Annotated in this window: 431 protein-coding genes, 5 tRNA genes, 1 other RNA gene and 39 pseudogenes (1 of these 476 running past the window's edge); 222 read left to right on the top strand and 254 right to left on the bottom strand. The window is 61.1% G+C overall.

Annotated features, from left to right (window positions below; all coding sequences use genetic code 11):
- Window positions 1-259: 259 nt before the first annotated feature.
- Window positions 260-628: a hypothetical protein gene (locus AB7535_RS41625; protein ID WP_354114074.1), complete on the bottom strand. Its 369-nt coding sequence runs from the start codon at window positions 626-628 to the stop codon at window positions 260-262.
- Window positions 629-956: 328 nt separating this feature from the next.
- Here AB7535_RS41625 and AB7535_RS41620 point away from each other — a divergent pair, with 328 nt between their 5' ends.
- Complete coding sequence (locus AB7535_RS41620) at window positions 957-1,184, top strand: DUF3551 domain-containing protein (RefSeq protein WP_071909266.1); 228 nt, start codon at window positions 957-959, stop codon at window positions 1,182-1,184.
- Between the two features lie 409 nt (window positions 1,185-1,593).
- A complete protein-coding gene (locus AB7535_RS41615; protein WP_028147401.1) occupies window positions 1,594-1,977 on the top strand; it encodes a PLDc N-terminal domain-containing protein in 384 nt (127 codons plus the stop codon).
- A gap of 562 nt (window positions 1,978-2,539) precedes the next feature.
- Here the strand turns inward: AB7535_RS41615 and AB7535_RS41610 are convergent.
- The 3 genes from AB7535_RS41610 to AB7535_RS41600 form a co-directional block, all read right to left on the bottom strand.
- Window positions 2,540-3,031 carry a hypothetical protein gene (locus tag AB7535_RS41610; RefSeq protein WP_354114073.1) on the bottom strand — a complete coding sequence of 164 codons (492 nt, stop codon included), beginning with the start codon at window positions 3,029-3,031 and terminating at the stop codon, window positions 2,540-2,542.
- A gap of 198 nt (window positions 3,032-3,229) precedes the next feature.
- Window positions 3,230-3,385 (bottom strand): hypothetical protein, encoded by a 156-nt coding sequence (locus tag AB7535_RS41605; RefSeq protein ID WP_155794856.1) that lies wholly within the window; start codon window positions 3,383-3,385, stop codon window positions 3,230-3,232.
- Window positions 3,386-3,494: 109 nt separating this feature from the next.
- Window positions 3,495-3,603 (bottom strand) — tRNA-OTHER (locus AB7535_RS41600).
- A 506-nt stretch (window positions 3,604-4,109) separates the two neighbouring features.
- Here AB7535_RS41600 and AB7535_RS41595 point away from each other — a divergent pair.
- A complete protein-coding gene (locus AB7535_RS41595) occupies window positions 4,110-6,479 on the top strand; it encodes a hypothetical protein (RefSeq protein WP_439037187.1) in 2,370 nt (789 codons plus the stop codon).
- Between the two features lie 1,117 nt (window positions 6,480-7,596).
- On the opposite strand, the gene AB7535_RS41590 is transcribed toward AB7535_RS41595, so the two are convergent.
- From AB7535_RS41590 to AB7535_RS41580, 3 genes are all read right to left on the bottom strand, one after another.
- Window positions 7,597-12,363 (bottom strand): glycosyltransferase, encoded by a 4,767-nt coding sequence (locus AB7535_RS41590; protein ID WP_439037373.1) that lies wholly within the window; start codon window positions 12,361-12,363, stop codon window positions 7,597-7,599.
- A gap of 258 nt (window positions 12,364-12,621) precedes the next feature.
- On the bottom strand, window positions 12,622-13,701 hold the full coding sequence (locus AB7535_RS41585) for an McrC family protein (protein ID WP_439037186.1): 1,080 nt from the start codon (window positions 13,699-13,701) through the stop codon (window positions 12,622-12,624).
- Between the two features lie 172 nt (window positions 13,702-13,873).
- Window positions 13,874-15,895, bottom strand: coding sequence for an McrB family protein (locus AB7535_RS41580; protein WP_439037185.1), 2,022 nt, complete (start codon window positions 15,893-15,895; stop codon window positions 13,874-13,876).
- Window positions 15,896-16,937: 1,042 nt separating this feature from the next.
- Between AB7535_RS41580 and AB7535_RS41575 the strand changes: the two genes are divergently transcribed.
- Both AB7535_RS41575 and AB7535_RS41570 read left to right on the top strand, forming a co-directional pair.
- On the top strand, window positions 16,938-17,525 hold the full coding sequence (locus AB7535_RS41575) for a hypothetical protein (protein ID WP_439037184.1): 588 nt from the start codon (window positions 16,938-16,940) through the stop codon (window positions 17,523-17,525).
- A 406-nt stretch (window positions 17,526-17,931) separates the two neighbouring features.
- Window positions 17,932-18,525 (top strand): tyrosine-type recombinase/integrase, encoded by a 594-nt coding sequence (locus tag AB7535_RS41570; RefSeq protein ID WP_439037183.1) that lies wholly within the window; start codon window positions 17,932-17,934, stop codon window positions 18,523-18,525.
- Between the two features lie 608 nt (window positions 18,526-19,133).
- On the opposite strand, the gene nhaA is transcribed toward AB7535_RS41570, so the two are convergent.
- Window positions 19,134-20,474, bottom strand: coding sequence for a Na+/H+ antiporter NhaA (gene nhaA / locus AB7535_RS41565; protein ID WP_439037182.1), 1,341 nt, complete (start codon window positions 20,472-20,474; stop codon window positions 19,134-19,136).
- Window positions 20,475-20,771: 297 nt separating this feature from the next.
- Window positions 20,772-22,550, bottom strand: coding sequence for an arylsulfatase (locus AB7535_RS41560; RefSeq protein WP_439037181.1), 1,779 nt, complete (start codon window positions 22,548-22,550; stop codon window positions 20,772-20,774).
- A gap of 3,530 nt (window positions 22,551-26,080) precedes the next feature.
- Between AB7535_RS41560 and AB7535_RS41555 the strand changes: the two genes are divergently transcribed.
- The 3 genes from AB7535_RS41555 to AB7535_RS41545 all read left to right on the top strand — a co-directional run bounded on the left by AB7535_RS41555 (window position 26,081) and on the right by AB7535_RS41545 (window position 27,714).
- Window positions 26,081-26,614, top strand: a complete 534-nt coding sequence (locus AB7535_RS41555) for a hypothetical protein (RefSeq protein ID WP_439037180.1) — start codon at window positions 26,081-26,083, stop codon at window positions 26,612-26,614.
- A 117-nt stretch (window positions 26,615-26,731) separates the two neighbouring features.
- Window positions 26,732-27,031 (top strand): DUF3768 domain-containing protein, encoded by a 300-nt coding sequence (locus AB7535_RS41550; protein ID WP_439037179.1) that lies wholly within the window; start codon window positions 26,732-26,734, stop codon window positions 27,029-27,031.
- A 173-nt stretch (window positions 27,032-27,204) separates the two neighbouring features.
- Window positions 27,205-27,714: a hypothetical protein gene (locus AB7535_RS41545; RefSeq protein WP_439037178.1), complete on the top strand. Its 510-nt coding sequence runs from the start codon at window positions 27,205-27,207 to the stop codon at window positions 27,712-27,714.
- A gap of 990 nt (window positions 27,715-28,704) precedes the next feature.
- Here the strand turns inward: AB7535_RS41545 and AB7535_RS41540 are convergent.
- Both AB7535_RS41540 and AB7535_RS41535 read right to left on the bottom strand, forming a co-directional pair.
- Complete coding sequence (locus tag AB7535_RS41540) at window positions 28,705-30,816, bottom strand: phage/plasmid primase, P4 family (RefSeq protein WP_439037177.1); 2,112 nt, start codon at window positions 30,814-30,816, stop codon at window positions 28,705-28,707.
- Window positions 30,806-31,816, bottom strand: coding sequence for a ParB/RepB/Spo0J family partition protein (locus AB7535_RS41535; RefSeq protein ID WP_439037176.1), 1,011 nt, complete (start codon window positions 31,814-31,816; stop codon window positions 30,806-30,808). The genes AB7535_RS41540 and AB7535_RS41535 overlap by 11 nt, the downstream gene beginning before the upstream one ends.
- Window positions 31,817-31,962: 146 nt before the next feature.
- Between AB7535_RS41535 and AB7535_RS41530 the strand changes: the two genes are divergently transcribed.
- The 3 genes from AB7535_RS41530 (at window position 31,963) to AB7535_RS41520 (ending at window position 34,243) form a co-directional block, all read left to right on the top strand.
- The gene (locus tag AB7535_RS41530) at window positions 31,963-32,847 is read left to right on the top strand and encodes a hypothetical protein (RefSeq protein WP_439037175.1); all 885 of its coding nucleotides are present in this window, start codon (window positions 31,963-31,965) and stop codon (window positions 32,845-32,847) included.
- A 126-nt stretch (window positions 32,848-32,973) separates the two neighbouring features.
- Window positions 32,974-33,225 (top strand): helix-turn-helix domain-containing protein, encoded by a 252-nt coding sequence (locus AB7535_RS41525; RefSeq protein ID WP_439037174.1) that lies wholly within the window; start codon window positions 32,974-32,976, stop codon window positions 33,223-33,225.
- Window positions 33,206-34,243 (top strand): tyrosine-type recombinase/integrase, encoded by a 1,038-nt coding sequence (locus AB7535_RS41520; protein WP_439037173.1) that lies wholly within the window; start codon window positions 33,206-33,208, stop codon window positions 34,241-34,243. Before AB7535_RS41525 ends, AB7535_RS41520 begins: the two co-directional genes overlap by 20 nt.
- A gap of 65 nt (window positions 34,244-34,308) precedes the next feature.
- Here the strand turns inward: AB7535_RS41520 and AB7535_RS41515 are convergent.
- The 9 genes from AB7535_RS41515 to AB7535_RS41475 form a co-directional block, all read right to left on the bottom strand.
- Window positions 34,309-34,384 (bottom strand) — tRNA-Phe (locus AB7535_RS41515).
- A gap of 184 nt (window positions 34,385-34,568) precedes the next feature.
- The gene (gene yacG / locus AB7535_RS41510; RefSeq protein ID WP_028151429.1) at window positions 34,569-34,751 is read right to left on the bottom strand and encodes a DNA gyrase inhibitor YacG; all 183 of its coding nucleotides are present in this window, start codon (window positions 34,749-34,751) and stop codon (window positions 34,569-34,571) included.
- Between the two features lie 145 nt (window positions 34,752-34,896).
- Window positions 34,897-35,526, bottom strand: coding sequence for a Maf-like protein (locus AB7535_RS41505; RefSeq protein ID WP_028151428.1), 630 nt, complete (start codon window positions 35,524-35,526; stop codon window positions 34,897-34,899).
- 146 nt (window positions 35,527-35,672) lie between these two features.
- Window positions 35,673-36,140 (bottom strand): arsenate-mycothiol transferase ArsC, encoded by a 468-nt coding sequence (locus AB7535_RS41500; protein WP_063985873.1) that lies wholly within the window; start codon window positions 36,138-36,140, stop codon window positions 35,673-35,675.
- A 132-nt stretch (window positions 36,141-36,272) separates the two neighbouring features.
- The gene (locus tag AB7535_RS41495) at window positions 36,273-36,770 is read right to left on the bottom strand and encodes a UPF0262 family protein (RefSeq protein ID WP_071909262.1); all 498 of its coding nucleotides are present in this window, start codon (window positions 36,768-36,770) and stop codon (window positions 36,273-36,275) included.
- A complete protein-coding gene (hisD, locus tag AB7535_RS41490; protein ID WP_354114072.1) occupies window positions 36,767-38,062 on the bottom strand; it encodes a histidinol dehydrogenase in 1,296 nt (431 codons plus the stop codon). The genes AB7535_RS41495 and hisD overlap by 4 nt, the downstream gene beginning before the upstream one ends.
- A gap of 144 nt (window positions 38,063-38,206) precedes the next feature.
- Window positions 38,207-38,656 (bottom strand): DUF2948 family protein, encoded by a 450-nt coding sequence (locus AB7535_RS41485; RefSeq protein ID WP_354114071.1) that lies wholly within the window; start codon window positions 38,654-38,656, stop codon window positions 38,207-38,209.
- 82 nt (window positions 38,657-38,738) lie between these two features.
- Window positions 38,739-39,398, bottom strand: coding sequence for an NAD(P)H-binding protein (locus tag AB7535_RS41480; protein ID WP_028151423.1), 660 nt, complete (start codon window positions 39,396-39,398; stop codon window positions 38,739-38,741).
- 26 nt (window positions 39,399-39,424) lie between these two features.
- On the bottom strand, window positions 39,425-40,363 hold the full coding sequence (locus tag AB7535_RS41475) for an SDR family oxidoreductase (protein ID WP_354114070.1): 939 nt from the start codon (window positions 40,361-40,363) through the stop codon (window positions 39,425-39,427).
- 84 nt (window positions 40,364-40,447) lie between these two features.
- On the opposite strand from AB7535_RS41475, the gene AB7535_RS41470 reads away from it, so the two are divergent.
- The gene (locus AB7535_RS41470) at window positions 40,448-41,101 is read left to right on the top strand and encodes a TetR/AcrR family transcriptional regulator (protein WP_166348559.1); all 654 of its coding nucleotides are present in this window, start codon (window positions 40,448-40,450) and stop codon (window positions 41,099-41,101) included.
- A gap of 166 nt (window positions 41,102-41,267) precedes the next feature.
- On the opposite strand, the gene AB7535_RS41465 is transcribed toward AB7535_RS41470, so the two are convergent.
- The 5 genes from AB7535_RS41465 to AB7535_RS41445 all read right to left on the bottom strand — a co-directional run bounded on the left by AB7535_RS41465 (window position 41,268) and on the right by AB7535_RS41445 (window position 45,342).
- Entirely contained in the window at window positions 41,268-42,092 is an 825-nt protein-coding gene (locus AB7535_RS41465; protein ID WP_028151420.1) for an alpha/beta fold hydrolase, read from the bottom strand.
- A gap of 114 nt (window positions 42,093-42,206) precedes the next feature.
- Window positions 42,207-42,716, bottom strand: a complete 510-nt coding sequence (locus AB7535_RS41460) for a hypothetical protein (RefSeq protein ID WP_354114069.1) — start codon at window positions 42,714-42,716, stop codon at window positions 42,207-42,209.
- 255 nt (window positions 42,717-42,971) lie between these two features.
- A complete protein-coding gene (locus AB7535_RS41455) occupies window positions 42,972-43,280 on the bottom strand; it encodes an EthD family reductase (RefSeq protein ID WP_148749892.1) in 309 nt (102 codons plus the stop codon).
- 126 nt (window positions 43,281-43,406) lie between these two features.
- Window positions 43,407-45,113 (bottom strand): FAD-dependent oxidoreductase, encoded by a 1,707-nt coding sequence (locus AB7535_RS41450; RefSeq protein ID WP_166353579.1) that lies wholly within the window; start codon window positions 45,111-45,113, stop codon window positions 43,407-43,409.
- A 40-nt stretch (window positions 45,114-45,153) separates the two neighbouring features.
- Entirely contained in the window at window positions 45,154-45,342 is a 189-nt protein-coding gene (locus tag AB7535_RS41445; RefSeq protein ID WP_063985880.1) for a hypothetical protein, read from the bottom strand.
- Window positions 45,343-45,659: 317 nt separating this feature from the next.
- On the opposite strand from AB7535_RS41445, the gene AB7535_RS41440 reads away from it, so the two are divergent.
- A tRNA-Thr gene (locus tag AB7535_RS41440) sits at window positions 45,660-45,734 on the top strand.
- Window positions 45,735-45,834: 100 nt separating this feature from the next.
- Here AB7535_RS41440 and AB7535_RS41435 read toward each other — a convergent pair.
- Entirely contained in the window at window positions 45,835-46,854 is a 1,020-nt protein-coding gene (locus AB7535_RS41435; RefSeq protein WP_354114068.1) for an outer membrane protein, read from the bottom strand.
- A 1,102-nt stretch (window positions 46,855-47,956) separates the two neighbouring features.
- Here AB7535_RS41435 and AB7535_RS41430 point away from each other — a divergent pair.
- Window positions 47,957-48,448, top strand: coding sequence for a septal ring lytic transglycosylase RlpA family protein (locus AB7535_RS41430; RefSeq protein ID WP_094184040.1), 492 nt, complete (start codon window positions 47,957-47,959; stop codon window positions 48,446-48,448).
- Window positions 48,449-48,544: 96 nt separating this feature from the next.
- On the opposite strand, the gene AB7535_RS41425 is transcribed toward AB7535_RS41430, so the two are convergent.
- The 3 genes from AB7535_RS41425 to AB7535_RS41415 all read right to left on the bottom strand — a co-directional run bounded on the left by AB7535_RS41425 (window position 48,545) and on the right by AB7535_RS41415 (window position 50,368).
- Window positions 48,545-49,033 carry a Crp/Fnr family transcriptional regulator gene (locus AB7535_RS41425; RefSeq protein ID WP_354114161.1) on the bottom strand — a complete coding sequence of 163 codons (489 nt, stop codon included), beginning with the start codon at window positions 49,031-49,033 and terminating at the stop codon, window positions 48,545-48,547.
- Window positions 49,034-49,229: 196 nt separating this feature from the next.
- Entirely contained in the window at window positions 49,230-49,868 is a 639-nt protein-coding gene (locus AB7535_RS41420) for a ferric reductase-like transmembrane domain-containing protein (protein ID WP_354114067.1), read from the bottom strand.
- Window positions 49,869-49,879: 11 nt separating this feature from the next.
- Complete coding sequence (locus AB7535_RS41415; RefSeq protein WP_354114066.1) at window positions 49,880-50,368, bottom strand: Twin-arginine translocation pathway signal; 489 nt, start codon at window positions 50,366-50,368, stop codon at window positions 49,880-49,882.
- Between the two features lie 369 nt (window positions 50,369-50,737).
- On the opposite strand from AB7535_RS41415, the gene AB7535_RS41410 reads away from it, so the two are divergent.
- Window positions 50,738-52,492, top strand: coding sequence for a SulP family inorganic anion transporter (locus tag AB7535_RS41410; protein ID WP_354114065.1), 1,755 nt, complete (start codon window positions 50,738-50,740; stop codon window positions 52,490-52,492).
- Window positions 52,493-52,505: 13 nt separating this feature from the next.
- Here the strand turns inward: AB7535_RS41410 and AB7535_RS41405 are convergent, their stop codons facing one another.
- Both AB7535_RS41405 and AB7535_RS41400 read right to left on the bottom strand, forming a co-directional pair.
- Window positions 52,506-52,955, bottom strand: coding sequence for a DUF3085 domain-containing protein (locus AB7535_RS41405; protein ID WP_071909249.1), 450 nt, complete (start codon window positions 52,953-52,955; stop codon window positions 52,506-52,508).
- Complete coding sequence (locus tag AB7535_RS41400) at window positions 52,952-53,191, bottom strand: hypothetical protein (RefSeq protein ID WP_063985887.1); 240 nt, start codon at window positions 53,189-53,191, stop codon at window positions 52,952-52,954. Before AB7535_RS41400 ends, AB7535_RS41405 begins: the two co-directional genes overlap by 4 nt.
- A 170-nt stretch (window positions 53,192-53,361) precedes the next feature.
- Between AB7535_RS41400 and AB7535_RS41395 the strand changes: the two genes are divergently transcribed.
- The 3 genes from AB7535_RS41395 to AB7535_RS41385 all read left to right on the top strand — a co-directional run bounded on the left by AB7535_RS41395 (window position 53,362) and on the right by AB7535_RS41385 (window position 54,940).
- A complete protein-coding gene (locus AB7535_RS41395; RefSeq protein ID WP_354114064.1) occupies window positions 53,362-53,529 on the top strand; it encodes a hypothetical protein in 168 nt (55 codons plus the stop codon).
- Between the two features lie 58 nt (window positions 53,530-53,587).
- Entirely contained in the window at window positions 53,588-53,806 is a 219-nt protein-coding gene (locus AB7535_RS41390; protein WP_028151408.1) for a hypothetical protein, read from the top strand.
- Window positions 53,807-53,932: 126 nt separating this feature from the next.
- Window positions 53,933-54,940, top strand: coding sequence for an LLM class flavin-dependent oxidoreductase (locus tag AB7535_RS41385; protein ID WP_166104464.1), 1,008 nt, complete (start codon window positions 53,933-53,935; stop codon window positions 54,938-54,940).
- 12 nt (window positions 54,941-54,952) lie between these two features.
- On the opposite strand, the gene AB7535_RS41380 is transcribed toward AB7535_RS41385, so the two are convergent.
- From AB7535_RS41380 to AB7535_RS41355, 6 genes are read right to left on the bottom strand one after another with little or no spacing between them, the layout of a single operon-like run.
- A complete protein-coding gene (locus AB7535_RS41380) occupies window positions 54,953-55,828 on the bottom strand; it encodes an amidohydrolase family protein (protein ID WP_354114063.1) in 876 nt (291 codons plus the stop codon).
- 13 nt (window positions 55,829-55,841) lie between these two features.
- Window positions 55,842-56,234: a RidA family protein gene (locus AB7535_RS41375; RefSeq protein ID WP_028151405.1), complete on the bottom strand. Its 393-nt coding sequence runs from the start codon at window positions 56,232-56,234 to the stop codon at window positions 55,842-55,844.
- Window positions 56,235-56,259: 25 nt separating this feature from the next.
- Complete coding sequence (gene hpaH / locus AB7535_RS41370; RefSeq protein ID WP_231143681.1) at window positions 56,260-57,063, bottom strand: 2-oxo-hept-4-ene-1,7-dioate hydratase; 804 nt, start codon at window positions 57,061-57,063, stop codon at window positions 56,260-56,262.
- Window positions 57,064-57,066: 3 nt separating this feature from the next.
- On the bottom strand, window positions 57,067-57,927 hold the full coding sequence (locus tag AB7535_RS41365; RefSeq protein ID WP_354114062.1) for a fumarylacetoacetate hydrolase family protein: 861 nt from the start codon (window positions 57,925-57,927) through the stop codon (window positions 57,067-57,069).
- Between the two features lie 43 nt (window positions 57,928-57,970).
- Entirely contained in the window at window positions 57,971-58,588 is a 618-nt protein-coding gene (locus AB7535_RS41360; RefSeq protein ID WP_354114061.1) for a flavin reductase family protein, read from the bottom strand.
- Between the two features lie 3 nt (window positions 58,589-58,591).
- Window positions 58,592-59,557 (bottom strand): Bug family tripartite tricarboxylate transporter substrate binding protein, encoded by a 966-nt coding sequence (locus tag AB7535_RS41355; protein WP_208084152.1) that lies wholly within the window; start codon window positions 59,555-59,557, stop codon window positions 58,592-58,594.
- Window positions 59,558-59,685: 128 nt separating this feature from the next.
- Here AB7535_RS41355 and AB7535_RS41350 point away from each other — a divergent pair, with 128 nt between their 5' ends.
- From AB7535_RS41350 to AB7535_RS41340, 3 genes are all read left to right on the top strand, one after another.
- Window positions 59,686-60,486: an IclR family transcriptional regulator gene (locus tag AB7535_RS41350; protein WP_354114060.1), complete on the top strand. Its 801-nt coding sequence runs from the start codon at window positions 59,686-59,688 to the stop codon at window positions 60,484-60,486.
- An 81-nt stretch (window positions 60,487-60,567) separates the two neighbouring features.
- Window positions 60,568-61,863, top strand: coding sequence for an O-acetylhomoserine aminocarboxypropyltransferase (locus AB7535_RS41345; RefSeq protein ID WP_439037743.1), 1,296 nt, complete (start codon window positions 60,568-60,570; stop codon window positions 61,861-61,863).
- A 4-nt stretch (window positions 61,864-61,867) separates the two neighbouring features.
- Window positions 61,868-62,650: an alpha/beta fold hydrolase gene (locus AB7535_RS41340; protein ID WP_354114058.1), complete on the top strand. Its 783-nt coding sequence runs from the start codon at window positions 61,868-61,870 to the stop codon at window positions 62,648-62,650.
- Between the two features lie 134 nt (window positions 62,651-62,784).
- Here the strand turns inward: AB7535_RS41340 and AB7535_RS41335 are convergent, their stop codons facing one another.
- Together AB7535_RS41335 and AB7535_RS41330 are read right to left on the bottom strand one after the other, a co-directional pair.
- Entirely contained in the window at window positions 62,785-63,738 is a 954-nt protein-coding gene (locus tag AB7535_RS41335) for a sulfonate ABC transporter substrate-binding protein (protein WP_354114057.1), read from the bottom strand.
- Between the two features lie 22 nt (window positions 63,739-63,760).
- Window positions 63,761-63,982: a hypothetical protein gene (locus AB7535_RS41330; RefSeq protein WP_063985898.1), complete on the bottom strand. Its 222-nt coding sequence runs from the start codon at window positions 63,980-63,982 to the stop codon at window positions 63,761-63,763.
- A 392-nt stretch (window positions 63,983-64,374) separates the two neighbouring features.
- On the opposite strand from AB7535_RS41330, the gene AB7535_RS41325 reads away from it, so the two are divergent.
- Window positions 64,375-65,106: an SDR family NAD(P)-dependent oxidoreductase gene (locus tag AB7535_RS41325; protein ID WP_354114056.1), complete on the top strand. Its 732-nt coding sequence runs from the start codon at window positions 64,375-64,377 to the stop codon at window positions 65,104-65,106.
- A 95-nt stretch (window positions 65,107-65,201) separates the two neighbouring features.
- The gene (locus AB7535_RS41320; protein WP_166348444.1) at window positions 65,202-66,161 is read left to right on the top strand and encodes an IS5 family transposase; all 960 of its coding nucleotides are present in this window, start codon (window positions 65,202-65,204) and stop codon (window positions 66,159-66,161) included.
- Window positions 66,162-66,418: 257 nt separating this feature from the next.
- Here the strand turns inward: AB7535_RS41320 and AB7535_RS41315 are convergent, their stop codons facing one another.
- The 9 genes from AB7535_RS41315 to phnG are packed head-to-tail and all read right to left on the bottom strand — an operon-like array spanning window position 66,419 to window position 73,413.
- Window positions 66,419-67,030, bottom strand: coding sequence for a pyridoxamine 5'-phosphate oxidase family protein (locus AB7535_RS41315; RefSeq protein ID WP_071909237.1), 612 nt, complete (start codon window positions 67,028-67,030; stop codon window positions 66,419-66,421).
- A 22-nt stretch (window positions 67,031-67,052) separates the two neighbouring features.
- Entirely contained in the window at window positions 67,053-67,649 is a 597-nt protein-coding gene (phnN, locus tag AB7535_RS41310; protein WP_439037742.1) for a phosphonate metabolism protein/1,5-bisphosphokinase (PRPP-forming) PhnN, read from the bottom strand.
- Window positions 67,646-68,803: an alpha-D-ribose 1-methylphosphonate 5-triphosphate diphosphatase gene (locus tag AB7535_RS41305; protein ID WP_439037741.1), complete on the bottom strand. Its 1,158-nt coding sequence runs from the start codon at window positions 68,801-68,803 to the stop codon at window positions 67,646-67,648. Before AB7535_RS41305 ends, phnN begins: the two co-directional genes overlap by 4 nt.
- An 11-nt stretch (window positions 68,804-68,814) precedes the next feature.
- On the bottom strand, window positions 68,815-69,513 hold the full coding sequence (gene phnL / locus AB7535_RS41300; protein WP_166353575.1) for a phosphonate C-P lyase system protein PhnL: 699 nt from the start codon (window positions 69,511-69,513) through the stop codon (window positions 68,815-68,817).
- A 22-nt stretch (window positions 69,514-69,535) separates the two neighbouring features.
- Entirely contained in the window at window positions 69,536-70,348 is an 813-nt protein-coding gene (phnK, locus tag AB7535_RS41295) for a phosphonate C-P lyase system protein PhnK (protein WP_439037740.1), read from the bottom strand.
- Window positions 70,341-71,231: an alpha-D-ribose 1-methylphosphonate 5-phosphate C-P-lyase PhnJ gene (locus AB7535_RS41290; RefSeq protein ID WP_071909234.1), complete on the bottom strand. Its 891-nt coding sequence runs from the start codon at window positions 71,229-71,231 to the stop codon at window positions 70,341-70,343. The genes phnK and AB7535_RS41290 overlap by 8 nt, the downstream gene beginning before the upstream one ends.
- A complete protein-coding gene (locus AB7535_RS41285; RefSeq protein ID WP_354114511.1) occupies window positions 71,228-72,331 on the bottom strand; it encodes a carbon-phosphorus lyase complex subunit PhnI in 1,104 nt (367 codons plus the stop codon). The genes AB7535_RS41290 and AB7535_RS41285 overlap by 4 nt, the downstream gene beginning before the upstream one ends.
- A gap of 4 nt (window positions 72,332-72,335) precedes the next feature.
- The gene (gene phnH / locus AB7535_RS41280; protein WP_354114510.1) at window positions 72,336-72,944 is read right to left on the bottom strand and encodes a phosphonate C-P lyase system protein PhnH; all 609 of its coding nucleotides are present in this window, start codon (window positions 72,942-72,944) and stop codon (window positions 72,336-72,338) included.
- Between the two features lie 4 nt (window positions 72,945-72,948).
- Window positions 72,949-73,413, bottom strand: a complete 465-nt coding sequence (phnG, locus tag AB7535_RS41275; RefSeq protein WP_354114509.1) for a phosphonate C-P lyase system protein PhnG — start codon at window positions 73,411-73,413, stop codon at window positions 72,949-72,951.
- Window positions 73,414-73,532: 119 nt separating this feature from the next.
- On the opposite strand from phnG, the gene phnF reads away from it, so the two are divergent.
- A complete protein-coding gene (phnF, locus tag AB7535_RS41270) occupies window positions 73,533-74,264 on the top strand; it encodes a phosphonate metabolism transcriptional regulator PhnF (protein ID WP_028151386.1) in 732 nt (243 codons plus the stop codon).
- A gap of 166 nt (window positions 74,265-74,430) precedes the next feature.
- Here the strand turns inward: phnF and phnE (AB7535_RS41265) are convergent, their stop codons facing one another.
- From phnE (AB7535_RS41265) to phnC, 4 genes are all read right to left on the bottom strand, one after another.
- On the bottom strand, window positions 74,431-75,279 hold the full coding sequence (gene phnE / locus AB7535_RS41265; protein ID WP_071909230.1) for a phosphonate ABC transporter, permease protein PhnE: 849 nt from the start codon (window positions 75,277-75,279) through the stop codon (window positions 74,431-74,433).
- Window positions 75,276-76,160, bottom strand: coding sequence for a phosphonate ABC transporter, permease protein PhnE (gene phnE, locus AB7535_RS41260; RefSeq protein WP_166104544.1), 885 nt, complete (start codon window positions 76,158-76,160; stop codon window positions 75,276-75,278). The genes phnE (AB7535_RS41265) and phnE (AB7535_RS41260) overlap by 4 nt, the downstream gene beginning before the upstream one ends.
- Before the next feature lie 76 nt (window positions 76,161-76,236).
- Window positions 76,237-77,172 (bottom strand): phosphonate ABC transporter substrate-binding protein, encoded by a 936-nt coding sequence (gene phnD, locus AB7535_RS41255; RefSeq protein ID WP_063979768.1) that lies wholly within the window; start codon window positions 77,170-77,172, stop codon window positions 76,237-76,239.
- Window positions 77,173-77,231: 59 nt separating this feature from the next.
- Window positions 77,232-78,041: a phosphonate ABC transporter ATP-binding protein gene (gene phnC / locus AB7535_RS41250; RefSeq protein WP_354114508.1), complete on the bottom strand. Its 810-nt coding sequence runs from the start codon at window positions 78,039-78,041 to the stop codon at window positions 77,232-77,234.
- Window positions 78,042-78,215: 174 nt separating this feature from the next.
- Here phnC and AB7535_RS41245 point away from each other — a divergent pair, with 174 nt between their 5' ends.
- From AB7535_RS41245 to AB7535_RS41235, 3 genes are read left to right on the top strand one after another with little or no spacing between them, the layout of a single operon-like run.
- Window positions 78,216-78,887, top strand: a complete 672-nt coding sequence (locus tag AB7535_RS41245; protein ID WP_085400045.1) for a chloramphenicol acetyltransferase — start codon at window positions 78,216-78,218, stop codon at window positions 78,885-78,887.
- Entirely contained in the window at window positions 78,884-80,077 is a 1,194-nt protein-coding gene (locus tag AB7535_RS41240; protein WP_354114507.1) for an alpha-D-ribose 1-methylphosphonate 5-triphosphate diphosphatase, read from the top strand. The genes AB7535_RS41245 and AB7535_RS41240 overlap by 4 nt, the downstream gene beginning before the upstream one ends.
- Before the next feature lie 18 nt (window positions 80,078-80,095).
- Window positions 80,096-80,794, top strand: a complete 699-nt coding sequence (locus AB7535_RS41235; RefSeq protein ID WP_354114506.1) for a DUF1045 domain-containing protein — start codon at window positions 80,096-80,098, stop codon at window positions 80,792-80,794.
- A 3-nt stretch (window positions 80,795-80,797) separates the two neighbouring features.
- Here AB7535_RS41235 and AB7535_RS41230 read toward each other — a convergent pair whose 3' ends face one another.
- From AB7535_RS41230 to AB7535_RS41200, 7 genes are all read right to left on the bottom strand, one after another.
- The gene (locus AB7535_RS41230) at window positions 80,798-81,391 is read right to left on the bottom strand and encodes a hypothetical protein (RefSeq protein WP_354114518.1); all 594 of its coding nucleotides are present in this window, start codon (window positions 81,389-81,391) and stop codon (window positions 80,798-80,800) included.
- An 83-nt stretch (window positions 81,392-81,474) separates the two neighbouring features.
- Window positions 81,475-82,875 (bottom strand): selenium-binding protein SBP56-related protein, encoded by a 1,401-nt coding sequence (locus AB7535_RS41225; RefSeq protein WP_071909224.1) that lies wholly within the window; start codon window positions 82,873-82,875, stop codon window positions 81,475-81,477.
- 281 nt (window positions 82,876-83,156) lie between these two features.
- Window positions 83,157-84,095 (bottom strand): dihydrodipicolinate synthase family protein, encoded by a 939-nt coding sequence (locus AB7535_RS41220; RefSeq protein ID WP_071917085.1) that lies wholly within the window; start codon window positions 84,093-84,095, stop codon window positions 83,157-83,159.
- Window positions 84,096-84,212: 117 nt separating this feature from the next.
- Entirely contained in the window at window positions 84,213-86,294 is a 2,082-nt protein-coding gene (locus AB7535_RS41215; protein WP_354114504.1) for a methyl-accepting chemotaxis protein, read from the bottom strand.
- Window positions 86,295-86,415: 121 nt separating this feature from the next.
- Window positions 86,416-87,186: an enoyl-CoA hydratase gene (locus tag AB7535_RS41210; RefSeq protein ID WP_354114503.1), complete on the bottom strand. Its 771-nt coding sequence runs from the start codon at window positions 87,184-87,186 to the stop codon at window positions 86,416-86,418.
- A gap of 11 nt (window positions 87,187-87,197) precedes the next feature.
- Window positions 87,198-87,647, bottom strand: coding sequence for a MarR family winged helix-turn-helix transcriptional regulator (locus tag AB7535_RS41205; RefSeq protein ID WP_354114502.1), 450 nt, complete (start codon window positions 87,645-87,647; stop codon window positions 87,198-87,200).
- A gap of 45 nt (window positions 87,648-87,692) precedes the next feature.
- Complete coding sequence (locus AB7535_RS41200; RefSeq protein ID WP_354114501.1) at window positions 87,693-88,346, bottom strand: TetR/AcrR family transcriptional regulator; 654 nt, start codon at window positions 88,344-88,346, stop codon at window positions 87,693-87,695.
- Window positions 88,347-88,437: 91 nt separating this feature from the next.
- On the opposite strand from AB7535_RS41200, the gene AB7535_RS41195 reads away from it, so the two are divergent.
- Both AB7535_RS41195 and AB7535_RS41190 read left to right on the top strand, forming a co-directional pair.
- Entirely contained in the window at window positions 88,438-89,697 is a 1,260-nt protein-coding gene (locus AB7535_RS41195) for an HlyD family secretion protein (protein WP_354114500.1), read from the top strand.
- On the top strand, window positions 89,645-91,258 hold the full coding sequence (locus tag AB7535_RS41190; protein WP_354114499.1) for a DHA2 family efflux MFS transporter permease subunit: 1,614 nt from the start codon (window positions 89,645-89,647) through the stop codon (window positions 91,256-91,258). The genes AB7535_RS41195 and AB7535_RS41190 overlap by 53 nt, the downstream gene beginning before the upstream one ends.
- An 18-nt stretch (window positions 91,259-91,276) precedes the next feature.
- On the opposite strand, the gene AB7535_RS41185 is transcribed toward AB7535_RS41190, so the two are convergent.
- The 9 genes from AB7535_RS41185 to AB7535_RS41145 form a co-directional block, all read right to left on the bottom strand.
- A complete protein-coding gene (locus tag AB7535_RS41185; RefSeq protein ID WP_354114498.1) occupies window positions 91,277-92,938 on the bottom strand; it encodes a tannase/feruloyl esterase family alpha/beta hydrolase in 1,662 nt (553 codons plus the stop codon).
- A 96-nt stretch (window positions 92,939-93,034) separates the two neighbouring features.
- Window positions 93,035-94,489: a GntP family permease gene (locus AB7535_RS41180; protein WP_354114497.1), complete on the bottom strand. Its 1,455-nt coding sequence runs from the start codon at window positions 94,487-94,489 to the stop codon at window positions 93,035-93,037.
- A 3-nt stretch (window positions 94,490-94,492) separates the two neighbouring features.
- Window positions 94,493-95,512 carry a patatin-like phospholipase family protein gene (locus AB7535_RS41175; RefSeq protein ID WP_354114496.1) on the bottom strand — a complete coding sequence of 340 codons (1,020 nt, stop codon included), beginning with the start codon at window positions 95,510-95,512 and terminating at the stop codon, window positions 94,493-94,495.
- Window positions 95,513-95,622: 110 nt separating this feature from the next.
- Window positions 95,623-96,867 carry a phosphoglycerate dehydrogenase gene (gene serA / locus AB7535_RS41170; protein ID WP_354114495.1) on the bottom strand — a complete coding sequence of 415 codons (1,245 nt, stop codon included), beginning with the start codon at window positions 96,865-96,867 and terminating at the stop codon, window positions 95,623-95,625.
- Between the two features lie 120 nt (window positions 96,868-96,987).
- Complete coding sequence (locus tag AB7535_RS41165; protein WP_439037739.1) at window positions 96,988-98,220, bottom strand: rhodanese-like domain-containing protein; 1,233 nt, start codon at window positions 98,218-98,220, stop codon at window positions 96,988-96,990.
- 73 nt (window positions 98,221-98,293) lie between these two features.
- A complete protein-coding gene (locus AB7535_RS41160; protein WP_354114493.1) occupies window positions 98,294-99,487 on the bottom strand; it encodes a PepSY-associated TM helix domain-containing protein in 1,194 nt (397 codons plus the stop codon).
- Window positions 99,480-100,508, bottom strand: coding sequence for an extracellular solute-binding protein (locus AB7535_RS41155; protein ID WP_354114492.1), 1,029 nt, complete (start codon window positions 100,506-100,508; stop codon window positions 99,480-99,482). Before AB7535_RS41155 ends, AB7535_RS41160 begins: the two co-directional genes overlap by 8 nt.
- Before the next feature lie 2 nt (window positions 100,509-100,510).
- Window positions 100,511-102,841 (bottom strand): TonB-dependent siderophore receptor, encoded by a 2,331-nt coding sequence (locus AB7535_RS41150; protein WP_439037738.1) that lies wholly within the window; start codon window positions 102,839-102,841, stop codon window positions 100,511-100,513.
- A 202-nt stretch (window positions 102,842-103,043) separates the two neighbouring features.
- Window positions 103,044-103,928 carry a dihydrodipicolinate synthase family protein gene (locus AB7535_RS41145; RefSeq protein ID WP_354114490.1) on the bottom strand — a complete coding sequence of 295 codons (885 nt, stop codon included), beginning with the start codon at window positions 103,926-103,928 and terminating at the stop codon, window positions 103,044-103,046.
- A 179-nt stretch (window positions 103,929-104,107) separates the two neighbouring features.
- Here AB7535_RS41145 and AB7535_RS41140 point away from each other — a divergent pair, with 179 nt between their 5' ends.
- The gene (locus AB7535_RS41140) at window positions 104,108-105,520 is read left to right on the top strand and encodes an FAD-binding oxidoreductase (RefSeq protein WP_354114489.1); all 1,413 of its coding nucleotides are present in this window, start codon (window positions 104,108-104,110) and stop codon (window positions 105,518-105,520) included.
- 8 nt (window positions 105,521-105,528) lie between these two features.
- Window positions 105,529-106,224 (top strand): GntR family transcriptional regulator, encoded by a 696-nt coding sequence (locus AB7535_RS41135; RefSeq protein WP_354114488.1) that lies wholly within the window; start codon window positions 105,529-105,531, stop codon window positions 106,222-106,224.
- A gap of 6 nt (window positions 106,225-106,230) precedes the next feature.
- Here the strand turns inward: AB7535_RS41135 and AB7535_RS41130 are convergent, their stop codons facing one another.
- Both AB7535_RS41130 and AB7535_RS41125 read right to left on the bottom strand, forming a co-directional pair.
- The gene (locus AB7535_RS41130; RefSeq protein WP_162131457.1) at window positions 106,231-106,371 is read right to left on the bottom strand and encodes a hypothetical protein; all 141 of its coding nucleotides are present in this window, start codon (window positions 106,369-106,371) and stop codon (window positions 106,231-106,233) included.
- 190 nt (window positions 106,372-106,561) lie between these two features.
- Window positions 106,562-107,500 carry a DMT family transporter gene (locus tag AB7535_RS41125; protein ID WP_354114487.1) on the bottom strand — a complete coding sequence of 313 codons (939 nt, stop codon included), beginning with the start codon at window positions 107,498-107,500 and terminating at the stop codon, window positions 106,562-106,564.
- Between the two features lie 56 nt (window positions 107,501-107,556).
- Here AB7535_RS41125 and AB7535_RS41120 point away from each other — a divergent pair, with 56 nt between their 5' ends.
- From AB7535_RS41120 to AB7535_RS41105, 4 genes are all read left to right on the top strand, one after another.
- Entirely contained in the window at window positions 107,557-107,754 is a 198-nt protein-coding gene (locus AB7535_RS41120; protein ID WP_354114486.1) for a hypothetical protein, read from the top strand.
- A 96-nt stretch (window positions 107,755-107,850) separates the two neighbouring features.
- Window positions 107,851-109,872, top strand: a complete 2,022-nt coding sequence (locus AB7535_RS41115) for a YgiQ family radical SAM protein (RefSeq protein WP_354114485.1) — start codon at window positions 107,851-107,853, stop codon at window positions 109,870-109,872.
- A gap of 228 nt (window positions 109,873-110,100) precedes the next feature.
- Entirely contained in the window at window positions 110,101-110,559 is a 459-nt protein-coding gene (locus AB7535_RS41110; RefSeq protein ID WP_354114484.1) for an Rrf2 family transcriptional regulator, read from the top strand.
- 63 nt (window positions 110,560-110,622) lie between these two features.
- The gene (locus tag AB7535_RS41105) at window positions 110,623-111,270 is read left to right on the top strand and encodes a class I SAM-dependent methyltransferase (protein WP_354114517.1); all 648 of its coding nucleotides are present in this window, start codon (window positions 110,623-110,625) and stop codon (window positions 111,268-111,270) included.
- Between the two features lie 60 nt (window positions 111,271-111,330).
- Here the strand turns inward: AB7535_RS41105 and AB7535_RS41100 are convergent, their stop codons facing one another.
- The 3 genes from AB7535_RS41100 to AB7535_RS41090 form a co-directional block, all read right to left on the bottom strand.
- On the bottom strand, window positions 111,331-112,464 hold the full coding sequence (locus tag AB7535_RS41100; RefSeq protein ID WP_063979790.1) for an alpha/beta hydrolase: 1,134 nt from the start codon (window positions 112,462-112,464) through the stop codon (window positions 111,331-111,333).
- Window positions 112,465-112,715: 251 nt separating this feature from the next.
- Window positions 112,716-113,033 (bottom strand): DUF1488 family protein, encoded by a 318-nt coding sequence (locus AB7535_RS41095; RefSeq protein WP_256376441.1) that lies wholly within the window; start codon window positions 113,031-113,033, stop codon window positions 112,716-112,718.
- A 3-nt stretch (window positions 113,034-113,036) separates the two neighbouring features.
- Window positions 113,037-113,372 carry a hypothetical protein gene (locus AB7535_RS41090; protein WP_354114483.1) on the bottom strand — a complete coding sequence of 112 codons (336 nt, stop codon included), beginning with the start codon at window positions 113,370-113,372 and terminating at the stop codon, window positions 113,037-113,039.
- Between the two features lie 196 nt (window positions 113,373-113,568).
- Here AB7535_RS41090 and AB7535_RS41085 point away from each other — a divergent pair, with 196 nt between their 5' ends.
- Window positions 113,569-114,660: an AraC family transcriptional regulator ligand-binding domain-containing protein gene (locus tag AB7535_RS41085; protein ID WP_439037737.1), complete on the top strand. Its 1,092-nt coding sequence runs from the start codon at window positions 113,569-113,571 to the stop codon at window positions 114,658-114,660.
- A 78-nt stretch (window positions 114,661-114,738) separates the two neighbouring features.
- Here the strand turns inward: AB7535_RS41085 and styB are convergent, their stop codons facing one another.
- Both styB and styA read right to left on the bottom strand, forming a co-directional pair.
- Window positions 114,739-115,224, bottom strand: coding sequence for a styrene monooxygenase NADH-dependent flavin reductase subunit StyB (gene styB, locus AB7535_RS41080; RefSeq protein ID WP_354114482.1), 486 nt, complete (start codon window positions 115,222-115,224; stop codon window positions 114,739-114,741).
- A gap of 24 nt (window positions 115,225-115,248) precedes the next feature.
- Window positions 115,249-116,499, bottom strand: a complete 1,251-nt coding sequence (gene styA / locus AB7535_RS41075) for a styrene monooxygenase subunit StyA (RefSeq protein ID WP_354265366.1) — start codon at window positions 116,497-116,499, stop codon at window positions 115,249-115,251.
- Window positions 116,500-116,605: 106 nt separating this feature from the next.
- Here styA and AB7535_RS41070 point away from each other — a divergent pair, with 106 nt between their 5' ends.
- The 5 genes and pseudogenes from AB7535_RS41070 (at window position 116,606) to AB7535_RS41050 (ending at window position 120,769) form a co-directional block, all read left to right on the top strand.
- Window positions 116,606-117,535, top strand: coding sequence for a LysR family transcriptional regulator (locus tag AB7535_RS41070; protein WP_354114480.1), 930 nt, complete (start codon window positions 116,606-116,608; stop codon window positions 117,533-117,535).
- A gap of 30 nt (window positions 117,536-117,565) precedes the next feature.
- Window positions 117,566-118,588: an LLM class flavin-dependent oxidoreductase gene (locus tag AB7535_RS41065; protein WP_354114479.1), complete on the top strand. Its 1,023-nt coding sequence runs from the start codon at window positions 117,566-117,568 to the stop codon at window positions 118,586-118,588.
- A gap of 53 nt (window positions 118,589-118,641) precedes the next feature.
- Window positions 118,642-119,063, top strand: a pseudogene (locus AB7535_RS41060) (MFS transporter); the annotation flags it as partial.
- Between the two features lie 166 nt (window positions 119,064-119,229).
- A complete protein-coding gene (locus tag AB7535_RS41055) occupies window positions 119,230-119,664 on the top strand; it encodes a DUF2846 domain-containing protein (RefSeq protein WP_354114478.1) in 435 nt (144 codons plus the stop codon).
- A 28-nt stretch (window positions 119,665-119,692) separates the two neighbouring features.
- A complete protein-coding gene (locus AB7535_RS41050; RefSeq protein WP_439037736.1) occupies window positions 119,693-120,769 on the top strand; it encodes a M48 family metallopeptidase in 1,077 nt (358 codons plus the stop codon).
- 29 nt (window positions 120,770-120,798) lie between these two features.
- Here AB7535_RS41050 and AB7535_RS41045 read toward each other — a convergent pair whose 3' ends face one another.
- From AB7535_RS41045 to AB7535_RS41030, 4 genes are all read right to left on the bottom strand, one after another.
- Entirely contained in the window at window positions 120,799-122,100 is a 1,302-nt protein-coding gene (locus tag AB7535_RS41045) for an aminotransferase class V-fold PLP-dependent enzyme (RefSeq protein ID WP_354114476.1), read from the bottom strand.
- Between the two features lie 121 nt (window positions 122,101-122,221).
- Window positions 122,222-122,560 (bottom strand): hypothetical protein, encoded by a 339-nt coding sequence (locus tag AB7535_RS41040; protein ID WP_354114475.1) that lies wholly within the window; start codon window positions 122,558-122,560, stop codon window positions 122,222-122,224.
- Between the two features lie 151 nt (window positions 122,561-122,711).
- Window positions 122,712-122,870, bottom strand: coding sequence for a hypothetical protein (locus AB7535_RS41035; RefSeq protein WP_166104648.1), 159 nt, complete (start codon window positions 122,868-122,870; stop codon window positions 122,712-122,714).
- Window positions 122,871-123,013: 143 nt separating this feature from the next.
- On the bottom strand, window positions 123,014-125,170 hold the full coding sequence (locus AB7535_RS41030) for a GumC family protein (protein ID WP_354114474.1): 2,157 nt from the start codon (window positions 125,168-125,170) through the stop codon (window positions 123,014-123,016).
- Window positions 125,171-125,270: 100 nt separating this feature from the next.
- Here AB7535_RS41030 and AB7535_RS41025 point away from each other — a divergent pair, with 100 nt between their 5' ends.
- From AB7535_RS41025 to AB7535_RS41005, 5 genes are all read left to right on the top strand, one after another.
- The gene (locus AB7535_RS41025) at window positions 125,271-125,513 is read left to right on the top strand and encodes a hypothetical protein (RefSeq protein WP_063979800.1); all 243 of its coding nucleotides are present in this window, start codon (window positions 125,271-125,273) and stop codon (window positions 125,511-125,513) included.
- Between the two features lie 312 nt (window positions 125,514-125,825).
- A complete protein-coding gene (locus AB7535_RS41020) occupies window positions 125,826-130,652 on the top strand; it encodes an NAD-glutamate dehydrogenase (protein WP_166348336.1) in 4,827 nt (1,608 codons plus the stop codon).
- Window positions 130,653-130,702: 50 nt separating this feature from the next.
- A complete protein-coding gene (locus tag AB7535_RS41015) occupies window positions 130,703-131,023 on the top strand; it encodes a hypothetical protein (protein ID WP_063979802.1) in 321 nt (106 codons plus the stop codon).
- A gap of 203 nt (window positions 131,024-131,226) precedes the next feature.
- Window positions 131,227-131,697: an aminoacyl-tRNA deacylase gene (locus AB7535_RS41010; RefSeq protein ID WP_028148973.1), complete on the top strand. Its 471-nt coding sequence runs from the start codon at window positions 131,227-131,229 to the stop codon at window positions 131,695-131,697.
- Between the two features lie 115 nt (window positions 131,698-131,812).
- Complete coding sequence (locus AB7535_RS41005; protein ID WP_439037735.1) at window positions 131,813-132,232, top strand: CBS domain-containing protein; 420 nt, start codon at window positions 131,813-131,815, stop codon at window positions 132,230-132,232.
- Window positions 132,233-132,369: 137 nt separating this feature from the next.
- Here the strand turns inward: AB7535_RS41005 and AB7535_RS41000 are convergent, their stop codons facing one another.
- On the bottom strand, window positions 132,370-132,768 hold the full coding sequence (locus tag AB7535_RS41000) for a hypothetical protein (RefSeq protein WP_085399987.1): 399 nt from the start codon (window positions 132,766-132,768) through the stop codon (window positions 132,370-132,372).
- A gap of 167 nt (window positions 132,769-132,935) precedes the next feature.
- Window positions 132,936-133,718, bottom strand: coding sequence for an alpha/beta fold hydrolase (locus tag AB7535_RS40995; RefSeq protein WP_354114472.1), 783 nt, complete (start codon window positions 133,716-133,718; stop codon window positions 132,936-132,938).
- A 578-nt stretch (window positions 133,719-134,296) separates the two neighbouring features.
- On the opposite strand from AB7535_RS40995, the gene AB7535_RS40990 reads away from it, so the two are divergent.
- Together AB7535_RS40990 and AB7535_RS40985 are read left to right on the top strand one after the other, a co-directional pair.
- Window positions 134,297-134,551 (top strand): DUF2934 domain-containing protein, encoded by a 255-nt coding sequence (locus AB7535_RS40990; RefSeq protein ID WP_439037734.1) that lies wholly within the window; start codon window positions 134,297-134,299, stop codon window positions 134,549-134,551.
- 115 nt (window positions 134,552-134,666) lie between these two features.
- Window positions 134,667-134,891, top strand: coding sequence for a hypothetical protein (locus AB7535_RS40985; protein ID WP_259258560.1), 225 nt, complete (start codon window positions 134,667-134,669; stop codon window positions 134,889-134,891).
- Between the two features lie 911 nt (window positions 134,892-135,802).
- Here the strand turns inward: AB7535_RS40985 and AB7535_RS40980 are convergent.
- The 3 genes from AB7535_RS40980 to AB7535_RS40970 all read right to left on the bottom strand — a co-directional run bounded on the left by AB7535_RS40980 (window position 135,803) and on the right by AB7535_RS40970 (window position 137,335).
- Window positions 135,803-136,333, bottom strand: a complete 531-nt coding sequence (locus AB7535_RS40980; protein WP_439037733.1) for a DUF1003 domain-containing protein — start codon at window positions 136,331-136,333, stop codon at window positions 135,803-135,805.
- Window positions 136,330-136,812: a low affinity iron permease family protein gene (locus tag AB7535_RS40975; RefSeq protein WP_085971541.1), complete on the bottom strand. Its 483-nt coding sequence runs from the start codon at window positions 136,810-136,812 to the stop codon at window positions 136,330-136,332. Before AB7535_RS40975 ends, AB7535_RS40980 begins: the two co-directional genes overlap by 4 nt.
- 121 nt (window positions 136,813-136,933) lie before the next feature.
- Complete coding sequence (locus AB7535_RS40970; RefSeq protein ID WP_439037732.1) at window positions 136,934-137,335, bottom strand: hypothetical protein; 402 nt, start codon at window positions 137,333-137,335, stop codon at window positions 136,934-136,936.
- Between AB7535_RS40970 and AB7535_RS40965 the strand changes: the two genes are divergently transcribed.
- Together AB7535_RS40965 and AB7535_RS40960 are read left to right on the top strand one after the other, a co-directional pair.
- Window positions 137,285-138,403, top strand: coding sequence for a carbohydrate porin (locus AB7535_RS40965; RefSeq protein WP_439037731.1), 1,119 nt, complete (start codon window positions 137,285-137,287; stop codon window positions 138,401-138,403). The two genes, AB7535_RS40970 and AB7535_RS40965, sit on opposite strands and share 51 nt — an antisense overlap.
- Window positions 138,404-138,667: 264 nt before the next feature.
- Window positions 138,668-138,763: pseudogene (locus AB7535_RS40960) on the top strand (VapC toxin family PIN domain ribonuclease); the annotation flags it as partial.
- Between the two features lie 41 nt (window positions 138,764-138,804).
- On the opposite strand, the gene AB7535_RS40955 reads toward AB7535_RS40960, so the two are convergent.
- The 5 genes from AB7535_RS40955 to AB7535_RS40935 form a co-directional block, all read right to left on the bottom strand.
- Complete coding sequence (locus tag AB7535_RS40955) at window positions 138,805-139,272, bottom strand: metallophosphoesterase family protein (RefSeq protein WP_439037730.1); 468 nt, start codon at window positions 139,270-139,272, stop codon at window positions 138,805-138,807.
- Window positions 139,273-139,508: 236 nt separating this feature from the next.
- Window positions 139,509-140,999, bottom strand: a complete 1,491-nt coding sequence (locus AB7535_RS40950) for a PAS domain-containing protein (RefSeq protein WP_439037729.1) — start codon at window positions 140,997-140,999, stop codon at window positions 139,509-139,511.
- Window positions 141,000-141,396: 397 nt separating this feature from the next.
- Complete coding sequence (locus tag AB7535_RS40945) at window positions 141,397-141,582, bottom strand: hypothetical protein (protein WP_167768326.1); 186 nt, start codon at window positions 141,580-141,582, stop codon at window positions 141,397-141,399.
- A 12-nt stretch (window positions 141,583-141,594) separates the two neighbouring features.
- Window positions 141,595-141,915, bottom strand: coding sequence for a hypothetical protein (locus AB7535_RS40940; protein ID WP_354134725.1), 321 nt, complete (start codon window positions 141,913-141,915; stop codon window positions 141,595-141,597).
- Window positions 141,916-141,998: 83 nt separating this feature from the next.
- Window positions 141,999-142,454: an Hsp20 family protein gene (locus AB7535_RS40935; protein ID WP_354134748.1), complete on the bottom strand. Its 456-nt coding sequence runs from the start codon at window positions 142,452-142,454 to the stop codon at window positions 141,999-142,001.
- Between the two features lie 338 nt (window positions 142,455-142,792).
- On the opposite strand from AB7535_RS40935, the pseudogene AB7535_RS40930 reads away from it, so the two are divergent.
- The 3 genes and pseudogenes from AB7535_RS40930 to AB7535_RS40920 all read left to right on the top strand — a co-directional run.
- Window positions 142,793-143,092 (top strand): annotated as a pseudogene (locus tag AB7535_RS40930) (DNA polymerase/3'-5' exonuclease PolX); the annotation flags it as partial.
- Between the two features lie 15 nt (window positions 143,093-143,107).
- Window positions 143,108-143,662 (top strand): MOSC domain-containing protein, encoded by a 555-nt coding sequence (locus AB7535_RS40925; RefSeq protein ID WP_439037758.1) that lies wholly within the window; start codon window positions 143,108-143,110, stop codon window positions 143,660-143,662.
- 122 nt (window positions 143,663-143,784) lie between these two features.
- Window positions 143,785-145,200 (top strand): TAXI family TRAP transporter solute-binding subunit, encoded by a 1,416-nt coding sequence (locus AB7535_RS40920; protein ID WP_354134727.1) that lies wholly within the window; start codon window positions 143,785-143,787, stop codon window positions 145,198-145,200.
- Window positions 145,201-145,765: 565 nt separating this feature from the next.
- On the opposite strand, the gene AB7535_RS40915 is transcribed toward AB7535_RS40920, so the two are convergent.
- Both AB7535_RS40915 and AB7535_RS40910 read right to left on the bottom strand, forming a co-directional pair.
- Complete coding sequence (locus tag AB7535_RS40915) at window positions 145,766-146,086, bottom strand: hypothetical protein (RefSeq protein ID WP_439037728.1); 321 nt, start codon at window positions 146,084-146,086, stop codon at window positions 145,766-145,768.
- A 25-nt stretch (window positions 146,087-146,111) separates the two neighbouring features.
- Window positions 146,112-146,678, bottom strand: a complete 567-nt coding sequence (locus tag AB7535_RS40910; protein ID WP_354134728.1) for a DUF1236 domain-containing protein — start codon at window positions 146,676-146,678, stop codon at window positions 146,112-146,114.
- Between AB7535_RS40910 and AB7535_RS40905 the strand changes: the two genes are divergently transcribed.
- Window positions 146,668-147,141: a hypothetical protein gene (locus AB7535_RS40905; protein ID WP_439034355.1), complete on the top strand. Its 474-nt coding sequence runs from the start codon at window positions 146,668-146,670 to the stop codon at window positions 147,139-147,141. The two genes, AB7535_RS40910 and AB7535_RS40905, sit on opposite strands and share 11 nt — an antisense overlap.
- 224 nt (window positions 147,142-147,365) lie before the next feature.
- On the top strand, window positions 147,366-147,593 hold the full coding sequence (locus AB7535_RS40900; RefSeq protein ID WP_038383553.1) for a hypothetical protein: 228 nt from the start codon (window positions 147,366-147,368) through the stop codon (window positions 147,591-147,593).
- 225 nt (window positions 147,594-147,818) lie between these two features.
- On the opposite strand, the gene AB7535_RS40895 is transcribed toward AB7535_RS40900, so the two are convergent.
- The 6 genes from AB7535_RS40895 to AB7535_RS40870 form a co-directional block, all read right to left on the bottom strand.
- Entirely contained in the window at window positions 147,819-148,328 is a 510-nt protein-coding gene (locus tag AB7535_RS40895; protein ID WP_439037727.1) for a PRC-barrel domain-containing protein, read from the bottom strand.
- Between the two features lie 179 nt (window positions 148,329-148,507).
- The gene (locus tag AB7535_RS40890) at window positions 148,508-149,551 is read right to left on the bottom strand and encodes a glycosyltransferase family 4 protein (RefSeq protein WP_354114599.1); all 1,044 of its coding nucleotides are present in this window, start codon (window positions 149,549-149,551) and stop codon (window positions 148,508-148,510) included.
- A 3-nt stretch (window positions 149,552-149,554) separates the two neighbouring features.
- The gene (locus AB7535_RS40885) at window positions 149,555-149,677 is read right to left on the bottom strand and encodes a hypothetical protein (RefSeq protein WP_272481429.1); all 123 of its coding nucleotides are present in this window, start codon (window positions 149,675-149,677) and stop codon (window positions 149,555-149,557) included.
- 5 nt (window positions 149,678-149,682) lie between these two features.
- Window positions 149,683-149,892: a hypothetical protein gene (locus AB7535_RS40880; RefSeq protein WP_038944827.1), complete on the bottom strand. Its 210-nt coding sequence runs from the start codon at window positions 149,890-149,892 to the stop codon at window positions 149,683-149,685.
- 89 nt (window positions 149,893-149,981) lie between these two features.
- On the bottom strand, window positions 149,982-150,389 hold the full coding sequence (locus tag AB7535_RS40875; protein ID WP_354134730.1) for a hypothetical protein: 408 nt from the start codon (window positions 150,387-150,389) through the stop codon (window positions 149,982-149,984).
- Window positions 150,386-150,601, bottom strand: a complete 216-nt coding sequence (locus AB7535_RS40870; protein WP_354134731.1) for a hypothetical protein — start codon at window positions 150,599-150,601, stop codon at window positions 150,386-150,388. Before AB7535_RS40870 ends, AB7535_RS40875 begins: the two co-directional genes overlap by 4 nt.
- A gap of 386 nt (window positions 150,602-150,987) precedes the next feature.
- Between AB7535_RS40870 and AB7535_RS40865 the strand changes: the two genes are divergently transcribed.
- The gene (locus tag AB7535_RS40865) at window positions 150,988-151,269 is read left to right on the top strand and encodes a hypothetical protein (protein ID WP_439037726.1); all 282 of its coding nucleotides are present in this window, start codon (window positions 150,988-150,990) and stop codon (window positions 151,267-151,269) included.
- A 59-nt stretch (window positions 151,270-151,328) separates the two neighbouring features.
- Here the strand turns inward: AB7535_RS40865 and AB7535_RS40860 are convergent, their stop codons facing one another.
- Window positions 151,329-151,748, bottom strand: coding sequence for a hypothetical protein (locus AB7535_RS40860; protein ID WP_354134732.1), 420 nt, complete (start codon window positions 151,746-151,748; stop codon window positions 151,329-151,331).
- A 91-nt stretch (window positions 151,749-151,839) separates the two neighbouring features.
- On the bottom strand, window positions 151,840-152,187 hold the full coding sequence (locus AB7535_RS40855; protein ID WP_028153974.1) for a DUF1236 domain-containing protein: 348 nt from the start codon (window positions 152,185-152,187) through the stop codon (window positions 151,840-151,842).
- A 501-nt stretch (window positions 152,188-152,688) separates the two neighbouring features.
- Here AB7535_RS40855 and AB7535_RS40850 point away from each other — a divergent pair.
- From AB7535_RS40850 to AB7535_RS40825, 6 genes are all read left to right on the top strand, one after another.
- Window positions 152,689-153,117 (top strand): hypothetical protein, encoded by a 429-nt coding sequence (locus AB7535_RS40850; RefSeq protein WP_354134733.1) that lies wholly within the window; start codon window positions 152,689-152,691, stop codon window positions 153,115-153,117.
- A 101-nt stretch (window positions 153,118-153,218) separates the two neighbouring features.
- Complete coding sequence (locus tag AB7535_RS40845; protein ID WP_028153973.1) at window positions 153,219-153,842, top strand: response regulator transcription factor; 624 nt, start codon at window positions 153,219-153,221, stop codon at window positions 153,840-153,842.
- A gap of 273 nt (window positions 153,843-154,115) precedes the next feature.
- Window positions 154,116-156,365: a LuxR C-terminal-related transcriptional regulator gene (locus AB7535_RS40840; protein ID WP_439037725.1), complete on the top strand. Its 2,250-nt coding sequence runs from the start codon at window positions 154,116-154,118 to the stop codon at window positions 156,363-156,365.
- A gap of 1,544 nt (window positions 156,366-157,909) precedes the next feature.
- Complete coding sequence (locus tag AB7535_RS40835) at window positions 157,910-158,059, top strand: hypothetical protein (RefSeq protein WP_354134735.1); 150 nt, start codon at window positions 157,910-157,912, stop codon at window positions 158,057-158,059.
- A 519-nt stretch (window positions 158,060-158,578) separates the two neighbouring features.
- Window positions 158,579-158,956 (top strand): hypothetical protein, encoded by a 378-nt coding sequence (locus AB7535_RS40830; protein ID WP_354134736.1) that lies wholly within the window; start codon window positions 158,579-158,581, stop codon window positions 158,954-158,956.
- Between the two features lie 71 nt (window positions 158,957-159,027).
- On the top strand, window positions 159,028-159,501 hold the full coding sequence (locus tag AB7535_RS40825) for an ATP-dependent DNA ligase (protein ID WP_439037724.1): 474 nt from the start codon (window positions 159,028-159,030) through the stop codon (window positions 159,499-159,501).
- Between the two features lie 1,117 nt (window positions 159,502-160,618).
- On the opposite strand, the gene ligD (AB7535_RS40820) is transcribed toward AB7535_RS40825, so the two are convergent.
- The 3 genes from ligD (AB7535_RS40820) to AB7535_RS40810 form a co-directional block, all read right to left on the bottom strand.
- Window positions 160,619-161,497 carry a non-homologous end-joining DNA ligase gene (gene ligD / locus AB7535_RS40820; protein ID WP_354134738.1) on the bottom strand — a complete coding sequence of 293 codons (879 nt, stop codon included), beginning with the start codon at window positions 161,495-161,497 and terminating at the stop codon, window positions 160,619-160,621.
- 239 nt (window positions 161,498-161,736) lie between these two features.
- Window positions 161,737-161,937, bottom strand: coding sequence for a hypothetical protein (locus tag AB7535_RS40815; protein ID WP_049831966.1), 201 nt, complete (start codon window positions 161,935-161,937; stop codon window positions 161,737-161,739).
- Window positions 161,938-161,963: 26 nt separating this feature from the next.
- On the bottom strand, window positions 161,964-162,197 hold the full coding sequence (locus AB7535_RS40810) for a hypothetical protein (RefSeq protein ID WP_439037723.1): 234 nt from the start codon (window positions 162,195-162,197) through the stop codon (window positions 161,964-161,966).
- 98 nt (window positions 162,198-162,295) lie between these two features.
- Here AB7535_RS40810 and AB7535_RS40805 point away from each other — a divergent pair, with 98 nt between their 5' ends.
- The gene (locus AB7535_RS40805; protein WP_354134740.1) at window positions 162,296-162,568 is read left to right on the top strand and encodes a hypothetical protein; all 273 of its coding nucleotides are present in this window, start codon (window positions 162,296-162,298) and stop codon (window positions 162,566-162,568) included.
- 94 nt (window positions 162,569-162,662) lie between these two features.
- Entirely contained in the window at window positions 162,663-163,040 is a 378-nt protein-coding gene (locus AB7535_RS40800; protein ID WP_439037722.1) for an ester cyclase, read from the top strand.
- 542 nt (window positions 163,041-163,582) lie between these two features.
- On the opposite strand, the gene AB7535_RS40795 is transcribed toward AB7535_RS40800, so the two are convergent.
- From AB7535_RS40795 to AB7535_RS40785, 3 genes are all read right to left on the bottom strand, one after another.
- Window positions 163,583-163,720 (bottom strand): hypothetical protein, encoded by a 138-nt coding sequence (locus AB7535_RS40795; protein WP_354134742.1) that lies wholly within the window; start codon window positions 163,718-163,720, stop codon window positions 163,583-163,585.
- A gap of 39 nt (window positions 163,721-163,759) precedes the next feature.
- Window positions 163,760-163,972, bottom strand: a complete 213-nt coding sequence (locus AB7535_RS40790; RefSeq protein WP_354134743.1) for a hypothetical protein — start codon at window positions 163,970-163,972, stop codon at window positions 163,760-163,762.
- Window positions 163,973-165,374: 1,402 nt separating this feature from the next.
- The gene (locus AB7535_RS40785) at window positions 165,375-166,940 is read right to left on the bottom strand and encodes a winged helix-turn-helix domain-containing protein (protein WP_439037721.1); all 1,566 of its coding nucleotides are present in this window, start codon (window positions 166,938-166,940) and stop codon (window positions 165,375-165,377) included.
- A 492-nt stretch (window positions 166,941-167,432) separates the two neighbouring features.
- Between AB7535_RS40785 and AB7535_RS40780 the strand changes: the two genes are divergently transcribed.
- Window positions 167,433-167,927: a hypothetical protein gene (locus AB7535_RS40780; RefSeq protein ID WP_439037720.1), complete on the top strand. Its 495-nt coding sequence runs from the start codon at window positions 167,433-167,435 to the stop codon at window positions 167,925-167,927.
- A 1,904-nt stretch (window positions 167,928-169,831) separates the two neighbouring features.
- On the opposite strand, the gene AB7535_RS40775 is transcribed toward AB7535_RS40780, so the two are convergent.
- The 4 genes from AB7535_RS40775 to AB7535_RS40760 all read right to left on the bottom strand — a co-directional run bounded on the left by AB7535_RS40775 (window position 169,832) and on the right by AB7535_RS40760 (window position 172,302).
- Window positions 169,832-169,966 (bottom strand): hypothetical protein, encoded by a 135-nt coding sequence (locus tag AB7535_RS40775; protein WP_439037719.1) that lies wholly within the window; start codon window positions 169,964-169,966, stop codon window positions 169,832-169,834.
- A gap of 10 nt (window positions 169,967-169,976) precedes the next feature.
- Window positions 169,977-170,975, bottom strand: coding sequence for an ABC transporter substrate-binding protein (locus tag AB7535_RS40770; RefSeq protein WP_354113608.1), 999 nt, complete (start codon window positions 170,973-170,975; stop codon window positions 169,977-169,979).
- 558 nt (window positions 170,976-171,533) lie between these two features.
- Complete coding sequence (locus AB7535_RS40765) at window positions 171,534-171,683, bottom strand: hypothetical protein (RefSeq protein WP_439037718.1); 150 nt, start codon at window positions 171,681-171,683, stop codon at window positions 171,534-171,536.
- Between the two features lie 397 nt (window positions 171,684-172,080).
- Window positions 172,081-172,302, bottom strand: a complete 222-nt coding sequence (locus AB7535_RS40760) for a hypothetical protein (protein ID WP_439037717.1) — start codon at window positions 172,300-172,302, stop codon at window positions 172,081-172,083.
- A gap of 342 nt (window positions 172,303-172,644) precedes the next feature.
- Between AB7535_RS40760 and AB7535_RS40755 the strand changes: the two genes are divergently transcribed.
- Together AB7535_RS40755 and AB7535_RS40750 are read left to right on the top strand one after the other, a co-directional pair.
- On the top strand, window positions 172,645-172,830 hold the full coding sequence (locus AB7535_RS40755; protein WP_354113605.1) for an ATP-dependent DNA ligase: 186 nt from the start codon (window positions 172,645-172,647) through the stop codon (window positions 172,828-172,830).
- Window positions 172,831-173,054: 224 nt separating this feature from the next.
- Window positions 173,055-173,558 (top strand): cupin domain-containing protein, encoded by a 504-nt coding sequence (locus AB7535_RS40750; protein ID WP_439037716.1) that lies wholly within the window; start codon window positions 173,055-173,057, stop codon window positions 173,556-173,558.
- A 247-nt stretch (window positions 173,559-173,805) separates the two neighbouring features.
- Here the strand turns inward: AB7535_RS40750 and AB7535_RS40745 are convergent, their stop codons facing one another.
- The 6 genes from AB7535_RS40745 to AB7535_RS40720 form a co-directional block, all read right to left on the bottom strand.
- The gene (locus AB7535_RS40745) at window positions 173,806-174,003 is read right to left on the bottom strand and encodes a hypothetical protein (protein ID WP_354113603.1); all 198 of its coding nucleotides are present in this window, start codon (window positions 174,001-174,003) and stop codon (window positions 173,806-173,808) included.
- Window positions 174,003-174,143 (bottom strand): hypothetical protein, encoded by a 141-nt coding sequence (locus AB7535_RS40740; protein ID WP_354113602.1) that lies wholly within the window; start codon window positions 174,141-174,143, stop codon window positions 174,003-174,005. Before AB7535_RS40740 ends, AB7535_RS40745 begins: the two co-directional genes overlap by 1 nt.
- Before the next feature lie 96 nt (window positions 174,144-174,239).
- A complete protein-coding gene (locus tag AB7535_RS40735) occupies window positions 174,240-174,599 on the bottom strand; it encodes a hypothetical protein (protein WP_439037715.1) in 360 nt (119 codons plus the stop codon).
- Between the two features lie 135 nt (window positions 174,600-174,734).
- Window positions 174,735-175,037 (bottom strand): hypothetical protein, encoded by a 303-nt coding sequence (locus tag AB7535_RS40730; RefSeq protein WP_354113600.1) that lies wholly within the window; start codon window positions 175,035-175,037, stop codon window positions 174,735-174,737.
- 48 nt (window positions 175,038-175,085) lie between these two features.
- Window positions 175,086-175,349 (bottom strand): hypothetical protein, encoded by a 264-nt coding sequence (locus tag AB7535_RS40725; RefSeq protein ID WP_354113599.1) that lies wholly within the window; start codon window positions 175,347-175,349, stop codon window positions 175,086-175,088.
- 191 nt (window positions 175,350-175,540) lie between these two features.
- The gene (locus tag AB7535_RS40720) at window positions 175,541-175,696 is read right to left on the bottom strand and encodes a hypothetical protein (protein WP_167768323.1); all 156 of its coding nucleotides are present in this window, start codon (window positions 175,694-175,696) and stop codon (window positions 175,541-175,543) included.
- A gap of 478 nt (window positions 175,697-176,174) precedes the next feature.
- On the opposite strand from AB7535_RS40720, the gene AB7535_RS40715 reads away from it, so the two are divergent.
- Window positions 176,175-176,369 carry a hypothetical protein gene (locus AB7535_RS40715; protein ID WP_354113598.1) on the top strand — a complete coding sequence of 65 codons (195 nt, stop codon included), beginning with the start codon at window positions 176,175-176,177 and terminating at the stop codon, window positions 176,367-176,369.
- A 602-nt stretch (window positions 176,370-176,971) separates the two neighbouring features.
- On the opposite strand, the gene AB7535_RS40710 is transcribed toward AB7535_RS40715, so the two are convergent.
- Entirely contained in the window at window positions 176,972-177,130 is a 159-nt protein-coding gene (locus tag AB7535_RS40710) for a hypothetical protein (RefSeq protein WP_354113597.1), read from the bottom strand.
- Window positions 177,131-177,877: 747 nt separating this feature from the next.
- Complete coding sequence (locus AB7535_RS40705) at window positions 177,878-178,912, bottom strand: IS110 family transposase (protein WP_439037714.1); 1,035 nt, start codon at window positions 178,910-178,912, stop codon at window positions 177,878-177,880.
- A 77-nt stretch (window positions 178,913-178,989) separates the two neighbouring features.
- Between AB7535_RS40705 and AB7535_RS40700 the strand changes: the two are divergent.
- Window positions 178,990-179,159: pseudogene (locus AB7535_RS40700) on the top strand (SOS response-associated peptidase); the annotation flags it as partial.
- A gap of 259 nt (window positions 179,160-179,418) precedes the next feature.
- Entirely contained in the window at window positions 179,419-179,757 is a 339-nt protein-coding gene (locus tag AB7535_RS40695) for a hypothetical protein (RefSeq protein WP_354113594.1), read from the top strand.
- Window positions 179,758-181,349: 1,592 nt separating this feature from the next.
- Here the strand turns inward: AB7535_RS40695 and AB7535_RS40690 are convergent.
- The 3 genes from AB7535_RS40690 to AB7535_RS40680 form a co-directional block, all read right to left on the bottom strand.
- A complete protein-coding gene (locus AB7535_RS40690; RefSeq protein WP_439037713.1) occupies window positions 181,350-182,012 on the bottom strand; it encodes a helix-turn-helix domain-containing protein in 663 nt (220 codons plus the stop codon).
- A 363-nt stretch (window positions 182,013-182,375) separates the two neighbouring features.
- Complete coding sequence (locus tag AB7535_RS40685; protein WP_439037712.1) at window positions 182,376-183,038, bottom strand: response regulator transcription factor; 663 nt, start codon at window positions 183,036-183,038, stop codon at window positions 182,376-182,378.
- Window positions 183,039-183,420: 382 nt separating this feature from the next.
- Window positions 183,421-183,804, bottom strand: coding sequence for a response regulator (locus AB7535_RS40680; RefSeq protein ID WP_354113589.1), 384 nt, complete (start codon window positions 183,802-183,804; stop codon window positions 183,421-183,423).
- 326 nt (window positions 183,805-184,130) lie between these two features.
- Between AB7535_RS40680 and AB7535_RS40675 the strand changes: the two genes are divergently transcribed.
- Window positions 184,131-184,838 carry a Crp/Fnr family transcriptional regulator gene (locus AB7535_RS40675; protein ID WP_439037711.1) on the top strand — a complete coding sequence of 236 codons (708 nt, stop codon included), beginning with the start codon at window positions 184,131-184,133 and terminating at the stop codon, window positions 184,836-184,838.
- Window positions 184,839-186,138: 1,300 nt separating this feature from the next.
- A complete protein-coding gene (locus tag AB7535_RS40670; protein WP_038960001.1) occupies window positions 186,139-186,330 on the top strand; it encodes a hypothetical protein in 192 nt (63 codons plus the stop codon).
- 954 nt (window positions 186,331-187,284) lie between these two features.
- Here AB7535_RS40670 and AB7535_RS40665 read toward each other — a convergent pair.
- Together AB7535_RS40665 and AB7535_RS40660 are read right to left on the bottom strand one after the other, a co-directional pair.
- Window positions 187,285-187,695 carry a hypothetical protein gene (locus AB7535_RS40665; protein ID WP_439037710.1) on the bottom strand — a complete coding sequence of 137 codons (411 nt, stop codon included), beginning with the start codon at window positions 187,693-187,695 and terminating at the stop codon, window positions 187,285-187,287.
- Window positions 187,688-188,131, bottom strand: a complete 444-nt coding sequence (locus AB7535_RS40660) for a hypothetical protein (RefSeq protein ID WP_439037709.1) — start codon at window positions 188,129-188,131, stop codon at window positions 187,688-187,690. The genes AB7535_RS40665 and AB7535_RS40660 overlap by 8 nt, the downstream gene beginning before the upstream one ends.
- Before the next feature lie 188 nt (window positions 188,132-188,319).
- Here AB7535_RS40660 and AB7535_RS40655 point away from each other — a divergent pair, with 188 nt between their 5' ends.
- From AB7535_RS40655 to AB7535_RS40640, 4 genes and pseudogenes are all read left to right on the top strand, one after another.
- Window positions 188,320-188,541 (top strand): hypothetical protein, encoded by a 222-nt coding sequence (locus AB7535_RS40655; RefSeq protein ID WP_439037708.1) that lies wholly within the window; start codon window positions 188,320-188,322, stop codon window positions 188,539-188,541.
- A 253-nt stretch (window positions 188,542-188,794) separates the two neighbouring features.
- A pseudogene (gene istA / locus AB7535_RS40650) lies at window positions 188,795-190,285 on the top strand (IS21 family transposase); the annotation flags it as partial.
- A gap of 8 nt (window positions 190,286-190,293) precedes the next feature.
- Complete coding sequence (istB, locus tag AB7535_RS40645; RefSeq protein ID WP_039183785.1) at window positions 190,294-191,157, top strand: IS21-like element helper ATPase IstB; 864 nt, start codon at window positions 190,294-190,296, stop codon at window positions 191,155-191,157.
- Between the two features lie 620 nt (window positions 191,158-191,777).
- Window positions 191,778-191,921 carry a hypothetical protein gene (locus tag AB7535_RS40640; RefSeq protein ID WP_439037707.1) on the top strand — a complete coding sequence of 48 codons (144 nt, stop codon included), beginning with the start codon at window positions 191,778-191,780 and terminating at the stop codon, window positions 191,919-191,921.
- 154 nt (window positions 191,922-192,075) lie between these two features.
- On the opposite strand, the gene AB7535_RS40635 is transcribed toward AB7535_RS40640, so the two are convergent.
- Window positions 192,076-192,510: a hypothetical protein gene (locus tag AB7535_RS40635; protein ID WP_439037706.1), complete on the bottom strand. Its 435-nt coding sequence runs from the start codon at window positions 192,508-192,510 to the stop codon at window positions 192,076-192,078.
- Window positions 192,511-192,834: 324 nt separating this feature from the next.
- Between AB7535_RS40635 and AB7535_RS40630 the strand changes: the two are divergent.
- Both AB7535_RS40630 and AB7535_RS40625 read left to right on the top strand, forming a co-directional pair.
- Window positions 192,835-193,184: pseudogene (locus AB7535_RS40630) on the top strand (PRC-barrel domain-containing protein).
- Between the two features lie 760 nt (window positions 193,185-193,944).
- Window positions 193,945-194,214 carry a hypothetical protein gene (locus tag AB7535_RS40625; protein WP_085398671.1) on the top strand — a complete coding sequence of 90 codons (270 nt, stop codon included), beginning with the start codon at window positions 193,945-193,947 and terminating at the stop codon, window positions 194,212-194,214.
- 9 nt (window positions 194,215-194,223) lie between these two features.
- Here the strand turns inward: AB7535_RS40625 and AB7535_RS40620 are convergent, their stop codons facing one another.
- The 3 genes from AB7535_RS40620 to AB7535_RS40610 form a co-directional block, all read right to left on the bottom strand.
- On the bottom strand, window positions 194,224-194,454 hold the full coding sequence (locus AB7535_RS40620; RefSeq protein WP_014494432.1) for a DUF6894 family protein: 231 nt from the start codon (window positions 194,452-194,454) through the stop codon (window positions 194,224-194,226).
- A gap of 50 nt (window positions 194,455-194,504) precedes the next feature.
- The gene (locus AB7535_RS40615) at window positions 194,505-194,705 is read right to left on the bottom strand and encodes a hypothetical protein (protein WP_439037705.1); all 201 of its coding nucleotides are present in this window, start codon (window positions 194,703-194,705) and stop codon (window positions 194,505-194,507) included.
- Between the two features lie 353 nt (window positions 194,706-195,058).
- Window positions 195,059-195,235 carry a hypothetical protein gene (locus AB7535_RS40610; protein ID WP_354134872.1) on the bottom strand — a complete coding sequence of 59 codons (177 nt, stop codon included), beginning with the start codon at window positions 195,233-195,235 and terminating at the stop codon, window positions 195,059-195,061.
- 1,473 nt (window positions 195,236-196,708) lie between these two features.
- Between AB7535_RS40610 and AB7535_RS40605 the strand changes: the two genes are divergently transcribed.
- On the top strand, window positions 196,709-196,936 hold the full coding sequence (locus AB7535_RS40605; protein WP_354134873.1) for a hypothetical protein: 228 nt from the start codon (window positions 196,709-196,711) through the stop codon (window positions 196,934-196,936).
- A 519-nt stretch (window positions 196,937-197,455) separates the two neighbouring features.
- On the opposite strand, the gene AB7535_RS40600 is transcribed toward AB7535_RS40605, so the two are convergent.
- Window positions 197,456-197,692, bottom strand: a complete 237-nt coding sequence (locus AB7535_RS40600; protein WP_439037757.1) for a methyltransferase domain-containing protein — start codon at window positions 197,690-197,692, stop codon at window positions 197,456-197,458.
- A 322-nt stretch (window positions 197,693-198,014) separates the two neighbouring features.
- Complete coding sequence (locus AB7535_RS40595) at window positions 198,015-198,992, bottom strand: AraC family transcriptional regulator (RefSeq protein WP_439037704.1); 978 nt, start codon at window positions 198,990-198,992, stop codon at window positions 198,015-198,017.
- A gap of 848 nt (window positions 198,993-199,840) precedes the next feature.
- On the opposite strand from AB7535_RS40595, the gene AB7535_RS40590 reads away from it, so the two are divergent.
- The 3 genes from AB7535_RS40590 to AB7535_RS40580 all read left to right on the top strand — a co-directional run bounded on the left by AB7535_RS40590 (window position 199,841) and on the right by AB7535_RS40580 (window position 201,793).
- Window positions 199,841-201,064: an OpgC family protein gene (locus AB7535_RS40590; RefSeq protein ID WP_439037756.1), complete on the top strand. Its 1,224-nt coding sequence runs from the start codon at window positions 199,841-199,843 to the stop codon at window positions 201,062-201,064.
- A gap of 163 nt (window positions 201,065-201,227) precedes the next feature.
- Window positions 201,228-201,377 (top strand): hypothetical protein, encoded by a 150-nt coding sequence (locus AB7535_RS40585; protein ID WP_439037703.1) that lies wholly within the window; start codon window positions 201,228-201,230, stop codon window positions 201,375-201,377.
- Window positions 201,374-201,793, top strand: a complete 420-nt coding sequence (locus AB7535_RS40580; RefSeq protein WP_354134877.1) for a hypothetical protein — start codon at window positions 201,374-201,376, stop codon at window positions 201,791-201,793. Before AB7535_RS40585 ends, AB7535_RS40580 begins: the two co-directional genes overlap by 4 nt.
- A 202-nt stretch (window positions 201,794-201,995) precedes the next feature.
- Here the strand turns inward: AB7535_RS40580 and AB7535_RS40575 are convergent, their stop codons facing one another.
- The 5 genes and pseudogenes from AB7535_RS40575 to AB7535_RS40555 all read right to left on the bottom strand — a co-directional run bounded on the left by AB7535_RS40575 (window position 201,996) and on the right by AB7535_RS40555 (window position 204,138).
- On the bottom strand, window positions 201,996-202,187 hold the full coding sequence (locus AB7535_RS40575; RefSeq protein ID WP_354134878.1) for a CsbD family protein: 192 nt from the start codon (window positions 202,185-202,187) through the stop codon (window positions 201,996-201,998).
- Between the two features lie 186 nt (window positions 202,188-202,373).
- Window positions 202,374-202,637, bottom strand: a complete 264-nt coding sequence (locus tag AB7535_RS40570) for a GlsB/YeaQ/YmgE family stress response membrane protein (RefSeq protein ID WP_354134879.1) — start codon at window positions 202,635-202,637, stop codon at window positions 202,374-202,376.
- 26 nt (window positions 202,638-202,663) lie between these two features.
- Window positions 202,664-203,112 (bottom strand): annotated as a pseudogene (locus AB7535_RS40565) (YidB family protein).
- Window positions 203,113-203,179: 67 nt separating this feature from the next.
- Window positions 203,180-203,800 carry a hypothetical protein gene (locus tag AB7535_RS40560; RefSeq protein WP_354134880.1) on the bottom strand — a complete coding sequence of 207 codons (621 nt, stop codon included), beginning with the start codon at window positions 203,798-203,800 and terminating at the stop codon, window positions 203,180-203,182.
- A gap of 41 nt (window positions 203,801-203,841) precedes the next feature.
- Window positions 203,842-204,138 (bottom strand): hypothetical protein, encoded by a 297-nt coding sequence (locus AB7535_RS40555; protein WP_439037702.1) that lies wholly within the window; start codon window positions 204,136-204,138, stop codon window positions 203,842-203,844.
- A 355-nt stretch (window positions 204,139-204,493) separates the two neighbouring features.
- On the opposite strand from AB7535_RS40555, the pseudogene AB7535_RS40550 reads away from it, so the two are divergent.
- The 3 genes and pseudogenes from AB7535_RS40550 to AB7535_RS40540 all read left to right on the top strand — a co-directional run.
- Window positions 204,494-204,728 (top strand): annotated as a pseudogene (locus AB7535_RS40550) (IS5/IS1182 family transposase); the annotation flags it as partial.
- Window positions 204,729-204,884: 156 nt separating this feature from the next.
- Window positions 204,885-205,103 (top strand): hypothetical protein, encoded by a 219-nt coding sequence (locus tag AB7535_RS40545; protein WP_439037701.1) that lies wholly within the window; start codon window positions 204,885-204,887, stop codon window positions 205,101-205,103.
- A complete protein-coding gene (locus AB7535_RS40540; protein ID WP_439034342.1) occupies window positions 205,075-205,440 on the top strand; it encodes a hypothetical protein in 366 nt (121 codons plus the stop codon). The genes AB7535_RS40545 and AB7535_RS40540 overlap by 29 nt, the downstream gene beginning before the upstream one ends.
- A gap of 192 nt (window positions 205,441-205,632) precedes the next feature.
- On the opposite strand, the gene AB7535_RS40535 is transcribed toward AB7535_RS40540, so the two are convergent.
- Both AB7535_RS40535 and AB7535_RS40530 read right to left on the bottom strand, forming a co-directional pair.
- Window positions 205,633-205,893 carry a hypothetical protein gene (locus AB7535_RS40535; RefSeq protein ID WP_354134883.1) on the bottom strand — a complete coding sequence of 87 codons (261 nt, stop codon included), beginning with the start codon at window positions 205,891-205,893 and terminating at the stop codon, window positions 205,633-205,635.
- A 511-nt stretch (window positions 205,894-206,404) separates the two neighbouring features.
- Window positions 206,405-206,530: a hypothetical protein gene (locus tag AB7535_RS40530; protein WP_439037700.1), complete on the bottom strand. Its 126-nt coding sequence runs from the start codon at window positions 206,528-206,530 to the stop codon at window positions 206,405-206,407.
- A gap of 26 nt (window positions 206,531-206,556) precedes the next feature.
- On the opposite strand from AB7535_RS40530, the gene AB7535_RS40525 reads away from it, so the two are divergent.
- The 8 genes and pseudogenes from AB7535_RS40525 (at window position 206,557) to AB7535_RS40490 (ending at window position 215,265) form a co-directional block, all read left to right on the top strand.
- Window positions 206,557-206,826: a hypothetical protein gene (locus tag AB7535_RS40525; protein ID WP_354134885.1), complete on the top strand. Its 270-nt coding sequence runs from the start codon at window positions 206,557-206,559 to the stop codon at window positions 206,824-206,826.
- A gap of 311 nt (window positions 206,827-207,137) precedes the next feature.
- A pseudogene (locus tag AB7535_RS40520) lies at window positions 207,138-207,248 on the top strand (DNA ligase); the annotation flags it as partial.
- A 177-nt stretch (window positions 207,249-207,425) separates the two neighbouring features.
- Window positions 207,426-207,884 carry a small heat shock protein HspD gene (hspD, locus tag AB7535_RS40515; protein WP_166096484.1) on the top strand — a complete coding sequence of 153 codons (459 nt, stop codon included), beginning with the start codon at window positions 207,426-207,428 and terminating at the stop codon, window positions 207,882-207,884.
- A 70-nt stretch (window positions 207,885-207,954) separates the two neighbouring features.
- Complete coding sequence (locus tag AB7535_RS40510) at window positions 207,955-208,272, top strand: hypothetical protein (RefSeq protein ID WP_439037699.1); 318 nt, start codon at window positions 207,955-207,957, stop codon at window positions 208,270-208,272.
- Between the two features lie 15 nt (window positions 208,273-208,287).
- Window positions 208,288-208,509 (top strand): hypothetical protein, encoded by a 222-nt coding sequence (locus AB7535_RS40505; protein WP_354134887.1) that lies wholly within the window; start codon window positions 208,288-208,290, stop codon window positions 208,507-208,509.
- Between the two features lie 767 nt (window positions 208,510-209,276).
- On the top strand, window positions 209,277-212,390 hold the full coding sequence (locus AB7535_RS40500) for a GAF domain-containing protein (protein WP_439037698.1): 3,114 nt from the start codon (window positions 209,277-209,279) through the stop codon (window positions 212,388-212,390).
- Between the two features lie 450 nt (window positions 212,391-212,840).
- The gene (locus tag AB7535_RS40495) at window positions 212,841-214,274 is read left to right on the top strand and encodes an HWE histidine kinase domain-containing protein (RefSeq protein ID WP_439037697.1); all 1,434 of its coding nucleotides are present in this window, start codon (window positions 212,841-212,843) and stop codon (window positions 214,272-214,274) included.
- Between the two features lie 613 nt (window positions 214,275-214,887).
- Window positions 214,888-215,265, top strand: a complete 378-nt coding sequence (locus AB7535_RS40490; RefSeq protein ID WP_439037696.1) for an ester cyclase — start codon at window positions 214,888-214,890, stop codon at window positions 215,263-215,265.
- A gap of 920 nt (window positions 215,266-216,185) precedes the next feature.
- On the opposite strand, the gene AB7535_RS40485 is transcribed toward AB7535_RS40490, so the two are convergent.
- The 5 genes and pseudogenes from AB7535_RS40485 to AB7535_RS40465 form a co-directional block, all read right to left on the bottom strand.
- On the bottom strand, window positions 216,186-216,404 hold the full coding sequence (locus AB7535_RS40485) for a hypothetical protein (RefSeq protein WP_439035728.1): 219 nt from the start codon (window positions 216,402-216,404) through the stop codon (window positions 216,186-216,188).
- 75 nt (window positions 216,405-216,479) lie between these two features.
- Window positions 216,480-217,405 (bottom strand): annotated as a pseudogene (gene ku / locus AB7535_RS40480) (non-homologous end joining protein Ku).
- Window positions 217,406-217,496: 91 nt separating this feature from the next.
- Window positions 217,497-217,730, bottom strand: coding sequence for a hypothetical protein (locus tag AB7535_RS40475; protein WP_354134911.1), 234 nt, complete (start codon window positions 217,728-217,730; stop codon window positions 217,497-217,499).
- Between the two features lie 37 nt (window positions 217,731-217,767).
- Window positions 217,768-218,049 (bottom strand): hypothetical protein, encoded by a 282-nt coding sequence (locus AB7535_RS40470; protein WP_439037695.1) that lies wholly within the window; start codon window positions 218,047-218,049, stop codon window positions 217,768-217,770.
- 517 nt (window positions 218,050-218,566) lie between these two features.
- Window positions 218,567-218,682 (bottom strand): annotated as a pseudogene (locus AB7535_RS40465) (MBL fold metallo-hydrolase); the annotation flags it as partial.
- Window positions 218,683-218,879: 197 nt separating this feature from the next.
- On the opposite strand from AB7535_RS40465, the gene AB7535_RS40460 reads away from it, so the two are divergent.
- Together AB7535_RS40460 and AB7535_RS40455 are read left to right on the top strand one after the other, a co-directional pair.
- Window positions 218,880-220,076: an MFS transporter gene (locus AB7535_RS40460; RefSeq protein WP_354134910.1), complete on the top strand. Its 1,197-nt coding sequence runs from the start codon at window positions 218,880-218,882 to the stop codon at window positions 220,074-220,076.
- An 87-nt stretch (window positions 220,077-220,163) separates the two neighbouring features.
- Entirely contained in the window at window positions 220,164-220,403 is a 240-nt protein-coding gene (locus AB7535_RS40455; protein ID WP_439034339.1) for a hypothetical protein, read from the top strand.
- 910 nt (window positions 220,404-221,313) lie between these two features.
- Here AB7535_RS40455 and AB7535_RS40450 read toward each other — a convergent pair.
- Window positions 221,314-223,842: an excinuclease ABC subunit A gene (locus tag AB7535_RS40450; RefSeq protein ID WP_439037694.1), complete on the bottom strand. Its 2,529-nt coding sequence runs from the start codon at window positions 223,840-223,842 to the stop codon at window positions 221,314-221,316.
- Between the two features lie 188 nt (window positions 223,843-224,030).
- Here AB7535_RS40450 and AB7535_RS40445 point away from each other — a divergent pair, with 188 nt between their 5' ends.
- From AB7535_RS40445 to AB7535_RS40420, 6 genes are all read left to right on the top strand, one after another.
- Window positions 224,031-225,056 carry an aldo/keto reductase gene (locus AB7535_RS40445; RefSeq protein ID WP_259258616.1) on the top strand — a complete coding sequence of 342 codons (1,026 nt, stop codon included), beginning with the start codon at window positions 224,031-224,033 and terminating at the stop codon, window positions 225,054-225,056.
- Window positions 225,053-226,834 (top strand): thiamine pyrophosphate-requiring protein, encoded by a 1,782-nt coding sequence (locus tag AB7535_RS40440; protein WP_354134909.1) that lies wholly within the window; start codon window positions 225,053-225,055, stop codon window positions 226,832-226,834. The genes AB7535_RS40445 and AB7535_RS40440 overlap by 4 nt, the downstream gene beginning before the upstream one ends.
- 445 nt (window positions 226,835-227,279) lie before the next feature.
- Window positions 227,280-227,600, top strand: coding sequence for a hypothetical protein (locus AB7535_RS40435; RefSeq protein ID WP_354134908.1), 321 nt, complete (start codon window positions 227,280-227,282; stop codon window positions 227,598-227,600).
- Window positions 227,601-227,637: 37 nt separating this feature from the next.
- Entirely contained in the window at window positions 227,638-228,258 is a 621-nt protein-coding gene (locus tag AB7535_RS40430; protein ID WP_038953428.1) for a general stress protein, read from the top strand.
- 85 nt (window positions 228,259-228,343) lie between these two features.
- Window positions 228,344-228,796, top strand: a complete 453-nt coding sequence (locus AB7535_RS40425) for a YidB family protein (protein ID WP_439037693.1) — start codon at window positions 228,344-228,346, stop codon at window positions 228,794-228,796.
- 9 nt (window positions 228,797-228,805) lie between these two features.
- Window positions 228,806-229,069 carry a GlsB/YeaQ/YmgE family stress response membrane protein gene (locus AB7535_RS40420; RefSeq protein WP_063983383.1) on the top strand — a complete coding sequence of 88 codons (264 nt, stop codon included), beginning with the start codon at window positions 228,806-228,808 and terminating at the stop codon, window positions 229,067-229,069.
- Window positions 229,070-230,167: 1,098 nt separating this feature from the next.
- On the opposite strand, the gene AB7535_RS40415 is transcribed toward AB7535_RS40420, so the two are convergent.
- Genes AB7535_RS40415 through AB7535_RS40400 form a run of 4 tightly spaced genes read right to left on the bottom strand, consistent with a single transcriptional unit; the run spans window position 230,168 to window position 232,602 of the window.
- Entirely contained in the window at window positions 230,168-231,163 is a 996-nt protein-coding gene (locus AB7535_RS40415; RefSeq protein WP_439034335.1) for a L,D-transpeptidase family protein, read from the bottom strand.
- 12 nt (window positions 231,164-231,175) lie between these two features.
- On the bottom strand, window positions 231,176-232,252 hold the full coding sequence (locus AB7535_RS40410; RefSeq protein WP_354134906.1) for a glycosyltransferase family 4 protein: 1,077 nt from the start codon (window positions 232,250-232,252) through the stop codon (window positions 231,176-231,178).
- 12 nt (window positions 232,253-232,264) lie between these two features.
- Complete coding sequence (locus AB7535_RS40405) at window positions 232,265-232,399, bottom strand: hypothetical protein (RefSeq protein WP_256376410.1); 135 nt, start codon at window positions 232,397-232,399, stop codon at window positions 232,265-232,267.
- Entirely contained in the window at window positions 232,393-232,602 is a 210-nt protein-coding gene (locus tag AB7535_RS40400) for a hypothetical protein (protein WP_439037692.1), read from the bottom strand. Before AB7535_RS40400 ends, AB7535_RS40405 begins: the two co-directional genes overlap by 7 nt.
- Before the next feature lie 603 nt (window positions 232,603-233,205).
- Between AB7535_RS40400 and AB7535_RS40395 the strand changes: the two genes are divergently transcribed.
- From AB7535_RS40395 to AB7535_RS40380, 4 genes are all read left to right on the top strand, one after another.
- Window positions 233,206-233,763, top strand: coding sequence for a YihY/virulence factor BrkB family protein (locus tag AB7535_RS40395; protein ID WP_439034334.1), 558 nt, complete (start codon window positions 233,206-233,208; stop codon window positions 233,761-233,763).
- Window positions 233,760-234,341 carry a YihY/virulence factor BrkB family protein gene (locus tag AB7535_RS40390; protein WP_370152519.1) on the top strand — a complete coding sequence of 194 codons (582 nt, stop codon included), beginning with the start codon at window positions 233,760-233,762 and terminating at the stop codon, window positions 234,339-234,341. Before AB7535_RS40395 ends, AB7535_RS40390 begins: the two co-directional genes overlap by 4 nt.
- 60 nt (window positions 234,342-234,401) lie before the next feature.
- Window positions 234,402-234,656 carry a response regulator transcription factor gene (locus tag AB7535_RS40385; protein ID WP_439037691.1) on the top strand — a complete coding sequence of 85 codons (255 nt, stop codon included), beginning with the start codon at window positions 234,402-234,404 and terminating at the stop codon, window positions 234,654-234,656.
- A gap of 551 nt (window positions 234,657-235,207) precedes the next feature.
- Window positions 235,208-235,723 (top strand): YciE/YciF ferroxidase family protein, encoded by a 516-nt coding sequence (locus AB7535_RS40380; protein WP_439037690.1) that lies wholly within the window; start codon window positions 235,208-235,210, stop codon window positions 235,721-235,723.
- 33 nt (window positions 235,724-235,756) lie between these two features.
- Here the strand turns inward: AB7535_RS40380 and AB7535_RS40375 are convergent, their stop codons facing one another.
- From AB7535_RS40375 to AB7535_RS40360, 4 genes are read right to left on the bottom strand one after another with little or no spacing between them, the layout of a single operon-like run.
- Window positions 235,757-236,224 (bottom strand): DUF3147 family protein, encoded by a 468-nt coding sequence (locus AB7535_RS40375; RefSeq protein WP_354134904.1) that lies wholly within the window; start codon window positions 236,222-236,224, stop codon window positions 235,757-235,759.
- Window positions 236,221-236,568, bottom strand: a complete 348-nt coding sequence (locus AB7535_RS40370) for a DUF3147 family protein (RefSeq protein WP_063983390.1) — start codon at window positions 236,566-236,568, stop codon at window positions 236,221-236,223. Before AB7535_RS40370 ends, AB7535_RS40375 begins: the two co-directional genes overlap by 4 nt.
- Complete coding sequence (locus tag AB7535_RS40365) at window positions 236,565-237,170, bottom strand: cupin domain-containing protein (protein ID WP_085401472.1); 606 nt, start codon at window positions 237,168-237,170, stop codon at window positions 236,565-236,567. Before AB7535_RS40365 ends, AB7535_RS40370 begins: the two co-directional genes overlap by 4 nt.
- Window positions 237,157-237,741: a phosphatase PAP2 family protein gene (locus tag AB7535_RS40360; RefSeq protein WP_354134903.1), complete on the bottom strand. Its 585-nt coding sequence runs from the start codon at window positions 237,739-237,741 to the stop codon at window positions 237,157-237,159. Before AB7535_RS40360 ends, AB7535_RS40365 begins: the two co-directional genes overlap by 14 nt.
- 193 nt (window positions 237,742-237,934) lie before the next feature.
- Here AB7535_RS40360 and AB7535_RS40355 point away from each other — a divergent pair, with 193 nt between their 5' ends.
- From AB7535_RS40355 to AB7535_RS40330, 6 genes are all read left to right on the top strand, one after another.
- Window positions 237,935-238,090 carry a hypothetical protein gene (locus AB7535_RS40355; RefSeq protein WP_161495837.1) on the top strand — a complete coding sequence of 52 codons (156 nt, stop codon included), beginning with the start codon at window positions 237,935-237,937 and terminating at the stop codon, window positions 238,088-238,090.
- A gap of 8 nt (window positions 238,091-238,098) precedes the next feature.
- The gene (locus AB7535_RS40350) at window positions 238,099-238,389 is read left to right on the top strand and encodes a SemiSWEET family sugar transporter (protein WP_354134902.1); all 291 of its coding nucleotides are present in this window, start codon (window positions 238,099-238,101) and stop codon (window positions 238,387-238,389) included.
- A gap of 36 nt (window positions 238,390-238,425) precedes the next feature.
- Window positions 238,426-239,064: a cysteine hydrolase family protein gene (locus AB7535_RS40345; RefSeq protein ID WP_063983395.1), complete on the top strand. Its 639-nt coding sequence runs from the start codon at window positions 238,426-238,428 to the stop codon at window positions 239,062-239,064.
- Entirely contained in the window at window positions 239,061-239,507 is a 447-nt protein-coding gene (locus AB7535_RS40340; RefSeq protein ID WP_439034332.1) for a YciE/YciF ferroxidase family protein, read from the top strand. Before AB7535_RS40345 ends, AB7535_RS40340 begins: the two co-directional genes overlap by 4 nt.
- Window positions 239,508-239,570: 63 nt before the next feature.
- Window positions 239,571-239,765, top strand: a complete 195-nt coding sequence (locus tag AB7535_RS40335; RefSeq protein ID WP_144030747.1) for a hypothetical protein — start codon at window positions 239,571-239,573, stop codon at window positions 239,763-239,765.
- A 1,136-nt stretch (window positions 239,766-240,901) separates the two neighbouring features.
- A complete protein-coding gene (locus AB7535_RS40330; protein ID WP_439034331.1) occupies window positions 240,902-241,165 on the top strand; it encodes a DUF6894 family protein in 264 nt (87 codons plus the stop codon).
- Window positions 241,166-241,598: 433 nt separating this feature from the next.
- Here the strand turns inward: AB7535_RS40330 and AB7535_RS40325 are convergent, their stop codons facing one another.
- The gene (locus AB7535_RS40325) at window positions 241,599-241,949 is read right to left on the bottom strand and encodes a hypothetical protein (protein ID WP_439037689.1); all 351 of its coding nucleotides are present in this window, start codon (window positions 241,947-241,949) and stop codon (window positions 241,599-241,601) included.
- A 186-nt stretch (window positions 241,950-242,135) separates the two neighbouring features.
- Between AB7535_RS40325 and AB7535_RS40320 the strand changes: the two are divergent.
- Window positions 242,136-242,322: pseudogene (locus AB7535_RS40320) on the top strand (hypothetical protein); the annotation flags it as partial.
- A gap of 1,005 nt (window positions 242,323-243,327) precedes the next feature.
- Here the strand turns inward: AB7535_RS40320 and AB7535_RS40315 are convergent.
- On the bottom strand, window positions 243,328-243,528 hold the full coding sequence (locus tag AB7535_RS40315) for a helix-turn-helix transcriptional regulator (RefSeq protein ID WP_354134898.1): 201 nt from the start codon (window positions 243,526-243,528) through the stop codon (window positions 243,328-243,330).
- A 95-nt stretch (window positions 243,529-243,623) separates the two neighbouring features.
- On the opposite strand from AB7535_RS40315, the gene AB7535_RS40310 reads away from it, so the two are divergent.
- On the top strand, window positions 243,624-243,827 hold the full coding sequence (locus tag AB7535_RS40310) for a hypothetical protein (RefSeq protein WP_354134897.1): 204 nt from the start codon (window positions 243,624-243,626) through the stop codon (window positions 243,825-243,827).
- Window positions 243,828-243,938: 111 nt separating this feature from the next.
- Here the strand turns inward: AB7535_RS40310 and AB7535_RS40305 are convergent, their stop codons facing one another.
- Window positions 243,939-244,124: a hypothetical protein gene (locus tag AB7535_RS40305; RefSeq protein WP_439037688.1), complete on the bottom strand. Its 186-nt coding sequence runs from the start codon at window positions 244,122-244,124 to the stop codon at window positions 243,939-243,941.
- 214 nt (window positions 244,125-244,338) lie between these two features.
- On the opposite strand from AB7535_RS40305, the gene AB7535_RS40300 reads away from it, so the two are divergent.
- Together AB7535_RS40300 and AB7535_RS40295 are read left to right on the top strand one after the other, a co-directional pair.
- Entirely contained in the window at window positions 244,339-244,605 is a 267-nt protein-coding gene (locus tag AB7535_RS40300) for a hypothetical protein (protein WP_354134895.1), read from the top strand.
- Between the two features lie 638 nt (window positions 244,606-245,243).
- Window positions 245,244-245,462 carry a DUF6894 family protein gene (locus AB7535_RS40295; protein ID WP_439037687.1) on the top strand — a complete coding sequence of 73 codons (219 nt, stop codon included), beginning with the start codon at window positions 245,244-245,246 and terminating at the stop codon, window positions 245,460-245,462.
- A gap of 299 nt (window positions 245,463-245,761) precedes the next feature.
- Here the strand turns inward: AB7535_RS40295 and AB7535_RS40290 are convergent.
- The 3 genes and pseudogenes from AB7535_RS40290 to AB7535_RS40280 all read right to left on the bottom strand — a co-directional run.
- Window positions 245,762-246,768 (bottom strand): annotated as a pseudogene (locus tag AB7535_RS40290) (IS110 family transposase); the annotation flags it as partial.
- A gap of 152 nt (window positions 246,769-246,920) precedes the next feature.
- Window positions 246,921-247,130, bottom strand: coding sequence for a hypothetical protein (locus tag AB7535_RS40285; RefSeq protein ID WP_354134894.1), 210 nt, complete (start codon window positions 247,128-247,130; stop codon window positions 246,921-246,923).
- A 398-nt stretch (window positions 247,131-247,528) separates the two neighbouring features.
- A complete protein-coding gene (locus AB7535_RS40280) occupies window positions 247,529-248,425 on the bottom strand; it encodes a LysR family transcriptional regulator (RefSeq protein WP_439037686.1) in 897 nt (298 codons plus the stop codon).
- Between the two features lie 290 nt (window positions 248,426-248,715).
- Between AB7535_RS40280 and AB7535_RS40275 the strand changes: the two genes are divergently transcribed.
- The 4 genes from AB7535_RS40275 to AB7535_RS40260 all read left to right on the top strand — a co-directional run bounded on the left by AB7535_RS40275 (window position 248,716) and on the right by AB7535_RS40260 (window position 251,322).
- Window positions 248,716-249,450 (top strand): SDR family NAD(P)-dependent oxidoreductase, encoded by a 735-nt coding sequence (locus AB7535_RS40275; RefSeq protein ID WP_439037685.1) that lies wholly within the window; start codon window positions 248,716-248,718, stop codon window positions 249,448-249,450.
- A gap of 31 nt (window positions 249,451-249,481) precedes the next feature.
- On the top strand, window positions 249,482-249,892 hold the full coding sequence (locus AB7535_RS40270) for a nuclear transport factor 2 family protein (RefSeq protein ID WP_354134948.1): 411 nt from the start codon (window positions 249,482-249,484) through the stop codon (window positions 249,890-249,892).
- A 68-nt stretch (window positions 249,893-249,960) separates the two neighbouring features.
- Entirely contained in the window at window positions 249,961-250,554 is a 594-nt protein-coding gene (locus AB7535_RS40265; RefSeq protein ID WP_439037684.1) for a malonic semialdehyde reductase, read from the top strand.
- Between the two features lie 135 nt (window positions 250,555-250,689).
- Window positions 250,690-251,322, top strand: a complete 633-nt coding sequence (locus AB7535_RS40260; RefSeq protein ID WP_439034325.1) for a class I SAM-dependent methyltransferase — start codon at window positions 250,690-250,692, stop codon at window positions 251,320-251,322.
- A gap of 330 nt (window positions 251,323-251,652) precedes the next feature.
- Here the strand turns inward: AB7535_RS40260 and AB7535_RS40255 are convergent.
- Window positions 251,653-251,726 (bottom strand) — tRNA-Gly (locus AB7535_RS40255).
- Between the two features lie 14 nt (window positions 251,727-251,740).
- Here AB7535_RS40255 and AB7535_RS40250 point away from each other — a divergent pair.
- Window positions 251,741-251,947 carry a hypothetical protein gene (locus tag AB7535_RS40250; protein ID WP_354134945.1) on the top strand — a complete coding sequence of 69 codons (207 nt, stop codon included), beginning with the start codon at window positions 251,741-251,743 and terminating at the stop codon, window positions 251,945-251,947.
- A gap of 477 nt (window positions 251,948-252,424) precedes the next feature.
- Here AB7535_RS40250 and AB7535_RS40245 read toward each other — a convergent pair whose 3' ends face one another.
- Window positions 252,425-252,550 carry a hypothetical protein gene (locus AB7535_RS40245; protein WP_354134944.1) on the bottom strand — a complete coding sequence of 42 codons (126 nt, stop codon included), beginning with the start codon at window positions 252,548-252,550 and terminating at the stop codon, window positions 252,425-252,427.
- Window positions 252,551-252,903: 353 nt separating this feature from the next.
- On the bottom strand, window positions 252,904-253,146 hold the full coding sequence (locus AB7535_RS40240) for a DUF6894 family protein (RefSeq protein ID WP_354133834.1): 243 nt from the start codon (window positions 253,144-253,146) through the stop codon (window positions 252,904-252,906).
- A gap of 536 nt (window positions 253,147-253,682) precedes the next feature.
- Between AB7535_RS40240 and AB7535_RS40235 the strand changes: the two genes are divergently transcribed.
- Window positions 253,683-254,045 (top strand): hypothetical protein, encoded by a 363-nt coding sequence (locus tag AB7535_RS40235; RefSeq protein WP_354134942.1) that lies wholly within the window; start codon window positions 253,683-253,685, stop codon window positions 254,043-254,045.
- Window positions 254,045-254,275, top strand: a complete 231-nt coding sequence (locus tag AB7535_RS40230; RefSeq protein ID WP_354134941.1) for a hypothetical protein — start codon at window positions 254,045-254,047, stop codon at window positions 254,273-254,275. The genes AB7535_RS40235 and AB7535_RS40230 overlap by 1 nt, the downstream gene beginning before the upstream one ends.
- Window positions 254,276-254,291: 16 nt before the next feature.
- Here the strand turns inward: AB7535_RS40230 and AB7535_RS40225 are convergent, their stop codons facing one another.
- From AB7535_RS40225 to AB7535_RS40200, 6 genes are all read right to left on the bottom strand, one after another.
- Complete coding sequence (locus AB7535_RS40225; protein ID WP_439034324.1) at window positions 254,292-254,672, bottom strand: hypothetical protein; 381 nt, start codon at window positions 254,670-254,672, stop codon at window positions 254,292-254,294.
- A gap of 1,272 nt (window positions 254,673-255,944) precedes the next feature.
- Window positions 255,945-256,121 carry a hypothetical protein gene (locus tag AB7535_RS40220; RefSeq protein ID WP_439034323.1) on the bottom strand — a complete coding sequence of 59 codons (177 nt, stop codon included), beginning with the start codon at window positions 256,119-256,121 and terminating at the stop codon, window positions 255,945-255,947.
- A gap of 1,337 nt (window positions 256,122-257,458) precedes the next feature.
- A complete protein-coding gene (locus tag AB7535_RS40215; RefSeq protein WP_354134932.1) occupies window positions 257,459-257,626 on the bottom strand; it encodes a hypothetical protein in 168 nt (55 codons plus the stop codon).
- A gap of 327 nt (window positions 257,627-257,953) precedes the next feature.
- Window positions 257,954-258,280 carry a nuclear transport factor 2 family protein gene (locus AB7535_RS40210; protein WP_439037683.1) on the bottom strand — a complete coding sequence of 109 codons (327 nt, stop codon included), beginning with the start codon at window positions 258,278-258,280 and terminating at the stop codon, window positions 257,954-257,956.
- 1,201 nt (window positions 258,281-259,481) lie between these two features.
- Complete coding sequence (locus AB7535_RS40205; RefSeq protein WP_354134934.1) at window positions 259,482-259,868, bottom strand: DUF1236 domain-containing protein; 387 nt, start codon at window positions 259,866-259,868, stop codon at window positions 259,482-259,484.
- A 492-nt stretch (window positions 259,869-260,360) separates the two neighbouring features.
- Window positions 260,361-260,537 carry a hypothetical protein gene (locus AB7535_RS40200; RefSeq protein ID WP_354114698.1) on the bottom strand — a complete coding sequence of 59 codons (177 nt, stop codon included), beginning with the start codon at window positions 260,535-260,537 and terminating at the stop codon, window positions 260,361-260,363.
- 252 nt (window positions 260,538-260,789) lie between these two features.
- On the opposite strand from AB7535_RS40200, the gene AB7535_RS40195 reads away from it, so the two are divergent.
- From AB7535_RS40195 to AB7535_RS40180, 4 genes and pseudogenes are all read left to right on the top strand, one after another.
- Window positions 260,790-260,993, top strand: coding sequence for a hypothetical protein (locus AB7535_RS40195; protein WP_439037682.1), 204 nt, complete (start codon window positions 260,790-260,792; stop codon window positions 260,991-260,993).
- A 3-nt stretch (window positions 260,994-260,996) separates the two neighbouring features.
- Window positions 260,997-261,904 (top strand): annotated as a pseudogene (gene ligD / locus AB7535_RS40190) (non-homologous end-joining DNA ligase).
- Between the two features lie 386 nt (window positions 261,905-262,290).
- Window positions 262,291-263,850 (top strand): hypothetical protein, encoded by a 1,560-nt coding sequence (locus AB7535_RS40185; protein ID WP_354134849.1) that lies wholly within the window; start codon window positions 262,291-262,293, stop codon window positions 263,848-263,850.
- A 408-nt stretch (window positions 263,851-264,258) separates the two neighbouring features.
- Window positions 264,259-265,698 carry an IS1182 family transposase gene (locus AB7535_RS40180; RefSeq protein WP_354134850.1) on the top strand — a complete coding sequence of 480 codons (1,440 nt, stop codon included), beginning with the start codon at window positions 264,259-264,261 and terminating at the stop codon, window positions 265,696-265,698.
- A gap of 154 nt (window positions 265,699-265,852) precedes the next feature.
- Here AB7535_RS40180 and AB7535_RS40175 read toward each other — a convergent pair whose 3' ends face one another.
- The 3 genes and pseudogenes from AB7535_RS40175 to AB7535_RS40165 all read right to left on the bottom strand — a co-directional run bounded on the left by AB7535_RS40175 (window position 265,853) and on the right by AB7535_RS40165 (window position 269,929).
- Window positions 265,853-266,290 carry a YybH family protein gene (locus tag AB7535_RS40175; protein ID WP_071916327.1) on the bottom strand — a complete coding sequence of 146 codons (438 nt, stop codon included), beginning with the start codon at window positions 266,288-266,290 and terminating at the stop codon, window positions 265,853-265,855.
- A 928-nt stretch (window positions 266,291-267,218) separates the two neighbouring features.
- Window positions 267,219-268,239 (bottom strand): annotated as a pseudogene (locus tag AB7535_RS40170) (IS110 family transposase).
- 127 nt (window positions 268,240-268,366) lie between these two features.
- A complete protein-coding gene (locus AB7535_RS40165) occupies window positions 268,367-269,929 on the bottom strand; it encodes a winged helix-turn-helix domain-containing protein (protein ID WP_354114704.1) in 1,563 nt (520 codons plus the stop codon).
- 242 nt (window positions 269,930-270,171) lie between these two features.
- Between AB7535_RS40165 and AB7535_RS40160 the strand changes: the two are divergent.
- Both AB7535_RS40160 and AB7535_RS40155 read left to right on the top strand, forming a co-directional pair.
- Window positions 270,172-271,202: pseudogene (locus tag AB7535_RS40160) on the top strand (IS110 family transposase).
- Window positions 271,203-272,238: 1,036 nt separating this feature from the next.
- A pseudogene (locus tag AB7535_RS40155) lies at window positions 272,239-272,599 on the top strand (hypothetical protein).
- A gap of 317 nt (window positions 272,600-272,916) precedes the next feature.
- Here the strand turns inward: AB7535_RS40155 and AB7535_RS40150 are convergent.
- Window positions 272,917-273,072: a hypothetical protein gene (locus tag AB7535_RS40150; protein WP_354134852.1), complete on the bottom strand. Its 156-nt coding sequence runs from the start codon at window positions 273,070-273,072 to the stop codon at window positions 272,917-272,919.
- A 204-nt stretch (window positions 273,073-273,276) separates the two neighbouring features.
- Window positions 273,277-274,293: pseudogene (locus tag AB7535_RS40145) on the bottom strand (IS110 family transposase); the annotation flags it as partial.
- A 417-nt stretch (window positions 274,294-274,710) separates the two neighbouring features.
- Here AB7535_RS40145 and AB7535_RS40140 point away from each other — a divergent pair.
- The 3 genes and pseudogenes from AB7535_RS40140 to AB7535_RS40130 all read left to right on the top strand — a co-directional run bounded on the left by AB7535_RS40140 (window position 274,711) and on the right by AB7535_RS40130 (window position 275,688).
- Window positions 274,711-275,060: pseudogene (locus AB7535_RS40140) on the top strand (hypothetical protein).
- A 146-nt stretch (window positions 275,061-275,206) separates the two neighbouring features.
- Entirely contained in the window at window positions 275,207-275,455 is a 249-nt protein-coding gene (locus AB7535_RS40135) for a hypothetical protein (protein ID WP_354134854.1), read from the top strand.
- Window positions 275,456-275,472: 17 nt separating this feature from the next.
- Complete coding sequence (locus tag AB7535_RS40130) at window positions 275,473-275,688, top strand: hypothetical protein (protein ID WP_354134855.1); 216 nt, start codon at window positions 275,473-275,475, stop codon at window positions 275,686-275,688.
- Here AB7535_RS40130 and AB7535_RS40125 read toward each other — a convergent pair.
- The 3 genes from AB7535_RS40125 to AB7535_RS40115 form a co-directional block, all read right to left on the bottom strand.
- Window positions 275,685-278,213: an excinuclease ABC subunit A gene (locus AB7535_RS40125; protein WP_439037681.1), complete on the bottom strand. Its 2,529-nt coding sequence runs from the start codon at window positions 278,211-278,213 to the stop codon at window positions 275,685-275,687. The genes AB7535_RS40130 and AB7535_RS40125 overlap by 4 nt on opposite strands.
- 1,061 nt (window positions 278,214-279,274) lie before the next feature.
- Window positions 279,275-279,514, bottom strand: coding sequence for a hypothetical protein (locus tag AB7535_RS40120; protein WP_439034300.1), 240 nt, complete (start codon window positions 279,512-279,514; stop codon window positions 279,275-279,277).
- Between the two features lie 90 nt (window positions 279,515-279,604).
- Window positions 279,605-279,880 carry an SDR family NAD(P)-dependent oxidoreductase gene (locus tag AB7535_RS40115; protein WP_439037680.1) on the bottom strand — a complete coding sequence of 92 codons (276 nt, stop codon included), beginning with the start codon at window positions 279,878-279,880 and terminating at the stop codon, window positions 279,605-279,607.
- Between the two features lie 124 nt (window positions 279,881-280,004).
- Here AB7535_RS40115 and AB7535_RS40110 point away from each other — a divergent pair, with 124 nt between their 5' ends.
- The 3 genes from AB7535_RS40110 (at window position 280,005) to AB7535_RS40100 (ending at window position 282,757) form a co-directional block, all read left to right on the top strand.
- The gene (locus AB7535_RS40110; protein ID WP_439034298.1) at window positions 280,005-281,183 is read left to right on the top strand and encodes a zinc-dependent alcohol dehydrogenase; all 1,179 of its coding nucleotides are present in this window, start codon (window positions 280,005-280,007) and stop codon (window positions 281,181-281,183) included.
- Between the two features lie 29 nt (window positions 281,184-281,212).
- Window positions 281,213-282,484 carry a hypothetical protein gene (locus AB7535_RS40105; RefSeq protein WP_354112621.1) on the top strand — a complete coding sequence of 424 codons (1,272 nt, stop codon included), beginning with the start codon at window positions 281,213-281,215 and terminating at the stop codon, window positions 282,482-282,484.
- Between the two features lie 117 nt (window positions 282,485-282,601).
- Window positions 282,602-282,757, top strand: coding sequence for a hypothetical protein (locus AB7535_RS40100; RefSeq protein ID WP_439034296.1), 156 nt, complete (start codon window positions 282,602-282,604; stop codon window positions 282,755-282,757).
- Window positions 282,758-282,850: 93 nt separating this feature from the next.
- On the opposite strand, the pseudogene AB7535_RS40095 reads toward AB7535_RS40100, so the two are convergent.
- Window positions 282,851-283,063 (bottom strand): annotated as a pseudogene (locus AB7535_RS40095) (DUF2252 family protein); the annotation flags it as partial.
- A 208-nt stretch (window positions 283,064-283,271) separates the two neighbouring features.
- Here AB7535_RS40095 and AB7535_RS40090 point away from each other — a divergent pair.
- From AB7535_RS40090 to AB7535_RS40080, 3 genes are all read left to right on the top strand, one after another.
- Entirely contained in the window at window positions 283,272-283,760 is a 489-nt protein-coding gene (locus tag AB7535_RS40090; protein WP_071915852.1) for a YciE/YciF ferroxidase family protein, read from the top strand.
- A 92-nt stretch (window positions 283,761-283,852) separates the two neighbouring features.
- Window positions 283,853-284,035 carry a hypothetical protein gene (locus AB7535_RS40085; protein WP_439037679.1) on the top strand — a complete coding sequence of 61 codons (183 nt, stop codon included), beginning with the start codon at window positions 283,853-283,855 and terminating at the stop codon, window positions 284,033-284,035.
- A 236-nt stretch (window positions 284,036-284,271) separates the two neighbouring features.
- On the top strand, window positions 284,272-285,198 hold the full coding sequence (locus tag AB7535_RS40080) for a transglutaminase family protein (protein ID WP_439037678.1): 927 nt from the start codon (window positions 284,272-284,274) through the stop codon (window positions 285,196-285,198).
- Window positions 285,199-285,346: 148 nt separating this feature from the next.
- Here AB7535_RS40080 and AB7535_RS40075 read toward each other — a convergent pair whose 3' ends face one another.
- The 4 genes and pseudogenes from AB7535_RS40075 to AB7535_RS40060 form a co-directional block, all read right to left on the bottom strand.
- Complete coding sequence (locus AB7535_RS40075; RefSeq protein WP_354134864.1) at window positions 285,347-286,378, bottom strand: ATP-dependent DNA ligase; 1,032 nt, start codon at window positions 286,376-286,378, stop codon at window positions 285,347-285,349.
- 35 nt (window positions 286,379-286,413) lie between these two features.
- A complete protein-coding gene (locus tag AB7535_RS40070; protein WP_439037677.1) occupies window positions 286,414-287,919 on the bottom strand; it encodes an FAD-dependent oxidoreductase in 1,506 nt (501 codons plus the stop codon).
- 58 nt (window positions 287,920-287,977) lie between these two features.
- On the bottom strand, window positions 287,978-288,871 hold the full coding sequence (locus AB7535_RS40065) for a DUF72 domain-containing protein (protein WP_439034293.1): 894 nt from the start codon (window positions 288,869-288,871) through the stop codon (window positions 287,978-287,980).
- A gap of 421 nt (window positions 288,872-289,292) precedes the next feature.
- A pseudogene (locus AB7535_RS40060) lies at window positions 289,293-289,724 on the bottom strand (pyridoxamine 5'-phosphate oxidase family protein).
- A gap of 804 nt (window positions 289,725-290,528) precedes the next feature.
- Here AB7535_RS40060 and AB7535_RS40055 point away from each other — a divergent pair.
- The 3 genes and pseudogenes from AB7535_RS40055 to AB7535_RS40045 form a co-directional block, all read left to right on the top strand.
- Complete coding sequence (locus AB7535_RS40055; RefSeq protein WP_439037676.1) at window positions 290,529-291,362, top strand: AI-2E family transporter; 834 nt, start codon at window positions 290,529-290,531, stop codon at window positions 291,360-291,362.
- A gap of 1,253 nt (window positions 291,363-292,615) precedes the next feature.
- The gene (locus AB7535_RS40050) at window positions 292,616-292,759 is read left to right on the top strand and encodes a hypothetical protein (protein WP_439034291.1); all 144 of its coding nucleotides are present in this window, start codon (window positions 292,616-292,618) and stop codon (window positions 292,757-292,759) included.
- A 433-nt stretch (window positions 292,760-293,192) separates the two neighbouring features.
- A pseudogene (locus AB7535_RS40045) lies at window positions 293,193-293,403 on the top strand (DNA ligase); the annotation flags it as partial.
- Between the two features lie 241 nt (window positions 293,404-293,644).
- Here the strand turns inward: AB7535_RS40045 and AB7535_RS40040 are convergent.
- Window positions 293,645-293,893, bottom strand: a complete 249-nt coding sequence (locus tag AB7535_RS40040; protein WP_439034290.1) for a hypothetical protein — start codon at window positions 293,891-293,893, stop codon at window positions 293,645-293,647.
- A gap of 1,211 nt (window positions 293,894-295,104) precedes the next feature.
- Between AB7535_RS40040 and AB7535_RS40035 the strand changes: the two genes are divergently transcribed.
- Genes AB7535_RS40035 through AB7535_RS40020 form a run of 4 tightly spaced genes read left to right on the top strand, consistent with a single transcriptional unit; the run spans window position 295,105 to window position 297,903 of the window.
- Window positions 295,105-296,067 (top strand): DUF3618 domain-containing protein, encoded by a 963-nt coding sequence (locus AB7535_RS40035; RefSeq protein ID WP_439037675.1) that lies wholly within the window; start codon window positions 295,105-295,107, stop codon window positions 296,065-296,067.
- Between the two features lie 11 nt (window positions 296,068-296,078).
- Window positions 296,079-296,759, top strand: coding sequence for a hypothetical protein (locus tag AB7535_RS40030; protein ID WP_439037674.1), 681 nt, complete (start codon window positions 296,079-296,081; stop codon window positions 296,757-296,759).
- Window positions 296,756-297,172 (top strand): phage holin family protein, encoded by a 417-nt coding sequence (locus AB7535_RS40025; RefSeq protein ID WP_439037673.1) that lies wholly within the window; start codon window positions 296,756-296,758, stop codon window positions 297,170-297,172. The genes AB7535_RS40030 and AB7535_RS40025 overlap by 4 nt, the downstream gene beginning before the upstream one ends.
- The gene (locus tag AB7535_RS40020) at window positions 297,169-297,903 is read left to right on the top strand and encodes a hypothetical protein (protein ID WP_439037672.1); all 735 of its coding nucleotides are present in this window, start codon (window positions 297,169-297,171) and stop codon (window positions 297,901-297,903) included. Before AB7535_RS40025 ends, AB7535_RS40020 begins: the two co-directional genes overlap by 4 nt.
- Window positions 297,904-298,010: 107 nt before the next feature.
- On the opposite strand, the gene AB7535_RS40015 is transcribed toward AB7535_RS40020, so the two are convergent.
- The gene (locus tag AB7535_RS40015; RefSeq protein WP_439037671.1) at window positions 298,011-298,466 is read right to left on the bottom strand and encodes a YidB family protein; all 456 of its coding nucleotides are present in this window, start codon (window positions 298,464-298,466) and stop codon (window positions 298,011-298,013) included.
- Between the two features lie 354 nt (window positions 298,467-298,820).
- Here AB7535_RS40015 and AB7535_RS40010 point away from each other — a divergent pair, with 354 nt between their 5' ends.
- The gene (locus tag AB7535_RS40010; protein WP_439037670.1) at window positions 298,821-299,030 is read left to right on the top strand and encodes a hypothetical protein; all 210 of its coding nucleotides are present in this window, start codon (window positions 298,821-298,823) and stop codon (window positions 299,028-299,030) included.
- Window positions 299,031-299,048: 18 nt separating this feature from the next.
- A pseudogene (locus AB7535_RS40005) lies at window positions 299,049-299,317 on the top strand (ATP-dependent DNA ligase); the annotation flags it as partial.
- A gap of 115 nt (window positions 299,318-299,432) precedes the next feature.
- Here the strand turns inward: AB7535_RS40005 and AB7535_RS40000 are convergent.
- The gene (locus tag AB7535_RS40000) at window positions 299,433-299,573 is read right to left on the bottom strand and encodes a hypothetical protein (protein WP_439034283.1); all 141 of its coding nucleotides are present in this window, start codon (window positions 299,571-299,573) and stop codon (window positions 299,433-299,435) included.
- A gap of 137 nt (window positions 299,574-299,710) precedes the next feature.
- On the opposite strand from AB7535_RS40000, the gene AB7535_RS39995 reads away from it, so the two are divergent.
- Window positions 299,711-300,226, top strand: a complete 516-nt coding sequence (locus AB7535_RS39995; RefSeq protein ID WP_439037669.1) for a YciE/YciF ferroxidase family protein — start codon at window positions 299,711-299,713, stop codon at window positions 300,224-300,226.
- A gap of 18 nt (window positions 300,227-300,244) precedes the next feature.
- Here the strand turns inward: AB7535_RS39995 and AB7535_RS39990 are convergent, their stop codons facing one another.
- The 4 genes from AB7535_RS39990 to AB7535_RS39975 are packed head-to-tail and all read right to left on the bottom strand — an operon-like array spanning window position 300,245 to window position 302,229.
- Window positions 300,245-300,721, bottom strand: coding sequence for a DUF3147 family protein (locus AB7535_RS39990; protein ID WP_439034281.1), 477 nt, complete (start codon window positions 300,719-300,721; stop codon window positions 300,245-300,247).
- On the bottom strand, window positions 300,718-301,065 hold the full coding sequence (locus tag AB7535_RS39985) for a DUF3147 family protein (RefSeq protein WP_439037668.1): 348 nt from the start codon (window positions 301,063-301,065) through the stop codon (window positions 300,718-300,720). The genes AB7535_RS39990 and AB7535_RS39985 overlap by 4 nt, the downstream gene beginning before the upstream one ends.
- Window positions 301,062-301,667 carry a cupin gene (locus tag AB7535_RS39980; protein WP_439037667.1) on the bottom strand — a complete coding sequence of 202 codons (606 nt, stop codon included), beginning with the start codon at window positions 301,665-301,667 and terminating at the stop codon, window positions 301,062-301,064. Before AB7535_RS39980 ends, AB7535_RS39985 begins: the two co-directional genes overlap by 4 nt.
- A complete protein-coding gene (locus AB7535_RS39975) occupies window positions 301,654-302,229 on the bottom strand; it encodes a phosphatase PAP2 family protein (protein WP_439037666.1) in 576 nt (191 codons plus the stop codon). Before AB7535_RS39975 ends, AB7535_RS39980 begins: the two co-directional genes overlap by 14 nt.
- A 105-nt stretch (window positions 302,230-302,334) precedes the next feature.
- On the opposite strand from AB7535_RS39975, the gene AB7535_RS39970 reads away from it, so the two are divergent.
- Window positions 302,335-302,802, top strand: coding sequence for a SemiSWEET family sugar transporter (locus AB7535_RS39970; RefSeq protein ID WP_439034278.1), 468 nt, complete (start codon window positions 302,335-302,337; stop codon window positions 302,800-302,802).
- Here AB7535_RS39970 and AB7535_RS39965 read toward each other — a convergent pair.
- Both AB7535_RS39965 and AB7535_RS39960 read right to left on the bottom strand, forming a co-directional pair.
- Window positions 302,727-303,125 (bottom strand): response regulator, encoded by a 399-nt coding sequence (locus AB7535_RS39965; protein ID WP_439037665.1) that lies wholly within the window; start codon window positions 303,123-303,125, stop codon window positions 302,727-302,729. The two genes, AB7535_RS39970 and AB7535_RS39965, sit on opposite strands and share 76 nt — an antisense overlap.
- A 228-nt stretch (window positions 303,126-303,353) precedes the next feature.
- Window positions 303,354-304,133: pseudogene (locus tag AB7535_RS39960) on the bottom strand (PAS domain-containing protein); the annotation flags it as partial.
- A gap of 40 nt (window positions 304,134-304,173) precedes the next feature.
- On the opposite strand from AB7535_RS39960, the gene AB7535_RS39955 reads away from it, so the two are divergent.
- From AB7535_RS39955 to AB7535_RS39935, 5 genes and pseudogenes are all read left to right on the top strand, one after another.
- Window positions 304,174-304,386: a hypothetical protein gene (locus tag AB7535_RS39955; RefSeq protein ID WP_439034276.1), complete on the top strand. Its 213-nt coding sequence runs from the start codon at window positions 304,174-304,176 to the stop codon at window positions 304,384-304,386.
- A 58-nt stretch (window positions 304,387-304,444) separates the two neighbouring features.
- Window positions 304,445-305,596: a YihY/virulence factor BrkB family protein gene (locus AB7535_RS39950; protein WP_439037664.1), complete on the top strand. Its 1,152-nt coding sequence runs from the start codon at window positions 304,445-304,447 to the stop codon at window positions 305,594-305,596.
- Window positions 305,593-306,144, top strand: coding sequence for an MOSC domain-containing protein (locus AB7535_RS39945; RefSeq protein ID WP_439037663.1), 552 nt, complete (start codon window positions 305,593-305,595; stop codon window positions 306,142-306,144). The genes AB7535_RS39950 and AB7535_RS39945 overlap by 4 nt, the downstream gene beginning before the upstream one ends.
- Window positions 306,145-306,213: 69 nt before the next feature.
- Window positions 306,214-306,850: pseudogene (locus AB7535_RS39940) on the top strand (cysteine hydrolase family protein).
- Window positions 306,847-307,335 carry a hypothetical protein gene (locus AB7535_RS39935; RefSeq protein ID WP_439037662.1) on the top strand — a complete coding sequence of 163 codons (489 nt, stop codon included), beginning with the start codon at window positions 306,847-306,849 and terminating at the stop codon, window positions 307,333-307,335. Before AB7535_RS39940 ends, AB7535_RS39935 begins: the two are co-directional and overlap by 4 nt.
- A 359-nt stretch (window positions 307,336-307,694) precedes the next feature.
- Here the strand turns inward: AB7535_RS39935 and AB7535_RS39930 are convergent, their stop codons facing one another.
- Complete coding sequence (locus tag AB7535_RS39930) at window positions 307,695-308,048, bottom strand: FAD-dependent oxidoreductase (protein WP_439037661.1); 354 nt, start codon at window positions 308,046-308,048, stop codon at window positions 307,695-307,697.
- Between the two features lie 47 nt (window positions 308,049-308,095).
- Here AB7535_RS39930 and AB7535_RS39925 point away from each other — a divergent pair, with 47 nt between their 5' ends.
- The 3 genes from AB7535_RS39925 (at window position 308,096) to AB7535_RS39915 (ending at window position 310,402) form a co-directional block, all read left to right on the top strand.
- Window positions 308,096-308,611 carry a YciE/YciF ferroxidase family protein gene (locus AB7535_RS39925; protein WP_439037660.1) on the top strand — a complete coding sequence of 172 codons (516 nt, stop codon included), beginning with the start codon at window positions 308,096-308,098 and terminating at the stop codon, window positions 308,609-308,611.
- Between the two features lie 74 nt (window positions 308,612-308,685).
- Window positions 308,686-309,201 carry an inorganic diphosphatase gene (locus AB7535_RS39920; RefSeq protein WP_439037659.1) on the top strand — a complete coding sequence of 172 codons (516 nt, stop codon included), beginning with the start codon at window positions 308,686-308,688 and terminating at the stop codon, window positions 309,199-309,201.
- Between the two features lie 472 nt (window positions 309,202-309,673).
- Window positions 309,674-310,402: a DUF72 domain-containing protein gene (locus tag AB7535_RS39915; protein ID WP_283018990.1), complete on the top strand. Its 729-nt coding sequence runs from the start codon at window positions 309,674-309,676 to the stop codon at window positions 310,400-310,402.
- A 639-nt stretch (window positions 310,403-311,041) separates the two neighbouring features.
- Here AB7535_RS39915 and AB7535_RS39910 read toward each other — a convergent pair.
- The 6 genes and pseudogenes from AB7535_RS39910 to AB7535_RS39885 all read right to left on the bottom strand — a co-directional run bounded on the left by AB7535_RS39910 (window position 311,042) and on the right by AB7535_RS39885 (window position 315,040).
- A complete protein-coding gene (locus AB7535_RS39910) occupies window positions 311,042-311,251 on the bottom strand; it encodes a hypothetical protein (protein WP_439037658.1) in 210 nt (69 codons plus the stop codon).
- 23 nt (window positions 311,252-311,274) lie between these two features.
- Window positions 311,275-311,597 (bottom strand): annotated as a pseudogene (locus AB7535_RS39905) (hypothetical protein).
- Between the two features lie 89 nt (window positions 311,598-311,686).
- The gene (locus AB7535_RS39900; protein WP_439037755.1) at window positions 311,687-312,028 is read right to left on the bottom strand and encodes an Hsp20 family protein; all 342 of its coding nucleotides are present in this window, start codon (window positions 312,026-312,028) and stop codon (window positions 311,687-311,689) included.
- A gap of 50 nt (window positions 312,029-312,078) precedes the next feature.
- Window positions 312,079-313,261 (bottom strand): annotated as a pseudogene (locus AB7535_RS39895) (IS3 family transposase).
- Between the two features lie 66 nt (window positions 313,262-313,327).
- Window positions 313,328-313,408 (bottom strand): annotated as a pseudogene (locus tag AB7535_RS39890) (heat-shock protein); the annotation flags it as partial.
- Window positions 313,409-313,870: 462 nt separating this feature from the next.
- Complete coding sequence (locus tag AB7535_RS39885; protein WP_439034260.1) at window positions 313,871-315,040, bottom strand: sensor histidine kinase; 1,170 nt, start codon at window positions 315,038-315,040, stop codon at window positions 313,871-313,873.
- A gap of 121 nt (window positions 315,041-315,161) precedes the next feature.
- On the opposite strand from AB7535_RS39885, the gene AB7535_RS39880 reads away from it, so the two are divergent.
- Complete coding sequence (locus AB7535_RS39880; RefSeq protein WP_038960214.1) at window positions 315,162-315,371, top strand: hypothetical protein; 210 nt, start codon at window positions 315,162-315,164, stop codon at window positions 315,369-315,371.
- A gap of 431 nt (window positions 315,372-315,802) precedes the next feature.
- On the opposite strand, the gene AB7535_RS39875 is transcribed toward AB7535_RS39880, so the two are convergent.
- Window positions 315,803-316,588: a Phasin protein gene (locus tag AB7535_RS39875; RefSeq protein WP_439037657.1), complete on the bottom strand. Its 786-nt coding sequence runs from the start codon at window positions 316,586-316,588 to the stop codon at window positions 315,803-315,805.
- 106 nt (window positions 316,589-316,694) lie between these two features.
- Between AB7535_RS39875 and AB7535_RS39870 the strand changes: the two genes are divergently transcribed.
- The 3 genes and pseudogenes from AB7535_RS39870 to AB7535_RS39860 all read left to right on the top strand — a co-directional run.
- Window positions 316,695-316,934, top strand: coding sequence for a response regulator (locus AB7535_RS39870; protein ID WP_439034258.1), 240 nt, complete (start codon window positions 316,695-316,697; stop codon window positions 316,932-316,934).
- Window positions 316,927-317,226 (top strand): hypothetical protein, encoded by a 300-nt coding sequence (locus AB7535_RS39865; RefSeq protein WP_439037656.1) that lies wholly within the window; start codon window positions 316,927-316,929, stop codon window positions 317,224-317,226. The genes AB7535_RS39870 and AB7535_RS39865 overlap by 8 nt, the downstream gene beginning before the upstream one ends.
- A 769-nt stretch (window positions 317,227-317,995) precedes the next feature.
- Window positions 317,996-318,358, top strand: a pseudogene (locus AB7535_RS39860) (transposase); the annotation flags it as partial.
- A gap of 396 nt (window positions 318,359-318,754) precedes the next feature.
- Here the strand turns inward: AB7535_RS39860 and AB7535_RS39855 are convergent.
- Entirely contained in the window at window positions 318,755-322,078 is a 3,324-nt protein-coding gene (locus AB7535_RS39855; protein ID WP_439037655.1) for an AAA family ATPase, read from the bottom strand.
- A 168-nt stretch (window positions 322,079-322,246) separates the two neighbouring features.
- Between AB7535_RS39855 and AB7535_RS39850 the strand changes: the two are divergent.
- The 6 genes and pseudogenes from AB7535_RS39850 to AB7535_RS39825 all read left to right on the top strand — a co-directional run.
- A pseudogene (locus AB7535_RS39850) lies at window positions 322,247-322,905 on the top strand (IS5 family transposase); the annotation flags it as partial.
- 1,926 nt (window positions 322,906-324,831) lie between these two features.
- Window positions 324,832-325,032 carry a hypothetical protein gene (locus AB7535_RS39845; protein WP_439037654.1) on the top strand — a complete coding sequence of 67 codons (201 nt, stop codon included), beginning with the start codon at window positions 324,832-324,834 and terminating at the stop codon, window positions 325,030-325,032.
- A complete protein-coding gene (locus AB7535_RS39840; protein WP_439037653.1) occupies window positions 325,019-325,636 on the top strand; it encodes a LabA-like NYN domain-containing protein in 618 nt (205 codons plus the stop codon). The genes AB7535_RS39845 and AB7535_RS39840 overlap by 14 nt, the downstream gene beginning before the upstream one ends.
- Before the next feature lie 736 nt (window positions 325,637-326,372).
- On the top strand, window positions 326,373-327,014 hold the full coding sequence (locus AB7535_RS39835; RefSeq protein WP_439037652.1) for a DUF4339 domain-containing protein: 642 nt from the start codon (window positions 326,373-326,375) through the stop codon (window positions 327,012-327,014).
- A gap of 620 nt (window positions 327,015-327,634) precedes the next feature.
- Window positions 327,635-329,128 carry an undecaprenyl-phosphate glucose phosphotransferase gene (locus tag AB7535_RS39830; protein ID WP_439037754.1) on the top strand — a complete coding sequence of 498 codons (1,494 nt, stop codon included), beginning with the start codon at window positions 327,635-327,637 and terminating at the stop codon, window positions 329,126-329,128.
- Between the two features lie 365 nt (window positions 329,129-329,493).
- On the top strand, window positions 329,494-330,285 hold the full coding sequence (locus tag AB7535_RS39825) for a hypothetical protein (protein WP_439037651.1): 792 nt from the start codon (window positions 329,494-329,496) through the stop codon (window positions 330,283-330,285).
- Between the two features lie 13 nt (window positions 330,286-330,298).
- Here AB7535_RS39825 and AB7535_RS39820 read toward each other — a convergent pair whose 3' ends face one another.
- The 5 genes from AB7535_RS39820 to AB7535_RS39800 all read right to left on the bottom strand — a co-directional run bounded on the left by AB7535_RS39820 (window position 330,299) and on the right by AB7535_RS39800 (window position 336,427).
- Window positions 330,299-331,627 (bottom strand): O-antigen ligase family protein, encoded by a 1,329-nt coding sequence (locus tag AB7535_RS39820; protein ID WP_439037650.1) that lies wholly within the window; start codon window positions 331,625-331,627, stop codon window positions 330,299-330,301.
- Window positions 331,624-333,198 carry a hypothetical protein gene (locus tag AB7535_RS39815; RefSeq protein WP_439037649.1) on the bottom strand — a complete coding sequence of 525 codons (1,575 nt, stop codon included), beginning with the start codon at window positions 333,196-333,198 and terminating at the stop codon, window positions 331,624-331,626. Before AB7535_RS39815 ends, AB7535_RS39820 begins: the two co-directional genes overlap by 4 nt.
- A gap of 109 nt (window positions 333,199-333,307) precedes the next feature.
- The gene (locus AB7535_RS39810) at window positions 333,308-334,414 is read right to left on the bottom strand and encodes an acyltransferase family protein (protein WP_439037648.1); all 1,107 of its coding nucleotides are present in this window, start codon (window positions 334,412-334,414) and stop codon (window positions 333,308-333,310) included.
- 77 nt (window positions 334,415-334,491) lie between these two features.
- The gene (locus tag AB7535_RS39805; RefSeq protein WP_439037647.1) at window positions 334,492-335,583 is read right to left on the bottom strand and encodes an acyltransferase family protein; all 1,092 of its coding nucleotides are present in this window, start codon (window positions 335,581-335,583) and stop codon (window positions 334,492-334,494) included.
- 7 nt (window positions 335,584-335,590) lie between these two features.
- Complete coding sequence (locus tag AB7535_RS39800) at window positions 335,591-336,427, bottom strand: WecB/TagA/CpsF family glycosyltransferase (protein ID WP_439037646.1); 837 nt, start codon at window positions 336,425-336,427, stop codon at window positions 335,591-335,593.
- 196 nt (window positions 336,428-336,623) lie between these two features.
- On the opposite strand from AB7535_RS39800, the gene AB7535_RS39795 reads away from it, so the two are divergent.
- On the top strand, window positions 336,624-337,697 hold the full coding sequence (locus AB7535_RS39795) for a glycosyltransferase family 4 protein (RefSeq protein ID WP_439037645.1): 1,074 nt from the start codon (window positions 336,624-336,626) through the stop codon (window positions 337,695-337,697).
- Between the two features lie 64 nt (window positions 337,698-337,761).
- On the opposite strand, the gene AB7535_RS39790 is transcribed toward AB7535_RS39795, so the two are convergent.
- Complete coding sequence (locus tag AB7535_RS39790) at window positions 337,762-338,754, bottom strand: glycosyltransferase family 4 protein (protein WP_439037644.1); 993 nt, start codon at window positions 338,752-338,754, stop codon at window positions 337,762-337,764.
- Between the two features lie 77 nt (window positions 338,755-338,831).
- Window positions 338,832-340,121, bottom strand: coding sequence for a hypothetical protein (locus AB7535_RS39785; protein ID WP_439037643.1), 1,290 nt, complete (start codon window positions 340,119-340,121; stop codon window positions 338,832-338,834).
- Window positions 340,122-340,519: 398 nt separating this feature from the next.
- Between AB7535_RS39785 and AB7535_RS39780 the strand changes: the two genes are divergently transcribed.
- A complete protein-coding gene (locus tag AB7535_RS39780; RefSeq protein WP_439037642.1) occupies window positions 340,520-342,085 on the top strand; it encodes a GH12 family glycosyl hydrolase domain-containing protein in 1,566 nt (521 codons plus the stop codon).
- Between the two features lie 804 nt (window positions 342,086-342,889).
- Here AB7535_RS39780 and AB7535_RS39775 read toward each other — a convergent pair.
- Together AB7535_RS39775 and AB7535_RS39770 are read right to left on the bottom strand one after the other, a co-directional pair.
- Window positions 342,890-343,906 carry an acyltransferase family protein gene (locus tag AB7535_RS39775; protein ID WP_439037641.1) on the bottom strand — a complete coding sequence of 339 codons (1,017 nt, stop codon included), beginning with the start codon at window positions 343,904-343,906 and terminating at the stop codon, window positions 342,890-342,892.
- A gap of 1,061 nt (window positions 343,907-344,967) precedes the next feature.
- Window positions 344,968-345,330 carry a DUF6894 family protein gene (locus AB7535_RS39770; protein ID WP_439037640.1) on the bottom strand — a complete coding sequence of 121 codons (363 nt, stop codon included), beginning with the start codon at window positions 345,328-345,330 and terminating at the stop codon, window positions 344,968-344,970.
- A 178-nt stretch (window positions 345,331-345,508) separates the two neighbouring features.
- Here AB7535_RS39770 and AB7535_RS39765 point away from each other — a divergent pair, with 178 nt between their 5' ends.
- The 3 genes from AB7535_RS39765 (at window position 345,509) to AB7535_RS39755 (ending at window position 348,110) form a co-directional block, all read left to right on the top strand.
- Entirely contained in the window at window positions 345,509-345,892 is a 384-nt protein-coding gene (locus AB7535_RS39765) for a hypothetical protein (protein ID WP_439037639.1), read from the top strand.
- A 614-nt stretch (window positions 345,893-346,506) separates the two neighbouring features.
- Window positions 346,507-347,232 (top strand): hypothetical protein, encoded by a 726-nt coding sequence (locus AB7535_RS39760; protein WP_439037638.1) that lies wholly within the window; start codon window positions 346,507-346,509, stop codon window positions 347,230-347,232.
- Between the two features lie 542 nt (window positions 347,233-347,774).
- Window positions 347,775-348,110 (top strand): hypothetical protein, encoded by a 336-nt coding sequence (locus tag AB7535_RS39755; protein WP_439037636.1) that lies wholly within the window; start codon window positions 347,775-347,777, stop codon window positions 348,108-348,110.
- Between the two features lie 402 nt (window positions 348,111-348,512).
- Here AB7535_RS39755 and AB7535_RS39750 read toward each other — a convergent pair whose 3' ends face one another.
- Both AB7535_RS39750 and AB7535_RS39745 read right to left on the bottom strand, forming a co-directional pair.
- Complete coding sequence (locus AB7535_RS39750) at window positions 348,513-349,043, bottom strand: PRC-barrel domain-containing protein (RefSeq protein ID WP_439037635.1); 531 nt, start codon at window positions 349,041-349,043, stop codon at window positions 348,513-348,515.
- A gap of 365 nt (window positions 349,044-349,408) precedes the next feature.
- Window positions 349,409-349,645, bottom strand: coding sequence for a hypothetical protein (locus AB7535_RS39745; protein ID WP_439037634.1), 237 nt, complete (start codon window positions 349,643-349,645; stop codon window positions 349,409-349,411).
- Here AB7535_RS39745 and AB7535_RS39740 point away from each other — a divergent pair.
- Window positions 349,644-349,820 (top strand): hypothetical protein, encoded by a 177-nt coding sequence (locus AB7535_RS39740; protein WP_439037633.1) that lies wholly within the window; start codon window positions 349,644-349,646, stop codon window positions 349,818-349,820. The genes AB7535_RS39745 and AB7535_RS39740 overlap by 2 nt on opposite strands.
- A 527-nt stretch (window positions 349,821-350,347) precedes the next feature.
- Window positions 350,348-350,590 (top strand): hypothetical protein, encoded by a 243-nt coding sequence (locus AB7535_RS39735; protein ID WP_439037632.1) that lies wholly within the window; start codon window positions 350,348-350,350, stop codon window positions 350,588-350,590.
- 72 nt (window positions 350,591-350,662) lie between these two features.
- Here AB7535_RS39735 and AB7535_RS39730 read toward each other — a convergent pair whose 3' ends face one another.
- Both AB7535_RS39730 and AB7535_RS39725 read right to left on the bottom strand, forming a co-directional pair.
- Entirely contained in the window at window positions 350,663-350,893 is a 231-nt protein-coding gene (locus AB7535_RS39730) for a DUF6894 family protein (protein WP_135217240.1), read from the bottom strand.
- A 49-nt stretch (window positions 350,894-350,942) separates the two neighbouring features.
- Window positions 350,943-351,143: a hypothetical protein gene (locus AB7535_RS39725; RefSeq protein ID WP_439037631.1), complete on the bottom strand. Its 201-nt coding sequence runs from the start codon at window positions 351,141-351,143 to the stop codon at window positions 350,943-350,945.
- Between the two features lie 734 nt (window positions 351,144-351,877).
- Between AB7535_RS39725 and AB7535_RS39720 the strand changes: the two genes are divergently transcribed.
- A complete protein-coding gene (locus tag AB7535_RS39720) occupies window positions 351,878-352,240 on the top strand; it encodes a hypothetical protein (protein WP_439037630.1) in 363 nt (120 codons plus the stop codon).
- A gap of 213 nt (window positions 352,241-352,453) precedes the next feature.
- Here AB7535_RS39720 and AB7535_RS39715 read toward each other — a convergent pair.
- Window positions 352,454-353,197: pseudogene (locus AB7535_RS39715) on the bottom strand (IS110 family transposase); the annotation flags it as partial.
- A gap of 485 nt (window positions 353,198-353,682) precedes the next feature.
- Between AB7535_RS39715 and AB7535_RS39710 the strand changes: the two are divergent.
- From AB7535_RS39710 to AB7535_RS39700, 3 genes and pseudogenes are all read left to right on the top strand, one after another.
- Window positions 353,683-354,435: pseudogene (locus AB7535_RS39710) on the top strand (PAS domain-containing protein); the annotation flags it as partial.
- A gap of 416 nt (window positions 354,436-354,851) precedes the next feature.
- Window positions 354,852-356,177 (top strand): annotated as a pseudogene (gene istA, locus AB7535_RS39705) (IS21 family transposase); the annotation flags it as partial.
- A 695-nt stretch (window positions 356,178-356,872) separates the two neighbouring features.
- Window positions 356,873-357,334 (top strand): hypothetical protein, encoded by a 462-nt coding sequence (locus AB7535_RS39700; RefSeq protein WP_439037629.1) that lies wholly within the window; start codon window positions 356,873-356,875, stop codon window positions 357,332-357,334.
- A gap of 43 nt (window positions 357,335-357,377) precedes the next feature.
- Here the strand turns inward: AB7535_RS39700 and AB7535_RS39695 are convergent, their stop codons facing one another.
- The 3 genes from AB7535_RS39695 to AB7535_RS39685 form a co-directional block, all read right to left on the bottom strand.
- Window positions 357,378-357,650 carry a hypothetical protein gene (locus tag AB7535_RS39695; protein WP_439037628.1) on the bottom strand — a complete coding sequence of 91 codons (273 nt, stop codon included), beginning with the start codon at window positions 357,648-357,650 and terminating at the stop codon, window positions 357,378-357,380.
- 2 nt (window positions 357,651-357,652) lie between these two features.
- On the bottom strand, window positions 357,653-357,874 hold the full coding sequence (locus tag AB7535_RS39690; RefSeq protein WP_439037627.1) for a hypothetical protein: 222 nt from the start codon (window positions 357,872-357,874) through the stop codon (window positions 357,653-357,655).
- Window positions 357,875-358,644: 770 nt separating this feature from the next.
- Window positions 358,645-358,842 carry a hypothetical protein gene (locus AB7535_RS39685; RefSeq protein ID WP_439037626.1) on the bottom strand — a complete coding sequence of 66 codons (198 nt, stop codon included), beginning with the start codon at window positions 358,840-358,842 and terminating at the stop codon, window positions 358,645-358,647.
- Window positions 358,843-359,762: 920 nt separating this feature from the next.
- On the opposite strand from AB7535_RS39685, the gene AB7535_RS39680 reads away from it, so the two are divergent.
- Entirely contained in the window at window positions 359,763-360,011 is a 249-nt protein-coding gene (locus AB7535_RS39680; protein WP_439037625.1) for a PilZ domain-containing protein, read from the top strand.
- 837 nt (window positions 360,012-360,848) lie between these two features.
- On the opposite strand, the pseudogene AB7535_RS39675 reads toward AB7535_RS39680, so the two are convergent.
- Window positions 360,849-361,154: pseudogene (locus AB7535_RS39675) on the bottom strand (ABC transporter substrate-binding protein); the annotation flags it as partial.
- Here AB7535_RS39675 and AB7535_RS39670 point away from each other — a divergent pair.
- Window positions 361,128-361,790 (top strand): LysR substrate-binding domain-containing protein, encoded by a 663-nt coding sequence (locus AB7535_RS39670; RefSeq protein WP_439037624.1) that lies wholly within the window; start codon window positions 361,128-361,130, stop codon window positions 361,788-361,790. The pseudogene AB7535_RS39675 and the gene AB7535_RS39670 sit on opposite strands and share 27 nt — an antisense overlap.
- Here AB7535_RS39670 and AB7535_RS39665 read toward each other — a convergent pair.
- The 7 genes from AB7535_RS39665 to AB7535_RS39635 form a co-directional block, all read right to left on the bottom strand.
- Window positions 361,742-363,517 (bottom strand): FAD-binding protein, encoded by a 1,776-nt coding sequence (locus tag AB7535_RS39665; RefSeq protein ID WP_439037623.1) that lies wholly within the window; start codon window positions 363,515-363,517, stop codon window positions 361,742-361,744. The two genes, AB7535_RS39670 and AB7535_RS39665, sit on opposite strands and share 49 nt — an antisense overlap.
- A 9-nt stretch (window positions 363,518-363,526) precedes the next feature.
- Entirely contained in the window at window positions 363,527-364,345 is an 819-nt protein-coding gene (locus tag AB7535_RS39660) for a sugar phosphate isomerase/epimerase family protein (protein ID WP_135217134.1), read from the bottom strand.
- Window positions 364,345-365,001: a hypothetical protein gene (locus tag AB7535_RS39655; RefSeq protein ID WP_071917613.1), complete on the bottom strand. Its 657-nt coding sequence runs from the start codon at window positions 364,999-365,001 to the stop codon at window positions 364,345-364,347. Before AB7535_RS39655 ends, AB7535_RS39660 begins: the two co-directional genes overlap by 1 nt.
- Before the next feature lie 13 nt (window positions 365,002-365,014).
- Window positions 365,015-365,509 (bottom strand): type II 3-dehydroquinate dehydratase, encoded by a 495-nt coding sequence (locus AB7535_RS39650; RefSeq protein ID WP_071915795.1) that lies wholly within the window; start codon window positions 365,507-365,509, stop codon window positions 365,015-365,017.
- Between the two features lie 30 nt (window positions 365,510-365,539).
- Window positions 365,540-366,820, bottom strand: a complete 1,281-nt coding sequence (locus AB7535_RS39645) for a TRAP transporter large permease (protein ID WP_071915796.1) — start codon at window positions 366,818-366,820, stop codon at window positions 365,540-365,542.
- A gap of 22 nt (window positions 366,821-366,842) precedes the next feature.
- A complete protein-coding gene (locus AB7535_RS39640; RefSeq protein ID WP_071915797.1) occupies window positions 366,843-367,352 on the bottom strand; it encodes a TRAP transporter small permease in 510 nt (169 codons plus the stop codon).
- 75 nt (window positions 367,353-367,427) lie between these two features.
- Entirely contained in the window at window positions 367,428-368,447 is a 1,020-nt protein-coding gene (locus tag AB7535_RS39635; RefSeq protein WP_208088271.1) for a TRAP transporter substrate-binding protein, read from the bottom strand.
- Between the two features lie 227 nt (window positions 368,448-368,674).
- On the opposite strand from AB7535_RS39635, the gene AB7535_RS39630 reads away from it, so the two are divergent.
- The 3 genes from AB7535_RS39630 to AB7535_RS39620 are packed head-to-tail and all read left to right on the top strand — an operon-like array spanning window position 368,675 to window position 371,429.
- Window positions 368,675-369,334 (top strand): GntR family transcriptional regulator, encoded by a 660-nt coding sequence (locus AB7535_RS39630; protein ID WP_135217137.1) that lies wholly within the window; start codon window positions 368,675-368,677, stop codon window positions 369,332-369,334.
- Window positions 369,335-369,384: 50 nt separating this feature from the next.
- Entirely contained in the window at window positions 369,385-370,557 is a 1,173-nt protein-coding gene (locus AB7535_RS39625; protein WP_439037622.1) for a M24 family metallopeptidase, read from the top strand.
- On the top strand, window positions 370,554-371,429 hold the full coding sequence (locus AB7535_RS39620) for an SMP-30/gluconolactonase/LRE family protein (protein ID WP_439037621.1): 876 nt from the start codon (window positions 370,554-370,556) through the stop codon (window positions 371,427-371,429). The genes AB7535_RS39625 and AB7535_RS39620 overlap by 4 nt, the downstream gene beginning before the upstream one ends.
- Window positions 371,430-371,441: 12 nt before the next feature.
- Here the strand turns inward: AB7535_RS39620 and AB7535_RS39615 are convergent.
- Window positions 371,442-371,923, bottom strand: a pseudogene (locus AB7535_RS39615) (hypothetical protein); the annotation flags it as partial.
- Window positions 371,924-373,213: 1,290 nt separating this feature from the next.
- Between AB7535_RS39615 and AB7535_RS39610 the strand changes: the two are divergent.
- Entirely contained in the window at window positions 373,214-373,687 is a 474-nt protein-coding gene (locus AB7535_RS39610; protein WP_439037620.1) for a hypothetical protein, read from the top strand.
- Window positions 373,688-374,030: 343 nt separating this feature from the next.
- Here AB7535_RS39610 and AB7535_RS39605 read toward each other — a convergent pair.
- The 5 genes and pseudogenes from AB7535_RS39605 to AB7535_RS39585 form a co-directional block, all read right to left on the bottom strand.
- Window positions 374,031-374,879 (bottom strand): annotated as a pseudogene (locus tag AB7535_RS39605) (winged helix-turn-helix domain-containing protein); the annotation flags it as partial.
- 580 nt (window positions 374,880-375,459) lie between these two features.
- Window positions 375,460-375,795 (bottom strand): hypothetical protein, encoded by a 336-nt coding sequence (locus tag AB7535_RS39600; protein ID WP_135217069.1) that lies wholly within the window; start codon window positions 375,793-375,795, stop codon window positions 375,460-375,462.
- 30 nt (window positions 375,796-375,825) lie between these two features.
- Entirely contained in the window at window positions 375,826-376,017 is a 192-nt protein-coding gene (locus tag AB7535_RS39595; protein WP_135217070.1) for a septal ring lytic transglycosylase RlpA family protein, read from the bottom strand.
- A 1,411-nt stretch (window positions 376,018-377,428) separates the two neighbouring features.
- Window positions 377,429-377,644 (bottom strand): annotated as a pseudogene (locus AB7535_RS39590) (divalent metal cation transporter); the annotation flags it as partial.
- Between the two features lie 450 nt (window positions 377,645-378,094).
- Entirely contained in the window at window positions 378,095-378,343 is a 249-nt protein-coding gene (locus AB7535_RS39585) for a DUF6894 family protein (protein ID WP_135217071.1), read from the bottom strand.
- A gap of 282 nt (window positions 378,344-378,625) precedes the next feature.
- On the opposite strand from AB7535_RS39585, the gene AB7535_RS39580 reads away from it, so the two are divergent.
- The 7 genes and pseudogenes from AB7535_RS39580 (at window position 378,626) to AB7535_RS39550 (ending at window position 385,112) form a co-directional block, all read left to right on the top strand.
- Entirely contained in the window at window positions 378,626-378,871 is a 246-nt protein-coding gene (locus AB7535_RS39580; protein WP_439037619.1) for a septal ring lytic transglycosylase RlpA family protein, read from the top strand.
- Between the two features lie 255 nt (window positions 378,872-379,126).
- Complete coding sequence (locus AB7535_RS39575; RefSeq protein ID WP_439037618.1) at window positions 379,127-379,366, top strand: hypothetical protein; 240 nt, start codon at window positions 379,127-379,129, stop codon at window positions 379,364-379,366.
- Between the two features lie 314 nt (window positions 379,367-379,680).
- On the top strand, window positions 379,681-381,537 hold the full coding sequence (locus AB7535_RS39570; RefSeq protein ID WP_439037617.1) for a PAS domain-containing sensor histidine kinase: 1,857 nt from the start codon (window positions 379,681-379,683) through the stop codon (window positions 381,535-381,537).
- Window positions 381,538-381,693: 156 nt separating this feature from the next.
- Window positions 381,694-382,759, top strand: a pseudogene (locus AB7535_RS39565) (IS110-like element ISBj4 family transposase).
- A 702-nt stretch (window positions 382,760-383,461) separates the two neighbouring features.
- A complete protein-coding gene (locus AB7535_RS39560) occupies window positions 383,462-384,025 on the top strand; it encodes a hemerythrin domain-containing protein (RefSeq protein WP_439037616.1) in 564 nt (187 codons plus the stop codon).
- Between the two features lie 221 nt (window positions 384,026-384,246).
- Complete coding sequence (locus AB7535_RS39555; protein ID WP_439037615.1) at window positions 384,247-384,468, top strand: hypothetical protein; 222 nt, start codon at window positions 384,247-384,249, stop codon at window positions 384,466-384,468.
- A gap of 212 nt (window positions 384,469-384,680) precedes the next feature.
- Window positions 384,681-385,112 carry a hypothetical protein gene (locus tag AB7535_RS39550; RefSeq protein WP_439037753.1) on the top strand — a complete coding sequence of 144 codons (432 nt, stop codon included), beginning with the start codon at window positions 384,681-384,683 and terminating at the stop codon, window positions 385,110-385,112.
- 295 nt (window positions 385,113-385,407) lie between these two features.
- Here the strand turns inward: AB7535_RS39550 and istB (AB7535_RS39545) are convergent, their stop codons facing one another.
- Both istB (AB7535_RS39545) and istA (AB7535_RS39540) read right to left on the bottom strand, forming a co-directional pair.
- On the bottom strand, window positions 385,408-386,271 hold the full coding sequence (gene istB / locus AB7535_RS39545) for an IS21-like element helper ATPase IstB (protein ID WP_039183785.1): 864 nt from the start codon (window positions 386,269-386,271) through the stop codon (window positions 385,408-385,410).
- A gap of 8 nt (window positions 386,272-386,279) precedes the next feature.
- Window positions 386,280-387,770: pseudogene (gene istA / locus AB7535_RS39540) on the bottom strand (IS21 family transposase); the annotation flags it as partial.
- Between the two features lie 108 nt (window positions 387,771-387,878).
- On the opposite strand from istA (AB7535_RS39540), the gene AB7535_RS39535 reads away from it, so the two are divergent.
- Window positions 387,879-388,721: a hypothetical protein gene (locus AB7535_RS39535; protein ID WP_439037614.1), complete on the top strand. Its 843-nt coding sequence runs from the start codon at window positions 387,879-387,881 to the stop codon at window positions 388,719-388,721.
- A 656-nt stretch (window positions 388,722-389,377) separates the two neighbouring features.
- On the opposite strand, the gene AB7535_RS39530 is transcribed toward AB7535_RS39535, so the two are convergent.
- Both AB7535_RS39530 and AB7535_RS39525 read right to left on the bottom strand, forming a co-directional pair.
- Window positions 389,378-390,244 carry a hypothetical protein gene (locus AB7535_RS39530; protein WP_439037613.1) on the bottom strand — a complete coding sequence of 289 codons (867 nt, stop codon included), beginning with the start codon at window positions 390,242-390,244 and terminating at the stop codon, window positions 389,378-389,380.
- Window positions 390,241-392,229, bottom strand: coding sequence for an acyltransferase family protein (locus AB7535_RS39525; RefSeq protein ID WP_439037612.1), 1,989 nt, complete (start codon window positions 392,227-392,229; stop codon window positions 390,241-390,243). The genes AB7535_RS39530 and AB7535_RS39525 overlap by 4 nt, the downstream gene beginning before the upstream one ends.
- A 266-nt stretch (window positions 392,230-392,495) precedes the next feature.
- Here AB7535_RS39525 and AB7535_RS39520 point away from each other — a divergent pair, with 266 nt between their 5' ends.
- Window positions 392,496-393,212, top strand: coding sequence for a recombinase family protein (locus AB7535_RS39520; RefSeq protein ID WP_439037611.1), 717 nt, complete (start codon window positions 392,496-392,498; stop codon window positions 393,210-393,212).
- 1,647 nt (window positions 393,213-394,859) lie between these two features.
- Window positions 394,860-396,695: a DEAD/DEAH box helicase family protein gene (locus AB7535_RS39515; RefSeq protein WP_439037610.1), complete on the top strand. Its 1,836-nt coding sequence runs from the start codon at window positions 394,860-394,862 to the stop codon at window positions 396,693-396,695.
- A gap of 193 nt (window positions 396,696-396,888) precedes the next feature.
- Here the strand turns inward: AB7535_RS39515 and AB7535_RS39510 are convergent, their stop codons facing one another.
- The 4 genes from AB7535_RS39510 to AB7535_RS39495 form a co-directional block, all read right to left on the bottom strand.
- The gene (locus AB7535_RS39510; RefSeq protein WP_439037609.1) at window positions 396,889-397,884 is read right to left on the bottom strand and encodes an ABC transporter substrate-binding protein; all 996 of its coding nucleotides are present in this window, start codon (window positions 397,882-397,884) and stop codon (window positions 396,889-396,891) included.
- A gap of 172 nt (window positions 397,885-398,056) precedes the next feature.
- Entirely contained in the window at window positions 398,057-399,832 is a 1,776-nt protein-coding gene (locus tag AB7535_RS39505) for a DUF6538 domain-containing protein (protein WP_439037608.1), read from the bottom strand.
- Between the two features lie 88 nt (window positions 399,833-399,920).
- Window positions 399,921-399,997 (bottom strand) — tRNA-Arg (locus tag AB7535_RS39500).
- 163 nt (window positions 399,998-400,160) lie between these two features.
- Entirely contained in the window at window positions 400,161-401,660 is a 1,500-nt protein-coding gene (locus AB7535_RS39495) for an ATP-binding protein (RefSeq protein ID WP_094183985.1), read from the bottom strand.
- Window positions 401,661-402,022: 362 nt separating this feature from the next.
- Between AB7535_RS39495 and rpmH the strand changes: the two genes are divergently transcribed.
- From rpmH to dapE, 11 genes are all read left to right on the top strand, one after another.
- A complete protein-coding gene (gene rpmH, locus AB7535_RS39490; RefSeq protein WP_008542748.1) occupies window positions 402,023-402,157 on the top strand; it encodes a 50S ribosomal protein L34 in 135 nt (44 codons plus the stop codon).
- A 28-nt stretch (window positions 402,158-402,185) separates the two neighbouring features.
- Window positions 402,186-402,587, top strand: coding sequence for a ribonuclease P protein component (gene rnpA / locus AB7535_RS39485; protein ID WP_085399984.1), 402 nt, complete (start codon window positions 402,186-402,188; stop codon window positions 402,585-402,587).
- Window positions 402,588-402,603: 16 nt separating this feature from the next.
- On the top strand, window positions 402,604-404,445 hold the full coding sequence (yidC, locus tag AB7535_RS39480) for a membrane protein insertase YidC (RefSeq protein WP_085399982.1): 1,842 nt from the start codon (window positions 402,604-402,606) through the stop codon (window positions 404,443-404,445).
- Between the two features lie 139 nt (window positions 404,446-404,584).
- Window positions 404,585-405,238, top strand: a complete 654-nt coding sequence (gene yihA, locus AB7535_RS39475; protein WP_085399980.1) for a ribosome biogenesis GTP-binding protein YihA/YsxC — start codon at window positions 404,585-404,587, stop codon at window positions 405,236-405,238.
- Window positions 405,235-405,603: a DUF423 domain-containing protein gene (locus tag AB7535_RS39470; RefSeq protein ID WP_094183983.1), complete on the top strand. Its 369-nt coding sequence runs from the start codon at window positions 405,235-405,237 to the stop codon at window positions 405,601-405,603. Before yihA ends, AB7535_RS39470 begins: the two co-directional genes overlap by 4 nt.
- Before the next feature lie 114 nt (window positions 405,604-405,717).
- Window positions 405,718-406,605: an acetylglutamate kinase gene (gene argB / locus AB7535_RS39465; protein WP_063979811.1), complete on the top strand. Its 888-nt coding sequence runs from the start codon at window positions 405,718-405,720 to the stop codon at window positions 406,603-406,605.
- 155 nt (window positions 406,606-406,760) lie between these two features.
- A complete protein-coding gene (locus AB7535_RS39460) occupies window positions 406,761-407,747 on the top strand; it encodes a DUF1036 domain-containing protein (protein WP_085399977.1) in 987 nt (328 codons plus the stop codon).
- Between the two features lie 14 nt (window positions 407,748-407,761).
- Entirely contained in the window at window positions 407,762-408,454 is a 693-nt protein-coding gene (locus AB7535_RS39455) for a pyrimidine 5'-nucleotidase (RefSeq protein ID WP_085399976.1), read from the top strand.
- A 233-nt stretch (window positions 408,455-408,687) separates the two neighbouring features.
- On the top strand, window positions 408,688-409,533 hold the full coding sequence (gene dapD, locus AB7535_RS39450; RefSeq protein ID WP_063979813.1) for a 2,3,4,5-tetrahydropyridine-2,6-dicarboxylate N-succinyltransferase: 846 nt from the start codon (window positions 408,688-408,690) through the stop codon (window positions 409,531-409,533).
- 237 nt (window positions 409,534-409,770) lie between these two features.
- Window positions 409,771-410,409 (top strand): DUF805 domain-containing protein, encoded by a 639-nt coding sequence (locus AB7535_RS39445; RefSeq protein WP_085399974.1) that lies wholly within the window; start codon window positions 409,771-409,773, stop codon window positions 410,407-410,409.
- Window positions 410,406-411,572, top strand: coding sequence for a succinyl-diaminopimelate desuccinylase (gene dapE / locus AB7535_RS39440; RefSeq protein ID WP_085399972.1), 1,167 nt, complete (start codon window positions 410,406-410,408; stop codon window positions 411,570-411,572). The genes AB7535_RS39445 and dapE overlap by 4 nt, the downstream gene beginning before the upstream one ends.
- A gap of 141 nt (window positions 411,573-411,713) precedes the next feature.
- Here dapE and AB7535_RS39435 read toward each other — a convergent pair whose 3' ends face one another.
- The 4 genes from AB7535_RS39435 to def form a co-directional block, all read right to left on the bottom strand.
- Window positions 411,714-412,022: a GIY-YIG nuclease family protein gene (locus AB7535_RS39435; RefSeq protein WP_439037607.1), complete on the bottom strand. Its 309-nt coding sequence runs from the start codon at window positions 412,020-412,022 to the stop codon at window positions 411,714-411,716.
- Between the two features lie 49 nt (window positions 412,023-412,071).
- Entirely contained in the window at window positions 412,072-412,809 is a 738-nt protein-coding gene (truA, locus tag AB7535_RS39430) for a tRNA pseudouridine(38-40) synthase TruA (protein WP_085399970.1), read from the bottom strand.
- 119 nt (window positions 412,810-412,928) lie between these two features.
- Complete coding sequence (fmt, locus tag AB7535_RS39425; protein ID WP_085399968.1) at window positions 412,929-413,852, bottom strand: methionyl-tRNA formyltransferase; 924 nt, start codon at window positions 413,850-413,852, stop codon at window positions 412,929-412,931.
- Between the two features lie 216 nt (window positions 413,853-414,068).
- Entirely contained in the window at window positions 414,069-414,593 is a 525-nt protein-coding gene (gene def, locus AB7535_RS39420) for a peptide deformylase (protein WP_063979819.1), read from the bottom strand.
- A 171-nt stretch (window positions 414,594-414,764) separates the two neighbouring features.
- On the opposite strand from def, the gene AB7535_RS39415 reads away from it, so the two are divergent.
- Together AB7535_RS39415 and AB7535_RS39410 are read left to right on the top strand one after the other, a co-directional pair.
- Window positions 414,765-415,964: a DNA recombination protein RmuC gene (locus AB7535_RS39415; RefSeq protein WP_085398512.1), complete on the top strand. Its 1,200-nt coding sequence runs from the start codon at window positions 414,765-414,767 to the stop codon at window positions 415,962-415,964.
- A gap of 83 nt (window positions 415,965-416,047) precedes the next feature.
- Window positions 416,048-417,412: an AmpG family muropeptide MFS transporter gene (locus tag AB7535_RS39410; RefSeq protein WP_085398513.1), complete on the top strand. Its 1,365-nt coding sequence runs from the start codon at window positions 416,048-416,050 to the stop codon at window positions 417,410-417,412.
- 142 nt (window positions 417,413-417,554) lie between these two features.
- Here AB7535_RS39410 and AB7535_RS39405 read toward each other — a convergent pair whose 3' ends face one another.
- From AB7535_RS39405 to AB7535_RS39380, 6 genes are all read right to left on the bottom strand, one after another.
- On the bottom strand, window positions 417,555-417,992 hold the full coding sequence (locus tag AB7535_RS39405) for a hypothetical protein (RefSeq protein ID WP_085398514.1): 438 nt from the start codon (window positions 417,990-417,992) through the stop codon (window positions 417,555-417,557).
- A 26-nt stretch (window positions 417,993-418,018) separates the two neighbouring features.
- Window positions 418,019-418,621 carry a recombination mediator RecR gene (recR, locus tag AB7535_RS39400; RefSeq protein ID WP_063979823.1) on the bottom strand — a complete coding sequence of 201 codons (603 nt, stop codon included), beginning with the start codon at window positions 418,619-418,621 and terminating at the stop codon, window positions 418,019-418,021.
- A 1-nt stretch (window position 418,622) separates the two neighbouring features.
- A complete protein-coding gene (locus tag AB7535_RS39395) occupies window positions 418,623-418,943 on the bottom strand; it encodes a YbaB/EbfC family nucleoid-associated protein (protein ID WP_085398515.1) in 321 nt (106 codons plus the stop codon).
- A 122-nt stretch (window positions 418,944-419,065) separates the two neighbouring features.
- Window positions 419,066-420,904: a DNA polymerase III subunit gamma/tau gene (locus AB7535_RS39390; RefSeq protein WP_439037606.1), complete on the bottom strand. Its 1,839-nt coding sequence runs from the start codon at window positions 420,902-420,904 to the stop codon at window positions 419,066-419,068.
- Window positions 420,905-420,998: 94 nt separating this feature from the next.
- Window positions 420,999-421,095: signal recognition particle sRNA small type (gene ffs, locus AB7535_RS39385), an RNA gene on the bottom strand.
- A 127-nt stretch (window positions 421,096-421,222) separates the two neighbouring features.
- Entirely contained in the window at window positions 421,223-422,203 is a 981-nt protein-coding gene (locus AB7535_RS39380; protein ID WP_085398517.1) for a GlxA family transcriptional regulator, read from the bottom strand.
- Window positions 422,204-422,307: 104 nt separating this feature from the next.
- Between AB7535_RS39380 and AB7535_RS39375 the strand changes: the two genes are divergently transcribed.
- The 11 genes from AB7535_RS39375 (at window position 422,308) to AB7535_RS39325 (ending at window position 432,528) form a co-directional block, all read left to right on the top strand.
- A complete protein-coding gene (locus AB7535_RS39375) occupies window positions 422,308-422,949 on the top strand; it encodes an HD domain-containing protein (protein WP_439037605.1) in 642 nt (213 codons plus the stop codon).
- 115 nt (window positions 422,950-423,064) lie between these two features.
- Window positions 423,065-424,546, top strand: coding sequence for a catalase (locus AB7535_RS39370; protein ID WP_354080258.1), 1,482 nt, complete (start codon window positions 423,065-423,067; stop codon window positions 424,544-424,546).
- Window positions 424,547-424,974: 428 nt separating this feature from the next.
- Window positions 424,975-425,823 (top strand): transporter substrate-binding domain-containing protein, encoded by an 849-nt coding sequence (locus AB7535_RS39365; protein ID WP_085398526.1) that lies wholly within the window; start codon window positions 424,975-424,977, stop codon window positions 425,821-425,823.
- Window positions 425,824-426,011: 188 nt separating this feature from the next.
- Entirely contained in the window at window positions 426,012-426,674 is a 663-nt protein-coding gene (locus tag AB7535_RS39360) for an amino acid ABC transporter permease (RefSeq protein WP_008131668.1), read from the top strand.
- Window positions 426,671-427,477: an amino acid ABC transporter ATP-binding protein gene (locus tag AB7535_RS39355; protein ID WP_085398520.1), complete on the top strand. Its 807-nt coding sequence runs from the start codon at window positions 426,671-426,673 to the stop codon at window positions 427,475-427,477. The genes AB7535_RS39360 and AB7535_RS39355 overlap by 4 nt, the downstream gene beginning before the upstream one ends.
- Window positions 427,477-428,232: an SDR family NAD(P)-dependent oxidoreductase gene (locus AB7535_RS39350; RefSeq protein ID WP_085398521.1), complete on the top strand. Its 756-nt coding sequence runs from the start codon at window positions 427,477-427,479 to the stop codon at window positions 428,230-428,232. The genes AB7535_RS39355 and AB7535_RS39350 overlap by 1 nt, the downstream gene beginning before the upstream one ends.
- The gene (locus AB7535_RS39345) at window positions 428,229-429,356 is read left to right on the top strand and encodes a muconate cycloisomerase family protein (RefSeq protein ID WP_085398522.1); all 1,128 of its coding nucleotides are present in this window, start codon (window positions 428,229-428,231) and stop codon (window positions 429,354-429,356) included. Before AB7535_RS39350 ends, AB7535_RS39345 begins: the two co-directional genes overlap by 4 nt.
- Window positions 429,357-429,610: 254 nt before the next feature.
- Entirely contained in the window at window positions 429,611-430,030 is a 420-nt protein-coding gene (locus AB7535_RS39340) for an HIT domain-containing protein (protein ID WP_085398523.1), read from the top strand.
- A 9-nt stretch (window positions 430,031-430,039) separates the two neighbouring features.
- Window positions 430,040-430,984 (top strand): NAD(+) diphosphatase, encoded by a 945-nt coding sequence (gene nudC / locus AB7535_RS39335; RefSeq protein WP_085398524.1) that lies wholly within the window; start codon window positions 430,040-430,042, stop codon window positions 430,982-430,984.
- Window positions 430,985-430,997: 13 nt separating this feature from the next.
- The gene (locus AB7535_RS39330; RefSeq protein WP_439037604.1) at window positions 430,998-431,921 is read left to right on the top strand and encodes a sugar kinase; all 924 of its coding nucleotides are present in this window, start codon (window positions 430,998-431,000) and stop codon (window positions 431,919-431,921) included.
- Between the two features lie 97 nt (window positions 431,922-432,018).
- A complete protein-coding gene (locus AB7535_RS39325) occupies window positions 432,019-432,528 on the top strand; it encodes an Lrp/AsnC family transcriptional regulator (protein WP_014491365.1) in 510 nt (169 codons plus the stop codon).
- Between the two features lie 177 nt (window positions 432,529-432,705).
- Here AB7535_RS39325 and AB7535_RS39320 read toward each other — a convergent pair whose 3' ends face one another.
- The 4 genes from AB7535_RS39320 to AB7535_RS39305 all read right to left on the bottom strand — a co-directional run bounded on the left by AB7535_RS39320 (window position 432,706) and on the right by AB7535_RS39305 (window position 439,097).
- Window positions 432,706-434,205, bottom strand: a complete 1,500-nt coding sequence (locus tag AB7535_RS39320) for a phosphomannomutase/phosphoglucomutase (RefSeq protein WP_085398210.1) — start codon at window positions 434,203-434,205, stop codon at window positions 432,706-432,708.
- A 209-nt stretch (window positions 434,206-434,414) separates the two neighbouring features.
- On the bottom strand, window positions 434,415-434,927 hold the full coding sequence (locus tag AB7535_RS39315; protein ID WP_085398211.1) for a TIGR02281 family clan AA aspartic protease: 513 nt from the start codon (window positions 434,925-434,927) through the stop codon (window positions 434,415-434,417).
- 259 nt (window positions 434,928-435,186) lie between these two features.
- Window positions 435,187-437,664: an ATP-dependent helicase HrpB gene (hrpB, locus tag AB7535_RS39310; protein WP_085398212.1), complete on the bottom strand. Its 2,478-nt coding sequence runs from the start codon at window positions 437,662-437,664 to the stop codon at window positions 435,187-435,189.
- 116 nt (window positions 437,665-437,780) lie between these two features.
- Entirely contained in the window at window positions 437,781-439,097 is a 1,317-nt protein-coding gene (locus tag AB7535_RS39305) for a UDP-glucose dehydrogenase family protein (protein ID WP_354080250.1), read from the bottom strand.
- 192 nt (window positions 439,098-439,289) lie between these two features.
- Between AB7535_RS39305 and AB7535_RS39300 the strand changes: the two genes are divergently transcribed.
- From AB7535_RS39300 to AB7535_RS39290, 3 genes are all read left to right on the top strand, one after another.
- Window positions 439,290-440,357, top strand: a complete 1,068-nt coding sequence (locus AB7535_RS39300) for an acyltransferase family protein (RefSeq protein ID WP_085398439.1) — start codon at window positions 439,290-439,292, stop codon at window positions 440,355-440,357.
- Window positions 440,358-440,572: 215 nt separating this feature from the next.
- On the top strand, window positions 440,573-443,626 hold the full coding sequence (polA, locus tag AB7535_RS39295) for a DNA polymerase I (RefSeq protein WP_085398438.1): 3,054 nt from the start codon (window positions 440,573-440,575) through the stop codon (window positions 443,624-443,626).
- Window positions 443,627-443,868: 242 nt separating this feature from the next.
- Entirely contained in the window at window positions 443,869-444,504 is a 636-nt protein-coding gene (locus AB7535_RS39290; protein WP_085398437.1) for a LysE family translocator, read from the top strand.
- Between the two features lie 131 nt (window positions 444,505-444,635).
- Here AB7535_RS39290 and AB7535_RS39285 read toward each other — a convergent pair whose 3' ends face one another.
- Together AB7535_RS39285 and AB7535_RS39280 are read right to left on the bottom strand one after the other, a co-directional pair.
- Entirely contained in the window at window positions 444,636-445,595 is a 960-nt protein-coding gene (locus tag AB7535_RS39285) for an IS5 family transposase (protein ID WP_085398127.1), read from the bottom strand.
- A 209-nt stretch (window positions 445,596-445,804) separates the two neighbouring features.
- Window positions 445,805-446,431 (bottom strand): glutathione S-transferase family protein, encoded by a 627-nt coding sequence (locus tag AB7535_RS39280; protein ID WP_038959906.1) that lies wholly within the window; start codon window positions 446,429-446,431, stop codon window positions 445,805-445,807.
- A 171-nt stretch (window positions 446,432-446,602) separates the two neighbouring features.
- On the opposite strand from AB7535_RS39280, the gene pyrE reads away from it, so the two are divergent.
- Window positions 446,603-447,166 (top strand): orotate phosphoribosyltransferase, encoded by a 564-nt coding sequence (gene pyrE, locus AB7535_RS39275; RefSeq protein ID WP_014491354.1) that lies wholly within the window; start codon window positions 446,603-446,605, stop codon window positions 447,164-447,166.
- A 232-nt stretch (window positions 447,167-447,398) separates the two neighbouring features.
- Window positions 447,399-448,181, top strand: a complete 783-nt coding sequence (locus AB7535_RS39270; protein ID WP_071909165.1) for a DUF2865 domain-containing protein — start codon at window positions 447,399-447,401, stop codon at window positions 448,179-448,181.
- A gap of 111 nt (window positions 448,182-448,292) precedes the next feature.
- On the opposite strand, the gene AB7535_RS39265 is transcribed toward AB7535_RS39270, so the two are convergent.
- The 4 genes from AB7535_RS39265 to AB7535_RS39250 all read right to left on the bottom strand — a co-directional run.
- Entirely contained in the window at window positions 448,293-448,724 is a 432-nt protein-coding gene (locus tag AB7535_RS39265) for a hypothetical protein (RefSeq protein WP_014491352.1), read from the bottom strand.
- A gap of 320 nt (window positions 448,725-449,044) precedes the next feature.
- A complete protein-coding gene (gene pdeM, locus AB7535_RS39260; RefSeq protein WP_085398435.1) occupies window positions 449,045-449,743 on the bottom strand; it encodes a ligase-associated DNA damage response endonuclease PdeM in 699 nt (232 codons plus the stop codon).
- Window positions 449,744-449,859: 116 nt separating this feature from the next.
- On the bottom strand, window positions 449,860-452,436 hold the full coding sequence (locus AB7535_RS39255; RefSeq protein WP_354080244.1) for a ligase-associated DNA damage response DEXH box helicase: 2,577 nt from the start codon (window positions 452,434-452,436) through the stop codon (window positions 449,860-449,862).
- A 169-nt stretch (window positions 452,437-452,605) separates the two neighbouring features.
- Window positions 452,606-453,142 carry the 3' end of an ABC transporter substrate-binding protein gene (locus tag AB7535_RS39250; RefSeq protein ID WP_085398188.1) on the bottom strand. Its footprint extends 693 nt past the window's final position, so the window shows 537 of its 1,230 coding nt (coding positions 694-1,230); its start codon lies beyond the right edge, outside the window; the stop codon is at window positions 452,606-452,608.

Here is a 453,142-nt window from a genome sequence, read left to right as displayed (position 1 = left end):
CGATCAGGCAAATAATCGCCGCTTGAAATAACATCGGAGTAAATCCCGTGGGCCAGGGTCGGCTTTTATAAGCCCTCACATTCCGCCAGCATTTGGCCACCCAGAAGGCGCTTCGGTGTCCGCCTCGTTACAAGTATGCAAGGTTCATTGGCCTTGCGCGACGACGTCTCACTCCTTCAAAGCGGTGCGAGAATCTACCAGTCGATCAGCAGCACAACGATTACTAACATGGCGTAGATAGTCCTGCGGTCGATCCGGTTCATTCGAAAACCTCGTATTCGGACGCCACTCCCTCTGCGAACCATGCTTCCGCGGCATCCTGGCTGGCGAACACCTTGATGTGGTCCTTATCGCCGACCTGCTTGGCGATGTTGGCGTAAACGAAGACGGTCGTTGATCCCTCTTCCACTTGCGCCCCGCCGATGCGGCTCTTCCCCTCGGGGTTAATCGTCGGATCGCCGCGCTCGACCACCAGGAGCAGGGCTTCCACCGCTGCCTGCCACTCCAGCACATCGTGCTCTTTCTTCGGCAGCGCGGCGATGTATTCGCCGGCGTTAAGCGGCGTCGCCAGCTTGCGGCCGTCGACCTCGATTGGCTCCTCGAAAGGCCGCCCCCAGCCCTTGGTCATTGCGTGTTTTGATACCCCAGCAGGTGAGCCGGCGGCTTGCCTCGCTCAAAATCTGGCTCGACATCGGCGCCCGCCTGCCGCAGGCGGCGCAGATGAAACGGGGCTCGCTATCCGAAAGCCGTACGTCATCCGGCCAGCAGTCCGCATTCAAGGACACGCAATGACAATTGTTACGTTTACCTACAAGCGGTTCCGAGCCTGAATAGCATGAGCGCTTTTCGCGCCAGGTAGCATCAATAAACGCCCCAGCGTCTGGCAAGGGCTTTTACTGGCGGTATTCCCCTCGCGCCGCCAGTATATTCACCTCCATCCATCCACGGAGATCGATATGCATCGTGTCGCTCCGATGCTGACGTTACTCACTGCCGCTGTATTCCTTGCTTTTTTGGAGCCGGTCCGAGCTGCCGAGGCGGATCGATACTGCCTGCGAGGTCGCAATTGGGGCTTTCCGGGCAATTGTCAGTTCGCCGCCCGCTCGCAATGCCTGGCTGCTGCTTCTGGCACGAACGCATATTGCGGCATCAACCCGCGCTATGCCGCTCCGCGGCGGCGCTAATCAGCGCTCGGAGCTATTCGGCGGCACGGCATGGCAGAAGCGGTCAATCAAGGGAAGGCCCCCGATGCGAAAGCTTGCACTGTTCGTCATCCTGCTCTCGTTCGCAGGAATGGTCCCTTCCAGCGAATCATTTGCTCAGAGTGCGCTTCGAGGTGCCGTCATCGGTGGTGCTGTTGGTGGTCGCCGCGGCGCTGCCATAGGGGCGACGGCCGGAGCCATCGCGGGCGCCCACCGGCGACATCAACATTGGCATCGATATTATTGGAGGAACGGCAACTGCTGGTACCGCTCGACCAGCGGAAGGTCGCACCGCGTGTCGCATCGGTACTGCCGTTGAGCCTTCGCGTAGCGGGCCGTGCGACTGGCCTACAGGAAAGATCGAGAACGGCAACTCAATAAGGGGATCGCAATGTTCTTCGCTCAGGAAGGATTCACATATCGAAATTTTCTGATGGATATAATTGCTGTATTCGCATTTGTCGTTTGGTTCTGGCTGCTCATTGTCATCTATGGCGACCTGTTCAGGCGCCACGACATTTCCGGATGGGGTAAGGCACTGTGGGTGCTTGCACTTGTTCTGACCTCCTACCTCGGCATCTTTGCTTACCTCATCACCCAAGGCAGGGGGATGGCGGAACGCAGCGCTGAGCAGGCTCAGCGGGCGCGCGAGGAATTACGGCACATCGTCGGCTTTAGTGTCGCCGACGAGCTTTCCAAGCTCGATCAGCTCAAAAAATCGGGATCTATAACCGATACCGAGTACGGGCGCCTTCGCACCAAGCTGGTCTCCTAACCATCGGTGAGGGAAGCGGGGAGGCCCATGATGTTCGCAAAGCCTTTTGGCACCGTTGGAGCTCTTATTGCTGGCTTTGCAATTGCGTGGACTGAAAGCGCGCATGCGGAAATATTCATAACAACCGCCACCATATCGCAGGGCGAGTTGGTCATCGTCGGAAGAGTAAGACGGCCCCGCGAGCCCAGCGTGGAAATCAAGATCAGTCCGAGCAAAACCGTGAAAGTCGAGAGCACTTCGACCGGAGGATTTCGGTGGATTGGACCGGAGTTTCCATCGACTTGTATCGTAAAGATCACGTCCGGACCAGATACGAGAGACGTGGTGATACAGAATTGCGGCCTCCCCGGGCCAGCGGGTCCTCCAGGGCCGGCCGGACCTGCAGGCCCGATCGGACCGCCCGGGCCCAAAGGGAATTAGAAGGCAGACTTCGTCTTGCGGGTTTGCAGGTTGCCCACCGGAGCGCTCTCGCATCAACAATCGACGATGCGCGGGCGACTGTGCCCAGTCCGATCGGAGGAGGCTGGCCTAGCCGACGAGCCTCCTCAACCCCCAGCCGCCCCTACTTCAACGCCAGGCTGCTGCAATACGCCGAGGTCTCGCCCGATCGCCAGCCGGTGACCCGTCCGGCTTCCTTGCACTCGTCGTAAGTCTTGAAGTTGCCGACGTTCCGGCACGTAAAGGAGTACACGCCGCCCGAAGCGTTGCAGCCGACCCAGGGCTGATTTCCCGTCTTGAAGCTCGATTGGCAACCGCCGGCACAGCTGCTCGTTTCGCGTTCGAGCTTGGCGAGCCTCGCGGCATCCGACATCGGCGCCGCCACGGCCGTCGATGTGGCTGGCGATGTCCGATACCCGGTGCTGCGGGTGGCCACGTGATGCGTTGGCTTGTGCGGCCTTGCCACCTGTCTCGGCGCGTCGACCGTGATGCTGGGAAGCTGGGTCTCGGTGGGCGTCGGTTGAGACATTGCCGTGCCGCTCAGGCCGCACAGCAACAGTGCAATCGATGGGAATGTGACAGCGGGACGCGCAACGAAGCGTGACGACAACGTCATGGCCATGTCCTTCCAGATGCGGAGGGACAGTCCATTCCATCCCCCGAGACGAGGATATCACGCGCCGATTGAAGTTGCATCGCCAAACCCTGCAACTTGATTCGGCGCCAGGTCGACCTGGTCAGGCTCGCGAAGTCGCTCACCGGTGTAACCCGCGGGATTGAAGGTGACGGTGCGCTTCGTCCGCGGCCGCTCTCGTCATCCGCCCGTGGTGATCAACCACTGGAAGAACGTCATCAGAACGGCGACCGCGATGGCGACGACGATGAGGTTTGGCTCTTGGAGCGGGCGGAAATCATCGTTGCATTCCGCCTTGAAGCGGGCGCAGCCATGAATGAGCATCGTCAGCAGCACCGCGCCCGCTGAACCAAGGTTCGCGCTCAGCCACGATGCGTGGCGTTCGTGGAATAGGCCGGGGAAATTGGCGTCAGCGGATGCCGGAGAACGAGGGCAAACACCAGGATGGTGCCCAGGGGCGGAATCGAACCACCGACACTGCGATTTTCAGGCTCGGGGTTTGGCTAGAGAATCAGGTGTTTAAGCGAGGGACACCTGTCTAACCGCTCGACAACGATCAATGGCTTAGTCTGGATTTGTCTAACGCTCCGACCATGGCACCTGCGGAATCTCATCTCCTCCTTGAGGACGTGGGAATGACGCGAAGGGCTTTGATTTCGGCCTCTAGCTCCAGCCGCCGGGCATCTTTCGCGGCGGAGTAGGCGGCGGTGATATGCAAGAACGCCTAATGCTGTCTTTCAGCACGATGAGGTCCTCTCAAAACCAAAACAAATCTCATGGAGCCACCTCCCAATTGAAGGAAGACTATCCCTGCGTTCCACCGCTAATTGGATGGACAGGACGATGCGGGAGGCTTTGCGCGGGAGATGGCACGACGTTTTCTTGGACGGAAGGAATGAACACGGGGCGCACGTATTGCTGTGAGCCGGCGTTTCATCCACCGCACGCAGCGCGTTTCCGAGGACACCCTGTGGTAGCAGCCCGGATTTTGCTTGCGCGCTGCTATTCCTTCTCTAATCTCGCTAACTGACGCCCATTCAATTTCTTAGGAAGGTGATTGATGTTCATTTTCCGAATTTTTGCCCACATACTGCGACGTCTGTTTCGTTTCATTTATTTTCTCGGCGGCGCTGCGGCCCTCGTATTGATCTTGCTTCTTATTACTGAGGGGGCTCTAGCTGTCCTGAAACTTCCACCCGACGGACCGCTCGCTAAACAAAGCTATGTCGCCAGCGCGCTTGCGGACGGGCATCCGTCGGATCGAGATGTTCATCTCTATATTCGTCCCAGCGCCATACGTGAACTGGCGCTGCTTTACACTAACTTAAAACTGTCTCCCCAGTGGTATCCCTTTACGAAGATTGGCCCGGAGCCCACGTTAGCTGCGGTGACCGTAAATTCTGACATCGGTCAAATGCGGGCCAGCGCAGATGTTGTCTTTTGGAACATGACGTTAGCGGTCGACCTATCAATCGAATTTGACCGCATAGAGGTTCAGCGACATTTAAAGCTCGAAAACGGCAAACACGTCGATGATCCAAAAGATGACGACTGTGACATCGTCTTTGTGCCGCACATAGATCGCATTCGCCTGACCGGTCTGGCGCACTCACTATCCAATTTGTTGCTGCCTCGCTTAACAAACTTTTCAGAGCACGCTCTCGGAGTTATTGCTGACCAACAATTAAATTGGATACGCGAAGATGATAGCTATCGCGTGGAACTTCCGATTAAAGTGCCACGCCGCGTTGTCCTGCCCGTGAAACTCTCTACGGACGATGAGACCACATTCCGTGCTCTCAAAACAAAGAAGTCCGATGATGAAGCTCCAATTATTGGATCGTTGAAAACACACACCGAGCTGAAGGAGACCAAACCTATCGCTTTCTTCAATTTTGGTGCTCCGCTAATTTCGCCTACAGGCATTTGGATTTTTGCTACCGTACAATTTGAAGAACCGAAGTGGCTAACACGAGAGGATGCACGACGACTGCTGTCGTCGGACAGTCCCTCCGCAGCTCAGCAAGCAAGCATCAACGATCTCGCCAAGCTGGCAGACAAAGTACCAAACGACGCTTCGCTGGAGCTGGAAATAAAGACGACAGCCTTTATGGGACTGGTCGACGAGTTGAAGCGCCTCTTGGATGCTCCTCATCGAACCGTCGAAATATCGACCATTGAAAGTAAAGGCGAGATATTTCGTCTGCAAGCCAAGGACGACAATGTTCTGATACTGGAAGCCTTCAAGCTGTTTGCCGACATTCCGCAAGATAGAAGCGTCCAAGCAAAAATCGCGTTCGACAAGGTGACGGGCAAAATCACCTCGCAAGGAATTGAGTTGTCAACCACCGCCACGGGCACGGCAAAGGCCAGCGTTAGAGTTACTGCAGAAGCCTTGAGTTTGCAGCAACCCATCTTTACGCACGATTTTTCGGCATCCCTCACCAATGTACCCTTACGATTTCGACTGTATGCCTTCCCCGCCACGAAGACCATCAAAGACACGGAATATAAGGCAGCCTTCTGGGGGCTCGATGCGTACTGCTCTACCACGGTGGTGGAATTCAAAATGGGCAGCGGAAAAATTGGGGACACCTTACCGATAACGTTTGACAGCTTTGAAGTGGATATCCCAACGCGACTTTTTAAAGAGAAAAGTCGGGCATCATTGATATTGAGTTCTTTGCCCTCTCGCCAACCACTCGTCCGGCTGCCTGAAGAAAGCGACAAAGAAAAAGGCGAGCGGACTAAGACTGGTTGGAGTGCTTTCGTCGCTCAATATAGCAAGCCTCCATTCTTACTCGTTCCACCCTCAAAAGGTTTGGAAATAACAGTTTCGCCCACCGAGGTTACCATTTCTGACGTCGCCTACCGGATCGATGCGGCGCTCAAATTCAACACCGCCCCAGAGCCAAAACTCTCGGAAGAAGAGAAGAAACAACGAGAAGATATTCTCAATGCGATCAAGGACACCCGCTTTCCCGGTGCTCAAGCGTGCGGTCCAGACCTGCCGAGCGTCACCTTCAAGAATCTTGGACTTGGTCCAGCCGCCAAGCTTTGGGACGCGCTCCTTAAAGTGGCGCAGGCGGCTAAGGCTCAGGGAGACGTCGAGAAAGCGCGACTTAGGCTGGCCGTAGCCATTCTTCAAGGAAAAGACATTAGTTCAGAAACACAGCAATTATTACAAAAGGAACTGACAAATCTTGGCGTGCAGTTCGATGCAAGCAAAGCCGTAGTCGGGGCAAGTATTGCGAATGCGGAAGCTGCGATTGATGATGCCAAAAGAAAGGCCGAGGCTGCAATTGATGATGCCAAGAAGAAGAAAAAGGAATTGGAGGACGCGGCTCTCAAGAAGGGAGATCAAGTTACTCCGAAGGGGCTCCCAAAGCCGAGTGAGGTGAGGCGCAGATGTGGAAGATATTGTCCCTAGTTTGTCTAATGGTGTTCGGTTCTGCTGCAAACGCTCAGACATGCAGCACTAGCTGCGTTGAAAGTTGTCGAGTCTGCACAGACATTCCTTTTCTTGGGTTGAAGTGTTCTCCGCCAGAACCGACGTGTCTTTCGATCTGTCTCACTAAGAAAGGAGCGGAATGCGGAAAAGGAGCCACTCGCCGCGATCAGCCCATCCACGGTAACTACTGCGGGCTAGGAAATCGCGGAGGTCAACCGGTCGATTCGCTCGATGCTGCGTGTAAAAAACACGATGAATGTTATGACCGAGTAGGCAGGGGAGCGTGCTCCTGCGACAAAGTGCTTGCAGAAACCGCGGCTGTGTTAGCTGGCTTTGGCTCCGATCTAGATATGGCAGCGAGAGAGAAATCTGCTCTCGTGGCGGCCTTTTTTGGCTCGACGCCCTGCATACCGAAGTAGAAGAATGATCCAACGCCACGCACTTATCGCAACTATCTATTCAAATCCTGCGCCAGCGAAAATCGAGAAAGCCGCTTCGTAGTATTTCGATACGACGTATGTGGCTCGCAAGGTCGTTCGTGCTCCGGTTAAATTGATCGCACTCAACGAGTGCGCAGATCCACGCCGATACCGGTGCTAACCGGCATCCATCTTCCTACGATCTTGGGCCGGAGGATGAGAAAAAGAGCAACTGAAGAAAGTCAAACTGAAACAACATCCAAATCAAGAGCACGCATGCGGCAATGAATGCGATGGGTGCTACGAGACAACCCACAATAAACACGTCGTTTCGACCCCGAACAGGCGGCGGTTGTTGCGGAACAGGCGGCGGTTGTTGCGTCATTCGTTTTTCACCCCTTGTATCGTTCTTCAGCCGCGAGAGCTTCTGGGTGTTCGGTGGAATAGGTGTCCATAGCCGAACGGCCGATTCCAAAAATTCCGACTGACAGCACCCTGACAGCACGGCCCCGCCCGGCGCAGCGATTGTAGTCGCAACCCGTGCCCCCCGTACCCCAAAATCGGCGCTCGAAACGACCGAAATGCCCACCGGCAAAATTTTTGTCTCAGGAACTTCGGGCGAGCGCTGCACTTGCAGCTCAATTGGCGATGCCCTCCCCTGACGGGCCTTCATCGTGTTACGGAGCGCGTTGCAACAGTGTTTCAATTTCTTGCGAGAATTTCCGAGCGGCGTTTTCCCAGCTCAAGACCGAGGAGAGATTATCTCTCAGCTGTTGGGCTTGCCGAAATGCTGTCGGAGGATCGGCCACAATCTTTTCAACGCGGCTCGCCCAATCCGCAATGATTGCATCTGGATCGGGGCCCGTCACGTCGGCGACCCAATCATTTGCGATACCGGTCACAACAGGTGAAATGTTCGCCTGCAACAGCAGCTGAGCTAAGCCGCTGGTCGAGCTGATGAGTGCAGGTATTCCAGCGGCGATGCCCTCCAAAGCAGATAGGCCGAAGCCCTCCGTCCTCGATGGCATAAGCACGACAGACGAGCCGCAAATATCGCCCGCGATATCATCTTCAATCTCAGTGTAAGGCCTGCATGTCACGTATTCTTCAGCTGCCGTGTAGCCATCAATGGCCCGTATTTCGTCATCAACACCATCTACGGTAAAACCTCGCATAATCAAATGGGGGCGCGTCCAGGGCTTGCCCGGCCAACTCGAGTTGATCTTGCCGATCACTTGGCAAGCGAGTGGTGCTCCTTTCAATACGGGGTCTTCAAACCTAGCGATCAAAAGGCAGTTCACTCCTCGCTGTTGAGCAGGATCTACGTTATGCCCGACTAGCATGGAATTGAGTCCGGGCCACATCTCAACAATCGGTACGTCCGCGCGGCTCAGCCGCCCACTAATCTGCTGGAAAATTCTTGGACCAATTGCGACGACCAAATCCGCCGACTTACACTGCTCGACTTGAATTTGCCCCTTCATAGCGCCCCTCAATACAGATTGCGGGCCGCGTGTTTTGTGTCGTTCGATTTCCTCCGGTAGCGTATGAATGAAATGGACATAGGGCACGTCGTACACATCGTGGGCGATATGATGGGCAGCCGTTCCTGTGATGTGGTCATGCCCAACGACGACATCCGGCTGAAATGCCTGAAGATCTCTTTTAGAGAAAAGCAAAAGCCGCAAGATAACGTCGGTCGGCTCAGGATACGGATCTTTGCGCGGCGTGATAAGCCTAACGCTCGCCGCCATCGCGTCACTGATTTCCTCGCTGCTCGCACTCAGAACAAGACAGACCAGTTCGTGTCCGAGCTTTGCGAGCGCTACGCACAGTTCTCTGTTTACCGTAGATAGGCCCCCGTGCCCCGAGCGCCATTCTGTCGCAACCGCCAGAATTTTCTTCCTAACAATTTGAGATGCTGCGGGTCGCTGGCTCTCCTCGATTGTTGCAGCTGGCGTGCTGCTTAGTACCTCATCTACGCCCCTGAGATCATGGGCGCTGGCATCAGCCAACTCAGTCAGTGCTGCCTTCGTGCTTCGTGGGGGCTCAATCGGCCCAAGCAAAGCAATGGCCGAAATGACTTCCGACGGCTCTCTGAGCCTCCACGATGTAGCATCGAACGCTCTGCGCGCATCCAGTATGTGATACTTCAACCACGGAGCCTGCACTACTTCGGTTGCTATACGTCTCACGGATGCGACGGCGGCCGCAGTTCCAAGAGCCGTTAATCGCCGAAGCGCGGCACCACGCAAATGATCGATCTGATCATCCGGCCCAACCCAACTAGCTTCACCACTCTCTCTTGCTGGAGGCGGAATCTCTTTGTAGCTCCAGATGTAGAAGTCAGCGAGGCCCGCTTCCGTCATCCTTGATACGAACGAAGACTCGAAATCGAGCGACCTTATAATCTCAATCGCTTGCGGCCCGTGGGTTTCCCGAAAACGCGCGAAGCTGGGCCAAACAGCGGGCGGATCGCTTTGCAATAGGCTCGCGACTCCCGCAACGAACTCAGGCTCTGAAAACATTGCGCTGGCTGCGCCTGGCTCAGAGCTTAGGTCTCTCAGCAACGCGTCAACGACCGGCGAAAATGATTTGCTCGCCAGATGGCTTATTAGAGCTTCGCGAACTTTACCGGGCTCAAGCTTGCCAAAGACCGCCCACAAAAAGGAGCCCAGAATCTCGTTATAGCTCGAGTCGAGAAGACGCAATGCGTGCCTAGCGTCGTATTCTGACCTGCCCTTGAAAAGGATCCTGGCGAGCGAACGCAAAACCCGCTCAGGAGCCAATTCATATGCCCTTGCCGCAATTATTTCATTTGCCTCTAGTCCATCTTGGCTTTCATTGAATGATATAAAGATGCACGAACACCAGTTTTGCCAAACCTCCGGCGACAGATTGGCAAAGCTCTCGGGGGCGAGCTTCAACAGCAATCGCATCGCACGATAGCCAGCGGCAGCGGGGCGATGAAAGGTGTTTGTGCCCAACCAAGATGAGGACGATAGCTTGTTCTCGGTCAAGTAGCGCGCAGCCACAACGACAAGGCGATCTCGCATCGCGTCTGGGATAGCCGCCCACAGCTTGGTCGAAATTAGGTCAGATTGAAATTCTTGATTAAGGAACCCTCGATCATCTGCAAGAAAAGCTAGGTTCAGCTCCCACCATCCAAAGCTATTTGCCAGCTCAACTGCCTGTAGCTTCTTCTCAACAGCGTCGAGCGCATCAAACCGCCGCTTTTCGGTCTCTGCCAATCTCGCCTTGGTTCTCTCGTAGTCCTCTCGTTGCCATTTGGAAGTGGCCGAGTCCACCTCGCAAGTGAAGAGCGACCTCAGCCCACTCATGAGCAAGGTCGAGTTTTCGGCATAAGCCCAGATTGGCTCGAGGCGCTCGATGTCGTCTCTCGGAATGACAGCGAGAACCAGCTGGACGGCAGCTTCTTCAGGAAATTGACTGCTTGGATTCCGAAGGTGTTTCAACAGCCATGGCAAGTCTTCATACGTAACGAAGGGAAAGGGAAATGCAAAAGCGAGCCAAGACCAATTTGCCGACTTATTCAGCCCTACAATTTCCTCTACCAGCTGAAGCCGGCGCTCGCCGGCACGAGAGAGACGAAGCAAAAACTCATTAGAACCTTCTTGGAGAATGGAATATTGAGCGCTCGAGAATAGATCTAAGAAGAATTTGGCAAGAGCGCTGCGCACGACCGGACGGTCAGATCTTTCCCATACACGATCAAGAAATTTAGGGATGGCCCGGCCCAATGTGCGGCTGCGCCTTTCTTCTGAAGCGACAACCGCAATCCACTGCAATACTTCCTGCGCCTCCTCATCCGTTAGCTCCGGAAGCTCAAGCCGTGAGATGAAAAGTGTGTATGAGCCGATCCAGCTGCTGTTTTTCTCCGGTGTTAGCGAATGGATCAGTTCGCGAACCGATAAATGCTTAGGCCAGAGCGCTCGCAGCGCCCAACCTTTCAGCTCGTCATTTTCGTCGGCGGCGTTGTTCTCCAATAGCGGACGCAAGCGCAAGCGAATTGGCTCATTGGCGACCGCCGACACGGCAGCTGCGGCTTGGGTTCGAATGTGAAGTGTTTCGGTCGGATCGAGTGATACGTTGGCGAGAATATTCTCAATTCCAGCTCCGCCATTCGCCTCCGCAATGTCGATTGCAACTCGACGAACAACTAAGTTCTTTTGCTTGTCAAGAATATAAGGGAGGAGCTGTTCACCCAAGCCCGGGTGGCCAAGGCAGTCATATCGAAGCCTGTCTTCAATATTGAAGTCATGCAGCTCGGCTGTATCAAATCGCAGCAACAGCCCACTAACGAGAGCTTCTCGTGCCTGCGGGGACGCAGAGGCGACATCACTACGAAGAAGGATATCTGGATCGGTTTCCGCGAGCGCGTTGAACAACGCATCATCCATACTTGCGAGCCAGGCGGAAACCTCTCGCAACTGTGGCGGGATCCGTCGATCCTCCGCTGAGCGAAGAAAATCCAAGATATTCTGCGAGCTAAGTCCGCGCTCGATCAGATAGTAGGCGGCCAGAAACTCAGCAAAGGTTTGGTGGCTCCATGCAAATAGCGTTTCGTTCACCGGAATGAAGAGAGGCGATAGCAGTGCTTGGTAAAGATCAATGTCCCCGACCTGAAAGGTGCCACTAGATGCCGGCTCATAACCACCTGCTATTTCGGAGATTGCGACTACGCGTCCAGCTTCAGTTGCGCGATGTGCCTCGATAGAGATCTCCGTGCAATTCGAGAAGATTGATGCTGCACCAATCCTAGCGGCAACGATCATCTTCGAGCGCGCGTCGGGAAATAAACTATCCTTGCTGGTCTCTTCGAGAGATACGAGAAGAGCGTCTCGATAGAGACGCGCCCGTTGCGTGGGAAGTTCCGAATTCTGCGCGAACACATCGAGCAGCATATTGAGGGTAATTGGTCGCCGCGTTAGGGCGTCCACCTCGCGACGTTCGATCTGAGACAGAAATGCTGCGGAACGATCCGGCGGAAGCTCCGAGATTGCTACCTGTACGTCCTCGTCACTCAATTCCTGAAGCTCGTAGGTCTTCGTATGCGACGCCCCCCAAATTTCTTTCAGGGCAGCCTCAATTGAGGAAGGCCACTCTGCCGAACGGCAGGTCAGCCGAAGCCTGACATTACTTAGATCCTGGATGGCAACTAGCTTTCGAAAGACAGAGGCGATGCCGTCCTGAGATTGAGCGATCTGTGGCAGCGACTCGTCGAGGCCATCCAGGAACAAATTCCAGATTGCGCCTCGTAACTCAGGTCGCCTCGCTTTCGACAGCACGAGAGTCTCGAGTTCATCTAGGCCGGTGACGCGCCCTAGAGCGACGACGTCCGCAACTTCGCCGTTTGCGATGGCGCTTTGCGCTTCGAGCCTAATTTCACTCGATTTTCCAAGTCCGGGGGCCCCAAGCAGCACCAAGCACGGAACGTTTCTAAGGAAAGAAAGACTTACATCGTCGTGCTGCGTCTCAGGCCTAGCTGCGTCCAACTGACGCCATTGCCGCCGCCAAAGGTGGAAGTGCCGTGACTTCATCATGCCCCCTTGCAACCATCAGATGATGAGATGCTATCGCTCGACCAATAAGTCGAGACTTGCTCGTTGCCAACTAATCTTTGGACTCATCGTGATGCCGGCCGCGACTGTGAGGGCCAGGCTAACCGCGCATTCGTGGCTTCACGTGCAACTAAGGAAGGGATACGGCGCCTGCCGTCGCAGAAGGTCAAACGGCAGGACGTGCAACCTCATTTCAGATGAAAAGTGAAACGGTGGCAGCGGCTCGGAGAAGACCGCCGTCCGAGGGTAGACCAAGAACAGGTCTCCAACACCGTTTAAATATTTCCGTCCGTAGGCGAACATCTGATAAAAGTCCGATTGGCTCAGTTCGTATTGTCGCGCCCGGTCACTGCTCAGCAACTTCCATTTGGTGTCGATGATCCAACTACGGACTCCATCGCTCAGCACGATGTCTGGCCGAAGACGGAACCACATATCGTCTTCGTGCTCGCAGAGATGCCGGTCGCCAAGCTGGGCTCTGATCTCCATCGAGCTTGGAGCAACCTTTAGGAGCGATGCCAGCACATAGTGCTCAAACAGACGCTCCATCGGGAAAAGCATGCTACCCCCCCGGTGAGCGCCTGAGATCGCGAAGGGTGTTCGGCGCAGCAGGATTAGCTCGCAAAGCGTCCTCATCGTCGAATAATCGGCCATGAGCCGATCCTTGCTCCATCGTCGCAAGTCGGCACTGATGTCGATGGTTTCGGGGATGTCAGCCATCGTCGTTGATAGTTCGCGCGCCAGGCGCCAGTTGTCACTGGCCCGCGTTGACCGAAGGATCAGCTCTATCGCAGAGCGCAGAAGGCGGTTCTCGGGTCTATCGAAGGAAAAAACGTCATGCTGGAAAGAAAGCAGATGTGCGCTTGCGGGTCCCGACCGGATCTGCCGGACAACGTCGAGTGCCCCTCGTAGAAGTGGCTCTCGGGCTTCGACACGTTGATAGCTCTGCCGGAGCCCCCGATGGAGAAGGTCGGATGCCTCCTGAAGGAAGCGCGATGCCAGCCACTCGGGCAAGGGCAGCTTGAATGCCGAGATCTCGGACGTTGCTCCCTGTCTTGGCTTCAGCCGCAACGCTTCCATGACCATGCTCACCAGCAGACGACGCGCACCTTCGACGTCCTCGCTAGACTGCGTGTACTTGGGAAGGATCTCGATCTGCGTCCCGCAGGGCGTCTCGACCACGCCGACATAGTTCAACACCCGGAGCGTTCTGGGCCCCTCGAGCCGCACGATCCCCGACGATGATGGCCCGGTGGATCCATGCTCGGCCAGCCAGTGAAACGCGCTAGGCGTTATCGTAGCTTGATCCAAAGACTGGACCGTAGGCTCGACCGTCAGCCGAGCGAACTCCCTGACAATCGGCATGCTCGCCTCAGCCTATTATCGTCTTGTAAGCCGACGGCCTGACGAGTGCCTCGGGATTTATTTGCCAAGCCCTCAACGTCGGCACATCAAGGTCGCCGGCGCCAAAAAGTTGTTCGACGGTCTCGCTCCGCTCGACGATGAACCGGTCTGCCCGATCACTCTTGCGATGGTCGTTGAGCACCAGTCGGACGCGCTGCCAATCGTCGAAAAAGTACTCCTGCAACAATGGAATAACTTGGCTTACGAATACGGCACGCAGTTGCCGGATGTCGTCACTCGCACTTAGCCCGAGGAAATACGCGTGACCAATGCGATGATCTCGGTCGAGGAGTCGCTCGATGCGCGCGTTCATAGCGTCCAGCAGCTTAGCCACGTCGATGCCAGCAATTTCGATGCCCTCAAGGCTATTCACGTCAGGCTCGACCTCCTCAAAGACGAAGCGGCGGCGGAGGGCGATGTCGATTGCGGCGAGCGAGCGGTCTGCGGTATTCATGGTCCCGATGATGTGGAGGCCACTCGGCACACTGAATGGCTGCTTGGAGTAAGGAAGCACGGTCGTAAGCGCCTCACTTGCGCCGTCTCGCTTCGACGGTTCCAGCAGCGTGATCAGCTCGCCAAATATCTTGGAGATGTTGCCGCGATTGATCTCGTCGATGATCAACACGCGTCGCTGGGAGCCAGAAACTTGGTGGGCCTTCTGGCTCACCGCCTCAAGGATCGGCGGCAGGATGTTGGTGTAGCCGTTGACCAGGTACTTCTCGATGCGGCTCTCAGGAACCTTATCGAACACCTCGCCTTTGCGTACGTCCTCCAACGTGATCCGCCCAACGGCCAGTAGGCCCGAAAGCTCGTCGATAACCTCCCATGGGAACGGTAGGTTTGCGCCATTTGGTTTCACCAGCCACAGGATCTCGTCCGTACACCGTTGAACAACGTAGCCAGTGCCAAACCGCATTCCGGGCGTCAGCCGCGATCTCGGCGCGAGCATCGACCTGCACAACGTCTTCAAGACGCCGTCGGCGACGTAGTAGTTGATTGCCCCGCCCTCCCCAGCCTCAGCCCGGAGCCCCTCAACAAAGTCCTCATAGCTGAAGCTTTGATGGAAGGTGACGAACTGAACGCTTCCCGCCTGAACCAAATCATCGAACCGCGCCTTAAGCGCCTCACGATCTCCCCTGTTCTCGTGAGCAAAGCCCGCATCAAGCACTTGGAGCGCACGGTCAACGGTCTTGTAGGTCTTTCCCGTTCCGGGCGGGCCGTACAAGATGAGGTTGAGTGGCAGCATTGAGGTGGCGGGGAGGCCATCTGGCGCTTCGGCGGCGGTCTCAAAGGTGGCCTGTTCGTCCGCTTCTGGCTCGATTGGAGCCCAGGCCTGCTTCAGGTCGGGTTGATAAAAGTCGATCTCTTCCGTGCGGCCTTCCTGAAGCTGACCCCGGAGGCGCAGCAATGCTTCGTCCTGTTGGACCTTTGACATGCGCTTGAGCTGGTCGCGCCCAATGTTTCCGACCGTTGATAGAATACGACGGATGTCGCCCGCGCCTGAGATACGCTCGAAATGGTCGGGGAATAGCAGAAATGGTAGAATATGCTTTAGCTGGCGGTATCCTTCGTCCGGCACTTCATCGAGCCAGGTCGCGTATGCGATGGGATCGGAGACAAGCGCACGGCGCGCATTTGCATCTCGCGCCTTGAACGCGCGTGTCGAGTTGATAAAGAAACGAAGCTCGCGCCAGCGATGAGCCAGGAAGCCGGGGCCGCCCGATCCCAGTCCGCTCAGAAGGAACCGGTCTAGCATCGGATGATCTTGAGGCAATTCTTCGCCTGACCAGCTCCAAGCCTCCCTGACCGCAGCCTGCTTAGCAGCCGGCCCTATGTTGCTGGGGAATAGGTTCATTACCCAAAGCATCTCGGCTGCAAGCCTTGAGACGAGCGGCAAAGCCTTAGCGAGCTGGCGCTTCAGCTTCTCCTGAAACTTGCCCGCGCCCATGTCCGGCTGGTTATTGAAGCGCTCGTCAAGCTCGGCGACCAACGAAGCAGTCCAAACAGACGCGCTCGCGAAAACCGACCCATCCTCGACGAGGCACCGGTCACGCCACTCTGCCGCTGCGGCGAGTGTCCGGTCAGAATTTTGATGACGTGGATTGTATCGTGCCAAGCGGTTCCCCCTTCACAGCCACTTGTGCGGCCCAGAGCATATTATCCTCTCGGCGCGAGCGCGGCCATGGGCCATGATGTAAGCCGCTCGCTTGCCCACGGAGAAAGTGCGGAGGCCCGCCGCCCGGATGGGGAAGCGCACTGGTGACTCATGGCAAACCCGTATCCCGTCGGCGCCGGTGACCGCCCTGCCCGCCTCGTAGTTGGCGCTTAGGTTAGGTCGCGTCGAGGGAGGCCGTCCAGAGGGTTGGCGTGCACCAGTTCGCGGTCGATGCACCAATTAAAAAAGCGCGACAAGTCTTCCGCACCTCCCGCGCCATGCCGTGCCGCCCCTCCTCCACCATGGTGTCGAGCAATGCATGGATGTCGGTCCTGCGGATAGAGACGCCTCGCGAGTGCACTTTACTTCCGCTTTACGAAATCCGGCTTTCGTTGACGGAAAATTATCCTGGCAATCCATCGATGATTTCGACTCCGCTCTTGTGGTCCCAGCTCATGCAACGGCTTGCGACCGAAATGACCATGTTTCCAAAGGCGTTATTTACTCCCTTGGGTCCGAAGTTAGCAAACGCGATGGAGGCAGTTGCAAAGCATCTTCGGCTTCCTGCAGACCGCATTCTTTCGGGTCTCCCACACCCAAGCGGAGCGAACGCCGAAAGGATCGCGTTTTTTTCTGGGCCGAAAGATTCGCAAAGCTGTTTCAAGCAAGGTCGAACCAGAGCGCCTTCTGGCCGCTCGCGCCTCTCTAAATAGGAAAATTGCTCCTCTTTGTGGCACGCCGAATGAGAATCATTGCAGGTTCGGCTCGCCGAAGTTGTGCTAATTGGGGAGTTAGGAGATCCGGAGCGGGACCAAGCCGCTCAGATTGCTTGGGCGAAGCGTTTAATTGCTGATCCACCAATGCCAGGAATAGGAAAATGGACGAGAATAAAGATTTCTTGAGAACGATAAAACATAAGTTTTTGGATCACAAAGTTGATCCGGGTACGGAGACATTAATCGTCGGTACTTTCAATCCGTGCGCCAAAGGAAACAATGCAGAGTTTTTCTACTCGCGTCCGAGGAACTACTTCTGGACAGTCGCGCCCCTTGCGTTGAACCATGTAAGTCTAAAGCAGAAGAAACTTGGAGATCAGTACGAGGAGAAAATAAATCAAAAGAAGGATTTTATCAGGGAGTACAAAATCGATTTTATCGACCTAATATCTGAGATCGAAGTCGAACGAGGTCAGGAAACCAACTACGACGACAAATATATCGATGCTAAAGTGCCTGAATGGGGTTGGCGAAACGTTGTTGAGGAACTTCAGAAGCTGGGCTCGCTAAAGCGAGTGTGCTTTACAAGGAAAACGCTGTCCGACATTCCTAGAATGAAACCGCGAGTAGAAGCCATAAACTCTTACTGTCAGGACAGAGCAGTTCATTTTCAGTTCATCACCACCCCTAGCAGACCTCCTCGAAAAGATAGACCAAACGAGTGGAGCGACTTCTTCAAATCGGGCTAGAGATACCCCAATTGTTCAGCGCGAGCTTTGCCTGTCCGTCAATTCGACACTCCCGGCTCGATGGTCCGAAGTCATCGAGGACATTAATAGCACGCGGTAGTGTTTTGCTCTGCCGCATGAGACGGCGAACGTTGTACTCGCTGCTAACCGGGCAGACGAGTCTTCCGACTTTCTGCAGCTCAGGCACAAACGGTGGTCGGCCTATTGGGTTTGAAGAAGTGCGTTGAATTAGGCGGGGTCGAAAGTCGCGCTATCCAGCGCAGCCAGGCAAGAACGGCCTAGGCTCTGTGAATTGCTGCTTCGCGCCAGAATGCAGTGATTTTTCCTGTTCGTAAAACAGCCGTTCTTCGAACAGTTCACACTCAAACCGCCGAAAAACCACGGCCAAATCTGAAGGAGGAATGCGATGCCAGCCATCGTAAAACGAACAGTCATGCCAATTCGGCGCAAGAACGCCGAAATTCGTACACGAGAGTATCTGACACACGACGAAGTAGAGAAGCTGATCGACGTTGCCAAAGCAAATCGCTATGGCCATCGCGATGCCACCATGATTCTTGTGGCCTATCGACACGGCCTTCGTGCTTCAGAATTGACCGACCTTCGTTGGGATCAAATCGAATTCTCCTCAGCCACCCTTCATGTCCGAAGAGTTAAACACGGCACCCCAAGCACGCACCCGCTTCTTGGCGACGAGTTGCGTGCTTTGCGAAAACTGCAGAGAGAGCAGCAGCCAAAATCGCCCTTTGTGTTCACATCGGAGCGCGGCACTCCGTTCACCACAGCAGGCTTCGCTCGAATGATCGAGCGCACTGGCGTCATAGCGAGACTCGGCTTTAAGGCTCATCCACACATGCTGCGTCACGCATGCGGCTATTCGCTAGCCAACAAAGGGCATGACACGCGCGCGGTGCAGGCATACTTGGGGCACAAGAACATCCAGCACACGGTCCGCTACACTGAGTTGTCGCCTACCCGCTTCAAGAACTTTTGGCGGTAGATATACTCGTTAGTTCGGGCACGTCGTCTGCCTGATGTCCGAGTCGGGTCAAAAGCAGCGGTCGACGCCAAGTTGGATAGGCGTCCGGTTTACCACCGACAGCCGACTTGACACGCGCTCAATCGACCTTCAGCTAAGGGCGACATGCCCAAACATCGCAATAAGGCGCCACAAGTTCCATTCTCAACCGATAATGAAATAGAGAACGTAGAGCGAGTAACCGATCACAAGGAGGCCCACTACTACTGAAAGCCAGAATAGAAGTTTATCATCTTTCATTGACGATCTACCGGCGGATCAAACCTTTGGCGAGATGGCGAAGCCCAATAGAGCTGATTCCTGACGAACAACGGGAGCAGACAGTCAGATCTCCCCGCTTTGGGTCGAAACAAGCCGAATAGCGGCAGGACCTTCTATGTTGACGCTAACATATTTCTGCGCGGCCGAAATGAGACCTTCCACGGCGGATTTATTGTACGAGGAATGCTTCGGATTTAGGTGCAAGCCAGTTTCTATGATCATCACTTGGGTAACCCCAGACCGCAGAATCTCGACGGCAAACGATACAAACGATACGTGGGGAGCTTTGAAAGACATTTGAGCTGCTTTCACTGGCGTCGAACGTAGGTCGCGCCCCAGCCAAGGCCGAGTGTGGCGGCGACAAGCGAACCGAAGAGTACGCCCAGCTTCGCCGCCCTCAATAATCCTTGATCGGAGAAGGCGAGCATCGAGATGAAGATCGACATTGTAAAACCGATACCAGCCAGCAGGCCGACCAGACAGACGCCACCCCACGTAACTCCAGGAGCAAGGCGGCACCAGCCCAGTCGTATCGCGACCCAAGTCGCACCGACGACGCCAAGCGGTTTCCCAGCGACCAAGGCAAGCGCAGTGCCCATCATCACCAGGTGCCCCCCCGCGGAGAGATCAGCGCCCGTTAAGCTGACGCCGGCATTCGCCAGCGCGAAGATCGGCATGACGCCGTAAGCCACCCACGGATGCATTGCCATCTGCACCCGCGACACCGGCGGCAATATCTCGCGGTGAGCTATGCGAAGGTCTCGCAGCGGTTGCTCTAACAGGTGCGGATCCCTTGCCTTCACCACATCGCTGCTTCGCAACTGCTTGAGCACTCGCGACACGACTTCCAGTGGCGGCTCCCGCATCGGTATGGCGCGTGCCGGAGTTATCAGCCCAAGCACGACACCTGCAAGGGTTGGATGAATGCCGGCTACCATGAACCCAATCCAAACCAAAGAACCGGGCAGTACGTAAAAGGGCGAAGAACCGATCCCAATCCGCTGACATCCCAAAACCGCGAGAACGCCAATTGACGCGATGATGAAACCACCAAGCTGAAGGCTGGCGGTGTAGAAAATGGCAATGATCAATACCGCTATGATGTCGTCGATGATCGCCAGTGCAAGAAGGAAGACCCGCACATTGACCGGGATCGTTGGTCCAAGCAGCGCGAGCACCCCAACGGCAAAGGCGATGTCTGTCGCGGTTGGAACGGCCCAGCCCTGCGCTCTAGCCGGATCGCTGTTGAGGCTCAGATAGATGAGCGCCGGGACGATGACGCCACCAGTCGCCGCGACCAGCGGCAGAACGGCTTGGTCGAGTCTGCTCAGTGCGCCTTCATGGACCTCGCGCCTAATCTCCATGCCCACGACCAGGAAGAAGACGGTCATCAGCGCGTCGTTGACCCAGAAATGCAGCGACCGGGAAAAGACGTATTCGCCGACACCGATTGTGAGCGGAAGGTTCCAAAAGGCGTGATAGCTATGAGCGAACGGAGAGTTGGCCCAGATTAGTGCAGCGGCCGCGGCCGCGAGGAGCACGGCACCGCTGACAGCCTCAACATGCAGGAACCTATGTAGGGTGCTGAGAGCCTGTTCCGCCAGCCGCTGGGCTTTCGGCAGATCGTCGAATGAAGAGCTATCGTTCATGGGCGCACGCTTTCCGCGTGGCGGCCCGACCATCGCTTGACCTGTCGCTGCTCAATGCAGCGAGCACCCGAACGCCGTTATACATCGCGATGGCGACAATTCAACCTCGGAGGAGTGATCGGTCACCGATGTCTGTTCTGGGTGGTCAATAGCAGACATCACGATTAGGCAATTTGCCAAAGCGCCAGGAGCGGACAAGAAAACAATAGGCGCGGCTTGCGATTTGAGGGAGCGCACCTGTCACATACGCTCCCTTGGCTTTGCCTCTGTCGGGACCAAGCCTCGATCCGAGGTGACCTACTGACCTTCGCGGTGCTTGACCATCTCTTCGATCTTCTTCTTCACCGATTCGAGATTGAAGGAAGCCGGGTCCTGCATGGGTGGATAATCGATTGCCGTCAGGGCTAGCTTCCCGACATACTCCTGAACCAGGACGAAGCGCCAGAACTCACGGGCGAAAAAGTCGTTGCCATAGCCGAATGCTCCGGCGTTTGACGACTCGCCGCGAATGAACGGCGTCCGCTCGAACGGATCCTGACGAATGTTGACCATCGAGGGCATGTCGGTGGTGGTTTTCTCGCCCGGCCAGCCCCAAGGCTGCTGATAGAACTGGAACTTGAAGTTGTCGATGCGGACAGCACCAAGCTGCGCGCCACCGAAGTAGAATATCTCATGACGCTTGGATGGGCCTTTTCCGGTGAGCAGATCCATCTGATTGTAGCCGTCCAGATGGTTCTTGTAGGTCCGCTCGCCGAGCTTCACGCCCTTTAACAGTTGCTCGCCGATATTGGGATTGCCCGCCGCGGCCACCAGGGTGGGGAACCAGTCCAACCCGGACATGATTTGGTTCTCGACGGTCCCCGGCTTGATCACCCCCGGCCAGCGGATGATGCACGGAACGCGGAAGCCACCTTCGCCAACGGTGCCCTTGGTATTCTTGAACGGAGTCATGCCGCCATCCGGCCAGGTGAACACCTCCGCGCCATTGTCCGTGGTGAAGATGACGATGGTGTTGTTAGTCTCACCGATGTCGTCGAGATGCTTCAGCAGGGCACCAATGCTGTCATCCATCTGCGTCATACCGGCTTCCTCGAGACCGTAGTTCGTCTCGCTGTTCTGCATCGCGCTGTACTTCTTCGAGAGGAACGTCCAGACGTGCATGCGCGTGGTATTGTGCCAGACGAAGAACGGCTTGCCGTCCCGCTTGGCCTTGTCCATGAAGTCACTGGAAGACTTGACCAACACTTCGTCGAAGGTCGTCATGTCATACTTCGCCTTCAGGAAAGGCAAATCGTGCATGTTGGGCACGTTCGACATATCCGGGAACGGCGGCAACGGACCTTCATCGATGATCTTTTGCTTGCCGACTTTGCCCCAGCGCGGCATCTCGGTCGGATCGTCGGTATCGGTCGCATAGCTATGGATCAGGCTGCGCGGGCCGTTCTTGTTGTAATAGTCCTGGTTGGCGGGGAACGAGTACCAGTACGGATCGGACATCGCGTCGAGGTGGTACAGATATCCGAAGAACTCGTCGAATCCGTGCACGGTAGGGAGATATTTGTTCAAGTCGCCGAGGTGGTTCTTGCCGAACTGCCCGGTGGCATAGCCCTGTGCCTTCAGGGCGGTGGCGAGCGTCGCAGCCTCAGCCGGGATCCCCACATCGGCACCTGCTTGGCCTACGGTCGTCAGTCCGGTGCGGATCGGCAACTCGCCGGTGATGAAGTTCGCCCGACCTGCCGTACAACTTGCTTCGGCGTAATAATCCGTGAATATCATGCCCTCAGATGCCAGCTTGTCGAGGTTCGGCGTCTTGCCCGACATGATCCCGCGATGGTAGGCGCCGATGTTGAACCAACCAACGTCATCGCCCATGATGACAACGATGTTTGGACGCTTTCCGTCAGTTGCGGGAGCTCCCGGTTGCTGCTGCGCTTGGGCCGGGCTTGTGAGCCCGACAGCCGAAAGCGCGGAAGCGGCGACGAGAGAAGTACCGCTCAATAACAAATCGCGACGTTTCAATCCTGCGCTGGTCGGCTCGGCGCTCTTGGAGTTTTTAGGAATGTCGTCGTTGCTCATGGCGTGATCCGCTCCTTTGACAGACGCTGAGGGCGTACAGAATCGGAGCGGCGCACACTTCAGGGTTGATCCAGATCAAAGGATGTCCGAGTCGAGTCAAAAGCAGCGGTGGATGAACGCGGAGTTCGCCTCGCTTCTTTTGCAAGGCTCAGAATTGGGATAACCGGCGGCGATGTCCGGTTGTGGCCGATTCTGTTGAAAAAGTCGAAAATAGTACCAGCGCAAAATCTTGCTGAAATCAGTTCGGGGCGAACTCTGGCAAGAAAAGCCTTCGCGGCAAAGCTAGGAAGATCGTAGAGCGATCCAGTATAGATTGACGTGGTCCCCCGTATCCAGCGGCGTCGACCGCATCAGTAGCCCCTAAAAAATAGGCATTCGCGCCACATAGGACTTTTTCAACAGAATCGACCCAAAGCGGACACGGCGGGCCACTATTTGCTGCCACCGCTCCGAGGCTATGTTAAGATATTATTTTTGGTCCCAAGCTTACGGCGGCCACCATGTCAGAAGTCCGGCCCCAGCTTTTCATTACGCTAGTGCATGGAACGTGGCCACGCGGCTTCTTTCCGAGACTCTTCCGGTTCAAACAATGGGTGCGCGGGCTGATGGGGCGACGGCAACCTTGGGAGCCACCCCCATTTTGGTTTGAGGAAGGCAGTCCGTTTTTGACCCGTCTCAGCACCGAACTCCACGACATCCCGCACAAAATTACGCGCCTACTTTGGACCGGTGAAAACTCGATCCGTATAAGAGACGAGACCGCGCAAGTCCTCGCGAAACGGCTATCGGCTAAACACGCTGAACATCCGCAGGCTACTCAACTCATCATCGCGCACAGTCACGGAGGCAATATCGCACTCCGTGCCCTGCACCTTTTGCACCAGCCTGACGGCTCACGGTTATGCGAGGCAGACGGGCCGCCCCCCCTTGTTGTAACGCTGGCTACTCCGTTTATTGAAGCTCACCATGCCGATTTCGGTGACGAACCTAGTTGGGTAAGAGCCGCCGTCTTCATAGCCCTTTGGACACCACCATGGGTATTGGCGAAATCACTCTTCCCAATGGACGAGTTTGGCAAACCTTTGCTCATAGCCGGAGCGGTTACTCTTGTTTTCGGTGGGTTTAGTTGGTGGTATGGGCTCTCCAAAAGAGCTACTCGACGACGACAGAACCACGTCGAAGTGCTGCGAACCGCTACCCGATTGGGCGAAATACTGTCAGCCCAAGCTCAACGGTTGCTCATAATCAGAGCGATTGACGACGAAGCGTCCCTCGGATTGGCTTTTGGCACGATTGTTAATTCTTTCATAACAAGGGCGATAAGGTACATACGTTGGATTATATTCGGACCCATTTCAGCAATACTGTTGTCGGTCTTTGTAATACGGTACTTCAAGCTATCATTCGAAGACGTAGACATGTTGAAAAAACAAGATTGGTATGAAGGCGCCATACAGGTAGCATGTTCTGCTTTAATCCTTTTTCTATTTGGTCTGCTCTCGGTAGCGCGATCAGCACATGGCCGAGAACTCGCTCGAAGTCCCATGGAGTGTCAAATCAATACTCAGTCCGCACCCGACGCCAAGGGTCTATCAGAGATAATCACCTTGGTCCGGCACACATACGTTAAAGAGTTGCGCCATGGCATTTACGACCACGAGGACTGTGCTAAGGCGATTTCAGTTTGGGTACGCTCGCGGCTTTGTGCTCTGCCTCCGAGATAGGAGACTGGGGTGATGCCCCTGGGCGGGGGAAACTACGGGGGTTCTCCCAGAGACGCGCGATGTACGCCAGGAGGGTTGTCAGCATCGTTGTCATGAAGACAAACCCAAATGCGCGGCCCATGATGGCGTCGTCGGCGGTTTCCATTTCTTGCCGTAAAAACGTTCTCGGGTTCGAAATTAGCTGAAACAAAGTGCTTAGGTAGCGCGGCGCAGCTTTGACGGCCCAGCTCAAGATGACGGAAATATCCAAATCCGCCTCCTTCAGAAAAACAACAGAGTACGAGTACATCTTCAAGCTGTATGTGCGGTCACCTCTCCTATCGCACCACACACGTCCTATACTCGGGCGTCGCTGTTTCACGGGCGGCGGTTCCGTCTAAAGGCATTGGGTCCCAAACTGGAAGGAAACGGCCCTTCCGGAGTTCGGGGGCGGGCGCCTTTTACATCGGCTGCGGCTCGCAAAAGTAGGCCAAAATGGCCATTTTGTCAATAAAATCATGTATTTAGCTTGATTTTTCGCTTGAAACACGGTTTTTTCGATGCTACATTGAGAGCGACTAGTGATGTTGCGTCGCGTCATTTTCGGCGAACCGCACACAGCTGATGATTTCAGCGATTACAACATTCCGTGCACCGCCCCGTAGACCGTCTGCGAGGCCTAGCGATGGGGAATAAACAGACCGGCCCGAGGCGGCTCCGCCGGTCAAGAAACGCTCCCACGACCTCCGTACATCCCGAACCCCTCGACCACGCCGTTGCGCTGGTGGACACGATCTGCCGACTGGCCGGTGCGGACGGCCTGATCGGGCCAGAGACCGGTCGGCTTCAACAAGCAATCCTAGATCGGGATACGCCCTACCTCTTCGAGCATCTGGTGGGATCGTTTTCCCTGCAGGGTATCAGCGACCGTGCCGCCCTGACCTACATGGAGAACCATGACCGCATCTCTTGGCAGGATCTGCAGCGAGCGACCAGCCGACCACCAGCCTGCCCCAAGCTGAGCGGTTACTGGACCTTCTGCGGGTGCGGATATCGGAAAGCCGCCCGGACTTGCGCTGAGCCTGCAGTTCTCCCGAAATGTTCGGTGCCTCGCCCTGCCCTTCGGAATGGGCGCCTAAACCAAATGACGTACTCACTGTTCTTTTTCATCCGCGATGTCACGGATGGAAAGCTCGTCGATTGGATAGATCGGTCGCTTGCCCAAGCAAATCTGAGTACAGCGAATAATCGCGCCTATCGAATGCGGCATGCCTTGATCGAGCGCTCCGCAATATTTACGGCGTGTCAGACAAGGTTCTCAACATGACTCTGGCCGACATATTGTTGGCGGCTCCGACAAGCAAGCCTCTGTGGCGGGAGACCGGCTTTAGCATGATCGCCATCGACACACTGGTGCATAACTTTCTGAGTCGAACAGGTATCACTCACCGGCTGGGGCACGAGCACTCATATGGGAGCGCCTGCTATTCGACAAACGGTTGCGCCGATATCGTTAGAAGAATCGCACGACGGATCGACGCCAAGCAATTCAACGTCGCCTACCCTAAGAATTTCGGCAGGTTCGTGGGGCACGCAATCTGGCGATATTGCGCCCAGTCGGAACTGAATGTCTGTAACGGCAACAACATCGATGACGGATTCCGATGTCAAAATGGGAATTGCGCATTGTTTCGGCGCTGCGACCGCGCGCCCCTCCGCGGTCAGTCTGCCGAAGACTGAGAAGGGCAACAATTTGAGTTGAGTAACAGTACATCACACTAACTTTGAAGGCCCGCAGTGGGCCTTTTTTGATTCCAGGAGACACCAATGTCAAAGAAGCCGACCAAATCGAAAACGCCGAAGCCCGCGACATCGAAAACACCGCGTCCTCAAACCCGGACCGTTATTATGTTCGGTTTAGATAAGGAACGAAAGCCCCATGCCGCGCGCTTCTCGGGAGAGAACGATGGGCTGTTGGCCAAGGCAGCGGCCGCCATGGGTATGCGGCTCGCCGTACCGATCACCAAGAAGCAGCTCGAAGTCGTGAGTAAACTAGCTGTCGGCAAAATTCATGCAACGGGCAACAGTCTTGTGCCGATAGTCGATCAAGCAGTCTATGATCAGATCAACTCATTAGTAGGCGGCGAGCCAGGGGTAACCGCTGCGTCGCTGCCAAAGTCGGCGGCGCAGCTCGCGCCTGGTCATCTAGTTATCGCTCAGGCCACTGTTGAAGATGGCTGGTGGCCTGCTGTCATCGTCAAACGAAGCAGCGATGCCGTGACGCTAAAGTGGCGTGACTTTCCCAGTGAGCCTGAGATTGTCCGGCCGATCAGCGCACTGGCATTACTCAATACTGACTGAAAGTTTCCTTCCGCGATATCACCCGGCTCAGGTTGTCAACACGGCCTGAGCCATTTGTTTGACAACAGACCAACAGGACATCAGGGATTGGGCGGTAAACAGGAAGTGATACGGTACTTGAATGATGAAATGCGGCGCAATCTCACAGGCGGTGGCGCGTTCATGACAGTTGGCGTGGCAGCTCTAGGGCCAGATATCGCTGAGCGAGTTCTCGACGCCATAATGCTGTACGATAATTTCTGCATGGACACCGACCCATACGGAGAGGGGGACTTTGGCACGGTCAAAATCGAAGGACAGGCCATTTTTTGGAAGATCGAGTATTTTTCGAAAGACATGACTGAGGGATCGTCCGACCCGGCAGATCCCTCCGTTACCCAGCGAGTTCTTACAATCATGCTGGCTGAAGAATATTGATGCTCCACAATCGTGACCATCCGATGCAGTGCTGATGGTAGACCGCAGTCGTTCCGTCCATCCCTTTTTCCTTGGCGTTCTGAAATCATGTTAGGGAGCGTCTGGTCCGCGAAATGAAGTTACATGCGGGCCCTAAATCCATTTTTCGCAAACTCATTCTCCGGAGGTGATCTATGATACGCCTGCTGATCGCATACATTAGCGTCTTGGTATTGCTCATTCCCTCCTCGGCGCTCGCGCAGTCTCTACCCGAGACAGTAGCCTACCTATTCAGTGGAGGAATGGTCGATCCAAGGGACATGAAGTTGATCGATGACAGGACCATCCAAGTACCAAGTTATTTTGCTGCCATGCAAATTATGCCCGTGATGACGATCAAAATCACCGATAGAGAGAGTTGCACGGTGCGTGCAAGCCAGACCGATGGCCGCGGCCCAGGCGAGATCGAGCTATATTTCAACAAGGTCGATCCGGAGCAGACCCAGGAAAGGCCCGCTGGGTTGTTGCCCATGCGCCTTGTCGATCTGAAAGGTAACGACCCCATCATGTGCTACCTTATCGTTGGCCTGAGAACGAATTGTCAACGTACCTGGGACACGAACGTAAACGAGAAAGATTTGACGAGGTACTACGCTGCAGTGAGGCATCTTTACGCAAACTACTGCCGACCGGCTAAGCGGTAGTGTCGCATCCTCGCCAGCTTCGCACCGATCTATTGCGAACAAATCTTATCAAGAGCTGTGGCTTCAAAACATTTTAGCATAGCGCAGTTCTTCGCCTCGACCGCCGCCTAGATGATCGCTGCCGACACTAATTTAGAGCATCTCAACTTTGGAGGTGCTTATGAAATCATCAGTAAGGTCATTGGGGCCATCGACCCGAAAGATTGTCGCCTGGATTAAAAAGGTACGGAGGGCAGCTGAAAAGGCGGCAAGCAGAAAAGACCGGTTCGCGGATTATAGATACCTGCGATCTGTTTTGCGCGCATACTGCTACTTTGACGACAACGATCTGCTGTCCCATCTGATGGAAGTCGCTCCCAGTACACTGCTCACGTCGGTACGCGTGAAAGCGCACCCGCTACGGATTATTATAGATGCCAGCTGCATTCAGCCGGATTTGAAAAAGCGGAGCCGTTGGACCCGAGCTCTGGAGGCGGCTGTCGGAGAACAGATTGACCCCAACGACCTATTGCGCTTCTTTCGAGCTCACAATGGGATCGCGGGATGTGCGGATCTCGCCAGCAAAACCGGTCGAAAGCGTGCCCGACCGGCTATCAAGAAACGTCCTGCGAGTAAGATTTTCCGTCAGGCTATGTCCAACGGACGGTTTGCGACAATAACGCAGTCACCACTTACCGAGACTAGGTAATGTGGGCTGCTTTTATGTTCGGCCAGAGGCAGCCGCCTTCGGCTGCCTCGCCGATACCGCCCTAAGGGCGACGAAACAAAACATTACGACAGATTTAGGAAGCAGCGTGACGAGAGTGACGCCTTTTTCTGCCTTGCAAATGACAGTAATCATAGTGATCGGTTTTCTCTCTTAACTTAAAAAGAAAATCGTCACTCTCGTCACTCTTCGACGAACACTGCTGTTATTGGCAAGGGGCAACGAAAATCGTTACCATCCAAGCCCGGGCAGAGATAGTCGAGTTACCACCCTGCCCGGCTCTCTTACCTAGCCTTGAGACCCAAGACGGTCTGACCTCGATTCCGCTTCTTCATCAGAAAGCCTAGGGAGATCAAGTTGCGCGCTACTGAGCCAGATTGCTGGATACGAGTGTATCCCTTTGCCTGCGACCAAGCGGTGTAAGCCGCATAGAAATCGCTCAGCAGGTAGCTCGCGGAAGGTTCACGAGTACAGCATTCTTCGATGAACGCGGGCAATGGATTTGCCTCGGCGAGCCAAACGTGTGCGGCGGCGCTCACGGCCTTGGGGTACTTAAAGCGCATTCCTCTGCCAAGCACACGCTGCAGCCCCTTGATCGCTCGATTGAGGACGCCAGACATCTCGTCCTTCCAAATGGTCGGGAAGAGCTCGTCATCTTTCTCTTCCTCGGTAAAGGTCCGATCAAATGGGATCACCATCAACCGCCTACGCATTCCGTGCGACACGTCGGCAAGAGACGGGACATTGTTGCAGAGCAGGACCGGCAGAGACCTGATCGTAAAGTTGAATTGCGGCCCGTGCTTGTGCTCGCCAGTCACTGTCTTGGCCTCGCTGATTTTCTTTAGCTGGCCATCCGGCAAGCGGATGCCCGCCTTGACGTCGTCGTCCAGCAGGAGCAGCTTGCCAAGGAGATTGCCTAGGGCGAATTGGTTTTCCAGACTCTCGATTCTTTGCGCCGATACCAGATTATCGCCGAGGAGTTTCAGAGCTGTCTGCATCAGAACGGTTTTGCCGTTACTGCCGCCACCTTTGAGGATTATGACCGCGCCAATCTCCCGCCGATGCTGAATCATGTAACCGACAACTTCATTCCAATGGCGCACCATTCCCCTGGAGGCTGGCTCGGCTCGGGAGAATATTTCTCTGAGCGCCTTGTCGTACTGTGGACACTTGGCGGACGGATCGTAGTTCACGTTCAAGCAATGCCGAAGGTACGACGATGCCTGATGCTTGCGAAGTTCGACGCCGCCGTCGGCGTCGATCCATAGCTCGCCATTCAAACAATTGATCACTGGAAGCGGCTCTTTGACGAAGCGCAGCCGGTCATCGTTAACGGCGCGGCTCGCTTTCAACAGGGTGGCCACCTGACCAATGATTGCCGAAGTAACTGCTCCGCCACGGTCCGGCATTGCCTGAATCGCGGCTAGCGTTCGACCACGTAGCCAACTCTCCTGCGCTGGCTCCCAATACCGGCCATTGTACATCCAGAAGCGTTCGTCTGCGCAGCGGATGAGGTGGTCGCCACCTCCGAACTCATTGTCGAGCATGATCTTCATCACGCGCTCGGCCAAGTCGGCTTGATCTTTGCCAACAGGGTATCCCGCGATGCTTCGTGCTATCCTTTCGACCTCTTCCTTTCGGAGAGGAGGAGCCAGATTCTTGTTTTCTGCCCGCAGGGCGGCAAGCAACGCAGCTTCCGAGAACCCGCCCCTCCGCAACTTGCCAGCCATCGCGGTCAAGCGGCTGTTTCTAGTCCCGATGTCGGTGCCGTCCTTGGTTTCGACATCTGCGCTGTTTTCCTGAGCATTGAATGACCAGTTTAGAAGCCATTTGGGAGCTTTCGCGATCTCGATATCATCCAAAGCGCGCCCTGAGAGAAACCTGTAAACCTTGCCTGATCGGTGGACGCTGCCGGGAGCAACCACATAGCCGCCATCGCCCCTGATATCGACGCCTTTGCCGAGGCGACCAGCCGAGTTGCCGACCGGCTTGTTGCCTAGCCGCAAGTAGTATTGCAGTCCCTTCCCCGTCTTGACCTTTGGTGTTTTCGGCAGTCTGCCATATGTCTTGACCAGTTCGGCGAGTGACTCTTTGCCTTCCTGACCATCCACATCGACAACAACAAGGTTCGAGATTCTGCCGGTTGCAATTCCGATGTTCGCATCGGGATTTGCGATCCACCATTTTTTTATCGTCTTGCGGTCGGTGGATGCATCCTTAAGGCCGCGCGATGTAATCGGATGCTTGCCAGGGCTCGAACAGTCAGCACCCTTCCGACACGTACATTGGCCGTCGCGGATGGTATAGATGGGTATGATGTGAAACCCGCTAGAAGCATAACGAAGCGCCCGCTTCACTAGCGGAATGGGACGATGATTGGCCTTTTCAGAGGACATAGTTGGCCTCCGACTGCTCAGCCGGAAGGATGCAGAGCACCTCAACCGCAAAGCGTGACCGCGCAACTGAAGGTGCATCAGCCCACGTGAGTTTTAGCTGAGACGCGGCATTCCAAGCTGCGACAAGGTCTTGAAACGCCTTGCCTGGATCGCGCCTATTTAAAAAGTCTGGTATGCCTTCGACATCGTTCGTCGACGGACTGCTCGGGGTGGCCAGAACGAGTTCCGAGCTCCCTGTATCGATCTCGGCGGCTTCGTCTTTAGCTGATTGGGGCCTTCGCTTTTTTTGCTTTACAATTTTCGAGGCAATCTTCAGCTGCTCCCCAGCAGTCTTCCCTTCCGCGATCTTGAGGAGTGCAGATTGCTTTGCGTGAAGGCCAAGCTCGCGTGCCGTTGCTTTCGCTTCAGGTGAGATACCGACGATAGCTTCAGCCCGCCTGATCTGCTTCGCGGACACGCCCGTCTGGCGTGATGCTTCACTTATGCCGCGGTCGTTCGGCTGTTGACCACCTGCAGGGTGGGCAACTTGCCCAGCCTGGTCTCGAATTGCTTGCAGCCACTCAATTAGCAATTCGGCACGATCTAGTGGGCACAGTTCCAAGCGGTGGAGGTTCTCGGATATTGCGACCAAGCGATTGTCCGCTTTGTTCGAGTCAAATGTGATTGCATTGATGTGCGCCCAACCCAATCGGCGCGCCGCTTCGAGCCTGTGCTGGCCAGCGATGAGGACCAGCTTCGAAGTCCCCGCGGCCAAAGAGATCGGCGTCGTCAGACCGATGCGCCCGATTGAGGCTTGCAAATCGAGGACGTGGTTCTCGTCAAGCTCGCGGTACGAACCGGAGTAAGCGATATCAGCGATAGGGACCGACAGAAACTTGCTAGCGCCGAACAATGTGCGGGGTGTCACAGGATTGGCGATGGGTCCCGAATCGACTGGAAGAACGGGCTTAGATACAGGCTTGCCGAGTGTTGGCCATTTAGGTGAAGATAGGCTTTTCATTGCTGAGGTTTTCCGTTTGGGTGAACGCGGAGGGTTCTCCGCGAGCGAACACAGTGTCCGCACCAGACGGCGTAGCGGATGGCTGCCGGAATATTATCCTGAGGCACGCTCAGGTTAGTTGTACGGCACCGGGAGAATGACAGATCGTGAAATACAACATCCAGGAAGCTGTTGATTTTATCACGGACAAGGAGAAGCCGGACGCGCTCCGTGCCATTAAGCTCTTTGCGCTAATCTTCGCGCTTCATGCAGGAAAGTCAGAGGCCAAAATAACGGGACACGCAGCCTCTGAGCAGGAAAATAGCCTTATCATCAACGTTAGCATCAGGCTTATGCGGGATGCTGAGTTGCTAGCAGCTATGAAGTTTCTGGATCATCTCGAAACCGAATGGCTGGCCTCCCATAGCGGCCAACAACCCACCATCCAGGAAATGGCAAAAATTTGCGAATATAGCCAATTGTACAACGAGATGATCTTGCGGCATGGAGGGTGGAAAAGGATTCGATACTTTGATGGACTCCGAGACCTTGAGGCCAGAATAGAAGACTTCAAGCCCAAGGCTAAGGACGTTTCGCGCATCATCGAATTCTCTGCTCGATTTGCATCAAACCCAAAGAAGTCGAGGCAGAAGGGTGGGGTGACAATGGGGATTCACATCCTTTCCACGAAAAGTGGCAGAGACTACTTCTTTACACGCACGAAAAAATCGCAATTAGAGGTGAACTGGGCTCGCCTAAAGGCCGCTGCCCCTTTTCACTATCTCCTTTATGTTGAAAAGCATCCATTCGTTCTGAACGCCATCGCGGGAAAGAACTTTGCAAGAAAGTGGCTTAGAAGGGTCCAGGATCGCAACCGACTTTTGGAATTTTTTGCCGCTTACAACACCGTTGCCGCCCAACTCAGGCCGAGACAATATTTCTATTCTCCCCTCCGGCTTCCGGAAGATATAGTTTCAACCATTGCTTTTAAGCCCATTGATGCTCGTGAAGGGGCAAAGGTCCTGGCAGTCATTGACCGCTATAGAAGGTGACAACGCCCCTCAACTACCCTGATCTTTGATCAGGACAATTCTTTTCGCCTGATCCGCTATCCGCATTATCGGAACGGAGAGATCGCGCAGCGCGACTCGCTCGTGGATGGTTCGGATCAAGAGGAAATGAGCGAGAATGAAGCGCGCATCGCACCTCGGCTCCTCACATTGAAGGAAGCCGCCAGGTATTGCGGAATCAGCGTTCCCGTTTTCCTCAGAATCTGCACGACGAAAGCAATCGCGCTTGGCCCGGGACCTCGGCTGCGTCGTTTCGACCGCCAGAGTTTAGATGAGTGGATCGACCAACTGAAAAATACGCCTGCTTCGAGAGATTGGTTAGCCGAAATGGATCGCACCAATGAGCGTACTCAGAATTAAGGGCCTAAAACGATATCGTGTGAAAGGGCGTTGGTATGCTTACCATAGGAAGTCCGGCACGCGGCTCAAGTTCGAGTTCGGCACTGCAGAGTTTGTCGAGGAATTGGCAAACTTAGAAAGCAAGCTCCGAAAAGCAGAGGCTCTGCCGGGTACGCTCGGAAAGCTCTTCGCTTCATACAAAGCGTCTTCAGCCTACGCCGACCTCGCTTCGACGACCAAGCAAGGCTATTTGCGAATGATGAATCTTCTGAGGCCACTGGACGAGATGCCTCTCATCGAGCTTACCCCACAATTCATCGCTGGGCTTCGGGATCGCATTTCGGAGAAACACGGCCGGAGGCAAGCGAACTACGTGATGGCAGTCGTGTCTGTTGCATGTGAGCACGGCAAGGAGCACGGCATCGTTCGCGATAATCCGGTCAAGGGCGTGAAGCGGGTTAGACGCTCGCGGAGCGCACCTGCAGCCAACAGACCTTGGACCGTCGAGGAATGCAGAACTGTCCTGACCGAACTGCCATACCAGTTGAGAGTACCTGTGGCGCTGGCGATGTTCACTGGTCTTCGAAAAGGTGACGTACTGGCCCTCAAGAAGAGCGCAATCCGGGACGGCAGGATTTGGCGGAAAACAAATAAGACCGGCCAGGAAGTGTCGATTCCAATTCACCCAGACCTCGCTCACATCCTGGCTGTGTCTCCGCATCACAATGCGATCACCATTGCTGCCACTACGAGCGCCACGCCATGGACCGAGAGCGGTTTTAATTCGAGTTTCATCAAGGCGATGGCTGCGCTGAAAAAGGTAGGGAAAATCGGCCAGGGCCTCACGTTCCACGGCCTGCGTCACACGGTCGGCACGCTTCTCATTGAAGCAGGTTACGATATCGACACGGTCCGACGTTGGCTTGGCCAGAAGACGCTCGCGATGGCGATCCACTACTCCCACTCAGCGGATACCTCGGAAAAAATGCGGGAGGTGGTCGGTCGGCTCGACCCTTTGGGAAGCAAAACGCGAACGTAAGTGTCTAACCAGCCATGGAAAGTGTCTAACGAGGCGCTTATCGGGGAGGTAACCCCTTGAAATCATGGTGCCCAGGGGCGGAATCGAACCACCGACACTGCGATTTTCAGTCGCATGCTCTACCAACTGAGCTACCTGGGCGTGCTCCAAAGAGGGGCCAAGGCCCATCGAGCGGGCGGTTTATAGTGGGCTAGGAGCGGCATGTCCACCCGGCTTCGCCAAGTGGCTTCGCCGGGCGCGGCCCGGCTGTGCACAAGGTGGGGCGGGCTTGCTGCGGCTGGTGCGCGGCGAATCGGAGGTCGAAATAAGCAATTGATATTATTAATTATTCTTCGCCATCCGCCTCGTCGTCGCGGCCGGGGATGACGTAGGAGCCTTTCAGCCAGCGGTTCAGGTCGACGTCGCGGCAGCGCGAGGAGCAGAACGGGCGGGTGGCTTCCGACTGCGGCTTGCCGCAGATCGGGCAGGTTTTGAGCGGGCCGGCGGGCTTTTTGACGTGGTCGTCCATGATGTCGGCAGCTTACTCGGGGTGAAGGCGTTCAAGAGCCTGTCGGCAAAGCGGTTCCTCGGGCGGTCGCGCAGGCGTCGCGGGCCGGGTCCGGCGGAGCCATTCTACTGTGCATGGGGTTGTTTTCGAGATTTTTGTCGGCGCGCTAGATGGCCGTGGCGTTGAGCCAGCCGAAGCGGATCGGAAAACCTTCGCCGCCGAGCAGCGTCGTGGTCTCGTAGAGCGGCAGGCCGACGACGTTGCTGTAAGACCCCACCATCTTGACCACGAAGGAGCCGGCGATGCCCTGCACGGCGTAACCGCCGGCTTTACCGCGCCATTCGCCGGAGCCGATATAGGCCTGGATGTCGTCCTCGGAGAGGCGCTTGAAGCGGACACGGGTCTCGACCAGGCGCTGGCGGAAGGCCTCGCGCGGCGTCACCAGGCAGATCGCGGTGTAGACGCGGTGGTTACGGCCCGACAAGAGCCGCAGGCACTGCGCGGCCTCGTCCACCAGATTGGCCTTGGGCAGGATGCGGCGGCCGACCGCCACAACCGTGTCGGCTGAGAGGATGAAGGCGCCGCGCAGCTCGTCGTCGAGCTGCACCGATTTCAGCGCCGCATCGGCCTTGGCCCTTGCGAGACGGTTGGCGCAGGCCCGCGGCAGCTCGCCCCGCTTCGGCGTCTCGTCGACGTCGGCCGGCCGGAGCGCGTCCGGCTCGATGCCGGCCTGGTTGAGCAGCGACAGGCGCCGCGGCGAACCGGAGGCAAGTACGAATTTGGGGCGGCCGAGCATCAGGTGATTTGGGGGATGAAGCAGGGGGTGAATTGCGCGCGGAACCTATCGGAAGGGGGCTGATTTCACAACCCGGGAACCCGGACTTTACTGATTCGAGGCGTCCAACATGCGTGTGCCCTCGGTCTGTGACGCGGGTGTTACGGCTAACCGCTCGCCGCGCCGACCTTCGCAAAACGCCTACGGATGCGCATCAGGAGCTGGTCGCAGACCTCGCGGTAGGCGGCGAGCTTCTGGTCGCGGCTGCCTTCGATGGTGGTGGGATCCTGCGTCGGCCAGTATTCGACGTCGGCGGCGAGCGTGCGGGTCAGCTCCAGCGCCTTGTGGTGCGCTTCGGGCGAGAGCGTGATGATGAGGTCGAAATTCAGCCCCTCCCAATCCTCCAGCTCCTCGAAGGTCTGCGGCTTGTGGGCGGAGATGTCCTGCCCCAGTTCGTCCATCACGGCGACCACGAAGGGATCGAGCTCGCCTTTTCTGGCGCCGGCCGACTTCACGTAGAGGCCCTGCGGAAACATGTGCCGGAGCAGGCTCTCGGCCATCGGCGAGCGCACGCTGTTCATCGCGCAGGCGAACAGCACCGATTGCGGATCGCGTGCGCGTGGCGGACCCGCCATCGCGCCTAGCCTCTTTTGAAAGAGGGCATGGCCTTGTCGGAAAACCGCTGCACATTTTTCCGGGCCATTAAGCCGTTTGTCTCGCGCATGATCTGGTCCGAAAACCGGTGCCCACTTTTCGGGATCATGCGCCTAACCCTTCCAGTGCAGGACGGTGATGAGCGTGAACAGCCGGCGCGAGGTCTCGAAGTCGACCCGCACCTTGCCCTTCAGCCGCTCCTGGAGCGTGCGTGATCCCTCGTCATGGATGCCGCGGCGGCCCATGTCGATGGCCTCGATCTTGTCCGGCGTAGCTGTCCGGATCGCCTGATAGTAGCTGTCGCAGATCATGAAATAGTCCTTCACGATCCGCCGGAACGGCGTCAGCGACAACAGATGCGCGACCACGGGCGTGCCTTCCTCGCGGCGAATGTCGAACATCAGCCGGCTGCCGGTGATGCCGATATGCAGCGTGAACGGCCCCTTCCCGTCGGCGCCATCGGGCGCGAACAAATTCTGCTCGATCAGATCGTAGATCGCGATCGCGCGCTCATGCTCGATGTCGGGCCCGGAACGGCCGATCGAGTCCTCGTCGAGGGTGACCGCGACGATGCGATTGGTCGAGTCGTCCTGTTCGGGCGGCTGGGTCATGACAGATTGAGGCGCAATCCAATCGAGCGCGAATGAGCGTCCAGCCCTTCCGCTTGTCCGAGCGTCATCGCGGCAGGTCCGAGCGCACGCAGCTGGTCCGGGCCGCATTTCAGGATCGAGGTGCGCTTCATGAAGTCGGCAACTCCGAGCCCCGAGGAGAACCGCGCCGAGCGCGCCGTCGGCAGCACGTGGTTGGAGCCGCCGACATAGTCGCCGATGGCCTCGGGCGTATGCGCGCCGAGGAACACCGCGCCGGCGTTGCGGATCTTTGCGGCAAGCGCGTCGGGATCATCGGTCATGATCTCGAGATGCTCGGCCGCGATCGCATCCGCGAGCGGAATGGCGTCGGCAAGATTCTTGACCATGATGATGGCGCCGAAATCGGCCCAGGAGGCGCCGGCAATTGCTGTGCGCGGCAATGTCTTCAGCTGCGCTTCGACGGCCTTTTCGACATCGGCGGCGAGGCGCGCGGAATCCGTGATCAGGATCGATTGCGCGCTGGCATCATGCTCGGCCTGCGCCAGCAGATCAGCGGCGATCCAGTCGGCATTGCCGGTGTCGTCGGCAATCACCAGCACCTCGGAGGGACCGGCGATCATGTCGATACCGACCTTGCCGAACACCAAGCGTTTTGCGGCGGCGACATAGGCGTTGCCGGGGCCGACGATCTTGGCCACCGGCGCGATCGTCGCGGTGCCGTGCGCGAGCGCCGCCACGGCCTGCGCGCCGCCAACGCGGTAGATCTCGCTGACGCCGCCAAGCGAAGCGGCCGCCAGCACCAGCGGATTGAGCTTGCCGTCCGGTGACGGCACCACCATGACGAGGCGCGCGACGCCGGCGACCTTCGCGGGCACGGCATTCATCAGCACCGAGGAGGGATAGGCCGCGGTGCCGCCGGGCACATAGAGGCCCGCGGATTCGATGGCGGTATAGCGCCAGCCGAGCTCCACGCCGAGCGGATCGGTGAAGCGCTCGTCCTTCGGAAGCTGGCGGCGGTGGTAGGTCTCGATGCGGTCGCGCGCAAGCTTGAGCGCATCCAGCGTCGCGGCATCGCAGGCCTTCACGGCCGTCTCGATCTCGGCGACGGTGACGCGCAGGCCGGATGCATCCAGCTTCAGCCGGTCGAACTTTGCCGTGGCCTCGAGCAGGGCCGCATCGCCCCGCCTGGCGACGTCGTCGACGATGGTGCGCACGGCGGCCTCGACGTCGGCCGAGACCTCGCGCTTGGCGGCGAGGAAGGCCGCGAATCGCTGGTCAAAATCGGCGCTGCTGCGGTCGAGACGAACGGGCATTTTTGGCTTGGCTTCCGGCTGGTCTTTGGGGCGGATTGGCTCACCGACCCCCTGCTCAATGGCGCGGCGGGGAAGCTGCGTCAACCCTCGGGAGATGCCGTTCCGGCAGCGGCCCGACCTGGTGTGACTGGTATACCGGCCAACTCACCCCTCCTCCTCGATGCCCAGTCCGGCCCCGAGCTCGTCCGCCCCCAGATCGGTCAATTCGCATTCCAGGCATTCGACGTCGAGGCGGATGGCGCCGCCATGGGCGAACAGCAGCAGCGCGCTGCCGCCGGGCTCCTCGTCGCGGCCGTCCTGGGAGTGAAACTCGATGCCGACGAGGTCCAGAACCTCGTCCGGCGCGCCGAGGTCGATGTTGCGTGACTTGCAGGCGAGCACGCGGTCGAAGCGGAGCGCGGCGACCAGCCGGCGGGGTTCGGTCTCGCCGTCCAGCGACTGCTCCCAGTCCAGCCGGCTCATCCCGACCACCAGCCGCTTCTCGCTTTGCCGCCAGATGATGTCGGCGGCCTGGACGCGGGCGTCCTGCACATGGGTCGAGATCACGGCGAGATCGTCGGCGTCGAGCGCGATCAGTTTAAGCTGGGGAGACATCGCCGGCATTTCTCCTCGGGGGACCGATAAGGCTCAACGCGCGCGGCCGCGGAAATTTCCGTGAAACTAACGGGCCAGCCAGCTAGAGGCTATTGATATCCTCCATCTCCAGCACCTTCCGCGGATACCCCTCCCGGGCGACACGAATCATGGCGCGGCCCATCTGCTCGGTCGAGGTGACGAGCCGCGGCGAGATCCGGCGCAGCGCCGACCAGAGCGGCCCGGTTGCGGCATACACGGCCTGCACCCAGGCGGTCTTGGAGCGGGCGCCGTGCAGGGGCTGGATCGCCCCTGGACGGAACATGTAGGCGCCCCGGAACGGCAGCTTGAGCAGATCGTTTTCGGTCTTGCCCTTGATCCGCGCCCACATCCGCGATCCCTGCTCGGTGGAATCGGTGCCGGCGCCGGTGACGTAGACAAACGTCATCTGCGGATTGAGCTTCGCGAGCGTCGTCGCTGCCGCGAGCGTGAGATCGTAGGTGAGATGGCGATAGCGATCCTCGCTCATGCCGATCGAAGAGACGCCGAGGCAGAAGAAGCAGGCATCAAAGCCCGTGAGCTGCGCTTCGATCGCCGAGTAGTCGGTGAAATCGCCGTGCGTGATTTCGGTGAGCTTGGCATTGCGGACGCCGGTCGGACTGCGGCCGACCACGAGCACGCGGTCGATGCCGGTGTCGATCAGGCATTCGCGCAATACGCCCTGCCCGACCATGCCGGTCGCGCCGAAGATGATGACTTGCATCGTGACGTCCCCACCCGGCCCGCGGCTCATGCGGCGACCGCGATCTCGTCGAAGGATACACCGGTCAACGTCGCCGAGACATCCCACAGCATGGCGGCCGCGGCGAAATCCTTCGCCTGCGGCATGATCTTCGCCGGCGCGGGCGGCCCCTTCAATTCGTAGAACCAGTTCGGACCGTAATAGCCACCGGGCTCTGCAGCCGGCGAGGTCGCCGCGAACAGCGTGGGCAGCGCGCCTTCGGCTGCGGAGTGGCTGATGAAAGGCTGGAGCCAACGGCTGACACGCGACTGGAAGGTGTCGGCGCCCGGCCCGTTCGGAATGAGATCGGTCCGCGCGTAGCCGGGATGGGCAGCAAGGCTCGTCAGGCCCCAGCCGGCGGCGAGGCTGTGGCGCTGCAGCTCCAGCGAAAACATCAGCATCGCCAGCTTGGACTGGCAATAGGCGCGCCAGGGACGATAGGAACGCTTGCTTTGCAGATCGTCGAAATTGATCGCGCCGGAGCGGTGCGCGAGGCTCGACAGATTGACGATGCGCGGCGCTTTCGCGCGGCGAAGCTGCGGCAACAGCTGTGCCGTCAGCGCGTAATGGCCGAGATAGTTGGTGCCGAGCTGCATCTCGAAACCATCCTCCGTCTGCTGCCGCTTCGGCAGCGCCATCACGCCGGCATTGTTGATCAGGAGATCGAGCTGCTCGTTGCTGGCGGCAAAACGCCTGGTAAAATCGGCGACGGAGGCGAGACTGGCGAGATCGAGATGCTCGTAGGCGATCAATGCGTTGGGAAACCGCTCGCAAATGCCCTCGATCGCCCGCAGGCCCTTTGCGTCGTTGCGTCCGGTGAGTATGACAATGGCACCGGCGCCCGCCAGCGCCATCGCCGTCTCGTAGCCGAGGCCGCCCGTCGCCCCGGTCACGACGGCGGTCTTGCCGCTGAGGGAGGGGATGTCTGCCGTGCTCCAGTCGGTCATGCCGTATCTCCGTTCGGGGCTGGAATGAGGCCCGCGACCGGTCTAAATGTGCACTGGGTGCAAGTTTGCAAGAGGTGAAATAATTTGAAGGCTTCAAAGCCCGGCGGGAAATCGGTCAGGACAGGCGCCAAGCCATTGCCGGCAGGAGCAAAATCCCCTGACGGCCCCGGCCTGCGCCAGCGCAAATTGCAAGAGACCCGCGAGCGGCTGACCCGCGCGGCGATGGCGCTGTTCCTGGAGCGCGGCTTCGAGGCCACGACCATCGACGACATCGCAACCGCGGCGGACGTGTCACGCCGCAGCTTTTTTCACTACTTCGCGTCGAAAGAGGACGTGGTCGCCGCCTGGCAGGAGGGCGCAGCAAGCGCGCTGGTCGCAGAGGTCGTGGCGCGGCCAGCGGGCGAAACCATGCTGACGGCGGCGGAGAATGCGATCGCGGCGGCGGTCAGGCGGATCGACCCGGCGGAAGCGGCGGCGATGTCGCGGCTCAAGCGCGACAATCCCGCGCTTCACGCGCGCGACCAGCTCAAATACGAGAAGCTCGAGCGCGCACTGGCCGAAGGGCTTTCGCAGCGTGCCAAAACCAAATCGGACAGATTGAAGGCACGGCTCGTCGCCATGATCGCCACCGGCGCGATGCGCGTCGGCGGCGAAAACTGGATCGGCGAAGATGTGCGGGAGAAACCGGAGGTTTTCGTGAAGCGCACGTTCGATGCGATCAGGGCGATCTTGAAGTGACGCTCTTCCCCTCTCCCCTTGTGGGAGAGGGTGGCTCGCCGCGTAGCGGCGAGACGGGTGAGGGGTTGTCTCCGCGCGTGAACTCTTGCAGTTCGACTCGTTGAAGCAGACCCCTCATCCGGCGCTTCGCGCCACCTTCTCCCACAAGGGGAGAAGGAAGACTCCCTCACGCCTTGAAGAACGCGAGCAGGTCCGCGTTGATGGTTTCGGCGTGCGTGGTCGGCATGCCGTGCGGGAAGCCCTTGTAGGTCTTGAGCGTGCCGTTCTTCAGCAGCTTGGCCGACAGCGGGCCGGAATCGGCGTAGGGAACGATCTGGTCGTCGTCGCCGTGCATCACCAGCACGGGCACGCTGATCTTCTTCAGGTCCTCGGTGAAATCGGTCTGCGAGAACGCGACGATGCCGTCGTAATGCGCCTTCGCGCCGCCCATCATGCCCTGGCGCCACCAGTTCTGGATCACCGCTTCCGACGGCTTTGCGCCGGGACGGTTGTAGCCGTAGAAAGGACCGGAAGCGAGGTCGCGGTAGAAGCCGGTGCGGCTGGCGGCGAGCTGCTTCTGGAGATCGTCGAACACGCTCTTCGGCAGGCCGCCCGGATTGGCCGCCGTCTGCACCATCAGCGGCGGCACGGCGGAGAGGATCGCAGCCTTCGCCACCCGGCTCTCGCCGTGACGCGCGATGTAGTGCACGACCTCGCCGCCGCCGGTGGAGTGGCCGACATGGATGGCGTTCTTGAGGTCGAGATGCGCGGTCACCGCCGCGAGATCGTCGGCATAGTGATCCATGTCGTGGCCGTCGGCGACCTGCGAGGAGCGGCCGTGGCCGCGGCGGTCATGGGCGATGACGCGGTAGCCGTGATTGGCGAAGAATATCATCTGCGTGTCCCAGTCGTCGGCCGACAGCGGCCAGCCATGGCTGAACACGATCGGCTGGCCCGAGCCCCAATCCTTGAAAAAGATCTCGACGCCGTCCTTGGTGGTGATGGTGGGCATGAATGGCTCCTTCAGTGAAAATCAATCCGGGGCTCGCAAAACGCGAGCCGGCGATCCGGAGATGGTCGGGCGATGTCACGAGGTCGATGCCGCGCACCGACCGTGAACGTGCGATCAGGCAAACGTCATCGGCTTGTAGCGGCGCCAGGCGCCGATGGTCAGCACCACGAAGAACACCAGCACGATGCCCTGCACCACGGCGAAGACGGGGCCTCCCGGCGGATTCGGCGGCACGGCAGGCGCGAGCGCGGCGAGCGCCGGCACCTTCAGGAACGACTGGATCACCAGCACGAAGACGTTGAAATAGAGCGAGATCATCGCGGTCACGATGTAGACGGGACGCCAGACCCCTTTGAGCTTCATTCCGTAGAGCGCGAGGCAGGCGATCGCGAGCAGCACCAGCGAGATGCCGGCGATGATGTACGAGGGCAGCAGCTCCTTGAACGGAAACAGGAAGCCGGTGACGCTGGTGAGGATCGTGAACAGCAGGAAGATCGCGGTGAGGCCCGGCATCGACTTCGACCCGAGCAGACCGAACATCACGATCAGGCCGGCGACGATGCCGATCAGGCTGATGATGACATGGACCAACGTGAAGGCGGGCAGGCTCAACCCAAGAACCACGGCATCTCTCCTACTCTCTGCATTGAGATCAGGTGATTGATATTACGGTCCTCATCGGATGGCTACATACGCGATGTCACAGACTCGTGCGGAGCCATGCGCCGTCGTGCGAATCGACAAACGCACGACCGAATTTTTTGCAGTGCTGTCACAAACGAGAGCAGTTTGTAGCCCGGATGGGGCGAAGCTAAATCCGGGCTAAGCTTGCAGGTCTTCGACGAAAGTTGAATCGAATTTGGCAGGCGCTTCGCGCGCTCAGACTTCCTTGGTGTCGAAGATCAGCAGATCGGCGCCGCCGCTGGCGAATTTCGGCACGTCGCCTGCGGCCGCCTTGCCCGCTTCGCTGCCGAAGGCCTTCTGGATGTCGCCCACGCTGTCGAAGCTGAGAATGGCGACGAGGTGGACGCCCGATGGTCCGGCGGGCGAGCCGACTGCGCCCGTACTGACGGCGTATTTCTTCAGGCCGGGAAGTTTCTTCGCGAGCGGAATGTGGGTCTCGGCATAATGCTTGTCGAAGGCGGCGACGTCCTTGGGCGTCTTGTAGAGCACGACGAGTTCGGCCATTTTGTCCTCCCTTGTGAATCTTTTGTTCTTCCACGCGCGATTGGCCTCGCGACGGGGCGATAGTCCGTGGGACACGGCAAGATGGCAAGTGAGATTCCGCTTGCCGTCTGCTTGTCTTGTCCTTGACTAAAGCGCCGGTTTTGCGGCGTCGCCGAGATAGCCGTGCAGGGAGGCCACGACCTGCGCGCCTTCGCCGATGGCGCCGCCGACGCGCTTGACCGAGCCGGAGCGGACGTCGCCGACCGCGTAGACGCCGGGCACCGAGGTCTCCAGTGGGGCCACCAGCTTGCCCTGGTTCAGCTCGGACTGCGCGCCCGTCACGACGAAGCCGCCGCGATCGAGCGTGACGCCGCAGCCGTCGAGCCAGCTGGTGGCGGGATCGGCACCGACGAACAAAAAGAGATTCTTGATGTCGGCAGAGTCTTCGTCGCTCGACAGCCGACTCTTCCAGCGGATGCGCCGCAGCAGCGAGGCCTCGTCGCCTTCGAGCGCGGTGATCTCGGTGTTGAACATCAATTCGATGTTGGGTGTCGCTTCGATGCGCTCGATGAGATAGCGCGACATGCTGGCGCCCAGGCCGCCGCCGCGGATGATCATCAGCACCTTCTTGGCATGTCCCGACAGGAACACGGCCGCCTGCCCCGCCGAATTGCCGGCGCCGACCAGGGCCACCTCCTCGCCGGCGCAGAGCCGCGCCTCGACCGGAGAGGCCCAATACCAGACGCCGCGGCCCTCGAACTTGTCGAGGTTCTCGATCTCGGGGCGGCGATAACGCGCGCCGCTCGCAACCACGACTGCGCGCGAGCGCAAGGGATCGCTGCCGTCGAGCGTCACCGCAAAGGCGCCATCCCTGCGCGTGCAGTCGAGCGACTTCACCGTGACGGGGATCATGATGTCGGCGCCGAACTTCTGCGCCTGGTTGAACGCGCGCGCGGTCAGGGCCTGGCCGGAAATGCCGGTCGGAAAGCCCAGATAGTTTTCGATGCGCGCGCTGGCGCCGGCCTGGCCGCCGAAGGCGCGGGTGTCGAGCACGGCAACCGAAAGCCCTTCGGAGGCGGCATACACCGCGGTTGCCAGCCCGGCGGGTCCGCAGCCGACGATCGCGACATCGTAGATGCGGTCGTTGCGGGGGCCGCCGATCATGCCGATCGCGCGCGCAACCTCGGTTTCGCTGGGGTTGCGCAGCACCTCGCCGCTCGCCGCGACGACCAGCGGCCAGTCTTCCGGCTTCGGCGAATAGCGCGCGATCACCTCGGCGGCGTCGCGGTCACGCTCGGGATCGAGCAGATGATGCGGCTGGCCGTTGCGGGTGAGGAAGCCCTGCAAGCGCACCACGCCGGCCGAATACGAGGGACCGATCAGCACCACACCGCCGACGCCGGCCTGAAGCAGATTGACCCGGCGCAGGATCAGCGCGCGCATGATGCGCTCGCCGAGCTCGGCCTCGGCGACCAGCAGCGCGCGCAGGCGGGGCGGCGGCAGCAGCAGCGTCTCGACCTCGCCTTCGGCGCGGCCGTCGACCAGCGCCGGCCGGCCCGAGAGCTGGCTGAGCTCGGCCAGAAATTGCCCCGGCCCCTGGTCGATCAGCGGGGTGACATTGCCGAGCCCGTCGCGCTGGGTGATGGCGACGTGGCCCTTCAGCACGACGAACATGCCCGGTCCGGGCTTGCCGGTCTCGAACAGGAATTCGCCGTCGGCGTAAGTGCGGACCTCGCCGAAATTCCGCATGCGCTCGATCTCGGCCGATGTCAGCGCCGGAAAGGTCTGCTCAGGGCGCGTGAACCGCGACATCTGCGCGTCACCATCGTTTCGTTGCTGCTCGTCCTGCCCCATTGCCACGTCCATGCACTCCAAAAATTCTAATCGCCAGACTTCAATCGCCAGTCTTGCCGGCGGTCCCCTCATCTAGGGAAGCATCGTCGTTCTGCGAGGGGTCGGTGATTGCGGCGCGTTCGCGCGCCTGCATCTTCCGCCGCTTCAGGTTTTCGCGCAGCGCCGATTTCAGCCGGTCGTCCCGCGCCCCCCTCGCCTGTCTCGTGCTCTTGTCGTTCTCGTCAGCCATCAGCGGTCCATACCAGCGATCCGCGATAACATGCCCGGAGAATGCGGCAGCTCAAGAGGCCCCTCGCGAACTGTTCGTGCGAAATCCAAAATGGGCCGAATGCCATGCCGCGGCCAACTGGCCAGTTGGCCGGGGATATCGGAACCGAAATCGGCGGGAAGTCGGTACTTTCACCTGAAAACGGGCATTTTGGCCCCGATATCGACCCGATTTTCTCGTCTTGGCGGAGCTAGCAAGCTTGCACAGGAGGGGGGCTTGTGGCAGATATCGGCCCGCTTGGTAGGCCCCCTTGGCGGCCGATTCTTATCCCAGCACATGCTGCCGTAGCTCAGTGGTAGAGCACTCCATTGGTAATGGAGAGGTCGACAGTTCAATCCTGTCTGGCAGCACCAGTTTCCTCAGAAAATCGCCTTCTTCCGTTGCCCGGTTGCCTCCTGGGAGGGGCCGGACGTGTCGTCCGCCCCCTCCGATTCTCGCAGTGATCGAGCTCAGCTAGAAGCCGAAGCCGATGCCGCCGGCTGCGAGATGGTGCGATGTGCCGCCGAAGCTGGCCGTCCACGGGCTGGTCGCAGCATGAGCGGGATTCACGGTGGAGCCGAAAACCTGATTCACATCGCCGACGTACAGATAGCGGTACTCGCCGAACAGGTAAGCGCCGCTGTTGCCGAGAGCGAAGCGCGCACCGGCCTTGGCCTGTGCCGCAAAGGTCCAGGCTGAGGAGTCCGGACGCGCGTTGAAGTGGTTGATGCCAGGCTCGGCCGGGTCGGTCTGTGTGGACGTGGCGCCGTTGATGGAGACGTTCGCGGCCCCGATACCGCCACCGATATAGGGCGTGATGCCTTGATAGGGCGTGTTGAAGCCGACGACCATGTTCGCCAGCAGCACCGTGGTGCGCGTCGGGAAAGTCGTGTCGAAGGAGTGCTCTGCAAATCGGTCTGTGGGGGTCAGCAACGTCGCACGCGGCTGGTTACCTGCCAGATAGAAACCTTCGATCTCCAAAGCGGGCCGCAGATACGTACCATACGACCATTCATAACCGAGATGCGCGCCACCGAACCCGACGCCGCCGCTGCTGGTCCGCCCTGTGGCGTCGACAGCCAAGGGGCCCCCGACGGCCTCAACGAAAAAGACGGTGCCGAGCTGGCTGACGTCAGTGCCGCCGCGACTGCCGCCGCCACCGAACACACCGACATAGGCACCGCCGGTGCGCGCCGGCGCGACTGCGGGTCCCTTGTTGTACATCGCATAAGCCTGCGCGGGCGGTGCTACCGCAACCGTCTCCCTCGCGGCGTCGCGTCCGGCTGGCTTGGCTGCCGGTGCAGTCGCCTCTCGCGGAGTGACCGTGCGCCGCTCCTGTTTGGCCTGCTTCAATTCGGCGCGCAGCTCGGAGATGGTCTGCTGCTGCGCCTTCAGCATGCGAAACAGTTCGGCGTTGGAGGGAACGTCCTCGGCATGGGCGGCGCTCGCCGTCATCAATCCCGCGGCCACGATGAAACATTTACGCGCTGTCATTTGATACCCCGCCCCTCGGTTGCAAATCATCGCTGACACTATGGAACCTGGTCAGGCCATCGCAAAGATATCGCGTCTGCGGATGCGACCGTTCGAGGCACCTAAGCTGGCGATTCCGAACGCATGTGGATTTTGAGCGACACGCACCCCGCGTCTCGATCAATCCCATCGGGCAACACGATTCTCAATTCACGCATGAAGCGGCATTCTCGCGGCATGAAACGCCCGAGTTTTGCTCTCCTCTTTCGCCCTCTTCCGTGAAGAGGGCGCAGGGAAGGCCGGGTGCCGGCTGACACCCATGATCCGCTGCGCCAGGAATTTGCACACGCAAATGCGCAGGCGGGAAACAGGTGGGCCGGAAAAACACCCGGCCTTCCCTGCGCGATGGTCTGACGGCTTATGCGCGCTCTCCCCGGAGCCGAGTTCCTTCTGGCCTCCGTCACCTCGCGAATTGGCGATGCCTCGAAACCCGGTAGAGCCCCGATCCATCTCCGCAAGGCTTGACCGTAGCAACGACGGTCAGGACCACGCGTTTTCGCCGTACGCAGCCATCCAGCTCCACCCAAGGGCTTCGCCGGACACAGGCGCCGTCCGTTCCGCACGCAGTCAAGGCCCTCACGAGGTTCATCTCGCCCTGGTCCTGCCTTCGCGTGCCCGGCACTGCCGCGTCCACCGCACCCCGGCCCACGTTCGTGACGACGTACGATCGCCCCTCTTCTCGGGTCGGGATGGCGGAGAGAATGCCGTAATTCCGAATTTCGGTAAAGTGGAATATTTTTACTGCAGAGGATTGACGGGTTTGTGCGAGCGGCGGGTGTTTTGCCCGACGCATCAATTAGCGCGAGCGTGTCGGCTTTTGGCGACATCGCATTTGTCACTCACCGCAGGTTCCATCAGGTCATGCTGCTGACGCATTCTCTGTCTTAGTCGGGGACAACCTAAAACACTGCGTGCGGACCGCTCTGGTTCGCACATCGGTTCCGTAGCCAGGGGTTGGCTCGAATCCGCAAAGCACTGGTGCAAGTTCGTGAACGCTTCCGCGTTCGCTTGACCATGTTTGCGGTGTCGGAACCGGACGATCGAAAAAATCACAGGAGTTATAATGCTGTTCCGCTCGAGCGCCGCAATTTGCGGCGCCCTGGTTGCGCTTGCCGTTTCTGTTCCCGTTGATCGAAGTGAAGCGTGTGAAGTTCACTCAAGCGCCGTCGTCGATGCCGCCTCCGGGGAGGCGATCGTTGGCGCCGCATCCATGTACAATCCGTTCAAGCCCGGCAAGGAAGAGGGCGGTCCGAACACAGCCTCCGGCGAGCGCTATGATCCCTCTGTCTGGGCGGCTGCCATCAAGACGAATTTGCGCGGGAAATTTGGTGGGGTCCAATTTGGCGCGAGGCCGAAATATGCCCTCGTCGAGGCCGTCGGCAAGAAGGTCATCGTCAAGATAAATGACGTGGGGCCATTAAGGCCTGGCCGCATCATCGACCTCAACGAGCGGACGATGCGCCATTTCGATCCAAGCCTGGAACTCGGAGTCATTGTTGGCGTAAGGGTGATCCCACTTTCAGGGGACGATTGGATCCCGGGACCGGTGGGCTGAACGTCCCACGCGAAGTGGCGTGGCCCGGATGGAGCGTGAGCGTAATCCGGGACCGTCAGCCGCGGAGCGAACTTGCGGCGGCGCAGAGAAGCACAGTCATCTCGCGGGGGTTTCGTCTTCGTCCGCCTGGTGTCCGGTGAGGCGATCGTCGGCACGGCGCAGCCGCCGGCATAGCTCGCGACTGACGTTCTGCAGGACGATCACATAGGCGTGGATATCGGCCTTGTAGCAGGCGTAGAGCTTTTGCGCCGTCAGCTCGTACAGCACCGTCGGACTCTCCGCGACCACCGTGGCGGAGCGATTCTGCATTTCAATCAGCGTCATTTCACCGAAGAAATCGCCAGCCTCCAGAACGGAAATCGGGATGACGTTCCCCGAGTTCGCCCGCTTGCTTACCGCCAGCCGGCCGGACTTGACGATGAACAGCGAGCGTCCCGGCTCGCCTTCCGCCACGACGGTCGCGCCGGCATCAAAGCGGCACTCGACCAGCATCGAAATCAGCAGGTCGAGGCTCGGGTCCGGAAGACCGCCGAAGAACGGCGTCGCGAGCAGGAACGTTTTCAGCTCGGGGGCACTGACAACCATCGCGCTAGGATACGCCCCGTCGCTATCTGCGACAAGCGGAGCGGAGATCGGCGCTGACGACGCCGAACGTGTTTGAACAAGGCGGTCAGCAAAAGTTTCGTAGGATGGGAGAGCGCTTGCGAAACCCATCATGCTTCCGCGCGGACAAAGTGCGATGGGTTTCGCTTCGCTCTACTATGCGCTACGCGCGGCCATGTCACTGCGGCGCAGTGCTCTCGCCGCGCAAGGTCCTTCGCTTTCGCCACACCTGCAGGTCGATCATGACTTTTACGGTTGCCGCGAGGACGAGCGCGCAGAGCGCCGCCTTCGAGATCGTCTCCATCGTCCCCTCGATCAGCAGGCAATGGACCACGCTGCCTGCGACGATGACGATCGCCAGCGGCATGTGAATGAAGCGCCAGGTTCGCGGTCGCAGTCCCAATCGCCGGCGCAGGGCGGCCAAAAGCGCGACCGCGAAGATGGCCCACATGGCGGTTACGCCAAAGGGAGAGAATGGCGTCGGCGATGAGAAGGTTAGCGCGTCGATCATGTCGGGCGGGCTGGTGATCCAGAGGCCAACGACATGGATCACGATCGCTGCGACCAGCGCGCCGCCAATCCAGTGATGTGCGCGCCGTCCGCGATAGGCCGGAAATCCCGGCAGATATCCGCCGATCAGCAGGGGCTGAACGAGCACGAGGCCGAGGGCAACAATCCCCGCAAACCCGGCCAGGATGTAGAGCGGACCGCGCCATGCGAGTTGCTCGCTTCCCGCTGCCGCGGCGATCGGCACGCCAATGGCCAAAGCAAGCGCGACCCAGATCAGGATCACCCGGGCCAGTCTCCACCCCTTCATTCGCAACCCGGTCAGGCCGGCTGCAGGACGAAGTGCGCTTCCAGGCTCGTCTCCTTCGCGCTCCGCATCACCGGCCGCAGAAAGACGGCTTTGAACTCACCGCTGTCATAGGCGAGGTGACCATGCGGCTGGCCGAAGATCGGAATGATCTGCGGCATCTCGAGCCGGAACTTGCCGTCCTTGTCGGTGAGCGTGGCGCCATGACTTTGCGGCTCGTGCTCCTGCCCTTCGGTCGTGTGCGCCCAGATCTGGATGCGCTGCCCGGCGAGTGGAGCCCCGTCGCCTGCGCGGCGTACGGTGCCGCTCATCCAGAAGCCGCCCTTGCCGATCCGGTCCACGATCGCCGCGCCCTTGCGATAGTTGTTCGCCCCACCCGACATCGAGTCGGTCGGCGCGAGGCCTTCAGCGCGGGCAGGCAACAGGAGCCCGGAGACCCCGGCCGCCAGGACCGAGCCGCCGGCGGCGAGGAGATAGCGTCGGTTGAGTACGACCATGGTCATGTCAGTTCCTCCTCGACCCGTGCAGTGGCTCCGCCGAGGGTACAACAACAGGCGCAAAACGCCCAGTTGAGACAACGGTCACCATAGGTCGCAATAACAGGGTTGTGAACGGAGGCGCAGGCCACTCAAACAGCCGCGAACGAACGCCATTCTCGCGGCATGAAACGCCCGAGTTCGGTTTTGGTCCTTCCCCCTCGTCCGTGAAGAGAGCGCAGGGAAGACTTGGTGCCGGCTGGCACCCATGGCCCGCTGTGCTGCTTCGGCCATAGCGCCGGGCCACTGTTCAGCCTGCTGCGGGCGTAATAGCCTGATCGGTCCAACACATCATGCGGGGCAAACTTGCTCAATGCGGGCTGGGAGAAACCATCAATGAAGCGCTGGTTGCCCGGACTCGACACTCTCCGTCAATATGAAGCAGCATGGCTTCCGCACGATATCTTCGCCGGCATCGTCCTGGCGACAATGCTGGTCCCGGTCGGCATTGCCTATGCAGCTGCATCGGGCCTGCCGGGCATCTACGGTTTGTACGCAACGATCGTGCCGCTGCTCGCCTACGCGCTGTTCGGCCCAAGCCGCATTCTCGTCCTTGGCCCGGACTCGGCGCTGGCGGCAATACTCCTTGGAGTCATCGCTCCCTTGGCTCAGGGCGATCCCCTGCGGGCCGTGACACTCGCGGGCATGATGGCGATTGTCTCAGGGACGGTCTGTATCCTGGCAGGTGTCGCGCGCCTTGGCTTTATCACCGAGCTTCTCTCGAAGCCGATACGCTACGGGTATATGAACGGAATTGCCCTGACCGTATTGATCAGCCAGCTGCCCAAGCTCTTCGGCTTTTCCATCGAGAGCGAGGGGCCACTGCGAAGCCTGTGGGCGATTGTCAGCGCGATCCTTGGGGGACGGATAAACTGGGTCGCGTTCGCGATTGGCTTCGCCACGTTGATCGTGATCCTGCTTCTCAGAAACAACAAGCGGGTACCGGGCCTTCTGATTGCGGTCGTTGGGGCTACGCTCGTCGTCGGGGTGCTTGATCTCGGGACGCAATACGGCGTCAAGGTGCTGGGCCCCCTTCCCCAGGGCCTGCCGGGTTTCGTTGTCCCATGGATCACCTCCAGCGACCTCGTGCCGGTGCTGATCGGCGGTTGTGCAGTAGCGATGGTTTCGTTTGCCGATACGAGCGTACTTTCACGTGCCTATGCTGCGCGATTGGGGTCTCGGGTCGATCCCAACCAAGAGATGGTCGGGCTCGGTGCCGCCAATCTGGCGACGGGATTTTTCCAGGGCTTCCCGATCAGCAGCAGTAGTTCACGGACACCCGTTGCGGAAGCCGCCGGTGCCCGCACTCAACTCACCAGCGTCGTAGGCGCGCTTGCCATCGCGTTGCTCCTCCTGGTCGCGCCGAGCCTGCTCCAACATTTACCCACCGCCGCATTGGCCGCCGTCGTCATCGCATCGGCGATTGGCTTGATTGAAGTTGCCGACCTCAAACGAATCTATCGCATTCAGCGGTGGGAATTCTGGCTGGCGATCGTCTGCTTTGTCGGTGTAGCAGTGCTCGGAGTCATTCCAGGAATTGGTCTTGCGATCGCAATCGCTATCATCGAGTTCCTGTGGGACGGTTGGCGCCCACACTCCGCCGTATTGGGGCGCGCCCACGGCGTCAAAGGCTATCACGACATCACACGATATCCGGATGCGCGCCGGGTCCCCGGGCTGGTCCTGTTTCGCTGGGATGCACCTCTGTTTTTTGCCAACGCCGAATTCTTCAGGGAACGCGTCCTGGATGCCGTAGCGACATCGCCAACACCCGTGCGTTGGCTAGTTGTTGCCGCGGAGCCGGTCACGAGCGTAGACGTCACCGCCTGCGACGTGGTTGCCGAACTGGACCGATCGTTGCACGCGCAAGGCATAGAGTTTTGTTTTGCCGAACTCAAAGATCCCGTGAAGGACAAGCTGAAAAGATTTGGCCTCTTCGCGCAGCTTGGAGAGAATTACTTCTTCCCGACAATCGGCGTAGCCGTCGCCCGCTATCTCGAAACCAACAACGTGGAATGGGAGGACTGGGAGGACGACGATGTGCAGGGCTTGGAGAGAGTAGCGGGCCAAGATACCGCGTCTGGTCCTTAGCCGAGATTCAGACTCAAACCCGACAACTGCGTCCTGACGTGGTGTCATTTTTGTCCCGGATGCGCAGCGATTGCAGTCGTATGCTCGCCGTCCCTTTTTCGACGACAGCCACCGTCATCGTGTCGGGCTCGAAGGTCACCTCGAGGTCGGCGCCGGCATCGACGGCAGTGCCGATCATCACCAGATCGACGAATTCCCTCCCATCGTTATCGCCGAAGATGGCGCGCTTGATACCCAACCAACTTTGGACCGGCACCCTGACCGGGTCGCATTCGTTTGCGTAGGCCAGAGTCACGCTGCCCCGAGGCCTGGCGCCGTTATGCACGAGATAGATGCCTTGGCCACCGACAAGCCAGAAACCGGGCGAATCTCGACCGTTCATGGCTCGCACCGAAACCGGCCATTGCCGGACGGCCTCGTTCCAGAGCGCCTTCAGCCTTGCATGAGGGAAGGTCAGCTTCACTGAAGTGGGTTCCGCCGAGCTGCGTAGTTACGAGTTGCGATCGCGTCGGCAATCTGGTCGCGTGGCACAACGCACACGATCTGGGCATCATTCGGCAGGGCGAACGTCAGCCAATAGGTTTCGGCGTCGTACGCGGCGATCACCACGACGGCTTCGACGTAGGCAGCTTTGCTGTTGTCGGCGACGGAAAACCCAGCGTCCGTCAGCGCGGTGCGTTCCTGTTCGTCAAACTTCACGGCGTCATCTCGTGTCTGGAGGACGCCCCCGCGACTCGCGGTTTACCCACACCGCTTACGGAAACCTCGTTAAATCGCATTAAGGTTGTGAAGGATCGGCAATGTCCGGCGACGACGGGAGCCCGACGACTCAAGCGTCACGGCTGCGCGAACGAGACCCAAGCCATTGAATGATCCTTCTTGTCAGCGCCGCGTCCCTCAATATTCAGCAGGCATCCATTGGTGGCGCCGCAGCGCCCTACCGCGACTGCGTCCAGATGTCGCGCTCCTCGTCCATGGTCAGGACGATCAGCATCGGCTTCGGCCGGATCGGTAGTTACCGCGATTTAACTGGCTGATCTCTCCGGATCGGGCGAGGGCTGCACGCGAGCACACCGTCCGCGAGAACGACCAACAATGCCGGAAATTGAAATCACCGACGAGTGCCGCGCTCTGATTGCGGCCGAGTTCCCGTCCGACGATACTGGACAACGCCTGGCAAGCGGCAAATGGCAGATACAGATCGATGAGGTGACGTGGCAAATGCTGCACAAGGCACGCCGGCCCGGCGAGTCAGTATCGGACTGCATCATTCGCGTTATCATCATCATCCAGCACAAGCGCGGCTTGCTGTAGCTGCCGCCAACGGGAAAGGTGCCGGCCACATCTCGACCGACTGAAAAGCGCGCGCTAACATTTCCATAATGAGCTACTACATGTGAGGCCGCAGCGCACATCGCACTCCCACCCGGTACGCCAAACATGATCCCCTTCTCCGTGCTCGACCTCGCTCCCATCCGAAGAGGTGGCGATGCGGCGCAGGCGTTCCGCAACTCGCTCGACCTCGCCCAGCATGCCGAGACCTGGGGCTACAAGCGGTTCTGGCTGGCCGAGCATCACAACATGACGGGCATCGCGAGCGCGGCGACGTCGGTGGTGATCGGGCATGTCGCGGGCGGGACCAGGACGATCCGGGTCGGGTCCGGCGGGATCATGCTGCCGAACCATTCGCCGCTGGTCATCGCCGAGCAGTTCGGCACGCTGGAGTCGCTCTATCCCGGGCGCATCGATCTCGGGCTCGGCCGCGCGCCGGGCACCGATCAGTTCACCGCGCGGGCATTGCGGCGCGACCTCGCCACCAGCTCAGAGAACTTTCCGCATGACGTGCTGGAGTTGCAGGCGCTGCTCGGTGATGTCCAGCCGAACCAGGCGATCCGCGCCGTGCCCGGCTTTGGGACGAAGGTGCCGCTCTGGATCCTGGGATCGAGCACCTTCGGCGCGCAGCTTGCCGCGATGCTCGGGCTGCCGTTCGCGTTCGCCTCGCACTTCGCGCCTCAAATGATGATGCCGGCGCTGCGCGAATATCGGGCGCGCTTCGAGCCGTCGGCGCAGCTCGACACGCCTTACGCGATGGTCGGCGTCAACGTGTTCGCCGCCGAGAGCGACGCGGAGGCGCAGCGGATGTTCTCCTCGCTCCAGCAGCAGTTCATCAATCTGCGCCGCGGCACGCCCGGCCCGCTGCCGCCGCCGGTCGACGACATGGACGCGCTGTGGTCACCGGCCGAGAAGGCTATGGTTGGCCAGTCGCTGTCCTGCTCCGCCATAGGTTCGCCTGAAACGGTCGAGGAGAAGCTGAAGGCGCTGATCGCCGAGACCGGCGCGGACGAGCTGATGACGACGGGCCAGATCTACGACCACGCCGCGCGGCTGCGCTCGTTCGAGATCGCAGCCGAGATGCGCGACCGGCTGGCGGCACGGCCGGCGGTGTGAGTCAATTCCGCCCTAGTCCGGAAAGCCGAACAGCTTTGCCGGATTGTGCACGAGGATCTTCTCCAGCTCGGCCTGGTCGGGCGCGTAGCGGTACATCAGCTCGAGCAGGTCGGCGTCGTTGGGCGGCTGCTTGACGGAGACGGGATGCGGCCAGTCGCTGGCCCAGACGCAGCGGTCGATTGCGGCCTCGATATAGGCGCGCGCGATCGGGATCACGTCGTCATAGGGCGGGCCAACCTGCGAGGTCTTCTCGCCGAGCGACAGCATGACCCAGAAATTGCCCTTGGCGAGCAGCTCGAGCATCTTGCGCAGGTTCGGATCATCCTTGCCATTCGAGGGCACGGGCCGCGCCATGTGGTCGATCAACACGGGGACGTCGAGATTCTCGTACTTGGCGACGCTGGAGACGATGCCGTCCTTCTCGGGCTGGATCTTCACGTACCAGCCGAGCTCGCGGATGCGCGCGATGGCGCGGGCGAAATCGGCGTCCGACAGCACGGCGCCGAGCTCCTGGCGGAAACTAAAGCGCGCGCCGCGCACGCCCGCGTCATGCAGCTTGGCGAGATAAGCGTCGTTCGCCTCCGCGAACACCAGCGCATTGGCGCAGCCGCGATAGTTCGGGCCCATCGCGGCGAGGCCGTCGAGTACGACGGAATGATCCGCGCCATAGGTCGTGGTCTGCACGATGATGCCGCGCTCGATGCCGAGCGTCTTGTGCACGCGCCGCGCCGCTTCCCAGGTCGCGCTCGGCATCCGATAGGCAGCGCCGGGGCGTTCCGGATATTTGTCGATGGGCCCCAGCACGTGAAACTGGCTGTCGACGGTCTTCGGCGGCGGCGCCTTAATGGGACGGCGCGGGTTCGGGTCGAACGGCAGATAGGTCGGCATGCAAAATGCTCCTTCAGTCGATCACGGCGGTGAAGTCGCACTGCACCAGCGCGCCGCCGTCCATATTGTCCATCGGCAGCGCGTGACGCGCCGGGCGCGAATGCTCGTCCGGAAACATCTTCAGCCACTCGACATTGACCGGGCCGCGCTGCGTACGGTCCTTCAGCCACACCGTCATCTTGATGATGTCGTCGGTGGTGCCGCCGGCGGCCTCCACCGTCGCCTTCATATGCGCGAACATGTTGGCGCATTGCGCGTCGAGGCTCTCGGGCATCACCCCGGCCGCATCACGGCCGAGGATGACACCGGACATCACGAGATTGCCGATGCGGCAGGCGTTCGGAATCGGGTTGGCATGCTTGAAGCCGCCGATGTGGATGCTCTTGCGCCGCGTTTGACCCGTCATGGTGCGCTCCCTCTCTCTTATTGGTTCAGACGAACTGGCACGACACCGAGCCGAACGCGCCATAGTCGGCGTGAAACGTGTCGCCGCGGCGGATGTCGACGGGACGGGTGAACGATCCCGCCAGCACCACCTCGCCAGCCGCGAGATGTTCGTCATGCGGCGCGAGGCGATTGGCGAGCCAGGCGATGCCATTGGCGGGATGGTTGAGCACGCCGGCCGCAAGCCCGGTCTCCTCGACCTCGCCGTTGCGGAACAGCAGCGCGCCGATCCAGCGAAGGTCCGCATCCATCGGGCGGAACGGCCGGCCGCCGAGCACCAGCGCGGCGTTCGCCGCGTTGTCCGAGATCGTGTCCATGACCTTCCGCGTTTTGCCGGTCTCGGGATCGATGCGATGCATGCGCGTCTCCAGGATTTCGAGCGCAGGCGTGACGTAGTCGGTGGCGTTGAGCACGTCGAAGATGGTGCAGTCAGGTCCGCGCAGCGGCGCCTTCAGCACGAAGGCGAGCTCGACCTCGATGCGCGGCGCGTGAAAGCGGTCGAACGGAATGGGCGTGGCGTCGGCATAGAACATGTCGGCGAACAGCACGCCGTAATCGGGCTCGGAGATGCCGACCGCGTTCTGCATCGCCTTCGAGGTCAGGCCGATCTTGTGTCCCTTGATAACACGGCCGCGGCCGAGCTGAAGTTTCGTCCAGGCGCGCTGAATGGCGTAGGCATCCTCGATGGCGAAGTCGGGATATTCCTTCGAGAACATCGGGATCAGCGTCTTGCTGCGCTCGGCCTCATCCAGGCGCGCGGCGAGGCGTTCGATCGTGGCGGTATCGAGCATGGCTTACTGCTCCGCGGCGACGGTGTTGCGCAGCACGCCGATGCCAGCAGACTCGACCTCGACGACGTCGCCCACCCTAAGCCAGCGCGGCGGATCGAAACGCGCGCCCGCGCCCGTCGGCGTGCCTGTTACAATCATGTCGCCGGGCTTCAGGGTGGCGAAAGTGGAGAGATAGGAGATCAGGAAATCGAACGGGAACATCAGCCGCTCGGTCGTGTCCTGCTGCCGCACCTCGCCGTTGACGCGCGTGATGATGTCATGAGGCCCGCGCGGATCGAGCTCGTCAGACGTGACGATCCACGGACCGATGCTGCCGGAGCGATCGAAATTCTTGCCCTGGGTGACGTTGAACTTGCCGTGGCGCAGCCAGTCGCGGATCGTGCCCTCGTTGCACAGGGTCATGCCGAAGATGTGCGCGAAGGCCTGTTCGCGCGGGATGTGACGGCCGCCCTGGCCGATCACGATGACGAGCTCGCCCTCGTAGTCGAGCTGCTCAGATACATGAGGCTTCTCCAGCGGCTGGCCGGCGCCGGTCATCGACGAGATGCTGCGCACGAACAGGCTAGGATATTTGGGCAGGTCCGAACTGTCTTTATACTCGGCGTTGCGCTCGGCGTAGTTGACGCCGATGCACCAGAGCTTTTCCGGCGCCAGCACCGGCGGAACCAGGACCAGGCTTTCCAGCGCGTGGTCGGGTTTTTGTCCGGCCACCGCTTCCTGCGCGTCCGCGAGCGCGTTGGCCGCGATCAGCGCTTTCACGTCGGAAAAATCGCGTCCGATCCGCCTGGTCAGATCGACGACACCGCCATCCACCACCGCGCCATAGCGCGGCTCTCCGTCCAAGAGATAGCTTACGAGTCGCATTGTCGTGTTCTCCAATGGTCTTCAGGCGCGATGGGCCGCGCGTTCAGTCTTTGGATTTGGGCGTCTGGAAGACGGTGTTCAGCGTCACGATCTCGCCGAGACGGGCGTAGCGCGGCCCGCCGATGCGCGCGATCGGGTCGAGCGCCGCGGTTTCGACCTTGCCGTCGTTCACGAGGCCGTCGCGGATGTGGAACATCACGACCTCGCCGACGATGAGCCGGCTGCGGGCCTCGCCGAATTCGAGGCACTGCCGGAAGCGGCACTCCATCGCGACGGGTGCCGCCGCAAGCCGCGGCACCTTGATCCGCTCGCACGGCAGCGTCTCCAGCCCGAGATGCTCGACCTCGCTGATTTCAGGCGGATGCTCGACCGAGCTGTCGTGCACTGCGGACATCAGCGGGGTATCGGCGATGTGGATCACATATTCCTCGGTGTCGAGGATGTTGTGCGCGGTGTCCTTGTAGTCGGCGCCCTTGCGGCCGACGCTGATGGCGAGCATCGGCGGCTTCTGCGAGACGAAGGTGAAGGCGCTGAAGGGGGCGAGGTTGAGCACGCCGGAGCGCGACAGGCTCGTGACCCAGGCGATCGGGCGCGGCACCACGACGCCGGTCATCAGCCGGTAGATGCGCTCCGCGCCGAGCTCGGTGGGGTCGATCCGCATCGCTCAGTCAGCCTTGATGTTGGCCTTACGCACGACCGGAATCCACTTGGCGTCCTCGCGCGCGAGATAGGCCTTGAACTCGTCCGGCGTCATCGGGGTGGATTCGCCGCCAAGCTTTTCGAACTTGTCGATCACACCGGGATCTTTCAGGATCGCAACCAGCGTCTCGTGAAGTTTGTCGACGATCGGCGCCGGCGTGCCGGCAGGCGCGAACAGGCCCGTAAAGGTCTGGCCGTCGAAGTCCTTGTAGCCGAGCTCGGCGAAGGTCGGCACGTCAGGCAGTGACTTCAGGCGATGCGGGCTGGTGACGGCGAGCGCGCGGAACAGGCCGGCCTTGATGTGCTGGAGGCTGACCGTGAGCTGGTCGAATGCGAACTGCACCTGGCCACCCAGGAGATCGTTGATCGCCGGCGCGTTGCCGCGGTAATGCGCGGTAACCCATTGCAGGTCGAGGCTCGACTGCATGAGCTCGCTGAGCAGATGGTTGGTGGTACCGGGGCCGGGCGAGGCCATCGTCAGCTTGCCGGGCTCGCGCTTGGCGAGCTCGATGAATTCCTTGAACGTCGTGGCCTGCACGGACGGGTGCACTTCGAGCACCAGCGGCGTCATCGAGATCGTCGAGATCGGAAGAAAATCCTTCTTCCAGTTATAGGCTTCACGCTTGTTGATCTCGGTCGCGAACAGCACCGGGCCGTTGGCGCCGACGAACAGCGTGTAACCGTCGGGCGCCGATTTCGCGAAGGCTTCGCCCGCGATCATGCCGCCGGCGCCGGCCTTGTTCTCGATGATGAAGGGCTGGCCGAGCTTTTCCTGGAGCTTGTCGGCGACGATGCGCGCCGCGCTGTCGACGTTGCCGCCGGCCGGATAGGGCACGATCAGCTTGACGCTGCGCGCCGGCCATTGCTGGCCCGATGCGGGTCCCGCCAGCATCGCAGTGGCAGCAGCTATGGCAATCCAGATTAATCTCATGTTAACCTCCCGGCGGCGCTTCCAATTCGCATCGAATGCCCTGACGTTGCGCATGGCGCTCGATCGCCGCGCAATCTCCAGATGAGCGCTTTACCTGTCGAGAGAATTGTGGCGTTCTTGTCCATATTATGGACAGAGCAAACTCCGCAAGATCCGCCCGCGGAACGGCGGAGCCGCGACAGGGCGCGCAGGCGATCCGACGCGCGCTCGCGGTGCTGCGTATTCTTGCCGCAGGCCGCGAAGACGGGGTGCCGCTGGCCGAGGTCGTGCGCGCGACCGGCCTCACGCGCCCGACCGTGCATCGCATCGTCCACGTGCTGATCGAGGAAGGCATCGTCGAACGGTACGAGCGAACCGGCCGCTACGCGATCGGCAACCAGGTGCCGGAGCTCGCGCTTGCACGCCCGCGGCCGTCGCGGCTGCTGGTCGCCGCAAATCCGTCGCTGCGGCGTGCCTCCACTGAGATCGGCGACACGCTGTTCCTGACGGTGCGGACCGGCAACGATACGCTGTGCGTCGACCGCAGGATTGGCATCTATCCGATTCAGGTGCTGTCGATCGAGGTCGGTGCGCGCCGGCCGCTCGGCGTCAGCAGTGCAGGCGTCGCCATCCTCGCCGCGATGCCGGCGCAGGACGCGCGAAAAATCGTCGCGGCCAACGAGAAGCGGTTCGAGGCCTACCGGACCGACGTCGCGACGGTGCTGGGCCAGGTCACCGCCGCGAGACGGCTGGGGTATGGCATGAGGGAGATCGGCCTCGTGCAGGGCACGAAATCGATCTCCACCTGGATCAAGACCCCGGACGGACAGCCGGCCGCAGCGATGACGGTCTCCGCCGTTCGGACGAGGCTCGGCCCCCGCCGCGAGCAGGAAGTCGTGGAGATCCTGCTGCGGGAGGCGCGCACGATCGAGCAGGCGATCCGGGGTTAGGCGGCGCTGTCAATGGGCTGACTTCGCGCACCATTTTGTGGCACAAGAGCCGCCTCCGCCGACCGACCAACGAGGCCACGCATGCCCGCTCCGAAACCGCCTGCCTTCGAGACCCTGAGCCTGCATGCGGGCCAGCATCCGGATCCCGCGACCGGCGCCCGCGCGGTGCCGATCTACCAGACCACGTCCTACGTGTTCCAGGATTCCGACCACGCTGCCGCGCTGTTCAATCTGGAGCGCGCCGGCCACATCTATACGCGGATCTCCAATCCGACCACCGGTGTGCTGGAGGAGCGGCTCGCGGCGCTCGAAGGCGGCGTCGGCGCGATCTGCACCGCGAGCGGCATGGCCGCGCTGCATCTGGCCATCGCGACGCTCTTGAATGCCGGCGACCACATCGTGGCGTCGAGCTCGCTCTATGGCGGCACCATCAATCTGCTGGCGCACACGCTGCCGCGCTTCGGCATCACCACGACCTTCGTCAAGCCGCGCGACCTCGACGCGTTTCGCGCGGCGATCAAGCCGAACACGAGACTCGTGATCGGCGAGACCATCGGCAATCCCGGGCTCGAAGTGCTCGATATCCCGAAGGTCGCGGGAATCGCGCATGAGGCAAAGATTCCGCTGCTGATCGACAACACCTTTGCCACGCCCTATCTCAGCCGCCCCATCGAGCTCGGCGCCGACATCGTCATGCACTCGGCGACCAAATGGATCGGCGGCCACGGCATCGCGATCGGTGGCGCCATCGTCGACGGCGGCCGGTTCGACTGGCGCGGCTCCGGCAAATTCGGCGTGCTGACCGAGCCCTATGGCGGTTATCACGGCATCGTCTTCGACGAACAGTTCGGCACGAGCGCCTTCATCATGCGCGCGCGCACCGAAGGCCTGCGCGATTTCGGCGCCTGCCTGTCCCCGACCAACGCGTTCCAGCTCTTGCAGGGCGTGGAGACGCTCGGCGTGCGCATGGACCGGCATATCCAGAACACACATCTGGTGCTGGAGGCGCTGAAGTCGAACAAGGCCGTCGATTGGGTCCTGCATCCCTCGCTGGAGGACCACACCGACTATCAGCTCGCAAAAACGCTGCTGCCGCGCGGCGCCGGCTCGATCGTCTCCTTCGGCATCAAGGGCGGGCGACCCGCCGGCCGAAAATTCATCGAATCGCTGCGCATGATCAGCCATCTCGCCAATGTCGGCGATGCCAAGACGCTGGTGATCCACCCGGCCTCGACCACGCATCAGCAGATGGATGCCGAACAGCTCAAGGCGGCCGGCATCGGCGAGGAGCTGGTGCGGCTGTCGGTCGGCATCGAGACGGCAAGCGACATCATCGACGATCTTGCGCAGGCGCTCCGCATCTCGCAAAAGGTCTGACACCATGAAGCTCACTGTCAACGGCGCCGAGGTGTTTGTCGCAAACGGCGGCCGCGAGTTCGACAAGTCCCTGCCTGCGGTCGTCTTCATCCATGGCGCCGGCTTCGATCATTCGACCTGGGCGCTGCATACGCGCTGGTTCGCCCATCACGGTTATGGCGTGCTGGCGCCCGACCTGCCCGGCCACGGCCGCTCGGCTGGACCTTCGCTGTCAACCATCGCCGAGATGGCGGACTGGACGGCGGCATTGCTCGCTGCGGCCGGCGTGGCAAAGGCGCACCTGATCGGCCACTCCATGGGATCGCTGATCTCGCTGGAGACGGCGGCGCGTCACCCCGACAAGGTGTCCGCGCTGAGCCTGATCGGCACCGCCGCGACCATGTCAGTCGGCCCCGATCTCCTGAAAGCGGCCGAGGCCAACTCGCAGGACGCCAACGACATGGTGTCGATCTGGGGTCTCGGCTTCAACGCCGAGCTTGGCGGCAGCCTCGCTCCGGGCCTGTGGATGCATGGCGGCGCGCAGGCGGTGCTGAAGTCTTGCGAGCCGGGCGTGCTCTTCAGGGATTTGTCGGCCTGCAATGCTTACGCGAACGCGCTTGTCGCTGCTGCGAGCGTGAAAGTGCCGACGACGCTCATCCTCGGCGAACGAGACATGATGACACCGGCGAAGGCGGGCAAGGCGCTCGCCGCGGCGATCCCGCATGCCAAAACCGTCGTGGTGCCGGGCGCAGGCCACATGATCATGGCCGAGCGCCCGGATCAATTGCTGGCGGCGCTGAGGGGCTGAGGGTTTAGATAGAAGACAGCCTCCACGGGCGTCATGGCCGGGCTTGTCCCGGCCATCCACGTCTAGCTATTCGGGACTAAGAACGTGGATGCCCGGGACAAGCCCGGGCATGACGACGTCTTCCTAGCCTCATCTTACGAACCCGGCGTCCACTTCCAGACGATGTCGGAGACGTTGACCGGCTTCGGGATCAGGCCGAGCTTTGCAAAACGGTCGGCCACGGCCTGCTGCGTCCTGATCACCTCGGCATCAAGCGGCACCACGCTGTAGACGGAGCGGTTGACGAAGCGCCTGACAGCTTCGATGTCGACGCCGGTCGCTTCGGCCTGCGCCTTTGCGACCTCCTCGTGATGCTGCTCCGCCCACTTGCCTTCGGAGGCGAAGGTCGTGTTGAGCTTTGCGACCAGCGACGGATATTTCTCGACGAAGTCGGTGTTGGCGATGTAGTAGGCGTTCGGCTTGTGCACGTCCTTGTCGAAGACGAGAACGCGGGCGTTCTCCTTCAATTCAGCGAGCGCGAGATAGGGATCCCAGATCGACCAGGCGTCGACCGAGCCCTTCACGAAGGCCGCCGTCGCATCGGCCGGCGCGAGCGGCGCGGGCGTGATGTCGGACCAGGACAGGCCGGCCTTTTCGAGCGAGGCGACCAGGAGATTGTGCGCGCTCGATCCCTTGCCGAAGGCGACGCGCTTGCCTTTGAGATCGGCCAGCGTCTTGATCGGCGACTCCTTAGGCACGATGATCGCCTGGTTGTCGCCTTCGGACTTCACGGCCGCGACATACTTGATTTTTGCGCCGCCGGCTTGCGCGAAGATCGGCGGGGTGTCGCCGACGAAGCCGAAATCGACGCTGCCGACGTTGATGGCCTCAAGCAGCGGCGGACCGAACTGGAAGTCGATCCATCTGACCTCGATGCCCAGTGGCCTGAAGGCATTTTCGAGCGTTTGACGCTGGCGTACAGCCGGGAAGAAGCCACCCTTCTGGGTGCCGATGCGGATTTCCGCCGGCTTGTCCTCGGCGCGTGCGGGTGCGGCCAGGGCGGTTGCGAGGAGAAGCGCTGCGGTCAGGATATGTCGTCGTGCAATCATGTTGCGGTCCTTTGCGTCAGGTTCAGTTGGCGAAGAGTGAGGAATTGGCACGGCGGCTCCGCTCCGAAAACACAGCACGCGCGGCGCGTTCGGCCTCGCGCGCCGAGCGGAACTGGCGGCCTTCGAGGCTGTCGAACAGGCGCTCCGAGGAGAAGAAGCGGAAGCCGCGCTCATCTCTTGTGATGATGCCGGCGGCACGATCGTGGATTTCGATGATGTAGGCGTTGGACTGGGTCTGGGACATGACTGCTCGTTCGCCGGAATGTCGGCGTTCCTGTTGTGGGATTTGTGCTGTGGGAGGTTGCTAGGAGGCGATCAGCAACAACAACAGGCGCCGGTTGCCGCCGAGAAACAGCGCCGCGTCATGCACGCGTGCATGTCGTCAAGGTTACGCTGGTGATCGGTTCTCATATCGCGACATCAAGCTCGAGGAGCAGTTTCGATGCTGCGAATATTGAGCGATTGGTGCGTTCGGTCAATGAAATGGCTATCCATATTTGGCACGAGCGCGCTGGCGCGCTTCTCCCGGCGGAAGCACCAACAGACGGATTCATCTCGCGATGAGTTCAACAGGCGTGGGCGGCGGGCATGGTACGCTCGCGCAACGTCAAAACAGACAATTTGGGAGATCCGGACATGGCGGATGATCTGAAGGGGCGCACCGCGCTCGTCACCGGTGGCTCGCGCGGGATTGGCGCAGCCGTCTGTCGCGCGCTTGCCGCATCAGGCGCGGCGGTGGCGATCAACTGCCGGGAGCAGATCGGGCAGGCCGAGCAGTTGGCAGGCGAGATCGGCAAGCAAGGCGGTCGCGCGATTGTCGTTGCCGCCGACGTCTCGCAGCGCGACGCCGTGGCTACAATGGTCGAGCGCGTCACGGCCGGGCTCGGACCGATCGACATCCTCGTCAACAATGCCGGCATCGCCATCACGCGCGGCGTTGACGATCTCACTGAGGACGATTTCGACCGTACCATCCTGGTCAACCTGAAATCAGTCTTCCTGTGCACGCAGGCGGTGCTGCCGTCGATGCGCGCGCGGAAATGGGGCCGCATCGTCAACATCTCCTCGGGCGCGGCGCGCGGTGCTGGCTCGATCGGCCCGCACTACAATGCATCCAAGGCCGGCATGGAGGGTCTCACACGCGGTTATGCGGCGCGGCTGGTGAAGGAAGGCATCACCGTCAACGCGGTAGCGCCGTCGCTGATCGAGACCGACATGATGAGCGGCCAGCCCCAGCTCGTCAGCCGCATCCCGCTCGGCCGCTTCGGCACGGCCGATGAGGTGGCGAAAACCGTGATGCTGCTGGTCGACAATGCCTACATGACCGGGCAGACCATCGCGCTGAGTGGAGGCATGGCGTTTAACTAGGAGCGAAGATGGTGCCGCCTTTCCTTCTCCCCTTGTGGGCCTGTTGCGTAATTCGTCAATTGTGATTCCCTAGGGCAAAGCCTTGGAGGGTAGCGATGGCGGTCAAGCGGACGGGACAGCCGAGCTTTGTGGAAGCGCTGATGCCGAAGGGGGCCGGCGCCAATGCGGCGCTGGATCGGCTGGCGGGCCTGGTCAAGTGGTACCGGTTCGAGAAGCTGATCGGCCATTTGCGGGATGAAGGGAGCCCCGGTCGACCAGGCTATCCGGTGCTGGTGCTGTTTCGTGCTGTGCTGTTGCAGTCGCTGTATGGTCTTTCGGAGCGCGAACTCGAGGAAGCGCTGGGCGACCGGTTGTCGTTCAAGCGCTTCGTCGGTTTGAGCCTCGAGGATGCGACGCCCGACCATACGGTCCTGAACCGCTTTCGGAACCAGCTTGTCGAACAAGGCCTGCTGGAGAAGCTGTTTGGTGAGCTGGATCGTCAGCTTGAAAATGCCGGCGTCATCCTCAAGCGCGGCACGATGCTGGATGCGACCTTGATCCAGGCGGTGTCGGCTCCTCCGAAGGAGGATCGCCCCTCAAACGATCCCGACGCCCGCTTCACCAAGCGGCAAGGCAAGAGCGGCACGACGTTCGGTTACAAGGCCCATGTCGGTGTCGACGAAGGATCCGGCTTGATCCGCACGGTACTGACCACACCGGCCAACATCAACGACACGACACCGGCGGACGCTTTGATCCGCGGCGATGAAGCTGCGGTGTGGGCCGATGCGGCTTACGACACCCATGCCCGACGGGCCCGGCTGAAGGCGGAGGGCAAGAAACCCCGCATTGCTCGTCGGCCCAACCGGCATCACCCGGAGTTGCCGCCGAGGCTCAAACGCTACAACCTCCTCATCGCGCGCCGCCGAGCCCAGGTCGAGACCACCTTCGCTACTCTCAAACGCCGCATGCGGCTGACCTGCATCCGCTACGTCGGTCTGATCAAGGCGACCGGGCAAGTTCTGCTCGCCTCAATCGCCTTCAACATGAGGCGGTGGGCCACGATCGCCGCGTGAGCTGCCCGCTGAGGGCAACAACTACAGATCTTCGCAGGCATTGCCAGGACCAAGGCCTTCTCTCCTGACGTCTTCAGCCTCAAAAGCCGATAACGCAACAGGCCCCTTGTGGGAGAAGGTGGCGCGAAGCGCCGGATGAGGGTTATCTCTCCGCGCATGCCGATTGAGAGATGAGTTCGCGGAGAGATACCCCTCACCCGTCTCGCCGCTTCGCGGCGAGCCACCCTCTCCCACAAGGGGAGAGGGTAAGAAAAAGATCACCACATCGTCGCAGCAGCCCGTTCCGGCCAGATCCGGTCGTACTCGGCGCCACCGACCTTGTTCTCGCTCATCTCGGCGAGGATCTGGCCGGGCGTCGGCAGCGTTTTCGGATCGATCCGCTTGTCGGGATTCCAGAGGTCGGAGCGGACGATGGCGCGGGCGCACTGGAAATAGATTTCGTCCACATTCATCACCATGACGCTGCGCGGCGCCTTGCCCTCGACCTTGAACGAGGCGAGCAGCTCGGGATCGACGGAGAGACAAGCGCGGCCGTTGGCCCGCACCGCATTGCCGGAACCGGGGATCAGGAACATCAGCGACACCCTGGGATCGCGCACGATGTTGCGCAAGGAGTCGACCCGGTTGTTGCCGCGGCGATCCGGGAGCATCAGCGTCTTCGGATCATGAATGCGGACGAAGCCGGGGAGATCGCCGCGCGGCGAGCAGTCGATCCCCTCGGGCCCGATGGTGGCCAGCGCGGCAAACGGGGCCTTCTCGATGAAGATGCGGTAGAGCGGCGTGACGTGGTCGGCGACTTTCACGGTCGAGGCATCACCAACGGCACCGTAGATGGCCTCCAGCTGTTCGACCGTTTCAATCACCGACATTCCGTTCTCCTTGTTGCGCCGGCTATTCGTGCCAGCCTTCGTTCCTGATCACGCGCACGAGCTGGCGGCTGTGATAGTCCGCGCTGCCCGCGTTGAGGATGGTGACATCGGCATTGGCCGATGTGTCGTCGACGCTGCGCGCGAGGCGATCTGCGATATTGCCGTCGCTGTGCCGGGCCCGGGCGGCAAGCCGCTGCGCCAGCACGTCCGGCGGCGCCGTGATCGCGACCACAACGACGTTGGCATAGGCCTGGCGCAGCGCGCCGATCACCGTGCGCGAGACATTGGCGACGACGGCCCGGCCAGCGAGGATGTCATCGTTGATTTCGAGCGGAAGAGCGTAGGAATGACCATGCGCTTCCCAGTGGACGGCGAAATCGCCGTGCTCGCGCGCGCGGCGGAATTCGTCCTGGCTCATCGCCATGTTGTCTTCGGCTTCGGAGGATTCGCGCGTCACGACACGGCGCGGAAAGACGATGTCGTGATCGTCCACGCAGGCCGCCTGTGCGAGCCGCAACAGCGTGTCCTTGCCGGCACCGCTGGGACCGACCACGAGCACGAGCCGCCCGGGTCCGATCCCGCTGGCCTCATCGTGTGCCATGGTCGCGGTCTCGCTCATGCGACGCGGTTTCCTTCGCGCCAAACGCTGCGGACCACGGGAACGTCGCCTGCGACATGCACGCGGATCAGGTCGGCGCGCTTGCCGATCGCGACCTCGCCACGATCCGACAGGCCAACCGCCTCGGCCGGCGCCTTGGTCACGGTCCGAACCGCCGCCGGAAGGCTGATCGCGGGCACATGCTCCGGCAATTGCAGCGCGGCCATCAGGAGGCTGGACGGGATGTAGTCCGACGACAGGATGTCGAGCAGGCCCTCGCGGGCGAGATCGACCGCGGCGATGTTGCCGGAGTGCGAGCCGCCGCGCACGACGTTCGGCGCACCCATCAGGATGTCGATGCCGGCCTGATGCAGGCCGCGCGCGGCCTCCAGCGTGGTCGGGAATTCCGCCACCGACACGCGATCACGCACGGCGTCCACGACGTTCTCCTCGGTGGTGTCGTCGTGGCTCGCCAGCGGAATGTTGAATTTGTGCGCCAGCGACACGATCTCGCGCATGTTGGCCGCTGCATAGAGCTTCTGATACTCGAAGCGCTTCGCGAACAGCTCGTCGAGCTCGGCATCGGTCTTGCCGCCGCCCTTGCCGCGATAATAGTCGCGCAGCTTGACCTCGTCGCGGAACTGGCGCTGGCCGGGTGTGTGGTCCATCAGCGACATCAGCTTGACGTCGGGACGGTCGATCAGCTCCTTGGCCTCCTCCACCACGCTCGGCATCGGGATTTCGCAGCGCAGATGCAGGAAGTGGTCGGCGCGCAGCAGGCTGGCATCGCGGGCGGTCGTGATCGCGGCGGCGAGCACGCCGGCGCGGCCATCGACTTCCTCGGCGCCATCCTCGCGCCAGACCCGGAGCGAGTCGAACACAGTGGTGATGCCTGAGGTCGCGAGCTGGCCGTCATAGGAGATGACGGCCGCGACCGGATTCCAGAACACTTTTGGGCGCGGCACGTAATGCGCTTCGAGGTGGTCGGTGTGGAGCTCGATCAGGCCGGGCATGATGAGGTCGCCGCCGGCATCCTCCGCACCCGCAGGCGCCCTGCCCTCGCCGATCTCGGCGATGCGTCCGTCGGCAAGAGCGAGCCAGCCCTGCTCGATCACCCGGTCAGCCAGCACGATCCTGGCGTTGGCGATCAATGTTTCCTTCGGCTTGGCATTCATTTCCATTTCCTTCAGGCCGCGGCGGCAAAGCTGGTGACGTCAACAATACGGTCGGCAATCAAATGGCGGATTTCGTCGTCATGGACAATGGCGACCATGGCGACGCCCTGGCGCTTCTTCTCGGCGACCAGATCGACCACGACGGCGCGGTTGGCGGCATCGAGCGAGGCGGTCGGCTCGTCCAGCAGCAGGATCGGCAGCTCCGAGATGAAGCCGCGCGCGATGTTGACGCGCTGCTGCTCACCGCCGGAGAAGGTCGCCGGCGGAAGCTGCCAGAGTCTTTCGGGAATGTTGAGGCGGTGCAGCAACTCGCCGGCGCGCTGCTGCGCCTCAGCGCGTGCCAGGCCGTTCACGATCAGTGGCTCCGCGACGACGTCAATGGTCGCAACACGCGGCACCGCCCGCAAAAACTGGCTGACATAGCCGATGGTGGAGCGGCGGATATTGAGAACCTGCCGCGGCTCGGCGGTGGCGAGATCGACAACCGCGCCGCGATGGCGGATGCCGATACGGCCGGAGTCGCAGCGGTAATTGCCAAAAATCATCTTCAGGATTGACGACTTGCCGGCACCGGACGGGCCAGACAGCACGACGCATTCGCCCGGGTTGACGTGGAAGGTCACGCCGCTGACGACAGGCAGCTCGATGCCGCCCTGCAGGTGCATCGTAAAGGTCTTTTTCGCGGCGGCGATGTCGATCATGGCGGTCATCGGAAAACTCATCTTGGAAGGCTTATGGCGGCAGAATCGAGGAAACGAGGAGCTGGGTATAGGGCTCGCGGGGGTCGTCGAGCACCTGGTCGGTGAGACCGGTCTCGATGACGCGGCCGCCCTTCATCACCATCACGCGATGCGACAGCAGTCGCGCCACCGCGAGATCATGGGTGACGATGATGACGGCGAGGTGCAGTTCGGCAACGAGGCTGCGCACGAGGTCGAGCAGGCGCGCCTGCACGGAGACATCGAGGCCACCGGTCGGCTCGTCCATGAACACCAGCCGCGGCTCGGTGACGAGGTTGCGCGCGATCTGGAGACGCTGACGCATGCCGCCGGAGTAGGTCCGCGGTGCATCGTCGATGCGCGCAATGTCGATCTCGACGCGGGTGAGCCAGTCCGACGCGGTATCGCGGATGCGGCCGTAGTGATTCCAGCCCACCGCCATCAGCCGTTCGCCGACATTGGCGCCGGCCGAGACCGCCATGCGCAGGCCCTGCGCGGGATCCTGGTGCACATAGCCCCAATTGGTGCGGAACAGGAAGCGCCGCTCGGCTTCGCCCAGCGTCGTGAGATCGCGGGTGACGCCGTCGCGCATCCGGTACGACACCTGGCCGGCGCTCGGCGCGAGCTGGCCCGACAGCATTTGCAGCAGCGTCGACTTGCCCGAGCCGGACTCGCCGACGATCGCCAGCACCTCGCCGGGGTAGAGCGAGAAGGAGACGTCGCGGCACGCGGCGATGCGGCCATAGGACTTGCTGAGCGACTCCGCGAGCAGCAGCGGCTGATCGTTTTCGAGCTTGGCTAGATCAGCCATGTCTTGATCAGCCATGTGAACCCGCCTTGTCCTTGTACGGCGCGGCGCTGAGGCTGCCGTGATGGCCGGCGGCCTGGCGGCCCTCACAATAGTCGGTGTCCGAGCACACGAACATGCGCCCGCCCTTGTCGTCGGTGACGATCTCGTCGAGATAGGAATTCTCGGCCGCGCACAGCGCGCAGGGCGCGTTGAAGCGGTACGGCTCGAACGGGTGATCCTCGAAATCGAGCGACACCACCTGCGTATAGGGCGGGATCGCATAGATGCGCTTCTCGCGACCGGCGCCGAACAATTGCAGCGCCGGGCAATTGTCCATCTTGGGATTGTCGAATTTCGGCGTCGGCGACGGGTCCATCACGTAGCGCGCGTTCACCTTCACCGGATAGGCGTAGGCGGTGGCGATGTGGCCGAAGCGGGCGATGTCCTCGTAGAGCTTCACATGCATCAGGCCGTATTCGGCAAGCGCGTGCATGCGCCGGGTCTCGGTCTCGCGCGGCTCGAGGAAACGCAGCGGCTCCGGGATCGGCACCTGATAGACCAGCACCTGGTTCGCGTGCAGCGACGTCTCCGGGATGCGGTGACGGGTCTGGATCACGGTCGCATCTTCTGTTGCCGTGGTCGTGGCGACGCCGGCGGTCTTGGCGAAGAATTTGCGGATCGAGATCGCATTCGTCGTGTCGTCCGAGCCCTGGTCGATCACCTTCAGCACGTCCTGCGGCCCCAGGATCGCCGCGGTCACCTGCACGCCGCCGGTGCCCCAGCCATAGGGCATCGGCATTTCACGGCTGGCGAACGGCACCTGATAACCGGGGATTGCGATCGCCTTGAGGATCGCGCGGCGGATCATCCGCTTGGTCTGCTCGTCGAGATAGGCGAAATTGTAGGCGGGCGCGTTCATTCCGCGGCCTCCTTCATGGCATCGGGCGCATTGGCCTCGGCAAATTCCTTGCGCAGCTTGCGGAGCAGGCCGAGCTCGGACTGGAAGTCGACATAATGCGGCAACTTCAGATGCTCGACGAAGCCGGTCGCCTGGACATTGTCCGAATGCGACATCACGAATTCTTCATCTTGCGCCGGGGCCACGGCCTCTTCGCCGAGCTCGCGGGCACGCAGCGCCCGGTCGACCAGCGCCATCGACATGGTCTTGCGCTCGCTCTGGCCGAAGGCGAGACCATAGCCGCGGGTGAAACACGGCGCTTCCGTCGCCGAACCCTTGAATTGATTCACCATCTGGCACTCGGTGAGCTCGATGGAGCCGAGCGGCACGGCGAAGCCGACGTCCTCCGCGAAAAACTCGACCTCGACCTCGCCGAAGCGGATCTCGCCGACGAAGGGATGGTTGCGGCCGTAACCGCGCTGGGTGGAATAACCCATGGCCAGCAGAAAGCCTTCGTCACCGCGCGCGAGGTTTTGCAGGCGCAGGTCGCGATCGGCCGGGAAGTTCAGCGGTTCGCGCGTGAGATCGCCGACGCTGGCGCCGTCTTCGGCCCGCGGCGAGGATTCGATCAGCCCGTCGCGGCCCAGAATATCGGTCACACGCGGCGTGGGCGCCGTCGACGCTTCGGCCGTCGCCGGCACTTCAGGCACAAAGCCCTGGCCAAGCGAGGGATCGAGCAGACGATGCGTGTAGTCGAAGGTCGGCCCGAGGATCTGGCCGCCGGGAATGTCCTTGAAGGTCGCCGACACCCGCCGCTGCACCCGCATCGCGCCGGTCTCGACCGGCCCGCTGGCGCCGAAGCGCGGCAGGGTGGCGCGGAAGGCGCGGACCAGGAAGATCGCCTCGATCAGATCCCCGCGCGCCTGCTTGATGGCGAGCGCCGCGAGCTCGCGGTCATAGAGCGACCCTTCGCTCATGACGCGGTCCACCGCGAGCCCAAGCTGCTCCGAGATCTGGTCGAGCGTGACTTCGGAAACGCTCTGGTCGCCACGCCGCGCATTGGCGAGCAGGCGATGGGCGTTCTCGATGGCGCGCTCGCCGCCTTTGACTGCGACATACATGCGACTAGCTTCCCTTGTTCACGACACGCGTGGTGCGCGGGATCGCAACCACGGCGTCATCGGCGACCAGCACCAAATCGATGCCGCGCGGAAACAGCGCCTCGTTCATGCGCAGGCGCTCGAACAGGTCGAAAGGCCTGATCGAGGCCTGAAGCGTCGCGACACCGTCGATGCCGGGGCCACGCAGTTCGAAACTGCGCCCCGAATTCAGGCTCTCGACCTGAAGGATCACCGTGGTCGAACGATCCGGATACTCATTCGTGCCCAGTGCGAAGCGCTCGAGCGATGGCAGCGCCGCACCATCGCTGATCAGCGCGAAACTCGCGATCGAGGAGTCCTGCACCACCGGCGCGCCGGTGTGGAACTTGAGCCATTTCACCACGTCCGACCTCTCCGCCATCCGGGCATCGAGCCAGAGCGGCGTGTCGTGATCGAACAGCGTCAGCGCGATCGCGGCAGTGCCGCGCATCGTTGGCTCGGGCGCTCCCGCCATCGGCACGATGCGCTGGACCGAACCCGGCCGCGCCATCGCGTCCATGACGGAACGAAAGGTCGATTGCGCCGACAAGACCTTGTCGACGAAACCCGGCGGCAGTTCCGCAATCGTGGTCATGGCCTCACCCCTCACCGCGCACCATGGTGTAGAAATCAACCTTCGTCGCGGCGGTCTCGGCGGCCGCCTGCTTGCGCTGGATCATAAGCTGCTCGCGCAACGGCGCGATAACGTCACGCTCCACCGCCTCGCCGAAATCACTGGACTGCGCCAGTGCGTCGCACAGCGCGATCAACCGCGCCTTTTCGCCATCGCGCCCCAGCGTGTAGCCGAAGCCGACCTCGCCGCTCGCGAGCCGGACCGCCGCGCGCGACACCGTGGCTTCACCGAGATTGAACGGCGCGCCGTCGCCGCCGACCCGGCCGCGCAGCATGACGAGACCGTTTTCCGGCGCGCGCAGCTCCTGATGAGCCGGCAGGGCGAGAGCGCGGAGGCGAGCGGCGATCTCGCCCGCCTCCGCGTGCGCCAGCACGGCCATCGCGGCCTTGCGCTGGACTTGCTGGTTGTTGTGCTGGGTCACCAAATTCACCGAGCTTTTGACAGAACTTGCCGAATCCAAGTTGTCTATGATAATAGACAACTTGATACGGAAGCGCCATGACTGTTTCGTGACAAACGTGTGATTTCTGAAGTAGGCTTCTCGGCGACATGAGCATGCAGGACACAGCCTCTTCGGGCGTCGCGCTGTGGCGCCTCGTTGCCGACGGCATCGAGCGCGGCATCGCCGACGGCCGCTTTGCGGCCGGCGACAAGCTGCCGGGCGAGATGGAGATCGCCGAAACCTATCGGGTGAACCGCCACACCGTGCGGCGCGCGCTGGCCGCGCTTGCCGAGCGCGGCATCGTGCGCGCCGAACGCGGCAGCGGAACCTATGTCGAGGCGCAGCGCCTCGCTTATCCCTTGCGCTCGCGCACCCGCTTCTCCGAGATCGTCGGCGCCGACGGCCGCGAACCGCATGGCCGGCTGATCGAGGCGTCCGACGATGTCGCGACCCGCGAACTGGCGCGCGAACTGGGATTGAAGGCCGGCGCGCCGCTGGTGCGGATCGAGGCGATCCGCCTCGCCGACCGCACGCCGATCTGCGTCTCCACCACCTGGCTGTCAGCGGAATTGTTCCCGGGCGCGGGCGAGGTGTTCGCCGCGACGCGCTCGATGACGAAACTGCTCGAGCATTACGGCGTCCGCGACTACAGCCGCGGCGCGACCCGGATCACCGCCGGCATCGTGGACGCAACCGATGCCGCGCGGCTCGATCTGCCGCTGGGACGGCCGATCCTGGTGGTCGACGCGACCGACCACGATCTCGCCGGCAAGCCGCTGGTGACGAAGCATTCGCGGTTCGCGGCGGAGCGGGTGGAGTTTCTGGTGGAGAACGGGTGAGGCTGCTCTTCTTCACCCTCTCCCCTTGCGCGAGAGGGTGGCTCGCCGCGTAGCGACGAGACGGGTGAGGGGTATGTCTCTGCAAACACCGATCTGAGCTCGAGGAGGCAGACCCCTCATCCGGCGCTTCGCGCCACCTTCTCCCACAAGGGGAGAAGGAAGAAAGCTACGCCACCGCCCTGCGCCCAATAATCGCAAAGCGCAGCTTGCTCGAGATGAAATCGATCGCGGCGACGGCGACCAGAATCATCAGGATCAGGAACGACACCCGCTGCCATTCCAGCACGCGGATCTGCTCGGCGAGCTGGAGGCCGATGCCGCCGGCGCCGACGATGCCGATGATGGTGGCCGAGCGCGTGTTGGATTCGATGAAATAGAGCACCTGGCCGGCGATCACGGGCAGCACCTGCGGCAGCAGGCCGAAGCGGATCTCGTGCAAAGCGCTGCCGCCGGAGGCGCGGACGCCTTCGACCTGCTTCTGGTCGGCGCCCTCGATCGCCTCCGAGAACAGTTTTCCGAACGCGCCGAAATCCGACACGGCAATCGCGAGCACGCCGGCGAACGGACCAAGCCCAACGACGTTAATCCACACCAGCGCCCAGATCAGGGTGTCGACGCCGCGGATCGAATCCAGGAAACGGCGGACCGGAAAACGCAAAATCTGCGAAGGTATGACGTTGCGCGCGGCCAGCAGGCTGACCGGAAGCGCGAACACCGCCGCCAGCGTCGTGCCGAGCAGCGCGATCGACAGCGTCTCACCCAGCGCCTTCAGATAGACCGGCAGCGAGGTGCCGGGATCGGGCGGGATCATCATCAGGCTGATCCAGCCGAGCTGGCTCAGCCCTGCGAAGAATCGCGACGGCGAGAAGTCGAGATCGACGAGGCCGTAGACTAGGATCGCAAACGCCGCGACGGTCATCGCCGGCATCGCGAGCCGCGCCGAGGCGGGGCGGTCGAACACATCAGGGTAGCGCGCGCGAAGCTCTCGCGTGTCGACCTCCTGCGGCCTCGTCACGTCCGTGCCTCCTTGCCGAACAGGCGGCCGCGCAGCCAGCCCGTGGTGATGTCGATGATGAAGACCGTGATGATGATGGTGAGCAGGATGGCACTGACGTCGGAGTAATAGAACTTGCGGATGGCGACGACGAGCTCCTGGCCGATGCCGCCGGCACCGACGAAGCCCATGACCGAGGCCTCGCGGACGTTGATCTCGAAGCGCAGCAGCGCATAGCTGGCATAGCCCGCGGTCACCTGCGGCACCACGGCGAAGCGCATGCAGGAGAGCCAGCTCGCGCCGGTCGAGCGGATGCCTTCAACCGGCTTCATGTCGGCATTCTCAACGATCTCGGAGAACAACTTGCCGAGCGCGCCGGTGGAGTGGATCGCGATCGCGAGCACGCCGGCCATCGGCCCGAGGCCGAAGGCGATCACGAAAATCAGCGCGAAGACGATGCCCGGCACGGTGCGGGCGAATTCGAGCAGGCGACGCACCACGAAGCGCAGCCAGGGCGACGGCGAGGTGTTCTCAGCCGCGAAGAAATTCAGGCAGAAGGCGAAAGTCGCGCCGATCAGCGTGCCGACATAGGAGATCAGCAGCGTCTCGCCCAGCATCTTCAGCCATTTGCGCCAGCCCCACAGCCACTCGCCGGCATCGGTCCAGACCCGCTGGCCGCTGTCGAGCGTGAGGATGCGGTCGAAATAGCTGATGAAATTGCCGAAATGGGCGAAGAAGGTGCGCAGGTTCACTTCCGCGCCGATCGCGGCAAGAAACAGGGCTGCGGCAAAGATCACCAGCCCCAACAGGAGTCGGAGCCGCTTGCGCGCGACCGCCTGGCGATAGGCCGCGTTCAGCACGGCGAGCTGCTGCTCGGGAAGGATCGAAACCGCGACGGTCATCTGGCCAGGAAAGGTGGTCGATCAAAGAGAAAGAGCCGGGTCCATCGACCCGGCTCCAGTGCTATCGTCCCGAAACTCAGGACGCCTTCTTCTTACGCAGTGCATCGACGAACTTGATCAGCTCGATCGTGCCATCCCAGTCCTTGGTGGTGGCGGGATGAAAACCCTTCTTCTGGCCGTCCTGGAGGCGATCGAAGGCCGCCTTGTCCTTGGCCGGCGCGTCGAAGAACGCCTTGGCGATCGCCGCCTTGGCATCTTCCGGCAGGTCGGAATTGTAGGCGTAGGGGCCGTTGATGATCGGCGCCGACTTGTGGATGATGCGGAAATCGTCCTTCTTCATCGGCGAGCCGTCGGCGTTCTTCAGCATGCCCTTGGTCAGCATCTGCGCCAGCGTGGAATCGTCATCGCTGGTCCACTGGTTGGCCGCAACGTCGACCGTGCCCTGCGCCAGCGCCAGGATCGCGTTCTCGTGGCTGCCGGTGAAGACGACCTTGCTGAAATAGGTGTCGGCATCCGTGATGCCCATCTTGTCGAGCTCGAAGCGCGGCACGTTGTTGCCGGAGGTCGAGTTCGGGTCGACGAGGCCGAGGTTCTTGCCCTTGAGCTGGTCGACGCTCTTGTAGGGGCTGCTCGCCTTAACGAAGAACACCGAGTAGTAGCCGGTCGAGCCGTCGGCGTTGATGTCGTTGGCGAAGGCATCGGTCTTGACGCCGGTCAGGCGGGCGCGGGCGAACGACGCCGAGCCGTAGCTGGCGATATGGATGTTGCCGGCGCGCTGGCCCTCGATGACGGCGGCGTAGTCGTTGGCGATGCGCAGCGTGACCTTCACGCCCAATTCCTTGGAGAGATAGTTCATGAACGGCGCCCAGCGCTCGGTCACGCCCGAGGCATTTTCCGCCGGAATGACCGCGAAGGTCAGTTCGGGATATTTGGCTTTCCAGTCGTCGGCGGAGGCCGAGGTCGTGAACGCGAGCGCGGCGGCGCCGGCAAGAACCAGTCTGCGAGTGATCATGATACCCTCTTCATCGGTTGGGGTCGGTTGACGCAAAAATTGGCAACTACAGGCGCGGCTCAGGCCGCAGCCGCCGTTCCGAGTGCCGGAACGCCCTCAGGCGCCGGCGCAGGCATTCCGCCCATGACGTCGGAGGCTTCGAGATCGTAGAGCTCGCGCGCGACGTGGTCGGTCAATTCGGCCGGCGCGCCGTCGAACACCACGCGACCCTGCGCCATGCCGATCAGGCGATCGCAATAGGTGCGGGCGAGATCGAGCGAATGCAGGTTGCAGAGCACGGTGATGCCGAAATGCTTGTTGATGCGCAGCAGCGCATCCATCACGATCTTGGTGTTGCGCGGGTCGAGCGAGGCGATCGGCTCGTCGGCGAGGATGATGTCGGGCTGCTGCACCAGCGCGCGGGCGATCGCAACACGCTGCTGCTGGCCGCCGGAGAGCTGGTCGGCGCGCTGGGCGGCGAGTGAGGCGATATCGAACTGTTCGAGCGCCGACATCGCCAGCGCCTTGTCGTGCTCGGGCCAGGTCTGCGTCAGCGAGCGCCAGGCCGGCATCGTGGCAAGACGCCCCATCAGCACGTTGGTGAGCACATCGAGCCGGCCAACCAGGTTGAACTGCTGGAAAATCATCGCCGAGCGCGCCCGCCACTGCCGCAGCTCCTTGCCGCGCAGCGCGGTGACGTCGAGGCCGTCGAACAGGATACGGCCCTGCGTCGGCGTCGCCAGGCGATTGATCATGCGCAGCATGGTCGACTTGCCCGCGCCGGAGCGCCCGATCACACCGACGAAGCCGCCGGGGGAGATTTGAAACGAAGCGTCGTCCACCGCGGCTTTTGCGCCGAAGCGGCACGTCAGACCTTCAACCACCAGCATAGAGGGCTCCAGAGTAGCTGGCTGCCACCGCTAACGCTGGCGCTTGACACTTGTGTGACACCGGCGCTGCGGTGCGGCGATCCTACACACCTCTTCCCCTGTCATCGCATCGTCATGACATTGTCATCAGGCCGCTCGAAGAGGTACGCCCGCCCTCGACCTATCGGATGTAGCATGGCCGGCAAGACGCTCTCGGTTCAACCGACCATCGACCCTTCGGCGAAGCTGCATGAGACCAGGCTCGGCACCTATACCGAAGTCGGTGCGCGCACGATCCTCACTGAAGTCGCGATGGGCGATTACTCCTATGTCGTGAACGACGCCCAGATCACCTACACCACGATCGGAAAATTCTGCTCGATCGCGGCGATGACCCGCATCAATCCCGGCAATCATCCGATGCATCGCGCGACGCAGGCGCATTTCACCTATCGTTCCAGCGCCTACTTCGAAGGCGAGAGCGACGACACCGAGTTCTTCGACTGGCGGCGCCAGCATCACGTTCATATCGGCCACGACGTCTGGATCGGCCATGGCGCGATCGTGCTGCCGGGCCGCAACATCGGCACCGGCGCGGTGATCGCGGCCGGCGCCATCGTCACCAAGGACGTGCCGGCCTACACCATCGTCGCCGGCAATCCGGCGCGCATCGTGCGGCGGCGGTTCTCGGAAGACGTCGCCGGACGGCTGGCCCGACTCGCCTGGTGGGACTGGGATCACGACAAATTGCGTGAAGCACTGCCCGATTTCCGCAAGCTCGGGATTGAAGATTTCCTCTCGGCATATGAAGCACGGGCAAGCTCCCTCACCCGTTCCCCTGCCAGCAAACGAAGCGCGGTCGCTTGACAGACATTTTCCTTGAGGGCGGCCGGGCCCTGATCGGCTCCGAGCTCGTCGAAACTTCCATTCTCGTGTCCGGCGCGGACATTGCGCAGGTCGATGCCTCTCGCGGCCGTGCGCGGCTGGCCATCGATGCGCGCAACCTGCTGATGCTGCCCGGCATCGTCGATCTGCATGGCGATGCCTTCGAGCGCCAGATGATGCCGCGCGCCGGCGTCGACTTCCCGATCGACGTCGCGCTCGCCGACAGTGACCGCCAGGCGATCAGCAACGGCATCACCACCGTTTTTCACGCCACGACCTGCTCGTGGGAGCCGGGCCTGCGCAGCGCCGGCAATGCGCGCGCCCTGATGGAGGCGATCGAGCGGCAGCGCCCGCAATTCGCCGCCGATACCCGTTTCCACCTGCGGCACGAGACCTACAATCTCGACGCCGAGACCGAGATCGGCCAGTGGCTCGCCGAGGGCCGCGTCGACCTGTTCGCCTTCAACGACCACATGGACGGCACCGTCGCCGACATGGCCAAGCCGCGCAAGCGCAACCGCATGGTGGAGCGCACCGGCCTTTCGGGCGAGGAATTCGACCGGCTGGTCGAGCGTGTGCTTTCGCGCGCCAGTGAAGTGCCGGCTTCCGTGTCGCGGCTCGCCGCAACTGCTCGCGCGGCCGAGGTGCGGATGCTCTCGCATGACGATGCGACGCCAGCGATGAGGCAGGAGTTTCGCGAGCTGGGCGCTGACATCGCGGAGTTTCCGATCAACGAGGAGACCGCGCGGGCGGCTGCAAGCCAGGGCGATGCCATCGTCTATGGTGCGCCGAACGTCGTGCGCGGCGGCAGCCATACCGGCTGGACCCGGGCGTCCGACATGATCGCGAAGGGGCTCTGCTCGGTGCTGGCGTCGGACTATTACTATCCCGCGCAGCTGCTCGCCGCGTTCCGCCTCGTCGCCGACGGCGTGCTGCCGCTGACCGAGTCCTGGAACCTGGTGTCCGCGGGACCGGCCCGCGCGACCGGCCTTGCCGATCGCGGCGTGCTCGCGGAAGGATGCCGCGCCGACATGCTGCTGGTCGACGACAGTGTGCCGCTGCGGCCGCGGCTGATCGCGGTGGTCGCTGGCGGGAAGCTCGTGCATCTCACCGATGCGACGCGACTGCTCGCTGCGGCGGCCACGCCGCGCGAAGCTGTTGTTGCGGCCTGAACCGGTTATGCTCGGGCAATGACAGATTTTCCCCGCTACGCGATCTACTTCGCAGCCGGCGCCGACAGCGCCCTCTCCCGCCTCGGCGCCAAGCTGCTCGGCTATGATGTCTACACCGGTGAGGAGATGCCGTTCCCTGCCGACGCATCGCGTGTTGCGCCGGACTGGCGCGACGTCACGGCCGATCCCCGCAAATACGGTTTCCACGGCACGCTGAAGGCGCCGATGGCGCTGGCGCCAGGCAGGACTGAAGCCGAGCTCGTCGCAGCCTGCGCGGCCTTTGCCGGCAAGGCGCGGCCGATGCCGTCAATCCGTCCGGTCGTCGACTCCATCAGCGGCTTCATTGCGGTGATTCCGACCGAGCCGGTGGGCGCGCTCCAGCAACTTGCCGCCGATTGCGTCCGCGAATTCGACGACTTCCGTGCTCCCATGACGGCGGAAGACCGCGCGCGGCGCAAGCCCGACAAACTCACCGAGCGGCAGCGCGACTATCTCGACCGCTGGGGCTACCCGTACGTGATGGAAGAATTCCGCTTCCACATGACGCTGACGGGACGGCTGGATGCGGAGCGGCGCGGGCCGATCCTGGAGATGCTGCGCGCGAGGTTTGCGGCGCTCGGTCTCGAGACGCTGGCGATCGACCGGATCACGCTGTTCAAGCAGGATGATACCAGGGCGCGCTTCCGCTTTGTCGGCGAGTGGGCGTTGGCGCGGTAGACCTCAGCGCCAGCTCGCGAGATTGAAGGCGAGCGCCACGACGCCAACCAGAATGAGGCTGGTCGCCCAGATTGCATCCAGATTGAACCAGCTTCGCGCGACAAACCTCAATCCCAGATAGCGGTAGACCAGCCACGCCAGACATCCGCCGGCACTGACCATGGCGACAACGTGCACCAGGGACACCAGCACCGCCATCCCGAGACTCGCCTTCATCAGCGCGCCCGCTGCCTCATGGCCGGCATCGAGCTCGAAGGCCTGGCAGAGCCCGAGATAGATCGGCACGAGCATCAAGGCCGCACCGTGAGCAATGGCAACGGCGAATGACCAGAGCGCTAATTGCGTTGGCGGAATTCGGGCCAGCGTGCGCGGATGGCGCCGCTCGATCAGCCGATAGACGCCGAAGCCGATGACGAGAAGGCTCGCGCCGAGCTGGATCGAGCGCTGCCACTCGGCCAGCACGAGCAGGAACGCGAATGGCAGCAGCACGAGAAGTGTTGCCAGGAGATGTCCGGCCGCCAGAGCCCACAACGCGCGGAACAGCGCGCGCGGGCTCTTGTCCATGAGCCCGGCCGACACGGCGAGCGGCCATCCCATTCCCGGATTGACGCCGTGATAGAGACCGCTCGCAACAAGAGCGAGCCACAGCCAGCCGAGCGGCCAACTCCCGTGCTGCCAGCCTAGGCCGACGGATAGCAAAAGGAGTCCGTCGAACAATCGCCGCCCTCCAGCCTGATCTGGTGCGCACGATATCCGTCGGGGAAGCTCACGAAATAGTCCTTGGCGAGCTCCAGGCCGCCGTCGCGGCCGACATTAGCCATGACTTCCACGCCCGGAACCCCATCGGGATAGAATTGGTCATCCCAGGTGGAATACAGCGAATTGGTCCAGTACACGCGCTTGCCGTCGCGGCTGATCTCGACCATCTGCGGGCCGGCCGCAAATGCCTTGCCGTTCGGATGGGGAGTGCGGCGCGCGATGCCGCCGATGTGAACCGAGCCGGCAAGCTTCGGCTTTCGCGGATCACTCACATCGTACTGGCGCATTTCACCCGTGCCCCAGCACGACACATAGAGAAACCGGTCATCCATCGACAGGTCGATGTCGGTCACCAGCGGCGGCACGGCGCCAAATCCCTGCAGCAGCGGCGGGAGCTGCTCCTTCGGCGCGGGCTCGGGCGGAATCGTCGCCGTCTTCTCCGCGTGGAATTTTCCGCCTTCGCGCCACCAGGTCCAGATCGATGCTTCGAGGTTGGTGGTGTCGACCACAACGCCAACGAAGCCGTATTCGCGAACCGGATCGTGCGCGGGCCGCACCTCCAGCGCCATCTGATGATTGGCGCCGAGGTCGATGGTCTGCACGTTGCGACGGGCGCGGAGATCCCAGAAGTGGAGACGATGGCCATATTTGTTCGCCAGCAGATCTTCCGCGACGATCCCGTTCTCGAACTGCGGCGGCAACGCCCATTCGCTCGTCACCATGTAGTCGCGCGGCAGGTTCCACCAGAAATCATAGTGCAGCGTCTGCGGACCGCGGTCGATCTCCCACCGTCCAAGGACCTCGAACGTCTCGCAATCCATGATGAAGACGCCTGGAGGCCCGTTGGTGCCGTCCTTGCCGCCGCCGCCCAGCGTGCTCACATAGACGCCGTCCGGCCCGCAATGGATGGTATGCGGCCGCGAGTAGCCGGTCTTTTTGAAGATTTCCTCGGGCTCGATGATCTTGTGGATTTTGGCCTTGGTCGGATCGGGCTTGGTATCGATGATGTAGATCCGCGACGAGCGTATCCCGGGGATGATGAGATAGCGCCGCTCGATGAAGGCGTGTCCGGCGAGCGGCGACAAGGCGGAGGAGCAGGCGTTCCAGCCGAAGTGATGAAACTCATCGCCCTTGTTGGGCATCGTCACCGTGTGGACGATTTGGCTGTAGGTCGGCGATCCCGGCTTGACGTCGATGACCGCGAGAGCATCCGGCTTTGAGAAATCCGGACTGAGCAGCAACGTGTAGGCAAAGTTCTCCGCTGGCGCTTCCATCGCCAGCTTGGGCGATGCGTGAAAGGTGGGATCCGGCCTCATCGTCATGGCACTGCCTCCCTGTTTCGTCGGCTCGCTCCAACCTGGCTCGAAATAGCGGCATAATGAAGAGCTGCTCAGCGACGTCTTGAGAAGCTCCGCGGACCTGGTTGGCGAGCGTACGATACGTCATCGCCGGCGTGCGGAAAACCGCCCGAACCGCGCTAATTCGACGCCCTCAGCCAGACGGAAGCCGGCGGGATCAGGCCAGCGCGCACCTCACACTCGGCATCGTCCCCGCGTAGGCGGGGACTGCCGAGAGACCTGGCGACAACCGAGCGGGTACGGCGCTACTTGCCCCACCGCAACGCCAGCGCATCCCGCTCCTTGGCGAGCTCCAGCAGCCCTGCCCGCGTCGCCGGGTGCAGCGGCTGGAGCGGATGCCGCACGGCGTCCGATTTGATCACGCCGCCGGCCTGCATCATGGCTTTGCAGGCGATCAGGCCGCATTGGCGGTTTTCGTAGTTGATCAGCGGCAGCCAGCGCTCGTAGGCGGCCTTTGCCTCCTCACGCTTGCCGGCGAAATAGGGATCGATGATCTGGCGGATGCCGTCGGGATAGCCGCCGCCCGTCATCGCGCCGGTCGCGCCGGCGTCGAGATCGGCGAGCAGCGTGATGGCTTCCTCGCCGTCCCACGGGCCTTCGATATCCTTGCCGCCCGCCTCGATCAGGCTGCGCAGCTTTGCAGCCGCGCCCGGCACCTCGATCTTGAAATAGCGGATGTTGGCGAAGTCGCGCGCCAGCCGCGCGAGCAGCTCGACCGACAGCGGCGTGCCCGCCACCGGTGCATCCTGGATCATGATTGGAATGTTGATCGCGCCCGAGAGCACCTTGAAGAACTCGACGATGCCTTTCTCGGGCACGCGGAAGGTCGCGCCGTGATAGGGCGGCATCACCATCACCATGGCGGCCCCCGCCGCCTCCGCCTGTTGGCTGCGCGCCGCGCAGACGGCGGAGCTGAAATGCGTGGTGGTGACGATCACGGGAACCCGGCCCGCGACATGCTCCAGCACCGCATGCATCACGGTTTCGCGCTCGGCATCGGTGAGCACGAACTGCTCGGAGAAATTGGCGAGGATGCAGAGACCATTCGAGCCCGCATCGATCATGAAATCGATGCAGCGGCGCTGGCCCTCGAGATCGAGCTCGCCGCGCTCGTCGAAGATGGTGGGCGCGACCGGGAACACGCCGCGATAGGGGCGCTGGGCGTTGTGTGGGGTGACCGGCATCGAACTCTCCATCCTTGATACGTCTGTTGCTGCACTCCCGCAGCGCCACAGATGTACCCGCCGCGTGAAGCGGCGGCAATGCCGTTCGCGCGACGCCCAGACGGATGACGATCGACGTTATGCGGTCTTCACGGCCCCCAAAAAGCCTTCGACCGCGACGCGAAGACGATCGGCATCGCCCGACATCTTCTTCACGGATTCGGACAGCACAGTGCCGGCATTGCCGGTTTCCTGGTTGAGCCTGGCGACGCTGCCGATGGTGTCGGTGACCTCGCGGGTGCCCTGGGCGGCCTGCTGGAAGTTGCGCGAGATCTCGGTGGTGGCCGCGCGCTGCTCCTCGACGGCGGCTGCGATCGCCGTCATCTTCTCGTCGATGCCGCTGATGGCGCCCCCGATCGAGCGGATGGCGGTCACGGCCTGGCCTGTCGCGCCCTGGATCTCCTCGACCTGGCGCGAGATTTCTTCGGTTGCGGTTGCGGTCTGCGCGGCGAGGCTCTTGACCTCGCCGGCGACCACGGCAAAGCCGCGGCCGGCCTCGCCCGCACGCGCCGCTTCGATGGTCGCGTTCAGCGCCAGGAGATTGGTCTGGCCGGCGATGGCGTTGATCATCTTCACGACCTCGCCGATCCGGCTCGCGGTCTGATCGAGGATCTCGACCGTCGCGTTGGTCCGCTCGGCCTGCGACACCGCCTCGCGCGCCTCGCGGGCGCTCAACTGCACCTGTGCGGAGATCTCGCCGACGGATGCGGAGAGTTCCTCGGTCGCGGCCGCGATGGTCTCGAGATTGTTGGTGGCCTGCTCGGCCGCGGAGGAGACTGCCGCGGTCTGGCTGGTCGACTCTGATACCAGCGTGCGCACATCAGTCGCCGTGGCATCGAGCTCCCTCGCCGACGCAGCGACACTGTGGATCACCGCCTGCACGGTGTCGTCGAAGCTGCGGCACGCATCGTCCACGGTACCGGAGCGGGCGAGTTGCAGCGCCTGTTGCGATTCGCGTTCCTGGCCCAACCGATCGGCGGTCGCCGCGCTCTCGCGCAGGCTCTCGAGCGCGGCAGCCATGGTGCCGAACTCGTCGGGATATTTCGACTGCGGCACTGGCGTCGCGTAATCGCGGGCGCTGATTCGCGCGATGGCGTCGAGGATGGCGCGGACCGGGCGCATCAGGCGATTGCGCACCACGTAGACGCCGGCGAGGGTCACGGCGAGCGCGAGCAGAAACGCGAGCGACTGCACGATGAGGTTGGTGAGCGCCTTGGTCTGCACGGCCTCGGCACGCGCGATCGACTGATCCAGCGCTTTGGTCGCGACCCCGACAATGAGCGGGAACGGCGACTGGCAGAGCGTATTCCACTCCGAAGCGGGCATCGCGGGCTTGCCGCTGCCGTCGAGATTCTTGGTGAGATCGCCGATCTGCTTCAGGACGCCATCGGTCTTGGTCTTCGCGTCCGACGCTGCCGTCACCAGCTCCGCCGTCACGTCGGGCGCGGCCAGCAACTCGGCCATGCCCGCCCAGCCGGAGGCGATCGTGCCGTCCCATTGCGCCACCGACCGCTTCTGAACGTCGTCGAGCGGCTTGCTGCTGTTGATGTTCGAGCGAAGCGACGAACAATGGACCCCATAGCGGTCGCGCACCTGCCAGGCGAAGCGGCGGACCTGGATCATGCGCGCGATGTAGGGATCGTTCATCCAGGCGCGGTTCGACACCGCGGTGGAGGCGAGGTTCGCCGTATCGATGACCTTGGTGACGGCGTCGTACCAGGAATTGGTCCGCTCCATCTTGCGCTCGGCGCGCGGAAGCCTGGCCTCGTCGTAGAACAGCTGGAATTGCGGCGCGGCTTCGTTCCAGCGCTGCTTCAGCGTGCCGGCGAGCTCGTCGCGGCGTGCGAAATCGACGGTCGCGAGCGCGGCGCTGATCCCTTCATAGCCACCCTGCTCGGCCTTCTCGGCTTCAGCGAGCTTTGCCTTGGGATCGTCCTCGCCAAGAATGGCGCTCTGGGCATCGCCACGATTGTTGCGCAACGCGAGCACGCCATGGAAGATCGCCTTGTCGGCAGCGGCGAGCCGCGCCGTCTCGAGACTGTCGCTGTAGCGACCGAACGCTCCGAACATCTGGATCGCCGTAGAGGCCAGCGCACCCGCCGCAAGCAGGGCCATCAAGGTCAGGAGAAGCGAGCTTACCGATTTCTTAAACATTACCATGAGTCAGGGGGCCTGCATTGTACTGCCGGCCACCCTGCATCGCGACATGCCAAGGATCGGTTAAGGTTTTAGTCAAATTGCCGGGAGCGTCCGGTCTGCAAGCGCTTTAAGACTAGCGAAATCAGGCAACCTTGGTGAAATCGGGCGGCCGGCGCTCGGCGAAGGCGGTGAAGGCCTCGCGTGCTTCCGCCGTGCGCAAACGCTGCGCGAATTGCTCGCCTTCGGCCTGCATCTGTGCGACCAGCGCCTCGCCGTTGCGCATCAACTTCTTGGTCGCAGTAAGCGCGCCGGCCGGCTGGCGAGCGAGCCGCTGCGCCAGCGCGAGCGCCTCGGCATCGAGCTTGTCGAGCGGCACCACACGGTTGGCAAGGCCCCATTCCAACGCCGACCTCGCCGGTACGGTCTCGCCCAGCGCGAACATCTCGTAGGCGCGGGCGTAGCCGATGCGCGCCGGCATCAGCAGGCTCGAGGCGGCCTCCGGCACCAGCGCGAGGCTGACGAAGGGCGTCGACAATTGCGCATTGTCGGCGAGCACGACGAGGTCGCAATGCAGCAGCATCGTGGTGCCGACGCCGACGGCGCGGCCCTGCACCGCCGCGACCAGCGGCCGGGTGCAGCGCGCCAGCGACTGGATGAAGCGCACGACGTTGCGGCTGCCTTCGGACTTGCCGGCTGCCACGGCGGCGAATTCGCCGACATCGTTGCCGGCGGTGAACATGTCACCCTCGCCGCGGATCAGGATCACGCGGGCGGACGGATCGAACTCGGCGGATTCGATGGTGTCGGCGAGCTTGCCGTACATCGCATCCGTCAGCGCGTTCTTCTTGTCGGGGCGCGCCAGCGTGAGGGTGAGAATTCCGTTGTTGTTCTCGATCTGGACGTGCTCGGTCATGGGTCTCTCCTTTAGTCGTCTGAAGGTCTTGGAAACTTGTCCTGAATGCTGGTCAGCCAGCGCGCGACGATGTCGATCTCCGCGCTGGTAAAGCCATCCGTCAGCGCGACGTTGATCTGCGCCGCGTCAGTCTTCGCCTGCGCCAGCACGGTGCGCCCCTTCGGCGTCAGCCATACGCGCCAGGCTCGACCGTCCTCGCGATCGGCCCGCCGCTCGACCAGCCTCGCCGCAGCACTGCGATCGACGAGGCCTGAGATGCCGGCCGGCCCCATGTCGAGCGCCGCGCCTGCCTCGCCCATCAGCACGCCGTCCTGCTTGCCGAGGATGAACAACAGCCCCGCCTGCGCCGGCGTGACCTCGTTCTGCGGCTGCGCCGCCATCCAGCGCTGCAAGCGGCGTTGCGCGACGTTCAGGAGGTAAATAAGCCGATGATGCCTCGCTGCGGCTTCGTTATTTCGCATGCGAAATAGATAGCCGACCCAAACCGGATTGTCAAAGGGAGACGGCTACGCGGCGCGGCAGCCATCGAGGAACAGCGCCGCGCAGGTTTGCACGCGGCGCTCGATCTGCTCGCGTGACGGCAGCGGCATGCCGCCATAGATCGCCGCGCGCTGCGGCGCCGATGCGACCATGCCGATCAGCATGCCGGCAACTTCCTCCGCATCGTCGATGGCGATGCGCTTGCGCTTGACCTGGACGCGCAGCCAGCCCGCGAGCGTCCTGACGGTGCGGGAAATGCCGTTGCTGTAGAAGTTGGCGGCGAGCTCGGGGAACGCGGCGGATTCCTGCAGCACCATGCGCTGCAGCGCCACGACCTCAGGATCGAGCGCAAGATCGGCGCAGGCCAGCAGCGCGGCACGCAGGCCCGTCTCGATATCGACCTCGTCGCTTCCTTGCAGATCGACGGCGGAGAGCAGCCGCTCGAGCCTGTCCGCGCACATCGCCTCGAACAGCGCGGCTTTGCCCGGAAACAGGCGATAGAGCGTCTTGGTCGAGATGCCGGCGCGACGTGCCAGCCCTTCGGTGCTGGTAGCGGCATAGCCGTCGACGGCGAAGGCGTGGCGCGCGGCGTCGAAGACGATCCGCCTCGTCTCCTCGTCGCTGCGCAGTTGGGGCCGCCCGCGGGGGCGGCATTCACCTGATGGTTTTGCCTGAGCCATGCTTTTAAATGACGCCTGTCATTCCATTGACAATTCCAAAGCTAGTCTCATTTTGGAAATCGTCAAGTTTCCTAATTCAGGGGAGCCGGCCATGACCGTCCACACCACCCCATCTGCTGCGACCCAAACCGCTATTCCCGCAACCGTGCCGGAGGGCGTTCTGCCCACCGCGCCGACCGGCGTCCGCCGGCAAAAACTCAATCTCCGCAAGCTGTTGCTGATGGGTGCGGCGATCGTCGCGCTGGCCGGCGCGAGCTGGTACGGCTACGACTACTGGACCGTTGGGCAGTACCTCGTCTCCACCGATGACGCCTATGTGAAGGCCGACAACACCACGATCGCGCCGAAGGTCAGCGGCTACCTCGACTGCGTCCTGGTCGGCGATAACGAGCATGTGAAGGCCGGCCAGATGCTCGCCAGGATCGACGATCGCGACTTCCGCGTCGCGCTCGACCAGGCCAAGGCCGACGTCGCCGCCGCGAATGCGACGGTGACAAGCAAGCAAGCGCAGCTCGAGGTCCAGGAGGCCGTGATCGCGGCGGCAAGAGCGACCATCGATGTCGACAATGCCGCGAAGGTTTTCGCGAAGCAGGAGAACAAGCGCTACACCGATCTCGCGGCAACGGGTTTCGGCAGCGTGCAGAACGCGCAGCAGGCGCAAGCGCGCGACGCCGGCGCAGACGCGGCGATCCAGCGCGATATCGCCAATCTCACCTCCGCCTTGAAGCAGGTCGATCTCCTCAACGCCGAGATATTGCAAGCCAGGGCCGCCGCCGCACGCGCGGCCGCACTCCAGCGTCAGGCCGAGCTCAATCTCGGCTACACCACAATCGTCTCGCCGATCGACGGCGTGGTCGGCAACCGCTCCTTGCGCGTCGGCCAATTTGTGCAGGCGGGCACGCAGCTGATGGCCATCGTGCCGGCCGAGGGCGCCTATGTGGTCGCCAACTTCAAGGAGACGCAGCTCACCCACGTGCAGGCCGGCCAGGCCGTCGATATCGAGGTCGACACCTTCCCGGGCCAGGTCGTGCACGGCCACGTCGATTCCATCGCGCCGGCGAGCGGCCAGGAGTTCGCGCTGCTGCCGCCCGACAACGCCACCGGCAATTTCACCAAGGTGGTGCAGCGCATCCCCGTCAAGATCGCGCTCGATGCCGCGCACGGTCCCGCGATCGCGCTGCGGCCGGGCATGTCAGTGATCCCGACCATTGCAACACGTTCGACCGCGCCGACCGCGAATGCGGCCGTGACGCCCAAGACAAACGTAAAGGCGAAGCTCGTTTCCGGAGGGTCGTGCCATGTCAAACAGCCTCTCACTTTCGACGCCAGCAACACCGGTCGCGACGCCTGATCCGGCAATAGCCGACCCGAACCGCGCGAGTGCCGCGATCTGGATCGCCGTGCTCGCCGCCATGATTGGCTCGTTCATGGCGATCCTGAACATCCAGATCACCAACGCCTCGCTGGCCAACATCGAGGGCGGCATCGGCACCGGCGCCGACAACGGCTCCTGGATCTCAACGTCGTATCTGATCGGCGAGATCATCGTGATCCCGTTGACCGACTATTTGAGCCGCGTGTTCTCGTTCCGCCGCTACATGCTGGCGAGCGCGACGCTGTTCGCGGCGTTCTCGGTCGCCTGCGCCTTCACACATGATTTGCCGTCGATGATCGCGATGCGCGGTCTGCAGGGCTTTGCCGGCGGCGTGCTGATCCCGATGGCGTTCACGCTGGTGCTGACCAAGCTGCCGAAGCCGCAGCAGCCGGTGGGTCTTGCGATCTTCGCGCTGTCCGTCACCTTCGCACCCGCGATCGGCCCGACCATCGGCGGCTATCTCACGGAGAACTACGGCTGGCGTACCATCTTCTTCGTCAACGTGATCCCGACCGCGGTGATGGTGGCGGCGCTCTATCTGACGCTGGAGAAGCAGAAGATGCAGCTCGGTCTGTTGAAGGAAGGCGACTGGGCCGGCATCTTCACCATGGCGATCGGGCTGTCGGCACTGCAGGCCGTGCTCGAGGAAGGCAACAAGGACGACTGGTTCTCCTCGCCCTTCATCGTCAAGCTCGCCGTGATCGCGGCCGTCAGCCTGACGCTGTTCGTCACGATCGAGCTCACGATCGAGAAGCCACTGATCCGGCTGCGCCTGCTGACGCAACGCAATTTCGGCTTCGGCACCATCGCGATGACGATGGTCGGCTTCGCGCTGTTCGGCTCGGTCTATATCCTGCCCGCCTATCTCGGCCAGGCGCAGGGCTACAATGCGGAGCAGATCGGCAATGTGCTGGCCTGGACCGGCCTGCCGCAGCTCGTGCTGATCCCGCTGATCCCGAAGCTGATGCAGCGTTTTGATACGCGCTATATCGCCATCACCGGCCTTCTGATCTTCGCCTATAGCTGCTTCATGAACACGGCGATGTCGCCGGACTATGCCGGCGACCAGCTCTGGATTCCGAACATCGTGCGTGCCGTGGGACAGGCCATGGTGCTGACGCCGCTGACCTCGGTGCTGACAGGCGGCATCGCGCCGCAGGACGCGGCCGCGGCCTCCGGCATCAGCAACATGTTCCGCAATCTCGGCGGCGCGATCGGCACGGCGACGCTCGCGACCATCATCACCAAGCGCGAGCAGTTCCACTCCAACATCATCGGCCAGTCGGTCACGCTCGGCCGCGAGGAAGTCCGCACCCGCATCGCGCAGATGACGGATTACTTCATGGCCCACGGCGTGCCCGACCCCCACGCCGCGCGCGAGCAGGCCATCATCGCGCTCGGCAAGACGGTCAAGCGCCAGGCGCTGGTGATGGGCTATTCCGACGCCTTTGCCGTGATCGGCGCGGTGCTGGTGCTCGCGGCGATCGCGGTGGTGCTGACGCGGCGCGTCAAAGCGGCCGGCGGCCCGGCACATTAGTCAACAGCGCGCCGTTCCTCACGGTGCGCAAGTAAAACTCGACGCCTCCGTCACTGGGCCGCTCTTGTAGTGCGGCCAAGACGGCCAGCGGCACAGCGGCAGCGCGCGGAGCGTTGCGAACGTGGGCGCCTCGACCTTCTGCTCGCTGACCTCGAGGTCGCCGGGTCCCTTGCCCTGCTCGACCCACTCGACCAGCGCGCTGAGCATGTCGACATTGGCCGGCGCGCCGGAGCCGACGTGGTCGACGCCGGGCGCGGTGTAGAGCCGCGCGAATTCCGCCGTCTCGGCCTTGCCGAGCTTGCGTTCGACGCTCTCGAAATAGCGGATGCCGGCATATGGGCTCTGCGCATAGTCAGCCATGTGCTCGAGCATGATGAGCCGGCCGCCGCGTCCGCGAAACCGGCTGAGATCGGGATCGGTCGAATCCATCAGGCTCGAGACCTCTAGCAGCCGCGCCTTGTGCTCCTCGACCTTGTAGGTGGTGACGTCGAGCTTGGGATCGCGTGCGAACACATGTTGAATGCCGCCGGCGCCGTAGATCCAGGCGATGCCGTTGTTGGGGGCAGGCGGCTGCGCGGGTGGCGCTGTGCCAAGCCACCACGCCACCCAGCCACCGGTCGGTCCGATCGCCGCCGCATCCTCGCCCGACACGCCCCAGCCCGGATAATCGTCGAGCCCGTTGGCGAGCGCGAACGGGAATTTGTAGGTCTCGTGCAGCGTGTTCACGGCCTTGATCTGTGCATCGGTGAGGCACTGATCGCCGCTCTGGCCCGCCGCACAACGCAGCGTCTCGACCTTGAACGCTGCCTTGCAGGCTACGGGGTCCTGCACCAGCGCATTATCGGAGCCGTCGGCCTTGTCGCAAGCCTGCCGTACGGAATCGGCCACGAGCTTGACCTGCGCCGGATTGATCCAGCCCTCGCCCATGGTCGCGAGCCCCGAGCGCGTGCCGGCATGCTGCAGGCCGACCCAGTTGATCACGGGCACGCGGGCGAAGATGCCATCGAAATCATCAGGGTAACGCTGCGCCATGGTGAGGCCTTCGCGGCCGCCCTCGGACGAGCCCATGAAGTACATTTTTTCCGGCTTCTTGCCGTATGTGCGCTCCATCAGCCCAACCGCGGCGTCGCGCACCTTCTTGTAGGCACGGTGGGCGAAATTCTCGAAGGCTTCGTCATTCAGCGCGAACAGTTGCGGCGGCTCGCCTGGCTTGGACTCATGGCCGGAATCGGTGCCGTAAGTGACGAAGCCGCGCGCCAGCGGCGACGGCTTGTCGAACGGATAGGCCGGCGGCAGCCCAAGGCCGGTGATCAGCACGCCGTTAAAGCCCCCACCGCCATACTGAACGGAGCGCCCGTTCCATTCGACGGGAAGGTTGACCTGGAATTTAATCGGCGGCGCCTTGGGATCGGTTGGGTCGATGTGACCCAGCACCTTGCAGAAACCGGGATTGGCCGGCGTGATGCGCCCAGACGGCGTCGGCCCGCGCTCGGCGACAGCCAGTTGCGACGGCGCCAGCAATGTCGCGGAAACGATCTTCACGGCATCGGCGCCGCCAGCGAGGCTTTTGCAGACCATCTCCGCATCCTCCGCCAGCGTCGCCGCCGACACGGCATTCGCACTCAGCGCGACCGCCGCACCCACGAGCAATGCACACCGCTTCGCGTTCTTTCGCGTCATCGTTTCCACCCTGGCTTTCCCTATTTTTGTATCCGACGGTTGGCCGCATTCAATGCAACCTTCGCCCTTCCGTCAATCGCTTGCGCTGGCCTTCCTTCAGAACGATCCCAGCGCGCTGCCCAATGCGATCACGGCCACCAGCGCCAGCAGCGACGTCGCGATGCCGACCATCACGATGTCGAAATAGCTGTCACGGTGCGTCAGGCCGCAGATCGCGAGCAGGCTGACCACCGCGCCATTGTGCGGCAGGATGTCGAGCGTCCCCGAGCCGATCACCGCGACGCGATGCATCAACGCAGGGGCGATGCCCGTCCGCGCGGCGAGCTCGACATAGGTCTGGCCGAGAGCGTCCAGCGCAATGGTCAGGCCGCCTGACGCCGACCCGGTCAGAGCGGCCAGGATGTTGGTCGCAACCGCTAGCGAGACCAGCGGTCCGCCTTCGATCGCAAGCACCCAGTCGCGCACGATCGTGAACGCCGGCAGCGAGGCCACGACCGCACCGAATCCGACGAGGCTCGCGACGCTGAACGCAGGCAGGACGGATGCATTGGCCCCGGCGTCCATGGTGCGGCGAAGCGCCGGCAGGCGGGCCCGGTTCAGCGCGATGGTCGTGACGATGGCCGCAGTCAGCGCGACCGCGACCGACCACACGCCCGCGACGGCCGCGAGCGTCGTTTCACCAAAACGCTGCTCGGCGAGATAGCCGACATCGAGCCGCGGCAGCACCACGAGCGACATCACCAGATTCACGATGACGACCACGATCAGCGGCACGATCGCACTCCACACGGGCGACGGCCGCTCGCTGCGCTGACCGTGCTGGAGTTCCGCCGGATCGAACTCGCGCGCGGTCGTGGCGCGCTCGCGCACGAGCTCGTCGGCGGCGGCGCGCTCGGTCGCGCCCTCGATGTCGTCGCCATAGCCTTCTCCGGCGCGGCGCGCCGCGGCTTCAGCGCGGTGCAGCCACCACAATCCTGTCACGAGCATGATGAGGGAGGCGATGATACCGAGGCCTGGCGCTGCGAACGGCGTCGTGCCGAAGAACGGCATCGGGATCGCATTCTGGATCGACGGCGTGCCCGGCAACGCCGACATGGTGAAGGTCGACGTTCCCAGCACGATCGCAGCCGGGATCAGGCGACGCGGGATTGAAGCCGCGCGAAACAGCGAACGGGCCATGGGAACGATGACGAAAAACGCAACAAACAGGCTGACGCCGCCATAGGTCACCGCGGCACCGGCGAGCACCACCGCCAGGATCACACGACGCTCGCCGAGGCGCTCCGCCATGAAGGCGGCGACCGACGTGACCGCACCGCTATCGTCCATCAGCTTGCCGAAGACCGCGCCAAGCAGGAAGATCGGGAAGAACTGCGCCAGAAATCCGGCCGCATGCACCATGAACACCTGGGTCAGGTTCGCAAGCAGCGGCTCGCCGCCGAACAACGCGGCAACGAGCGCAGCGAACGGCGCCAGCAGAAGCACGCTCCAGCCGCGAAAAGCGAACAGGACGAGCAGGGCGAGCCCGACGAGGAGGCCGAGAAGACCCACGTCTCAGCACTCCGCCAAGAGGACATCGAGATCGGCGGTCGAGCGCTGGCCGATATCCGCGCCGTGCTCGTCGAGAAAGGTCTCGGCCGCCAAGCGTCCCTCGGCGCGCAGCATCGAGACGAACTCCCATTCGGCGTTGAGCTTGGATGACGCGCCGAACTTCGCCAGCATGTCGCTCTTGACGCGGTGGGTCCGCATCTTTGCCCAGCGCGCGCCCTCGCCGCTGCCGGGGTCGGCCGCCTGGCGCAGCAGCGCGATCATGCGCAATTCCTTCATCAGGGGCGAATTGAATGAAATCTCGTTCAATCGATTGAGAATCTCCGCAGCCGTCCGCGGCTCTTCGAGCGTTTCGGTCGGATTGATCTGCACCAGGATCGTGTCGTGCGCATCGCTTTCGCGAATGAGCGGCGTGATCGTGGGGTTGCCGGCGAAGCCGCCATCCCAATAGGGCTCGCCGTCGATCTCGATCGCGCGGAACATGGTCGGCAGGCAGGCCGATGCCAGCAGCACGTCCGCCGTGATCTCGGCGTTGCGGAAGATACGGCCGCGGCCCGTGCGCACCCGCGTCGCGGTGACGAACAGTTGGATCGGCGAGCGCGCGAGGCGTTCGAAATCGATGCTCTCGGCCAGCACCGCGCGCAGCGGATTGTAACCCGTCGGATTGAGATCGTAGGGCGACAGCACGCGCGACATCAGGTCGGTGAGAATGTAGAAGGGCGACGTATCGAGCGTCCAGCGCCCCATCAATCGATCGAGCGGCGAGCGCTGGAGAGGACTGAAGGCGGCAGCCTTCGAGACGCGGCGCCAGTATTTTTCGAGCGCGTCGCGCGCGCCCTCGGCGCCACCCGCGATCCACCCGTCTGCGAGCACGGCCGCATTCATCGCGCCCGCGGAGGTGCCGGAGATCGCGGCGATGGTGAGCCACTTCTCTTCCAGAAGACGGTCGAGCACGCCCCAGGTGAAGGCGCCGTGCGAACCGCCGCCTTGAAGCGCGAGATCGATCAGTACGGCGTCCCGTTCCATGGCGGTACCCACGCAACTGAAGCTCAAATTCGACGCGATTTGTCACGCGCCGGAATGACGGCAGTTTAGAGAACCTTGGCAGCGTAATGCAACTGGAACGTGACGCCGGCCTAGTGCTCGAACACCAGCCGCGCGCCGACCGTTCCGTCGAGCGCGCGGATCTGCTGAAGCAATGCATCTGAATCCTGGCCTGCCAGGTCGGCGTCGAGCACGACGTAGCCGAGGTCGCCGGCGGTCTCCAGGTATTGCGCGACGATGTTGATGTCGCGCTGGAGAAAGACCTCGTTGAGCCGCCGCAGCATGCCCGGCACGTTGCGATGGACATGGCTGAAGCGCGCACCGGCGGGACGTAAGTGCAGTTGCACCTCCGGGAAATTCACCGCGCCCATGGTCGATCCCGTGATGAAATAGTCGACCAGCTTGCGCGCGACCTCGCCGCCGATGCGCTCCTGCGCCTCCTCGGTCGAGCCGCCGATATGCGGGGTGAGGATGACGTTCTCGAGGCCCTGCACCGGGCTCTTGAAGCGATCCGAGTTCGAGGACGGCTCGACCGGAAACACGTCGATGGCTGCGCCGGCGAGATGGCCGTCCCGCAGGGCGCCCGCGAGCGCATCGAGATCGACCACGGTGCCGCGGCTGTTGTTGATCAGGAACGAGCCTGATTTCATCGCCCGCAGCTCCTTCTCGCCGATCATGCCTGATGTCTCCGGCGTCTCGGGCACGTGAAGGCTGACGACATCGCTCTGCGCCAGCAGCTCTTCCAGCCTCTCGACCGGCTCGGTGTTGCCGTGGCGAAGCTTGTCGGTGCGGTCGAAATAGATCACGCGCATGCCGATCGCTTCGGCCAGCGTGGAGAGCTGCGAGCCGATATTGCCGTAGCCGATGATGCCGAGCGTGCGGCCGCGCACCTCGCGGCTGCCGGTCGCCGACTTGTCCCAGCCGCCCTCATGCGCCGAAACCGAGCGCGGGAAGATGCGCCGCAGCAGCATCACGATCTCGCCGATCACGAGCTCGGCGACGCTGCGCGTGTTGGAGAACGGCGCGTTGAATACGGGAATGCCGCGCTTGCGGGCCGCCAGCAGATCGACCTGGTTGGTGCCGACGCTGAAGCAGCCAACCGCGAGAAGCCCGTCCGCGGCCGCGAGCACCTCATCGGTGATCTGGGTGCGCGAGCGGATGCCGAGCAGCGACACGCCCTTCAGCGCGCGCCGCAGGTCTTCGCCGTCCAGCGCCTTGGTCAACCGCTCGACATTGGTGAAGCCCGCGCTCCGGAACAGGTCGACAGCGCTGTCATTGACGCCTTCGAGCAACAGCGCCTTCGCGTTCCGCTCGGGGCTTTGGCCTGGGGCTGGCATGGAATCTCCGTAGGTCACAGCTTTGCCGCAGCTCATAGACCGCGGGGGAGATGCAGCACAATAGGGTTTGGATATGGGGAGAAGGTGGCGGGGCGGTAAGTGTTTACGGTGGCCGCCCGGTCAAATGACGTAAAACCCATGCGTGCCGTCGAGCCGGAGTTGCTCGACGAGACCGTATTCCCAGTCGAGATAGGCCTGCATCGCGCGCTCGGCGACGTCAGTGCCCTCATAGGGCCGGCGGTAGCGATGCGCCGGATCGGGCTTGGGCAGCACGCGCGGCGGGCCGACCTCGAGCTCACCCTCGTAACCGCCTTCGAGGACGTAGACTTCCCAGCCCATCTGCGCGAGCCAGGATGCCGTCATGTCGGCACGCACGCCCTGGTCGTCGGTCAGGAGGATGCGCGCGCCGCGCACGGGCGCGGCCATGTCGGTTTCCTGGACGAGCTGGCCACCGGGATAATGCCGGTAGCCGGGGAGATGGCCGGCCGCAAATTCCTCTGCGTCGCGCACGTCGAAACGATAGAGCGTGCGATCGGTCTGCGCTGCGAGCGCTTTCGCCTCGTTCACGCCGATGTGGCGAACACCTGCGCGATAGGCGACGTCGCGGGCATTGGCCGGGCCCCCCTCGAACGGCCCGATCGCACCGCGCTGGTCGGCGCCGTGATCGAGCGCGTGCCGCGCCAGCGTCCAGCCGATGGTACCGTTGCGCAGCGCCCGCACCTTGTTGGGCACGCCGGCATTGATCAGCGACTGCGTGCCGATGATCGAGCGCGTGCGCCCGGCGCAATTGACGATGATGGTGGTCTCAGGATCGGGCGCGGCCTGCCCTGCCCGCAGTACCAGCTCAGCACCGGGCACGCTGACCGAGCCCGGAATGTTCATGGTGGCATATTCGTCGAAGCGGCGAACATCGAGGATGGCGATGTTGGCGTTGTCCGCAATCAGCTTTGCCACCTCGTCGGCGCTGAACGAAGGCGTGTGCCGCCGCGCTTCGACCAGCTCGCCGAATGCCTTGGAATAGGAATTGACGTCCTCGAACACCTGATAGCCCGCATCGCGCCAAGCCTTCAGCCCGCCGTCGAGCGCGCTGACATTGGTGTAGCCGAGCGCGGCAAGCCGCTCGGCGCCGGTTGCAACAAGTCCCTCGCCATCATCATAGAGCACGATCGCGACGTCCTTGCGCGGCAACCGCACCTCGGCCTCGATCGCGATCCGGTCCGCGGCCATGTTGGCGGCAAACAGCGGATGGCCGGTGGCGAAGCCGGCTTCGTACCTGAGATCGAGCAGCGCGATCTCCTCGCGGAGCAGCAGCGCGCGGCGGATATCGGCGGGGGTGACGGTGGGGAGCTTCATGGCGTGAACCCTGGCAAGTAAGGCCAAGGGCTTTTGAACGATTGTCGCGCGCTTGGCTAGCCTTCGCGGCCCTTCACTCGCCCGGAACCAGCCGCCCGAGCGGCGGCTGCGCGGGGCGCCGCAGCCTGCGGCGCGACAGATAAAGCAAAATGCCGGTGACCGAGAACAGCGGCATCAACGCTGCTGCAATCATGAAGGCGAGCTTGCCGGGCCAACCCAGGAACGCGCCGCGATGGATGTCGAGCACGTTCGCGATGATCTTCTCGCCGAGCGTCTTGTCGGCATAGCGCTCCGCCGAGATCACCTGCCCCGTGACCGCATCCACGCGGAATTCGTCGCGCGTGGTATCGAGCGTCGAATCCTTCGGCCACGACCGGATCCGGATGACCGTGCCGGGTCCGGCGGGCAGCGTCAGCAACGCTTTGGAGAAATGTTTCCCCTCCTCATGCTGGAGCGTCGTCCATGCACGATCAAATCCGACCGGCTGAGCCGGCTCGGCCCGGTCGGCTGCGCGCGGCGCCTTTGCGGACATCTTGGGCTGCATCTTCGCAGCAGTGACCTCTGGGCGCGACAGCAGCCAGACGACGCCATCCTTGTACCAGTCGAACGAGTACCACAGCCCGGTCAGTGTCATCACCAGATAGACCGGCAGCACCCAGGTGCCGATGACGGCATGCAGCGAGCGGTGCAGGCCGCGGCCGCTGAGACCGAGATTTGGCTTCAGCCACATCTTCACGCTGCCGGCGCGGCGCGGCCAGCGCAGCACGAGGCCCGAGATGAGCATGACGATCAGGCCGAGCGCGGCGATGCCGGTGATCTGGCGTCCCCACCCCTTGGCATCGCCGGGGATCAGCAGCCAGCGATGCAGCCTGCGGACGGTCGCGAAGAACTCCTCGCCACGCGGCGCACCCAGCACGTGCGCGTCGTAGGGATCGACATAGAGCGATGTCGGCCGCGCGCCCTGCTCGTCACGCGCGAAGCGGACACGCACCGCCGCGGCCGGATCGCTCGACAGCGTGACGGCCGAGACCTTGCCGAGGTCCTGCCCCGCCTTCAGCCGGGCCACCAGTTCGTCCGGCATCAGCGCCGGCGCCTGGCGCGGCGCGACCTGCATGATACCGCTATTCAGATAGTCGCCGATCTCGTCCTCAAAGCTCATGATCGCGCCGGTCAGCGCGATCAAGGCCAGCAGCAGCGCGAACACGAGGCCCGCGATCGAGTGAATCTGGTGCAGAGCTGCCTTGATGTGATGCCCCACCCTACTCATCGAAGCCAACCTTCTTGATAAGCGAGATCGCGGCCTGCTGATGTGCGGCGATCTGGTCGATCGACGTTGCATCGGCGATGAACGTGCCCATTTCGGCAACGATGGGGGCGCGCTCCGCTGCCGCAAGCACGGGGTATTCCAACTCGGCAGCGGCAAAGATCCGCTGCGCTGCCGGCGTGACAAGGAATTCGAGGAATTGTCGCGCCAACGCCGGATGCGGCGCCTGTTTCGCGATGGCCGCGCCGGTGAGGTTCACATGCGTGCCGCCGCCCCTAAAGGTCGATGGCACCGCCTTGACCTCCATCGCCCAGGCACGCCAGTCGGCCCCTTCGCGTCCGTCGCGCAATTGCGCCAATGCCACGGTGTTGCCGATGCCGATCTTGCACGCGCCTTGCGCGATCTCGCGGATCACGTCGTTGTCCTTGCCATCAGGCTTGTGCGCGAGATTGGCCTTCAGCCCGGCGAGCCAGGCCTCCGTCGCGGCCTCGCCGTGGTGGACGAGATAGGCCGCAACCAGCGCGACATTGTTCTGATGCAGCGGCGAGCGCATGCAGAGCTTGCCGCGCCAATTGGGAGCGGCGAGATCTTCATAGTCGATCGAAGCAAGAGCGCTGTCCTCGCGCACAAAGGCAACGCGCGGGCGGACGGAAAGCGCAAGCCATTGCGCGTCGTTACCACGGAGATTTGGAGGGACCACCTGGTCGAGACGAGACGACGTGAAGGCTTGCGTCAGACTGCGGGTAGAGAGCTGGGTCGTCTTGTCCAGCCCAATCGTCATCAATACATCGGCGGGCGATGCGGCGCCTTCCGACGTAAGTCGCTTGACGAGGCTGTCCTCGACGAAGACGATTTTCACCTTGACGCCGCTGGCTTCCGTGAAGGCCGCAACGACAGGCTCGACCAGGGCAACCTCCCTGGTCGAATAGAGCGTGATCTCCTCGGCGCGGCTCGCACCTGTGGCAGCAAGGCAGGCAGACGCCGTCGCGATCAGGACCGCGATGGCTTTGTGCCGCACCGCCATCGCTAGAACTTCACCGTTGCCGACAGCGACACGCGGCGCGCATCGCCGATCGCGACGTTCAGATTGTTGACGGCGGAGGGATAATAGACGGTGTCGAACAGGTTCTTGACGTTGAGCTGATAGATCACCGGCGTGTTCTGGTAGTTCGTCTCATAGGTCGCGAAAATATCGGCGACCACATAGGACGGCAAGAAGAAGCTGTTGATCGCATCACCGGGACGGTCGCCGACATAGCGCGCGCCGCCGCCGAGGCGGAGCTGACCCGGCAAAGCTGTACCGAAATCATAGACCAGATAGAGCGAGGCCGTGTTCAGCGCGACGTTCTGCAGCTTCTTGCCGAGCAGCGTCACATCCTCGGACTCCGTCACGCGGGCGTCGGTGTAGCCGTAGCTGCCGATCAAGGCCCAGCTGTCGGTGAGCCTGCCGGTGACATCCAGCTCGACGCCCCGCGAGCGGGCGCGACCGACGGTGTGGAGCTCGACCAAGCCCGCGCTGTTCGTCTTCGTCGTCTGCACGTTCTTCTTGTCGAGATCGTAGAGCGCCAGCGTACCGGAGATGCGCTTGTTCAGATCGAACTTCACGCCGGTCTCGTATGACACGCCTTCTTCCGGCGCGACATTGGAGTCGATCACGATGCCGATCGGTGCAATGGTCGAGTTCGGCTTCAGCGACTCGGTGTAGCTCGCATACAGCGAGACTTCCTCGGTCAGCTTGAGAATGGCGCCGCCGAGGGGAAGCACCTTGTCTTGCGACACGTTGGTATTGGTGATGAACGGTTTCCCGCGCCCGGCGATCTGGTCGTAGTCCATGTAACGGACGCCGCCGACCAGCGCGAACCGTTCGGTGAGATGCAGGGTGTCCTGGAAGAACAGCGACCATTGGCCGAGCTTGTCGGTCTGTGCGCTATCGCTGTTCGACACCGTCGTGCCCGGTCCGACCCGCCCGTAGACGGGATTGTAGACGTTGATGGCGGGAGTGGCCTGCCGGATCAGATTGTCGCGGTAGATGGTGCGATACTGGCCGTCGCCGCCGAATACCACCTCGTTGCGCATATTGCCGAGCCAGAAGCTGCCGGAAACGTACGACGTTCCGTAGCTGGCATTGCTGAGCGAGCCCTGCGTGCCGTCGTTGCTGCGCGTCTCGACGCCCGTCGTGAAGTTGAGGGTGGAGATGCGGAGCTGGTTGGCGCTGAAGGTTTCGGTGTTGTAGCTGTAGCCGGCGTAAAGCTTCCAATCCTGGTTGAAGCGGTGCTCGACCGAGGCTTGCATCAAGTCCGAGGTGCCCCAGGTGTTGTTGAAGGGCTCATCGAGCCGGCGCGTGGAAGGCACCGCGAGCGGCGCCTTGGTCACCGGATTGAACGCCGTGCCGCGATCGAACGGATAGATGAATTCACGATGCTCGTAATTGAGCTGGACCGTCGTGTCCTGGCCGTACCAGGCCAGAGACGGTGCGACCAGCATCTCGCGGTGACGGCCGAAATTGCGCCAGTAATCCTCGCTGACGCCGTAGCCGATGAAGCGATAGGCAAGGCCCTGATCGCCGATCGGACCGGTAACATCGAGCAGGCCGTCGGCGCCGGTTTTCGAAGCACTGAATGCCGAGCCGAGCAGCGTGACCGAACCGTGCTGATAGAGCTCCGGGCGCTTGCTGATCGTGTTGACGATGCCGCCGGGGTCCATGATGCCGTAGAGCAGCGAGGCCGGCCCCTTCAGCACCTCGACGCTTTCGACCGCGGGATTGAAGCTGCGGCCCTGCACCAGCGGCATGCCGTTGCGCATGATCGAACCGTCACGATTATCGCCGAAGCCGCGGCGGATCACCGCGTCCTGGCTGCCGGCGAGCGTGTTGGTCTGAGTGATGCCGGAGACGTTGATGAGCGCATCGTCGATGTTCCGCGGGAGCTGGTCCTTCAACACCTGCTCAGGCACGATGTTGACCGCCTGCGAGGTATCGAGGGGCGAGGCGCCGCTGCGCAGTGTGGTCGAGCTCGGCATCGCGCGGTAGCCGAGCTTGGCGGCCTGTTGCGTGGCGGCCGCGGCTGCTGCACGTTCCGACATTGTCGGCGCTGCGGGTGCGGGATTGGCATTGCGCTGGCGCGCAACGGTTTGCGCGCGGCGTTGGGACTGTTGTGACGCGCGGGCCGGCTTCGGCCGCTGCACCGGCGCTTCCACTGTCACCGGTGGCAGCGCCGACTGCGCCTGCGCACTCGTCGTGTTCGAGGGGGATTCGACGAGCAGCACCGCTGCGCCGAGGAGAAGACCTGCACGGCTCTTGCCGGCATGATGACGATGGCCGCTGACGCGTTGGCCATCCACGAGGGCACGCACTTTCATTCCACTTCAAGTCAAGAACATTGAAGTGTGCGCCTGTAACAGTCGGCGGGATCGAAGAGAACCGTAGGCGAGCTTGAATCGCTCTAGTGTTGAATCGTTCTAAGCGCATCAGCGCGCCGAACGGCAATCACCAATAGACGTCGCAGTTATCGCAACACGCTGCACGCGAATCCGCGGCAACGTGTCACGAAGATTTCATATCTCACGCGATGGCAGGAGCAATCAGCTCGTCAATCTTTCGCTTGAGCGCCGCGCCATCGGACGAGGCACGGAACGGCGGGCGTACGCGCAGCCAGCCTGCGTCGCCCGTCTGTGCGGCGAGGATTGCCTTCAGCGTCGCGAGGAACGACGGCGTGTTCAGCACGACATCGGTCGCGGCTTGCATGCGCGCCTCGACGTCCTTGCCGTCAACCATGCCCTTGACCAGCTCGGGCACGACGTTGGCCATGCCGCAGATGGTGCCTGCGCCGCCGGCGGCGATCGCGCGGGTGATGTCGGCTTCGTTGCCGACGGTGATGGCGAGATCGGGAGCAGCAGTACGGAACGCCTGGAACTGCTTGAAGTCGCCGCTGGAGTCCTTCAGGCCCGCAACCACCTTGCCGTAACGCTTGCGCAAGTTCGCAGCGACACCGGTCGGGATCGCAACGCCGGAGACCTGCGGGATGTGATAGAGCGAGGCGCGCAGGCGATCGTCGGCGACGCCGTCGATGATCGCGGCAAACGCGTCCTCGATGCCTTCGGGCGTGACACCACGGTCGAAATAGGGTGGCAGATACAGCACGTGACGCAGCCCGAGGCCGAGCACGGTGCGCGTCAGCGCGATGCTGTCGGTGATGGCGGGAAAGCCGCCGCCGATGCCGATACGCTCGGGCGCGACGCCGGCCTCGAGCACGGCCTCGATGGTCGCGACACGCTCGGTGACATTGAAGGAGGTGCCCTCGCCGGTGGTGCCGAACAGCACAACGCCGTCGACGCCCTTGCTGAAGAGCTGCCTGGCGTGAGCGGCGAGCTTGGCGGAGTCCACACTGCCATCCGTCGCCAGCGGCGTCGCCGACGCCACCCAGAACCCGCGAATTGCCTCCGTCATCTCACCACCCATTAGCTGCGGTCCCGGACTAAGCCCCTGATCTCGAACGATCTTAGGAGGCCTTCCGAGCCTTGTTTTTGCTTTACTTTTTATGTTGTACCTTACATACAAGACGGACGCAAATCCTTTCCACCATCACGGCGCGCATGAGACGCAGCCAGATTCCGAGGAGGTCTCGCATGAACATGGTGAGCCCCATTGAGCGTCCCGATCAGTTGCTTGGCGCCTTGCGCGACAAGCTCGGCGCGGCCGCCGTGCTGATCGGCACCGACGTGCCCGCGCGCAATTGCAACGACTGGAGCGCGAGCCTGCCGCAAACGCCGCTTGCGGTGATCCGACCGGTCGATGCGCAAGGCGTCGCCGATGCGATTGCGACCTGCCGGCAGGCGCGGCTGCCCTTCGTGCCGCAGGGTGGATTGACCGGACTCTGCCGCGGCGCCTCGCCCGAACCGGGCTGGGTCGCGATCTCGCTCGAGCGCATGACCGGCATCGAGGAGATCGATCGCGCGTCGGCGACGATGACGGTGAAGGCCGGCACGCCGCTTGAGGTGATTCAAAAGGCCGCCGACGAGGCCGGCTTCTTCTTTCCACTCGATCTCGGCTCGCGCGGCTCCTGCGCGATCGGCGGCAATCTCTCCACCAATGCCGGCGGCAATCGCGTGATCCGCTACGGCATGACGCGCGAACTGGTGCTCGGCCTGGAGGTGGTGCTGCCCGACGGCACCATTATCACCAGCCTCAACAAGCTGATGAAGAACAACGCGGGCTATGACCTCAAGCATCTCTTCATCGGCTCCGAAGGCACGCTCGGCATCATCACCCGCGTGGTGTTGCGGCTGTTCCCGAAACCGCGCTCGACCATGGCGGCGCTGTGCGCGCTGAAGGACTATGCCGCGGTGATCGCCCTGCTCGATGCCGCGCGAAGCGGGCTCGGGCCGCTGCTGTCGGCATTCGAGGTGATGTGGCCGGACTATTGGGACGTGATCACGACGCGCGCCGGGGTGAAGCCGCCGGTCGCCGCAGGCCACGGTCTCTACGTGCTCGTCGAGGCCCAAGGCACCGACGAGAGCCTGGATGCACCGCGTTTCCAGGCCTGGCTCGAAGAGCTGATGGAGCGCGGGCTGCTCGCAGATGCCGCCGTGGCGCAATCGCTGGCGCAGACGCAGGCGTTCTGGCGCGTGCGCGACATCTGCGCCGAGTTCGGCCAGGTGCTGGGCCCGCACATCTCCTATGACATCGGGCTTGCGGTGGCGCGGATGGACGAGTTCGTCACCCGCTGCAAGGCCGCGTTGGCCTCCGGCATCAAGGGGTGCGAGAGCGTCTATTACGGCCATATCGGCGATGGCAATCTGCATCTCGTGTCCTGGGTCACCGGTCTTTCCGTCGAGCAGCAGCCGAAGGAAGAGATGGACGCGATCATCTACGGTCTGGTGCGTGAACTGGGCGGCAGCGTCTCCGCCGAGCACGGCATCGGCACGCTGAAGAAGAAGTGGCTGGGCCATGCCAGGAGCGAAGCCGAGATCGCGTTGATGCGGACGCTGAAGGCCGCGCTCGACCCCGATCACCTGCTCAATCCCGGCAAGGTGATCTGAGACAGCAGATGCGATCGCTCAAGCTCGATACGCCGAAATCGCTGTCGCAGCGGGTGGTGGTGCGGCTGCGCCAGGCCATCATCGACGGCGAGTTCGCGCTCGGCGCCGCCATCTCCGAGGAGATGGTGGCGAACTCCTTCGGCGTCAGCCGCACGCCGGTGCGCGAGGCGATGGGCCAGTTGCAGGCGCAGGGCCTGGTCGTGATCCGGCCGCAGGTCGGCAGCTTCGTGTTCACGCCGAGCGCGGACGACATCACTGCGCTCTGCGCCTTCCGGATCGCGCTCGAGCCCAAGGCCGCCGAGCTCGCGTTTCGTCATGATCGCGACGGCACGATTGCGACGATGAGCGAGGCAATCGCGGCGATGGAGCCGGCGATCGCGGCAAAGGACAACATCGCCTATGGCCGCGCCGATGCGAGCTTTCACGAAGGGTTGTTCGCGCATTGCGGCAACCGCTATCTCATCGAATCCTACCAGCTCGTCTCGGGCCGCGTCGCCGCGCTGCGCACCAATCTGACGTCGCCGATCGACGTGCGCACCCGCTCGTCCTTCGACGAGCATCGCAAGCTGCTCGATCTGTTCGCACGCGGCGAGTTCGCGGCCTTCGAAGCGCTGATGACGACGCACATCACCAATTCCGGCCTAGTCTACGCCAAGGCCTTGAAGGTGGAGGCCTTGAAAGTGGAGGCGCTGAAGGCGGACTGAGCGCCTCTACCCCGCATCCTTCGATCCCGGCCTGTCCAGAAAATCCAGCGCGGTGTTGATCTGTTCGAGCTGGTGCTCGATCTTGTCGCGATCGTCGACCGACTGCGCCTTCTCGAGCTGTTCCACAAGCTTCTGCTTCCGTGACAACAAGTTCTCTATGACCGTACTCACAAGTCCCCCATCGCCCCGAAACGAAGCGTCGAGGCAAAATCCGGTTACGGCACTGGCGCCGGGATGGTCGGGACGCGCGCGAGCATGGCTCGCACCGGTCCCTTGATCAGAATGTTCGCGGAGGCGGTTGGTTCCTGCTAATGAACCACAACTCCGATCAATGGAACTATTTGCGCAGGCTCGCCCAGACCCCGCCGAGGATCAGCACACCGCCGAACAGATGGATCAGTTTTGGCGGTTCACCGAGAATTGCGAACGACAGCAAGGCGCTCGCGATCGGTCCGAGATAAAGCACGAGCGAGGTTCGGACCGAACCGAATTTGCCGCCGAGCCAGGCAAAGCCGGCATAGGCGAGCAGCCCGGGAACGATCCCGGCGAAGACGTAAGCCGACACCGCTTTCGTGCTGAAGACCTGCGCCGGCATGGTCCACATCTCGATCAGCGCCTGCGGCAGCGAGAACAGCGCGCCGGCGCCTGCGAACAGGCTCATGCGCGCCAGCAGCGACGCCTTGGGCGCCGCGCGCGATTGCAGCAGCGTGTAGCCGGACCAGCCGAGCATCGCGATCACGACCAGGCCGTCGCCCGCTGCCGTCTCCAGTGCGAACAAGGTCTCCGGATGACCGCCGGAGATGATGAGCAAGGCGCCGGCGAGCGCAAGCGCTGTGCCGAGCCATTGCAGCGGGCCGACCTGCTCGATGCCGAGCAACGCAGAGATCATCAGCACCGTGATCGGCGACAGCGCCATGATCAACGCGATGTGGATCGCCGTCGTCGAGATGCCCGCGGCATAGACCGGGCCGCCGCAGAGGAACATGCCCATGAAGCCGGCGGCGAGGATCGGCCAGATGTTCTTGCCGAGTGGCACGCGGCCGGCGCGGATTTCGGCGAACGCGATCGGCGCGAGCCCGATGGCGACGATGCTCCAGCGGAAGAAGGCGAGCGCGAAGGGCGGGACCGAGCCCGCAAGCCCGCGCGCCAGAATCTGATTTGAGGCCTGCGCGGTCGCCACCAGGATGAAGCCGATCAGCGCAATCGCACCGAGCCAGGCCTCGGTGGACGGCGCCGCGCCGGCGTCATCACCGCCGTCAGAAGTTTCCTTGCCCATGGAGCAATCGGATATCCGATGTCGGCCGCGGTGAGAACCCGGAAGAGGGCTCGCTCATGTGCATATGCGGCACGCGCACTGTTCCGGGCGGCGAGGCGATGCTCGCCATGCGCAAGGCCTGGATCGAGGCGGCGCTGCTGGGCTCGACAGTGACCAATCTCCGCCTCGTCGAGGACGCCGTACGGATGGTCCGCCAGCATGGCGGCGAGCCGGCCCCGACTGCCGAGGTCCGGCAAGGGTTCGCGAACGGTTAACGCACTCCCGCAAGCCGGATAGCCCCTGGCGGAACCGCAAATCTTCACGCGTCCGTCGGTTGTATTCGTACGCCCGGAGTCCTATGCGTAGGCGCCATGGACATCCAGATCATCACCGCCGAAAAGCCCCTGATGGCGCAGGCGCGCCCGCGCAAGCCGGCGCCGTTCCTTCCCATGAGCCGGGCCGAGATGGACGCGCTCGGCTGGGACGCCTGCGATATCGTGCTGGTGACAGGCGATGCCTATGTCGACCATCCGAGTTTTGGCATGGCCATCATCGGCCGGCTGCTGGAGGCGCAGGGCTTTCGGGTCGGCATCATCTCCCAGCCCGACTGGCATTCGGCCGATCCGTTCAAGGCGCTCGGCAAGCCAAAAGTGTTTTTCGGCGTCACCGGCGGCAACATGGACTCGATGGTGAACCGCTACACCGCGGACCGGCGCATCCGCAGCGACGACGCCTATACGGCCGGCGGCGAAGGCGGCAAGCGGCCCGACCGCTGCACCGTCGTCTACGCGCAGCGCTGCCGCGAGGCGTTCAAGGACGTGCCGATCGTGCTCGGCGGCATCGAGGCCTCGCTGCGCCGGATCGCGCATTACGATTACTGGTCCGACAAGGTGCGCCGCTCGGTGCTGGCCGACGCCAAGGCCGACCTCTTGCTTTACGGCAATGCCGAGCGCGCCGTCGTCGAGGTGGCGCAGCGGCTCGCTGACGGCGAGGCACCGCGCGACCTCAGCGACATCAGGGGCGTCGCGCTGTTCCGCCGCGTGCCCGAGGACTATTCCGAGCTGCACGCCGACGATCTCGACTCCGCTGACGAGGGCGCATCGCGGACGAAAGGCGCCACCGTGATCCGGCTGCCGGCGCTGGAGCAAGTCGAGCAGGACAAGGAAGCCTATGCGCGCGCCTCGCGCGTGCTGCATCGTGAGAGCAATCCCGGCAATGCGCGGCCGCTGGTGCAGCGTCACGGCGATCGCGACCTCTGGCTCAACCCGCCGCCGATCCCGCTGACCAGCGACGAGATGGACGCGGTCTACGACCTGCCCTATGCGCGCGCGCCGCATCCGTCCTACGGCGAGGCAAAAATCCCCGCCTGGGACATGATCAAGTTCTCGGTGACGATCATGCGCGGCTGCTTCGGCGGCTGCACCTTCTGCTCAATCACCGAGCACGAGGGCCGCATCATCCAGAACCGTTCGGAAGGCTCGATCCTGCGCGAGATCGAAAAGATCCGCGACAAGACGCCGGGCTTCACCGGCGTGATCTCCGACATCGGGGGCCCGACCGCCAACATGTACCGGATGGCGTGCAAGGATCCGAAGGTCGAGGCGGCGTGCCGCCGGCCGTCCTGCGTCTTCCCCGAGATCTGCCCGAATCTCAACACCTCGCATGACGATCTGATCCGGCTCTATCGCAAGGTGCGCGAGACCAAGGGCATCAAGAAGGTGATGGTCGCTTCGGGCGTGCGCTACGACCTCGCGGTCGAGAGCCCCGAATACATCAAGGAGCTCGTCACCCATCACGTCGGCGGCTATCTGAAGATCGCCCCTGAACATACCGAGCGCGGCCCGCTCGACAAGATGATGAAGCCGGGCATCGGCGCCTACAACCAGTTCAAGCGGATGTTCGATGCCGCGGCCGAACAGGCCGGCAAGAAATACTACCTGATCCCGTATTTCATCGCGGCGCATCCGGGCACGACCGACGAGGACATGATGAACCTCGCGCTCTGGCTCAAGAAGAACCGCTATCGCGCCGACCAGGTGCAGACCTTCCTGCCCTCGCCGATGGCGACCGCGACCGCGATGTACCACACCGGCGTCAATCCGCTGCGCGGCGTCCGCCGCGGCGGCAGCGACAAGGTCGAGGCGATCAAGGGCCTGCGCCAGCGAAGGCTGCACAAGGCGTTTTTGCGCTATCACGACCCCGACAATTGGCCGGTGCTCCGCGAGGCCTTGATCGAGATGGGCCGCCGCGACCTGATCGGCTCGCGCCCCGACCAGCTCGTGCCCGCGCATCAGCCGCCCGGCACCGGCAAGGCCGCCGGCACACGGCGACCGGTGCGCCCCGGCGGCAAGACGCAGCGGTTCACGACCAAGGGTCTGCGGGTGATGAAGTAGCGGCAGAGCCGGATGAGGTCCGGTTCAGCCTGGCGCTTTCGCGCCGCCAAGACAAAAATGTCGAAAACAACCCCATGCACAGTGGCCGGCATGAGCGGGATCAATGGCTTAGGCGGTCTGCGGAGACGTTAACCCGTCGGGCAAAACAGGCGCGGGATGGCAACGCGCCCCTTACGCTCGCACCGAAACTGGTTGACCTCGGCGCCATCATGTAACATACGAAGTTACATGAAGCGAGACAGCCGATTATCAGGCGTGCTCCATGTCCTCCTGCACATGGCGCAGCAGCCTGGCCCGTTCACCTCCGAGACCCTGGCGAAGGCCATGGACACCAACCCGGTGGTGATCCGCCGCATCATGGCGGGCCTGCGCGACCTCGGTTACGTCCGCTCCGAGAAGGGGCACGGCGGCGGCTGGACGCTGGCTTGCGATCTGTCGAAGGTGACGCTGCGCGATGTCTACACCGCGCTCGGCAGCCCCTCGATTCTGGCCATGGGCAACCGGACCGAGGCGCCTGGCTGCCTGGTCGAGCAGGCCGTCAATGCCGCGCTCGATCAGGCCTTTGACGATGCAGAGGCGTTGCTGCTGTCGCGCTTTGCCGAAGTGACGCTGGCGATGCTGAGCGACGATCTGCGCAGGCGCCTGGGCGCGCGAAAGCTTCACAGCATGAGCGCGCATCACGCGTGACCGACTCCCCCTCAGCAGGACAACATCGTGACCGACATTCAAAACGCGTTCTCCGATCCGCAGATGGTGGCGAAATACACCGAAGGGCCGCCACGGTTCGTTCCCGGCTACAATTCGATGCTGTCCATGGCGGCGATCCTTTTGGGCGAGCGTGCGCGTGAAGATGCGCGAATACTCGTTCTTGGCGCCGGCGGCGGCCTGGAGCTGAATGCCTTTGCGCAAGCGCAGCCGCGCTGGACCTTTGATGGCGTGGACCCGTCCGCTGCGATGCTGAATCTCGCGAAGCAGACGCTGGGCCCGCTCGCGTCGCGCGCGCGTCTGCATCAAGGCTATATCGACGATGCGCCACAGGGGCCATTCGACGGCGCGACGTGCCTGTTGACCCTGCATTTCGTCGATGTCGAGGAGCGGCTGCGAATAGCGTCCGAAATCCGCCGCCGCCTCAAGCCCGGCGCGCCGTTCGTCGCGGCCCATTTCAGCATCCCCGGCGACGACGATGAACGGCCGCTTTGGCTCTCGCGGTATTCCGCCTTTCTCGCCGCAGCCGGAGTCGAGCCCGACAAGGCGGCCGCCGCGCGAAAGGCGGTCGACGGCCAGTTGAGCATTCTGACGCCCGCGCGAGACGAAGCAATTTTGCGCGACGCAGGCTTCTCCGTCCCAACCCTGTTCTACATCGGCTTCACGTTCCGCGGCTGGGTCGCCTACGCCTGAGACGTCACGGCCTCGTCGACACGTCGCCATGAAGAAGCCAGGCAGGGCCTGCCTCTCGCGCTACTCCGCAAGCCGCGCGAGCGGGCCCGCGGCCGCCTTCTGTTCACCCAGCGCTTGGCCCTGGGCCATGCGTTGGCGGATCATTGCGACAACCGGGCCTACCTGCTCGAAAGCCCGGTCGTGGGCGTCGTCGCCGGCGACCGCCAGTTTCGTCAGGTCGTAGACGTCGATCCGGTCGCGCGCGAGCTCAGTTCGATAAGGCTCCTGGGTCGGGTCGATATCGCCCAGGCGGGCGACGTCTCCCCAGATCGTCTTCGACAGCGAGAGCGCGCCGTCGTCACGCGAGACGAACAACGAGATGGGGGGCCGCGCGCCGCTCATCCGGTTCAGTTGCGAGCGGAAGACATCGACATCCACGTCGGGTGCCACCAGCATCACATTCTTCAGCTTGCTGCGCTTCGACGCGACAGCCGGGGCGCGGATCGCCCGCGTTCGCAGTGCTTCCAGTGCGATCCAATTGCCCATCGAATGAGCCAGAAGATAAACTTCGCCGACGGCAGACGAGGCGTCGAGCGTGCTCAACAGATTGTCGAGCGCGTCACGCGAAAAATTGGCGCTTTCCCGGTCATAGGTATACGCGCGCAGCCTCAGCTCGCCGCGCGATGGCCAGGTGAAAAGCACGGGAACGACCGGCACTTTGGAGTCGTGCACGATCTGCGCGAAGCGATAGACCGCATCATCGAAGCGGTTGTTGAAGCCGTGGACGAAGACAAGCACCTTGTTTCGACCGGACTGCTTCATCGCCGCGGCGACAGACGCAGCGAAATGCGTCTTGTCGAGATAGTCGGCCGACACAGTCGTGAAATCCCGTTGGGGGTCGCCGGGCAGGCTCGCGGGCCACTGCACTTCGCCGATCTTCCGCGCGGCATCTGGCGGGATCGAGACAGTCACCTCGGCAAAGGACAGCTCGTCCGAACGGTCCCCGCTGAACATCTCACCGGGATCGACGTCGGATCGCTTGCGATTGGTGACGACGTAGATCGGGACATTTGTGTTTCCGGGGGCGACCTGCGCTGTCGGAACAAGCACGCCCTGCGACGGACGTCCTGCACAGCCGCCCAGGACTGCTGCGATCGACAAAGCCAACAAAACTGCTGGAGCACTGATGCGACTCGTCCGGACCACCGGCAACACTCACAACTGGACGCAAGAGCGCGATAACTCACCATCCGGGCAACGGAAGGGGCACCGGATATCGACCAGTCTATACCGGCTGAGCGTGCCTGGATGTCACGGCGCGGCAACACCCAGCCGGCGACAACTGCGGAACCCGGTCTTGCAGACCATGGTCGAGTGAAATGTTTAAGAGGGAGATGTCGAGCATCTCACGTGGCACAAATTGCATATGCGTTGCCGTTGCGGCGGCGGCCTTGCTTTGGCGGTCGTCAGAGCGCCTTGACGTGCTTGGAGAAGATGCGGAGCCGCTCGCGCTGCCGCCTGCCCTGCTGTTCGAAAGCGTATGATGCAAGGCGCTCGACCGCGTCGCGGAGACACCTGAATTGGGTCTCCCTTTCGTCGGGACGCGTGCCCTTCGAGCCGTGAAGGTCGTCCAGCGCGACGCTGCTTATCTCGCAGTCGACGATGCTGGCGCCATACGTCATCGTAAACAGAAACGCCATCCGCTCCGTGTCGTAGCCAAGAATCTGGCCGCGCGTCAGAAGCGCTGCGTTTTCCGCTGGGGATACTCTCGGTGGACGCGGCAATTGTCAGCCTACGGCTTCGCCGGTGTCGCACGGCGGCACCTCCGCCAGGCGGCTCGCCTGCGAAGCAAAATCGTTGAACGCTGCGACTGCGTCGCTCATGTTGCGGCATCCGCGGCTGTCGCGCGAGGCGTGAACGCGAAGATCGAACAGCTCCATCCAGAACAGGGGCGCCGCAGCTGAACCGGCTTCAAGCGTTTCGAACATGTTGATCTCGCAATCGCCAACGCGCTCAAGCGCAACCGTCCGTGGGCCATGAGCGATATGAGGAATTCCGAGCAATTTTCCGTAACTTCGCAATATCTTCACGTTTATAGGCGGCGCGCCATCGCAGCTGGACATCAAGGCCTTCGGGCTTTTTCGGGGTGGGTTCGCCCCCGAGTACAGACGACGCACCTAGGGGGACAGATCGCCGATTTAAGTCACATGACACCCGGTTTCTTGTTATCGTGAGCCAATAACTTGATTTTCTATGCCGCGATCCCGATGCGCGAGCCGAGGACTCAAGGCCGCAGCGGCAACGACGAAAGGGTTCGATGTGGCTGCTGCCCGTTCGCCCCAATTGCAAGCCATGCCCAGTGCGACCGGCGGCATCGCCCGCCTGGTGTGGGCCCGCCTGCGCGAAGCCGGCATTCAGGCGGACGGCTTGCTGTCCAAGGCCAGATTGACCCTCGAGCAGATCCAAGACCGCAAGGCGCGGCTGAGCGTTGAAAGCCAGATCAAGTTTCTGGAGCTTGGTGCCGAGGCGCTGCACGACGACGCCCTGGGATTTCACCTGCCACGGGACTTCGACCTTCGTGAGATCGGCCTGCTCTACTATGTCGCGGCCTCATCCGGGACAGTCGCTGAAGCCTTGTCAAAGACGGAGCGCTATTGCCGCCTCGCGAACGAGGGAATTTCACTGCGATTTGCCGCGAAGGACATGGCGATTGCGTTGAGCTATGTCGGCGTGGAACGGCGGTCGGATCGGCACCAGATCGAATTCTGGGTGACCTCTATCATTCGAATCAACCGCGCACTGACCAACCGCCGCGTGGTGCCAAGCCGTGTCAAAGTCGCCCATCGCCGTCGAGCGATGCCCGCGGAGGTCAGGTCGTTCCTTGGTTGCGAGATCGAGTTCGGATCAGACGTCGATGAGATCGCCTTCCCTCAGTCCGTGGGACAGATGCCCATCGAAAGTGCCGATCACCACTTGAACGATCTGCTGGTGACCTTCTGCGAGGAGGCGCTTGCACATCGGAAGCCTGGGGGAGTTTCGCTCAGATCGAGCGTCGAGAATGCCATCGCGCCACTGCTTCCCCATCGCGAGGCACGGGCTGAGGAGATCGCGCGCCGGCTCGGCATGAGCCACCGCACGTTGGCGCGGCGCCTCGCGTCGGAAGGACTGACCTTCACCGGCATTATGGACGAGCTGAAAATCGACCTCGCCAAAAGCTATTTGAAAAAGGACGAGTTGCCGATTTCGCAAACCGCCTGGCTGCTCGGCTATGGCGAAGTCAGCGCATTCACCCACGCCTTCAGGCGCTGGACCGGAATGACGCCACGACAATGGCGTGCCGCGGACGATCCCAAGCGCGCCGACAACGTCAACGATACGCCCCCTCGCGCAAAGAACGCCAGGGCAAGCTAGTCCCGGCGGTAACGCCAAAGCGCCCCGATGCAGCCAGGAAAACACCAGATCCACTCAAGCCGCGGACCGCTGCACCCCTCACCGATCCACCGGCACACCCGGCCCGAGATGATACCGGCTTGAGAAGAACACCAGCGGCGTGGTGTCGCGATAGTCGCAGTTCGAGACTTCGGCGATGATCAGCGTGTGGTCGCTGACGTCGACGTGGCGTGTGACCTCGCAGGCGAACCAGGCCATGCAGCCGGAGAGACGCGGCAGGCCGTCGACGATGTCGTAATCCGGCGTCGCGCCGGCGTTCGGCTGGCTCGCGAAGTGCCGCGACAGGTCCCGGCCATGCTCGGGCAGGACGTTGACGCAGTAACGTCCGGTCGCCGAGATCGCCCGGTGCATGCGTCCTGGCATGACCGACACCAGCACGGTCGGCGGGGACAGGCTGACGGTGACAAAGCTGTTCGCGGTCATGCCGCAGACGCGGCCATGCTCGTCCAGCGCGGTCAGCACCGCGACGCCGGTCGTAAAGCGCGATGCGGCCTCGCGGAACGAGGCCGGATTGGCGCGCTGCATGTCAGTCCCCACTCGCATCGGTCCTCACGCAATCGCCCTGACCGGCTCAGGCGGCGCCGACATGCGCTCGATCCAGGCCTGGATGCGCTGCGGCGTGCAGATGCGGTCCCACTGCCGGTCCGGGTAGTTGAAATTCTCGGTGAACTCGTTGGCCAGCGCCGGGTTCTGGCTCATCGCGCCGATCAGCATGCCCAGCGCTTCCGTCGGCGGCTGCAGCATCACGTTGGTCCAGCGCGAGGCCGCCAGCACGCGATCCTGTCGTTTCAGTTCGATCTTCTCGCACAGGCGCACGTCGAGCACGTCGGCGTTGACGATCTCCTCGCCGAGCACGAATGCCGCATAGGACGCGATATTGGCGCCCTGGCCCATCATGGGATCGACGATCGCATGGACGTCGCCGAGCGCGATCGCGCATTTGCCGTCGCCGAACTCGACCACAGTGTTGCGCACCGTCGGGACCACGCCGCCTTGCAGCAGGTCCTGCGGCTGCGCGAGATCGAACCGCGCGGTGTCGATGCGGTCGTAGGTCGTCGGGTGATGCTTCTCGAGCTTGCCCAGCAGCACCTTCAAGAAGTGCTTCGGGTTGTCGTCGTAGCTGAGCGTGGCCAGTTCCTCCATGTCGCCACCGGGCACGTTCTCCATCAGCAGCGCGTTGGCGACACCGCCGAACGTAATGGTCGGGATCACGATCATCTCGCCATGTCCTGGAGACACCGAGAGCGTGACGTTCATGGGATCGGGCTGCCGCACGCCGGTGTAGAGCCCGACGCACAGACGCCGCTGCGGCTGCGAATAGGGGGTGTGTTCCGGCCGGTAAGTGAAGAGCTGGCCCAGCGGGCCCTTCCCGGTCGAGACGACCAGGAGATCGAAGCGGGCGACCAGCGGACGAATGTCGCGCTCTTCGATGCGGCGGTATTCGATCTTGCCGCCGCGGCTGACAAAATCCTGCATCAGGGCAGGAAGATAGATCCGATAGTCGACGGCGCGGCTCGGCTTCGAGAAATCACCGCGAAAACTCAGCGGCTGCGGAAAATTGAAGACGTGGTCGTGGTAGTAATAATGGTCCTTCGGGTCGCTCCAGTGATTGACGCCGAGATAGTCCTCGCGCGCGATCGTCACGTGGTGATGCGCGACGGTGTTGAGCAGGCGGATGTTCTTGTATTCCTCGGGCGGTCGATCCGTGATGATTGTCGCGTCCACGCCGTGCTTCTGCAGGTAGAGCGCGAGATGCAAGCCGGCGATGCCGGCGCCGACAATTCCGATATGGCGTGCCAATTTCGTCTCCTCCCCTGTGATTGCTTGTTTGAGAAAGCCTAACGATCAGCCGTGTTGCGCACTACGGAATAAATGGGATATAATTTATTCCAGATCGGAATGAATTATGGACCGGATCGATTGCCTGCGCGCTTTCGTTCGCGCCCTGGAGGGCGGCAGCTTCTCGGCTGCGGCCAAGGAGCTCGGGATCGGCCAGCCCGCGATCAGCAAGCGCATTGCGATGCTTGAAAGCGAATTCGGCACGCAGCTGTTTTCGCGCACGACGCGCACACTGAAGCCGACGGCCGAAGCGCACCGGATCTACGATCTCGCGCGGCAGATCCTCGACAGCTTCGACATGGCGCGGTCGAGCGTCGAGCAGGCGGCACCCCGCCCCACCGGCACGCTCCGGATCGGCGTGCCGTCGTCGTTCGGACGGCGCTACGTGATGCCCGTCATCGCCGAGTACGTTCGGAATTATCCGGAAGTGCGGGTCGACATCCGCTTCAGCGAGCGGTTCGTCAATCTGGTGGAAGAAGGCATCGAGCTAGCGCTGCGCATTGGAAACCTCGAGGCGAGCACGCTGGTCGCCCGCCGGCTCGGGACCGTGCAGCGCCATCTGGTTGCAACACCCACCTATCTGCACGGCCGCCCGCTGCCGAGGACACCAGACGATCTCAGCTCGCACCAGTGCATCGTCTATTCACGGATGTCGCCGGCGCACCAATGGGCCTTCGAATCCGAGCATGGCCGTCACGTCGCATCGATCAACGGACCCATTCACGTCGACGACGCCGATGCGATGCAGGAGGCGACGATGCAGCATCTCGGCATCGCGATCCTGCCCGAATGGAATGCCGCGGAGGGCCTTCGCAGCGGCGAGCTCGAACATGTGCTTCCGGACTACACCATCGCCGCGCTGCCCCTGCATGCGGTCTATCCGGAGACGCAGTGGATGTCGCTGCGCGCGCGAAGTTTTCTGGATCTCCTGGTCGACCGCGCCGAACATTTCGCGCCAGCCCCGTCGCATACCCGCACCGCCGGCGCAGGCGGTTGACGCCGCCCCCGCCATCATTAAATGACGCCCATGAAAAAGATCGGATTTCTGTCCTTCGGACACTGGACGCCCTCGCCGCAATCGCAGACCCGCTCGGCGGCGGACACGCTGCTGCAATCCATCGAGCTGGCCGTCGCGGCGGAACAGCTCGGCGCGGATGGCGCCTATTTCCGCGTGCATCACTTCGCGCGCCAGCTGGCCTCGCCCTTCCCGCTGCTCGCCGCCGTCGGCGCGAGAACCAGCACAATCGAGATCGGCACAGCCGTGATCGACATGCGCTACGAAAACCCGCTCTACATGATCGAGGATGCGGGTAGCGCCGATCTCATCGCCGGCGGCCGGCTCCAGCTCGGCATCAGCCGCGGCTCGCCGGAGCAGGTGATCGACGGCTGGCGCTACTTTGGTTATCGCCCGGCCGACGGCCAGAGCGATGCCGACATGGGCCGGCGCCATGCGGAGGTCTTTCTGGACCTGTTGCGCGGCGAAGGTTTTGCCGAGCCCAATCCGCAGCCGATGTTTCCCAATCCGCCGGGACTGCTGCGCCTCGAACCACATGCGGCAGGCCTGCGCGAACGGATCTGGTGGGGCGCCGGCTCGAACGCGACCGCGGTGTGGGCGGCGAAGCTCGGCATGAATCTGCAGAGCTCGACGCTGAAGAACGACGAGACCGGCGAAGCTTTTCACGTGCAGCAGGCGGCGCAAATCCGGAGCTATCGCGCCGCGTGGACGGAGGCTGGCCACGCCCGCGAGCCCCGCGTGTCCGTCAGCCGCAGCATCTTCGCACTGATGAATGATCGCGACCGCGCCTATTTCGGCGGGGAGCGCGGAGGCGAAGACCAGATCGGCTTCATCGATCCGCAAACGCGCGCGATCTTCGGCCGCTCCTATGCCGCTGAGCCGGAGGCGTTGATCGAGCAGCTCAAGCAGGACGAGGCAATCGCCGAGGCCGATACGCTGCTGCTGACGATCCCGAACCAGCTCGGCGTCGACTATTGCGCACATGCGATCGAGGCGATTTTGAAGCACGTCGCGCCCGCGCTTGGCTGGCGGTGAGACCGTCGACCAGTTCACTGCGAAAGTCAGGCCGTCTCGCGCTGGCCCCTGATCTTCTCAATCTGTTCGGCACCACCCTGTCAGGCTGGCTCACCGACCGTTTCGATCCGCGCAAGCTGCTGTTCTTCTACTAAGGCCTGCGCGGGCTCTCGCTGATCTACCTGATTTCTCTTTGGTCAGCCTGTCAGTGTGCGCGGTGTTCTACGGGCTCGACTGGATCGCAACTGTGCCGCCGACTGTGCGTATCGCCAACGAAGCCTTCGGCGACAGGAATGCGCCGCTGATCTTCGGCTGGGTGGTCGCCGGCCATCAACTCGGCACCGCCTGCGCCGCCTTCTTCGCCGGCATCATGCGCTCGACACAGGGTGATTATCTGCAGGCCTTCATGATCGCGGGCGCAACGGGCATCGTCGCAGCCATGCTGTCGCTGATGATCGGCCGGCGGCCGGTGCAGCCGGCGCTCGCCACGGCGTGAGGGTGCGCGGATCGTCCGGGAGGAGGCTCCAATGCGTTGACGCGATCTGCGATGGCTCGACTTGAGGTCGCGATTGACTTCGCCCACTACCCTGACAATGATGCCGCCGGGGATTTGGAATCTATCAGGGGCGAAAATGCGTGGTGGTTGTCTGGGAGCTTTTGTCGTGGCTACGTTGCTTGCGGGGTGCGCATCGGGGCCGCTGGGCGGCGCGGCGCTGACTGACAACGTCAAGTCGAATACTGCACGCTTGGTGGTCTATCGCACGTCGGCCCTGGGATTTGCTGTCCAGCCCAACTATGCCGTCGATGGACGCGTGATTGGCGGCAGTCAAGCCGCGGGGTCCGTGGCGTGCGACCTGCCTCCAGGTCGCCACGAGGTTGCCGTCAACAATTTGCCGCTGAGCAGCAATCTGTTCGGGCAGGGAAGCGAGAAGGTGAGCCTCGATCTACGCGCCGGCAGCACGACCTATCTCTCCGCCCAGCCGCAGATGGGAATCGTGACACCCGGCGCGATCACGCTGATCCAGGTCACGGAAAGCCAGGGCCGCGCCGACGTCGCCAGCTTACATCAGAGCAACGGCTCATGTGGCAAGGCCTGATTCGAATCATTCCGGTGTCAAAGCGGGGATGAGACGCGTTGTTCTGAAGACCATCCTGCGTCTCGGTCGCTACGCCGTTCTTCCCGCCGTGGCGCTGGCCTGCGTGATCCTGGCCATTTGGCTGAGGGCCCTCGATCGCTACACGATCACGACGCTGGCCACAGCACCGATCGTGTTCTCCATATTCGTGGCCGCGGTGGCGCTCGCAATTGGCCTCCTGCTCCTGCCCTTGCGAAAGCATGGGAGTTTCGAGGCGAACGAGGATGCCGCTCCAGGCCTCTGGGCAATGTGGAAGGAGCTCGATCGCAGCGTTGCCCGATCAAGCCGCAGCTTGCGGATCGACACCGACTTCAACGCTTCGATCGGGGAGGTGAGCCGATATGCAGGCCTGTTCGGGCGACACGTCACGATGACCGTCGGCTTGCCATTGCTGATCGTCCTGGATGAGCGTGCACTTCGCGCCGTCATCGCCCATGAGGTGGCACATGCCCGGCTTCGGCACACCTCGGGAAGCATCAACCTCGCGGATTTCATCGCGGCTTCGGAGAATGTCCTCTTCTACGCCGATCCGGACCGAACCGTCACCGGGCGCATTGCCCGGGCCCTGCTCCGTTCCATGATCGAATGGCTCGACAAGGAATATCGCGCGCTGTCGCGGGAGAACGAGCTTTACGCCGATCTCGGCGCGGCCGAACAGGTTGGACGTGCCGAGATGGCGCGCGCTCTGGTACTGACGGAAGCGTGCGGAACACGTCTCACCGATCTCGTATACGCTCCTCTGGAGAAGGAAGTGCTCGGCGCAATCAATGCACCGCGCCCGCCCCTCGAGCGCGTCTTCGAGCAGCTTGGTGACATCAGGGCGCCGGAGCCGATGGCCGCAGCTGCCATCGCCGGTCTGACGCGTGAGCACGATCCGGACGCGACGCATCCGCCTTTTGCCACGCGGCTTACCAATCTCGGATACACCGGCATTCCTGACATCGACGAGGTCAGGACGTCCGCCATCGAACGGCTTCTGTCTCAGGATGCGGCAAAGGACATCATCGCTCGCTTCGACGAGGAATGGCGGAGGAAGGCGCAAGCCTGGGTCAGAGTCGGCAGCTAAATAGCCCTTGCGCCCGCCGCACGCCGGCTTCACCCCGTCTTCGTACCGGTGACGACGGCGAGCGCCTCGACGAGGCGGTCGAGATCGGCCTCGTCGGTAAAGAGCGCCGGCGTCACGCGGATGCATTGGCCTTTGGCAACGCCCGCCCGGCGCACCGTCATGACCTTGTGGCTGTCCCTCAGCTTCACGACGATAGCGTCGTTGTCCGCCTTGCTGGTCTTGCCGGCGAGACGGAAGGACGTGATCGCGCCATATGAGCCGACCTCGTCCGGCGTCAGGATCTCGATGTCCTTGAATCCGCGGGCGCGGCTCACCCAGTAATCACGCAAATAGCGGAGGCGAGCCTGTTTCGCCGCCGCGCCGATCTGCTGATGGAGCGCTACGGCCGCTGGCACCGTCAGGACCGTAGCGAAATTGACCGTGCCGGTATGAACTCGCGAGCGGATATCGGTCTCCGCAAAGTCCTCGTCGCCCATGTCACGATCGATGTCGGCGAGGCGATCCTTCCTGATGTAGAGGAAGCCCACGCCGAGCGGCGCGCCGATCCATTTATGCAGATTGAAGCCGACGAAATCGACGTCGAGCTCGCCCACCCGGAAGTCGATCTGCCCCCAGGAATGCGCGGCGTCGACGATGGTGTCGATGCCCTTGGCCCTGGCCATGCGGGCGATCTCGGCGACCGGCATGACGAGGCCGGTGCGATGGCTGACATGGGTGAGGAGGAGGAGCCTGGTCCTGGGATTCGCCTCGAGGGCACGGGCATAGGCGTCGAGCACGGCCTGGCGGGTGGCCGGCTCCGGCACATCGAACCTGACCACGTCGACACCGCGACGCGCCTTAAGCGCGTTCATCGCGTACTGCATCGAATCGTAGTCGAGGTCGGCGTAGAGCACGCTGTCGCCGGGCTTCAGCTTGTTGTAGCCGCCGATCAGGAGCTGCAGCGCTTCGGTCGCGCCGCGGGTGAGCGCGATCTCCTCGGGCGCCGCGCCGACCGCCTGGGCCACCTTGATGCGCACGGCCTCGAAATCCGCACCCGCGCGCTGCCGCGCGTAGTAGGTGTTCTGATAGTTGACCATGTCGGTCTGGCGAATGAACTCGCGCCTCACCGGCTCGGCCATGATGCCCCAAAAGCCGTTCTCCAGATTGACGACATCCGGCGTCACGGCATAGAGCCCCTTCACCGCCGTCCAATAGGCATTGTCGGTGGCGATGGCGGCCGCCGCTCCGGTCGGCTGTGCCAGCAGCCCGTCGGCTGCCATGGCCGGTGCCGCCAGGGATGTGACGGCTATGGCCGCGAGGCCCTTCAGGATCGACCGGCGGTCGGACGACATTGTCTCATTCAGATGCATATCAGCCCCCACGATGCGCGGCGAAGGGAGCAGCGATCCATAGAGCGCGCATGACGAAGCGATGACAGTTCGATGATGCCCGGCGCGCCCGGTTACATCTCGGTCATTGCGCCGTCGACCATCCCTGCGCCGATGTCACCGGCCATTGCGAGACGTCCGCCATCGAAAGCAATTCCAGCTTCGCGGATGATTTTTCCAACAACCCGGCTTGCGCAAGGCGCCGGGGATCATTGCGGTAGTCCTGAAAGTCCGCATCGGATGCGAAGCTGACGATGTGCACCTCGATCGTGCCATCCGGATTTCGAAGACGACGCTCCACACGCCCGTTGAACGCAGCGAGTAGCGGCAGGACGGCATCCTCGTAGGCGCGGAAGGCCTCGATACCCTCGGGCGGTATTCGGGCAATGAGCACCAGCGTTACGGAGTGAGCTTGACAGGTCATCGCCGCAATCCCGGCCCGAGTTAGTCGCGCATTGGTGGAGACGCTGCATCCTGCGGTCGCCGCCTCGCGGCGTCAATGACGGCCCGAATGCAAGGCCGATCCTTCGAGAGGCCCGCTTTGGACGGGCTCCTGGGGATCAACTCGCGCGATCTCAGAACAAGGCGGCGTTGAGGGCCTGTCCGTAGATCATCGCGGCCACGAGAGAGAGCAGCAGGCCTGCGCCCGAGAAGATCACGAGCACCTTTACGGTTTCAACATCAACGTTGGTTCTCGTCGCGCGGGATATCGCCTTTGCCAGTGCAGCCATCATCGCCAGCTCCGAACCGGGCCGCGCGGAGGCGGGCCCTAGTTCATCTAGCGTCATTGGGCGCGTTTGCGTGTGAAGCAGATTACAGGTGCGCTTGCGTGCTGCGCCTCGGGCATGAGCCGCAGCCTTGCCACCGGTCGGCATCGTCAAACCGCCTGGCTCAACGCGCTGCCCTCAGGGTGAGGCGCCACCGAACCCGCCGGCGCGTGATTGACGACGAGACCGGTCGGCACGGTGCCATATCTCGACAGCGCAGCGGTCACCCGCCGCATCGCCGCCGAACCGAGCTCGCCGGCGCGCACCACCGGGATGATCAGATCCGCGTGCGCGGCCAGCGCGATGGCGTCGGGCTGAAGTGCGAGATTGCTCGCATGGACGACGATCAGATCGAACTCCGAGCGAATATCGTCCTCGGGCCGCGCATCGGCTTTTCTGCCGGCGCTCAGCAACTCGTCGATCGACTGCAGCCCCGCCGTGGTCGAGCCGTCCTGCCATTCGGTCACCGGAGGCTGGTGACCGGCAAATTCCGGCTGGAGCCGGATCAGCACGCTCATCATGCCCCGATTCACCGCCGCGCGATTGAGCGAGCGCGCAACGGTGTTGCCGCCGGCACCTTTGCCGACCGACAACACGAGGGCGACCTTGCAGCCACGCACCGGCGCGCGATCGATTCGCTCGAGAAGCGGACGCAGATATGCGCCGAGATCGAGCTCGGCCGAGGCAGTGATCGGCCTTTGCCACACAGTGTTGGCCACGGCGCCAGGCGCCAGATCGGGAATGCGGGCCCAGACAGGCAGGTTCGGCATCGCCTCGGGCTGGCGCGCAGCCGGAGCCGGACGCTGGACTTGCGTGTCCGCCGCTTCCGCACGCGCAAGAGTTTGAGCAGGAGTTTGAGCGGCAGCCTCGGCAGGCGCGGGCCCGTCGGACATGCTTCCCATCGCCGCAACGGCGGCCGTCGAGGTCAGGATCGATCCGATCGCGAGCGCCGCGAGCAGCAAGGCGAGGGGCGGACGCGTCGAGCGCATCGGCGGAATCGCGAGCGAGGCGATCTTGGTCTGGGAGCTCTGCAGCTGGCGCTGCTCGTTGGTCGTCTTGAACCGCGACAGGAACTGCTCGTAGATGTTCTTGTTGGCATCGGCGTCACGCTGCAGCTCCTGCAGCTTCACGAGCGCCTGGCCGTCGACTAGCATCTGGGTCTCGACCGCCCTGAGCTGCTTTTCTAGCGCGTTCTGCTGCTCGAGCTGAGCCTCATATTCGGACTTCGCCGTGTCGATGTTCTTCTTCCGCTCGACCTCGATCTGCCTGTTGAGATCAGCCAGCTGGCTGTAGGAGATCGCGAGGTCGGGATGGCGGTCGCCGTACACCGCTTTCTTCTGCGCGATCTGATCGTTCAGGGTCGAGCGCTGCGCGCGCAGCATGCTCAGGAGGTCCTGCTTCACCGGACCTTCGACATTGGCCTTGAGATCGCGCTGCACCTGCTCGTAACGCGCCCTGGCTTCCTCGGTGCGCGCGCGAGCGGCGGAGACCTGCTGGTTGAGATCGGTCACCCGCAATTGCTGGGTCGTGGAATCCTTGCCGGCATTGAGGATCTTGTGCTCGAACCTGAAGGCGGCAACGGCATCTTCCGATACGCGCAGGCGCTCGTTCAATGCCTTCAGCCGGTCCTTGAGCCAGTCGGCCGCCTCGTCCGTCGCCTCGGTGCGGACACGGCCTTGGCTCGCGACGAACGCCTCGGCGATGGCATTGGCGTAATGCGCGGCCCGTTCCGCATTGTTCGAGGTGAATGAAATCGCAATGACGTAGGTCAGTCCGCGGCGCGAGATATCGAGACGGTTGCGGAATTTTTCGAGCAGGCGCGTCATGTCGGTATAACCGCCCGCGATGTCCTGGTCGTCGGCGATCTTGAGCTGCTCGATCAGGGGGCGGAGAAAGCCGTCCGATTTGGCGATCTCGATCTGGCTCTGAAGTGCCGCGGCATCCTGGCCGATGCCCGGCAGTACGTCCTGCTCCGAGGTGACGCGCAGCTCGCGGGGATCGACGACGACCAGGGCCGTCGCGGCATACCGGACCGGCAAGACCATCAGGACAATGACGCCCAGGGCGAACAGCGCCAGCGCCAGCGTCAGGATGCGCCGGCCATTCTCGCGCAGGAAGGAGAGCGCACCGGTGACGGTCAGCGATCCCTTGATCAGCGCAGGAGCAGCGCTGTCAGGCTTCGCCGTCGCAGCCCGCGGCGCTTCCCACGAAGCCGCAGGCTCCGTCGGGGCGATGCTTCGCGGAGATGCGCTTCGACCGAACGCCATAAGGTTGGACTCGAAATCAACTGACAGCCCCGGTTCAGAGGCTTGCTACACCGTAAATATCCATGGTTAACCGGCGGTTACGGCTGGCGCGCCGTGCTCAATGAACAATCTGTTAACGCGCGTGCCGATGCGCCGCGCTGCATCGGCGAGTCCGGTTTTGAACCGGGCTGGCGCGACCACCACGACGTCGATCAACGCTCCGCTGCGGCAGTTCGAGGGCGATCATTTCGTCGTCGGCATTGCATTCCTCTCGACGACATTCGAGGTGTCGACGCCGCCTCACCGGGAAGCGGGAACCTGGAAAATGGTGGTCGATGGCGTGGAGCTGACCCGCACTCACTAGAGCCCGCTGCAGCGCAATCGGAACGGAGCTCCAGCGCGCCATTCAGAATAAAACCACGAGCTCATACAGATTTGAAATTGCTCGTGATTTTTCTCGCCTCAATGATTCGGCGGCCGTCAGCGCCGCTGCCGTCGGGAATTTCGGCACGCCTCACAACAGCGTGCGCCTTTCGCTCCGGGATCGTAGTATTGTCGCCGGAAGTCGCCGACGCACGAGACCGAGGATCTTGCGTATCCACTCGATCGCGGTGCTCGACGAGATGCACTCCAGAATTAGGCTGAGGATCGCGACTGCGGTCGGACGGCGCGGCAAATGGAGGACATGATGGCGTGGCGTGACGACAAGGCCCGGGCAACCCTGATCCGCGATGCAGCCGGCAGCGTGCCGCCGGGCAAGAGCCCGCGGGCCTTTGCCGAGCCCCTGTTCGGCTACAGCAATATCGAGGATCTCGACAATTACGATGCCGCCTCGCTTGCCGTCCTGGCGGAGCAAGCCTGGGAGCATGTGCAGCGGCGCACGTCGGGCAGCGCCGATATCCGCGTGGTCAATCCGACGTTGCCGAACGGGCGCGAGATTTCCGTGCTCGAGATTCTCAACGACAACATGCCTTTCCTGTACGACTCCACGATGGCGGAACTCGCCGAGCAGGGCATCGAAGTCACCCTCGTCGCCCACCCGATCATCGCCGTCGAGCGCGATGCCGAGGGCAAGCTGCTGAGATTCTACGGCGAAGCACTGCCGGAGGGAGCAAGAGGCGTTCGCGAAAGCCTGATTCACCTCCACATCACCCGCCTGGACGCCGACGCCGATCGCCAGAAGCTGATCGACGGACTGACCAGGGCATTGAACAACGTCCGCGCCTGCGTCACCGACTGGCGCGCCATGCGTGACCGCGTCGAGGAGGCAATCAAGACGTTCGCTTCCAATCCGCCGCCGCTGCCGATCGACGAGGTCGCCGAAGCCAATCAGTTCCTGCAATGGCTCTGCGCGGACAATTTCACCTTCCTCGGCGTGCGCGAATATCGCTTCTCGCCCGACAGCGACGCGTCGGACGACATCACCACCGGCGAAGGCCTCGGCATCCTGCGCGATCCCGACGTGAAAGTCCTGCGACGCGGCAACGAAATGGTGGTGATGACATCGGAAATCCGCGAGTTCATGCACGAGCCGACGCTGCTGATCGTCATCAAGGCCAATGTCTCAAGCCTCGTCCATCGGCGCATCCGGATGGATTATGTGGGGATCAAGCTCTATGCACCCGACGGCCGGCTCGAGGGCGAATTGCGCGTCGTCGGCCTGTTTACCTCCGGCGCCTATACCCGCTCGGTGCGGCAGATCCCTTATGTGCGCCACAAGGTTGCGCGGGTGCTGCAGCGCGCCGGCTTCGACCCGAACGGCCATTCGGGCAAGGCGCTCATGCATATCCTCGAAGATTATCCGCGTGACGAGCTGTTCCAGATCGACGTCGACACGCTCTACAACTTCGTCATCGAGGTCCTGATCCTCTACGAGCGCCCGCGCGTCCGGGCGCTGGCGCGGGTCGACAAGTTCGATCGCTTCGTCTCCATCCTCACCTTCATTCCGCGCGACAAATACGACACCGACGTCCGCACGCGCGTCGGAGCCTTCCTGTCGCAGGTCTACAAGGGGACCCTGTCGGCGTCCTACGTATCGTTCCCTGAAGGCGCGCTGGCGCGCGTCCACTTCATCATCGGACGCTATGAAGGCAAAACGCCCGTCGTCGAGCGCGCCGCGCTCGAAGCCGGCATCAGCGCCATTGCCGCGACCTGGACCGACAAGCTCAAGGCCGCGCTCACCGCGTCGACCGACGGCATGCGGGCGCGCATGATCGCCAATCGTTATGCCCAGGCCTTTAGCGGCGGCTATACCGAGGTTTTCACGGCGGAGCAGGCCATCGCCGACATCGCCACCATCGAAAAGCTGACGCCGGCACGCCCGGTGACGATCTCGGTGCACCGCGACAAGGGCGAGGACGATCCCAGGCGCTTCGGCCTCAAGGTGTTCTCCGACGCCGCACCGCTATCGCTGTCCTACCGCGTGCCGGTGATCGAAAATCACGGCCTGCGCGTGGTCGACGAACGCACCTATCAGATCGTGCCCGGCAACAGGCCGGAGCCGGTCTGGCTGCATGAGATGACGATCGAGACCAGCGACGGCCAGCCGATCGAGATCAACCCGGAATTCAGCCATCGCCTGGAAGCCTCGATCATGGCGGTGGTCACAGATCGCGCCGAATCCGACGGATACAACGCCCTGATCCTGCGCACCGCGCTGGGCTGGCGCGAGGTCTCGACGATCCGGGCGCTGTCGCGCTATCTGCACCAGATCCGCGCTCCGTTCACCCAGGATTACATGTGGGAGACCTTGCGCAAGAACGCCGCGATCACGGCCACCCTCGTCGCACTGTTCCAGACCCGCCTCGATCCACGCCTCGTGCTTACCGATCGCGAGCGTTCGGCGCGCGAGACGGCACTCCTTGCCGAGATCGAGGAGCAGCTCAAATCCGTCGCCTCGCTCGATGAAGACCGCATCCTGCGCCGCTTCACCAATCTGGTGCAGTCAACCATCCGCACCAATCTCTGGCAGATCGGCGACGATGGACATCCGCGTCCGGTCATCTCCTTCAAGTTCGACGCGCGGCGGATCGACGATTTGCCGGCGCCGCGGCCTCTCTACGAGATCTTCGTCTCCTCGCCGCGGGTCGAAGGCATTCACCTGCGCTTCGGCAAGGTCGCGCGCGGCGGCTTGCGCTGGTCCGACCGGCCGCAGGATTTCCGCACCGAGATCCTGGGTCTCGTGAAGGCGCAGCAGGTCAAGAACGCCGTGATCGTGCCGGTCGGCGCCAAGGGCGGTTTCGTGCCCAAGCGCCTGCCGCCACCGTCCAATCGCGACGCCTGGCTCGCGGAAGGCACCGCGGCCTATCGCATCTTCGTGCGCTCGCTGCTCGAGCTCACCGACAATCTCGACGGCGACGCCGTCGTGCCGCCCGATTCCACCGTGCGCCATGACGGCGACGACCCCTACCTCGTGGTCGCCGCCGACAAGGGCACCGCCACCTTCTCCGATGTCGCCAACGCGATCTCGGCCGAGAAGAACCATTGGCTCGGCGACGCCTTCGCCTCCGGCGGCAGCCAGGGCTACGACCACAAGAAGATGGGGATCACGGCGCGCGGCGCCTGGGAGGCGGTCAAGCGCCACTTCCGTGAGCTCGGCACCGACATTCAGACCATGCCGTTCACGGCTGCCGGCGTCGGCGACATGTCCGGCGACGTCTTCGGCAACGGCATGCTGCTCTCGCCGGCGACAAGGCTCGTGGCCGCGTTCGATCATCGCGACATCTTCATCGATCCCTCCCCCGACCCTTCGACCAGCTTCGCCGAGCGCAAGCGTCTGTTCGACCTGCCGCGATCGAGCTGGCAGGACTACAACAAGTCGCTGATCTCGCAGGGCGGCGGCGTGTTCTCGCGCACGCTCAAGGCGATCCCGCTCGCACCGGAAGTCCGCAGCCTGCTCGATCTCGACAAGGAGCAGGCCACGCCGTTCGAGGTGATGACGGCGATCCTGAAAGCGCGCACGGACCTGTTGTGGTTCGGCGGCATCGGCACCTATATCCGCGCATCGGCAGAGAGCGACGATCAGGCCGGCGACCGCGCCAACGATCCGATCCGCATCGCAGGCACTGACGTTCGCGCCCGGGTGATCGGCGAAGGCGCCAATCTCGGCGTCACCCAGCGCGGCCGCATCGAAGCGGCACAGAAGGGCGTCAAGCTCAACACCGACGCCATCGACAATTCGGCCGGCGTCAACACCTCCGACGTCGAGGTCAATATCAAGGTCGCGCTGGCGCGCCCCGAACGCGAGGGACGCCTCAGCTTCGCCGATCGCAACAGCCTGCTGGCCGCGATGACCGACGAGGTCGGCACGCTGGTGCTGCGCAACAACTATCTGCAGACGCTGGCGCTCTCGCTGGCCGAGCGCAAGGGCGTGGCCGAGACCGGCTTCCTCACCCGCCTGATGCAGTCGCTCGAGCAGCGCGGCCTGCTCAGCCGCGCCGTGGAGTTCTTGCCCGACGACGCAGCGCTCACCGAGCGGACACGGCGCGGCCAGGCCCTGACACGGCCCGAGCTTGCCGTGCTGCTCGCCTACGCCAAGCTGACGCTCTACGAGGACCTGCTCCTCACCAGCGTGCCTGATGATCCTTACCTCGCTCGCAGACTGTCCCTGTATTTTCCGCGCGAGGTTCCCGATAAATTCCCGGCCGCGGTCGAGCTCCATCGCCTGCGACGCGAGATCATCGCGACCAGTCTCGTCAATGCCGTGATCAACCGCGGCGGCCCGGCGTGTGTCGTCCGCCTGACCGACGAGACCGACGCCGATATCTCCACCATCGTCATGGCGCAGGTGGCGGTGGACGCGATCTACGAGCTCAGGCGGCTCAATGACGCGATCGACGCGCTCGACACCCGGATCGACGGGCAGGTGCAGCTCGGCCTCTACGCGACGGTCCAGGACCTCCTGATTTCCCGCATGGTCTGGTACGTGCGCAATGTCGATTTCAAGGACGGCCTCGAGGCGGTCATCGGGCGTTTTGGCCCGGGTATCCGCGAGATCGCGGCCTCCCTCGACACCACACTGCCGCCGGACCTGCAGGCCGCGCGCGGCAAGCGGCGCCAGGAACTCACCGATGCCGGCGTCCCGGCCGGCCTCGCCGGCGAGCTCGCCGATCTCGACCCTCTGATTGCGGCACCCGATATCGTGACGGTCGCCGAGCGCACCTCCCGCGCCATCGGCGATGCTGCCGCAACCTTCTTCGCTGCGGAAGCCAATTTCCGTCTCGACCGCATCATCGCCGCCGCGCGCAGCGTGCCGGCAAATGATTATTTCGAACGCATGGCGGTCGATCGCGCCGTCGAGCAGATCGCCAGCGCCGAGAGAAGACTGGCCGCGGATATGCTGGCAACCGGCCAGTCCGGCCAGCAGGCCGTCGAGACGTGGCTTGCGGCTCACCCCGAAGCGGCGCGTATCCGCCGCTCGGTCGAGGAGATTGCGGCCAGCGGCCTGACGCTTGCCAAGCTGACGGTGGCGGCGAACCTGCTGGGGGACCTGGTCAAAGTCTGAGAGCGTGCGAGGCAGCGATGTGAAACTGAGCCGGCGAACGGAGGAACCCCATGATCCACGCCACTTGCCACACCGCCGATAATGTCCGCTGCATCGAGTTCGATGCCACACCGTGGTTCAGCGAGGCTGACGCTCCGAGCATTGTCGATCTGGCCCGACGAGGCTGGACCAGCACGGCGATTGCAGAGTCCCTCGAACACCGGCGAGGCTACGAAGGCTTGCACGACCTCGTCGAATATGCGGCGAAGCGATTGCAATCGGAATCCCTGGAGGACCCGACCTGGGAAACCTTCGCGTGCGTCGTCGATGGACCCGAGGCCGTCGCGTGGCTCAGGGAGAACCGGCCCAACGTTGTGGCAAGGATCCCGTAGGACACGAGAAGCGCAGCAAAAGCCACAATCGATCGGCGGCAAACGAAGCGGAAAGGCGCGCCCGGAACGATCTGAACCCCCGACTCGATTGCCGCATTCGAGCGCGAGGCCTATGCTGGCATCCGGCAATCACGCGGCCGCCCATCGTGCGGCGGGGCAGCCTCACGATGGATGGCTCGCATATCCATCCGAAAGGCTACGCCATGACCATTGCCCCCACGCTCCACCGATACCTGGCTGCCGAGAACATCCAGTATGTCGAGATCCCGCACGTTTTCACCATGTCATCCGCGCGCACGGCGCAGGCCTGCCACGTCTCGGGCGATCGTTTCGCCAAGGCCGTCGTGCTGCGCCATGACGGCGGCTATATGCTCGCGATCGTTCCGGCATCGCACCGTCTCAACTTGCCGGACTTGAAGGAGAAGCTCGGCGCGGATCTCGTGATGGCGAACGAAACCGAGATCAACAGGCTGTTCGCGGACTGCGCGCATGGAGCCGTTCCGGCGGTAGGCCGATGCTACGGGCTCGATCTCATCGTCGATGACAGCATCCGGGCGCAGCCCGAGATCTATATCGAGGCCGGCGACCATGAGACGCTGCTTCACCTGACGCATGCACAGTTCGAACGGCTGACGGCCAATGCGCCGCATGGACGCTTCAGCACGCACGGTTGACGCAGCATAGCAGCGGGATGATTTTTCCTGCGCCTTCGTCGCGGCGCGCGTGCGGTCGCGCCCGGTTCGTAGTATAATCGCGTCACGGGGGCTGCGTTCGCAACGGAGGTCCTCCATGAAGGTCAAGGATGTGATGCACAAGGGTGTCGATTGGGTCAGCCCGGACACCCCGATCACCGAGATCGCGAAGTTGATGCAAGGGCACGACATCGGCTGCATTCCGATCGGCAATGACGACCATCTGATCGGGATGGTGACCGATCGCGACATCGTCTGCAAAGGCCTCGCGAGCAAGAACTTCAACGCCGCGCGCATGACGGCGCGGGACGTGATGACCGAAGGCATCCATTGCTGCCGGGAAGACGACGATCTGGCGAAAGCCGTGCATCACATGGAGACGCTGAAAATCCGCAGGCTGCCCGTGATCAACAAGAGCAGGCGGATGGTCGGCATGATCAGCCTGGGCGATGTCAGCCAATTCGCCAGCGTTGATCTGTTGACCCAATGCATCAAGGGCGTGTCGGCCCATCATTGATGGCGACCGCCACCCGGCGCCCGGAACTTCGTCGCATCGCTCGCAGGACCCCGCTGCCGGCGAACGCGCACGCTATGATACGCGACCTGCCAAGAAGCTGCTCCGCCGTCTTCTCGTCCCCATTGTCACCTGCGCAGCTAATTCTTCAATTCGTTCCGCAGCTCATTCTTGGCGTTCCGCATCTTGCTCGCTCCCCTGAGCGGGGGCTTCGGCGGCGGAGTCGGATTCGCCCAGCCTGCCATCTGCAGGCAGGTGAGCAGATCGACATAGCTTTCTATTCCCTCTGCAGCAGCCTCGCCTTCGCAACTATCGCGCGCGGGGCCCGGAACAGTCAGCCAGGTCGAGCTCAGCTGTTGCTGCGCAATTGTCTCGTCACGCACGCACTCGCCGGCGTCCTGCGCCAGGGTGAGCCCTGAGGCCTTGTCGTCGGCGGAAACGTCCCGGCAAAGGGCTTCCACATTGAAGATGGGCACACGGTCTGAAATCGGAATCGTGGGCTGGCCAAGAAGCGACAGGACCAAGAGCGCTGCTTTCATAAAATCCTCCCTTGAATCGGGTTGGACGGGAAAGCTCGGGGAAAGTTAGGCCTGGTTTGTTTCCGGCCGGCTTCACCCGGCCTGCAAAGGGTTTCGTCCTTGCCCGGCAGCGCATTGTGGCTTCCCGACGGACGCCGGTCGCGGCGCGTCACGGCCGATGACGAAGCTTACCCGGGTCTTCGCACGTAGAGCGAGATAAACCGGTCAATCATCGGGTTGATCTGCTCCGGCACCTCCAGCGACAGGAAATGTCCGGAGCCGACGGCCTTGGCCGTGACCAGCTGCGGGCACAGCTCCGCAAAACGATCCAGATCCGCGAGCCGATGGGCCGCTTCGATGTAGAGCACCGGGACCCGGCACGCCTGGGCGCATTCACGCGCCCGATGCACATCCCAGGGAAACAGACTTTTGAACGTGGACACCAGCACGTGCTGTGGCGTCGCCAGAAAGGTCTGTTCAACATGGGCGCGGCATCGGTCGGTCGGCAGACAGGAGTCCGCTACGATTTTCCGTACCTCGTCCGCAAAATTCGCGCCCCTTAAGCCCTCCAGATACCCGGCGAACACCGTCCCTGCCGAGGCAGGGAAGAGCACCCCTGAGTCGAGCAGCACCAGGCCTGCAGGAAAGTCCGGATAGCGGGCGGCGATTTCGAGCGCCATGTTGCCACCCATGCTTTGACCCACGATGATCGGCTTTGTGATCTGCTGTCGGTTGCACAGAAAGACGAGATCATCTGCGAAGCTTTCAATCGAATACGCCTGTTGCGGCTTGTCGCTCTCACCATGTCCCCGCAGCTCGGCATTCAATGCCCGACCTTGACGGGCGAAATACTCCATCTGCGGCGCAAAATGCGTGCGATCCCCGCCGAGGCCATGGACGAACAGGAATTGAAGCGGTCCCGCGCCGGCAATATCGAAGGACAGCTGGATTCCGTCATGCGCGAGCTTCATGGGTCATCTCCATATTCACCGACATGTCCACGCGTCTCTGGCGAGTCCTCAATCTAACCGGCGCCACACGGCCGATAAAGATGGGCACGACTGCTTCGCCATGGTGCCATGACGCTGCGGCCGACCAAGCGCACCGGCCGCACATTCGGCGATGCCACGCGATTTTTCGCTCCGCCGAGGCCGGCCGGAAAGGCCGTCACCAGCTCCAGGCTTACGCGGTGACGAACATGAGCAGCGGCGCGATGATCTCGCCCGGCGCAGAAATGGGAGGTTTTGGAGTGCCCAGTTTTGTAGCGGAATGGCGCGCCCGGAACGATTCGAACGTCCGACCCTCAGATTCGTAGTCTGGTCAGAACCGTTGAAATTGCTAGGGTTTGTTACCGTAACGCGAAGCTCAATCCCTCAAAACCGCGCAATTTCAGCCTTGTCGCTTGGGCGATGTTACCGGGCATCAATCGGCGCTGATTGTTAGGTGGCGGAGAGGGAGCCCTCGCAATTTGGGCCCGGGGCGATTGCGTTCGAAACCATTGCGCGGCCCCGGAGTCGTCTCCCTCGAGAGGAGGAAGGAGGCGGCGACCATGGACGACCGGAAAAAACTGAAGCACCAGATCGCACTGGCTACCCGCGTAGCGGCCTGCACCGCTGATGAGAGCACCGCGAGCAGGCTTAGACGTTTCGCAGATCAACTGAGGCAGAAGCTATTCCCATCTTCCCAGCGGCGCCAGATCACGGCGCGCGCCTATGAGCTGTGGGAGCAGGCTGGGCGCCCCGCTGGGAAGGACTTGGATTTTTGGCTTGAGGCGGAAAGGGAAATCAGCGCGCGGGGCGAGTAGACCGAGCGTTGAGTGGTGTGACAGGCGACGATCGATCTGAGTTGCACTGGCGTCCATTCTGGGCGCTGCGCTTTCGCCATCAATGACCGCGGTCTTCGCATCCTCTTGGAGGAACATGCTCAGGTTCTCAAAAACACTCGCCCTGTTGCAGGCGCGCGGTGGAAACCGACTAGGCACCGGCATGATGAAGGAAATCGAGAGCACCCGCATTAATCCAGGTGAACGCAAGCAGTCACCCACAACCCATTCCGGAACGTTCAACGGTGCCGGTGATTGGGAAGCCATGACCAGGTCCATCATTCTCATTCCCAGCATGCTCAAGCCGCTACGGCAGGTCTAATGGTCTGGCTGATCCTTACGCTCTAAGCTGTGGTCATAAGTACGCAGTTTCAGAATGCTTATTGTCCTAAAAGGAGCCTTTACCCAACTCGCGCCGAGGACGATACATGCGAGGCGAGCAGAGGAGGGCGCTCTGAGCAGGCTAGTGGGGCGGCCGGGTCAGGCCCGCGCCAGCTGAAGTCCGGTCTAACCTGGGCGCCCCTATTCGACTCCCGGCTCGTGCTGTTGGGCCTCGATGACGACAGCCAACAGCCCGAGCACGCCAACTGCGATCAGCACCGCGACAGAAACCCGCTGGGAGCTTTGCCCATGCGTTCAAACACCCCCACCCCGCGGTCAGACGACCTCCCTGGCGAAATAAGGCGTCGGCGGCCGGTTTCTGGCGATCTGTCGGGCAAGCTCACAGAGACGTCTAGCGAGATCCGCAAGTTTCGCATCAAGGAGCTGCGCGCGGCCGCTGATCGGCTTGTTCGCCGTGCGGAGGCGCTCCGGGTGGAGGCAAAGCGATTACTCAAAATAGCCCGGCGCGAGGAAGCGAAGCTGGCGCGCGCCCCCCCCCCGGAGAAATCCCCGAAGCGCGGCGGCGCGCCGGCCTAAGGCTTTGCTGACTAGCGGATAATTTGTCCGCGCCCCGATTGTTTCAATAAAACATCCCGTACCGAAATGGAATTCCGTAAAATGCCGGCTCAGCAAAGCTCGAGATTGCAGTTAGAGGGCGAACGTGGCACGGCTCGCTTTCCAGCCCCCAATGCTCCCGGCTGCCGATCCAATTGCGGATTAGAGCGCCTGGAGTGCCCCTGATTGGCAGATCCCCCAGTGCCTAGATTTCCTTGCTGCTTTTTTGGCTGCGCGGAGGTGGCATCACGTTCAGCTTTCTAGCTCCAGAGAGCTGACTTTCACCTCACCCAAAGGTTAGAAGGACGTCTTGTCGTTCTTTGAGCGTATATCGCGCGCAATGCTTTCCACCTGGGTATCCTTCGCAAGCTCTGTGGCCTCGAGATCCTGTGGTAATTCCACGCCGAACTTCGCAGCGATGGCATCCAACTTATGGAGAATGCTGGTCGCCTCTTTCTCCGCCAGGAGGTTGATCTGAAGATCGAGGTGATTACGCTGCTCGGAGCGTTGATCCATGGCGTTCTGGCGGATCAGAACGAAGGACGTCAAAAGCACGGCTTCGAGCGCGAGGACCGCCGACAGGAAATTGAACGGGTAAGCATCGAAGCGAGCGGACCCGTAGGTATTCCAAACGACCCATCCGACGACGAGAAGGAGCTGAAGGATCACGAAATCAATGGTCCCGACGAACCATCCGACCATGTGAGAAGCCCTATGAAACCTCGATAGTTTTCGTTCCTCTTCCTTTTCCAGCTCGACAACGCAGTCAATATTCCTCGAAACCGCGCTGTGTCGGATACCGCGGTCATGATCGGCTTCACCGTTCATTCGGTGACGAGGTCCGCGGCGCGACGCGCTTTCTTCCTGGCACTCTCTACGGTCTGCTCTCCGGCTTTTTCGGCCTTGGCCCGGACCTCGCATTTCGAGCGTATTTCGTCGAGCTCATCGTCGGTCAGGTGCTCGATCCCGACGAACGAGTTGTGCACGGCACTCACCCTGACGAGCTCGTCCAGCTTCACCTGGATCGCCGCGCTATCGCGATTCTGGGAATTCTGGATCAGGAAGACCATCAGGAACGTCACGATCGTAGTGCCGGTATTGATCACCAATTGCCACGTGTCGGAGTAATGGAAGATCGGGCCAGTGATCGCCCAAATGATCACAACGGCGGCGGCAATCATGAAGGTCAGTGCGCGGCCGGCGGCCTGGGATGTGCGGTTGGCGATGTCGCCAAAGAGCTTTCCGGCGCGCTCGCGCGCCGAACCGCTGGAGCCTTTGTCACTGCGTTTTTCGGTCGCCGCCGACATCATCAATCCCATCTGATCTTCCGAAAACCTGCGCGAGATAACGGTAGCGGAACTCGAAGGTTCCACTTGCGAAACGACTATCCGAGAAGGTGGTGGTTGCGGGCTGTGTACACTTTGTAACTCACGAGGATGGTCGGCGGTGCCGAAAGGATTTGTGGCGGCCCGCCGAACACTGCAACATGCGGGCCGAGGGGTAGGTCAAACGATGCGCGCTTGGCTGCTGGCACTGACGCTCGTTGCGCGCCTTGCAGGGAGCGCCTTCGCGCAGGAAGACAAGAAGACCGACGATCTGAAGCCATCCGATCCCGATACCGGCGAGAGCACGGTGCAGGAATCGACCCTCGGCCTTCTGCCAAATCCTTTCGAGAAAAACGGCATCAAGTTCGCCGTGACATATATCGGCGAGGTACTCGGCAATCCCTCGGGCGGCGCGAAGCAGAGTGCGATCTACGAAGATCGCATCAATTTTGCCATGGACGTCGATCTCCAGAAGATGGTCGGGCTGAACGGATTTACGTTTCATGCCAACGTCTTCCGGATCGACGGGGGCGGCCTCTCGCGCGGGTCGTTGCTGAATTTCCTCGATGTGAGCGGCATAGAGGCACTTCCGACCACGCGTCTCTACGAAATGTGGTTCGAGAAGAAGTGGAACGACGACAAGCTCGCATTGCGCGCCGGGCAGCTTGCTGCCGATTCCGAGTTTGCGACCGCGAAATACACTGACGTGTTCACGAATGCCTCACTCGGTTGGCCCGGCATCTTCGCCTTGAATATGCCGAGCGGCGGCCCCTCACCTCCACTGGCAGCCGTCGGCGCGCGGCTCCGTGCTGATGTGACTGACAATTTGACCCTTATCGGAGCGGTCTTCGTCGGCAATCCCGCCGGCCCGGGTTCCGACGATCCGCAGCTTCGCGACCGGTACGGGCTGAATTTTCGCGTCAACGATCCTCCGCTGCTGCTCACTGAGGCTCAGTTTCTGTGGAATGCGACGAAGGGCGATCCCGGTCTCGACGGCAAGCTCAAGCTAGGCGGCTGGCGTCATCTTGGCAGTTTTGACAGCGAGCGCTTCGATACAAGTGGGCTTTCGCTCGCAGACCCCGCGACGTCGGAAACGCCGGCCAGGTTCGGGGGTGACTACGGGATCTACGGTGTCTTCGAACAGAAGATTTTCCGCGTTCGTGGCGACGACGACCGCGGCATCGGCGTGTTCGCACGTGCGTCGTACTCGCCACCGGACCGCAACCTGATCGATGTCTACGCCGACGGGGGATTTGAATTCGTCGGTCTCGCGGATACGCGGCCGCACGATAAGTTCGGCGTCGCCGTCGCCTACGCCCATGTATCGCAATGGGCAACGGCGTTGGACCACGACTTCCAGTCTCGGTACGGACCCAATTGGCCGGTGCGGACGTCTGAAGGCCTGTTGACCGCCGTCTATCAGTATGAGGTGCGCGCCGGCCTCACATTGCAACCTAACTTCCAGTACATTCGCCGCCCCGGTGGTGGTGCAACCAACCCGACCGGGACCATGCCGGGCGTGTCGTTGAAGGACGCCATCGTCCTTGGGATGCGAACGGTTGCGAAGTTTTAAAGCGGCTAGAGGTTGGGGCCAGCTAAGAGTCCACCAGCTGAGGTCGGCAGGCAGTGCGGCAAGGTTAGCTAAGGTCAATCGCGTCGGTTTGGCTCTCAACCGCAAATTTCCGGTCTATCCCTATCAACCGATCTACAACCGCACTGTGTCACCGGGATGGGCGAATAGACGCCCCTCCTATGACAAGTTTTTGGCGGGCGCGAGCAGCCTTCTTGGACGTCAGATTTCTGCTAGCTTTTTAACGCCATTGTCCAATGAGGTGCCATTATCTTGCTCAATACCAATGTGGTCTCCGAGGCGATGAAGCCCGAACCGCATCCATCGGTCCGCGACTGGCTCGACGCCCAGGCGGCCGAAACGGCACCGAAAGTCTCGCCTGACTGGACGTGCGGCGCCGCGGTCTATCCAACCTCAAGATCGTGGATGATCGGTTTCAGTCCGTCGGGCGTGACTTCGAGGCTCGCAAGCGTGATCGGTAGCTTGAAGCGCCGGCGTCCGGCACTGCCAGGATTCAGATAAAGCGCGCCCTCGACGGTAGCGATCTTCGGCACGTGGGAGTGGCCGGAAACAATTACATCGATGCCCTCAGCTGCAGGATTGACCTGCAGGGTATTGAGGTCGTGCAGAACGTAGAACAGCCGTCCGGCGAGCCGCACCGACTCGTTTTCGGCAAATTCAGTGGCCCACTCGCCCGTATCCACGTTCCCTCTGATTGCCGTGACAGGAGCAATTCTCCGCAGCGTGGGGATGATTCCGGGGTCGCCGATGTCACCGCCGTGAATGATGTGGTCGACATGGGCCGGAAAACGAAGAGCCTCTGGCCTAAGCAGGCCGTGCGTATCCGAGATGATGCCGACGGTAAAGGTCATCCAAGCCTCCGGTCGAAGCACGCTGTCGCGTATTGCGCCGCGTCTTCCTGATGCACCGGCGTCACCATCGAACCGACGCATGACCGGAGTGCGCTCGATGCTCGATCACCAAGCTGATCGCGATCCTGGATCAGATGCAGACCGTTGGGGGCGGATCCGACTCAAACGGTGAGACCTGCCCGGAGTGTCCGAGCGAAGACCGCTGACGGACCGAATAGAGATGCGAGTAAACATCTTCAAGCCGCGAGGCGCTTCAATGGTATGCTCAACTTCAGCCTAAGGCCATTTCGCCGCCAGTCGTGCTCGATCCGGCCCCCAAGCTCGCCAGTCACGCTGCGCTCGGTCAGAATACTGCCAAAACCGCGAGCATGCGGTTTTACATTGATCTCCGGACCGCCGCTCTCGTCCCAGTCAAGGCGGAAGTCATCACCGCTCGCAGCCCATGTGACGTGGATCGAACCATCCGGTCGAGAGAGAGCCCCGTACTTAACCGCATTCGTCGCAGTCTCATGCAACACCAATGCGAGCCCTGTCACGGCCTTCGCTCCGACAGGCACATCAGGTCCGCTCAGGACGATGCGGTCGGGCGAGCCATCTTCATAGGGCTGCAACACAGTGCGCACCAGCGTGTCCATCGTCGTCTGCTCGCTTTCGTGCTCCGTGCCCATGATGCCAGGACGGACGAGATCCTTAGCTCGCAACAGCGCATCCAATCGACCACGAAGAGCGTGAGCCATCTCCTTCGGGCTTCCGGCAGACCGAACACTGAGCGTAATCATCGAGTGGAAATTGGCGAAGATGTTCTTCACTCGGTGATCGGCTTCCCGAGCAAGCAACCGTTGACGCTCTTGTGCATTCTTCTGATTGGTCACGTCCACCACGACGCCGACGAAGCGATCGGGTTTGCCGTCCTCACCATACAAGCACTCGCCGCGAGCCTCGACCCAGCGGATATTTCCGTCCTTCCGCAAAAGCCGGTACTCCTGCACATACTTTTCTCCGGTGACGATGGTGCGGTTGACAGCGTCGGCGATCCGCCGAACGTCCTCTGGATGAATGCCCGCGAGGTAGTCCGACAACGGAGCGCCTTCGTCTCCCTTGGCAGGATCGACCGAGAACATTCCCGCAAATCGAGCATCGGAATAGAAGGTGTCGGACCGCACATGCCAGGCGAACGTACCCACCATACCGGAGGCGTTCAGCGCCTGGCGTAGTCGCTCCTCGGCTTTCGCTAACGCTCGCTCCGCTAAAACCTGTTGCGTCGTTTCCACGACCACGGCGAGAACGCCTTCCGGACGGCCATTCTCCCCCAGCACCGGGCTGTAATCCAGGTTCATCCAGACCTGCTCAGGAACGCCTGAGCGGTGAAGCGTCAGCTCTTGATTTCGGTAAGACAGCGTGCCCCCCCCCAAGCCCACCTTCATCACGTTGTCGTTGAAGTCGGCCACCTCAGGCCAACCTTCCCGCACCTTGGATCCAAACAGGAAGGGATGGCGACCTCCAGCAAAAATCGAGTAGGCGTCATTGTAGATCATGATGCCGTCCGGTCCCCATAGGAGCACGATGGGGACGGGTGAGCGCAGCAGTATTCCGACCGTGGTCTTCAGGTTTTCTGGCCACTCAAAGATCGGCCCCAAGCTGGTGTTCGACCAATCGAGGGAACGAATAAGGGCGCCATTTTCACCGCCACCGAACGGGAAATGTTCGTCGGGTTCCGAGGCGCTCACGTGGCGAAATCCCTTTAAGGCCGTTCCTTAGATGATTGGACCTTCTTTCAATTACTGACACATAGCCAGCCCTAACTTTGGTGCAGCGTGTTTCGCCGGCGACATCATTTTTCCCCATCTCCGCTATAAATTCGCGCTCTCCGGCGGTCCGTTGGGCATCGCGCCAGCTGCGCTTTGCCGGCGGCGCCTGCGCTGTCGCGACCGTTTCGCGAGTGGCGCCGTTCCGTGGCGCTCGATCCCACTTGGGCGCGGGTTTTCGCCGGCTTCTTGCCGGCGATCGGCATCAGCATCTCCTTCTGTCCGATAGCCGTATTGCGCCGCTTTCCCCTTCTAGGCAGCGTTGCCTTCGGCCACCTCGGGACCGCCCGATCGAGCGAAGGCGGTGGCCATCGGTTCGTCAGACCTGAAGCGAGGAGATGACAGGCCGGCGTTTGAACCGACGTTCGACCTGCACACCAGAGGCGGTGCGAGACCGCAGCGGAGCCCGCATCGCCTTCCACTCGGCGACCTGCCGCTGCAGTTCGCGCGCGAGATCCGGTTCGATGGCTTCAGGTTTGTCTTGCGACATTTCGGGGATCTGCATCGTCTTCCCTGTTTAGGCGGCAGCCCGATCGGCCGGCCGCAGACGCATCGGCTTCCCGCCGGGCGGATTGCGAGGACCACCGTCCAACGCACGAAGCGCCTCCAGGATCTCGTCGATCGTCACGGGAGCCTTCAAACCTTGGGGAGCCCGCAGCGAGGGGCAAGACGCGATGGCGGAGGCGTCCGAGGCCCATGACGCCAGGATAGCGCGCTTCTCCGAGAGACTGAGGGCGGGATGCGAGACAACGTCCCGCGGATGTTCGAATACCGTACCGGGATGCAGGACGGCGTTGAGATCGATGACCTTGTCGTCGAGTGCAGTCGTCGGCCGCATGGCTACCTCCAACCGAGACGCGTTATGGGGGATCCGCGCGGGGCGCGCCCGCGCGGCTATGATCATGCCTATGTCCGTTGTTGTCAGGCCGCCTTGGCTTCGATCTGATCGACGTTATTGGGTCCAACGCCATTGATAGCGATGCGGCGCGGCTTTTTCGCCTCGGGGATTTCGCGCTGCAGGTCAATGACGAGCAGGCCGTTCTCGAAGCTGGCGCCCTTGACCTCTACGTGATCGGCGAGGGTGAACTGGCGCTTGAAGTTGCGGGCCGAGATGCCGCGATGCAGGAAAGTCCGCTCTTCCTTGTCGCTCTTGCGGCTCTCGAGCGTCAATACGTTCTGCTCGACCGTCAGATCGACCTCGTCCGGCTTGAAACCGGCGAGCGCGACGGAAATCTGGAAGCGGTTCTCGTCGAGGCGTTCGATGTTGTAGGGGGGATAGCTTTCCTCGCCTGCGCGCTGGGCGGCTTCGGCCAGGTCGAAAAGACGGTCGAAGCCGATGGCCGACCGGAACAGGGGCGAAAAATCTGCAGTGCGCATAGCCAGATCCTCCAAGGAGCAAAATGGTTGAGCGGCACCGGACACGACCGGTGCCCGTCTCGAGTGGCGGGACCCTGACGGCGTCCCGATCGCCGGAGTGGCGACGCCGAAGAAATTTGGAAGGCCGAAAAAAGTTTCAAGGGTGTCACGCAAATTTTGTTGCCCAAGGACTCGGGACGGTTAATCCGGTCTTGCCGCCTATTCCCGCGCGCGGCGCAAGGCGTCCTTCAGCTTCTCCCTCTCGCTTTCCCATCGCCGATCCTCGGCCTCGATCCGCTTGTCGATGTCGCGCCGCTCCGCTTCCAGGCTTTCCGACGGCCCGTCGTGCTCCCGCTGCGCGGCGTCCAGGCTACGAAATCGATGTCGAGAAGGTGCTGCACGCCTGCGCCAAGCACGACGTCGTGGTCGAGATCGATGCCCACCCGTGGCGCCTCGACTTGGATTGGCGCTGGCACCAGGCCGCCCTCGACTTCGGCTGCATGCTGAGCATCAATCCGGACGCGCACTCGATCCCCGAGCTCGACCACATGCACTGGGGCGTCGAGATGGCCCGGAAGGGCGGTGTCCCTGCCGACCGGGTCCTGAACGCGATGGCCCTTCCGCAGATCACGCGCTACCTGCGTCAGAAGCGGCGCTCGCGCCCGGGCGGCCTGATGCCGCAGGCGCTCTCCCTGGAGGGCACCGTGGTCGCGGTCGCCGCCGATCGCGGTCACCACTTCAGCAAACCGCCGCAGGACCGGATCGTGCTGGTGGAAGGCCATGGTGTCGAAGGCGACGCCCACGCCGGCCCGTTTGTCCGGCACCGCTATCTCGCCCGCCGCCAGCCCCGCCTAGCCAATCTCCGGCAGGTTCACCTGATCCCGTCCGAACTCTTCGCCTCCCTCTCGGATGCGGGCTTCAAGGTCGGAGCGGGAGACCTGGACGAGAACATCACCACTGCCGGCCTGGACCTCGAGCGGATGCCGCTCGGGACGCTCATCGAGCTTGGACCCGCTGCGATCGTGGAGCTGACCGGCCTCCGGACGCCGTGTGTCCTCATCGACCGCTTCCGGACCGGTCTGAGGCGGCATGTGCTCTCGTCGGCAAAACCGGGCCCTCGGTTCAAATGCGGGGTGCTGGGCGTGGTAAGGGTCGGGGGAAGGGTCGCGGCTGGCGATAGCGCGCGAATTCGGCTTCTTTCTGTCTTTCGTGATCTACCGGCCCTCTAGGGTGGACGCCCTTGTCCATACATCCAAGAAGTGCGCCGGTTCGGGAACGGCTCGGAGATCCGCAAGTTCCCGATAGAGAGCTGGGACGCGGGACGTGCAGAAAGCGGACCATCGGAGAGCAAATGTCCTCCTCCAGTGGCAGCAACAGGCAAGATATTCAGCGGCGAAAGGCCCGCTCGTTGTTGCTGGTCCTGGCCGTTGGATTCGCGGTCTTTCTGGCCGCTGGCGGAGCTCTCTATTACGTCCTGCAGCCCACGACGCTTCGGGTCGCCGTGGGACCGACCGGCAGCGAAGACCACGCGGTGGTAGAGGCCATGGCCGAGGCGTTCGCCGACGAAAGCCGTACCGTGATGCTGTCCCCGGTAACGACCGCTGGCGCGGCCGAATCGCTCGCCCTGCTCGGCAATGGCAAGGCCGAGCTCGCGGTCGGCCGCGCTGATCTGAGCATGCCTTCGGACGCACAGACGCTCGCCGTGCTGCGCAAGAACTACGTCGTCCTGTGGTCATTTTCCGGACCAGGCGGCAAGGTCGCGAAAAAGAAGAACGCTACAAAGATCGCTGAAATAGCTGACCTCGCCGGACGCAAGGTCGGCGTCATAGGCAGGACCGCAGCAAACGCGTCGGTCCTGCGGGTTATCCTCGATGGGTCCGGCGTGGAGCCGGACAAGGTCGGCGTGGCGCAGTTCAGCACGGACGAGATCGAAAAACTCGCGCAAGATCGCACGATCGAAGCGTACCTGGCCGTGGGGCCGCTCGACAGCAAGATCACAGCCGACGCGATCGCGGCGACAGCCCGCACGCGCGGCACGCCGAAGTTCCTCCCGATCGACGCATCTGAGGCCATCGCGTTGAAGCACTCGCGCTATGAGGCCGAGGAGATTCCGCCCAGCGTCTTCAACGCGAAACCGGCATGGCCCGAGGAAAAGGTCGATACGATCGCTGTCAGCCACTTGATTCTGGCCAGAAAAGGGCTTTCCGAAGCCAAGGCGGCGGCCTTCTATCGGCAGCTTTTCGCGGTCCGGGATACCATCACCCAGCATGCCGCCGGCGCCGCCCATATCACCAAGCCGGAGACCGAGAAGGAGGCCGAGCCGTCCGTGCACCGCGGCGCCGCCGCCGTCATCAACGGCACGGAACGGACATTCCTGGACAAGTACAGCGACTACATTTGGTTCGCCTTGTTGCTGCTGTCCGGCATTGGTTCGGCCGCTGCATGGCTGCGTCGTTATCTCAACCGGGACGAACGGGACGAAAACACCGTCCATCGCAACCGGATCCTTGCCGCGGCTTCCGAGATTCGCGCCGTCCAATCCGATAGCGAGTTCGCGGCGACTCAACGCGAGGTCGATGCCATCATCAAGGAAGCCCTCACTTGTTTCGACGAGGGGGCCATCGAACAAGAGGACCTGGCTGCCTTTGCCCTGGCCCTCGAACTTTTCGATCATGCTGTGGCGGAGAGGCGCGCGGAATTGCAGGCTGGCCTGATGGACCCGGCGCGGGCGCCTACCGGTGCACCCACCCTGGCCTCTCGCCGATGACAGGCCGCCGACGGCACGTCGCGCGACAGATCCCGGTGCTGAAACGAAATCGTTATGGCTTCGACATTTTGCGCCTATACCTGATGCGTCGCAATTGTGCTCCTCCATCTTTGCGCCGCGCGCCGATGCCTATGTCCAGCGTTTCCCGCTCGATGAGCCCGCCCTCCCACAGCCGGTCGAGTGTCTTCGCAACTTCCAGCATTTCTCCGCCCGAAATGCGCTGAATCTCGGCGGCCTCTGCCGAACGAGGAGCGGGCCTCGGCGCCATTGATATAGGCGACGGCTAGACAGCCCGCCGTCAAGTTGGCAACTAATCGCATCATCGTCATCGCCTCAAATGCTGAGTGAGTCTCGCTATTCGCCGCTCGTCAGAGGAGCGCCCTGTGGCTCCAGCAGCTTGAAAGCGGTGAGCAGTGCCTGGATTTCGGCGCGCTCGTTCGGGGGGGATCGGCTTCGAGCCGCGCCAGCAATTGCTCTTTTTGTACTATCAGCTTCGCAAGAGCGGACATCTTTTCACCGTAGATTACCAGCGAAAGGGCCGCTCGGAGAGCGGCCCTTGTCTTACTCACCAGCTCCGGGTACCGAAGCTGAACCCGATGCTCGGCCCGCCGCCGTAGTAGCCGTAGCCGCGGTCGTAGTAACCAGGTCCGCCGTAGTAGCCGTAGCTGCGGCGCGCGACGTAGGCGTCGTCGTCGCCGTAGTAGCGCTGAACGTAGCGCGGACCGCGGGTCCGGAAACAACGCCCGTACTCGTTGCAGACGAGCCGGACCTGCTTCGTTCCAGAGGAAAGCCCGGTCGGGCCTGGGGCGGTCGGATTGAGCGGAGCGGCGATCGCAGCCGATCCCAGAAGGGAGGCGGCGAACAGTCCCAGTACGATAGTCTTCATGGATGTTCTCCTTTCCGTGGCGAGATCAGTCGATCTCTTCGATGATGCGACGCTCATGAGGTTCGACGATATAGGTGCGGCTGTCCCGGTTGATGTATCGGTACTCGCGCAAGGTCGGAGCATCCCGATAGACTTCTTCCGAAAACGCTTCGATCTCCACGCCTTCGGGCACACGCTCGCCGGTCCGGATCTCGGTGCGGACGGTGCTGCCGGTCGTGCGGCGCTCGCGCTCGACTTGGCGCGCCTTGGCCTGCTTGCGGATCACCTCACGGTCGCGATCGCTGAAGGTGACCTTGCGCTGCTCGGTGCGTGCCGGGGCGGCAGCCGTGGAGCGACCCGAATACGGCATGACCGCCACGATCTTGGAGCTGGACGGTTCTACGATGACGATCTCGTCCTTCACCAGGACGAAGTCGTAGCCCCGATACTGCGGCACAATCTCGACCACCTCCGTCGGCAGCGACTGCAGACGGACGTCGCGCGGCACGACGGTGCCGACCGAGAGCGAGAAGTTCACGTTGGCGAGGGGCTGCACGTTCAGGCGCGAGATCGACGCGCTGATGCGGGTCCGCTGTTGATCGTTGACGTTCACCGACGCGTTCACGTTGGTGTTCGAAGAGCGATCCGCCGTGTTCTGCCGGTCGTTTGGCTGCTGCGCCGTGTTGGTTGAACCGCTGCCCGTCGGCGACTGCGCCTGGTTGGTGCCCGAGGCGGGCGGATTGGTGCTCTGCGACTGGGTGTTCGTGTTCGACGGAGGGTTGGTCTGCGCCTGGTTCGAAGGCGTCGCGGGCTGGTTGGTCTGGGCCTGGCGCGAGGTCGGCGCCTCCGTGGCGTTGGTGCCGGTGCTGGAATTCGTCGAAGGATTCGTGGTCTGCCCGGACGAGCTGGACGACGGGGTCGTGGACGATGATGACGGCGTCGTCGTGGATGTGGAGTCCTGCCGCTGCGTCGTTGGCGGATTCGAGCTCGAAGTGCTGGGCGACGACTGCGCGAAAGCCGACGTTGCGATCGCGACTGCGGCGGTCGTGGCTAAGAATAAACGTTTGTTCATCTGAAAACCTCCCAATTTGGTCGCCCGATAACACGCGGTGGCATGGCGAGTTCCAAATCGGGATAATTCGGTAATTGGTCTCTGCTCCCATCTCGAGTTTCACTGCGAATATGGCCACGCTGCGACCGCGCCGATAGCACGCCGTCCATCATCTTTCGGGAATAAGTGGAACTTCTAACTGGGCGTGTTGTTGGCAGTGACTACTTAACGCCATTGGAGGAGGACATCATGAAGAAGCTGATCGTATGCGGCGCTCTTGCCGCTTTCGCCCTCGGCACACAGGCAGCCAGCGCCGCAGAGTTCTACATCGTCCGCGACGCGACCACCAAGAAGTGCACCGTCGTCGACACCAAGCCGACGACCACGACCACCACCGTCGTGGGAGACGGTGTGTACAAGACCAAGACCGAAGCCGAGTCCGCCGTGAAGACCACGAAGGTCTGCACTGAACAGTAATAAACACCAGGCGTCGTTGCCCCGATGTAATCGTTCGGAACAGGTTTGGAGGAGCGCACGCCCGTATTGATCGTGTGGCGTTTCCTGGTTGACATGCACTGAGCGAATTGACGCTAAAGCGGCCCGTCCGGCGAACCCGGGCGGGCCGTTTTCTTTGGATTTCCGTGGTTGCGGATGCGCAAAAAAGGGGCCCGTGGGGCCCCTGTTCCGCGAGCGTTTGCTTGCCTAATTGTAGTCTGAGTATTTGAACTGCGGCAGCGCCTTCAACTGCTCCTTGTTGCCATTCATGACAGCGTGGTCAGGCACCCAATCGTTCGTGTTGCGATGGGTGGTGTTCGTGGAAGCGGCGCCGGTGGTCGTGTCACGCGCAGTCGAGTTGCCGCTGGAGGTGGTCCGGACCGGCTCCTCGACGAACTTCAACTTGTCCATGGAGACCGCAATATCGTGCTCGCCCATTCCCAGGAAGCCGCCGACGCCGATCACCACGGCTTCGATCTTGCCGCTCTTGTCGACCAGCAGTTCGTTGATGTCGCCTAGCTTCTCGTTGGCCTCGTTGTAGACGTTCAGACCCATCAGCTTCGAGGCGCGCCAGCTTCCCTTGAGAGCCATCTGCGCATGAGCCGGCTGGCCCGTGGTCGCGGTAGCGGCGCGATCGGCCGGCTGCGTGGATTGCGCGAACGCAGCGCCGCCGATCACGGCATCGCCAAGCAGGGCGACGGCAAGAACGCTTTTCATCTTCTATCTCCTCCAGCGACGTCGGCGTCCGGTCGGATGCCGCGCTCCACAACGCGAGGAGGTTCCGCTTGTTCCCGATGCAGCGCTCGACTCTGGGAGTTCAGTGAAGGATTCGCGACGAGCGAATTCAGAAGACGTCTTTGGAGCCTGCGGAGCCCGCCCTCCTCATCGGAGGGCGCCTACCTTCGAGACGGCGTCACGCGCGCGATCAACTCGCGATACCGGCTTTCGTACTCCCGCGCCATCCGGCTCGCGACGAAGCGCTCCTCGAACCGGGCGCGGACGGCTCTTCTGTCGAGACGGCCGAGATCGTTCACAGCCTCGATCGCCTTCGCGGCGTTCTCGACGACGAAGCCGGTGACGCCGTCCTCCACCACTTCCGGCACCGAGCCGGAGCGGTAAGCGATGACGGGCGTCCCGCAGGCCATCGCCTCGATCATGACTAGGCCGAACGGCTCGGGCCAGTCGATCGGAAACAGCAGGGCCGCGGCGCCGGCGAGAAACGGTTGCTTCCGCGCCTCGTCGACTTCGCCGACGAGCTCGATTTTCTCGCCGTCGATGTTCGGTTCGAGCTTCTTCTTGAAGTAAGCCGTCTCCGCGCGCGGTATCTTGGCGGCGATCCGCAGCGGCATCCCGGCAGCACGTGCGATGCGCATCGCGTCTTCGGGGCCCTTGTCGACCGTCAGCCGCCCAAGAAAGGCCAGGTACGAACCAGGCTCATAGGACGGCCGAAAGAGATCCTTCGGCAGACCGTGCTGGATCGTAGCGATCCAGTTCGCCTCCAGAAGCGGCCGGCGCTGGTTGTCGGAGATCGAGACGAAAGGCGCTTTCGGAAAGGCTCCGATGACGTCGGGGAGCCCGGGAAGGTCGAGGCGGCCATGCATCGTCGTGAGATACGGGACATCCGTCCGGCTCAGCACGGGAAGGGGCAGCCAGTCGACGTGAGAGTGGATCAGGTCGAAGCCGGCAGCGTGTTCAGCGATAGCTTCGACCAGCATCGCACAGGCGGCGTTGGGATCCACGCCCATCCGTCCCAATCGCAGAGCACGTGGCCACACTGGGTAGAGCTTTGCCTTCGTCCTCGAATCGCCGCTTGCGAACAAGGTGACGTCGTGTCCGAGCTCGACGAGCTCATCCACCAGCCAAGCAATCACGCGCTCCGTCCCACCGTAAAGTCTCGGTGGGACGCTCTCGGCCAAGGGGGCAAGCTGTGCGATCCGCATCGGCTAGGCTCCCAGAACGAAGCGCATGATCACCACCACAACGGCCGAAAGCAGGAAGGAAATCGCGAGCAGCGTCCAACCGGGCTGTGTGCTTCCGCAGGCCACCCGCGCGACGAACATCTTCATGTCCCTCAGCATTCTTCGTCGGGAAGCCGGTCGAGATAGGCTATCCCCAAGCTTGCGAGCTCTTCGGAATCGCTCCGCCGCTCTTCCCATCTCCTCTGCAGGTGACGCTGCAGCAGACAGCGTCGGTCATCTCGCGAATTGATATCGGGGCGCCTCAATCGGTACACCGTCCATGCGGTCTCCGCGGCCATCTTCAACACGACATCGTCGACCATCTACGCGCTCCGGGGCCGCAACCAGTCGGTGCCAACTCGGCGCGCTTGCGAAAGTTTCCGGTTTTTCCCGATCGTGGGCGAAGGACGTATCAGGACGCCTTCGCCCGTGCTCGTTCGCGCGCCGCCCGGCGGCGCTGCAGGCGCCGGCTTCGGGCAGCCCTTATGGAGGCGAGAAGTCGCGGCGCGGGCTCTACGGCCGCGAGGCGCTCGACGGGAGCGTCGGCCCGTTCCACTTGCGGCTCGGAAGACCTGGCTTCCATGAAGTCGAGGACCGTCCGGCCGTTCTCGGTGATCCGCCATCCGCCGTTCAGGCGCTCGACCAGCGCCTGCGAGAAAATGTCGAGATCGGGGACGCGTGCGGCGAGGCGCTTGGTCCGTTCGGTCCAGTCGCGCCCGCTGGTGGCCAGGATGGCCATGTCGCGCTTGAGGTCCGCCATGACGGCGAAGCCGTCGGGATAGCTCACCAGGATCTTGAGAACCGTGACCTGGAAGTTCACGCCCCGCCCCTGATCAGCGCCACATCGTCGGCGCGTCGCGAAGTCTCGCGACCGACCTTCTTCAGGTTTTCCAGCGCGACGTTGCCCTCGGCGACGGCTTGCAGAATCCTGGAAGCGACGTGCGCGCGAGCGCCGGTTTCGAAGCGCGAGATGTCTGCGCAGACATCGTCGAGGACGGCGCGCAGAAGCGCGGTCGTGGCCGGATCGAACATCGGACCCCCGAGAAAGGCGAGAGCGAAGCCTAGCGCAGAAAAGTCCGTCGGCGAATTCAACATTGTTAACCTCGCCACGTCGGTAGTCCCTCTCTCGCGCCGCAGCATTCCGGTCCTGACTCGGCTGCAATGACCGTTGCTGCTCCAGGCTTGGTGCTTCGAGCGACGCTGTCCCGGCGCGGTGCTCCGATTGCCCTCGTCGCCGGGTCAGCAACCATTGCCTATTTTTCCCGTTATCGGCGGGGCATCCGCAATCTAAAAGGAGTTCCGATGAAGAATATTGCAATGTCGGCGCTGACGGTCGGCGCCCTCGGTCTGGCGTCGGTGGCCACGACAGTTGGGGCGGCTGGGGGCCGGGTATCGCCGGCGGCCTGGTTGCGGGTGCCGTGATCGGCGGGATTGCGTCCTCGGCGTACGGCCGGGGACCCGGCTACGACTATTACGGCAGCCCCGGCTACTACGGCGCGGGCTATTACGGCGGCCCACACACCTACGACTATGGCTATGGCGAGCCTTATCGCTGGGGCGGTGGCTACACCACCACCTACTACACGGCGCCCGTCTCCTACGGCTATCGCTATCGCCGGGTCGTTCGTCCCGCCTACGCCTATTATCGCGGCTCCTATCCGGTCGTACGTCATCGCTGGCATCGCCACCACCACTGGTGACCGGTCGATCGGACGCGATGGAGGCCGCGCTCTGCAAGGCGCGGCCTTTTCCTTCCGGCTCACCACCATCCACCGGTGAATGAGTCGTGTCGATCGAAGGCAAGCTGCCGCTCGGCCGCTCTCTTCGACGGCTTTGCCGAGCGCTTCGGATGCGGGCGGGACGCTGCGGAGAGGCGTGTTGGCGGGTCTTTCTTGATCTCGACGGTAGGTGCTGCAGGCATGGAGGCCATGGCTTCGCGCACCGGATACGGTTCTTCACGGGCCGGATGGACCTGCGCGATCATCGGAACATCCGTGCGCGGACGCGTGTCAAAGATGATCTTCTCCGGAAGGCTTCTTGCCGAGGCTATCCGGATGATGGTCCTGTCAGGATCGGCCGCCGCCGCGTGCTCGACGGGAGCCGGCAGATAGCGGTCGGCGGCGAAGAGCAGCGCCAGCAGCAGCGCGCCGACAAAGACGAAGTATCGACCGATGGGCATGGACGGCCGCTCGCAAGGAAGGAATGGGGTATCGGCGGGGCCGGATTGACGTCGAGGCGGGCCGCCTTTTGGGCGACCCGCCTCGAAGGACTCAGTCGATCTCCTGGACGACCGTGCGCGTCGATGGATCGACTAGCATCACGCGTTCGCCCGAGTAGACGTAACGATACTTGGTGAGCGAGGGACCCCAGTCGGCGGGGACGGCCTCGAGCTCGACCTCGCGCGGCACCGGCTGGCCGATCACGATCTTCTCGCGGGTCTCCACCGGACGGACCTTGTGTTCGGTCACGTAGGTCCGGATCTTAGTGCGGTATTCCGGCTCGATCTGCACCGCGGCGGCGTGGCCGGCGCCGGTGGTGGTGGTGACGACCGTGGACTGTGCCATCGCGCCCGTCGAGATCAGCGCGGCAGCCGCAGACATCAGCAACAATTTTTTCATCATGTTCTCCTTGCCGCTAGATGCGACGCAGCGAAAACCTCACCACGGCGCTGAAGTTCCTGAGCAAGGATAGAATATTGCCGCTTTTTCCCGATCGTGCGCTTGTCTTCGTCCCCTATCGCTAGGCCGCCCTCGATCTCGCACCGGGGAGAGGTACGCAAAGCGTTCTGGTGATACTGCCTTCGGCGTCGAACCAGAATTTCGTACTCACAGCGCTGCCGTTATAATCTCGGTAGTCGAGCCGAACGCATTCCGGCTCCCGATGGACTTCGTCCAGTTCGAATGCGGCCTCAATTGCGCCACGTAGCTTGGCCGGCCAATAGCAAAGCAGGCCGGCCTGCCGACGAACCGTTCTCCGCTGCAGCAATCAAGCGTAGCCTGATCTGCATAGAGCGACAGCAAGTCCTCCAAGCGGCGCTCGCGGCAGTCCAGCCCGACATGGTCCACCTCACAGTTGTCCCCGGTGGCAGGTCTCGTTAGGCCCCGAGACTTGAATGGTGTATGAACCGCCGGTTCTGCTCCCGTTTAGGTCCCGCGAACGTCTGCTTTGTGACCGATCGGCAGAGTGCAGCGCACGATGGTGCGCTCGTCTTCGCGTGCAAATTGGAGCTTGCCGTCGAGCGCCCGAACAGGCTCGGACATGCCGGTCAACCCGCGGCAGAATTTCATACCGGGGGTCTTGCGCACATCATCCGCGATCTCGATCAGCAGATTGTCGCCCTCGAGTTTCGCTTCCCGAGCCGGTTGCCAAAGGCGTCCAGCGTCTGCTCCGGATTGCGCGAAGCTTCAAGGGCTCCATTTACGGCTCTCGCGACGGCGCGTGCGTGCCCCGATTCCTGGGCGCTCAGGATCATCAAAGTGATCGGAAACAGCAGGCTCTGCCGAAAGAAGAACATTCCAGATCTTCTGCAATTCGTGCTCCTTCGGTAGGTTCGCCCGACGTCCCGCTCAGATATTTGAACCATTACAGTGCTCGCGACGTTCTTCACAACTGGAGGAAGCGACAGCGTGCTAATGAGGACCAGATCAACATGAGGGTATTGATCGTCGACGACCATCCCGTTGTCGTGACCGGCTGCCGGGCTTTGTTCACGTCGGACCCTTCCGTCGAGATCCTGGAGGCTTCCGATGCAAAGGACGGCCACCGTGCGTACTTGCAGAAGCATCCCGACGTCACCGTGGTTGACGTGAGCCTCCCCGATCTTACCGGCTTCGAATTGACCCGGCGAATCCGCAGGGATGATCCGGCCGCCAAAATAGTCATGCTCAGCGTGAGTGAGGATCCGGCGTTCGTGGTGCGCGCTGTGGAGATGGGCATTCAGGGATATGTCTCGAAGAGCGATGATCCTCGGCTCCTGGCCAAGGCCATCCGGAAGGTTGCAGCCGGGGAGCGCTTCGTCTCACCGCGTCTGACGGAAGCGACAACCTTCGCGGGCGCGGCGATCAAGGCCAGCCCTTTGACGCAGATGAGCCCACGCGAACTAGAGATCCTGAGGCTTTTGGGTCGTGGCGACCGCATCTCAGAAGTCGCGTCCGAACTCGGCATCTCCTATAAAACCGTTGCCAACACGACCTCCATGCTGAAGTCCAAGCTCGGCGCTAAAAATCACTCCGACCTCGTCCGGATTGCAGTCGAGATCGATTTGCGCCGGTGAAGGGTCGTCGACTGGGATCCTGTTTTTCTGCAATTTTCGCGCAATAGCGACATCGGAGAGAGTCCTGCTCACCGTGCGCACTTGGAGCGGCACGACCTCTGACGTGCGCGCGACGTAAGGGGGCGAGCCATATGGAGCTATCCCGACGAACTAATTGACTCATCGTCAGAAGCATCCGCACGAATTCATTATGACAATTTGGAACGCAATCGACCGAGCGGAGTTACACCGCCGCTTCTCATGTTGTGTTGCGAGGCCGAGCGAAGGAAGCCCATGCGTCGCGTTCGACTTGTGATAGCAGATCGACGTCCCATTGTTCTGCAGGGTTTTGCATCGCTGCTCGGAGCGCAGCCCGATTTCGAAGTGGTTGCGTGCTGTCTTGATGGAGCTAGTTGCCTTGCGGCCATTCGCCGTTTGACGCCCGATGTGGTGTTACTGGAGGACGGATTCACCGATGTAACCGCCTCCGACATTCTCGCCGTCGTGGATGACGAAGCCCTTTCCTCCCGGCTGGTGTTCTTCACTGCTACTGTCGCCTGCGGCGATCTTGCCAGGGCACTGGCGACCGGTGCTTGCGGCGCGATTTCGATGAACGCCCAACCAGAAGCGCTGGTCCAGTCCCTGAGGCTGGAAAAACCAGGGTCAGACCTGGCGAGGGTCGGTCACGAAGCTAATGGAATCGCATCGTTCGGCAATAACGTTCTGGCGGTTTTGACCGTCAACGAGCGGACGATCATGGATCTCGTCGCCGAAGGTTTGTCGGACAGTGAAATTGCTCGGGTCCTCGGTGTCTCTCTGGAGATCGTCAGGATTCACATCGACCACGCGCGACAGAAGCTCGGAATCCACAGCCGGACGGAGCTCGCCGCGCTGGCACTGTCGCGCCGTTATGGCGCGATGAGTATCCTGGCAGCTGCGATCCTGGCAGCGTTGGACGATTCGCCCGGTCACGCCGCAACCGAAAGTTTCACGGTCATGGCCGCGAACGGCTGCGCGGAAGTCGTCACCATTAAAATCAGCCGCAAGGAAGCAGTATCAGGTGGCACCCCGGCCAGAGGCGCGAGTAAGGACCGCGCCGGCGCCGCAACCGGGACGTCATCGCCGACCGGCAAACTCGTCGACCCTGTGGCCGAGATTGCCGCGAGCCAATTTGTGCAGGCAGCACTGAACGCGCCGAGGCCGGGTTCGAGCAGCTACAGCATCTTCATGGTTGCAGCTTTCGCCGCCTTGATCTACGAGCTCGATGGTGCCAACCACGCCGTGCAAGCGTTCGATTTCAGCGATGACATCGTCACTTCATCTACCGCAAGCGACGCCAACGGACCGGCATCCGTACTTCCCGGCTTCGCGAATTTCGGCGGCACAGCCGTGTACGATGGGGCGTTCGCATTCAAGTTCGCCCAAGGCGATACAATCGCCACAGACGGTAGCGAGCTTTATGTCGGCAATGCCCATGCGGAGGATGGCGGCAGTGACCGAGAAACTCTTATTCCCCCAGGCTCCGGGACCGTTGATGTTGTTGCGGCGGCCGCGAACGAAGCCGCGCAGCGTGACCCAACGCAGACAGGCCGGGATAACGGGTCAAATCAGGGTCGATCGCAATCCGATTTGCGCGCTTCCGACAACAGCTCCGAAGCCGCTAAGCGGGAGGCCCCGGGAGACGATTTAAATCACGGTCAATCGCAGAAGACGCTACATAAGTTCGACCACAGCTCCGGCGCTGCCAAGGGGCACGCCAAGGATGAGGCCGCGGGAGACGGTTTAAATCACGGTCAATCGCAGAAAGCCTTGCATGAGTCCGACAACGGCTCCGGAGTTGCCAAGGGGCACGCCAAGCATGAGGCCTCGGAACACGGTTCAAATCATGGTCAATCTGAGAAGTCACCCCAAGAGTCCGACAACGGCTCCGTGGCCGCCAAGGGGCATGCCAAGCATGAGGCCCCGGGAGACAGTTCAAATCACGGTCAATCGCAGAAGGCACTGCATGAGTCCGACAACGGCTCCATGGCCGCCAAGGGGCATGCCAAGCATGAGACCCTGGGAGAAGATTCGAATCGCGGACAAGCGCACGGCGATTTGCAGACTTTTGGAGACGGTTCCGCGGCCGGCAAGCAACACGCGCAGCATCCACAGGCAGCTGATCTAGATACTGGCAAACCGGAGCAGGATATACCAATGGCGTCCGTAAATTCTGCCAACGACGCACATTCGGCATTGAAGATTAAGACTGAAGGAAAGGGCGGGCCTTCTTCCGACAACGCAGATCAGGCCAAATCAGCGGTTGGCACCGACCTTGGCGATTCCTTTCATTTTAAGAGTGGCGCCGACAATACGTCTTCAGGCATGTATGACCTTCAGCAGCTGAGCCACGGAAATGGAAAAGCCTATGGAGATGGTCAGCATGCTGTTGCGCACGAGGGGCCGGAGCCAGTCCAGGATGCTGACGGGATTGATATTTCAGATGCGCACCACGATCACTCATGGCACGCCGATCTCCATGCGACTCACGATTTGATTGTGTAGCAATTTACTGATCGAATGGCCGGGCCGCGCTTTTTGTGTATTGCGTAACCGGCTGCCCTGGTCTACCCCCTTGAACCCCTGCAGCCGGGGCCGTTTTCTTCGCCTGTGTGTTGTGTCGGAGTACCCTAGACGTCCCGCCTCAGGTCTCTAGCCCGGTGGAGGCCGCCGTGAACGAGCGAATGTTCATCGTGCTAATTATCCTGCTGGGGATGATTGCACCGGCATTGATGGTCCTCGCACTGCTCGATCGCTGACGCGGCCGCGACGGCCCCAATCGTCCGGGAGGCCTGGGACAGGAGCCGGGACGCCGGGGCCGCGAGCGCGCGGCTTGTCACGCGCACTGGCACCACCCTCTGCTTTCGGTGCGTCCGCGCGCTCTCAAATGATACCTTGCCACATTAAATTTTGGGGTAGCCCGCCCAACACGTCTTCAATAGGAACGCTGGCGCTCGACAGCATTTGAATCACGCTTCGCGCCGATCCAATTCGTCCCGGAGCGCTTTGCACATCGTGAACTGCGCGGCTCCAGCATGCTCGCGACCCTACCGCTGGAGCCGCCTTTTCGGCGCGGTGAGGTCTTTCCCATGCATGCACTCGTCACAATCTTCGTTCACTTTAGGCAGATCGCGACCTGACCGGGGCCCATGTGAATAATCCAAACAACAACCCCAATTGCGACAGCGACAAGTGCCGCTACTCCGCGGGAGAGGTCCGGAGCTACCCCAACAGCCATCCTCCGCTGACCCTGTGCAGAACGTGCCGGGCTCACGAGAGTGCGCGTAGGAGATACAAGACTGGCCTGCGAGTGCTGACTTGGGCACAGGGCGACAGAACTATCAGCGCTCTGTCCTCACATACGGACTGAACTCAGACGTCCGCTGCAAATCCGGAGCGGCATTCAAGGAGAGTGATGTTTCACCTCGCGGGTGCCGGGGTCCTGTGGCGAATTTCCAAAGACGCTCCAGATAACAATCGAAACGGCGACGAGGAGCAAAAGGTCACGGACCATGGTATCCTCCCTTTCGCTGATCAATGGGGCAATAAGCCCAACACTCCTCGACGAGCCGTTCGCGGTCGGCCGGTAATGGCAAACGCGCCGTCGTGCGAACCGCTCGATCACCATTCATGTACCGCGCCTTGCCCTAGTCAAACACGCTGACGCTTATAAAACTCGTGATCCGTCCGGCGTTGTTGAACCTTTGCAGGACTCTCGTGACCTACGTCCGTCGGGTGGGGAACGGAGATTTCCTATGACCGAGCATCGTACGATCACTGGATTGGTAGCTGTTGTTCTCCTTGCTGCCGCCACGACCGCAGCGATAGTCAGGCCCTCTTCCCACCGAGCTGTAGTGGCGACGAACTCGATGTTGATCGGAGAGCTAACAGCGGCTGCAGGCCAGCTCCCGACTAGTGAATTCGATGACCAATCGGTGATTTTCTCGACTAAGCGCTAGTCACCCTATCCAGCTTGCGGCTCGGCCGCTTGGTGCGCTGGAAGCCAGTGTCGCGACGTTGTGCGTTGCCCAGAACTACTCTCGTATGACGTGAAGCTGGCGCGCATGTGCGGCGCAGATGTGGTTGCGGAAACCCCGCGCAAGCACCAGGATAACCCCGAGCGCGACTATGTTCACGAGCTGTGTCATCATGAGCACCACATCGCCTATGGTGATCGAATGACCGAGAAAGAGCGCTGACGACAACTTCCATAGAGCGTACGCGCGCACACTGATTCCGGCGGAGCATTGCTCACTCAAGAGGCGCCAGATCTGAGGGACGTAGGCGCCGATGACAAGCGCGGTCGCAAAATAGCCGACGAGGAAGGGAGACTGAGGATTGGGGCCGTCGCGCGGCTACCGAACGTGCGAGACTTCAGGCTGACATCTGGTGACAAGGAGATTGCGAGGAGGCTCGGCGGCACCGCCAAGCAAGTCTCACAGCAGGAAGCCCAGGCTGCTCGCGCGATTGCAGATCAATTCGCCCGACGAGATCGCCGATGCATGAGCGATGGGCGGCCTGGCCGCGCTATCGAGGCATCACGTAGAAATCTCGCCGGCGAAACCACGCGCACGTCTCTTGTCGGAACGGTCGGCGCACACCAGACGATACATTGACCTAAGGATCAAAGATGCGCCGCTGCCACTGGTCCAGGGTTAACGAATGGTTAAGCCGGATCTGGGAGGTTGCAAAGGGGGTGACCTAAAACGAGGTCCACCATGTTGAGGCTGAAGAAAGCTGCCCCGGTATCCCGCAATTTGAACATCGGCCAGATCGACACCGCCGAGTTGCTGCTGCACCGCGTGTACGCCTTTGGAGCGGCCGAGGGACATGCCTCCGGCGAGTCAGTGGGGCAAGACGCTGCGGGCTGGGAACGGGCAGAAATGGCTCTGCTACAGGCGCAGATCGACACCCGGCGCCAAATTATCAAGCTGCTCCGCAACGAATTGTCAGACGTGAGGAAGGAACGGGACGCTTGGCGCAGTCGGGCTCACAGGCTGTGTCGATCGGTTTCGACTGACCTCACAGCCACCCCGCGCCCCGGATCGTTTGCGGCATTGCTCCAGCAACGTCGAATACATTTCCGGCAGCATTGACTCAAACAACTGCCGCAAGGACCGCACCTCGCGCCGATAATAAGGGGTGCCCCTGGGTCATTGTACTAGAGGTGCAATGTGAGTCTGACGAGACGGCGGGTCGCACGTGGACCAAGCGATACCCCTGGATCGTCGAGGCCGCGCTGAAGAACCGCGAGCAGCAGTTCGCCATCGACGGCGAGGCTGTGGTGCTCGGCGTCGATGGCGCCTCGGACTTCAATGCCCTGCACTTGCGCAAGCATGATCACGAGGTTCAGCTCTATGCGTTCGACATCCTCGCGCTTGGCGGCGAGGACCTGCGCCAGCTGCCATTGACGATGCGCAAGACCAATTTGGCGCGGCTGCTGCGCGGCCGGCCTGATGGCATATTCGTCGCGCCGTTCGAGGCTGCCGAGATCGGTCCGGATCTATTCGCCGCCGCCTACCGCATGGGCCTCGAGGGCCTGGTCTCGAAACGCCGCGACCGGCGTTATGGCGCCGGCCGCTCGAAAGACTGGATCAAGGTGAAGAACCGGACCCATCCGGCAATGACGCGAGAATTCTGAGCGTTCGGTCGCGCGCCTCCTGCCCAATCGGGGCCCGGCGGTTCAATTGCCCCTTTCCGTCCATCCCCTTTCTGGGCCCCTCGGTCGGCTGCGGGCAGCGTTCAGTCTATCGGACTCTGCTTCAGCAGTGGAGTGCGACAAGCCAGACAGAGGCTTCCCGCCTTTTCCGATCGCAGGCACATCTAGTGAAAGATCCAGTACGGTGAACCGGCCGGTTACCGGTCGCTCATACCAAACAACGTACCGCGCCTTCATTTCGGTCATTCTAGACCCCCTCGGTAGCGGATCGATCCTCGAATAGATCAACGTATCGCGCATGGAGAATCACGTAGCCCTTGGCACCGTCTAAGAGCACCTTGACCTGAGTAGCCGTCGCTCCCTGACCAAGAACGATGCCTTTCTTACCGCTAAGGCGCGGTCCAGCCGAAGCACCAATGACAATCCGTCGACCAGCAAGAAGCTCGTCCTTGGCGGCCAATAGGTCTGCAGATTTCGGCAGGTTACGGTTTGCGCTCCGAGGCGTGGCTTTTAAAATATCGCAGCATCGTTGAGTTAGAAAGCCCGTGTGTCGGGGGACCACGGCTTGCGCGATCGCTTTTCGATCGGTCAAGCTGGCGAACCGCTAGCGTGACTGGTGGTCGCAATGCGTACTGCAGAACAATTGTTAAAACCAAAACGTGTATTCCGCCCTGGTACACGTGATCGAACCCGACGCGACCTAAGAAGTCGCTTATTTGTGCGCGGCGCCGAGCGGCGTTGACTTTCAGCGGGTCCTTGGCGTGACACCTAGACGCCCCGGCGCTAGCCTCAGGCCATCCATCCGCGGCAGCCCCTGTCGTAAACCGGCAGGGGTTGCTTATTGGTGGTAGGCCCGCCAGTGAACCAGCGGGCCTTTGAGTTGGCATCCCAACAGATGTCCTGGCCCTGATCCCCATCTCGTCTTCCCCCAGAAACGGAGGTACCGCTTCCGCTGCTCGAACCATGCCGACAGTGCCGCGCGGTCTGCTTGGCGACGTCGAGCTGACTGGGGGATCACCATTGACCGCCCCACGTCCGATCGGTGACCCGCTGAAGATCGAGCAACCGAACAAATTGGCGGGTAGCGCTTTCGCCACTCCTATTTCCGAGACAACCCCTTAAACGAGCTCGCCCTCAATAGACCTTCTGAGGTGATGTCTCGAAATTCGATATCGGCGTAAAACGTCGGCTCGACCCATGTAGCCTTGGGCTTCCTGATCGGTTTGGTCAGCTTAGCCTTGGGGCTCACGACGGTGTCGAGCTTCTTGCGGATCTCGCTGGAGACGGTACGAGACCACCCCGTCCCGACCTTGCCCATGTAGACCAGCTCTTTGCCCTCCTTCTTTCCGAGGTACAAGGCAGCGACACCTGAGGGGTCTTTGACGAAGCCGACGACAGGAAATTTGCCGTGCTGGACGGCTTTGACTTTCAGCCAGCCTTCGTTGCGGTCGGAGCGGTACGGCGCTTCGACGCGCTTCGAGATGATGCCCTCGTATTTGAGCAGAGCCGCGTGCTCGAACATCTCTTGGCCGTCGCCAATCAGGTGGTCGCTGTAGTGCGCGGGCGCTTCGACGCCGTGGGTATCAAACAGCTCCTTCAACAACTCCTTGCGGGCAAGCTGAGACGTTTTCCTTAAATCTTTGCCGTCGAGCCATAGCAAGTCGAAGGCGTAGTACAGCAAACGATCCTGCCGCCCGCCTGCGAGTTCAGCCTGTAGCTCGGAGAAGTTGGTACGGCCTTCATGGATGACCACAACCTCTCCGTCGATGATGGCCTGGTATGGAAGGTCGAAGGCACCGACAATGACGGAGAAGCGCTTAATCCAATCGTGGCCGTTGCGGGTGAAGGCCTTGTGGGTGTCACCGTCGAGGTGAAGCTGGATGCGGTAGCCGTCGTACTTGATCTCGTGAATCCAGTCCTCGCCCGCAGGGGCTTTCATCTTGAGGGTGGCAAGCTGGGGCTTGATGAAGCCCGGCATCGCGCGTCTCGTACGCCTTGTCACTCACGCTACTCACAAAAAACCGCCGCCGGTATTGGGGCCGGCGGCGGGCAGTCTACCTACCTTACTCAACGAGTCTCCAACTTCGAGGCCGGAGATGGGTTCCATCCGTGAATACAGCCCAACGCCCCCCACAACCGCGAGCGCCTTTGCAGGTTGTATTTTTGAGAACGGTTCTCGAACAGCGCGCGAACGGGATGTGATAAAAGAGAACGGCGCTAAGGAATGTCGCTCCTGCTTCGGCTCGGGCCGATGCTGTGCGGCTTGTTGAGGAAGAACTCCCGGTTGCCGAAAGCGGCTTCCGCATACTGGTCAATCGCAACCTGGATGGCCTCGATGTGCGCCCTACACCAACCTTCACGGGTCGACAGCCTCCGCGTCTGGTCGAGTGACTTCAGGAATTCCGGAACATCCTGCATGTCGGAGAAATACTTCGGTCGTTCAACTACCACTTCCGCCCTCCTAGAACGCGCGTACGGGTTTCCTGCGGCTGCGTTTTCTTCATCTCATCCCGCTGCAAACAAAGGCCATCGACCTTGGCCTGCATTCGGCTTAGCAGAGCTTCCGCCGAGGTGGTCCCTACCCCGGCACGCCGTAACTGGAGGATCTCTTTGCGCTGGCGACCTACTTGCACGCGCATGCGCTCGATCTCAAAGCGGATGTAGTTGAGGTCAGGCATGGGCATCCTGTGAAATGTCCACAAGAATAGAGCGGGAACATCGAGTCAATAGGAACATGATTTCAGCGCTCTCGTTGGCCCGTACACAGGAGCATTCGATGGAGAAGATCATTATCGCTGCCGCCGTCCTCGGTCTCATCTGCGGCTCCGCCTTCGCTCAGACTTCCGGCCCCGCTCCGCAGTCCGGCAACATGCAGAAGCCTGGCATGCACAACACGGAGAAGGGTTCGATGACCAAGGGCACCACCGGCATGAGCAAGGACGGCATGGCCAAAGGCAGAATGGTGAAACCCGACGCGTCCGGCCAAGGCGGCTCCGGCCCCGGTAGCGACCAGGGCGGCACGAAGGTGGCGCCAGGCAGCATGAAGTAAGCTCGGTTCTCGTAAGGTTTACTTCTCGGCCGCGTCGCTCCCTACAAGACGGCGCGGCCGTCGTCTACGGTCTGGTCGCCAAGGTTATTCAGTAATGGATCTAAAGCAGATTTATCGCGACTATATCGACTGCCTGAATGAGCAAGCTTGGTCACGCTTGGGCAAGTTCGTCGCCGACGAGGTCGTCCATAACAACAATCCCCTTGGCCTGTCCGGGTATCGAGAAATGCTGGAGCAGGATTACGCGGCAATTCCCGACCTTCGCTTCAACGTGGAAATAATGATTAGTGAGTATCCCCACCTGGGAAGCCGGCTACGGTTCGATTGCTCTCCAACAGGCGTCTTTCTCGGCTTGCCAGTAAACAGCAGGCGAGTTTCCTTTCACGAGAACGTTTTCTACGAATTCGATAGCTGCAAGATAATACGCGTTCGATCGGTCATCGATAAGGCAGCCTTGGAGGCGCAACTATAGACGGTTGGGGTCAAATGGTTGGAGCTCAAATGAAGGCGGCGAGCTCATCCCGCGACATCTCAGAAAGCGCCTTCTGTTGTGACGACGTATCCTTGCGAGTTGGAGCGATGTGCCCTGCCCGATCTAGAACTTTGATCGACAGATCGGCTCGGACGCGGGCGCGAATGCTTGTGTCTTGGAGGAGCGACTTCGCAACTCGATAAGCAAGCGGGGCACCTACGACCGCAAGGTCAAGCTGTATCGATTCCGAGATCGCAGCCGCGACCGCTGGCAGTCGCATTGTCTTATAAACCGACTTGGGTGATATCCGGCGAGCTCGGCCGCTTCTTCAGGCTTCTTCCCGTCGTTGACGAACGCGCTTGCGCAAAGTAGGAGAAAGAGAGCGCGCTCGGCCTTGTACCTAGCGCCCGCGCGACTGGACTCCGAGCCGGACATGACGACTTCGCCCGCGGCGGTGCAGACGGCCCACTTCCATCGGCTCCGCCCGCGACGCTTCAGCACGACGTCGAACCCCGCAAATCCATCCTCGCCGTCCGGAGAAGTCACGCCGCCACCCTGTTCGGCAACCCACCCTGGAGCTGGTCGAGAAGCCGTTCCTCGCGCTCGATCCGGCTCAGGTAGAGCTGGCGCTCCCGCTCTGTCTTCGCGCTCGCCAGCAGCAGTCGATAGTGGTCGATCACCTTCCTCGCTGCCGCGGATCAGCAGGTCCCTGACATCGGTCATGACGCCACCCCCGCGCTCGGCCTTTCAGGCAGGACAAATGCGATGGGGAAGGTTTCGGAAGTCAGCGCCTCGAGCGATGCGGTCTCCTCGGAGAGGCGCCGTTCGATGAACTGGCGTTCGAGGTCCGAGAGACGGGTCTTCAGCAGGCTGCGATAGCGGTGGATGTTGTTGCGGTGCGCACGGCTACGGGCAAAATCTTCATCGAGCATCGTCGCCACTCCTGACGGTCTTCTTGTCCTTTTCAGCTGCGAGAAACGGGAAAACGAATTCCCCGTCGCAAAAATATTCGGCGCGAAACCGCTGTCAAGATGGCAGTGGTGCAGCGTGCGAATTCTTGTGCCACCGGGTTGACCAAATCACGTTGGCCCGAAAAAATTTCCGACGGTCCTCTTGAAACCTCTTGTCGTTTTTCTAATTCATTTTTCGCCGCGAGAGCGGTGCAAGACGCCTTCAAGGGTCCGGCTCGTGCGCCGGCCGGCGGGTTCGGACAGCCGTCCTGCGCTTCTTGTAGGGCGACGGAGGGTTCGCGCCCGCCGTCCATCACACCTGCCCATTGAAAGGAGTGAAGGGAGGCCGACGATGACCAATGTCAGAACGAATTCCGGCGATCTCAATCCCCTCTTCCATCCCGCCGCGCACTATGCGTCTCCGGACGACGTGCTGAACAACGAGACCCTCTCGGCTTCGGAAAAACGCGTCATCCTGTCGTCCTGGGCGTCCGACATGTACGCCGTCGAATCCGTCCCGCGCTGCGCGAGATCCCCGACAGGGGACACGCCATCAGGCTCGCCGACATCCTCTCGGCGCTGCGGCGCCTCGACGGCGAGAACGACGATCCGCTCCGCCCGGGCGGCGCCACCATGCGGCGGCGGCCTTCGGCCGGCGCATGGTGGAGGTCTACGTGATGTTCACGCAGGCCGTTCTTGGAATGGTGTTGCTCGGCCATGTCTCGGCGGCCTGGACCGTGCCCTTTCTGACGCTTTTGTCCGGCTCGGCGGCACGGTCGCTCGATCAAAGGTTAGGCCCGCGGGGCTGCCTGTCTCAAGGAGAATCAGCATAAGATGCGAAACTATAATCGAGCCTTGACGGCGGCCTCGCGCCGGTGCCGAATTGCCCGAAAAGCGGCAGCGCCAAGCGCGTGATATCGAGCAGGAATTCTTTAAAGGTTTGCACAGCGCGTGCGCGACCTCGCAGACAGAGCGGACCCCTTTACCAGGCGACGCCTGCTGAAGCTCGCCGAGAGTTACGATGCGAAAGGGGGCCGCGCGGGCCAGGCCTCGCAGCGCGCCGAGCGCCCCCTGCCGGTGCCGCGCATCCCACCGACCTCGATCTTCACCGGGCCGGGAGAAGCCTAACCGAGCGCGCCAACGCGGCTTCTCTTCAACAGCACGCCCTCGCCCATTTGGTTTAGCGGCCTGGCCTTAAAATCTTAGCGCTCCGAACAGGAAAAGTAGCGCGACGGTGACGATGGCTGAAACCACGAGCGAACCGAGACAGCCCAGCCGGTTGGAGAAGAGCTCTCAGACCGGACGATCGGAATTTCCGAGATTACCCTCTAACCGGACCTGCTGCGGACATGCCAAAATCGACGCGAATGACCCATATCCGACATCACCCCTCTGGCACCCCGGCCACGCGCATGCCCTCATAGAAGCGCTCGCGTCCAGCGAGGTAAGTCGGATTGTCGCTCGGCACGTTGGCGCGGAAGCGGGAGATGGTGAAAGTCGGGTCGAGCGCAAGCCCTGCTTGGGCCGCGGATCGCGCCTCATCAAGCTGACCGAGGCGCGCTAGCGCGGTGGCAAGATAGATATGCGCGCGTGGATGATTTTGGTTGATCTCGACCGAGCGACGGAACCGTGCGACCGCCTCCTGTTCGGCGCCGAGCTGCAGCTTGGCGAAGCCCGCGAAGATCATCCAAACAAAAGCCTCCGTATCACGAGGACTGAGGCGGAGTGCCTCTTGGACATGGGCCTCAGTCTCCTCGCCGCGACCGAGAAGATACTTGGCGCGACCGATGTAGGCGTGCGCATTAGCTAGGTTTCGATCCAGCGCCAATGCCTGCTCGCATTCAGCTATGCCTTGGGCCGCGCGGTTTGTGAACATTTTGATGTTTCCTAGAAGCCAGTGGGCGCGTGCGTGCTGGGGGGCCAAGGACAGAGCCATGATCAAGGCCGTCTCAGCCGCTGCGAGACGCGCGGCCCGCTCAACGGTCAAAGCCATGCCAACAGCTGCCGCATCAACAACTGCCAATCCGACCAGCGCTTCGACATTTTTGGGATCGAGCGCCAAGGCTGGTTCAAAAAAGCTGCGCGATTGCGCAAGATACTCGGAAGTCCTTCCCTTGTTTAAGCAAGCCATGCCCTGGAAAATCAAATCCATCGCATCGGGATGCAGCGAACGCTCCGCCCGCCGCGCCTCAGCTTCAACAAGTTGAGTATTTAGCGTGTTAGCGAGCCTCGATACGATTTCGTCCTGCATATCGAATAGATCAGCGACTGGCTTGTCGAACCGTTCGGCCCACAGGTGTTTGCCAGTCTCGGCGTCGATCAGCTGAACATTCACGCGAAGCCGGTTGCCACCACGCTGCACCGAGCCCTCCAGCACGTAGCGGACGTTTAACTCGCGTCCGATCTGCTTGAGATCAACCGCTTTGCCTTTGAACGTAAATGCGGTGTGTCGGCCAATCACGAATGCGCCATTGATGCGCGACAAGTCTGTGGTCAGGCTCTCGGTCACGCCGTCAACGAAATAGTCTTGCTCGGGATCGCCACCAATATTCGCAAACGGCAGCACCACCATGGACAGACGCGGGGCTGAAGCGTGGGTCGGCGTCACGGCGCCGCTATGCGTCGCAATTGTGCGTCCTTCGAGTTCGTGCACTGTGCCAACAAAGCGGAAGCCCTTACGCGGAAATGTCTTGATTAGGCGCTGCCTGTCGCCGCCGTCACCGATTGCGGTCCGAGCGGCATTCAGGCGGGTCGTCAGCGCAGCATCTGATACAATGCGTCCATTCCAAACCGCGTTGATGAGATCGTCTTTGCTCACGACGCGGTCTCTGTGCCTGATCAAATAGTCGAGTAGATCAAACACCTGCGGCGCTGTCTGGACGACGTTAGCCGCCCGACGCAACTCACGTCGGTCGGTGTCGAGAGCGAAATCCTCAAACAAATAGCGCAAACTATCGTTTCCTTGCCTACGCGCCGATGTTACTAATGGCGGTTGCAGCGTAAGAATAAGACGCCGGTGGTTCCGAGGGAAGTCCGTAATTGGCTTCTTTGCGTCGCTTCGCCGCTCTGCAACAACATGTCGGCTATCTGGCAACAGCGGACTTAGCATGTCGAAGCGGACTCCTAAATCGCTGCCCATGGGTGCCTACAAGCGCTCCCCCCGATCCCCTTCAGCAGCTGCGACCGAAGATCGATCACCACCTCGACCGGCTCGCGGTCGCAACCGAGCAATGACCGCGGCTCACGATCCAGCGGGCTTGCGCGGAAGTTGCAGCGCCCGAGCGCCGCGGCTAATGCGATCTTCAGTTCGCGAAATTGGTAAGGATCGCTGGTGGCAAGGCCCCGCCGAAATCGCGCGACGGCCTCTGCGGTTATGTTCGTTGTGTAGCGCCGCTTGTCTCGTCTTAGGCGCGCGGGCATCAAGGCTGGCCGAACTGTTCGAGTGCCCGAGGCTGATGCGATTTTGAACGTCCACATGAACCCGGCGCCGAAGCCGCTGGCACGCCTTACGCGCCTCCTCTCTGCCTCGGCGACCGTACGCGTCGGTCTCAACGCCCGCGTCAACCACTTCGCCGAAGAAGTCGAACTCGCCCAAGCGCCGGCAGCCGCGTGTCTCTTATTTTTGCGTACATGGTCCGCCGGGATCTTCCGCCCGGCGTTCTGGCAAACATTTGTTGCCGCGGTCCCGCCGACGCAATCCCGGCGTATTCCCGGCTTTCAACGATTTTGCGGTCTCCAAATGCTTTTGCAACGTATCTATCTGGCCGGAAGCATATTCTCCGGCAGCATCCTTACTTTTGGATGCCTTCTTGTATTCGGCGATATCCTTTTGGTGGTCTGCGATCATGTGTGTCGCGAACATTTTGACATCTTGTCATGTTCGGCTTTTTGCTTCGCATTCGGTGCGCTTGGTGAGTTCATCCGAAAGCTCGGCTGACAGACTATCCTGTGCTCAATGCTATCACCTGCCGCCTGCATAGCCTTGGCGCCAACGCCAAGACCGAGCCGACTTGTAGCATGGTCTACTGGGTCTTTCGCTGGCGGGTAGTGCATCCGCATCCACGATGCCCGCTGCCGATATCCCGCAATCCAATACCTCGCCAAATCAGCGCTTCTTTCTTGGCGAAGAGGAAATGGCCGACGTCAGTCTGGCCACGTTCCATCTTTTCGATAGAGAAAACTTTGGCAGCGGCGTGCAGCTAGCGCGCGGGTGCGGTGGTTGCGGGTGCGGCCATGGTGGCGGCGGGTGCGGCGGCGGCCGAGGTTGCGGTGGTGGTGGGTTTGTTGGCGGCCGAGGTTGCGGTGGCGGCGGGTTTGTTGGAGGCCGAGGTTGCGGTGGTGGCGGGTTTGTTGGCGTCCGTGGTTGCGGTGGTGGTGGGTTTGTTGGCGTTCGTGGTTGCGGTGGCTTCCGTGGTTGCCGCGGCTTCCGTGGTTGCGGTTGCGGCGGCTACGGGTTCAGCATCGGGTTCTATGACGACATCGGGTTCGATGACTGGGGGTATGGTGGCTGGGGGTTCGGTGGTTGCGCGGGTTGCTGCGGATCCTGGGGAGCGTGCCGCTTGTGCTAAGTCCCACCAAGGACTCTGCTAAGCTGCGATCAGCCTCTCGCTGGTTACGAGTTTAAGGTCGCCTTCGGGTCACACGCGGAAGAACTCAGGTTGAGTATGTCGAGTCCGCTTCACCCCAGAGAACAGACGTCTAGCGGACATGCTGGGTCGACCGCTTGGGGCCACAACCGGAAGTAGAACATCTAGGGCGATTGATCTTAGGCCTGTGATATCCTGCCGCGTATGTCGGATGTAGTCGTCGGTGCTGCTAGTGTCCTTGTGCTGCTCTCTGTTCGCGAGGAAGGCCACTACGACTATCATGCCAATGCCGATCAGCGTGAACATGGGACTTCCTCACTTTGCCTGCCCGTCTAGGCGGCGAGAGCATCGAGCAGAGCTTTGCAGCGATCAGCAATAGACGGATGCGGTTATCCCCCGCCTTCGGGCCGTTAAGCGCGGCGGCTTCGGCCCGGTTAGTTTGAAGCGGGCAACGCTCGTTGTTGCCCGCCCCAATCGCTTACTCGAAAACGCCGTTTGGCCAAATGGAGCCAACGAGCACGGCTAAGGCGATGAACAACTCGGATAGAGCATGCATCGCGGCGGGATCGAGCGCGGACATCGCGTTCCCCCTTCATCAATGATGATTTGTTGCGATGCATGTTGGACGAGACATGCCCAGTGCGCTTGCGAGACACCGATTGCGACCGAAAACGCGCAAGCTCCTGAAACGATAGCGTCTGAACCGTAAAACCTTACTAAAACCGTGACGCTGACCATGCCGTGATGCCGTGCCGCCGGAAACCAGCGGGAGGGATTGGTGAGGGTCGTGCGCTTGATGCTGACGCACGGTCGCGTCGTGGTGACGTTGCGTGGCGACAAGACAAGAAGCGACGCAGTGTCCCCTCAGAACGGGATCGATGGTGCGCGGACCCAGTTAATGAAAAGTTAACGGAACAGGTAAACTTGGCAGTTGTCGTGATAGTAATGACGTGCGGCGCGTGACGCTGTCCGGGCGCGTGAAGTTGTGAGCGGTCCCTCCGCAATCGGTCGGCAGGCTCCTTTGGAGAGCGCCCAAAAGCGCGGGGACCGTGCGACGGACCCCGCGCAAGCGTATTTGCAATCGCGCAATTCCGGCTTTATTTTATGTGAATTGGTACACAAATTCCGTGTGCGCCGACCGGCCAGAAGCAGACCTCAAACTGCACGCCTGATGCCCGCTTCAGCCGGATTATCAGCCAAGTCTGTCAGGTCCGAAAAGGGCCCAACAACGGACTCGTGCAGCGCAGAAGGATCGTTATTCAATCACCTCGTTGGCGCGGCCGCGCAGCGTCGCAGGGATATCGATGCCGAGCGCCTTCACCTTCGAGAACATCGGAATGCTACCGGTCTTCAACCGGGAGGTCTGCAATGGGTGGTCATTAACGGACATCGCTGAGCGCTTAGCGTACGTCCGCTTTAATCAACTCGTCAGCCCTCGCGGTCAAATGCTGAGGAACAGATAGGCCCATATCTTTGGCAGCTTTGAGGTTGATGGCAAGATGGAATTCGCTCGGCCCTTCGACGGGCAAATCACTTGGCTTTGCCCCGTTGAGGATCTTCTCGACGAAATATGCGCCTCGGCGCCATATTCCATCAATTGTCGGACCATAGGCAAGCAGGCCGCCGATCTGCACCCATTCTCGATATTCATGCGCGTTCGGAATTTTGTTTTCTATTCCGAAGTCGACAATCCTCTTGCGATCAAAGACGAACATCGGATCGGTGACAGTAGTCATCGCATCAATCATCGTATCCTGCCTTTTGCGCAGGATTGAAGCAAACGCGACCTCAAATTCCGGCGGTGAACGAACTTCAAACGGCTGCGCTTCAATTCCCAATTTTTCAAATGCCGAAGAAATACTGTTGAGATGATTGCTGGCGTAAGAGGGAAGCGGATTGTAAAGAACTGCCAACCGCGAGAGTTGTGGAACAATTTCTTTCAAGAACTCGACACGTTTGACATCGCGATCAGGCGAGAGATTGTCGATACCCGTAAGGTTCCCGCCAGGATGTGAAAGAGACGGGTATAATTTGGTTTCAACGCCGCCGCGGCTCGAGAGCACGACAATGGGAATTGTCGCAGTAATCTTCTTCACCAAAAGTCCGGGGTAATTTCCCACAGCCACGATCACGTCCACATTCTGCCGGACGAGATCGGCAGCCATCTCGGGCAGAAGTTCCGAATGTCCTTTTGCCTCCCGCCATTCGATGGTGAGATTTTTGCCCTCCGAATAGCCGCGATCACCTAATTCGCGAACGAAGCCGTTTACCCAAGGATAGCTGCTCAAATTAGCCGTCAGATATCCAATTCGGTAAATCTTTTTAGATTGCTGCGCCTGAGCCGCCAGCGGCCACACCGCAGCGCCGCCGAGTGCCGTTATGAACTCGCGCCGCTTCATGTCTGATGCCTCTGCAAAGCCTAGAGACAACCTATTTGCTCTTGGCGTGCTAGTTGATCCGGCATCATTGGTGTCGCCTCCGCACGTTCAACCGGACAGTTAGCAGTTCAACCGCAGTATCGTTTTGCTCATTCGCTAAAAATTCACGAACTAGGACAACTGAGGTGGCCTTACTTCACGGCACAACGCCACCAAGCTGAATACTCATCGATGATCCGGCGCGCTTCTTCGACCCGCGCCGATTGAGACGACGGTTGATCTTTGGCCGGTGGCGGTTCCGGTGATTTCATGCTGCGATGACGGCATAGCGCCAAAGGAAACTTTTGAGCTAAGTCAAGGCTCCCTTACTCTGGCGGTTGCAATCCGGGCGATCTCAGCCACTCGCTCATATGCGAGCCGGTCTCGGCTTGAAGGTTTCGGTCCGAACGGGGCGGTGCCTAGGGCCCGGGCCCATCAAGCACGAACCTGCGATCAGGCCGCTTTAATGTGGCTCAAGGGAAATAGAAGGTCGTTCATGGCTGGCGAGCTGACGGAAGCTCAGGCAAGCCCTGCATCGGACTACTCGTTGGGTGCTTGCAGCGCCGCTTCCAATTCTGCAACGATGTCTTGTATGAGGCCGCGTGCGAGAGGATCGGTGGCATCGCGCTCCATCATGCGGTAGCCCATGATCTGATCTTGAAGGTCTTGCTGTTCCTCATCGTCGTCCATCACGCGCTCCCCAACTGAGCAATGACGCCGAACGAGGCAATGGTTGCCGGGAACTTTGAAAAATCTTGGCCAGAACTAAGGCGTTTCCTCCAATTTAATCGGAGTACTTAACGGAGCGGCTGAGTTCAGCCTTGCCACCCGCAATGCCATCCGAAGCGCCGTTTCGATCCCATGCTCCCGTTGCTCGATCATGCGGGGCCCGTTCAGAACACTCCGATCCAGGCGAAAAAAGCAACCTCGAGTAGGAAGGTGATGCCCATGATAGCGACAGTGAGAACTGCGTCGCCCGCCGGTAAAGGGGTCATAGCGCCTCGTGCAATTGCGAAGCCCCGAAGCCAAGAGCCAAACTCCCAGAGGTGGGAGAATGTTTCAGTTCCAAACTTGGACCCGAGGCGCCTTAGCGCATTTCGAGTTCCTTGATCGCCAGAGCCGAAATCTGGGAAGCGTCTTTGATGCCGGCCTGCGCGATCTTGATGATTGTTTTCGCAATCATTTCCGTGAGGGGGTCGTCGCGGTCCTTGACACAGAGCGCAGGCAACGTTTGTTCGTATGCTTTAATAATGAAGGCAACCTCTTCCGGCGCCATGCCGTGGATTTGCAAATGCAAGTAGATCGCCATCTCGCGCTCGGAACCCGTGCCTCAATTGCAAAAACATTACCATCGGAACCCAGTGCGCACTGCAACAATTCGAGCGGTACGGCTTGCTGAAGCTCAATGAAATTGCGGCATGGACCTAAATCTGCGCGAGGATACCGGAAATCGAAAGGGGCCGCCTCACAGCGACCCCTTGCCGGTTACAATTTTGTTCGGAATGAAAATGCCAGCCCCGGCGCTCTACTTAAAGGTATGTTTATGCCGAGTGCACTCCGGATAACAGAGACGCCACCCAGGGTCTGCCGAGCCGGTGAGGCTCCACCTCGCAAAAAGGTCGAGCATGCCTATTTTCCCGCATGCGTTCGTTTGTGCCTGCCGACCAAGGGCATTGCGGTCCCCGACGGCTCCGATTGGCTCCATGAAGTGAAGTACGACGGCTATCGCCTCCGCTTGGAGCGCGATGGCGACCGGGTGCGCCTGATCACGCGCGGCGGCTACAACTGGGCCAGTCGCTATCCCTGGATCGTCGAGGCCGCGAGCAAGATTAGGTAGAAGCAGTTTGTGCTCGATGGCGAAGCGGTCGTGCTTGGCGTGAAGGACGGGCATGCTAAGATGGGTGCAAGACCGAAAGGCAAAGTAATGCCGGTCTCCGCATCATCACGACACCGTCGAACAGAAATAAGCCACCGTATCTGAGGGCTTGCGAGGGGTATGCGGTATGCTCGCCCCCCTAGCTTGTGACGAGTGAAGAGAAGTAGACCAAGGAGGGAAAGGAAATGAAGCGACTAATCGTACCATTTGCTGTTGCTTCTAGCCTTGCTGTCCTAGCAGCAGCACAAATCCTGCCGAAGGAGGCATCGCAGGCTGCCGAGATGCAAATGAAGCCTCCGGTCAATGTTGAAGACATTAGGTGGGGTCCCGCTCCACCGACCATCCCGCCCGGCGCGCAGCTCGCCGTCGTAGCTGGTGACCCCAGCAAGGAGGGGCTGTTCACGATGCGGTTAAAAATGCCTGCGAACTACAAAGTCCCCGCCCACAACCATCCCACCGACGAGTTCGTGACGGTGATCTCCGGTGACTTCCGTGTCGGTCTCGGCGACAAGCTCGATATGGACAAGGGGCAGTCCCTCAAGGCCGGAGGTTTTGGCGAAATGCCAGCAGGCATGAATCACTATGCCTGGACCACGGAAGAGACCGTGGTACAGATCGCCGGATCCGGGCCGTTCGCTATCAACTACGTCAGCCCGGCCGATGACCCGAGCAAACAGGCCACGAAATAGTGGGTGAGTGAGAAGCAAACAATATGAAACTCGGATGCGGCCGGGGTCGCCAAATTCTATCTCAGCTTCGCGTCCAAGAGGCGATATCCGACAGTCAACGAGTACGCGCCAAGTAAAAGGCCCCGACGATGTTGCACGTCGGGGCCCTTCAAGATCGTCAGGCACGGGTACCTCCGCCGCGCCTTCCGATCAACGTGTCACTGATTACGGCACCTTCTTTGGGGCAAGATGTGGCAACCGCGCGGCTTCAAGGGTAATCACATTCCGCGCGAAAGCGGCTCGCGGCCAGCTCGCTCTTGCGCCACTCAGCGCGACGCCGCTGCTCTATCGCCAACGCCTTGCGCGTCTCCACGTCCCAAATGACCTTGTCGATCTCGGCACCGTCCAGCGTGCGTTTGATCCGCAACACGATGGACAGCACCATCACGACATCGCCATACGGCATCAGCAGATCACGGGCGGCAACATCGCAGTGTGCTCGATGAAGGTCTCAATCGCCTGCTCGCTCTTACAGAACAGCAGCGCCAGTTCACGCGCCTGCCGGAGATCATCTGCCGGTGACACAGGCTCGCCATCCAGCAGCATGCGCTCAGCGGCTCGGCGCCATCAATTCGATCACTTGCGTATAGGTATTGCCGAAGACGTCAGAGACCGAGCTGTGATCTTCGCCAGCGCTGGGCATCAGCGGAGAAAGAACCTCGCGAACATCGGAGGCGTCGCCGCGGCCTTCCGCAAACGCCTCCACGTGGCGCTCGCCCCATAAGCGGCCTTCGTAGCCGGAACCCGGATGGACGGTGGCACCGCCCAACGCATGGCCGCGCAGGCGCGCAGCGACAATGTGGCGCCCGCCTCGTGAATGGCGATCCGGCAGTCCTTGTCGTAAGTGCGGCCGAGCGAGGTGAGGAGGCCGTCGTACTCGTCAACCTCCGCATCGGGGCCGCTGCCATCGTCGCCAACCTCGACCTGGGCAGCGGCCCCCGGACCGCCGACAGAGGTCGCGGGCTGCTCCTTGCCATCCTCGGCCGGGTTCTCTTCAAACATCGCCCAACACCTTCTTGTGCCGCGCCAGCATGCGGGCGCGGGTAGCCGCGACAAACGCTGTCGCCCGGTCGCGGCATCGCGCGAGCGATCATGTCGGCCACGGCGGCCGGGATGTGGTTCTCGTTTTTCGGATCGCTAACCAGTTCCAACGCCGCAGGCACCTCCGCGCGAGATCGCCAAGAACTTGCCGAGCCCGAGCGCGTCGAACACCACCGGCACCGCGCGAGCCGTATGTTCGGACAGGCGCGCCGCGGTGCTGTTGAATTCCGCGCCGACCTGGGTCAGCTCGCGAACCAGCAACCCAATCTCGGCGGCGGTCTCAGCGCGCACCTTGCGATCCGCCATCTCGGCCTTGGTGCGCTCAAGGGCCTCCAACTGCTGTTCGACTTCCGTGAGTGCCGCTTTCAAGGTGGTGCTGCGGTCCTGTGCCGCGCGCAACGCCGCTTCCGCGCGATCAAGCTCGGCGTCATCGCCGGTCAGCGCGGCTTACCGCCCCGCCCCAACGCGATCGATGCCGCCATTTGCATTGCCACCGGCGTTATGACGGACCGCAGCGCGCGCCACCGGACGAGGCCTGAGCACGACCCCTGCCCCGCCAACGCAGCCGGTCGGATATTCAACGTACTGGCAGTACACGACCGCCTTGGCTGGGGCTGGATCGAGAGTGAGACCTGCAAGCCCCAACAAGGCGCTAACAGCAATCCCGGCAACAGTCGCTGACTTGATCGAAAGACGCTTCCTCGGATGCATGGCGGACCTCCCTCGTCGCGCTTGCGTCACTGAAAGGTGACGGGAGCCGCCTCGGTGCGGCTGAACCTAGCGTGGGCCCCAGAGGATCGCTGACGTTGACCTAGATCGATGGAGGGCCTGTGCCGTCGGCGTGCTGATGACGCGATGACGTGGTGCCGTCCGCCGGCCGCACCCGGTTGGTTCGCTTTAAGTCAGTCGCTCTGACGATAGCGATTAGGCCGAAACGGAATGTCGTCGATGTACGGTCGCACAACCCGCTTGGTCTTGAGCATATCGCGCCACGCATAGGCATAAATCGCGATCAAGACAGATACGAAGGACGTCCACAACAGGATGATCCACTTCATCTGTGTTCTCCTCTCGATGTAGGCGAGCAATAGCGTCCATGGGTATCGGAACCCAGTTTGGAGGTGCTTGCGTTAGATCAACCCTTGGGATGCTGTGGCGTGGCCTACGCGACGTCACGCGCGGGCCAACGCCGTGTTCTCGCCACCCATGCGCCGCCGCGTCGAGATGATGTTGGCGGGGACGGTCGCGAGAAGGCCGCCCTCCGACGATGGCGGCCCTCCGCAATCGGGCCGCAGGTACTGTGGAGAGCGCCCCAAACTGCGGGGACCGCGCGACCGCGACCTCTGAGGATATTTGCAGTTGCGAATTCCAGGCTTAATTTTATGCCAGTCGGCACACAAAGGCGGTGCGCCATGTGGCATGTCGAATACGGAAACGGTGCTCTTCATGGGTAGGAACGTCGGGACCGGCACGAGGTTAGATGGATTACGCACCATCGCGGCGGCGCTGACCGGCGCGTTGGACTGGAGGCGGCCCATGAAAATCATTGTGGACGAAGACGGCGAGATCATCGCCCAAGCATCCGATGACCATACTCTAATCGGCGGCCACCACCGCCTCGCAGTGGCGGCCAGCCTCGGTAAAAGACTGTTCTGGCGAGATACCGGCAAACCAGTGAAGCTTGATAACTTCTTCAAGCATTATGGAAGTTCTTTTCGACATACAGCCTAAGGCGCTCGCCAAGCGTATCGTTGTTCGGGTGCATCGCACCGTCTTGGAATAAGTCGCGCGATATTGCCGTCCGCGACCCCACAGCCGGTAGGCTTCGTCCTCGTAAGGATCGTCGGCGGTCGGTGGCGGGATCAACCTCGCGCCTTCCTTGCGGAAGTGTTCGAGACCGCGGCCCAGCTTCTCCCGGCGTGTGTGTGTTGATCGTTGGCCCGGTCGGGATCGTCGGCGCGTAGTCCTCAAGCAAGGATCGAAGCCGATGGCGGCAGCGAAGTGGTAGCCCGCGCGGGACTTCGGCGCGCACGCCATCATGCGGATCGCGATGCCCCACCATCAGGCGGGCTTCGCCGATACTCTCACTGTAGCGCTCCCGCGATGCCGCGAGCGATGCGGCGACGAACGGAAACAGTGCGGCGCGGCCAACGTGTCGAGGTCTTCATGGCAAATGACTTCGAGGCGATTGCGGACCATCGAGTGAAACGCCTTCGCGTGTGTGGATCAATTCGACGGCGAACTCCATCGTTTCGGCTCCATGCCGCGCCTGATCGCCTTCTGCATCGCTGAGACACAGGCCATCGCGGGAAGGCCGTTCTTGCTGTCGGGGATCATCGCGGCGAACCCTTGCGCGACGCGACGATGAGAACGCCGGTCGTGTTCGCGAGGCGGGCCGCGACCAGCGTGCGGGCCTGCCGCGCGCTGTAGGCGTGAATTACGAATAAGAACGTGCCGCTCTGGATGACGACGAAGGGGCGCGGGTCGCGCATTGGCTTGCTCCGGGTTGTGGGCGGCGGTGCCGTCCCGTCCCGGTTCAGCCACCAGTGGCCGTTGCAGTAAAATCATGTTTTCGGCTCGAGAATCATTATCCCCGCCACTGTTGCGGGCCTGATCGTCGCCGCCGATGGCGCAGGCTGATGCCGATGCCGGGGTGCCGCGCCGCGTCCGTTGTGCCCGGCACGCCACCGCAATCTGTAGCGGCTTGCCTGTCCATTGTGGCCGGACGGAGTTGTTTGCTATTTCTGCTCCCCGCGATATTCTGACAATTGGCTGGGGGGCCTTAGGATGTTCGATGTGTATCTGAACACTAAGCGTGATCTGTTGGTTGTGCGTAGTGGTTTGCCAATTCCTCTTTCTGACGCGCCAGGCGGGTGGCGTAAGAAGAAAAAAGCGGCGAGCGTCAGCGAGGACATTAAGCTCGCCATTCAGAGACAGGGTTACTACATGCGCAAGCTAACGGACTTTAAGAAGCGGTAGTCCGCAAAGCGCATGTGCAACCTCTTGTCTGATTGCGGTTGCTGGCACAAGGGTTCAGCTCGTTACCGACAGCCTGCGAGGCTCGCTCTTGTCTACGAGGTCGACGTTCATAGCCGCCTCACGATGGTAGTCCGAAGATCGGGAGCTGCTATCTATTAGGCGCGTGCTGCAGGCACAGAGGTTGCAGTGCAGTCACCCCGACCTCGTCCTCGCAGGACGTCGTCCCGCCTTTTCGGCGGATCCGCTGAATTGCTAATTGATCATGCGGTCGCCTCCTCACGGGTCCATCGGAACTCGCTTCCATCTCCCCAGATCCGATGCATCACGATCGCTAATTTTCGTGCGACTGCTACGACCGCTCGGCGAAGACCGCGTCGCTTGGCCACCCTTACACCCCAAGCTTTCAATGCGGACCAACGCTTGGTGCGGGTTAGAAGTGCAAGCGCGGCCTGATAAAGTATGGTCCTGAGCATCACATCGCCACACCTCGAAATAGCGCCATTCCGATCGGTTTCCCCAGATGCGTATTTGCGTGGCGTAAGGCCAAGATGCGCGCCAACATCGCGGGATCGTTGAAAGCGATCCGGGTCATCAATGGTTGTTAGAAACGTGATTGCCGTCAGTGCACCTACGCCCGGTATCGTCATGAGCCGCTGACATGTCGATTCGCGGCGTACTATTTCAAGTACCATCTTGTGCAGGACGCCATACTGTTCACGCAGCGCGGCTCGAGCCAGAAGCGTTGGGCGCAGCATCGCCGCGAGTCGTGGATGGCCATCTGTGAGTTCATTGGTCTGCTGCTCAAACGTCGCTTGAGATATACGACCAGACAGCTTTAAGCCGAAGACGCGTAAGACGCCGCGAATTTCGTTCTCAATATCGATCTGCTTGATCAAAAGCGTCTTGCGATTGTTGAGAAGCATTCGTAGCTCCTGGCTCACGTCACCCTTGATATGAACAACGGTGTACCAGCCGACCCGCATTACCTGTGCAATGGCGCGAGCGTCGTTTCGATCGGTCTTAATAGGCATCGTCTTAGTCACGCCACGCAGTCTTCGGGGATCGATGCAGACTGCGTGTAAGCCGGCAGCACGCAGTTCGCTGTACAGCCAACGAGCGAGACCACCAATCTCAATCCCGATCTTGACAATGGGCAATCCGCGTTCGTTGAGCCCGGCAACAATAGCCTCCGGTTCCGAAAGTGCCTTGCCCTCGCGAATGACGACGCCATTCTCGTCCACAACACAGATAGCCGTCTCCTTTAGCGAAACATCCAGACCGACATAGTGCTTCATGTTCCCGCTCCTGCTGCCACCGGCTCGCCGGCTTCCCTTCCAGGCTGAGCCTTTCGAGCAGCAACCGCAATCACCCCATCTACAGCATCACCACGAACAAAGCTGCGATCATCGCGCCGTTCCGCGTGGTTAATCGCTACGTCGGCAACCTACCGCCGATGCCGGCCGTGTTTCCGGATTATTCAGTTCCGGTGGTGCCAACGCCGAGACCGGACCCGAGGTGAGTACGATGCCGTGGTGGATGCCGTTGATAGCTGTGCACGCGCAGCTGGGGATCTGAGATACTGAGATAGAGCAAGTTGCCACGCAGCTGCTGCCACTAGGGCACCTATCCGTCACGCTGCGCCCCAATAACATGGGTTAAAGAACTCAAGGTCCGCGCCTGGTAAGTTGTCACCGTCGCCGCCCGGCCTTTGGCATCTTATCGGCGATGGAAACGCCAGATTGCACTCTGGCTGCGTTTGATTCGGAGGAACGCAATCGCGTCACAAGCACTAAAAGCCCGGGTGAAGCAGACCTACGCAACTAAGTCCGGCATTTTGCCTGTCGACCCGAAATGGACCTCATCGCCAACGCCGCGTCGCAACCGTGCCAGTTTCCTTGATTTGTCCGCTATCGGACGGACAAAACCCGGGAAGAGTTTTATACTGCCGAGCGGAACATTCGTTGAATGCGCCGATATGAAAAATCCGTTAGACGAGAAACCGACCGGCAAAGGGTCCAAACTGTCCCGTGCCGATCAGGCCCGGGAAGTCGCTGAGGAATATGCCGATGATCTGCGCCGGATCATCAGGAAGCTGCGCAAGATGCTCCCGCGCTCGCAGAACCAAGACAGCCCTAATTAGCTATGTCCGGACATAGCTGATATCGTTAGGTCGTTCGCTCGCGACCGAATAACCTACGATTACTGAGGGCGCGGTCGCTCCCGGACCAATCGGGAGGCCTTCGATGATTTCCGTCAATGAGTGCAAAACATATGCAGCCGAGTACAAAATTCTGGGGCGCGAACCGCATATTTCTGCTCGCCGATCCACTGTGCTACTTGGCATCTCACGTAGTTGGACAGCGCTGGCGCACCAACTTGAAAGCCTGACATGGTAGTCAAAGACGAACAGAAGTAAGGCCGCCGCAGGTGGCGGCAGTTGGCGATCTAAACTATCTCAACCGCCATATCGCTTCCGCGTTTTGCGTGGTCATCGTCCAATCGAAAGATCCTGCGCGGCGCTAAACCCGATACGACAAGCCACTCGTCAGGCTTATTCCCCTCGCCAATAACCCCGTAGCATCCTGATCGGGCAGCGCTTGAAGCGCCTGCACAAGTTCACGAACTTTCATCTGCCGTTCCCCTCTCAGCTGGAGGCCGCCTCAGGCATCAAAGAAAGCATAGTGAGCATGCTGATACTGGCGAGCCCAGACCATCGATTGAGTCATGGTCGCATGCGCGATACGGGTTTGGTCGCCCATACCAAGCAGCACCTGAGAGTGGGAAGTGAATTGAGATAGATCAATGGTGGAGGATCAACGCCGAGACGGAGGCCTCGGCGAAGACACCCGCCACAACGCCGACCACACGCACCATTAGCTCACTGCCCATGACCTAAACTAACTCGGGTTAAGGCCGAAAGCCTGCGCAGTTCGCGCCAAAACGGACCACTGGGAATTCTAGGGGGAGACAAGCTGCCCCCGCCCCGGGGCAAAGGGAAGTGAAACATCGCCGAGCGCGCGCTCAGGGTCAAACTGAGAAGAATTCAGGGCGAGATATTTTTTTCCGCTTTGCCCTCGAACGCGGACGTTCACCGTGGAGGTCGGCAAGTCTCTGAAGGGGCCAAAAGGCGACATCGCAGGCTTAGCCCGATATGAAAGAGGAGCCAACAGGCGGCCTTGCTCGCCCCGGCCTAGTTCGCCTTTGAGCCAACCCGCTTTGTTCTCGGTTTCATAGGTCCTCCCAGCGCCTTGTAGGCCAGTTTGCACTTAGGACATTCAAGCGTGCGCAAATCGGGACCAGCAAAGCTGGGCTCGACACCGACCAGCATCATGCAAATCTCGCACTTGGGGCAGCGAGACCGCTCGATCATGCGAGCGGAATGAGATTCCGGCATGCGATGCACTCCCCTACGATCCGGCGGGAGCGCAACACTCTCAGTCACCGATAACAGCCGAGGGCGGGCGGTGATCAGGTATCCTACACCGCCAAAGATGGCGGGGAGCCGACGTAAAAGTGTATTCTGGGACACGATTTCCAACTGATGCGGCCTATGTCCGAGCCTTCGGAGATCCCCCAGCAGGCCCGAACCGAGCGGGCGTTCAAAACGTCGCGTCCGTCGAGAACGCCTTCCTGCGTAGAATACCAACCGTACTACAGAACCGCACCGGTCTCGACCGCGGTTGCGATGTCCGATGTACAAGCCGACATCGTCAGCGCGGCTGGCGGGTCGCTTTACGCATCATATTTCGCAAGTCCGGCCCGGCTTAGGATTATGAACCGTTTTCGGGTCGCCCCGTCGCACCACAACAGCCCCTCTTCTTGTAGGGTCGAAAGAGCGCGTGATACTGTTTCCAGCGACAGTCCGAGATAATCGGCGATATCGCGACGGCCCATCGGCAAGACCATTGCGTCCGGATGCGCCTGCCGTTCGTCCATTTCAAGGATGAACGCCGCCACTTTCTCAAGCGCCGTCTTTCGGCCCAAGAGAAGCATATGGTTCTCAGCGTGCCGAAGGCTTTGAGTAACGAGGCGGAGCAGTTGGGTTCTGCCGTTTGCTCGACTTTCGAACGCAGCAAGAAGGTTACGCTGGTTCACGATACGAACTTTGGTCTCGACAAGAGCTTCGGCAGAAAAGCGATATTTTGCGCCATTTTCTAACCCAAACATATCACCTGGAAGGTGAAACGAGTTGATCTGACGGCGTCCATCTGCGAGCCGCCTGTGGGTCCGAACCGCACCAGAGATGATTTGATAGACGTACTCAGTCTCACCTCCCTCGCCGAAGATTTCCGTTCCTTTGCGATGCTTAAACTCGCTACAGAACGCGCACTCGCCCGCAAGGGTAAGTGAGTGATCGTCAGAATTACGGTTAGCTGCGTTCACCTTAACAAGCATCGCTGCGCCCGTGAGTTAACGAATGCTGTGCGATCAACAGAAGAAATTTGGCCAGCGCAAACTTCACCGTACCCGCGCAGATCGACCCTCCGCCCTCTCGGTCGTCCCTCAACTGCGCGCCGCATTCTGACTGGTGTCAAGGGCTAAGTCTGCGGAACCACAAGGGACTTGGATCGCATCAGAAAGTGTCTGCGACGGGTCAAAAGCGCCGGTTTGGCTACGGCCTGCGCACTTCGGGTCTGCACCGCTAATCGGACATACTCGGTGTCGGCAGCCACTTCGCAAGAGGGCCAGAGGCGGACATGCGGACCTTGGCCAACGCAACCAGTAAGCGACGCTATAAATCTCCCTCCGCTGATTTCCTCAGCGGCTCGATGATCGCTCGGCAAAAGATACGAGGTGCGCAACGGATTGGACCTGCATTTTCTTCATGACCATGTGGCGATGGGCCTTGATTGTACGTTCGGTGCAGCCAAGCGCACGGGAGGCATGCTTGTTCGTGTTGCCGATAACGATAAGGTCGAAGACCTGTCGTTCGCGCGGCGTCAATGCCGCAAGACGGGCATGAGCTACATCCGACTTGATCTTTAAGCCGCGCGCCGCGGCGTGCTGCACAATCGCCCGCTCAATGACCTCAAGAAGTTGCTTCGATGTTATAGGCTTGATCAAAAAGTCAACCGCACCCGCCTTTATCGCCGCCACCGTTGTCGGGATGTCGGGATAATCAGCAACGAAGACGATTGGCAGGGTCGCGCCGAGTTCGCTCAATCGAGACTGAAGTACCAGGCCATCCAATCCGGGCATTTGCACGTTGAGGAGAAGACAACCTGGGGCACTTTCGCGCGGCAGGTAATCCAGCAGGTGCTGAGAGGAATTGTAAGTCGCAATCGCATAACCGGCGTGCCTTAAACAGCGCTCTGTCGCTTTCAGGAAAGTCGCATCGTCGTCAACGACATGCACAGTCCCCCAGTGCAGTCGCTGAGTGAACCGAAACTCTGGATCAGAATGAGGATCGTGTTGGTTCATGTCGCGCCGAATAGTTCAGGCGGGAGCATGAAGCACTCTCAGTCACCGATGGATGCCTATGGCGGGCCGATGATGAGATTAAACTAGCTCTGTCCGGTGCCCGACACAATGGCGTCCGAGTGGCGAACAGGTAGCCGGAGGGACAGTCTCGCTGCTGAGGTCAGCCAAGCTGCCCCTTTACTGTGGTTCGATCAAGCTCTTGTGGAGCCTAGCGCGATTGATGTCCCGCGATGGCGAGGTGATGTGCCGTCGGCTTTGCCTCGGAAAGCCGTCATGACGCGGGTTCAAGCGACCTTCGGCTTAGGGCCAACTCCAGACCATACCGGATTCGGCCTGCTTTCTCTCATCGCCGGAGCTGCGTAGCAGGAACACTCCACGAAACCTACGGACCGACCGTCAACTCCCGAAGTGTCGCCATCAGTTGAGCCGGATGATAGGGCTTAGCAAGAAACCGCCCGCCTTCAGGCAGGTCGTTTGGCCGCACATTAACGAACCCGGAAGTCGCAACGATCTTAATCGGGGGCCAGCGTCCTTTGACCGCAGCGGCCAGTTTTAGGCCATCCATGCTGCCCGGCATCTGAATGTCCGTAAATAGAACGGCGATATCCGATCTGGCTTCAAGAATTGAAATGGCTTCATCTGCATTCGATGCCTCAAGCACATCGAACTCGGCATCTTCAATGATTTGAGCCGCGTGGGACCGGATCAGAAACTCGTCCTCGACGATTAGGACAACGGGCCGCCTCGCTGCGTTTGCAGAACTCATGGCGCCCGTCCTTTTAAGGTCTATCTAGACAAAGGGTCCCAGCAGCCAACGTTCCTGGCTGATCGAAATATATGTCCGGGACCGGACGATTATTTTTCGACCTAAGATCCGGCCCCTTTGCCCCCACCTAAGCGATAGGTATTGCAAGACAATCAGATCGTCGCAGATCGACTGCAAACGTACGAGTTGGCGCAAAGCACGGTACCGGACGGACAATCCGTTTCGTTCGTCACTATATTAAGTTCTTCCCGCGAGGACCGCCTTCGGAGCGGCTTCCACCTTCCCCCTGCGAGAATCGGCCCGACCGACCGGGCAGGAATATCGCAGTGCACCTCAAAAATTTAGGCCGTCCGTTGGACAACAAGCTGCTTGCGGCTCTGCCGCGCCACCACTTCGATTTGCTGGCGCACCATCTGACCACCGTTTCATTGCAGCAAGCCGAAGTTTTGGCGGAGCCGGGTGATGAATTCGATCAGGTCTACTTTCCCCAAAATGGAATGCTCTCGCTACTTGCCGTGCTGCGAGACGGCAAAGCGATCGAGACGGCGACGGTCGGGCGCGAGGGGGTGGTCGGCGCGATGGCAGGATTGGGGCTCTACAAGTCCCTCGTTCGAGTTGTGGTTCAGCTCCCGATGATGGTGAGCAAAATTCCTGCTTCACAATTCAGAAAAGCCGTGGCTCAAAGCGAAGCAGCCCGAAACATGTGTATCCAATATAATGAAGTGCTTCTCTCTCAGGCCAGGATCACCGCGGCCTGCAATGCGTTGCATGCCGTCGAGGCGAGGTTCTGCCGCTGGTTATTGCAATCCGCAGATCGCGCCGAAAGCGATACCGTGATGCTGACCCACGAATTTCTTGCCGAGATGCTTGGAGTTCGCCGTACCTCGGTCACGGAAGTTGCGAGCAAGATACAGGCTGCGGGGGCCATTACCTACTCGCGCGGGCAAATTACGATTCTGGATCGATCCACTTTGGAGAGAATGTCGTGCGAGTGCTATCAAACACTGGTGGACCAGTCGGCTATTCTAATCTAGGCCAGCCTTGCTGCGACTTTGATCTCTGCTCGACGGCAAACTTGCCCGCCTCATCGGCGGCGGATTTACTGCCTGATTTTAATTTCTGCGATCTTTCTATCTTGGTGCCATAACTCTATGTCGTGGCCGTCTGCGTACTGCTCGGCGTGCTTTTTGGCTGTTTCATCGTCTTTGGACCAAAACTCGATGCGGTCCTCTATGTGACCATCCGGTCCCATGACATATGCGCGGTAGTCTCGCATCGCCCCCCTCGGCGAAAAACAAACAGACTACGATTATATAAACTAATCATTTCGGCGGCTGCAATCCCGGGGACCGTAGCCACTCTTTCAAGTGCGAGCCTGTTTCGGCTTGTCGCGCGCGGCGCAAAAGCAACTCGCGAGCGGTGCTACCAGGAGGTTGCTCTTCGGCCGCTTGCTTAAATCGCCGGGCCTCATCCGCTAGCAGCTCCTCAAAAGTGGCATTGTGCTTGAGCTGTGCCATCGCACGGCACTCCACTCTTACCGCTACTGCCCCGGAAAAATTAAACTCTTGTCCTCGTTCCCTGTCTGTCCGGGACCGGACACAAATCAACAAGACACCTCCAAATTAGAACCCTTGGGCAACTACGGATAAGCGCCGGCCGTGTCTGAACACGCCGTCGTCAGTGGGCCAACGCCCGCGCGGCACACAGATCGATGATGTTGCTCATTGCCGCACCTCCTCACAGGAGAGGTCTTCAGCGAGCTTGCGGGAGTCGCTGGTGCGTTTGCCGATTTCAGGCTGTCCCTACAGCGGCGACGGGCGAAAACGAATCCACGGACTCCGCTCGCGGCTCCCGCGTGGGACTGCCGTCCGGAATTGAGGACGAGTTTAAGGGTGGCGTGCTATGCACGCTGTCAGCTTCGGTCATCTTGAATACCCTTCTGTGATCGAGGTTAGGGTCGAGGCGGAATTGGCACGCGTTGGCCTGAGGGTACGGTTGCAGCCATCGACGCCTGGGCGAAGGAACAGGGGGACGAACCTCCTCGCTCCGAAGCAATCCGCCGCCTCGTCGAGCTTGGCTTGGGCAAATCCGCTCGCGCTAGCGCGGTTACACCCACGGCCAAAGCCTCATCAGACAGAGCTCGGGAGATGGCAGGTAACACGATCGACAAGCTCAAAGACGCCTAGGCCAGTCCGGATGACCAGGTGAGCCGCAAGCGACGGCTCGTCAAAGGGCCCGAGGAATTCCAAAACATCCGACGCGACCGGCCAAATCGAAAATGAACTAATGGAGGCTACGATTGTTGGTGGATATCGGCCAGAAGGCAAAAAGCAAATGATCAAGCCCACGCGGTCCGCCAAGCAACAGGTTGCGGACGATGCCGATCGAAGGGCCCTCAACCCGGTGGGGTCGAGACAGACCATAGCGGACAGTCAGGCCGCTCCAGAGTTTCAGGAAAATCTCAAGCGCCTAAAAGCCGAACGGCTCGAGCGCGAGGCTCGACTGAAGGCGAAGCCGAAGGATTGAGTTAACCCACCTCTTTCGCCAGAAGGCTAATCATGTCGAACCGACGGTGGGTGATCTTCCTGCTGGTTTCCGTGATGATTGTTTGCTCGATCGCCGCGAGTGCCCGGTATTATCTAAGCAAGTGCCATGGCATGGACGCGTGCGCGGCCGCCGAAGCCGAAAGCCATGAACGAGATAAGCCGAGCGAGCCACAATAGCGAAAAGCCTGCCGCGAACCAGCGCGGCCTGAGTCGGGGCGGGTCCTAACGCGCTTGCATTCAGCCGCGATCCTCCCAACGCCATCGGGACGGTATGCGGACCAGGCATGATGCGGCTATAGCTCTGGTCCGGATTCTCACGCCCACGGACATCCCATCACTGATTTGGTTAAAAATCTCCCTTTCGGGGCGCTTGCGCTCGTCTTACGGTTGGGCGACGCTGGCAACATGAATTGGCGGCGGGGACTCTTCCGACTCTGGCTCGTGCTCACGATCACCTGGCTGATCGTCGGAGGCGGCGTGGCTTTTGCGATCTGGAACGCGGACACTTCCGCTCGGGAATCAGCCCGCATCTGGAGCGAGCATGACGCTCAGTGCAGCGATGGCTCGAAACGGGGGCCGTGGTGTGACTTTGCGCCAGCAAGATCACGAGAACACCCCATGCCGACTGCATTTTATCCAGGCTTGGTATTAGCTCCGCCAATGCTCTTGTTCATCCTTGGTTGGATGGGGTTGTGGGTCGCGCGCGGCTTCAGCGCGCGGCAACTCGAATCCCGCTGAGTGCCAATATGCATCCCTTCTGGGCGCCTCGGCGCGTCGCAAGCAAAACGCGCTGCCAGAGCCGAGCGGGACTAGCCTACTCTGCGCCGTTGACTCCGCCATAGAGCTGCCCCCACCATCGGCGCAGACCCCATGACACACCCCCAGCCCATGCCCATACGATTCGGCGTTCTACTTCTCGGAGATAGCGGAATGGTTACGGCGTGATGACCTGCGGCGTGACGTCGATCATGGGCGGCCTGGGATCGTGAGTAATGATCTGGATGACCACGCCTGGCGACGTGGGGCCGGATGGAGCCGGCGGCACCGTCTGCGGCGAGATGCCGGCCAGCGAGAGAATGTAAGAACTAGCGCGGTCGGCAACCATGCCGTTTTCACTGGAGAGCAACCTGACCTTGGTGACGCCAGCCTTGGCGGCATTGATGGCGAGGTTCCGCTCGATCTTCTGACGGAGCAGCGCCGCTATATGTTGGCGTCCTAATTCTCTGGACAGGTGCTCGCGAGTGAGGCCCGCGATACGCGCCGCTGCGGTGATGTTCTCACCGTCGACAAGAGCGTCGATAGCCGCCCGGATCTTCTTGGAAATCGGCTTGGCCTTTTCAGACATGGTTGATCACCTTGGGCGCCGGCGCTGGATCGTCCGACAAGTCGATGACATAGCCGGCCCGGACCTCGATGTTGACGTTGACGCTCGGCTGGCTGCTCGGCTGGATGCCTGCAGGCCCCAAAACGAACGAACTTGCCCGATCACGGACAAGAGCGTGGTCGCAGTCCAGTAAGTCGACCTTGACCGCACCCGCTCGCGTAGCCGCAATGGCGAGATTGCGCTGCACCTTCTGGTGCATGAATGCGGCCACGTGTGGCTTGCTAAGCTCACGGCTGAGATGCTCCCGTGTAATCCCGACCTTCTCAGCAGCAGCCGTTACGGTCTTGCAGTCACCAGCGACCATGCTGGCGGTCGCTTCGCGCACTTTGGCCGAAATCGGTTTGGGACGGGCGGGCTTGTCTTCCGGGCGCACAGTCGCGGGAGCGGTGCGCGTCATTATTGATCTCCTTTGATCCAGGTCGCGAAGGCCGGCGGAGCATCAGCAGTCAAACTGTTCCCCATCGGGCCCCACCCTTGATGCGCGGTTCGATGACCCGCAAGTGAGAACGTCCTAAGCTCTCGCGCGACGGAGTCACAGGGCGCTCGCGCACAAGCAGCGGCGCAGGCGGCCAATGGGACACGCCGATGAAGCACGCCGAAGAACGACCCTATGCTGACCCGGAGGCGGCCGCGCGCAAGCTCGTCGAGCTAGCGGCCAGCGTCGAGGCCGTCCAGGATGGCCGCATTTATATCGAGCGGATCAACGCGCCGTTCATGTTCGATCTGAAGGGAAGCGGCAGCGAGTTCGGCGCCGGGCTCAAACACGCGATCGAGCGCGGCTGGCTCCAGCTGCACGAGAGCACGTGAAGCTGACGTCGTAGGGTGAATATCTGCTAACTCGCAACGCCAACTGAGGCGGCCTTACTTTCAGGTGGGGGCTCTTAGACTGGGGGTCCGCAGCCACTCGCTGATGTGCGAGCCGGTTTCAGCCTGCCTTGCTTTCCTTTGTCATTCGGCCTGCAATATTGACCCCCTAAGCCGGGGGATCGGCGTCCAAAATTGACCCCCTATAGGTTGGTCTGTTGCGCTGCCTGCTTTGGAATGAAGCAGGTGGTCGAGGATGCTGATCGTGGAGACGATTGCGCGGATTCGGCGCGAGCACTTCATCAAGGGCAAGACGATCAAGGAGATTGCCCGTGACCTGAAGGTGTCGCGGAACACGGTCCGGAAGGTGCTGAGGTCAGGAGAGACCTCCTTCGAGTACGAGCGGCAAGTGCAGCCGCGGCCAAAGCTGGGACGATGGGCAGTAGAGCTCGACGGACTGCTGGCGGCGAACGCGGCCAAACCGGCTCGTGAACAGCTGACGTTAATCCGGATCTTCGAAGAGCTGCGCAGCCGTGGCTATGACGGCGGCTACGATGCGGTGCGGCGTTACGCCAGGCGGTGGAGCAAGGAACGCGGGCAATCGACCGCGGCTGCTTATGTCCCGCTAAGCTTTGCCCCAGGCGAAGCCTACCAGTTCGACTGGAGCCACGAGGTGGTCTTGCTGAGCGGCACCACGGTGATGGTGAAGGCCGCCCATGTCCGGCTCTGTCACAGCCGCATGCTGTTCGTGCGGGCCTATCCGCGGGAGACGCAGGAGATGGTGTTCGACGCCCACGACCGGGCGTTCGCCCTGTTCAAAGGCACCTGCACCCGCGGCATCTACGACAACATGAAGACCGCCGTAGAGACGATCTTCGTCGGTAAAGGGCGTCTCTACAATCGCCGCTTCCTGCAGATGTGCAGCCACTATCTGGTCGATCCGGTCGCCTGCACGCCAGCGTCGGGCTGGGAGAAGGGGCAGGTCGAGAACCAGGTCGGGCTGGTCAGGGAACGCTTCTTCACGCCGCGGCTGCGGTTCAAAAACCTCGACGAGTTAAACGCCTGGCTGCTCGACAAATGCATCGCCTACGCCAAGGTTCATCGCCATCCGGAGCTGGTCGATCAGACGATCTGGGAAGTGTTCGAAGCCGAACGCCCCAAACTCGTTCCCTATGCCGGCCGCTTCGACGGCTTCCATGCGGTGACGGCATCGGTCTCGAAGACCTGCCTGGTGCGCTTCGACAACAACAAGTACTCGGTCGCAGCCAGCGCAGTCGGACGACCGGTCGAGGTTCAAGCCTATGCCGATCGCATCGTGATCCGTCAGGATGGACGCATCGTTGCCGAGCACCCGCGATCCTTTGGCCGCGGCGATACCGTCTACGACCCCTGGCATTATGTGCCGGTGCTCGCCCGCAAACCCGGCGCCTTGCGCAACGGTGCTCCCTTCAAAGACTGGGTGCTGCCAGCCGCGATCGAGCGGATCCGGCGCAAGCTTGCCAGCACCGACGACGGCAATCGGCAGATGGTCGACATCCTCAACGCGGTGCTGACTGACGGTCTGCCCGCGGTGGAAGCGGCCTGTGCCGAAGCGCTCAGTCACAGCGTCCATTCGGCCGATGTCGTTCTCAATATCCTGGCCCGTCAACGTGAACCCGCCCCACCGGCCAACATCATGACGCCGGCCGCACTGACGCTCCGTCATGCACCGATCGCCGATTGTGCCCGCTACGACAACCTCCGGAGGACCATCTGATGGAACGAACCCAAATCTTCGACCTCATGGGCGAACTCAAGCTCTACGGCATGAAGGCTGCCTTCGACGAGATCATGGCAACTGCCGTCAAGCGCCAGCACGAACCTCAGCGCATTGTCGGCGACCTGCTCAACGCCGAGATCAACGAGAAGCAAGCCAGGTCGATCAAATACCAGCTCACCATTGCCAAGCTTCCGCTTGCCAAGGACATCGCCGACTTCCAGTTCGACGGCACGCCGATCAATCAGACACTCGTCAATGATCTTGCTGGCGGCGGCTTCATCGCCCAACAACGCAACGTCGTGCTGGTTGGCGGCACCGGCACAGGCAAAACCCACCTGGCCATTGCCATCGCCAGAAGCTGCATCCGATCCGGTGCCCGCGGCCGCTTCTTCAACGTAGTCGACCTCGTCAATCGCCTCGAGACCGAGACCCGCAACGGACGGCAAGGACGGCTCGCCGAGCATCTGACCCGGATGGACTTCATTGTGCTGGATGAACTCGGCTATTTGCCCTTCGCCCAGTCCGGTGGCCAGCTTCTCTTCCACCTCGTCAGCCGGCTCTATGAGCGCGCCTCCGTCATCGTGACCACCAATCTCGCCTTCGGCGAATGGCCGAGCGTGTTCGGCGACGCCAAAATGACCACCGCGCTGCTCGATCGGTTGACCCATCACTGTGACATCGTCGAGACCGGCAATGACAGCTGGCGCTTCAAAAGCCGCGACGACGATCACGCCACCCGCGCTCGTCTCGTCTCCGCTATCCCGGCCAGCTCCAACGAGCCGAGCGCTACCGTCAAACCGCGGCGCACGAAGGGGTCAAAATTGGACGCCGATGAGGGGTCAAATTTACAGGCCGATTGACACCTCGAGTTCCCGCTCGAGGATGGCCAGCAGCTTCTCAATGTTGAGATGCTCTTGGGATAAGCGCTCTATGATCATGGCAGAGCTCCATAAACCAGTCTCCAGTATAGTCTTTGGTCCGGTGTCAGCATTTGCCACAGATCAATCCGAGACAACTTAAATCGGCCGCCGGCTTTCCCGACGGCAGTCTCAGCCGTGCCTAAAGCTCGATCACGACATTGGACGGGAGCGCTTCTTTCGCTCTGTGGCTGCTTAGCTGAAAGTAGGGCCCGCCAACTCAGCCAGCCCCGGCGGCCTTCCCTCTTCGCGTGCCGTGCGCGCGGTTAGTCCTCGTGACCGCACAAAGAGACTGTCGGTTTCGTTGAGAGGGCGATGCGTGCGGACGGCAATCGCGCTGCCATTCGCTAAAACGGAGATGCCGGCATGTCCCGTCTCAATGAGCAGCATTAAAGAAACTATATGATCTCCGGCTCATCCGAAAGTCAGCACAACTGACCGGGTATCGCGACTCCTGAGACGATCAACCAGCGCGTCGCAAGGTCCGCTAATGGGATGGACCGGCTGCTTCCTCCGCGGGATAGTCTGGAAAGACTACCCCGCAGCATCCGGAGAAACATCCCATGGACACCACCACACAGCCGCTGGCCTCGATCGGCATCGACATCGGGAAGGAAGTCTTCCACGTCGTCGGCTTTGGCACGGACGGCAAGATCGCGCGAGCGTCGACCAGTCGGCACGCCCTTGTGCGGTCGGTGACCGCATAAGGCTGTCATGGGTTGCAGCCAACGTGCGCCGATTGACTTCAACCTCGGACCGGAAGCGGAAGCAATCGGCACCGGCCCGGTCCAGTGGTGCAGAGGACCACTTCATATCAGGCGTTTAGCCAGTGTTCCCTCTTGAAGCCATTGACCCCCGCGCTTACTCGCAGTCCTGGTCGGCCGCCGTTACCTTTTTCTGGGACGGCGCGGGCTCGGCCGCACCGGCCGTCGCCTTCTTTGATTGTTCCGTGGGCGCGGGGCGGGTCTGCTCGACGGTGCCTGCCGTTCGATCCGGTGACTGGGCAGAGGGTGCGGGGCGGGTCGCCTTTGATTGTTCGGCAGCGGTCGGCTGGCTCTGCATCTGGCGCTGAGCATCTTCCGACGACGTTGCGGTATTCTCCGAGGCTTTGCTCATCGAAGATGTCGGCGGTTGCTGCTTAGAATCAGTTGCTGTGGAACCAGTGGTTTGTCCCGTATAGCCCGGGACATTTCCTGATCCTGCATCGCGGCTCACCGTGGTGCAAGGACCGGCATAAACGGAGTTGGCGCTGAAGGCGAGCAACCCACCCAAGATCATAAATCTGTTAGCGATCATAGCCCTTCTCCTTTGAACTCTCTGGACGATTGAACAAAGGATGGCGCCTTCCGTTCCGGACGCGCAAGAGCAGCGCCAACATTGACGAGTGGCTGAGTTCACCGGGGCCAAAATCGCCACCTAAAATAGGGCCGCTCAGTTGGCGGCCTCATTATCCTCGTCTTTGCCCACTTCGCCTTCCGATACAGGTTTTCGCCATGGGATCGGAGCTGGAGGTTGTTTGAATCGATGTCGACGACGATAGATTGATGATTGGCGTGCGACACTATTCTCCGAAGCTAGGAACACCCCCTGGAGTGGCCGAGTTAGACCGACAAAACCTACATTCAAGGGACCGAGGTTTATGGAGCAGATCGAAAGAACATCGGTGAGATTGATCACCTCATCATCGACAAGGTCACAGGTCGCGTGGCTTATGCCGTCTTGAGCTTGGGTGGATTTGTTGGATTGGGCCATAGCCATTACCCCATTCCGTGGGGCGCTCTAAAATGCGATACGTCGCGCTTGGTGGTTTTCGAACCAACATCACCGAGCAACAGCTGAGGGACGCGCCTGAGTTCAGTGATGACTCATGGCAGGATCGAGACTGGGAAGCGCGCACCCACCGGTACTATGGGACGCCGACGTACTGGGAGGGTCGGGGTGGCTTTTATGACGCCCGGCAGTGCATCTGAAACTTCCCAGTCGTGTGTTGCCAGACTGAAGAACTGAACGACCAGCCCTTGGGTCGGCACGGCTGTCAGCGGCGCGTTTATGGGAAATAGAAAAGCACGTTGTTGGGCGGACGACATTCCCGCATCTCCCTATCGCGCGCGAACATGGCGTCGCCTATGTTGACGTGCTGTTGCTCTCCGATCGGCTGGAGGGGTGCAGACCCGAGGTGCGATCCCGCCGTCCTCGCCGGCCTGGGCGCATGCGACGTTTACTGCTTGGGCTGAGGAGCGCGAGCGGCGCGCACTGGCGTGATCACCGGAGCGCTACGCGGCGCACGATAACAAGGTGCAGCTCTGGCCGCACGAAGCGCTTAAGCGTTGACCAACAGATAGAGCCCTGAGACCAGAGCAGGCCTCAAAATCCAGCGACTGGTCCCGCGCGTGACTTGCCCCTATTCTTGTGGAATGACCGCCCTCACCCGTCGCCGCGGTAACAATCCGCACGAGGAATCTTGGCAGATCTACTTCACCGACGTCCGCACCGGGACCATCGGCGCGCGCGCCGGCGTACCGATCCACGCCGATCAATGGGGTTGGTCCATCGGCTTCTATCGTGGCATGGAGCCAGGCACATGGCGGAGTGGCATAGCCGCCACCTTCGAAGCTGCGCGCGAGGCGCTTATGCGCTGTGTCTGCGGCACCACATTCGCAGCTGGAAACCGGCTGAGAGCTACCCGCACCGAACACACATCGCCGCGCGAGCGGCCAATGGGACACGCCGATGAAGCACACCGCAGAACGACCCTATGCAGACCCGGATGCGGCCGCGCGCAAGCTCGTCGAGCTCGCGGCCAGCGTCGCGGCCGTGCAGGACGGCCGCATCTACATCGAGCGGATCAACGGGCAGTTCATGATCGAGCTGAAGGGCAGCGGGAGCGAGTTCGGCGCCGGGCTCAGATACGCCATCGAGCGCGGCTGGTTATCGAAGCATGAAAGCGGCACCTACGTGAAGCTGATGCCGCCCGGGGAAGATCTGCTGACTCGCAAATAGGAACCGTCCTTACTGCTTCGTCCTACTTCTGTCGAAAATGAATGCGGCTTGAAACACCCGCTCAACTTCTGTCCTCACTTCAACGGAAACGTCCTGCCGTATGGTGGCAAAGTCCTTCGCCAAGTTCGCAAGCGACCTGGCGGCTTCGACCTCGGCCTCTTGCTGAGTGTCGAATTCCAGACCTTCCTCGTCCGGGTACAAACCGGTGTCGTCCCGGATGTCGAAGTAGTACCGGGTCATGCGCCGCCCTCATTCGAGGGAGAGCAATGGAATTAAATATCCACCTGTTCCTATTCCGGCGGCTGCAACCCGGGCGATCTCAACCACTCGCTCAAGTGCGAGCCGGTCTCGGCCTGTCTGGCCTTGCGGAGGAGAGCTTCTCGCTCGAAGCCGGCGGGGAGCTTCTTGGCTTGCTCTCTTAAGCGTGCGGCTTCTTGGGCAAGACGTTCTTCGAGGGACACAGCTTGTTTAAAACGACGGCGTCGCTGCATGACACACCTCGATCTTACGGGTCCTAACCGTTGGGTTTGAGTTGTTGCAGCCTAACGCGCGGGCAGTTCCGTGGTCTGTGCCCTAGTGAACACAAGTTCCACGCGATAACGCGGGAACCTCGGAGCAGAATTGAATGTTACTTATCGCGGGCAGCCGGAGGGGAACGCCATGGAAATGGACCTTGCCGAGCGCTTCTTTTTGGGTCTCGCATTCATAGGTGCAAGCTGCCTCTGTGTCGTTTTCTCCGTCTGGATGCTTACTTGAAGTTCTGGCCCGCCAGCGTGAACCGGCCGCCGGACTTGCTTTTCCGCACCCAACGACCAGCAGTAGCCCGCGCTCTCGACGAGCCACCTCACGCCCTGCCGCCTGCCGGATAAGCACGGGTGAACTCTCCTTGGCGCTTGATGCGGTAGCGAAAAGTGCAGCCGTGCGCCCGGGCAAAGACCTCCGCCTCTGCAATCGCGATGGCACGCGTGCCGCCGAACGCGCGCTCAATGTATGGGTCGCGAACTATCAGCCGCTCGTCCATCGCGAGACCTTCCAAACCACTCGCTAGGCGAAGCAGGTAGTCCTCGCGCCTTTCCATGAAGGCCCGCCGTCCGCTAATAGATCATGTCATCCATGGGAGTACATGGCACGGCTCGCTTTCCAGCCCCCAATGCTCGCGGCTGCCGATCCAATTGCGGATTAGAGCGCCGGGAGTGCTAGGCCCGCCAACGTGAACCGGCGGGCCTTTTACTGTCAGATGCCGGAGACCCCTGCCCGGCGATGTCGAGGCACATACTGAGCTTAATTTCAGGCCTCGACCGCCCAGGCGGCGAGCAGAATGAGCGCTGCGATCGCCTGGCCCACCGAAGGAGTACCCCTAGAAATCCCAATCAATACAGACTTGGCACAAGGTGCATAGACCCTTACTTCGAGCCATAGCATCCTGACCAGGCAATGGTTGGGGGCCTTCGTGCTCAGTGCTGGCGAGTATCGAGAGCTAGCGGAAGCGTACCGCGCGAAAGCCGGCGCCCCTGGCCTTGCCCCGAATAAGGCCACTGCACTGAGGAACATCGCCCGAAGCCTGAGCGCGCTCGCGAGCCAGCTCGAAATACTTGATCTCTACGACAAGGCCCCGCCGAAGCGGGTGAGCGCGCCATGATCGAGCGGCTAATCCAGACGGGCATTGTCACGGTAGGCGCCCTCAACGCCGGTCTAATGGTCTGGCTGATCCTTACGCTCTAAGCTGTGGTCATAAGTACGCAGCTTCAGAATGCTTATTGTCCTAAGGGGAGCCTTTACCCAACTCGCGCCGGGGACGATACATGCGAGGCGAGCAGAGCCTTCATTGTAACGAATGTGGGGCTTCCAACTCGGTGACCTATTGGCGCTTTGAGGGCGCTCTGAGCAGGCTAGTGGGGCGGCCGGGTCAGGCCCGCGCCAGCTGAAGTCCGGTCTAACCTGGCCGCCCCTATTCGACTCCCGGCTCGTGCTGTTGGGCCTCCATGACGACAGCCAACACCCGAGCACGCCAACTGCGATCAGCACCGCGACCGAAACCCGCTGGGAGCCTTGCCCATGCGTTCAAACACCCCCACCCCGCGGTCAGACGACCTCCCTGGCGAAATAAGGCGTCGGCGGCCGGTTTCTGGCGATCTGTCGGGCAAGCTCGCAGCGACGTCTAGCGAGATCCGCAAGTTTCGCATCAAGGAGCTGCGCGCGGCCGCTGATCGGCTTATTCGCCGTGCGGAGGCGCTCCGCGTGGAGGCAAAGCGATTACTCAAAATGGCCCAACGCGAGGAAGCGAAGCTGGCGCGCGCCCCCCCCCGGAGAAATCCCCGAAGCGCGGCGGCGCGCCGGCCTAAGGCTTTGCTGACTAGCGGATAATTTGTCCGCGCACCAATTCGCAAAGCGCAGAACCACTGAGGTACCTTCCGAGAACGGCATCGCGGAGCCAGGAAAACGTTGGACAGCTCGTGCGTTAAAGAGGATTGGGGCGACGCACTGGAGCAGAAGCATGCGAACTGCAACTCTCGTGATGATTGTAGTTGCCGGAAGCGCGATTGCCTTCCAAGCAACGGCGCAACAGCAAAAGGCCGCACCTAGCGAGCAAACCAACGAGGAGATTCACCGAGATGTAGACAAAGGGCTCAAGACTAGCGAGCCGAATGAGCAGATGCAGCGTGATGCAGACAGAGGAGTAAAGACACGCAACTCTGGAGATTCCGGATATGTGGCAGATTAAGACAAGCCGGGCGCTTCTGCGCATCCTCCGGGCCGGCCGGTAGGTGAGCAGACCACGGGTTCAAGTAGCCAGACCGGAGCTCCGAAATAGAGCCGTTAGCAAGCTTACGTCGGCGCAAGATCGACGTACCGGTCAACTCACTTTTGAGAAGCGATCAGCGGGACCGTTCGTGCGAACTGCACATGAGCTGGTGGTTGCAACCGCAAACACCAGGATGAGTGCAAGCAAAGAGCCGTAAAAGCCGACAACGGCAAGCCGCCATTTTCGTAACAGAGGACGCTCCGATGTGGTGGGTCCTGCACGAGAAGCTCAACGACATCGAAGCCAGCATGCTTCGCCCAAACCTCGACCTCCTACGCATCGCAAGAGAGGTGTTCCGAGCGCTTGGTTCGCGATGACTCTGCTCCAACATACTTGTCGAGCGCCTGCACAAAAGCATGGGCTCCTTGGCGTTCTCGATAGCGCTGTAGAAGCTCAACCCAGCGCGGCCTCCTGGCTTGAGTACTCGCACCATCTCCTTCAGCGCCCCCGGCCGATCAGTGAAGAATTGTAGGCCGACCTGGCGAGCACAACGTTAAAGGTGTTTGCATGGAACGGCAGGTCGAGCGCGCTACCCTCGGCCCAATCAACAGTCGCAGACTTTACCCTCGCCACGAGCATTGCCGTGTTGGGATCTATGCCGACTAACCGGCCGACGTGCCCTCGCTGCTCAGCGAGCCGCGCGACGACGCCTGTCCCGCAGGCGATGTCGAGTATGCTTTCTCCACTCCTTGGCCCGACACGGTCGAGCAGATCATTGGCCCATATCGAAGTGATAGCTGGAACGAGGTAGCGCTCGTAAAGCTCGGCGCGCTCGCATCCATTTGCCAGTGTTCATGAGCTGTCATGACTCCCCCAATAGTGTCCGTGCGATAGTAGCAAAAGGGCGCCCCAAAGCGGAAGTCGATGCCGAATTGCCGGTGGTCCGCTCATCGAGGTGGACCGGAAGCAACCGGCCGCCCATCCGAACGACGCTCATGCCCCAAAGCGGTCATTAGCTGACTGCATCTCGCTCCCGCGCCGATCTGGAGTACGTGGCTCAGCTGGGATCCCTTCGTGCGTAACGAACGCCGCGCGGCGAATCGCCGAAGCGAGCTCGGAACAAGCGATTGAAATGCGAAACATCCGAGAAGCCGACCTCTAGAGCGATATCGGAAATTAGCCGCGCGCTGGCGCTGGACTCGGTCAGCAGTTTGAGCGCTCGTTGGAGGCGTAACTCATTGACGTGCCCGGTGAACGACGATCCTGATGATGCCATCAGGCGCTGCAGATAGCGAGGTGAGATGCCTTGGCAACGAGCTACCATCTCGACGCTGAGTCCTGGTTCTTGAAAGTGTGTCTCGATGTAATCGAGGGCGGCGCCGTGGCGCGCAGTCACGACAGCGCTCGCATTGCTCTCGCCCAAGGGAGCGCACTCGCCGATTGCGAGCGCCAGGAGATCGTGGATGTGAGCCACGACCGCATCTCGCAGCTTCGGGGTGGCCAGAACACTCTCATTAAATGCCGACTTGAGATAAGCCATGAGAAGTCGGAGCGCTTCACTTCGGTGAGAAATCGGCCGCATGGCGCGGCTTTCGACGTTCGTCACGCGCTGTGCGAGGGCGTCGCGCGGTACGGCAAGACCAAATAGCAATCCGTCGACATAGGTGACGGTGGCCGGCTCGGAATGCAGAATTGCGATGGCGTCGCCGGCGTGAAGCTCGATTTCCTGACAACGCTGCGATAGTTGACTTCTGCCGGGAGAACTGAGGATGACTCCGATCGAGTCATCACCATCAGCGATGCTTGCTTGCAAACGCTTGAAACGCATAGGGGACCCTTTCAGCGCGAGCCTGCGCAAACCTCGGATCGCTTGCAGCGTTGCGTAGGCCTGAAACGGTGCGTTCGATAGAGGCTCAATATCAGCGTGGACTATGCCTCGCCCAAAGTCCTCGCGCCATAGCGGGATTCGCATCCGCTCCGGAAACTCCCGCGTCGAGAATCGATGTGATACGAATTCGGCTGCGTCCATAGACATGGGGACCTCCAGCCTTGTTGGACATCGGGATCAAATGCGACAAACTCACCGGTATCTGCATTTTGCAGTTCGCGCACCGAACTTGTTTGATCTGTGCGCAAGAGTCCAAGAAGCTACGCCATTGGCCTGCTAGTCTCGCTCAGCTAAGTTCAATGCTGATGTGAACTCGTTCACTTAGCGGCCAGAAATTAGGTTTACAGTGATTGCGAAGGCCGTGGCGTCAAAAAATCTCCTTTAAGAGGAGGCGGTCGTGATGGCTCTATTTCTGATTGCCGTTATCGGATCTAGTTTAGATATCCTTGGCGGGGTGAACCCGTAAGCTCCGCTTCTATGATTCTCGCGATTGATCGAACTCAACGATCCGCGGACAGACTGTCCTGCAGCACTAGACGTTCTCTGATACCGATTTTGTGTCGCGCCTCGTCGGCCACATCGTCGTCATCCGAGTTCGTCGGACACAAACTACTCCGGCGCCGTTGATATTTACCGCCGGTTGAAATGGTCGAAATCTATCGTCAATGGTGATGATCAAGCGAGGGTTCGATCATGTCCACCCTAGTCGAGATGTTTTACCGTGAGTATTGCCGTGCCCGCCTCGCCGAAATGCGGAAGCAGCTTCTGATACCGGTTGCCAGCGACGACATATTGCAAACGTTTTGGGAGGACGGCGAAGCTTCCGGCCCAGGCAATCAAAGCGCCGGTTGGCGAACGAAAGAGCCTCCAACCATCAGGTAGCTCAGGCTCGTAACCGCATCGTTTGGTCGGATACCCCGCTCGGCAACACCCCCAGCCCGGAGCAGCGGAGCCTCTCATCGACCGATGTGCGAGCACGCCGGCAGGTCAAACAGATGCACGATCGAACTCACACCTCGAAGCGATTGATCGGCGAAACTCCGCCGGAGTTCCGGGGGGCTGGCCGCGACCTGCGCATCGATGTCTGTCGAGGGATCGCGCTATGGTGGATCTTTCTTGATCATGTTCCCAACAACATCGGAAGCTGGCTGACACCGCGCAACTACGGCTTCTGCGATGCCGCCGAAATATTCATGTTCATTTCGGGCGTGACCTGCGCGCTGGCCTACGGCAGGGCACGTCAGCGCGAGGGCTGGAGCGGCATGATTGGTCGTTCGCTGCGGCGGGGATGGGACATCTATGCCGCGTTTCTGCTGCTCACGCTCGCTTGCACCGTCCTCGTCTACCTCGCGGGCAACGATCGGCTTGCCGACGAGAGCAATACGCGGATTCTGCTCGATCATCCGGGCGCGACGCTTGCGCATGCCGCAATCCTGCAATATCGCCCTGTCAACACCGACGTCTTGCCGACTTTCGTCATCTTTCACGTGTTGTTCGCGCCGCTGTTGTGGCTGCTGCTGCGTGCACCAAACGTTACGCTTGGTGTTTCGCTGTTGCTTTATGCGCTCGTGCACATCTTCGGCTGGAGCGTTCCAGCCTGGCCCAGCGGCGCCTGGTTCTTCAACCCGTTGGCTTGGCAGCTTTTGATCGTGCTGGGCGCCTGGTGCGTCATCGGAGGGGAGAGGGTCTGGCCCTGGGTGACGTCGCGCACGACGCTTACTCTTGCTGTTGTCTATCTGGTTTTTGGCCTGGTCCTGACGCTGAGTTGCAGCGGCAAACCGCTGGTCCCGCAAAATTTGACGAACCTGCTCTTCCCGCTAGATAAATCGAATCTCAGTCCGTTCCGGCTGCTGCATTTCCTGGCTCTTGCAATTGTGGTGCTACGGTCCGTTCCTCAGGATTGGCGCGGGCTGTCGACGCCAGTCATGCGCTGCGCGAGGTGCTGTGGCGAGAATTCGCTGCCAATCTATTGTCTCGGCGTCCCCCTGGCCCTGGCCAGCCACCTGACGCTGCTCGACATCTCGGATCGCCTTGCGATGCAGTTCGTGCTTAGTCTTGCTGGAATCCTGGCGATGATCATCGTCGCGATGCTGCTGAACCGGATCAGCGTCAAGCACGGTCATTATCCCGGGTGGAGGCAGTCGACCGAGAAGGTCGCACCGGCATTCTCTAGCTGGCAGGTTGCGGATGGAACGCGGAAGGAAGCTCTTGACCCATAATTGGTATCGCGCCCGCCTTGCTCCAGGTCGGCGAGCTGTCGCCACCCTAACCGCGGTGCTCGGGCACGCTGGCGCTCGGCGCCGGCGTCAGACGCAGGTCGATTTCAACTCGCGGCAGTTCACGGCGGAGACCTGAACCGCCGCCTGATCTAAGGAGGCACTCATGAACGTCATCAACATGCGCATGGCCCCCACATTCACCGCAGCGATCAGACTCACCAAAGCAACAGCATTTGCTGCGGCGCTCATGTCCTTTGCCCCCGCGGCTGTCGCGGGAGATTCGATTGAAAAGAAGGGACTACTCCTTATGTGACGCACTTTATTTTTCGGCCCTTGATGAGCATTGACACTGCCGAACTCGGCAAAGCCACTACGCTGGAGGCGGTCGGGACGACTCAAAACATGAAGGGAGAGAAGATGCTGGACAAGATGTCAGCACGCTGCGTGGCGCTGAACGTCGCGTCCGGAGACAAGAAATACATTGACGGAGCTTGCGTGCTTGCCGACAGCGACGGCGACAAGATTTTCTCGACCTTCGATACTCGAGACCTCGACAAGGCCCAGCCGAAGATGGATTGTGGAACGCATATCATCACCGGCGGTACCGGTAAGTATAAGGGCATCACCGGAAGCGAACCATTTTCGTGTATAGCGATGCCTGCGCTGGCTGGCTCTGGCGATTATTTTGCGATGGACATCCCGCACAACACGTCCTGGGAAATCAAATGATCCCTGAACTCGATGTCGCCGTAAAGGCGGCTGTTGAGGCAACCATGGAAAGCTGAAGGAGAGCCTCGCCACCAGGACTGGGCTCTTCTTCTGTTCATAATTTAGAGGCCCGTGAATGGCGCCGACTACACTGTGCTAGACCGGCTAGTCTAAAAAGAAAAGCCGCCCGGAGGCGGCTAGTTTTTGGTCTTCTTTCTTCTACTTATTTCTTTAGGGCGTCAGCGGCGTCCCGCGCTGCGTCTTTCACGTCTCCCACTGCGTTGTGGGCGGATCCCTTGGCCTTATCAATCTTGCCTTCGGCTTCCAAGTCCTTGTCGCCAGTGAGCTTGCCAGCACCTTCTTTGATGGCGCCTTTTGCCTTGTCGGCAGCGCCCTTCACATGTTCGCGGTCCATAATCGTGTCCTTTTGCTGTTGGAAGATAAACCAACAAAAGCGTTGCGCAGTGGTTCCTCAAGCGGCGCTGACGCTTCCACAAAGGTAAAGGTGACTGGCTATGCCGACGACGTCGCCGAAATTGCCGAGAGCTGGGCCTTGAGCCGGTACCGTCGCTCCCTTCATGAGGTTCGCCGCCAAACCCGTCTAAACGGCCCGACGGCTTCGACCAGATACCATACCGTAAACAAACAGCACGACGATCGCGCCGACGATGGCACCGATCAGTCCTGCGCCTTCTCCAGGCCGGTACCAACCCAGCGCCTGGCCGAGGTAAGTCGCTACGAACGCTCCCACGATTCCCAGAATCGTGGTCAGGATGAAACCGGACGGCTCGTTGTCGCCGGGCATGATGAACTTCGCGATGACGCCCGCGACGAAGCCGATGATGATCGTCCAAATAATGCTCATGACTTTCCTCGAGCCTTACGATGGTATCACGCCGATGGAGCCGGCAGACGTCCGTCGGGCGTGTATTGGTCCACGGCTGTAGGAAGCTCGCGCGATAAGCGGTCGAGTATCTCCTGCTGCGACAGGCCTGTCCTGCTCCAGTTTTGAAGGACGTCGGGACCGATAGCCTGCCGGAGTTCGGGCGGGGTGACTTCCCGGTTCGGCCCCTGATTGATCCAGGATTGGGCCCCCTTGCCCATTCTGCCTGAAGTGCTCGAGCAACTCGCCGAGGCCGCCGTTCAGGAGCGAACCTACTCCACCGCCGCCCACGAGACCGCCAAGATTTGCCGAGCATACTACTCAGCGAATTCTTGGCGCCCGCCGGCTGACCGGAAGTAGCGTCGCGGAACATGTCCGCCAGCTTGTCCCGATTTTGGTAACCGGCGATCGCGAGCATACTAAAAAGGGCAGTCATCGATGGCATTCCGCGGTTCATGTTCGGCTCATCGATTTAAGTTTGTGGGAAGAAAAAGGCGGACCGCCAAGGCGGGCCGCGGATTGATCTACCGCACGCCGGTGCCGTAGAGTTGGCGCTCCCTGCGCACCTCGTCCGCGCCATAAGGCTGAGCCGACGGGTCGTAATTCTTCCATCCAGCTTTCTGCCAAGCCACGCTCCGGTCGCGCAGATTGACGGCGGATTGGTTCAAGATCGCTTCGTATCGCGCGCGATCGGCATCGGGGACGCGTGCCGAAACAAGCGTGCCGCCCCTTCTCACGCCTTCGGCGTAGAGCGGAGCTTCCTCATCGGATACACCAGCCTGCGTCAAAGCCCCAACCACGCCACCCGTGGCACCGCCGGCAGCGGCACCCAGCGCGGTCGACGCGAGCCACCCGGCCGCGACGACCGGACCCAAGCCCGGGATCGCCAACAGCCCGAGGCCTGCGAGCAAGCCCGCGGCGCCGCCGAGACCCGCGCCGACGCCAGCTCCCGTCGCAGCACCCTCGGCACGATCGTCGACCCCATCGCGATCGCGATCGACCTTCTTGTCGGTGCTGTACCAGTTGTCGGAGTTGTTGGCGAGGATGCTCAAATCCGAATGCGGCACGCCCGCCGCCTCCAGGCTCGTCACCGCGCGCTGCGCGTCGGAATAGTTGTCGTAGAGACGTGAAATCGTAACGGTCATAATCGAATCCTTCTCGGTTATCGCGGCGGTTGAGCGAGGGGTCACTTCGCTGCGCTGACATCGGCCGACGCACCGCCCTTGCTCGCCTTTCCGCGCCACACGCCATTGTCGTCCTTCTTCAAGGAAGTCACGTTGGTGTAGCCAGCTTCTTCGATCTTCGATTTGGCCTGACCCTCGGTAAAACTGTTGGCGCCCGAAACCGGCTTCTCGGAATTGTTCTGGCCCGAGCAGTTAACCGCGTTATTGTTCGGCCGATCCGTCGCCGGCGGATTCTGGGCAAACGACGGACCGGTCAGAAGCGAAACCGCCGTTAGAAACAGAAGAAATTTCTTATTCATGTCGTCCTCCTTAGTGGCCGGTCACAACACGCCCGTACGATGTTCCTATTTCTCCCGTTTCGGGTAAACGAAGCACGCCATGAGGGACAGATCGCATCTGCAAATCCGCAATCGCGTAGCGCCAGCTGACTGACGGCGAGACCTCGGCGTACCGCCCGCCCGACAGGTTACAAATCGGGCGCGCCCCTTGGCCGAGCTTCCCCGATTGAATCAGAGGGGAGTCGCATATCGGCAGTGGACCGGACGCGGAACCGTACTTGCCTCGGTCGCCAGCTTTTGACCCTGGCTGTGTGAAAACGCTGCGCTTGATGTGATTCGCGCGATATGATTCCCGCACGATTTGCGGGGGGCTGGGATGAAGCGCTTCGTTGCGGAGGCGGATCGTGGGCAGTCGACGTTGTTGCCCGAATGCCTCGACGATTTCATTGATGAGAGCAACCCTGTTCGGGTGATCGACGTGTTTGTCGATGCACTCGATTTGGCCGAGTTAAGCTTCGAGGGGGGAACCGGCGGCGACCGGGCGGCCGTCATACCATCCCTCGGTTCTCCTGAAGCTTTACATCTACGGCTATTTGAACCGGGTGCAGTCGAGAGTGACGACGCGCTGTAGCTTTCCGATAGCGCCAGCACCTTGTCCAAATTGAACGCCGGGCCCGGAATGCCGGGGACGCCCTGGGGACCGGCCGGGCCTTGCTGGCCTTGGGCCAGAAGGAGGTAGCCGAAAGGACAGCTTCAATTTTCCGGTCGTGGCCTATGAAATGGTCGACCGCGATCACATCGCGACAATCCAGTTCACCGACTTCAATGGTCGCGTGCGTGTCGTCGCCGAAAATCCAGACGGCTCATGGACCTATTTCCCGAGAGATCATAGCAAGTGGGTCTATGGCTGCTTCAACAACAACAGGATTGGTGATGGAACTGACGAGGACCATCCTGTTGGGCAGCCTGCTGCTGCTCGCCGCTAACGCCGCCGACGCCGCCGAGATGCCTTCGATGTTCCACGGCCGATGGTGCGGCGAGCGGCACATGATGAAGCACTGCGGGAAGGATGAGGAAGGCATCCAGATCACCCCGCGCGGGTTTCATTACGAGGCTGGAAACGACGCTGGGTGCAGACTTGTCGGGCTGAGGCCGCAATGGCCGACGACGCGGGCCGATGTCGAGTATCGCGCGATGTTCGTCTGCCGCGGCGAGAGACCGCCTAACCACCGGGAATACTACTGGATCGGGTTCTACGATGATGACCGCAACGAGGGTCTGTTCCTGCTGAAGTCCGACAAGACGTTCGGGAGGTCCAAATGAGGCGCTGATCGCGCTGCTGGTTCTGATCGCCTCCGGTGATGCGATGGCTCAGCAGCGCCAGTTCTACGATACCGCGGGGCGCAACGCTGGCCGCGCGATCACCGACACCCAAGGGACCACGACGCTATATGGACCGGACGGCCAAGGTCGTACAAGCAACACGCGCCGTCGGCGCAGATTGCACCCTCGCAGTTATTGCGCCTCATGCGCGAGTGCCGCGTCGTACTCGCACAGCAGATCGATGATGTGCTGCTCCTCAGGCTCGATCACTTCAGGCACCTGCCCCCGCCAGTTGATGGCAATGAAGCCTTCGGCCAGCTTACCGATATGTCGATCCCTGTGATGGAGCAGTCGCGCCAATGCCACGTCTTGCCCACTCAGGCGTTCCAATTCCGCCAGCAAGGTCGAAGACTGCTGTTCGGGCTCGGTCGATGCTGATGTCGCCACGGTCATAGGCCCTCCAGATGTCGTCAACTGCAGCGTTATTCTTAGCGGTTTTCCACTTCAAAGGGAATAGCTCGCACACCGGCTCCTACGTCGCCTACTGTCCGGCGCGCGCGATTAGGCCGATACTCTCGGCAAACTGACGCGTCGCATCGTTGACGAGGCCGTAGGTACCGGGAACCAAGCTATTATTGCTATGTTGCAATTCGCCGGGATCACCGAGACCAGTAGTAGGAATTCACATGTCAGCCCAGATCATCAAGTTATCCGACCGCAGGACGCGTCCTACGCCATCTTCGAGCTTGATAGACCTTCAGCTTTCGTTTTTCCTTACGTACGTTGAGATAAGCCTCGCGGCCTATCACTGGGTAGTTAACGCTGCCGAGCAAGGTTGGAAGGCGGTTTGTCTGTCACGATGATTGATTTTGATTTCAAGGTTGAACCTCAAGGGCAAAGAGCCGCATGGGGCCGGCGCAAGCTGAAGAATGATCAATAAGCGGGCCACCAACTGAGGCGGTCCTTACAGGTGCGGCGCCAGATAGTCGAGAACCTTGAAAAACCCGTAGAGGGCGAGAGCGGTTACAGCCACGAAAGCGATAACCATCGTCGCCCATTCGCGTTTCGAAAATAGATCGAAGTCGAACATGCGAGCCCCTTGCAGTGGGGGATACTATGCTCGTACCCGGCCAAGATGGGCCGCCAGTTGGCGCGGCTTTACAAAAGAAAAACGCCGCCCGCTTAAACGAAGCGCAGGCGGCGGCTTCCAGCCCCGGGAGGGAGATTGTAAATCCCGATACCGGTGTATTGATCGCATTTCAAAAGTGGAGCACGCGAAATATCCCAAAAGACCCCTCGCACTCCTTGACACGTCGCGCGCTGATGACCCTGCTCGAATCCGACGCGGTCTGCAATTATGTCACGAATACCGAGAAGGACACATAGGCACCTGCCGGTTGCGTTGGTCGTGCTGGGAAGCGGGTTTTCGGCCAACCCGCTTTGCTCATGCGAGCTTGCCGACGCCGCTGCCCAGTGCCCGGCGCGAGGACCTGGCGGGCGGGGTAAGTTCGACGACCGAAAGCTTCTAGCAGACGCCCGTGGTCTGCTGCATGACGCGCGCCAGTTCATCTTCAGAGAACTGTTTTCGGATCAACGGAAAGCCCTCCCGGCGTCGCTCTCAGCCCGACAGCTGCAATACCTTTAGCCCCGAGCGAAGACGCGTCGCTCGCTCGGCGAGTTCGTAACCGTCCATCCCCGGCGTGTATGTCGGTGAACCGAAGCTACTTGCTGAGATCGAATACCGAGCGAAGTCGGCCGAGGGGAAGGTGCGGCACCCGTTCTTCAAGGGGTTGCGCGAGGACCTGTAACGGCGCGGCGATCGGGGGCAAAATTTTTTCAGCCCCCTCTTGAAACCAAAACCGGCTTTGCTAATTTTTTTGTCGCCATCTGACGATGGTGTCCGGGCGCCTCATGGGCCCGGGCCAAGAGACGGGCACCGTGTCCGGTGCCGCTCGTAGACATCTTGCTCTTAGGAGGATTTGGCTATGCGCACCTACGATTTTGCCCCCCTCTGGCGCTCGACCATTGGTTTCGACCGCCTCTTCGACCTCGCAGAAACCGCTCAGCGGGCCAGCGAGGACAATTACCCGCCCTACAACATCGAACGGCTGGCGGAGGATCGCTATCAGATCTCGCTGGCGGTGGCGGGTTTCTCGCCCGACGATATCGTCATCACCGCCGAGCAGAACGTGGTGACGGTTGAAGGCAGCAAATCCGACAAGACCGAACGTGATTTCCTCTATCGCGGTATCTCGCACCGCGCCTTCAAGCGCCAATTCAGCCTCGCCGAATATGTCCAGGTGAAAAGCGCCGCATTCGACAACGGCTTGCTGACCATCGAACTCGTCCGCGAGATTCCGGAAGCCATGAAGCCGCGCCGGATTGCGATCGGCGATGCCTCGACCGGCAGCGTGCGGAAGCTGGAAGCCAAAGCCGCCGCCTAGTAGAGGCGCCATGGAGCCGCGCTGCAAGTCGTGCGGCTCCCATCCATTCGTCAATGAAAAGGAGAGGACCATGCGGCCGACGACCGCTGACGACAACGTTTTCGACTTCGACGCGCTGCTTCATCCCGGCACGGTCTTTGAGACACCCAAAGACGTTCTGGATCACCCTGCCCTGACGCTGGCCGAGAAGCGCGCAATCTTGGCATCATGGGCGTCCGACGCGTCCGCGATCGCCTCTTGCCCGTCGATGCGCGCACCTGCCGGCCTCAAGAAGCCGGTATCGATCGACGAGATCTTGGACGCGTTGCGCGCCCTGGACGGAGGTCCCCGAACGCCACCCGGTGGAAAACCTTCCCGTCTCCGTTCGACCGAACGTGCGGCCGCGTGAAGTTCGGAGCCTCAGATGACAACGGACGAAAAACTGGCGCGGCTTCGCGTCCATCGCAACAATGTCCACCGCTACCGCCGCCTGCTGAGCACTCGGCTCTCAGATCTTGAGCGCGAGTTCTTGATGAAGCGACTCTCGGAGGAGCAAATCGCTATTGATGCGCTATCGACGACGACTTTCCCATTTTCCTTGGATCTCGACGGTCCAACCCCCGGTGCAGCATCCAGGGTGGCTTAGCTTCAATGCTGGAGATTATGTTGATCGATCGCAATCGTCGTGGTTGGGAATGGCGAGTTTGCGACCACTCTGGCACTGTCCTGGATAAGGGCCGTGAAAGAACGCGAATGGCCGCGAGATATCGCGGCTATCAGGCGATGTTTCTATTGCTCGCAAGCGGAGCCCGATTAATCGATCCGGGGCCGTGGGCGCCATAAGATGAGCTTACGGCTCCTCCCCGGCAATGGCCGAAAGCGGCGGGCCTGCAACAATATCCTCTGGCCGGCCCGGGGCGGCCGGGTAGGCGCCACTCCCTGACGGACTCCGTTTCCGTAATTGGCCCCTTAGCGTCGTCACGGCAACGATGACGACGTGTTGAATTCACGGGGCATCAGACGTGGTCGGCAAGTCCGGCCCAGCATCCAGGGATATCCCTCCGTTATCGCGATTGCCGCAATGGGCTTCATGTCGCGCGGCACTCCTCATCGGTACTTTGTTCTGAGTCCTCAGGGCGCATTCCGCGGATGATCCAGCTCAGTGCGAATTGGTCCTTTGGCAGGATTTCGGGAAACCCCTCGGCCTCACGCCCTCGGCCGTCCGAACCACGGTTAGCAGCTGCTTTTTGTAGGCATATCCGGAAGGGGAACCTGGGCTTGCTGCCCGCCGTTATGCAATTCGTCTGCGGATCGCCTGGCTCAGGGCACGCCCCTGAAATATTAAGAAATCAATATGCTCAAAGAGACAAAGGGGGATCGATGACGTTACGGGCTACGCCATCGGTCGACCGCATGTCCGTCCTTGACACCCTGAGCGATTTCATCCGTCGGATCGACGATCCCGATGCTCTTGCGTATGCCGCGGCTGAACTTCTCGGAAGCAGCCTGGGGGTCAGCAGGGCCGGCTACGGTACGGTCGATACATCGGCCGAAACGATCACCATAAGCCGTGACTGGAATGCGCCGGGCATATCGAGCCTGGCGGGCGTTCTTCGCTTCCGCGACTACGGTAGCTACATCGTGGATCTGAAGCGCGGTGAGACGGTCATCTGTGCGGATGCGGAGAAGGACCCTCGTATCGGCGAGCGTGCCGATGCTCTTGAAGCAATATCGGCTCGCGCCCTGGTCAACATGCCAATCTCCGAGTCCGACGGTGTTGTGGCACTCCTGTACTTGAACAACGCGGAGCCACGGGAGTGGACCGCAGAAGAACTCGAACTGGTGCGCGAAGTTGCCGAGCGAACCCGCACAGCTGTGGAACGTCGTCGGGCCGAGGTCGCTGTCAGGGGAAACGAGGCTCGCCTGACGTTTCTAGATGCCCTCAACAGGGAAACCGCCAAAACCAGAGACGCAGACGGCGTTTTAGCTGTGACGACTAGGATGCTTGGCGAACATCTGATGGTATCGAGCTGTGCCTACGCCGATATGGATCCGGACGAGGACGGCTTTACCATTCGGGGAGATTGGGCGGCACCAGGGGCAATGCACATTCTTGGGCACTATAGCCTGGCCGATTTCGGTCAAAAGGCCGTAACCGAGCTCGGAGCGGGCCGCCCCCTGGTCATCAATGACAATTTGAAAGAGATTGCGCCCGAAGAAGCGGCTACGTTCCAGAACATTGGAATCGGCGCTACCATTTGCATGCCCTTCGTGAAGGAAGGACGGCTAACAGCTTTGATGGCGATCCATCATCGGCAAGCGCACCGGTGGAGCAAGCGGGAACTCGCATTGCTTACAGAGGTGACCGAACGCTCGTGGGCGCACATCGAACGTGTACGGTCGGAGCAGGCAGCCCGGGAAGCGGCAGAGCGACTCGGCCTCGCCAACAAGGCTGCCGGCATAGGCACTTGGGACTATGATCCGGTCAATGACGTTCTGCGATGGGACGATCGTTGCAAAGAATTGTTCGGCTTGTCGCCTCAGGCGGAAATAAGTTACGAAGGCGCGTTCCTGAAGGGCTTGCATCCGGACGACAGGCAACGTGCGCACGAAGCGGTCTCTGAAGCACTCGAGCCGACGTCTCCCAAGCCTTATAACATCGAATACCGAACCATAGGTGTCGAGGATGGAACCGAGCGCTGGATCGCGGCGACCGGCGAGGCGATCTTTTCGGGAGGAAAGGCCGTCCGCTTCATCGGCACCGTTCTGGACATCAGTGCGCAGAAGAAATCCGAGCGCCATCTGCGCATACTGAACGACACCGGGGCTTCCGTGGCCCGCGAACGAGATCTCGAGAAGATAGTTCAGACCGTAACCGATGCCGGCGTCGAGCTCTCGGGGGCTCAATTCGGCGCCTTCTTCTACAACGTCCTTACACCGGACGGTGGAAGCTATATGCTTTATTCGTTGTCTGGCGTACCACGATCGGCATTCGAAAACTTCCCTATGCCACGCAATACGGCGGTCTTCGAGCCGACGTTCTTGGGTACGGGCGTGGTGCGATCAGACGACATCCTGAAAGATCCGCGCTATGGCAAAAATGCTCCGCGAAAAGGAATGCCGGAAGGTCACCTTCCCGTCAGGTCATATCTGGCGGTACCCGTAATTTCACGTTCGGGCGAAGTACTTGGCGGACTTTTCTTCGGTCACGCTGAGCCAAGGAAGTTTCAAATCGAGCACGAAACCACACTTCTGGGCATCGCCGGCCACGCCGCCACTGCGATCGACAACGCGCGTCTTCTGATGCGACTGGAGTCCCTCAATGCCGATTTGGAGCGACGCGTAGCCGAGGAGATATCGGAACGTATGAAGGCCGAGGAGCAGCTCCGGCAGTCTCAGAAGATGGAAGCTGTCGGTCAATTGACGGGCGGGATTGCTCACGACTTCAACAACATGCTGGCCGTGATCATCGGCAGTCTGAATCTTGCCAAACGACGACTGGGCAAGGGAGAAATCGACGTGGACCGCTTCATCGAGGGAGCCATAGATGGTGCAAATCGGGCAGCCACACTGACTCAGCGCCTACTGGCGTTTTCACGCCAACAGCCGCTTGCGCCCGAGGTCATGGACCTCAACAAGATGGTCGGCGGGATGAGCGAGCTGCTCGACCGATCGCTGGGAGAACTCGTCCGTCTCGAGATGGTTCTGGCGGCCGGAGTTTGGCGAGTCAAAGCTGACCCCGCTCAGCTGGAAAGTGTCGTGCTAAATCTCGCAGTGAATGCGCGTGACGCCATGCCGAGGGGCGGCAAGCTGACGATCGAAACAAGCAATTCGTCTATAGACCAGAAGTATGCGCGTGAATACGCGCTGACGCCCGGTCAATATGTCCTGCTTGCCGTCACTGACAATGGCGTTGGAATGCCTGAAAACGTGCTTGGTAAAGCATTTGACCCATTCTTCACGACGAAGGCGGTGGGCAAGGGCACCGGCCTAGGTCTCAGCCAAGTCTACGGCTTCGTGCGGCAGTCGGGCGGTCACGTAAAGTTATATTCCGAAGTGGGAGTAGGAACGACGGTCAAAGTCTATCTTCCGCGCTTTTTCGGCGTCGAGGAGACATCGGGTGCGCCCGAGCCGAAGGCGAACATCGGCGCGAGCCTGCACAAAGAGACCATCCTCGTCGTGGAAGATGATGACCGGGTTCGCAATATCTCGTCGGAAAGCCTGCGTGACCTGGGCTATACGGTCGTCGAGGCGGCAGGTGCTAAAGAGGCGATCAGAAAGATCGACGACGGACTCGTCCCGGATCTGCTCTTTACGGACGTGGTCATGCCCGACACGACAGGCGCCGAATTGGCGAGCCGGGTCTTAGAGCGATTGCCCGGGTTGAAGGTGCTGTTCACGACCGGCTATACGCGCAACGCCATCGTCCACAATGGCATGCTCGATGCCGGCAGACACTTGATTTCCAAGCCATTCAATATCGAAGACCTAGCGGCGAAGGTCCGCGGACTGCTCGATGAGATCTAGGTCCAATGCTGGTCTGTCCGACTTCGCGAATCGCGCTGCTACGTTTGTTTGTTCAGTTCGGCGTAAGCTCTCTGGTGCATCGGCTTGATAGCACACTCCAGAGACATGTCTGGAGCAAGAGCTCGTGCAGAAGTGGTCCGACTCAGAGACCGCCCCCTGCCTTTGACCCGACTTCTTGCAGCACGGTAAAGCTCACTACCGGGACCAGCTGTGATTGAGCAGACTCCAAGCCCTTTCGGGGCCCCCGCCTCCTCCATGCCGCTCGGAGGGCAAGCCTGACGTTCGCTGAACAACGCCTCTGGAAGCTTTGCGAAACTGACGGACCTCGCCTCGAACTCGTCCGATTAAACCGGAAGAAACGCGGCCGGCTCAGACAGGTTCCTATCGCTCCGGAAATAAGCTTCAGGCGGCTGCATTGGTTGCCGCTACACTTTCTGATAGCCTAGAGCGATGTCGCTTCTGAACTTCAGCCTGCCTGCCCGGACACCCGCTCTCTTTGCGTCTTTCCTATCACTCGACCAGACCGTCCTCGACGCGCTGCCGATCGGCGTATATGCCTGCGATATTGAGGGAAGGATCGTGAGGGTCAATGAGCGGGCGATCCAGCTTTGGGGACGCGCTCCGAAGCTGCTCGATCCCGAGCAGAAGTTCTGTGGCTCGTTCTGGCTCGAGACCCTGCAAGGCGATTTCATTTCGCCCCACGAAACGCCGATGGCGCGGGCCGTACTGGCGGGGGAGAGCTTCGAAGGCGCCGAGGCCGTGGTGCGAAATCCCGACGGACGGCGATGGGTGGCGCGCGTCAATGTTGCGCCCATGCGCGACGCTGGCGGCCAGGTCGTCGGAGGGATCAATTGCTTCCTGGACGTCACGCATGAGCACGACATGCGGCTGGCACTAGAGCGTCAGCAGCGTACCTTCGATCTCGCGATGGTCGCTTCGAAGATGGGCACGTGGCGCTACAGCATGGCAGACAACGTCTGTGTCTACGATGAGAACGCCCAGCGGCTCTATGGTCTGACTGAGGCGCGCTTCCTCCACGACACGGCCGGCGTTGAAGCCAAGTTCCATCCGGACGACATGGATCTGATGTGGGCCCGCGTCGCCAGAGCGATCGATCCCGAAAGCGACGGACGCTATGAGGTTGAGTACCGGGTGAAGCAGACTGACGGGAGCTGGCGCTGGCTGAGTGCCTGGGGCCTCGTGGAGTTCGAAGGGCGCGGCGCCGAGCGCCAACCCGTCGCCATCGCCGGCGCGAGCCGCGATCTGACTGAATTGAAGAAGTCCGAGGAGTTGCAGCGCCTGCTCACCAACGAGCTGAATCACCGCGTCAAAAACAGCCTTGCCACCGTGCAATCGATCGTCAATCAGACGCTTCGGGACGCGACGAATGTGCAGGCGGCCCGCAGGACGATCGACGCACGCATCGTTGTCCTCGCCGGAGCACACGATCTGCTCACTGCCCGCAGTTGGAAGGGCGCCGATATCGCCGATCTCGCTGCGGGGGCGGTCGCGCCCTTCGCCACGGATCAGATCCTTACCGAGGGGCCTTCCCTGGATGTTTCCCCCGGCCAGGCTCTGGCACTCTCGCTGGCGCTGCACGAGCTTGCCACCAACGCCGTAAAATACGGAGCGCTCTCACGGCCCTCGGGCCGGGTCGAGCTTCGCTGGCGTGTGCAGGAGGAGATGCTCAATCTGAGCTGGCGCGAAAGCGGCGGCCCGCAGGTTTCTCCGCCGACTCGCCGCGGGTTCGGCAGCCGCCTGATCGAACATGCAAGCCGCGACGTGAACGGGAAAATCCGGCTCGACTTCGCGCCGGAGGGGCTTGTCTGCTCGATCACCGCCGCGCTTGAGGCGATCGAGACACGACCGCAGACGGCCGTTTGATGTTGCTGGTCTGACTTACACGGCGAAGCTTGGCTCTGCCGACAGACGCGTCGGTAAAACACCTATAATGTGGCACCATCACAAAACTCGTCGAGCTCGATGTCAACGGTCGCGGGCTTCTGCGCCATCCAACACTTGTGCCCCTCCGCATCGACCTCATAAACCTGATAGCTTGGCATGCCTCCCTTTCTCCCTGCGTCCTCGCTGAAGCGCTGTTCTGCCCAGAACGACGGAGCCCGATCCTTAACATTTGTGCGCTGGATGAGAAGTGCCCAGAAAGTTAGCCTATGGACAGGAACGAAAATCGCTCACGAAGCGTTCTGCGTTCATTGGGTAGGAACTCATTCTTGAGCAAACAATCAGACAGATTGAGGGAGCAAGCTTTTCGGGCGGAGCGGCTCTCCAACACCGTCAGCGACATGTCGGCATCCCGTACCTTACGGTCCCTTGCCGAGCAATACCTGCGCAGGCCGACGAGCTCGAACAGGCAGAGATGTCAGGCCAGGCGGCTCCGCAAGCGACCCAAATTGCCGCTTCCAAAGGGTAGTTAGGCGAGTCTACCTCTTAGGATGACTGGCGACATCGTTGTGGTGATGCCAAAGGTTATTCAGTGATGGACCTAAAGCAGATTTATCGCGACTATATCGACTGCCTGAATGAGCAAGCTTGGTCGCGCTTGGGCACGTTCGTCGCCGGCGACATCGCCCACAATAGCAATCCCCTCGGCCTGGCGGGTTATCGAAAAATGCTCGAACAGGATTACGCGGCAATTCCCGACCTTCGCTTCAACGTGGAAATGATGATTAGTGAGTATCCCCACCTAGGAAGCCGGCTACGGTTCGATTGCTCTCCAGCAGGCGTCTTTCTCGGCTTGCCGGTAAACGGCAGGCGAGTTTCCTTTCACGAGAACGTTTTCTATGAATTCGATAACAACAAGATAATGCGCGTTCGATCGGTTATCGATAAGGCGGCCTTGGAGGCGCAACTGTAGACAGTTGGCGTCAAGCGGCTAGCGCTCACACCGCCGAGTCTCGAGCACGCCGCGCAATCACCCTAAATACGAAATGTCCTTCGCTCGCGACGCGAGCTCACCCTCCACTTTGTCGAATTCGGTTGATTGCGCTCGATGAAAGCCGCGAGCTCATCCGCGACATCTCAGAGAGGGCTTTCTGCTGGGACGACGGGTCCTTGCGAGTAGGAGCAATGTGCCCTGCCCGATCTAGAACTTTGATCGACAGATCGGCTCGGACACGGGCGCTAATGCTTGTGTCTTGGAGGAGCGACTTCGCAACTCGATAAGCAAGCGGGGCACCTACGACTGCAAGGTCAAGCTGTATCGATTCCGAGATCGCAGCCGCGACCGCTGGCAGTCGCATTGTCTTATAAACCGATACTTGGGGTGATATCCGGCGAGGTCGGCCGCTTCTTCAAGCTTCTTCCCGTCGTTGACGATTAGGCGCACCAGCGTCCGCTGCTGTTCGCTGAGGTCGTAAGCTTCAATCCACGGCATCCTAAGCCCCTTAGTTTTCACGGGATGCGTTGGCGGCCGCGATAAGACGACACTAGTCAATGTTGTACTGCGGCACGTTCGGGTTCTTTACAGCCCGCTCCAGCAGGAGCTGCCACGTTCGGATCGAACCGAGCCATGTGCATGATCTCGTCCGCGTTCTGGTTGTTCGAAGGAAGCTGCTCGAGAAGCAACTTAAACCGCTTGATCAAGCCTCCGCCGGCGAGATCGCCCTTGAAGTGGCGAACGACCTGTTATTCGGCGCATGGTTTGCCCCCCGATCGGCGCCCAAGGCTGACCCCGCCCAACACCATCGAAACCCTTGAACCATCACAAGCCGATGGGGGTCAAAGTTCGGCGCTTATTTACAGTCCGGTGCGCAAGGTTTCCGGTCCCACGGGTGCCTAGCGCCGACTCGCCACCCAGATCCCAAGCAGGAACGCCACAAACAGGGATTGCAGCGGCGCCTTCAAAGTCATCTCGCGCAACTGTTCGGCCCAGCGCATCGCGGCATCATGCGAATGCGACGGGCGACGGCTCGCATCCGCCTGGCGGCTCGACCTCGCTAAGGAAGCCTGCTCCATGCCGCCGTCATCATTCGTCAGCCCGGAGGCTTCCGTCATTGCCGAGGTTTCTTTCATATCCATGCGGTCCTCCTACGATAGCGTCGGAGCAACCGATCTCCCGACGGCTCGTTCCTACGCGGACTTCCGCCGCGTCCCGGCCCCCGGCTTCTTGGCGGCCGCCTCCTTCGCCGACTTCTTGCCGGCGATCGGCATCAACATCTCCTTCTGAACTGCCGAGGTCTCTTTGGCCTTCTTGGCCGACTTTTTTGGAACCTTGGCTACGGCTGCGGCGCCCCCGACGCTTTTCCGCCGCGTCCATCAGATCGACGACGTTTTCGCCGCGCGGACGCTCCTTCGGAGTGATCGGCTTGCCGGCGTGCTTCTGATTGATGAGCTTGATCAGAGCCGTTTCGTAGTGGTCCTCGAATTTCTCGGGATCGAACGTGCCGGACTTCTGGTTGACAATGTGCTTTGCGAGATCGAGCATATCCTTGGTGACTTTGACGTCTTGGATCTCGTCAAAATACTCCTGCTCCGATCGCACTTCGTACGGGTAGCGCAGCAGCGTACCGACGAGACCCTTCTCCAACGGCTCGAGCGCGATAATGTGCTCGCGGTTGGTGAGAACCACGCGGCCTCGCGACCTTGTCCATCTCCCTGATGGTCTCCCTGATCACCGCGAAGGCGTCGTGACCGACCTTGCCGTCGGGACGCAGGTAGTACGGACGGATCAGATAGCGCGGGTCGATGTCGGCCGTGTCGACGAACTCGTCGATCTCGATGGTCCGCGTCGACTCCAGCGCCAGCTACTCGAGCTCCTCCTTGGTGACCTCGATGTACTGTCCTTTGTCGAGTTCGTAGCCCTTGACGATGTGCTCGTTCGCGACCTCGTCACCGGTATCGGCGTCGACCTTCACGTACTTGATCCGGTGACCGGTCGCTCGATTGAGTTGATTGAACGAGATCTTTTCGGATTCCGATGTCGCCGGGTAGAGAGCCACCGGACAGGTGACGAGCGACAGACGCAAGAAGCCTTTCCAGTTGGCTCTCGGGGCCATGGTACGCAGAACTCCAGTTCGGGACGGCTAGACTTGCTTAGGTTGAGTTCTTCACATTTGACCCTACTCGAACTCCGCCCATAATTCGCATTTACGCGGCGCGTTCCTCCTTGTCTGACTGCCCCTCGACAGTGGTCGTGGTTTCTTCCAACCCCTTTTCGTAGTTGCCCGCGAACCTCTCGATGCTGTTGGCCCACATCCTCAGCATTGAGACCTGAAAGTGCATAAACGGCTTCAAGGCATTCATGCCGGTTGTTGTCACTGCGGTGATGCTCCGTTGTGAGTCGCGCGCGAAGCGGTTTGCGTTAGCTGTCTTGTCTGCCATGCTGTTCGCTCCTTAGCTCTAGTGTTATGGCCTAAAGCTACGTGTCAGATTGTGCATTGCGTGATGCTGAAAACTCGGCCAAAACTTGATCTGCCGCGAGTCTCGCACATCGGTCGTCATGCAATTCGTCGAGTTTTCTCAAATAGGCGACTGCCGCTATTTGCAAGCGATCGAAATCATCTTCGCCGGTATTACGAAGATGAGCGACGTAGCGATAGAGGGCGGAACACCTGTCGTCGTTCTCGCTGATGCCACTGTGGAGCAGCAAGTAGTTCCGCCACGCGAACGCGCACGCACCATCTACGGCCTGAGATGTCATGGGCGTCTCCCAAAGTCAGAGAAACACTGACGATGCCTTTCGTTCCGCGAATCTCACAGATGTAACGTTGTTCCGTAGTTGCGCCGCAAGATGGATTCCACGGGGCAATGTCGATCGTTGCACAGAACGGTCAATGCGATTGGCTGTTCGAAAAAGCGTCGAGCTGGGCTGGCCGCCTTGCAAGTAGCTGCTTTGCCCGAATGAGCCTGCATATGTTCCCTAGAAAAGAAGATTTGGGAACATGCCACCTTTGCTCATGGGGGCCCTTAACCGACCTCGGCATCGGCACCAATGTCCGCTTTGCGCGCGACAAGCTTCCGCCCCAATGAAACGCGTCGTAGCCCAAAGCTTACCCCTGAGCTAAAAGTGCGAATTGGGTGGTGCGTCCCGACGGGTTTTGAACGGCCGACCTCCGCCATGTCACAGCGGCGCTGCTACCAACTGAGCTGCGGACGCGGGTCGGTATCGACGCTCTGACGCGTACGTCGCTGGCGTTTACCCCAGCGGCCGATCTCCGGCTCTGCCCCTTCCAATTCACATATTGCCGCTCGTCCTCGCAGTTCAGGCACGAGGCAGGTGGATTTCCGCTGTCTGAAATCGGGCGCCGCAGGTTTCGCGGGTCCAGAGAGGCATGGCCATGATCCAGGAGAAGCAAGGGGCACCCACGAGATGACGCCGTAACCATCCCATCGCAGGGGCGGAGGAACCACCGCGATTGGCCCTTATTATCCTCTGGTCCGCCCCCGCGCCAATTGGCTGGCCATGTCATCGCGTCTTGTCAGCCCTGCGTGTACGGGACCACATTCTGTCGGAAGTCGTTCAGCGTCTCGATGGCATCGCGCTCCCCTCCCCGCCTCTGGCCCCTCTACGCAGTCAACTTCTTCATGGCCGACATGCAGTCGGGCATCGGACCGTTCGTCGGCGTGTTCCTCCAGGAGCGCGGCTGGGCGACCGGACTGATCGGCACCGCGCTGACGATCGGCAATGTCGCCGGCATGCTGGTCACAACGCCGATCGGCGGCTTCATCGATTCGAGCCGCAACAAGCGCCTGTGGGTCGTCATTCCCGGCATCTGCGTGGTGCTTGCGTCCGCGATCATCCTGATCTCGCAACATTTCTGGGCGGTCACGTTGTCGCAAGTAGCGCAATCGCTCGCGAGCGCTGCGATCGTGCCGGCGGTCACAGGCATCACGCTCGGCATCGCCAGGCAAAAGGGCTTCAATGCGTTGAACGGCCGCAACCAGGCCTTCAACCACGCCGGCAACATGGTGGGCGCGGCGCTGTCGGGCTATCTCGGCTACAAGTTCGGCTACGTCGCCGTGTTCGTGCTTGCGGCGGTATTCGGCGCCATCGCGATAGCCTGCGTGCTGATGATCCCGGACAACTCCATCGACGATCGCCAGGCCCGCGGCAGCAAGGAAGACGAGAGCAAGAACCCGCCGGATGGCATGTCCGTCCTCCTCAAGCACACGCCGCTACTGGTGCTGGCGTTTGCGCTTGCCATCTTCCATCTCGGCAATGCAGCGATCGTGCCGCTCTATGGACTTGCAGCGGTCGCCGAAGGCCAGGCCAACGGACCGAGCTTTGTTGCGACCACCGTGGTGATCGCCCAGGGGGTTATGGTGGTGACCTCGCTGATCGCCATGCAGGTCGCGGGAAAGCGCAACTACTGGCCGGTGATCCTCATCTCCTTCATGTTTCTGCCGATCCGCGGCGTGCTCGCCTTCTTCGTAACGGGATGGTGGGGGGTGATTCCGACGCAGGTGCTGGACGGCATCGGCACCGGGCTGCAGACCGTCGCCGTGCCTGGCATGGTGGCGCGCTCGCTTGACGGCACCGGCCGCATCAATCTCGGCCAGGGCGCCGTCATCACCGTGCAGGGCGTCGGCGCAAGCCTGAGCCCCGCGCTTGGCGGCTGGATCGCGCAGTGGATCGGCTACGGCCCGACCTTCTTGCTGCTGGGCGGCTTCGGGCTCGCATCGATCGGGCTGTGGCTGGCGTTCGGTGCCGCAGTGAAGAAGTATTGAGGCACGCGGCCGGCCGAAGATTACGGCGCGAATTGCTTTTGCGATCCCGGCACACCAAGCTGCGGCACCTTTGGCAGAAGACCAGCCATGCGCCGAAGTCTCGCCGGTACCAATGGCGGCGACCACGGCGGTCGAGATCAGAGGGCCGACGCCCGGAATGCTCTTGAGGCGACGGCAGTCAGTTTCCTTCTCACCGATCTGGTCAATCTCGCCGGAAAGGCTCTCGACCCGTTCATCGAGAGATATCCAGTCTTCGTACAAGCCAGCAATCAGGCCGCGCATTCGTGGCGATATCTCATCCTGACGGCTCTCCAGGATCGCCAATGAGCGCGAGGGCGCGAAATGCCACTGTTCCCCAGCGATACGTGAGTTGGTTCAGGCGCCCTTCATATTCGGCCCGCTAAACTGGCGGACTGGGATTTGAGACCATCGAAATAAGCGCCGCCAGGACAATGTATTTTGAGCCTGGCGGCGTTCAATTTTAAGGCCAATGAGAAGCCCGCCCGCTGAACCGGCGCATACGAAGAGGCTGCCAATTGAGGGCTTCTTTATTTTGGCGCCGTTTCACCGATCAGATCGAATAACCGCGTTCAACGTACGACTCATGTACCGGGCGCGCGCCGGATTGGGTTATCCCGCCCGGAGGCGGTTTTCGGCGGTGCACACATTGGCGAAAGCTCGATTCTTCCCAATTCCGTTGGCTCCATCAGGACGCTTGTGCCGTCAATCTTGCGGCCGGGTGCAATCAATCTCGTGCGCCATAAGAACCACAGAGACCTAGAGCTGCGCCCGTTCGATACGAAAGTGAACTAGCGGCGTCGTGCACAACCTCCCCACGTGCCGCCGCCTCCAATGCGTTGCGCTGTGATTTGGTAAGAGTCGATCGGCCAACCCCGCTCACGATTTGACTCCGAAGCATCGCCCCGATGGGCTCACCAGGTGTGGGCCCGCCAGCGTGAACCGGCGGGCCATGATCGCTAGCTAGCCAGAGCCGAAGCGCAATGTTGTCGCCGCGATCGAGACAGTGGCGAAGCAACTCGGCAACACGCCTGCCATCTGCCGCAGGAGCTACGTACACAGAGGTCTTGACTGCCTACATGTCCGGCGAATTCGTCGATATGATCGAAGCGAAAATAGCTTAAAAATTCAAGAAGCAGTACGCGCAACTGACGCCCATCATGGTTCTGGCCTTTCTACACATGCGCCTGGCGGCGTTGAAGGCGGCAGATTCAGAATCTTAGAGGACGGCTGCGAGATAATTCGCTGTCCGGCTCCGCGATTTCTTCGCGACCTGCGACGGCGTGCCTGAGGCTACTATCCGACCCCCTTCGTCGCCGGCACCGGGCCCGATATCGATGATCCAGTCGCTGGCGGCAGCCACCGTCATGTCGTGCTCGACCACGATGACCGTATTGCCGGCCTCAACGAGGCCGTGCAGTTGCCTCATCAATTTGGTGACGTCCGACGGATGAAGTCCAGTCGTCGGTTCATCCAAAACGTAGAGTGTCTGACCACGTTGCGCCCGTTGCAGCTCGGTGGCGAGCTTGACCCGCTGCGCCTCACCTCCTGACAGTTCGGTCGCCGACTGGCCGAGCCGGACATACCCGAGCCCGACGTCGCGAAGCACGCCCAGACAACGACGTAGAAAATCCTCACTACTGAAGAACTCGAACGCTTCGTCCACAGTCAACGCCAGCACGTCAGCGATTGATTTGTTCCGGATCTTGACCTCCAACGTTTTGGCGTTGTACCGCGCGCCTTTGCAAGTCGGACAGGGAGCGTAAACGCTCGGCAGGAAGAGAAGCTCGACACAGACGAAGCCTTCCCCTTGGCACGTCTCGCAACGGCCTTTCGCTACATTGAAGGAGAACCTGCCCGCGTCATAGCGCCTTGCACGCGACTGTTTGGTTGAGGCGAATATCTTGCGAACATGATCCAGCAGGCCGGTGTAAGTCGCGAGATTCGATCTCGGCGTACGGCCGATCGGCTTCTGGTCCACGACTACCAATCGCTTGATGTCATCGAGGCCTTCCGCAATCTCGCCACCTAAGGTTTCGACCGGAGTCTCTAGCTTGTCGTCCTCGTCGCCCGCCTCTTTGCGCTGGCCCAGTTCGTCGCCCACGGCATCGACAAGAAACTGACTAATGAGGCTCGACTTGCCGGATCCCGAAATCCCCGTGACGCTCGTAAACACGCCGAGCGGAATTTCCGTGTCTAGCCGATTGAGATTGTTGCGCGTGACACCGCGAAGCTTGAGCCATCCGCGGGGGTCTCGTGGAGCCCTTGCCACCCTCTCGTGCTGGCCACAGAGGTAAGGTCGCGTCCGAGACGCTTCCACGTCTTTCAGTCCTGCCAGGGGACCGCTGTACATAATACGCCCTCCCTGCGCGCCTGCGTCGGGGCCGACGTCGACGATCCAATCGGCGTGCCGCACCACGTCGAGCTCGTGTTCGACGACGAAGAGCGAGTTGCCGGCCGACTTCAGGCGGTCGAGAGCGCGCAACAAGGCTTCCGTGTCCGCCGGATGCAGTCCCGCAGAGGGCTCATCCAGGACATAGACCACTCCGAACAGATTAGAGCGGACCTGCGTCGCCAATCGAAGCCGCTGTAGCTCGCCTGGCGACAGCGTCGGCGTGCTGCGTTCGGGCGTCAAATAGCCAAGACCGAGATCAAGTAGCACTTCAAGGCGTGCCGACATGTCCTCCGTTATCCGTTGCACCACGAGAGCCTTCCCAGGATGGCCGACGAATTGATTCCTTTTCTTGTCGAGATGCCCGCCCAGCAACAAGCGGAGCTGGTTCAACGGCAGTCGCGAAACCTCGGCAATGTCCATTCCGGCGAAAGTGACGGACAGCGGTTCGGGTTTAAGCCGCTTCCCCTTGCAGACTGGGCAATTTGAGCTCGACAGAAATTGCGCCACCCGGCGTTTCATCATAGCGCTCTGCGTCGTGGCGAACGTCTGCAGCACGTATTTGCGCGCGCCGGTAAAAGTACCTTGATAGCTCGGCTCCTCCTTCCGCTTCAGCGCCCGCCTCGTCTCAGCAGGCGTGTAACCGGCGTAGACCGGCACCGTCGGCTGCTCGTCAGTAAACAGGATCCAGTCCCGATCTTTCTTCGGCAATTCGCGCCACGGCCTGTCAACATCGTAGCCGAGGGTAACGAGAATATCGCGCAGGTTCTGGCCTTGCCACGCGCTTGGCCACGCGGCTATGGCCCGCTCTCGGATGGTCAGCGTATCGTCGGGAACGAGCTGGCGTTCGTCGACAGCATGGACGCGGCCAATGCCATGGCAATTGAGACAAGCGCCCTCGGGCGTGTTGGGCGAGAACGACTCCGCATATAGCAACGGTTGATGCTGCGGATAGTCGCCGGCGCGCGAGTACAGCATCCGCAGCAGATTGGACAGGGTCGTCACGCTGCCGACTGATGACCTTGTCGTCGGCGAGCCTCGCTGTTGCTGCAAGGCGACTGCGGGGGGAAGCCCCTCGATCGAGTCTACTTCGGGCACTGCCATTTGGTGGAAAAGGCGGCGGGCGTACGGTGAGACCGATTCCAAGTAACGCAGCTGGGCCTCTGCGTACAAGGTCCCGAAGGCGAGCGACGACTTCCCGGATCCGGATACGCCCGTGAACACCACGAGCGCATTTCGGGGCATCTCGAGCGAAACGTCCTTCAGATTGTGCTCGCGGGCTCCGCGGACGCGGACGAAACCGTCGTCTGTATGGATATTCTGCTCGCCCATATCGCCGATCAGCGACTTGTCCATCGTACGGTTCCTCGCCACTCGCGGAAACGCTGTGGCCGTCTCGAAGAGGAAAGTCTCCGGGAAATGACCGGTTCCGTAACAGTCACCGGCCGTCCCTTAGCGCCGAAAGCCCGAGCTCCTGTGATTTACATCTAGGAACCGGCTCTCGCGCCCGTCGTTCAATTCCCGACAAATGTTGAGGATTTTCTATGAATGACCGCGCGCGACAGATCTTCAAACCGGAATTCCGATTCGGCCTCGGTGGCGTTTCCCTCGGGAACGAGTTCAACAAGCATACCGATAAGGAAGCCGAGGCAACCCTTGAAGGCGCCTGGGCGATGGGCGTTCGATATTTCGATGTGGCGCCTTGGTATGGGTTCGGACTCTCCGAGCGTCGCTTCGGTCATTTTCTGCATAACCAGAAGCGCGAAGATTACATGCTCTCGTCGAAGGTCGGGAAGCTTTTCAAGGCGTCAAAGAACAACAAACATGCGGATATTTATCCGCTGTCAGATTCGCCCAATGACATCATTTTTGACTATACGGCGGACGGTGTGCGCCGCTCGATCGAAGACAGCCTGCAGCGCCTCGGCGTCGACAGCCTGGACGTGGCTTTCGTGCACGACATCTCGCCGGATTTCGCCTTCTTTCCGAACGGCTGGGAAGAACAGTACGAAATCGCCCGTAAAGGCGCGTTTCCGGCGCTCTCCAAAATGCGTGACGAGGGCATCATCCGCGCTTGGGGCATCGGCGTGAATACCCCGCTTCCCATCCTCAAAGTCATGGAAGATGCGGACCCTGACGTCTGCCTGTGCGCCCGCCAATACTCGTTGATCGATCACGCAAGTGCGGTGAACGAACTTTTCCCGGTCGTGCGAAAAAAGAACGTTTCGCTCGTCATCGGCTCCTCTCTCAACGCCGGCTTCATCTCAGGAAGTCCACGTTACAATTACGGAAAAGAGAACTTCAAGATTCCCGCAGCCGTCATCGAGAAGCGGGAGAAGCTCAGGACGATCGCCTCTCGGTATGGCGTGGACCTCCGAACTGCCGCACTTCAGTTTTCGGCGGCGGCCGACGTCGCGGTCGCTCTGGTCGTGGGGGCACGGAGCGCTCAACAGATCCAGGAGGACTGGAATTCGCTCCAAGCCAAGATCCCCTCGGATTTCTGGGGTGATCTCAAGCAACAAGGCCTCATCGAGAAAAGCGCCTCGCTCCCTGCTGCTTCGGAGGCTTGAGCATGAAGGTCGGCGATTTTGTGGTCGAACGGCTCCACGCTTGGGGCGTGCGCCGCATCTATGGCTATCCGGGCGACGGCATCAACGGTGTGATCGGCGCGCTGCAGCGCGCCGACAGCATTGAATTCATCCAGGTGCGGCACGAGGAGATGGCCGCCTTCATGGCGGTCGCGCACGCCAAGTTCACCGGTGAATTAGGGGTGTGCTTGTCGACCGGCGGCCCGGGAGCAACTCATCTCATCACGGGATTGTACGATGGTAAACTGGACCATGCTCCCGTTCTTGCTATCTGCGGGCAAGCTGAGGCAACCGTTCGAGGTGCCAGTTACCAGCAGGAACTTAACTTAGACCGGATGTTTGCGGACGTCGCTGGCTTCGTACAGGAAGCCTCGTCCCCTGCCCAGGTGCGGCACCTCCTTGACCGCAGCATCAGGGTCGCTAAGGCCGACAACACACCTTCCGTCATTATTTTGCCGAAAGATATTCAGGACGAGGAATACGAAGAGCCCGCGGTGGCGCACGGGTTTACGCGGTCTGGAGTGGGCTATTCCAAACCCAAGATCATTCCAGAGGATGCGGACCTATCCGAGGCGGCCGAGGTCCTGAATGCCGGCAAGAAGGTAGCCATTTTGGTCGGCGCGGGCGCTCGCGGCACCGCTCCTCAACTCATCGAAATGGCGACCTTGCTCGGCGCCGGCATTGCGAAGGCATTGCTGGGCAAGGATGTGTTGCCGGACGACCTGCCGTTCGTTACCGGCGCGATAGGCCTGCTCGGGACCGAGCCAAGCTGGGATCTCATGCAAGGCTGCGATACGCTACTGATGGTCGGCACGGGCTTTCCCTGGTCGGAGTTCTTACCCAAAGACGGGGCCGCACGCGCCGTCCAGATCGACATCAAAGCCTCGATGCTGTCGCTGCGGTATCCGGTCGACGTCAGCCTCCACGGCGATGCCGCAGCAACGCTTAAGGCGCTCCTGCCCCTAATCCAGCGCAAGGAGAACCGGGAATGGGCGAAGACGATCGAGACCAACATAACTGGGTGGTGGAAGAAGCTGGAAGGTCGGGCTAAGGCGGAAGCCAATCCCGTCAATCCGCAGCGCGTCGTTTGGGAAATGTCACCCTTGCTACCTGCTAACGCCATCGTGACCAGTGACAGCGGATCCTGCGCCAACTGGTATGCCCGCGATTTCCGGGTGCAGCAGGGCCAGGCTGCATCGCTTTCGGGAGGCTTGGCGTCGATGGGCGCAGCAGTCCCCTATGCCATCGGGGCCAAGTTCGCCCATCCGGACCGGCCGGTCATCGCACTTGTGGGCGATGGCGCAATGCAAATGAACAACATGGCCGAACTCATCACGGTCCAGAAGTACTGGAAGCGTTGGGCGGATCCGCGATGGATCGTATGTGTATTCAACAATCAGGACCTCAACGAAGTCACTTGGGAGCAGCGGGTCATGGAGGGAAACCCAAGATTCGAGGCTTCGCAGGATATCCCCGACTTTGCCTATGCCAAATTTGGCGAACTGCTCGGGCTCAGGGGGATCTTCGTTGATTCCCCGGGCCGCCTGGCATCCGCATGGCAGGAGGCCCTTTCGAGCGATCGCCCTGTCGTGCTGGAAGTGAAGACAGATTCTGAGGTGGCTCCGCTGCCGCCGCACGTCACGTTCAAGGAGGCCCTCTCCTTTATGTCTGCGATGGCTAAAGGAGACAGAGGCGCTGGCCGTGTCATCGGCGACACCGCAAGACAAGTTGTCGACGGACTATTCGGCAAGAGAGATTGAATTTGGGGCCCGCGGCGCTTCAACGCGTTGCGAACCTCCGCCGACGGCGGGTAGCTTACTTAATTTCCAACTTCGAAGGCGATGCGGTGTTCCGAATCAAAAGACACGGTGCACGCCCGAACACAGCTAAGGGCGGATCACACGTTGCGCTTTGGGATACCGCGCCTGCCGCATCAGCCTCAGCAAATGTACTATAACCCCGCGCTGCGCTTCGTACGAGGTTCGCTATTACTTCTGACAGGGGCGCGTTGGCGCACGTCGCCCTAGGTCCGAGTTGGACCACGTCAGGGCTCTCCTTCTAATAGGTTCAAGTACGCGCCCCGGAGCTCGCTCCCGCTTTCTTGTAGATGCTTTTTTAGATCCTCCATGCAAGCCCTGCGGACCGGGAAAACTTGGAACTTCTCAGTTCAGCGTATGTTGGGCCTTGCCACTACAGGAGGACGATATGAAAAAGACATTTCTTTTGCTGCTGACGGCTGCTTCGCTTCTGGCGGGTCCGTCGTTGGCGCAAAATCCGCCGGCGACCGATCGGCCCAACAACAATGCGGTCAACAGTTCCGGCCAGAACAATTCCAGCAAGCCGGTTGAAGGCGCCAACAGCTTCACCGAGGGCCAGGCCAAGTCGAAGATCGAGGACGCGGGCTACAGTAACGTCACATCACTGAAGAAGGACGACAACGGCGTTTGGCGCGGAAAGGCCAGCAAAGGCGGTGCCTCGACCAATGTCAGTCTGGATTTCCAGGGCAACGTGAACGCGGCCAAGTAACCTGGCGACCACCAGCGAAAATTAAGAGGGATTCAGCATGACCGTTACGATTTCACGTCTTTACGATAACTACTCCGATGCGCAGCGCGCGGTGACGAGCCTGGAGGCCGCGGGCGTGCCGCATTCGGATCTGAGCATCGTCGCGAACAATTCCGACAACTGGTACAGCACCGACAAGAAGGTCGATCGCGATCGCGATGGGGTGGACGATCGGGCGGAAGGCGCAGCCACGGGAGCGGGCGTCGGCGCAGGTCTTGGTGGCGCTGCCGGCTTGCTCGCGGGCCTTGGTTTGTTGGCTATCCCCGGCCTGGGTCCGGTCGTGGCGGCCGGATGGCTCGCATCGACCGCGCTCGGTGCCGTTGCCGGCGGCGCCACAGGCGGGGTCGTTGGGGCGCTGACGCAGGCCGGCGTATCCGATGAGGAAGCACCACTCTACGCTGAAGGTGTGAGGCGCGGCGGCACGCTGGTTTCAGCTCGTGTGCCGGATGCGGATCGGGCGCGATACGAAGCGATCCTGAATCGGTCCGCCGTCAACCTGCGCGACCGGAGCGCAGCCTGGCAGAAGGCAGGGTGGAAAAATTATGATCCATCCGCCCAGCCTTATGGCGCGGAGGAGGTCCGGAGAGAGCGCCAACTCTACGGCACCGGCCTGCGATGAATTACCCGGCGGCCCGCCAAGGCGGGTCGCCCTTTTCTTGCGTATGTTTGCCCATCGAACTCAGGAGCCGAAGATGAGTCGCTGAATGCCATCAATGACCGCCCTCTTGGGCATGCTCGCAATCGCCGGTTACCAAAATCGGGACAAGCTCGCCGACATGTTTCGCAACGCTACCTCCGGTCAGCCGGCGGGTGCCAAGGATTCCCTGAGCGGTATGCTCGGCAATCTTGGCGGCCTTGTGGGAGGCGGCGGCGTGAGTTCGCTGCTGAACGGCGGGATCGGCGAGTTGCTCGAGCACTTCAAGCAGAACGGACAGGGCGATGCGGCCCAATCCTGGATCAATCAAGGGCCAAACCGGGAAGTCACCCCGCCCGAACTCCAGCACGCTATCGGTCCGGACGTCCTTCAAAAACTGGAGCAGCAGACCGGCCTGTCGCAGCAGGAGATTCTCGACCGATTGTCTCGCGAGCTGCCGGCAGCGGTGGACAAATACACGCCTGACGGACGTCTTCCGGCTCCATCGGGATCGCAAGGCTAGGGGAGAGACATGAGCATCATCTGGACGATCATCATTGGCTTCGTCGCAGGCGTCATCGCGAAGTTCATCATGCCTGGCGACAACGAGCCCTCCGGCTTCATCCTGACCACGATCCTGGGAATAGTGGGAGCGTTCGTTGCGACCTATCTTGGCCAGTCACTAGGCTGGTATCGGCCCGGAGAAGGCGCAGGGCTGGTGGGGGCGGTCGTGGGCGCCATAATCGTGCTTTTTGTCTACGGTTTTGTGGCCGGTCGCAGTCGACGGGCTATCTAACCGCGGTGACCGGAAATTCTTCGCGTAAACGCGAGTATCCGTCCGGACGCGAAAGGCACAAACAGATGAAATGGATGCTCGTTGTTCTGGTAGGAGGCATGACACCGGTCAACACCGACCTCGTCTTCGACAAATTCGCCGGTTGCCTTGCCGCCGAGAAGCAGATGAGCACTACATCGACGCCTTCGAGGTCTGGGACCGATCGGCCGCGGCAAATATCGAGCGACGACGCGAATACTCAAAGATGCGCGACCTCCAGGCCAAACGCCTGCTTAGCAGCATCGGTACGTGCGTTCCTCATGCAGGCGGCGACACCATAGCGCCGCGGCAGCCGAGCAATTCGATGCCCTCTCAGCCTCCTCAAGCCGCACCCACGTCGCCACCAAGTCCGAAATCGTGACGTCTGAACGTTCGGAACATAGGGGTCGCAAACGAGTGTTGTAGCTGCCTTGAAAAGCTCTTCACCGCCGTTGCCGTCGGCAGGCGTAAGCTCCGGCGGCTTAGTGTACGTCGAGAGGCAGCCTGATAGGGAAACTTGCGCTCATAAGAACACGCCTAAATGCCGACTAGAACAGGCCTGCGGCCCTCACCACGGCGACAGAACTAAAGGCGAGAATGGGCGCTTACCGAGATCATGTCGGACGCTTTTGATTACTTCCGCGCCTATCCCGTCCGGGCTCTTTGCAAAGCCCGATCCATGTCGCGGGGCAGGATGAAGCATCTGCAGCTGGTGGCGGGCCGAATTTATAACCTCCTCAAGAAAGAGGCCGCTACACTCCTAACACACAGCACATTGAGGACTTCCGGACAGCGCAGAAACTTGAGGCATCTCTCGATCGTCGGCCCGATGACGGCCCACCCCCTCAATGTCACTTTGCTCCGGCGCCGCCGGGCGCGGAACGGGAGGCTTGGTTAAGTGCCTTCCCTCGACGCTCGCACTGTCGCAAATCTCTTGCGAGAATACGACAGGCTACTCAACGCCAGAACAGGTTCCGGGTTCGATGCTGCGCTTACCTCGATAAACACTTGCCGACCTGGCCCACCGGAGTCATTCACGCCAATCGGCGCCGGGGGGCCACGCTCGCGGTGCATTTGCTGTCATCGTGAGCCCTCGACGAAGGCGATCGGAGTGCCCTTTGCGACGCTCGCAGCAACCCGCTCCGCATCCCAGTTCGTCAGACGGACGCAGCCATGGGATTCCGCCTTCGAGACCTTGTCGGGCGAGGGTGTGCCATGAATGCCGTATCCTTCAGCGGTGAGGTTGATCCACACCGTTCCGACCGGATTGTTGGGGCCCGGCTTGATGGTGAAAGGTTTTCGGGATTGAACGCCCTTGAAGTGGTAGTCCGGATTGTAGCGATAGGTCGGATTTCGGTCGACCTCGGTCACATTCAGAGTGCCGGATGGCGACGGCTTCTCCTCGCTCCCGATCGTTGCTGGATAGAAGCCGATAAGCACGTTAGACTTGTCGAACAGCTTCACGGTCTGCCGACTCTTGTCGACCTCGACCCTGTCCGCCCTCGACGGCGCGCCGGCCTCTGCACTGCCAGTATCCACAACGATGATGACGTCGCCGGGGCGGTCGAAGCGCTGCCCGGGATTGAGCGCCGCCAGCAGTTGCTCGCTCATGTGGAATTTCTCGGCCAGTCCTTCTCGCGGACTGGTGAAACCCAGCTTCGGCAGGTCTTTCATTTCCTCCATCTTCGACGGGAGCTTGCTAAGAAAAGGTCCGGCGACATCCTGCTCGGTGATCGTGTAGTTCGCCGTGACCCGCCGATCGTCCGCGCGCAGTGCGTTCCAGACGTCCTCGGTCGGAACGTCCGAGCTCGGCAATTGCCGCGCCTCCGCGAAGGCGCGTAGGGCCTTCTTCGCGTTCTCGCCGAATCTGCCGTCGATCTCACCTGGCGAGAAGTGGGCCCGGTCGAGCAGGACTTGTAACCGAACCCCCGCCGGCGTCGGCTTCTCGTTCGACAAGATCTTCTTCGATGGTTCGGCGGCATCGATAGCAGCCGCGCCCATTTCGGCGCACCGCGCCGCCGGGCCGGCCATCACGGCCAGGAGGACAATGATGTGTTTCACCTTTCGAGGCCACATCGCCAAATCCTTTCATGGTATCGATGGCTGAGCACCTGGGCAAAGGTCCGTTTCCTTCACGCCGGGATCGGCGATCAAGCCTCGGTAGGCGCGCTCATACTCTCGCGCCATCCGGCTTGCGGAGAAGCGCGCTTCGAAGCGGGCGCGGACTACCCTCCGGTCGAGACGGCCAAGCTCGCCAACCGCCCTTACCGCCTGCTCCTCATTCTCCACGATGAAACCCGTCACGCCGTCCTCAACGACTTCCGGCACGGATCCGGATCGGTAGGCAATAACGGGCGTTCCGCATGCCATCGCCTCGATCATGACGAGACCGAACGGCTCAGGCCAATCGATCGGGAACAGGAGGGCCGCTGCGTCGGCGAGGAACGGCTGCTTCTTCGCATCGTCGACTTCCCCCACAAGCTGAACCATTCGACCATCGATGTGCGGCTCTAGCTTCTTCTTGAAGTATCCGGTCTCACCGCGCGGGATCTTTGCGGCGATGCGCAGTGGCTTGCCGGCCGCCCGCGCGATCCGGATTGCGTCCTCGGGACCTTTCTCCGCCGTGAGGCGACCAAGGAAAGCGAGATAGGATCCCTCATCGAAAGACGGGCGGAAGAGGTGCGAAGGCAGCCCGTGCTGGATCGTGGCGATCCAATTCGCCTCCGGAAGCGGCACGCGCTGGTGCTCGGATATCGAGACGAAGCCGGCGCCGGGAAACTCGCGCACCACGTCCGGCAGGCACGGGAGGTCTAGCCGACCATGCATCGTGGTCAGGAAGGGCACGCCGAGCCGGCTGAGCAGCGGAAGCGACAACCAATCGATGTGTGCGTGGATCACGTCGAAGTCTTTCGCGCGCCTGGCGATGGCCTCCAGCAGCACGGCACTGGCCGCATTGGGGTCCACGCCCTTCCGACCGAGGCGCAGCGCGCGTGGCCACACGGGATGGAGTTTGCCTTTCGTCCTGGAGTCGCCGCTCGCGAATAGTGTGACCTCGTGACCGAGCTCTACCAACTCGTCCACCAACCACGCCACGACCCGCTCGGTGCCGCCGTAGAGCTTTGGGGGAACGCTTTCGGCGAGGGGAGCAAGCTGAGCAATGCGCATCTTGCCGATCCTCTAGACTGGAAACATCAAAAGGAGGATCAGCATGATGGCAGCCGAAACGAGCTTGGAGATGATCAACAGCGTCCAGTCCGGCCTCGCGGTGCTTGCCACCAATTGCCTGACGAGCTTCTCCATAAGCCTCAACATTCGTCCTTGGGGAGACGGTTCAAGTAGGCCAGGCCGAACCCGGTCAGTTCTTCGACCTCGCTCACGCGCGCTTCCGATCTTCCTTGAAGGTGGCGCTGCAGCAGACAACGCCGGCTGTCCGCGGCATCCACGTCGCGATGCTTCGCGCGATAGAGGGACCAAACCGTATCCACGGCTCGCCGCCGCAGGGCTTCGTCGACCATGTTCCGGGTCCAACAAAATTGACATCGTGGGACGGCAACTCATCCCCCGAGCGGAGGTTTCCAGTTTTTCCCGAAAATCTTAAGCCCAGTGACGGAGATGGACCGTATCGAGGCCGTGACGGCTCACGGGACACCTGGAGTTCGCCATCGCCGTCCAAGCGCAATCCCATCGCTTCGAGCTCTAGTGCCCGAATGCTAAACATTGGCGATGCGAGTAAGATCGACGAGCAAGAGCAAGCCCTGCGCCGGATTACTTCCATACTTGCCGAGCGGCCGGAGAAGACCCTCGACCCAACAGCGCCTAATGGGATCCTCCAACCGACTTAAGTCATAGCAGTTCATACAAACGTACCGATCCCGCCCCCGCCGGGTTCTGTCAGGCGCGCGTTCATTGGACCCGCCGCACAACGGTCAAGGCTTCCGCATCGGTTGGTTTGCCGCCGACATCTGAGTATCCCCACCGGGTGAGCATAGGCTCCCCTCAGGCCGCAGCTCAGGCGCGTGGCGCATGTTTCCCCAACCGGGGGCTAAAGGCCGGAAACCTCCGAAGTCGCCGCGAGGAACTACCTTCAACCACTCCGATTAACTTTCGCGGAGAGGCTCATGAAACATGTTGTCGATGGCACGCCCCGCGGTCGCGCTGACCATAGTGGTTGGAGTATCGCCGCGGCGCTCGGCTTGTTGGCCGCGGCATTCCTGGTCGAGCGCTTTGCCCCTTTAGAGGACGAAATCCATCCGCCGCAGGCGGAGGCGAAGCGGGACACCTCCGCTGCCGTCCTGGCGGCAGAATGCGACGGTCGCGGCCGGAGCGCGACTTCTCCGTCGGAGATCCCGGCGAAAGGGTGGAAAGACATTCTTTGGCGTGTATACGGCAACATCGGCGAACATCGCATTCTCGCGCTGGCCGCCGGTATGACCTACTACAGCATACTCGCGATCTTTCCGGCGATCGCCGCTCTCGCCGCCATCTACGGGTTGTTTTCGGATCCAGGCAGCATCGCCAGGCACCTCGACGACGTGTCCGGCTTCATCCCGGGCGGTGCCGTCGACGTGGCACACGAACAACACATGCGCGTTGCCACCAAGGGAGATCGGACCCTGGGCTCTTCACATTCGCGATCGGGCTGGGAATCTCGCTGTGGAGCGCGAACGCCGCTATGAAGTCGCTGTTTGACACCTTAAACATAGTCTACTGCGAACAGGAGAAGCGCGGCTTTCTGAAATTGAATGCGATGTCCCTAGGCTTCACCGCCGCCGGGATCGCGTTTGTTATAGCGGCGCTGGGTGCGGTCGTCGTCGTTCCACTGCAGTACGTTGGCCTGTCGAACGCAGCCAAACTCCTGGTCCGGATTGGGCGCTGGCCGGCGCTCTTTGTCGTCCTCGCGCTCTCTCTCGCCTGTATCTACCGCTTCGGGCCAAGCCGCCAAGCGCCACGCTGGACGTGGATCACCTGGGGCAGCACGGGCGCGACCGTGCTCTGGCTCGTGGCTTCGGCGCTGTTCTCCTGGTACGCCGCCAACTTCGGCACGTTCAACCAGACCTACGGCTCGCTCAGCGCCGTCATCGGCTTCATGACGTGGCTCTGGATCTCAGCGATCGTGATCCTGCTCGGATGCGAACTTAACGCGGAGATAGAGCATCAGACCGCACGTGACACCACGACCGGCGCGCCTAAGCCGCTCGGCGCGCGGGGCGCGAAGATGGCGGACACGGTCGGCGCGGCCCGTGTGGACCGATAGACCAGCAGGAACCGCCCAAACATTCGGCGGTTCAGACTCCTGAGTGAATCGGAGTTCCGCGTGCGCATCCTTTTCGTCGAAGACGACCCTCTGATCCGAGAATTCATCGTCGAATCGCTACGCGAGGAAGGCTATGACGTCATCCACGCCTGCGACGGCGAAGAAGCGCTTGCGTGGTGCAAACGTACGGCGGCCGACGTTCTTGTCACCGATGTGAGGCTGCCCGGAAAGATCGACGGCTGGCAGATCGCCGAACACTGCCGTCAACATCATCCGGAGTTGCCGGTGATCTATGCGACGGGCTCTCTCCCGTGACGCCCCGACCGGTGCCGAACAGCCTCATGTTACGGAAGCCCTACCATCCGGAGCAGATTGTCGAAGCCGTGAGAGAGATGACGGCGGGTCGCTAACGTCTGCTAGTTTTTGCCGTTGCCGCGGTTGGTGACGCGGGCGTTGCCCAGTCCCGTCCCGATCGTCAGCACGCCCCACCGCTTCATGTCCTCGGATGCCGGTCGAGTAGTGGCGCAGCGAGCTCGTCGCGCTCTGCGTCGCGCGACGCAGGAACGGCGACCGACATCGAACGTTGAATAAGCTTCGAGGATGTCACGATACTCGAAGAGCAAAACTTAGGGCCCGCGCCCTCGTGGCGCCGGCCCCTTTTCCCGCCATCGCTCCTGCCGACGTTCGAAGAAGAGTGTCTCTTAAATATGGCGTGGCACGTCGCTCTAGTCGCCCATGGCCGCTCGCTCGAGCCGCGCTACGAAGGTATTGGTTCGATCTGTCATCAGTGTCTCCGTGTCGCAAGGCGGAACCGCCGAAGACCCTTCGGCGTTCCGTTGACATCATTGCGAGAGGAGAAATCGATTATGGGCTTCTTCACCAAAGACATCAAAACCATGGATGACCTTCTGATCCACGGTCTTCAGGACATCTACTACGCCGAGCAGCAAATCTTGAAAGCGCTGCCGAAGATGATCGAAAAGGCCACCAACCGCGACCTGGTTACCGGCCTCAAGAACCATCTGGAAGAGACCAATAAGCAGGTAGAGCGGCTCGAGAAGGCCTTCGCAAAGCTCGGCAAGGAGCCCAGCGGCACGAAGTGCCCGGCCATCGACGGCATCATCAAGGAAGCCGACGAGACCGCCGGCGAAATCCAAGACAAGGCGGTGCTGGACGCGGCCATCGTCGCCAACGCGCAGGCCGTCGAGCACTACGAGATGTGCCGCTACGGGACGTTGATCGCCTGGGCCGAAGAACTCGGCCATGACGAGATCGTGCGCTTCCTCACGACCAACCTGAACGAAGAGAAGGCGGCGAACACCAAGCTCAACACGGTCGCGCTGCGCAAGGGCGTCAACGCCAAGGCCTCCGACGCTGCCTGACGGCTGACCAACTTCAGAAGGGCCGGCTTCGCGTTAACGCGGGCCGGCCCTTTCGGCTGCGGGCGAGCTCCGACATGATCTCGCCTTGCGTCGCACGAACCAAGCCGCGACCGACACCGCCAGCCACGCCAGCGAGGCGCTCGCAAATGCGCCCGCGACGCTTCGTTCGACCAGTAGCCAGAACACTCCGGCGAACGCCAGCATCCCGAGCGCGCCGAGCGCCGCGCCGGCGGCGTCGAGCGCTGCGGCTTGTTGCCCTCGCCGCTTTCCGTCAAGTCCGGCCTCGCGCATGCGGCGGATCTCATGCTTCTCGATGAGAGTGGCGCTGGCGCAGAAGATCGCCGGTAGAGCAAGGAATAGGCCGCCGATCGAAGCCCCGTACCAACTGCTGACCAGGCCGGCGAGGACGGTCGCTGCGCCGCCCAGCGCGAAGCGGACCGCGTATTCGTGCCAGCGTCCTTCTCGCAGCGAGGACGGCGAGATTTCAATCGGCGCGCTCATGTCTGACCTCCCGCGGCCGCCCACAGGCCGAAGGCAGCTGCGAGCCACACGACGATCGACAGCAGCGTGGCCGGCAGCGCACGCATGCGCGCCCGGATCAAGAGCTGGCAGACGACCAAGCTGTAGATCCCGAGCGCGATCGCACCGGCCATCATCGAATGGGTTTGGACGGCTGCGTAGGATTCGCCGTGCTGATAGATCGCGATGCCTAGAGTGGCGAGCGCGACCGAGGGCGCGGCTCCGAACAGCCCGGCGAAGCTCTTCGGCCTGAGCACGTCTCCGAGCATCGCGAAGGCCGACACAACGGCGCCGCCTACCAGGAAGCGGACGACGTACTCGCTCATTTCGGTTTCTTCCATAGCTTTGAGAGCAGGCCTCCCGCGCCGTACACCGGATCCTTGCGCGGGACAGGCACCTTTGGAATCGTCTTCAGAGCTTTCGGACGGTCCTCGACCTGCGTGCACTCGTCGTAGGTGCCGACGCGCGGATAGGCGCCGACGACGAGGAAGTCCTCATCTGCGAACAGGCATTGGTGTCCCGTGCCCGCCGGCAGGATGGCGACATCGCCCGCCTTAAGCTTGAAGATCCGGCCTTTGCTTCCGCCGAAGCGTACACGTCCCCTACCCCGCGCGATGCCAAGCACCTCATGGATACGTGAATGGTAGTGAACGTAGTCGTAAATCCCGTCCCGCCAAGTTTCGCCCCAGCCGTTGGCCTCGAACAGGTCCTCCATGACGGCCGCCGGATCATGCCCGTCGCCGAGATCCACAGCGCCTCGGTAGATGACGAGAGGCCAGCGCGGATGGTTCGGGATGAGACCGTCGTCCTTGAAACGAGCCGTCTGAGGCTTTCTTGGCCGCGCTAGGTCAGGCGCCTCCTTCTTTCCGGGTCGGCGCAGACCGGTCGCGCGCTGCACGTATTCCTTCACGTCCTCAAGGATTGGCATTGTCATCCTCCTTCGGTGGCGACATCGGATAGCCGGTCCAGAGACGCAGTAACCGCTCCATGATGACTCCGAGCGCGAAGCCCGCGATCACGTCGCTCGCCCAGTGCGCCAGCACTATGACCCGCGTCAGGGAAAGGCCGACCGCCAAGGTACGGATTAGTCGCCGCAGCAGAGGCGGCAATGTGCCCGCAGCGGATGCCAGGGCGCCCATGTGGAGCGCGTGGCCGGACGGAAATGCGTCCTCGCGCTTGCCGGAAAACGAGACCCCGTGCAGATGACCGAGCACCGTCGTGCGATCCGGGCGGGTCTGGTCGAAAACCGATTTCATACCGTGAGGCGCCAGGGAGGCTGCGACTGTGACCAGGAGAGCGTGGTTGCCCACGCGCTGCAGCTGCTCCGATCTGCCCCTCGTCACGACCCAACCGGCGACGGCCAAAGCCAGGAGGATCTTTTCGTCGCCGCCCCACGTCAGGCCGCGCGAGACCCTCTCCGCGCAATGGTTGGTCTTACTCGCCACGGTCCGTGCAATGAGCACGTCAGGCTTGGTAGGTTTGACAGTGACCAGCGCCATCACGTCGATCCGTGACGGCGTCCGCGTAGTCGCGAACGCCTCGTTTGAATTGCCTTTGCCATCATAACGTCGGAGCAGGTTCCAAGTTCATCTGCCTGTCATGGAACCAATCGACCAGGCCAAGATTTGGAAAACGATGGGTACAGTCGGGAAGAAGCGGAAATCGCAATGGCTCGCATCTAGTGGAGCGCTGGTGCTCGCGACCGTTTTCCTCAGTTACCCGCTGATCGGCGGGAAGAATTCCGGCTCCGTCCACGCCAACTCCGGTGTGAGCACCGAGCAGGCCGCGGCCGATGTCGGCGCGAAAGTCCTTCCTACCGATCCTAAGCTCAAGATCGAGCCCAAGTAGCTACCGGCTTGTCGACCCTTGCCCCCTACGTCGGCGCACTTGCCGCCTTTCTCGCCTCCCTGTCCTACGTGCCGCAGGTCCGGAAGGCTTGGCCACGCGGATCCACGGACGACCTCTCTCTCGGCATGCTCACGGCACTCACGCTCGGCCTGACGCTCTGGATCGTCTACGGCGCCATTAAGGGAGTTTGGGTCATCGTCGGCTCCAACGTGGTCGGCGCCGCCCTCGCCGGTGCCGTCCTCGGCTGCAAGCTCCGCGACCTCAAGTGCCACTCGCACAAGCGAGGAACCAAGCCCTAGCAGGTCCGTTGGGGCTGGCTTTCGAGGATGCGAGCGATGTCAAAAAAGGACGAGCTCAGGTACGGGCCCGTGGGCGCCGAGGCGATCCACCTCTGCGTCGATATGCAGCGCATGTTCGCCGAGGACACGGATTGGAAGATGCCGTGGCTGCCCCGCGTCCTGCCGAACGTCGTGGCGATAACGGCCGCGCACCCGGCGCGCACGGTCTTCACCCGCTTCATTCCGGCGAGCGCTCCCGGCCACGGCGTCGGCATGTGGCGCCGCTACTATGAGCGCTGGAGCTCGATGACCATCGACGAGATCGGTTCCGACATGATCGATCTTGTACCGAATCTCGCCCGCTTCGTTCCACCTGCCCGCACTTTTGACAAGTACGTCTACTCGCCGTGGATCGGCAGCGACCTGCACGCGCAACTGCGCGCCGCCGGCGTCGACACCGTGATCGTCACGGGCGGCGAGACCGACGTCTGCGTGTTGGCGACCGTGCTGGGCGCGGTCGATTGGGGCTTTCGAGTCGTCCTCATGACCGACGCGATCTGCAGCTCCGCCGACGAGACCCACGACTCCATGATGACCATCTACGCGAACAGGTTCGGGCAGCAGGTGGAATGCGTGACGACGGAAACGCTCCTCGCCGCCTGGCCCGGCGGCACCCGCACGGGCCTTCTGCCATGAGCGAGTCCTATCTTGTGCAGATCCTGCTACCGAAGGAGACGGGCAAGGGAGAAAAGATCCCGAAGGATTGGTTCGACGGGCTTCTGAGAGAGCTGACCGACAAGTTCGGCGGCGCAACGAGCTTCATCCGAGCGCCCGGCGAAGGTCTGTGGCGAAGCGGCGGCGGCACCGAGCGCGACAATATCGCCGTCGTTGAGGTCACGACGGAGCTTCTCCTCCCGGACTACTGGCGCAAGCAGGTGCTGGATGCGGCTCTGATTGCGGCGGCCCAGGCCGTCGAACACTATGAAATCACCCGGTACGGCACACTGATCGCATGGGCCAAGATGCTCGGCCGCGATGATTGCGCCTCCGTCCTGCAGCAGAATCTCGATGAGGAGAAGGCGACGGACGAGAAGCTCAATACGATGGCGCTGCGCAGCGTGAACCGGAAAGCCGCCTAGTCCGTTGGCAGGATTGAAGTGGAGGGCCGCCCGGAAGGCGGCCCTTGTTTTGAGCAGGAAAGCATGAGCCTTGAAGTATTAAGGACATTGGCAGCCGCCATGACGATTATCGCTGCCGCCATGGTGGCGGCGAACTGGAACGCGCGCATCACCGTGTGCGGGTTCGCTCTCTTTATCGCCGCGTCTCTCGCATGGATCGCCGACGGGATAATGAACCGAAGAACTCGCTCATCATCCAGAACGCCGTTCTTCTTCTGATCAACGTACTGGCGTACGGCGCTGGCTACCGCGCGCCAGTAAGAAGCCGCCACATCTCAGCCTACGGATCACAGCCCTATAAAGGATCAGGCCTGCTTCCTGTCTGAAATACCGCCGCGCGAGCGCGGCTTCTCCGCCTCCGTCAAAGCGCCGATCGTCGTCTGCCCTTTCCTCGCGCAGGCGAGCATTTGTGCCCCGTGCCTGTCCGCCCATTCAGAGCCGTTTCTTTCTCCCGTTCGCCGGTTAGTTGACGGGGCGCGACCCCGGCCACTCGCGCCGTTCCTCGTCTCCGAGTGCGCGGCTTCATAAGCCGCCTTCTGCTTCGCGATCAGCTCGGCGCGCTGCGCCAAGCGACCTCCCGGTAGAGCAGCCAACCCGATTTGAACTTGCAGTCAACTTGAAGACAGCAACAATTCTCGGGCTCGACATGCCGCCAACGCTGCTGGGCCGCGCAGACGAGGTAATAGAATAACCGACTTCTGCTTCTGGCCGATTTTTTTGCAAAAGTCAGTTGAGATGAGACGGCAGGCGCGTGACCTGATCACCAGTCCGGCCTATGTGGTGATCAAGGCCGCGGACGAGTTCTCTCCCAGGCCGCAAAGATACATCGCGGCCGCCGTCGTGACACCCACCGTGGCATTCATGGCCGTGATTGTTAACAGATAGGCCGATATGTCCAACGAGCGCTCGGCGGCCGATTTAGGTTAGGCTTGAGGCGAGCACCGGTTCACAGCGTTCGCCGCCTTTGTGGCAGTAACTTGGAGATCGAGATGCGTGCTACAACTTCAAAGCTGTTGCTTATCACCATTCTGGCAAGTGGGGCCGGCGCCGCGTGGGGACAGTAGAGGGGAGGCGGAGCCTGCACGGTTGAATCCCTGAAGCTGGCGATCGAGCGATGTCTCGCGGAGCACTCGGCTCAATAATCAGGTGACGAGGTCACCAAAACTTTGGTTTGCCGACCATGCCAAACAGGCGAGAGGTCCGACATCTCGTATGTCGGGCCTCGTTTTCTTTGGAAGCACTATCTTTCAACTTGTAGTCACTACCGGAAAAAGGATCTTGTGCATCGTCTTCTAAAGGGTAACGAACACAGCGAACCGCGCGCGGGAAGGGATGAACATTGTTGCGCGCTAAGCTTGGAACTTCAAAACCTCTTGCTGGTTTTTCCCGGCATGGCGATGTTTTACTTTGATCTGCATGATAGCGACGGAGAGCTTCGTGACGACGAGGGGATCGACCGCCACGATTTGGCGACGGCGCGTCGTTTGGCAATCGAAGCACTGGGGCAGATCATCATCGATAATGGCTTCAAAGATCAGTACGGACTCAAGTCCGTCAAAATCCGCGACGCTCGCGGTGAAGTCTTACAAGTTTCCGCGAACGTGCGTGTCGCGCATTGAACGATGCCAACATTCGCGGCTCCGCGGAAGGGCGCAGGCCCGCCGAGTAAATCATCGCGCCTGATGATGGCGGGCTCCTATCAGATAAGGTTCTCTCCGCGCTGGAGCAGTTTCCCATAGGTGCCGCTTTCGTGCAGCTCGAACCGCGCACGCGCCGCGTCGTCAAAATCATCGACTAATTGGTCAAGGCGTCAAGGAAGAGCCGGGGCCCTGCGGAGCGTCACTCCCGCGCGGCCCTAGTCGTCAGAGCCGAATTGGCGCGACACCGCCGGCGGCCGCTCCGCCAAGCCGAGCCAGCGACGACTCAAATATTCGCCCGCCTTTGTCGTTCCCCTTGAGTCCTCGTGCCGGCCCCAGCTCAAATGAGGGATAAGCCGGGGCCTAGAGGTTACCTCGACGAGCCTCGAGGGCGTTGGGAAACTTGCAGCATGCATTACTTCTTGAGAATGCCGATGTCGGTGTTGCCCAAGCTCTTTATGGCGCGTTCGGCGGCGGGCGTATCCACCGCGTTGTCGTGGGAAGTTGGAGCCGGACTAACCGAGGAAGCATCCACGTCGCCGGTCGCTGCGTGGCTGAGCGCGTTGCCCACGTTGGGACTGGAGGAGCCCGCAGTGCCGCTTATGGTATGCCCGGTCGATAGGGTGCCGCCCGCATAACCTCTGGAGCCGGTGACCGCAGTTCCACTCGCCGCCGAGCCGCCATTGCTCGATCCACCTGTACTCTGGGCCAAGGCGAGCGAAGAGCCGCCAACGAGTAAGATCAAGGTAGCGGCGATGTGTTTCACAGATCGATCCTCTACTTGGATGACGGCTTAATGGGGTGCACCTCCGAAAGTTCCTAGGGGACCTCCCGCTCTCCAGGCCACCGCGTTGATGGTCGATCGCTCGCGGAAATCTTAGTGCGCCGGAGCCACGAGATGGCTTCGCTTGTACGGATAGCCCCGCACCGCCGAGCGATCCTTGCATCTCTTGTGAGGCAACTCAGACGTCGCAAATGCGGCAATGCCAGCTCGGGGTTGCCGGCCGACCGCCTCGACCGCGACCTCTATCTGGTGCTTGAAGATTTCGGCGCGCGCCGGTTGCGCGTGGCGCGAGACGGATCAGGCTGACACTGACCTTGAGGGCGCCCTGCAAAATCTACTATCATCGTCTTTTGCTTCGCGGTTTCCAGCCGCGACGCGGATGGCGTGCCTCGTGCTCCGTATAGCAAACCGAATTGCGTTCGCTTCCGCTGTTCGTGATCATCACCAGCATCGGCTGCCGGCGAAACTTGAAGCCGCGCTCCAAGATTTCCAGCACACCGCCGTCGGGATGTTCGTGGAGCTCGTCGACAAGGGCGAAGTGCGGACGCGGACCCGAGCCGTCGTCTCTCGCGACACCGGCCTGAAGAACGAATTCGTCTTCAGAAATGCGATGTTATGTTCCTTGCCTTCGCCGCCGCTGAATTGAGCTGCTGCTCGAGCGCCGGGGATTTCTTCAACCTCTTCACCGCATCAGCGAAGAGGATGCTGGCCTGCTCCTTTGTCGCACCGGCCGAGTAGACCTGCGCGCCTCGCCCGCCGCGGTCATGCCGCTGGCGAGCGGCGACTTGGCGTCATGCTCTCGGTTTCGCTGACGAACGTCGAATGTCTTGGGTATCTTGATTCAGCGCATAGCTATCCAATGCGGCAACTCCATTCAGTTGCCCAGGAGCGGAAAGGCCCAGTGACCACATCGCTTCTGTTGGACGCTAACCATGGCTGCTTCGTCCTTCATGCTCGTGCTGCTACTAGCTAGTAATCTTACGCAGTCTCTTGCCAGGACGCGGCTTGCGCCGACGGGTTCGCGGCGAGGCACCGGAAACGTGCGCGATCTCGTTGTGCGCTCCACCTGCATGGTCGAGGGCGAGCCTGATCATCTCCTTGTCCTGCACGGGCTGGCTTTGCCTTAGGAGTTGACCAACGAATGAGACCGTCAATCATAGCGACGTCACCAAGGACTCGGAGCCCGTGTAGAACCGCGCGTATCCAGGAAGCAGCGGCCGTTCACGCGCGAACCGCAGATCGCGCCTTACGCCCGACTATCGGTAGGTCGCGAGAAGGGCCCCGTAGTTGGAATTCTCGATCTCTGACCTTACGACGTGCTCGCGGCCAGCAATCACCGGGCAACCCTTCTTCTGGGTCGTCATGCTGTCTTCCCCTCCAAAACCTTCCTGACCAATTCCACGGCATCGCGCACGCCTAAACGGCGATAGACTTGAGCCCGATGGAATTCGACCGTGCGATGACCGATGCCAAGCCGGACGCCGATCTCCTTGTTCGATAGCTCTTCGGCGACGAGCTCGCAGACCTGCTTCTGTTTGCGCGTCAACGCCGTGACCGTCATTCTCCCCACCCACCTTTTGCGGCCAGCTCAAAACGGAGGAACGTTGACGCCTCAAGACAGTTGTCCAGATGGGAAGCCCCAGCGGAGGAAGTCCCATGAAGCCAATTCTGATCGAGAACGAATTGATGGCGGAACTGGAAAAGCGGTCGCGTATCCACGGCCTGCATCTGATCCGTCGAAAGGGCTGCGTCCCAAGCTGGGAACTGGGTGGCATGCGACCGAATGACATGGACGAACCGGCCGAGAAGAAGCTCCAGAGCACGGTCACTAAGATGCAGGACGAATTTGATATGGCCTAGTGAAGGCCATCCGGGAGGAGTGCAGTGCGGTGTTCAAAGCGTTCGTCTCCAAATCCGAGCTCGAGCGTATCGCGCTGCAAGAGATCCGGGGTTACGCGGGAGGAGAGAACGTCATTTCGGTGGAAGTCGAGCGAGATCCAGGCCCTGCCCCGCGGCATGGATTGGCGACTTCACGTCGCAGCATCCGAGAATGCCGATATACACCGCATTCATCAGGCTGCGCACACCACGACGCAACGCCTCAAGCGCCGATATGATCTTAGAGCAGATGATTAGCGGCAGCACTTGAACTTCCATCGCGCTTCCATCGGTCGCTTCTCCCTCGTCGCTTCCGAATTGCTTGCCGTCCGATCGGCGAACCCATGGAATGGGTGTGAAGCCTATTCGCGCTGGATGCTGGCCGGGACCTCACAACCGGGATATCCCGGCTCTCCGGCGGGGGGTACCAGACACGCGAATGCGCCGGCAGGCGCATTCCCGCACCGCGCACACATCACCGCGGAACGCGCCGATGAAGCACGAAGGACGACCCTACGCGAACCCGGAAGTGGCCGCGCGCAAACTCGTCGAGCTCGCAGCCAACGTCGAGGCCGTCCAGGATGGCCGCTTCTACATCGAGCGGATCAACGCGCCGTTCATGTTCAAGCTGAAGGGCAGTGGCAGCGAGTTCGGCGCCGGGCTCAAACACGCGATCGAGCGCGGCTGGTTGTGGAAGCACGAAAGCGGCACCTACGTAAAGCTGATGCCGCCTGGTGAAGATCTGCTGACTCGAGAATAAGATATTGGTCGGCCGCCAACTGAGGCGCCTTACTTTTTAGGCGGCTGCAGTGTGCCCTCTATCAAATCCTGGAGGTCTGCCAATTGCATCGGGTCAACGTCATCGCATCGGACACATTGAAGTTTGCGGACGCCGTTTGGCCCGATCAGCAGGTGCATGGGCTTATTGCATAGCGGGCAGCGGGGCGGGTCCGGAGCCATAGAAGTGCTCCTCGATCAGGCGGGAGCGCGACACTCTCAGTCACCGGCAAGTGCCCAGGACGGAACGATGATGAGGGAACTAAATTCCAGTTCCATTCGAGAGTCGAGTTAAATCGCGGAGGTCCGCGGTCCTGGCGGCTCGTTAAGTAAGCAGAGGCAGTCTTGGTTTCGGGACGGGGCCGTGGGGACATACGCGGCCTTGTGCTTGGGGTGAAGGCCGGCCAGCTTAGTCCCGGTGATTCTCGAGAAAGAGCGCCGGGCCTTTTATTTGCGCGGCTTGCACAATATTTTGGCGAGCCTACTAAGCGGTTGTTTGCTTCAGTGATACGGGTTCTTGGAGCGACACCTCATCCGCGAGCCTCGTGCCATCCATCCGCGAGCCCCTGCTTGGCTATGCCAGCAGGGGCTTTGCCTTTCGCATTGTCGCGGGCAACCCCTATGCCTCTTTTTACCTACAAGCTCATTGATACGCATTTCGTTTCGGACTTCGGAGCGCATGATTTGCCTAGCGAAACTGAAGCCCAAATAGAGGCCATCAAGCTCGCTCGTTCGTTACGCGAGACCCGACCCGAACTAGTGGGCAAAGGGTACTCCATCATTGTAATCGATGATGACGACGCCGCCATTTGCGTCATTCCGCTCGACGCTGCTTGGTGACGGTGGTACGCGCCACTTCTGTAATGGGCCCGATGATGTCAAGCCTCCCGAGTGAATGTCACGCCGCCGAGCTCATGCTTCTGTCCGTGGTCAACGCCTGGCCGCCACATCATGCTGTCAGAGAGAGCGGTAAGCCTATCTAGATACGCGTGGTCCATCAGAAGACGGCCACTGGGCGTGTAACGGCTTCACCGGATCCACCGTCCCGGCGACGGGACTTCGGGCACCAGGCTCAGTTCAGCCCGGTTGCATTCCAACTCTTCTCCTCGTGTTCTATGCTGCGATCGGGCCGCGTCGGTCCATCGGTAGGTTGTGCCGTCGACCCAGATTCGATGCAGGATCACTGCGAGCTTGCGTGCCAAGGCGACTTTTGCGCGCTTCGAGCCTCGCCGCTTGGCGACGTCCATCCCCCAGCGCTTAAGTTTGAGAATCGCGTGATGCGCGATAGCAGAACGTTGGCGGCTTCATACAACGCTGTGCGAACCGTTTCGTCGCCGGCCAGCGTGACCCCGCCTGTGACGTCCTTTTCTCCCGATTGGTACTTCTTTGGCGTGAGCCCGAACAGCGCGCCCGCTGCCTTCGATTTTACGATGCGATGAGGGTCATCAATCGCCGATTTGTAAGTAATTGCCACCAGGGGACCAACGCCTGGTACTGTCATCAGCCGGCGACAAACTACATTGTCACGCACAATTGCCAGCACAGTCTTGTGTAGCCTTCCGTACTCGACCTTCAAGGCCGATCGGGCCGAAAGCATCGCTGTGGCAATGCGCTCCAATGTCGCTTGCCCCGCAACCAACTCTCGGATCCGCGCTTCGAAATTCCTTCGCGTCACCGGGCCAACCTTCAGACCGAAGCCACGCAAAATCCCCCGGATACTTAATTCCACATCGATCAGCCGTCCGAGAAGCTGTTTGCGTGCGATCAGGAGTGCCCGGATCTCTTGAGCCCCTATCGACTTTGCGTGCACCGCGCGGAACCATCCCATCCGGATCAACTGGGCAATTCCGCGTGCATCCTTGCGATCCGTCTTCACTGTCATCGCCGACAATGCTGCCTTCACATGCCGTGTTTCCAGCAGAACCGTCTCGAATCCTGCTCTTTGCAGCCCCGCATGCAGCCATTGCGACAGTGGCCCAGCCTCCAGCCCGATCCGATTCACTGCAAAGCCAAGCGTCTCGAAAAATTCGACTAAGGCGTCGGGTTCGCTTGCGACCTTCGCCTCCTTCAGGATCTTACCCTGGGAATCCACAACGCATACGCTCGACAGTTCCAACGACACGTCAATTCCGGCATAATTCTCCACGGCTGTCCTCCGTCTCCAGATGCTTGGGGCCGACTCAAGTCGTGACCCGTTTCATCATCTATCGGGGGACAGCCACCATCATCCCCCCTTGCTCGGAGCCGGGCCCATTACGGCATCTAGGGGACCGCAACGTTCTCCATAGGTCTCTGGGATCAAATGTCCCGGCGGAAAATCTGGCCCCGCTCGGCCGCGAGCGCGAGCTCCGTCCATTCGCTCGCAAGCTTCAGCCAGCCTTCTCGATCGACCTGGTCGAGGCTCCGAGCCGCCTCCTCGCGACACGCCGTCGCCTCCTTGAAAAATTGCTGAGCGGAGGCGGCCATCTTATCGTAGTGTGACAACTTCCCGGGTAGCTTGGTCTTCATCGATGCCTCGGCGCATAACCATGCAACACAGACGGTTCGGAAAACCCGTGGAATTGCCACTTGTTCCCGCACCAATAAGTACGGCCAGCGCCTGCTCTTCCGAAAAGCGGCTGCGCTTCATGCTCTGGTCCTTGTCTTGGGCCAGAACGAACTTCAAGCTGGATTAAGCCCGCGGGGCAAGGTCAGCGGTTACGAGCCCCATGGTCGCAGAACATTCGGCTCGGACGCGAGAAAGGTACAAATCCCGGACCCACAACAAACGCCTCCCTAGAGTTGCCCCGCTCGTAATATCCCTGTGTCTTTGAGAGGGCGCCAACGGTGCCGTGACTCAGGAAATCCTAACTCGGGCGTTGGGGATCCGCTTGCCGGCACTTGTCCACTGCCAGCGTCGCCGCGCGTCAGCCGCGCGATATGGACATCCCCGCGAGAAGCGGAGCGTACGCGGAGAGCCTGAGGGATACGAACTCCATGAAGAGCCGCACGCGCTTCGTCTTGCGTGTCTCCCCCTGTGTGAGAAGCCAGAGCGTTCCGTACATGTGCAGGTCGGTGCCCGGCACCCTCACCAGTAGGGGGTCGGCATCGCCAACGAAACACGGCAGTGTCGTCAACCCGAGCCCTTGCCGTACAGCAACGATCTGCGACTCGGCGTCAGTGGTCCTGAATGGAACCCCCGTGGTGCGAACCTCACCCTCGCTGGCCCAGTCCGGGATTCCATGAATGCTGATGACGATCCACCGGACGGGATCGGGCGCGCCCGCACGCCACGCGGCCAGTCGATCGCGGGACATGTAAACGCCGCCGAACAGCTCCGGTCCCTTCAGGCCGTGAAGATTGAGCGGCAGGGTTTTGCGGTCGTAGACGACGCGGATCGCGACGTCGGCCTCCCGGTTGGTCAGATTTGCCAGCTCGCCGAACGACAGGATGTCCATCTCGATGTCCGGATGCAGACGCGCGAAATCGGCGAAATCAGGCATGAGCAGGTGTGTCGCAAGCGGCGGTGCCAGCGTCACCCGCAGAAGCCCGCGCACGCCCTGGTCGCGGCCGAAGACACGCGTCTCCAGCAGGTGCGACGACGCTTCCATCTGGTCCGCGAGCTCGAGGACCTCCTCCCCAGCCCCCGTCAGGCGGTAGCCCGAAGGCAGCTTCTCGAACATGAGCGCCCCGAGCCGTTCCTCCAGCTGAGCGACCCGTCGCAGCACGGTCGAATGGTTCACCCCGAGGCGCTCGGCGGCGGCCCGCACCGAGCCTCCGCGCGCGACGGCAAGAAAGTAGCGAACGTCGTCCCAGTCGATCATGGTGCAATCCGGCACCGCTGGGGTGCGCCTTCCAGAGCCCGTCCAATACATCGAACAGCATCTCGTATGTGGGTAGCACGGGCGGTCATTACAGCCCAAGCCGGCAAGCGCAGCCCAATTCCGAACGGCGGACGCCAATCGTCGCGGCTGGCGCCAGCCGTCCAGCCGGATCGATTTCGCACCACCGATGTGCGCGCTTCCGCACTCAACGCCTGACGACGACGGACCTATGTCGAGTTCCTCGGGGGCCTCCCCCGAACGACCAAAGACGGAGTCTCAAAGGAGAAGTCATGGGAAAGCTTGAAGGTAAGGTTGCAGTCATCACGGGTGGATCGAGCGGCATGGCGCTGGCGAGCGCCCAGCGGTTCGTTGAAGAAGGCGCCTATGTTTTCATCACGGGCCGGAAACAGGAGGCGCTGGACCAGGCCGTCAAGCTGATCGGCCGGAACGTGACCGGCGTGCGCGGCGACGCGGCCAATCTCGACGACCTCGACCGTCTGTTCGACACGGTCAAGCGGGAACAGGGCAGGATCGACATCCTGTACGCGAGCGCTGGCACGGGCGAAGCCGTCCCACTGGGCGAGATTACCGAGCAGCATTTCGACGCGACCTTCGGCCTGAATACGCGCGGCACGCTGTTTACGGTCCCGAAGGCGTTGCCGCTGTTAAACGACGGCGGATCGATCTTGATGACCGGGTCAGTTGCTTCGATCAAAGGTTTTCCCGGTTACAGTGTGTATGCGGCGAGCAAGGCGGCGCTGCACGCATTCGCACGCGGGTGGCTCAACGAACTCAAGGGCAGGAATATCCGGGTGAACGTGCTGCACCCAGGGCCGATCGCCACACCGATGCAGGACCAGGTTCTCACCGAGGAAGCGACGCGGATGTTCGAATCCCTGATCCCGAGGGGAAAGATGGGTCGTCCCGAGGAAATTGCGGCAGCCGCGCTATTTCTTGCTTCAGACGATTCGAGCTTCGTGAACGGGGTGGAGTTGTCCGTCGACGGCGGCTTCTCGGCCATCTGAATTCGCGCCGAGCCGAAAACGGAGAGATACGATGAGCACCGAAGAGAATGTCAAGCTTGTGAAGAATTTCTTTGCCGCCATGGGCAGCAACAACGCGCGCGATCTGCTGGCGTTGGCTGCAGAAGATATCGAGTGGATCATTCCGGGCGAATGCTGGCCGCTTGCAGGCACGCACCGCGGGCACGCGGAGTTGGCGGCTGTTCTCAAGAAGGCGTCCGAAGAGGTGGAAACGCAATACCCGAAGCCCCCCGAATTCGTAGCGCAGGGAGACAGGGTTATGGTCGTCGGCGTTGCTACGGGAAAAATCAAAGCCACAAACAGGCCGTTCAAGGACGAGTGGGTCTTCGACATTACCGTTCGAGACGGCAAAGTCGTCCACATCCGGGAATACGTCGACACGCAAGCATTGGCGCGGGCCTCGCAGATCGACGCAAGGACCTAGTCAAGTTCGACGGGTGAATTGCGATCGCATCTCCTGATTTATGCCGCTTATACGAATGGACCCTATCTATGAATTCCGCTCTAAACGATCAGTCGCTTGATCAGATCTTCCGCTCCGCTCGCACCCCCAACGGATGGGCAGATCGTCCAGTAGGGGACGATCTGGTACGCGAGATTTATGACCTACTGAAATGGGGCCCGACCTCTGCGAACAGTAGCCCCGCGCGGTTTGTCTGGGTGCGTAGCCCAGATGGAAAGGCAACGCTCGCCGGGCTCGCTGCGGAACCGAATAAGCCGAAGATTCCGAAGGCTTCTGTCACGGTCATTATCGGCCACGATTTGGATTTCGCCGGCGAGCTGCCAAAGCTTTTGCCTCACGCTGCCGAGGTCATGCAGAAATACTTTGCGGCACCAGACGTGGCCGAGGTGACGGCAATGCGAAACGGAACGCTGCAGGCCGCTTACCTCATCGTCGCTGCGCGGGCGTTGGGACTGGACTGCGGACCCATGTCCGGCTTCGACAACGCCGGCGTGGATGAGGCGTTCTTCTCAGGCACGCGGATTCGGTCGAACTTCATTTGCAGCATTGGCCACGGCGATCCAGCTTCCGTGTTTCCGCGCAATCCTCGCCTTAGTTTTGAGGAGGCCGGCCGCTGGGCCTAAGTCCAGGCTTCGGAGCGAACAGTCAAAGCGCTGGCCGTCTGTGGCCATCGGTTCGGGGTCGGCGGTGAATGAGCCGTAGATCGCCGCCTCGCAGGCCGCGCGCTCGTCGAATTCCCAACCGCAATGGAGATCCCGATGTACGACCAATCCAAGCTATCCGAGTTGATCCGGTTCGCACGTTTAGACGCGGGCGCCACCGTCATCGACGTTTACCCAGGCGACGGCGACTGGACCCGTCTCTTCTCCGACGTCGTGGGACCCGAAGGACGGGTCTACAGCTTCGTGCCGGCCGAAGTCGCCCACTTCAAGAACGATCCGGTCGGCCGCATGCGAACGCTTGCGAAGGAGCCGGGCCGAGAGAACGTCGAAGCCGTCTCGGCGGACCTAGTCGCGATGCCGGAGGCCACGCAACCAGCCGATGTCCTGTGGCTGCATCTGTTCTACCACGATCTCCACACTGCGCTGATCCAGGCCAGGGGTGCGACAGCGGCCCAATTCAATCGATCTGCCTACGAGCGGCTGAAGCCCGGTGGGTCCTACGTCATCGTAGACCACGCCGCCGCCGTCGGGGCGGGCACGAGCGACGCCCAGTCGCTGCATCGGATTGATCCTGCATCCGTTCGCGAGGAGGTGGAGGCGGCCGGCTTCGTACTGGACGCGGAAAGCACCATGCTCGCGAACAAGGGCGATCCGCACTCGATCAAGGTGTTCGATCCCTCGATCAAGGGCGAGACCGATCGCTTCGCCTATCGGTTCGTGAAGCCCTGACAGGTCCCCGCGCCAACTTTATGTCGACCTCGAAGTGCAGATCACCGCCGCAGAGCCGGCGACTGATCGTCTGACCACTTCACTTCGCAGACCTGTCCTATTTCCACGCCATCGTCGCCGATTTCCGCACGCGCATTCGGCACCGCTTTTCCAAGCCAAGATATTCGGCTTTGATGAGCCCGCACTTCAGTCGGTCCAGAGCCGTGCGGGGAACAGGACGACTATCAAAAAACACGCGAAACAGTCGATCGGAAAGCGAGCATCAGAACGTGTAAAGCAGCCCGTTTGTCAGAACAAAATCCGACCCGCTCGCTAAGTCTATGAAAAGGCTGGAGCGGGTGAAGGGAATCGAACCCTCGTATTCAGCTTGGAAGGCTGACGCTCTACCGTTGAACTACGCCCGCGAGGATGATGTATGATGAGCATGATGGAATACGTTCGCCGCACCGACGAGACGATCGTCGAGGGCAAGATTGACGTCTATTTCCAGGACGCCGAACTCTTCGGCGAGCTCGTTGACCGCGCGGAATACCAGCGCCGGCTCGCCGTCGAACTGGCTCCTCGGACCGACACCGCGGTCGGCCGCTTCATAAACAGTCGTGGGCAAGGAGCGAAAGTGACGTGAAGCTGTTCGGCCAAAATAACCACGTAGTCGCCAACACCGGTCCCCTTGCTCGGGCCGCGCGATCGGCTGGCATCGAGGTGGATGACATTTCCTTCCCGTAGGTGGCGGCGCCCGCCCGGCCAATTGGCCGAACCTTTGTCTACGGCTCTGTGGCCTTCGTGCGGGCGTTGCGAAATGTCGCCGGCTGGGGTGAGCAAATAGCTTGGACGAAAGATGCCCTCTGCGCCGCGAAATGGCGAGACGCATATGCCGAGCGCTATATCGGGTCCGGTGGTAGGGCATTGCCTACCTCAGATGTTGCAGGGGCTTTGCCGGCAGCCGTGCGCCCGCTCTATGGCGACAAGGCATTCCCTGGTGGAATCTATAGCCCTACAACGTGGGTTGATCCAGCGGCGCCCGGAGAGGCTTGGGTTGCGCCTATCGTGCCGATTGAACGAGAGGTGAGAGTTTGGTTTGTGGGCGGGAAACCGAGGGGCCTTACAGGCGTGGTGCTAGGTAGTCGAGAAACTGGAAAAAGCCGTAGAGGGCGAGCGCGGTCACAGCCGCGAAAGCAACAATCATCGTCGCCCATTCGCGTTTGGAAAATAGATCGAAGTCGAACATAAAGAGCCCCGCTAGGAATCCAGCGCCGAATGTGAAGCCGTCCTACTGACTGCCTTGCTCTTCCGGTGGAGACGATGAATGAGGGCCTTCGCGTCCGTCGCCTGTGCGATCAGGACTGCAATTCCGTCCAGCGTTTGTCGGTCGTTGATTCCGAGCGACAGGCGCCGATACCGGGCGATCTTGTCCTCGTACTGAATGCACTTCTCACACATGGCTTCCGCTCGGCATAGAGGGCGGGAGTATGGAGCACTCTCAGTTACCGATAGGCGCCTCGGACGGGCGGTGATTTTGAGACCATAGACCCGAACTTGGGTTCCCGACAGAAGGAACACAGCCCGCCAACGGAGGCGGCCTCAATGCCTGCGCCGTTCGACCTCGAATGTAAATTTGAGCTGGAGCACCGGACCGCCGTCGTCCCGGACTTCAATCGACATCTGGTGGCTGCCGTCCCCTGGGGTCCGGACGGCATCTCGGGCCATATCGGCAAGCGAGCGCGCCGCCTCTTCCTGCACCTTCTCTATGGTTGAGAGTTCCAGACCTTCCTCATCCGAGAAAATCTCGTCACCCTCTCTGATGTCAAAATAGTACCGTCTCATCAGACCAGAACGACGCCAACCTCAAATTGTTTCTTTCGTAAAACAGGCCACACCCAAATCAAACTAGGCGACTGATGCCGGAAGCAGGCCGGTACCCTACCTCTGCTCATTCCTCGCGAGAGAAGCCAGTCTATCCAGTTGGCCAGCCAAACCCACATAAGTTCGGGCGATGTTTTTCAGGACATCGGCTCGATCTTTGGAAATGCCGCTCGCGCCAGAAAGTCTCTTGTAGAGATCAGCATGTTTTCGGCACTCAGCAATGTTGATCACTGGCTCTGCCTTCTGTTGGCCGTGCGGGTCACAGGAGCGCCTTCCCCGCTGGCTTGCCTTCTACCATGTTAGGCCCCGTTAAAATCAGTCTTGTGACACCGGTTAAATACGGAAGCGCCCCTTCAGTTTGGAAAAGGAACCACAAGGGCGGCTGATGTTTGAGTCGTCGCTGGCTCGCCGCCAGAGCTGGCGGAGCGGCCTCGGCCTACCCCCTAGACCCCTGCAGCCGGGGCCGTCTCTCCTCCTTTGTCGTATCGGAGTCGCGTATGCGTTCCTCGCCCTCGATCGTGCCGGCCGACCGCCCCGACCGCGATATCTATCTGGTGCTTGAAGACTTCGGCGCGCGTGCCGGTTGCGCCTGGCGCGAGACGGATGAGGCTGACACCGACCTCGAGACGGTCCTGCAAAATCTCCTGTCTGGCCAGTACGCCTATCCAGTGCGAATTGTATCCTTCAATCCCGTCGAGGGATGGTCGCGGGATGTGACCTCCGACGTCGCCGACGCACTGGCCCAGCGCGCAGCCGACACCGACGCCGAGATCGCGTCTGCACTGCAAGCCTTCATCACGGCCAACGCCACAAGGCGCTTCGACATGCAGCTAGCGCTGCCCTTGCGCGGGATCGCCTAATGCCCAGCGAGGAAAAGGCCGCCGGTGGAATGACCACGACCTGCACCAACTGCGACAACCTCGGCTGGGTTTGCGAGAACCACCCGGACCGCCCTTGGGATGGACCACGCGCCTGCGCCTGTGGCGGCGCTGGCGCGCCCTGCTCGGCCTGCAACGCTACTGCAGGTGAAGTGCCGCGCATGCCGGAAGGCTTTCGGGTGGAGGTCGACAAGGACGGCTGGCGGCACTGAGAGGCCGCCCGCGCGGCTAGGCTCTCCTCGTTTTTCTCGTCGCGGTCTTCTTCTTGAGAATGCCGATATCGGTGTTGCCCAAATTCTTTATGGCGCGTTCGGCGGCGGGCGTATCCACCGCGTTGTCGTGGGAAGTTGGAGCCGGACTAACAGAGGAAGCATCCACGTCGCCGGTCGCCGCGTGGCTGAGCGCGTTGCCCACGTTGGGACTGGAGGAGCCCGCAGTGCCGCTTATGGTATGCCCGGTCGATAGGGTGCCGCCAGCATAACCTTTGGAGCCGGTGGCCGCAGTTCCACTCGTTGCCGAGCCGCTACTGCTCGATCCACCCGTACTCTGGGCCAATGCGAGCGACGAGCCGCCAACGAGTAAGATCAAGATAACGGCGATGTGGTTCACAGAGCGGTCCTCTACTTGAATAACCGCTCAATGAGTTGCACCTCCGAAAGTTCCTAGGGGTCCACCACTCTCCAGGCCACCCACGTTGATGGTGGATCACTCGCCGAAATCTTGGTGCGCCGGAGTGCCACGAGGTGGCTTCGCTTGTATGGAAATGCGGGATCTTCCAGAGGAGCCTGGACCGCGCTACACGGCCCGCGAATACTCTCGGAAGAACATCGAAGCTATGGTTGATGACGCGCTAGGCCCGCTCTCCTCCATCCCACGTCGCCGCAAAAATCGGCGTGCATCCACTGCATCGCTGAGGTTTTTGGAATCGGGGGACTTCCGCCGAGCCAGGAACATCGTGGCTTTTGCCAAGTTTTCCCGATGCCCTCAACTCGTGAGGGCATACTTGGAGGCCCCGGCTCATGCCCCATTTGGGCCGGGGCCTTTTTGACGAGACCTGTTGACCAACCTGTTGGCCTAGCCGCAATGCCCCTCGATCCAGCGGCTGGCCCGTTCTCTGACTGACCGCCCTCCCGCCGCCGCGCCGACAATCCGCATGAGGAGACTTGGCACATCTATTCCGGCGAGGTCCGCGTCGGGACCATCGGCGTGCGCGCCGGCGTGCCTGTGCATGCCGAACACCACCACACCCTAACTGGGAGAAGCCCGAAAGCGGAGGCATTGTGCTCGCTAGTGATCAAGTACAGTCGCCTCATAATCGTGATAGCCATTCAGATCGCAACAATCTAAGCTAGAAGTTGCAAGCGACAAAGTCACTGAGTCAACGCGCGACGCGCGCGGTTTATGAGCCGAGCCGACCAACGCACCTCGTTGGTTGATACGCAATACGCTGCATCACGGTTGAAGAACGGAATAACGTCGCTGTTGGCCCCTCGCCGGTATCATAGCGAGACGTGGGTGACACCCTGAGGATGTAAGCTATTCCAGTACTAACAGGAACAGGAAACACGAGGCAATACATTGGAAGTACCCAAGCGGAGCCGTAGAGTTGTAAAAGCAAGAGTTGTAAAACCTGGACTCGATCAGAATATGCGCACGATCGCTGAACACGACGCGGTATGGCGGGACCAGCTCGCCGAACTAAATGAACGGCACGTTGTTGAGTGCGGGATGAGCGAGCTCCTTGACCCAGCGGAGAAGTTGCGCAGGAAGTGGAATTAGCAGGCTAGTGGCCGATACCCACCTCCAGAACTTCTAAGCGACCGCGTCGAGCAGGCGATGCGCAACGAATGGTAGTTAGCGCGCACGCCTCGGTCGAGCTGTCTAGCCCGCCTGTTTAGACTTCATCGCCAGCTCAACCTCATCAGCAAGCCTACTTAGATGTATGTGCAGCCTATCGTAAAGGTCGCGTTTGATCCGGTCCGTCGCGAGATCCCGGATCAGGGCGGCTTCGGCTGCGTCACGCCGAAGCTTTTCAATTGAAGCCTGAAAATCCTTCATTTCGGCAAGCCGGGAGATCGCGCCCAATCATCCAGATGGATCGCAATGTCGGCTTGCCGCGCCTTTACGGAAAGGGCTTCTCGCTCGGGACCTCGCGGAAGCTGGGTGACCTGCTGTTCAAGACGCTCGGACCAAGCCGCCAGCCGGTCCTTAAGCGCTAACTGATGTCTGAAACGTCGCCGCTGAAACATGGCGTGCTCCCTTGTTGGATTGGGCGGGAGCGCAGAGAGGCGATCTCATCACCGATAGAAGCCACGGATCGGGCGGTGACAGGAGTTAACGCTGTGAGGCGGGGCAGTTCTTATAATTCGTCGCTGCGTCGCAGCACTAAATTTAGCTATGTGCTCGCCTGCGGGAACGTGCTGTGCGCGACGGGTTGCTCGAAATAGGCCAGCACGAAATTCAAATTAGAACTGAGGCGGCAACCACGGGGCCGCAAAAAAAGCTCCGGCTCCAGCCTTGGCAGAAGCTGGAGCCGTGCTGTCACGTAGCTTCCGACCTCCGGGGTAAAGGCCAGAAGCGACTCGAAAATGCTCCATGCCTGAGAAGGTTCCTGAACCGGTTCTCAGCCGCTCGTTAAGTAAACACGAGCAGTCTCGGTTTCGGGACGGGGCCGTGTTGGGAGAACGCGCGCTCTTGTGCTTGGGGTGAAGGCCCGCCAGCTCAGCCAGCCCCAGGCGGGCCTTCCCTCATCCCGGGTTAAGCAAGCGGCCCACTTGTGAAATAGTTCATCTTGCAGGCCGAAAACGCCGGGGCTGGCTCCATACTCCACTTAGATCTTTTAGATCTTTTATCCGGCATTTTTTGACACGGCGCGGGCCGCAGCGAGAAAATCGCCGCCTTCGTTTCTTTGGGATCGCCAGCGGTGAGTCAGAGGCCTCTTATTGGCATCCCGCAAACTGAACCATCCTAGGTCTCGTGCGTAAAATGTGTATCCGAGGTTTTTGTTAGTCCCACCTCGGGGCTGGAAATGAACACCGCCGCCGGGACAATGTATTAGAGCCCGGCGGCGTATTTACGGCTCCCACTAGAGTGAGGCACTGATGTCTGACGACGACCCACTCAAGCAGGAAACGGACGCTCTTCAGCAGATGATAGAGGATGAGCGTAAACTTTTGTCTGCCTTCGAAGAGCTCGTTACGGGCAAGGTTGCGCGAGGCGTGCCCAGAGAGCGCACCTCCGCCCTAGTTACAGAGATAATCCCCGACGTTCGGGAGACCCAAGCTCGAAATCGACGCCCCACGTTTAGGGTTCGTCTAAGGCGTCCGACGATCCCTAGCTGATTGCCCGCCATGGTGAGCGTCGCCGTGCGCGCCATCGCCCTCGCGGTCCGTTTCCTATTTGATGCAGCGTTCGAGCATCGCGTCACGCCGGGCAACCGCCTTGCCAACCTCGCGCAGCGTGAACGCGAAGCCGACCAACGCCGCCAGATTGATAATCAAGATGGCGAGCAGGAACGGTGTTGCCCGCATGGTTTCGACAACCTGCTTGGCGATGTCGCGCATGGTCTAAGTGTATTGCCCGCCCGCGCTGGTGCTGCCTGCGATGCCTGGTGCGCGACAGCGAGGCCGTGCGGCTTGTCGGCCAGAGCCTTGGCTGCTTCCGTTCATGCGGCAGGCCGCGTCGAACAGATCCGGGCCGATCGCGCCTGGCTCGAATGGCGCGACGAAGATGCCGGCGGGGGTGGGGGCAATGTGCCGAAAGCGGACGCATTGTGCTCTCTTTGAGTTTTGTCGAGTTTAAGCCATAGCCGACGTGGTGAGAGCGTAGCCGACGTCCTGACTACTCGCAGCGGACCTTAGTCGTCGCCGGCTCAACGTCCGATATGCATTTTAGTTTGAAGGACCGCAGGTAAGTGACGCGATCTGCCCGGATGCATCGAAAGTTAATAAGGCGCTCACGACACCCTCGCGTGTGACATACGAGATTACTGTTCCATCCCCTGATAGCTGCAGGTTGTCTAGATGGGACGCGGGACGCTTCCTAAGGCGGTCATCCCAGTAAGCACGCAAGCTGTCTGTGCTGGTGATAATTTTTATGCCTTCGCAGCTGCAGTGAACCACCGCGTCTTCGGCATACATTGCCAAGATAGTTTCAATGTCTCCAGCGCGGTAGGCATCAAGCCAGGCAACGGCAGCGGCCATCGGGTCAAAGGACATATTCCTACCTCCCTGCCGTGTTCTCGTTCGTCGCAGCGAGTAGGGAGAAATTGCCAGTTGTTCCCGGGATTGTCACCTCCTCTTAGTTGGTCGAGGATAAAAGGCAGGTCGGTTCGGTCTGGCCAATGCTTCTGCAAAGAGCAAGAAAGACGACGGGTCGCCTTCGAGCATCCGCGGCCGGTGGGTCATAGACCGCTACTAGCGGCGCAAGCCTTCCAAGGACCACGGCAGATGAAGCTACGCCTAATGACCTGAAACGGACGTTATATAGAGCTGTGATCACGCGTGACAAAGTTGCAGGCGCTGATCGTTCATCAACATGAACTGTTCACTTGTGAATTGCCACTTTTGCCCTGCATCTTGCGGGGCCGTTTTTTCTTGGGTGAATTAACAAAGGTTGATTGACGAAACCGGCTAACTGCACCAACCTGATCGTGTCGGGTGGGCTCTCCAAAGCTTCCTGACGCGCTCGAAATGGAACAGCTACTTTCAAAAGCCCCGCTTAAGCGGGGCTTTTTTTTGCGCTCTGCGCTCCTCTTCGAGCACCAGATAGTGGCCGTCTCTCCCCCGTTATTGTATCGGAGCAGCGTATGCGTTCTTCGCCCTCGATCGGATGTCGCGATCGAGGCGGTCGGCCGGCACGGACATGCAGTTGGCCCTGCCCTTGCGCGGGATCGCCTGACGCGCAACGCAGGTGAGCGAAAACAATCGAGTCAATGGCCCGGCGCTGACTGGGCTGTTGACGGTCGACGCTTTGGCAGCCCGTGGTATCGCAAAGAGATGCCGAGCTGATGCGCTTTGACAGCCACCGACGAGACGCCTCGGTTCAATTCAGCGGCTATCTCGTCGCGGCGGTGATTCCCGGCCATCGCCTTGAGCTTCTCAAGGTCATCTGAGGTCCACGGGCGAACAGAATTGGCCATTACCGATCCTCCGAAGCGAAATTTGGCCCGATACACAATTTCCGCCGGGACCAAAAGTTTCATTGGGACGCGCCCGCAGACCGTGCGCAAACGGCTGCCACCTCGTCAGCCTAGACACGAGAAAACCCGCCACAGTTGCCTGGCGGGTTTCTCGGAACGCCTGATCTCCCAACTAGGCGCCGGCGGTTTCGCGCCAGTTCGGCTCTGACAAACTAAAGGCCCCGCGGAGCGTCACTCCGCGGGGCCCCGCCTCTTAAAAACCTACACGCTTTGACCGATTAGTCGATGATTTTGACGACGCGGCGCGTGCGCGGTTCGACGATGACGCGGCGATCATTCACCACCGCGTAGCGATACTCGGTGTAGTTCGGCACCGGGCGCAAGACCACGGTCGGGGGCAAGGGCTCGCCGACGACGACGCGCTCGTGGATCACGACGGAGTCGTCGCGCGGGATTCCGCCGAGCACGGCATTCGGAATTTCGAGGCCGGCGCCAACGGCCGCACCGACGGTGCCGCCGACCATCGCGCCGACCGGGCCACCGATGTCGCCGCCCGCACGCGCGCCGTCCCTGGCGCCCTGTTCGGTCGTCGACTGGGCAAAGGCTACACTCGACGCCGCCAGCAGCGACACAGCAGCCAATGAAATCGCAAGACGGGTTTTCATGTCCACTCTCTCCAGTGGTTGTTGATGCGCCGTCAACCGCTGGGCCAGAGCATTGTTCCGGTTCCTCCGTGATGAAAGGCGCGCTGGAGAATGTTACTGCGTAACAGTTCAGGCCGCGGCGGCGCAGCGTTGCTGTCAGGCATACGTTGCTAAGACGGGTACCTCTTGATTGGAAAGCCGCAGTTTCATGGACCGGTTGCAAGAAGTTGCGACTAAGAAGGCTTTCGCAATTATTGCTATCTTTTGCTCGACGGATTCAAAATCCGCATTTTCCTGAACGATGCGGAGCAGATCGAATACACTGCGGCAAATCCTGAAGAAGGATGGGTTCGGGTAATTCCTCCCGCCAACTCGCTGTCCGCTCGCGTTACTCTGAAGGGCTATGTTGAGATCAGGATTGAGCGAACGTCCAGATTAGGGCGCACGTGAAGAGCCGCCTAGCTCTTCTTTGCTTTTTTCTTTTTGGTAGCTTTCTTCTCAAGCCGCACGCCCTTAAATTTCTTTGCGGCCTTCTTGCCCTTCGCGGGCTTCTTGACGCCCATGAATTCGCCGGACGCCTTGTCGCGCTTTAGTGAAGGCGGAAGCTCCACCCAATGTCGCCTTCGTCTGCGAACGCTTCTTGACCGCACCTTTGCGAGCGCTGTCGCCGGTGGGCTTGTTGACCGCCATTTCGTCCTCCCGATATTGCTTTGCCTCTCTGGCGCCCCTCTTCACAGTTTCTGGAACGAATCGGGCCCCCTCAAATTGAATCCGGGTTCTTTGTGGAGTTGCGTATTATGCGTCAGTCCCGGTGGACCCCGTCCATTATTCCGGCCGATGAGCCGACCGTTTATCTGGTCGCGGACGATTTTGGCCGCGCCGGCAGCGCTTGGCGCGAGACGGACATGGAAGCGGCCGACCTGGAGACGGTTTCAAGACCTGATGACGGGCCAGTACAAGCGACCTATCAAGGTGGTCGCCTTCAACACGTCGGAGCGCTGGTCCGAAGATGTGTCAGAGGATGTCGCACGCGAAATTCAACATCGCTGTAATCTCCAACTGAACGACGTGCCCTCGCATCTTCAGGAGTTCGTCGATCGCTACGCGCCTCAAGATGCGCGGCAGTTCAGCCTGCGCCTGGTCTAGCCCGTGGCGTTTCAGCGGAAAAAGCCGGATGCACTCGGTGTCAAGGCGCCCCTGCCCGGCTTCGTCGTGCCGGCTCTCGCCTCCGCGACCGACCGCGTGCCATCCGGCGAGCGATGGATTCACGAAATCAAGTTCGACGGCTACCGCGTGCAAGTCCACCTCGCGAACGAAGCCGTCAAGGTCTTCACACGGCGCGGCCACGACTGGACCAAGCGTTTCAAGAAGGTTTCCGATGACGCCTGGCACTCGGCCATCATCGACGGAGAGATTGTCGTACCTGCCACCGACGGCACGACGGACTTCTCGGTTCTGCAGAATGAGCTCACAGGCAAGTCAACGAAGATCGTTCTGGTCGCTTTCGACTTGCTCTACCTCAACGGCAGGGACATCCAGAAGTTACCGCTGTTTCAGCGCAAGGCGGAGCTGAAGAAGATCATTGCCGGCACCGACGTTCAGTTCAGCGCGAGTTTCGAGATCGACGGGAACGAGATGTTTGCCCATGCCTGCAAGATCGGCTCGAAGGCGTCGTCTCCAAGGTGCGCGACAGCGTCTACCCGGTCGGCCGCACCAATAATTGGGTCAAGAAAACCTGCGCCCAGCGCGAGACACTCACCATCGCCGGCTTCGCGCTCGACGACGGCAAATGGTACGGCATATACCTTGCTCGGCGAAAGGGTTCTGACCTGGTTTACGCTGGCAAGGTCGACCATGGCTTCGACAAGACGTCGGCGGCCGAGCTGCGGCGGCGCCTCGAGCCGCTGGTCCGGAAGACGCAGCCCTACGCGAAGCGGATAGCGCACAAAGGCATCTGGGTCGAACCGAAGCTTCTTGCTGAGATTGAGTACCGAGCGAAGTCGGCCGAGGGGAAGGTGCGGCATCCGTTCTTCAAAGCGTTGCGCGAGGATCTCTAGAGCATGGCGGGCTGCCCGGAAATCCGCTCCGTTAATGCAGTCGACTTTTAGCGATTTCGACTAGTTCAACATGCCCTGCGAGCGCAGTGTCGAGGTCGCTGTTTCCCCAGTACTCGCACAAACGTTTACTGTGTGGGAATGTCGCCCAGAAACATAACGCTAAGCCGCAGGCGCCGCTCTGGGAGCGCCCCGCCCGGCGCCGCGCTTTTTCGCACGATCATCGCGCCATGTTGACATGCCAGCGCATAAGCGCAGCAATGAACTAGGTAACCATGGGCGTTCCCGACAGGAATGCGATCTGTCCAAAGATATACCTCTTTATAGCTCGCGCGCGGTCTGACGTAACATCCTAAGATTGCGCTGGATGCAGTCGAGGAGGACTCGCGATGCGCAGGCAGCCTGTTCCACTTACTCCGGAGGACCTGGTCAATCATCAATTCGGCACCGACGACAACCTGATAGGCACCCCGGGCGCACCGACCTTGTTCGGCGATGCTGGTGGGAACCTGTTCGACTTCTCGAAGGGGGGCAACGACACCTTCGATGAAGTCGGACTTTCCAATTACACATTTTATGGTGACGTGGTTGGCAGCATTTTCGATTTTGCGCAGGGCGGCGATGACACGTTCAACGGACTCCCATTGGCTGGTGTCACTGCCTACGGGGACGCTGGCGCGGACATGTCGGAGCACAGTAAGGGCGGCAACGACACCTTCTTGAGTGGAACTGGCAGACAGCAAATCAATACGTTCTTCGGCGATGCCGGCGGCGCCATGTCGGGTCACGCTCAGGGCGGCGACGACACTTTTATAACTCAGACGGTACAGGGTGGCACCCACACCTTTTATGGCGATGCGGGCGGCGACATGTCTGGCTACAGCAAGGGTGGCAATGACAGCTTCCAGGGCTCCAGGCAGGCAACAAACGTCTTTTTTGGTGATACCGGGAGCAATATGTCCGGTCACGCCCACGGCGGCGATGACACATTCACAGCCAGAACGGACTCAGGCAACACATTCTACGGAGATGCCGGCGGTGACATGACCGGCTACAGCAAAGGTGGCAACGACACCTTCAACGGGGCCTTGTTCGCCACGCAGGTGTTCTATGGTGATGCCGGAGGTAACATGTCGGGCCATGCTGAGGGAGGCGACGACAGTTTCATGGGCTCCGGTGGGGCGGTAACGTCAAAGACCTTTTATGGCGATGCCGGCGGCGACATCTCCGGCTTTGCCAAGGGCGGCAACGATACTTTCGTCAACGAGGGCGGCTCCACAGTGTCTTTTTACGGGGACGCCGGCGCCACAATGTCCGGGCATGCGCAAGGCGGCGACGACGTTGCGACGTTCCAGGGGAGCAAGAACTTCGCCGTCGGCGATGCTGTTACGATGCTCGACGCTGCCAGCGGGGGCAATGACAGTCTAAGCGGCGGCGACAGGTCCCTGACTGATGTTGTAAATGAGCTGTATGGGGACGCTCAGGCCATGGGCGGCGCGACCCAAGGAGGCGATGATCTTATTGTCGGCGGCGAGGCCGTTGGTAGCGGCCGGGTCGATAACTTCTTATGGGGCGACGCGGAGCAACTTTCGGGTCGTGCCAAGGGAGGCAGCGATGTCCTCTACGCTGGAACCGCGGCGCCCGGTTGCACGGTCAGCAACGAGATGTGGGGCGATGGCCAACTGCGCGGCAATGCTCTTGGCGGTAGCGACACGTTCGTATTCAAGGATGATGGTGCAACGACGGTCGGAACTCAGAATGTCATCGGGGACTTCAGCCAATGCCAAGATGATAAGATCGCTTTCATTGACGTGGCGGGCGTGCAGTCGTTCGATGATCTTGTCATAACCCAAAATGGAACTAGCACCATTATCATCGCAGGAGTCGATCAAGTTACACTTGCAAACTTCACCAATTTGATGACGGCGAATGACTTTTTGTTTGTCTGAGAGCGTTCCTCTTCGTCGGCGATTTAGTCACCGATCCTCAAAACCAAGGCAATCGCTCCAACGAATGCGGTCCTCAACCGCGACTGCTCCTGCTCATAAGCGAACGCATCATGAAGATAGCCCGCTGGATCATATCCGGCGGCCGCTCGCGATGGGACTACTTCCCCTTCATCTTCGGGTCATTGATGTCGCGCCCGGGTTGGTCGACCCAGGGCTGCTCGAAGCGCCTTGACCGCTAGCGGCCGAATTGCACCGCCGCCCGATCCAGCACCCCCAGCCCGCGCCGCCGCCGGCTCCGCCTGATCCAGCAGTCGCACTTCCTGCCCGCCAGCTTCTGCTACCGACCCTGGCTGTGTGAAAACGCCGCTGCTTTGCTATGATTCTCTCGTGATTCTGCGGGGGAAGCTGATGAGGCGCTTCGTTGAGCAGGCGGATCGTGGGCAGTGGACGCTATTGCCCGAATGCCTCGATGATTTCATTGACGAGAACAACCCTGTTCGCGTGATCGACGTGTTTGTCGATGCGCTCGATTTGGCTGAGATGAGCTTTGAGGGTGTGGAGCCAGCAGCGACTGGTCGGCCATCGTACCACCCCTCAATTCTCCTCAAGCTTTACATTTACGGCTATCTGAACCGGGTGCAGTCGAGCCGGCGACTCGAACGCGAAGCCGGACGCAATGTCGAAGTCATGTGGCTGCTGGGTCGGCTCACACCTGATCACAAGACAATCGCAGACTTCCGCAAAGACAATGGCCTGGCGCTGCGCAGGGTATGTGCTCGCTTCGTCGAGCTCTGCCGCGAGATGGGCCTCCTCGCGACGGCGAGCGTTGCCATCGATGGCAGCAAGTTCAAGGCCGTGAACAACCGCGACAGGAACTTCACACGGGCGAAGGTGGAACGACGGCGTGCCCAGCTGGAGGAGAGCGTCTCGCGCTATCTGAGCCAACTTGACACGGCCGACCGGCAAGAGCCGACGGAGGCACTGGCTGCGAAGGTGACGAGGCTGAATGAGAAGCTTACAAAGCTGAAGGAGGAGATGGGCAAGCTTGCCGTCTACGAGAAGCAGATGCGTGCTTCGCCTGACCAGCAGATCTCACTGACCGATCCCGACAGCCGTTCGATGGCGACGAGCGGGCGCGGTTCCGGCGTCGTTGGCTACAATGTGCAGGTCGCCGTAGATACCGAGCACCATCTGATTGTGACGCATAAGGTGACGCACAGCGGCTCGGATCGGGCTCAGCTGGCCAATGTGGCCAAGCAGGCGAAGGCTGTTCTCAAGACCGAGACCCTCGAGGCCGTTGCCGATCGCGGCTACTTCAGCAGCCTGGAAATCCTCGCGTGCCACGAGGCCGGCATCATCGTGACTCTACCCAAGCCGCAGACGTCGGGTGCCAAGTCAGATGGTCGCTTCGGCAAGCAGGACTTTGTCTATTTGCCGGAGGAAGACGCCTATCGCTGTCCGGCTGGGGAGCAACTGCCGTATCGCTTTACGAACGAGGAAGATGGCAAGCGGATAAGGCGCTACTGGACCACAGCCTGTCAAAAATGTTCGCTCAAATCGCAATGCACGACAGGCCCGGAGCGACGGATTCCACGATGGGAGCATGAGCATCTGCTCGAAGCTGTGCAGCAGCGCCTTGAGGCAAACGTACAAGCCATGCGCGTGCGTCGCGAGACGGTTGAGCATCCGTTCGGCACCATGAAGGCCCGCATGGGAGCGACACACTTCCTCACCAAAACGCTTCCAAACGTAGCCGCCGAGATGGCTCTCTCGGTCCTGGCCTATAACCTGACACGGGCCATGAACATCGTCGGGACCAAGCCGCTGATGGCCGCGATCGCGGCCTGAGACCGAACCGTCATGGCTTATCACCGCCCTCCCGCGGAAGGCGTTTTTACACGACCAAGACCCAACCCGGACATATCTTGCACCGGAGACAAGTAGCCCTTTTGGGCGTCCGGTAAGGCCGCCGCCTCGCCGGACCGATTAAGCTTCGACCGCTTTAGTTGAATGTTTGCAGCCTCAATTTGAGCGATCCGTCGGCTTGGCGTTCGAAGACGTGCGTCGCCAAACCACTGAAGGGAGACGGCTTGCCCTCCTTGTCCTTACCCGTAGCGCTCCACTTGGCTGTGCCGAAGACGACCTTGTCGTCTCCGCCGGCATCGATCATCTCCAACTTGTGATCCGTCACACCGCTCGCGAAGAGTCCGGCAAAGAACTTCTCGATCTCGGCCGGCCCCGACGCGACCTGATGTGTGGGCGGCATCAATTTTGCCGTCGCGACATAGGAGGCGCCGATGGCTTTCTCGTCGTGCTTATTAAATGCGGCATCCCAAGCGGCGTAAGCCTTCTCCACGTCCCCCTTGGCGTCCGCGGCCAACGAAATTCCCGGCGCGCCGAGCAGACAAATGAGTAGTGTTGATGTTTGAGCCAACTTCATAGGATACTCCTCTGTTGGATAACGCCTTTCCCGAATGATTAGATCATCTCTCCGGTCGTCTGCCGCGGCTGCGCTCCCGCCAGCATGACGACACCGTCGCCGGTCGCGCTGTGGCCGGCCATTGTTTCATTACGAAAGAGGTGCAGGCGATGGCAACTTCAACGGCGCCGTTCACCTCGGGAGTCCATATCGCGCGTCATGACATCGCTAATGCATCCGGTCCACGCGCCGAACTTCAACCACCATGACCAGTTCTGCGAAGGCACATTCATCATGATTGGTTGGAAGGACTCCACCCAATAGTTCGCGGAACAGCAATTCCGGGCAATTACCGTCAACGGCGCTGACAAATGGGAGACGCGGCACACGGTCGGAAATCCCTGCGTTGGTCACAGTGTAATTCGGCCTTGGCCCTTAGCTATCATCTGTCTCAATCGCCGTATTGTCGGCTTTGGGCTTTGAGCTGACACCAGCTGGACAGCCGCTTGTGACCTTGTATGGTCCGGCCGTGCGTAGCAAGAGGTTCGTCGATCAGGTGGTGAGTGGTCTTGCATCAATGTATCCGGCCTTTGATTGGTTTGCTCCGGGCCATCATGGATATCAGCGCGCGTGCGTTCTCATTAGCGAACAGGCCTCGATTGGGCCATTTGGGTCACCAGTGTTCGCATGCGCCGGGAAGACCGGACCTCCATCTCGTCTCATCCTCTCGCAGACTTCGGCTGGAACCTGTTGATGGGGTTACGTCATCGCATGCTCCTCCTACCTCGCAGTTCCTGTGTTCGAGCCAGGGGCCGTTCCTTCGTCCCGGCCCGCAGGACGTGCGTCGCGTCGCGCGCACGGGCGGTCAAGGCCGGCCGTTGCGCTTGGCTTGCGGCTGGCTCCGGCGTTGCCAGGCCGCGCCTTGACCGCGCCGAGCACGGCGCGAGGATCAAGCGGGTCGGACGCCTGCATCGTTGGTCCTTGTCAGCTCGAAGGCGCGTCCTTTAGCCAGCACCGCCCAGGCGATGCGGGCAAGCTTGTTGGCGAGTGCGATCGCCAGCACGTTGTGGTGCAATCGCTTCTTGGCGGCTTCGATCCAGGATCTGAGTCCGTAACGTTCCCAGTTCTTGATCCTGACCAGCACCACCCATGCCGCCTGCACGAACAGAACGCGGAGGTAGCGATTGCCGCGCCGTGAGATTTTGCCGAGGATCGTGCGGTCTCCCGTCGAGATCTGCTTGGGCACCAGTCCGAGCCAGGCGCCGAAGTCACGGCCTTTGGAGAAGACGTCTTCAGTGCCGATCGCGGCCACCATGGCGCTCGAAATGATCGCATCAGGCGCGAACATGCCTGATCTTGACGGGCCAGTGCTTCGATCTCGCCGGAGAGGCTATCGATGCGATCGATCCAGCTGACGCCAGTCGCCTGTCAACTCCTCGATGACACGCAACATGCGTGGCGACAGGGCATCGGTGCGCGTCGCAAGGATGGTGGGCAGTTCTGTGCGCAGGAAGCCGATACCCTGGCGCACCGCGATCCCGCGTTCCAGCATGAAGGCGTTGCGACACCAGCCGCTCGCGCACCCGATGCAGCGCCTGCAGATCGAGTTGCTCCGCGGTCTTGATCGCCACGAACTTCATCGTCGGGCGCTGCACGGCTTCGGCAATCGCTTCGGCGTCATTGAAGTCGTTCTTCGGTCCTTTGCTATAAGGGCGGACATATTTGGCCGGCATCAACCTGGCATCGTGACCTAACGATGCGAGTTTGCGGCTCAAATGATGTGCGCCGACGCAGGCTTCCATGCCGATCAGGCAAGGCGGCATATTGGCGAGCCGCGCCTCCACCTGGCCACGCGACCACTTTTGCCGCAGCACGATGGTGCCGCGCGTATCGTGGCCCACGACGTGGAACGAGTTTTTGCCGATATCGATGCCGATCACGGCGATCGCGGTACTGGGTGTCTGGGACATGGCGTGCTCCCTGTCTTGGCGCCCCTGGCCAGCTTATCGCTGGCGGGGCAGGAGCACGGCCGGACCATCCCATTCGCCGACGTAGGTCAGGAACGCGCTGAAGTCGACTTCTGACCCGAAGCGCTCGTCACCCTTCCGGCACGCCAGCGAGGCGCCAGCCTTCACACAAGCGCTGCAGCCCGGCAAGGTAAATTGGATTGTCGCTTTGTTGAGCTGCGAGCAAGCGACGAATGGTGAAACCTGAGTTGAGCGCAAGTCCCGTTCTCGCAGCAGTTCGCGCCTCATCGAGCGCGCCGGTCAAGGCCAAGGCAGCGGCGAGCGATATATGAGCGAGATGAAAGTTACGGTTCGCCTCGGTGCTTCGTCGCAGCCAACTGACGCCTTCGACGTCTGAACCAAGCAGCAGCTTGGCCACGCCCGCAAAACACGCCCACTGGTAGGCGAAAACGTCGCGAGGAGAGAGCCGTAAAGCTTCGAGTATATGGCCTTCGGTCTCGGCAGCGCGACCTATGTAGGATTTTGCGAAACCAAGGGCAGCATGAGCGTGGACCAAATTCGGAGCCAGCGCCAACGCAAGTTCGAACTCACGGATGCCTTGGGCGGCCCGGTTCGTAAAGGTCTGGACCCACCCCCGAGCCATGTGGGCTGAGGCACTGTTCGGCCTAATCGACAATACCTTGTTCACTATCGCCTCGGCCGCCGCAAGCCGCGCGGGCCCATCATCCGTCGTAAAGCTACCTCCAACTACCGTATCAACATTTGCCAGACCAATCATTGCTTCGACGTTGCCGGGATCGAACTCCAGCGAGCGCTCGAAGAAGCCCCGCGCTTGCGTCACGCATTCAAGGCTAATCCCCTTCATCAACCAGGCCCGGCCCTGGAAGCACAAGTCCATCGCATCGGGATGCAGCGTACGCTCGGCTCGTCGCGCCTCAGCCTCGATGAGCTGGGCACCTAATGTACCGGCGAGCCTCGACACGATTTCGTCCTGCATATCGAACAGGTCGCCGACAGGCTTCTCGAAGCGCTCGGCCCAAAGATGCTGACCGCTGTGGGCATCGATCAACTGCACGTTCATCCGAAGCCGATTGCCGCTGCGTTGCACTGAGCCTTCGAGCACGTAGCGAACGTTTAATTCGCGGCCGACCTGCCGAACATCGACTGCTCTACCCTTGTATGAGACGGCGCTGTTCCGTGCGATTACAAATGAACCACTGATGCGCGACAAGTCCGTGGTCAAGCTCTCGGTTACACCATCCACGAAATAGTCCTGCTCACGATCACCGCTCAGGTTCGCGAAGGGTAGCACGACGATGGATAGGCGCGGCGGCGTGTCGCCGGTTCGCTCGACTGGGCCAACCGTCTCATTTGCGGGCCTCCGGGCTTCCTGCACTGCACCAACGAAGCGGAAACCTTTGCGCGGCAATGTTTTGATTAACTGCTGTTTATCGCCCGTGTCCCCGATTGCGCTCCGGGCGGCATTGAGGCGAGTCGTCAGCGCAGCATCCGAGACGATGCGACCTTTCCAGATGGCGTTGATGAGGTCGTCCTTGCTGACGACGCGCTCTCTGTTTCGGATCAGGTATTCGAGTAGATCGAACACTTGGGGTGCGACAACAACCACGTCTGTTGCGCGCTGCAGTTCGCGCCTGTCGGTATCCAATGCGTAATCCTCAAAAAGAAACCGCAAGCTGAATTCCCTCTCCGGGGCCACCCTCGGAAACCATAACAATAAGCTGCCGGTGAGGAAAATGTAAGCGAGCTGTTAGCGCGCCACTAAACCAACGCCTTCGTCCTTAAATCCGCGGCCGGACTGGCGTTCCTTATTCCCTCTCCTCCCGCTTGTGATGCTGTGGACGGCTCCTCCACCGGCGCGAGAGTGCCAAGGATTGGGCGCCGTTTTGAAGCTCCCACGATTCGGAGGAGCATCCTATGCAGTCAATTTCGACAATCGGTCTGGATATCGCGAAGTCGGTCTTTCAAGTGCATGGCGTTGATGCAGCCGGCCAGGTGGTCATACGCCGTCGCTTGAGGCGCCGGCACGTCCTGGCATTTTTCCGGAAACTGCCGCCATGCCTGGTGGGGATCGAGGCTTGCGCATCATCGCACCATTGGTCCCGTGAGCTGGAGACATTGGGCATACGGTGCGGTTGATGCCTCCGGCCTATGTGAAGCCCTATGTCAAGCGGCAGAAGAACGACACCACGGACGCGGAGGCGATTTGCGAGGCGGTCACGAGTTCTAACATGCGGTTCGTGCCGACCAAGACGGTCGAGCAACAGAGCTGTCTGATGCTTCATCGAGCGCGCCATCTGTTCATCCGCCAGCAGACTGCCGTCATCAATTCAATCCGCGCCTATCTTGCCGAGTTCGGGATTGTCGCCCCCGTCGGGCGCAGGGGTGTCGAGCAGTTGCTGGAAGTCGTGGCCGATACAGCTGATCGCCGGCTCCCAGAGGCGGCCCGCGCGTGTCTTGCGGCTCTCGGCAGCCAATTGCGAGCCCTGAAGGTCCAAATCCTGGAGTTCGACCGACGCATCATCGCCTGGCATCGATCAAGTGCGACGAGCAAACGGCTGGACGCTATCCCGGGCGTCGGGCCGGCGCTGGCAACAGCGCTGGTCGCGAGCGTTGCCGATGCCAACGCCTTCCGATCGGGACGGGACTTCTCGGCCTGGGTTGGGCTCGTGCCGAAGCAGAACTCGAGTGGGGGCAAGGGCAAGCTTGGCAGTATCAGCAAGCAAGGCGATCGCTATTTGCGCCGCCTGTTCACGGCAGGCGCACTCGCCGTGATCCGCTATGCTAAAATCCATGGCACGGGCCATCGGCCCTGGCTCACTACGTTGTTGGCGCGGCGCCCCACCAAGGTCGCGGCCATCGCACTCGCCAATAAGCTCGCCAGGATGGCATGGGCGATGATGGCCAGGAGCGAACACTACAAGGAACCCGCCGCTCTTACGGCGTGAACGAGATCACAGCCGGTCATCCGGGTGTGACGTAACGGTTGGAAGGGCGAACAGCACTAATGCAGCGCCGGGTCGATCCGGCGATCAGGACAACCCACTTGGGCCACAGCATCGTCGAATGCGTGCTATTGACCGGGACCTGATCCGCGGAGGGCATTATGGCCAGCGGTCATGCGTACCGCGTAAACAGGCCGAACACATGGCTGCTCCGACCAATGCTGCAGAGTGTACTAGGGGTTCCATTTTTCCCGGCTGCCGATTGTCTGCACGGTTGGGTGCAGACGTGCTGCATGGGATATGCGCCTGCAGTCACGGTTCCATCGATGCGGCTGAACAAGCACCGCCATCGAAGGAACACCTCAGACAGGATATATCAGCCTGATAGCCAAGACGGTCGTAAACGCGCCAAGGGCGATGACAGCAATTTTGAAATGAAGATCCTTATCCAAGCCACTGGCCTCCGCTCACTCAGCGGCGTCAGCCCCTGGCCACTGGCAAACCGGAAAAACCCGGCGGCCCCTTGGAGGAGACCGCCGGGCTGATCCGCCGATCACACCACTTCAATGGCTGACAGGCTGAATAAATGGCGCTGGCTCGTCTGTCCGAATCCCGACAAACCGTCTCGGTTTAGTCGGACGTGTGGCCGACAAGCCACGTCCCCAGCTTGCACTCCCCCTGCCTGGCTGGAGCCGCTTGTAGCTCAGTGGTAGAGCGGCTGACCTGTAATCAGTGTGTTGCCGATTCGAGTCCGGCCACGGGCGCCAGCAAGCCATCGCGCAGGAACATCGCGGCTAGTGCCAAGTTTTCCCGACGCCCTCGGGCTCGCCGAAGGTAACCTCTAGGCCCCGGCTCATCCCCATTTGAGCTGGGGCCCTTTTCTTCCGGGACAAGGGTCCCAAGGGGAACGACAAGAGCAGGCGAATATTTGAATCGTCGCTGGCTCGCTGCCAGAGTTGGCGGAGCGGACTCGGCCTACCCCCTTGATCCCTCCGGAGCCGGGGCCGTTCTCTTCGCCTTTGTAGTATCGGAGTAGCGTATGCGTTCCTCGCCCTCGATCGTGCCAGCCGACCGCCTCGACCGCGACACCTATCTGGTGCTTGACGACTTCGGCGCGCGCCGGTTGCGCCTGGCGGGAAACGGATGAGGCTGACACTAACCTCGAGGGCGTTCTGCAAAATCTCCTGTCCGGCCAGTACGCCTATCCGCTCCGAATTGTATCCTTCAATGCCGTCGAGGGTTGGTCGCGGGATGCGACTTCCGACGTCGCCGACGCGTTGGCCCAGCGCGCGGCCGACACCGACGCCGAGATCTCGTCTTCATTGCAAGACTTCATCGCTGCTAACGCCACAAGGCGCTTCGACATGCAGCTCGCGCTGCCTTTGCGCGGGGTCGTCTGATGTCCAGCGAGGGTAAGCCGCTGGCCGGCGGACGCGCCACGACGTGCACCACTGCGACGATCTCGGGTGGGTTTGCGAGAACCACCCGGACCGCCCTTGGGACGGCCCGCACGCCAGCAGCTGTGGCGGCGCTGGCGCCCCCTGCCCGGCCTGCAACGCTGCTGGCGAAGGTGAAGTGCCGCGCATGCCGGAAGGCTTTCGGGTGGAGGTCGACAAGGACGGCTGGCGGCACTGAGATGCCTCTACCGATGTGAGCGGCCCCAAGCGCCTTCGGGCTGGAGAGGAAGGAGACGCCGGGACCGCCACGACGCACCGGCTCAAGGCTGGGCGCCGTCGATATTCTCCGCCTTGGTTTCATCGCAGGCTCCAACAAATGTTGAGTGTTCTGAATTTAGGCGTGTACTCATCTGTGGACGCCCCGCCAGATGCAGGCGGTTTTTGAAGAAGATTGGCACGTCGTCGGATGCTGCCATCTGTCCGGCCTCTGATGCAGCGATGGAGCTGCGGGCCCGTATGGGAGTTCGCGGACCGGAACCAAATCATAAATGCGTGCTCCAGGCACGATGAGTACATCTGGTTCTTCCGGCCCCGTCTCGCCGACTGTTGCGCCATACCCTCCTTCGACCGACTGCACCTGCGACGACCTCTGGCCCGCCAAGATCACGCCTTGGCCGCACCGGAGCTCTGTAGTTTTCGCACTTGACGAGTAGCGCCCAGACGATCCGCGCCATCTTGTTAGCGAGCGCGACGGTTACCAGCATCCGCGGTTTGCGAGCCAGCATCTGTTCGAGCCACGCCCCCCTTGGCGCACCGCGTTTGCTCGCCTGTTGCACGACCGCGCTGCTGCCGATGATGAGGAGGCGCCTGAGCGTGCGTTCGCCCATCTTGGATGTCGCACCGAGCTTCTGCTTGCCGCCTGTCGACCTTTGAAGAGGCGTGAGACCCAACCAAGCGGCGAAGTCACGGCCTTTGGCAAAAGTCTCGGCCGGCGGTGCTAGAGCGGCGATCGCGGTGGCGGAGATCGGGCCGATGCCAGGAACGGTCATCAGCCTGCGCGATACTTCGTCCTCGCGAGCGCGTCGCGCGATCTCCTTGTCGAGGTCTGCGATCTTGCCATTGAGGTCGGTCAGCAGGTCTAACATCAATCGGAACATGGTGTGGGCCGCTTCGGGAAGCGAGCTGGCCATCGCTTCTTCCTCGATCAGATCGACAAGAGTCGCCACATGCGACGGCCCCTTGGGTGCAATCCAACCATATTCAGTGAGGTGACCCCGGATCGCGTTGATGAGCTGGGTTCGCTGCCGCACGAGTAGGTCACGGGTCCGAAACACCAGACCCGCCGCCTGTTGCTGTTCGCTCTTCACGGCCACGAACCGCATGCTCGGCCGCTGCGCCGCTTCGCAGATCGCCTCAGCATCGATCGCGTCATTCTTTTGCCGCTTCACAAACGGCTTTACGTAGGCGGGAGGGATCAGCCGAACTTCATGGCCAAGCTGGGTCAGCTGACGGGCCCAGTGATGCGCTCCGCCACATGCCTCCGGAGCTACCGTGCAACTCGGCTGGGCTGCGAAGAAATCCAGCAGCTTTCCTCGGCTGATCCGTTTGCTGAATATAGCTCGCCCTTTCCCGTCTGCTCCATGAGCGTGGAAAACATGCTTGGCGATATCCAGACCGATTATGATAAGCTCTGACAAGGACGCCTCCCTTAAGTGGTGCTCAACACCTCCACTTTGGCACATCGATGCCGTCGGGCGGTGCGTCCACCCCATCATAGATCCGCGGTGTCCGCTTACTCGCCAACTGCGGTGCAGACGCTGACATTTCACGAAGACCTGCCAAGGCCAAAAGCGGATTCCACCGATCGCCTGGACCAAACAGCCAGCTGAGCTGACATTTAGTTAAGCTGTTGTTGTTGAACCTTTGCCTCGAGTTGAAGGACTTACGTGCATAAGCGCCGGGGACGAAGGTCTCCCATGACGAAGCCTCGAACGATTGTGGCCGTTGCGCTCATCATCGAGACGCAGCTGTAAGCGCCATCTTGTTTTCCGGATTGCCAGCCTTGTTCGCATCAAGACAGCGGATCGGCCGGTGAAGATCGCGGAGGCAAAGAGATGTTTCCGGCAAAACCTGCGGCACTGTTGCTTAGCTTGGCGGTGCTAGTAACGCCAGCACTCGCACACGATGATGGCCGATACGACAACTCTCCGCTGAAGTCATGGTTTGAAAGCTTGCAGAGCGAATTTGGAAAGTGCTGCACCGATGTTGACGGATACATCGTTTCTGATGCGGATTGGGAGTCCAATAGCGGGCGTTACCGCGTCGCATCGACAACGAATGGGTCAACGTGCCTGACGACGCCGTCGTCAAGGAACCAAACCGCTTCGGCCGTACAATGGTCTGGAGGCATTACATCGACGGCCATCCACGCGTCCGGTGCTTCATGCGTGGCAGCATGACTTGATGCAGTCTTAACGGAAGACGCTTCTAGCCTTTTTCGGTAACGAATTTCGCAGCGCAAAAAAAGCTTGACACCGATCCCCGTCATTTTAAGTTTTTTGGCGGGAATATCCTTGGGAATTGAAGGACAATCGAAGACGATCAAGAGTGATGACCATGATCGACGAGAACCTCGCCCGCTTGCGTGCCCATCGCAACAACATCACCCGCTATCGCAGTCTGCTCGGGACCAGATTGTCGGATATCGAGCGTCAGTTCATCACGCGGCGACTGTGTGAAGAAATGGCTGAGCTTCAACGCCTAACTCAGCCCGAACCCCTAATCTATGTTTCAGAGCCTTCCGCGCCCGGCACTTCGACAATAGACATGGGCATGGTCGCGCCACCCGCGAGCACCTGATATCTCGGGAGCGGATCATGAAGAAATCGCGCAACACGCCTGCCATCTGCCGCAAGAGCTACGTACATCCAGAGGTCTTGACTGCCTACATGTCCGGCGAATTCGTCGATATGATCGAAGCGAAAATAGCTCAAAAATTCAAGAAGCAGTACGCGCAACTGACGCCCCTTATGGTTCTGGCCTTTCTACACAAGCGCCTGGCGGCGTTGAAGGCAACAGATTCAGGATCTTAGAGGACGGCTGCGAGATAATTTGCTGTCCGGCTGCGCGATTTCTTCGCGACCTGCGACGGCGTGCCTGAGGCTACTATCCGACCGCCTTCGTCGCCGGCACCGGGCCCAATATCGATGATCCAGTCGCTGGCGGCAGCCACCGTCATGTCGTGCTCGACCACGATGACCGTATTGCCGGCCTCAACCAGGCCGTGCAGTTGCCTCATCAATTTGGTGACGTCCGACGGATGAAGTCCAGTCGTCGGTTCATCCAAAACGTAGAGTGTCTGACCACGTTGCGCCCGTTGCAGCTCGGTGGCGAGCTTGACCCGCTGCGCCTCGCCTCCTGACAGTTCGGTCGCCGACTGGCCGAGCCGGATATACCCGAGCCCGACGTCGCGAAGCACGCCCAGACAACGACGTAGAAAATCCTCACTACTGAAGAACTCGAACGCTTCGTCCACAGTCAACGCCAGCACGTCAGCGATTGATTTGTTCCGGATCTTGACCTCCAACGTTTTGGCGTTGTACCGCGCGCCTTTGCAAGTCGGACAGGGAGCGTAAACGCTCGGCAGGAAGAGAAGCTCGACACAGACGAAGCCTTCCCCTTGGCACGTCTCGCAACGGCCTTTCGCTACATTGAAGGAGAACCTGCCCGCGTCATAGCGCCTTGCACGCGACTGTTTGGTTGAGGCGAAAATCTTGCGAACATGATCCAGCAGGCCGGTGTAAGTCGCGAGATTCGATCTCGGCGTACGGCCGATCGGCTTCTGGTCCACGACTACCAATCGCTTGATGTCATCGAGGCCTTCCGCAATCTCGCCACCTAAGGTTTCGACCGGAGTCTCTAGCTTGTCGTCCTCGTCGCCCGCCTCTTTGCGCTGGCCCAGTTCGTCGCCCACGGCATCGACAAGAAACTGACTAATGAGGCTCGACTTGCCGGATCCCGAAATCCCCGTGACGCTCGTAAACACGCCGAGCGGAATTTCCGTGTCTAGCCGATTGAGATTGTTGCGCGTGACACCGCGAAGCTTGAGCCATCCGCGGGGGTCTCGTGGAGCCCTTGCCACCCTCTCGTGCTGGCCACAGAGGTAAGGTCGCGTCCGAGACGCTTCCACGTCTTTCAGTCCTGCCAGGGGACCGCTGTACATAATACGCCCTCCCTGCGCGCCTGCGTCGGGGCCGACGTCGACGATCCAATCGGCGTGCCGCACCACGTCGAGCTCGTGTTCGACGACGAAGAGCGAGTTGCCGGCCGACTTCAGGCGGTCGAGAGCGCGCAACAAGGCTTCCGTGTCCGCCGGATGCAGTCCCGCAGAGGGCTCATCCAGGACATAGACCACTCCGAACAGATTAGAGCGGACCTGCGTCGCCAATCGAAGCCGCTGTAGCTCGCCTGGCGACAGCGTCGGCGTGCTGCGTTCGGGCGTCAAATAGCCAAGACCGAGATCAAGTAGCACTTCAAGGCGTGCCGACACGTCCTCCGTTATCCGTTGCACCACGAGAGCCTTCTCAGGATGGCCGACGAATTGATTCCTTTTCTTGTCGAGATGCCCGCCGAGCAACAAGCGGAGCTGGTTCAACGGCAGTCGCGAAACCTCGGCAATGTCCATTCCGGCGAAGGTGACAGACAGCGGTTCGGGTTTAAGCCGCTTCCCCTTGCAGACTGGGCAATTTGAGCTCGACAGAAATTGTGCCACCCGGCGTTTCATCATAGCGCTCTGCGTCGTGGCGAACGTCTGCAGCACGTATTTGCGCGCGCCGGTAAAAGTACCTTGATAGCTCGGCTCCTCCTTCCGCTTCAGTGCCCTCCTCGTCTCGGCAGGCGTATAACCCGCGTAGACCGGCACCGTCGGCTGCTCGTCAGTGAACAGGATCCAGTCCCGATCTTTCTTCGGCAATTCGCGCCACGGCTTGTCTACGTCGTAGCCGAGGGTGACGAGAATATCGCGCAGGTTTTGGCCTTGCCAGGCGCTTGGCCACGCGGCTACGGCCCGCTCTCGGATGGTCAGCGTATCGTCGGGAACGAGCTGGCGTTCGTCGACAGCATGGACGCGGCCAATGCCATGGCAATTGAGACAAGCGCCCTCGGGCGTGTTGGGCGAGAACGACTCCGCATATAGCAACGGTTGATGCTGCGGATAGTCGCCGGCGCGCGAGTACAGCATCCGCAGCAGATTGGACAGGGTCGTCACGCTGCCGACTGATGACCTTGTCGTCGGCGAGCCTCGCTGTTGCTGCAAGGCGACTGAGGGGGGAAGCCCCTCGATCGAGTCTACTTCGGGCACTGCCATTTGGTGGAAAAGGCGGCGGGCGTACGGTGAGACCGATTCCAAGTAGCGCCGCTGGGCCTCTGCGTACAAGGTCCCGAAGGCGAGCGACGACTTCCCGGATCCGGACACGCCCGTGAACACCACGAGCGCATTTCGGGGTATCTCGAGCGAAACGTCCTTCAGATTGTGCTCGCGGGCTCCGCGGACGCGGACGAAACCGTCGTCTGTATGGATATTCTGCTCGCCCTTATCGCCGATCAGCGACTTGTCCATCGTACGGTTCCTCGCCACTCGCGGAAACGCTGTGGCCGTCTCGAAGAGGAAAGTCTCCGGGAAATGACCGGTTCCGTAACAGTCACCGGCCGTCCCTTAGCGCCGAAAGCCCGAGCTCCTGTGATTTACATCTAGGAACCGGCTCTCGCGCCCGTCGTTCAGTTCCCGACAAATGTTGAGGACTTCTACTCTGCACAGTACTCAACACGCACACCCTTACGCTTGCACAAGAACTCATAATACGCGCTCTCATCAAAGTCCTGGAAGCGCCCCCAACGGCTGACGTCGTAAACGAGTATGCAGCCAAAGTCCGCGCGCCCACACTGAACGTCGTCGATCCGATCTAAAAGACCCTTCCTATTCTTGGCGATTGCCGCCAATCTGAGGCCCGATTGACTATAGCTGATAGTCGGTCGACATCCTAAGTACTGCGCCGCACGGCGTGCTCGCTGTACCTTTGGTAACTAGCTCTTGTGCTGAACCAGCGAGCACCGCGAACGCGCACGTAGCCGTGCGCCGGTCGGCCCACGACTGGTTGTTCCGTCCGTTTCACCGCTTCATCCATCAATGAACTCCTCGCCCTCCACGCCGAGGAAAGACAACCGCTGTGTAACCCTACGATCCTATGCGCCGATACGGCGACGGCAGAATATATGGATCCTCTGGCTTTCCTCTACTAGACGTCGAGCACGAGAAGCAGGGCCACCACCAACCTCTCGCGCTCGGCCTGGGAGTTTTTCCGCCTAGCACTCGTTGTCGCGGGCGCCGGTGGTCGTCTTCTGTTCAGCTGCCGTCGGCTGGCTTTGCATCTGGCGCTGGGCGTCCTGCGACGAGGTTGCGGTGTTCTCGCTCGACTTGTTCATGGCAGAAGTTGGCGGATGCTCCTTGGCGCTTGGCGAGGGGGTGCCCGTGCTCGTACTCGCTTGGCCCGTCGTGACGGGTCCAGAGCCGGCATCGCGGTTAGCTGTATTGCAAGGGCCGCCGAAAGCGATAGTTGAGCTGACAGCCAAGACGGCGCCAACCAGCATTGATTTCGTAAGCATGACATTTCCTCCTGCCGGCTAATGCTTGGCGGAGCCGGGTTCCGCCATTTTACGATGCTGTTTTGCGAGCATCTCCGCGGGCGTCGCATTTGCCACTGCAGACTGGACAACATCGCACTCGCCTTTCACCATGGCGTCGAAGCCCTGGCGCGCGACCATGGCAGGATCGTCTTTGTCCTCTGAGCCCACCTTGGTGTCGAGCATGTCGGCGCGCTTGAAAAACTCGGTCTCGGTCGCGCCCTGCATGAGGCAGGTCACGCTGATTTCGGAATCGCGAAGCTCCTCGCGAAGCGCAAACGACAGTGAATTCAGAGAGGCCTCGATTGCCGGCTCTACGCCCGGCAGCTTTCAGGCGGTGTACAACGCGTCGAAGATTCGCCGTGAGCACGTCGATCGGACGGCCCCTGATGGCCGCGTGGAGATGCCTTCCTGCGTGGCGAGGTCGAGGTGGAGGGCTTCGACGACCTCCGCGCCAGGCTCACGTCGCAGGTCGGCGGCCGCCCTTTCAATTTCCACCTCGTCTGCGGCAATCAGAAGGTCATACCCATCGCGCGCGCATATGCGCGCAAACTCGTAACCGATCCCTGTAGATGCGCCGGGCACGATTGCAAATTGCCTGACCATCTCGGCTCTCCGTTTGGTCCCAGGTTGCCTCCTTAATCGCGCTAGGCAGCCGCCGTTCCTAACGCGATAGGAACTTCGAGACGCAATTAAGCTTAGCCGTCATCATTCGCTTGGAGTTCCCTACATGAAAGCTCTCACTTGGCACGGCAAAGGCGACATCCGGTGCGAGACCGTGCCGGATCCCAAGATCGAGCATGGCCGCGACGCCATCATCAAGGTGACTGCCTGCGCGATCTGCGGTTCGGACCTGCATCTGCTCGACGGCGTCATGCCGAGCATGGAAAAAGGCGACGTGGTGGGCCACGAGACGATGGGCGAGGTCGTCGACGTCGGCAAAGACAATACCAAGCTCAACGTCGGCGACCGCGTCGTGGTGCCCTTCACGATCTCCTGCGGTGAATGCTTCTTCTGCAAGAACGGCTTCTACTCCGGATGCGAGCGGTCCAACCCCAACGCCAAGATGGCCGAGAAGATGTGGGGGCATTCTCCGGCCGGTTTGTTCGGTTATTCGCATATGCTCGGTGGTTTTGCCGGCGGTCAGGCGGAGTACCTGCGCGTGCCCTACGCCGATGTCGGTCCTTACAAGGTCCCGGAAGGTCTCACCGATGAACAGGTGCTGTTCCTGTCGGACATCTTTCCGACCGGCTACATGGCCGCCGAGTTCTGCAACATAAAGGGCGGCGAAACAGTGGCTGTCTGGGGATGCGGTCCTGTCGGGCAGTTCGCTATCAAGAGCGCCTTTTTGTTGGGGGCGGAGCGCGTGCTGGCGATCGATACCGTTCCTGAACGGTTGGCACTCGCCAGACAATCGGGTGCAATCACACTCGATTTCCAGAACGACGACATCTACGATCGCATCCAGGAGTTGACCGGCGGGCGCGGCGCGGATGCCTGCATCGACGCCGTCGGCACCGAGCCTGAAACCACTGCCAGCATTGGCTCTGTGATCGACCGGATCAAGGTCGCGACCTTCATGGGAACGGACAGGCCGCACGTTCTTCGACAGGCGATCGAGTGCTGCCGAAATTTCGGCACGGTTTCGATCGTCGGCGTCTATGGCGGGTATCTGGACAAGATTCCTATGGGCAGCGCCATCAATCGCGGCCTCACCTTCCGGATGGCCCAGACCCCCGTCCAGCATTACATGCCGAAGCTTATGGAGCGCATCCAGAAAGGCGAAATCGATCCATCCTTCGTCATCACCCATCGGGCAACACTCGAGGAGGGGCCGGAACTCTACAAGACCTTCCGGGACAAGAAGGACGGTTGCATCAAAGTTGTGATGAAGCCTTTCGGAGCCTGACGACTGTCGGCTATCCGAGCAGGATTAGGATGGAGAGCACAGACGCGTATTTCGATCGCAAGCTGGAAGAACTGAAGCTTCTGAACAGCTGCCTGGCTGCACCGCTATCACTGGATCGTCCTGATTCGGTCGCCGAAGTCATTCGTCGTAAATTTCAGCTGACCGCAGCTCTCAGAGCCGCGCATGAGACGCAGGAGTGGAACGCCACCGAGACCGCATGGGCGGGCAGCGCGCGTCCATCCAGCGGGCCCTTTAAGTTTCAATACGACTATCAACGCGCTGACCTGGCCGTAGAAGGACCGTCATTCTATGCGCTCGATGAGCGGCACGCTCGACAAACGATCTACACGGCTTCGGGAATGGGGGCGATTGCTTCGCTACTCCTCGCACTCTCCAAGTCGATGAAAGGTGGCGAGGTCGTTGCGCTGCCAGGCTCTTACGGGGAAACATTAGAACTGATCGACGGCTATGCGCAGCAACTGCACCTGGTAATCGGGTCGATCCAGAGTTTCTCGACGGACAGTACCTCTCGCAGAGTCCTGTTGCTGGATTCATGCATCGCGTCTCGCGATTTCGGCGACGTCGTCAATTGCGGAAAGCTGCATTTCGACCTCATCATCTTCGACACAACATGTTTCACCGGAAGTTCGGGACGTATTGAGCAGGTAATCAGGTGGTCGAGGCGCCGGGGCGTTCCGCTGATCCTGGTCCGGAGTCACAATAAGTTGGATTCGTTGGGTGCGGAGTACGGGCGGCTAGGTTCCATTACGTTGATCCGCAGCGATTTCGCGACACAGCGGATTCCTTCCTCATGCCTCGAAGAGCTTATGGCGGAAACGCGCAACGCCATAAGGCTCCTGGGCAACGCAGCCTTACCCGCGCACTTTCCGCCATTCGTAGGCACATCCGCTTACCGTCGCCTGACGAGGAGGCGTATGGCCTCGATCCTTCGTAACGGTCGTTTCTCCTCCCGGCATTTCGCCTTGAGGCTGCGAGGCGTGCCGTCGCAGTTGCAGCCCGTTCACGGACTATACGTCACGTTGGGATCTCGCGAACCTCTCGACGAAGCGGCAGCCCGGCAGGCGGCCGCAGCCATGAGCGAGGAGCTAAGCGAAGTCGGCTTTCCAATCCGTCACGCTGGGAGTTTCGGCTTTGATTTTGCCGCGACCGAATGGTTTCACGACCTGACGACCGACCGTTACAGCGTCCGCATCGCCGTGCCTGATCTCCCCTCGAGCCTCTGGATCGATCTGACGCGAGCGATCGGCGACTGGTGGCTTGCTTCAGTTTCCCGATCCTGAGCGTCAGAGCTCAGTCAAGGTCAGGCTCGTTATACTGGCCTTTCAATCCTGGAATCGCCTCCACGGGAAGGCCACGGGGACATAATACAGCATGACCTTGAATGCCCATCACGACCCATGACTGACGAACAGCGCGGCGAGATCACGAAGCTCTGCCGTGAGGCCGATATCCTGGACAAGTCGGGCGAGCTTCTCACACGTCAGGGCGCACATGATCGCATCGACGATTTGCGTGAGAAGGCGCGCAACCTCAAGAATTCGTCGTCCGCCTGATCCTAGTTCTCTCCGAATTGCGCCGCCGTTTGCCGAGCATGGGCGAGAGGTGTGTAGCGCCTTCGACAACCGGCTCCGAATTGTCTTCGGCATCTTCTCGTCACATACCGGGGGGGCCGCCAGCTTGACAGCATCTTTCACGTCCATCAATGCCAAGTCCCTCTTTCTGCCGTTACCGAAGCTGCAGAGACCCGCGAGACGCAGCTTTCCGAGCGAACTGCAGCCTTTCATCCAGTACTCCGCGTCAATGAATTCAACATCGGCGTCGTCATCGCGTGATCGCAGTGATACGGCCAGGTGGTGCAACGCGGCTTTCGGGAAAAGCCTTTGACATCGCTGGTCTCTTCCGGCGCAAGTGGCCAGAATTTTGAACCCAATGGTATCGTTGGCTTTTCATTCTTGCGACGTAGAGCGGCTCGCTGCAGCCAGACTCGGCCGGGCTGCTTTTGGCTAGGAACAATCGCCTCAACCTCATGTTGCCGTGCATCAATCCTTTTACTTATGGAGCGTTCCGATGGCCGACAAAGATCTAAATGCGCTTTTCCTCGATACCCTCAAGGATATCTACTACGCCGAAAAACAGATCTATAAGGCTTTGCCGAAGATGGCGAAGGCCGCCAATTCCGATCAACTTCGGGCGGCATTTGAAAAACATCACGATGAGACCGAAGGTCAAATCGGTCGCCTCGAACAGATCTTCGAGCTTCTCGAAAAGCCGGCGCGCGGAAAGAAGTGTGACGCGATCGAAGGCATTCTCGATGAGGGCACCGAGATCATGGACGAGTACAAGGGTGAGCCGGCACTTGATGCCGGGCTCTTGGCTGCCGCTCAGGCGGTCGAGCACTATGAGATATCCAGGTACGGGACGCTTAAGAGCTGGGCCACGAAGCTTGGTATGAAGGATGCGGTCAAGTTGTTGGATCAGACGTTGGCCGAAGAGAAGAAGACCGACGATGCGCTGACAAAGCTTGCTGAGACGGCAGTCAACGCGGAAGCAGCCTGAACCACCCTGTAAGGATCGGGAAGCGCCGCCCTCCGGACGGCCCTTCCCGGCTCTCAATGCAGCGTTTCGTTTCGATTTAGAAAGACAATCACATGAGTGAAAAGTTCAATCCGGCGCCGACTGACAAACACGCCGCCGATTCCAAGCAGGAAATGCGCAGTGATAAGAAGCAAGACGATGAACTTGAGAGAGGCTTGAAAGACAGCTTTCCGGCTCTGACCCCGGTGAGTAGCACGCAGCCTACAAAGGCCGCGCCTAACGCCGAGTTGGTCTAGTTGGCCGTATGAGGCGTGGCCACGCGGGTCCACGGAGGATCTCTCGCTCTTCATGCTCTGGGCGCTGACCCTCGGTCTCGGGTTTTTGGATCGTCTACGGTGTTATTCGATTGGATGATCGTCGGCGCGAACGTGATTAGCGCCACGCTCGCGGCCATCGTTTTCTGCTGCAAGATACGGGATCTCAGGTCGCGAGGCCGCTGTAGAATCCATGGGCCTGACAAACGGAGGCCGAGATGACGGCGATACGAATCCGCCATACGACCACCTATCGTTTTAGAGAGGCAGTACATCTCTCTCCACACCGCCTAATGCTACGCCCTCGCGAAAGCCGCGAATTGCGGCTGATGTCACACATCTTGACGATCACGCCGGACGCTGTGACCAAGTGGGCCCAGGATGTGTTTGGCAACACTGTCGCCCTGATCAACTTTGCAGACACAGCCCCGACGCTCGTTATTGGCAGCGAAGCCGATATTCTTCTCGATGCAGTCGATTGGCCGGTGTTCGATATCGCTGCCTCGGCCATTTCATACCCGTTCCGCTACTCCGACGAAGAATGGACCGACCTCGGCGCATTAACTATTGCCCAATACCCTGATCCGGGCGGGCGACTGCAAAACTGGACGAGAGGGTTTATACGTAGCAACCCAACCGATACGCTTTCACTGCTCAAAGACCTGAACGCCGGAGTCGCCCAGCGCGTTCGGTACCAGAGCCGTGAAATCGAGGGCACGCAATCTCCCGAGGAGTCACTCGACCGCGGGCGGGGATCGTGCCGCGACTTTGCAGTCTTGTTCGCCGAATCCGCACGAAAGCTCGGCTTCGGCGCGCGGCTCGTCTCCGGCTACCTCCACGACCCGAGCCATCAGCTCCTAGGTTCGGGCGATGCTGGCTCGACCCATGCTTGGGCCGAGGTGTTCCTACCAGGTGCGGGCTGGGTCACCTTCGACCCGACGAACCGCAGCGTCGGTGGTCGAAATCTGATCCCCGTCGCAGTTGCCCGCGATATCAGCCAGTGCATACCAGTATCAGGAAGCTTCTTTGGCCCAAGCGATAGCTTCCTGAGCATGGGCGTGACTGTCTCGGTCACCGCGGAAGGCGGGAGCGCTAATGGCGTTCTCATCACCGATAAGAGCCAGGACAAGGCGAGATCGCCCTGATGAACTGCGCCAAGGGGAGGACCGCCGTAGTGCTCGCAATCCAAACATGTCCGGCGACAACGTCAACAAGCCGGATCGCGGGCTGCTCGCGAGCGCATTATGCCAACGATAGCGCCCGCTCATTCCGGAGTAACGGTGCGCAACCTCTTTACCGAGACAAACGTCCACCAATCCCGAGCCTTGATAGGAGGGTGCGATCGGCTCTTTGCCTAACCTGTTCGAACGTGCATTGAGAAGGCTTTTTGTCCGGTCGCCACCTGATGATCGAAGTCCCGTGACGAAAGCGACCGCCGGTGAAATGATCGTAGGACACTTCGACCACATATTTCGGCTTGACCGGCTGCCATTCTGGCGATCGCTTCGTCGACCAGCGACTGGGACCGCCAGGGGCATTTCCTGTAAAGCTCTGAGCTTGCTTGACGGCTTCGAGCTTGTCGGTCAAAGCCGGCCTGTCCTTTGCTTTGATCCCCGACGAGAATCCAACGTGGTGCAGCAACCCGTCATCATCGTAGAGCCCGAGAAGAATCGACCCGACGACCTGCCGGCCCGCTAGACGGTTTTCGCCGTAGCGAAAGCCGCCGATGACACAGTCCGCACTACGATAACGCTTGATCTTTTGCATACCCTCTCGATTGCCGGCCTGGTATGGAAGGTCGAGGCGCTTCGCGATGACGCCATCGCTTCCACCGCCCGCCGACGCGAGCCAACGTTGGGCATCCCTCAGCTTCGAGCTGGCCGGCGAAAGGCGAAACAGGTTTGTCTTCGAGAAGAAACGAGCGGCGAAATTCTCCAGAAGTGGCCGCCGCTTGGCGAGAGGCTCACCCGCCAGATCGCTTCCGCCTTTCAACAAGAGGTCGAACGCGAGGAACAAGGCCGGGCTCTCTGCCGCCAGTTTCTTCACGCGGCTTGCAGCAGGGTGAATGCGCTGCAACAAATCATCGAATGAGAGTTGACCGCCGGTCGGAACGACGATCTCGCCATCGAGGACAAAGCTTTTTTCGCGGACCGCAAGCGCGCCGGCCATGACTTCGGGAAAGTACCGGTTGAGGTTCTGCCCGGACTTCGAATGGAGGTCGACTTGCTCGCCCTCCCGCACCAGAAGGCAACGGAAGCCATCCCACTTCGGTTCGTACAGCCATAGCTCGCCGATCGGAATGGCGTCGACCGAACGGGCCTCCATGGCCTTGATTGCGATGCGGCGCTTTTTCACGCCGCTCAGTCTTCCACACGAGCGAGAGGCCCGATGGCAGGAGCGTTGATTGGCTGTCCGTCGACATCGAACATCGATCCATGACAGGGGCAGTCCCAACACGTCTCAAAGCTGTTCCAATGCAGGTGACAACCCACATGCGTGCAACTCGCCGACCTCAGGTGCAGCGCACCTGCCTCGTCTTTAAAGGCTGCAAGTTTTTTCAGTCCACGCCGCACGACCGCGCCTTTGCCAAGCTTGAGATCGTCCAGTGAGTTAATCTCGCCAGGCGCCGCATACTCAGCAAAGCTTTTAAGTGCGGTAATGTTCTCAGTCACAAAGTTCTTCGCGGCCTTAAGAGGAACCCGGCCCGGCTCGTAGATGTCTTTCCAGGGGTGATCCTCACCAAAAACGAGGCTCGTATTCAGCATCGCGCCGGCGACACCGTGCGTCAGGCCTTGCCCGGAATCGCCCATCGCGACGTAGATATTCTTGCCGCCGGAATCCCGTCCGATGAAGCCGGCATAATCGATTGTATCGAGCACCTGCCCGGACCAGCGATGCGTCTCTTTGCCGAGGCCGGAAACCAGGCTGCGGGCCCAGGCTTCCAGTCTGTCAAAACGCTCATCAGCGTCGTCTGCCTCTCCGCTTTTGTGATCTTCGCCTCCCACCAGCACATAGTCGGTATTGGCGGGACCGGGCTGCAGGCGGACATAATGGTAAGGATCTTCAGTGTCCCAGTAGAGCGCGTCAGGTATCGCACCGCGATTGATCTCGAAGGTGATAACATAGGTCCGATAGGGAGCCGTCTTCGTGTGGATGGCAAAGCGGTCGGAGATCGAAGAGTTGGTTGCGACAACGGCATGTTTGGCGCGAATGGCGCCGCGCGCGGCTTTAACCGTCACGACACCATTGTCTTCAGTCACTTCGTCGACCGGACTGTCTCGGAAAAAGGTCACGCCATTCTTACTGCAGGCCTTTGCCACCCCGGCCAGGTATTTGAGGGGATGAAAAGTCGCTTGCCGGGGATAGCGCAGAACGTGGCGGCCCTCGCACCCTTTGAGGGATACGCCCATCAGCCGGTGGAAGGGAGCTCCGACCTCGCGGACCGCATCCATTTCCTGGTCGATGATATCGGACGGCATGTCCCGCCCCTGAATGAGATAGCCGTCAAGCCTGCGAAAGTCGCAGTGGATCTTCTCTATCTTCTGGATTTCCTCGATGCGGTCGATGGCAGCCGCCTGGCTGTCGCAAAAGAGCTTTGTCGCCTCGTGCCCCCTGATCTTCGTCATTTCGCTGACGAGATCATCGCACAAAGGAGCAAGGTGAGCCGACGTCCTCGACGTCATGCCACCGCAAATTCGGCCGCGGTCGATGACAATGACGGACTTGCCGCGCTGGCAAAGCTCATACGCCGTTGATATCCCGGCGATCCCGGAGCCAATCACGGCGACGTCGCACTCCTGCGCGCCATCGAGCACGCGCGCATCAGGTGCGACGTCAATATCCATCCAGAGCGATTTGCTGGTCATGATGTTCTCCAAACACGTGAGAACGTTCCCATGTCAGGCAGAGTTCCAATTCTACGTCTCAGACCTTGAGTACAACGGCCAGCATGCGCCTGAAGGTCGTCGCGTTCTTGGGAGCGTGCGCGTCGTTGTCATTGTTGAAATAGACCCAGGCCCGCTTCGCACCGCTCGCCTTGATCCTTTTGGCCCAGATCTCCAGCTCGCTCTTGGAATAATCGTGACGATACCATCGCTTTGGGCCGTGCAGGCGGATGTAGAGTTCATCGCTCGTCCGAACGAGTTCGTCCGGCAAGCGTGGCGCGCTGCAGGAGCAGAAGATAATCCCCGCGATACGAAAAGCCTCATAGACCTCTTCATTCCACCAACTCGCGTGCCGAAACTCCACGACGTTGCGACGCTCGGGATCCAGCTGGCAGACTATGTCATTAAGACAGGTCTTGGTGTAACGATAGCTCGGCGGCATTTGAAACAGAAAGCAGCCCATCCGGTCACCCAGAATGTCGGCGATCATTCCAAAATCCCGGATGAGCGTCTTTGTCGCTTTGAATCGTTTCACGTGGGTGATGAGTTCGGAGACTTTGACGGTGTAGATGAACTTCTTCCTCCCGGGCTGCCGCCGCCAGGATTGGACACCGGCGACTGTCGGCCACGAGTAAAAGGATGCATTGATTTCGACAGTGTCGAAACGCGTTAAGTAATGATTAAACCACTCGGTTTGCGGCACGTCTGCATAGAATGAGTCCCGCCATTTCCAATAACGCCAGCCGGAGCATCCGACGTGGACAAACTGTCTGTGTCGCGGCGGATCCTTTGGACGGTCAGTTTTTGTCTTGAGGCGAGCAGCATGCATCTTTGCGGCACGCTTGATATTGTCCTCGCGCTGCTTTTCGCGTCGCAGACGTCTGCGTTCTCGGAGCTCCTCGGGGGTCAATTCGATCCGCGTCGGTGGTGCCATCTGCGAACGACCCTCGATTGCCTACCGCTACAGCCTCGCGAGCCCTGCTGGCGCCGTTACAATGCAAGTCCGCGGCGACATCTGGGCTCCCGCTCCCGCGTGCGGAATCTTTACCGTCGTTTAAAAAGGGTCGTGAATTCGTAGAGAAGAACGACTGCACCGAGAGAGCGCCGCCAAGGATTGACGCCACGGACGATTTCATCCACCGTCCAGAGAACGAGGCCACCGTTGGCCGCGATCGTCAGGGCCAAGTTTGCTTTGCGTGCTGATGGCCATACCCAGAGCAAAAGGCCGGCCACGATCACAATCCACAGAATGAGATTGGGTGACTGTACAATCGTGATAGCGCCGGTCTTGCGGTTGCGGAAAAATCATCGAAAGAGCTGGCCCCACTAGGGTTTCGCCCCGGTTGAATCTTCAGTCAGAGTCCAACCTCACCTTCTTCGCGACCTTTCCAATAGGTCGCGCGGTTGGCTTTGACCTTGATCAGGACAATGCCTGGAGTATCCACGCCATTTTCGAACCATTTGTCGAGCTCACTTGTCCAGTGCTGATGAAAGACGGCCTTGTCGCGGATCAGTTCGGCAGTCCCTTCGACGGCCACTTAGATCCGTTCGGCGAATAGACCGGTCTCGGATGAGAATCCGAGCGCGACATTAGGATTCCGTTGGATGTCAGAAACTGTCCGCGTCTTTTCGTAAGTGAAGTAATAAGACGTGCCGTCGTAAGCCACGTCGCCGTTGTTACTCATGGGTCGATTGGCGATCTCACCGTTTTCTGTGTGGGTCGAAAGAATGGCGATGTCGATGCCGGCCATTTCCTTCGCGATTTCAGCGAGCGATTTCTTGGACATCTTTCCTTCTCCATTGGCCGGGGAGCAACTGCGGGGTTCAACCCATGTTCCCTTGAGGTCCGCAACTGGTTAGCCGTGGGAGCGACGACAAGCGATTACGCCGCTCATTGCTCGCGGACGGTCAACGTTACGATCCGAAACAAGGATGGGGCGAACAAACCCTTGCCCACTCTGCAGCATCACCTTGGCATGGCGCAGGAACTCGACAGAAACCGAATGTAAAAAGTAAATCGGCTTACCTAGATGCCGGCATACGGGGCAGCCCACGTAGGCAGCCCCGCCTTGTTAAGGCGCGCCCGCCTGTTGCGTGAACAATGGTCTTTTACTGCCGTAAGAGCGATCAGAGGCCCCGTACATTGGATGGAACCTTGATCAAGCCTCGGATGTTTTCTGACGAGCGGTGCCTACTTCACGGCAAGATTAGCGACCCCGGTAGGATCGACGAGCGCCGGACCGCCAAGCGAGGTAGCAAGTGGGTCGCCCGAACACGGTTAGCAAACGGATAGCAAAGCCCGGCACATCGAAAGCTTCGGATCGCGACGCATCTCGCAACCCGGTGCAGCAAAAGCCGCTCCCACTTGGTTCGGGCGCGCGCATGAACGCCCGGGTGGTCTTTGCCGTAGCGGTGGTAGCGCTCTCCCTGTGGACAGCGGGGGGATTCCTGCCACCTTTGATCTGGGCGACCATTCTCGCCGTCACCTTGTGGCCTCTCTACATCAAGTTCGCTGCACGGCTCACCTCGGGCCCAACAAGGCTGGCAGCCGTCGCCTTTACAGCGATCGCCGCGCTCATCTGTTTACGCCCATGGCGCTTGCCATCTACCAGGTGGCCGAGCAAAGCGGTGACATCGCGAACTGGCTGAAGAAGGCCAGGGAGAGCGGAATCGAAGTGCCCGACTGGATCGCTCGCCTGCCGGTCGTAGCAGAAATCGTGCAGCAATGGTGGCGCGATAATCTGTCGGATCCGAAAGCCGCGACTGCTTGGCTCAAGACCATCAATGCGGATGATGCGTCTGGTCTATTCTACACTTTCGGCGGTCAGCTGATGCGTCGCCTGTTCATGCTCTTCTTCTCTCTGTTTGCCTTGTTCGTGCTGCTCAGCAACGACCGCTCGGTCGCTAACCGTACCATCGAGACGTGCGATCGCATCCTGGGGCACCCCGGCGAGGGCGTGGTGCAGAAGATCGTGGATTCGATCCGAGGGACGGTGAACGGTACCGTGATCGTCGCTATCGGCGAAGGCTTGTTGATCGGTGTCGGATACCTTGCGGCAGGCGTACCAAATGCCGTGATGTTTACCATCATAACCACAGCTTTTGCGATGCTCCCATTCGGTGCTTGGGCAGTGTTCACGGCCGCCGCCGCGACGCTTTTGTCCGGCGGTGGCAGCGGGATCGCGGCCGCAGGCGTCTTTTTCTGGGGCGCGACCGTCATGCTTGCAGGGGATCACTTTGTGTGGCCAACTCTGGTCGGGGGCGCGGCTCGGCTCCCTTTCCTCTTTGCGTTCGTCGGAATTTTCGGGGGGCTGGCTGCGTTCGGCCTACTCGGTTTGTTTTTAGGACCAGTCATCATGGCCGTACTATTGACGGTTTGGCGAGAGTGGATTTTTCGTCCTGAAGAGCGAAGCAGGTCTGACTGACTGCGCTGACGTGCGGGCCCCGAAGTGCTTTCGCTTAAGGCTTACAGCGAGCGCTATTTCCGGCGATATCTCTAATACGTCGCAGACTACCGCCTCCGCCTTAGCGCTTCGCACCGATTCCTATTTCTGAGTTTCCCGTTCAAGACGTCCCGCTCTCCAAAGTCTTTCCAGCGCGCTGTCTCGTGAGCTTCACCGCCGCAGACACGCTGAATCCGTCCGGCCGTCTGCCAAGCGGATCCGACGATCATCGCCAATTTGTCGTCGAGCGAGCGCCTCATTAAGTGATATCCTACGAGGCGTTCGCGCGAGCACGCTGCCGCGCCTCTCGGCGTGGTCCCAGGCGTTGACGTCGGCGCAAGGCCCTCTCGGCGAGCTGCGGCATAGGCTGCACCGGGGCGGGAGCGCCGTCGCGGATGCCACGGCTAGAACGAGGGGTCTTTGCACCAAGCTCGTACTTGGATTTTTACGGGTGCTACTGGCCGCAGCCTAGTGATGTCAGCCCAGTTCTTAGCTGCTCGTTAAGCAAACACGAGCAGTCTCGGTTTCGGGATGGCCGTTGGGACATACGCGGCCTTGTGCTTGGGGTTGAAGGCCCGCCTGCTCAGCCAGCCCCAGGCGGGCCTTCCCTCGTTCGAGGTTAAGCAAGCAGGCCATTTGTGAAATAGATCATATTGCAGGCTGAAAACGCTTCAGTAAGATCATCTCACCCGGGGCTGGGTCCATACTTCGCTTAGATCTTTTTAACCGGCATTTTGTGACACGGCGCGGGCCGCAGCGAGAAAAACGCTGCGGCCTTCGTTATTCTAGCGCCTTAAACGTCGACGATGCGTCATCTGCCGCCGCCGATCGCGCGCGCCTCCTGCCCAATCGGGCCCGGCGGTTCAATTGCCCCTTTCCGTTGCTGGCGAACCGCTAGCGTGACTGGTGGTCGCAATGCGTACTGCAGAACAATTGGTAAACCAAAACGTGTATTCCGCCCTGGTACACGTGATCGAACCCGACGCGACCTAAGAAGCCGCTTATTTGTGCGCGCTGCTTAACAAATCTGCTAGCTACGAGGCGCCGAGCGGCGTTGACTTTCAGCGGGTCCTTGGCGTGACACCTAGACGCCCCGGCGCTAGCCTCAGGCCATCCATCCGCGGCAGCCCCTGTCGTAAACCGGCAGGGGTTGCTTATTGGTGGTAGGCCCGCCAGTGAACCAGCGGGCCTTTGCCCGGCGGAGTATTTACAGCTCCCACTAGAGTGAAGCACTGATGTCTGACGACGACCCACTCAGGCAGGAAACGCACGCCCTTCAGCAGATGATGGAAGATGAGCGTAAACTTTTGGTCGGCCTCGAAGAGTTCATCAAGGGCAAGGTCGCGCTAGGCGTCCCCAGAGAGCGCGCCTACGCATAGTTGCGGAGATAGTCCCGTACGTTCGAGAAGTCAGAGCACGCGAGTTACGCCGCACGTTTAGCCCGGGAGCGGTTAGGCCCGGCGACGTGCACCAGGGGGCCTGAAACCTTCCCAAGTTTCATGCGTAGGACCTGTATCCGAGGTTTTGTTAGTTCCCATCTCGGGGCTGGAAATGAATACCGCCGCCGGGACATGTATTTGAGCCCGGTGGCGTATCTTTAACTTTTCCTTCGCTTCCCGGCATGTGCCAGTCGCTCCCTGTCACGCTACGCCCTACTCTGCTCGATCAGATCCTGGATGCGGGCGCTAGTGAAGATGGCGAAAGTGTCGCGCAACCAGGCGCGGACGTAGCGGATCAATATCCGCGACTCCGCCGTCTCGATGAAGCTGCCGAACGCCAAGCCCTGCCGCTGCACCTCGGTGCAGGCGCGCGCTCGCCGGCACCGACGTCCAGTTTAGCGAGAGTCTTAAGATCGACGGGGGCGCGATGTTTGCCCATGTTTGCAAGGTCGGGCTCGAAGGCGTCGTCTCCAAAGAGCGTGACAGCGTGTACCAGGTCGGCCGCAGCAATAAATTGGGTCAAGAAAACCTGCGCCCAGCGCGAGACCCTCACCATCGCCGGCTTCGCCCTCGATGAGGGCAAAAACCATGAATCGAGGAGGTGAGAATGGTCCTGATAGGATTTGGCGCCCTGCTTGTTCTCGGCGGAATTTTGTACATGGCACGCGCTACAATTTGGCGGGGATCGCTTAGTCGGCCCGCCGGCGATACACTGGAGCCGACGCGGCGCGGCGTGGGATTCCTGGGGGTCAGAGCGAACTGGCCGGGTATTCTCCTTGCGGCAATCGGTGCCGTTTTGTTGGTGTTGGGTGCCAGTCTCTAGCTTCAGCCACCCGCCGAGCTGCCGCCCTGGTTGACAAGTTGGTATCGACGCTTCAGCCGATGGCTCGTGGTTGTAGCGGCGTTTTGGAGGCGATCGAGGTCCGCACCGTCTTTAGCAATCACGAGCAGTCGCCAATTCAGGCCATCGGGTTCCGCGTCGCCGTGTTCAATCTCGACGGAGATAACGAGCTCCCCGCCGGGAACGTGCCGGATCTCCTGAAGAGCGATCAGTTCGAGATCGGACTTGGACACCAACGTTCTTGGCACCGGTCTCCTCCCGGCCGGTCTAACGCAGCCTCAATCGCTCCGCGACTGCTTCATGAAAGCGGCCCGCTCGATCATGTCAGCGGGCCATTTCTTTTCGCTTCTATTTCCCTTTCATCTTCGGGTCATTCATAGTCACCCCGGGGTTAGCCGAACCCGGGCTGCTCGATGCCCCTTGACCGCTGGTCGCGGCTGGAGGATTGCCGCCGCCTCCAGATCCCGCACCCGCGCCTCCGGCGCCCCCTGATCCCGCACCTGCGCCGCCGGCTCCGCCCGAGCCAGCGCCCGCGCCGGCCCCTGCTCCGCCAGCACCACCGGCCCCGCCACCAGCGCCACCCTGCGCGGAGGCGGCAGCGATCGATCCGAACAAAAGTGCAGCTGCGAGCGCCATCTTGCCGATCTTCATGGTCATTTTCTCCTATAAGTTTGCTTGCAACCGACCGCTGTAACCTTCGTTCCTAAGCTGAAGCAGCACCAAACGCGTCGAGGTGCCTACCTCACTTACAGCAGACGACTTCCCCGTGGAGGTCGCAACTGCCGAGACAGAGGAGCTCGCCGACAACTCGCAGACTCAACGAGCATGCGCACCAAGAAGAGCACCATCGCTGGCCTTAGCGGACCTTCGAGGCGATCCCCACTCGCGTTGCCCCCTTGAGCGCTCTGTGCCGGCCCAGACAACACTGGCCAACTATTCTTGGGGAAGCATTTCGCGAACAATCGACATTTGAACACGGCTCTCCGGCGAAAGGCCCAGTCTCCATCGCGACCTTCCGGCGAGGACGTCGTTCCTTGAACTCGAAATCAAGTCCAGCGCCCGCGCCGCTCGCGGTACAGGGAATATGCCCGGTAACAACCACAAGGCCCCTGGCTATTGTTCGAACGCATTCCGCAAGCCGCGGCAGAATGTCTCGATTTGAGCAACCATAGCCAACGAGGCAGGCAGTGACGCGGATCGTATCGGATCGCTTGTGCCGCCCGCGCAAGCGCGAGTCCTGCGAAGATCCTATCGACGCGACATTCTCCGAGCTCTCCTTCTCGGCACACCACCGCTGCTCGAGGCTGTTTTCTTCACGTACCAAAGTCTTGCGCCCAGCGGGGAGTTTGGCCGGTGGCACGTCATCCTCGTTCAGCTAGGAACGATTCAACAAAGCGTGTGTTCGTCCTTAGATACAAGAAATAAAGTAAGAGGGTGAGAAGCGATGGCGCGATCAGTGGAGGAGTTGAAGCGTCAGTCTGAGCGCAACCGCGCAGAGCTGGCGGCTACCGTAGGGCGATTAAGGGAGCAGATATCGGACACCGCCGAGGACATCCGCCACAAGGTCTCGCCGCAGCACATTAAATCCGAAGTCTCCGAATACGTCAGCCACAAGACCCAGAGCTGGATTGAAGGGCTCAAACAGCAGATCATGGACAATCCCATGCGCGCAGTGGCCGCGGGCGCTGCAGTAGGAATTCCGCTGCTGCGATTGGCGCGAGGTGTCCCGCTGCCACTTCTGATGATCGGCGCCGGACTTGCCCTGACCTCGAAGACAGTACGTGATCGCGCTGCGGACGCGTCCGGTCCGGTAATGGATAGAGCGGGGGAAATGCTCGAGGAGTTGGCGGAGGGTGCCCGTGCCATGCAGGGCGACGCGACGGAAAAGCTATCCTCTGCTCGAAGCCGAGCCGCTGGCATGGCTGGAGACGCACAAGATCGGGCCGCCAGCCTTGCGGATGACCTGCGAACAGGCGCAACACAGGCTGCCAGTTTTGCAGGTGAAAAGCTCAAGAGTGGCATCGACGCAGCCAAGGATGCGGCGACGAACGCGCCTGACCAGGCCCGTCAGACCATCGGCGACAATGCTGCTCTGATCGGAGGCCTGGGCATCGCGATCGGTGCCATCATCGCTGCGGCTCTTCCCGAGACCAAGGTTGAAGGCAACGTGATGGGTCGGGCCAGCGATGGCGTGAAGCAGGCTGCGGCCGCTGCGGCCCAATCCGGATTTGAGGCAGCGAAAGAGACGACCACGTCGGCAGCCGACGCGGCGGCGCAGAAGGTCGCCGAGGCCGATCTCGGCACCCACGCTAGTCGTATGACGCAGGATGTGGCGGGCATTCTGAAAGAGGCTGCGGACGACGTCGTCAAAGCCGCCTTTAGCCCCTCCCAAAACACCAACACCTGAAGGAAACCATCATGAACGATGTGGACCCGAACAATATTACGCAGTTCGCGCCGAACCGAGACAAGGGACCCTCGAAGGATCTGAAGGAACAGATCGGTGAAGCCGGCGCAGAGATGAAGCAGCGCGCTGGCGATGCCTTTCACGCAACGGCCGATCTCGCGCGGGACAAGTTCAGTGAAGCGGCGGATGCGGCCAAAGGGGTGACGGAAGGGACTGTGGACCAAATCCAGAGCCAGGCCCGCGAGCAGCAGCGGTCGGGCGCGGATTTCGTTGAGCGCCTCGCAGGCAACATGCGTGAAGCCGGCCGAGCATTCGAGAGCGACGTACCGTTCGCTGCACGCGGCATCGGTTCTGCTGCGGACTATGTCGAAGAAGCCGCCCAGAAGATCCGCGATGGCAGCTTCCGGGATCTCGTAGAAGGCGCAACTGATTTCGCCAAGCGTCAGCCCGCGGCCTTTCTCGGAATATCAGTGCTGGCAGGCTTCGCAGCGGTCCGCTTCCTAAAAGCATCCGGCGAGCAATCGTCATCATCAAAGCGGAGTGGCACAATGAACAAATCGTCGTCGGAAGACGCTCATAAGTCCCGTGACGCCCCGTTCTCGGCGAGAGACGAAACTTGGCCTCAAGGTTCCGCGCGGCCCGGTTCGAGTTCGCAACAGACGTCATCCTCACAGGGCAACACCGTACCATGAGCATCGAGCACGATATCAAAACCAGCCAGGGCGAGTTTCGGGCCATCTCGACGCTGCTGGGCGATACCATGTCGCAGTTTGCCAAGCTCTTCCAGAACGAAATGGACCTGGCCAAGGCCGAAGTTGGCGACAAGCTTCAGAAACTTGGTGGCGCGCTAGGTTTGATTGCAGGTGGTGCCGTTCTGGTGATTCCGGCGATCGTCATGGCACTGTTTGCCCTATCCGCGGCGTTGATCTCGGCAGGATGGTCGCAACCGGTGTCGTATCTAACATCGGCGTTCATAGCGGCGGTAATTGCGGCCTTGCTCTTTGCAGTCGGCATCAACCGGCTTGATGTGCGCAATCTGGCACCTCGAGAAACGATCGGGCAGCTTGAAAAGGATAAGGACACTATGAAAGGAATGGTGCGATGAGCAACACGAAGAGCAGTTTTATTGACAATTTGGTGACGGCGGCCCGGGAAAACCCTCTTGCCGCTGCGCTAATCGGAGGTGGAGCGCTTTGGCTATTGGCTGGCGACCAGAAGCTGAAGACCGCGACCCGCTCTGTTGTGGATGCAGTTTCGCCCGTGGCCGATGCTGGGACGAGTCCTCTCAGGTCGGCAGCGTCGGCTGTTAAGCAGACTACGGCGCCACCCACGGCACCTGAGATGGGCGACGAGGGATCGCTGGGCATCGGTGAAACTTTGCGAGGCGCCACCGCTGCCCCTTACGATGCAGTCTCAGAAGCTGTCGACAACGTTCAGGATCGGTTCGACGAGGGAGTCACCTTCTTCCAAGACAAACTTGGCACTGCGCTTCCAGGTAAAGAAGCGCTCACCAGTACGCAATCGTCACTAACTGAGTTGCTTGAAAGACGACCCTTGGTGCTTGGGATTGTGGGCTTGGCGATCGGTGCAGCAGTCGCAGGCACGTTTCGCGCTTCCGAAATCGAGAACGAATATATCGGCAAAGTTGCCGACGATGTGAAGGCCGACGTTAATCGTCGCGCCGGCGCGGTATCGCAGGCCTGGCGCGAAGCCTCAGATACAGTGATCGCAGAAGTCGGCGACAAAGGTGCCGAAGCCCTGGATAAGGTGAGGCAGGCCGGCATTGATGCCGCCGAGGCAGCCACCGCCAAAGTGAGGTCTCCCCAATCGGGCTAATGGAGCAGTCGGCGCGGACCACGTGGTCCCCCGGGGATGAAGCCAATAACGATGCTCCAAAGAGCTCATCCTCCATCCCTTTCAAGAGCGACCGGGGGCAGTCGAAACTATAGGCCGGGCAAGCGTCCCTCCGGCGTATACTTGTCGACTGCTGAGGCGAGCTCCCGGGATAGCCTTGCGAGAATCTCCTCTCGAGAAAGCCCGGTCTCCAGTTCGAGCTTTTCCAACACGTCTGGGCCGATTGCTTCGTTCAGTTGCGGAGGCGAAATGTCCTTATTGGGCCCTGTGCCGATCCAGGACTGAGCTACATCACCGCGACCATTTTGATTGAATTTCTCCAGCAGCTCGCTGATCCCTCCTTGAAGCAATCCGCCGACGCCGGCCCCGCTGAGCATGCCCGTAAGATTGCTGAGCAGCCCGCCAAGCGGCTGTTGAGAACTAGGGGGTTCTAGCGACCCCGCTCCCGGGCCCTTTAGCAACTCCGCCAGCTTGTCTCTATTCTGATATCCGGCAATGGCGAGCAGTCCCAAAAGCGCAGTCATGGACGGCATTCCGCGGGTCATCTTGCAGCTCCATGATAAGGATTCAACAGTCGAACTCTGACGCATCGGTTCTGTTCCTAGGCACGCGTACGCAGCCCGCCGCGCCGGATCTTGAAGTCACACCGGGCGTTGCCCGGCCGAATTCACTTTTGCTCCGCCAGCGTCCTCCGCGAAAGCGGCCGGGAAAAAGAATGGCCAGAGCAAGAGCACGAAAGATACTCATCGCGCGATTCCCAACGACCGCAGCCTCTGATTAATACGTTCCCTATCCCACGCTCCAAGAGGAGGTAGGATTTCGAGAGGAAGGCTTGCCGTGCAGAACTCTGGGAACCTCCGCTCCGGGCTTGGCTCTTGAGACAAACAGCGAGAGCGAAAATGGGAAACAGTGGCGTCGGAATGCTACTCGGCGATACCTCGGTGACGGCTCTCTGGATGATGTTTATCGGCGCCTTCATCCTGGGTGGCACATTTCTCTATGGCGTCATGAAGGCCGGAAGGTTGCGCCGCAGCGAGCGTGTGCAGCTCGACCGAAGCACAGAGACGGCGCAGCGTCGGGACGCCCCGGAGAAAAGAGCTGTTCGTTAGCAATCGGCGCTTCGGCAAATCGGCAAGGACGGCGTCTCGCATTTCGAGTTGCTACAGAACGCGCTGCGTGACGGGGCCACGCTCCTTTACTGCGCGTTCGACCTGATGTTCGCGGACGCCGAGGACGACGGAAGCTGCCGCTACTTGAACGCAAGAAGCGGCTCAAGGCCGTCCTTTCGCGTTACAAGTTGATCGTATTCAGCAAGCATCGCAAAGGCAGCGGAAAGAAATTCTTCGCCGAGGCGGAGCGCACGGGCCTCGAAGGCATTATGGCCAAGCGCGCCGACGAACGGCGCGAGCTTGAAACCTTCGTTCTCGGCTTTCGCGATTAGGTCCTTGAGCCATGACGCCCCTCAAAAACGCAACCGCAGCGCCGTCAACACCGGTTGCGGTGGGCAGTTCCTAGCTCGGCTTGACCGGGTGTAGCGTGCGCGGATGGCGGTCGTGCAGGAGACGGGCAAGCTCTTTGTGGTCGTCCTCCCGGCCCTTCAACGCCGTCTCGAACAGTGCTTCCTGGATGTCGCGCGGTATGTCGCCCCACACGTCCAGGGCCGCCCGCCCGAGCAGCGCGGCGAAGGTCTCGGACTAATCGCTCATCGGTTTTCTCCCATGTTCACAAAGGAACCGCCAAGGACCGAGGAGCGTTGCATTGCCATCATTGCGAGAGGAGAGATCGAATTATGGGTATCTTCACCAAGGACATCAAAACCATGGAAGACCTGCTGATTCACGGTCTGCAGGACATCTACTACGCCGAGCAGCAGATCCTTAAAGCGCTGCCGAAAATGATCGACAAGGCCACCAATCGCGATCTCGTCACCGGCCTGAAGAACCATCTGGAAGAGACCAACAAGCAGGTCGAGCGGCTCGAGAAGGCGTTCGCGAAGCTCAGCAAAGAGCCGAGCGGAACCAAGTGCCCCGCCATCGACGGCATCATCAAGGAGGCCGACGAGACCGCCGGCGAGATCGAGGACAAGGCCGTGCTCGACGCCGCTATCGTTGCGAACGCGCAGGCCGTCGAGCACTACGAAATTTGCCGCTACGGGACGCTGATCGCCTGGGCCGAGGAGCTTGGCCACGATGATATCGTGCGCTTCCTCACTACCAATCTGAACGAAGAGAAGGCGGCCAATACCAAGCTCAACACGGTGGCGCTGCGCAAGGGCGTCAACGCCAAGGCTTCGAGCGCGGCCTAATTGAGTTTCAAGGCGGTTTCAGCGGCCCCGCGACATCGCGGGGCCGCTGTCTCGTTGAGCCAATCGGGTAAGGCGGACCTGCCGGCGCACGAACCAGGCGGCGACAGCCACAGTCAGCCAAGCCAGCGAAGCGCCGATGAACGCGCCTGCAACGCTCCGCTCGACGAGGAGCCAGAACACAGCGGCGAAGGCGAGCATACCGAGAGCGCCCAGCGCGGCACCGGCGGCATCGAGCGCGGCAGCCTCCCGCCCTCGCCGCCTCCCCTCGAGACCAGCCTTCCGTTTGCGACGGAGTTCGTGCTTCTCTATCAAGGTCGCGCTGGCGCAGAAGATAGCCGGGAGCGCGAGAAAGAGACCTCCGATCGAGGCTCCGTAGCGACTACTGATCAATCCCGTGAACACGGTGGCGGCGCCGCCCAGGCCGAAACGCACCAAGTATTCGTACCACCGCCCTTCCTGCAGCGACGAGAGCGAGACCTTGATCGGGAGCCTCACGCTTGCCCTCCCGCGATCGCCCATAGGCCGAAGGCTGCGCCCAACCAGACGACGATCGAGACGATCGTAGCCGGCAACGCCCGCATCCCGGCGCGCATGAGGAGCTGGCAGACCAGGATGCTGTAGACGACCAGCGCGTTCGCGCCGACCATCATGGAAAGGCTTTGGGCCCCGGCGTAGACGGCGCCGTGTTGATGGATCGCGATGCCCAGCGTCGCGAGCGCGACCGAAGGCGCCGCCCCGAAGAGGCCGGCGAAGCTCTTCGGCTTCAGCACGTCGCCCAGCATCGAGAACGCCGACACGACGGCACCGCCGACCAGGAAACGGATGACGTACTCGCTCATTTCGGCTTCTTCCAAAGCCTCTTGAGCGGCCCTGCGGCGCCGTAGGCTGGAGCCTTGCGCGGGAGCGGTACCTTCGGAATGGTCTTCAGCGCGCGAGGACGGTCCTCGACGGTCGTGCACTCGTCGTAGGTGCCTGTCGAGGGATAGGCGCCGACGACCAGGAAGTCCTTGTCCGCCCATAGGCATTGATGGCCGGTCCCGGCGGGCAGGACTAGGATGTCACTGGCCTTTAACGTGAAGATCCGTCCCTTGTTGCCGCCGAAGCGGACGCGCCCCTTGCCGCGCGCGATCCCGAGGACCTCGTGGATCCTCGAATGGTAGTGAACATAGTCGTAGATGCCGTCGCGCCAGCTATCCCCCCTTCCGTTGGCTTCGAACAGATCTTCGACCACCGCCGCAGGATCGTGCTGCTCGTCGAGGCTGACGGCGCTTCGGTAGAGCATCAGGGGCCAGCGCGGGTGGTTGGGCACAAGGCCGTCATCCCTAAAGCGGACCACGTGTGGCTTCCGCGGACGAGGCAGTTCTGAAGCCCAACGCTTACCCGGACGACGAAGACCGGTGGCGCGTTCGGCGTATTCCTTCAAGTGCTCAAGTAGCGGCATCATCTGTCTCCTCGATGGGATAGCCGGTCCAGAGGCGAAGCATTCGTTCGAGCGCCGCACCAAGGGCGAAGCCGGCGACGACGTCGCTCGCCCAGTGCGCCAACACGACGATGCGCGTCAGACAAAGGCCCACCGCCAGCGCGCGTATCGCCCAGCGGGGCCCCGCCGGCAGCGGCCCCGCGGCCGATGCCAGCGCTCCCATGTGCAGGGCGTGTCCCGACGGAAAGGCGTCTTCGCGCTTGCCGGAGAAGGAGATCCCCTGAACATGCCCCAACACCGTCTTCCGGTCCGGACGCGTCTGGTCGAAGACCGTCTTCAACAAGTGCGGAAACATCGAGGCCGTGGCGGCCACAAGCAGGGCATGATTGCCGGCGCGGCGCAGCGGCTCTCCTTGCGTTCGGGACAGGGCCCAACCCGCTGCCGCCAAGGCCATAAGGATTTTCTCGTCGGCGCCCCAGGTCAACCCGCGGGCGACCGTTTCCGCACGACGGTTAGTCTTGCGCGCCACCGTCCGCGCGATCCTCTCGTCGAACTTGGTCGGTTTCACGGTGAGAAGGGACATCGATCCTCTGATGTTCAATAGGGAATCCTATAACGCGCGGCAGTTCTCCAGGTGCCAAGCGTTCGCGCCGAGGAACGGCCGCTACTCGCCCCTCGTTGACGGACCATGTCCGGATCTCTCTCCACCTACGTCGGCAGCATTGCCGCTTTCCTTGCCTCGCTCTCCTACATTCCGCAGGTCCGGAAAGCCTGGCCGCGCAATTCCACGGACGATCTTTCGCTCGGCATGCTGAGGGCGCTGACGCTCGGGCTCGGCCTCTGGACCGTATACGGCCTGATCCGGGAAGATTGGGTCATCGTGCTGGCCAACGTTGGGCCGCAAGATACGGGATCTGTGCGCTTAAGGCCGACGTCGCAACACGTGCACGTTCGAGCCGTCCCTGTCCGCATCATTCAGGGTCGCGGAGATCACCTGAAGCAGTTCGTGCAGCGTGAACGGCTTCTGCAGTTCCGGCAATTTCAGGTCCGAGGAACTCAGGTCCCCGTAGGCCGAGGCGATCAGGATCGGGCAGGTCCGGCCGCTGCGCGCACTCTCTCCGCAAACTGCAGGCCGTTCATGCCGGGCATGAGGTAGTCGGTAACCACGATGTCCACCGCGGGCCTGGCCTCGAGCATATCGAGCGCGGCCTGGCCTGACGAAGATTCGATCCGGTTCGTGACCAGCGTCTTCCAAAGCCACCGTCGTTTATGCAGAACCAGCGGGTCGTCATCTACGACACGCACGATCAACGCTTTCGCCGTCGGGCTGACCTCGGCTTGCCGATCCATTCCCCCGTGAGGTCGCGATACCTGTCCACTGGTGTCGCGAGGTAACCAGATTTCGGCGGTCGTACCCTTGCCCTTGACGCTCTTCAAGGTAAGGCGGCCGCCGGACTGCGCCGCGACGCTATGCACCATCGGCAGTCCAGGCCCGTTCCGCGTCCGCCCCCCTTGGTGGTGTAGAACGGCTCGACGGCCCGGGCGAGGGTCTTGCTGTCCATGCCACTACTGGTGTCCGTCACGAAAATCCGGACATAGTCGCCGGCCGACAAGTCTTGCGCATTCGGATCCGCGAGGGCCCCGACGCGCAGCGCCTGCTGGCCTTCGCCCGCAAGCAGGATCTCGAGATCGTAGCGGTCGATGTCGTCGAGACGGTGCGCGGAATGGCAAGCCTCCTGCATCGGCGTCGTATACCGGGTCGATCACGACGTGGGCCCAGAACGACGACCCGTCCTTGCGCCGGCGCGGCCCCTCGCGCTCGAATTTGCCTTCGCGCAACGCGGTGGCGAGCGCCTCCATGGGCGCACCTGCGGCGGCGTCCTCTTGCGCGTAGAAACGGGAGAAATGCTGACCGACAATCTCGTGAGCCTGATACCCCTTGATGCGCTCCGCGCCGGCGTTCCAACTGACGATGTTGCCTTGGGTATCCAGCAGATAGATCGCGTAGTCGGTGACGCCCTGGACAAGGAGCCGGAACAGCTTCTGAGTATGCCACAGTTTCTCCTCGGCCTCTTTACGCTCCGACAGGTCGCGGGTGATCTTGCCGAAACCGATCAACTTGCCGGTCGGATCCCGAATCGGGTCGACCACGACGTGCGCCCAGAACTGGCTGCCGTCCTTGCGGACTCGCCAGCCCTCGCTTTTGAACCAACCTTCTCGTTCCGCGGTTGCAAGGACTTTGGATGGCAGATCGGCTTGGCGGTCCTCCGGGGTGTAGAACCGGCTGAAGTGCTGACCAAGAACTTCCTCGGCGGCATAGCCTTTGAAGCGCTGCGCACGGGCGCTTGTTCAGCTCGAGATATGGCCCTTGGGATCGAGCATGTAGATCGCCTCATCGGCGATACCCTCGACGAGCAGGCGGAAGCGCTCCTCGCTCTCGGCCAAGGTTTCGGCGGAGCGCCGACGCTCGTTGAGGTCGCGGGTGATCTTCGCGTAACCGGGTGCCTTGAGCCACGAAGGGGGCAGCGTGACCGTCACCTGGGCGGCGGAAGCGGACCGGGTCCTGATCGAGTGGACCGAGAGCGGCGCTTGCGGGGTCGATGCTCCCGAGACCACGGGTTTCGGCACGAAGCTGGTCGAAATCACGATCGAGCGGATCGGCGGGGAGATCGAGCGCGACTGGCGACCCGAAGGTCTCAGCGTCCGGATTTCGCTGCCGCTGAAATCGCTGCGAAGCTGACGAGCCTTGCGAGCAGGAACTCAACCTCCGCGGTGAGATTGAAGTCGCGGAGGATGTGATGGCGGAACCCGCAAAGATTGTATCCCGACGCCCGGATGGCACCGGATGGAGCCTGGCGGCAGCCCTAGGTCTTATGGCGATAGCCTTTCTGTGGGATCGCATCGCACCGCCCGACCGGGTTGCCAAGCCGGAAAAGGGCGAAGCATTTCCCGAAACCGCGGAAGCCGACAGACACGCCTCGCCCGCCGAAATTGCGACCGAAGACGGAAACCGGGGACGCCAAGCGAGTTCGCCCGCAGAGATCCCGGCCCGAGGATGGAAGGATATCCTCTGGCGGGTCTATGGCAATATCGGCGATCACCGCGTCCTCGCGCTCGCCGCCGGCATGACCTACTACAGCCTTCTCGCTATTTTTCCTGCCATCGCGGCGCTCGTCGCCATCTACGGTCTGTTCTCCGATCCTGGCAGCATCGCCAAGCACCTCGACGACGTTTCGGGCTTTATTCCGGGGGGCGCCGTCGAAGTGGCGCGAGAGCAATTGACGCGTGTCGCAACGAAGGGCGACCGAACCCTGGGCTTCACTTTCGCGATCGGGCTTGCGATCTCGCTCTGGAGCGCGAACGCCGCCATGAAGTCGTTGTTCGATACGCTGAACATCGTCTACGGCGAGCAAGAGAAACGCGGTTTCTTCACGCTGAATGCGATGTCGCTGGGATTCACCATCGGCGCAATCGCCTTCGTCGTGGCGGCGCTTGGCGCCGTCGTCGTCATCCCCGTGGTCCTGCAGTACGTCGGAATGTCAAACGCGACGGACCTGCTTGTCCGGATCGGGCGCTGGCCTGCACTCTTCGTCGGTCTGGCCTTTGCCCTGGCTTGCATTTACCGGTTCGGCCCCAGCCGCCAGGCGCCGCGGTGGACATGGATCACTTGGGGCAGTGCGGCTGCGGCCCTGCTTTGGGTTGCGGCATCCGGCCTGTTTTCTTTCTACGCCGCGAACTTCGGCACCTTTAATGCCACCTATGGGTCCTTGGGCGCGGTCATCGGCTTCATGACGTGGCTCTGGATCTCGGCGATCGTGATCCTACTCGGAGCCGAGCTCAACGCGGAGATGGAGCACCAGACGGCGCGCGACACCACGACGGGACATCCTAAGCCGCTCGGCACCAGAGGCGCCAAGATGGCGGACACGGTGGGGGCCCCCCGATCGTGAGGGACACCATCGAGGGCGCGGTCGTGGCAGTGGCCGCCGACGGCGAACACCGCTTCAGCAAGCCGGTGCAGGACGGCATTACGCTGGTGAAAGGGCACGGCGTCGACGGCGACGCCCACGCCGGCGAATATGTGCGGCACAGGTACGCTGCTCGGCGACACCCTCGTCTGCCCAACCTACGTCAAGTCCACCTCATTCCAAGCGAGCTCTTCGCGACTGTCCGTGAGGCGGGCTACGACATAGGGCCCGGACAACTCGGCGAGAACATCACCACGGCCGGCCTGGACCTTGAAAAGATGCCGCTCGGCACGCGCATCGAACTCGGGCCTACGGCGGTCGTCGAGCTGACCGGGCTGCGGACGCCCTGCGTGCTCATCGAACGCTTCAGGACCGGCCTAAAAAGGCAGGTCGTGTCGTCGGCAAAAACGGACCCTGCATTCAGATGCGGCGTCTTGGGCGTGGTGCGAGCTGGCGGACAGGTGGCAGCCGGCGATCTTGCGCGCGCCATCCTGCCCGACGGATGTCAGAAGCGTCTTCCTTCGCTGTAGCCCGTTGGCAGGCCCGGAGGAACCAAAGCCTCTACACCTCCGTTGGAGCTGACTTTTGAGGAAAGGGCCATGACGAAAGGTGACGACCTCCGCTACGGCGCTCCCCGGAATGCGGTTCATCTTTGCGTCGACATGCAGCGGATGTTCGCGGGAGGCACGGATTGGACGATGCCGTGGTTGCCGCTCGTCCTGCCGAACGTCGTCGCAATCACCTCCGCCCATCCCGAGCGGACAATCTTCACGCGGTTCATTCCGGCGCAAAGCCCAGGCCAGGGCGCCGGCATGTGGCGGCGCTACTACGAACGCTGGAGTTCGATGACCATCGATAAGCTCGGGCCAGAAATGGTGGACCTGGTACCGGAACTCGCCCGCTTCGTGCCGCCCGCGCGCACCTTTCGACAAGCACGTCTATTCGCCTTGGACCGGGAGCGCGCTTCACGCGCAGCTTCGCGAAGCCGACGTCGAAACGGTCGTCATCACAGGCGGCGAAACCGACGTCTGCGTGCTCGCGACCGTATTGGGCGCGGTCGACTGGGGCTTCCGCGTGATCCTCATCGCCGATGCGCTCTGCAGCTCGGCAGACGAAACGCATGATTCCATGATGAACATCTACATGAACCGGTTCGGCCAGCAGGTGGAATGCGTCACGACCGAAACGCTTCTCGCCAGTTGGCCGGCCAACGGCCGGGCCAGGCCCCTCTTATGAATCATTCCTATGTCGTACAGATCCTCGTTCCGACGCAGACCGGCAAGGGCGAGCCGGTTTCCACGGAATGGTTCGACAACTTCCTGCAGGAGCTCACCGACAGGTTCGGCGGGGCGACGAGTTTCGTCCGCGCACCTGGACAAGGCCTGTGGCGAAGCGACGGTACGACCGAGCGGGACACGATCGCGGTTCTAGAAGTGATGGCCGCGAAGCTCGCCCCCAGAACCCGCCGCCACCACCGGCTGCGACGACCGGCGCACCGTCCAAGTCCTGAGCAAGACGTCTTGCCATTAGAAGCGAGGACGGTGTCGGTTAATATGGTTACGGTTGGCGCATCTCGACCAACAGGCAGCCGCCCCATCGGATTGGGGCGGCAAGGGCCGAGCTATGCAAGCTATCAAACCCGATCCGGCCGCGAAACCGAGATCGTCGCTAACAGCCCTATTGGAGGCGAACTTCAAGGGTTGTCAGCAGCGAGCCCGTAGTCGTGCTGAGAGCCACCAATTGCGATAGCATCGAGAAGACCTGCTTCATCGTTTCGCCTGCATTCGACGGGACACAGAAAAAGTCAGCATTTAAGGACGTGCTGGCAAACAGCCAACTCCAGGTCCCCGCGAGATAGCCAAAATCTGAAGATTCCACGGCTCATTCGAATTCAAACCTCGATCCGGCCAGCAGAGCCGCGTCGGGGTTGCAGGATACGAGCGAAGCATGTGACCAAAGTAAGAGAACGCAGAGAACGTCGACCTAATCTTCAGAGTGAACGTCAGCTCCGGCCGGTCGACGCCGGCGGCCTGGCTTTCGTAGACGAGTTTCGCGTTCTCAGCACCACGAAGCTTTCTAATCAGAGCGGCGCCAAGTGCGCCGAAGTCCGCGCTGTCATGCCGCTGACGATGCCCTTGCGATCAATGACGATGATCGACTGATCGCGCTTGCAAAGCTCGTAGGCGGTCGAGATTCCTGCGATCCCGGAGCCGACAACGGCCACATCGCAATGCACACCGCCTTTCAGCGCGCCCGCCGCCGGCAGTATCTCGGTCGCCATCCATAGCGAAGTGCTCACCATACTGAAGCAAAACACCCGCTCGGTGCCGCAGTTCCTCCTGCGGCTGGAAGCCGCCTCCGCGCCCTTCGCAGACGGACGGTCAGTGCGGCGCCCCACCCCATGCGGCCGGCTGCCGCAAAGTGCGAGGAACAAAGCCCAATGCGCGCCGTTCCATCGCTTTGAGATCAAGGAGTGACGTCATGGGACTATTCACAAAAGACATCAAGACGATGGATGATCTGCTGCTGCACGGCTTGCAGGACATCTATTATGCCGAGCAGCAGATCCTCAAGGCGTTGCCGAAAATGATCGACAAGGCCACCAACCGGGATCTGATCACGGGCTTCAAGGGCCATCTCGAAGAGACGAACAAGCAGGTCGAGCGTCTCGAGAAGGCCTTTGAGAAACTGGGCAAGTCGCCGGGCGGCACGCAATGTCCCGCCATTGACGGCCTCATCAAGGAAGCGGATGAGACGGCCGGCGAGATCGAAGACACGGGGGGACTCGATGCGGCGATCGTCGCTAACGCGCAGGCGGTCGAACATTACGAGATATGCCGCTACGGCACGCTGATCGCGTGGGCGGAAGAGCTCGGCCATGACGATATCGTGCGCTTCCTGACCACGAACCTGAACGAGGAGAAGGCGGCCAACACCAAGCTCAACACAGTCGCGCTGCGCAAGGGCGTTAACAAGAAGGCCTCAACCGCCGCTTGATCGCCGCCCCCGGGTCTGGCGCCTGATTTCGACAGGCCCGTACCCATTTGTCGATGCCGAGATCGACTGTCGCCATGACCAATGTGACAAAACTGCCGAGCTGGATCGACGACGACAACATCTTCGCCGTTGTCGAGACGCCGCGGGGAAGCTCGTGCAAGCTCGATTTCGATCCCAAGCACGGTGTTTTTACCCTGGCAAAGCCGCTGATGGCGGGTCTGACCTATCCTTACGATTGGGGCTTCATTCCCTCGACCAAGGCCGAGGACGGCGATCCGCTGGATGTGCTAATCCTGCATGACGCGCAGACCTATCCGGGCGTCGTGCTGCGCTGTCGTCCGGTCGGCATTCTCGAAGTCGAACAAAGGAGCAAGGGCAAGAAGGAACAAAACGACCGGGTTTTTGCGGTACCAGACCGGTCACCGCTCGAAACGGATCTCAAGGATATCCGTAATCTCCCCTCCCATGCGCGCGACGACCTTGAGCAGTTCTTTCGGGCGACGAATGCGCTGGAAAACAAGGAACTGAAATTTCTCGGGTGGCACGGTCCGAACCGTGCGGCGAAGACCATCAAGCGTCTGGCCCGCTAGTCGGCCCGGTCTTACTGCACACGGCATCCCTACCCAAGGCGAGAGAACGCTAGGGGAAGTCCTCGATCCCTGTTCGATCAAAACGCTGGAAACTACGCAGGAAAGCGAATTGACCGGCCGTTAATCGTCGATGCTGCAGCTCGCAAGGGTGCTGGCAACTGGCGCCACCGCGCGGCGAAGCGGCGCTAGCGATCAAGGCCGCGACTTCCTCGCGACGCCGCATTTCGCCACGACACGATAAAAGAAAGAACCCCCGTAACAGAGCGGGGGGCCGAGTGGATAGGTCATAGGTATGATGCCAACCACTCTATTTGAGCTCGTTCCTACCGCACCTCGCGAAGCTGCCGATCGTGATCGGAGGGATCGACCTTGGCAACTCGCTGGCTCCAAACCGAGCAACGTATTTGCTGCACAAGCGTTCTTCGCTGGCACCAAGACTTTGAATTCTCTCGACCAATGATGGCTCGCAGAAATGGCACGCATCCTGATCGGTACTTCAGGCTGGCATTACGACTCCTGGCGCGGTCCTTTCTTCCCGGAGGGATTGCCGTTGAAAGAGCAACTTCGCTACTATGCCAGCCAATTCGAGACGACGGAGCTCAACGGCGTCTTCTACCGAACGCCGACACCGCAAGCCGTGAAGGCATGGCGGGAGCAGACCGGCGAAAACTTCGTCTTCACCTGGAAAGCGTCCAAATTTATCACGCATTGGAAGCGCCTGTCTTACACCAGCGAAAACAGCCTCGAGCTGCTGGAAGATCGCATGTCCTTTTTACGCGGCAAGGCGGGGCCGATCCTGTTTCAGCTGCCACCGCAATTCGAGATGAATGCCGACAGGCTCGCATCTTTCTTCAAACTGCTGTCGAAGAAGCGGCGCTATAGCTTCGAATTTCGCCACCCGAGCTGGTATCAACCCCGCATCCTGCGAATGCTGGCTGACCAAAACATCTCGCTCTGCCTCTCGGATCATCACGACGCGCCCGCGCCGTGGAAGCGCACAGCGGATTTTGTGTATGTACGCGGCCACGGTCCAAGCGGTCGCTACTACGGCCACTATGGAAGGCCGACGCTGACGCAATGGACGCGGCGCATCGAATCCTGGAAACGACAAGGATGCGATGTCTATGTCTATTTCGACAACGACCAGAAGAGCGCGGCGCCTGCCGACGCGCTGAAACTGAAGGCGATGCTCTTAGGCTAAGGCCCGCCAGCAACCGAGCCGGCGATCACCATGACAAGATCGGCAAGATCGATCTTTCCATTGAGGATGAGTTCTTCCGAGGAAACCTCGACCTTCAGGGATTGCGGCCGGTTGGCCGCCTGACGCGGCCATCATGGTCTCGTCGATGCTGCTGCTGGTGGGCGCGGCCGCAGTGCTGGTGTCACGGCCCGAGCTGCTCGGCGCGGTGAGGTGAAGAGCCGGTTCGCGCGCGGCATGGTCGTCATGCTGGGCTGGCTCGCCCTGCTCGTGCTGCTTGGTGCCCTGTGGGCGCGGCTCGGCTGGTAATTGGCCTACTTCCTATTTGCTAGCTGGTCTGGCTCGCCGCCCGCAAGAACGCCATACCGTTCCGAAAGAGAAACAAGTTCCGCCACGTATTCGCTTTAGGGGGCGGTGCGTTTGTTCCAATGCTCGGCCGCCTACTTAACGGTGGCGCATTGGGGCCGAAAGCCGAACATTTCTTACATACTACGAATTTTGGATCGATGTTGCTGTTGATTCAAACCTCCGAACCGCCGCAGAAAGGGCAGGGCCGCAGCGGTTGTACAGAAACAGGGAATCCGCGCAGTGGATCGATAGCTGCGCGGTCGCTTGGCTTCCTAGGCATATTAACGCGAGCGTTTAGACAGACAGTATTTCTGAGCCGATGTCGACGACCTCGACGAAAAGATGACCGACGTCGCTATTGAAGCCGATGAAGTCCCACTTGGCGCCGTCGCCTTGGCAGGTAGCGCCGGCGAAGCGTGTCGCCTGCCACTCGGGATGTTTCGTGCTTGAGCGCACAAGGACCCAATAGAAGCGACCTGGAATCAACTGTGTGACGTCAGTCATGGAATCACTTGCAGACCCCTCGCTCACGCCGCCGCGCGACGCTCGGCCCAGCGCAGACGCATGAGCTTGCCGCCCGGCGGGTTGCGCGGACCGTTCCCGTCTAGCGCGCGTAGCGCTTCCAGAATTTCGTCGATATGAACAGGCGCCTTTAGTCCGTCCGGCGAGCGTAACGCTGGACAGGACGCGATCGCCGAGGCGTCAGAAGCCCATGACGCGAGGATGGCCCGCTTCTCGGCCAGACTCAAATTCGGGTCAGCGACGACCTCGCGCGGATGCGAGAACACCGTGCCGGGTGAAGAAGAGCATTTAAATCGAAAACGTTATCGTGTGTGGGCGTCGTCCGCATGGCTAAAGCTCCTACCCATCGTAAGACGCATTAGGGTGGCCGCGCGGGATCACCCGCGCGGCGGCGATCGGAACCAGGCCGCGGGTTGGTCAGGCGGCCTTGCCTTCGATCTGCTTGACCTGCCCGGCGCTTGCGCCCGCGATGGCGATGCGCCGCGGCTTCATGGCCTCGGGAATCTCGCGTTGAAGCTCGATGACCAACAGACTATTCTCGAAGTGCGCGCCCTTGACTTCAACGTGGTCAGCCAGGGTGAACTGGCGCTTGAATGACCGTGTCGACATTCCGCGATGCAGGAAGCTCTTCTCGTCCTTCTCGGCCTTATGGCCTTCCAACGTCAGGACATTCTGCTCCACCGTAAGGCCCACCTCGTCCGGTGTGAATCCGGCGAGCGCCACCGAGATTTGGAAGCGGTTCTCGTCGAGCCGCTCGATGTTATAGGGGGGATAGGTCTCTTCAGAGGTCCTGACCTTGCCCCCAAGTTTTATCCAGTCCTGAGTTCGCCCCGGCTGTTGGATTTGCCCGGTTGGACGGTGGCAGCGGCGGGAGCCGGCGCGGAGCCCTCGGCATAGCGCAGCGCCGGCTCCCGGCGCGGGTGGCAGGTGAAGGCGAACGGCGTCTTCCATCCGAGCTGCGAGTGTGGTCGTGCCTCGTTGTAATCGGCCCGCCAGCATCCGAGCGCGACGCGGGCCTGGGCCAACGACGTGAACAGCGTCTCGTTCAACAGTTCATCGCGCAGCCGGCCGTTGAAGCTTTCGATGAAGGCATTCTGCATGGGCTTGCCCGGCGCGATGTAGTGCCATGCCACGCGGCTCTGATCAGCCCATGTCAGGATGGCGTTGCTGGTGAGCTCGCTGCCGTTGTCGCTGACCACCATCTTCGGCTTGCCGCGCTCAATCATCAGCCGGTCCAGCTCCCGCGCCACCCGGGGGCCCGAGAGCGAGGTATCGGCCACCAGCGCCAGGCACTCGCGGGTGCAGTCGTCGACCACGGTGAGGATACGGAAGCGGCGACCATCGGTGAGCTGATCCGATACGAAGTCGAGCGACCAGCGGTCGTTCGGCGCCATCGGCACCGTCATCGGCGCCCGGGTCCCGATCGCCCGCTTGCGGCCGCCACGGCGACGCACCGCAAGCTTCTCTTCCCGGTAGAGCCGGAACAGCTTCTTGTGGTTGATCACATAGCCCTCCCGCTTGAGCAGAACGTGGAGGCGCCGATAGCCAAAGCGGCGGCGCTCCTGGGCGATCGCCCTCATGCGTTGGCGAAGACCGGCATCGTCCGCCCGGGTCGTCTGGTATCTCATGGTCATGCGACAGCAGCCGATGGCTTTACACGCCCGCCGTTCGCTCATCCCGAAGGCGTCTCGGAGATGGGCGACAGCTTTCCGCTTGGCCGCGGGCGTCACCATTTCTTTCCCACGAGGTCCTTCAAGGCTGCGTTGTCCAGATGGCGTCGGCCAGCAACCGTTTCAGCCGCGTGTTCTCGTCCTCCAGCGTCTTCAGCCGCTTGGCCTCCGAGACCTCCAGCCCGCCGAACCTGGCCTTCCATTTGTAGATGCTGGCGTCGCTGACGCCATGCTTGCGGCACAGATCGGCGACCGACACGCCGGCCTCATGCTCCTTCAAGATCCCGATGATCTGCTCTTCCGAAAAGCGGCTGCGCTTCATGCTCTGGTCCTTGTCGTGGGCCAGAACGAACTTCAAACTGGATTAAACCCGCGGGGCAAGGTCAGTCCGCTGGACCTCGTCGAGAACGTCAAACAGGTGGTCGAACCCAATGGTCGACCTCCACAGGGGAGTCCAATCATACCTCATAGCCAAATCCTCCAAAGAGCAAGCTGGGTACGAGCTGGCACCGGACACCTTCCGGCGCCCGCCTTGATTGCGGGGCCCCGAAGGCGCCCCGGCCGCCACGTCTGCGGCGTCCAAAAAATCTGTCACGAGCAAAAACGTTTCAAGAGGATGACGAAAAACATTTAGCGCTCTAAACGGGCGGTCTGGTCTAGCGTTGTTGTCGTGAAGGTTACATCCGCTTCTCTGCGGTCGATTGCCGCATGGGTTCGAAATCAGCGGTGGACGCCAAGTTGGATCGGTGTCCGGTCTGCCTGACAGCCGACATGACACGCGCTCAATCGACCTGCGGCTAAGGGCCACAACCCGACTACCCACCTCGGCGACGATATGGGGCTTTGCTCGGTCCGCAGGTGTACCATCGGCCGACCCGGCCCGCGATAGCTGAGGCGCAGCCTATCCCGTGCCTGCTCAGCAGGTCCCACTTTACATTATCAAAGGGAATGTAAGCGTTGTTGTTGTACCCGCGTCGCTGCTGGTCTGGTTGACGGTACCGCCAATTTGTCTCGCCAGAGAGGTAATCAGCTTAAGGCCCGACCCGTTTTTGTTCGGATGTTGAATGCCGCGACCGTTGTCAGTCACTGTCAATCGGGCCTCGCCGTAGCCGACGCCTCCCACCAAACTTACGCTGATCCTGCCTCCCTCTGCACCGAACGCATGCTTGATGCTGTTCATCGCAGTCTCATTCAAAATGAGGCCAACCGGGAGGGCCCGGTCGATCGCCAATTCGAGCTCGTCGCATTCGACGTCGACTTCAACCTCATCCACCTGATTGCGGATCGCGCTGCAAAGAGCCCGGATGTAATGGGAAAGTCTAACGATCTGCCCCTCTTGGCGAGGGGCAAGCTGATCATGTGCGAGCGAGATGGCGTTGATGCGGCTGGCCACGTGGTCCAGAGCGCGGTGTGATTCTGGATCAAGATAGCGGCGCTTCTGGATGGAAATCGAGGACAGGACGAGTTGAAAATTGTTCTTGACCCGATGTTGCATCTCTCGAAGCAAGATCTGCCCCTTTTTAGCTTCCGCGACCGCAGCCATAAGGCTTGCATGTTCGTCCGGTTGCGCACCGCGACGCAGCACAGCACCTATCAGCGCGGCGGCGGCGGTCAGAAACTCGGTCGTATCCTGGGAGAAGTCTCTCGGCTTTGTACTGTCCACCTCCAGCACGCCCCATGCGGCGCCGCCGATGAGGATCGGGACGTTGCTGACAGCCACAATGCTGTGCTCCGCCAAGAACTCGGAACAAACAAATTCGTTCTGCTCGGCGAAATCTCTGATGCTGACAGGCTCGGCCGTTTGGAAAGCGCGGCCAGGCGGCGAGCGGAGGTCGGCCGACAGCGTGGCGGTGCGGACGGCACCATCCTTCCAGCCGACTCCCGCAATCAACAGAAGATCGGACGTGTCTGGACGATATTGAAGCACCTTAACGTGGTCGATTTCCACGGCTCGGGCAATTTGCAGCACCGCTTGGTCCAAGAAGCGTTCTGTTCCGGCCTCTTCAACCGAAAGACGACCGATATCGACCAAAATGCGGATATGGCGCCGGAGTTTGTCCAGCACATCGCCCTCAGTTTGTTCGGCCGGGTGGTCCTCCATTCGTTTCTAACATCGGGCCTCATGAATTGTGCCTAAGCGCGAGACCGTACAATAGGAACGAAACAGGGAACCTCCGCTCCAATGCGGGTTTGGTTCTCCAGACAAAACAGCGAGAGCGAAAATGGGAAACAGTGGCGTCGGAATGCTACTCGGCGATACCTCGGTGACGGCGCTCTGGATGATGTTTATCGGCGCCTTCATCTTGGGTGGCACAATTCTCTATGGCGTCATAAAGACGGGAAGGATGCGCCGCAGCGAGCGTGCGCAGCTCGATCGAAACACAGAGATGGCGCAGCGCCGGGACGACCCGGAGAAAAGAGCCGCTCGTTAAGCGATCGGCGCGTCGACCGGTCAAATGTAAGATTTAGGAACTTAGGCCGGAATGGCGCTGGGGCGTCTACACATAATTCGCGATGTCCGCTTATTCCCTAACAGTCGCACGGAAGAGGACAATGCGCGAGGTCCGAAGTACAGGCTTAAAAGATTGTTCTTCAAAACGCTCGAACGCTAACGCCCGCAATGGGTCACAACCGACCGTCGAAGCGAGCGCGGGTCCACGTCTGCTCTACCACGATAGACGTATGACAACAGGATCAGCGGGGTTCGGTCCAGGGCCACTTCAGGACACGGCGCGACTGGTTGGCCTCGATGAGCCGGTCACCCTTTCCATGCAGGATCCTAACGCACGCAAGGCGCGGCGGCATCGCCCCTTTCGAAATCCGCGTTTGCGTCCATCCTTTTCCGCAGCGGGTACGGCTTCAGTTATCGTCCCGGCAGAGCCGTGAGCTCTCGGGGGCGCTTGATGCGCCAGAACGGATATGCCGCCAATTCTTTCGAATGCTGCCCGAACATATCGACCCGTCTGCTTGTAAACTCCGTAATGACGCCGAAAAATTCAGTTGGTGACCTGATCGTCGCAAGTCTCAGGCCGAATTCAAAAGCAAATTGCGCGTTGGCCTCGGCTATCTCAAGAAGCTTCCCTTGATACGCCTGCATGTTTGCCGTCGCTAAAGCAAAGCCTTTCGTTGGATCGCTATCCGTCATTCTCTGACTGAGGTCATTTGGTAAGGCATCCACCCGAGGCTCAATGATAGGAACCTCGTGTTTAGGATCATGAAGCTCAGGAGGCGGTTCAATCGAGACTGCCGCAACAGAGCGAAGTAAATTCTCTGTCGGGCTTCTAACAATGCTCTGCTTGTTCCGTTGGGCCCGCGCGGTCATTTTCGGATTCCGGGCGCGCTTCGGCGCCGTCGCCGGTTTGCGTTTGCTCATCTGACGCTCCACGAAAATGGGGGTGCGACCACAACGTTCATTTCTGAAAGGACAACAGGCTTTGTGACGTGGCGTTCCAAACCCGTGCATTGTTGAAGTTCCGCATGAACTGAGATCAATCGCACGTTCTGCGCTGTCGACGATGATTTTAGGTAGCAACTCCAACCAACAAACGTCTAACTGGCGATCTTCCTGACCACTGCTCAACGGCGTCAGTCTGAGAACAATCAGCCCTCCGCTCGTTGTGCTCTCTGCGGCGACTACACAGGCGTTCATGCCTTGATTTTCGCGAGACTTTCTCGAAGCGAACCCTCGGCCATTGATAAGCCGTATCGCTGGAGCAAGTTGAATGCTCTAGCACTAACAGTATTACTAGCAGTTCGTGGTGGACGCTTTGCGAGAGGAAGAGTACGAGGTCATCCATGTGGCTGACGGCGAAGAGGCATTGGCGTGGCACGGGCGGCGAATCACCGACGTTCTCATCACGGACGTCAAGCTGCCCGGAGGCATCGACGGATGGCAGATCGCCGAACATTGCCGGGCGACGCTTTCCGACAGCGCGATGAACTTAGCCAAATTATACGGCCGACCGCCTCGACCGCGATATCTATCTGGTGCTTGAAGACTTCGGCGCGCGTGCCGGTTGCGCCTGGCGCGAGACCGACGAGACTGACACCGACGTCGAGATCATCCTGCAAAATCTCCTGTCCGGCCAGTACGCCTATCCGGTTCGAATCGTATCCTTCAATCCCGTCGAGGGGTGGTCCCGCGATGCGACTTCCGACGTCGCCGACGTCCTGGCTCAGCGCGCAGCCGACACTGAGATCTCATCTGCGCCGCAAGACTTCATCGCCGCCAACGCCACACAGCGCCTCGACATGCAGCTGGCTCTGCCCTTGCGCGGTGTCGCCTGACGGTGGCGAACTTCCGCTCCAGGTCGAAGAGGGCAACGCAGGTTCGAAAACAATCGAGTCAATGGCCCGGCGCTGACTCGGTTGTTGAAGGTCGACGCTTTGGCACGGCGTGGTATCGCAAAGAGATACCAAGCTGATGCGCTTTAACAGCCACCGACGAGACGCCTCGGTTCAATTCAGCAGCTATCTCTTCGCGCCGGTGATTCCCGGCCATCGCCTTGAGCGTCTCAAGGTCTTCCGAGGTCCATGGGCGAACAGAATTGGCCATATGCGGCCTCCCAAACAACAAATTTGGCTCACGTAGCGCAATAGCCCATGGGACCAAAAGTTTCACTCCGCCCTCTTGGATAGATCGGGAATACGGCACGTCGGCTCTGTTATGAGCGCCACCGCGCTAACCGCAAAAATCTAGAAGCACACCGCAGAACGACCCTATGCAGACCCGGAGGCGTCCGCGCGCAAGCTCCTCGAAACGCAACATTGCGGCCGGGGGCGCCAGCAACCTGACCTTGTCCTTTGGTACAATGATCTAAGGGACATGGAATGATATGGTCGCTCATCGAACGACTTGGTGGCAAAGGATTATTCAAAGGATTTGATGTGGAAGAGGAATGACCGATGTTTGTGCGTATCAATTATCGGCCTCAGCGAATTTAAATACCGAAAAGACACCGGAATCTTCGGTGAAAAAGAGCCCGCTGTGTATGTCTATCAAGTCAAGCATGGTGCGGTGCGAAGTTACAAGTTGCTCTCGGACGGTCGGCGTCAAATCGCCGTCACCTACAAATCGGCGATTGATGATCCTCATCGCATCGTAAAATCGAAGGCAGCAGGCGCGCTATTCGGGATCACGCCAAAGAAATACCAATCAGGAGAAAAGGACGTCACGGGCGGGATCACGCTGGCCGGAGACGAGATAGTGCGCACGGTGTTGTATGAGGCTGCCAACGTTCTGCTATCGCGCATCACGCGGTTCTCAAAACTCAAGCGTTGGGGGATGGACGTCGCCAAGCGGCGAGGTTCGAAGCGCGCAAAAGTCGCTCTGGCACGTAAGCTCGCAGTGATCCTGCATCGGATCTGGGTCGACGGCACAACTTACCGATGGACCGAAGCGGGGCCGATCGCGGCATAGAAGACGTGGAGGAGATCAAGAACGCAACCGGGCTGAACTGAAGCCCGGTGCCCGAAGTCCCGTCGCCGGGACGGTGGATCCGGTGAAGCCGTTACACGCCCAGTGGCCGTCATCTGACGAACCACGCGTATCTAGATAGGCTCACCGCTCCCTCTGACAGCATGATGTGGCGACCAGGCGTTGACCACGGACAGAAGCATGAGTTCGGCGGCGTGACGTTCACTCGGGAGGCTTGACATCATCGGGCCCATTACAGAAGGCCGTGTACCCATAAACCCGGTGGCGTGATGCGACTAAGGCAATATCTGCTTTGCCCCTATAAGCAACCGACTTCGTGCGGCAGCGCAATATGTCGCGATGGGCCAAGCTCGAAAGTCGCTAGACCATTGGACTGGTTCACGACGCCAAGTCATCGAGCAACGCCTTGGCCTCTTTCAAATCGAGCGTGTCGAACCCTTCAGTGAACCAGCCGTAAACCGGAGCCAGAAGATCACGTGCCGCGGTGCGTTTGCCCTCATCGCGCAATAAGCGGGCAAGGCTCGTCGCTGCCCGGAGCTCAAGTGATTTCGCCCGTTGTTGCCGAGCGGTCTGTAGGGACTTCAACAGCCATTTGCTCCCTCCGAGCTGGCCGCGAGATAATGCCACCAACCCTCGCAGCCGAGAGATTTCCGCATCCCACCAGTGCTCGCCGCTTTGTTCCGCAATGGCAGCAGCACCCGTCAGGGCTTCGGCTCCGCCGGGGTAGTTTCCCGTGCGACAAAGCACCTCGCAAAAAAGCGCAAAGCTATAGGGAGCGTACTGGATCGTGCCTTGCTTCGCCGGATCAGCAAGCGCGGCGTGGTAGGAGGCAATCGCCGCCTCAATCCTATCCGGTGCCAACAACGCCCAGCCGCGGAGGACTCGTGGATCGAGCGGCAAGGCAATGCGCTTCTCAGCCGCTAGGGTCTCTGCGCTCTCAATGCGCTGCAGCACCGAAGCTGAGTCACGTCGGAACTGGTGCAATATCGACGCATGCAGATGCGCCATAGCAAGGCTAAAGGGATGGTTCACCCGTTCCGCAAGCGCCAACGCGTCATTCACGCGAGCGAGCGCCGTGTCAGGGTAGCCGAGCAGCCAGGCGCTCCAGGCACCTAGCGTTCCTGCACAGACTCCGGGGTCGTGGCCGTAGATGTGTGCGTGCGTCCGGTGCTGCTCGAACTCATAAAGGGTTCGGCCCTTCTCGCAATGTTCCTGCGCCGGAGCAAGTTCGCCGCAGAAGAAATGTGTTGTCCAACCCGTATGATGAGCTTCGAGCCGAAGGCCGACATTATTACTCTTTTCGACCAGGCTCAGGAGCCTATCTGAAAGCTGGCGCGCCGCATTCCAATCCGACGTGCGTCGGAAAGTCCACAACCCCCATATCGCGGTGAACTGAGAATCGATGTCCCCTATCTTATCGGAAAGCTCGTGCGCACGAGCGTGCGCTTTTGCTGCTTCGGCCGAGGAGAAGCCGTTGGCGTTACTTAGAGACACGCCTTTAGCGAGTTGCAGCTTGATCTCCTGCCGATCGCGCTGCGCATCCAAGAGAGATGGCAGCAGGGACAAACCACGATCGAAATGACTGACCGCCTCGGCATACGCGGAGCGGGAAGCCGCAAACTGGCCCGCTTTTAGCCATTGATCAGAGGCCCGTTCCGCCTGTCCGGCACCCGTCAGATGATGGGCCAGTATCTCGGGCTGCCGATCGACCAGATCTGCGAAATGCTGCTCCAAGGTGGTGGCAACTCGTGCATGCAACTCTTGCCGTCTTCGGCGCAGCAGCGTGCCATAGGCAGCGTCCTGCACCAGCGCGTGCTTGAATAGATAGCTGGAATACGGAGGCACACCTTGCCGGAACAACAAGCCAGCGGAGATCAGACGGTCTAAGGCGGATGCCAACTCTGGCTCCGGCTTGCTCGCAACGGAAAAAAGCAGGGTGTGAGAGAACTCTCGCCCGATCGCGGAACCGATCTGGGCCACCTCCTTGGCGGGCCCGAGCTGGTCGAGCCTCGCCATAAGCGAGGCGTGCAGGCTTGCGGGGACCGCCGCCGCAGGTGACGGAATATTGTCTGTAGTAGTTCGCCGCGCTTCGCCCTCACTCTTGGTCTCCAGGACCGCTTTCGTCATCTCCTCCACGAAAAGGGGAATCCCGTCCGTGCGCTCAATGATGTCCTGCCGCACGCTCGCCGAGATAAGCTGGTTGCCCACGATGTGATCAATCACCGTCTCGATTTCGCGCTGCGCCAGCCGATTGAGGGTGAGAGCAGTGACGTAGGGCCGCCCGAGCCAGTGCGGTTCGAACTCTGGACGAAACGTCACAATCAACAGCACACGGTAGGTCCGAAGCCGGTCAACGACCCCGCTGAAAGCTTCCTGACTCGTGGGATCGGTCCAATGTGCGTCCTCGACGATCATTAGCACAGGTGTGGAGCGCGACAATGCCTCCACCTGTGACCCGAGCGCTTCAAATGTCCGCTGGCGGTGCTGTTCGGAGGGTATGTCGAGCGCCGCGTAGCGTCCGTCTTTCGGCAGCGACAACATGTCGGCGAATAGCGCCGTATCCTCCAAAGAGGTTGAAGTCTGCGCCAATACTGTATCGAGCTTGTCCAGCTTTGTTTCCAGCGCGTCGTCATGCGCAAATCGTGCTGCCCGTTCCATCTGGCCGATGATCGGATAAAAAGCGCTGTCGGTATGCTGCGGCGAGCAGAAATAGCGCAATCGGGTATGCGGCTCGTTAGCGATGCTTTCCAGCAGCGCCGCCGTAAGCCGCGATTTGCCAATACCAGCCTCGCCGGAGAGCAGCACTACTTGGCCTTCACCACTCTTTGCCTTGGACCAGCGTCGCAACAGGAGTTCGAGTTCTTCGTCCCGCCCAACAAGCTCGGTCAATCCGTTCGCGTGCAAGGCCTCGAAGCGGCTTTCGACTGAAGCCGGCCGCAACGCAGCCCATGCCCCTACGGCGCCTGAGATACCTTTGAGTTCTTTCGGCCCAAATTCTTCAAGCTCGAACAGATTGCCCAACAGCTTCCGAGTACTCTCCGCAATGACGACGCTGTTCGGCTCAGCAACGCCCTGCAAACGTGCCGCAAGGTTTGGCGTTTCACCGATTATGGCGTGCTCCTGAGAAGCGCCGGACCCGATGAGGTCGCCGACAACCACCAGTCCCGTTGCGATGCCGATACGCGTCTGCAGGGGCGCACGAATCTTCAGAGCACCTACGCCAGCCACCAACTCCAGCCCCGCCCGGACGGCCCGTTCCGCATCGTCTTCGTGCGCCTGCGGATACCCGAAATACACCAGTACCCCATCGCCCATATACTTCGCAACGAAGCCGCCGAACCGCTGCACGATGTCGGCGACGCAATTCTGATACGCGGAAATGATCTCGCGTAGGTCTTCAGGGTCCATGCGTGCTGAAAGTGCTGTTGAACCCACAAGGTCCGAGAACATAACAGTGACTTGGCGACGTTCGGCGGCATCTTGGGGCTTCAACTCGGCCGTAACGCGTTCAGCTACGGCAGGGCTCCCAAGCTCCTGGATAGCCGCAAGCATTATGCGCCGATGCCCGAGCAGCACGCCGATGTCCTTAAGGTCCTGATCAGTCAGATGGCGAAGTGCTGCGAAACCAATCCCGTTTTCAGCAAAACGCTGCGCGTACTCGAACATTCCGAGCTTTTCGAGCCAGTCGGCAATTTGCTGCATCGCGGCCCCTCCGGATTTTGTGCAACCCACTCTGGACCGATAGGACCGAAAGTCTACCACGCGCGCCGACTTATTCCAGCGCCCGCCGCGAGGTTGCATGTCCGGTCATTTTTCGAGAGTTTTGGCAGAGATGCCGTGATTCAAACTCTCGAACTGGGGGCTCGAATCATGCGCTACGAACTCGCCGACTATGAATGGTCCGCCATCAAGCCGTTGCTGCCGAACAAGCCGCGTGGCGTTCCTCGGGTGAACGACAGACGGTCCTGAATGACATCTTCTGGGTCCTCCGATCAGGAGCACCCTGGCGTGATCTGCCGACGGCGTTTGGCCCTTACACTACTTGCTACAACCGCTTCGTCAGGTGGCGGCGGGCCGGTGTTTGGAGCCGCATCATAGAAGCGCTTGCCACTGCCCGGGATGCTGCTGTCCAGATGATCGACACTTCCATTGTCCGCGTGCATCAGCATGGAGCCTGCATCACAACGAACCAGTGCCAATCGATGGGAAGGTCCCGCGGCGGCTTGACGAGCAAAATCCATGCGGTGGTCGATGGCAATGGTCTGCCGGTACGGCTGGCGCTGAGCCCCGGTGAGGCCCATGACGTTCGACTTGCCGGAAAACTGCTGTCTCGCCTGAAATCCGGGTCAATGCTGCTTGCCGACCGTGGCTATGACGCAGACTGGATCAGGGAGCTTGCCATGAAGAAGGGCGCGTGGGCCAACATCCCGCCGAAAACCAACCGCAGCGATCCGATCTGCTTCAGCCCCTATCTCCATCGTGCTCGCAACCAGGTCGAGCGGTTCTTCAACAGGATCGGCCGATCGCGCCTTTGGTGCTTAGTCCGCAGGAGCTCCTTAACCAATGCGAGACCAGGACATTGGTGATTTGGATGGCGATCTGGCTTATCCAGCCACTTGAAACCTAGCGTCCGCGTTTACCCTACCGCTCAAGCTTAATTCCATGCTTCGATTGCGCCATTCGGCGGCCCGGTTACTCTATCGTAGCCGGACGAGTTGCCCTGTCCGGGTTCAGCATGGCGGAGTTGGCGCGCCATCATACTCGGCGCGTCGGCTTCGTTTTTCCCAGAGGAGATCAGCGGTGTGGCCCTACGGAATCGCGGCGCTATGCGTTGCGCTCCTGATCGTCGGAGTTTTCGCACTCGTTATTTTCAGCTTCGATTTTCCGGACGAGCCTAAGGCCTAAGTTTAGCAGAGAGGCGCATACGACGCCGTGTCGCAAAGGCTATAAAGCGTTTCCGCACATCGCTTTCCGGCAAACCCACAATGCCGCTCCAAGGCCCGGTGACAGCCGCAAGCGTATCGGTTTGATCGGACCAACGCTCGTGGCTACAAACAAACTATAAACGGACGGCATAGTCCAACCCGCCGGCAACCCGCTTTGGATTGTGTAGCCCTGTCCGGTGTTTTCCATGGCCCCGACCGCTGCATAAAACGTCGAAGCGGACACAGCCGTAGCGAAGTCAAAGCCGTCCGAGCCCGCAGCCACGTTAGCAGCCGTCCGCGCCGTTCCGCTCGATCCATAGAAGTTGACACCATCGACAGTGAACCAAGCGAGCTTGCTGCTAGCATCGATGCGGAGGCCGGCCATCGCCCAGAAACCATACTCGGGTCGGAGCCGACGTTAGAGCCATTCACCCAAATGCCACCTGCGTTGCTGAACCAGCCCGACGTTTCCTGCGCCAGCGAACCTTGGGCAGCCCTGGTTGACCCCATCTGTGATACCGATGACGCCGCAGTTCGACGGTTGACTATCAACATGGACGATGAAGAACTTTTTACCGGCAACGGCCTGGGGTGCCAGTACCTGCGCCGCGTCAATACCGTGCGAGGGGGTAAAGACTAGGGCCGTTCAAAGAACCGTTTTGTTGCCATTCGAAAAAGTAGCTGTCCCGGTGTTGCACCGCCGCCTCCGCCGGCTGGTGCGGGCCGATACCAACCGTTTTGGCCTTGCCATCGGGCACCCCTTGGGTCCATCCTATCTTGCTTTTCTCCTTTGGAAATTACTCAACCGACACGATCGAACCGACGATCAGCATCCCAGCCGCCAGATCGGTCCAACCGAACGTGCAATATAGATTGTGGTTGTTGCCGCGCTCGCACGCTTTCCTACCTGTCCGGATGTGTTTGTTCGCACCACTTGGGAGTACGTGTTGTTTCCGGCAAACCCCACAATGCCGCTCCAAGGCCCGGTGACAGCCGGAAGCGTATCGGTGGATCGGGTCAACCCTCTTTCCAACAAGCCATAGCGGAGGGCATCAACCATCCGCCCCCTAACGGAAAAGCGAAAACTTCTTAATAAGCGAACGAATCGCCCAGAGGCGCGGTTACCCACGACTTCCATGGAAGTGGGACTTGCACGGGGCGGTTGTGGTGAGGAAGTCGAAGATCGCCTCGCGATAATCGTTGAATTGCTACGTCCTCTCGGGAAGAGAGCCTCTCGGTCACCTCGGTCGAAACCCCTCCTGACGATCATGTCGATTGCCGCGCAGCGACCGAGGAGAGTAAGATCTCTCTAGATCGCGATACGGGGCAGTCAACAACAACTGGAACAGGGCTCTAGCGGCAAGGTATTGCGCCGTGTTGCGGCTGCGTTCCCTTCCAACCACCAGAAGATTTCCGCATCTATCTGAGACACACCACCGCCATGCGCGGCCCCGTTTTCTGATGGAGAGTTCGTATAGAGCAAAATTGCCAGACGTCATGGCACGACCAACCTCAAACAGGAAAGTGACAATGACAATTTTGACAGACAACAGCGGTCTGCGGGCTGGGTTCCAAGCAGAATTCAAACCACTCAAGCTGCTCTATCTGGCGCTCATCGTCTCCCGTGACTATGTCCAGAAAGCGCGCCGCCCATTCGTCCTTAGCGAGCAAATCCTTCTACTCTCAATTCATCACTTTAACTTCTGCGAACAGCACAATGGCGTCCCCTGAAAACAAGATCGCGCTCTTCATCGATGGGGCCAATCTCTACGCGACGGCGAAAACTCTGGGCTTCGACATCGACTACAAGCGCCTGCTGAAGGAGTTTCAGAGCCGCGGGACGCTGTTGCGGGCGTTCTACTACACCGCGATCATCGAGGATCAGGAGTACTCCTCGATCCGCCCGCTGATCGACTGGCTCGACTACAACGGCTACACGGTCGTCACCAAGGCGACCAAGGAGTTCATCGACGCCTCCGGCCGCCGCAAGGTCAAGGGCAACATGGACATCGAGCTCGCCGTGGACGCCATGGAGCTCGCCGAGCACATCGACCAAATGGTGCTGTTCTCGGGTGACGGCGATTTCCGCCCCCTGGTCGAAGCCGTCCAGCGCCGCGGCGTCCGGGTCACCGTGATCTCCACCATCGCGAGCCAGCCGCCGATGATCGCCGACGAGCTGCGCCGCCAGGCCGACGTCTTCACCGACCTCGTCGAGCTGCAATCCAAGCTCGGCCGCGACCCGTCCGAGCGCCCCGCCCCACGTGATCGCGGCGAGGGCCGCGGTTATCCGCCAAAGTTCCTGCAAGAACCGAAGGGGAATGCCCCTCACGATTGAACCCTGTTTGCCTTGTGGGCCCGTTGGCCCAAGGTTTTGCTGCATTGCGCCCAAAAGACACGCCGCGCGATCGGCTTGTTTGGGTCGACGCCACCCGAGGCAGGTATAGCGTGCGGCTGGCCCTAGCGTTTGAGAAAAGCACGGAGGTAATGATACCAAGCGGCTGCATTCCGCTTAGCGAACGCATAACCCGCGAGAGCTAGCGGGTACAGGTGCCTCGCCCAAGAGATCGTGACGCTCCAGGTTGCAATGGCAAAAAAAATGGTCGTCCTGCGCATCATTTGTCATGGTGCACCCGATTCTGTTCACATGCTCGATAGAAACCATGAAATGACCTCTGATACCTGAGCGCGGACATAGTTGACGGTTATCTTCTCCCTCAAGCTCGAGGTACGTGGCAGGTGCTAATTTGACCGACCTCGTGACAATTAAAGTATCCGCATTCCGCGGCGAACAACAGGCGGCGTTCTAAGCTCTCCTGACTGCAGATGGGAGTGATGCAAACCTTGATCCGTTACGTAACATCGATGGTTCGGAGCGGCATTTCTTGGCGCGCTGGTCGTCTGACGAATTGGCCAGAATTGAAATGGCTAGCGCCGGCCTCCGGGAATGCTGACCTGGGAAACAACCGACGGCTCGTATCCAGCGGTGGCAGCGGCGTCCCGCTTTCGAGACTAGACGCTCATAGTTGCATAATCCAATATGGTTTCTTTGATGTCGTTTCCGTGGGGGAGCCATGTCGATCGCGGAATGGTTCGTTTGGCAAGACGGAAATCAAGTCGGACCAATAACAATTGAAGAGTTGAGGTCGATGCGCGCCACGGGAAAACTTCGACCGACCGGATACGTGTGGAAACAAGGACTCGGGACTTGGAGACGTCTCTCCGATCTTTTTCCCACCGCACCGGCGCAGCCTCTAGCGGCACTCCCCCCTAATCCTCAACCGGCTTCGACTACATACTTTGATCAAAACCTCACCATCAGTAATGGCGAAGCTCAGCTGGACGGCCAGGAATTTCTCCTAAGCATGATACGCGACATTTCGGTAAAGACGGAGACGCCCGTGGGCGGGCTGACGTGCTTAGCGTTCGGCGCAGTGCTCCTAATACCTGCATTGATTCACATTCGGGAGCCACGAGATGGGCCGTTCTATATTGCTATATTCACAGTCGTCGGAATGATCTTTGCTCTGTACAATGTCATCGATGTTTCATCAAATTCATACTTGAAGGTCGTACTACGGAACGGCGCAAGTGTTGTTTTTCATGCCCGCGATAAGAGCTACCTGAACAAATTGGCCGACAGACTCCGAGTTGCTCTCGAGGCCGCACAGCAGATCTCTAGAGATAGCGAACGGCAGTCACAAGGAAGCGTATAATTCAGCATCCGAGCCAGGGCGTCATTCTTTGTACTCCCCACGGCCCGCGACGGTTCACTACCATTTCGGTCGAGAACGGGCAGGCGCGTGCCCCGCTTCTAAGCTAGGTAATTCTCACTTGGTAGCCGGCGGACCTCATTCTCGATAACCGCTGATTTCGAGTGTGCTCGACGACGCTCTTTTGGCTCACTCTCACGCATATGCCGGCAAATGCGAAGCTTTGGGCTCCATGCGTCGCTGAACCCGTTGTGGACGGCAAGTCTTAGGGCTTTCAAGCCAAACTTCGATTAACGTGAGAGGCTCTCAGCGGGGGCCAGATGGGCGATCACCTTGGTGCGGCTGTCGCCTTTTCCGCAGTCGCCAATCAGAAGCAGACAAGAGACCGCCCCGTCTAGTTTGCTGACGCGCACGCTCACCACTCAGAGTGCTTGCCAACAGCTGTTGGGGGATGGGAGGCGGCGTGATGCAAGCACACCTCAGGTGAATAAAAACCACGGCCAATCCGCACGACTTCAGTCTAAGGCGGAGTCATTGTTGCGCCGCAATCAGAGATTAGTTGATATGAGGTTAATTTTGCAGCAAAACCGCTAGCGGCGTGCTTTTCGTGCCGTTTTTTGAGTGTGTTTTTTATGTCAAATAGTAATGGTAAATTGGCCTCGGATCGGACAGTTCCCTCTCTTGATCAAATTGGCTTTGCAACCAGGGAGTTTCGACTCCGATTTCCCCCAGCGGCAGCAGGGTGCTTTTGCGCCGCAGTCGATTTTTTAGTCATTACGGCGTCGAGCATTCTAGGCTGCTCAATTTATCAAGCGTTCTCAAGCCGCGCTGTCAATAATTTCGATGCCTTTGCGTTGTCGGGAAGCATTGCGGCGATCCTTTATTTGTGGATGGCGCACGCGGCTGGATTCTACCAACTCGGCTCAATCGTTTCGTCGCGCCCCGCTTATCGAAGAATCATCAATCGTTGGCTTATCGTCGGGCTTCTGCTCACCTTTCTGGCGTTCCTGCTCAAGGTTGGCGCGATCTTTTCGCGGGGGTCGATTATCAGCTTCGTCGCTTTGTCGGCGACGCTGTTAATGGGTGCGCGCTGGGCTGTCACGCGCGTCGTTAGGGGGGCCGTGACCGGAGGTCTGCTAGCTGGTCGTCGAGCTGTCCTCGTTGGATCACGGGATGAGTTGGCGACTTTGGACGGCGATCAGCTCTTGAGGGATTTCGGCTTAACCGAGATCGACCGCTTAACTCTCCCAAGCCACAGCCTCTCGATGATGCAGCTGAGCTTCAGTGAGATGAGCGTGCTCAATCAGGCTATGGAGAGCGCGAGGCAGAAAGGAGCGGAAAGGATTGTACTGGCAATTGCCTGGAATGAGTCGCGGAGGCTTGAACTCGTACGCGACCGCATGCGGGCCTCCCCGCTTCCCGTTCAATTGATCCCGGACCGGGTTGTTCGAGACATCACACGGGACCTGACCCTAGCCGCGAAGCCCTACTCCGCGATTGAAATCAAACGCGGGCCCCTCCGCCACTTCGAGCAGTTCTTGAAACGCGCATTGGACATCGTCGGTGCCGTGGCGCTGCTCGTGTTGCTATGGCCGCCTATGCTCTTAGCTGCGATTGCAATCAAATTGGATTCGGCAGGACCGGTTCTGTTCCGACAGCGGAGAAACGGATTTAACACGAAGCAATTCAGGATACTGAAGTTCCGCACCATGACCGTGGTCGAAGACAGCGACAAGGTTGTCCAGGCGACGCGATTCGATCGGAGAGTAACGCGGGTAGGTCGCCACTTGCGCCAGTCGAGCGTCGACGAGCTTCCGCAACTCTTTAACGTTCTGAAGGGTGAAATGTCGCTGGTCGGACCACGACCGCATGCTCTTGTGCATGATATCCAGTATGGCGAAATACTGTCAGACTACGCATTTCGCCACCACGTCAAGCCCGGCATCACCGGTTGGGCTCAGGTGAATGGATTTCGGGGCGAGACGCCTCGAATCGAACAAATGCAGCGCCGAGTGGAACTCGATCTCTGGTACATCAACAACTGGAACCTGTTGTTGGACCTGAAGATTCTGTTCAAGACAGCCTTTGAGGTTGCGGGCGCGCGAAACGCCTATTGAGCATCGCGACGTGTCAGGGCCCGCCAATCAGTGAATTTCTCGAGACGCGCGCCAGGATGATTAGTTATCAGGAAGCGCACATTGCGTGGGCAATGGAGAGCGCATTGGCGGCGCTTCCGAGGCCGGAAGTAGAGATGATACTCGTAGATAGCCCTTCGGTAGACCGAACGCTTGAGTGCGCAGTACACCTTAGCTAAGCAAGGATTCTAGTTTCAGGAGCTCGGATTTGTCAGCGTTCGATCTCGGATTGCATCCAAATTCAAAAGAATGACCGCGCGATGTGCCCCCTATTTAATAGACGTTCGATCATCCTGGGGGCAGCGACTAGCCCCCTGCTTGCACGCCCCGGTCGAGTAGTCGCCGAGGTGTCTTCCGGAGGCTTACCACCGGCCCAGCTCGGTGAAATCACGCTGACCGATCTAAGAGGGGCAAGCAAGCAGGAATACAGTTCGGGTCACTTTTTGGCCTTTCAGGCAGTGAACGACGCGTCGGCTGATCGACTTCAGACAATCACGCTTCTTCCCGAAAGCTTTCCCAAAGGCACGATTCTGCGATGGAAATGGCCTGACAATGCGAACGACAGCGTAAAGAGCTGGAACGCCATCGATTACGGAAACTACCTCAATACGATTACACCCGCCCAAGTCCCACCGAGCAGGATAAAAGCGATATCGGCACTAATTCACGAAGCCGATATCGGCTACTCGGCACCTTCGGACAGCGCGAACGTGGCGTTGGACCTCTTTCTTTACACATCCGGCTCATCGACCGAAGCGACGATGGCGTGCGAAATCCAAGTATTCCTCCACGCCACGCCATCGGCACGGCGTTTCATGGCGACTTTGGAATCATTGGGACTCTATGAGTCCGCCGCCATCGGAAGCAGTCCATCCGTCAGGTGGGCAGTCACACGTCAGCAATCGAATTTCTTCAAAACTCCCTACTACCTGTTTTGTCCGAGCGACGGATCGGATCAACTGGCCTCAACTTTCGATGTGAAGGCTCTTCTCAACTGGCTCAGGTCGGTGAATCAGACAACAGGGAAGATCTATCTGACGGGCGAAGAGTATTTCAATGGATTGGCTACGGGTGTCGAGCCGGTAAGAAAATCAGGTTCCGCGCTCTTTCATTCGATCGAGGTGACGTATACGAGATGAGGCGCCCCGCGCGCTACGGAATAGCTTGCACCACACGCAAGCGGCGGTAACGCTCTTGGATTGCTCTATAAGTCTCAACTACTGTCTCGCGGTTTACGAGAGCCACGACGCCGACGAGGATGATCCAACATGGGTTGGAGCGATCGACGATCGAATCTTCGAGAAAGTCACGAAAAACGATAAAGAACAACAACGCAGTCAGAACAAATCGGTCTCTTCCCAGGCGTTCGGCTGAAAAAAGTTCCTTCGCTGGCATTATTACCGCAGCGATTAATGTCAAAACAAGGCCTGCGGCGCCGACTTGGATCGCGATGTTGAGATAGCCATTGTGGGTGTGGTCAATCTGCTCAGCGACCCAACCGTCGGCGTATTGAAAAACCGGACTGGCTTTGCCGATCGCCCAAAACGAACCGTAGCCAGCCCCTAGAAACGGGTGATCAACAAAATAGGATGAGGCGATGGCCCATATTTGAGGCCGGCCGGTAAAGGCGCCAGGATCGTCAAGTTTACTCAGCAGTTCGGATATCTCACGGTTGTAGAAATTCAGAAATCCGAGCACGCAGACGATGGCCAAAGAGCAGACAACAAGCCGAAGCCGGCGGTATGGCCACGTCATCGCGGCGAGAACACCGAATGCAATCGCCACGAAGAGCAGGCCAAGAGAGGTCTTTGATCCCGTTCCGATCAGGAAGCAGACCGAGAGCAATGCAAGCAGCGGGCAGACCAGGAACGATCGATCTCGCATGGCTCTGTCGATGAACACAATGGTCGCGATCGCGGTAAACGCGCCGGTCTCGTTCTTGTGAATGTGAGCCCCTCGCCAGTCTCCGATCAATCCAACATCTGGCCCTGCCGCTGTGTGAACGCCATTGGGTGACACCAGCAATGCGACCCAGTCCAGGAATAGTATGGCTACCGAAATCATGAAGAGCGCATTCAGAAACTCTGCGGCAGTCATGCGCCGAACAACGAGCGAAATGGCTACAGTAACCATTACGAGCAGCAGGACGCGTCTCACCGCGATCATCGGGTCAACGGCCCAGACGACGCTTACCAAGCACCACAACAAAACCATGGCGAGCCATGCCGGCACGCTGCCAAGGCTCTCCACTCCCTCCTCGTACCACACCCTCCACACGACGAGGGCAAAAAGAGCCGCGAAAGTGCATTGCTTGGCGAGGTCACCGCCCCCCGCTTCAAGGCTGGCAAGTTGAATATCGCCTTCGCCGAAAATGAAGACCGGAGTAAAGCCGACCCAGGCCACAAACAATGCGGCGCAGACAATCCATTGTCCCCAAAAAGACGGAGCGACTTCGAATTTACGAGCGGCTGACAAGCTCAAGACACCTTGTCTCGCACGCGATCCAGCGACGTCAGGCTAAATTCCTCTGACGATTCGAGGTTGAAGACCTGGTTGCGGTCAGACTTATTACCCGAGAGCTTGAGGCCCTTCCTTCCAAACAGCAGGATGCCCGCAAAGCCGAGCAAGAGCGAGGCGATTGCAGCCGACCCGATGGCCAGAGTGTACTTTGGAAATATCGGACGAAGCGGGACCGTCGCTAGTTGCAAAACTTTCAGCGGCGAAATTTTCGCCGCTGAGAGTTCGGCATTGATTTGCTCTTCGACCATTCGGCGCGAATATAGGTCCGAGTTCGCCACCGCTTGATCGAGCGCGCGCCTCCTCACCAGAAACTCCCGTTCATTATCCGATAGTTTGTTCAATTGTTCCGTCATCGCCACGGCTTCCGCCGCCTGTTGCTTCTCGAGGGTTACTGCGCCTACGAGTTCCGAGTTTATCTTGAATAGATTGACCATCGACTGCTGGTAGACCTGGATCATCAAAAGCGGCGGATTATCGCTGACGTCGGAACCGGAACGAGGAGCACTCAATTGGCTCGATGCCGGCGGCTGCGCTGGCCCAACCTGCGGGCGGTCCGGTTTGAAGCTATCGACCAGCGATGAGAGGTAGGGAGAACGCGTGACGGGAGCGAGCTTTCGAAGTTGATCGAGCATGTCTTTCAGCTCGCCGTTTTTCTGTGCGATTAATCCGCGCGTGCTAGCCATCGAATTCAACAAGTCGCTTTGACGCTGCAGCAGCAACTTGCGCTGCTCATCGGCCGAATAGGTCTGTGTCCGTTCCGCGAATTCATTCACAGACATCGCAGCCTCCTTCAGCTGATCGTCGAAGCGTTGCTTCTGTCGCGTGAAGAATTCCGAAGCGCTATGGCTGCTGTATAATTCCAGATAACGATCGATCAGCGAGCGCGCAATCGCGTTTGCGAAAGCCGCGGCCACGAGCGGGCGTCTATCCCGGAACGAGATTCGCAGCACATCGCTGTTGGGCTCAGCTTGGATGGACAAGCCATTCCGAAGTTGGAACGAAGCAGCATCGAGCTTATCGAGGCTTGCCGGCGGTAACGTGTCACCTGCGAAGAAATGTTGCCTCAGGCGAGTGAAAATTGAGTCCGGCATCGTCGGCGTGTGATCGAAAAGCGTGTCCATTCCGACCGATTCAATCGCGGAATGGATGACCTCGTCACTCTCAGCTATCCGAACGAGAGACGCGCCCTTTGTGGGAACCTTCTGGGGCGTCCCGCTTGCATCTTGTGTGCTGCTTTGACTGGCAAAGACGAGCGCTAATCCTTCGTACTTTGGTTGTAGGGCAAAAATTGCCGACAAAAGACCAGCAAAAGCAATTGCCGATAGGGCAATAAACAGAACGAAATTGCGCCAAACGAGGCTGAACAGGCCAGATGTGCGCTGTCCGATCATCCTGTCAAACTGACCTATATCCATGCTGCAACCTTTGCCGAATTTGTCGGGAACTTGCCCCGCGTCGTTACGACGTTTACGAAATTGATCGCTCGATAAGCTTTGAGTTAGAGTGAGGAAATCCCAGGAATCGTCTCTCACTTGCGGGTTGGAGTTTAGCCCGGATTTCTCAATTCATCATGCCCATGCATTTACCATGCCCCAACCGGAGGAGCCACAACGGTCTCTGCAAATGGTAAGCGCCCTCCGGTTAGGCTAACAGTCGGGCACGCTTCGGCAAATCTCGCGGGCGCTCCGCAAAATGACGGAGTTTTTCGCCCAAAGGGCGCTCGATCGAAAGATGCACCAGATATCCCGTCAAGTTGCACAGTAAGATAGAGGCGATTAAGAACGCCATCGGATGTTGCATCGAACGCGGCAGCAGGCCCCAGACGGTCGCGAAAACCATCAGGACGAGTGGATGAATGAGGTAGGTGCTGTAAGACGCATCGCCGGCGGTCTCAAGTACCTGTTCGACCCTGCCAGGCGCGGCTGTGACAGCGTTGGTGCAAATATAGACAGTACACACCGCCATCGCGGCAAAAAGAATCTGCCAGGACATCGGCAATGGGAAGGCTCCACCGAGCGCTATGAACGCGCCTCCGCAGGCGACTATAAGAATTAGAGAGCAAGCGATGGGATGAGGCACTGCACGCCGCCGAAGCGCGCTCTGCTCCAGCAGCCCGATGACCATTCCCAGAGCAAACAGCAGAATGATGGGATCGCTCCAGAACTGAACAGGAGTGACCGGGTCCGAATAGGGGAACGGCGGCCAGAAGATCACATGGCAAACCACCAAGGCGACGAAGACGACGAATATCCAGGCGAGGCCTAAGCCTCTTCTGAGTGTCAACGAGAGAGCGAATATCGCGTAGAACATCATCTCATAGTTGAGAGTCCATCCCTGTCCTACCATCGGCCTCATGCCCGACGCCCCCGGCGATAGATATGGAACGAAGAGCAGACTCTTAACGAGCTCTACGGGGTTGAAAGCATTCGTCCGCACCACGGAAACAACCAGAAAGACCGAGGTCGCCAGCCAGTATAGCGGTACGACCCTCAGGACGCGTCGAACAGCAAACCGCCTCGCCTGCTGGATGTCGCCGAATGTATCGTACGAGCTACGGACCATAATGAGCCCGCTGATCACGAAGAAAACAGCAACCCCGACCCAGCCTAGCATCCAGGCAAGCGCGTAGTTGTGCTCTCCGAGAAGTTGCCTGCGTATGGGATACTCCAAGGCATGATCGGCGACGACGAGCGAAGCCGCGATCGCACGGAGCGCCTGCAGGTGATGAATTTTGCCGGTTACACGCATGTCATTCTGCTTCGTGCCGTCTTGGTCCAGCGCTGGCCGATGCATTGGGCCGCGGGACCGAGACCCGAGCCGATACGTCACCTGAAGCCTGCAGCTAGCTGAGCGCCTTCAGGCTTTCCGCGACGAATGAGTTGGGTCAGAGGCCGCTCGATCAAGAAGTGCGCCAACACACCGGCAACGACCGCGGCCGGAAATATGAACCAGAAAACAAGATTGGGCGACGATTGTCCGATCTGAAAACGAAAGAATATCTGACAAAGAATCGATATGGCCGCCGAATGAACAAGGTAGATTGCATAGGATGCCTCGCCAAGCACCAATAGGGGCCAGCTCGGAACAAAGCCATGCCTTCGCTCGGCCAGCGCGAAGCCGAGCAGGATTAGAAAAAACGGAACTCCGAGCGCCATCAAATCCTTGGGCAACCCCTGCTGAGCCTCGATGGATTCGTATGCCGCTCGCGGGGCCAGTGCGACAAGCAGGAAGATTCCCAGTGTGCCGATCGGCAAACCCAACCAATCCGGAAGCTGCCTGTAAGCAAGATAGGCCAGCATCCCGAAGAAGAAGTTGATGTTCCACATGCTCATCCAGCCCATATCTAGGCTGTGCAGCAAGAAAGACGATATCATGATCGCGACGAACCAGCAGGCGAGTACGACGGCACCGGCCGCCCTGTTCAAGATCGCAATTGCAAAAATGCAGTAGAACAAGACTTCAAACAGGAGGGTCCAGGCGACCTTCAGCGGCAGCGATGGCTCATTTACCCATCGCAGAAGTGTGTAGGACGAGAGAAGGTCGCCCCAAGTGATGCCGAAGTTGATCTTTCCCACGCCAGCGACAGCTGCGGCAATAAACAAGGTCAGAAACGCCCAATAGGCTGGATAGACGCGCGAGAACCGCCGCCACAGATACGTCGTCAGTTGACGCGGCTTGCCGATGTCGCTTGCGTGAGCGAGAAAGATGATAAACCCGCTCAGCACGAAAAAGAAATTCACGCCAAACCATCCGCGGCTCGCGACCGCCTCGATCCATCCGAACGGGTGCAATCCGCCATATTCAGCATGGGCCATGATAAGACCTACGTGAAACGCCACCACGCTCACGGAAGCTAACCCGCGCATGACCTGGACGGATTGGATCGAATTGCCGGACTTCACCCTGCCTTCTGACATTACATTCTCACGCGGCTTCGGATTTGCCCGGCTCTATGCCACGGCCTTGTCCGCGGGAGTTAGAATTAGCATGATCAGGGTTACTGCTTGCGATCTCTGATGAGCCGCTGACCTTAGCCCGTAGGTTTAATCGGCTAACCCAAGCAACTTGAACTATCTTTGTAGAGAAGATCACGCCGCCGACGATGTAGCGGCGCCACAACCTCCTTGGCTCCAAAAGCAGCCTGAAGAGCCATTCCATGCGAAAGCGTCTGAGGCCTTCAGGCGCGCGTGGAAACCTATCGGCGAGGAAATCAAGTATCGCTCCGCCGTTCAATATCAAACACGGATGCCGATCGAGGTGCTTGACGAGTTCCACGGCGACGAATTCCTGCTTTGGCATTCCCATGCCGAGCAAGATGATATCCGGAGCCGCGCACGCAACCTCCTCGACATAGGCGCCGACATCCTTGAAGCCATCGATGCGAAGCACGACGTTTGCGCCAAACTCCTCGATTCGCGCGCAAGCCGCTGAAAGCCAAGGCTCTCTGGTTCCTATGACGGCAACTCGCGCTCCCGGCCGAGACTGAAGAACCGCAGGAATTAGATCAGTGCCATTGGTATTAACACCCGCCTTCAGTGCGGCCGCCTGCATGATCAATTCGGTACCGATGCCATCTCGCAGCACGATCTCCGAAGCCATCAACGCGCTATAAAACGCGGGATTACGGCAGGACAAGTTGAAAGCGTGCGCATTCAAGAATGAAACAATTGCCGGGCTGGCTCTGACTGAATTCAGACAATCTATACAATCTTTGCCGTTGCCGAATACGCGAACTTTTTCCAGCAAGCTGATTGAATGCAAATTTTCACCATCACAAAAGAGAAAAGTAATAAATCTTTAAAGTTTCTGATAACAATCGGCGATTCGTACGTCAATCGCCCGCGGAGGGCAAAAATGCGGCACTTTAAAGATATTTTTAGGCACATGACATGAGTTTTCCGCACCAGAAGCTTGCATTTAGTAGGCCGAACCAACCCGCGGCTGAGGCGCTGCCGCGATGAGAATTCTCGTCATTGGTGGCACGTGCGATCACTTGGGAGGCGTCGAGGCGTTTTGCGATCGAGCCAAAATCTCGATGGAGCGAATTTGCCCCGAACTCCGGATCGAACGTCTGTGGACCAGCACGGCATATTTGTCATTGCGGCGGCTTCCTGCATTTGTGCTCGGCGTGTTGCGCCTCATCACCTCCCGCGCTCGGGGCAATGCTGTGGCCTGGATCCAGTATGTGAATCTCCCCGATCTGATCTACATTCTCGTTGCCAAGGCACTGGGCTACGAAACCGTCGTGACCCCGCATTTGGGCTTGAATTGGAAGTCACAGCGCAATTCGACCTTGCGGACGATATCTCGGCTAATTCTGTCAAGAGCCGATCGGATTGCGTTGCTATCGCGAACCCAGGAAAGCGAAATAGCTCTCCCATCGAACGTCCAACGGTCGCTCATCCGAACCTTCTTACCGCCGGAGGTCCTTGAGCCGATCTCTGCGCCAGCCAACACCGACAACTTAGAGCTTCCGTCGGGTGAACTGCGGCTCATACATGCGAGCAGGCTTTCCGTTGCGAAGGGCACTTTTTTGATGATCGATGTTTGTGCGCGTCTTCGAGAGGCTGGCGTGACTTTTTCGGCGCAGATCGTCGGCAGTGCAGACGAGGAAACGCGCGTTTCGCTGCGAAAAAGTATTGAGGAGAAGAGCCTCTCCGAGCATGTCAGCCTGCTTGGGTGGGCCACGCCTGAACAATTGATGGGCCAACTCCGCAACGCGGACGTGCTTGTGCACCTCTCGCAAGTGGATTCCTATCCGCTCATCGTCCTTGAGGCGTTGGCTTCGGGCACGTTACCGCTAGCGCTGGATCTGGCTGGCGCCAGATCCATGATCTCGGACTATGACGGGTTGCTTGTGAGCCGCCTACAGCCCGTGGAAGACGCCGTCGCACATCTAACCACCTGCACCTTGGCTGACATCAGATCCCGCGCAGCGGCGCACGCCGGACAAGTGAGAGCGGATTTTGCGTGGCCCTCGGCAGCAATGCTACTGCTCGAATCACTGCAACCCACACGGAGCCCAACTTAGAAGCGTGCTCGTAGGCCGAGTGGAAAGAAACTTCAGCAGACACAACCCGTTCGTGCTGATGGCGTTATTGATATTCAGCGATCATTTTCGCAGCTATTTTGGACCAATCGAGACGGGCACGGGCGGTTTCCAGCGCCCCTGCCCGTAGCCGCTCGCGCAATCCAGGGTCTCCTGAGAGGCGCCTCAATGCCCGCGCCAAAGAACCGGCGTCGTTCGGTTCGACCAGGAGCCCGTTGACGCCATCCTGAACCACATCAACAATGCCGCCAACGCGACTTGCGACGACAAACCTCCCGTTCGCGAAGGCGGCTGACAGCACGCCGCTTTGGGTCGCGCTGAGGTATGGCAACACCAAGCCGTCGCACGCGCCCATCTTGACGATAATCTCGGCAGCCGGAAGGAAGCGATTGGTCACATCGACTGAAGGCAGAGAACGGAAGCGCCCTTCGAGTCGATCCAGTTCGGGGCCAGCACCAGCGATATGCAATGTACCCTCTCCGCCCTCCCGGAGGAAAATCTCCATGGCTTCGCACAGTACCTCCAATCCCTTGTAGGCCTCCATTCGACCGAACATCAGCATCGAAAACGGACCTGTTGGGCTGGAAATTTTTTCTCCCGCAAGGATGATCCCATGCTCCGTGATATGAACCCGGTCATCGCGATGCGGTGCCGGGAGGTACTCCTCAAGGTATTGCTCGCGGCATGAGAGGCCGTGGACAAAGATATGGTGAACACTTCGTCGCGTATATCGACGAAGCGGCGCTAGTCTCCTAGCGATCGCGTGATCCCCACCCATGTGAGGGACAGGATCATGGATGGTAAGCGCGAGAACCGCAAATCGTCGCGCCAGCGTTACTACAATAGCGGCTAAGACCGCCTTCCGAAATCCGCTTGGCTCCTGCCAGTGTATCACCGTAGGCCTAAACCGAATGATGCCGATCAGGAGCGTCCACAAATCGCGAATTGAGACGAGGTTGGTTTGCTGGACCTCGACCCGGGGCGCAGCGGGACGCGATCGTCCTTCATACTCGGAAATCAGGGCAGCCTGATCGATCATCAATCGAACGTCGGATTGTTCCGACAGGGCCCTAGACAGCAAATAAGAGTATTCCGGGAAATGGGGGGCAATCATAACTATCCGTTGCATTCGGCCGCTCTCTCTAAACGACTGGCTTCTCTCAACCATTTTCGAGCAAAATAGAGGGTTGCTCCAAGATAAATGATTGCTCCAAGACACAGGCCGGCGATGGACCACAGAGGGCCGGCGAACATCACCAACATCCAAACGGCTCCGACGCTCCCGATCGACGAATAAACGCTAGCCATTGCAAGATCCTTGAATTCTCCCGCGGCCTGGAGGAGCGCGCTCTCCGGCGTTTGCAGGAGACGAAGTGCGGCGAATACGGTCCAGAGCACGGTTGCAGTTGCTACGTAATCCAAATCATAGGTCGGCGGGAACAATAGACGTGGCAACCACAGAAAGATGACGACGCTGATCAGAACGGTGGCAATCCAAATCGCCGCAAGCGCGGCACGGAACAACACAAGAGACGGTCTGACGGCGGAAAATTGTCCTCCTGCGATCAATCGTGCCATCTGTGGGCGCTCAAAATCGGTAAGTGCATTCTGAGCGACGTTAATCGGGCGCATCAACAGAGAGCTTGCGGCAATTGGTGCAAATGCAGAGGGCCCCTGCAACAAAGTGACGATGTAGACATGTGCATTTGCGGTGGCCTCGGTTGTCAACACACCCAATAATGCCCATCTGGCTTGATCTTTCCAAATCAGCCGGTACCGGGCAAATGCATCGCCCCACCCCTCGCCGACGTGCAGCGAAAAATACGCTTTCCCGATCGGCACCACCCCGATTATGGCGCCAACCAACATCGAAAAGTAGCAGGCGATCTGGGGGGGCCAGCCAAGCAGTCTGATCGTGACCGCAAGCATCGCGAGAAGACTGACGCTGTACGCCAGATCCGACGCCACCGCCCTTAGCTGCTGGCAGCGGACATAGGCGAAAGAACGCCCAAACCAGCGAATAAGCGCGACCGCGCCATAAAGGGCAAAACAAATCGACGCTGATGTGCTCAGCCCGAGCCGCTCCGCAACCACAAAGAAAACGGAGATCGAAAACGCTGCGGCAATCCAACTGATACACCTAAGAACGTTGATCCCGATGCGCTGTTCGGCGATCGAAGTTTCCAGCAAGAGTACTGGCAAAGGCGCACAAAACAACGCGCTCCAAATGCCCCAGCTGAATTGAGCTGCTACCAGCAAAAATGTAAAAACGCCGAATTCGGCAGGTGACAATACTCGCAGCATAAGCAAGGAAAGCGCGAGATGGATCGCTGCCACGCTGACGGGCCCGACGACGGCGATCGCGTAGCGCAACAGCTTTGTCGAACTCCAGGAAAAGGTGCTCATGCGTCAGTCTCGATCTGATCAAGGGCCACGAAATCTAGCTGCGCCGACGGCGGCCTGCGATGGACATCGGATCGGTGGTAACCGCTGGGGATGATGTCTTCAACTACGACTGAAAACGCAATCACTTGGGATGGGCCCCGATCGGCCTCGAATTCGTTAGAAATTAACGACCGACGACCTTGAACTACTCCTGCTTATTTCAACATGTATTGCATGTGCCAGTATTTTTCGTCCAGTTGCATCATTAATGTAAACTCGTGGTGGACGTTTGCTTGAAGAAAGCGCCACCCCAGCGTGTTTTTGCCGCGCGACCTGCCGCCTTTTATCTTTCAGCTTAAAGTGACAGAAACAGGCCTCGTCCTAAAAGTTGACCCACATCATTTGTGGGAATTTGATTCATGGACGCGCCAAGCTCGAGTTACGAGATCCATATGGTCGGTGGTCAGAAGACCATCGTCAAGAATGGCGTATATGTTGCGAACAATGCCTGGAATCCAGGCTCTCTCGTTGATGGCGTTGACTACACGATTCAGAGTACGTCCAACTTGAATAACCTGACGGAAGGGACCACGTTTCAATGGTCGTTCCCAACCGTCACCGATCTGTACTCGCCGGTCCGCGCCTATCCGGACATCATTTTTGGCGTCGCGCCTTACGGCGATACGGTTAATGCGACCGATACGACACACACTTTTCCGATGCAGTTGGGGAACATCGCAGCTCTCACCGCCGACTACAGTACGACCTATTCGGGAGATACAACCGGTTTCAATGTCTCGTTCGATATCTGGTTGACCAGTGCGCCGAATGGCGACGGATCAACCGTCACAAACGAGATCATGATATGGACCCATGGCAATGGCTTCCAACCCTGGGGAGATGCCATAGGCAAATACTCCAATGGGGCGTATTCGGGAACATTCTACCATACGGGCACCTATACGGCGCTCATTTTGGACAAAGATGTCCCTGCGGGTACGATCGATATCAAATCGGTGTTCGATAGCCTCAAAAGCCTCAATGTCGTTTCCGACAAGGAATGGCTCGCTTCCGTCGATTTTGGATCCGAGGTAATTTCAGGTTCTGGATCTCTAACCGTCAACAATCTTGATCTTTCGCTGACGACGACTGACGGCACCCACAAGGAGATATCAGGCAACGGCACAATGATTGTCGGAGGGAGTGCGGACGACCTTCAGCCCATAACAAATTCTTTGGGAGTCCTCACCGGTTACCACGAGACGACATCCGACGCTGCCGGCAATCAAATTGTTCGGACGTACGACAGCGAGCGAACGTTGCTCACTACTGAATCGATCAACACCGCTTCGAACGGAAATGTCTTTACTGAGACACACGACGCTAATGGCAATTTTCAGAGCCTGACCGGCGTCATTCAAAACGCCGACGGGTCAACCCTAACGGCGCACTACAGTGGGTCGCACGCGTTGACAGGATGGGAGATATCTAAAACCGGCAGCGCCGGAGACGTCACGACCGTCTACTATTCGAGCACAGGCAGCGTCACTGGAAGCTCTATCGAGACCACAGCCGCCGACGGCACAAAAACGGTTGTTCAATACGATGCCCACGGCCAGGCAGCCGGCAACACTCCTTACCAAGCGATTACAGATCCGAATGGAACGTTCACCGGTTACAAACTTGTCTCGACCGACGACGTAGGTGATCCGCTCATCAAATTGTTCGATTTCAACAAGTCGCTCGCATTTGTCGATAGCATCAAGCATGCCCCTAACGGAGACGTATTTGTCAGCCACAGCGATGCAGCGGGTAACGCGCTCGGCGTCACCGGTCTGATACAAAAGGACGACGGCTCGGTGCTTGTGGCTCAGTATGACGCCGCTCACACCCTCCTGAACTATCACGTGGATTCCACCATGCACTCGGGAGCGGACCTTCTTCAACTGGCGCAGACGAACGCCGCCTTCCTATTGGCCGCTTGAGGATCTCGCGCTCAACGATCCGCTTCCGGTAAACCGTCGATCGAGCTCTTAAGCCTATCGAGATCTCCAGGAATTCTCAGTCAGAGGTAGCAGAGTTGCTCCTCCGTTCAAGACAAGCAATGATCGCGCGGCTCAAGTGCGTGATTTCTTGAAGTCTCGAGCGCTTCTCTGGATATCCTGCGCCGGCCGCAAGGATGGTGACCCGCGTGTGATCACAGACGATGAAGGTCGCAATTTGGGCGCAGTGGGGCAGACCGCTCGCTGCCGCGCAGTCCGCCTGTTCCAGGCGGCTTAGGCCGTTGTCGCCCCTCTCAAGCGAGCAAGCGTCTCGCGAGAGGTCTACGACATCGGTAACTCGGACGCTTCAACGCAATTCGCCTCCCCTCTACCCTGATGGTGACTCTTCAGGGTATTGGCGGTCTGCGCGCGGAAGTCGCTTCGATGGGATGACGCACTACGGAGAATCCGTTCACGTCCCTCATGAAAATTTCTCCGTTATGACCGACGGCGCCAAAACTCGCTGGTGTTATCTACTACTCGCGCTGCCCCGGGCAGGCGACGCTTCGAACCACCAGATTGCCGCCGCGTCGATGCACGGCGGGGTAGTAACTACCATCTGCACTTTCGTCGATGAAGCGATACCGTTAACCGCGTTGCATCATACTTGCCTCCCGCAGGTAGTGACAATTGGAGCTGAGCCACCGTTCGCCTTGCGGCCGAAGCGACTTATCCGATTATATCGCTCGTTCGTATTATCGAAGACGGCCTCATGGCGTTGCAGAAGCGCGGCGATCGGCACGCTTTCTAGGCAGACGACGGCTCCGCTCGACGGAAAAACGCGTTACCCAAAATAGGCAATTCAATCATTTGGTGGACGATCACTCCGACAACCGTTGCAGTCAGCACTGCGCCAGCGAGATACAACTGAACTCCGTGAGTTAGTTCGAACAGACCCACTCGCTGATACAACTGCCCGAACGCGGATATCACCAAGGAGTGGGTGATATAAATCGAATAGGACGCATCTCCCAGCAAGCATGGCAACCAGTAGAATTCAATTGGCTGAGAGACATCCAGAAGCACGATTCCAGCAACGACTGCCGTGGACGCGATTAGCGCGCCGATCAGACCAGATTCAGTCGCAGGCGACAAAGACGCGCCCAGAAGCAAGAGCGCTATACACGCGGCTCGTGGCGCGCGCCCTCCCCTTGTCACATAGAAGCCGAGCAGCACGCCGATAGCGAATTCAGCAAGATATGGCGACGTGTAAAACGCAATTGTCTTGTTCTCAGATTTCAAAACGAAACCGGCGGCAATGAGCACCACCAATGCAATCAAGAGCACGAGCAATCGAAAGCGTCTTCCCAAGAACAAACATGCGCCGAAAATGAAATAGAAAAACATTTCGTAGTTCAGTGACCAACCAGGAATAACGACTGGTTCCATCTTCCCTGTGATGGGATGACTCGAGGGAACGAACAGGAACGAACTCACGGCGTGCCAGAGATCAAATTTTCCGGACTTAACTAATGATGGCGTCAACACGAGCGCGGCAACGGCAATTGAGGTGACAAGCCAATACAGCGGAACGATACGACGCACACGCCGCCACCAGAAGCGCCAAGGGCTGACATCACTTGGCGGAGCAGTAGAGACCCACATTATGAAGCCGCTGATTACGAAGAAGACGTCAACTCCCATGGTGAGCCATTGATGATTAGGAAGTGGAGCACCTCCGCGGCTTATTTGCGCTCCGCAATGAAAGACGACAATCATCAAAGCAGCCGCGCCTCTCAAATATTGGATACCGATAAACTCCAAGCGAGATGTCGATGATTGTCCCAAATGATTAATCCTACTTATAAAGCGTGACTGAAGGACCGGCTCGAATTAATGTTCGTCTCGGCAAACCGACATTTCGCGGGCAATCGAACATCGCGACGATAAGTAGTAGAAATAAACGACGTCAACAAATCGGCCCATACAGCATCGGGTCCTCGACGCCAAGAATGGGTTGCCAAAAGCTCTCGAAATGGCGCTCGGTGGGCGAAATAGATGATGCCGAGCGGGATATTAGATGTCCAAACGCGCAAATGTTTCTCGCGTAGACTACTGGAACAGCCCGGCGGCGCAATAGGGGTTCAAGTATTTGGCTTTAGCCGTAGAGTTTAGACGCGCACAAGCTACCACAGAAAACTCTACCCCCGCCCCCGGAACACAAAACCTGCCGTGATCGCCGCGTCCATCAACCGCAGCCAAATTGACCAACCCCTTGCGCCCGCTAGAAATCGGCCTGCAAGCCCAGCGGCTGGCTCGGCGCCATGCTAGCGCATATCCTCTCGCCATAACCAATGACACCACCCTCACCGGTTGTCGCAATAACAATCCGCACGAGAAGACTTACCAAATCTACTCACCGATGTCTGTGTCGGGGCCATTGGCGTGCGCGCAGGCGAGCCGATACATGCCGATCGATGGGGATGGGCAACTGGCTTCTACGGGCTTGGGGCCGGGCACCGGCTGAAGAGGCATTGCCGCCACCTTCGAAGCCGCGCAAGGTCTTCGAGTCCGCGTGGAGGAGCTGCGGCCCACCATCCCCGACAGCGCCCTTCGCCGAACGGAGGCACGATCGCGACTCGCGCGGCGAAATGAGGGCCAAGCGCGCACGTAGCTCAGGATGGCCGCATCTATATCGACAAGTTCTATGCACTATTCCTGTTCAAGCTAAAGCCAGCGGCAGCGAGTTCGGCGCGGGCATGAAGTTCGCGGTCGAACACGGCCGGTTGTCGAAGCACGAGAGCGGCACTTACGTGAAGCTGATGCTCAGTGAAGGTCGGCTGACTCGCAACTAGGAACGTACCGGCCGAACAACTGAGGCGGCCTTATCTCGGCCTCTCCGCGCCGATGTGCAGAATGTATAGGGTGTTTTGAAATTCGTCCGTGACCTCCATCCGCCAGTCGCATTCGGGCTTAAGCTTGCCATCGAGGCCTTTCAACCTCTGTCCTGCCGTTTCGGCGGCTGCTTTCCAAGCGGCGTGCCTATCGAGCAGGTCTTCACCCTCTTGATCAATCCGGCGGCGGTGGTGAACCACATGAAAAAATATCGCGGCATAATCTTTAAAACCGAAGAATTGTTTGTTCTTCCTTACCCCGGAGGCGCTAGTCCCGAAGAGGTAAGCCCATCGCTCAGCCGAGCCCCTGTTTGCTACGCGGGCCTGTCCAAGAAGCGCCGCGCCAGCGGCCATTTGGTCGAGCCTGCGGTGCCCGAGCTTACCTGCGCAGACACCCGCAATAGGTTACGACGGATTGGCCTGCGTCGGCCGGCGATTTTGCGTTAGTGCAAAATCCCGATAAAGATAGTAAGTTTTAGAACCAAATAATTAGAATGCTGCGGATTTAGGCGACGCGCGCTCGGGATTTTTAATGCGCACAATTCTCATCATTCTCGGCGCCTGGCTGTTGATCAATGTATTGGCCGTCGTGGTGTTGATAGCTCCGCGGAAGCGCCGGGCGCCCAACTCCAGGCTACCCGTCCGGGCCGATGCCCCCCCTGCTGACGACCCGCCCCTCTCGCTTCGACACGTGATCATCGCGGTTGCGCTTGGCGCCTTCTTCTCGCTGACACTGCCACTCCTCGAAGCATACGACGCCCTTCGCCGCGGCTTCCTCCGCTTCAGAGGACGAACTGTAGGCGAGAACGGAAAAGTGCCACGTGAAGAGACCCTCGTCTCGAAGCTTACCAAGTTACGCACAAAGCATGACGGGCGCTTGGGGGAAAAGCAGTCCGACGAGGATAACAAAGGTTAGGCTACTATTGCTTCGCTGCGGATCGTATGCCGGCGTACCTAGAGACTGCTCCGATATATTCTTAGTGTATTGGGACACAATGGTCGCCGGATTCGCATTCGTGAAGATTCCAGAGCTTGCCGAAAGGCGCGGGCGAAAAGACAACAATACGCGCTGGCCGCGGCGGCACGTATTTTTGGGAGCAGCCCCCCACGTACCCCGCAACGTGAATAAAGGCCGAAGAGCTGCAACGTCGAGATTTCTCCACGCAAGGCAGCCGACTCGCCTGCGGCCTCTGTTACCCCGGAGCGATCGACGGTTACTGGAGTCTATTAAGAACGCCACGTGTCAGCACCCACCCGGGCTTGCTGGATTGGGCTAGGTATCGTCTCTTCAGTAGCACTCATATGGCACTCACCAAACGCACAAACCTGTCGTGCTCGCCGCGGCCATCAATCCACGGCACGATCGCGAAAGCGCCGAAATGAATGCAAAGCGGGCGCGGGGCGACAAACACGACAGCGAGATCAGGAACACCCTGATGCGCAGCGTCTGTGGAACCACATTCGACAGCTGGAATCCGGCGGAGAGCTTATCCACATCACCGCCGCGCAGGCGGCCAACGGGAGACGCCGATGAAGCACGCCGCAGAACGCCCCTATGCGGGCCCGGAAATGGCCGCGCGCAAGCTCGTCGAGCTCGCAGCCAATATCGAAGCCGTACAGGACGGCCGCATCTACATCGAGCGGATCAACGCGCCCTTCTTGTTCAACCTGAAGGGCAGTGGCGGCGAGTTCGGCGCCGGGCTCAAACACGCGATCGAGCGCGGCTGGCTCCAGCTGCACGACGTATGTCCGGCTGATCGGCACCAGCGCTTAAGGAACCACAAGGGCGGCGAAATATTTGAGTCGTCGCCAGCTCGCCGGCAGAGTTGGCGGAGCGGCCCCGGCCTACCCTTGACCCCCTCTCAGCCGGGGCCTCTCCGCCGTTGTCGTATCGGAGTAGCGGATGCGTTCCTCGCCCTCGATCGTGCCGACCGCCTCGACCGCGACATCTATCTGATGCTCGAAGACTTCGGCGCGCGCGCCGGTTGCGCCTGGCGCGAGACGGATGAGGCTGACACCGACCTTGAGGGCGTCCTGCAAAAGCTCCTGTCCGGCCTGTACGCCTACCCAGTCCGAATTGTATCCTTCAATCCCGTCGAGGGGTGGTCCCGCGATGCGACTTCCGACGTCGCCGACGTCCTGGCTCAGCGCGCAGCCGACACTGAGATCTCATCTGCGCCGCAAGACTTCATCGCCGCCAACGCCACACAGCGCCTCGACATGCAGCTGGCTCTGCCCTTGCGCGGTGTCGCCTGACGGTGGCGAACTTCCGCTCCAGGTCGAAGAGGGCAACGCAGGTTCGAAAACAATCGAGTCAATGGCCCGGCGCTGACTCGGTTGTTGAAGGTCGACGCTTTGGCAGCGCATGGTATCGCAAAGAGATACCGAGCTGATGCGCTTTGACAGCCACCGACGAGACGCCTCGGTTCAATTCAGCGGCTATCTTTTCGCGGCGGTGATTCCCGGCCATCGCCTTGAGCTTCTCGAGGTCTTCTAAGGTCCATGGGTGGCGAACAGAATTGGCCATATGCCGATCCTCCGAAACGAAAGATTTGGCCCGAAGCACAATTTCCGCTGGGACCAAAAGTTTCATTGGATCAGCCCGCAGACCGTGCGCAATGGCTGCGCCAGCGCGATCCGCTCGAGATCCCGCGCGCCGTCGAGACCCTGCTGCCGCTGCTGACGCAGGCGAAAGCGCGGCGCCTATCCACACCCACGACGCGCAGTAGCTCGCGCGCGTTTCGAGGCCCAAGGGATTGATAATTTGCGAGCCGCTCCGGTGCCGCTTTGATGGCTGCATGCCTCGCCCTGTCCGCCGTCACACGCCCACGCACACCGACGGGCGACCGCTCAAAATCACCTTCGGTGAGATGCGCGAGATGGGCTTGCGTGGCGTCTTGATCGATTGCCATTGTGGCCATCACATCGCTCTGGACGCCGACCTTTGGCCTGACAGCGTAAGGCTTTCCGATCTCGAGCCACAGTTTGTCTGTCAGGGGTGCGGGAGCCGAGGTGCCGACGTCCGACCCAACTTCGATCGGGGCAACTCACGGCTTGCAATCACTGAGGCGGCCTCTCTGCGCTGGGAGGCTTATGTCGAAGCGCGCAGACCGGGTGAATCCAGCACAGGGTAACCGAGTTATCGATCCGGCTGGCCATCCGTAGAAGTTCGTCGCGTCGAATGCCATCAGGCATACCCTCAGCCTGCTTGCGCAAGTCAATTGTCTCGTCCTCTAAGCGGTATTGAAACATCGATGATTGCTTGAACATGGGTGCTCCCTGTTCGGTTGGGCGGGAGCGCAATGGGCGTTCTCGTACAACCGATAGAAGCCATGAGCCGGACGGTGATAAAGGTTGTTAACACTTGTGGCAGACCAAACCTGAGCAATTTTGATCATCCCCTTGGGCGCACTCGGGACTGCCGGCGCCCATAAACGCACGAGCCTGCCGGAACGGCCCGCCAGCGTGAACCGGCGGGCCCTTTGTCTCAGTAACGAGCGATCAGTAGCCGTATCAGGCGCATTCCCGTACCAAAGTTAGTACTTAAACTCCGGCATGGCCTTCAATTCGTCCTTAGTGGCGTTATACACCGCGTGATCGGGATACCAACGCGCACTGGCGCTGGTTGTGGTGGTTGTAGTGGTGGTAGTTGCGGCACCGGTGGTGGTTCGCGTGGTGCTGTCTGGAGCGGAAGTAGTTGCAGGCGCATTCCCCGGTGGGGACGTTGTTGACGCAGTTGTCGAGGTCACCGGCTGGTCAACCCACTTCAGCTTATCGAAGGCGACCGCCACGTAATGCTCGCCCAGGCCGAGAACGCCGCCCACACCCAGAATGACATTGGCCACCCTGCCTGACCTATCCAAAATCACGTCGTGGATGTCGCCGATCTTCTCGTTTGCTTCATTGTACACATCGACGCCGGCGAGCTTGGACGCGCGCCATTCACCCTCCTTGTGCGTGGTAGCACTGGTAGCCGAGGCCGCTTGGTTTGTAGCTGTTTGAGCCGCCGCCGCGCCGGTCATCGACGCGGTGGCCAGGAAGGCTATTGCAAGATATTTGGAAATCATGATGTTCCTCCAATGTTTTTAGGGAAACAATATTGCGGTGGGAGTGGTTCCAGCGGCGGAACGGTTATTTCCCTAGTGCCAGCCCCGCCTCCGCACGCGAAGGCCGGCGCTGGACCGCGGTCGGGACGGCAAAGGAAATGGCTGGTGCAAGGCGGCGGCTATCAATCGCAAGTATCTGACCCCCGAGGCCGAAGAGGGACCAATGACTGTCAAAGGCGTGGCGTTTTAGTACGACGTGATAGGCTCGCCAGCGTGAGCCGGCGGGCCTCGTGCCTCCGCTTCAACTGCCGGCGGTATGCCGCCAGCTGGCGCCCCTGTGCGCTAGCTGGCGGCTCCCCACACTCACGCGCTCTCGACGAGCCACTTCACGCCCTGCCGCCTGCCGGATATGCACGGGTGAACTCTCCTTGGCGCTTGATGCGGTCGTAACGAAACGTGCAGCCATGAGCGCGGGCAAAGACTCCCGCCTCTGCAATCGCGAGGGCACGCGTGCCGCCGAACGTGCGCTCAATGTATCGGTCGCGAATTATCAGCCGCTCGTCCATCGCGATAACATCCAAAACACTCGCTATTCGAAGCAGGTAGTCCTCGCGCGTTTCCATGAAGGCCCGCCGTCTGCTACTAGATCGCCGGCCGGACGATCTGCGGCTGTCCGATTTCGAGCCGCGGTTCGTCTGCCAGGGTTGCGGCAGTCGCGGCGCCGAGATCCCGCCCGACTTCGAGCGTGGCGATGGGCGACTTGCCATCGTGGACCACTGGATTGGCGCGCAGAAGTAGCGATCCATTCAGATCGAAGGTCAGAAGTTAAATCCGATGATAAACCGGATGGCAAAGAAGGAGCCGGCGGCGACAATAGCCGTCGCACTAATCGCGAACACAACTCTCCAAGTCTCATCCAATCGATGCCTCGCACAAAAAAACGGCCCCAGCATCGGCCGGGGGGCATGATGATGCTGGGGCCTCCGGACAGGCTCTGACCTTGTGGGACAGAGACCGTCACCGGAAAGACAAGCCGGCCAGCATCCGGACGTTCCCAGCCCAAGTCTTAATCTCCGCTACTTCCTATCTCTTTCCGAGAGCACGCGGGATCTAAGCCGCGCCGCCCTCGGGTGCAACTGTCCAGTCCCAGCTGGATTCCGTCGCCGTAGGCAGCCTAAGCGATTCCAACGCTAGGCAGACCTAAGCGACACCTTTTCCACACCACGACGGGCAGTAGCTCGAGCTCGTTCCGCGCCGCCAGGTTTTGACGCAGGTTTTAACGAGTGGCTTCGGGAACGTTCGGTGCTGGCGTTGCTTGGAGAGCAATGACGAGCACGACCGTAGTTCTCATTCCCGGCATGCTGAACGCCCTTCGCCTGGTGCGCGTTTACGGCTTTATTGTCGAGCGCAGAGACGGCCTGTATTACCCCGGCAGCAACCAGGCGGCATGCTCGAAGGCTTTGGCAGAGAAGATGGTTGAAGGCGGCTGGCTGGTGAAATACGGAGAGCGTTATCAACCTACAGAGAAGGGTTGGCACGCAGGAGAAGCCGGTTCGGATGTGGGGTAAGACAGGTGCATCCCAAAGCCGCCCGCGGCTTGCTCCCTCTTCGCGACACCGAGGCCGCCAACTGAAGCGCCCTTACTGCTTCGTCCTACTTCTGTCGAAAATGAACGCGGCTTGAAACACCCGCTCAACGTCTGTTCTCACTTCCACGGAAACGTCCTGCCGTATCGTGGCAAAGTCCTTTGCCAAGTTCGCAAGCGACCTAGCGGCTTCGACCTCGGCCTCTTGCTGAGTGTCGAATTCCAGGCCTTCCTCGTCCGGGTACAGACCGGTGTCGTCCCGGATGTCGAAGTAGTACCGGGTCATGCGCCGCCCTCATTCGAGGGAGAGCAACAGAAGAAATGTTCGCCCGTTCCTACTCCGGCGACTGTAGCCCGGGCGATCTCAGCCAATCGTTGATGTGACAGCCAGTCTCAACTTGTCTGGCTTTGCGGAGGAGGAATTCGCGCTCAGGGCCGTGCGGGAGCCTCTTGGCTTCCTCTCTCAATCGCTGGGCTTCTTGGGCGAGACGTTCTTCGAGGGTGGTGGTCTGCTTAAACCTGCGGCGTTTCATCATGACTGGCCTCGTGCATACGGGTCCTAACCGTTGGGCTTGCAGCAAGAAATTTAGCCAGCCTCGTTCGGCTCGCCACCAACAAATGTTGGGAAAATCAAATCAGGCCACACAGATTTCAAACTAGGTCACTGAGGTCTGTCCAGCGCCCGGGCATGCGGAACGTGGGGCCTTGGAAGTCAAGTAGCGCTCCGAAGCAGCGGCAACTGGACTGGGCCTTCTGCCCATTCCACCTAAAGAGAAAGGGCCGCGTACCGGCGGCCCCTCCCGCCGGTCACAATATTGTTCGCAAATGAAAACCAGCCCCGGCGATGCCAAAATCAAAATTCGGCGTCTTCCAGAAATCAAGTCCTCGTCTGCCAGGCGACTGGATCTTCTCGCACGAGAGGTGCCCTCCCGGGCAGAACAAGCGCGTGCGGCGTGGCACAAGACAAGGGCCGCTGCTTTCGTACAGCGGCCCTAACTTTCCGGGTTTCAAAATTTTCGAAATGAAATTTGCCAGCCTCCCCGGTTTGCCGAGTTTTCCCGACCATCTCAGCTACTGCACTAACATTTGTGAATCTCGCCGGTGAGGAGAAGCGAACTTTCCACGCTGGGACCATAAGGAACCACAACGGCGGGCGAATATTTGAGTCGTCGCTGGCTCGCTGCCAGAGTTGGCGGAGCGGCTCCGGCCTACCCCCTTGATCCCCCCGCAGTCGGGGCGGTCTCTCCCCCTTGTCATGTCGGAGTAGCGTATGCGTTCCTCGCCCTCGATCGTGCCAGCCGACCGCCTCGACCGCGACATCTATCTGGTGCTTGAAGACTTCGGCGCGCGCGCCGGTTGCGCCTGGCGCGAGACGGATGAGGCTGACACTGACCTCGAGGGCGTCCTGCAAAATCTCCTTTCCGGCCATTACGCCTATCCGGTCCGGATTGTATCCTTCAATCCCGTCGAGGGGTGGTCGCGGGACGCGACTTCCGACGTCGCCGACGCGTTGGTTCGGCGCGCGGCCGACACCGACGCCGAGATCTCGTCTTCATTGCAAGACTTCATCGCTGCTAACGCCACAAGGCGCTTCGACATGCAGCTCGCGCTGCCTTTGCGCGGGGTCGTCTGATGTCCAGCGAGGGTAAGCCGCTGGCCGGCGGACGCGCCACGACGTGCACCAACTGCGACGATCTCGGGTGGGTTTGCGAGAACCACCCGGACCGCCCTTGGGACGGCCCGCACGCCTGCAGCTGTGGCGGCGCTGGCGCCCTCTGCCCGGCCTGCAACGCTGCTGGCGAAGGTGAAGTGCCGCGCATGCCGGAAGGCTTTCGGGTGGAGGTCGGGCCGCGAAGTCACGGCCTTTGGCAAAAGTCTCGGCCGGCGGTGCTAGAGCGGCGATCGCGGTGGCGGAGATCGGGCCGATGCCAGGAACGGTCATCAGCCTGCGCGATACTTCGTCCTCGCGAGCGCGTCGCGCGATCTCCTTGTCGAGGTCTGCGATCTTGCCATTGAGGTCGGTCAGCAGGTCTAACATCAATCGGAACATGGTGTGGGCCGCTTCGGGAAGCGAGCTGGCCATCGCTTCTTCCTCGATCAGATCGACAAGAGTCGCCACATGCGACGGCCCCTTGGGTGCAATCCAACCATATTCAGTGAGGTGACCCCGGATCGCGTTGATGAGCTGGGTTCGCTGCCGCACGAGTAGGTCACGGGTCCGAAACACCAGACCCGCCGCCTGTTGCTGTTCGCTCTTCACGGCCACGAACCGCATGCTCGGCCGCTGCGCCGCTTCGCAGATCGCCTCAGCATCGATCGCGTCATTCTTTTGCCGCTTCACAAACGGCTTTACGTAGGCGGGAGGGATCAGCCGAACTTCATGGCCAAGCTGGGTCAGCTGACGGGCCCAGTGATGCGCTCCGCCACATGCCTCCGGAGCTACCGTGCAACTCGGCTGGGCTGCGAAGAAATCCAGCAGCTTTCCTCGGCTGATCCGTTTGCTGAATATAGCTCGCCCTTTCCCGTCTGCTCCATGAGCGTGGAAAACATGCTTGGCGATATCCAGACCGATTATGATAAGCTCTGACAAGGACGCCTCCCTTAAGTGGTGCTCAACACCTCCACTTTGGCACTCGATGCCGTCGGGCGGCGTCCACCCCATCATAAGTGTCCGCTTTGAGGGGGCAAAGCCCGCTTTGACGGGCAAAGCCGACATGCTCCTTCGGCCCTTGGTTTATCGGCTAATGACCCAAAGGGTCTCTGGGAGCAAAGCCAACTTTGACGCAATGGTTGTGCATCGCACTTATTCCTTCATGGAGACCACCTACTTCAACCGGTTGTCGTTAATCGCGCCGAGGACGTATCCCAGCGATTGTCGCTGCCGCGGCTAAAGAATGCGCGTCCGGAGACGGCGTTTCGTCGATAATCAACAAGACGTTTTGAGGGTTGCCGTTGGCTTCTGCTTTGCTCCTCAGGCGAGATAGAGATTCCGCCGGCATTCATGGAACCGAAACGATTGACCTGTGTTTTCAGTACGCTGAGTCCCACGCTCACAGGGGCTGGGATAGGATTGGTATGGAAACCTTAAACCGCTTTGAAGATGCCCAGACCAACGACGGCCGTTACCGGCTACTAGTTGAGGCAATCACTGACTACGCGATCTACATGCTGGATCGCGAGGGTCGTGTGACCAGTTGGAACCCCGGGGCTAAGCGCTTCAAGGGCTACGAAGCAGACGAGATTATCGGTCAGCATTTCTCGACCTTTTACACCGAAGCTGAGCGGTCGCAGAACGTCCCTGCTCTAGCCTTGGCTGAGGCCGAGCGCACTGGCCGATTCGAGCGCGAGGGCTGGCGCGTGCGCAAGGACGGCACGCAGTTCTGGGCTCATGTTGTCATCGACGCGATCCGCTCCCCTGAGGGGGAGCTTGTTGGCTTTGCCAAAATCACTCGCGACTTGACTGAGCGCAGGGCCGCCGAGGCCAAACTGCGCGAAAGCGAAGCACAGTTCCGGTTGCTGGTTCAAAGCGTTATCGACTACGCCATTTACATGCTCGATATCGAAGGCCACGTGGCGAGCTGGAACGCCGGTGCTCAGCACATCAAAGGCTATGCCCCCGAGGAGATCATTGGCCGGCACTTCTCCGACTTCTACACGGATGCCGACCGCGCCGCCGGACTTCCGCGCATCGGCCTAGAGACCGCAACCCGGAACGGGCGCTGGGAGCATGAAGGTCAACGAGTCCGAAAGGACGGCACCGCCTTCTGGGCGCACGTCGTGATCGATGCCATCCGGGATGACGCCGGCAAGCTTGTCGGATTTGCCAAGGATGATGCCATGCGAAACGATATGGTTTGCCAGTGCGTCGACGGCGAAATGCGGCTAGATCATCGCGATGGCCATCCGTTCACGGTGAAGAGAAACGACGTATGGACCTGTGTCAAAGGTGAACCGGAGGACACTGAGAACATAGGTGATGGGGCCGCCATCATGCGAGTCATCAATCTGATGCCCGCTTGAGTTCCGACTGCCTACGTTCGAACCGCCCAGCATATTCAATCGAGGAGGCAAACTGAACTGCACCGGAGCGAGTCCGCAATGGGGCACAGGCGGACATCCGAAGCTGGGTCTGTCATTCGGCCTGCAATATTGACCCCCTAAGCCGGGGGATCGGCGTCCAAAATTGACCCCCTATAGGTTGGTCTGTTGCGCTGCCTGCTTTGGAATGAAGCAGGTGGTCGAGGATGCTGATCGTGGAGACGATTGCGCGGATTCGGCGCGAGCACTTCATCAAGGGCAAGACGATCAAGGAGATTGCCCGTGACCTGAAGGTGTCGCGGAACACGGTCCGGAAGGTGCTGAGGTCAGGAGAGACCTCCTTCGAGTACGAGCGGCAAGTGCAGCCGCGGCCAAAGCTGGGACGATGGGCAGTAGAGCTCGACGGACTGCTGGCGGCGAACGCGGCCAAACCGGCTCGTGAACAGCTGACGTTAATCCGGATCTTCGAAGAGCTGCGCAGCCGTGGCTATGACGGCGGCTACGATGCGGTGCGGCGTTACGCCAGGCGGTGGAGCAAGGAACGCGGGCAATCGACCGCGGCTGCTTATGTCCCGCTAAGCTTTGCCCCAGGCGAAGCCTACCAGTTCGACTGGAGCCACGAGGTGGTCTTGCTGAGCGGCACCACGGTGATGGTGAAGGCCGCCCATGTCCGGCTCTGTCACAGCCGCATGCTGTTCGTGCGGGCCTATCCGCGGGAGACGCAGGAGATGGTGTTCGACGCCCACGACCGGGCGTTCGCCCTGTTCAAAGGCACCTGCACCCGCGGCATCTACGACAACATGAAGACCGCCGTAGAGACGATCTTCGTCGGTAAAGGGCGTCTCTACAATCGCCGCTTCCTGCAGATGTGCAGCCACTATCTGGTCGATCCGGTCGCCTGCACGCCAGCGTCGGGCTGGGAGAAGGGGCAGGTCGAGAACCAGGTCGGGCTGGTCAGGGAACGCTTCTTCACGCCGCGGCTGCGGTTCAAAAACCTCGACGAGTTAAACGCCTGGCTGCTCGACAAATGCATCGCCTACGCCAAGGTTCATCGCCATCCGGAGCTGGTCGATCAGACGATCTGGGAAGTGTTCGAAGCCGAACGCCCCAAACTCGTTCCCTATGCCGGCCGCTTCGACGGCTTCCATGCGGTGACGGCATCGGTCTCGAAGACCTGCCTGGTGCGCTTCGACAACAACAAGTACTCGGTCGCAGCCAGCGCAGTCGGACGACCGGTCGAGGTTCAAGCCTATGCCGATCGCATCGTGATCCGTCAGGATGGACGCATCGTTGCCGAGCACCCGCGATCCTTTGGCCGCGGCGATACCGTCTACGACCCCTGGCATTATGTGCCGGTGCTCGCCCGCAAACCCGGCGCCTTGCGCAACGGTGCTCCCTTCAAAGACTGGGTGCTGCCAGCCGCGATCGAGCGGATCCGGCGCAAGCTTGCCAGCACCGACGACGGCAATCGGCAGATGGTCGACATCCTCAACGCGGTGCTGACTGACGGTCTGCCCGCGGTGGAAGCCTCTGCCCCGAGTAGTGCGGCGTGCTTACTAGGCCGCTCATGGGCGGGCCGCCGCTTGTGGCGACGGCCCCTCGCCGTGAAGGCCTCGATACGCGAAACGAGAACGGCTTCGCAACTGCATCCAGCATCGGCGCAGCGTCGGCGAATGCAGGGGCCTTCGTGCGTCAGTATTACTCGGGCTTTACGGATAGGCCCCGCGAGATTGCTTCAACGCTTCGCAGGGTCCGAGTGAATTCCGATCGCAAATGTTTTACGTGCGCCGCATCTTTTGGCTCTGAGAGAAAAGCTATTTTCACAAGGAAACGGTTCAATATCGCTGTGACCGGAAGATTGTCGGAATGCTGCGAGCGCAAAGCCGTGATCTGTTGTCGCATCCCGATGAGATCAAGCGAGTCATCGTCCTGTTCATTCGTCACAACGAACTCGCCTATCGACGTTAAAAACGAAGCCGCCGCGCCGAGTATCTTGGCGCGACGGCCTCGCCATGGTGAACCCGGACGGGGACAATTTGTCCGGTGCGTAAAGCTACCCCTCCGATGCGTCACCGCAATCAAAGTTTCAAATTAAGCTTGATATCCCCGCTGGAAGATAATTCGGGAACTGAGAAGCCGCACCGGAAGGTCGAGCCGGTGAGTGCTCAAGAAGGAACGTCTAGGCCTGCGTCGGAATTCCTGACTGAACAACAGCTGCTAAACTTCGATGCGCTGCTATCTCTCCACGCTCGACGACTGCGGTAGCACACTGAACGCGCAAGAGATCGACTGCAATAGCGCCGAAGAGGCTCTACAGCTGGGCTCTGCCGCGGTGGCGAACGACCCTGTCGAGGTTTGGTGTGGTCCACGGCGTCTCGCCCGCTTTGAGCCGGAGCAGAGGCAGGAGCGGCCGCTTTCGCGCTTGCGCGAGCGTTTGATCGTCGCCGAACGCCGACTTCGCGAGGGCGAACAACACATCAGTCAGCAAGAGAAGGTCATCGCCAAGCTCAAGCGCGAGGGACGTGATCTCGCTCTCGCGCTTTCCGTCCTAGACACCCTGATCGAGACCCAGAAGGCTTATTTACAGGAGCGGGATTTAATCGTCGCCGAAGTGGCGAAACGATCTGGATTGAGAGGGCCGCGCAGTCGCAGCTCGCGATGGACGGCGTCAAATGCTTCGGGTTCTTGACCGTTACGAGATCCGTTTACGACCCGCGAGGTAGCGCCGATCGCTATCCTCTTGGAGACGGCGCCCATCGAGGCTGTGCCGCAGGCGACGACGGCGTGCCGTCATACCGTTCAGGATTGCCGATGTCGAACGCGCCCAGGTCCCCAACTGACTGCTCATACTCCGTTTGCGTGATCAAAGTAAACGTCGCGTCCGGATACCGTGCCCACACATTGAGGTCGTCAGGCGTGACCGTGAGATATCCGAAGAAACACTTGTATCGACCCGGCACCGTCACCCGGCCGATTTTGTCCCAATTGATCTTGTTTACGCGCATCGCTAGCTCCACTCGTTCTCAGGCAGCGAACCGGGCGGAAGTTTAAGCTCTTCTAGGCCGGCTTCGACCAACGCCAGCTCTTCTTGGATCGCTTTGACCGTGTTTTGTGGGTTGATGCCAGACACGGCTTGCAGCTGAGCGAGCAACTTTCGGCGATGCGCCAGCAAATCCGTCAGGGCACGTTCATCTTGCGCCCTCACGTAGCCAGCGACGATCAGTTGCATAGCAGTCGACACGTCCGTCGTTCCCCGATGTGCGACATGGCAATTATCGTGGCTGGCTCAATTCGGCCAAGCCTAGTTCAGTTATGCGGTATTCGACGCCATCTTTGTTGAGCGCCGCTCGATCCATCCATTTCGCAGAAGGGTAAGGGTCGTTCTGCGGGTGTCGGGGCAGCTTCGTGCAGGCGATCCAATCGCATCCCGCAGAAGATTGAGAAATTGGCGGTGATACTGGTTGAAGATCACTGGCTTTTCCTGACGGCGGAGGTCTTGCAAAATTGTCTCAAGCGAGCGGTCTGTTTCCATGATCGCGATAGGTTTGCATCGCTCTATTGACGATCTGTTACGCGGTTGGGAAAAGTCGGCAATCTTTTAAATGGCTCAAAAGTCAATCTTCGAGCATAGATGTAGAGAACGCATCGGCGGCTTGGTTAGTTCCGGCTCTTAGGCGAAGCTACGCTCGTCTGGCAGCGTGGATGACGCGCGGTAATCGCGCGCCTGAGCCCAGTCGCTTGCCGGCCCCGTCGCGCTTAGAGCGGCCAGCTCGCTTTCCCGACCCACCGCGGCCGCCAGCGCCGCCGCGCATTTAGGTGTTGCGGCCATCGCAAATCACGAACGATCGCACATCGACGCGTCCGTGGTCGCCTGAGCAAGAGGCGGAATTCCTCTCGCTCTTTGGCGTAGGTTTCACTGCTGAGGATCCTGTAATAATCGAAACATGCGCGCGAATGCCCGCGTTCATCTAAGCCCTTGCTTGGGTATGTCCGAGGCCTTCAATGAAGAGGCCCCGGGGCTATGCCCGGGGCCTTGTGAAGTTTAGCGATTGCCCTGCTGTCCGCCTTGCCCAGGCTTCTGTTCGCCGGGGTGCTGTGTCTGCTGGCCGGCTTTTGGTTGGGGTTCTGGCCCTGCTGGCCACCCTTATCGCCTTGCTGGTTCTGCTGGCCGCCTTGGTTCTGATTGTTCTGGTTCATGCGAAGCCTCCTTTGGCCGCGTCATCATTGACGGGCTGCAATTCAATCGCAGGAGAGCGGGCAACGTTCCTATAGGTTCGCAGCAATCGCCGATGCGACGCGCGCGCTGTGTGCACTTTTGTGCTCGCGAAAGGGGTAGCGCAATCGCTGCTCAACGGCTCTTCCTTCAGTCACCAGCTAGCTCTTAACCTTCAGAGAGCTTTGATGTTGAGCTTTGCATCGCAAGCGGCAAGCTGGTGTGCTTCTTCTTTCGAGGAAATCAATCGATGGGCGAACTCAGCTCCCGGGTGCGGCGAGCATGGACGTCGTGTTAGAACAAGTGTGCGTCGAGCTCCCGAACGGCGGCGATCACGAGAGCCGGAAGTACATCGCGGAGCAACTGATCCAAGCGGCCGAAGAAGGGCATTGCACATTAGGCGAACTTACGACAGTCGCCCGGCGCGCTTTGCTTCACCTCAACAACCACCCGAAGTGCGCCTAGAGCGTCGCCGGGCTGACCGCTGGTGGGCGCCCCCAACGCAAGGCCGCACGTGTGCTCCGTGGCCGGCCGTGCCCGCACTTTGCAATGGCACGATTGATAAGCAGCGTGAAACATGAAGGCCTCCGAGGCTATCCCAGCGGCTCTATGGCCCGCACGACGCCGTTAAGTTCGTGAGCGGGTAACCTAATGTCAACCGTTATGGCTATACGATTTGCCCTCGCGGATCGGTGACGACTACCGCGGTACGCATGGGCAATCGGAAACCCGTCAGCCCCACGCGGCTGGCGGGTTTTTCGTTGGGCACACCGCGAAGTCTTGCTGCTCGGCGCAGTGATAGTCTGCATCTCCACTGACGCTAAGCCGAAGGTCAAGAAGGCGTCGGCGTCCCAAGGCAAGAACGGGTGGGCCGTCTAGGAAGGACTAAATCCAGAAGGAAACAGTGCAGGAACGTCGCAGACAACAGCGCATCGAAACAAACGAAGTCGCCTACATCTTCGGCGACGGATCGAGCATCTGTTGCCGCGTCGTCGACCTCACCGACCACGGAGCAGCAATCGAGCTGCCCTTATCAGCGGGGCATAATATGAGAGACCGTTTCAAGCTCATGATTGCGAAGGATCGTGTTGAAAGAAATTGCCGTATAATCTGGCGTTCAGGCAGTTGTATCGGTGTTGAGTTTACGAATTGACGTGGAGGCGATTGCAGAACGCTAGCCGCCGTTTAAACGCTCGATCAATCGTTGCGAGAAGATGTTTAGGTCGGGCACGCTTGTGATCGTGGTGCTGCTGGTCATCTGGCAAATTCTCGCGCCACTTTGAAAGGCCGCCGGCGTGCACCGCCGGGCCTCGTATTCACCGTCTCAGACGGCAAGCCGAACTTGCGATCCTGCGGCTACGGCTTCCACGCGGCGCCGCGAATTTTGGACAGATAGCTCGGCTCGTTTCACCCGGTCGCGCAATCTTTCCACTTGGCTATGTTGCCGCCTCAGACTGGCTATGTCCCTCTTGAGAATTCCGAGGAGCGTGTCGGCTAGTTTCGTGATTCAGTGCTGCTGTTGCGAACTCATTTGCCCCTCCTCTGCAAAGGTTAAATGAACGCTGAGGATGATAATCCTAGACCTAGGTCTAGGCAGTCACCGGAAAGGTTCAATCGGGCCGAGATGGCGCGGGCCTGCGTGCAGTGTCAGGGTTTCACGAGTTCAGGGCCTGCAGCCTGGCCTTTGGTCCTAGACGCCTGACGATCTCGCGCCGCGGTCAGTTCTTTCTGGAGCTTCAATTGCTGGTCGGCCGTCATGGCAGGCCCCCGCCTCGGCGGCACGTCTTCTACGGCCGGATAGCTGCCACTCGCTTTCGGGCGCGCCGGTGCCTCAGCCCGCGCGTCCATCGGTGAAGAGCCAGCAGTTGAAGTTGCGCACCCGCAAAGCGAGAGGCTGGACAACAACAGCGTTGCTCCAGCTAACGCTGCGATTTTTCTGTCCTTCGACATTACGCTCAACAAGCACTTAATCCTTCCCTTAAAAGTTACCCAGCCGGCCGTCCTCGCGGATTCGGCCGTTTTTCGTCATGAAATCGTTCACTGGCATATCGCGCATCCTGGCGGCGACGGTCGGACCATCCAGCGTGCCTGCCGCCTTGACCGCTTTGAGGTAGTGCATCACCGCGCCATATGTGCCGGCGTGGATCATGGTCGGGACCTTCTGGGTCTTCGCGATGAAGCGCTTCGACCACGCCCGCGTGTCCTCGTTCTGGTCCCAATAGAACGCCGAGCTCAGCATCAAGCCCTGGGCGCTCTGGAGCCCGAGACTGTGAATGTCGGCAATGAAGACGAGCAGTCACCGCTCCTGAAGATACTCAGGCTTGAGGCGCCGGCGATCGACCTGATCAAGCCGGTGACACGGATCGACCTCGCCGAGCAGATCGACCTTGGTCGCATCGACGTTGCGATCGGCGTCTTCTCGGATCCGCCGAGCCGCTTCCGGACCTCGCTGTTGTTCGAATATGACGACGTGCTGATCGTGGGCGGAAAGCGCAAGCTCGCCGGATCGACAACGCGGCCCTGGCGCGCATGCCGCTGGTCGTTGTCTCCTTTCGGCGGCGAGCAGGAGGGCGCCATCGGAGGCTTCATCTCCGAGCGCGGTCTCGCCAGGCGGTCGGAAATGTATGACCGCGCGGCCCTCGAACGGGCATTGTCCGAAAGCGACCGGCCGCCGCGCATAGCTGTTTCGCCGCCGCATTTCCTGGCCCTGCCCGCCCCGCTCGCGGACTCCGAACTCGCGGCGATCGTTCCGCGTCCATTGGCACGCGCCTTCGAACGCGCGCACGCGGTCACGATATACGAACTGCCCTATGCCACAACCCCGGTCGAGGTGCGGCTATTGTGGCACGAACGCATCGAGGGCGAGCCGGCGCACGACTGGCTTCACGATGTCCTCCGGCGCGCGACCGAGGAGCTCAGGCGGGGGCGGTAGCATCTAGCGCGGCGCCAGATCGAGAAGCCCGCGTAGCTTTCCCGCTGCGTCCATCGCGGCGCACCAGCCGAAGACAAGCCGATCATGGTGCCCGGCCCCGGATATGTGCCGCGGAAGATCGAGGATGAATCGGTCCCGACGGCGTAGAGACCGAATAGAACCGTGCCGTCGCGAGACAATACGCGTGCGCAGGAATCCGTGCGTAGACCGGCGCTGCTGGCGAGGTCCGAGGGCCATACGGCGACGGCATAATACGGTCCTGGGCCGATCCGGCGCAGACAAGGGTTCGGCTTGCTCCGGGCGTCGCCATTGAACCGGTTCAATTCGCTTGAACCGCGCCCGAAATCTTCGTCGACCCCGCTCTCGGCATACCGATTGTATCGTTCGACCGTTTCAGCAAGCTGATCTGGATCGATAGGGATTTTCTGTGCCAGCTCTGCGATCGTTTCGGCTTCGATCAAATAATTGGTTTGCAAGAACTCGGTCAGGTCTTTGGTCCCGGGATGAACCAGTCCGATGCCAAAATCCTTGATGAAGGCCCTGTCGCAGATCAGGAAGGCCGGCGTGGCTGACGAGGCAGATGCGTTCGAACGCAGCATCGCGGCGACGAAGTCGTGATAGGAGTCCGCTTCGTTCACGAAGCGTCGGCCGGATTTGTTGACGGCGAGCAGGCCCGGCTTGGCGCGATCGAGCATGATGTGCGGGAAGACCGAGACGTGGCCGTCGGCTTGCGCCATCACCGAGCTCGGCATCCACAGGGCCGGGCTCTCGAGGTCACGCTCGATGATGGCGTTGACACGCTCGGCGGCTTGGATTCCGTCACCTGTGTTGGATGAGGGCGCGAGCGAAAAGCGGCGCGCGGCATCTGGAAACAGCCGCTCGCGAAGCTCGCGGGTCCAGCCGATGCCGCCAGTTGCCAGCACCACGCCCTTGCGGGCGCGTATGGCGACCTCTCCGGTCGGAGACGTGAGGACCGCACCGACGATGTCGTCGCCCTCGCAAATGATCTCGCGAAGCGCCGTCTCACATCGCAGCTCGACGCCGGCGCGGCGGATGCTGTCGAGCAGTCGTGCGACCAGCGCATTGCCCATGATCAGGCGCGTTCCTCGCTTGTGGCGCAGCCGATCCAGCGCATGCCGGGCGAGAAGGCCGACGGCGTGTCGAAAGTTGGTCCAGTTGCGGAAGGGCGCCAGCAGCGCCGGAATGTCCGCCTTCCCGACCATCATGCCGCCGAGGACCATGAATTCGCGACGTGGCGGCCTGACTCGCACGAAATCGTCGCCGAGCTCGCGGCCGTCGAACGGCACGGCTCCGAGCGCGCGACCGCCGATCGCAGCGCCACGAAGCTGCTTGTAATCGGGATGGACCGGCGGTGCCGCGAACTTCACGCTCGTCTTCTGCTCGAGATAATCGAGAACGATCGGGCCGGCCTTCAGGAACATATCCACGCGCTGGTCGGTCGCGTGCTCGCCGAGCATCGCGGCGAGATAGGTCCGCGCGGCCTCGACCGTATCAGGCGTTCCAGCGCGCCGCCCTTGCCGGTTGCCCGGGATCCAGACGGTGCCGGCGGAGGTTGCGGTCGTGCCGCCCACCATGTCCGACTTCTCGCTGAGGATAACGCCGAGCCCTTCGAGGGCGCCGACCAGCGCCGCCGTCATGCCCCCCGCACCTGCGCCAATGACCAGCAGGTCGGTCTCGATGTCCCAGACGCGATCGGCTTGCGGCATCCCACCCTCTTACGAAGCGGCGCGCGCCCTCTCGACCACGGCCCTGCCCGCCGCGAGCGCCCGGCGTGCCCGTGTTACGGCATCGACGGTCTTCGCCAGCTGAACGGTCGGGACCTCGATGCTGATGGTTAGGCTGTCGGGCATGGCTTGTGTCAGTCCGACGAGATCGATGCCGCCCTCGCCTGGAAACATCCGTTCCTCGCGTGCGGCATGAATGAGCTGCTCGGTCGTCGCCGGGCGTTCGGCCGGACCGTCGCAGAGTTGCCAGTAGTGAAGCTGCTTCGCCGGGATAGCCTTGATATCCGCAAGCGCGCTTTGCGATCGATCGAAATGCAGCGCATCGACCAGAACGCCGGCCGCGGGGTGATCGATATCGGCGACGATCCGCATCGCGGTCTTCAGGTCCGGAACGCTGGTCCAGGGCATGAATTCGAGATCGGATGTCAGGCCGTGCTGTGCAGCCGCTTCGCAAAACTGCCGGTAGCGGTCCGAGAACCGTGCCAGGTCCGGATCGTAGGCCGCAACGAGAATATGTTTGGCGCCGAGGCGCGCGCCCGCCTCGAAGAAGGGCGTGAAGGACGCGACGTCCGTCGCCGGCCTGAACGCGACGACTTCGAGATCGGCGACGGTCACGCCCGTCGACTGCAACCGCTGCAGCGTCTCTCGCATCTGCGGCGCATCGTCCATCAGGCGATAGGCAATTCCGCCTTGCGTCGCGGGCAGCAATCTGAGCCCGACTTTCTCGTAGCCGCAGCGGGCCGCCAGCTCGATCATCTCGGGCGGCGCGAGATCGAGCACGGTCAGGGCAGCGAGCGAGAAGACGGCCATCAGCCGAAGTCCGCGATGCGGGCGTCGAGCGCGAACATGCCTTGGTAGACTTCCGGCTCGCTCGCCCGGCCCAGGATGTCGGGCGCAATCGCGCGCGCCTGCTGCAAGGCGGCCTGCAACGCGGCGACGTCGAGCGCCTCGATCAGCAATAGGCCTGCGAAAAAGCCCTCGTCCTTTCGCATGCCCTTTTCGGCAGTCGGCACCGATGTGCGCGCCTCGTCGGTCGCGCCGATCTGAATGGCGGCAATTCCGTCGCATGCAACGAGCGCCTCAGCCAGTTTTCGGGCGTCCGCGGGCAAAGCCTCGATCCGCAGCGCCATGATCGTGGCGCCCTCGCCTCGCCCCGCGCGCGCGACCATGATGCCCCCGCCCCGCATGAAATTGCCGAGCTTTGGCATGATGCGCTGCGACCAGGGCGTCGGCGCGTTGAGGCGCGCGAGGTACGCTTCGCCGTCGAGCACCTCGGGCGCATCGAGCTCGTACAGGATGAAGAAGCGGTTGATGTCGTCCCTTGCCGCGCGGAAGACGCGCACCCCGCGGAAGCCCTTGGTCGTCACGCGCTCGGTGGTGTGCTCGCGCGTCAGCCAGTGCCGGTAATCGGTCAGGTCGTGCGCCTCGACGTCGCTCCAGATGGCGAGAAATCCTGCACCGCGCATGTTGCTCTCCTCCTTACGCCGTGGCAGCGGCGGCAAGCCCGTGCAAGGCCTGCGGAATGGTTTCAGGCAATTGTCCAAGCCGTTGAACGGCTGCCAGGATCGCGGCGAGATAGCCGTACGGACCCAAGCCGCAAATAACCGACGTGCAGGCACTCGACGTGATCGAGTGGCGGTGAAGCTCGTCCCGGGCATGGATGTTCGAGATATGCACCTCGATCTTGATACCCTCGAAGATCTTCAGTGCGTCGATCAGCGCGATCGAGGTGAAGGAATAGGCCGCCGGATTCATGATGATCGCATCCGCCTTGCCATGGGCGGACTGGATCAGATTGACGAGCTCACCCTCCATATTGGTCTGGTGGAATGAGATCGATACGCCGAGCTGGTCGGCCAGGGCCTGGCAGCTGACCTCGATCTGCTTCAGCGTCGTCCGGCCGTAGATGTGCGGCTCCCGGATGCCGAGAAAGTTCAGATTGGGTCCATTGAGGATCATGATCTTAGCGGCCATTGTTCGCCTCTCCTTTGTCGACATATGTGACTAGCCGCCGAACCATTTCGCCGGAATCGTCACCAGTCCCGGGAATAGCACCATCGCGAACAGGACGATCAGTTGCGCGATCATGAACGGCCAGACGCCCTTGATGATATCCTCCATGCTGATCCTCGAGACGCCACAGACCACGTTGAGCACGATGCCGACCGGTGGCGTGATCAGGCCGATGGCGTTGTTGATGATGAAGAGGACGCCGAAATAGACGGGGTCGATGCCCGCCGCCTTGATGATCGGCATCAGGATCGGCGTGAGAATGAGGATCGTCGGCGTCATATCGAGCGCCGTCCCCACGATGACCACCACGACCATGATGGCGAGCATCAACAGCGTGTTGTTGCCCATGAAGGGCTTCAGCAGGGTCACGACCTGTGCGGATATCTCGGACACGGTGATGAGCCAGGACGATACCAGCGCCGCGGCGACAAGGAACATCACGATGCTCGTCGTCACGGCAGAGGAGACGAAGATGGCGTAGAGCTGCGACAGTTTCAGTTCACGGTAGATGCAGGTCGCGACGAACAGGGAGTAGACGGCGACCACCACCGCGGCTTCCGTCGGCGTGAAGATGCCGAAACGCAGGCCGACCACGATGATGACCGGCAGCATCAGCGCCCAGAAACCATCGACGACGGCCTTGATGATCTCAGCCCCCGAGGCTCGCGGCGGCGGCGTCAGGTTCTCTTTCCGCACCACCCACGCCCACGCCATGCAAAGCCCAGCGCCGAGCAGCAGCCCGGGCACGATGCCGGCCAGAAACAGTTTCGAGATCGAAACGCCCGCGGCGACGCCGAAGATGACGAAGCCGATGCTGGGCGGGATGACGGGGGCAATGATGCCCCCCGCCGCCACGAGACCCGCCGCATAGGACTTCTTGTGCCCTGCCGCAACCATCATCGGCACCAGCAGAGCCGCGAGCGCAGCCGCATCGGCCGCGGCCGAACCCGAGAGCGAGGCCAGGATGCAGGACGCGAGGATCGTGACGTAGCCAAGCCCCCCGCGGAAATGGCCTACGGCAACGAGCGCGACATTGACGATACGCTTGGCCAGGCCGCCCTTGTTCATGATCTCACCCGCGAGCATGAAGAAGGGAATGGCCATCAGCGGAAAGCTGTCCGCGCCGTTGATGACATTCTGCGCCACGATCTGGGCGTCGAACATGTCGATCGTGCTCATCAGGGCGACGCCGCAGACGATCAGCGCAAAGGCGATCGGCATGCCGAGCGCCATGGCGCCGAGCAGCGATAAGGTAAAGACGGCGATCGTCATAGCGTGATCCCGATGGTCCGCATCAGTGCTCTTCCGATTCCTTGACTGCCACCATATCGGCCTCGCTGGCCTGTCCCGTGAGCACGCGGACGAGGTCGTAGAGAAGGATGACTGCGGCCGATACGCCGAAGATCACGCCGACCGCGTAGAAGATGGCCATCGAAAGGCCGGTCGCCGGCGCGCGATCGTCGATGTTGATGATGGTCTGGCGCCAGCTGCCCGAGAGCAGCAGCCAATCGGCAAACAGCATCAGGCAATAGTTGATGATGAAGCAGATGCGTTTTCCGTAAGCCGGCAGCATGCGGACCAGGCTGTCGACGCCGAGATGCGCGTGCTCGCGCAGCGCGACGATGGCGCCGAGGAAGGTCAGCCAGACCAGCAGCCAGCGCGACAGCTCCTCCGAAATCGTGATGCCGGAGTTGAAGCCGTAACGCAGGACGACGTTGCCGAACACCAGCACCACCATCACTGCAAGACACGCGGCAATGACGGCTTTCAGGAACGTGCAGTAGAGGTCAAGAGCTCGCGCCATGCGTGACGTCCGGGCAAATGAGGGGTGTGAGCCGGCCAGTGGCCGGCCCCGCCGCCTGCGTGATGGAGACGTCGGCTACTTCACGTCCTTGCGGATGCGCTCGACCTCGTCGTTGAAGAGCTTCACCGTCTCGGACCGAAGATTGGCCGAGATCTTGTCCACGACCGGCTGCACTGTCTTACGCATGCGATCGGTCTCTTCAGGTGCGATCGCATTGTACTGCATGCCCTTGGCCTGCAATTCCGCCAGCGCCTTTTCGGTCTGAAGGCGCGTCTGCTCCTTCTGGTAGTCGCGGCTCTCTGCATAAGCCTCGCGCATCAGGCGCTGCTCGGTCGGCGACAGCTTGTCCCAGAACACCTTGCTCACCAGAATGATGTTCAGGGTGAAGGTGTGGTTGGTCGCGGAGACGTATTTCTGCACTTCGTAGAATTTGTTCGAGAGAATGACCGTGTAGGGATTCTCCTGGCCGTCGACGGTGCGGGTCTCGAGCGCCGAATACAGCTCGCCGAAGGCCATCGGGACCGGATTGGCCTTAAAGGCGCTGAAACTTTCGAGATAGACCGGGTTCGGAATCACGCGAAGCTTGAGCCCGCTGAAGTCCTCGACCTTCGTGATCGGGCGGGTGCTGTTGGTGACATTGCGGAAACCCAGGCCCCAATAGCCGAGACCGATCAGCCCCTTCGACGGCAGCGTGTCAATCATCGCGTTGCCGAATTTACCGGTCGCGAGCGCGTCGGCCTGCTCGGTCGTGTTGAAGAGGAACGGGAAGTCGACGAGGCCGAATTCCGGAATGACGGTTGCGAGCGAGGTGGTCGAGGCCGACAGCATCTCCTGCGTGCCGCCGCGCAGTGCCGATTGCTGCTGCAACTCATTGCCGAGCTGGGAGGCTGCGAACTCTCGCACCTTCATCTTGCCCCCGCTCTTCGCCAGCAGGATCTCGGCAAACTTCTGCACGCCAAAGCTGACAGGGTGATCGGTGTTGTTGAGGTGGCCCCACCTGATCGTCCGCTCCTGGATGTCGTCAGCGGCGGATGCGCCGACCGTCAGCGCCACGCAGATCGCCGTCGCAGACAGCGCCCGTATCAACAAGCTCATCGTTTCCTCCCTGTTCGCCGGGGCACGAACGGCGGCTTAAGGCCTTGTTTTCCGTACCCTCCGTTTATTTACACATCATACATATATTTCCATGTCAAACGACAAAATCAATTTCATATGAGATTTCAGTAGACGTCATGTGTCGTCGGTCTGCTATATTGCTGGCAACATTGATGGTTCGGCCGCCGCACGGCGGGCCGGCGATCCGGACAGCGGGACTAGAGCGCATGACGACACTCGAGGAACGGCCAATGTCGGCAGGCGACAGCGGCTATCAGCGCATTCGCTCCGACATCATTTTCGGCGTGCTCACGCCTGCCGGGCGTCTCAAGCTCGATGCCATGAAGGAAGATTACGGCGTCAGCATCTCGACGCTGCGCGAGATCCTCAATCGCCTCACGTCCGAGGGTTTTGTGGTCGCCGAAGGCCAGCGCGGCTTCGAGGTGGCGCCGATCTCGATCCAGAACCTGCGCGAGCTCGCCGAGCTGCGCATCCTGCTGGAGCATCACGCGATGGCCGAGTCATTCCGGGCCGGCGACGTCGAGTGGGAGGGCCGCGTCGTGTCCGCGCATCACAAGCTGGCGGCGACCGAACGCACCGTCCTCAAGGAAGGCGACGATCCCGAGCTGCGCAAGCGCTACGACGGCGAATTCCACCAGGCGCTGATCTCGAGCTGCGGGTCGCGCGAGTTGATGCATACCCATGCGATCGTGTTCGACAAATACTTCCGCTATGCGCTGCGCTACCGCGGCACGGAGACGATCAACCAGCACAAGGCCTTGCTGGAAGCCGCTCTGAAGCGTGACATCAAGAGCGCCAGGGCCGTCCTCAGCGACCACATCAATGGCTGCGTCGCGCATGCGCTGTCCTCCTGGAAGGACAGCTGACCGCCTTCGCCCGCCCAAGAGATCAAGTCGTCAGCGAAGAAGAACGATCAATGAGTTCGAAAATTCCGTTCTCCACGGCAAGGCTCGACGGCCTGCTCGACGATTTCGGCATCGACGTGCTGATCGTCACCGCGAAGCACAACATTCAGTACCTGCTCGGCGGTTACTATCACTTCCAGTTCGATTACATGGAAGCGATCGGCATCAGCCGCTATCTGCCCATCTTCGTCTATTTGAAGGGCGCCCCGGAGAAGTGCGCCTATGTTGCCAACCGGAACGAGCGGGACAGCGTCGAGAACAGGACCGGCGCCGGATACTGGATGCCGCCGGCCGTATTCGGATCGTCGACCTCGGTCGAGGCGATGGCGCTCGCGCTCAGGCATGTGAAGGCGGTCGCGACGCCGGCGCTGCGTGTCGGCGTCGAGATGTCGTTCCTGCCCGTCGATGCCGCCGATGTGCTGCGTCGGGATCTCCGCGATTGCCAGCTCGTCGAGGCGATGCGCCCGCTCGAGAAACTGCGGTCGATCAAGACCGCAGCCGAGCTGGAGATCCTGCGCGAAGCGTCCGAGCGCGTGGTCGCCTCCATGATGGATGCGGTGAACCACGCCCGGCCCGGACACAGCAAGCGCGAGATCATCGGGCATTTGCGGCAGGCCGAATTGTCCCGCGACATGATCTTCGAATACGCCCTGGTGACGATGGGAACGAGCCTCAACCGGGCGCCGTCCGAGCAACGTCTCGAGCGCGGCGATATCGTGTCACTGGATTCGGGCGGGAATTACAAAGGCTATATCGGCGATCTCTGCCGGATGGCCATGCATGGGGCGCCGGACGGCGAGCTCGTCGATCTGCTCGGCGAAATCGACCTGATCCAGCAGGCGGCCCGCGCTCCGATCCGCGCCGGTCTCATCGGCGCCGATATCTACGCTGCAGCGAACGAAGCGCTTGCGCGGTCTCCTCACGGCAAGCACATGCACTTCGTCGCCCATGGCATGGGCATCGTCAGCCACGAAGCGCCGCGCCTGACGGCGAGCGGACCCATTCCCTACCCCGCCGACGACGCCAATGCGCCGCTTGAGGCCGGCGTGGTCATCTCGATTGAAACCACGCTGCCTCACAAGCGACGGGGTTTTATCAAGCTCGAGGATACCATCGCCGTCACCGCCGATGGTTATCAGGCCTTTGGCGATAGCGCGCGCGGCTGGAACCGGATTCCGGAATGACTGCGAAAACGATTCCCGCGCACAGGGTCGAGACCGCGGTCGCCAGCGCGGACATTCTTGGCGAAACGCCGCTGTGGTGCGACCGGTCCCGCAAGCTGTGGTGGATCGACATCGACGGCCGGCTTCATCAATCCTTCGATCCCGCGACGGGCGCCCATTACAAAGCCTCCTATGATTGCCAATTCCTCGGCAGCCAGGCCCTGACGTCAGACGGTTCGCATCTGCTCGCGCAGGACTTGACCCTCCACCATCGCCAGACCGTCGTCGAGGTCGAACGCGGCCTGGACAACCGCCTCAACGACGGCCGCGTGGACGCGCGCGGCCGCCTGTGGATCGGCACTATGGACAATCAATTGCACCGGCCGAACGGCTCGCTGTACCGCGTCACCGGAGACGGTCAGGTGACGCGCCTGTTCGACGACGTCATCGTGTCCAATGGGATCGCGTTCTCGCCCGACAATCGGACGTTCTATTTCACGGACACGCGGCGTTACTGCACCTGGGCGTTCGACTTCGATCTCGACGACGGCCTGATCAGCAACAGGCGCCTATTTGCGGATTACAGCGCCTCCGGAGAAAGACCTGACGGCGCGTGCGTTGACGTCGATGGCGGGCTGTGGACGGCGTTCTTCTCGGGCGGTCGGGTGGTGCGTTATCGGCCTGACGGGACGATCGACACGGTCATTCCCCTGCCTGTCACCAATCCGACCTGTCTTTGCTTCGGAGGAAGCGATCTCAAAGCGCTGTATGTGACGACGGCCAGAAAATTCCTGGATCGGCAGCAGCTTGACGTCGAGCCGCAGGCCGGCCATCTCCTGGCCATTGACGGCGTCGCGCAGGGGCTGCCGGAACACCGTTTCCGGATCGGTTAGTTCCGAGGGATCCTACCGCGCGAGCAGCAGCTCCAACTGGCCCCGCGCCTTCTTCACGGCCGCCGCGAACCAGCTTTGACCTGGCGCCTCCTTGGCAAAGGATTTTGTGTAGGCGTCCATGGCCCGGTCTTCCTTGGCCATGGAATCCTCCGGTGTCTTCCTCGCCATCATTTGCTTCCAGACTTTTTCGCAGGCCGGAATCTCGGCCGTCTTCACCGCATTGGTGACAGCGAGAAAGAAGACCTTGTCGCCCTGGATCGCGACGACGTCGATTTCATGGGGCGGCCCCTTCAGGTCGCCATTGCCGCGTACGCCCAGCACGGCGACCGCGGCACTCGCGCCTGCGGGCTTTGTGACCGGCAGTTCCGCATATTTGGCAAACGCTAGTTCTGGATTGCCTGGTAGTAGAAGCGGTCCGATTTGAACGCCGCGCCGATCTCCTGCGGCAAGCCGTCCTCGCGGTGCTCGCGCAGCCAGTGCTTGTAAATGCCAGTCGCCGGATGCCGCCTGGGCCTGCCTACTGCACGGACCATGTGTACCGCCTTTGTGTACCGGCGGCTGCCCGGAAGATCCTTGGGATTCAAGGATTAGGCTAATTCTTCGGCGATTTTCGACGGGATGGCGGAGAGGGAGTGATTCCCGTCAAGGTTGAATACTTTCCTTTTAAAATCAAAGATTTGCCCGAAGAGCCCTCTCACCCCCGAGCGCCATAGTTCTAGTCAAAGAAGCACGATCAGATGTCTTACCCAGAAGCGTGCGTGGTCGAAAGCGTAACATTACTTTGGGTCTTCGAATGAGGGCCGGCCAATCTTTGCCGTCAGCTCGGCTAACCGCCTGCCCATAAGGCAGCACAAACGAACTGTTGGGCGCAGTCGTGCCGGTGAACGGCAGAAGGCCACCGACCGGAATGCTGTATGGATTGCCGAAGAAGCCTGAAGGTAGAAAGCTGCGTCGACAAGGTGCCCGCAACCAGTTCGGTGCTAGGTGCCGAGCGCAGCGGCTTGGCCCCCAGGCCGTCAACATTGAGCGTGGTAAACGTTGGCTGGCCGCCCAGTCGATCGCTTTTGATAGGTTCGCTGGGGCACGAAACTGCACCAACTGCTCGAAGTTCACGGGATCGTCCATCTCTCGTCCTCATGCAATCTGCATGCGGTTGTAAGTACGAGAGTAGGAAGCGATCCGTCATGTTAAGGCTGCGGAGGTTGCGCGTTAGCCGGACGCGGCGGATTTTGATGGCCGCCGGCGGGACACGGGTGCAAAGGAGCCAGAGCTCAAGGCCCAGCGTCCCGGAGGGGCGAGTGGGTAGGGAGCTAAAGTTGCCTCTCACCTCGGCCGGGCAGCAGAGGCAAACCCAATTCGCGAGCTCGTCGCCTAACGGATGCGATGTGACGTCCAATCTCTCGCGCCATCGCTGGCACTCTTTCCTTACGTTGCGCGAGTTCGATCAGCAGCTTGGTCTCTTCTTCGGTCCATTTGCGGGGTTTTGCGGGCTCCATTGCTGTTCTTGCTCCACGAATCGAAACCGGCATCAGTCTGTGACTGCGATTCTGGCCCGATGAAGGCGATCACGTTCGCCGTCGTCGGGCCTGCACCTTGGTACAATGATGGTCTCCGGCCAGTCGCCCTGTGGCTCACCGGGCATATTCGACGTCGCGCGTCAGGAACATCTAGGCCGGCGGTTAACCCTGTTGGCAAACACCCCGTACGTGGTACGTGAGCCGCCGCCATGTTGCCTCATGGATCGATGAATTTTTACCGGCACTATTTTAAGGTGGAGAAGCATCATGCTGAGAATGGTGTTGTTGGGTCTCCTCATCCTATTGGGTGTTGGATTTCTGGTGTCGATGGAACTCAGAAATCCGGCGCGAAGTACAGTAGCGGTCGTCCAGCCCCTTGCCGAAACGACCGTAGGCATTTCCGATTCACATGGTGCGTTGGCGAAAGCTGATCGACTAGAAATTGCCGCTGCGAGCAGCGAAACTCCAGCGCAGCCTTCTCTAGTCGAGGAACGCATTTCTCCATCGGAAGGCATGGGTATCGATTCTTCGGACTCCCCCAAGGTGATCGACCACCATCGGCACCATCCCAAATCAAAGAAGGTTGCCGCTGCCCTTCCTAAGTCGAAGTCAAAGGAAACCGAAATCAAGCGAGCTACCATTTCCGGGCGTTCAAAGGCTGCCGGCGACACCGAGCCCTGTCGGCTAAGCGCGTTCGGTGGTTTGCGTAAGGCTTTGAACTCAATCGACTGCGAGATCTGAATAGGAAGCTGGACGATGCGCCCTTGAAGTGGATGCCGCCGCCCTCATGCACACGGTCCGACCAACGGACCAGCAAAGGCCGCCGACAGAGCCAGCACCCGGCCATTGCCCTTGGCGTAGCGCGCCACTGCTTGCCGACCGAAACGAAGAATAGTTAGCTTAACGTTGGCAATACCGTCTTTAACGGCAGCCTTCTCGCTGCGGCCTCCACCAATAGGTCAATCGCGTCGGTTCGCCTCTCAGTCGTTGGCTTCCCGTCTGTCCCCGGCTCCGGACATGCCGTGCACTGTGCCAACTGACGCTATGTGCCAGCAGCCTTCGCGGGCCGGCCAGCAAACTGATAAAACCTGGCCAAACCGCGTAAATAGATGGCATAGGCGTCGAGACTCTCGGTCGGCTTGCGCTTGGCACGCTCGATCTCGGCTTTCTCCAGCGCTGGCGCGATCGCCCCGACAACGCTCTCGGTCACCTGGTCCTGCAGATCGAAGACGTCGCCGAGACCACCATCAAACCGGTCCGGCTATAGATGTGCGCCGGTGGCGGTATCGACGAGCTGTCCCGTGATGCGTACTCGGTTTGCTGCTTTGCGAACGCTGCCTTCCAACACGTAACGCACCCCTAGCTTTCGCCCGATCTGCTTCACGTCAACGGCGCGCCCCTTGTAGGTGAAGCTCGAATTGCGGGCGATGACGAACAGCGCCTTGAACCGGGATAGCGCCGTGATGATGTCATCTACCATTCCGTCCGCGAAATACTCCTGTTCGGGATCACCTGACAGGTTGTGGAATGGCAACACCGCGATCGAAGGCTTATCGGGCAGCGCGAGGGCGTGTTTCGACGGGTCTACGGCGTTATCGGCGACTACCGCGCCTGCGGCTCCCTGCGCTTCCCGCACTGGTCCGACGAAACGGAAGCCCTTGCGCGGGAGGGTTTTGATGAGGCGTTGTTCCTCACCGGAATCGCCGAGCGCACTGCGGGCGGCATTCAGGCGCGTTGTCAGCGCCGCATCGGACACGATACGGCCGTTCCAAATGGCATTGATGAGGTCGTCTTTACTGACGACGCGCTCCCTGTTGCGGATCAGGTAGTCGAGCAGGTCGAATACCTGTGGCGCGACGGAGACGACGTCCGCCCCGCGATGCAGCTCGCGCCGGTCAGTGTCGATTGCGTACTCCTCGAAGAGATAGCGCAAGCTGCCAATCCCTCAGGCGGCCTCCGATCGTCGGGGCCTCTAGCACCGCTTGGAACGCAAAGAATAAGCCGCCGGTAAAGAAATTGTAAGCCGAATGTCAAGCGCGCTCGCTCATGCCTTGGCACCCTCGTCCGGGTAAAAACAACACCCAGGAGATTCCGCCATGAGCACGACCTATGGTGCAACAGGGTTGGGACAGTCGGCCGTATCGACCCGGCGCGTCTCCAGTTTTTTCATGACATATTGGGGCGCGTTTCAAGGCGCGCATCGAGTGGGAAGCTCGAGCGCAGTGGAAGAAGAAGCCGTTGGAGGGCGCTGTGGATAAAGGCCACTCAGTGGGCGGCCTCATGAGAACGCCTCTATTTCGGTGTCCCGGTCTGGCTACCCGAACCGGTGGTCTGCTCCCTTCCCGGTTGGCCGGGAGAATGCGCTCGGCCACGTAACCGGACGCTCCGGAGTTGCGGGTCTTGATCCCTTTGTCCGCATCGCGCTGCATCTGCTCGTTGGGCTCGCCAGCCTTGAGCCCTCCCCTCCTTGGTTTGCACACTGGGCGCGATGTTTTGCTACCGTCGCCCCGGTTCTAGACAGGAAGCCGCAACGTGGTTTCCACACTTGATAGCGTACCGGTTGGCGTAGCTATTGCCATGTCTACGATCGTCAACGAACCCGGCTGATTGTCATACAGGTACTTGAGATGCCAAACCGGCCCGACGTCCGGCGAGATAGCAAAGTCGTTCAACGCGTTTGTGATGTTGCGAACGGCATCGCGTCGTGCGATCGGTGCCGAGAACATCGCGTCTATCAGCGCTGCCAAGGTCATCCCCTCCACCAGCATAGCCCGTGCAGCTTCGTCACCGTGAACCAGCCGTAGGGCTGTCACGATGACGGCAATAGCCTCGGGGTTCTTGAGAGGCACGGCAAATTCGCTTCGGCGCCCGTTGCGTGTTTACAACACCTCGGCACGAACTTGAGCCACGCCACGATCCGTAATCCCTAAGCTGTGCGCGGCGGCCAAGGATAAGTCTAGAACGCGGCCCCGGACCCATGGCCCGCGGTCATTGACGGTGACAATGACGCTTCGGTTCTGCGATTGCGCAATCGCGATCATTCTACAAAGAAGTCGCATGATTGGCCTCATGCACAAATGAAACTAGTGGACAATGCAAACTCATCGGCCCGTGTTCCTGCATACGCATTTCGTGCAGAACAAAGGTGAACGCATACCGGTGGTTCGGATGCGAGGTGCCGGAGATGTTCGGGCGCAGCGCAGCAAGCAGTTATCTCGCTGCAGCGCATCACACGAGCATAGGGGCTTCGATTTTACGAAATTGAGGACTCTAACCGAACCATAGGAAAACTCACATATTCCCAAAATCGGGATTCTTCAGCGCCCGCAAGAATCATGAGCATTGGGTTCGCTACCGGCTGGGGACGAGTGGTTGAATACATCAAAAGCGGGACGGATTTTAACAACGCTCGCCTCGGCGAAGCGTCGAGCGCAGAAGGGGTCTCCAGCCCACCGCCTTCTGCGCAGACGCCGAGCCGGCAGTGGATTAATCGTGCACCGCCGCGAAATCCGGTCCAAATGTTTGACGACGCACTCCGCGGACCGAACTCTCGTGCCCATTGGCGCCTCGTCAACACAGTCACCACCAAAAGCGATCGGGCCCGACTTCTTTCGCAGGGACGGTTTGCACTGAACGGCGCCAGGCATTTGGAGGATGGGCGAGCTAGCAATGAAAGTTGCATGCCCTTCCGGCGGTCGTGTCGAGCTGTCGGTCGTTGTTTGTCTCGTTTCCGTCGAGATTGAAGAGGCAGGCGTGCGACGCGAAGGCAGGGCATCGGGCGTTCCTGCAGAAGCGCGCCGGTGGCACTCGTCGATATCGGACTGCTGGACGTTTCCGGGTTGAGCTAATCCGCCGGATTAGGAAGGAAGCTCCCGCGGCCAAGGATGGTTCTGCTTAGCAGAGCGACCTTTTGTCATAGCGGGTCGTCAGCAGATTGGAGGATTTTCCGAATATGGAACTACCGAATTGCCCCGACGTTGGTGGACCGCACCAAACCCAATGGGACAGATGCACAATTTCGCCAACGCGTCGTTTTCGCCCGAAGTGATTGAGGCTATGACATCGGCCCTAAAGGCCGCTGTAGCAACGCTGCCGGAGCCTGTGCACTCCGGCCACGTCAATCTCATTGCGGAGTCAATTCTACGGACAGCAGGTACGGGGGAACGCAACCCGTCAACGTTGCAACGGATCGCCCTCATGGAGCTTCAGCTGCAGCGGCGGGATTGAGCAGGCCGTCGACCCAAGAAAACGAGACCGCCACCTGTGGAAGTGTAGGCCCGTCCCAAGCCCCGACCCGCTATTCATCGCTCGGCAGCCGGGTCGCTTGAATTACCAGGCAAACCCTTCACGTTCGCAAGGTGCTGTTCTTGTATGGCCCCTCCCGGGCGGAAGGACAGTCGCTATTGCGGGGTGCGCCGGCAGTTTCCGCTCCCGAACTGTCGGCACTCTCGGCGCAGTGGCCGCACCCTTACGCGAACCCGATTAGCTCCCTATCGAGCAAGCCATGCCAACAATACACAAAAACATGGTTGCGGTGGCGATCCAGCCTAGCCAGTAGACTGGCCCCCGGACCACAAGCTCGCCCATTACGGACTTACGGCGCACAAGCAGCATCATGACGGTCATGATCGGCGCGGCCAGCACACCGTTGATGACGGCGCTCCAATAGAGCGCCTTGATCGGGTCGAGCGCGGTGAAGTTGAGGGTAACGCCGGCGGCACAACTGACCCTTTGGGGATGTCACCCGGTAAGCATCTCAAGAATGCGACCGTTGTCGGATTGCGCTCAGTCATCAAATTCTGAGGCTCTTTAAATCACGTCAGCGGGGCCCGACAGACCTTCGCCGAAGTCGGCACGGGTTACTCGTAACGTCGCACAGCAAAATGTGCCTTGCCACAAACTGCTTTTCGTAACTCGACGGACTTATCTCAAATTGTGGGTCGATTGGCGCGCGTGTGCCGGAGAGCTACCGGCATCCCGCACATATTACCGCCGCCCAGGCGGCCATGGGGACACGCCGATGAAGCACACCGAAGAACGACCCTATGCAGACCTGGAGGCGGCCGCGCGCAACTGAAGCCGCGTGCGAGGCCCGATGCCTTCACGCGCGAAATAGTAGGGAGTGGATATTAAGCCGCCAAAAAACACCTAAGTGGTGTTGATTTCAGCGGTTAGCGTGAGGGTGAGCAAAGTCCGACCTTTATCGGGGGAAGGGCCGTCCGTGACCTTCAACTCCCATGGTATCCCCTTCCACATGTCGGTGGGATGCTCAGACGTCAGGACATTACCTGCGTACTTCACTGCCTCAAGTTTCGCTGCCTCGGTGTCGGCCACTTCAACGCCGACGTCATCGATCAGCATTTTTCCGTTCAAGATATGGAAGTAGTAGCGCGGCATAGACGCTCCTCCGTTTGGGCGGGAGCGCAGTCGTGTCTCTCAGTCAGGGGGCCCCTTGATCGGTCCCGGTGATAGAGGGACAAGAGCAGCTACAGAGTGGCGTTCCTAATTAGGCTACCGCGCTAGGAAACAGGCCAGTCCCCCTTTTTGGGGGCGACCGGCTCAAAGGAACCACAAGGGTGGGCGAATATTTGAGTCGTCGCTGGCTCGCTGTAAGAGCTGGCGGAGCGGCCCCGGCCTAACCCCCTAGTCTCCCCCGGAGCCGGGGTCGTCTCTCCGTCCTTGTCGTGTAGGAGTAGCGGCCGAACCGCTTCCGGCGAACGGATGAATCCAAGCGCGATGACTGCAGCCCATCGCACTAGGTCGTTCGGTTCTGACGTCACAGTGACCTCGCACTCAAGCGGACGAAGCGTCACTGTCCGAGTCAATGACCGCGGTCCCTTCGTAAAGGGACGCTGCATAGACCTGTCTACCGGGGCCGCGCGTGCACTGGGAATGGCTGGCCTTGACAAGGTCTCCCTCCGCTGAGTTCGAGCATCTCGGAAAAGTAGCTCTGCAAAGCGACAAGCTAGCGCGTAAGGGTCATTTTCGGACTTAGGCGCGCTCTGTTGCGAGGTCCGCTATCCCAATGAGCCGACATCGCGAGTGTGACGCTGCCGCAAGATATCGGGTGCCGAGCTAGCGATCGAAGGTTCGTGCCTCTCGCAAGGGGAACCCGGATTGCGCTTGTTCAGTTAGGTATAGCGCGCGGGCCCCCAACCAGTAAGATTGCCGAGCCAGCCTATGCCCAAGATCCGCGTTTCAATCCAGGAATTGCAGCGACGAGCGTTGTTAGAAGTGAGAAAGCAGCCCGGTTGTCATAACGTCCTGGAAATAGCGATCAATCGCGTTGCAAAGCACGCTGAAAATAACTGGTCGCTCTGTGTGCTCGCAGCGGGTGCGGCAGATGCAAATACCGCCGCGCGCGCGGCGGTTCACGTCCAAACTGTTTTGCGCCGGGACTATGATCTGCTGACGGATTGATCTGTAGTCCATCAATGGAAGGCCACGCGGGAAGGCTCGGACTGGGGAAGGCTATCAAGTGCCCGCGCCGCTGGTAGTCTTGTCGGCCTGCGGCATGCTGTTCCGTTTCGCCACGTTCCGCTGCTGCCGCTTTACTCGCAAGGTAGATCGGGACAAACTCCCGATGCGGCAAAGCGGATGACTGGCGGTGCAAGGCAGCGGCTTGTGCTCCGTCGCTCTCGAACCGGGAACGTCAGCTTGCCAATTGACCGAGCGAAAAGTGCCGACCCGATCGCGACACCAGGACCGCCGGCAAGTCCTTGGCGAGGCGAGACATGCGGACGGAGCAGAACCAAGTGGAATATGCGGCGACCCGGCCGACAATAATCAGGTCGCGCGCTCTTGCAGCTATTGGCGCTGCCATCGCTATCGTTGTCTTCATTCTTGACACAATTACCCCAAAAGAGATTGCCCTCGCGGTGCTGTACGTGGGCGTTGTGCTGCTATCTGCGAAGTTTCTTCAGAAGCGTGGAGTTGTGCTCGCGTCGTTGGGATTAATGGCTCTGACGGGGCTAAGCTACATGCTGTCGGAGCACGATGTATCGCCAGGTATCGCACTTTCGAACGGCCTTCTCACCCTAGCGGCAATCGGCATTACGGCCTTCCTCGCCGTGCAAAGCCGATCGAGAGAAATGGTGCTGCGCGAGCAAGCCGGACTCCTCGACCTCACCCACGACACGGTGTTCGTGCGCGACATGAACGATGTCATCTCCTACTGGAATCGCGGCGCCGAGGAACTGTACGGTTGGAAAAGAGGTGAAGCCGTCGGCAAGATTACCCACCAACTCATGCGGACGATCTTCCCCATGCCGCTCGAACAGATCATGGCAAAGTTGCTCCGCAACGGCCGCTGGGAAGGGGAACTCGTCCACACGAAAAAAGACGGCACGCAAGCAACCGTGGCGAGTCGGTGGTCTGTGCAAACGGACGGACGGGGCCGGCCCGTCGCGATCATGGAGACTAATAACGACATCACCGAGCGCAAGCAGGCCGAAAATGCGCTGCGGCTCAGCGAGGCCTATTTGGCCGAAGCGCAGAGATTGAGTCTCACGGGCAGTTTCAGTTGGAAAAGCTCTTGCGGCGAGTTCTTCTGGTCGGAGGAGAGCTCCAGAATCCTTGGATACGACCGAACAACCAAGCCATCACTGCAGCTGCTCATACAAAGAGTTCATCCTGCGGACATCGACCGAGTTAGGCGGGTAATCGACCGCGCATCGCGCGAGGGCATGGACTGGGAGCTCGAACATCGATTCCAGATGCCTGATGACTCGGTCAAGTTCGTGAAGGTTGTGGCTCGCGCCATAGCAGATGAATCGGGTAAGGTTGAGTTCGTTGGAGCGATCATGGACGTCTCTGCGGCCAAGCAAGCGGAACAGGAGTTGCGCCAGGCACAAGCGGACCTCGTTCACATCACGCGTGTCACGACCTTGGGCGAGCTGACGGCCTCGATCGCCCACGAAGTCAACCAGCCCATTGCGGCGGTAGCCACCAATGCCGCAGCCGGCTTGGGCTGGCTCGAAGCTGAACCGCCCGATCTGGATAAGGTCCGCGCGACCCTCGGCTATATCGTCCAGGACGCCGAACGTGCGGGCGATATCATGCACCGGATCCGCGCCCTAGCCAAGAAGGCGCCCCTACGCCTGGCGCGGGTTGACGTCAATGAGGCCGTCCTCGAAGTCATCGCCTTGACCCGGAGCGAATTGGTGAGGCATGGCGTATCCCTGCAGACCCAGCTCGCGACGGGCTTGCCGCTCATCGAAGGCGACCGCATCCAGCTGCAACAAGTAATCCTCAACCTGATCCTCAATGCGGTCGAAGCCATGAGCAGCATCGACAATGGGACGCGCGACGTGAGGATCACCAGTGAGAGAGAGGCCTCGAACGCCGTGCTCGTCACCGTGCGGGATTTCGGCCCAGGGCTGGACCCGCGGAGTGTGGACCGCCTGTTCGAAGCCTTCTACACGACCAAGCCTAGCGGCTTGGGCATGGGCCTTGCGATCTGCCGTTCGATCATCCAGGCCCACGGTGGCAGGCTGTGGGCCACTGGGAATGAACCTCGGGGCGCCGTCTTTCAGTTCACCCTCCCGCTAGAACGGGGTAAGACCGTTCCCGCCGAGCACGCCGGCGGTTGAGCTTGCAGGAGCGAAAACGGATCCCATTCTTGGCGACCGCCGATATCGATGCCGTGATCACCCGCCACTCGGAACGTCCGCTAATGGGATGGTCCGGCCGTGCTCCTGCCCCGCCAGCGATAAGCTGGCCAGGGGCGCCAAGACAGGGAGCACGCCATGTCCCAGACACCCAGTACCGCGATCGCCGTGATCGGCATCGATATCGGCAAAAACTCGTTCCACGTCGTGGGCCACGATACGCGCGGCACCATCGTGCTGCGGCAAAAGTGGTCGCGTGGCCAGGTGGAGGCGCGGCTCGCCAATATGCCGCCTTGCCTGATCGGCATGGAAGCCTGCGTCGGCGCACATCATTTGAGCCGCAAACTCGCATCGTTAGGTCACGATGCCAGGTTGATGCCGGCCAAATATGTCCGCCCTTATAGCAAAGGACCGAAGAACGACTTCAATGACGCCGAAGCGATTGCCGAAGCCGTGCAGCGCCCGACGATGAAGTTCGTGGCGACCAAGACCGCGGAGCAACTCGATCTGCAGGCGCTGCATCGGGTGCGCGAGCGCGCTGGTGTCGCAACGCACCGGCATCATCAACCAGATTCGCGCCTTCATGCTGGAACGCGGGATCGCGGTGCGCCAGGGTATCGGCTTCCTGCGCACAGAACTGCCCACCATCCTTGCGACGCGCACCGATGCCCTGTCGCCACGCATGTTGCGTGTCATCGAGGAGTTGACAGGCGACTGGCGTCAGCTGGATCAGCGCATCGATAGCCTCTCCGGCGAGATCGAAGCACTGGCCCGTCAAGATCAGGCATGTTCGCGCCTGATGACGGTGCCTGGCATCGGGCCGATCATTTCGAGCGCCATGGTGGCCGCGATCGGCACTGGAGACGTCTTCTCCAAAGGCCGTGACTTCGGCGCCTGGCTCGGACTGGTGCCCAAGCAGATCTCGACGGGAGACCGCACGATCCTCGGCAAAATCTCACGGCGCGGCAATCGCTACCTCCGCGTTCTGTTCGTCCAGGCGGCATGGGTGGTGCTGGTCAGGATCAAGAACTGGGAACGTTACGGACTCAGATCCTGGATCGAAGCCGCCAAGAAGCGATTGCACCACAACGTGCTGGCGATCGCACTCGCCAACAAGCTTGCCCGCATCGCCTGGGCGGTGCTGGCTAAAGGACGCGCCTTCGAGCTGACAAGGACCAACGATGCAGGCGTCCGACCCGCTTGATCCTCGCGCCGTGCTCGGCGCGGTCAAGGCGCGGCCTGGCAACGCCGGAGCCAGCCGCAAGCAAAGCGCAACGGCCGGCCTTGACCGCCCGTGCGCGCGACGCGACGCACGTCCTGCGGGCCGGGACGAAGGAACGGCCCCTGGCTCGAACACAGGAACTGCGAGGTAGGAGGAGCATGCGATGACGTAACCCCATCAACAGGTTCCAGCCGAGGTCTGCGAGAGGATGAGACGAGATGGAGGTCCGGTCTTCCCGGCGCATGCGAACACTGGTGACCCAAATGGCCCAATCGAGGCCTGTCCGCTAATGAGAACGCACGCGCGCTGATATCCATGATGGCCCGGAGCAAATGCTCCAATCAAAGGCCGGATACATTGATGCAAGACCACTCACCACCTGATCGATGAACCTCTTGCTACGCACGGCCGGACCATACATTCGGGTCAAAATCCGAAAAGCTCAGCGTGAGCAAATCTAGTCCGCTCCGACCCATTAAGCTGACCTCAAAGCGAAGGCTAGCCACTTCGCTGACGGGCCAAAACCAGACCTCCCGTTCATGACCCGCCAGTGGCAAAATAGGCGACATAGAACAGGCGGATGGCGCATCATTGCGTCCGGAACTTGATTTAGCGCAAAGAGCTGAGGCGACTTGGGGCTAAGCTTTCAAAGCCTCTCAATCGGTCACCTTGTGGATCGCAGCAATGATCATTGAGCGCTTAAGCCAAGAGCACCGCAATATTGAGAAACTGCTCGCCATCCTTGAGCGGGAACTTCAGGTTTTCGACCGGGGCGACCGCCCCGACTATAAGGTTATTGACGCGGTTATTAGCTACTTCGAACTTTACCCGGAGGTTTACCACCACCCTCAGGAAGATCTGGTCTTCGCTAAGCTAAAAATTCGCGATCCCGGTGCGGCTGCAAAGGTCGGTGATCTCGCTCGCGAACACCAAACAGGGGCCGAATGTTTGCGCCGCGTCGCTGATGCGGTCGAGAGTGTTCTCGCGGATCGCGAACTCCTTCGGCAAGATGTGCATGCCATCGTTCGTGATTTCATAGAGCACGAGCGGCGCCACATCATGATGGAAGATCGCGATTTCTTTCCTGCTGCCCTAAAGGCTCTCGAGCCTCAAGATTGGACGGAGATCGCTTCGGTTATGACCAATCCTGAGGATCCGCTGTTCAGCGAGGCAGCCGAAGAGACGTTCGACGCGCTACGCGAGCGCATCTTGCAGTTGGAACAAGAAGCCGAAGCCGAACGACATTAGTCGAGCTCATCCGCATTGCGCTGATCGGACTCAATTGTCCGAAAGGGGGCAGAAGCGTCGTTCTGGTCGCCGCTAGTAACTTCCGGTGTGCCACGATAGACGGACGATTGGGCGGGCGCCCGCCCATGAGCGTGGGGTTGAATCTTGGGGCAGTCCAATCGCGTACCGCCCAATTTTCATGTGTGCTACCTAGTTGGATAAAAAGGTAGCAGGAGTAGCCAATGATGACTGACGATCAAGTCAATCTCGTCGTTCAGCACCTTTGCGAGCAATTGCACTTGGCGCTCCGATTGAAGGACACCGAGGCACATCCACCAAACGCCAAGGATATTGGATTTGATCCTGCCTCTGTAAGAACTGTATTGCTGACCGGGTTGCGTTCGGCGGGTGTCACGATCAACCACGAGGCAGCCGGGGCGGGCGAAGAGCCACCGTGGTCCTAAACGCAAAACGCGAGACAGAAGCTCGCGCCAATGTCTCAGTTGGGTCAATCTCGACATTCTTGCAGTTGGCCAGCTGCGTCCGATCTATCCCCAACTTCAGACATACTGCTGCACTGCGCCAACTGAAGGGATGAGCCAAACCCGGACTGCCAACGGTCCAACGATCGCCATGAACGCCGGCGAGTTTGGGCGGACGGACCAATCGGACCATCATATCCTCTAGCTCCAACACCAGTATCGCCAAGAAAGCTCGCACGAAGGCCGAGGCGGATTTTGCAACTTGGCTCATGATGGCCAAGCTCGGTGGTTTCGATGACCTTCCGTCAAACGCACAGAGCTTTCTGACTAACTATCGAACCCGACTCGAGACGATGAGTAAGGCCGAGTCCACCGCCCTGGCCGTTCGCGAGGTCTACAGCGCTTATTACAGCGAGATGGGAGGCGTGGGCGCGCCCCCGGAACCAAAGGCTCGCACACCAATGACAGAGGGCAAAGTCGTGCGGCTCCAGAGACGGCCTAATCAGCCCGGTCTATCGGCTGCAGTGCATTCGACGAAGCCAATGATCCGAAAACCCCTTCCGGCACTGCTGATTTTCGCGAGCATGGTGGCTCTGATTGTCACATATAGGTTTCTGGCGCAGTAACACCGTCCGCGGATTGTATGCGGGGACGAAGTGCTGCTCACAGCAACCGCGGACATCGCGGCACTTCGCATTTGTACCAAAGGCGGAAGTGATCCCGACTCGCGGCGTCGGCGATTGTGCGACACATCGAGAATGGCTCTGTTAAGCTACTTCCCTGCTTAAAGGGAGCGGCCGCCGCGCCGGCTCCCCATTTTGGCTGCGGGGGCGAGCCACGTCCTCGTGTGCCGTCGGAGACGGGCAATGACCATAAGAGCCTTTTGCACGCTCGCCGCCGCCATCTTTGCCCTGATCGCTGTCAATCGGCCTGTAAATTTGACCCCTCATCGGCGTCCAATTTTGACCCCTTCGTGCGCCGCGGTTTGACGGTAGCGCTCGGCTCGTTGGAGCTGGCCGGGATAGCGGAGACGAGACGAGCGCGGGTGGCGTGATCGTCGTCGCGGCTTTTGAAGCGCCAGCTGTCATTGCCGGTCTCGACGATGTCACAGTGATGGGTCAACCGATCGAGCAGCGCGGTGGTCATTTTGGCGTCGCCGAACACGCTCGGCCATTCGCCGAAGGCGAGATTGGTGGTCACGATGACGGAGGCGCGCTCATAGAGCCGGCTGACGAGGTGGAAGAGAAGCTGGCCACCGGACTGGGCGAAGGGCAAATAGCCGAGTTCATCCAGCACAATGAAGTCCATCCGGGTCAGATGCTCGGCGAGCCGTCCTTGCCGTCCGTTGCGGGTCTCGGTCTCGAGGCGATTGACGAGGTCGACTACGTTGAAGAAGCGGCCGCGGGCACCGGATCGGATGCAGCTTCTGGCGATGGCAATGGCCAGGTGGGTTTTGCCTGTGCCGGTGCCGCCAACCAGCACGACGTTGCGTTGTTGGGCGATGAAGCCGCCGCCAGCAAGATCATTGACGAGTGTCTGATTGATCGGCGTGCCGTCGAACTGGAAGTCGGCGATGTCCTTGGCAAGCGGAAGCTTGGCAATGGTGAGCTGGTATTTGATCGACCTGGCTTGCTTCTCGTTGATCTCGGCGTTGAGCAGGTCGCCGACAATGCGCTGAGGTTCGTGCTGGCGCTTGACGGCAGTTGCCATGATCTCGTCGAAGGCAGCCTTCATGCCGTAGAGCTTGAGTTCGCCCATGAGGTCGAAGATTTGGGTTCGTTCCATCAGATGGTCCTCCGGAGGTTGTCGTAGCGGGCACAATCGGCGATCGGTGCATGACGGAGCGTCAGTGCGGCCGGCGTCATGATGTTGGCCGGTGGGGCGGGTTCACGTTGACGGGCCAGGATATTGAGAACGACATCGGCCGAATGGACGCTGTGACTGAGCGCTTCGGCACAGGCCGCTTCCACCGCGGGCAGACCGTCAGTCAGCACCGCGTTGAGGATGTCGACCATCTGCCGATTGCCGTCGTCGGTGCTGGCAAGCTTGCGCCGGATCCGCTCGATCGCGGCTGGCAGCACCCAGTCTTTGAAGGGAGCACCGTTGCGCAAGGCGCCGGGTTTGCGGGCGAGCACCGGCACATAATGCCAGGGGTCGTAGACGGTATCGCCGCGGCCAAAGGATCGCGGGTGCTCGGCAACGATGCGTCCATCCTGACGGATCACGATGCGATCGGCATAGGCTTGAACCTCGACCGGTCGTCCGACTGCGCTGGCTGCGACCGAGTACTTGTTGTTGTCGAAGCGCACCAGGCAGGTCTTCGAGACCGATGCCGTCACCGCATGGAAGCCGTCGAAGCGGCCGGCATAGGGAACGAGTTTGGGGCGTTCGGCTTCGAACACTTCCCAGATCGTCTGATCGACCAGCTCCGGATGGCGATGAACCTTGGCGTAGGCGATGCATTTGTCGAGCAGCCAGGCGTTTAACTCGTCGAGGTTTTTGAACCGCAGCCGCGGCGTGAAGAAGCGTTCCCTGACCAGCCCGACCTGGTTCTCGACCTGCCCCTTCTCCCAGCCCGACGCTGGCGTGCAGGCGACCGGATCGACCAGATAGTGGCTGCACATCTGCAGGAAGCGGCGATTGTAGAGACGCCCTTTACCGACGAAGATCGTCTCTACGGCGGTCTTCATGTTGTCGTAGATGCCGCGGGTGCAGGTGCCTTTGAACAGGGCGAACGCCCGGTCGTGGGCGTCGAACACCATCTCCTGCGTCTCCCGCGGATAGGCCCGCACGAACAGCATGCGGCTGTGACAGAGCCGGACATGGGCGGCCTTCACCATCACCGTGGTGCCGCTCAGCAAGACCACCTCGTGGCTCCAGTCGAACTGGTAGGCTTCGCCTGGGGCAAAGCTTAGCGGGACATAAGCAGCCGCGGTCGATTGCCCGCGTTCCTTGCTCCACCGCCTGGCGTAACGCCGCACCGCATCGTAGCCGCCGTCATAGCCACGGCTGCGCAGCTCTTCGAAGATCCGGATTAACGTCAGCTGTTCACGAGCCGGTTTGGCCGCGTTCGCCGCCAGCAGTCCGTCGAGCTCTACTGCCCATCGTCCCAGCTTTGGCCGCGGCTGCACTTGCCGCTCGTACTCGAAGGAGGTCTCTCCTGACCTCAGCACCTTCCGGACCGTGTTCCGCGACACCTTCAGGTCACGGGCAATCTCCTTGATCGTCTTGCCCTTGATGAAGTGCTCGCGCCGAATCCGCGCAATCGTCTCCACGATCAGCATCCTCGACCACCTGCTTCATTCCAAAGCAGGCAGCGCAACAGACCAACCTATAGGGGGTCAATTTTGGACGCCGATCCCCCGGCTTAGGGGGTCAATATTGCAGGCCGAATGACACTCAGCCAACAGATTGTCATCGACGTAGAGCGGCGTCGGGATGATGAGTCCCTTTCCACCTATCGCGCGATAGTCCAGCCGCTTCACCATAACACCTCCAGTGGACCAAATATGCCACTGAATATTCAATGGAACAATAGGTCCACAGAAGCTATAGTTAACGAATTGGCGATTCGGAGATCAGCATTGGTATCATCGCGAGAACTAGCCGACGTCGTGGGCGATGCGATCGGGATTCCGCGCGAAAGCGCCCAGCTCCACTTGAAAACGATCAGAGCGGCCGGCGAGATCTCATTTAAAGGCTACGGACGGGCCGCTGCGAGCATGACTGCGCTGGACGCATCGCGCCTGCTGATCGCGTCGGTCGGCAGCACCTTCGCAAAGGACTCGCTTGAGGTGCTGAAGCGTTTTTCAGGGCTCAAGCCTATCAGCCCGCGCAGACGGGCGACGGATACACTTGAAGACTTCCTGGCAATGCGGATCGAAGAGCTCATCTTCGATCTTCCACCGCCACACGACATCGGGCGCAGCGCAGCCTGGCAACAATCGTTTGGCTCCAGACGTCCGGCCGAAAATGCCCTTCAGCTCCTCGAGCCAGTAGGAAAGGGAGCTGAGAAGCTTGCTCGCTATGCAATCGTCAGGTGGATCGATCAAACCGGCCGCAGTGATGTGCTCATTTTTGGCCCGGCTGGGAATGGTACGGTGCGAGGGACGGAAATCAGCGATCTAACCGAGCGCTACTCCGGCCATCGGCTCTTCCAAGTCAGGGCAGTGGCTCGAGCTGCACTAATCGACATCGCAGCCGCGCTGAAAGAGACGTCTGCAAGCCTACGGTAACGCTTACGGTAACACTCGGTAACGCGCCTGAGCGACGCAAAAAAACGCAAGGAAATCAAAGCCGAATGGCGCGCCCGGAACGAGGCGACCGATGCACAGCCTTCACATTGAAAAATCAGTACAAATCAGCGCGACTGCCGCCGGGTTTGTACCACCACTTGTGACCACCGACAAGGCGCGGCACAGCAGGCATCCAGCGCAGCCAACAGCTCCCCGGTGCACTGCTCCCTTTCATCCCGCTTTGCAATCGCTCTTCACGAGCATGAACGAGCCTAGAGGCTTAGATTGTTGATCCTGATACATGTACTCGAAGGCAATCCCGCCATCGAGACCGTTGGTTGTGCGTTTTCCCAAAGCAGAAGGCGAATTTCTGGCCGAACTGCAGAAACCTTGTCCCCACGCCATGCAAGACGTACCGGGAACACGATTCCATAGATCGATGCCAGGACCGCCAAACTCCCAACGACTATTGCAACGTACATGGTCCGTCGGGCCGCTCGCTCAATCCGATAACTCATCGTCAAGCCTTTAGCAGCGTCCTCTTTTGAGAGGGAGCTAACGGCACGTTGCAAACGCTTCTGCTTTACGTGCTTCATGAGCCGGTCACATCATGGAAGTTTTAGTTGCACCGAAGACGCATCGGTTGGGCAATGAATTCATCTCCACCTCATTTGTGCTTCCACGTCTTTGCCGAACATCGCCTTGAGTCTAGCCGCAATTCGAAAGTACCGAACGCGAAAGCGGGAATACTGGATCGTTGGCGGCTGCGGCTCAAAGCCTGTTCTCTGTCCGGCGGCCCAGCATCGAAGCTGAGATTGCATGTAACGCTTGTGAGCAACGCGATAATAGTGCCTGAAAACCGGATACATCGTGGCCACGGAAATTCCGTGGATACGCAGACATTCGGACAATGCGATTTGCTCGATTGTGAGTAGCCTCGCGCCATGATCAAGCATGGCATCGGTCAAAGCTATGGCATCTTTCAGAACCGGAATATGCCTTGCTGGGTCGACTGCAGTTAGCCCGCTATTATACTCAACAGATCGTTTTGTGTCGTATTCGTAAGGTCCAGCATTAGGCAGATTTGTGCGAAATCCCGAAATGGCGCGGAACGGATTACGTCCGTGAAAACGGTCCACGGCAATCGATCCTTCACTTAGCGCCGACCAGAGCTTTTCGAAGAAGCCCTCTTGGAAGAATGTGTCCGTGTCGATCATGACACAGAAATTCGGATTGTTCCTCATTTCTTCCAAGAGAACGCAAGGCTTGATGCGATGATGATAGAGACCATTGCGAGAGAACTCTGTAATTTTCTGTGAGATGTTGACGATCCTAACAGGCAGATCCAAGTAGCGACTTGGCTTGTCCGTATAAACAACAACCTCTACGGGGCGATGAAATTGCAAGTATAGCAAGGTTGTCAAGCTATATCGCAACTCCAAGAAAAGACGCTCAAGATCCCCGTACTCGACATAGATGAACGTAAGCCCCCGATTATCCATACGCCTGATCTTCCAACTCAATCTAATTTCTTATCTGCTTTACTCTCAGCGCGGAGGGCCGACCCAAAGGCACCATCGAATAGGCCTCTGAATTGGATCGCGTTGACATTGGAAATGTGGGCTGTATCGCGGAAATTGGCCTGCCCGTTCCTGACGAGAAAACATTGGTTTTGCTCGCAGACCACCGATTGGGGATCCACCATAACCAGTCGCGGATTGTCCCAGTGCTCGTGGAGGTTTTGAGCGATTTCGGCTCGGAAGCCGCTCATCGTCAGACTAGGATCGGCGTCCACCCTCCATTCACCGATGGCTCCCCCAACGCGGACCTGTTTCTCAATCCATCGCTGTGGCAGGTCGAAGCCAATATTGAGTAGCGGCATGATCAGCACAACGGTCTTGCCGGAGGAAAGCAGTCGGTCAGCCAGCGAGGAGACCTCAAGAGCATTTCCCCAATTACCGCCAACGACAACGATGCTTGGCTCAGTGTGGTTCAGCACGTAGTCCAGCGTGCTGCGGTTGAAATCCCGGCACGGCTGCTGATCTGCAGAGTTTCTAACAGGATCGTCAAGGAAGGGCCTGCACGCGCTCTGGGTTGCGATCAATCCATGGATTCCGTTGGCAAGCGCAGCCGAAGAAATTGGCTCAAGGTACTGGTTAGCAAACGAATCTCCCCACAGCATTACGGAAGGCTTTCCGGCGACCTCCGCGCTACCGAAACTGCAATAGGTCTCGGCCGCCCGCTTTGTGGAGTTGGCGTTCCTGAAACACTCGTCGCGAGGTGTGTTGGTCCTTCTCGCCAGCTCGGCTGGCAACAGGTAATCCGGCAACCGGTTTGGGAAACCATTGGTCAAGGAAGCCAGCGCGATGAAGCCGAGCAACAGAGCGAACGCTGCGCCAGAACTCGTCAGAAGCCTTCGCGGCGTCCAGAAGTCCCGTCGCATTCTGATTGGCTGCTCCACGCAACGATACGAAACGATGCTGAGCGCCAGCGACGCCAAAACCATTAGCACCTTTTGCGTGGCGTCTACGCCATACCCTCGCAAGGACAGCCACCCTAGTGCGAAGACCCAAATCGGCCAATGCCAAAGGTAAAGTGAGTAGGACCAATCGCCTAACCGCTGAATGGCAGACATCCCGAGCAAGCTCGCTTCCCCGGTCCACTGCCGCGCCCTGACTATCATTGCCGCGCCCAGAATCGGCAGGACTGTAAGAACGCCCGGCCATCGCGATTCGGGGAGCGGATAGACGATACAAACCGCGACCAACGCCCAGCCCACGGTGGCGACTATCCCAGTTTCCAGCCACGGAATCTTGGAAGCACCGTTGGATCGTCGCCTGATTTCTGCGGCAGCGATCAATCCACCGGCCAAAGGTTCCCAAGCTCGGGCACGCAAGGAGAAAAAGGAAGAGCCCATCGCATCCCTTTGGGTCTCCCACAAACACCACGCCAAGGAGAGGACAGCGACGACCTGAAGCGCAATCATCACTGTGCTGATTTTAGACTTCGAGCCGGAAGCGAAACGCCAGATCAGCGATACGACCAAAGGCATCCAGATGTAGAACTGCCACTCCACCGAAAGAGACCAAGTGTGCAAGAGCGGCTTGGTCTGGGCCGCCATGGCGAAATAGCCGTTGTCGCTGTCGAAAGCAAAATTCGACACGAATGTCAGCGCGGACAACGCCTGCAGCAGGTGCTTCAAGTATTCGCGTGGCAAGGTCACGAACCAGCCAGCAACGACCGACGAAGCGGTCATAACCGCAAGCGCAGGATAGATGCGGCGTATTCGCATGATGCTGAAGTCACGGAATGAAAAACGACCCAAAGTGAGGTCGGTCAACACTTTGCCCGTCATCAGGTACCCGGTTATCACCAGGAAGACATCGACGCCGACAAATCCTCCGGCGAACCCCGATATTTGGAAGTGGTAGCCAACGACAGCCACCACTGAAAGCGCCCGGAGCGCGTTAATATCTAGCCGGAAGGCATCGCCACCTGCACTCACCATTCGAGGAGACAGCGGGCCAAATCCAAACGACGAACTACGCCCGTCAAATCGGACGGGTAACGACGCACCCCGCCGCACATGCGGCTGAGCACCGTCAAGCGAATAAGACAATGTGAGGCCCCCCGGCCCTTTGCGAATGCTGGTGGGGGACCATAGACGGCACAGCACAACCTAGACAAGTAGCGGATTGCTAAGGCTCGCAGCCCGCCAGAGCTATGCAAAACGGAATCGCTGGGATTCCCGAACGGGGATTGTCTAGAACCTAAATGCTCAATAAGGTCTTTGACAGACGCCTTTGGAGGCCCACTGTGACGACCGAACGCACCTTAATCACCTACATCCGCGTCTCGACTTCCCAACAGGGCCGCTCAGGATTAGGCATAGAAGCGCAGCGGCAAACCCTCGCTCACTTCGCTCAGGCTGAGGGGTTCACGGTAGTGCGCGAATTCGTAGAGGTGGAGACCGGCAAGGGCGCTGATGCTCTGGACCGCCGCCCACAGCTAAAGGCGGCACTCGCTGCCGCAAAGAAGCTCAGGTGCCAGGTCGCTGTAGCTAAGCTGGACCGTCTCAGCCGTGACGTTCACTTCATCTCCGGCCTCATGGCCCACAAGGTGCCCTTTGTGGTCGCTGAGCTTGGCCCCGACGTTGACCCGTTCGTGCTGCACCTGTTCGCTGCACTGGCGGAGAAGGAGCGCTCCCTGATCTCCGCACGCACCCGGCAAGCCCTTTCGGCGGCTAAGGCCCGTGGGGTGACGCTGGGCAACCCTAAGCTCAACGTGGCCCGCAAGAGCGCCGTGGAGGCCGTGAAGGCCGAAGCTGACCGCTACGCGGCGAATGTCCTGCCAATCATCCGCGAGGCACAGAAGGCAGGTGCGAGCACGCTCAGGCAGGTGGCAGAGGCATTGAATGCGCGCGGTATCCCTACGGCGCGCGGCGGACGTTGGTACGCGCAGTCAATCGCAAACATCCTTGAGCGCGCCTAAGCAGAACGGGGGCACAGGCCCCACAGTGTATAATTTCGGCTGAATGCAACAAATTCAAACGCTTAGCCGACAAACGCCCGCACTCATAAGAGAAAGCGGGGCCGACCTTGCGCACAAGGGACTCCGTCCGGGCATGGGACCCTTTGGCTTATCGCTACTGGGGCCCCGCCTTCAAAAAGCTCGGGCTAAAGGCCAAGGCCCCTGCTCAGCTAAACAGGGCGGTGTGCTTCTCTGGAAGTACCGTATTGGGCCCCGGTCCCTAATGAATCCAGCGGCTTAGCTGGCAAACGTGCTTACGTATAGAGGAAGCGTATCAATCCGGCTGAAAGCAACAGCCTCAAGCACTTAGCTGACAAACGTTCGCACGCTATAGAGAAGCGCATTATTTCGGCTGAAAGCCACCAGCTTCAAACACTTAGCCGATCAACGTACCTACGTATCAGAGAAACGGCATCCATCGTGGCGCCCTCTCAATAAGTACACAGCCCAACAGGACATAGATCACCGACCATCACGGCCACCCAACACGGGTTCGCTGTGAGGTGACGCTTGCCCAAAATCAGTAACCACACACAGCACTCAGCCGCGCCTCAGCGGCTCAAGAAAGCAACAGAGAGAACACAATGGCTCGACTACCAAGGGGTAAGACTAAGCACCCCCCGTCTCATTCAGCGGCCATGAAGGCTAAGTGGCAGGACCCTAAATACCTGGCAAAAATGGCTGAGCGAGACAGCAGAAGAGAGGAACTCCGCAAAGCTGACCCTGAGCGCTTTACCCGGACAGGCATCCCAAACGGAATGAGAAAAGAAGAGGCTCAGCGCCTATGGGCCGTAGCTGAAGCACAGGCCGATAAGAGCATCCAGACCCTAAAGGCGGCTGGGGTGCTTCCAGAGACAGTAGCTCAGTCTAGCGTCCCTGTCCCAGACACAGAAGCTGGAATGGCTGAGGCCGCACTCCGAGAAGCCTTCAAGCTGGCCTTGGGACCTACAGGGACACGGTCCAAGCTATCAGCGCTAGCTACCATCATGAAATACACAAGGCTGCCGCCCATGTCGGTCCTACAGTTGGCCACAGGCACTGCTGAAGGTGTGCTCGATGAGCTTGCTGGCAGAAGCTAGTTAGAAAACAGCGGAGGGAGATAACAGCAGCAATCAATTACTGGCTAATAAGCTTCTGCAATCTGCGCTCTGTGCTGGGTTAGTCGATAATCTACAGGTGAAAATCGACGATATGTCCCTTTCCCTTCAGAAGCGCAATCGTCACCATTACGCTCTGAAACATTTCTGCCTCCGTCCATAAAGAACCCCCTGAACCCTCTAATGTCTTTCTTATTAGGGCTTTCGAGGGGTGCTTTTCATCAAAGGTCGTATTCAGGCGCGGCAAGCGCCGTTCGACCACCGCGAATCCCCTAATCCCATTCACAAGCCCACCTCCGGTTGCTCCCCAAGGGCACCGATCGGCTTGTCGTGTCCATAAGGAACACCACGCCCTATGACTTCTACCACCACCCTTCTTCGGGATCAGCACGCTCTCGCCCTTGTCTGCCCTATTGAGTTCGCCCAGCGGATGAACCAGCACTGGACCACGCCCCGGCCTGTCGGGCTAGGGCACCACTCATCATCAGCCCTAATGGCCCTATGGCGCATCATGGGCGAAACCTTCCAGCTAGCAACAGTGGAAGCTGCCTCTGGTGTTCAATCACCTTGGCGCATCTTACAGCCACCAACCGGCACAGGCAAAACCCAAGGCACCTGTGTCTACGCGGCCATGCAAGCGGGCCTCAATCACGAAGCTGAGGGCACACAGCTAAAGCCCGTGGGTATCCTCATCGTTACGCGGCTGAAGGAGGACGCCAACACGATACGGGAAACCATTAACACCTTGGCAGGACGTGATGTGGCTGTCGTGCATCATTCCGACAGCTACGCTACGCCTGAGCAGCTACACGCGAGTGACGTTGTGGTTATCACCCACACGGCATTCATCAAAGCCAAGCGGGAGACCAAGGGGCGCGATTGGAAAGCTTGGGACCGCTTGGTGTCTTGGCGTGGTGGGGACAGACACCTCACTGTTATCGATGAGGCGCTGGCTAACGTGGTCGATGAAAGCAATGCAACCACCGAGAACCTGGGCTTTGTCATCAACCTCATCCCACCGGAATTGCGCTCCGCATTTCCACAGCAGGTTGGCGTTCTTGAACAGGTACATCGCGTGCTTGTTGCCTTCGCCGACTCTGATGACCAAGCCAGCCCCATGTCTCTGATCTGGGGAGAGGGGGGAGCGCCGGCTGCTGTAGACTTCGCCCCCTTCATCTTGGCGATGAGCGCGCTGCCCTACGATAAGATTGTATACGCCAGGAGCAGTACCAAGGACCGAACCCAACTAGCCGAGCGTGTAGCGGACACCATCACGACCGTGCAGACGTGTCTTGAGCAGTTCGCCTATTACTCCCGGTCAGGTGATTGGCATTCGATCAACACAGCGTCCTTAGCCGTTCCCTTGGACGCCCCCGGACCTGTGGTGCTGGATGCTACCGCTAGAGCGAACTTCCTCTGGGACCTATTTGAAGAGCACCACAGGCTGATTCCCGTCCCTAGCCATGCTCGGGACTACAGCAGCGTGACGCTTCATGTGGCTCGCGGCGGCGGCGTCGGAAAGAACACTATGACTGACAGGATCAATGAGCGCCTGCCCCGCATCAAGAAGGGTCTCGAAGAAGCCATAGGTCCAGAGCGCTCGGTATTCCTATGCGTCCACAAGGATGTTGAGGCCGTCATCACGAAGAAGCCGAAGAACGGGGGCAAGAGCTGGGTCGAGAAATTGCCATTCCGGGAATGCTCAGTAGGGCACTGGGGGGCCGTAGACGGCCGGAATACGTGGCAAGACTCCGATACTGCGGTGATCCTTGGATTGCCCTATCTTCCTCAGACGTGGGCCACCAGCATGTTCTGCGCGCTGCAAGGGGCACAGGATGACGAATGGCTGCAATCCCCGGAGTGGAAGCAATACAAGAACGTACGAAGGACGATGGAACAGCGTCAGATGTCTGTGTCGGTGATCCAAGCGGCCAACCGTATCTGCTGCCGACAGGTGATTGATGCTGAAGGCCACTGCCCTCCTGCTGACATCTTTATTGTGCTGCCCAAAGATGCCCTTGGTGACGCGGTGCTTGATGACATCAAGGCCGATATGCCGGGGATCAAGGTTACAGACTGGGCGTTCGCATTGGACGCCCCGAAGGAGAAGAAGCCCCGTCTCGGTAGCTCTCACGTCAGGCTCATCTCTTTTATGGAGAAGCAGGACGCTGGCCCGGTGTCCTTGTCTATTCTTCAGCGAGAGATACAGCTTCCCAGTTTGAAGAAGCTGCGCGAAACGCTGAACAACAGCGAGCACCCAGCCACACAGGCTCTCCGACAGATAAAGGTAAGCTACCTTCCCGGCGTCGGTCGGGGATCAAAAAGCTATCTCGTGAAGGCAGCGTAGCCAAGAAACAGGCAGCACAAAGGTTTCCTCGGAGCCCGCGTGCGGCCTGTCCACGCGATGGACGACAAGCGGCCTTTCAGTATCATGGCTGCTGCCTTCCGTTTGAGCACCGGGAGCGGACATCACGGGCGTTGGTCGGCAGGTCCGAGATGGCCAATTCCGGCTTCGTGACAGTCACTCTGAAGTGGGGCGCCTATTCGATCACCTCGTTGGCGCTGGCAAGCAATGTCGGTGGTACGGTCAGGCCCAGGGCATTCGCGACCTTCAGGTTGATCACCAGCTTCAAGCGCGTGGGCTGTTCGACGGGAAGGTCAGCCGGTTTTGCGCCCTTCAGAATTTTATCGACGTAGCCAGCTGTCTTGACGATAATTTCGGATACATCTTGCCCATACGACATCAGCAGACCATAGGCCACTTTTTCAGACCATATACTCAAAGTTGGCATTCGATGCGCCAGCGCTGATGCGCCAACCTGCGCTCCTTCGTTCGCCAGCATACCGCCAAACAAGACGGTCGCCTCGCAGCCGCCAGCTACAGCCGCTGAAAATGCTGCATCGATTACTTCTGGCGTCAGCACGTCGATTGGATGCAGCATAAGGCCCATCGCTTTGGCGGCGTTCGAGTACGATTTGATATTGTTTGTTGTGGTCGCCGGGTCCAACGATCGATCATGCAGCAGCGCCACGTGGCTCAGACTTGGGACAGCTTCCTTCAAAAGACTGAGACGTTTGCCGGAAAGATCGGTTCCAATAACAGATAATCCCGTCAGATTTCCACCGGGATGCGCCAGACTAGCAACAAGTGCGGTGCCCACCGGGTCTGGCGCGATAGCGAAGACGACGGGTATTGTGCTCGTGGTCTGCTTTAGTGCAACCGCCCCTTGCGACGTTATCGCAACAATGACATCGGGATTACTTTCGACCAGCTCTCGGGCAAGGCTACGAAACCGCTCCTGCTGTTCGCCGGGAAATCGATGCAAGAACACAACGTTCTTGCCTTGGACATACCCAAGATCATTAAATGCCTTGGTCAGGATATCCAGATAGACCTTCTCTTCCTCGGCGCTGCCCGCATGCCAAAGCACGCCAATCTTAGCCACTCTGCCGCGCGTCGCGCCCTGCTGAGCGCGCGCCACTAGCGGCAAAGCGGGTGACATTCCAACAAGCCGGATAAAGTCCCGCCGTCGCATATGTCCCTCCTGTAAGGACGCGCGTATTGGAGAAACACCCTAGCACTTTTTATCGTCGGGTGAGTTGTTCTGAAGACTACTTCGGGTCACAAGGCGACGTGACGGCCAACCTTGGCCTGCTTCATTCTGAAAGCGAACGCACTTTAGTCGATCTGTCCTACCAGCCCGGCCGTTAGGTTACCTTGGCGCCGCGTGTACGCACTGGTGCCGCCAGCGGCTTGACCCGCGACAGGTCAAGGCCGGGATAGGAAATCCGGTTGATAGCGTCGGACAATCCGGCAGCGCCGAACCGCGACAACATCGCATTAGCGCCGTAGCCCCAGCTCACCGAGGACGCCTGTGCGTGCCCAATCAATGCCTCTCGCATCTCGTGGTCCGCCCTGCCTCTGCGTAGTGCGTCCTTCACGGTGTGCCTGAAGCTGTGGAATACCTTGGCTCTGTTCGTGACCCCTGAAGCACGCAGATAGCGGCCGAACCACTGGGACCACGCGGGCACACCAGCGCGGCCACGGTCGGGCGACACCGAAGGAAATAACCAAGCATCAGGGCCATCGGCCTTCCTTCGCGCCTCGACATAGCTGAGAAAGCCCAATCGGATCACTTCGGGATGCACCGGTACAACGCGCTCGGACGCGTCTGTCTTCACGCGCTTTCCCCGTGCCCGCTCGGTCATAAAATAGAGCAAGGGCACTCGCGTTTCAGCGTCCACCCGCACATTAGCAGCGGTGAGGCTTCCCAGCTCTGCCTGCCGTGCGCCTGTGAAGAGAGCCAGCACCGGTAACCAGAACCCAGCGGCCCCATGCGCCCCTAATGGAAACTCGTGCTCGGTAAACACCGACGCATTGAACAGCGATTGAAGCTCCGCAATCTCAAATGACGTGCGTTCGGAGCGCTCCTCGGGAAGCCTGAGTTTGCTAAAGGGATCAGTCCACTGCGTGTCATCCGGCACAAGCCCGTTTTCGCTGGCCCAGATGCAGATGGACTGCACAGCGCCAAGTTGCTTGTTGATGGTGGCTGCGGTGATCCTTGGCGCCTCTGGGTGCTCGCGGCCCCAAGCGGCCTGAGCAGGAAGCGTTGCCCGCAGCAACTCGCCAGTTCGGTGGCGGGGCGCGTCCTGAAGAGCTTTGCGAAACTCCAGCGCGTGGGCCTTCTTAATCGCCACTACGGACATGTTGCCGTGAAGCTGGATAAACATATCCACACTGCGTCCGAACTCGTCCACGGTGCGCTTGGGGCGTGCCCGGTGACGCTTCCAGCCATCTAGCGCATCTTGCAGCGTTCCGCCTTCTCTATGGCCGTCTAAGGCTTTGGAATCAGATAGGCGCGGAGTTTCAATAACTGCACCCGCATAGCGAAGCCCAATGTCATCAAGGGCCTTGAGGAACGCCTTGGCGCTTTCGATACAAAGGCTGTGATAGGCCGTGCAGCTTTGGTCCAGAGTGATACCGAAGCTAGCTAGGGCATTTTGGGCGCGCTGCTCGGCGAAAGAAACATCCCCGACAGCAAACTGCTGCTGAAAATCTCGTAGGATGTCACCATGTGCATCCGCGTTAACATTCTCGCCATGTGGTCCTATTAGCTCTAGCCTGCCCGAAAACCTTAGCGCCTCATCTTCCTTCAATGCCGTTGCGTAAACGTACTCGGCCATGCGCTTGATTTCGGTGTCGTTCAGGCTGGTGCGCTTGACTACGGGCACCGTGGTTGCTGCAAGGCGCGCTTTGGCCTTGGCAATTATGCGGTCAAACTCCGCCAGCACAGGCTTTGCGCGGACGTTTGCGTCACGGACATCCTTGGTGCCCAGCGAGCGCTTCAAGTGCGATTGCGCGGGCTTGGCTGTGCCCAGTTCAAGCGCGACAGCCTTCCTCAACTCCGTTGGCTTCGCTGGCACAGTCTTCCGGGCGTAGTACGTCCCGTGTCGATCCTTGATAACGCCCATCAATACACGCACGATTAGCACCACCGCTTGTGACCACCACGCGGCAGCTAAGCGCTTGTATCTGCGTTAGTTCTTGATTCTCAATGAGAACTTGTGCGACTGGCGCGCCCGGAACGATTCGAACGTCCGACCCTCAGATTCGTAGTCTGATGCTCTATCCAGCTGAGCTACGGGCGCGTTTTTCGCAAACAGTGCGGGCTGAGCCCGCAGGCAGCCTCCAGACAGCGCCGGAGGGGTGCGAAAGAGCGCTCTGACTAACCGCTCTTGCCTCGATTGGCAAGGTCCGGGAAGGGGAGATTTTACAGGGAGGTGACGATTTCCCGGCTCGGCCTCTGGCCGACTACGCCCTCTGCCGCTCGTTGCGGATGGAGAGGAGTTCCACGGGGCGATCGGGGATGACGATCCGGAAGGTGGCGCCGATGGTGCCCTCGACCAGATGGATCTCGCCGCCATGGGCGCGGACCAGTTCGGCGGCGATCGCCAAGCCAAGCCCGCTGCCGCCGGGGCGGCCGGAGGTCTGGAACGCCTCGAACAGATGGTCCCGGGTCTTCTGGGGGACGCCGGGGCCGGTGTCGGAGACCTCCAGGATGGCGACGGCACCTTCGCGCTTTCCCGTGATCCGGATCTGCTGGGCGCCGCCGTCGCCCGACGAATGGCTTTCCAGCGCCTGGGCGGCGTTGCGGACGAGGTTGAGCAGCACGCGGAAGAGCTGGTCGGGATCGGCATCGACCGCGAGCCCGCGCTCGATCGCGGCCACCCAGGCGATCGAGGCGTCGCTGGCGAGGCCCGCGGTTTCGCGCACCTCCAGCACCACAGGCTCGATCATGATCATGCGGCGGTCGGGCGCCGCTTCCTGGGCGCGGCCGTAGGACAGCGTCGACTGGCAGAAGGCGATGGCGCGCTCGAGCGAGCGCACCAGCTTCGGCGCAAAACGCTGCACCCGCGGATCCGGCACGCTGGCGAGCTGGTCGGACAGAAGCTGGGCCGACGCGAGCAGATTGCGCAGATCGTGGTTGATCTTGGAGACGGCGAGGCCGAGGGCGGCAAGCCGGCTCTTCTGATGCAGCATCGACATCAGGTCGCGCTGCATGTCCGACAATTCGCGCTCGGCGACGCCTATTTCATCGCTGCGCTGGCTCGGCACGATGATCCGCGCCGAGCTTTCGGGGTTTTCGTGGAAGCCGACCAGGCTCGCGGTCAGCCGCCGCATCGGGCGCACGAAGAGATAATGCAGCACGAGATAGACGAGGCCCGCGGTCAGCACCGCGATGATCAGCGCGACCACCACGACGTTGCGGGAGAAGCGATACATCTGCTGCCGCAGCGGCAGCTCATCGGTCACGATCTCGATGAACTGGGCGTTGCCGACGCCGGGTCCGACGATGCGGATGGCCTGGTTGCCGGTCTCCAGCATCATCCGGAACGAGCCGGTGATCGCCTCCCACACCGTCATGTCGCGCAGGTCGATGTCATGCTCGATGGCCGTGGGAAGGTTGTCGCTGGCGAGCAGCCGTCGCTGCTGCCCCATCTTGATGGCGACGGCACGGGCATTGATGCTTTTCAGGATCTCGCGCGACAGCGACTCGGGGACCATGCCGAGCGGGGCGGCGTCGAGCACCAGCGCGGCGGTGTTGGCCGCCGCGACGCGGTCATTGAGCCGGTTGACCCAGAAGTTGGCGATGGCGGGCACGTAGAGCAGGACGGCGGCGATCATCACCAGGGGGACGGTGAGCAGCAGCAGCTTGCCGGATAGCCCGAGCCCGCTGGGCCCACGCGGCCGCATCGCCGGCTGGCCCGGCTGATCCGTATCATGGACCGGCTGGAGGTCTGTCGCTGCCACGAAGTTCGCCCCTGTTGGCTTTGTAATAGAGCCTGGCTGATGAAGGATGCGACCCGGCCGGGGGCCGGTCAAATTACGGATCGCTAATCTCTCAAGGTGGGATGTAAGCTCTGATATCGCGAGTCGCCACCTCAAGGGTTAAAAACCCCGCACAAACAGTGATATTCACCGGAACAGCGCGCTCTTGCGACGTTGACGAAAAGAAGACGCTCGCATATAAGCCGCGCAAATTGTCCGCGATGACCCGGTGCGCACGCCGGGAGCGGCTCTCTTGGGGCCGAAAAGGGCCCGTTTTGGGCCGCATCTTCCGGACTTTATCATCAATTCTACAGGCAAATTGCCCGGTCAGCGGAGAAAAACCCGTGAAGCGGACTTATCAACCCAGCAAACTGGTGCGCAAGCGCCGTCACGGCTTCCGTGCCCGTCTCGCCACTGCCGGCGGCCGCAAGGTTCTCGCCGCCCGCCGCGCCCGCGGCCGCAAGCGTCTGAGCGCCTGAGCCGGACCCCCATTTTTGGGATTTCATCATGGATCGGCTGAGGCAGCGAGCGGATTTCCTCGCCGTTGCCAATGGCGCGCGGGCGAATAGTCCCGCGTTCGTCCTGCAAAGCCGCCGCCGCGACGACAGCGGCCCGATCCGGATCGGCTTCACCGTTACCAAAAAGAACGGCAACGCCCCCCAGCGCAATCGCATCCGGCGCCGGCTTCGCGAATTGGCGAAGCGGCTCGATCCGGTGTCGATGCAGCCCCATCATGACTATGTACTGGTCGGCCGAAGGGACGCGCTCTCGCGCGACTTCGCCACCATGCTCGACGATCTGCGCATAGCGTTCACGAAGCCTGCGCGGCATACGCACAAGGGACGCGGCCCAAGAACCGACGGCTCAAGGCCCGGCCCCGCTCCTGCGACCAGCCGCAAACCGGATTGATGACGAGACAATAGTGATGACCGACAATCGCAATACCATCCTCGCCGTCATTCTGTCGGGCCTCGTCCTGATCGCCTGGCAATATTTCTACAACGTGCCGGCGATGGAGAAGCAGCGCGCCCAGCAGCAGGCGCAGGCCGAGCTCCAGAAGAACACGCCGCAGCCGACGGCCTCCGCAACGCCGGGCGCCGCGCCGCAGCCCGGCAGCGCGGCCCAGCCGGCAACACCGGCCGCGAACCAGGCCCAGCCGGTCGTTTCCCGCGAAAGCGCGATTGCAGCCAGCCCGCGCGTGAAGATCGACACGCCGCGGCTTGCCGGCAGCATCTCGCTGAAGGGCGGCCGCATCGACGACATCGCGCTGGTGCAATACCGCGAAACGGTCGACCCGAAGTCGCCGCCGATCATCCTCTATTCGCCCTCGGGCACCGCAGAACCCTATTACGCCGAGTTCGGCTGGGTGCCGGCGACGGGCGTGACGGCCAAGCTGCCGGACGCCCAGACCCTCTGGCAGCAGGACGGCAACGGCAGCCTGACGCCGACGACGCCGGTGGTGCTGAAGTGGGACAATGGCGAGGGCCTCACCTTCCGCCGCACCATCGCGGTCGACGACCATTATCTCTTCACGCTCAAGGACGAGGTGAGCAATGTCGGCAACGCGCCTGTTACGCTCTACCCGTTCGCGCTGATCTCGCGCCACGGCACGCCGCAGGTCTCCGGCTATTACATCCTGCATGAAGGCCTGATCGGCTATCTCGATGGCTTGCAGGAATACGCCTACAAGAAGATCGACGAAGCCAAGGCGGTGAACTTCAAGGCCACCAATGGCTGGCTCGGCATCACCGACAAGTACTGGGCTTCGGCGCTGCTGCCGGACACCAGTGCCCAGCTTCAGGCGCGTTTCTCGTCGAACCCGGTCGGCAACGTCCACACCTACCAGACTGATTATCTGCTCGACCCCGTCACCGTCGCGATCGGCGGCACCGCGACCGCGAACGCGCGGCTGTTCGCCGGCGCCAAGGAAGCCGGCGTCGTCGGCGTGTTCCCGTTCGCCGGCCTCGGCGGCTACAACAAGGAGCTCGGCCTCAACCATTTCGATCTGCTGATCGACTGGGGCTGGTTCTACTTCATCACCAAGCCGATGTTCCTCGGCCTCGACTTCTTCTACCGTTTCTTCGGCAATTTCGGCATCTCGATCCTGCTCGTCACCGTGATCGTCAAGCTGCTGTTCTTCCCGCTGGCCAACAAGTCCTACGCCTCGATGGCGAAGATGAAGTCGGTCCAGCCGCAGCTTCAGGCGCTGAAGGAGCGCTTTCCCGACGACAAGGTGAAGCAGCAGCAGGAGATGATGGAGATCTACCGCAAGGAGAAGATCAATCCGGTCGCCGGCTGTCTTCCCGTGGTGATCCAGATCCCGGTGTTCTTCTCGCTCTACAAGGTGCTGTTCGTCACCATCGAGATGCGGCACGCGCCGTTCTTTGGCTGGATCAAGGACCTCTCCGCGCCCGATCCGACCAACCTCTTCACCCTGTTCGGCCTGATCCCGTTCGATCCGACGACGATTCCGGTGTTCGGCCACTACCTCGCGCTCGGCATCTGGCCGATCATCATGGGCATCACGATGTGGTTCCAGATGAAGCTGAACCCGACGCCGCCGGATCCGACCCAGCAGCTGATCTTCAACTGGATGCCGCTGATCTTCACCTTCATGCTGGCGGGCTTCCCGGCGGGTCTCGTGATCTACTGGGCCTGGAACAACACGCTCTCGGTGCTCCAGCAGAGCTTCATCATGCGCCGCAACGGCGTGAAGGTGGAGCTGTTCGACAATCTCAAGGCGACGTTCGCGAAGAAGGCGACGTAGCGCCGTCATTGTTGGGCGCAAATGCCTCCACATCGTCATGCCCGGGCTTGTCCCGGGCATCCACGTTTTGGAGGGTACCGTGTGGACAGACGTGGATGGCCGGGACAAGCCCGGCCATGACGAGAGGTGAGATCTTCGCATGACCGACGACAAAGATGCGAAGCTGATCGAGACCGGGCGAAAGCTGTTCACCCGCGACTGGCAGTTCATCTGGGCCTCGCCCTCGATTGCGACGCTGCCGCCGATGGACGGGCTGGAGATCGCCTTTGCCGGCCGCTCCAATGTCGGCAAGTCCAGCCTGATCAACGCGCTGACCGGCCGCAACGCGCTTGCGCGCACCTCGCATACGCCAGGCCGCACCCAGGAACTGATCTTCTTCGAGGTCCCCGGCAAGAAGGACCTGCGCCTCGTCGACATGCCCGGCTATGGCTACGCCAAGGCGCCGAAGGCGCAAGTCGCGTCCTGGACCGAGCTGATCCACAAATTCCTGCTGGGGCGCGCCTCGCTCGCACGCGTCTACGTGCTGATCGACGCGCGGCATGGCCTCAAGGACGTCGACCTCGAAATCCTGGGGACGCTCGACCGTTCCGCGGTGAGCTACCAGGTCGTGCTGACCAAGGCCGACCAGGTGAAGGCGTCCGAGCTTCAGTCCCGCATCGCCGAGACCGAGGCCGCGCTGGCAAAACATCCGGCGGCGTTTCCGAACGTGCTCGCGACCTCGTCGCGGAGCTCGACCGGCATGGCCGAACTGCGCGCCGCGATGGCGAAGCTGCTGGAAGAGCGAACCTCGTGACGCCTGCATTCCGCCTGTTGCTAGGGCTTGCCGGTTTGATGGGCGCCGCCGGCGTCGCGCTGGCCGCCGCCTCCGCCCACGGCGCCGACGCCAGCCGGCTCGCCTCCGCCAGCGCCATGCTGCTGTTTCACGCAACTGCCATACTCGCAGGCGTCGCCCTGCTCGCGCGCGGCCTTCTGCACGGCGGAATTGGCCTCATCGCGGCGTTCGGCTTCGTGATCGGCGCCGCGCTGTTCGCGGGCGATCTCACCTTGCGGCAATATGCGGGGCACTCGCTGTTTCCATTCGCGGCGCCGACCGGCGGAACGGTGATGATCTTGAGCTGGCTGGCGGTGACGCTCGCAGCCGTGGCGGCGCGGAAGTGATGCTCCGTCTTACCCTCCCCTGGAGGGGGAGGGTAAGAGGCAACACCCACTTTGCGCCGCGCCCGCCAATCGGATAGAACGCGCACCGACAGTCCCGCCAGCGAGATCCGCCTCATGACCGACATCTCCCCGCTCGACCAGGCCCGCATCCTGTCCGAAGCGCTGCCGCACATGCAGCAGTATGACGAGGAAACCATCGTCATCAAATATGGCGGCCATGCCATGGGCGACGAGGAGACCGCGAAGAACTTTGCCCGCGACATCGTGCTGCTCGAGCAGACCGCGATCAACCCGGTGGTGGTGCATGGCGGCGGGCCGCAGATCGCGACCATGCTCAAGCGCCTCGGCATCCAGTCGGAGTTCGCGGCAGGCCTGCGCATCACCGATGCCGCGACCATCGAGATCGTCGAGATGGTGCTGGCCGGCTCCGTCAACAAGCAGATCGTCGGCTACATCAACGAAGCCGGCGGCAAGGCCGTGGGCCTGTCGGGCAAGGACGCCAACATGGTGAAGGCGTCGAAGACGACGCGCACCATCGTCGATCCGGGTTCGAACATCGAGAAGGCGATCGATCTCGGCTTCGTCGGCGACCCCGAGAAGGTCGACCTCACGCTGCTCAACCAGCTGATCGGCTACGAGCTGATCCCGGTGCTGGCGCCGCTCGCGACCTCCAAGGACGGCCAGACGCTCAACGTCAACGCCGACACCTTTGCCGGCGCGGTCGCCGGCGCGCTGAAGGCGAAGCGCCTGCTGCTGCTCACCGACGTGCCTGGCGTGCTCGACAAGTCGAAGAAGCTGATCCCGCAGCTTTCGGTGAAGGATGCGCGAAAACTGATCGCCGACGGCACCATTTCCGGCGGCATGATTCCGAAGGTCGAGACCTGCATCTACGCGCTCGAACAGGGCGTGGAGGGCGTCGTCATCATCGACGGCAAGATGCAGCACGCGGTGCTGCTCGAGCTCTTCACCAACACGGGCACGGGAACGCTGATCCATAAGTGATGATGAGCGGGCCAAAGCAAGCCGTCATGGCCGGGCTTGTCCCGGCCATCCACGACCTCTCATCTCGCGCCAAGAACGTGGATGCCCGGCACAAGGCCGGGCATGACGAGTTGAGGGCTCGGCGACATCGTCGCTCAACCCTCACACGTATCCTGATGTCCCTTCCGGCCGCAGCCGTTTCGTTTGTCTTCTCCGCCGCGCCCGCCCTGGCCGACCTGAAAATCTGCAACCGCATGTCCTATGTCGTCGAGGCCGCGATCGGCATCGACGACAAGGCCGCGACCGCGACGCGCGGCTGGTTCAGGATCGATCCCGCCACCTGCCGCGTCGTGGTGCAGGGCACGCTCTCCGCCGACCGCATCCTGCTCAACGCCCGCGCGCTCGGCGTCTACGGCGCCTCGCCGATCCCGCAGAACGGCAGCGACATGCTGTGCGTGGCGCAGGACAATTTCGTCATCGCGGCTGCGCGGCAATGCCGCAGCGGCCAGACCCAGGCCGCGTTCACCCAGATCACGCCGACGCAAGCCGCGGACGGCAATTTCACGGCCTATCTCGCCGAGGATTCCGAATATGACGACGAGCAGGCGCGCCTCGCCGGCATCCAGCGGCTGCTGGTGATCGCGGGCTACGACGCAGCGCCGATCGACGGCGTCGACGGGCCGAAGACGCAAGCAGCACTGGCCGCCTTCCTGAAGAGCCGCGGACTGGCGGCGGACATCATGTCGTCGCCGAACTTCTTCAAGACCATGGTCGATGCGGTGCAGACGCCTTCTGCAACCGGCCTGACCTGGTGCAACGACACGCCGCACAAGGTGATGGCGGCGGTCGCCACCGACGACGGCAAGTCCGTGACGAGCCGCGGCTGGTACCGCATCGATCCCAAGACGTGCCTGCACCCCGATGTGACCGGGCAGCCGAAGCAGATCTTCAGCTTCGCGGAAGCCATCGACGCCGACAACCGCGTCATCAAGCTGAAGGACAAGCCGCTGAACTGGGGCGGCGACAGGCAGCTCTGCACGCGCGAGACCAAGTTCGAGACCAACGAGCAGGCCGATTGCGGCGCGCGCGGATTCGCGGCGACGGGTTTTGGCGTGGTGGACATGTCGAGCGGCGGCAAGACGCTGCGCTTTGCGATGCCGTGATTGAGAGACCAGTGATGAATCCACCCCGCACCTTTGCCCATGTCGACACCTGGGTGTTCGACCTCGACAACACGCTCTACCCGCATCACGTCAATCTGTGGCAGCAGGTCGACGCGCGGATCGGGGAGTTCGTCTGCAACTGGCTGAACGTCGGCCCGGAGGAAGCGCGCAGGATCCAGAAGGATTATTATCAGCGCTTCGGCACCACCATGCGCGGCATGATGACCCTGCACGGCGTGCACGCCGACGACTACCTCGCCTACGTCCACAAGATCGACCACTCGCCGCTGGAGCCGAACCCGGCGCTCGGCGAAGCCATCGCGAAACTGTCGGGGCGCAAGCTGATCCTGACCAACGGCTCGGTCGACCATGTCGATGCCGTGCTGGCGCGGCTCGGCCTGGCAACGCATTTCGACGGCGTGTTCGACATCATCGCCGCCGGATTCGAGCCGAAGCCGTCGCCGCAGACCTATCAAAAATTCCTCGCCGACCATGCGGTCGATCCGACCAAAGCCGCGATGTTCGAGGACCTCGCCCGCAACCTCACCGTCCCGCACGCGCTCGGCATGACCACCGTCCTGGTGGTGCCTGACGGCACCAAGGAAGTGGTGCGGGAGGACTGGGAACTGGAGGGCCGGGACGCGCCCCATGTCGACCACGTCACGGATGATCTGGCGGGTTTTTTGGCGGGACTGTTGCCCAAATAGCCGCCGTCGTCCCGGGGCGCGAAGCAAGCCCGGGACCCATAACCACAGGGAGTGGTTGTGGCGCGAGATCGATAACTCCGAATCCTCGCCAAATGACTGCCCGTGGCTATGGGTCCCGGGCTCGCGCTTCGCGCGCCCCGGGACGACGGCGGAGTATGCCTTGACTCCTCCCCGCCAAATCCCGAAAAAGCGCCCCAATCCGTCAAAATTCCCATTTCCCAGAGGAAATCCCGATGTCCCTGTCCGCCCTCGAATCCACCATCAACAGCGCCTTCGACGCGCGTGACGGCATCTCGACCTCGACCAAGGGCGAGGTGCGCGAGGCCGTGGACCAGGCGCTGGAGATCCTGGACAAGGGCGAGGCCCGCGTCGCCGAGCGCGGGGCCGATGGCAAGTGGAAGGTCAATCAATGGCTGAAGAAGGCCGTGCTGCTGTCCTTCCGCCTCAACGACATGGGCGTCATTCCCGGCGGCTCCGGCAAGGCGACCTGGTGGGACAAGGTGCCCTCGAAGTTCGAGGGCTGGGGCGAGAACCGTTTTCGCGATGCCGGTTTTCGCGCGGTGCCGGGTTCTGTGGTGCGCCGCTCGGCCTTCATCGCCAAGAACGTCGTACTGATGCCGTCCTTCGTCAACCTCGGCGCTTATGTCGATGAGAGCACCATGGTCGACACCTGGGCGACCGTCGGCTCCTGCGCGCAGATCGGCAAGCGCGTGCACATCTCCGGCGGCGCCGGCATCGGCGGCGTGCTCGAGCCGCTGCAGGCCGAGCCCGTGATCATCGAGGACGACTGCTTCATCGGCGCGCGCTCCGAGGTCGCCGAAGGCGTGATCGTGCGCAAGGGTGCCGTGCTGGCGATGGGCGTGTTTTTGGGCGCCTCGACCAAGATCGTCGACCGCGAGACCGGCGAGATCTTCATCGGCGAGGTGCCGGAATATTCGGTGGTCGTGCCCGGCGCGCTGCCCGGCAAGCCCATGAAGAACGGCCAGATCGGCCCGAGCACGGCCTGCGCCGTGATCGTCAAGCGCGTCGACGAGCGCACGCGCTCCAAGACCAGCATCAACGAGCTGCTGCGGGATTAAGACTCTCTCCTCTCCCTCTCCCCGTTCTTACGGGGAGAGGGTTGGGGTGAGGGGCCTCTCTCCACACGCGAGATATTCGAGAGACCGGTACCCCCTCACCCGGATCGCAAGAGCGATCCGACCTCTCCCCGCAAGCGGGGCGAGGTGAAGCGAGCCCGCGGCGGCTTTCCTATCGAACCCTCCTTCTCCCCATCGCGACCAATCACCGGACGGCCTCCGCTGCCCGGAACCTTCGCCATGGACTGGACCTGGTATCTTTTTCGCTTCGACGGCCGCATCAATCGCGCCTTGCTGTGGCAGGCGCTGCTGATCGTCGCGGTGCTGGCAGCCTTGCTGGGAATCATTGCTCAGGTGATCCACCTCATCAACGCCGAGGGGGCGTTGAAGCTATCCCTGAAACTCGATTTCGACTTCGGCCTCGACGACCTCTTCAAGCTGGTCGATCCCCGGGCCTATCGCTCGCTGGCGCCCGTTGATCGCACCAACCTGATCCTGAAGGCGTTCGGCTTGTCGCTGTTCCTTTGGATCTATCTCGCGACTGCGATCAAGCGGCTGCATGATCGCGACAGGAGTGGCTGGTGGCTCGTTCCGTTCTTCTTCCTGCCCGGCCTGTACAACCAGTTCTCGGACCTGCTGCCGAACTCCACCTGGATGCTTCCGTTCTGGCTGGGCGCATCCATCCTGTGGCTGTGGGGATTTGTCGAGATGTTCATCGTATCAGGCAGCGTCGGCGACAACCGGTTCGGTCCTGATCCATTGGCCAAGACCGAGGACGGCCCGTCCCCTGCAAAAAGCTGGGACCAGCAAAGCGAGCTCGAATTGGTGCCGCCCAGCGCTAGCCCACCCGGCGGCATGCATGTTAAGCGGGGCGCATGACCGATGCTCTCTCGATTGCCCGCGATCTCATCCGCTGCCCCTCGGTAACCCCGGCCGATGCCGGTGCGCTGGGCGTGCTTGAGAAAGCCCTCAACGCTGCCGGCTTCACTTGCCACCGCGTGACCTTCAGCGAAGCAGGCACAGCCGACGTCGACAATCTCTATGCGCGGATCGGCACTGAGGGCCAGCACATCACCTTCGCCGGCCACACCGACGTGGTGCCACCCGGCGACGAGAACGCCTGGAGCGTCGGCGCATTCTCGGGCGAGGTGAAGGACGGCTTTTTGCACGGCCGCGGCGCGGTCGACATGAAGGGCGGCATCGCCTGCTCGGTGGCAGCCGTGCTCGAGCATCTCGCCGCCAATGGCGGCGCGCCGCGCGCCGATGGAAAGGGCTCGATCTCGTTCCTGATCACGGGCGACGAGGAAGACGTCTCGGTCAACGGCACCATCAAGCTGTTGAAATGGGCCGCGGAGCGCGGCGAAAAATTCGACCATTGCGTGCTCGGCGAGCCCTCCAATGTCGAGACGCTCGGCGACACCATCAAGGTCGGCCGCCGCGGCTCGCAGTCCGGCACGCTCTATGTCGACGGCGTGCAGGGCCATGTCGCCTATCCGCACCGTGCATCCAATCCGGTGCCTGATATCTCACGGTTGATCGTGGCGATCAGTGACGAGCCGCTCGACCATGGCAGCGCGCAGTTCCAGGCCTCCAATCTCGAATTCACCTCGGTGGACGTCGGCAACAAGGCCAACAACGTCATCCCCGGCGAGGCGCGCGCAAAATTCAACATCCGCTACAACGACAACCACACCCAGGCATCCTTGCGCGAGCTGGTCGAGGCGCGCCTGACGAAAGCCTGCGGCAACCGCATCAAGGCTCGCATCGTCTGGGAGCCCTCGAACTCGAACGTGTTCGTGACCAAGCCCGGCCCGTTCACCGACCTCGCGGTCTCCGCGATCGAAGAGGTGACGGGGCGCAAGCCGGAACTGTCGACCTCAGGCGGCACCTCGGATGCGCGCTTCATCTCGAGCTACTGCCCGGTGATCGAGTTCGGCCTGGTCGGCCAGACCATGCACCAGGTCGACGAGCGCGTGCCGGTTGTGGATTTGGAGAGATTGACGAAGGTGTATCGGGGGATTTTGACGCGGTATTTTGGGTAGCAAACCGCGACCTTCGCCAAATATTCCGCCGTCATGCCCGGGCTTGTCCCGGGCATCCACGTTCTTCGCGAGCCGAAAAGAAGATCGTGGATGGCCGGGACAAGCCCGGCCATGACGATGTGGCGAGAGCCCGGGCCCGTCTCATTGAACAATCGTCTCGTACAGATCCTTCCATTCGGGATTATCCCTGAGGATCAACCTGACCTTCCACGTCCGCGACCAATGCTTGATGTTGTGCTCGCGCTGGATAGCGGTTTGGATATCCTCATAGCGCTCGAAATAGACCAGCAGCTTGACGCCGTACTTCTTGGTGAAGCCGGGAACGAGTCCGTTTCGATGCTCATAGATGCGGCGAATAATGTCGCTCGTCACACCGACATACAAAATGCCGTTTGGCGCGCTCGCCAGGATGTAGACCCATCCACCATGCATGGTTGCATGTTGGCGCACGTCATGGCCGGGACAAGCCCGGCCATGACGTCTGTGGCGGCAGCGGGCGCTAATAATCCACCTTCATCAGATACAGCCCGTCAGGCGGTGCGACGATGCCGCAGGCCGCGCGGTTGCGGGCTGCGAGCGCCGCTGAGAGATTGTCCGCGGTCCAGCGGCCCTCGCCGACCCAGACCAGCGATCCCACCATCGAGCGCACCTGGCTGTGCAGGAAGGAGCGCGCCGACGTAAGAATCGTGATCTCGCGGCCGTCGCGGTGCACGTCGAGCTGGTCGAGCGTTTTCTCCGGCGACTTGGCCTGGCACTCGGTGTCGCGAAACGTCGTGAAGTCGTGTTTGCCGAGCAGACGTTGTGCCGCCGCATGCATCGCATCGGCATCGAGCCGGCGCGGCACGCGCCAGGCGTGACCGATATCAAGCGCGAGATTGGCGCGGGTGTTGACGACGCGGTAGCGGTAGTGCCGCTTCACGGCCGAGAACCGCGCCTCGAAGGTGTCAGGGACGATCTCGGCCTCCAGCACCGCAATTGGATGCGGGCGCAGATGCGCGTTGAGACCATCGCGAAAACGGCCCGGCGGAAACTGCTTGTCGATGTCGACATGCGCGACCTGGCCGCGCGCATGCACGCCGGCATCGGTGCGGCCCGCACCGTGCACGCGCAGATCCGCGCCGGTCATCGCCTTCACCGCCGCCTCTAACGCGCCCTGCACGGAAGGCAGCGTGTCCTGCACCTGCCAGCCGAAGAACGGCGCGCCGTCATATTCGATGGTGAGCTTGTAGCGGGGCATCTCAATCCGGGTGGTGTCATCGCCCGGCTTGACCGGGCGATCCAGTACTCCGAGACATCTCTGTTCAGCCGAGAAGCCTCGGCGTACTGGATACCCCGCCTTCGCGGGGTATGACAGCGCTACGTGAATTTGGCTCCCGGCTTCACCGGCACGCCGCGCAAAAAGTCCGTGGCCTGCATCCGCGCCTTGCCCTCGCGCTGGAGCTCGAGGATGCGGATCGCGCCCTCGCCGCAGGCAATCGTGAGCTGGTCGTCGAGCACCTCGCCGGGTGCACCGGAGCCCTTCGCCAACTCGCAGCGCAGGATTTTTACGCGCGCATTCTCAAGCTCGGCCCAGGCGCCGGGAAACGGCGACAGGCCGTGGATGTGGCGCAGCACGGCGTGCGCCGGCTTGGTCCATTCGATCCGCGCTTCGGCCTTGTCGATCTTGGCGGCGTAGGTGACGCCATCCGCGCTCTGCTTCTTGAGCTGGAGCCCGCCGCGGGCGAGCGCGGCCATCGCGCGCACCATCAGATCGGCACCGAGCCGGGAGAGGCGGTCATGCAGATCGACCGCGGTCATGTTGTCGGGAATCGCCATGCGCTCGGCCATGGCGACGTCACCGGTGTCGAGACCGACATCCATCTTCATCACCATGACGCCGCTCTCGGCATCGCCTTCCATGATCGCGCGGTTGATCGGCGCGGCGCCGCGCCAGCGCGGCAGCAGCGAAGCGTGCAGATTGTAACAGCCGAGTTTCGGCGCATCGAGGATCGCCTGCGGCAGGATCATGCCGTAGGCGACGACGACGGCGGCATCGGCGTCGAAGGCGCGAAACTCGTCGAGCGCTTCGGGCGTCTTCAGCGACTTCGGCGTCAGCACGGGAACGCCGAGCTTTCGCGCGGCTTCCTCGACCGGGGTCGGCTGCAATTGCAGGCCGCGCCGTCCGCCGGGCTTGGGCGCGCGCGTATAGACCGCCGCGATCTCGTGGCCATGCGAGACCAGCTCGAGCAGCGTCGGCACGGAGAAATCGGGCGTGCCCATGAAGATGAGGCGGAGGGGCATGACAAGGACTCGGTATGTTCCCTCCCCCCTTGCGGGGGAGGGCTAGGGAGAGGGGTGCCACACGACGCGCTCTCTCGGCGTTAGCGCGGGCGCCCTATTGTTGGCATTCGCAAACGACGGGCGCCTTTTGCTGGGCTACCCCTCTCCCCCGCCCTCCCCCGCAAGGGGGGAGGGAGCGCACGGGAGTTCGCGGCAGCACCAGCGCTTACAAATGACTTACTCCGCGCGCTTGGCGGCTTTCTCGAACTTCTTGATCACGCGGTCGCGCTTGAGCTTTGAGAGATAGTCGACGAACAGCACGCCGTTGAGATGGTCGATCTCGTGCTGAATGCAGGTGGCGTAGAGGCCTTCGGCGTCCTCCTCGTGCACCTTGCCGTCGAGATCGGTGAAGCGCACGCGCACCTTCGCAGGCCTTTCGACCTCCTCGTAATATTCGGGGATCGAGAGGCAGCCTTCCTCGTAGACCGACAGATCCTCGGAGGAGGCGATAATTTCAGGGTTGATGAAGACACGCGGCTCCGGCTTTGTCTCGCCGTCCGGGTCAGGCTTGGCGAGGTCCATGGTGATCAGCCGCAAGGGCTGCGCGATCTGGATCGCCGCGAGCCCGATGCCGGGCGCGTCGTACATGGTCTCGAACATGTCGTCGGCAAGCTTGCGGATCTCCGTCGTGACCTTCTCGATCGGCTTGGAGACCAGACGCAGCTGCTTGTCGGGCAGGATGATGATTTCTCTGAGGGCCATGGCCGCGATTTAAGCCGCATGCCGGATGCGGTCAATGCGGCGAGGAACTCCGTTAACCCTCCGCTAACCATAAAACTTCAGGTTTCGTTAACCATAAAAATTAGGGGGCTATTAACCATAAGCGTTCGCTATTCGTTCGCGGAGAGTGTCGAATCGGCTACAAGGGCCGCCATGAACGAGATCATTTTCCTGGCTGGCGACTGGCCGGTCCGCACCATCGATGCGCTGATCGGCTTCGGCGCCCTCGTCGTCATCCTGCTGGTGGTGATCGCGGTCGTGATCGCGCGATCCGGGCGGCGCGGCGCGGAACTCGCCATGGCCAATGCCATCCGCGCGGACGAGCTCGAGGAGCGCCTCAGCCAGGTGCTGCACGCCCAGAGCGAGGCTGCCGGCCGAGCCGACGCCATGACCCAGGCGCTGGCCGGCCGCCAGGCCGACATGGCGCGCGCGGTCAACGAGCGGCTGGATTCGGTGACCCATCGGGTCGGCCAGTCGATGGAACACTCGACGCGCAACACCATGGAGAGCCTGCGCGCCCTGCACGAGCGGCTCGGCATCATCGACAACGCGCACAAGAACCTGACCGACCTCACCACGCAGGTGACGACCTTGCGCGACGTGCTCGCCAACAAGCAGTCGCGCGGCGCCTTCGGCCAGGCGCGGATGGAGGCGATCGTCCAGGACGGCTTGCCGAAGGGCGCCTACGAGTTCCAGTTCACGCTCTCGACGGGAAAGCGGCCGGACTGCGTGGTGTTCCTGCCCGACCAGCGGCCGCTCTGCATCGACGCAAAATTTCCGCTGGAGGCGATGACCGCGCTGCACGATGCGCGCACCGACGAGGAGAAGCGCATCGCCACGCAGCGGCTGCGCGGCGACGTGATGAAGCATGTCAGCGACATCGCCGACAAATATCTCGTCGCCGGCGAGACCCAGGAGATGGCACTGATGTTCGTGCCGTCGGAATCGGTCTATGCCGAGATCCATGACGGTTTCGACGACGTGATCCAGAAGGCCTATCGCGCCCGCGTCGTGCTGGTGTCGCCTTCGCTGCTGATGCTCGCGATCCAGGTGATGCAGCAGATCATGAAAGACGCGCGCATGCGCGACGCCGCCGACCAGATCCGCACCGAGGTGATCAAGCTCGGCGACGATTTGGGCCGCCTGCGCGACCGCGTGCTGAAGCTCCAGAAGCATTTTGCCGACGCGAACGAGGACGTGCGGCAGGTGCTGATCTCCGCCGACAAGATCGAGAAGCGCGCAGGGAGAATCGAGGAGCTCGATTTCAGCAAGACCGATGCGCCGGAGGGGCCGCATCTGGTGGCAACCGGTGCCGCGGAGCTGTTCCCGAGGAAGCTCCAGGCGGGGGAGTGAGTTTTGAGGCACACTGTCGTCGCCCGGCTTGACCGGGCGACGACACCTCACTTGTGGCAGCCAGAATCTGCTAACACCTCCCCATGACCGCACCCGACGCGACCTCCCCTGCCAGCCCCGACACGGCCCCCACCTCCTGGCGTGACGGCCTGGCCGTGTACCTGCAACCGCGGGTGCTGATCGTACTGTTCCTCGGCTTCTCGTCCGGGCTGCCGCTGGCGCTGTCGGGCTCCACGCTCCTGGTGTGGATGCGCGAGGCCGGGGTCGACCTCAAGACCATCGGGCTGTTTGCGCTGGTCGGCACGCCCTACACGCTGAAATTCCTGTGGGCGCCGCTGGTGGATGCGCTGCATGTGCCGCTGTTCACCCGCGCGTTCGGACGGCGGCGCGGCTGGCTGCTGTTCTCGCAATTGCTGCTGATCATCGCGATCCTGCTGCTGGCACTCACCGATCCCGCGCGCTCGCCGTTCTACGTCGCGCTCGGCGCGCTGCTGGTCGCGACGACGTCCTCGACGCAGGACATCGTGGTCGACGCGTTCCGCGTCGAGAGCCTGCCGGAGAGCGAGCAGGCCGCCGGAATGGCTTCCTATGTCGCGGCCTATCGCATCGGCATGCTGGTCTCGACCGCGGGCGCGCTGTTCATCGTGTCCGGCTTCGAGGGCACCGGCATTCCGCGCGCGTCGGCCTGGATGTGGGGCTACGTGGTGATGGCGGCGATGGTGCTGATCGGCACGATCACCGCGCTGGCCGCGACAGAGCCCGAGCAATCGGTGCGGGCGGAAGCCGCGACACAAACCGAGACGGCGTTCGCGCGCGTGCTGCACGCGGCGATCGGGGCCTTCTCGGAATTCCTGTCGCGCAAGGATGCGCTCGCCGCGCTCGCCTTCGTCGTGCTGTTCAAGTTCACCGATGCCTTCTCCGGCACGATGACCGCGCCGTTCGTGATCGACCTCGGCTTTTCCCGCAACGATTACGCGGCGATCGTGAAGGGCGTCGGCCTCGCGGCAACGCTGATCGGCGGCTTTGCCGGCGGCTTCCTCGCGCGGCGCTATTCGCTTGCGACCAGCCTCTGGATCGGCGGCGTGGTGCAGGCGCTCGCCAATCTCTCCTTCTCCTGGCTGGCCTTCGTCGGCACCAGCCAATGGGCGCTGGCCTTTGCCATCACCTGCGAGAACTTTACCAGCGCCATCGGCACCGTGATCTTCGTCGCCTATCTCTCCGCGCTGTGCCAGAATCCGCTGCACACGGCGACGCAATATGCGCTGCTCACCGCGCTCGCCGCGGTCGGGCGCACATATCTGTCAGCGAGTGCGGGCTATGTCGCGGAGACGACCGGCTGGCCGCTGTTCTTCGTGATCTGCGTGCTGGTGGCGATCCCGAGCCTTGTGCTGCTGGCCTGGCTGCAGAAGCGCGGGCATTTCGAGACGCTGGGGCCGGTGAGGGTGTAAACTCGGCACGCGCTACGCCCGCGATGCCGTAGGGTGGGCAAAGCGAAGCGTGCCCACCACCTGAATCGTCGCCGGGAGAATGGTGGGCACGGCGCTTTGCGCCTTTGCCCACCCTACGGTAGCTCGGCTGGAGCGGCGCCCCCTACTGCTTCCTGATCAAGCTCCACTTCGTGATCACGGCTTCGCTCATCTGGCCGGGATCGCTGGCGCAGGCGACTTCGTCGACCTTGACCGAGATCGCCTTGCCGACGAACGATTTCAGCTGCGTGGCCTGCGCGTCGCTGGAAGTGACGAGTTGGAACGTCTCAGGACCGGTCTCGAGATTGCACAGCCCGTTCGGCGCCGGCAGTCGACGCGGCTCGGAGGTGATCTGGTACATCGCAATCCGCTTGCCGGCGTTCTTGATGTCGCGCACCTTCATTGCGTTCAATTCGCCCGAGAGCACCTCGCCGGCACTGATTGGCTTGCCGGGCTTCGGCGGCGGCGGCGCCCCGTCGTCCTGCTGCGCGGAGATGGCCGGGGTCGCCAGCAGCATCATCGTCGCGACCAAAGCCGATCGTGTGGCGAAAAGTTTCGTCATGTCGTCCGTTCCGTAAGTCTGGATGGCTAGAACAAGGTCCGCTGCCGCATCGCGGCCGATAGCGTACCTTCGTCGAGATAATCAAGCTCGCCACCGACCGGCACACCATGGGCCAGCCGGGTTACTTTTACGTTGGCGTCCTGAAGCAGGTCGGTGATGTAGTGCGCCGTGGTCTGGCCGTCGACCGTCGCGTTCAGCGCCAGGATGATCTCGTGCACCTCGGCAGCATGCGCGCGCGCCACCAGCGCGTCGATGGTGAGGTCCTGCGGCCCGACGCCGTCGAGCGGCGACAATGTCGCGCCGAGCACATGATAGCGCCCCTGGGTCGCATTGGCCCGTTCCAGCGCCCAGAGATCGGCGACATCGGCGACGACGACGATGATTGCATCATCGCGTTTCGGATCGGTACAGACCGTGCAGGGATTTTGCGTGTCGATATTGCCGCAGGTCTTGCAGACCTGGACCTTGTCGAGCGCGACCTGCAGGGCCGAAGACAGCGGCATCATCAGCGCTTCGCGCTTCTTGATCAGATGCAGCGCCGCACGCCGCGCCGAGCGCGGACCAAGGCCTGGCAGCCGTGCGAGGAGCTGGACCAGCCGCTCGATTTCGGGACCTGCAACCGAACCCATCTTATTGGCCGAACATACCCGGTGGCAGGCTGAGGCCGCCCGTGAGCGCCTGCATCTTCTCCTGCACGGCCGTTTCGGCCTTGCGGCGGGCATCGCCGAGGGCGGTGACGAGCAGGTCCTCGAGCACCTCGCGCTCTTCCGGCTTCATCAGCGAGGGATCGATCTTGATGCCCTTCACGTCCATCTTCGCCGTCATGCGCACGGCGACGAGACCGCCGCCGGAGATGCCTTCGACCTCGACGCTGGAGAGCTGATCCTGCATCTCCTGCATCTTGGATTGCAGCTGCTGCGCCTGCTTCATCATGCCGAAAATATCGACCATCGGTGCTGTCCTTGGTTGCGCGATGACTCGTCATCGCGCCTTAACTCTTGGTTTGAGCATGATCTAATCGGAAAACCGCTTCACACTTTGCGCTACGCGGCCCTTCGGGTCCGGATCATGCTCTAGAGATCGTCGCCGTCGGAACCATCGGGCGGATCGTCACTGCCATAGTCCGCATTCATATTGGTTTCCGGCGCCTCGGGGGCAAGCCTGCGGACCTCGACGACCTTCGCACCGGGAAAACGCGACAGCACCTCCTGCACGCGCGGATCGGCTTCAGCGGAGCGCGCATGTTCCTGCTTCGCCGCGTGGTTCACCGAGCGCAGCGTCGGCTGGCCCTGCTCGTTGGAGACGATCACGGTCCAGCGCCGGCCGGTCCAGAGCTCGAATTTTCGCGCAAGCTCGGAGATCATGGTCTTGGAGGCGTTGGGCTCGAGCGCGACTTCCAGCCGGCCCTCCTCGAAACGGACGAGGCGCATGTCGCCTTCGAGCGCGGCCTTGATCATGAGATCGCGCTTCTGCCCGGCGACCGCGACGAGCTGGGTGAAGCTCGTGATGCGCAGCTGGGGCGCGGCTCCTTGCGGATCCGGCGCGGGCGCCGCCATCTGCGGCCGGGCGGCGCCGCCGCCGAACGCGGACGGTGACGAAGTCGGTGCGCGCATGGGCGCGGCCGAGGCAACCGGCGCCGCGGAGGCCACCGGCGCACCCGGCGCGCCGCTGCGCGCGGCACTTCCGCCGCCCACGACCGGCGAGCCGCCGCCGTTCTGCTCCAGCATCTTGATCGCTTCGTCCGGCGTCGGCAGGTCGGCGACATAGGCGATGCGCACCAGCACCATCTCGGCGGCCGCTGCGGGGCGCGTCGCGGCCTGCACCTCGGTGATGCCCTTGAGCAGCATCTGCCACATCCGCGACAGCACGCGCATCGAGATCTTCGAGGCAAAATCCCGCGCGCGCACGCGCTCGGTCTCGCCATAGGCGACGTTGTCGGCGGTCGCCGGCACGATCTTCACGCGGGTGACGAAATTGACGAACTCGGCAAGGTCCGACAGCACGACGATCGGATCGGCGCCGACGTCGTACTGGTCGCGGAACTCCTTGAAAGCGGCAGCGATGTCGCCGCGCGCCAGCGAATCGAAGAGGTCGATGACGCGGGTGCGGTCGGCGAGGCCCAGCATCTGCCTGACCGCATCCGCCTTCACGGTGCCTGCCGCGTGCGCGATCGCCTGGTCGAGCAGCGACAGAGAGTCGCGCACCGAGCCTTCCGCGGCGCGCGCGATGATGCCAAGCGCCTCGGGCTCGATCTCGACGTTCTCCTTCGCCGCGATATTGGCGAGGTGCTTCATCAGCACGTCGGCCTCGACCCGGCGCAGGTCAAAACGCTGGCAGCGCGACAGCACGGTGACCGGAACCTTGCGGATCTCGGTGGTCGCGAACACGAATTTGGCGTGCTCCGGCGGTTCCTCCAGCGTCTTCAGGAAGGCGTTGAACGCCGCCGTCGACAGCATGTGGACTTCGTCGATGATGTAGACCTTGTAGCGGGCGCTGGCCGGCGCGTAGCGCACGCTGTCATTGATCTGGCGGACGTCGTCGACGCCGGTGTGCGAGGCCGCGTCCATCTCCAGCACGTCCATGTGCCGGCTTTCCATGATCGCCTGGCAATGCACGCCCAGGGTCGGCATGTGGATGGTCGGGCCCTTCACCGATCCGTCCGGCATCTCGTAGTTGAGCGCACGGGCCAGGATACGCGCGGTGGTGGTCTTGCCGACGCCGCGGACGCCGGTGAGGATCCAGGCCTGCGGAATGCGCCCGGTCTCGAACGCGTTCGAGACGGTGCGCACCACGGCCTCCTGGCCGATCAGATCGTCGAAGCTGGAGGGCCGGTATTTGCGCGCCAGCACCCGGTAGGGCGTGCTGGCCTGGCCGGCGCTGTCGGGGTTGGGAGGGGCGCCAGCGTCGGTCATCGGTCGATCCGCAATGGAATGTCTTTCGCCCGGCTTTTGCGGAAAGGAGCGCGCTGACGGGAAGCCCGCCGGCGCAATTCGCTCGGAAAAACAGGTAGGAGACTGACGAGCGACCCGATCCGGACCTCGTTAGGGCTGCTTCCTTCCGGACCTGACCCGGTTGGCGAGTGGCTCGTCCACCGCCAATCTCCCGGTCCCTATTTGGGGCCAAAAGGTCGGGAAAGCAAGCGGGTATCCGTAGGTCCCGCACACCCCGCTGGGCGGCCCCCGCCGGCCCATTTGGACGCGGAAGCCGGCTCAGTGTTGGCGAGCTGGAACCTACGTGATTCGCGCAAACCGCTTGCGATACTCGGCGGGCGTCACGCCGACGTGACGATTGAACGCGCGGCGCAGCGTATCGGCATCGGCGAATCCACAATGGAGCGCCACCTGCTTCGGGGCTTCATTGCCAAACTCGAGCAGCCGCCTCGCCGCATTGACGCGGGCTTCCTCGACCCAGGTCGCAGGCGTGACGCCCACCTCGGCGCGGAACAGCCGTGCAAAGTGCCTCGGGCTGAGCTCCATGCGCGTCGCCAGGCTCGCAACGCTGTGGTCGAGCCCGGGATTGGCGGCGACCCAGCGCTGCAGCTCCTGCAATGCGGCGCGGCCGGCGGGAACAGCCTCGCCCTTGCGGGTGAACTGCATCTGCCCACCCGGGCGCTTGAAGAACATCACGAGCTGGCTTGCGACTCTCATGGCCGTGTCGCGCCCGAGATCTTCCTCGACCAGTGCCAGCGCGAGGTCGAGCCCTGCGGTCACGCCGGCGGCCGTGCGGAGCTTGCCGTCGGTGACGTAGATGGCATCCTTGTCCACGGTGACCGACGGGAATTTGCTGGCCAGCATGTCTGCGACCGCCCAATGCGTCGTGACCCGCCTGCCATCAAGGAGACCGGCGGCGGCAAGGAAGAAGGCCCCGCTGCAAACCGAGCCGAATCTGCGGGTCCGCGAAGCCCGCCGCCGCAGCCAGTCGATCACGCTCCCGTCCGCCGGGACTTCGGCCGCGTTCGGGCATCCCGCCACCAGCAAGGTGTCGATCGGCTCCTGGAAGTCGCGGTCGACGATTCGGTCGGGCATCAGCTGGACGCCTGAGGAACTGCGGATCGGCCCTGGCTCCGCGCCCGCCACGAACAAGGCATAGGCGGGATAGCCGGCCTGCACGTTCGCCTCGGCGAACACATCGAGCGGCCCTGCGACATCGAGCAGCTGCACGCCTGGCAGCGCCACGATCACAACCGTCCTTGGTTTCGGCTTTGCACCCATGTCCGCCTCGATCCGGATTTGTCCGTTTTTGACGTATTACGTCGATTTAAGACAACGTAGCCCGGATTTACAGTGGACGCGATCCAAAATTTCAGGAGCTGCTCATGTCAGAAATCACCGAGGCCGCCGTCATTCCCGACAGCAAGCTGGCGCGCGCCATCACCGAATACGTCCGCGATACCGAAACGGACCTGCTCTTCAACCATTCCAGCCGCGTCTACCAGTTCGGCGCGATGGCCGGCGTCCGCCGTGGGCTGACGTTCGACCGCGAACTGCTCTACGCCGGCGCCATGTTTCACGACATCGGCCTGATGCCGGGCCATGGCAGCCAACACGAGCGGTTCGAGGTCGACGGCGCGCATGCCGCGCGCGATTTCCTGCGCAGCCACGGCATTTCGGAAGCCGACGCCTACACGGTGTGGACCGCGATCGCCCTGCACACCACGCCGGGCGTCCCCCAGCACATGCACCCCGTCGTCGCGCTGGTGACCGCGGGCGTCGAGATGGACGTGCTCGGGCTCACCTACGACGAATATTCCGACGCGGAGCGCGAGGCGGTCGTGAACGCCTTTCCGCGCACGCCGCACTTCAAGGAAGACATCATCCAGGCCTTCTACGACGGCATCAAGCATCGGCCCGATACGACGTTCGGCAACGTCAAGGCCGACGTCATCGCCGACAAGGAGCCGCATTTCCATCGCGGCAATTTCTGCAGCGTCATCCGCAACTCGCATTGGCGCGGTTGACCGGCGTTCGCGCAAGGACAGTGCGATCTCGAAATCGACTGCTGTGGACCCATGCGAGCCTGAGATTTCGCACGCGGGCAGCAATAGCCAATGACCCCATATTCAGGAGCATCCCATGGCCGATGAGCCGAAACGTTTGACCCATGCGACGGGCGCGCCCGTCAGCGATAACCTCAACATCATGACCGCGGGCCGCCGCGGGCCCGCGCTGCTGCAAGACGTCTGGCTGATCGAGAAGCTAGCACATTTCGATCGCGAAGTGATCCCGGAGCGACGGATGCATGCCAAGGGTTCCGGCGCCTTCGGCACCTTCACCGTGACCAATGACATCACCCGATACACCAAGGCGAAGATCTTCTCGGAAGTCGGCAAGCAGACGCCGATGTTCGCGCGGTTCTCGACCGTTGCCGGCGAGCGCGGCGCAGCCGACGCCGAACGCGACATCCGCGGCTTTGCGCTGAAGTTCTACACCGAGGAAGGCAATTGGGACATGGTGGGCAACAACACGCCCGTGTTCTTCTTCCGCGATCCCTTGCGCTTTCCCGACCTCAATCATGCGATCAAGCGCGATCCCCGAACCGGAATGCGCAGCGCCGACAACAATTGGGATTTCTGGACGTTGCTGCCGGAGGCTCTGCACCAGGTTACCATCGTGATGAGCGAGCGCGGCCTTCCCAGAAGCTTCAGGCACATGCATGGCTTTGGCAGCCATACCTACAGCTTCATCAATGCCGCCAATGAGCGGACCTGGGTGAAGTTTCACTTCCGGACGCAGCAGGGCATCGAAAACCTGACCGACGCCGAGGCCGAAGCCCTCATCGGCAAGGACCGCGAGACTCACCAGCGCGACCTGTTCGAGAGCATCGAATGCGGCGATTTCCCGCGCTGGACCATGTTCGTGCAGATCATGACCGACGATCAGGCCAAGGCGTTTGCCTTCAACCCGTTCGACCTGACCAAGATCTGGCCGAAGGCGGACTTCCCGCTGATCGAGGTCGGCTATTTCGAGCTGAACCGCAATCCGGAAAACGTCTTCGCCGAGGTCGAACAGGCCTCCTTCTCGCCGGCCCACGTCGTTCCGGGCATCGGCTTCTCGCCCGACAAGATGCTGCAGGCGAGGCTGTTCTCCTACGGGGACGCGGCGCGCTATCGCCTCGGCGTCAACCATCATCTGATCCCGGTCAACGCGCCGAAATGCCCGTATCACAGCTACCATCGCGATGGCGCAATGCGGACCGACGGCAATCTCGGGAGGACGCCGACCTATTTCCCGAACAGCCGTGGCGAGTGGACGGACCAGCCCGATCTCAACGAGCCGCCGCTCGAGATCGATGGTGCAGCCGCACATTGGGATCACCGCATCGACGACGATCACTATCGGCAGCCCGGCGACCTCTTTCGCAAGATGAACGCAGCCCAGCGGCAGGCCTTGTTCGACAACACGGCGCGCGCCGTCGGAGCGGCGGCCATCGCGATCCAGGAACGGCACATCGCCAATTGCACCAAGGCCGATCCCGCCTATGGCGCGGGCGTCCGCGACGCGCTGACGCGCCTCGCGACCGTTCGTGCCAAGGGAACGGAAAAGGCCGCGGAATAGGGTCGGTCGATCCGCACCGACCTCTCGCCGTCTTCGGCGAACGGCGCCGACAGGGCGCCGTTCGCATTTTTAAAGCGAACCGCCGAAACCTCTCAATTTTCTCGCGAAAATAGCTCGAGCCGACGCGCTCGCCGGGCCTTCCCTCGCGCATCGTCGCGAAGTGCAGATGCGGACGTTCGCCTCGGAAAGCGTCATGGCCGATGGGCTCCCTGCCTATCTTCGAGGCCCCGCACATCCCTGAGGCAATCGAGTCTTGACAGGGCCCGCCCGGCAGCGCCTTTCTATGAAATCCTGCCGGAACCGAAACAAAGGGTGCGCGAAAATCCGATCCTGAGCATTTTTCAGCCGGCTGACGCCGATTGATGGGCGAATTTTTCGCGCGAGATCAACCACTCACCTTCATCCAACCAGAAAAGCGATTCCTCAAAATGGTTACACGTCGTGATGTCGCATCGATTGTCGGACTTGGCGCGATGGCTGCAGCCACGCTGGCCTCACCGGCCGTGGCGCAGACCGCAGCGGATTCCAACGAATCGACCTTTGCCCGCATTCGCCGCACCAAGAAGATGCGGATCGGCGCGGTCGGCGGCGGCGCGCCCTATTACATGAAGGACCTCGCCAGCGGCCAGTGGAAGGGCTTCTACATCGACATCGCCAAGGCGCTCGCCGACGACATGGAGGCCGAGCTCGAGATCACCGAGACCACCTGGGGCAATTCGGTGCTCGATCTGCAGTCCAACAAGATCGACATCTTCTTCGGCCTCAACCCGACCCCGAAGCGCGCGCTGGTGGTCGACTTCTCGGTGCCGGTCTTCAACAACGCCTTCGGCATCCTCTGCAAGAAGGACTTCAAGCCGAAGAGCTGGGCCGAGCTGAACTCGCCCGACGTCAAGATCGCCGTCGACCAGGGCTCGTCGCACGACCAGGTCGTCAGCCGCCTGACGCCGAAGGCGCAGATCTCGCGACTGAAGACCGCCGACGATGCCACCGCCGCGCTGCAAACCGGCCGCGTCGACGCGCAGTGCCTGATCACCATGCTGTCGCTGACCGTGTTGAAGAAGAATCCCTCGCTCGGCCAGTTCGTGCTGCCGACGCCGATCTTCGCCACCACGTCGAACGCCGGCTTCCGCCGCGAGAACGACAAGACCTTCCGCGACTACGTCAACACCTGGATCGACTTCAACAAGGGCCTCGGCTTCATCCGCAACGCGATCATCACCAACATGGAGCTGGTGGGCGTGACCGAAGCGGACATTCCGCCGGGCGTTTCGCTGTAGGTGATGAGCGCCTGAAGTATCCACACCGTCATGGCCGGGCTTGTCCCGGCCATCCACGCCTGACTCGCGGCACCAAGAACGTGGATGCCCGGGACATAGGCGAGCGGAAGCGACGCCGTCCTTCGGACGGCTACGCCCGGGCATGACGACAAGTTTCTGAACTGACATCGGGTAAAAGTAACGCACGCATGTATCAGTGGGACTTCGGCATCCTCTGGAGCTATCGCTGGCTCTTTCTCAACGGGCTCGGCGTCACCGTCGGCTTCACCGTGGTCATCGTCGTGCTCGGTCTCGTCTTCGGCCTGTTCGGCGCGTTCGGCAGCCTGTCGCGCTTCAAGGCGGTGCGTCTCCTCGCCCTCACCTTCATCGAGGCGTTCCGCTGCACGCCGATCCTGGTGCAGCTGATCTGGTTCTATTACGCGCTGCCGATCCTGGCCGGCGTCGAGATGACGCCGATCACGGCCTCGGCGCTCGCACTCTCGCTCTATGGCGGCTCGTTCTATTCCGAGATCATCCGCGGCGGCATCATCTCGATCGACAAAGGCCAGTCGGAAGCCGGCGCCGCGCTCGGCATGACGCCGGGACAGAGCATGCGGCGCATCGTGCTTCCGCAAGCGATCAAGCGCATGATCCCGGCGCTGATGAACCAGTCGATCATCCAGTTCAAGAACACCTCGCTGGTTTCGGTGCTCGCCGTGCCCGACCTCGTCTACCAGAGCCAGGTCGCCGCCCATGACAGCTACCGGCCGCTCGAGACCTACACCGCGGTCGCGGTCGCCTATGCGGCGATCCTGATTCCCTTGACCATCATCGTCCGCCGCGGCGAGAAGCGACTGGCGGTCAGCGAATGAGCGAGCCATCCAGGAACACTTCGAAGATCGAGATCCGCAGCCTTCGCAAGAGCTTTGGCAGCAACGAGGTTCTGAAGAACATCAGCCTCGACGTGGCCAAGGGGGGCGTGGTGGCGCTGATCGGCCCATCCGGCTCCGGCAAGTCGACACTGCTCCGCTGCATCAATCTGCTGGTCGTGCCCGACGGCGGCAGCGTCCGCGTCGGCGACACAAGCTTCCAATTCGGCGAAGGCGCCAAGCTTCCGGACGTGAAGACACTCGCCAAATTCCGCACCACCACCGGCATGGTGTTCCAGCATTTCAATTTGTTCCCGCACATGACGACGCTTCAGAACGTCATGGAGGGGCCCGTCACGGTGCGCCGCATGGCCAGGGCGGACGCCGAGAAGCTCGCGCGCGCGCAGCTTGCCAAGGTGGGCCTTGCGGAGAAGGCCGACCAATATCCGGCGACGCTGTCCGGCGGGCAGAAGCAGCGCGTCGCGATCGCACGTGCGCTCGCGATGGAGCCGGACGTGATGCTGTTCGACGAGGCCACCTCGGCGCTCGATCCCGAGCTCGTCGGCGAGGTGCTCGCCGTCATGCAGCGGCTGGCCTCGGAAGGCATGACCATGGTGATCGTGACCCATGAGATCGCCTTCGCCCGCGAGGTCGCCGACCGCCTCATCTTCATGCGCGACGGCGTCGTGGTCGAGGAAGGTCCGGCGCGGCAGGTGATCGACAATCCGCAGGAAGCCGCGACGCGCGCCTTCCTCAGCCATTTCCACCGCACCGGCGCGTTGCCGCCGGCCAACGTAGCACCGTGATGCCTGATATCGATCGCGCCTATCTCGTTACCGGTGCCGCCAGCGGCATCGGCCGCGCCACCGCAAAACTGCTCGCGGCCCCCGGCACCGCGCTGCTGCTCCACACCCGCTCGAACGCGGAAGGTCTCGATGCCGCCGCGGCCGAAGCCGAAGCGAAAGGCGCCGCCGTCGCAAAATGCCTCGGCGATCTCGCCGAGGAAGCAGCCGTTACCGACGCCGTCGCCGCCGCGCAACGCGTTTTCGGACGGCTCGACGGATTGATCCTGGTCGGCGGTCATGCCCGCCGCGGCAGCGCGATCGGCACGCCGGCGGATCAGTTCCGGCAGGCGATGGACGAATCGGCGCTGGCGTTCACGCGGCTGGTCGACGCCGCGCTGCCGCTGCTGCGTGCCGGGCGCGATACGCGGATCGTGGCGGTGTCCTCTTTCGTCGCGCATGCGATCCGGCCGGAATTCGCACCCTTTGCCGCAACGGCGGCAAGCCGCTCCGCGCTCGAAGCGCTGGTGCGTCTCACCGCGATCGAGCTCGCAAAAGACGGCATCACCGTCAATGCTGTGTCACCCGGCCTCATCATCAAGGACAAGCCGAGCGAGAGCCGGCTCTCGCCCGAGCAGATCGCCACCACCGAGGCGCTGATCCCGATGCGCCGCCGCGGGCGGCCGGAAGAAGTGGCCGAGATCATCGCCTTCCTGGCATCACCGAAGGCGTCCTACGTCACCGGCCAGGTCTGGCACGTCAATGGAGGCCTGACATGACCGAAGCAACCGTCGAACGCATCAGGCTGTTCCTGATCGAGAGCCCGATCAAGATGGCGCGCCTCCAAGGCGTCGGCAACGTCAAGGGCACGGTGAAGCGCGTGCTGATCGAGCTCACCGCGAGCGACGGCGTGATCGGCTGGGGCGAGGCGGCACCGTGGGAAGTGTTCACGGGGACGCCGGAAGCGGCCTTCTCCGCGCTCGACATCTATCTGCGGCCGATCGTGCTCGGCAAACCCGTGCGCCGCATCCGCGCGCTGATGACCGAGCTCGACCGCGCGCTGGTCGGTCATGCCGAGGCCAAGGTCGCGATCGAGATGGCGCTGCTCGACATCGTCGGCAAGTCGTCGGGATTGTCGGTCGCCGACCTGCTCGGCGGCCGCGTGCGCGACACGATTCCCCTCTCCTTCTCCATCGCCGATCCCGATTTCGCCGCCGATCTCGAACGCATGCGAAAAATGGTTCCGGACGGCAACGTCATCTACAAGGTCAAGACCGGCGTGAAGCCGCATCGCGAGGATCTCGATCATCTCGAAGCGATCCGCAAGGAATTCGGCGACAAGGTCGATCTGCGCGTCGATTACAACCAGGCGCTGGCGCCGTTCGGCGCGATCAAGATTTTGCGCGACATCGAGGAATTCGCACCGACCTTCATCGAGCAGCCGGTGCCGCGCAAATATCTCGACGTGATGGCGCAGCTCACCGCGGCGCTGGAAACACCCGTTCTCGCCGACGAAAGCTGCTTCGACCGCCGCGACATGATGGAGGTGGTGCGCCGCGAAGCCGCCGATGCCGTCTCGATCAAGCTGATGAAAGCCGGCGGCCTGTTCGAGGCGCAGGCGATCATGGCGATCGCCGACATCGCCGGCCTGCCCGGCTATGGCGGCACGCTGTGGGAGGGCGGCATCGGGCTTGCCGCCGGGACGCAGCTGATCGCGGCAACGCCGGGCATCTCGCTCGGCTGCGAATTCTACATGCCGCATCACGTGCTGACCGAGGACGTGCTGGAAGAGCGCGTTGCCAACCGCGCCGGCCATGTCGTGGTGCCCGACGGCCCGGGCCTCGGGATCCGCGTCAGCGAGGCCTCCGTCCGCGCCAATGCGCGGGTGCTTGCGGAGGCGTGAGTTCGTCATTCCGGGGCGCGCGTAGCGCGAGCCCGGAATCCATAACCACAGGGAGGGGTTGTCGCGCGAGCTGGTCACCACGCATCTTCGCCAAACTTCTCTCTGTGGTTATGGGTCCCGGGCTCGCGCTTTGCGCGCCCCGGGACGACAGCGGAGCATGCCGCCCCCGCGGTCCCTAACCTTCCCCTAGCTAACTCCGTATCGTATGGTCCGGCCAAACAAGCCCGCCCCCATCGGGCCATCCGGAAACGCATATGTCTGAACCCGCCTGGTCGCTGCACTCCCGCCTGAAAGAGGACACCATCGACATCGGCGACCTGCCGCTCTCGAAGGTCCTGGTCATCAAGGACGCGCATTATCCCTGGCTGCTGCTGGTGCCGCGGCGACCCGATGCGGTCGAGATCATCGATCTCGACGAGGTGGAGCAGGCGCAACTCATGACGGAGATCTCCCGCGTCTCGCGCGCGCTGAAAGAGATCACCAAATGCGACAAGCTCAATGTCGCCGCGCTCGGCAACCTCGTGCCGCAGCTTCACGTCCACATCATCGCACGCCGGACCAGCGACGCTGCATGGCCGCGGCCGGTCTGGGGCGTGATGAAGCCCTTGGCGCATGACGCCACCGAGGTGCAGACTTTCATCAGCGCGCTTCGCCGCAAGATCTGGTTGGGTTGAGAACAAGAAATGTCAGCATTCGACTCGTTTCCGCTGGGACAGCCGGCCTTCGTCACCAACGTCCTCGATCGCGCCGCGCATCTGCGCCGCGACGACGAAAAGCTGTTCGCGATGGAGCAGAAGCCATTGTCGCGCGCCTATGTCGTCTACCGCGACTCGCTGCTGGTGAAGCGCGAGGGCGACAAGGCGCGCGCGCTGCTGGGAGTAGACGAGGCGCTGAAATGCGGCGCCAACCCCGGCACGATCTTCTTAGGCCTGCGCGACGGCGCCGCGGTGTTCGGCATGGGGATGTCGCAGGCGGCGGCCGAGAAGCTGATCGGCCGCGAGGACTACACCGTCACCGAGCTGCGCGGCATGGCGATGCAGGGCGCGATTCCGCCCGGCGAGCTCTCGGCGATCGCGATGGCGAAGTCGATGGTGAGCTGGCATCAGCGCCACGGCTATTGCGCCAATTGCGGCACGCGGAGCGCGATGAAGGAAGGCGGCTGGAAGCGCGAGTGCCCTGCTTGCAAGGCCGAGCACTTTCCGCGCACCGATCCCGTCGTGATCATGCTGGTCGCCTCCGGCGAGAAGTGCCTGCTCGGCCGCCAGAAGCAGTTCCCGCCGGGGATGTATTCCTGTCTCGCCGGCTTCGTCGAGGCCGCCGAGACCATCGAGGACGCGGTACGCCGGGAAATCCTCGAAGAATCCGGAATCCGCTGCACCGACGTGCAGTATTACATGACGCAGCCCTGGCCCTATCCATCGTCGCTGATGATCGGCTGCAGCGCGCGGGCGCTCAACGAGGACGTCGTCGTCGATCATTCCGAGCTGGAGGACGCGCGCTGGTTCACCCGCGAGGAGGCCGCGCTGATGCTGACGCGGACGCATCCGGACGGGCTCGCCGGCCCGCATCCGTTCGCGATCGCCCACCACCTGCTCGGCCGCTGGGTGCACGACAAGACCGGCGCGTAAGCTGGGGCCGCCGGTGGCCATATCAGGGACCGCGCCGCACATCCTTTGCATCGGCATTCCCGTGCGCGACCTCACCTTTCGCGTCGAGGCCGTGCCCGCGCGCGGCAGCAAGGCCAACGCCACGCATCTCGCCGAGATCTGCGGCGGCAACGCGCTCAATGCTGCGATCGCCATCGCGCGGCTCGGTGGCCGGGTCTCCTTCGCAGGACCGATGGGCGATGCACGGGAAGCGTCGAGCGGCTTCATTCTCGAACAGATGGCCAGTGAAGGCATCGACACGACGCACGTGGTGCGCGTGCCCGGCCTGACCACGCCGGTCTCCGCGATCCTGATCGAGCCCTCGGGCGAGCGGACGCTGACGATCTATCGCGATCCCGGCCTGTGGAGCGTGAAGCTGCCGGACGGTGACGCGCTGCTCGCCGATTGCCGGGCGGTCCTCGTCGAGAGCCGCTGCGGCGCCCTTTGTATCGATCTCTGCGCCGAGGCGCGACGGCGCGGCATTCCTGTCATCGTCGGCGTCGATCGCGCGATGTCGTTGCAGGACGGCCTGCTCACGGCCGCCTCGCACGTGCTGTTCGCCAGCGACCAGGTGCAGGAGACGGCCGGTGTCGCCGATGACGGCGAGGCATTGAAGCGCCTGGCAGGGCTGACGCCGGCCCTTCTCGCCGCCACGCGCGGCCCGCGCGGCACGATCTGGCTGAACGAGGCGGGCAAGCTGGAGGAGACCCCGGCCTTCCCGGTTCAGGCGGTCGATACGCTCGGGGCCGGCGACGTTTTCCATGGCGCCTTCACGCTTGGCCTCGCCGAGGGCGCGGAGGTGCGGGAGGCGCTGCGATTCGCCGCGACCGCCGCAGCGCTGAAATGCACCCGCCACGGTGGCGGCATGGCCGCCCCACAACGCGTTGAAGTTGAAGAGCTTTTACGAGGCAGGCTCTAGAGAAGTTCCACTGTTACGCCGAGATTATAGGCTTGCCGTGGAAAGATTTTCTCTATATCAGGGAAATCAGCCCCTGAAATGGAACAAAGTTCTTCAAATGACTGACCTCGCCGTGCAACTCCCCGAGACCAGCCGCCGCCTCGATGCCATCGACCGCAAGATTCTGATGGTGCTCCAGGAGGATGCGTCCCTCTCCGTCGCCGAGATCGGCGACCGCGTCGGGCTGTCCTCGACCCCCTGCTGGAAGCGCATCCAGCGCCTCGAGGCCGACGGCGTGATCCTGAAGCGCGTCGCCCTGGTCGACCAGAACAAGATCGGGCTCGGCATCTCCGTATTCGTGTCAGTCGAGAGCGCCGACCATTCGGACGCCTGGCTGAAGAAGTTCGCCGAGGCCGTGAGTGCCATGCCCGAGGTGATGGAATTTTACCGCATGGCCGGCGACGTCGACTACATGCTGCGCGTCGTGGTCGCCGACATGCAGGCCTATGACGTGTTCTACAAGAAGCTGATCAGCGCCGTGCCGCTGAAGAACGTCACCTCGCGCTTCGCGATGGAGAAGATCAAGTCGGTCACCGCGCTGCCGATCCCGGCGGTGGTGGCGGCTTAGAGGCTTAGTTCTCAGGTCTCACCACAAGGAAGCTGTCATCGCCCGGCCTTGACCGGGCGATCCAGTATTCCAGAGGCGGCGATTGGATACGGAGAAGCTGCGGCGTACTGGATGCCCCGGTCAAGCCGGGGCATGACAGCGGAGATTTGCGGCGCGGGTTGTGCTCCCTGATGCCCCTCAAATCGTCTGATTGTACGCGCCGACTTCGGGATGCGTGCGGAGCACGCTGTTCACCATCTCGAACATGTCGTGCATGCGCTGCTCGGAGACCGGGCTCTCGACCACGACGACGAGCTCGGGCTTGTTGGAGGACGCGCGCACCAGGCCCCAGCTGCCGTCCTCGACCGTGACGCGTACGCCGTTGACGGTGACGAGATCGCGGATCGCCTGGCCGCCGATCTTGGCGCCCTTGGCCTGCAAGCCTTCAAAATGCTTCACCACCTGGTCGATGACGCCGTATTTGGTCTCGTCGGCGCAATGCGGTGACATGGTCGGCGACGACCAGGTTTTCGGCAGCGCGTTCTTCAGATCGGCCATCGACTTGCCCGGCGCGCGGTCGAGCATGTCGCAGATCGCGAGTGCCGACACCAGGCCGTCGTCGTAGCCGCGTCCATACGGCTTGTTGAAGAAGAAGTGGCCGGACTTCTCGAAGCCCGCGAGCGCACCCGTCTCGTGGGTGCGGCGCTTCATGTAGGAATGGCCGGTCTTCCAATAGGCGACCTTGGCGCCCTGCTTCTGCAGCACGGGATCGGTGACAAACAGACCGGTCGACTTCACGTCGACGATGAAATGCGCATCCTTGTGGATCGCCGACATGTCGCGGGCGAGCATCACGCCGACCTTGTCGGCAAAGATTTCCTCGCCGGTGTTGTCGACGACGCCGCAGCGATCGCCGTCACCGTCGAAGCCGAGACCGACATCGGCCTTGTGATGCAGCACCGCGTCGCGGATCGCGTGCAGCATTTCCATGTCTTCCGGATTCGGATTGTATTTCGGGAAGGTGTGGTCGAGCTCGGTGTCGAGCGGGATCACCTCGCAGCCGATCGCCTCCAGCACCTGCGGCGCGAACGCGCCGGCAGTGCCGTTGCCGCAGGCGGCGACGACCTTGAGCTTGCGGGTCAGCTTCGGACGGCCGGTGAGATCGGCGATATAGCGCGCCGGATAATTCTCGTGGAACTGGTAGGAGCCGCCGGCCTTGTTCTTGAATTCGGCGTTGAGCACGATCTCCTTCAGCCGCGTCATCTCGTCGGGGCCGAAGGTCAGCGGGCGGTTGGCGCCCATCTTCACGCCGGTCCAGCCGTTGTCGTTGTGCGAGGCCGTGACCATGGCGCAGCAGGGCACGTCGAGATCGAACTGCGCGAAATAGGCCATCGGCGTCACCGCGAGCCCGATATCGTGCACCTTGCAGCCCGCAGCCATCAGGCCGGAAATCAGCGCATATTTGATCGAGGCCGAATAGCCGCGGAAATCATGGCCGGTGACGATCTCCTGCTTGACGCCGAGCTCCGCAATCAGCGCGCCCAGCCCCATGCCGAGCGCCTGGATTCCCATCAGGTTGATTTCCTTCTGGAACAACCAGCGCGCGTCGTATTCGCGAAAACCCGTGGCCTTCACCATCGGCTCGGATTCGAAGGCATAGGTGTTGGGCAACAAGACGGATTTCGGCTTGGGGAACATTGAGACGGTCTCGTGAAAATGGCGGGAATTGATGCAGCCTTAGCGAATGCCGGGCCGCAGCGGAAGGCGGGAATGGCAGCTTATGGCTTATAATTGCGGCAGTTTGGTAACGGGAAAACGCGGCCCGGCGCGAGACTTCCGCCAATGCCGTCCTGAAAAAATCCGTGCGAACGACCGTTCGTCGGCGCGGTGAGCGCCTTTGAGGCGGCTTACTGCTCCAGCACCATCTGGCCGTTGGCGTATTCGAAGCGCTTGAGGCGGGACAGGAAGGAGAGGCCGAGCAGGTTCTCCGACAGAGCCTCGTCCGGCAGCACCATGGCGTCGACGTCGCGCACGACGAGGCCGCCGACCTCGAGCATGGCGATGCGCGTGCGCGCCGCCTTGATGGTGCCGTTGGCGGTCGAGACGGTGGCGTTGTACTCGCCGCGCGAGGGACGGAGGCCAAAGCGGGCGGCCGAGCTCTCGTTCAGCGCGACCACGGAGGCGCCGGTGTCGATCATGAAGCCGATCCGTTGGCCGTCGATGCGGCCTTCGGCCTGAAAATGGCCACGGCCATCGCGGGAGATGGCGAGGCTGCGCCCACCGGCCGGCGCCGTCGCAGCAACCGTGATCGTCGTGCGCGGCGCTGACGTCGCGGAGGCGGAACTCATCCTGTCCGCCATCTGCGCCATGAACGTGCCGAGGCCGATCATGATGGCCGCGAGGATCATTATGTTACGCATCACACCACTTCCGAGCCGGAAAGCTCGATTTCACCACGCGACACGTCTGGCCGCGAGCGACGCTGCGGTCAGAGCGCCGCTATTTTGACGAAAAGGATGAGCGGAGGGTTAATGGCGCAGTGTCGCCAGTACGACAGATCCTCATCCTGAGGAGCCCGCCAACGGCGGGCGTCTCGAAGGATGGCCGCGGGCGAAAGTTGGGCCTGCATGGTTCGAGACGCGCGTTCCGCGCTCCTCACCATGAGGGTCTACTTGCGGTTCACGTCCCGCGCGGCTTGACCCGCCGGGTCGGCAGCGCGCTCGCCGGATCCTCCGGCCAGGGATGGCGCGGGTAGCGGCCGCGCAGGTCGGAGCGTACCGCGGCGTAGCTGCCGCGCCAGAAACCGGGGAGGTCGCGCGTCACCTGCACAGGGCGCTGCGCCGGCGACAGCAATTCCAGCACCAGCGGCACCTTGCCGGCGGCGATCGACGGATGGGTGTTGAGCCCGAACAATTCCTGGAGCCGCACCGCGATAGTCGGCCCCTGCTCGGCCTCGTAGTCGATCGCGAGCACGCTGCCGGTCGGCGCCTCGAAATGCGTCGGCGCCTCGCGATCGAGCCTTGCGCGCATCTCCCAGGGCAGCAGCGCCATCAGCGCGTCGGACAGATCGCCGGCCGAGATGTCTTTGAGTGCGATCTTGTCGTAGAGCGCCGGCACCAGCCAGTCGTCGCGCCGCGCGATCAGTCCGTCGTCGGACAAATCGGGCCAGCTGTCGCCCTCGGCCTTGCGCAGAAACATCACGCGGTCGCGCCACTGCTTTGCGGCCTTCGACCAGGGCAACCGGTCGAGACCTGCGGCAATCAGCCCATCTGCTAAGATGCGCGCGGTGTCCTCCGAAGGCGACACCGCGAGTGTTGCCTCCGACAGTGTGATCGCATGCAGCGCGCGCTTGCGCCGCGCGCGCAGCGCCATCGCGCCACGATCGAAGGAGATCTCGTCGACGGTCTCGATATGCTCGGCGAAATGCCGCTCGATGTCGTCCTCGCCGATCGGCGCTGCCAGCAGAACGCGGCCGCTCGCCGCCGTGCCCGTCATCTCGCCGATCGCGATGTAGGGCGCGCGGGCGAGCGACGAGGTCTGCTCCACCGCGGCGCCGCGACCATTGGCGAGCACGAAGGTGCCATTGCCGCGGTTGCGCGCGACACGGTCCGGGAAGGCGTAGGCGAGCATCAGGCCGGTCGAGAGATCGTCCTGTCCGGTTGCGGCCTTCTCCGACGCCGCCACCTGCGAAGCCCAGCGCCGCGCGAGATCGCGCGCGCTCGCGGCGCGCGGCGAGCGATCGCGGCGGAACTGGTCGCGCCGGTACTCGAGATCGACGCTGTCGCCGCCGAGCCCGCGCTCGGTGATGATGGCCGCGATCTCGGCGGCGGCTTCGCCGCTGCCCACGCGATGCGAATCCACGATCATGCGCGCCAGCCGCGGCGGCAGCGCCAGCGCGCGCAGGCTTTTGCCTTCGGCGGTGATGCGGCCGTCGCCATCAAGCGCGTTGAGCTCGGAGAGAAGGCTTTTCGCCTCTTTCCAGGCGGGCAGCGGCGGCGGATCGAGGAATGACAACGCCGAAGGATCGGCGACGCCCCATTGCGCGAGGTCGAGCACCAGCGAGGAGAGGTCGGCGCTGAGGATTTCCGGCTGGGTGTAGGGCGCAAGCGAGGCCGTCTGCGGCTCATCCCAGAGCCGGTAGCAGACGCCGGGCTCGGTGCGGCCGGCGCGGCCGCGGCGCTGGTCCACCGCCGCACGCGCAGCGCGCACGGTCTCGAGCCGGGTCAGCCCGATGTCGGGCTCGTAGCGCGGCACGCGGGCGAGACCGGAATCGACCACGATGCGCACGCCCTCGATGGTGAGCGAGGTCTCCGCGATCGAGGTCGCCAGCACCACCTTGCGCGTGCCCTTCGGCGCGGGCGCGATCGCGCGGTCCTGCACGGCAGCGTCGAGCGCGCCGAACAACGGCACGATCTCGATGCTGGCATCCTGGACGCGCTCGCTGAGGAAATTCTGGGTGCGGCGGATTTCGGCGGCGCCGGGCAGGAACGCCAGCACCGAACCGCTGTCGGCGCGCAGCGCGGACGCGATCGCATCCGCCATCTGCCGCTCGACCGGCGCATCCGCCTTGCGGCCGAGATAGCGCGTCTCGACCGGAAAGGCGCGGCCCTCGCTCTCGACAACGGGCGCTTCCCCGAGCAGCTTTGCCACGCGCGCGCCGTCGAGCGTTGCCGACATCACGAGGATGCGCAGATCCTCGCGCAGGCCGGTTTGCGCGTCGCGCGCCAGCGCGAGGCCCATGTCGGCATCGAGCGAGCGCTCGTGGAATTCGTCGAACAGGACGGCCGCGATGCCGGAGAGCTCGGGATCGTCGAGGATCTGGCGGGTGAAGATCCCCTCGGTCACCACCTCGATGCGCGTCGCGCGCGAGATCTTCGAGCCGAAGCGGACGCGGTAGCCGACGGTTTCGCCGGCGCGCTCGCCAAGCGACTTGGCCATGCGCTCGGCACTCGCCCGGGCAGCGATACGCCGCGGCTCCAGCACGATGATCTTCTTGCCCGCGGCCCAGGGCGCATCCAGCAGCGCCAGCGGCACCCGCGTGGTCTTGCCTGCGCCGGGCGGCGCCACCAGCACAGCGGCGTTATGCACCTCCAGCGTGCGCGAGAGGTCGTCGAGCACGGCGTCGATCGGGAGGGGCGTGTCGAAGCTGCGGGGCAAGGCCTATCCATTCGTCATGCCCGGCCTTGTGCCGGGCATCCACGTCTTCGACTAGAAACAGACGTGGATGGCCGGGACAAGCCCGGCCATGACGAAATCGTTGCGGCAGTGGACCGTCAGCCCTGCACCGGCGGACGGCCGATGCTCTCGTAGGTGAAGCCGGCGGCTTCCATGTCTTCGGGACGGTAGACGTTGCGGAGATCGACGACGACGGGCTGCGTCATGGTCGCCTTCAGCCGGCCGAGATCGAGCGCGCGGAACTGCACCCATTCGGTGACGATGACGAGCGCATCGGCGCCTTGCGCGCAGGAATAGGCGTCCTCGCAATAGGTGATGTTCGGCAGCTCGCCCTTGGCCTGCTCCATGCCGACGGGATCGAAAGCCTTGACCGTCGCGCCCATGTCGATCAGGCCGGTGACGAGCGGAATCGACGGCGCATCGCGCATGTCGTCGGTGTCGGGCTTGAAGGTGAGGCCGAGCACGGCGATGGTCTTGCCGCGCAAGCTACCGCCGAGCGCCTGGCTGACCTTGCGCGCCATCGCGCGCTTGCGGTTCTCGTTGACGGCCAGCACGGCTTCGACGATGCGCAGGCTCACGTCATAGTCCTGCGCGATCTTGATCAGCGCCTTGGTGTCCTTCGGGAAGCAGGAGCCGCCGAAGCCGGGCCCCGCATGCAGGAACTTGGTGCCGATGCGGTTGTCGAGGCCGATGCCGCGCGCGACTTCCTGCACGTCGGCGCCGACCTTTTCCGAGAGATCGGCGATCTCGTTGATGAAGGTGATCTTGGTCGCGAGGAACGCGTTCGCGGCGTATTTGATCATCTCGGCGGTGCGGCGCGCCGTGAACATCAGCGGGGCCTGGTTCAGCGACAGCGGGCGATAGACGTCGCCCATCACCTTGCGGCCGCGCTCGTCGGAGGTGCCGACGACGACGCGATCGGGATACTTGAAGTCGCGGATCGCCGCGCCCTCGCGCAGGAATTCGGGGTTGGAGGCGACGACGACGTCCGCCGCAGGGTTGGTCTCGCGGATGATGCGCTCGACCTCGTCGCCGGTGCCGACCGGGACGGTCGACTTGGTCACGACGACGGTGAAGCCCGACAGCGACTGCGCGATCTCGCGCGCGGCGGCGTAGACATAGGACAGATCGGCGTGACCGTCGCCGCGGCGCGAGGGCGTGCCGACCGCGATGAAGACGGCATCGGCGTCCGCGACCGGCTTCGACAAATCGGTGGTGAAGTCGAGCCGCTTGGCCTTCACATTGGTCGCGACCAGTTCGTCGAGGCCGGGCTCGTAGATCGGAATCTCGCCGCGATGAAGCGCCGCGATCTTCTTCTCGTCCTTGTCGACGCAGGTGACGTCGTGACCGAAATCCGCAAAGCAGGCTCCGGACACCAGTCCCACATAGCCCGTTCCGATCATCGCGATTCGCATGAAAAACCCTGTTCCAGCTTGGTTAACGAAACCCCAACTCGAGCGGTTTAGCATTTTCCTGAGGGGAGAGAACAGCCCGGATGCAAAAACCGGCACGCGAATTGTACCGGTAAAGAAACCTTAAACCGCAAGGCTTCACACTGCGCCACGTCCGCACAGAGCCGGGCGGACCGCGCCTCGAAACGGGACACCATGGCACTATCAGGCACAATCGCCGCGAGCGGGCTTTCCAAGGCCCCCTCGCCCGCACGTGTCGACTGGGTCGACTATGCCAAGGGCATCTGCATCGTCATGGTCGTGATGATGCACTCGGTGCTGGGGGTGGAGATCGCGGCCGGCCAGACCGGTTTCATGCATGTCGCCGTGGCCTTCGCAAAGCCGTTCCGGATGCCGGACTTCTTCCTGATTTCGGGCCTGTTCCTGCCCTTGGTGATCGATCGGGACTGGCGAACCTATCTCGACCGCAAGGTGGTGCATTTCGCCTATTTCTATGTCGTCTGGGTGACAATCCAGTTCGGCTTCAAGGCACCGGCATTCGCGGCGGAGACGAGCTGGCGCGAGGCCGGCCTGCTGTATCTGGAATCCTTCGTCGAACCGTTCGGCACGCTCTGGTTCATCTACCTGCTGCCGATCTTCTTCGTGGTCACAAAATTGACACGGCGAGTCCCGCCGCTGGCGATCTGGCTCATCGCTGCCGCGCTGGAGACGGCGCGCATCTCGACCGGCTGGACCGCGATCGACGAATTCTGCGCGCGCTTCGTCTATTTCTATTCGGGATATCTGTTCGCGCCTTACGTGTTCGCGCTGTCCGATCGCGCGCGCAACCATCCCGCACTCGCGCTGGCGGCGCTTGCGACCTGGGCGCTGGTCAATGCGGGCCTCGTCGCGCTCGGCGCCAGCGAATGGAAGATCGTCTCGCTCGCGCTCGGCTTCGCCGGCGCCTGCGCCATCATCACGATGGGCACGCTGCTCGCGCGCGCACAGTGGTTGAACTTCTTCCGCTTCTGCGGCGAGCATTCGATCGTGATCTACCTCGCCTTCTTCCTGCCGATGGCGGCGACACGAACGCTGCTGCTGCGCGCCGGCATCATTGCCGACATCGGCACGGTGTCGCTGATCGTCACCATCGTCGGCGTGATCGGATCGCTCGCGATCTGGTACGTCGCATTGCGGCTCAATGCCCGCTTCCTGTTCGAACGGCCGCAGACGTTCTGGATCGCGCCGAAGAAGGCGGGGCCAGTGTTGCAGGCGGCGGAGTAGCCGCCCTCTCGGTGTCGTCGCCCGGCTCGACCGGGCGACCCAGTACGCCGAGACGCCAGTGATCGAGCCGAGAAGCCGCGGCGTACTGGTTTCCCCGCCTTCGCGGGGAATGACAGCGGGGATGTGGGGAACGACAGTGGGGATAGCGGCACCAGCGGCCCAAAAATCCCCCGCTCAAGGCTGTCAAAGCCCGCAAAAATTCATACATTGCGGCCATGCCCAAAAGCTCCCCAACGACATCCCCGAAGACCGCCGCCAAAGCCGACACCAAACCCGCTGCTGACAAGCCTGCTGCCAAACCGGTCGCGGCGAAGGTGGCCGGCAAGGGCGACCACATCTTCCTGGTCGACGGTTCCGGCTACATCTTCCGCGCCTATCACGCGCTGCCGCCACTGAACCGCAAGTCCGATGGCTTGCAGGTCAACGCCGTGCTCGGTTTCTGCAACATGCTGTGGAAGCTGTTGCGCGACATGCCCGCGGACAACCGCCCGACGCATCTGGCGATCGTGTTCGACAAGTCGGAAGTCACCTTCCGCAACAAGATCTATCCCGAGTACAAGGCGCACCGGCCGCCCGCGCCCGATGATCTGATCCCGCAATTCGCGCTGATCCGCGAAGCCGTGCGCGCCTTCGATTTGCCCTGCCTGGAACAGAGCGGATTCGAGGCCGACGATTTGATCGCGACCTATGCGCGACAGGCCAGCGACCGCGGCGCCCACACGACCATCGTGTCCTCCGACAAGGATCTGATGCAGCTCGTGAACGACAAGATCATGATGTACGACACCATGAAGGACCGCCGTATCGGAATCCCCGAGGTGATCGAGAAGTTCGGCGTGCCGCCGGAGAAAGTTGTCGAAGTGCAGGCGCTGGCCGGCGATTCCACCGACAACGTGCCCGGTGTGCCCGGCATCGGCATCAAGACCGCGGCGCAGCTGATCGTCGAATATGGCGATCTCGAGCAGCTTCTGTTCCGCGCCACCGAGATCAAGCAGCCGAAGCGGCGCGAGGCGCTGATCGAGAATGCCGAGAAGGCGCGGATTTCGCGCCAGCTGGTGCTGCTCGACGACAAGGTCGAACTCGAGGTGCCGCTGGACGATCTCGCAGTGCACGAGCCCGACGCGCGCAAGCTGATTGCCTTCCTGAAGGCGATGGAATTCACCACGCTGACACGCCGCGTCGCCGACTATTCGCAGATCGATCCCGCCAATGTCGATGCCGATGCGTCGAACAGCAGCGGCGCCAGGGCCGGCGGCGACGCCGCCAAGGCAAAAACGTCGGAGATCTCCGGCGATCTTTTCGCCGCTCCAGCCGCGACCGCAACGGGCGGCGACAAGGGCGATAAGTCGGCCGGTCTCAAGGGCTCGCCGATTTCACTGGCCGCCGCGCGCGAAGAGGCGCTGCGCAAGCTGCCGGTCGACCGCAGCAAATACCAGGCGATCAAGACGCTCAAGGAGCTCGATGCCTTCGTCGCGCGCATCCATGACACCGGCCATGTCGCGATCGAGACGAGAGCCAACTCCATCGATCCGATGCAGGCCGATCTGTGCGGCATCGCGCTGGCACTGGCGCCGAACGAGGCCTGCTACGTGCCGCTCGCGCACAAGCAGTCCGGCGGCGGCGCCGGCCTGTTCGACACGGGCCTCGCGCCGGACCAGGTCAAGCATGCCGACGCCATCGAAGCGCTGCGGCCGGTGCTGGAATCGGCGGGCATTCTCAAGATCGGCTTCGACGTCAAGTTCACCGCCGTGATGCTGGCGCAGCACGGCATCACGCTGCGCAACGCCGACGATGCGCAGCTGATCTCCTATGTGCTCGATGCCGGCCGCGGCTCGCACGCGATCGAAGCGCTCGCGGAGCGCTGGTTCGGCCACGCCATGCTGAAGGAGAGCGAGCTGCTCGGCAGCGGCAAGGGCAAGATCACGTTCGACCAGGTGCCGATCGACAAGGCCGCACCGCTGTCGGCGGAAGGCGCCGACATGGCCTTGCGCGTGTGGCGCGTGCTGAAGCCGCGCCTCGTCGCCGAGCACATGACCGCCGTCTACGAGACGCTGGAGCGGCCGCTGGTGTCGGTGCTCGCGCGCATGGAGCGGCGCGGCATCTCGATCGACCGCCAGGTCTTGTCGCGGCTATCAGGCGACTTCGCCCAGACCGCGGCGCGCGTCGAAGCCGAGATCCAGGAGATCGCGGGCGAGCCCGTCAATGTCGGCAGCCCCAAACAGATCGGCGACATCCTGTTCGGCAAGATGGGACTGTCCGGCGGCACCAAGACCAAGACCGGCGCATGGTCGACGACCGCGCAGGTGCTCGACGAACTTGCCGAGCAAGGCCACGACTTCCCGAAGAAGATCCTGGAGTGGCGCCAGGTTTCGAAACTGAAATCGACCTACACCGACGCGCTGCCGACCTACGTCAACCCGCAGACCCATCGCGTCCACACCACCTACGCGCTGGCCGCGACCACGACGGGCCGGCTGTCGTCGAACGAGCCGAATCTGCAGAACATCCCGGTGCGCACCGAGGACGGGCGAAAGATCCGCCGCGCCTTCATCGCGACACCCGGGCACAAGCTCGTCTCCGCCGACTATTCGCAGATCGAGCTGCGGCTGCTCGCCGAGATCGCCGACATTCCCGTCCTCAAGCAGGCGTTCAAGGACGGGCTCGACATTCACGCGATGACGGCCTCCGAAATGTTCGGCGTGCCGATCGAGGGCATGCCGAGCGAAATCCGGCGCCGCGCCAAGGCGATCAATTTCGGCATCATTTACGGCATCTCGGCATTCGGCCTCGCCAACCAGCTCGGCATCGCGCGCGAGGAAGCCTCCGCCTACATCAAGAAGTATTTCGAGCGCTTCCCCGGCATCCGCGCCTACATGGACGAGACGCGCGACTTCTGCCGGAGCAACGGCCATGTCACCACGCTGTTCGGCCGGAAGATGTACTATCCCGACATCAAGGCTTCGAACGCCTCGGTGCGCGCCTTCAACGAGCGCGCCGCGATCAACGCGCGGCTCCAGGGCACCGCCGCCGACATCATCCGCCGCGCCATGACGCGGATGGAGGATGCCCTGGTCCAGAAGAAGCTGTCGGCGCAGATGCTGCTCCAGGTGCACGACGAACTGATCTTCGAGGTGCCTGACGCCGAGGTAGAGGCGACGCTCCCGGTGGTGCAGCACGTGATGCAGGACGCGCCGTTCCCGGCCGTGAACCTGTCGGTGCCGCTGCATGTCGATGCGCGCGCGGCGAAGAATTGGGACGAGGCGCATTGATGTCTCCACCAGCACGGTGTCGTCCCGGCGAACGCCGGGACCCATAACCACAGGATCGAGTTGGGCGAAGATTGCCCATGACGATCCAGCCTCAAACTCCTCCCTGGGGGTATGGGTCCCCGCTTTCGCGGGGACGACGTTGGGGTGAGATGCGGGACTCGAATTGTCCTCCGTGCAATTGCGCGATGGCTCCGCCGCGCGGCGCACATTAGAACGGTGTCGTCTCCCACACCGGTTCACGCATGCCCCACACCTCCGCCCTGCTCGGCTTCGCTCTCGTCTGCCTTGGTCTCGTGCTCACGCCGGGGCCGAACATGATCTATTTGATCTCGCGCTCGATCACGCAGGGGCCGGCGGCGGGCATCGTCTCGCTCGGCGGAGTGGCACTCGGCTTCGTGTTCTACATGCTGTGCGCGGCGTTCGGCATCACCGCGCTCTTGCTCGCCATTCCCTTTGCCTATGACGCGCTGCGCTTTGCCGGCGCGGGCTATCTGCTGTGGCTGGCCTGGCAGGCGGTGAAGCCGGGCGGACGTTCGCCGTTCCAGGTGAAGCAGCTTGCGATCGACAGCTCGCGCAAATTGTTCGCGATGGGTTTTGTCACCAATCTGCTCAATCCGAAGATCGCGATGCTGTATCTGGCACTGCTGCCGCAGTTCATCGATCCCACCGCCGGCAGCGTGCTGACGCAGTCGGTGGTGTTGGGGGCGATCCAGATCGCGATCAGCGTCAGCGTCAACGCGACGATCGCACTTGCAGCAGGGTCGATCGCGCTGTTCCTGGCGAGCCGGCCGAGCTGGATGCTGGTGCAGCGCTGGCTGATGGGCACGGTGCTGGCCGGGCTTGCGGTGCGGATGGCGGTGGAAGCGAAGAAGGTGTGATTATTTTTCTTCCTTCTCCCCTTGTGGGCCTGTTGCGTTATCGGCTCTTGAGGCTGAAGACGTCAGGAGCGAGTGCCCTGGTCCCGGCAATTGCCTGGCAAGATCTGTAGTTGTCGCCCTGAGCGGGCAGCTCACGCGGCGATCGTGGCCCACCGCCTCATGTTGAAGGCGATCGAGGCGAGCAGGACTTGCCCGGTCGCCTTGATCAGACCGACGTAGCGGATGCAGGTCAGCCGCATGCGGCGTTTGAGAGTAGCGAAGGTGGTCTCGACCTGGGCTCGTCGACGCGCGATGAGGAGGTTGTAGCGTTTGAGCCTGGGCGGCAGTTCCGGGTGATGTCTGTTGGGCCGACGAGCGATGCGGGGCTTCTTGCCTTCCGCCTTCAGCCGGGCCCGTCGGGCATGGGTGTCGTAAGCCGCATCGGCCCAGACCACGGCTTCATCGCCGCGGATCAAAGCGTCCGCCGGTGTCGTATCGTTGACGTTAGCGGGTGTGGTCAACACCGCGCGGATCAAGCCGGATCCTTCGTCGACACCGACATGGGCCTTGTAGCCGAAGGTCGAGCCGCTTTTGCCCTGCCGTTTGGCAAACCGGGCATCAGGATCGTTTGAGGGGCGATCCTCCTTGGGCGGAGCCGAGACTGCCTGGATCAAGGTCGCATCCAGCATCGTGCCGCGCTTGAGGATCACGCCGGCATTCTCAAGCTGACGATCCAGTTCGCCAAACAGCTTCTCCAGCAGGCCTTGTTCAACGAGCTGGTTCCGGAAGCGGTTCAGGACCGTGTGGTCGGGCGTCGCATCCTCAAGGCTCAAACCGACGAAGCGCTTGAACGACAACCGGTCGCCCAGCGCTTCCTCGAGTTCGCGCTCCGAAAGACCATACAGCGACTGCAACAGCACAGCACGAAACAGCACCAGCACCGGATAGCCTGGTCGACCGGGCCCCCCTTCATCCCGCAAATGGCCGATCAGCTTCTCGAACCGGTACCACTTGACCAGGCCAGCCAGCCGATCCAGCGCCGCATTGGCGCCGGCTCCCTTCGGCATCAGCGCTTCCACAAAGCTCGGCTGTCCCGTCCGCTTGACCGCCATCGCTACCCTCCAAGGCTTTGCCCTAGGGAATCACAATTGACGAATTACGCAACAGGCCCCTTGTGGGAGAAGGTGGCGCGAAGCGCCGGATGAGGGGTCTTTCTCCGCGCATTCGAAGACAGCTGGACTCGCGGAGACAGACCCCTCACCCGTCTCGCCGCTGCGCGGCGAGCCACCCTCCCCCACAAGGGGGGAGGGAAAAAGGCCCCTCAATCCAGCTTCGCGTCCATGCCCCGCTTCACCGCGGGACGGGCCATCAGCGCCTCATACCAGCGCTTGACGTTGGGAAAATCGGCCAGCTCAACCTTGTGGCGAGGGTGGCGCCAGGCCCAGCCCAGGATGGCAAAATCGGCAACCGAGAGGTCGCCAGCGACGAAGTCGTGGGCCTCCAACCGGCGGTCCAGCACGCCGTAGAGCCGGCGCGTCTCCGCCATGTAGCGCTTCAGGCCATAGGCGCGATCCTGCTCGTTCTCGAGCGCGATGAAATGGTGCACCTGGCCGGGCATCGGGCCGAAGCCGCCCATCTGCCACATCAGCCATTCATAGACGGGGATGCGCCCGGCGAGCGATTTCGGCAGGAATTTGCCGGTCTTTTCGCCGAGATAGAGCAGGATCGCACCGGACTCGAAGATGCTGACGGGCTTGCCGTCCGGCCCCTCGGGGTCGACGATCGCGGGGATCTTGTTGTTGGGGCTGAGCTTCAGGAAGCCCGGCGCCATCTGCTCGCCCTTGGTGATGTTCACCGGCACCACCTTGTAAGGCAGCCCCATTTCCTCCAATGCGACCGAGATCTTGCGGCCGTTCGGCGTGTTCCAGGTGTGCAGCTCGATGGTCATTCAGGCATTTCCTTCCCCGAGATATCTGGCATCCAACTACTCCAGAAGGTTGCACCCCCACAACTGGCGGACCGGGATGGCCGATCCCTGTTGACTCGACCGGTCCCCTCTGGAATGTCGCGGCCGTCGCGGATAAATTCCGCCACCTCCAAAAAGCCCCGAGGGACCGCCGTGTCGAAATCTGCCTCCCGCGCCCGCCTGTTCGAAATCATCCGCCGGCGCTCCTTCGGCCGCGGTGACGTCACGCTCGCGTCGGGCCGCAAGAGCGATTTCTACTTCAACCTCAAGCCGACCATGCTCGACCCCGAGGGCGCGACGCTGCTCGCCGAGCTGACCTATGAGGCGCTGAAGGACGACCAGCTCGACTTCATCGGCGGGCTCGAGATGGGCGCGGTGCCGCTGGCCGGCGCGCTGGCGCAGATCTCCTGGATCAAGGGCCATCCGATCGCAGCGTTCTTCGTGCGCAAGAAACCGAAGGAGCACGGCGCGAAGCTCGCGATCGAAGGTCTGCCCAAGGGCGAGACGCTCGAAGGCAAGCGCGTCGTGATCGTCGAGGACGTCACCACCACCGGCGGCTCGGCGATGAAGGCGGTGGAATCGGTGCGCGAGACCGGCGCCGAGGTGGTGCTGGTGCTGACCATGGTCGACCGCGAGGAAGGGGCCACCGATACGTTTGGCGCGGCCGGCCTGCCGTTCCGCTCGCTGTACAAGGCGTCGGAGTTCCTGAAGGCTTAAGGCCGCGAGACAGTCCGTCCATGCCCGGGCGTTGCCCGGAAGCAACCATCCGCCGGAAGCTGTGCCCGGCCTTGAAGAGGTCACGGCCTCGACTTGAAATCGCCTCCGCTCAACTGCTCATTTACCATCCAGCACTATGGTGAATCATGTGCCGAGACCTCGGAAGGTTCCGGCCGGTTCAGTAGCGTCGGAGTGAGCATTGCGTACAGCCTTGTCCCATGCGCGTCGCGCGATGCTTGTGGCCGCCAGCCTGGCGGCCCCGCTGCTTGCGGCTCCAGCCCCGGCTTCGGCCGAAGGCCTGTTCGACTTCTTCTTCGGCGGAATGCAGCGGCCCCGGCCGCAGCGTGAGGTTCCGCAGCAGTCGAACTCCTTTGCCGATCCCTTCGCCAGCCAGCAGAATCCCGCAAACCCGCAATATGTGCCACCGACACGCGCGGCGGCGGCCGGCGGCTCGGGCCCGGCCTTCTGCGTGCGCACCTGCGACGGCAAATATTTCCCGCTGATGCGCGGCCTCGCCTCGCCCGCCCAGATGTGTCAGGCGTTCTGTCCTGCCACCACGACAAAGGTCTATTTCGGCTCTTCGATCGACGGCGCCGCTTCGCAGACCGGCGAGCGCTACGCCGACAGCGAAAACGCGTTCGCCTATCGCAAGGCGCTGCGTGCCGACTGCACCTGCAACGGCCGCGAGCCGGTCGGCCTCGCCCCGGTCGATCTCGCGCTGGATTCCTCGCTGAAAGCCGGCGACGTGATCGCGACCAGCGACGGCCTCGTCGCCTATACCGGCATCCGCGTCGGCAATGACCAGGCTGCGGACTTCACGCCGGTTGCCTCCTACCCGGGCCTCACCGCGCAGGTCCGCGCGCGGCTCGGCGAGATGAAGGTGGCACCGGTGCGCGCGGAGACGGTCGCGGCGGATGCGCCGGCCTCAGTCGAGATCGTGCGCGAGGCGCTGCCTGACGTGACGGTGCCGAAGACCCCAGCACAGAAGCCGGCGAAGCGGGCGGGGCTGGACTAAGCCCCAACTGAATCAAAGTCGTCATTGCGAGCGCAGCGAAGCAATCCAGTCTGTCACCGCGAACAGATTATGGATTGCTTCGCTACGCTCGCAGTGACGGAGAGTGCTGCGTCATCTCCCGATGATCACCCCGATCACGTTCGGGGCCGCCAGATATTTCTCCTCGATCGCCGCGCGCGCGGCGGCGCGGTTTTCCTGAGTCAGCAGGCCGCGCTTCTCGGCCAGGATCATCCAGCAGAAGCCCCACCAGTCGGTGAGCATGCCCGCCTCGCCGATGAGATCGTAACCCTGCTCGGCTGCGAAGATGCGCGCATGCGCTTCGTCCAGCGTGTCGAGGAACAGATGATCCTCGGTCGAGAACAGATCGTCGCTGACGTCGTCGATGGTGTAGCCCCAGATCGACTGGCACACCGCGTTGAACTCGCGGTCGAACTGGTCGTCATCGACCGCGTAGCGCCGCGCGGCCTGATGCAGCCGCGACAGCGAGCGCGCGAAATCGGCGATCCGGGTGAGGGCAAATTGATCGAAGGCGATGGTGGACATGTAGTCCTCGCAAAGTCTGACGGACGCTAGATATTGTGTCGGCAACGCGCCGAATCACAATGATATATCAAAGACTTGCTAAAGTGTTCTTAATTTGTTCCGGATCTGGGGACAAAGTCCGACTGGCGGAATCGAAAGGGGCCGCCTCGCAGCGACCCCTTTGCCGGTTGCAATCGTGTTCGGGATGAAATCCAGCCCCGGCAATTGGCAAGTTAGAGGTACCTATGGACTTAGGCGATTCCGGATAAGTACTGGACGTAGTCCTGTCCTATTTTCCGTTGACGAGCCCGATGGATCCGGGTTCGCGCGAGGCCGGGATCTCAATAACAGCGCGAGGCCGCAATAGCGTGGACGCGGCGGTCACCGAGCAGATGGGCGACAAAGCCATTACTGGGAAAGATCTTTGCGAACGCGGCATCGCGGATGCTGAGACCGCCGGCATAGGCGCCGAAGGCGGGCATCACCGCGCGCATCCCGTCACTGGCGAAACAGCGGCGTTCCATCGAGCGGCCGCGTGCGGAGACGCGCGCCTTCGGATGCAGATGGCCGGCGATCTCGCCGCGCGCACCTGTCGGCTCATGACGGAAGGTGATTGGGCCGATCGCGACTTCGTCGGCGACGGTCCCGCCCAGATCGCGCGGCAGCATCGGATCGTGATTGCCCGAGATCCAGATCCAATCGCGGCCGGTCTGGAGTGCGGCAACAGCATCGCGATCGTCGGACGACAACCGCTCATGCGCGGTTCGGTCGTGAAAACTGTCGCCGAGCGCGACAACCGTTCGGGGATTATGGCGGGAGATGACAGCAGCGAGACGGCTCAGCGTTGCCAACGTATCGTAAGGCGGCAGCAGCACACCGCGCGTGGCGAAGCTGGACCCTTTTTCCAGATGCAGATCGGAGACGACGAGCAGGCGTTGCTCTTCCCAGAACAGCGCACCGGAGAGATCGGTTGCGAAGGTCACACCGGCGATATCCAGTGCAAGCGTTGAAGTGATTGATAGTGCCACTTGCTCCGTCATGGCCGGGCTCGTCCCGGCCATCCACGTTCTTGCCGCGGAAGCAAAGACGTGGATGCCCGGGTCAAGCCCGGGCATGACGATGTGGATGGAGTTGCGCGCACCACTGGTAAAATTCTCTACGACATCGCCTCTTTGACCAGCTCGTCGGCGGCTTCCGCCAGGAGCTCGTCACCAGCTTCGCCATAGACTGACTCGCGGCCGATTTCCAGCATCACGGGGACGGCGAGCGGCGAGACGTGATCGAGTTCCCGATGCGTGATACGACCCTGGATGCGGGCAAGCATGGCGCCGAGACGGCGCAGGTCGAGCAGCCCGGTGGCGGCATCGGCACGGGCGGCGCGCAGCAACACGTGATCTGCCTGGTGCTTGCGCAGGACGTCGTAGACGAGATCGGTCGAGAACAGCACTTGGCGGCGGCTCTTGTCCTCGCTGGTGAAGCGCCGCTCGATCAGGCCGGAGATCAGCGCGCAATTGCGGAAGGTGCGCTTCATCAGCGCGGATTCCGCGAGCCAGGCTTCGAGATCGTCCCCGAGCATGTCCGGGTTGAACAGCGCGTCGAGATTAAGCTCGCCGTTGCGGATCATGAAGGAGGCATCGCCAAGCCCCCAGATCGCCACCGCATATTCATTGGCGACGAAGCCGAGCGGCCGGGCGCGCATCCGCTCCAGCCGCCGCGTCAGCAGCATGCCCAGCGTCTGGTGCGCGAGCCTGCCCTCGAAGGGATAGCAAATGAGATAATGCTTGTTGCCGCGTGGAAAGGTCTCGACCAGCAGCTCGCGCACGCCGGGCACACGTGAGACGTCTTTCTGCAACGACAGCCAGTCGCGCACCTGCTCGGGCAAACCATTCCATGCACGGCGGTCGTCGAGCAGGCGCCGCACGCGCTCGGCAAGATAGGTCGAGAGCGGAAATTTGCCGCCCATATAGGACGGCACTTTCGGGTCCTTGTCGTTGGCGCGGGAGACATAGACCTGATCCTCGGCCAACGCCTCATAGCGCACAACTTCGCCGCCGAACACAAAGGTGTCGCCGGCGATCAAGCCCTCGATAAAATATTCCTCGATTTCGCCGAGCACGCGGCCGCCGCGCGCGATGACGCCGGTCGAGCCGCTGCCGGTGGAGCGCCCACGAACGAGCCGCACCTTCAGCATCGGCTCCTCGACGATGGTGCCGACATTGAGACGATAGCTCTGCCGCACCTTTGGATTGGCGACACGCCAGCGCCCCTGCTTGTCCTGCTTGATGCGGGCGAAGCGCTCATAGGTCTTCAGCGCGTAGCCGCCGGAGGCGACGAAATCGACGACGTCGTCGAAATCCTGCCGGGCGAGATCTGAGTAAGGCGCGGCCGTGAGCACCTCGCCGTAGAGATCATCGCTCAGAAACGGCTCGCCGCAGGCGCGGCCGAGCACGTGCTGGGCCAGCACGTCGAGTGCGCCGGTGCGCAAGGGTGGCGTATCCTGCGCATTCTCGGCGATCGCATCGATCGCGGCGCGGCACTCCAGCACCTCGAAACGGTTGGCCGGCACCAGCACGGCGCGCGAGGCTTCGTCGAGACGGTGATTGGCGCGGCCGATCCGCTGCATCAGGCGCGAGGCGCCCTTGGGCGCGCCGATATTGACGACGAGATCGACATCGCCCCAGTCGACGCCGAGGTCGAGCGAGGAGGTGCAGACCACGCCGCGCAATCTGCCCGCCGACATCGCGTCCTCGACCTTGCGGCGCTGGGCGACGTCGAGCGAGCCGTGATGCAGCGCGATCGCGAGGTTGTCGTCGTTCATGCTCCAGAGATTCTGGAACAGCATCTCGGCCTGGCTGCGGGTGTTGACGAAGACGAGCGTGGTCCTGTTGGCCTTGATCAGCTCGTAGATTTCGGGAAGCGCGTGGCGCGCGCTGTGGCCGGCCCAGGGCAGGCGCTCGCGGGTATCCAGCATCTCGACCAGCGGCGGCGCGGCACCGCCGGCGACGACAATGTCGGCGGCCGCCTCCTTCCCGCCGGGCTGCGGCGCCAGGAAGCGCGCAAGCTGGTCCGGCTCGGCCACGGTCGCCGACAGGCCGATCGCGCGCAGCTGCGGCGCCAGCCGCCAGAGCCGCGCCAGACCCAGCGAAAGCAGATCGCCGCGCTTGGACGTCACCAGCGCGTGGAGCTCGTCGAGCACGATGCGCTTCAAGGAGGAGAACAGGAACGGCGCGTCGTCGGAGGAGAGCAGCAGCGCGACCTGCTCGGGCGTCGTCAGCAGGATATCGGGCGGATAGCGCCGCTGGCGCTGCCGCCGCGACACCGGCGTGTCGCCGGTGCGGGTCTCGACCTTGATCGGCAGCCCCATCTCCGCAATCGGCCGCTCGAGATTGCGGGCGATGTCGACGGCGAGCGCTTTCAGCGGCGAAATGTAGAGCGTGTGCAGGCCATCGCTGCGGTGAACATCGCGACCGGTGGAGATGAGGCTTTGCTTCGCCCTTCCGTCCCGTTCGACCGGCTGCGTCGAGAGCTCCACCAGCGTCGGCAGAAATCCCGCCAGCGTCTTGCCCGCGCCGGTGGGTGCGATCAGCAGTGCGGAACGATCCTCGCGCGCCTCGTCCAGCAGCGCGAGCTGATGCTCACGCGGCGACCAGCCGCGGGCCGCGAACCACGCCTGGAAGCGGTCGGGCAGCAGCGTGGCCGGCTCGGCCGGGATTTTGAGGATGCGGGGCGGCACGGCATCACAGGTAAGCCGTGGGGGTGGGTTCGTCGAGGGGTGGGGATGTGAATAGGTCTCGTAGGGTGGGCAAAGCGAAGCGTGCCCACCATTCGCACCGAGGTGTTCGGAGAGATGATGGGCACGGCGCGAGTGCGCCTTTGCCCACCCTACGGCACCCTGCCCGCACCTACTCCGACATCGGCTTGTCGGAGATGTCCCAGTCCTTGCCGCTGAAGGTCGAGATGAAGAGCGTCTTCATCGGCGTGTAGTCCTCGGGCGTGTAGCTGTAGGCGACACCGTCGAGGAAATAGGGCGAGTGGAAGCCTGCGAGCGTGGACGCCTGCTTCAGCACGTTGGCGCGGGTGAGATCGTCGCCGCAGCGGCGCAGGATCTCGCCCATGGTGACGGCCTGGCCGTAGCCGGCAAAGGCGATGGTGTTGTCTTGATCGATCGCCGGCGTGTACTTCTTGCGCAGCTCCTCGAACGCCATCACGTCCGGGTCCTTCTCCCATTTGGGCAGGCCGACTTCCTTGTTGTAGCGGATGGCGACGATGCCGGTGGCGTTCTCGAGGCCTGCTGCGTTGAGGATCGAACGACCGGTCGAACCGGCTGACAACAATTGCAGCGGCTTCCAGCCGAGCTCGGCCACTTTGCGGATCGACTGCGACGACGCCTTGCCGGTGGAAATGTTGTAGAAGACGTCGGCGCCCGATTTCGAGAGATT

This window comes from Bradyrhizobium sp. 956_D2_N1_4, from assembly GCF_052076025.1.
Taxonomy (GTDB): domain Bacteria; phylum Pseudomonadota; class Alphaproteobacteria; order Rhizobiales; family Xanthobacteraceae; genus Bradyrhizobium; species Bradyrhizobium barranii.
This window is presented reverse-complemented; position numbering and strand designations above follow the sequence as displayed.

Bases quoted from the DNA above. Each gene is read 5' to 3' on its own strand.
- AB7535_RS39730 (WP_135217240.1), bottom strand. From the start codon at position 350,893: ATGACCCGGTACTACTTCGACATCCGGGACGACACCGGTCTGTACCCG.
- AB7535_RS39700 (WP_439037629.1), top strand. From the start codon at position 356,873: ATGCGCTGCTATCTCTCCACGCTCGACGACTGCGGTAGCACACTGAAC.
- AB7535_RS40685 (WP_439037712.1), bottom strand. From the start codon at position 183,038: ATGAACCAACACGATCCTCATTCTGATCCAGAGTTTCGGTTCACTCAG.
- AB7535_RS41430 (WP_094184040.1), top strand. From the start codon at position 47,957: ATGCTGTTCCGCTCGAGCGCCGCAATTTGCGGCGCCCTGGTTGCGCTT.
- istB (WP_039183785.1), top strand. From the start codon at position 190,294: ATGGAACGAACCCAAATCTTCGACCTCATGGGCGAACTCAAGCTCTAC.
- AB7535_RS39690 (WP_439037627.1), bottom strand. From the start codon at position 357,874: ATGCAACTGATCGTCGCTGGCTACGTGAGGGCGCAAGATGAACGTGCC.
- AB7535_RS41040 (WP_354114475.1), bottom strand. From the start codon at position 122,560: ATGACCTGTCAAGCTCACTCCGTAACGCTGGTGCTCATTGCCCGAATA.
- AB7535_RS39925 (WP_439037660.1), top strand. From the start codon at position 308,096: ATGGGACTATTCACAAAAGACATCAAGACGATGGATGATCTGCTGCTG.
- AB7535_RS39365 (WP_085398526.1), top strand. From the start codon at position 424,975: ATGGTTACACGTCGTGATGTCGCATCGATTGTCGGACTTGGCGCGATG.
- AB7535_RS40985 (WP_259258560.1), top strand. From the start codon at position 134,667: ATGCTCAGGTTCTCAAAAACACTCGCCCTGTTGCAGGCGCGCGGTGGA.
- AB7535_RS39740 (WP_439037633.1), top strand. From the start codon at position 349,644: ATGAAGGCCCGCCGTCTGCTACTAGATCGCCGGCCGGACGATCTGCGG.
- AB7535_RS39970 (WP_439034278.1), top strand. From the start codon at position 302,335: ATGTCCGGATCTCTCTCCACCTACGTCGGCAGCATTGCCGCTTTCCTT.
- AB7535_RS41090 (WP_354114483.1), bottom strand. From the start codon at position 113,372: ATGTCCAGCTGCGATGGCGCGCCGCCTATAAACGTGAAGATATTGCGA.
- AB7535_RS40210 (WP_439037683.1), bottom strand. From the start codon at position 258,280: ATGTCCTTTGACCCGATGGCCGCTGCCGTTGCCTGGCTTGATGCCTAC.
- AB7535_RS40745 (WP_354113603.1), bottom strand. From the start codon at position 174,003: ATGCCGTATGGCGATGTCGTGATGGTGCTGTCCATCGTGTTGCGGATC.
- AB7535_RS39515 (WP_439037610.1), top strand. From the start codon at position 394,860: ATGGGCGAAACCTTCCAGCTAGCAACAGTGGAAGCTGCCTCTGGTGTT.
- AB7535_RS41020 (WP_166348336.1), top strand. From the start codon at position 125,826: ATGGAGGACATGATGGCGTGGCGTGACGACAAGGCCCGGGCAACCCTG.
- AB7535_RS40725 (WP_354113599.1), bottom strand. From the start codon at position 175,349: ATGCATCCGAGGAAGCGTCTTTCGATCAAGTCAGCGACTGTTGCCGGG.
- AB7535_RS40100 (WP_439034296.1), top strand. From the start codon at position 282,602: ATGACTGACGAACAGCGCGGCGAGATCACGAAGCTCTGCCGTGAGGCC.
- AB7535_RS41355 (WP_208084152.1), bottom strand. From the start codon at position 59,557: ATGAGATTAATCTGGATTGCCATAGCTGCTGCCACTGCGATGCTGGCG.
- AB7535_RS40750 (WP_439037716.1), top strand. From the start codon at position 173,055: ATGAAGCGACTAATCGTACCATTTGCTGTTGCTTCTAGCCTTGCTGTC.
- AB7535_RS41010 (WP_028148973.1), top strand. From the start codon at position 131,227: ATGACCATTGCCCCCACGCTCCACCGATACCTGGCTGCCGAGAACATC.
- AB7535_RS40425 (WP_439037693.1), top strand. From the start codon at position 228,344: ATGCCATCAATGACCGCCCTCTTGGGCATGCTCGCAATCGCCGGTTAC.
- AB7535_RS40610 (WP_354134872.1), bottom strand. From the start codon at position 195,235: ATGGACGAGCGGCTGATAGTTCGCGACCCATACATTGAGCGCGCGTTC.
- AB7535_RS39660 (WP_135217134.1), bottom strand. From the start codon at position 364,345: ATGGCCGTCTTCTCGCTCGCTGCCCTGACCGTGCTCGATCTCGCGCCG.
- AB7535_RS39620 (WP_439037621.1), top strand. From the start codon at position 370,554: ATGACTGCGAAAACGATTCCCGCGCACAGGGTCGAGACCGCGGTCGCC.
- AB7535_RS40495 (WP_439037697.1), top strand. From the start codon at position 212,841: ATGTCGCTTCTGAACTTCAGCCTGCCTGCCCGGACACCCGCTCTCTTT.
- AB7535_RS40920 (WP_354134727.1), top strand. From the start codon at position 143,785: ATGTCCTCCTCCAGTGGCAGCAACAGGCAAGATATTCAGCGGCGAAAG.
- AB7535_RS41215 (WP_354114504.1), bottom strand. From the start codon at position 86,294: ATGGTAATGTTTAAGAAATCGGTAAGCTCGCTTCTCCTGACCTTGATG.
- AB7535_RS40890 (WP_354114599.1), bottom strand. From the start codon at position 149,551: ATGCGGATCGCACAGCTTGCCCCCTTGGCCGAGAGCGTCCCACCGAGA.
- AB7535_RS41505 (WP_028151428.1), bottom strand. From the start codon at position 35,526: ATGCTCGGCCGCCCCAAATTCGTACTTGCCTCCGGTTCGCCGCGGCGC.
- AB7535_RS39575 (WP_439037618.1), top strand. From the start codon at position 379,127: ATGCCCAAGATCCGCGTTTCAATCCAGGAATTGCAGCGACGAGCGTTG.
- AB7535_RS41520 (WP_439037173.1), top strand. From the start codon at position 33,206: ATGAGCGTACTCAGAATTAAGGGCCTAAAACGATATCGTGTGAAAGGG.
- AB7535_RS40760 (WP_439037717.1), bottom strand. From the start codon at position 172,302: ATGGCGATCTACTTGCATTTGCAAATCCACGGCATGGCGCCGGAAGAG.
- AB7535_RS40525 (WP_354134885.1), top strand. From the start codon at position 206,557: ATGCTCGTACCCGGCCAAGATGGGCCGCCAGTTGGCGCGGCTTTACAA.
- yidC (WP_085399982.1), top strand. From the start codon at position 402,604: ATGACCGACAATCGCAATACCATCCTCGCCGTCATTCTGTCGGGCCTC.
- AB7535_RS40715 (WP_354113598.1), top strand. From the start codon at position 176,175: ATGAAAATCATTGTGGACGAAGACGGCGAGATCATCGCCCAAGCATCC.
- AB7535_RS39985 (WP_439037668.1), bottom strand. From the start codon at position 301,065: ATGAGCGAGTACGTCATCCGTTTCCTGGTCGGCGGTGCCGTCGTGTCG.
- AB7535_RS40390 (WP_370152519.1), top strand. From the start codon at position 233,760: ATGAAGTCGCTGTTTGACACCTTAAACATAGTCTACTGCGAACAGGAG.
- yihA (WP_085399980.1), top strand. From the start codon at position 404,585: ATGACCGACGACAAAGATGCGAAGCTGATCGAGACCGGGCGAAAGCTG.
- yacG (WP_028151429.1), bottom strand. From the start codon at position 34,751: ATGGACGACCACGTCAAAAAGCCCGCCGGCCCGCTCAAAACCTGCCCG.
- AB7535_RS39320 (WP_085398210.1), bottom strand. From the start codon at position 434,205: ATGTTCCCCAAGCCGAAATCCGTCTTGTTGCCCAACACCTATGCCTTC.
- AB7535_RS39735 (WP_439037632.1), top strand. From the start codon at position 350,348: ATGACGAGCACGACCGTAGTTCTCATTCCCGGCATGCTGAACGCCCTT.
- AB7535_RS40990 (WP_439037734.1), top strand. From the start codon at position 134,297: ATGGACGACCGGAAAAAACTGAAGCACCAGATCGCACTGGCTACCCGC.
- AB7535_RS39290 (WP_085398437.1), top strand. From the start codon at position 443,869: ATGCCCCACACCTCCGCCCTGCTCGGCTTCGCTCTCGTCTGCCTTGGT.
- AB7535_RS39695 (WP_439037628.1), bottom strand. From the start codon at position 357,650: ATGCGCGTAAACAAGATCAATTGGGACAAAATCGGCCGGGTGACGGTG.
- AB7535_RS41390 (WP_028151408.1), top strand. From the start codon at position 53,588: ATGCCGGAAATTGAAATCACCGACGAGTGCCGCGCTCTGATTGCGGCC.
- AB7535_RS40370 (WP_063983390.1), bottom strand. From the start codon at position 236,568: ATGAGCGAGTACGTCGTCCGCTTCCTGGTAGGCGGCGCCGTTGTGTCG.
- AB7535_RS40735 (WP_439037715.1), bottom strand. From the start codon at position 174,599: ATGTTTGAAGAGAACCCGGCCGAGGATGGCAAGGAGCAGCCCGCGACC.
- AB7535_RS39370 (WP_354080258.1), top strand. From the start codon at position 423,065: ATGGCCGATGAGCCGAAACGTTTGACCCATGCGACGGGCGCGCCCGTC.
- AB7535_RS39410 (WP_085398513.1), top strand. From the start codon at position 416,048: ATGACCGCACCCGACGCGACCTCCCCTGCCAGCCCCGACACGGCCCCC.
- AB7535_RS40335 (WP_144030747.1), top strand. From the start codon at position 239,571: ATGAGCCTTGAAGTATTAAGGACATTGGCAGCCGCCATGACGATTATC.
- AB7535_RS41495 (WP_071909262.1), bottom strand. From the start codon at position 36,770: ATGACCCAGCCGCCCGAACAGGACGACTCGACCAATCGCATCGTCGCG.
- AB7535_RS39915 (WP_283018990.1), top strand. From the start codon at position 309,674: ATGGCACGCATCCTGATCGGTACTTCAGGCTGGCATTACGACTCCTGG.
- AB7535_RS39640 (WP_071915797.1), bottom strand. From the start codon at position 367,352: ATGGCGCGAGCTCTTGACCTCTACTGCACGTTCCTGAAAGCCGTCATT.
- AB7535_RS40770 (WP_354113608.1), bottom strand. From the start codon at position 170,975: ATGAAGCGGCGCGAGTTCATAACGGCACTCGGCGGCGCTGCGGTGTGG.
- AB7535_RS41005 (WP_439037735.1), top strand. From the start codon at position 131,813: ATGAAGGTCAAGGATGTGATGCACAAGGGTGTCGATTGGGTCAGCCCG.
- AB7535_RS40830 (WP_354134736.1), top strand. From the start codon at position 158,579: ATGTTGAGGCTGAAGAAAGCTGCCCCGGTATCCCGCAATTTGAACATC.
- AB7535_RS40470 (WP_439037695.1), bottom strand. From the start codon at position 218,049: ATGACATCTCAGGCCGTAGATGGTGCGTGCGCGTTCGCGTGGCGGAAC.
- AB7535_RS39980 (WP_439037667.1), bottom strand. From the start codon at position 301,667: ATGCCGCTACTTGAGCACTTGAAGGAATACGCCGAACGCGCCACCGGT.
- AB7535_RS41535 (WP_439037176.1), bottom strand. From the start codon at position 31,816: ATGAAAAGCCTATCTTCACCTAAATGGCCAACACTCGGCAAGCCTGTA.
- AB7535_RS40710 (WP_354113597.1), bottom strand. From the start codon at position 177,130: ATGCGCGACCCGCGCCCCTTCGTCGTCATCCAGAGCGGCACGTTCTTA.
- AB7535_RS39460 (WP_085399977.1), top strand. From the start codon at position 406,761: ATGTCCCTTCCGGCCGCAGCCGTTTCGTTTGTCTTCTCCGCCGCGCCC.
- AB7535_RS40125 (WP_439037681.1), bottom strand. From the start codon at position 278,213: ATGGACAAGTCGCTGATCGGCGATAAGGGCGAGCAGAATATCCATACA.
- AB7535_RS40915 (WP_439037728.1), bottom strand. From the start codon at position 146,086: ATGAAGACTATCGTACTGGGACTGTTCGCCGCCTCCCTTCTGGGATCG.
- AB7535_RS40015 (WP_439037671.1), bottom strand. From the start codon at position 298,466: ATGACCCGCGGAATGCCGTCCATGACTGCGCTTTTGGGACTGCTCGCC.
- AB7535_RS40790 (WP_354134743.1), bottom strand. From the start codon at position 163,972: ATGCTCGATGAAGATTTTGCCCGTAGCCGTGCGCACCGCAACAACATC.
- AB7535_RS40380 (WP_439037690.1), top strand. From the start codon at position 235,208: ATGGGCTTCTTCACCAAAGACATCAAAACCATGGATGACCTTCTGATC.
- AB7535_RS40365 (WP_085401472.1), bottom strand. From the start codon at position 237,170: ATGCCAATCCTTGAGGACGTGAAGGAATACGTGCAGCGCGCGACCGGT.
- AB7535_RS40300 (WP_354134895.1), top strand. From the start codon at position 244,339: ATGAAGCACGAAGGACGACCCTACGCGAACCCGGAAGTGGCCGCGCGC.
- AB7535_RS39345 (WP_085398522.1), top strand. From the start codon at position 428,229: ATGACCGAAGCAACCGTCGAACGCATCAGGCTGTTCCTGATCGAGAGC.
- AB7535_RS40535 (WP_354134883.1), bottom strand. From the start codon at position 205,893: ATGACCGTGGCGACATCAGCATCGACCGAGCCCGAACAGCAGTCTTCG.
- AB7535_RS41315 (WP_071909237.1), bottom strand. From the start codon at position 67,030: ATGTCGGTGATTGAAACGGTCGAACAGCTGGAGGCCATCTACGGTGCC.
- AB7535_RS40180 (WP_354134850.1), top strand. From the start codon at position 264,259: ATGAGGCGCTTCGTTGAGCAGGCGGATCGTGGGCAGTGGACGCTATTG.
- AB7535_RS40555 (WP_439037702.1), bottom strand. From the start codon at position 204,138: ATGAATAAGAAATTTCTTCTGTTTCTAACGGCGGTTTCGCTTCTGACC.
- AB7535_RS39305 (WP_354080250.1), bottom strand. From the start codon at position 439,097: ATGCGAATCGCGATGATCGGAACGGGCTATGTGGGACTGGTGTCCGGA.
- AB7535_RS40590 (WP_439037756.1), top strand. From the start codon at position 199,841: ATGCACGATCGAACTCACACCTCGAAGCGATTGATCGGCGAAACTCCG.
- AB7535_RS40150 (WP_354134852.1), bottom strand. From the start codon at position 273,072: ATGGCAGCATCCGACGACGTGCCAATCTTCTTCAAAAACCGCCTGCAT.
- AB7535_RS41150 (WP_439037738.1), bottom strand. From the start codon at position 102,841: ATGAAAGTGCGTGCCCTCGTGGATGGCCAACGCGTCAGCGGCCATCGT.
- AB7535_RS41420 (WP_354114067.1), bottom strand. From the start codon at position 49,868: ATGAAGGGGTGGAGACTGGCCCGGGTGATCCTGATCTGGGTCGCGCTT.
- AB7535_RS40035 (WP_439037675.1), top strand. From the start codon at position 295,105: ATGGCGCGATCAGTGGAGGAGTTGAAGCGTCAGTCTGAGCGCAACCGC.
- AB7535_RS39270 (WP_071909165.1), top strand. From the start codon at position 447,399: ATGCTTGTGGCCGCCAGCCTGGCGGCCCCGCTGCTTGCGGCTCCAGCC.
- AB7535_RS39770 (WP_439037640.1), bottom strand. From the start codon at position 345,330: ATGGCCGCTGGCGCGGCGCTTCTTGGACAGGCCCGCGTAGCAAACAGG.
- AB7535_RS41480 (WP_028151423.1), bottom strand. From the start codon at position 39,398: ATGCAAGTCATCATCTTCGGCGCGACCGGCATGGTCGGGCAGGGCGTA.
- AB7535_RS39650 (WP_071915795.1), bottom strand. From the start codon at position 365,509: ATGGCCGCTAAGATCATGATCCTCAATGGACCCAATCTGAACTTTCTC.
- AB7535_RS40270 (WP_354134948.1), top strand. From the start codon at position 249,482: ATGAGCACCGAAGAGAATGTCAAGCTTGTGAAGAATTTCTTTGCCGCC.
- AB7535_RS41410 (WP_354114065.1), top strand. From the start codon at position 50,738: ATGAAGCGCTGGTTGCCCGGACTCGACACTCTCCGTCAATATGAAGCA.
- AB7535_RS40625 (WP_085398671.1), top strand. From the start codon at position 193,945: ATGAAGCACACCGCAGAACGACCCTATGCAGACCCGGATGCGGCCGCG.
- AB7535_RS41455 (WP_148749892.1), bottom strand. From the start codon at position 43,280: ATGGCCGAACTCGTCGTGCTCTACAAGACGCCCAAGGACGTCGCCGCC.
- fmt (WP_085399968.1), bottom strand. From the start codon at position 413,852: ATGCCCCTCCGCCTCATCTTCATGGGCACGCCCGATTTCTCCGTGCCG.
- AB7535_RS40460 (WP_354134910.1), top strand. From the start codon at position 218,880: ATGGCATCGCGCTCCCCTCCCCGCCTCTGGCCCCTCTACGCAGTCAAC.
- AB7535_RS39380 (WP_085398517.1), bottom strand. From the start codon at position 422,203: ATGGGTGCAAAGCCGAAACCAAGGACGGTTGTGATCGTGGCGCTGCCA.
- AB7535_RS40880 (WP_038944827.1), bottom strand. From the start codon at position 149,892: ATGGTCGACGATGTCGTGTTGAAGATGGCCGCGGAGACCGCATGGACG.
- AB7535_RS40980 (WP_439037733.1), bottom strand. From the start codon at position 136,333: ATGAACGGTGAAGCCGATCATGACCGCGGTATCCGACACAGCGCGGTT.
- AB7535_RS40275 (WP_439037685.1), top strand. From the start codon at position 248,716: ATGGGAAAGCTTGAAGGTAAGGTTGCAGTCATCACGGGTGGATCGAGC.
- AB7535_RS39520 (WP_439037611.1), top strand. From the start codon at position 392,496: ATGCTCAATAAGGTCTTTGACAGACGCCTTTGGAGGCCCACTGTGACG.
- AB7535_RS40805 (WP_354134740.1), top strand. From the start codon at position 162,296: ATGGAGAAGATCATTATCGCTGCCGCCGTCCTCGGTCTCATCTGCGGC.
- AB7535_RS41235 (WP_354114506.1), top strand. From the start codon at position 80,096: ATGACAGATTTTCCCCGCTACGCGATCTACTTCGCAGCCGGCGCCGAC.
- AB7535_RS40030 (WP_439037674.1), top strand. From the start codon at position 296,079: ATGAACGATGTGGACCCGAACAATATTACGCAGTTCGCGCCGAACCGA.
- AB7535_RS39725 (WP_439037631.1), bottom strand. From the start codon at position 351,143: ATGATGAAACGCCGCAGGTTTAAGCAGACCACCACCCTCGAAGAACGT.
- AB7535_RS40450 (WP_439037694.1), bottom strand. From the start codon at position 223,842: ATGGACAAGTCGCTGATCGGCGATATGGGCGAGCAGAATATCCATACA.
- AB7535_RS41560 (WP_439037181.1), bottom strand. From the start codon at position 22,550: ATGAGCAACGACGACATTCCTAAAAACTCCAAGAGCGCCGAGCCGACC.
- AB7535_RS41365 (WP_354114062.1), bottom strand. From the start codon at position 57,927: ATGCGACTCGTAAGCTATCTCTTGGACGGAGAGCCGCGCTATGGCGCG.
- AB7535_RS41545 (WP_439037178.1), top strand. From the start codon at position 27,205: ATGATACGCCTGCTGATCGCATACATTAGCGTCTTGGTATTGCTCATT.
- nhaA (WP_439037182.1), bottom strand. From the start codon at position 20,474: ATGAACGATAGCTCTTCATTCGACGATCTGCCGAAAGCCCAGCGGCTG.
- AB7535_RS40885 (WP_272481429.1), bottom strand. From the start codon at position 149,677: ATGAAGATGTTCGTCGCGCGGGTGGCCTGCGGAAGCACACAGCCCGGT.
- AB7535_RS40195 (WP_439037682.1), top strand. From the start codon at position 260,790: ATGACGGGCCAGTACAAGCGACCTATCAAGGTGGTCGCCTTCAACACG.
- AB7535_RS40215 (WP_354134932.1), bottom strand. From the start codon at position 257,626: ATGCGCGACATCGCCAAGCAGGTTGTCGAAACCATGCGGGCAACACCG.
- AB7535_RS41050 (WP_439037736.1), top strand. From the start codon at position 119,693: ATGAGACGCGTTGTTCTGAAGACCATCCTGCGTCTCGGTCGCTACGCC.
- AB7535_RS41000 (WP_085399987.1), bottom strand. From the start codon at position 132,768: ATGAAAGCAGCGCTCTTGGTCCTGTCGCTTCTTGGCCAGCCCACGATT.
- AB7535_RS40205 (WP_354134934.1), bottom strand. From the start codon at position 259,868: ATGAAAACCCGTCTTGCGATTTCATTGGCTGCTGTGTCGCTGCTGGCG.
- AB7535_RS40395 (WP_439034334.1), top strand. From the start codon at position 233,206: ATGAAACATGTTGTCGATGGCACGCCCCGCGGTCGCGCTGACCATAGT.
- hpaH (WP_231143681.1), bottom strand. From the start codon at position 57,063: ATGCTCGATACCGCCACGATCGAACGCCTCGCCGCGCGCCTGGATGAG.
- AB7535_RS41465 (WP_028151420.1), bottom strand. From the start codon at position 42,092: ATGCCCACCATCACCACCAAGGACGGCGTCGAGATCTTTTTCAAGGAT.
- AB7535_RS40665 (WP_439037710.1), bottom strand. From the start codon at position 187,695: ATGTCTGAAAAGGCCAAGCCGATTTCCAAGAAGATCCGGGCGGCTATC.
- AB7535_RS39300 (WP_085398439.1), top strand. From the start codon at position 439,290: ATGGCACTATCAGGCACAATCGCCGCGAGCGGGCTTTCCAAGGCCCCC.
- rnpA (WP_085399984.1), top strand. From the start codon at position 402,186: ATGGATCGGCTGAGGCAGCGAGCGGATTTCCTCGCCGTTGCCAATGGC.
- AB7535_RS40010 (WP_439037670.1), top strand. From the start codon at position 298,821: ATGGGAAACAGTGGCGTCGGAATGCTACTCGGCGATACCTCGGTGACG.
- AB7535_RS40310 (WP_354134897.1), top strand. From the start codon at position 243,624: ATGAAGCCAATTCTGATCGAGAACGAATTGATGGCGGAACTGGAAAAG.
- AB7535_RS41110 (WP_354114484.1), top strand. From the start codon at position 110,101: ATGAAGCGAGACAGCCGATTATCAGGCGTGCTCCATGTCCTCCTGCAC.
- dapD (WP_063979813.1), top strand. From the start codon at position 408,688: ATGTCCCTGTCCGCCCTCGAATCCACCATCAACAGCGCCTTCGACGCG.
- AB7535_RS40810 (WP_439037723.1), bottom strand. From the start codon at position 162,197: ATGCCTGACCTCAACTACATCCGCTTTGAGATCGAGCGCATGCGCGTG.
- AB7535_RS40420 (WP_063983383.1), top strand. From the start codon at position 228,806: ATGAGCATCATCTGGACGATCATCATTGGCTTCGTCGCAGGCGTCATC.
- AB7535_RS40315 (WP_354134898.1), bottom strand. From the start codon at position 243,528: ATGACGGTCACGGCGTTGACGCGCAAACAGAAGCAGGTCTGCGAGCTC.
- AB7535_RS39395 (WP_085398515.1), bottom strand. From the start codon at position 418,943: ATGGTCGATATTTTCGGCATGATGAAGCAGGCGCAGCAGCTGCAATCC.
- AB7535_RS39610 (WP_439037620.1), top strand. From the start codon at position 373,214: ATGCTGAGAATGGTGTTGTTGGGTCTCCTCATCCTATTGGGTGTTGGA.
- AB7535_RS40620 (WP_014494432.1), bottom strand. From the start codon at position 194,454: ATGACCCGGTACTACTTCGACATCCGGGACGACACCGGTTTGTACCCG.
- AB7535_RS39805 (WP_439037647.1), bottom strand. From the start codon at position 335,583: ATGTCAGAAGGCAGGGTGAAGTCCGGCAATTCGATCCAATCCGTCCAG.
- phnD (WP_063979768.1), bottom strand. From the start codon at position 77,172: ATGATCACTCGCAGACTGGTTCTTGCCGGCGCCGCCGCGCTCGCGTTC.
- AB7535_RS40260 (WP_439034325.1), top strand. From the start codon at position 250,690: ATGTACGACCAATCCAAGCTATCCGAGTTGATCCGGTTCGCACGTTTA.
- AB7535_RS40575 (WP_354134878.1), bottom strand. From the start codon at position 202,187: ATGGACCGCGAACATGTGAAGGGCGCTGCCGACAAGGCAAAAGGCGCC.
- AB7535_RS39810 (WP_439037648.1), bottom strand. From the start codon at position 334,414: ATGCGTGTAACCGGCAAAATTCATCACCTGCAGGCGCTCCGTGCGATC.
- AB7535_RS41615 (WP_028147401.1), top strand. From the start codon at position 1,594: ATGTTCTTCGCTCAGGAAGGATTCACATATCGAAATTTTCTGATGGAT.
- AB7535_RS39885 (WP_439034260.1), bottom strand. From the start codon at position 315,040: ATGGAGGACCACCCGGCCGAACAAACTGAGGGCGATGTGCTGGACAAA.
- AB7535_RS41435 (WP_354114068.1), bottom strand. From the start codon at position 46,854: ATGACAGCGCGTAAATGTTTCATCGTGGCCGCGGGATTGATGACGGCG.
- AB7535_RS41030 (WP_354114474.1), bottom strand. From the start codon at position 125,170: ATGGCGTTCGGTCGAAGCGCATCTCCGCGAAGCATCGCCCCGACGGAG.
- AB7535_RS40705 (WP_439037714.1), bottom strand. From the start codon at position 178,912: ATGAAGCACTATGTCGGTCTGGATGTTTCGCTAAAGGAGACGGCTATC.
- AB7535_RS40775 (WP_439037719.1), bottom strand. From the start codon at position 169,966: ATGTCCGTTAATGACCACCCATTGCAGACCTCCCGGTTGAAGACCGGT.
- AB7535_RS40655 (WP_439037708.1), top strand. From the start codon at position 188,320: ATGAAGCACGCCGAAGAACGACCCTATGCTGACCCGGAGGCGGCCGCG.
- AB7535_RS39445 (WP_085399974.1), top strand. From the start codon at position 409,771: ATGGACTGGACCTGGTATCTTTTTCGCTTCGACGGCCGCATCAATCGC.
- AB7535_RS41345 (WP_439037743.1), top strand. From the start codon at position 60,568: ATGCCCGCTCCGAAACCGCCTGCCTTCGAGACCCTGAGCCTGCATGCG.
- AB7535_RS40485 (WP_439035728.1), bottom strand. From the start codon at position 216,404: ATGACGGAAGCCTCCGGGCTGACGAATGATGACGGCGGCATGGAGCAG.
- AB7535_RS39965 (WP_439037665.1), bottom strand. From the start codon at position 303,125: ATGGTGCATAGCGTCGCGGCGCAGTCCGGCGGCCGCCTTACCTTGAAG.
- AB7535_RS39415 (WP_085398512.1), top strand. From the start codon at position 414,765: ATGAACGAGATCATTTTCCTGGCTGGCGACTGGCCGGTCCGCACCATC.
- AB7535_RS40245 (WP_354134944.1), bottom strand. From the start codon at position 252,550: ATGTTCGACTTCGATCTATTTTCCAAACGCGAATGGGCGACGATGATT.
- AB7535_RS40220 (WP_439034323.1), bottom strand. From the start codon at position 256,121: ATGAAGGATTTTCAGGCTTCAATTGAAAAGCTTCGGCGTGACGCAGCC.
- AB7535_RS39535 (WP_439037614.1), top strand. From the start codon at position 387,879: ATGACACTCAGCCAACAGATTGTCATCGACGTAGAGCGGCGTCGGGAT.
- AB7535_RS39655 (WP_071917613.1), bottom strand. From the start codon at position 365,001: ATGCGCGGTGCAGGATTTCTCGCCATCTGGAGCGACGTCGAGGCGCAC.
- AB7535_RS39835 (WP_439037652.1), top strand. From the start codon at position 326,373: ATGTCGATCGCGGAATGGTTCGTTTGGCAAGACGGAAATCAAGTCGGA.
- truA (WP_085399970.1), bottom strand. From the start codon at position 412,809: ATGCCCCGCTACAAGCTCACCATCGAATATGACGGCGCGCCGTTCTTC.
- AB7535_RS39755 (WP_439037636.1), top strand. From the start codon at position 347,775: ATGCCTCGCCCTGTCCGCCGTCACACGCCCACGCACACCGACGGGCGA.
- AB7535_RS40020 (WP_439037672.1), top strand. From the start codon at position 297,169: ATGAGCAACACGAAGAGCAGTTTTATTGACAATTTGGTGACGGCGGCC.
- AB7535_RS40975 (WP_085971541.1), bottom strand. From the start codon at position 136,812: ATGTCGGCGGCGACCGAAAAACGCAGTGACAAAGGCTCCAGCGGTTCG.
- AB7535_RS40845 (WP_028153973.1), top strand. From the start codon at position 153,219: ATGAGGGTATTGATCGTCGACGACCATCCCGTTGTCGTGACCGGCTGC.
- AB7535_RS39645 (WP_071915796.1), bottom strand. From the start codon at position 366,820: ATGACGATCGCCGTCTTTACCTTATCGCTGCTCGGCGCCATGGCGCTC.
- AB7535_RS40080 (WP_439037678.1), top strand. From the start codon at position 284,272: ATGACGGCGATACGAATCCGCCATACGACCACCTATCGTTTTAGAGAG.
- AB7535_RS40475 (WP_354134911.1), bottom strand. From the start codon at position 217,730: ATGGCAGACAAGACAGCTAACGCAAACCGCTTCGCGCGCGACTCACAA.
- AB7535_RS39555 (WP_439037615.1), top strand. From the start codon at position 384,247: ATGATGACTGACGATCAAGTCAATCTCGTCGTTCAGCACCTTTGCGAG.
- AB7535_RS41035 (WP_166104648.1), bottom strand. From the start codon at position 122,870: ATGATGGCTGCACTGGCAAAGGCGATATCCCGCGCGACGAGAACCAAC.
- AB7535_RS41575 (WP_439037184.1), top strand. From the start codon at position 16,938: ATGGACGAGAATAAAGATTTCTTGAGAACGATAAAACATAAGTTTTTG.
- AB7535_RS40360 (WP_354134903.1), bottom strand. From the start codon at position 237,741: ATGGCGCTGGTCACTGTCAAACCTACCAAGCCTGACGTGCTCATTGCA.
- AB7535_RS40490 (WP_439037696.1), top strand. From the start codon at position 214,888: ATGGACCTAAAGCAGATTTATCGCGACTATATCGACTGCCTGAATGAG.
- AB7535_RS40445 (WP_259258616.1), top strand. From the start codon at position 224,031: ATGAATGACCGCGCGCGACAGATCTTCAAACCGGAATTCCGATTCGGC.
- AB7535_RS41125 (WP_354114487.1), bottom strand. From the start codon at position 107,500: ATGGGCAAGGAAACTTCTGACGGCGGTGATGACGCCGGCGCGGCGCCG.
- AB7535_RS41145 (WP_354114490.1), bottom strand. From the start codon at position 103,928: ATGACGGAGGCAATTCGCGGGTTCTGGGTGGCGTCGGCGACGCCGCTG.
- AB7535_RS40175 (WP_071916327.1), bottom strand. From the start codon at position 266,290: ATGAAGTTGGCTCAAACATCAACACTACTCATTTGTCTGCTCGGCGCG.
- AB7535_RS40345 (WP_063983395.1), top strand. From the start codon at position 238,426: ATGTCAAAAAAGGACGAGCTCAGGTACGGGCCCGTGGGCGCCGAGGCG.
- AB7535_RS41395 (WP_354114064.1), top strand. From the start codon at position 53,362: ATGATCCTTCTTGTCAGCGCCGCGTCCCTCAATATTCAGCAGGCATCC.
- ligD (WP_354134738.1), bottom strand. From the start codon at position 161,497: ATGCCGGGCTTCATCAAGCCCCAGCTTGCCACCCTCAAGATGAAAGCC.
- AB7535_RS40295 (WP_439037687.1), top strand. From the start codon at position 245,244: ATGCCTCTTTTTACCTACAAGCTCATTGATACGCATTTCGTTTCGGAC.
- AB7535_RS41285 (WP_354114511.1), bottom strand. From the start codon at position 72,331: ATGTATGTCGCAGTCAAAGGCGGCGAGCGCGCCATCGAGAACGCCCAT.
- AB7535_RS39720 (WP_439037630.1), top strand. From the start codon at position 351,878: ATGCGTTCCTCGCCCTCGATCGTGCCAGCCGACCGCCTCGACCGCGAC.
- AB7535_RS40305 (WP_439037688.1), bottom strand. From the start codon at position 244,124: ATGGAAGTTCAAGTGCTGCCGCTAATCATCTGCTCTAAGATCATATCG.
- AB7535_RS40635 (WP_439037706.1), bottom strand. From the start codon at position 192,510: ATGATCGCTAACAGATTTATGATCTTGGGTGGGTTGCTCGCCTTCAGC.
- AB7535_RS40585 (WP_439037703.1), top strand. From the start codon at position 201,228: ATGAACGTCATCAACATGCGCATGGCCCCCACATTCACCGCAGCGATC.
- AB7535_RS41375 (WP_028151405.1), bottom strand. From the start codon at position 56,234: ATGACGGGTCAAACGCGGCGCAAGAGCATCCACATCGGCGGCTTCAAG.
- AB7535_RS39585 (WP_135217071.1), bottom strand. From the start codon at position 378,343: ATGCCGCGCTACTACTTCCATATCTTGAACGGAAAAATGCTGATCGAT.
- AB7535_RS40505 (WP_354134887.1), top strand. From the start codon at position 208,288: ATGACAACGGACGAAAAACTGGCGCGGCTTCGCGTCCATCGCAACAAT.
- AB7535_RS40250 (WP_354134945.1), top strand. From the start codon at position 251,741: ATGAGCATGATGGAATACGTTCGCCGCACCGACGAGACGATCGTCGAG.
- AB7535_RS41140 (WP_354114489.1), top strand. From the start codon at position 104,108: ATGAACATGGTGAGCCCCATTGAGCGTCCCGATCAGTTGCTTGGCGCC.
- phnE (WP_166104544.1), bottom strand. From the start codon at position 76,160: ATGACCGTCGCGGTTTCGATCCTTCCCGAGCAGCAGCTCGCCGTGCTG.
- AB7535_RS40595 (WP_439037704.1), bottom strand. From the start codon at position 198,992: ATGTCTATGGACGCAGCCGAATTCGTATCACATCGATTCTCGACGCGG.
- AB7535_RS39455 (WP_085399976.1), top strand. From the start codon at position 407,762: ATGAATCCACCCCGCACCTTTGCCCATGTCGACACCTGGGTGTTCGAC.
- AB7535_RS40840 (WP_439037725.1), top strand. From the start codon at position 154,116: ATGCGTCGCGTTCGACTTGTGATAGCAGATCGACGTCCCATTGTTCTG.
- AB7535_RS40895 (WP_439037727.1), bottom strand. From the start codon at position 148,328: ATGAAAAGCGTTCTTGCCGTCGCCCTGCTTGGCGATGCCGTGATCGGC.
- AB7535_RS39875 (WP_439037657.1), bottom strand. From the start codon at position 316,588: ATGAACGCCTGTGTAGTCGCCGCAGAGAGCACAACGAGCGGAGGGCTG.
- AB7535_RS39790 (WP_439037644.1), bottom strand. From the start codon at position 338,754: ATGATCGATCAGGCTGCCCTGATTTCCGAGTATGAAGGACGATCGCGT.
- AB7535_RS39765 (WP_439037639.1), top strand. From the start codon at position 345,509: ATGCGCACAATTCTCATCATTCTCGGCGCCTGGCTGTTGATCAATGTA.
- AB7535_RS39510 (WP_439037609.1), bottom strand. From the start codon at position 397,884: ATGCGACGGCGGGACTTTATCCGGCTTGTTGGAATGTCACCCGCTTTG.
- AB7535_RS41525 (WP_439037174.1), top strand. From the start codon at position 32,974: ATGAGCGAGAATGAAGCGCGCATCGCACCTCGGCTCCTCACATTGAAG.
- AB7535_RS41445 (WP_063985880.1), bottom strand. From the start codon at position 45,342: ATGGCTGACGAGAACGACAAGAGCACGAGACAGGCGAGGGGGGCGCGG.
- AB7535_RS41450 (WP_166353579.1), bottom strand. From the start codon at position 45,113: ATGGGGCAGGACGAGCAGCAACGAAACGATGGTGACGCGCAGATGTCG.
- styB (WP_354114482.1), bottom strand. From the start codon at position 115,224: ATGCAGCGCGCCAATCCGGCCTCGTTCCGCGAGGCCGCATCGCGCTTT.
- AB7535_RS41225 (WP_071909224.1), bottom strand. From the start codon at position 82,875: ATGACGATGAGGCCGGATCCCACCTTTCACGCATCGCCCAAGCTGGCG.
- AB7535_RS40375 (WP_354134904.1), bottom strand. From the start codon at position 236,224: ATGAGCGCGCCGATTGAAATCTCGCCGTCCTCGCTGCGAGAAGGACGC.
- AB7535_RS40050 (WP_439034291.1), top strand. From the start codon at position 292,616: ATGTCTGACGACGACCCACTCAGGCAGGAAACGCACGCCCTTCAGCAG.
- AB7535_RS41360 (WP_354114061.1), bottom strand. From the start codon at position 58,588: ATGCGGATCGACCCCACCGAGCTCGGCGCGGAGCGCATCTACCGGCTG.
- AB7535_RS40740 (WP_354113602.1), bottom strand. From the start codon at position 174,143: ATGCTGCTGGATGGCGAGCCTGTGTCACCGGCAGATGATCTCCGGCAG.
- AB7535_RS40415 (WP_439034335.1), bottom strand. From the start codon at position 231,163: ATGTGGCCTCGAAAGGTGAAACACATCATTGTCCTCCTGGCCGTGATG.
- AB7535_RS40230 (WP_354134941.1), top strand. From the start codon at position 254,045: ATGCCCAGCGAGGAAAAGGCCGCCGGTGGAATGACCACGACCTGCACC.
- hisD (WP_354114072.1), bottom strand. From the start codon at position 38,062: ATGCCCGTTCGTCTCGACCGCAGCAGCGCCGATTTTGACCAGCGATTC.
- AB7535_RS41210 (WP_354114503.1), bottom strand. From the start codon at position 87,186: ATGACCGAGCACGTCCAGATCGAGAACAACAACGGAATTCTCACCCTC.
- AB7535_RS39995 (WP_439037669.1), top strand. From the start codon at position 299,711: ATGGGTATCTTCACCAAGGACATCAAAACCATGGAAGACCTGCTGATT.
- AB7535_RS40405 (WP_256376410.1), bottom strand. From the start codon at position 232,399: ATGTTGAGGCTTATGGAGAAGCTCGTCAGGCAATTGGTGGCAAGCACC.
- AB7535_RS40680 (WP_354113589.1), bottom strand. From the start codon at position 183,804: ATGAGTTCTGCAAACGCAGCGAGGCGGCCCGTTGTCCTAATCGTCGAG.
- AB7535_RS41475 (WP_354114070.1), bottom strand. From the start codon at position 40,363: ATGACCGACTGGAGCACGGCAGACATCCCCTCCCTCAGCGGCAAGACC.
- AB7535_RS41305 (WP_439037741.1), bottom strand. From the start codon at position 68,803: ATGAATGCCAAGCCGAAGGAAACATTGATCGCCAACGCCAGGATCGTG.
- AB7535_RS40970 (WP_439037732.1), bottom strand. From the start codon at position 137,335: ATGAAACGTAAATCCGTTCAGCCCGACCATCTTCTGGAGATCGACGTC.
- AB7535_RS41220 (WP_071917085.1), bottom strand. From the start codon at position 84,095: ATGCCGGTCACCCCACACAACGCCCAGCGCCCCTATCGCGGCGTGTTC.
- AB7535_RS41290 (WP_071909234.1), bottom strand. From the start codon at position 71,231: ATGAACGCGCCCGCCTACAATTTCGCCTATCTCGACGAGCAGACCAAG.
- AB7535_RS39635 (WP_208088271.1), bottom strand. From the start codon at position 368,447: ATGAGCTTGTTGATACGGGCGCTGTCTGCGACGGCGATCTGCGTGGCG.
- AB7535_RS40115 (WP_439037680.1), bottom strand. From the start codon at position 279,880: ATGGTCAGGCAATTTGCAATCGTGCCCGGCGCATCTACAGGGATCGGT.
- AB7535_RS40285 (WP_354134894.1), bottom strand. From the start codon at position 247,130: ATGAAGACCAAGCTACCCGGGAAGTTGTCACACTACGATAAGATGGCC.
- AB7535_RS40240 (WP_354133834.1), bottom strand. From the start codon at position 253,146: ATGAGACGGTACTATTTTGACATCAGAGAGGGTGACGAGATTTTCTCG.
- AB7535_RS41045 (WP_354114476.1), bottom strand. From the start codon at position 122,100: ATGTCGTCCGACCGCCGGTCGATCCTGAAGGGCCTCGCGGCCATAGCC.
- AB7535_RS41230 (WP_354114518.1), bottom strand. From the start codon at position 81,391: ATGGGATGGCCGCTCGCCGTGTCGGCCGGGCTCATGGACAAGAGCCCG.
- AB7535_RS41380 (WP_354114063.1), bottom strand. From the start codon at position 55,828: ATGCCGACCTATCTGCCGTTCGACCCGAACCCGCGCCGTCCCATTAAG.
- AB7535_RS39325 (WP_014491365.1), top strand. From the start codon at position 432,019: ATGACTGACCTCGCCGTGCAACTCCCCGAGACCAGCCGCCGCCTCGAT.
- AB7535_RS41115 (WP_354114485.1), top strand. From the start codon at position 107,851: ATGGACATCCAGATCATCACCGCCGAAAAGCCCCTGATGGCGCAGGCG.
- AB7535_RS40815 (WP_049831966.1), bottom strand. From the start codon at position 161,937: ATGCAGGATGTTCCGGAATTCCTGAAGTCACTCGACCAGACGCGGAGG.
- AB7535_RS39315 (WP_085398211.1), bottom strand. From the start codon at position 434,927: ATGCGTAACATAATGATCCTCGCGGCCATCATGATCGGCCTCGGCACG.
- AB7535_RS39750 (WP_439037635.1), bottom strand. From the start codon at position 349,043: ATGATTTCCAAATATCTTGCAATAGCCTTCCTGGCCACCGCGTCGATG.
- AB7535_RS39795 (WP_439037645.1), top strand. From the start codon at position 336,624: ATGAGAATTCTCGTCATTGGTGGCACGTGCGATCACTTGGGAGGCGTC.
- AB7535_RS39265 (WP_014491352.1), bottom strand. From the start codon at position 448,724: ATGTCCACCATCGCCTTCGATCAATTTGCCCTCACCCGGATCGCCGAT.
- AB7535_RS39840 (WP_439037653.1), top strand. From the start codon at position 325,019: ATGGCGTCCCCTGAAAACAAGATCGCGCTCTTCATCGATGGGGCCAAT.
- AB7535_RS41025 (WP_063979800.1), top strand. From the start codon at position 125,271: ATGAACAATCTGTTAACGCGCGTGCCGATGCGCCGCGCTGCATCGGCG.
- AB7535_RS39280 (WP_038959906.1), bottom strand. From the start codon at position 446,431: ATGACCATCGAGCTGCACACCTGGAACACGCCGAACGGCCGCAAGATC.
- AB7535_RS41190 (WP_354114499.1), top strand. From the start codon at position 89,645: ATGTCAAACAGCCTCTCACTTTCGACGCCAGCAACACCGGTCGCGACG.
- recR (WP_063979823.1), bottom strand. From the start codon at position 418,621: ATGGGTTCGGTTGCAGGTCCCGAAATCGAGCGGCTGGTCCAGCTCCTC.
- AB7535_RS40940 (WP_354134725.1), bottom strand. From the start codon at position 141,915: ATGCGGCCGACGACTGCACTCGACGACAAGGTCATCGATCTCAACGCC.
- pdeM (WP_085398435.1), bottom strand. From the start codon at position 449,743: ATGACGGAGCAAGTGGCACTATCAATCACTTCAACGCTTGCACTGGAT.
- AB7535_RS40130 (WP_354134855.1), top strand. From the start codon at position 275,473: ATGAAGAAATCGCGCAACACGCCTGCCATCTGCCGCAAGAGCTACGTA.
- AB7535_RS40850 (WP_354134733.1), top strand. From the start codon at position 152,689: ATGAACCGCCGGTTCTGCTCCCGTTTAGGTCCCGCGAACGTCTGCTTT.
- AB7535_RS40185 (WP_354134849.1), top strand. From the start codon at position 262,291: ATGCGCAGGCAGCCTGTTCCACTTACTCCGGAGGACCTGGTCAATCAT.
- AB7535_RS40090 (WP_071915852.1), top strand. From the start codon at position 283,272: ATGGCCGACAAAGATCTAAATGCGCTTTTCCTCGATACCCTCAAGGAT.
- AB7535_RS39935 (WP_439037662.1), top strand. From the start codon at position 306,847: ATGAATCATTCCTATGTCGTACAGATCCTCGTTCCGACGCAGACCGGC.
- AB7535_RS40900 (WP_038383553.1), top strand. From the start codon at position 147,366: ATGAAGAAGCTGATCGTATGCGGCGCTCTTGCCGCTTTCGCCCTCGGC.
- dapE (WP_085399972.1), top strand. From the start codon at position 410,406: ATGACCGATGCTCTCTCGATTGCCCGCGATCTCATCCGCTGCCCCTCG.
- AB7535_RS41015 (WP_063979802.1), top strand. From the start codon at position 130,703: ATGATCCACGCCACTTGCCACACCGCCGATAATGTCCGCTGCATCGAG.
- AB7535_RS40870 (WP_354134731.1), bottom strand. From the start codon at position 150,601: ATGTTCGATCCGGCCACGACCGCGCTTCTGCGCGCCGTCCTCGACGAT.
- AB7535_RS40720 (WP_167768323.1), bottom strand. From the start codon at position 175,696: ATGAAGTGGATCATCCTGTTGTGGACGTCCTTCGTATCTGTCTTGATC.
- AB7535_RS41540 (WP_439037177.1), bottom strand. From the start codon at position 30,816: ATGTCCTCTGAAAAGGCCAATCATCGTCCCATTCCGCTAGTGAAGCGG.
- AB7535_RS40500 (WP_439037698.1), top strand. From the start codon at position 209,277: ATGTCCGTCCTTGACACCCTGAGCGATTTCATCCGTCGGATCGACGAT.
- AB7535_RS40510 (WP_439037699.1), top strand. From the start codon at position 207,955: ATGCGGCCGACGACCGCTGACGACAACGTTTTCGACTTCGACGCGCTG.
- AB7535_RS40690 (WP_439037713.1), bottom strand. From the start codon at position 182,012: ATGCTTGTTAAGGTGAACGCAGCTAACCGTAATTCTGACGATCACTCA.
- AB7535_RS40055 (WP_439037676.1), top strand. From the start codon at position 290,529: ATGGCGCTTGCCATCTACCAGGTGGCCGAGCAAAGCGGTGACATCGCG.
- AB7535_RS40640 (WP_439037707.1), top strand. From the start codon at position 191,778: ATGGACACCACCACACAGCCGCTGGCCTCGATCGGCATCGACATCGGG.
- polA (WP_085398438.1), top strand. From the start codon at position 440,573: ATGCCCAAAAGCTCCCCAACGACATCCCCGAAGACCGCCGCCAAAGCC.
- AB7535_RS41325 (WP_354114056.1), top strand. From the start codon at position 64,375: ATGGCGGATGATCTGAAGGGGCGCACCGCGCTCGTCACCGGTGGCTCG.
- AB7535_RS40860 (WP_354134732.1), bottom strand. From the start codon at position 151,748: ATGCCCATCGGTCGATACTTCGTCTTTGTCGGCGCGCTGCTGCTGGCG.
- nudC (WP_085398524.1), top strand. From the start codon at position 430,040: ATGTCAGCATTCGACTCGTTTCCGCTGGGACAGCCGGCCTTCGTCACC.
- AB7535_RS39405 (WP_085398514.1), bottom strand. From the start codon at position 417,992: ATGACGAAACTTTTCGCCACACGATCGGCTTTGGTCGCGACGATGATG.
- AB7535_RS41340 (WP_354114058.1), top strand. From the start codon at position 61,868: ATGAAGCTCACTGTCAACGGCGCCGAGGTGTTTGTCGCAAACGGCGGC.
- AB7535_RS39880 (WP_038960214.1), top strand. From the start codon at position 315,162: ATGGGAAACAGTGGCGTCGGAATGCTACTCGGCGATACCTCGGTGACG.
- AB7535_RS41105 (WP_354114517.1), top strand. From the start codon at position 110,623: ATGGTGGCGAAATACACCGAAGGGCCGCCACGGTTCGTTCCCGGCTAC.
- AB7535_RS40570 (WP_354134879.1), bottom strand. From the start codon at position 202,637: ATGAGCATTATTTGGACGATCATCATCGGCTTCGTCGCGGGCGTCATC.
- AB7535_RS40955 (WP_439037730.1), bottom strand. From the start codon at position 139,272: ATGACCTTTACCGTCGGCATCATCTCGGATACGCACGGCCTGCTTAGG.
- AB7535_RS40855 (WP_028153974.1), bottom strand. From the start codon at position 152,187: ATGAAAAAATTGTTGCTGATGTCTGCGGCTGCCGCGCTGATCTCGACG.
- AB7535_RS41205 (WP_354114502.1), bottom strand. From the start codon at position 87,647: ATGCGAAATAACGAAGCCGCAGCGAGGCATCATCGGCTTATTTACCTC.
- istB (WP_039183785.1), bottom strand. From the start codon at position 386,271: ATGGAACGAACCCAAATCTTCGACCTCATGGGCGAACTCAAGCTCTAC.
- AB7535_RS41065 (WP_354114479.1), top strand. From the start codon at position 117,566: ATGAAAAAGATCGGATTTCTGTCCTTCGGACACTGGACGCCCTCGCCG.
- AB7535_RS40560 (WP_354134880.1), bottom strand. From the start codon at position 203,800: ATGACCGTTACGATTTCACGTCTCTACGACAACTATTCCGACGCGCAG.
- AB7535_RS40280 (WP_439037686.1), bottom strand. From the start codon at position 248,425: ATGATCGACTGGGACGACGTTCGCTACTTTCTTGCCGTCGCGCGCGGA.
- AB7535_RS39525 (WP_439037612.1), bottom strand. From the start codon at position 392,229: ATGGTGAGTGCAGGTGGCGATGCCTTCCGGCTAGATATTAACGCGCTC.
- AB7535_RS40340 (WP_439034332.1), top strand. From the start codon at position 239,061: ATGAGCGAGTCCTATCTTGTGCAGATCCTGCTACCGAAGGAGACGGGC.
- AB7535_RS39780 (WP_439037642.1), top strand. From the start codon at position 340,520: ATGGACGCGCCAAGCTCGAGTTACGAGATCCATATGGTCGGTGGTCAG.
- AB7535_RS39785 (WP_439037643.1), bottom strand. From the start codon at position 340,121: ATGAGCACCTTTTCCTGGAGTTCGACAAAGCTGTTGCGCTACGCGATC.
- argB (WP_063979811.1), top strand. From the start codon at position 405,718: ATGACCGACATCTCCCCGCTCGACCAGGCCCGCATCCTGTCCGAAGCG.
- phnL (WP_166353575.1), bottom strand. From the start codon at position 69,513: ATGACCGCCATGATCGACATCGCCGCCGCGAAAAAGACCTTTACGATG.
- AB7535_RS39920 (WP_439037659.1), top strand. From the start codon at position 308,686: ATGACCAATGTGACAAAACTGCCGAGCTGGATCGACGACGACAACATC.
- AB7535_RS41165 (WP_439037739.1), bottom strand. From the start codon at position 98,220: ATGAAGCTCCCCACCGTCACCCCCGCCGATATCCGCCGCGCGCTGCTG.
- AB7535_RS41595 (WP_439037187.1), top strand. From the start codon at position 4,110: ATGTTCATTTTCCGAATTTTTGCCCACATACTGCGACGTCTGTTTCGT.
- AB7535_RS39630 (WP_135217137.1), top strand. From the start codon at position 368,675: ATGACGACACTCGAGGAACGGCCAATGTCGGCAGGCGACAGCGGCTAT.
- AB7535_RS41245 (WP_085400045.1), top strand. From the start codon at position 78,216: ATGGCCGGCAAGACGCTCTCGGTTCAACCGACCATCGACCCTTCGGCG.
- AB7535_RS41555 (WP_439037180.1), top strand. From the start codon at position 26,081: ATGTCAAAGAAGCCGACCAAATCGAAAACGCCGAAGCCCGCGACATCG.
- AB7535_RS39665 (WP_439037623.1), bottom strand. From the start codon at position 363,517: ATGCCGCAAGCCGATCGCGTCTGGGACATCGAGACCGACCTGCTGGTC.
- AB7535_RS39570 (WP_439037617.1), top strand. From the start codon at position 379,681: ATGCGGACGGAGCAGAACCAAGTGGAATATGCGGCGACCCGGCCGACA.
- AB7535_RS39375 (WP_439037605.1), top strand. From the start codon at position 422,308: ATGTCAGAAATCACCGAGGCCGCCGTCATTCCCGACAGCAAGCTGGCG.
- AB7535_RS40670 (WP_038960001.1), top strand. From the start codon at position 186,139: ATGATCAAGCCCACGCGGTCCGCCAAGCAACAGGTTGCGGACGATGCC.
- AB7535_RS39595 (WP_135217070.1), bottom strand. From the start codon at position 376,017: ATGAGGCCAATCATGCGACTTCTTTGTAGAATGATCGCGATTGCGCAA.
- AB7535_RS41385 (WP_166104464.1), top strand. From the start codon at position 53,933: ATGATCCCCTTCTCCGTGCTCGACCTCGCTCCCATCCGAAGAGGTGGC.
- AB7535_RS40235 (WP_354134942.1), top strand. From the start codon at position 253,683: ATGCGTTCCTCGCCCTCGATCGTGCCGGCCGACCGCCCCGACCGCGAT.
- AB7535_RS40265 (WP_439037684.1), top strand. From the start codon at position 249,961: ATGAATTCCGCTCTAAACGATCAGTCGCTTGATCAGATCTTCCGCTCC.
- AB7535_RS41070 (WP_354114480.1), top strand. From the start codon at position 116,606: ATGGACCGGATCGATTGCCTGCGCGCTTTCGTTCGCGCCCTGGAGGGC.
- phnN (WP_439037742.1), bottom strand. From the start codon at position 67,649: ATGAGCGAGACCGCGACCATGGCACACGATGAGGCCAGCGGGATCGGA.
- AB7535_RS41335 (WP_354114057.1), bottom strand. From the start codon at position 63,738: ATGATTGCACGACGACATATCCTGACCGCAGCGCTTCTCCTCGCAACC.
- AB7535_RS40135 (WP_354134854.1), top strand. From the start codon at position 275,207: ATGACCATGATCGACGAGAACCTCGCCCGCTTGCGTGCCCATCGCAAC.
- AB7535_RS40800 (WP_439037722.1), top strand. From the start codon at position 162,663: ATGGATCTAAAGCAGATTTATCGCGACTATATCGACTGCCTGAATGAG.
- AB7535_RS40935 (WP_354134748.1), bottom strand. From the start codon at position 142,454: ATGCGCACTGCAGATTTTTCGCCCCTGTTCCGGTCGGCCATCGGCTTC.
- AB7535_RS39350 (WP_085398521.1), top strand. From the start codon at position 427,477: ATGCCTGATATCGATCGCGCCTATCTCGTTACCGGTGCCGCCAGCGGC.
- AB7535_RS41425 (WP_354114161.1), bottom strand. From the start codon at position 49,033: ATGGTTGTCAGTGCCCCCGAGCTGAAAACGTTCCTGCTCGCGACGCCG.
- AB7535_RS41160 (WP_354114493.1), bottom strand. From the start codon at position 99,487: ATGAGTAGGGTGGGGCATCACATCAAGGCAGCTCTGCACCAGATTCAC.
- AB7535_RS41570 (WP_439037183.1), top strand. From the start codon at position 17,932: ATGCCAGCCATCGTAAAACGAACAGTCATGCCAATTCGGCGCAAGAAC.
- AB7535_RS40435 (WP_354134908.1), top strand. From the start codon at position 227,280: ATGAAAAAGACATTTCTTTTGCTGCTGACGGCTGCTTCGCTTCTGGCG.
- AB7535_RS40085 (WP_439037679.1), top strand. From the start codon at position 283,853: ATGAGTGAAAAGTTCAATCCGGCGCCGACTGACAAACACGCCGCCGAT.
- AB7535_RS40945 (WP_167768326.1), bottom strand. From the start codon at position 141,582: ATGCAGATCCCCGAAATGTCGCAAGACAAACCTGAAGCCATCGAACCG.
- AB7535_RS40110 (WP_439034298.1), top strand. From the start codon at position 280,005: ATGAAAGCTCTCACTTGGCACGGCAAAGGCGACATCCGGTGCGAGACC.
- AB7535_RS40660 (WP_439037709.1), bottom strand. From the start codon at position 188,131: ATGACGCGCACCGCTCCCGCGACTGTGCGCCCGGAAGACAAGCCCGCC.
- AB7535_RS40615 (WP_439037705.1), bottom strand. From the start codon at position 194,705: ATGCAGCGACGCCGTCGTTTTAAACAAGCTGTGTCCCTCGAAGAACGT.
- AB7535_RS41155 (WP_354114492.1), bottom strand. From the start codon at position 100,508: ATGGCGGTGCGGCACAAAGCCATCGCGGTCCTGATCGCGACGGCGTCT.
- AB7535_RS39975 (WP_439037666.1), bottom strand. From the start codon at position 302,229: ATGTCCCTTCTCACCGTGAAACCGACCAAGTTCGACGAGAGGATCGCG.
- AB7535_RS40430 (WP_038953428.1), top strand. From the start codon at position 227,638: ATGACCGTTACGATTTCACGTCTTTACGATAACTACTCCGATGCGCAG.
- AB7535_RS40105 (WP_354112621.1), top strand. From the start codon at position 281,213: ATGGAGAGCACAGACGCGTATTTCGATCGCAAGCTGGAAGAACTGAAG.
- AB7535_RS40200 (WP_354114698.1), bottom strand. From the start codon at position 260,537: ATGGCGGTCAACAAGCCCACCGGCGACAGCGCTCGCAAAGGTGCGGTC.
- AB7535_RS39950 (WP_439037664.1), top strand. From the start codon at position 304,445: ATGGCGGAACCCGCAAAGATTGTATCCCGACGCCCGGATGGCACCGGA.
- AB7535_RS41320 (WP_166348444.1), top strand. From the start codon at position 65,202: ATGGCGGTCAAGCGGACGGGACAGCCGAGCTTTGTGGAAGCGCTGATG.
- hspD (WP_166096484.1), top strand. From the start codon at position 207,426: ATGCGCACCTACGATTTTGCCCCCCTCTGGCGCTCGACCATTGGTTTC.
- def (WP_063979819.1), bottom strand. From the start codon at position 414,593: ATGGCCCTCAGAGAAATCATCATCCTGCCCGACAAGCAGCTGCGTCTG.
- AB7535_RS41625 (WP_354114074.1), bottom strand. From the start codon at position 628: ATGACCAAGGGCTGGGGGCGGCCTTTCGAGGAGCCAATCGAGGTCGAC.
- AB7535_RS41200 (WP_354114501.1), bottom strand. From the start codon at position 88,346: ATGGCTCAGGCAAAACCATCAGGTGAATGCCGCCCCCGCGGGCGGCCC.
- AB7535_RS40410 (WP_354134906.1), bottom strand. From the start codon at position 232,252: ATGCGCATTGCTCAGCTTGCTCCCCTCGCCGAAAGCGTTCCCCCAAAG.
- AB7535_RS41485 (WP_354114071.1), bottom strand. From the start codon at position 38,656: ATGTCTCCCCAGCTTAAACTGATCGCGCTCGACGCCGACGATCTCGCC.
- phnK (WP_439037740.1), bottom strand. From the start codon at position 70,348: ATGGCTGATCAAGACATGGCTGATCTAGCCAAGCTCGAAAACGATCAG.
- AB7535_RS40400 (WP_439037692.1), bottom strand. From the start codon at position 232,602: ATGGTCGACGAAGCCCTGCGGCGGCGAGCCGTGGATACGGTTTGGTCC.
- AB7535_RS40070 (WP_439037677.1), bottom strand. From the start codon at position 287,919: ATGACCAGCAAATCGCTCTGGATGGATATTGACGTCGCACCTGATGCG.
- phnH (WP_354114510.1), bottom strand. From the start codon at position 72,944: ATGACCACGATTGCGGAACTGCCGCCGGGTTTCGTCGACAAGGTCTTG.
- AB7535_RS40025 (WP_439037673.1), top strand. From the start codon at position 296,756: ATGAGCATCGAGCACGATATCAAAACCAGCCAGGGCGAGTTTCGGGCC.
- AB7535_RS40765 (WP_439037718.1), bottom strand. From the start codon at position 171,683: ATGGACGACGATGAGGAACAGCAAGACCTTCAAGATCAGATCATGGGC.
- AB7535_RS41330 (WP_063985898.1), bottom strand. From the start codon at position 63,982: ATGTCCCAGACCCAGTCCAACGCCTACATCATCGAAATCCACGATCGT.
- phnC (WP_354114508.1), bottom strand. From the start codon at position 78,041: ATGCTGGTGGTTGAAGGTCTGACGTGCCGCTTCGGCGCAAAAGCCGCG.
- AB7535_RS41195 (WP_354114500.1), top strand. From the start codon at position 88,438: ATGACCGTCCACACCACCCCATCTGCTGCGACCCAAACCGCTATTCCC.
- AB7535_RS41120 (WP_354114486.1), top strand. From the start codon at position 107,557: ATGTGCATATGCGGCACGCGCACTGTTCCGGGCGGCGAGGCGATGCTC.
- AB7535_RS41175 (WP_354114496.1), bottom strand. From the start codon at position 95,512: ATGGAACGGGACGCCGTACTGATCGATCTCGCGCTTCAAGGCGGCGGT.
- AB7535_RS39760 (WP_439037638.1), top strand. From the start codon at position 346,507: ATGAAGCACGCCGCAGAACGCCCCTATGCGGGCCCGGAAATGGCCGCG.
- AB7535_RS39745 (WP_439037634.1), bottom strand. From the start codon at position 349,645: ATGGAAACGCGCGAGGACTACCTGCTTCGAATAGCGAGTGTTTTGGAT.
- AB7535_RS41620 (WP_071909266.1), top strand. From the start codon at position 957: ATGCATCGTGTCGCTCCGATGCTGACGTTACTCACTGCCGCTGTATTC.
- AB7535_RS39625 (WP_439037622.1), top strand. From the start codon at position 369,385: ATGAGTTCGAAAATTCCGTTCTCCACGGCAAGGCTCGACGGCCTGCTC.
- AB7535_RS39360 (WP_008131668.1), top strand. From the start codon at position 426,012: ATGTATCAGTGGGACTTCGGCATCCTCTGGAGCTATCGCTGGCTCTTT.
- phnF (WP_028151386.1), top strand. From the start codon at position 73,533: ATGAGCATGCAGGACACAGCCTCTTCGGGCGTCGCGCTGTGGCGCCTC.
- AB7535_RS40965 (WP_439037731.1), top strand. From the start codon at position 137,285: ATGGACGTCGATCTCCAGAAGATGGTCGGGCTGAACGGATTTACGTTT.
- serA (WP_354114495.1), bottom strand. From the start codon at position 96,867: ATGCCAGCCCCAGGCCAAAGCCCCGAGCGGAACGCGAAGGCGCTGTTG.
- AB7535_RS39910 (WP_439037658.1), bottom strand. From the start codon at position 311,251: ATGACTGACGTCACACAGTTGATTCCAGGTCGCTTCTATTGGGTCCTT.
- AB7535_RS40455 (WP_439034339.1), top strand. From the start codon at position 220,164: ATGCGCCGAAGTCTCGCCGGTACCAATGGCGGCGACCACGGCGGTCGA.
- AB7535_RS39390 (WP_439037606.1), bottom strand. From the start codon at position 420,904: ATGACCGACGCTGGCGCCCCTCCCAACCCCGACAGCGCCGGCCAGGCC.
- AB7535_RS39855 (WP_439037655.1), bottom strand. From the start codon at position 322,078: ATGCAGCAAATTGCCGACTGGCTCGAAAAGCTCGGAATGTTCGAGTAC.
- AB7535_RS40605 (WP_354134873.1), top strand. From the start codon at position 196,709: ATGCGAACTGCAACTCTCGTGATGATTGTAGTTGCCGGAAGCGCGATT.
- AB7535_RS39845 (WP_439037654.1), top strand. From the start codon at position 324,832: ATGACAATTTTGACAGACAACAGCGGTCTGCGGGCTGGGTTCCAAGCA.
- AB7535_RS40065 (WP_439034293.1), bottom strand. From the start codon at position 288,871: ATGGCACCACCGACGCGGATCGAATTGACCCCCGAGGAGCTCCGAGAA.
- AB7535_RS41185 (WP_354114498.1), bottom strand. From the start codon at position 92,938: ATGACGCGAAAGAACGCGAAGCGGTGTGCATTGCTCGTGGGTGCGGCG.
- AB7535_RS39285 (WP_085398127.1), bottom strand. From the start codon at position 445,595: ATGGCGGTCAAGCGGACGGGACAGCCGAGCTTTGTGGAAGCGCTGATG.
- AB7535_RS41415 (WP_354114066.1), bottom strand. From the start codon at position 50,368: ATGACCATGGTCGTACTCAACCGACGCTATCTCCTCGCCGCCGGCGGC.
- AB7535_RS39560 (WP_439037616.1), top strand. From the start codon at position 383,462: ATGATCATTGAGCGCTTAAGCCAAGAGCACCGCAATATTGAGAAACTG.
- AB7535_RS40925 (WP_439037758.1), top strand. From the start codon at position 143,108: ATGCCGCAGGCGCTCTCCCTGGAGGGCACCGTGGTCGCGGTCGCCGCC.
- AB7535_RS41500 (WP_063985873.1), bottom strand. From the start codon at position 36,140: ATGGCGGGTCCGCCACGCGCACGCGATCCGCAATCGGTGCTGTTCGCC.
- AB7535_RS39355 (WP_085398520.1), top strand. From the start codon at position 426,671: ATGAGCGAGCCATCCAGGAACACTTCGAAGATCGAGATCCGCAGCCTT.
- AB7535_RS40995 (WP_354114472.1), bottom strand. From the start codon at position 133,718: ATGAAGCTCGCGCATGACGGAATCCAGCTGTCCTTCGATATTGCCGGC.
- AB7535_RS40075 (WP_354134864.1), bottom strand. From the start codon at position 286,378: ATGGAGGCCCGTTCGGTCGACGCCATTCCGATCGGCGAGCTATGGCTG.
- AB7535_RS41350 (WP_354114060.1), top strand. From the start codon at position 59,686: ATGGACAGAGCAAACTCCGCAAGATCCGCCCGCGGAACGGCGGAGCCG.
- AB7535_RS39340 (WP_085398523.1), top strand. From the start codon at position 429,611: ATGTCTGAACCCGCCTGGTCGCTGCACTCCCGCCTGAAAGAGGACACC.
- AB7535_RS41135 (WP_354114488.1), top strand. From the start codon at position 105,529: ATGCGATCGCTCAAGCTCGATACGCCGAAATCGCTGTCGCAGCGGGTG.
- AB7535_RS41610 (WP_354114073.1), bottom strand. From the start codon at position 3,031: ATGACGTTGTCGTCACGCTTCGTTGCGCGTCCCGCTGTCACATTCCCA.
- AB7535_RS39685 (WP_439037626.1), bottom strand. From the start codon at position 358,842: ATGAACCAGAACAATCAGAACCAAGGCGGCCAGCAGAACCAGCAAGGC.
- AB7535_RS40530 (WP_439037700.1), bottom strand. From the start codon at position 206,530: ATGTTCGACTTCGATCTATTTTCGAAACGCGAATGGGCGACGATGGTT.